Below are 434,495 nucleotides of genomic sequence, written 5' to 3'. Positions count from 1 at the left end.
GATGGTGATGCCGGGTGACAACGTGACGCTCGAGGTGATCCTGCACACGCCGATCGCGATGACGCAGGGGCTGCGCTTCGCGATCCGCGAGGGCGGCCGCACCGTCGGAGCGGGCACCGTCACGGACATCGTGGAGTAAGGGAGAGGACACCGGCGAAGCCGCCCGGCCGCCCGGAGCTTCCGGGAACGCGGGACGGCGTCGCGGTTCGACCTCGGGGATCGGGGATTCCCGAGGGTAGGACGAAGATGGTGAACGAGAAAATCCGCATTCGGCTGAAGGCGTACGATCACCGGATCCTCGACCAGTCGACGACCGAGATCGTCGACACGGCGCGGCGCACCGGCGCCCGCGTGGCGGGGCCGATCCCGCTGCCGACGATCACGAACCGGTGGACGGTGCTCCGCTCGCCGCACGTCGACAAGAAGTCGCGGGAGCAGTTCGAGATCCGGACGCACAAGCGCTTGCTCGACATCTTGCAGCCCACGCCGGAGACGGTCGACGCGCTCATGAAGCTCGACCTGCCGGCGGGCGTGGACGTCGAGATCAAGGCCTTCGGCCCGGGTCAGTGAGGCGACGATGATCGAAGGAATGATCGGACGCAAGGTCGGGATGACCCAGGTCTTCCTGCCCGACGGAACGGTGGCCCCGGTCACCGTCATCGAGGCGGGACCCTGCGTCGTCGTGCAGCGCCGCGCGGCCGCGAAGGAAGGCTACGAGGCGGTCCAGCTCGGTCTCGTCGACGCCAAGGCCGGCAAGCGCGCGAACAAGGCGGTCCGCGGCCATCACGAGAAGGCGGGCGTGCCGCCGACGGCCCTCCGCCGCGAGTTCAAGATCGGCGGCGACGCCGCCTACAAGGCCGGCGACACCGTGCTCGTCGACATCTTCGAGGGTGTCAAGAAGGTCGACGTCATCGGCACGTCGAAGGGCAAGGGGTTCCAGGGCGTCATGAAGCGCCACAACTTCGGAGGCGGTGCCAACGCCCACGGCTCGATGTTCCATCGCGCCCCCGGCTCGATCGGCTCGTCGGCCTACCCGTCGCGCGTCTTCAAGGGGATGCGCGGGACCGGGCACATGGGCGTCGACCGGGTGACGGTGAAGAACCTCCGCGTCGTTCGGATCGACAAGGAGCGGAACCTCCTCCTCGTGCGAGGGGCCGTGCCCGGGGCGCCCGGCGCCGCGCTCCTCCTCTGCAAGTCGAAGGGACGGTGAGGGCGGCCATGGCGTCCATCGAAGTCCGCGATTGGAACAACAAGACCCTCCGCACCGTCGATCTCGACGAGGCGGTCTTCGGGTACCCGCTGAAGGAGCACCTCATCTACGAGGCGGTCTGCGCGTACCGCGCCGGCGGCCGTGCAGGAACGCACAAGACGAAGAACCGCGTCGAGGTCTCGGGCGGCACGAAGAAGCTCTGGAAGCAGAAGCACACCGGACGCGCACGGATGGGCGACAACCGCTCGCCGCTCTGGCGGCACGGCGGCACGATCCAGGGCCCGGTCCCGCGCGATTACCGCTGGAGCTTCCCGGCCGCGATGCGGCGGAACGCGATCAAGTCGGCGCTCGCCCAGAAGCTCCGCGACGGCAAGATCGTCTGCGTCGAGGCTTTCGACCTCGCGAGCCCGAAGACGGCCGAGCTCGAGGCCGCGCTCGCGGGCAAGCTCGGCATCGCGTCGAAGGCGCTCCTGCTCCCGCTCGAGACCGAGGGGAACCTCGAGCTCGCCGCGAGGAACAACCCGCGCCTGTCGGTCGTGCGCGTGCTCGGCGTCTCGATCGTCGACCTGCTCGATCACGACACCGTCGTGGTCGCCGAGAAGGCGCTCATGCGCCTCACGGAGGTGCTCGCGTCATGAAGCTGACGACGCAAGATGTCATCCGGCAACCGCTCGTGACCGAGAAGTCGACACGGGCCAGAGAAACTGGCGCGGTCTACTGCTTCAAGGCCGACGCGCGGGCCAACAAGGTCCAGATCGCGCAGGCGGTGACCGAGCTCTTCGGCGTGAAGGTCGAAGAGGTCCGCACCGCGAACGTGCTCGGGAAGACGAAGCGGGCGGGACGCTTCCAGGGGAAGCGTGCCGACTGGAAGAAGGCGTGGGTGCGTCTGGCGCCCGGTGAGAAGGAAATCGAGTTCTTCGAGGCGAGCTGACGCTCGCCCGAGGGAGAGACCGACGATGGCCGTCAAGAATTTCAGGCCGACGAGCCCGGGCTCGCGGTTCAAGTCGCAGGTCAAGCGGACGGAGACGTCCACGAACGCGCCGCACAAGCCGCTCCTCGACAAGAAGGACCGGACCGGCGGGCGCGACAACCGGGGTCTGCTCGCGATCCGGCACCGCGGCGGCGGGCACAAGCGCCGCTACCGGATCATCGACTTCCGTCGGGACAAGCACGGCGTTCCCGGCCGCGTCGAGACGATCGAGTACGATCCGAACCGCACGGCGAACATCGCGCTCGTCTGCTACGCGGACGGCGAGCGGCGTTACATCCTCGCCCCGAACGGGCTCGCCGTCGGGGGGAAGATCCTCGCGGCCGCCGACGCCGACATCGTCGTCGGGAACGCGCTTCCCATGAAGTCGATCCCTCTCGGCACGACGATCCACAACATCGAGATGAAGCGCGGGAAGGGCGGCCAGCTCGCGCGGTCGGCCGGGGTCGGCGCGCAGCTCATGGCGCGCGAGGCCGGCTGGGCTCTCGTCCGCCTGCCCTCCGGCGAGACCCGGAAAGTCGACGAGGAGTGCTGGGCGACGATCGGCCAGATCGGGAACCTCGAGCACGAGAACGAGAGCATCGGCAAGGCCGGACGCAACCGGTGGAAGGGCTGGCGCCCGACCGTCCGCGGCGTCGCGATGAACCCCGTCGACCACCCGCACGGCGGCGGCGAAGGCAAGACCTCCGGTGGCCGCCCCTCGTGCACCCCGTGGGGCGTGCCGACGAAGGGCAAGAAGACCCGGAACAACCCGCGCACGGACGCCTTCATCGTCCGCCGCCGGAAGTAGAGCGAGGAGCCCATGGCACGTTCGGTCCACAAGGGAGCCTTCATCGACGCGCACCTCGCGAAGAAGATCGAGGAGCTCAACAAGCGTTTCGACAAGAAGGTCGTGAAGACCTGGTCGCGCCGGTCGACCATCATCCCCGACATGGTCGGCCACACATTGGCGGTCCACAACGGGAAGAAGTTCATCCCGGTCTACGTCACCGAGAACATGGTCGGTCACAAGCTCGGCGAGTTCGCGCCGACGCGGACCTTCAAGGGCCACGGCACGAAGGGCGACAAGACCGCCGCCGTGGCCTCAGCACCTCCGAAGTAGGGCGGGGAGGACATCGTGATCGCGACGGCTCGCTTGAAGTATCTCGGCGTCTCCGCCCAGAAGACGCGTCTCGCCGTGGACCTCGTCCGCGGCAAGAACCTGGGCGAGGCGCTCGCGGCGCTACGCTATTCGCGCAAGATGGTCGCCAAGGACCTCGAGAAGCTCCTGAGGTCCGCGCTGGCGAATGCCCAGCAGAAGGATCCGAAGCTCGACCCGGACCGGCTGTTCGTCGCCAAGGCGACGGTCGACGAGGGCCCGCCGCAGAAGCGCGCCCGCGCCCGCTCCATGGGGCGCATCTACCGCATCCTCAAGAAGTCGTCGCACGTCTCGATCGCGCTCGACGTCGTTCCGCTCGCGGCGCCGCCGCGCGCCGCGTCCGGCCGGAGGTAGTCGTGGGTCAGAAAGTCCACCCGTACGGATTCCGCATCGGCTTCAACAAGACCTGGCGCTCGCGCTGGTACGCCTCGAAGAAGTACGCCGAGCTGCTCCACGAAGACCTCAAGCTGAGGCGCGAGCTCAAGCAGCGCCTCGGGCACGCGGGCGTGTCGGCGATCGAGATCGAGCGCGCCGCGAACAAGCTCAAGGTCAACATCCTGACCTCACGCCCGGGGATCATCATCGGCAGGAAGGGCGCCGAGGTCGACCGCTTGAAGGACGACATCCGGAAGCGCACGCAGCGCGACGTGTTCATCAACATCCTCGAGATCGACAAGCCCGAGATCGACGCCCAGCTCGTCGGCGAAGCGATCGCGATGCAGCTCGAGAAGCGCGTCGCGTTCCGGCGCGCGATGCGCAAGGCGATCGAGTCGGCCCTGAGGTTCGGCGCCAAGGGAATCAAGGTCCAGGTCGGCGGCCGGCTCGCCGGCGCCGAGATCGCGCGGACCGAGCGTTACCTCGAAGGGCGCCTCCCGCTCCACACGCTCCGGTCCGAGATCGATTACGGCCTCGCCGAGGCGCGGACGACCTACGGGGTCATCGGCGTCAAGGTGTGGATCAACCGCGGGGAGTCGCGCGAGATCCGCGTCTCCGACGACGCGCGCCGCTAGGGCGGGCGAGAGGAACCGAACGCCATGTTGATGCCGAGCAAGGTCAAGTTCAGGAAGCAGCAGCGGGGGCGCCGTACCGGGATGGCCTACCGCGGGGGCGAGGTCGCGTTCGGCGACTTCGGCCTCAAGTCCCTGGAGGACGGATGGGTCACCGCGCGGCAGATCGAGGCGAGCCGCATCGCGATCACCCGCTTCATCAAGCGAGGCGGGAAGATCTGGGTGCGCTTGTTCCCCGACAAGCCGATCACGAAGAAGCCGGCCGAAACCCGCATGGGCAAGGGCAAGGGCGCGCCGGAGGCCTGGGTCGCGGTGGTCAAGCCGGGCAAGGTCCTCTTCGAGATGGAGGGGGTCGACGAGAAGACCGCGCGCGAGGCGATGCGCCTCGCGTCCCACAAGCTCCCGGTCAAGACGAAGTTCGTCGCGCGTCAGGCGCAGTAGGACGGTAGGGACATGTCGCAGCGCACGAAGGCCTTGAAGAAGCTGAGAGAGCTGGAGCCCGAAGCCCTCGTCCGCGAGGAGGCCGAGCTCCGCACCGCGATCTGGAAGATGAAGGTCCAGAAGGGAACGGGGCAGGTCACCGATTCCCTCCGGCTCGCGGGGACCAAGAGAGACTTGGCACGGCTCCTGACCGTGCGTCGTGAGCGCGAGGCGGCCAAGACCGCCGCGTCGCGGGCGTGAGGGAGGAGCCCATGGCGGAAGCGAGCATCAGACGGCGGGCGTCGAAGGTCGGCGTCGTCGTGTCGGACAAGGCGGACAAGACCGTCGTCGTCCGTGTCGACCGGATCGTGCGGCACAAGCTCTACAAGCGGTACATCCGGCAGAAGGCGACGTTCATGGCCCACGACGAGGCGAACACGGCGAGGACCGGCGACACGGTCGAGATCGTCGAGTCGCGTCCGCTCTCCGCGCGGAAGCGGTGGCGCCTGCGCCGGGTCGTCAAGCGCGGCCAGGGGGTCGCCGAGACGGCCCCCGCGGCCGAGTAGGGGCGAGGAGCGGCCATGATTCAGATGAGGACGATCCTGGAGGTCGCGGACAACTCCGGCGCGAAGAAGATCTCGTGCATCCATCTCCGCGGCGGCTCCCAGGGCCAGTACGCGGAGCTGGGCGACATCATCACCGCGAACGTCAAGGAGGCCGCCCCGGACGGCAACGTCAAGAAGGGGCAGGTCGTCAAGGCGGTCATCGTGCGTCAGGTCAACGCCTATCGCCGGAAGGACGGGTCGTACATCCGGTTCGACCAGAACGCCGCGGTGATCATCAACGACGCGAAGGAGCCGGTCGGCACGCGCGTCTTCGGGCCGGTCGCGCGCGAGCTGCGCGACAAGAAGTTCATGAAGATCGTCTCGCTCGCCCCCGAAGTTCTCTAGGCGAGCGGCGGAGAAGGTGATGGCAGGCTTGAAGGTCAAGAAGAACGACACGGTCGTCGTGATCTCCGGGAAGGACCGGGGGAAGCGCGGCCGGGTCATCGAGGTCATGCCGAAGGAAGCGCGCGTCCGGATCGAGGGCGTGAACCGGGTCAAGCGTCACACGAAGCCCAACCCGCAGCGGAACGTGAAGGGCGGCATCGTCGAGCGCGAGGATCCGATCCACGTCTCGAACGTGGCGCTCATCGACCCGAAGAGCGACAAGCCGACGCGCGTCGGCATCAAGGTCGAGGCGAACGGCTCGCGCACCCGCATCGCGGTGCGTAGCGGCATGGCGCTGGACAAGTAGGCGAGGGACGACGATGTCGAGGTTGGCGAATTCCTACAAGACCGACGTGGTGCCGGCGCTCATCAAGCAGTTCAATTACACGTCGCCGATGGCCGTGCCGCGCGTGAGCAAGATCGTCGTGAACATGGGCGTGGGCGACGCGATCGCCGACGGCAAGGTCATGGACACGGCGGTCGAGGAGCTGTCCGGGATCACCGGTCAGAAGCCCACGGTCACGCGCGCGCGCAAGTCGATCGCGAACTTCAAGCTCCGTCAGGGGATGGCGATCGGCTGCTGCGTCACCCTCAGGGGCCAGAGGATGTACGAGTTCCTCGAGCGCCTCATGAACCTGGCGCTCCCCCGCGTGCGCGACTTCCGCGGAGTCAACCCGCGCGGGTTCGACGGCCGCGGGAACTACACGCTCGGCGTGAGAGACCAGCTGATCTTCCCCGAGGTCAACTACGCCAAGGTCCAGAAGGTCAAGGGCATGAACGTCTGCATCGTGACGACGGCGAAGACCGACGAAGAGTCCAGGGCCCTCCTGACCGCTCTCGGCATGCCGTTCCGCAAGAATTGACGGAGGACTGACGTGGCCACGACGGCATGGGTCGCCAAGACGAGAAAGAAGCCGAAGTTCGCGGTTCGCGCGTGCAGCCGCTGCAAGCGCTGCGGCCGGTCGCGCGGCTACCTCAGGAAGTTCCAGCTGTGCCGGATCTGCTTCCGGAACCTCGCCCTGGAGGGCGCGCTTCCGGGCGTGACCAAGGCGAGCTGGTAGGCGCGGGGGGAAAGAGATGAGCATGACCGATCCGATCGCCGATCTCCTGACGCGCATCCGTAACGCGCAGGTCGCCAAGCACAAGACCGTCGACGTCCCGGCGTCGAAGATGAAGCTCGCCATCGTGAGCATCCTCGCCGACGAAGGGTTCGTCGACAGCTTCTCCACGGTCGAGGAGACCGCCCAGGGGAAGATCCGTATCCAGCTCAAGTACGGCGCCGGCGGCGAGCGCGCGATCCAAGGGCTCGAGCGGGTGAGCCGCCCGGGCCGGCGCGTGTACTGCGGGAAGGACGAGATCCCCCGCGTGCTCGACGGCCTGGGCCTGACGATCCTCTCCACGCCCCGCGGCGTGATGACGGGACAGAGCTGCCGGCGCCACGGCGTCGGTGGCGAGGTCCTCTGCAACATCTGGTAGGAGAACGTCCCATGTCTCGAATCGGAAGATTGCCCGTTCCCGTGGTCGCCGGCGTGAAAGTCGACGTCGGAGATGCCAAGGTCACCGTCACCGGACCGAAGGGCTCGCTCGCCCAGGCGCTGCCGGGTGGGATCTCGGCCGAGGTCGCGGACGGCAAGATCCTCGTCAAGCGCCGCGACGACTCGAAAACGCAGAGGGCGCTCCACGGCCTCTCGCGCGCGCTCCTCGCGAACGCCGTGACCGGCGTCACGAAGGGCTTCAGCAAAGACCTCGAGATCCAGGGGGTCGGCTACCGCGCGCAGGCGTCGGGGAAAACCGTCAGCTTCACGCTCGGTTACACGCACGCGATCGAGTTCCCGGTTCCGGACGGGATCCAGATCGCCGTCGACAAGCAAACGAAGGTCACCGTGACCGGAATCGACCGCCAGCAGGTCGGACAGGTCGCCGCCAAGATCCGCTCGCTCCGCCCCCCCGATGTCTACAAGGGCAAAGGGGTCCGCTACGCGAACGAGGTCGTGCGCAAGAAGGCCGGCAAGACCGGCGCCAAGTAGGCGGGAGGAAACGATGCAGAAGGCCATCGATCGTGACGCGATCCGCAGGCGCATCCGCTACCGGATCAGGAAGCGCCTCGCCGGCACCGGCGCACGGCCGCGCCTCGCGATCTTTCGGAGCGACAAGCACATCTACGCGCAGGCGATCGACGATGCCGGCGGCACGACCCTCGCGGCGGCGTCGACCTTGGACAAGGACGTCAAGGGACGGGTCAAGCGTGGCGGGAACGTCGACGCGGCGAAGGCGGTGGGCACCTCCATCGCGGGCAAGCTCAAGGAGAAGGGGATCGAAGTCGTGGTCTTCGACCGCGGCGGGTACCTGTACCACGGGCGCATCAAGGCGCTCGCCGACGCGGCTCGCGAAGCCGGTCTGAAGTTCTGAGGAGGATGTCGTGGCCGAGATGAGTCGCGAGTCGGTGGGCGAGCTGAAGGATCGCGTCGTCCACATCAACCGTGTGACGAAGGTCGTCAAGGGCGGGAAGAACTTCTCGTTCTCGGCCCTCGTCGTCGTCGGCGACGGGCGCGGGTGGGTCGGCTTCGCGTCGGGCAAGGCACGCGAGGTGCCGGCCGCGATCGCCAAGGGCGTCGAGCGCGCGAAGCGCAACCTCGTCCACATCCCGCTCAAGGGCTCGACGATCCCGCACCCCGTCGTCGGACGGTTCGGGTCCGGACAGGTGCTCCTCAAGCCGGCGTCCCCGGGCACCGGGGTCATCGCGGGCGGCGCCGTCCGCGCCGTCCTCGAGTCGTGCGGCGTCCAGGACATCCTCACGAAGTCGCTCGGGACCGCAAACCCCCAGAACGTCCTGCGCGCGACACTCGAGGGCTTGAAGTCCCTGAGGAACGCCGAGCAGGTCGCGAAGCGGCGCGGCAAGGAGGTCCACGACCTCGGGCTGGAGTCGGGATCATGAGCGCGGCGACCGGCAAGAAGAAGACGATCACGATCAAGCAGATCCGTAGCGGGATCGGCTTCGACGAGACCCAGAAGGCGACGCTGCGCGCGCTCGGGCTCGAGAAGATCGGGCGCGTCCGACAGGTTCCGGACAATCCGCCGATGCGCGGGATGCTCCGCAAGGTGCCGCATCTCGTCGTCGTCGTGAAGGACTGAGGCAGATCATGAAGCTGAGCACGCTCAAGCCCGCCCCCGGGTCGAGGAAGAACAGGAAGCGCATCGGCCGCGGCCCCGGCTCGGGCACGGGAAAGACCTCCGGACGCGGTGAGAAGGGCCAGAAGTCGCGAAGCGGCTACTCCGCCAAGCGCGGGTTCGAGGGCGGCCAGATGCCGCTCCACCGGCGCGTGCCGAAGCGGGGCTTCACGAACATCTTTCGGGTCGAGTATCGAACGGTGAACGTCGATCGCCTGAACAGCCTGGCCGCGGGCAGCGAGGTCACGCCCGAGTCCCTCCGCGCCGCCGGCCTCCTGCCCAAGGGGCGGTCGCCGGTCAAGGTGCTCGGGAACGGTGAGCTCAAGGTCGCGCTCACCGTCCGCGTCCACAAGTTCACGGGCTCGGCCGCCAAGAAGATCGAAGCCGCCGGCGGCAAGGCCGAGGTGATCGCCTAAGATGATTCAGAGCCTCAAGAACATCTGGAACATCCCCGAGCTCAGGAAGCGTGTGCTCTACACGCTCGGCCTGCTCGCGATCTACCGGATCGGCGGGCACATCCCGACGCCGGGCATCGACAACGCCGCGCTGCTCCGTTTGTTCGAGCAGCAGGCGGGCTCGGTACTCGGCTACGTCGACCTGTTCGCTGGCGGGAACTTCAAGCGCTTCACGATCTTCGCGCTCGGGATCATGCCGTACATCACGGCGTCGATCATCCTGCAGCTCCTCACCGTGGTCTGGCCGTACCTCGAGAAGCTCAGCAAGGAAGGGGAGGCCGGGCGCCGCAAGATCACGCAGTGGACGCGGTACGGCACGGTCATGCTGTCGTGCATCCAGTCGCTTGGGATTGCCTGGTGGCTCCAGTCGGCCTCGGCCTCGGCCGGCGTCGGCCAGATCGTCCGCCACCCCGGGATCACGTTCCAGCTCATGACGGTTCTCACGCTCACGACGGGAACGGCGTTCATCATGTGGCTCGGCGAGCAGATCTCGGAACGCGGCATCGGCAACGGGATCTCGCTCATCATCTACGCCGGCATCGTCGTCGGCTTCCCGAACGCCATCGTCAAGACGGTCCAGGACTGGCAGACGGGGGCGCTGGGCCCGATCACGATCGCCCTCCTCGTCATGCTCATGGTCATGGTCGTCGCGGCGATCGTCTGGGTCGAACGAGCGCAGCGGAAGATCCCGATCCAGTACGCGCGCCGGGTCGTCGGACGCCGGGTCTACGGCGGTGCCTCGACCTACCTGCCGCTCCGCGTGAACACGGCCGGGGTCATCCCCGTGATCTTCGCGTCGTCGATGCTCGCGATCCCGCAGACGATCGGGACGATCGCCTTCTTCAAGGATTGGGGCTGGCTCCAGGACGTCCTGCACCAGCTGTCGTACTCGGCCCCGCTCTACAACCTGATGTACATCGTCCTCATCATCTTCTTCTCGTTCTTTTACGTTTCGATCATCTTCAATCCGATGGACCAGGCCGACAACATGAAGAAGTACGGCGGGTTCATCCCGGGCATCCGGCCGGGCAAGAGGACGGCCGAGTACATCGACGCGATCCTGACCCGGCTCACCTTCGGGGGCGCCGTCTACCTGGCGGCGATCTCCGTCCTGCCGGTCCTCCTGATCAGCGGCCTCCAGGTCCAGCAGCTCCCGTGGATCGGGCCGACCCTGGACGCGATCCTGCCCCGGTTCTTGACCGAGGGGCTGAACGTCAAGTTCTTCTTCGGCGGCACCTCGCTCCTCATCGTCGTCGGCGTGGCGATGGACACCGTCCAGCAGATCGAGTCGCAGCTGATCATGCGGCACTACGAGGGGTTCATGAAGGGGACCAGGATGAAGGGCCGCAGGAGCTGACGCCGTGTGGGAATGCGGAAAAGGGTCTGCTAGCATGAGCGGTTTGCGGCGATGAATGTCGTCTTGATGGGCCCGCCCGGCGTCGGGAAGGGGACTCAGGCGGCCGCGCTCAAATCGCTGCTGGGCGTGCCGCACGTGTCCACGGGGGACATCCTCCGGGCCTCGATGAACGAGGGGTCCCCGCTGGGCAAAAAGGTCAAGGATTTCGTGGAGAGCGGCCATCTCGTGCCGGACGAGCTCATGGGCGATCTGATCGCCGAGCGTCTCGCCCGTCACGACGCCGCGCGAGGGTTCGTGCTCGACGGTTTTCCGCGGACGCTGCCGCAGGTGACGATCTTGGACTCCGTCCTCGACCGGCTCGGCCGTCCGCTGGATCGTGTGCTCATTCTGACGGTCCCGGAATCGGAGATCGTGCGGCGCCTCTCGGGGCGCCGCTCGTGCCCGAAATGCGGCTCGGTCTTCCACCTGGAGAGCCGGCCGCCGAAGGCGGCCGGGATCTGCGACAACTGCGGGTCCGCGCTCGTGCAGCGAAAGGACGATACGGAAGACGTGATCCGCGAGCGACTCAACATCTACGCGACCCAGACGATCCCGGTGGCCGCGGCCTACCGGACGAAGGGTCTCCTTGCGGAGGTCGACGGCCTCGGCGACGTCGCCGAGGTGGGCGTCCGCCTCAAGGCCGGGCTAGGACGGACGCAGCCGGCATGACGCGCACCACCTTGAAGTCCGCCGGCGAGATCGCCCTCATGGACGAGGCGAACCGGATCATTCGCGCGATCCTCACGGACCTCCGTGGAATCGTGCGGCCGGGGATCTCGACCCTCGAGGTCGACGCGTTCGCCGCCGAGCGGATCGCCGCCGCGAACGGGATCGCCGCGTTCAAGGGGTACCCGCACCGGAACGACGGCAGGGACTTCCCGGGCACGATCTGCGCCTCGGTCAACGATGAGATCGTCCACGGCGTGCCGCGGGCGGCGACGATCCTGAACGAGGGGGACATCCTCTCGGTCGATCTGGGGATCCTCTACAAGGGCTACTACGGCGACGCAGCCGAGACGTTCGCGGTCGGCGCCATCGACACGGAGGCCCAGCGCCTCCTCGACGTGACCCGCGAGGCCCTCCGGCTCGCGGTCGCGGAGGCGCGGCCGGGTAACCGCGTGTCGGACATCGGCCATGCGGTGCAGTCGCACGTCGAGGCCGCCGGGTTCTCCGTGGTGCGCGAGTTCGTCGGCCACGGGATCGGCTCGAGCCTGCACGAGGAGCCGCAGATCCCGAACTTCGGCCAGCCCGGCCACGGCGTGCGCCTGGCTCCGGGGATGGTCCTCGCCATCGAGCCGATGGTGAACGCGGGAGGGCCGGAGGTCGTGCTGTCCGCCGATGACGGTTGGACGGCGCGGACGAAGGACGGCAGCCTGTCGGCTCACTTCGAGCTGTCGGTTGCGATCATGGAGCGGGGGCCGCGCGTCCTCGGCGATCCGATCGCCGTGGCGGCCTGAGGAGACGAATGTCGAAGGAAGAGGCGATCCAGGTGGAAGCCACGGTGGTCGAGCCGCTGCCGAACGCGATGTTCCGCGTCGAGCTCGAGAACAAGCACCGTGTGCTGGCCCACATCTCGGGGAAGATGCGGAAGCACTTCATCCGGATCCTCCCCGGGGATCGCGTGCTCGTCGAGCTGTCCCCGTACGACCTGACCCGGGGCCGGATCGTCTACCGGTACAAGTGACGGGGGAGAGGAAGCGATGAAGGTCCGGACGTCGGTGAAGAAAATCTGCGACAAGTGCAAGATCGTGAAACGCAAGCGGGTCGTGCGGGTCGTCTGCGACAACCCGAAGCACAAGCAGCGCCAGGGCTGAGGAGGATTCCGTGGCACGTATCGCGGGTGTGGACCTGCCGCCCTCCAAGAGGGTCGAGATCGGCCTCACGTACATCTACGGGATCGGGCGCAGTCGCGCGCTCATGATCTTGGACAAGGCCGGAGTCAAGGTGAGCGTGAGGGTGAAGGACCTCTCGGAAGACGAGGTCTTGAGGATCACGCGCGTCATCAACCAGGAGGGCCGCGTCGAAGGGGACCTCCGGAAGAGCGTCGGCCTCGACATCAAGCGGCTGATCGAGATCGGCTCGTACCGCGGCATGCGTCACCGGCGCAACCTGCCGGCGCGCGGCCAGCGCACGCACACGAACGCGAGAACGCGCCGCGGCCCGCGTCGCGCGATCGCCGGCAAGAAGAAGACCGTCGGGAAGAAGGGGTAAGGATCGATGGCGAAAGCAGCGAAGGCGCCCGGCAAGAAGGGCGGAAAGAAAGAAAAGAAGAACGTCCCCCACGGGGTCGCGCACATCCACGCGTCGTTCAACAACACGATCGTGACGATCACCGACCCGCGAGGGAACGTTCTGTCGTGGTCGTCCGCGGGCGTGCAGGCCTTCAAGGGCTCGCGCAAGGGCACGCCGTTCGCCGCGCAGATGGCGGCCCAGGCGGCGGGGAACGCGGCGAAGGAGCACGGGGTCCGCTCGCTCGACGTTCGCGTCAAGGGGCCGGGCGCGGGGCGGGAATCTTCGATCCGCGCGCTCCAGACCGCGGGGATGGACGTCAAGTCGATCAAGGACGTGACGCCGATCCCGCACAACGGTTGCCGGCCGCCGAAGCGGCGCCGAGTCTGAGGAAGAGGGAGACACCGTGGCCAGACATACCGAATCGGTCTGCAGGCTGTGCCGCCGCGAGGGGATGAAGCTGTTCCTCAAGGGCGACCGCTGCTTCAAGGAGAAGTGCGCGTTCGAGAGGCGGGGCTACGCTCCCGGCCAGCACGGACGCCGCCGCACGAAGATCCAGGGCTACGGGATCCAGCTGCGCGAGAAGCAGAAGGTCAAGCGGATCTACGGGGTGCTCGAGCGGCAGTTCCGGAACTACTTCGCGAAGGCCTCCAGCGCGAAGGGGATCACCGGTTCGAACCTGCTCCAGATGCTCGAGTGCCGGCTGGACAACGTCGTCTACCGCCTCGGCTTCGCGTTCTCGCGCGCCGCGGCCCGGCAGCTCGTCGCCCACGGCCACATCCGCGTGAACGGCCGCAAGGTCGACGTCCCGTCGTCGCTCGTGAAGGCGGGGGCGGTCATCTCGCTCAAAGAAGACTCGCGCAACAACGATCTCATCAAGATCTCGCTGGACACCGCGAAGGGACGCGGCGTCCCGGCGTGGCTCGATCTCGACGCCGACCGGTTCCAGGGAACGGTCAAGCAGCTGCCGAACCGGGAGGACATCGTCCTCCCGATCCAGGAGCAGCTCATCGTCGAGCTGTACTCGAAGTAGACGCGTGCGGGGCCCCTCGGGCCCCGTGGAGGTGGACATGCTCTGGAAGGGTTTTCAGAGGCCCAAGCGCCTCGAGGTCGAGCGGGAGACGCTGACCAACACGTTCGGGCGGTTCTCGGCCCAGCCGTTCGAGCGCGGGTTCGGCACGACGATCGGCAACGCCCTGCGCCGCATCCTCCTCTCCTCGGTGGAGGGGGCCGCGATCACGGCGGTCAGGATCGACGGCGTGCTCCACGAGTTCTCGTCGGTCCCCGGCGTCGTCGAGGACACGACGGACATCATCCTCAACCTGAAGCAGATCCCGTTCCGCTGCCATTCGGACCACGCGGAGACGCTCGTCCTCCATGCCGTCGGGCCGAAGACGGTCAAGGCGGGGGACATCCAGGCCGGCGCGAACGTGGAGATCCTCGACCCCGAGGCGGTCATCGCGACGCTGTCGGAAGAGGGCAAGCTCTCGATGGAGATGCGCCTCCGGAAGGGCCGCGGGTACGTTTCGGCCGACCGTAACTTCGACGACGACCTCGGGATCGGCTACATCCCGGTCGACTCGATCCACTCGCCGGTGCGCAAGGTCAACTTCATCGTCGAGGACGCCCGGCTCGGCCAGAAGACCGACTACGACCGGCTCACCCTCGAGGTGTGGACCAACGGCGCCGTCACCCCGCAGGACGCCGTCGCCATCTCCGCGAAGATCCTCAAGGACCACATGACGATCTTCATCAACTTCGAGGAGTCGTCGGAAGAGGTCCTCGACTTCCCGTCGACCGAGGACGAGCGCGTCCTCGAGCAGCTCAACCGTTCCGTCGACGAGCTCGAGCTGTCGGTCCGCTCGTACAACTGCCTCAAGAACGCCAACATCAAGACGATCTACGACCTCGTGACGAAGACCGAGGCGGAGATGCTCAAGACCAAGAACTTCGGGCGCAAGTCGCTCAACGAGATCAAGGACATCCTCGCCGAGATGGGCCTCTCGCTCGGCATGAACATCGACGCCCGGAAGATCAAGGCGCGCACCTAGTCCGGGGAACGGAGATCGTGCGATGAAACACAGAGTCGCGGGCCGCAAGCTCGGCCGCACCGCGATGCACCGGGTGGCGGTGCTCCGGAACCTCTCGACGGAGCTCTTCCGGCACGAGCGGATCCGGACGACCCTCATGAAGGCGAAGGAGCTCCGGCCGTTCGCCGAGAAGCTCATCACGCTGTCGAAGCGCGAGACCCTCCACGCGCGGCGTCTCGTCCTGCGGGACATCCACGATGCGGAGGTCGTCTCGAAGATGTTCGACACGATCTCGTCGCGGTTCGCGCAGCGCCCGGGAGGCTACACGCGGATCGTGAAGCTCGGTCCGCGTCGCGGCGACAACGCCGAGATGGCGCTCATCGAGCTCGTCGACGCCGAGACGGCGAAGGCCGCGGAGAAGGAAGCCGCTCCGGCCGAAGCCAAGGCGAAGCCCGCGAAGGCGAAGAAGGAGCGGCCGGAGAAGGCCGCCAAGCCTGCGAAGGACGACGCGGCTCCGAAGAAGGGCGCCCGTACCAAGAGCGCGGCGAAGCCCAAGACGGAGTCGAAGGGGAAGGCGAAGTCCTCCGCCGCGACCCGCAAGGTGGGGAAATCGGGGTCGTGACGCCGATGACCCCGTGGCAAAATCCCGAGGGAGCGGCGGCGCTCCCTCTTTTTTTTGGGTGAAGCCGTGCCGAAACGCACCGACCTCCGGAAGATCCTCGTCATCGGCTCCGGTCCGATCGTCATCGGGCAGGCGTGCGAGTTCGATTACTCGGGCACGCAGGCATGCAAGGCCCTCAAGGAAGAGGGGTACGAGGTCGTCCTCGTCAACTCGAACCCGGCGACGATCATGACCGACCCTTCGGTCGCCGATCGCACCTACGTCGAGCCGCTCATCCCCGAGATCGTCGAGCGCGTGATCGAGCGCGAGCGGCCCGACGCGGTCCTCCCGACCGTCGGAGGGCAGACGGCGCTCAACCTCGCCGTCGCGCTCGGCGAGCGGGGCACGTTCGCGAAGCACGGCGTCGAGCTCATCGGCGCCAATCTGCGCGCGATCCACGTTGCGGAGGACCGGCTCGCCTTCAAGGAGGCGGTGGCCCGGATCGGCCTCGAGACGCCGAAGAGCGGCACGGTGACGACGCTCGATGAGGCGCGTGCGCTCCAGGGGCACGTCGGCTTCCCCGCGATCATCCGCCCGTCGTTCACGCTCGGCGGGACGGGCGGCGGGATCGCCTACAACCGGGAGGAGTTCGAGGAGATCGTCGAGGCCGGGCTCGACGCGAGCCCCGTGAAGCAGGTCCTCATCGAGGAGTCGGTCCTCGGTTGGAAGGAGTACGAGCTCGAGGTCATGCGCGACCTCAAGGACAACGTCGTCATCATCTGCTCGATCGAGAACTTCGACGCGATGGGGGTTCACACGGGCGACTCAATCACCGTGGCCCCCGCGATGACGCTCACCGACAAGGAATACCAATCGATGCGCGACGACGCGATCCGCGTCATCCGCGAGGTCGGGGTCGAGACGGGGGGCTCGAACATCCAGTTCGCGGTCGACCCGAAGACCGGCCGCCGCGTCGTCATCGAGATGAACCCGCGCGTTTCGCGCTCCTCCGCTCTCGCGTCGAAGGCGACGGGGTTCCCGATCGCGAAGATCGCCGCCAAGCTCGCGGTGGGCTACACGCTCGACGAGATCCCGAACGACATCACGAAGTCGACCCCGTCGTCGTTCGAGCCGACCCTCGACTACGTCGTCGTCAAGATCCCGCGCTGGGCGTTCGAGAAGTTCCCGCAGACGTCGCCGACGCTCGGCACGCAGATGAAGTCGGTCGGCGAGGCGATGGCGATCGGCCGGACGTTCAAGGAGGCGCTCCAGAAAGCGCTCCGCTCGCTCGAGGTCGGCCGTGCCGGCCTCGGCGCCGACGGCAAGGACAAGCTCGACCCAACGCGTCTCAGAGAAAAGCTGATCACGCCGAACTGGGAGCGCATCTTCTACATCCGCTACGCGTTCCAGACCGGCATGTCGGTCGACGCGCTCGCCGAGCTGACCCAGATCGATCCGTGGTTCCTGGGGCAGATCGAGGAGATCGTCGAGGTCGAGGGGCGCCTGCGCTCGTTCGATCTCGCGGGGCTCCCCGACTCGCTCCTCCTGCGCGCCAAGCGGTTCGGCTTCTCCGACCGGCAGCTCGCCCATCTCACCGGCGCCTCCGAGGGCGAGGTCCGGGAGCGGCGCAAGGCGTCGAAGATCGAGCCGGTCTACAAGCGCATCGACACGTGCGCCGCCGAGTTCGACGCGAACACGCCCTACATGTACTCGACCTACGAGGAGGAGTGCGAGAGCCGTCCGACGTCGGCCCGCAAGGTCGTTATCCTCGGCGGCGGCCCCAATCGGATCGGCCAGGGAATCGAGTTCGACTACTGCTGCTGCCACGCCGCCTTCGCGCTCAAGGAGATCGGCGTCGAGAGCATCATGGTCAATTGCAATCCGGAGACGGTGTCGACCGACTACGACACCTCGGACCGCCTCTACTTCGAGCCGCTCACGCTCGAGGACGTGCTCACGATCGTCGAGGTCGAGAAGCCGGAAGGGGTCATCGTCCAGTTCGGCGGTCAGACGCCGCTCGGGCTTGCCCTCCCGCTTCAGGCGCACGGCGTGAACATCCTCGGCACCTCACCCGACTCGATCGATCTCGCGGAAGACCGGCAACGCTTCGGGAAGCTCCTCGAGACCCTCGGCATCCCGGCGCCGGCGTGGGGCACGGCGCGGTCGCTCGACGAGGCCCGCGAGATCGGACGGCGGATCGGCTATCCGCTCCTCGTTCGGCCCTCCTACGTCCTCGGCGGACGCGCGATGTTCGTGACCCACGACGAGGAGCGCCTGGCGGAGACGATGCGGCGCGCGGTGGAAGCGTCGCCCGAGCACCCGGTGCTCCTCGATCGCTTCCTGGAGAACGCCTTCGAGGTCGACGTCGACGCGCTCGCGGACGGCGAGCGGGTCGTCGTCGCCGGCATCATGCAGCACATCGAGGAGGCCGGGATCCACTCGGGAGACTCTTCCTGCGTGCTCCCTCCGCACCACCCCGACGTACAGGCGAAGCTCGACGTCCTCCGCGACTACACGCACAAGCTGGCGAAGGCCCTCCGCGTGCGCGGGCTCATGAACGTCCAGTACGCGATCAAGGACGGCACGGTCTACGTCCTCGAAGTCAACCCGCGCGCGAGCCGCACCGTCCCGTTCGTCGCCAAGGCGACCGGCGTCCCGCTGGCCGCGGTAGCCGCGAAGATCATGGCGGGCGCCACGCTCGCCGAGCTCGGGCTCGTCGACGAGCCCGCGGTCCGCGGCCGCTTCGTCAAGGAGTCGGTCTTCCCGTTCGTGAAGTTTCCCGGTGACGATCCGGTCCTCGGCCCCGAGATGCGCTCGACCGGCGAGGTCATGGGGGTCGCCGACGAGTTCGGCCCGGCGTTCGCGAAGGCGTCGTACGCGGCCGGCATCAAGCTGCCGCTCTCGGGGGCGGCGTTCCTCACGGTGAACGACCGCGACAAGCCGCAGCTCCTTCCCGTGGCTTCGGCGCTCGTCGCCATGGGCTTCCGGCTCGTCGCGACCGGCGGCACCGCGACGTACCTCCAGGAGCACGGACTTCCGTGCGACCGCGTGTACAAGGTGCTCGAGGGCCGTCCGAACGCCGTCGACCTCATGAAAAACGGCGAGATCCAGCTCGTCATCAACACCCCGCTCGGCCGCGCGTCGTACTTCGACGAGAAGGCGCTCCGCACGACCGCGACCCAGCGCGGAATCCCGCTCATCACGACGCTCTCGGGGGGCGAGGCGATGGTCGAGGCGATCCGCTCGCTCAAGCAGGGCGCGCTGACCGTGAAGAGCCTGCAAGAAATCTACGCAACGTCCTGAGGGGGAATTCGATGCGATCGATGCTCATTCCGCTCGCCTGTGGTCTGCTCGCCGTCACCTTCGTCCGCGCCGAGGAGGCGCCGAAGAAGCCGTGGTCCGATGCCGCCGAGTTCGGCCTCGTCATGACGAGCGGCAACTCCGAGGGCACGAACTTCGCCCTCTCGAACAAGTTCAAGTACACCTGGACGAAGGCCGAGTTCACGTGTGACCTCGCCGCGCTGCGTACCGAGAGCCGCAACCGCGACATCGAAAACGTCGGCGGCGTCCTGGTGGTCACGGACACGACCACGGTGACGGCCGAGAACTACGTCTTCGGCGCGAAGTACAGCCGCAACATCACCGACCGGCTCTACTGGTACGTCGGTGCGGGCTGGTACCGGAACGTGTTCGCCGGCATCGACCAGCGCTATCTCGTCAGCGGCGGCATCGGTTACACCTTCATCAAGAGTCCCCGCCACCTGCTCAAGGGGGAGATCGGGTTCGACGGCACGCACGAGGAGCCCGTGTTCACCGACTCGACCGACTACGCCGCGCTCCGAGGGACGGTGAACTACGAATTCAAGTTCGGCGAGAAATCGAAGCTCACGGAAGACTTGAACGCCGTCGAGAACCTCGACACGACGAGCGCCTGGCGCGCGAACTCGATCACCGCGATCACGGCCTCGATGAACGAGTGGCTGGCGCTCAAGTTCAGCTACACGGTGATCTACCAGAACGAGCCCCCGACGAAGCCGATTTCGGCGGCGGGCTTTCCCGACGTGATCTACACCTTCGAGAAGACCGACACGATCCTGACCGCGGCGCTTGTCATCAACTTCTGATCCGCGAGATCAGATCCCGCGTCGCGTGGTCCTTCGGGTCGCCGGTGATGGCGACCCGGATCCCGAGGGCCCTCGCGATCTCGCGCTCGGGGACGGTGTCCGAGGTGTAGTCGGTCCCCTTGCAGTGGACGTCGGGCCGGAGTGCGCGGAGAAGCGCCGCGACGCTCGTCTCGGCGAAGATCGTCACGAGCGCGACGCAGGCGAAGCCCGCGATCAGCTCCGCCCGCTCTCCCTCCGGGACGATCGGGCGATCCGGCCCCTTGAGCGCCCGCGCCGACGCGTCGGCGTTCACCGCGACGACGAGGCGGTCGGCCTCGCGCGAAGCCGCCTCGAGGTAGCGAAGGTGGCCGACATGGAGGAGGTCGAAGAGGCCGTTCGCGAGCGCGATCGTGCGCCCTTCCGACCGCCATGCCGCGGCCCGGTCGAGGAGCTCTGCGCGAGAGGCGACCTTCATCGGCGCAGGGCCGCCGCGATCTCGGGGGGGCGGATCGTCGCGGTCCCGTACTTCATGACGGCGAGCCCGGCGGTGACGTTCGCGAGCGTCGCGGCGTCGGCCGGAGCGGCGCCCGCGAGGAGGGCGAGCGTGAACGTCGCGACGACCGTGTCGCCGGCGCCGGTGACGTCGGCGACCTCGCCCGAGCCGAACGCCGGGATCGCGAGCGGCTTCGCGCGCTTGTCGAAGAGGACCATGCCCGCAGCGCCGCGCGTGACGAGGACGTGCGTGTCCCCGGTCCTGGCGAGGAGGCGGGCTCCGGCCGACGCGAGCGCGGCAGCGGAGGGAATCCCCGGAAGGCCGAGCGCGCGCTCGACCTCCTCCTGGTTCGGCGTGATCGCGGTGACGCCGCGATAGTCGAGGATCCTGTGCCGCGAGTCGACGGTGACGACCTTCTCACGCCACGAGCGGCGCGTCGCCTCGACGAGCGAGGGGACGGCGGCGCCGTAGCCGTAGTCCGCGACGAGGAGCCCGTCGGCGCGAGCGAGCTGGCGTCTCAAGGCCGACGCGACCCGCGACGCGACCCCCCGGGGGAGGTCTCCGGGCTTCTCCCCGCGGTCGATGCGGACGATCTGCTGGCGCCGCGTGTGCACGCCCCCGGCGAGGACGCGGCTCTTCGTCGGTGTGCGGTAGCCCCGCACGACGGCGATCCCGCTCGTCGCGATCCCGAGGCGGCGGAAGAGGCGCAGCAGGCCGGCGCCCGCCTCGTCGCGGCCGACGACACCGACCGGAAGGGGCACGGCACCGAGGGCGCGGAGGTTGGCGGCGGCGTTGCCGCCGCCACCGGCGACCGTTTCCGTCTTCGTGTGCTCGAGGATGAGGACCGGCGCCTCGCGGGAGATCCGCGCGATGTCGCCGTGGACGAACTCGTCGCAGACGAGGTCGGCGAGAACCGCGACCCGAAGTCCGCGGAAGCCGCGGACGACGGCGAGGAGGCGCGCGGCGTCGTCCTTGGTCACGGGGCCTGAGCCTCGCGCGCGAGGATCCAGGACACCGCGTCCAGGAGATCGTCGGCGACGTGCGCGGGCTTGACCGTCCAGCCCGGCGATTGGTACTCGAGCTCGCCGCGGCCGTAGCCGGTGAGGACGAGGACGGTCGTCGCCCCCGCGCGGTGGCCCGCCTCGATGTCGCGGACGCTGTCGCCGATCATGTACGAGCGAACGAGATCGATCCCCATCTCGTCGCGGGCGCGGAGCAGCATGCCGGGACGCGGCTTGCGGCAATCGCACGCCTTCCGGTACGGCGGCGGCCCGACCTCCGGGTGATGAGGGCAGTAGTAGAGACCGTCCAGCCGCGCGCCGCCCTCGCCGAGCATCTCGCGCACGCGGTCGTGCACCTCGTCGACGAGGTGTTCGTCGAAATACCCGCGCGCGACGCCGGCCTGGTTCGTCACGACGACGGTCTGGAATCCGGCGTCGTTCGCCCGGCGGATCGCCTCGGCGCTGCGTGCGAGCAGGCGTATGCGCGAGAGGTGGTTCACGTAGCCGACCTCCTCGCAGACGGTCCCGTCACGGTCCATGATGATCGCTCGACGTCCCAAGCTATTCGCTCCCGCCACGCGGCACCGTTTTCCATCGCCGGTGCATCCAGAGCCACTGCTCGGGATCGCGCCGGACCCACGTCTCGACGACCGCCGTGCAGGCCGCGGTCACGCGGAGGACATCGGCGTCGCGATCGCCGGTCGCCTCGATCGGAACCGCGGGCTGGACGTGAACGCCGATTGTACCGTCCGCGGCCACGCGCGCGAAGACGGGAACGACCGGGGCTCCGGTCCTGAGAGCCAGGAGCGCGAGCGTCGGCGTCGTGGACGCCGGTCGGCCGAAGAACGGCACGAAGACGCCGTCGTCGCGGGCGTCCTGGTCGATGAGGATGGCGACGGCGGTTCCGGCGGCGAGCGCCTTCATCGTCTCGCGGACCGCGCGGCGCTTCGGGATGACCGCGTTCCCGGTCCCGCCGCGCAGCGCCAGCAGGCGGCGCTCGAGGAGCGGGTTGTCGAGGGGCCGCCCGATCACGGCGAACGGGATCTCGAGGAGTCCCATCGCGTAGGCGCCCGCCTCCCAGTGCCCGTAGTGCGCCGAGAAGACCAGGGCGCCTCGGCCGAGTGTCAACGCCTGACGCAGGTGTTCCGCGCCCTCGATCGCGAGAACGCCGCCGAGATCGTCGCGGCCCAGCCGCGGGAAATAGAGCACGTCGAGCCCGATCCTTCCGAAATGCCGCCAGCAGCGCCTGAGGATCCGCTCGCGCTCCGGCGCGGGGACGGTATCCCCGTAAGCGCGCGCGAGGTTCTCCCGCGCGATCCGCGTGTGCCGGAGGTCGATGCGGCCGAGGAGGGCGCCCGCCGCGGCACCGAGCCCGAGGAGCGCGCGGCGCGGGAGGACCCGCGCGAGACGGAACGCCGTCTCGACCGCCGCCGCCTCGACGAGCTGGCGGGCGCGGTTCATGGGACGGCCTTGCGGAGCGCGGCGAGGAGCGGACCCTCGTTCCAGACGACCGCCTCGACGCGCAGCACGAGGAGAGGGGCGTCGAGAAGCGACTCTCCGGCGACCGACTCCAGGCGCGAGAGGTCCTTCTCGGTCGTCACGAGAGGAATCCCGATCGCCTCCGCCTCGGCCCGGAGCGCGAGCCAGCGTGCGGCGCTGTACGCGTGGTGGTCCCGGAAGGCGCGGAGGCGCTCGACCCGGACCCCCGCCGCCGCCAGGTCGTCCGCGAAGAGTCCCGGGTCGCCGATGCCGCAGAACGCGAGCGCGCGCGGCGGAACGGGTCGCGCTTCACCCGCGGCGCCGAAGAACCCGACCGCCCGGTGCCCCGCGCGGACGATCGGCCCGCGGAACCCGGCGGCGCGCACCGCGGCCTCGGCCTCGGCGGCACGGTCGCTCGCGCCGAGCCGCGTGAGGACGACGAGCCCGGCGCGCGCGAGAGCGCCCGGCGGCTCGCGCAGCTTTCCCGCGGGGAGGAGCCCACCGTCGAACGGGTCCCGCCCGTCCAGGAGAACGACGTCGAGATCGCGATGGAGCCTCCGGTGCTGGAAGCCGTCGTCGAGGACGACGCAGTGCGCTCCCGCCGCGGCCGCGGCACGAACGCCGGCGACACGGTCGGAGCCGACAACGACGATCGTGCCGGGAAGGGTCTTGGCGAGGAGATACGGCTCGTCACCGCAGACGCGCGCATCGACGCGCGGGCCCTCGCCGGTCGAGACGACGACGGGGCCGGGACCCGCGGAGCCGCCGTAGCCGCGCGAGACGATCGCGGGGAGCTTGCGCTCTTGGACGAGGCGGCGCGCCACCCAGGCCGCGAGCGGCGTCTTGCCCGTGCCGCCGACGGCGAGATTGCCGATGCTCACGACCGGGATCCCGTCGACGTTGACCGGCGCCTTGCGATCGAGGATCGCGTTCCGCGCGCGGATCGCCAGTCCGTACACGGCCGACAGCGGGGCGAGAAGCGACGCCGCCCTCATGCCGCGAGGACCTCGCGCACGAGATCGACCGTCCGCGCGAGCGCGCCGCGATGCGCGAGGAGGAGCCCGCGGCCCGCGTCGAGGCGGCGCTGCCGCAGGGCGCCGTCCTCGATCAGGCGCACCCAGGCCGCACCGAGCGACGCGGCGTCGGGAACGCGCTCGGCCGCCCCCGCCGCGAGCAGCGTCCGCGCCATCTCCTCAACGTGGCCCGTCTCGGGTCCGAAGAGGACGGTGCACCCCGCGGCGATCGGCTCGAGCAGGTTGTGCCCGCCGACCGGGACGAGCGTCCCGCCGACGAACGCCGCCCACGCGATCCCGTAGAGTCCGGCGAGATCCCCGATCGTGTCGACGACGAGGACATCGGCGCCTTCGAGCGGCTCCGCACGTGACGCGCGCGCCACAGCGAGGCCGCGGGCGGCCGCCGCCGTCGCCGCCTCCTCGAAGCGCGCGGGGTGACGCGGTGCGAGGAGGAGCGCAAGCGACGGCACACGGCTCCGCGCCGCCTCGTAGGCGTCCAGGACGAGCGTGTCCTCGCCGGCGCCGGTCGACCCCGCGGCGACGACCGGCCGGGCGGGGTCGAGACGGAGGCGCGCACGGAGCGTGTCGGGGCTGACCTCCGGCAGCGGCACCTCGAACTTGAGATTGCCGGTGATCCGGAGCGTCCCGCGCGGAACGCCGAGCGCGGCGAAGCGTTCCGCCTCGGCCTCGTCGGGGACCGCGACCCCGGCGAGGGAGGCGAGCATCGGGGCGTAGAGGGCGCGCAACCGGCGGTAGCGACCGAAGCGCTCGGGGGCCAGGCGCGCGTTCGCGAGCACGACGGGGACGCCGCGGTCTCGCGCCTCCGCGAGCGTGTTCGGCCACAGCTCGGTCTCGATGAGGAGGAGAAGCCCGGGGGCGAGGGCGTCGAACGCCCGCCTTTGGACCGAGGGGAAATCGAGTGGGAAATAGAACGCCGCGTCGGCGAGGGGCGGCCCCGGGAGGATCGCCCGGCCGGTCGGCGTCACCGCGGAGACCGCGAGCGGGCGGCCCGGTACCGCCTCCCGCAGACGGGTCGCGAGCGACTTGGCCAGCCGTGCTTCCCCGACCGATGCGCCGTGGATCCAGATCGCGCCGGGGGCGACGGCGGGCAGGTGCCGTCCCAGCCGCTGATCGCGCTCGAGACGGGCGCCTTCGGTGCGCCGCGGCCAGCGTCCGTACGCGAACGCCGCGGCCGCGAGAGGCAGCAGCGCGGCGTTGTAAAGGCGTCTCATCGCGGCGCGGGAAGTCTATCAGGTCGCACCTTTTTGGTGCCGTGGCCGTGGCCGAAGCCGAACCCTATATTCGACCCCGGTCCCGAGGGGAGTGGCTCGATGACCGGAACTTCAACTGAGCGCCGCACGGAAGGGCGGTTCGCCTGGCGTCCGCGCGCCCGGATGGTCTACCTCCTTCTCGCGGTGTTCTCGTTCGTCGCCCTGGCCCCGCTCGGCACGGTCGCGTGGAAGCTCATCGCGACGAACCGCGAGGCGCTCAAGACCTCCCAGCAGGAGTATCAGCTCCTCCTCGCGTCGACCGTCTCGCGCGGCGTCGACATCTACGTCGAAGGGCTGCGCGGCCAGCTCGCGGGGTCGTCGCGCGCGCTCGGTGCGGCGCTCGCGGGGAATGGAGAGGGCGTGGACGTGTCCGCGCGCTCGGTGCTGGGCGGTGTCTCGGACGACCGCGTGCTTTACGTGCGTTTCACCGACGTGCGCGGGCGGGTCGTCGACGTGCCCGGAGCGGTGGCCCGGCCGAGCACGCTCGAGCCGCTCTTCCTCGCCGGCTTCCGCGAGGCGGCGGAGACCCTCGAGGGACGGTCCGAGATCGAAGCCCAAGACGCCGTCCTCAGCGATCCGCTCCTGCTCGCCGGAGATCCGGCACGCGCCGCGATCGTGATGTCCGCTCCGGTCGTGAGCGCGGGGCAGTTCCGCGGCGTCGTCTCCGAGCTCGTCGATCTCCGCGCCGTCTGGGACGCGGTCGTCGCCGGACACCGGACGGGCCACGCGGTCTTCGCGGTCGATACGCACGGACGCCTGTTCGCCTCGACCGACCTCCCGGCGATCGATCTCGGCGCCGACATGTCGTCCTCGCCGATCGTCGAGCGGTTCCGCGACAACCCGGGTCACGTCACCGAGACGATGCCGTTCTCGTGGTCGCGCGAGAAGTACCTCGGCTCGTACGAGGTCAGCCGCGAAGGGTGGGGAATCTTCGTCCAGGCGACGGAGCGGCAGTTCTACATGCCGGTCTCCCAGATGATTGACCGCACGCTCCAGTGGGGGATGCTCGCCCTCGCTTGCGCACTCCTCGCGGCGGCGGTGTTCGCGCGGGTGCTCTCGGAGCCGATCAAGCACCTCGCCGAGGCGTCGCGCGCCTTCGCCCGCGGCGAGTTCGGCACGCGCGTGGCCGCGCGCTCGATCACCGAGGTCGCGGAGCTGGCGGAGACCTTCAACCACATGGCGGCCGACCTCGAGGAGTTCATCCGCCGCTTGAGGCAGGCCGCCGAGGAGAACAACGAGCTGTTCCTCGGCACCGCCCGGGCGCTCGCCTCCGCGATCGACGCGAAGGACCCGTACACGCGCGGCCACTCGGTCCGGGTCAACCGCTACTCGGTCATCCTCGCCCGCTACCACGGCCTCGCCGAGCAGGAGATCCGCGACATCCACGTCGCCTCGCTCCTCCATGACGTGGGGAAGATCGGCGTCGACGACGCGATCCTGAAGAAGCCCGGCAAGCTGACGCCCGCCGAGTTCGAGATCATGAAGATGCACACGGTCATCGGGGCGACGATCATGTCGCCGATCCGCCAGATGAAGCGTCTCCTCCCGGGACTGCGCAACCACCACGAGCGGTGGGCGGGCGCGGGTTACCCCGACGCCCTCGCGGGCGACGCCATCCCGCTCATGGCGCGGATCATCGCGGTCGCGGACAGCTTCGACGCGATGACGACCGACCGCCCCTATCAGAAGGGGATGACCTTCGAGGCCGCGGTCGCGCGTGTCAACGAGCTCAAGGGCACGGCGTTCGACGAGCGAATCGTCGCGTCGTTCAACCGCGCCTATCAGGCCGGGGAGTTCCGCAAGGACGCGAGGCCGTCGATCTCGCCGCAGGCCGACGCGGAGCGAGAGATCTCACTCGCGCTCGAGCGCGTCGGGGGGAACGTCGTACAGTGACGGGGTCCGGCCCGCGGCGAGGTCGGCGAGGATCTCCGTGATCTGCTTGTCCTCGCGGCCGATCCGATTCTCGGGACGGCGCAGGCGCGTCCGCGAGAGCGTCTTCAGCGTGTCCGACGCAGCGCTCTTCTCCATGATCGCGAGGTAGACGATGGTCGGCCAGTCGCGCCCTTCGCGGCGGAGCGCGGACGCCCGGAGCGCCTTCGCCATGCGATCGCCGCCGATCCGCCTGGCGGCCCACGCTTCCTCGCCGCGCGCGTCCCGGCGTTCCCATGTGTCGTCGGCGGGGTCCGCGAGCGCGCGCTCGACGAGGCTCGCGGCGTTCTGAGTCTTCGCCTCGGCGATGCTGCGGAAGATCTCGGTGCGCTCGTCGTTGCCGAGATCGGGCTTCGCGAGGCGCGCTTCGATCGCCGCGACGGCGGGCGGGGCGCCGATCTCGGCGAGACGGCGCGCGGCGAGCCGCCGCACCGCCTCGTCGCTCGACGCGAGCGCCTCGGTCCACGGCGCCGGGTCGTTCCCGTTCTTCGCCAGGAGCGAGAGGCGCTTGACGCACGACGCGAGCGAGTCCTTGATCTCCTTGTCGGTCTGGATGTCGATCGCCTTCTTCAAGTCTTCGATCGGATCGGTGTAACGGAGCGAGACGAGCGCGTCGGTGAGCTGGGCGACCTGGGCGCGCAGCTCGAGGTCGCCGATCGGCTCTCGCACGAGCTCCATGAGCACGCTCGCGACGCGAGGCGCGGCCGCCGTCACGTTCATCTGCGTGAGGACCGCGCAGGCGGTGAGCGAGACCATCCGGCGCCGGTCGGCGGTCAACGCCACCAGCGTATCGGTGGCCCCTTCGCCGCCGATCCCCTCGAGCGCGCCGACGGCGCGGTCCGCGACCCCTTCGTTGGGGTCCTGGACGAGGGCGCGGAGGAGGTTGAGGCCCTTCTTGCTGCCGACGCGGCCGATCATGTCGGCCACGATCGAACGCTCGACGTAGCTCTTCGATTGGACTCCCGCCCGCAGGATCTCGAGAGCGTTCTCGCCGCCGAGCGCCACGACGACGCCGTAGAGCGACGACCGGATCTCGATGTTCTCCTCGACCTCGAGGCGGGCGACGAGCGCCTTGTAGCACGCCTCCGGCTTCGTGCGGACGATGGCGTCCATCGCGGCGTACGCCTCGCGCCGGTTGGAGCTCGCGATCAACGGCACGAACTCCTGGCAGGCGGAGGCGCCGCCGAGCCGCGACACCGCCTCGGCGGCCTGCGCGCGCACGTCCGCGACGGGGTTCTTGAGATACGGGACGAGCTTGGGAACGAGCGACGTGTCGCCGGTGCGTCCGAGCGCGAGGATCGTGAACTCGAGCTTCTCGATCGCTTCCGGATCGTCCTGGTACGTGGCGAGCTGCTGCGTGAGGACCGGTGTCCCCGCCGGGCCGAGGATGGCGGCGAGGTGCTCGATGAGGATGAGATCGGGGACCATGTTGCCGTCCTGGATCTCGAGACCGTTCTGGAGCGAATCCAGGACGCTCGCGTCGCCGAGGAGCGCGAGGCTGAAGGTCGCGAACCGCTTGCACGCCTCGCCGTACCGGCCGCCGCGCGCGTCGGCGGAGCGGATCGCCTTCTTGAGCGCCGCCTCGGATTCGGGACCGGGGAAGTGGCCGAGCGCGTAGGCCGCGAAGTGGTAGGTCGCCGGGTCGGCGAGATCGACTTCCGAGGTGAGGAACGGGATGACGTCGGGTCCGAGCGCGATGAGCCGGTCGGTGATCTCCCAGAAATACCGCACGTAATCCTTGTCGGGGTCGGCCGTCCCCCGGCAGTCCGTCCAGATCGCCTCGACCTTGGGGCGGATCTTCTCCCGTGCGGCGAGCTGCTCCGGGGTGGGAGGCGTGGTCGTGGGGATCGCAGGAGCGGCGAGGGCGGCCGCGGAGAGGGCCCACGACACCGTAAGGTTGACGAGCAAACGGATCACGCGGGCACCCCTAGAAAGTCGAACGACGACTATACGGCGGTCCCGACCCAGCCGCAAAAGTCCCCATCGGGGATTGAGTTTCGTCCCGTCTTCGCCTAATCTCCTGGCCCGGGAGGTTCGCATGGCACTGACCCGCCGGCAACGCGAAGTGCTCGACGTCATCCAGGGCTTCATCGACACCAACGGCTACTCGCCCAGTCTCGAAGAGATCGGCGGCACCCTCGGGCTCTCCTCGGTCGCGACCGTGCACAAGCACGTGACCCACCTCGTCGAGAAGGGTCTCGTCCGGCGCGTCTGGAATCAGAACCGCTCGATCGACCTCGTGCGCGAGTCGTCCGGGCGCGCGATCGAGCTTCCGCTCGTCGGAACGATCGCCGCGGGCCTTCCGCTCGAAGCGGTCCCGACGACCGAGACGATCACGGTGCCCGCCGACATGGTCTCGGGCCGCGGCCGCACCTTCGTCCTCAAGATCCAGGGCGACTCGATGGTCGGCGAGCACATCCGCGAGGGCGACTACGTCATCATCGAAGAGCGGAACATCGCGCGCGAAGGCGAGACGGTCGTCGCGCTCGTCGACGGCAGCGACGCCACGCTCAAGCGCTTCTACCGCGAGGGGCCGATGGTGCGCCTGCAGCCGTCGCACCCGACGATGCCGCCGATCCTCGTCACCGCCGACCGCGTCCAGATCCAAGGGGTCGTCGTCGGCCTCATCCGCAAGTACTGACGATGCCGAGGCTCGCTGCCGCCGTGGCGCCCGAGCACGCGGTCCCGGCGCTGCGCCGCCCCGGAGAGCCGGCGATCTTCTTCGACGGCCGCGGCGGCCACGACGGAAGCTGGCCCTGCCGGCTCCTGTTGCAGCCGCGCCTCTCCACCGTCCAGGGCCTGGACGCGCTGTCCGTTCTCATCCAGGGCCGCCGCGAGCGCGGGGGTCCGGGCGGCACGGGTGTCGCCGCGGCATTCCGCTACGAGGGCGGCTTCACCGCATGGGAGTCCGACGCCTCGCTGACGTTCGAGAGCGGCGGGACGACGGGTGCCGGGGACCGCGCGCTTCTCGACGACGCCGAGCGCCGTCTTGACCGCGAGCCACCCGGCCTCACGGCGCCGCACGCATCCGGCGCCCCCGACACGAGCCTTCCGCGCGAACGGTATCTCGCCGCCGTCCGCCGCATCCAGGACCACATCCGCCGCGGCGACATCTACCAGGCGAACCTCACGCAGACGCTCTCGCGCTCGATCGAAGGCGATCCCTGGCCGCTCTACGAGACCCTCGCGTCGCAGTGGCCGGCGCCGAGATCGGCCTTCGTCGAGGCACGGAACGGGGCGCTCCTCTCGATCTCGCCGGAGGTCTTCGTCGACGTCACGAGCGGCGGGCTCGCCGAGACGCGGCCGATCAAGGGGACCCGTCGCCGCCACGAGGCTCCGGATCTCGACCGCCGCGCCGCCGAGGATCTCCTCGCTTCCGCGAAGGACCGTGCGGAGCTCGTCATGATCGTCGACCTCGAGCGCAACGATCTCGGGCGCCTCGCGCGCACGGGAACCGTGCGCGTCCCCGAGCTGCTCGCCCTCAAGTCGTACCCGACCGTTCACCATCTCGTCGCGCGGGTGACGGCCGAGCTCGAGGATCGGACCGCCGCCGCGCTGATCCGCGCCGTCTTCCCGGGCGGATCGATCGTCGGGGCCCCGAAGGAGCGCGCGCGGGAGATCCTGCGGTCGCTCGAGCCGGTCCCGCGCGGCCTCTACACCGGAAGCCTCTTCTGGTTCGACGACGACGGCAGCACGCTCTCCTCCATCTTGATACGATCGATCGTCGTGTCGCGCGGTCTCGCGAGCGTCGGCGCCGGCGGCGGCATCCTCGCCGACTCCGACCCCGAAGCCGAGTGGGCCGAGGCGAACGACAAGGCGCGCGCCCTCACCGGCGCGCTCGGCTTCATGCCCGAGGAGGCTTCGTGATCGATCGCACACCGTCGGGACGCGCCGTCCTCGACGGCGCCATCGTCGAGCCCGGAAGCCTCGCGCTCGCGTGGACCGACCCCGCGGCGCAGTGGGGGCTCGGCGTCTTCGAGACGATCGCGGTGCGCGACGGCCGTCCGGTCCATGTCGAGCTGCACCACGCGCGGCTCGTCGCGGCGGCGGCCAAGCTCTCGATACCGCTCCCCGACGAGAAGGAGATCGGGCGCGCGCTCGCCGCCGTCGCGCACGGCCATGGCTGGGCGAAGGTCCTCGTCTCGCGCTCGGGCCACTGGGCCGCCTTCGCGGGCACGAGCGAGCCCGAGAACGAAGGCCGCGCCTGCTCGGCCGTCATCCTTCCGTGGCGTCGTCACCGGCACGATCCGCTCGCCGGGACGAAATCGCTCGCCTACGCCGCGTCCATCCTCGGGCTCGAAGAGGCCCGCCGCCGCGGCGCGGACGAGGGGTTGTTCCTCAACGACCGCGGCCACGTCGTCGAGGCCTGCACCGCCAACGTCTTCATCGTCCGCGGGCGCGCGGCGCTCACGCCCGCGCTCTCCGACGGCGCGCGCGACGGTGTGACTCGTGCCCGCGCGATCGAGTCGCTCCGCACGCTCGGCCTCTCGGTACGGCAGGGGAAGCTCCGCGTCCTCGCGCTGCAGCACGCCGACGAGGTGTTCCTCACCTCGAGCCTCCTCGGCGTGCGTCCCGTCGTCCGGATCGACGCGAGCGACGTGCGCGGCGGAAAGCCCGGCCCGATCACGAAGCAGATTGCAGAGCGCCTCGGCGCTCGCGAGGTCGGTCACCATGCATGAAACGGGACACTGGATGCTCGATGTGCGCGTCGCGAAGATCGTGCTCGCCGCGTGGGTCGCGGCCGTGCTCGTCTACGGACTCTGGCGCTCGCGCGGCGCCGCCGCACAAGATCCGATCCGGGAGAGCGGACCGATCCTCTAAGAGGCCAACCGTCCGAGCTCCCGCAACCTCTGGATTTCGGCCGCACATTGCGCGATCGCCGACTCGTCGCTCCGGAGCAGCCCGATCAACCGCGTGCGGCTGCGCCACGTGAGCAGAACGAGCGCGCCGCCGAGCGCGACCACCGCGCCGCCCACCCACCACTGGATGAACGACAGCCCGGCCCCCATGACGGTGAGGATGCACGCGAACAGGAACAGCGCCTCGATGTTGCTCTTCTCGGTGTAGTGCTGCTGGAGCGGACTGCGCAAGCGCAGCATCTCGCCCTCGAGGCGCCGGATCGCGAGCGACGGATCGGTGCCGCGCTCGATCCGCGTCACGTTGGCAGCCGCAAGGGTCAAGCTGACCGTGCCGCCGCCATGACGGACGGTGACTTCCGAGCCGCAAGAGAGACAAGCGAAGCGCTCGATGTCGGACTCGATCTCGAGCCTGACGGCGCAGGACGGACAAGGAAGACTGACGGTCTCGACCATCTCGTGCCCCCACACGAATGCGCGCTTTTCGTACGGCGGTCGGACCGCATTGGCAAGTGTTCAGGCGGTGTCGGCATTGTCTGCGTGACAACGCCTTAACGGCGGCCGATGAGAGTCGGCGTTTTCTTGCGTACGGGTGGTGGCTCGGGAGGGAATTGAACCCCCGACGCAGGGATTTTCAGTCCCTCGCTCTACCAACTGAGCTACCGAGCCGGAAATGGCGGGAACGAGCGCGGATTCTGGCACTCGTTCCCGCGGATTTCAAGACGTGCGGACGGCCTCGGGGCGGGGCCGCGGGCGCGGCGCCGGTTCGGAGACGGCCACGGGGCGTGCGGGCTCGGTGGGGGCGGGGGAGGCAGCCGCGGTCTCGCCGTTCGACGCGCCCTTCATGAGGCCGAGGGCGGCGCGGACCTTCTTGTCGATCTCGGCGGTGAGGTCGGGGTTGTCCTTCAAGAAGACGCGCGCGTTCTCGCGGCCCTGGCCGAGGCGGATCTCGCCGTAGGAGAACCACGAGCCGGACTTCTCGACGATGCGGTGCGCGATGCCGAGGTCCAAGAGGTCGCCCTCCTTCGAGATGCCCTCGCCGTAGAGGATGTCGAACTCCGCGGAGCGGAACGGAGGTGCGACCTTGTTCTTCACGACGCGCAGGCGCGTGCGGCTGCCGGTCGTCTCTTCGCCTTCCTTGATGGCGCCGATGCGGCGGATGTCGATGCGCATCGAGGCGTAGAACTTGAGGGCGCGGCCGCCGGTGGTCGTCTCGGGGCTGCCGAACATGACGCCGATCTTGTCGCGGATCTGGTTGATGAAGAGGAGGGCGGTCTTGCTCTTGGCGACGATGCCGGTGAGCTTGCGGAGCGCTTGCGACATGAGGCGCGCCTGGAGGCCGACGTGGGCGTCGCCCATCTCGCCGTCGAGCTCGGCCTTGGGGACGAGCGCCGCGACGGAGTCGACGACGACGATGTCGACGGCGCCGGAGCGGATCAGGATCTCGGTAATCTCGAGTGCCTGCTCGCCGGAGTCGGGCTGCGAGACCATGAGGTTGTCGACGTCGCAGCCGAGCTTCTTCGCGTACTCGGGGTCGAGCGCGTGCTCGGCGTCGATGAACGCCGCGAGCCCGCCGAGGCGCTGCGCCTCCGCGATGACGTGAAGGGCGAAGGTGGTTTTGCCCGAGGACTCCGGCCCGAAGATCTCGACGACGCGGCCGCGGGGGATACCGCCGACGCCGAGGGCGAAGTCGACCGAGAGGGAGGAGGTCGGGATGACGGGGACGTCGAGCCCCTGCCGATCGCCGAGCTTCATGATCGAGCCCTTGCCGAATTGACGCTCGATCTGGGAGACCGCGTTCTCCACCGCTTTCGTGCGTTCCTTGGATTCCACCGACATTGGGAGATCTCCGTGGGAGGCGAGTGACCGGGGGACCCGGCTTCGAGGACACGCGGAGGTTAGGCGAAAGCCGATCGAATTGTCAAGAGTTGGGGAGGCTCTAACCCTAGCGTTCTGATGGGGTTGAAGATCGGCTCGGTTGACATCAAAACGCTCGGTACCTATGCTTTATCACGACTTGTCGGCCCTCGTGGTGGGCCCGGACGCCGTCGGCGGAAGGGGAAGCTGTTGAAGAACCGTTCAAACGCGCGGCGTACGCTCTTGTATCTCTCTTATCTCGGCGTCCTGATCCTCGGGCTCGGTCTGGCGTCGTGCGCGTCGACGAAACCGGTCCACACGATTCCGAGCGCCTCCGGCCAGCCGACGGCATCGGTGCCTTCGACACCGGAGCCGACGCCGGCCGCCACGGCGGAGCGCCCCACGGCCGAGTCGGACGAGGCCAACCTCGCCGCCGAGACCGACGCGCAAACCCCCGAGGCCGACGACGAAGCGCAGCAGATCGAAGAGGTCGAGCCGTCGCCCCTGGACGAGCTCCCCGAGAACCCCGAGGCCACCGCCGGCGATCTTCAGCGCGAGAAGAACCTGGTCCAGGAGGCGTTCCCCGGCTTTGACATCCCGATGATCCTGAACGACCGCGTGGTCGCGTACGTCGATTACTTCACCACGCGGCACAAGGAGCTGTTCGGACTCGGCCTGGACCGCTCGACCCAATACGTCGATACGTTCCAGCGCATCTTCGAGCAGGCCGGGATCCCGAAGGACCTCGTCTTCATGGCGCACGTCGAGAGCGCGTTCAAGACGAACGCGTACTCGCGCGCCCGCGCGAAGGGCATCTTCCAGTTCATCTCGGAGACGGGACGGCGGTACGGCCTGCGCATCGACAACTGGATCGACGAGCGCTCCGATCCCGAGAAGTCGGCGCGCGCCGCGGCGGCGTATCTCAAGGATCTCCACGACATGTTCGGCGACTGGTATCTCGCCCTCGCGGCGTACAACGCGGGCGAGGGAAAGATCCAGCGGTCGATCGCGAAGACCGGGAAGAACGATTTCTGGTCGCTCGCCTCGACGAAGTATCTCCGCCGCGAGACGCGTGACTACGTCCCCGCGATCCTGGCGGCGACGCTCATCGCGAAGCAGCCGGCCAAGTACGGGTTCGAGGTAACGCCCGCGAAGGTGCTCGAGACGGACGTCGTGCCGATCGAAGGGCAGACCGACCTGCGCGTCCTCGCCCGCCTCGCCGACGTCGATCCCGACGTGCTCAAGCAGCTCAATCCGCAGCTCCGCCGCGGTGCGACGCCGCCCGGTGCGACGACCGACGTGCGCTTCCCCGTGGGAACCGGTGCGCAAGCGTCCCAGGCGTACGCGGCGCTGCCGGCGTCCGACCGTCTCGTCCTCGCGCGTCACCAGGTCGGCAAGGGCGAGTCGCTCGCTGCGATCGCGAAGAACTACGGCGTGACGTCGAGCGCGATCGCGCATGCGAACGGGATGAGCATGAAGGCGTCGCTCAAGCCCGGACAGGATCTCGTCATTCCCGCGGTCGTGTCGACCGGCAGCTTCGTGGACGACGGCACGCGCCCCGCGTCCTATCGCGTGCAGCGCGGCGACACTCTCGGGCGGATCGCGAGCCGGTACCGGACGTCGGTGGCGGCCCTGGCCGAGGCGAACGGCATGAGCACGAAGTCGCCGCTCCGCGTGGGCCAGAAGCTCGTCGTCCCCGGGCGCGGCACGAAGACCGTGATCGCGTCGAACGCGCACCCGGCGTCCGGCTCGACGACGGCCGGGCGCAAGGGTGGGGCGAAGAGCGCTCCCGAGAAGACGGTCGTCCACACGGTGCAGCGCGGCGAAACGCTCTACCGCATCGCCGACAAGTATCAGGTCTCGGTCGATACGATCTGCGCCCTGAACAAGATCGCGCCGAACGGCGTGCTCTACCCGGGCACGCGCCTCACGATCCGCACGAACTGATCCCGCCGGTCCCCTCGAAGCCTCCTCGGGTCGGGTCCTCATGCTCGGACGAGCCGCCGGTGCGGTTCTCGTCGGCGTCCACGCACGTCTCGTGGACGTCGAGGTTCATCTCGGAGGCGGCCTCCCCAACATCGCCGCGGTCGGCCTCGCGCAGAGCAGCGTGCGCGAAGGGATCGATCGGATTCGCGCCGCGCTTCAGCACGCAGGGTTCAAGCTCCCGCAGCGGCGGGTGACCGTCAGCCTCGCCCCCGCGGACGTGAGGAAGGAGGGGGCGGCGCTCGACCTGCCGATCGCCGCCGCGATCCTCGGCGCCGACGGGCGCCTCGGCGAGCGGCCGTTCACGGACGTGGTGCTCGCCGGCGAGCTGGCGCTCGACGGCGCCGTCCGGCCCGTACGCGGAGTCCTCGGGATCGCGCTCGCGGCGCGCGCGGCGGGGCGCACGGGGCTCGTCGTGCCCGCGTCGAACGTGCCCGAGGCGCAACTCGTCGACGGCCTTCGCGTGTGGGGGGTCGCGCGCCTCGCCGACGCGGTGGCGCTCTTGAAGCACCCGGCGCTCGTGCCGGAAGCGCCGCGGCGCGTTCCGGAGGCCGAGGCACCCGCGGTCTACGAGGATCTCGCCGACGTGCGCGGCCAGAAGACCGCGCGACGTGCGCTCGAGATCGCGGCGGCAGGAGGTCATCACGTCCTGTTGTGCGGGCCGCCCGGCACCGGCAAGACGATGCTCGCGCGCCGGCTCGCGGGGATCATGCCCGAGCTCACGCACGAGGAGGCGCTCGAGGTCACGCAGATCTGGAGCGCCGCGGGCCTCGCCTCCGGGCTCGTCGCCCGCCGCCCGTTCCGCGCTCCGCATCACGGCATCTCGCTCGCCGGCCTCGTCGGCGGCGGTCTCGCGCTCAAGCCCGGTGAGATCGCGCTCGCGCACGGCGGGGTTCTCTACTTGGACGAGCTTCCCGAGTTCCGCCGCGATGCGCTCGAGGCCTTGCGAGGACCGCTCGAGAGCGGCGACGTCGCCGTCGTCCGCTTGCACGCGCGCGCCGTCTTCCCCGCGCGGTTCCTGCTCGCGGCATCGATGAACCCCTGCCCCTGCGGCTGGGCGCGCGACCCGCGCGGCCGCTGCCGCTGCACGCCGAACGAGGTGCATCGCTATCTCGCCAAGCTGTCGGGGCCGCTCCTCGACCGGATCGATCTCACCGTGAACGTGCCGGCGGTCGATCCCGGCGACCTCGCGGCGGCGAAGGCGGGGGAGCCGTCGTCCGCGGTGCGCGCGCGGGTCGTCGCGGCGCGGGAGCGGCAACACGGGAGATTCGGCGGCTGCAACGCGCACATGGGCCGCGCCGATCTCGAGCGCCACGCTCCGCTCGACGATGCGGGCCGCCGTCTTCTCGTCAGCGCGTGCCGGCACCTCGGCCTGACGGCGCGCGCCTTCGACCGGATCCGCCGGACCGCGCGGACGATCGCCGACCTCGAAGGCGCCGACGCCATCGCGCAGGAGCACGTGGCCGAGGCGGTGCACTACCGCGACGTTGACCCGGCGCTCTCGCCGTCGTAGGGTGCCGCGGTGCGCGTCGCATCGCTCGCCGCGACTCTCTTCGCCGTCTCCGTCGTTGCGGCGCGCCCGCAGGAGCTGAGCCTTCGCCGCGTCGATCTCGACCTTCCCGGTCCGCCGTCGCTCATCCTCCCCGTCGATCTCGACGGCGACGGCCGGAAGGACCTCCTCGTCGTCACCGCGTACACGCAGTGGGGATCGATCGCGAAGGATCGCGTCGAGAACGCGGTCGCCGTCACGGAGGTCGTGCCCGCGCTCTTCGACGAGCGGAAGATCCTTCCGTTCCTCGCACGCCCCGATGGGACCTACAGGGCCGGTCCTGCGTTCGACATGCCTAAATCGTGGATCGCGCTCGCCGCGGGAAGCGGTCCGCACGCGGCGATCGCGCTGACCGACGACGGCCTCGAGGCGCTCGACGGATCCGCGGACGGAACGCTCACTTCGGCGCGCCTCATCGACGAACCGTCGGCGTTCGAGGGCGCGCGGACGTTTCTTTCGAGCTTCGAGTTCCTGCAGGACGCCGACGGGGACGGCGTGCTCGATGCGATCGTGCCCGCGCGCGACGGGATCGCGATCCACCGCGGAACGAAGGACGGATCGTTCGAGGCGAAGGCCGCAACGCGCTTGCGCTTGCCGGAAGACGTCGTCGTGGGCGGGCGCCGCAACGTTCCGGTCGTGAAGTTCCTGGATGTCGACGGTGACGGCAAGCTCGATCTCGTCTCGGATGGACTCGACGGGTGGCCCGGACAGGTGAGCATCGCGCGCGGAGAAGGCGGCGCGCGCTTCGCCGCGCCCCGAACGGTGACCGTCTGGTGCCTTTCCGACAAGAAACGCCGTGCGGCGTGGTTCGGCGAGCTCGCACCGGGAGCCCGGCCGTCGTTCGTGACGCGCGAGCAGCTCGAGACCGGGAAGAGCGACCGCAAGGAAGCGATGAAGCCGCAGATGCGTTACGGCGTCCACACGATCGGCGCCGATCTCGCCGTGCCGGCGCAGGCGGCGACGACGTTCGACGCCGAGGGGTATGCGTTCACCGGCGCCTTCGAAGACGGCGTCGATCTCCAGTTCATCGACCTCGACGGTGACGGCCGGCGCGATCTCGTCACGGTGACGGTCGACGTCGGGATGTGGCAGATGCTCCGCGCGCTGACGTCGAAGAAGATCGGGATCGGGCTCGACTTCCGCGTCTATGCGCAGGACGCGCAGGGCGGCTTCCACCTCGTGCCCGATCAGGTCCTGCACGAGAAGCTCAACCTCGACCTCAACCGGTTCGAGATCTCGCGGCTCGGGCAGTTCCAGGGGGACTTCGACGGGGACGGGCGGATCGACTTCGTCCATCTCGGGAAGGGGAAGACGATCACGATCCACCGCGGCGAGCCCGGCGGACGCTACCCCGAGAAGCCCGACCTCGCGATCGAGCTCCAGGACGAGCCCGAGGACGTCATGCTCGTGCGCGTCCGCGACTTCGACGGCGACGGACGCTCCGACATCGCGGTGACTCGCACGCTCGATTCCCCCGAGGCGGGCGCCTCGGCGCGCGCGAAGATCGAGCTCTACCTCTCGGGGACGCCGAAGTGAGGCGCGTCGCGTGCGCGGTCCTGTTCGCGGCGACGGCTGCTTCGGCGAAGAAGCCGCCACCGGCGCCCAAGCCGCCGCCGGCGCCTCCATCGGTGACGGCCACCGTCGTCCCCGAGGCCGACGGAACCCGTGTCGACCTCACGTGGGACGGGCCGCTCCTCGGCTGGGCGATCCCGAAGGACGCCGACGGGCATCGCACGCTCTACACGCTCATCGGCCCCAAGTCCGGCGACGCGAAGACGGCGTGCACCGTCGACGAGGCCGCCGCGCGCGTGCCGAAGAACGAGGCGCGTCTCTTCCGGTGGCGCGAGACGGCGCAAGGTCGCCTCGATCTCGTCGCCTCGGGTCTGCCGCAGGGCCGTCTCGAGGCCGTTCTCCTCGACGGCGTCGAGCGCCTCGTCCTCGTGCGGGACGGCGGCATCGACGCACTCGGCAACGACGGCAGGGTGACGCCGCTCATCGCCGACGCGGACGTCACCTGGACGCTGGGCAACGCGCGGCAAGGTGCCGACGCGGATGCGCCGGACGATCGTCTCCGGGTCGTGCTCCCCGGCGAGCTTCGCACGTACGGGCGCGGCGAGACCGGAGCCTGGCGCATCGCCGCGTCGTCGGCGCTCCCCGTGCGCATCGTTCCGGGCCCACGCTCGACCCGGATCGAGACGCCGGCGGTCCATGCGATCGGCCGGTCGTTCGCGACCGAGCCCGAGCCGGCCGGAAGCACGCGCGTCCGCACGACGCTGCTCGAGCCGGCCACGGACCCGCTCGAGTGCTGGGCGCAGCTCCCGGGGCCGGAGCGCGTCCTCGACAACACCTTCGCGCTCATGGACGGCCGGGTCGTGTGGATCGCGCTCACGATGTCGGCCGAGAAGCTGAGCCTCTTCGCGGAGAAGACGCTCCGCGTCTTCGATCTCGCCGCGGACCGCACGCGCGTCGGCGCCTCGCCGCGCATCGCGCTCACGACGGGGCTCAACATCTGGCAGTTCGCCTATCCGGTCGTCACCGACCTCGACCGCGACGGGAAGGACGATCTCGTGATCGGGTACTGGAAGGGGCTCACGCACTCGATCGCGGCGCTCGAGGTCTATCCGGGCGACGGTACGGGCGGCCTGGGCAAGAGGCGGACGACCGAGATCACCGTCGAGGACGCCGACGAGGGCGTACTCTCGTTCGGCCGCGACCTCGACGGTGACGGGCGTCCCGACCTCGCCGTGCTGACGAAGACATCCATCCTCGTCTACCCGGGGACCGCCGAGCCGATGAAGCGTCCCGTCGCCTCGACTCCATCGCGCCGCGTCAGCCTGCAAGAGAACCGGCCGGGAGCGAACGCGACCGAGGTCGATTTCTCGCTCGGCGGGCTCCGTGTCTTCCACGGCGAGCCCGGCTACGGGGCGCCGCGCCCGGCGGATCTCGATGGGGACGGGCAAGCGGAAATGCTCTTCGTCGGAAACGCCGGGGGCGGGGGACGCGCGACGATCGTGCGATTCCGCAAGGCCGGCGGCGCCTCCCTTGCGTCGGCGGAGCCCATCCGCTACAAGTAGGCGCTTTCGCGGGGAGACGGACGTTGACCGAAGGACCGAGCCGGGCCGGAGTCTTGGGAACCGGTGCGTTCCTCCCCGAGCGCGTGCTGGACAACAAGGAGCTCGCCGACCGCTTCGGATGCTCCGAGGAATGGATCCTCACGCGCACCGGGATCCGCGAGCGGCGGTTCGCCGAGCCGGGCACCGGCGCTTCCGACCTCGGCGTCGTGGCGGCCCTGCGCGCCCTCGAGGCGGCGGGGCTCGCGGCGAAGGACATCGATCTCATCATCTGCGCGACCTACACCCCGGACATGGCCTTTCCGTCGACCGCGTGTCTCATCCAGGACCGGATCGGCGCGAAGCCGGCGGCGGCGTTCGACCTCCAGGCCGCCTGCTCGGGGTTCGTCTACGCGCTCGTCACCGCCGCGCAGTTCGTCGCGGGAGGCGGAATCCGCCACGCCCTCGTCGTCGCGTCGGACGTCAACTCGACCATCGTCGACCCGAAGGACCAGAAGGTGACGCCGCTCTTCGGCGATGGAGCCGGCGCCGTCGTCGTCGGCCGCGTCAACCACGGGGCGGGGCTCCTCGGCTTCCACATGGGGGCCGACGGCGGCGGCGGACCGCTGTTCTTCATGCCGGCCGGCGGCAGCAAGCGGCCCGCGACGTTCGAGACGGTCGAGGCGCGCGAGCACTACATCAAGATGGACGGCCCGAGCCTCTTCCGGTTCGGCGTCGACGCGATGGTCCAGGCGTCGCGCCATGCGCTCGCCCAGGCGGGCCTCCCGATCGAGGAGGTCGATCTCTTCATCCCGCACCAGGCGAACCTGCGGATCATCGACGCGGGCCTCGAGCGCCTCGGCATCCCGAGGGATCGCACGCTCGTGACCCTCGACCGGTTCGCGAACACCGCCGCGGCGACGATCCCGATCGCCCTCGACGAGGCGGTCAAGGACGGCCGTATCTCATCGGGGATGAACGTCCTCATGACAGGGTTCGGCGCGGGCCTGACGTGGGCCTCCACGGTCCTCCGCTGGGTGTAATTGCGGCGGATTCTCCGCTTTCTTCACGTTGACGGAGACGGGCGGCGTGGCTATCCTGCCACGTCTTGAACGGCGCTCGAACAGACGGAACGACTTCCCGGGACCGGTGATGGCGGCAGCGACCACGGTGCGACTCGTGCTTTCGAGCGAAGTCCGGCTTGTCGATATCGTGCACGCGGCCTCCGAGCACATGGCGGGGGTCGCCGGGTTCGAGGAGGACGACGCGTTGAACGTCGGGATCGCGGTGCGCGAGGCGGTCATCAACGCGATCCGCCACGGCAACCGCATGGACGCCACCCGGAAGGTCGACGTGCTGCTCCGCGCGAAGCCGGCGTCGATCGTCGCGCGCGTCCGCGACGAGGGAACCGGCTTCGACCCTCAGGCGACGCCCGACCCGACGGCCGAGAGCAATTTGCTCCAGACGTCGGGCCGCGGGATCCTGCTGATCCGGGCGTTCGTCGACAACGTCGATTTCAAGTATCGCGAAGGGCGCGGGATGGAAGTGACGCTCACGAAGAAGCACGGTCGAAGGGCGAAGGTCAACGGAGGAAGCGAGCGATGAAGACGACGGTGCGCACGGTCGGCCAGATCTCCGTGGTCGATCTCTCGGGCAAGATCACGATCGGCGAAGGGGACGTGGTGCTCCGGGACAAGGTCCACGAGCTTCTCGAGGCCGGACACAAGAAGATCCTTCTCAACCTCGAGAAAGTCTCCTACATGGACTCGGCGGGGATCGGCGAGCTCGTCGCGTGCTTCAAGCGCGCGAGAGAAAAGGGCGGGACGGTCAAGCTGCTGCGCCCCTCGGGTAAGGTCGAGGATCTCCTCCAGCTCACGAAGCTCTGGGAGGTGTTCGAGATCTTCTCGGAGGAGCAGCCGGCCATCGCGTCCTACTGAGTCCGGATCAGCGGCGAAGCTTCCGGCTCCATGCGTCGATGAGGCCGAGCGCCTCGAGCGGCGTGAGCCGCGAAGCGTCCTGAAGGCGCAGGGCTTCCAGGATCTCGGCCGCGTCCTCATCCCGCGCTCCCACCTCCGGCTCGACGGGGAAGAGGCGGGGCCCCTTCCTGCGCGCGGCGGCCGCGTTCTGCCACGAAGCCCGCGTGCTCTTCGGCGCGCGCGCGGCCCCGGCCCCGTCGTCATCCAGGCTCGCGAGGATCTCGGCCGCCCGCTCGACGACGGGGCGCGGCACGCCCGCGAGGCGGGCGACGTGGATCCCGTAGGAACGGTCGGCCGCTCCGCTCTCGACCCGGTGCGTGAAGAGCACGCGTTCGCCCCAATCGCGCACCGCCATGCGCAAGTTGACGACGTCGGGGAAGAGCGAGGCCAGCTCGGTGAGCTCGTGGTAGTGCGTCGCGAATAAGGTTCGGGGGGCGCCGCCCGGGATCTGCCGGAGATGCTCGACGACCGACCACGCGATCGCGAGCCCGTCGAAGGTCGCGGTGCCGCGTCCAATCTCGTCCAAGAGCACGAGGCTACCCGGGCCCGCGTGGTGGAGGATGTTCGCCGTCTCGGCCATCTCGACCATGAACGTGCTCTGCCCCTCGGCGAGGTTGTCCGAGGCGCCGACGCGGCAGAAGATCCGGTCGACGAGGCCGATCTCGGCGTCCTCGGCCGGCACGAACGAGCCCGACTGCGCGAGGAGCACGATGAGCGCGACCTGGCGTAGGTAGGTCGATTTCCCGCCCATGTTCGGGCCGGTCAGGATCGCGATCGCGCCTCCGCCCTCCTCGAGGCGCGTGTCGTTCGGTGTGAACGGGCCGTCCATGAGCGTCTGCTCGACGACCGGGTGCCGGCCGCCGACGATCGTGAGGGACGGACCGGTGACGAGCCGCGGCCGGCGGTAATCGCGTTCGACCGCGAGCTCGGCGAACGAGGCGATCGCGTCGGCCCGCGCGGCGGCCCGCGCTGCGGCCTTCTGCGGATGCGCGGCGGCGGCCGCCTCCTGGCGTAGCGCGACGAACAGCTCGTACTCGAGCCCCTCGATCCGCTCCTGCGCGCCGAGGACCTTCGCCTCGTAGCTCTTGAGATCGGCCGTCACGAAGCGCTCGCCTCCGGCGATCGTCTGCTTGCGCTCGTAGTGGGGCGGGACGAGGTGGAGGTTGGCCTTCGAGACCTCGATCGAGTAGCCGAAGATCCGGTTGTAGCGCACCTTGAGCGATGCGATCCCGGAGGCCTCGCGCTCTTGGGTCTCGATCGCCGCGATGCTCTCGCGCCCGTCGCGGCGGATCGCGCGCAGCTCGTCGAGCTCCACGTCGTGTCCGTCCTTGATGAGGCCGCCTTCACGCAAGCCCGCGGGCGGGTCGTCGGCGAGACCCGAGCGAAGGCGAAGGGCGATGGCGGCGCAGGGATCGGCGGCCGCGATCTCCCGAAGGAGCGGCGACGACGCCGGCGCCAACGCGCCGACGAGCGCCGGCAGGCGCTCGAGCGACGCGGCGAGCGCCAGGAGATCGCGGGCACCCGCCGTCCCGGCGACGGCGCGGGCGAGCAGGCGCTCGATGTCGTGCGTCCCGTCGAGCGCCGACCGGACTTCGGCGCGCAGGCGCGGGTGCACGGCCAGCTCCTCGACCGCCTCGTGCCGTTCCCGGATCGCTGCCGGATCGCGGAGCGGTGCTGCGAGCCAGCTCCGGAGGAGCCGCGCACCGGGAGCGGTGACGGTGCGATCGACCGCTCCCACGAGCGAACCGGCGCGCGCCCCGTCCCGCAGGCTGCGCTCGATCTCGAGGTTGCGCGCGCTCGCGGCGTCGATGACGAGATGGAGCGCGGGGTCGTGGTAGGCGAGACCGTCGACGTGCGCGAGGCCGCTGCGCATCGTGTCGCGCACGTAGGTGAGGAGGCCGCCTGCCGCCGCGGTAGCGGCGGGCTTCGCGCTCAGGCCGTAGCCGTCGAGCGAGGCGACGCTGAAATGCCGCTTGAGGATCTCCCCCGCGACCGACGGTCCGAATGGGTACGCGTCGATCGGAGAGTCGGGGCAGTCGACGGCACCGCGCGCGTTCTCCGGCCACGCGAGGTCGTCGGGCCGGACGATCTCTCGCGGGCCGAACGCCTCCATGCGCTCGCGCCACGCCTCCCATGCGCCGGGACCGTCGGCTTCCCAGGCGAGGAACTCCCCGGTCGACGCGTCGAGGAACGCCGCGCCGACGCGCCGGTCGAACGCCGCGGTGGCCGCGATCCAGACGTTGGCGTGAGGCGGGACCACGCCCGGGTCGTCGATCGTCCCCGGTGTGACGACGCGCACCACCTCGCGGCGGACGAGCCCCTTCGCCGTCTTGGGGTCCTCGACCTGCTCGCAGACCGCCACGCGATGTCCCGAGCGCACGAGCCGCGCCGCGTAGCCGTCGAGCTGGTGATGCGGGAAGCCGCACATCGGAGCGACGTTCGCGGTCCCCTTGCCGCGCGCGGTGAGCGTCAGCTCGAGGGTCTTGGACGCGACCTCCGCGTCCTCGAAGAACATCTCGTAGAAATCGCCCATGCGGAACAGGAGGATCGCGCCGGGGTTCTCCCCCTTGAGCGCGCGGTACTGCCGGAACATCGGGGTGACGGTCGCCGCGTCCTGCATGGGCGCGCGAAGTATACAGGCCGGCGTGTTATAAACCCGGGCGTGGAGCAGACGCATCTGACGCAGGAATTGACCGATCAGGACCGGCTGCTGCTCGTGTTCGCCTACCTCGGGCCGCTCGGACTCTTCTCCCTCGTCGCGGGGCGCAAGGAGTTCGTCAAATGGCACGCGAAGCAGGGCGTGCTGCTCTCCCTCACCGTGGCGGGGCTCTGGATCGTCGCGCGGGGGATCTATCTGCTCATTCGCGCGAAGCTGTGGGCGCTGCTCGGCGCTCTCTTCGAGGGGACCGCCGCGTTGACCGGTCTCGGCGTCGTGCTCGTCGTCTTCCTCTGCATCGTCCGCGCGCTCGAAGGGGAGCGGTTCAAGGTGCCGCTCCTGGGCGATCTCGCCGACGAGCTATGACGGGTCGGCCGGGAGCGTCCACTCGCTGTCCTGGAAGATGAGCACCGCGTACCCCTCGCGGAACGCCGTTTCCCGGATCGGCAGGTGCCGCACGCTGTACTCGAGCCCCGCGGCGACGAAGATCTTCCGCGCGGCGAGGAGCTTGCCGTCCAGCTCGGCGCGCAGCTTCTTGTCGAGCGGCTTCGCGGCGCCGCCGGCATGCATCGCGCCGTCGGCCTGGGTCCGGAGCGCCCGCGCCGCCGCGGCCTGATCCTTCAAGACCGCCTCGAGGCCGGTCTGCGGCATGCCGGCGAACGCGGCGCCCGTGCCGTCCGCGGCGGGAAGGGGACCGATCCTCGACGCGACGTCGGCGAGACGGCCGCTGTAGTTGGCGTCGTCCGCGTTGGCCGGGTCGAGCTTCACCGCCGACTTCCACGCCACGGACGCATCGGCATACCGGCCCGAGCGGACGCGCGCGGTCGCGAGCGCGCTCCAGTCCGCGGGGAGCGCACCTCCCATCGCGGTGAGCTTCGCGAACGCATCCTCGGACGCCTTGAAGTCGCCGCGCGCGAACGCGGTGTTGCCGACGTAGCGCAGGGCCCAGCGCGCGTTCCCGGCGTACCGTCCGTCCTTGAGGTCGAAGCCCGCGAGCGCCTTCGTGTAGTAGCTCGAGGCGTCGCCGGCGCGCCCCGCGTCCTGATAGAGCTTGCCGAGCTGGAAGAGGCCGATCGGCGTCTCGGGAACCTTGAGCTTCTTCTTCTCGACGCTGTCGATCGCGGACCGCGCGACGTTCCCGGCCTCGGCCGTCCGGTTGAGGTTCGCGTAGGCATTCGCGAGGTAGAACGGCGTGTCGAGGCTCGTCGCGTGCGGCAGTTCGGCCTCGAGCGCGGTCGCGGCGCGCTTGAGAGCGGCTTGGGCCGCCTCTTCGTTTCCCGTCGCGCGCTGGCAGAAGAAGAGGCGATAGAGGAGGGGCCCATCGGCGGCGCCGGCGGCGTCGAGCCCTTCCAGATCGCGCTTGGCGTCCTCGTAGTTTCCCTGGTCGTAGAGGCGAACGGCCTCCACGACGACCGGGTCGAGGTCGTTCTTCGGCGGCGCGGCTTTCGGCGCTGCGGCGAGGAACAGAAGCACGGCTCCGAGCGGCATCGCGGCCTCCTCCGGCTGTGACCTGTGAACTGTGAACTGTGAACCGTGAACTGTGAACTGTAAACTGTCGAGCCATGCGCGGCGCCGCCCGAATCGTCGTTCCGATCGCGATGCTCGTTTTCGCGGCCGTGCATGCCGCAGCGCCGCCCGCCGACCTCCCCACCGCCGTTCGCGGCCTGCAGGCGTGGCTCGACGGCACCAAGACGTTCGAGGCGCGCTTCCGCCAGTCGCTACTGTCGGGGGCGCTCGGGGCCCAGACGACCGAGACCGGGCGTCTCTACCTCGAGCGGCCGGGCAAGATCCGATGGGATTACCTCGACCCCGACCGGAAGATCGCGCTCCTCGTCGGACGCTCCACCGAGCTCTACCTCGAGGATGATCGCCAGCTCCGGCGCGGGGTCCTGAGCGACGAGGCGGGTCTCTTTCCGAAGCTGCTCGCGGGGAACGGGCGGCTCGTCGAACTGTTCGAAGCGACGCTCGTGCCGCCGCCTCAGGAGGCGCCGGGGGATCTGGCCCTCAAGCTGATTCCCCGCGGCGCGGCGGCGGCGGTGTCGGAGGTGGTCCTCAGCCTTCACCGCGGGGACTGCGCGATCGCGGGCGCGATCGTCCTCGACGAGATGGGCAACCGCACGAGCTACGTCTTCTCCCAAGCGAAGCGCAACGGCAAGCTGCCGGACGGCATCTTCGCGTTCGAGCCGCCGCCTGGGACGGAAATCGTCGCCGACCCGTGACAGTGCTACCATCCCGCCCAATTTCGGAGGAGACGTGAGCAGGGCCGCCGGGTTGTTCAGCCTGAAGGAGCGCGCGACCCACGAGCCCGTCTCGGCGGAGGACATCGTCTCCGGGGTGTCGGCGCGCCTCGACCGCGTCGAGATGCTCTTCCGCGATTCCCTGGCGTCGCCGGTCGCGATCGTCGACGAGATCGGCGATTTCGTCAAAACGGGCGGCGGCAAGCGGGTCCGGCCGATCCTCCACCTCCTGAGCGCCGACCTCTGCGGCTACCGGGGGGCGCACGACGTCGTGCTCGCGACCGTGCTCGAGTTCATCCACTCCGCGACGCTCATCCACGACGACGTCATCGACGCCGCGGAGACCCGCCGCGGCCGTCCCTCGGTCCATCACCGCTGGGGCAACACCGTCACCGTGCTCTTCGGCGACTATCTCTATGCGAAGGCGATGGAGATGGCGCTGTCGGCGGGAAGCCTCAGGGTCATGGAGCGCCTCGCCTGGATCACGCTCCGGATGACCGAAGGCGAGATGATCCAGACGCGCTACGCCGGCCGGCTCGATCTCACGATGCCCGAGTACCTCGACCTGATCGAGAGAAAGACGGCGGTGCTCTTCGGCGGGTGTTGCGAGCTCGCCGGGATCCTCTCTGGCGTCGACGAGGCCGCGGAAGACGCGCTCCGCGATTACGGCCTGCACATCGGCCTCGCCTTCCAGATCGTCGACGACATCCTCGACTTCACCGGAAGCACCGAGGTCATGGGGAAGCCGATCGCGAGCGATCTCAGGGAAGGGAAGGCGACCCTCCCCGTCCTGGATCTCCTCGCGAGCGGCTCGAAGCGCGGGTACGAGCTCGCAGCGCGCATCGTGAGCGGCGAGGCGGGATCCGAGGAGCGGGACGAGCTCACGGCGCTCCTCCGCTCCACGGGGGCGCTCGACCGTGCGGCGTCCCGCGCGCGGGAGCACGCGGCGCTCGCGGTGTCGCGCCTCGGCGGGTTCTCCGACGGGCCGGCGAAGCGGGCTCTGGCGGCGGTCCCGGATCTTCTGATCGCGCGCAACCGCTGAAGCGTCCGCGGCTCCACAAGATATGGGGGAGGGCGTCGAATTGCGCCCCTCAATATTGCGGTCGCGTTGTATAGTTTCAACGCAACGGCGGGTAACACGATGCTGAAGATCGAAAAGATGCAGATTTCGGGGTTCAAGTCGTTCTCGGACACGACCGAGGTCGTCTTCCCCGAAGGGATCACGGCGGTCGTCGGGCCGAACGGCTGCGGCAAGTCGAACATCGGCGACGCGATCAATTGGGTGCTCGGCGAACAGAGCGCGAAGATGCTGCGCGGCTCGAGCATGCAGGACGTCATCTTCAACGGCAGCGAGGGCCGGAAGGCGCAGGGGATGGCCGAGGTCTCCCTCCACCTCGCGGGGAAGACCAACGGCGAGGGCGAGAAGCCGCGCATTGCGATCACCCGGCGCCTGTTCCGGAGCGGCGAGAGCGACTACCTCCTGAATGGGGCGAAGACCCGCCTGCGCGACATCCAGGATCTCCTCCGCGACGAGAGAGTCGGCGCCCAGACCTACGCCACGATCGAGCAGGGCCGGATCGACCAGATCCTGAACGCGAAGCCGAAGGAGCGGCGCCTCATCATCGAGGAGGCCGCCGGAGTCGCCGGGTTCAAGCACAAGCGGCGCCTCGCCGAGCTGAAGCTCGAGGCGACGCACGCGAACCTGCTCCGGGTCAACGACATCGTCGTCGAGGTCGCGCGGCAGATCAATGCGCTCAAGCGTCAGGCGGCGAAGGCGCGCCGCTACGGACGCCTGCGGGAGGAGCTCCGCGCGAAGGAGTCGGTCCGGTTCGCGGCGAAGGCGCGCCGGGTCGAGACGCTGCTCGCCGAAGCGCGGGAGGCCGAGTCCGCGGTTCGGGATCAGGAAGCCGCCGCCGCGGCGCGCTTGGGCTCGCTCGAGGCCGAGGTCGTCGCGTTCCGCGCGGCGCTCGACGAATCCGAGCGCACGGCGCGCACCGAGGCCGAGGCGCTCCACCGGCTCGAGATCGAGATCGACCGCAACGAGGCGCGCGTCGCCTCGTGCCGCGAGCGCATCGCCCAGGCGGAAGAGACCGCGCGGCAGCTCGCCGACGAGCGCGCGGCGCTCGCGGCACGCCGCGAAGCCACCTCCGCCGACGCAGCGGCCCACGCCGACGCCCTCTCCGCCGAGGAGGCGGCGCTGGCCGCGGCCGAGGCGCGGCTCACCGCGTGCCGCGAGGCCGTGTCGAACGCACAGGCGGCGCGGGACGCGCGCCGCGCGCGCGTCGAGACGCTGAGGCGCACGCTCTTCGAGTCGATGAACGCTCTCGCGGCCCATCGGAATCGCCGCCAGGCGCTCGCCGACGAAGCGGCACGGCTCGCGGCTCAACGCGGGCGTCTGACGCGAGAGCGCGATGCCGCGGCGGCCGACCACGTGGTCCGGGTCGCCGACGCCGCGACCCACGGCGAGCGATCCGCCAGCGCGAAGCGCAGCGTCGAGGAGCTGCGCGCGTCGGTCGCCCTCGGCGAGGCCGAGCTGCAGAGCCTCCGCGTGCGGCAGACGGAGACCCAGGCGGCCTTCGCGGCGGCGCGTGAGCGGGAGACCGCGGCGGCCGCCGCGCTCCGGACCCTCGAAGACGTGGCCACGAGGTTCGCGGGCGAATCCGACGGCGTGCGCCTTCTCCTGACCGCGGGGGCGAGCGCCGGCGTCCGCACCGGCGGCGTGGTCGCGGACTTCGTCGAGGCGAGCCGCGACGTCGAGAGCGCCGCCGAGGCGTACCTCCAGGGACTCCTGCCCGCGGTCGTCGTCGAGGACGACGGCGACGCGAGCCGCGCCGCCGGCCTCATCCGCGCGCAGTCCGCGGGTCGCACGATCGTGCTCTGCAAGACCCAGCCTTCGGGCGCGCTCGCCGTCGGCGTCCCGTCGAACGGCCACGTGCCGATTCCCGAATCGATGCGCGACGACCCGCGCGTGATCGGACGTTTGAAGGACCGTCTGCGGCTCCGCCAGGGCGACGGTTTCGTCAGCTCGCGGATCGGCGACGCCGTCCTTGTCGACTCGCTCGACTCGGCGCTCGCCCTGCACCGCGACTACCCCGGGGTCGACTACATCGCGCCGACCGGCGACGTCGTCTACGCCTCGGGCGTCATCGCCGCCGGAGGGCGCGCGAGCGGCGACCGCGGCCTCCTCGCGCATCACCGCAAGACGGGGGAGGCGCGCACCGCTCTCGCCGAAGCGGCGGCGGAGTCGGCCGCCGCGCAGGCGGCGCTCGAGGCGGTGCACGTCGCCACGGCCCAGGCCGAGACCGGGCTCGCGGGAGCGCGGCGGGCTCTCGAGGACGAGGGCCGGCGCGGCGCCGAGCTCGAGCTGCAGGCGCGTCGCACCGACGACGAGCGGGAGCGCCTTGCGCGCCAGCTCGACGTCCTCGCACGCGAGCTCGACGTCGCGGGAGCCGACGACGAGCGGCTCGCCGGGGACCGCGCGGCGCACGACCTCACGGCCGCGGAGGCCGAGGCTTCCCATGCGGCCGTCGAGCGCGAGGTCGATCTCGAGGCCACGGGACTGGACGGCGACGACGCGGCGCTCAGGCGAGCCCTGGACGACGAGGCGGCGGCGCGGGCCGAGGCCGCCTCACGCGCCGAGCGTCTCGAAGGTGCGCGGCGCGAGGCGCTGCGCTTCGCCGAGGTGCTCGCCGAGATCGCCGCACGCGACACGGCCGCCGAGCGGGAGAGCGCCGAGACCGCGGAACGTGCCCGGGACGCGTCGGCGACGCGCGCCGCAACGGAGACCGAGCTGGCCGTCCAGATCGAGGCGCGTAGCCAGAAGACGCGCGAGGCGGCCGCCCGTGAGGATCGCCTCGCGGAGGAGCGCGAGCGCCTCTCGGCCGCCGACGGCTCGCTCCGGACCGTCCGCGCGGAGCTCGAGGGCGTCCGCGAGCGCGGACGCGAAGCCGAGATGAGGCGCGCGCGCCTCGAGGCGGACCGCGGCTATCTTGACGATCTGTGCCGACAGGAGCTGGGGATCGCCGCCGGCGAAGCCGCCGCCCTCGTGGGCGAGGAGGCGCTCGCCGCCGCCGACGAAGAGACGCTGGCCGCCGAGATCGCGGAGATCAAGGCGAAGGTCGATGCGATCGGCCCGGTCAATCTCATGGCGATCGAGGAGTTCCAAGCGCTCGAGGAGCGCCACGCGACGCTGAGCACGCAGCAGAAGGATCTCGAGGAGTCGATGGCGTCGCTCCGCGAGTCGATCAAGCGGATCAATCGGAACTCGCGCGACCGCTTCCTCGAGGCGTTCGAGACGATCCGGGCGCACTACGTCGAGATTTTCAAGGTCCTCTTCGGCGGCGGGCGCGCCGATCTCGTCCTCGAGGAAGGAGAAGACGTCCTCGAGTGCGGCATCGAGATGATCGTCCAGCCGCCGGGCAAGCGCCTGGGGCACGTCTCGCTCATGTCGGGCGGCGAGAAGTCGATGGCCGCGCTCGCCCTCCTCTTCGCGATCTTCCGGTACCAGCCGTCGCCGTTCTGCCTCCTGGACGAGGTCGACGCCGCGCTCGACGACCTCAACGTGGGGCGCTTCACGCGCATGCTCGGCGAGTACGCGCACAACACGCAGTTCATCCTCATCACCCACAACAAGCGCTCGATGGAGTCGGCGAACCTTCTCTACGGGGTGACGATGGAAGAGCCGGGCGTCTCGAAGCTCGTCTCGCTGCGCCTCTAGCCCTTCGTCTTCTTCGCCGCGAGCGCGGCCTTGAACGCGAAGTCGGCGCCGGCGCCCCCGATCGTCGCGTCGAGCGGTGCCGCGTCCTTCTCCGGCGTCACCTTGACCGGCGTGCTGAGGGCGAGGACCATCCAGCGGTCGCCGATCCGCGCGGCGACGCCGACGACGAGCGCGTGAGGCTCGACGTCGTCGACGTCGGCCTCGAGCGTCTCCGGGAGCGTGAGCTTCGGCTTCTTGCCCGCGGGCGTGTCGCCGGGGACGAAGGCGAGCATCTCGTGACGGAAGGCGTTCGTCATGTCGCGTCCCAAAGGCGACTTCTGCCGCCACTGGTCGGGGACGTGCTCGGCGGTCGTGCAGGCGAGGAACACCGCGAGATCCTTGACCTCGCGCTCCTCGTTCTCCTTGGCGAGCTGGAGCCGGTGCTTGAGCTCCTCGTCGGCGAACGCCGGGGCCTTCAGCGTCTTCGGCGAGCGTCCGTTGACGGCGACGACGAGATGCACCGTGCCGCGCGGAGGCCGCACCGGCGGTGGCGGAGGCGGCGGCGCCGCCTCCCTCGCGCGTGCCTTCATCGCGGTGATCACCGCGGGCGGCACCCCCGCGACTTTCAGCTCGTCGACCATGTCGTCGGAGACGTCGAACGCCGCCGGCCGCGATCGCACCTCGTCCAGGATCGCCGCTTCGGCCGCCCCGGCCGCGACCATCCGCACGACGTCCTCGTTCGTCATCGGCGCCGTCTCGGCCGGCGCGAGGAGCAGCGCGACGGCAAGGAGCCAGGTCATGCGACCTCCACGCTGAGGCCGTCGTAGGCGAGCTCGATTCCGGGGGGAAGTGTCGGCGCGATCTCGGCGTGCGCCATCTCGTGGGCGATGTGAGTGAAGAAGGTGCGGCGCGCGCCGATCCGCGCCGCTTCCTCGAGCGAGCGGGCGAGGTGCATGTGCGTCGGATGGGGACGTAGCCGGAGCGCGCTCAGGACGAGCACGTCGAGCCCCTCGAGGAGCGGATAGCTCGCCTCGGGGATCGCGCTCACGTCGGTCAAGTAGGCGAAGCCGCCCGTGCGGTAGCCGAGGATCGGGAGCCGGCCGTGGAGGAGCGGCACGGGGACGATCGTACGCCCTGCGACCGTGAACGGCCCTTCGACCGGGTGGAGATCGACCGACGGCTTGCCGCCGCCGGCCTCGACCTCCTCGAACGCGTACCAGAAGCTCCGGCGGATCGCGGCGAGGGTCGCCGCCGAGCCGTACGCCGGGATCGGTCCGCCGCGCACCCAGTTGTACATCCTGAGGTCGTCGAGCCCGAAGATGTGGTCGGCGTGCGCGTGCGTGTAGAGGACCGCCTCGAGATGGGCGAGCCCCTGGGTCAGCGCTTGCTCGCGAAGATCGGTCGAGGTGTCGACGAGGGCGTTCGTCCCATCCCACGCGAGGAGGACCGACGGGCGGAGCCGGCGATCACGCTTGTCGGACGAGCGGCACACCTTGCAGCCGCATGTCGGGACCGGAACGCCGGTCGAGGTGCCCGTGCCGAGAAACGTGACGCGCACCGGCGCTCACCGCCTCGCGACGTCGGCGATCTCCTCGGCGATGGCGTCGGCCGCGGCAACGGGATCGGCGGCGGCGGTGATCGGCCGGCCGATGACGAGCCGGTCGGCGCCGGCGGCGAGGGCGGAAGCGGGCGTCGCCACGCGCGCCTGATCGTCGGGTGCGCGCGGGCCCGCGGGCCGGATGCCGGGGACGACGATGACCCCGCGCGGATGTGCGGCGCGCGCCGCCGCGATCTCGAGCGGCGAACAGACGACGCCGCCCGCCCCGGCGTCGCGCGCGATCGCGGCCAGACGCGGCACCGCGGAGGACGCCGGACCTTCGATCCCGATCGTCGCGAGCGCCGCGTCGTCGTGGCTCGTCAGGATCGTCACCGCGAGGACGATCGTCCGCTCCCCGCAGGCGGAGACGGCGCGCTCGATCATCGCGCCGCCGCCGAGGGCGTGGACGGTGAGGAACTGGACGTCGAGCGCCGCCGCGGCAGCCGCCGCGCCGAGGACCGTGTTCGGGATGTCGTGCAGCTTGAGGTCGAGGAAGACCTCGTGACCCATCTCCCGGATCTCGAGGACGAGCGGAGGGCCGCACGCGACGAACGCCTGGAGCCCGATCTTGAAGCCGCCGACCTTCCCGGCGAGACGCCGCGCCAGCGCGAGCGCCTCTGCCCGGTCGGGCGTGTCGAGGGCGACGAACACGCGGTCGCGAGGGGTCATGCCGGCACCGATGCCGCTTCGGCGGACTTGAGCGCGCCCGTCAGCTCCGCCGCGGCCTTGATGCCGCGCTCGGCGAGCCACGCCCTCAGGCCGTCGATCACGTCGACCGCGGCGCGCGGGGTGACGAAGTTCGCCGTCCCGACCTGCACCGCCGACGCTCCGGCGAGGAGGAACTCGACCGCGTCGCGGCCCGTCATGATCCCGCCCATGCCGACGATCGGGATCTTGACCGCGCGCCGCACCTGCCAGGTGAGCCATACGGCCAGAGGCCGGATCGCGGGGCCGGAAAGCCCGCCGCTGCCGTTGGCAAGGACCGGCCTTCGCTTCTCCACGTTGACCGCCATCCCGACGAACGTGTTGACGAGAGAGATCGCGTCGGCGCCCTCCGCCTCGGCGGCGCGCGCGGTCTCGCGGATGTCGGTGACGTTCGGCGACAGCTTGACCCAGAGCGGGAGCCTCGTCGCGCGGCGACAGACACGGACGACCTGCGCCAGCGCCTTCGGGTCGTTCCCGAAGATCATGCCGCCGGCCTCGACGTTGGGGCACGAGACGTTGAGCTCGACCGCCGCGATGCCGGCCGCGCCGTCGAGCTTCTCCAGGACCTCGACGTACTCTCCCTCCGTCTCGCCGAAGACGTTCGCGACGACGGCGGTGTCGTGGGGCCGCAGGAGCGGGAGCTTCTCCGCGATGAAGGCGTCGACCCCGACGTTCTGGAGGCCGATCGCGTTGAGCATGCCCGCGGGGGTCTCGACGATACGCTCGGGCGGGTTGCCGCGTCGCGGCTTCGGAGAGAGCCCCTTCGTGACGAGACCGCCGAGCTCGGCGAGATCGAGGAACGGGAGGAACTCGAGACCGTAGCCGAACGTTCCCGAGGCGGTCAGCACCGGGTTCTTGAGGCGCACCGAGCCGACGGCGACCGACAGATCGGGGCTCACCATGCCATCCGCTCCGCGCGCATCACCGGGCCGTCGATGCAGACGCGCTCGTAGCGCACCTCGTTCGGCCCCGGACCGTGCGTCGGGAGAACGCAGCCGAGACAGACGCCGAAACCGCAGGCCATCGGCGCCTCGAGCGCCAGATCGCAGACGACCCCGGAGCGGAGGGCGAGGCGCCCCACCGCCTTGAGCATCGGCGTGGGACCGCACGCGTAGAGGTGGAGCCGGGCGCGGTCGGCGGCGGCGAGGCGCTCTTCGAGCGGAACGGTCACGAGCCCGCGCGTGCCCGAGGTTCCGTCCTGCGTCGCGACCGCGAGCGGAGCGCACGACGAGGCGAACCAATCGAGGAGCGGCAGCTCGGTCGCCGTCCTCGCGCCGTAGTGCATCTCGGGGGCGAAGCCCAGGGCGCGCAGCTCGGCCGCGAACGCGGGGAACGGTGCGGAGCCGATCCCGCCGGCGACGAAGAGCGGGATCGCGCCCTGCGCGCGAGGCGGCGTGAAGCCGTGACCGAGCGGGCCGAGCACGCTCAGGCGCGCACCGCGCCCGAGCGAGGCGAGGAGCGCGGTCCCGCGGCCGTAGACCCGATAGAGGACCTGGACCGCTCCCGGGGCGCCGTCGGCGAAGGTTCCGGGAAGGCCGCAGACGGAGAATGGACGGCGCAGGAGGACGTCGGAGCCCGGAACGCCGATCATGAAGAACTGTCCGGGACGCATGCCGGCCGCGGCGCCCTCGGCGTCGAACTCGAGGAGCCAATTGCCATGACCGAGATCGACGTTACGAAGGACCAGTGTGACGACGTCTCTGGGCATCCGGTGCGCCATGCTAGCATGCGCGCGCTCCCCGAAACGCGTTCCTTGAATCCGGCCCCGCGAGGCCGAAAGGAGTCGGATGAGCACGACCGCGCGTGTCCGCGTCCTCGACGCGGCGTCGATCGAAAGGTCGCTGACGCGCATCGCCCACGAGATCCTCGAACGCAATCGCACGTCGTCCGCGTTGGGTCTCGTCGGCGTCCAGACGCGCGGCGTTCCGCTCGCGCGGCGTCTCGCGGCGAAGCTGGCGGCGATCGACGGCACGGCGCCTCCGGTCGGGCGTCTCGACATCAACCTCTACCGCGACGATCTCTCGCGGATCGCCGATCATCCGGTGCTCCGCGAGACCGCGATCCCGTTCGACGTCGACGGGAGCACCGTCGTCCTCGTCGACGACGTGCTCTTCACGGGCCGCACGGTGAGGGCCGCGCTCGACGCGCTCATGGATCTCGGCCGTCCGCGCCGGATCCAGCTCGCGGTCCTCGTCGACCGCGGCCACCGCGAGCTGCCGGTCAAGGCCGACTTCGTGGGCAAGAACCTCCCGACGGCGCCGACGGAGCTCGTCGAGGTGCGACTCCAGGAGACCGACGGCGCCGACGAGGTGCTCATCGTGAAGGCCGAAGGCGGAGCCGACGCGCGCGAGGAGCACCGGGCATGAAGCTCCTGAGCCCGCACCTCCTCGGGATCGAGCCCCTGACCCCCGACGAGATCACGCTCATCCTCGACACGGCGGTGGGCTTCTCGTCGATCGCGACCCGGGAGATCAAGAAGGTCCCGACCCTCCGCGGGAAGACCGTCGTCAACTTCTTCGTCGAGCCGTCGACGAGGACCCGCTCGTCGTTCGAGCTGGCGGAGAAGCGCCTCTCCGCCGATTCGCTCAATTTCTCGACCTCGACGTCGTCGCTCGTCAAGGGCGAGACCCTCCTCGACACGCTCCGCAATCTCGAGGCGATGGCGCCGGATTTCATCGTGATCCGTCACGGCGAGGCCGGAGCGCCCCACTTCCTCGCGAAGCACGGGCGGACCCCGATCATCAACGCGGGCGACGGCGCGCACGAGCACCCGACGCAGGCGCTCCTCGATGCGTTCACGATCCGGCAGCACAAGGGCGCGCTCTCCGGCCTCAAGGTCGCGATCGTGGGGGACATCCTCCACAGCCGGGTCGCGCGCTCGAACGTGCACCTCCTCGTGAAGATGGGGGCCGAGGTGGTCCTCTGCGGGCCGCCGACGCTCCTCCCCGCGGGCGGCAAGACGCTCGGGGCGGCGGTGACGCACCGCATGGACGCGGCGATCGAAGGGGCGGACGTCGTCATGATGCTCCGCATCCAGCTCGAGCGGATGTCGGGCGGGTTCTTCCCGACGCTCCGCGAGTACGCGGCGTTCTACGGCTTGAACGCCGACCGCTTGAAGCGCGCGGCGAAGGACGCGATCGTCATGCATCCCGGACCGATCAATCGCGGGGTCGAGATCATGGGCGACGTCGCCGACGGAGAGGCGTCGGTCATCTTGGACCAGGTCACGAACGGCGTCGCCGTGCGGATGGCCGTCCTGTATCTGCTCGCCGGAGGGGACCGTGACGCTGTTGCTCAGGAACGCTAGGCTCGTCGACCCGGAGGCGGGGTGGGACGGCCCCGGCGACGTGCTCATCGACGGCGGCCGCGTGACGCGGGTCGCGAAGACGATCGCCCCGGACGGAGCGAAGGAGATCGACCTCGGCGGTCTCGTCGTGTGCCCCGGATTCATCGACATGCACGTCCACCTCCGCGAGCCCGGGCAGGAATGGAAGGAGACGATCGCCACCGGGACACGCGCGGCGGCGGCGGGAGGGTTCACCGGCGTTGCCTGCATGCCGAACACCGAGCCGCCGATCGACTCGCGCTCGGTCGTCGAGTTCGTCCTCGCGCAGGCGCGCCTCCACGGCGTCGTGCCGGTCTATCCGATCGGGTGCGTCTCGAAGGCACAGAAGGGCGAGGAGCTCGCCGAGATGGGGGACATGGCGCTCGCCGGCGCGCGCGGGTTCTCCGACGACGGCAAGCCGGTCGCCTCGGCGGGGCTCATGCGACGCGCTCTCGAGTACGCGCAGATCTTCGACCTCCCGGTCATCGACCACTGCGAGGAGCCGACGCTCGTCAAGGGGGGCGTCGTCCACGAAGGGGAGATCTCGACGCGCCTCGGCCTCGCCGGATGGCCGGGCGTCGCCGAGGACATCATGGTTTCCCGCGACATCCTCCTCGCGGAGGCGACCGGCGGCGCCGTCCACATCGCGCACATGTCGACGGGGCGCGCCGCCGGCCTCGTGCGGAGTGCGAAGGCGTCGGGCATCCGCGTCACCTGCGAGGTCACCCCGCACCACATCGCCCTCACCGACGAGGCGGTCCTCGGTTATGACGCCGACGCCAAGATGAATCCGCCGCTCCGGCGGCCGACCGACCGCGAGGCGCTCCTCGCCGCGATCGCCGACGGGACGGTCGACGCGATCGCCACCGACCACGCACCGCATCACGCCGACGAGAAGTGCGTGGAGTTCTCGCGCGCGCCGTTCGGGGTCGTCGGGCTCGAGACGGCGGTGTCGATCTGCCTCGACCGCCTGGTCCACGGCGGGATCGTGCCTCTCGCGCGCCTCGTCGAGCTGCTCTCGGCGGGGCCCGCGCGCGTCCTGCGGCTCGCCAAGGGATCGCTCAAGCCGGGATCGGACGCCGACGTCACCGTCCTCGACCTCGACCGCGAGGTGAAGGTCGATGCCGGTCGCTTCGCGTCGAAGAGCTCGAACACCCCGTTCCGCGGATGGACGCTGCGCGGGGCCGCCGTGATGACGATCGTCGGCGGCCACGTCGTCCACGACGCCCGCTAGGCGCCGCCCCGGTGCCGGCGCCCAAGCGGCGTCCGCGGCGCGTGCTCGTCATCGCGAACCCGAACGCCGGGCTCCTGCGCGGCGGAAAGGCGGCGGGCGAGCGCGCGGCCGCGGCGGCCGCGCGGGCCGGGGTCGCCGTCGATCTCCACCTGACGCGCGGTCCCGGCGACGCACGCACGCGCGCCGCCGCCGCGGCCGAGGAAGGCTACGACCTCGTGCTCGCCGCGGGAGGCGACGGCACCGCGCACGAGGCCGCGGGCGGGCTCGCGGGCTCGAACACGGCGCTCGGCGTCGCCCCGGCCGGCACGATGAATCTCCTCGCACGGGTCCTCGGCACGCCTCTCCACCCCGCGGAGGCCGCGGGAGCGCTCGCGGCAGGATTCCATCCGTGGACGGTGCATCCCGGCGACGCCGACGGGCGGATCTTCGTGCTCATGGCGGGCGCCGGGTTCGACGCGTGGGTGCTCCGGGAGCTGCTCCGGACCGTCCGCGGGAAGATCGGCTTCGCCGACTACGCGCGCGGCGCGCTCGCGGGTCTTCGCACCTTCCCGTTCCCCGAGCTCCGCGTCGCGTGGGAGAGTCGCGAGCGCAAAGCGCACTCGGTCATCGTCGGCCGGTCGCCGCTGTACGGCGGCTTCCTCCGGCCGACCCCCGGCGCCCGGCTCGACGAGCCGGTCCTCGAGGTCTGCGCGCTCGACGGCGGTCCGGCGCGGCTCATGGCGATCCTGTCCCGCATGTGGTCGGGCGCGCACGCGGGCGCTCCCGGGGCGCTCGTCGCGCGGACGCGGGAGGTGCGGGTCGTGTCGCCGGTCGACGACGTTCCTTATCATCTCGACGGCGAGCTCGCCGGGGTCCTGCCCGTCACCCTCCGGATCTCGGACCGGCCGCTCGTCCTCGCGCGCACCCGGCCCGTTTGACGATGTACACTCGGGCCATGACGACATCGGTCTATTCCACGGAGCTTTCGGGACTCCGTCTCACCGCGCGCGGCAAGGTGCGCGACATCTACGATCTCGGGGAGACGCTCCTCATCGTCTCGACCGACCGTCTCTCCGCCTTCGACTGCGTCTTCCCGGACCCGATCCCGGACAAGGGAAAGGTCCTGAACCAGATCTCCGCGTTCTGGTTCGCGCGCTCCTCGGCGTGGCTCCCGAATCACGTCGTCGCCACGGACGTCGCCGCGTTTCCCGCCTCCCTCCGTGCGTACGCCGACACCCTCGCCGGGCGGGCGACGCTTGCGCGGAAGCTCAGGATGGTTCCGATCGAGTGCGTCGCCCGGGGCTACCTCGCCGGATCGGGATGGAACGAGTACCAAGCGCAGGGCACCATCTGCGGGATCCCTCTGCCGCCCGGCCTCGCCGAGTCGGCGGCGCTCCCGGAGCCGATCTTCACCCCGGCGACGAAGGCCGACAGCGGGCACGACGTGAACATCTCGTTCGACGAGATGGCGGCGCGGATCGGACGGACGACCGCCGAGCGCCTGCGCGAGCTGACCCTCGCCGCCTACCGCGACGCGGCGGCTCATGCGGCGGCCCGCGGCATACTCGTCGCCGACACGAAGTTCGAATTCGGATTCGACGGTGACGATCTCGTCATCGCCGACGAGATGCTCACTCCGGATTCCTCACGCTTCTGGCCCGCGGAGACCTACCGCGCCGGCGGGCCTCAGCCCTCGCTCGACAAGCAGTTCGTCCGCGATCACGTCCTGAGCCTGGGGTGGAATCAGAAACCCCCGGCGCCGCGCCTTCCGGCAGAGATCATCGAGGGTTTGAGGGGCCGGTACCTCGAGATCTTCCGCAGGCTCGTGGGGCGCGACCTCGAGCGTTGACACGCGGCGTCGCCCCCACTGACACCGCCCGTCGTGCGATCACGTTTTCGTACTGCGCGTGATCGTATTTGCGCGTCTTCTCGCCGGAATACATCTTGCAGTCGTGAGGCGCCGGAGGGTTGACGCTCCCGGGGGTGCATGGTAGCGTTCGGCGGCTCAGCGGGGCGCCTGAACGATCGAGCACTACTTCGGGTCGTCTCTCCTCCTTGATATCGGTTCCGGCACGCGCCGGGGGAAGGGCGCGGCAGGGAGGCTCGGACATGCCGAGGAAGTTCTACACGATCTTCATCCTTCCCCACGCGCACGCGCGGTTCCGGAAGCTCCACGTCTCCAGGAACTTCGTCCTCGCGATCGCGGTGCTCGGCGCGGCCGTGTCGATGTCGGCCGCGTTCGCCCCGCACCTCTTCTTCCGCTCGCGTGCGCTCGCCGATCGTGCGGCGGCGATCGAGGCCGAGAACCAGAAGCTGCGCGACGACAAGGTCCGGTACGAGGCGTCGCTGGCGCAGATGGGCGAGCACCTCGCCGCGATCGAGGTGATGGCGGGCAAGCTGGCGACGGCCGTCGGCCTCAAGGACCTTCCCTCGGAGCACCCGGCCGGCGGCGCGAGCCTCCCGGCGTCGCTCGGCGGACGCGGCGAGATCTTCCCCGAGGAGAGCGCCGCCGTCGGCAAGCGCATGGACAATCTCGACGCCTCGTTCGACCGTCTCGAGTCGGCGTGGAGCGACCGGCTGAAGGTCCTCGCATCGACGCCGTCCCTGGCGCCGGTCAGCGGGTTCTTCTCCGACGGCTACGGCTGGCGCCGCGACCCGATCGACGGCTCGCGCGAGTTCCACAAGGGCGTCGACATCGTGGCGCCCACCGGGACCGCGGTGCGCGCGGCCGCCGACGGCCTCGTCACGGCCGCCGGGCGCACGGCGGGGTACGGCTCGATGGTCCAGCTCGCTCACGGCTACGGCATGGGCTCGCGCTACGGGCACATGAGCCGGATCGTCGTCGTCCCGGGCCAGCGCGTGAAGCGGGGCGACATCATCGGCTACGTCGGCTCGACCGGTCGCTCGACCGGACCGCACCTCCACTACGAGGTCTTCCGCGCGGGCACGCAGGTCGATCCCCGCAAGTACCTCGGCGAAGCCACCTTCTAGCCGAAGCTGCTAACCTCGGAGGATGGGGCCCGACGATCCGGTCGACCTCGATCCCGACGTGTTGCGCGACCCCCTCGAGGGCACGCAGGAGGTCCAGTCCGCCCCCGTTCCCGCCGAGCGGGGCCTCGTCCCGGTCGATCCGTACCGCCGTTACATGGCGGAGCTGCGGAAGTACCCTCCGCTCACGCGCGAGGAAGAGCAGGAGCTGGCACGCCGCTACCGCGAGACCGGCGACCGCGACGCGCTCTTCCGGCTCGTCACCTCGAACCTCATGCTCGTCGTGCGCGTCGCGCTGTCGTTCCGGCGCGCCGCGAAGAACCTCCTCGATCTGATCCAGGAGGGGAACCTCGGCCTGCTCGCGGCGATCGATCGCTTCGATCCCGAGGTCGGCGTTCGCCTTCCCACCTACGCCGCCTGGTGGGTCCGCGCCTACATCGTGAAGTTCCTCCTCGACAACGTGCGCCTCGTGCGCGTCGGGACGACGAACGCCCGCCGGAAGCTCTTGCGCAACCTGCGGCAGGAGAAGAGCCGTCTCGAAGCGGCGGGGTTCGAGGTCGGGCCGAAGATGCTCGCGGAGCACTTCGGCGTCTCCGAGGAAGACGTCAAGGACGTCGAAGCGGCGCTCGGCTCGCGCGACGTGTGGATCGACGCGCCGCTCGCGGGTGCCGAGGACCGGACGCAGGGCGACGTGCTGCCGGCGTCCGGGCCGACCGTCGAGGAAGAGGTCGCGCGCCGCGAGCTCCAGGACAAGGTCAAGACCGCGATCGCACGGTTCCGCGTCGATCTCGGCGAGCGCGAGCGCGCGATCCTCGACGATCGCCTCCTCTCCGACGATCCCGCGACCCTGCAGGCGATCGGCGACCGCTTCGGCACGACCCGCGAGGCGGTGCGGCAGGCGGAGGCGCGGCTCATGACACGCCTCAAGGAGTTCTTGCGCGCGGAGATCGGAGACCTCGCCACGATCCGCGTCGGACCCGACTGAGGCGTGGACTACAATGCGCGCCCATGAGGCCGATCCGCGTCACGACCGTCCTTCTCGCCTCCGGCCTCGCGCTCTCCTGCGCCGCGCCGAAGGCGAAGCCGAAAGATCCGGCGAGCGAGACCGCGACGAACATCCGCCTCGCCGAGTCGTACTATCACGCCGGGCGCGTCACCGAGGCGCTCAACATCCTGCAGAAGGCGGTCGACTCGGCGCCGACGAACGCACCGCTCCGGAACTACTACGGCCAGATCTGCTTCCTCTCGGGACGGAACGCGGAGGCCGAGAAGGCGTTCGACAAGGCGCTCGAGATCGATCCCTATCTCACCGATGCGCGGAACAACCTCGGCGCTCTCTACGACGCCACCGGCCGCAAGGCGGAAGCCGAGAAGGAGTACAAGAAGGTCCTCGAGGACTCGACCTACGCCTCGCCCGACAAGGTCTACCTGAACCTGGGCATCCTCTACGGTTCCCAGGGGCGGCAGCCCGAGTCGATCGCGGAGCTGCGCAAGGCGGTCGAGATCAACCCGAAGTTCTGGCGCGGGCACTACGAGCTCGCCTCGGCCCTCGACCGCGGCGGGCAGCTCGACGAGGCCGCGCGCGAGTACGAGGTCGCGGTGCCGGACTACAGGAACAACGGCGAGTACCACTACCGGCTCGGCCTCGTGTACATGAAGCTCAACCAGCCGGCGCTGGCCCGCGAGCATCTCCAGCGCTGCGAGGACCTCTCCCCGGGGAGCGAGAACGCGTCGAAGGCGTTCGATCTCCTGAAGATGCTTCCCTGAGGGGACGATGGCGTTCGAGTCGTGGAAGAAGCTCGTCCGCGGGCTCACGCGCACGCGCGAGGGGATCGCGGAGACCCTCCGCGAAGCGTTCGGCGCGGCGGAGGTCGACGAGTCGACGCTCGACGACCTCGAGAGCGGCCTGCTCGCCTCCGATCTCGGTCCGGCGCTGACCGCGGAGGTCATCGATGCCGTCCGCCGTCAGGCCCGCAGCAAGACGCTCGACGGGGCGGGGCTGCGTCAGGCCCTGAGGGAGACCCTTCGCGCGCGCCTCGACGACGGGCCCGCGGCTCCCGATCCCGGCACGCCGCCGCGCGTCACGTTCATCGTCGGCGTCAACGGCGGCGGCAAGACGACGACGATCGGCAAGCTCGCCGCGCGCGAGCGCGCCTCCGGGCGGCGCGTCCTCGTCGTCGCCGCCGACACCTTCCGCGCGGCCGCCATCGATCAGCTCGAGCGCTGGGGCGAGCGCGCCGGCGTCGAGGTCGTGCGCCATCGCGAGGGGGCCGATCCCTCGGCGGTCGTCTTCGACGCGCTGCAGGCCGCGCGCGCACGCCGGATCGAGTCGGTGCTCGTCGACACGGCGGGGCGACTCCACACGAAGACGCCGCTCATGGCCGAGCTCGAGAAGATGGCCCGCGTCGCGTCCCGCGAGGTGCCCGGCGCGCCGCACGAGGTCCTCCTCGTCGTCGACGCCACGACCGGGCAGAACGGGCTCACGCAGGCGCGCGAGTTCACGAAGGCGGTGCCGGTGACCGGCGTCGTGCTCACGAAGCTCGACGGCACCGCGAAGGGAGGCGTCGCGCTCGCGATCCGCAAGGACCTCGGCGTTCCCGTCCGTTTCGTGGGCGTCGGGGAAGCGGTCGACGACCTCCTCGACTTCGATCCCGACGCGTACGTCGACGGTCTCCTCGGCGTCGCAAGTGAAGGGCCGTGACCGAGCGCGAGGCGATGGCGCAGGCGCTCGCGCTCGCCGTCCTGGGCGAGGGGACGACGCGGCCGAATCCGCTCGTGGGCTGTCTCGTGCTCGCGGGGGACGAGGTCGTGGGCACCGGTTACCACCGCGCGGCGGGAGAGCCTCACGCCGAGGCCGTCGCGCTCGACGAGGCCGGAGGCCGTGCGCGCGGCGGCACGCTCGTCGTCACGCTCGAGCCGTGCGCGCACCAGGGGCGTACGCCGCCCTGCGCCGACGCGATCATCCGCGCCGGGATCCGCCGCGTCGTCGCCGGGACCGGCGACCCGAACCCTCTCGTGAACGGCGAAGGGGTCCGGCGCCTGCGCGCCGCGGGGATCGAGGTCGTTCTGGGTGTTCTCGAGGACGCATGCCGCGCCGTCAACGCGGGCTTCCTCAGCCTGCACGAGCGCCGCCGCCCGTTCGTCACCGTGAAGGCGGCGCAGAGCCTCGACGGTCAGATCGCGGCGCGGGACGGGAGCGCGACGTGGATCACCCGCGAGGCGGCGAGAACGTACGCGCACCGCCTCCGGCTCCGTCACGACGCGGTGCTCGTCGGTGCCTCGACCGTGCGCCGCGACGATCCGCGTCTCACGGTGCGCCTGCCCGGCGTCGCCGCCCCGCGCCTGCGCGTCGTCGTCGCGTCGACGCTCGATCTCGATCCGGCTGCCGCGGTCTTCGATGGGACGCCGCGGACACGCGTGTACGTTCCCGACGATGCGAAAGGCGGCGACGCGCTCGCCCGCGTGGCGGACCTCGTGCGCGTCCCACGCCGGGACGCGGGCGTCGATCTCGCCGCGGTCCTGAGCGACCTCGCCGCGCTCGACGTGAGGAGCGTCCTCGTCGAGGGCGGGGGACGGACGATCGGCGCCTTCTTCGCGGCGGGCCTCGCCGACGATCTCGCGCTCTTCGTCGCCCCGCGCGTCATCGGGGCGACGGAAGCAACGCCGCTCGCCGCCCTGCGCGCGGCGCCGTCGCCGGACGAGAGCGCGGCGGTCCGCGTGCGCGCCACGGTGCCGCTCGGCATCGACCGTCTGATCCTCGGGAGCATCGAGTGTTCACCGGTCTGATCGAGGTCTGCGGCAAGGTTGCGCGCGTCGAGCGGCGCGCCGGGCTGACGCGCGTCACGATCAAGGGCGATCTCGGAGGCGAGCCGCTCAGGGAGGGCGAGAGCATCGCGGTCGACGGCGCCTGTCTCACCGTCGCCAAGCGCCACGCGCACGGCTTCGACGCCGACGTCGTGCGGGAGACCCTCTCGAAGACGACGCTCGGCGCGCTCGCACCGGGCGACGCGGTGCACCTCGAGCGCGCCCTCGCCCTGGGAGACCGGCTCGGCGGTCATCTCGTCCAGGGCCACGTCGACGCGGTCGCCGAGGTCCTGGCGCTGTCCCGCCGCGGGGGCGACGTGCGCCTCACGGCCTCGGTCCCGGCGGCGATCGCAGGCCTCGTCGCGATGAAGGGCTCGATCGCCCTCCAGGGGGTCTCGCTGACCGTCTCCGGGGTGACGAAACGGAGCTTCGAGGTGGCCCTCATCCCCGAGACCCTCGAGAGGACGAAGCTCGGGCGCCTCCGGCCCGGCGACGCGCTCAACGTGGAGGCCGACCTTATCGCGCGGTATCTTGACGCGTGGATGCGGGGACGGACCCGGTCGAGGTCGCGATGAGCGAAGCCCAGCCGACAAGATTCGCCACCGTCGAGGAGGCTCTGGCGGAGCTCCGCCAGGGCCGGATGGTCGTGATCCTGGACGACGAGGACCGCGAGAACGAAGGCGACCTCGCCTGCGCCGCGGAGTTCGTCACGCCCGAGATCGTCAACTTCATGGCGACGCACGGCCGTGGCCTCATCTGCCTCCCGATGACCGGCGAGCGTCTCGACGAGCTGCAGATCCCGCCGATGGTGCAGGAGAACACGGCGCGGCGCGGCACGGCGTTCTGCGTCTCGATCGAGGCGCGCGAGCGCGTGACGACCGGCATCTCGGCCGCCGACCGCGCGCGCACGATCCGCGTCGCCGTCGACCCGAAGACGCGCCCCGACGACCTCGCGCGGCCGGGCCACGTCTTCCCCCTGCGCGCGAAGACCGGCGGCGTGCTCAAGCGCGCGGGGCACACCGAGGCGGTCGTCGATCTCTGCCGGCTCGCGGGCCTCCGGCCTGCCGGGGTCGTCTGCGAGATCATGAACGCCGACGGGACGATGGCGCGGCTCGCGGAGCTCCTCCCGTTCGCCGAGGCGCACGGCTTGAAGCTCCTCACGATCGCCGATCTCATCCGGCACCGCATGCGCAACGAGCGGCTCGTGACGCGCGTGGCGAGCCCGAGGCTTCCGACCGAGAACGGCCAGTGGACGATCCACGCGTTCCACACCGAGATCGAGAACCGCACGCACGTCGCGATGGTCATGGGCGATCCGGGGCCCGACACGCCGACGCTCGTGCGCGTCCACTCCGAATGCCTGACCGGCGACGTCTTCGGCTCGACACGGTGCGATTGCGGCCGCCAGCTCCACCGCGCGATGGAGATGATCGAGCGCGAAGGCCAGGGCGTCATCCTCTACCTCCGTCAGGAGGGGCGCGGGATCGGCCTCGCCAACAAGCTCCGCGCCTACGAGCTGCAGGATCGCCACCACAAGGACACGGTCGAGGCCAATCTCGCGCTCGGCTTCCAGGCCGACCATCGCGACTACGGGGTCGGCGCGCAGATCCTTTACGACCTCGGGATCCGCCGCCTGCGCCTCATGACGAACAATCCGGGGAAGTACGTCGCGCTCAAGGGCTACGGGCTCGAGATCGTCGAGCGCGTGCCGCTCGAGACGCCGGCGGTCGACGAGAACCGGAGCTACCTCTCGACGAAGAAACGCAAGATGGGTCACCTGCTCGAGTCGGTCTGAGGCGGCGCCCACGATGTTCGACGCACTCTCCGAGCGCCTCCAGGGCGTCTTCGACACGCTTCGCGGCCAGACGCGGATCACCGACGAGGTCTTGGACAAGACCCTGCGCGAGATCCGCATGGCGCTCCTCGAGGCGGACGTCCACGTCGGGGTCGTGCGCGCGCTCCTCGACGGCGTCCGCGCCAAGGCGAAGGACGAGGAGGTCGCGAAGAGCTTCACGCCGGGACAGCAGGTCGTCAAGATCGTCCGTGACGAGCTCGAGGCCCTCCTCGGCGGCCCCGAGGCGAAGCAGCTCCAGTTCCGCTCGCAGCCGCCGACGGTCATCTTCCTCGTGGGACTGCAGGGCTCCGGCAAGACGACGACGGCGGCGAAGCTCGGGCTCTGGCTGAAGAAAGCGGGCAAGTACCCTTACCTCGTCCCGGCCGACGTCGACCGTCCCGCGGCGATCGAGCAGCTCGTCCGGATCGGCACGGCGGCGGGCCTCAAGGTCCACGCGCACGACGGCAAGCGGCGCCCGCTCCCGATCGCGCGCGAGGCGCTCGACGAGGCGCGCCTGCGCGGCTACGACACCGTTCTCGTCGACACGGCGGGCCGGCTGCACATCGACGCGGCGCTCATGGCCGAGCTCGCCGAGCTGAAGACCGCGCTCTCCCCGCAGGAGATCCTCTTCGTCGCCGACGCCATGACCGGTCAGGACGCGGTCAAGTCCGCGGGGGAGTTCCATCGCGCGCTCGCGCTCACCGGAGTGATCCTGACGAAGATGGACGGCGACGCCCGCGGCGGCGCCGCGCTGTCGATCCGCCACGTCACCGGGCTCCCGATCAAGTTCGTCGGCACCGGCGAGCGGCCCTCGGAGTTCGACGCCTTCTACCCGGACCGGATGGTCGGGCGGATCCTCGGCATGGGCGACATCCTCGGCCTCATCGAGAAGGCCGAGGAGGCGGTCGACCTCGCCCAGGCGAAAGAGATGGAGCGCAAGCTCCGGAAGAACGAATTCACGCTCCAGGATTTCCGGGACCAGATCCGGACCCTTCAGAAGATGGGGCCGCTCTCCGGGATCCTCGGGATGCTTCCGGGCATGGGCGCTCTCAAGAACGCGGACCTCGACGACGGGGCGCTCAAGGGTGTCCTGGCGCTCATCGACTCGATGACGCCGGAGGAGCGCCGCCGCCCTGAGATCCTGAACGGCAGCCGGAAGAAGCGGGTGTCGCGGGGGTCGGGCCGGCCGGTCCAGGAGATCAACCGCCTCCTCAAGCAATTCGCCCAGATGCGGAAGGTCATGAAGCAGGTCCAGGCCGCCCGGTCGGGCCGCCCGGGGTTCAAGCTCCCTTTCTTGGGCCGGTAGGCTATATTGTGAGTTTTGTCGGTCCCGGGTTCAGGAGGAGAGGCGCGTGCTGAAGATTCGCTTGAGACGGATGGGGTCCCGCCAGGACCCGTTCTACCGGGTCGTGGTGTCCGACAGCCAGAGGACCCCGCAGGGGCGCTTCGTGGAGAATCTCGGGACGTACAACCCGGGGACGCAGCCCGAGACGGTGCAGCTCGACGTGGAGAAGGCCCAGGCCTGGATCAAGAAGGGCGCGCACCCGTCGGAGACGGTGCGAAGCCTCTTGGTAAAGGCCCAGAAGGCGAAGAGCGCCGGCGCCAGCGTCTGACATAAGACGCCGTGCGCGGGGCCACCCCGCGTCGGCTCATCCGGCCGGGGAAGGCGATGAAAGATCTCGTGGAGCTCATCGCGAAGGCGCTCGTCGACGATCCGTCGGCGGTCCACGTCGACGTCGTCGAGCAAGACGGCGCCACGGTGCTCGAGTTGCGCGTCGCCCCGGACGATCTCGGCAAGGTGATCGGAAAGCAGGGCCGGACCGCGCGGTCGCTCAGGACGATCGTCGCGGCGGCCGGCACGAAGCGCAACACACGCGCCGTTTTGGAGATCCGTGACTAGCGCGGCGATCGCACCCCTCCTCCTCGGCCGCATCAGCGGTCATCGAGGGCTCCGTGGCGAGGTGACCCTCAAGGTCGTCTCCGGCCGCGCGGAGCGCTGGGTGCATCTCCACCGCGCGCTCGTCGGCGGCGGCGTCCGGGCGATCGCCTCGGCGCGCGCCTACCGCGACCGTCTCGTCCTCAAGTTCCAGGGCGTCGACGACGCGAACGGGGCCGAGGCCCTCCGCGGCGCCGAGGTCAGCGTCCCGGCCTCCGATCTTCCCGCGCTCCCCGAAGGGGAGTTCTGGGCGCAGCAGCTCATCGGCCTGTCGGTCGTCGAGACCGGCGGCGGCGCGCTGGGGCTGGTCGAGGACATCGTGGAGACCGGCGGCACCGATCTCCTCCTCGTCCGCGAGACGAACGGAGACGAGATCCTCGTTCCGCTCGCGAGCGCGATCGTCCGCGCCGTCGACACCGCCGGCGGACGGATCGAGGTGTCGCTCCCCGACGGCCTCCGCGAGGTCAACGCGCCGGAAGAGGGACCGGCATGATCTTCGACATCGTCACCCTCTTCCCCGGGATGTTCCAGGGACCGCTCGACGACGGCGTGCTCGCGCGCGCCCGGCGCGCCGGGACGATCGGCGTGCGCCTCCACGACCTCCGGCGGTTCGGCGTCGGCCCGCAGCGCCAGGTCGACGATGCACCGTTCGGCGGCGGCGCCGGGATGGTGCTCAAGCCGGAGCCGTTCTTCGACGCGGTCGCGTGGATCCGCGAGCGCACGCCCGCCGCGAGCGAGCGCGTCGTCCTCCTCTCGCCGCAGGGCGCGCGCTTCGATCACGAGGCCGCGCGGCGCCTGGCGGGCTACGAGCGCGTCATCCTCCTCTGCGGCCGTTACGAGGGGATCGACGAGAGGGTCGCCGAGCGGCTCGCCGACGAGGAGCTGTCGGTCGGGGATGTCGTCCTCACCGGCGGCGAGCTCCCCGCGATGATGATCGTCGACGCGGTCTCCCGCCTCGTCCCCGGCGTTCTCGGCAACGACGCGTCGGCGCCTCAGGAGAGCTTCGCCGAGGGGCTCCTCGACCACCCGAGCTACACGCGCCCGGCGTCGTTCCGCGGATTCGACGTTCCGGCGATACTCCTTTCCGGCGATCATGGGGCCGTGGCACGCTGGCGCGCGGAGCGCTCGCGGGCGGCCACCGCGCGCAAGCGGCCCGATCTCATCGATCGCGCCCACGAGGTAGGTCATGAACGTGATTCGTAGCATCGAAGCGGAGGGGCTCAAGAAAGACGTCCCCGAGTTCCGCCCCGGCGACCGCGTCAAGGTCCACGTCCGCGTCGTCGAAGGCGACAAGTCCCGCATCCAGGTCTTCGAAGGGGACGTCATCGGGCGCAGGAGCGGCGGCGGCCTCCGCGCGACCTTCACCGTCCGCAAGACCTCCGGCGGCGTCGGCGTCGAGCGCATCTTCCCGGTGCACTCGCCGATCGTCGAGAAGATCGAGGTCACGCGCCTCGGCAAGGTGCGGCGCGCGAAGCTCTACTACCTGCGCGATCGCACCGGCAAGAAGGCGCGCATCCAGGAGCTTCGAAAGCGATAGCGACGATGCCCCTCGACCGCGAGAAGGCGTTCGCGAACGCCGAACGGCTGCTGAAGCAGGGGAAGCCCTCGGACGCGCTGAAGGAGTGTCAGCGCCTCGCCGAGGACGCGCCCAAGGACCTGCTCATGCTGAACCGCATCGGCGACCTGCTGGCGCGGGCCGACCGCGGAGCGGACGCGATCGCGTATTACGACCGGATCGCGGACCAGTTCTCCGCGTCGGGCTTCTATCCGAAGGCGATCGCCATCCTCAAGAAGATCGTCAAGGCCGCGCCGCAGCGGCTCGAGACGGTCGTGCGCCTCGGCGAGCTGAACCTCAAGCAGAAGCTCCCGGGTGAGGCGCGGACCTGGTTCCTCCAGGCCGCCGAGGGCTATCTCCGCCAGCGCGAGTTCGGGAAGGCCCGCGAGGTCTACGAGAAGCTCGTCGCCGCCGAGCCGGAGAACTTCGTCCACGTGGCGCGCCTCGCGGAAGCGCGCGCCGCCGAGGGCGATCCCGACAAGGGCGGGCGCGAGCTCGTCGCCGTCGGCGTTCGTATGCTCGCCATGGGACGCCACGACGACGCGGAGCGCACGTTCAAGCGCGCGGCCGAGCTGCTGCCCGGACGTGCGGAGCCCGCGGTCGGCCTCGCGCGATGCCATGCGGCCGCGGGGCGCCCCCAGGAAGCGCTGCGCATCGCCGACGAGACGTGGCCCGACAAGCCCGGTGCCGAGGCCGTCTCGGGAGACTTCCTCGTCCTCTTCGAATCGCTGGGAGATCACGCGCGCGCGGGCCGCCTCCTCGATCATCCCAAGAGCGATGCGATCGCCGAGGACGCGGTCGAGCAGGCGATGCGCGGCGCCCTCGCACGCGGCGACGCCGGCGGCCTCTGGTCGCGTCTGCTGCCGCTCCTCGACCGCTGGATCCGCGCGCGGGACTACGGCCGCGCCGCGAGCCTCCTCGACCGCCTCGCCCGCACCGAGGAAGGCGGCCACCTGCGGGCGCTCGAGCAGCTCGTCGAGCTCCGCAAGGCCGAGGGGAACCGCGCCGCGACCGCGCGCGCGATCGAGCGCCTCGTCCGGGCGTCGCAGGCGAAGGGAGCGAACGACAAGCTCGGGCCCCTCCTCGACACGCTCAAGCTCTTCGATCCGACCTCGCCGCTCCTCTTCGTGGGCCGCCCCACGGGGAGCGCGCCTCCGAAGGCGGCGGCACCGGTCCCGGTACCGGACGCTCCCGTCGCCGCGGCTCCGGCGCCGTCTCCGCGTGCGGACGCGCCCGCCCCGCTCGCGCTCGAGGCGCCGGCCGTGCCGCTCGGACCGGGCGACGAAGAGTTCGTGAGCGGGCATCTCACCGAGGCCGAAGTCTTCGAGAAGTACGGCCTGCACAACGAGGCGCTCCAGCAGCTCCAGCAGGTCGTCGAGCGCTTCCCGGGCCACGTCGCGGCGCTCGAGAAACTCATCGGGATCCTCCGCACGCGCGCCGATCGGGGCGCCCTGCGCGACTGCCTCGTGCGCGGCGCCTTCGCGAAACGCGCCGCCGGCGACCTCGAAGGCGCCCGCCGGCTGGCAGGTGAGGCGGCGACGATCGGCGGAATCGATCCTGCGAGCCGGAGTGCGCTCGAGAAGCTTGCCCTGGTCGCGGCCGCGGCGCCGACACCGGCAGCCGCACCCGCCCCCGCACCCACCCCGGCTCCCGTCGCCGCGCCCAAGGCAGCAGCCGCGGCGCCGAAGGCACCGGCGGCACAGGCGAAGCCGGAGCCGAAGGCTCCCGCTCCGCCGCCGCCCCCGCCGGCGACCTCGCGAGCCGAGGAGGAAGACCTCGAGATCCTCTTCGACGACGCCGACGACACGGCCGCCCCGGCGGCGGCCGCCGGCGACGCGGAGTGGCTGGAGGAGATCGAGTTCTACATCGGGCAGGGGATGAACGCGGACGCCCTCACCCGGATCGCCGCGGCGCGCGCGGCCGGTCGTGGGGGGCCGCGGCTCGACGCTCTCGAAGCGAGCGCCTCGGCCGCAGCCGCCGCACCCGCGCCCGCCGAGCCGGTGGCCGAGCCGGTCATCGAGATGGAATCCGGCGGTCACGACCGCCTCGACGAGGACGAGCTCAGCTCGATCGCCGCGGCGCTCGACGCCGAGTACGGCGCCGCCGGCACGGCCGCGGATGCCGCCGCGCGCCCCGCGGATCCCGATGCCGAGGAGTCGATCGACGAGGTGTTCGCGGCGTTCAAGGAGCATGTCCGCGCCGAGGTGGACGGCGGCGACTTCCGCACACACTACGATCTCGGCATCGCCTACAAAGAGATGGGGCTCGTCGACGACGCGATCGAGGAGTTCCGCACCGCGAGCGGCGCTCCGGAGCTTTACCGCGAGGCGTGCAGCATGCTCGGCCTTTGCCACTGGGAGCGCGGGGAGTCGGACGCGGCCATCCAGTGGTACCGCGCGGCGCTCGAGGCCCCCGGCGACGAGGAAGCGCCGCTCTCCGGGCTACGTTACGACCTCGCGGAAATCTTGCTCCAAACGGGTGACACGCACGGCGCGCTCGATCTTTTCACGCAGATCGCCGCCGTCGAGCCGAGCTACCGGGACGTCGAGCGGCGTGTCCAGGACATCAGGCGAAACCTTAGTCCCTGATAGGCCCGTTACCGTTTTCACGCGCCACATCTCGTGTCTATACTCTTCGCGTTACGGGGGTGTCCGTCGACGGCCGAGGAGGAGGATCGACATGCGTCTCCCGCTGGCCTTTGTCTGGGACAGCGAAGAAGGTATTCGCTCATCAACCGCGGATGCGATGCGCCTCGCCGGACTGGACGTCGTCGACGTCTCGTCGGGAACGGATGCGCTCGATCTGGTCAGAGCCAGACCCGTGGCGGTCGGTGTCATCGGCATGAACGGCTCCCGAGGCGCGACGCTCGATGTCGTCGAGCGCCTGCGTCATTTGCGGCCCACGACCGTGCTGGCCGTGCTCGACGCCGACGGCGACGCGGCGGCCTCCGAGGCCATGCGCGCCGGCGTCTTCGACGTGCTGCCACGTCCCGTGCCCGCCACCCGCATCGGCACGTTCACCGCCCGCGCCCTCGCGCAGCACGAGCTGCTCGAGGAGGTCGGCCGCCTGCGCGGCGACCTCGGCGCCGACGGTGACCTCGACACGCACGAAGCCGTCGCCGCCCTGGCCCGCCGCTTCGTCGAAGGACTCTGCCGTCTCAACAATTTGCCGCCGATCGAGATCTCCGCGGAGGCGCTCGACGCCCTCGCCGACTTCGACTGGACCGGCAAGCCCGAGGAGCTCCGGAACGCCGTCGAGACGGCGGTCATCCTGGCCTCGGACGGCACGATCCGCGTGAAGGACCTGCCGGCCGCGGTCCGCGGCCGTGCGGCGAGCGGCGTGCGTGCCGACCGGCGCTTCCGCGAGGCGAAGCGCTCCGTCGTCGATGCGTTCGAGCAGTCGTACCTCTCGGACCTGCTCAAGCGGCACGGCGGCAATGTCACCGCGGCGGCCGAGTCGTCCGGAATGTTGCGCTCCGCTCTCCAGCGCCTCCTCCGCAAGCACGATATCCGGTCGTCGACCTTCCGCGGTCAGTCGCACGCGGCGCTCGACGTTTCGTGAGCGACGGCGCCGGCACGTGGCGCCTCCTCTCGGACGACCGCCAGGACGGTTCCTGCAACATGGCGGTCGACGAGGCGATCCTGGAGGGCTACGAGACGGCGCCTTCGCCACCGCCCCCGACGCTCCGCCTCTATGGGTGGCGTCCGGCGGCGCTCTCTCTCGGTAAGTCTCAGCGGGCCGCCGGCGCGCACGTACCCGCCGCGCTGACGGCGGAAGCGGTCGACCTCGTGCGCCGCCCCACCGGCGGCGAAGCGGTCCTGCACGAGCACGAAAGGACTTACGCCGTCATCGGCGCGGCGGGCACGCCTCCGTTCGAAGGTGGGCCGGTCGACGTTTACCGCCAGATCGCGCGTGCGCTCGTCAGCGCGCTCCGCCGTCTCGGCCTCGAAGCGACCTCCGCCGAGCCGCCGCCCGGCCCGCGGGCCAAACCCGGAGCGATCTGCTTCGAGCGCACCGGCGCCTGGGAGATCACCGTCGGCGGCCGCAAGATCCTCGGCTCGTCGCAGTTCCGCAAGCGCCGCGCGTTCCTCCAGCACGGCTCATTGCCCTGGCGCCTCGACGGCGCCCGTCTCGCCGCTCTGACCGGCGTCAGGGTCGATCCCACGCACTTCACCGACCTCGAGTCCGCGATGGGCCGGCCGGTCAGCGAGGACGAGATCGACGCCGCGTTCGTCTCCGCCTTCGAGGAGACGTTCGGCATTCGACTCGTGAAGGGTGCGCTCACCGAGTCCGAAGCGCTCCGCGCCGCCGAGCTGCGTTGCTGGAAGTACGACTCGATGGCCTGGACGCTCGACGCGAAGCTCGGCGATCGCGAGCAGCATTGGGGGCCGGCGTTGGGGTTGGTCGGAAGTTAGTCGGAGGTCGATAGGCGCTCTCAGACACTATTGGGCCCTGATAGTGTGTGCGAAAGCTTTTCTCTGACTTGCAACGGCCTGAAGTCAGCCAGCTACTCATTCTCCTCGACGAACTGGAGAAGGCCGCAACCACCCACGGGCACGCGAAATCCGTTTGGATCGTCATAGCTCAAGTCGAAAGGCCGAACGCCGGCTCGGTCGACTGACGCGACATAATCGCCCGGGGGCACTTTCAGATGGAACCACCCACCGCGATCGGTTGTCGCGAGTGATTTCATGCCTGGAGGAATCTGAGACACAACGAGTACGCTGACGCCGGCGATGCCTTTCCAAGTCGACCGCTTAACGACTCTCCCCTCGATCACACCATCCTTCGCGGTCTTGACGCGTTCAATCTCCTTCATCGTCTGAGCGGCTTCGGCGAACGGGCGCGAGAGACTGCAGTTGGTGACTTCCCACGTGTTGAGGTTCGCGTTGAAGGACGCGAAGATCAAGTACCTCACGCCAATCTCGAGCGGATAACGATCGCTCGCGTTCTCGGTGAAGATATCGTCAACTTTGATGGCCGGGCCCTTCAAGACACGTTCGACGCGCACGTGAAACATTGTTCCCATGACTTCGCCGGGGTCCTGGGCATCTGGAACCTCTCGCTTCGACACGGCTGTCACGACGGCAATGAGGTCGCGATGAGCATACTCGGCGCACACCTTCGCAGTTGGCTCCAGACACACCGCTTGGGCGACCACTCCTCCTGCAATGAAGTGCGCCAGCAAGAGAACTTGGATCCATCGGTCTGCCCGCTTGGCGTTGCGTGAAAGCCTTTTCTTGGGCATGCCGATGGCCGGCTACTGACCCAGCTTCGCCACCGTGTCCGCGCGCGCGGCCTCGCCCAAGAGCACGACCTCGGCGGGGCGGCCGTCCTTGCCGACCCACGGCGTGGGATCGACGTGGCCTTCGAGCGAGGCGGGCATGCGCGGCGTCGCGCCGCTCGTGATGCGGAGCGGGAGCTTGACCATGCCGCCGGGCGCGGCGAGGCCGATCGAGCGGCCGTCGATCGAGAGGAACGGCTCGTCGCGCTGGAGCGCGGCGAGGTCGACGTCGGGGACGAGGATAGTGCCGCTCTCGTCGAGCGGGTAGCGCTGGACCGTCCACGGCATCGCGAGGCGCTCGTGCTCGGCGGCGGAACATTCCGTGGAGGGCTCGGTGCCGGCGAGGAAGGTCTCTTCGATGAGCTCGGTGCAGCCGGCGCCGGCGGCGGCCCTCAGGCCGGTCTGGCGGTCGACGGTGATCTTCGTCACACCGGGTGCGTCGGGGAAGGGGACGGGCGGGACGTCGCGCATCGATTCCTGGATGAACTCCTGCCAGATCGGGAGCGCCGCTTGCGCGCCGGTCTCCTTCGAGCCGAGCGTCTTCTTCGTGTCGAAGCCGACCCATACGCCGACGACGAGGTCGGGCGTGTAGCCGATGAACCAGGCGTCGGTGAAGTCGTCGGTGGTTCCCGTCTTGCCGGCGAGCGGGCGGCCGAGGCTCGCGGCGGCGGCGCCGGTGCCGTCGGTGATGACCCCTTCGAGGAGCGAGTTCATCATCGCGGCGATCTCGGGGGTGAGCGCTTCCTGGACCTCGGGGCGCACGCGCTCGAGCGAGGTGCCTTCGCGGTTCTTCACCTCCTCGACGAGGTACGGCGAGACGTGGACGCCTTCGTTGGCGAAGGTGCCGTAGGCGCTCGTCATCTCGAGGAGGCTGACCTCGAAGGCGCCGAGCGCCATCGACGGGTACGGCTTGAGCTCGGTCGTCACACCGAGCTGGCGCGCGAGCTGGATCACCGGATCGAAGCCGGCGCGGTCGAGGACCTTCACGGCGGAGATGTTCGCCGACTTCTCGAGCGCCTCGCGCGCGGTGAGGAGGCCGTAGTACTTGTTGCCGTAGTTCTCGGGCTCGTACACGCTCCACGTTCCCGGCTCGACGAACACGGTCGGCGCGTCGAGGATCCGGTCGGAGGGCGTGAGGCCGCGCTCGATCGCGGCTGCGTAGACGAACGGCTTGAACGACGAGCCGGCTTGCCTTCGCGCTTGGACCGCGCGGTCGAACTCGCTCTTGCTGAAGTCGAAGCCGCCGACGAGTGCGCGCACGGCGCCGGTCTTGGGATCGATCGCGACGAGCGCGCCCTGGACGCGCGGCTCCTGCTCGAGGGCGAACACCGCCTGCTCGGGGATCTTGGCGGAGAGCACGCGCACGCGGATGACGTCGCCGGCGTGGACGAGCGCCGCGGGGTCGCCGCGGCCGGTCCACTTGATGCCGTCGGCGTCCATCCATCCGGTGACGGTGCCGGCGCGGACGCGGGCGCGTCCCTTCGTCGTCTGAAGGACGACGCCGTCGTAGATGCCGCCTTCCGTCACGCCGTCGCGCCAGGACGCGGAGGCCCACTTCTCCGGGTCGGCGACGTGGTCGGTCCTGCCGCGCCAGCCCTGGCGCTTGTCGAGCGTCCGGAGGCCGTGCTCGACCGCGGCGGACGCGATCCGCTGGAAGGCGGGGTCGATCCCGGTGCTGACCTCGAGCCCCTGCTGGTAGATCCCCTCGTCGCCGTACTTCGCCTGGAGGGATCGCCTGACCTCCTCGACGAAGTAGGGGGCGATCTCGGTCGCGTCGCGGCGGGTCGAGAGCGTGAGCGTCGCCTTTTTGGCCTCGGAGGCCTGGGCGGGGGTGAGCGTGCCGGCGTCGACCATCCGGTCGAGGACGTGGTTGCGGCGCTTGATCGAGCCGTCCGGGTTCTTGAAGGGGGAGAGGCCTTCGGGCCTCTGAATCAGGCCGGCGAGGAGCGCGGCCTCGGGGAGGTCGAGCTCGCTCGCATGCTTGGCGAAGTAGAACTCGGAGGCCGCCTCGAGGCCGTACCGGCCGTGACCCATGTAGACCTGGTTGCAGTACATACGCAGGATCTCGTCCTTCGAGTACCGGCGCTCGACCTCGACGGCGAGGAGCATCTCCTCGACCTTCCGCTTGGGGGTCTTGTCGGGCTTGAGGAAGAGGTTGCGGGAGAGCTGCTGGGTGAGGGTGGAGGCACCCTGAGCGAACGACATCGAGGTCAGGTCGTGCCACGCCGCGCGCGCGATCCCCTTGAAGTCGAGGCCGCTGTGCTCGTAGAAGCTCGCGTCCTCGACCGCGATGAGCGCCTGGGTGAAGACCTTGGGGATGTCCTTCTGCGCCAGGAGGGTGCGCTTCTGCTCGCCGAAGCTGCCGATCGTCGAGCCGTCGCGCGCGAGCACGCGGGTATTCAAGGGCGGGGTGTAGCGGTCGAGGGCCTCGACGTCGGGAAGATCGAGCTTGAGGCCGTAACCGAGGGTGGCGCCTCCGATCGCAACCGGAAGGATCAACGCGCCGAGGACGAGGGTGCGTCGCTTCAAGGGCTTCATGCCAGTCGGAGGTTAGCATGCGGCGTGCCGTGCGTGACCTGCCCCCGCATCGCTCCTTTTCTTCCGTGCGATGTGCGTTCGTGTCCACGGAAACACGTCCCGGGCGCCTTCCTGACACGTCCGACTAGAATGTCGATCCCATGGCGCTTTTCGAGCTTGTCTCCGACTTTCGCCCCGCCGGCGATCAGCCCGGCGCGATCGAGCGCCTCTCGGCGGGCCTGAAGGAAGGCCGCCGCGACCAGGTGCTCCTCGGCGTCACGGGGTCCGGGAAGACGTTCACGATCGCGCACGTCGTCGCGGCCGCCGACCGTCCGGTGCTCGTCCTCGCGCACAACAAGACGCTCGCGGCGCAGCTCTACCAGGAGTTCAAGCGCCTGTTCCCGCGGAACGCGGTCGAGTACTTCGTCTCGTACTACGACTACTACCAGCCGGAGGCGTACGTCCCGCAATCCGACACCTACATCGAGAAGGAATCGACGATCAACGAAGAGATCGACCGCATGCGCCATTCGGCGACGCGCGCGCTCTTCGAGCGCCGCGACGCGCTGATCGTGGCGTCGGTGTCGTGCATCTACGGCCTCGGCTCGCCCGAGGCGTACCACGGGATGCTCCTCATGATCGAGCGCGGCGCCCCGCTCGACCGCGAGGTCGCGCTCAGGAAGCTCGTCGAGATCCAGTACCGGCGCGTCCCGGGAGACCTCGAGCGCGGGGCCTTCCGGGTCAGAGGGGACGTCCTCGAGATCTGGCCGTCGTATTCCGAGGAGGCGATCCGCGTCGAGTTCTGGGGCGACGTCGTCGAGACGGTCTCGCGGATCGACACGGTGCGCGGGAAGGTGCTCGAGGTGCTGGACCGGCACCCGGTCTACCCGAACTCTCACTACGTGACCCCCCGCGAAACGATGATCCGCGCCATGGAGTCGATCCAGGCGGAGCTGAACGTCCGCCTCCCCGAGCTCGAGGCCGCGGGGAAGCTCCTCGAGGCGCAGCGCCTGCACCAGCGCACGCACTTCGACCTCGAGATGATGCGCGAGGTCGGCTACTGCCACGGGATCGAGAACTACTCGCGCCATCTCACCGGCCGCCACCCCGGCCAGGCGCCGCCGACGCTCATGGACTACTTCCCGCGCGACGCGCTCCTCGTCGTCGACGAGAGCCACGCGTCGATGCCGCAGGTCCGCGCGATGTACCACGGCGACCGCTCGCGCAAGCTCACGCTCGTCGACTTCGGGTTCCGACTCCCGTCCGCGCTCGACAACCGCCCGCTGACGTTCGACGAGTTCGAGGAGCGCCGCGGCCAGGCGATCTACGTCTCGGCGACGCCGGCTCCGTACGAGCTGCGCCTCGCCGGCGGCGAGGTCGTCGAGCAGGTCGTGCGGCCGACGGGCCTCATCGATCCGGAAGTCATCGTGCGTCCCATCGCGGGGCAGGTCGACGACCTCCTCGGCGAGATCCGCACGCGCGCGGCCTCGGGCGAGCGCGTGCTCGTGACGACGCTCACGAAGCGGATGGCGGAGGACCTGACCGAGTACTACCGCGACGTCGGCGTCCGCGTCGAGTACCTGCACGCCGACGTCGAGACGCTCGAGCGGGTCAAGATCCTGCGGGATCTTCGCAAGGGGGAGTTCGACGTGCTCGTCGGCGTCAACCTGCTCCGCGAAGGGCTCGACCTCCCCGAGGTCTCCCTCGTCGCGATCCTCGATGCGGACAAGGAGGGCTACCTGCGCTCCACGGGCTCGCTCATCCAGACGATCGGCCGCGCGGCGAGGAACGTGAACGGCCGCGCGATCCTCTACGCCGACGTCGAGACCGACTCGATGCGCGCCGCGCTCGCGGAGACGAGCCGGCGCCGCGCGCGCCAGGAGACGTACAACGCCGAGCACGGGATCACACCCGAGTCGATCCGCCGAAGCATCGACGACCTGCTCTTCTCGCCGGTCGCGGCCGACTACTCGACCGTGCCGCTCGACGAAGAGGATGCGGAGGAGATCTTCGAGGACCAGGAAGCGCTCGTCGCCGAGATCGCGCGCCTCGACAAGGCGATGCGGGCGGCCGCCGAGCGGCTCGACTTCGAGGAGGCCGCGGCGCACCGCGACCGCATCCGCTACCTCGAGACGAAGGGCGTCCTCGCGTGACGACGAGCCGGTACAGCTCCAAGGGCGGCAAGTCGTATCCGGCACGCCACGGCGAGCCGCCGCCGATGAGCTTCTTCGACCGGGAGTGGCCGGCAGCGGGAGGCGCGCGCTTCGACCTCGCGCTCGACGCGGTCGGGCTCGCGCTCGTCGGGATCGACGAGGAGCGTGCGGAGGCGCTTCGTGCGCGGTACGGCCCGTACGCCGCGGCCGCGCATGCGCCGATCGCCGTGCACTTCGGCATCGACGAGCGCCCGCACTTCATCGAGCCTGCGGGAGAGCTCGAGTTCAACCCCATCTGGATCGCCTGCGACGGAACGCGTGTCCGCTATCTCGGCCTCCGCGTCGCCGGCTGGTTCGATACCGCCGCGCGTGACGGACGGCTCGTCCTCGCGTCGGGCGGCGTGGAGCCGGACCTCCGCGCCATCGAGAACTACCTCCGTTGCGCGGTCGCGTGGGACGCGGCGTCCCGCGGCGGGGCGCTCGTCCACGGCGCGAGCGCCGTGCGGAACGGGCGCGCGTACTTGTTCTTCGGCGAGTCCGGGGCGGGGAAGTCGACGCTCTCCGCGGTGACCGATCGCGCGACCGTCGTGAGCGACGACCTCACGCTGCTGCTCCCGCGGCCCGGTGGAGGCCTCGACGTCGTCGGCAGCCCGTTCCGCGGGACCTACGAGGAGGGCCCGCCCGTCGTCGGCCGGTTCCCGCTCGCCGCGGCGTTCCGGATCCTGAAAGGTCCCGCGGCCGAGGTGAAGGACGCGCCGCGCGCGATCGTCTTCGGGCAGCTCGTCGGCAACCTGACCTTCGTCGCCGAGGCGTTCGGCGCGCGCCCCGATCTCTTCGCTTCGGTCGAAGCGGCCTTTTCGAAGGTGCCGCTCCGGCATCTCGTCTTCCGCAAGGACGACAGCTACTGGGACGCGATCGACGCGGCGGGGCTGTGACCCGCCTCGACGTCGATCTCTCGGGGATCGGCGTTCGCGTGACCGGCCTCTCCGATCTTCTCGGTGCTGCGCTCGCGCACCGGTGGGGACGATTCGTCACGGCGCTCCAGGGAGAGCCCGTCTTCTCCGTCACCGTCGAGGCCGAGCCTCCTTCGGCGCGCGTGCACCCGTTCGCGCCGAAGACCATGCGGTCCGAGATCGCCGACGGCGGCGCCTCGTTCGCGATCGATCAGGGCACCGCGGTCGTCTCGCGCTCCGGCGCGATCACGATCTGCCTCGTGGCGACGACGACCGAGCTCCAGGCCGCGGGGCTCGTCAACCTGCTCATGGCGGCGATCGCGTGGCGCCTGCCCGAGATGGACGCCGTGCTCCTCCACGCCGCGGGGATCGTGCTCGACGGGCGCGCGTTCGTTCTCGTCGGGGGAGAAGGCACCGGAAAATCGACGTGGGCCTCGCTCGCGCGAGAGGCGGGGGCCGAGGTCCTGGGCGACGATCTCGTGCTCGTCCACCGGCGCGAGGCGCTCGCCTGCCCGTTCCGCGCGGAGGCGTCGACGCTGCGCGTGCCGGGACGGTGGCCGCTCGCCGCGGTGCTCGCGGCCTCGCACGCGAAGGCGGCGTCTCTGGCCGAAGAGCCCGCGATCAAGACGCAGGCGCGTCTCGCCGCCAACGCGCCGTTCGCCGTCGACGGATGGGGAAGCGGCGGAGCGCTCGACCGTCTCCTCGACCGCCTGGTCCACGACGTTCCTCATCGAACGCTCGCGTTCGCGAGGGACGCGTCGTTCGTCCCGCTCCTGATCAGAAGTGCCGGAGGACGGTGAAGAGGTCGGACCGGTCGTCGGTCCAGAGCACGTCCTTCGCTCCGGGATGCGGGGGCAGCGGCATCGGCGTCCAGCGCGGATCGGCGGCGAGCGGGGCGAGCCGCTCGCGCGAGCGCGCGAGGATCGCCCACGTCGACGGCTCCTTCCCCTCGATCGTCCAGGCGTCGGTCATCGTGCGGTCGCCTTCGAGAAACGCGCTCGCGTGGAGATCGCGCGCGATCGCGTCGACGACCTCCTCGAGGCGCAGGTAATGATTCGTGAGATGGATGAGGAGCACGCCGTCGGGCGCGAGCTTCCGTAGGGCGAGATCGACGGCCTCGCGCGTCAGGAGGTGGACGGGGATCGCGTCCGAGCTGAACGCGTCGAGGACGAGGACGTCGAAGGCGCCGTCCGCCGTTCGTGCGAGGGAGAGGCGGCCGTCGCCGACGGTGACGTCGACCCGCGCGGCAGAATCGGCGAGATAGGTGAAGAAGAGCGGGTCGCGGGCGATCCGTACCACGGCGGGGTCGATCTCGAAGTAGGTGAAATGCTGGCCCGCGTGGCCGTACGCCGCGATCGTCCCCGCGCCGAGGCCGACGATTCCGATCTCCTTCGACCCATCGAGCGCGAGCGCGTCCCATGCCTGACCGAGCGGCCCCGAGCGGTGGTAGTACGTTGTCGGGGTCCTCCTCCGGTCCGGATCGACCGCCTGGAGGCCGTGTCGCGTCGCGCCGTGGATGAGCATGTGGAACTCGACGCGCGCCGGCGATTCGGAGTCGCCCCGGCGAAACCAGGGCCCGTAGCTCGGGACGACGCGATGGACGCCGTAGAACGTGCGCTCGCGGTCGAGGCTCGCCTGCGGGGCCGCGGTCTGCCACCACCCGACGAGGAGGAGCGCCCCGAGCGAGAGCGCGAAGCGCACGCGCCATCCGGCGGCGCCGAGGCACAGGAGCGCCGGCACGATCGCCTGAACGGTCATCGCGGGCCAGCCGGGCGCCACGGGCGACGCGGTCTCGGTCCCGCGGGCGACGATCGCGAACCCGGCGATCGCGAGCGGGACGACGAGGTCGAAGGCGTACGAGAGCGGCCGGCGAGGCTCCGCGCGATCGTCAGGCCAGAGCGGCCGCACGAGGGCGGCGAGGACGAGGGCGAGCGGATACTCGGCGATCGACTTGAAGACGAGCGGCGCCACGGCGGCGTTGAAGACTCCGCCGGCGACGCCGCCGAGCGCGATCCAGAGATAGAACTCGGTGAGCCGCCCCGGCTGCGGCCGCGTCGCGGCGAGGCGGCCGTGGAGCGCGAGCCCGACGGCGGCGAGGGCGGCGAAGTGGACGACGACGAGCAGGTGCCCGCCCGAGCGGACCGCCGGCATCATGCACGCGGCCACCGATGCGGTCGTGACGGCGAGCGCGAGACCGGACCACGGCCCGATCGTGACGCGCGGCGAGAACGCGACGACGAACGTCGCGAGGTAGATCGCCAGCGGAACGACCCACAGCAGCGGAACAGGAGCGATCTCCGCGGTCACGTACTGCGTGACGCCGAGAACGGCGCTCGAGGGGATGAACGCCAGGAGAACCCAGAGGCCGCGGCGGCGCCACGAGGGTGCCTCGGTTCTCACCGGCGCCTCGCGGCCGGCGGTGCGCGCGAGGATTCCCGCGGCGAGGATCACCGCCGCGAAGACGGCGAAGCCGGTGGAGAAGAGGCGGCTCTGGCTCCACGATCCGTGCGTCCCTTCGATCGGCAGGAGACGCTCGACGACGAGCGGGTAGAGGAGGAGGCCGGAGAAGCTTCCCAGATTGCTCGCCGCATAGAGGAAGTAAGGATCGCGCGCCGGAGACGCACCGTGGAGCCAGCGCTGGAGGAGCGGCCCGGTCGCCGCGAGCGCGAAGAACGGCGCGCCGACGAGAACGGTCAGCGCGCCGAGGAGCCAGGCGACGGGAGCACCGGAGCCCTGCGGGGGGGCCAGGACGCCGCGCGAGAGCGGGAGGGCGAGGAACGCGAGGAGCACGACCGCGAGATGCACCGCGGCCTGCGCGCGCGCCGGAAGCCTCGTCCCGAGGAGATGCGCGTACGCGTAGCCTGCGAGCAGGCCGGCCTGGAAGAAGAGCATGCACGTCGTCCAGACCGAGGCGCTCCCGCCGAGGAGGGGCAGGACCATCTTCCCCACCATCGGCTCCACGAGGAAGAGGAGCGCCGCGGCGAGAAAAGTGGAGAGGGCGAAGACGGGAACGACCGCGAGGCGTCTCACGAGCGGCCGATCTTATCCGAATCGTAAGATGCTCCTCGTGCCCGAAGACGATCGTCTCAAGGAGAAGGTGGCCGGTCTTCCCGACCGGCCCGGGGTCTACCTCTACCGGAACGTAGGCGGCAAGCTCCTCTACGTAGGCAAGGCGAAGTCGCTGCGCTCGCGCGTGCGGTCGTACTTCCAGCCCTCCGCCCAGCACCCCCCGCGAACCGCGCAGCTCGTCGCCGAGGTGAGCGATCTCGAGACGATCGTCGTCGACACGGAGATGGAGGCGCTCATCCTCGAGGCGAACTTCATCAAGCGCGAGAGGCCGCCGTACAACGTGGTCCTCCGCGACGACAAGAACTTCCCGTATTTGAAGCTGTCGCTCGCGGACACGTTCCCGCGCGTCTCGCTCGTCCGTCAGGCCAAGCTCGACAAGAACGCGTACTACGGTCCGTTCATCCCGGCGTCGGTCGCAAGGCGGTCGATGAAGCTGATCCCGCGGTTCTTCCAGGTCGCGACGTGTGGCGAGGTCTTCGACGGCAAGCGGCGGCCTTGTCTCTACTACCACCTCGAGCAGTGCCTGGCGCCGTGCGCCGGAAAGACGACGCCCGAGGAATACGGGCGCGCCGTCGCCGACGCGAAGCTGTTCCTCGAGGGCCGCGACCGCGAGCTGTCGGCGTCGCTGACGACGAAGATGAAGGAGGCGTCGGGCTCGCAGGAGTACGAGAAGGCCGCGAGGTTCCGCGACACGCTCAAGACCGTCGAGCGTCTCGCCGTGAGGCAGAACATCCTCTCGGCGGGGCTCGAGGACCAGGACTATCTCGCGCACCACGCCGAGGGCCGTGAGGTGGCGCTCCAGCTCTTCGAGATGCGCGGCGGGAAGATCTCCGCGCGCCGCGAGTTCACCTTCGACGACGTCGAGGCGACTCCCGCGGCGTTCTACGCCCAGGTGCTCGTGCAGCTCTACGCGGATGCCCCTCCTCCGCCCGACGTCTTCTTGCCTGCGCTGCCGACCGAAGCACCGCTCGTCGAACGCTGGCTCGCGGATCGGAGCGGGGGCCGCGTGCGCCTGCGCGTCCCCGAGCGGGGGACGAAGCGGAAGTTCTTGGCGATGGTCGAGAAGAACGCCGCGCTCGCATTCGAGGCGCGCTTTCGCGCGCGCCACAGCCACGGCGTCGCCGCCGCGGAGGCGCTCGCCGAGGCGCTCGGCCTTCCCGACGTGCCGAACCGGATCGAGTGCTTCGACATCTCGAACATCCAGGGGACCGACGCGGTGGCCTCGATGGTCGTGTGGGAGGGCGGGGCAGCGAAGAAGTCCGACTACCGCATCTTTAACATCCGGTCGGTCTCGGGGCCCGACGACTTCGCGTCGATCGCCGAGGCGGTCACGCGGCGCTATCGCCGTCTCATCGACGAGGGACGGCGCCTTCCCGACCTCGTCCTCATCGACGGCGGCGCCGGGCAGCTCGGCGCGGCGGTTCGCGCGCTCGCCGCGGAGGGCCTGCCGACGCTGCCGCTCGTCGGCATCGCCAAGCGCGAGGAGGAGATCTACCTGCAGGGCGGGGGAGAGCCGGTGCGGCTCGACCGGCGCTCGCCGGCCCTCCACCTGCTCCAGAGGATCCGCGACGAGGCCCACCGCTTCGCGGTCGGCAAGCACCGGGCACGCCGCGCGCGCCGGACGCTGACGACCTCCCTGCTCGAGATCCCCGGCGTCGGCCCGGTCCTGGCGAAGAAGCTCCTCCGCGCCTTCGGGAGCGTCGAGGGGGTGAAAAAGGCGACGGAGCCGGAGCTGGCGGCGGTCTGCGGGCCGAAGGTCGCCCGCGAAATCGCCCGTTCTCACGCCACCTTGTAGATCCGCGCTCCGTTCCTATATTCCCCTCGATGAGATTCTGGCGGTCGATCCCCGGGGCCGTGGTCCTCGTGTCGCTCCTCGGCACGGCGGCCGGCTTCGTCATGGCCGCGGTCCAGGTCCAGCGCCTCATGCATCCCGCGCGGACCGCCGCCGCCGAGGGCGACCTCGGCGCGGAGCTCGCGCGGGTGGACGAGGTGAGCTTCGCCTCGGCGGACGGCGTCCCGCTGGCCGGCTGGCTCCTCCACGGGGCCAAGGGCAGGGCGCCGGTCATCCTCTGCCACGACCTCGGCGAGAACAAGAGCGCGCTCATCAACCTCGCCATCGCGCTCAACCGTGAGGGGCTCACGGTGCTCACGTTCGACTTCCGCGGGCACGGCGCGAGCGGAGGCGGCGCCTCGACGCTCGGCATCGACGAGGCGCGCGACGTGACCGGCGCCGTCGATTTCGTCGCGACGCTTCCGAAGGGCGAGGTCGACGGTCGGGCGATCGGCATCTTCGGCGCGGGGATGGGGGCGCACGCCGCCGTGCTCGCCGCGGCCGACCGCCCCGCGCTCCGCGTCCTCGTCCTCGACGGCCTGTGGCCCGACGTGCGCTGGAGGCTCGTGCGCGGCGCGCTCCCCGACTGGTCGTGGGGCCAGGACCACGTCGGCGGCGTTCCGATGGCGATGTTCGCGCTCCTCTCCGGCAGCGCGCCGTCGTCCCGCCGCGCGGCGGACGTTCTCCCCGAGCTGGCCGGGCGCGATCTGCTCCTCGTCTCTCCCGCCGGCGACGGGAGGCTCGACGACGCGATGAAGGCGATGTACGCGACCCTCCCCGAGCGGCGCGATTCCGAGCGCAACCTCATCACGCTCCCCGCGACGCGGGCGTCGGGCCTCTCGGCCGACGAGCTGGCCCGCTACCACAAGAAGGTCGTCGACTTCTTCGTCTCCCGCCTCTCGATCCGGTAAGCCCCCCAAGCCTGATAAAGTGCGGCGATGACCCCTTCGGCCCCCGCACGGCCGTCCGCCTTCCTCGAGGAGGGGCGCGCGCTCGTCGACGTGGCGCTCGAGGGCGCGCTGCCGCCCCTCGGAACGCCTCCCGCGACCCTCCACGAGGCGATGCGGTACACGCTCCTCCTCCCGGGCAAGCGCCTTCGCGGGGTCGTCGTGCTCGCCGCCTGCGAGATGCTCCGCGGCGCACGCGAGGACGCCGTCCCGCTCGCCGTCGCGGTCGAGATGGTCCACGCGTCGTCCCTGATCCTCGACGATCTGCCCTCGATGGACAACGCGACGCTCCGGCGAGGGAAGGCGTCGCTCCACCGCGTCTACGGCGAGGCGAACGCGATCCTCGCGGCGATCGGCCTCTTGAACGAAGCGTTCGCGCAGATCCAATCCGCGGCAGCGCTCAAGGACCGCGGGAAGCGCGAGGCCAGCGCGTGCCTCGCCGCCGCGATCGGCTCCTCGGGGCTCATCGGAGGCCAGTTCGCCGATCTCGAGGCGACCGGGCGGCGGCTCGACCTCGACGCGCTCGAGTACATCCACGCCCACAAGACTGGAGCGCTCTTCATCGCCGCGGCCGAGCTCGGCGCGGTCGCCGCGCAGGGGCGCGCGCGGGACGTCGAGGCGCTCCGGCGGTACGCGAAGAATCTCGGGCTGGCGTTCCAGATCACCGACGACCTGCTCGACTACAGCGGCGATCCCGCGACGACCGGCAAAGATGCCGGCCTCGACCGGAACCGCACGACGTTCGCGAACGTCGCCGGCATCGACGGCGCGCGGCGCCTGACCGACGAGCTCTGCCAGACGGCGATCTCCGCTCTCGAGCCGTTCGGCAAGAGGGCGGCCGTTCTCGCCGGTCTCGCCGACATGGTCCGCGACCGCGACCGTTGAGCCCGGCGGCCCCATGACCGAGCCGTACGACCGGGTGAGGCGCCAGCTCGTCGAGCACGGTTACCTCCAGGGCCCGATCGAGCGCTTCGTCCTTCGCGACCTCGGGTTCCTTCGCGCCGCGTTCAAGGCCTCGGTCATCGGCGGACCGCTCCTCGGCGCGCTCCTCGCCGCCTCGACCGTCGCCGCGAACCGCCCGGCCCTGGGCGCGCGCGACGCGCTCGTCCTCTGGGGGTACTTCGCGGCCCTCGCGGGCGTCTCGCTCTTCGTCCTCGATCTCCTCGGCGCCTCCGCCGCGAGGGCGTGGGCGCGCCGCCGCGGGGCGAGGCCGAGCGACAGCGTGCGCGCCGGCCTGCTCGTCGCGGCGCCGGTCCTCGCGTACGTCGTCGCGGTGTGGGCGGTGGGACGTCCGGAGCGCGGCCTGAGCGAGGACGCGCTCTTCCTGGCGGGCGCCGTCGCGGTGAGCGCCATGATCGCCTGGCTCGCGGGGATCGTGTCGCTGGCGGCGATCGTCGGCGCGACCGGTGAGGTGCCCGATCGTAACCGTCGCGCCGCAGCGGCCGGCGCCGCGGTCCTCGTCCCGCTCGCGGCGGTGGTGCTCCTCCTTCCGGTGTGGCGCGCGGGATCCGCGCATCCGGTCCCGGCGTCGCCGTTCCAGGCACCGGCACGGGCGGACCGTGTCCTCGTCGCCGGGATCGACGGGCTCGACGGCGCCCTCGTCGAGGCGCTCGCGCCGTCGGGGGCGGTCGACCACCTCCTCGCCGCGATCGCGCGCGGCGCGATGAGCCCGACCCACCGCGCCGACGGTCTCGAGCCCGCGGAGGTGTGGACGACGATCGCGACGGGGATGCCGGCCGAGATGCACGGCGTCCGCGCCGCCGGAGCGCGCCGGCTCCCCGGGGTCGCAGCACCGATCGCCGGTGGGACCGGACCCGCGGCGCTCGACGCCGCGCTGCGCTTCCTCCTGCCCTCACGGACCGTTCCCTCCTCCGGCGCCGGCCGGCGCGTGCGCACCGTCTGGGAGATCGCCGCGCTCGCGCACCCGTCGGTCTCGGTCGGCTGGTGGGCGTCGTGGCCGGCGCGGGGCACGGAAGGCGACCCCGCCGGCGGCTACGTCGTCTCGGATCGCGCGCTCGTCAAGCTGCTCGCGGGATCGCGGGAGGACCGCGACACCTCGCCGGCCTCGCTCTTCGACCGGCTCGCGGGAACCTTCGCGGCCGATCGCGACGGGTGGCGGCGTGAGTGCGCGGAACGGTTCGCGACGATCCCCGAGGGGCCGCGCGCGCTCGTTTGCGAGTCGCTCGTCATCGACGCGTTCGCCTGGACGTCGGCCACGCGGCTGACCGCCGATCCCGCCGCCGGCTCGGCGTTCGTCTACCTTCCCGGTCTCGACATCCTGCGCACGCGCCTCGCGCGCACGCCGCCCGGGACCGCCGAAGCGCTCGTCGCGGCGCAAGCGATCGAGGGCTACGTGAGGTGGCTCGACGCGAGGGTCTTCGCGACGCTCGGCGCGGGCTGGGCGTCGCGTGTCGTCCTCATCGCCGATCCCGGCCGGAGCGCGGGAGCGGACGCGGAGGGGTTCGTCGCGGTCACGGGACCGGGTGCGGTGCCGGCGTGCGTCGGGCCGACGATCGGCGACCTCGACGTCGCCCCGGTCATCCTCCGCGCGCTCGACCTGCCGGCCTCGAAGGACATGCCGGGGAAGTCGCCCGCGCGCTGCTTCGAAGATTCGTCCCCGCCGCCGATCGCGACGTGGGGACGCCGCGGAGCGCCGGCAGTCGAGGCTCTGTCCGACGAAGATCCCGAGGTGCTCGAGCGTCTCAGGAGCCTGGGCTACGTAAGATGACCTGGCGCCTGCGCGCGGCCCTCCTCGTCACGCTCGCGGTGCTCCTCGCGCACGCGGCGGTCTACCGCTTCCTGTGCGACGACGCCTTCATCTCGTTCCGCTACGCGAAGAACCTGGCCTCCGGCGCCGGCCTCGTCTTCAATCCGGGCGGGGAGCGGGTCGAGGGGTACACGAACTTCCTGTGGGTCGTGGTGCTCGCGGCGCTCGACCGCGTGGGACTCCGGCCCGAGCACGTCGCACCGGTCCTCTCGATCCTGCTCACGATCGTGCTGTGGGGGCTCGTCGTCTCGGCGAGCGTGCGCTTCCTGCCGCCGCGCGCGTCACCGTTCCTCGTCGTCCTTCCCGCGGCGTGGATGGCGCTCACGCGAAGTGTCGCGGTCTGGTCGACGAGCGGGCTCGAGACGCGCCTTTTCGAGGTGCTCACCGTCGCCGGCGTCCTGTGTCTCATCGACGGCGTCGCCGCGGCGGATTCCGGGAGCCGCGCGCGCGTCCCGTGGGCCGCCGTGCTCCTCGGGCTCGCCGCGCTGACGCGTCCCGACGGGATGCTCATCGGCGGGGCCGCGATGGCGGCCGCAGGCGCGGTCTTGGTCGTGCGGCGGCGGCTCAGGATCGCCGATGCCGTCCTCCACGCCGGGGTGTTCGGCGCGATCGTCGGCGGGCATCTCCTCTTTCGTCACGCGTATTACGGGGCGTGGCTGCCCAACACGTACTACGCGAAGGTCGGAGGCCGCGCGTGGTGGGGGATGGGCGGCGCGTACGTCGCGTGCTGCGCTCTCGAGTACGCCGCGTGGCTTTGGATCCCGCCGCTCGTCGCGGGAATCGGCGCAGAGGTCCGCGAGCGGCGCTCCGAGATCCCGCTGGTGATCGGCGCCGTCATCGTTCCGCACGCGATCTACATCGCATCGATCGGCGGCGACCACTTCGAGTACCGGCCCCTCGATCTCTACTTCCCGCTGCTCTTCCTCTTGATCGCGCGCGGGCTCGCCTCGATGACCTTCCCGCGTTGGGCGGTCGCCGCGTACGCGTCGGCGATCGCGCTCGGTCTCGTCATCCTTCCTTGGGAATCTCACCGACAGTTCCCGCGGGACTACAGCCCGGGATTTCCCGGCATGGGTGCTCCCCAGGAGCGCGCGGCGTTCCTCGACCCCGCGAGGGATCCGTTCCTGCGGTGGCCGGGGCTCCGCAGCCTGGGCGAGGCACACCGGAAGCTCCTCCGCCTCACGACCTCGCGGCTCGCCGGTGTCCGCCAAGAAGAACACGCGCTCTTCCTCGCGACCGTCGCCCCCGAAGGGAGGCGGCTCGCGCAGCTCGTCGCCGGTGGCACGCTGCCCGCGGACACCCACATCGCGATCAGCGCCGTCGGCGCGATCCCGTATGACTCGAACCTGCGCGTCCTCGACCGGCTCGGCTTGACCGACGCGGTGGTCGCGCACTCGGCGCCGAACGCGTTCCGATATCTCGCGCACGACCGCCAAGCGACGATCGAGTATGCGGCGCAGGCGGGGGTCGATCTCTGGTCCGAGCATCCGGTCCATCTGCTCTACCGCAGCGACGACGACGCCTTGTTGTGGACCGCCGAGCAAGCGCACGCGGCGTCGTCTGCGGCTTGGTTCGCGGAGACGGGCGAAGGCGACGTGATCGTCGCGAGGCTGCCGCAAGGGCCGGAAAAAGCAGCCGCGCGGTTCCCCAGGCTCCGCTTCCTCCCGCTCGGCGAGCCCTCGTCCTACGCGGCGCTCCTCGACCTCGTCATCGCGGCGCAGCGTGCGAGGCTCGCGCGCGAGCCCGGGTCGCAGGAGGTGCGCGCCACGCTCGGAGCGGCGCTGGCCGAGGCCGGCCGCGACGACGAGGCGATCTCGATCTTCCGGACGCTCGCCGGAGAAGGCGATGCCGAGGGCTGGTACAACCTGGGAACGATCCTCGTCCGCCGCGGCGATCTCGACGGCGGCGTCGACGCCCTTCATCGGGCACTGACGCTCGACCCGTTCCTGGCACCGGCGCGGCAGAACCTCGGCCTCGCGCTCGTGCGCGCCGGGAAGCTGCAGGAGGCGGTCGGCGAGCTCCGGGAAGCGGTGCGGCGCGATCCGGAGTCGGAGCGGGCGCTCTACCTCCTCGGCCTCGCGCTCACGATGGCCGGAGACACCCAGGGAGCGGGGGAGTGCGCCCGCGCGTTGTCGGCTCTCGGGACCCCCGACGGAACCGCTTATGCCGACAAGCTTTCCCAGGCGGCGCCGGCGCACTGAACAGGTCCGGTTCCGGGTGGACAAAATGGGACCCGCACCGTACACTTTCGGCCTTCCTCGGAGACCACGTGACCGATCTCGAGACCCTTCCGGCCAAGCCACGCCGGCATCCCGACACGGCGTTTCGCAAGATCGGCGATGACGGCGGTCTCGTCGTCCTTCCCGGCCGCGCCGAGGTCAAGGTCTTGAATCCCGTCGGGATCGTCGTATTTTCCCTGTTGGACGGGACGCGGGACCTGAACGCGCTGAAAGAGGCGGTCATGGCCGAGTTCGAGATCGACGAAACCGAGGCCCGGGAAGGCGTCGTCTCGTTCCTGCACGACCTGCAACGGGAAGGGATGTTGGAGACATGAGCGCAGCCGCCGAGCAGCCCAGCCCCTATCGCAGACTCGTTGAGAAGGCCTTCGCCGATGCGATCCCGCTGTCGGCGCAGTTCGAGCTGACATTCCGCTGCAACCACCTCTGCACGTTCTGCTACAACTCGCCCGAAGGCCGGCGCGAGATGACGACGCCGGAGATTTTCGAAACGCTTCGCAAGGTCTCCGAGTTCGGCGTCCTCTACCTCACGCTCACCGGCGGCGAGGCGCTCTGCCACAAGGATTTCTTCAAGATCGCCGCCGAGGCGCGCCGCCTCGGCATGGCGCTGCGCATCTACACGAACGGCTACCTCCTCGCCGACAAGGCGATGGCGAAGCGCGTCGTCGACCTCAAGCCGATGGAGGTCGAGATCTCGATCCACGGCGCGAGGGGCGAGACGCACGATGCGCTGACGCGGATCAAGGGCTCGTTCGACAAGACGGTGCAGGGGATCCGGAACCTGCGCGACGCCGGCGTCAAGGTCGAGCTCAAGGTGCCGATCACGAAGCTCAACCAGCACGAGCTGTTCCAGATCCGCGATCTTGCGGACAGCCTCGGCTGCCACACCACGTTCGACGCCGTGATCACCCCCAAGGACGACGGGAACCTCGATCCACTCGCCCTTCGTCCCGACGACGACTTCCTCCAGAAGTACTGGGGCGAGTGGTACCTCGACCTCCACCACGGCAAGAAACCGCCGCGCCAGAACCATTGCGCCGCCGACGGCGTCGAGGCGAACTGCGGCACCGGGCGGAGCGGATTCACGATCGACCCGTACGGGAACATCCTGCCCTGCGTGGCCTTCCGCCGGGCGATCGCGAATGTCCTCGAGATCAATTCGTTCAACGACATCTGGGGAACGAATCCGGTCCTGAACGAGGTCCGGCAGCTCGCCGTCGATGCGCGTACGAAGCTCAACAAGCACGAGAACGGCGCCTACTTCCAGTTCTGTCTCGGTGTGGCCGAAAAGCAGGTGGGGGACCCGCTCGGGATCTACCCGCAGGCCGACCTGAATGCGAAATCGGTCCGCCGCTCTTACGAATTGCTCCAGATCGGCGAACCGGGGCATTGAAAAAGTGGTTGAAAACGATACCCTCGCACCGTATAACCAAGGCGCTTCCGGCACGGTAGCCGGGCGGGATTGAAAGACTGCACTTTTTTTGGGTCAACACGCGCTCCATTCAGGGGGAGGACATGAGGAAGACCTACGAACGTCCGGCGATCATTCACACCGAGAAGCTCGAGGCTCGTGCAGTGGCTTGCGCCAAGGCAGACGACAGCTGCGGCGCCGGACCGATCCAGAGCTGAGCAAGATCTAGCGAGGGCCGCATCGTCGGGGGTTAGGCGGCCCTCCGGCAACATCATGAGGGCTCCCAGGAGCGTTTTCCTCTGGGGGTTCTTGGCGGGAGTTACGGCGGGGCTCGCTTTCGCGGCCCCGCCGTCGTCTTTCGTAGCGCCGATCGAAGAAGCTCGTGACAAAGCGAGTTTCACCTTTCAGGTCACGACCCCGGCGCTCCTCCTGTCGAGTCACCCCGACGGCTCGACGCAAATCCGGCTCGATGGATTCGCGGGAAGACAGGTCCGTCCGGGCGTCCCGGACTTGCCGTTCCACGTCGTGCGCGTGGCGATCCCCGAGGGGACGACACCGCGCCTGATCCTCGGCGCCGCTCGAGAAGACACGATGCCGGGCACCATGCCGCGCCCGGTGCCCCGCGTCTCGGCCCAGCTCGACCCCGAGACCGATCTGACCGCGCCGGTGGGGGATGGTCCGCGCGTGCGTCGCGACACCGTTCTCGAGCCCGACGCGACGATCTTCCAGGGACACGATCCTTTCCCGGCGGCGATCGCGCGGCTCGGCGACGTCGGAACGTTCCGCAATCAGCGCTACGTCGACGTCGTCGTCACGCCCGTGCGGTTCGACCCGCGGATCCGCGGGCTCCGCGTGGCGCGCTCGTTCCAGGTCACCGTCGCCTTCGACGGCGACGAGGGCGCACGGTCGGCGCCGGCGCTCGACCCACTCGCGGAAGATCAGTACCGGTCGATGTTCGCGAACTACGCGCAGGGGACGACGTTCCGCACCGGGACCGCGCCGGAGGCGATGGCGATGGCGGCGGCACCGGCCGCGCCGCTCGCGGGCCCCCGCTACAAGGTCAAAGTTCGCGCATACGGGATCGTCCGCCTCGACTTCACCAAGCTCAACGGGACGGGGTTCGAGACGCAGCCGATCTCGACGTACAAGCTGACCGAGAGGGGGAACGAGATCCCGATCCTCGTCAACGACGTCAACGGGAACGACCAGCTCGACTCCGGCGACTGGATCGAGTTCTACGGACAGCCGCTCGACGACGAGCCGAAGACCATCCTCAACACCGAGTTTCCCGGCGGGACGAACATCTACGAGGCGCGCGACTTCACCGATGAGAACGCCTACTACCTGACCGCCGAGGCCGGTGCCCGCGCGCGTCTGGCGACCCGCAGCGCGCCCCCGGATCTCTCGGCGCCGGCGACGAAGTTCGACGCGGTGCAGCATCTCGAGACCGACAACGCGTTCCGGCCCCTCGGCGGCGCCGACCCGTGGTACTGGTCGCCTTCCGAGTCGAACCCTGCGGTCGTCGGCCCGCCGGCCGCGAGCATCACCCGGACCGTCTCGGTGCCGCTTCCCGGCCTCGCCACGACGACCGACCCGGCGGAGGTGCTCGTCCGCCTGCGCGGGCTCACGGAAGACACGACCGCGTCCGACCACAAGACGCGGATCACGCTCAAGAACGCCTCGAGCGCGACCCTCGCGACCAACAACGACGACGGCACGTTCGACGGACGCATGGTCTACACGCACGACTTCACGTGGACCTATCCCGGCTCGGGAGCGGCGCTCAGCGACCCGGCTCAGGTGACGATCGACGCGCTGGCCGTCGCCGGATCGGCGGGGTACAAGAACCAGATCATCCTCGACTTCATCGAGATCCACTACAAGCGGAGCTTCCAGGCGACGGGCGACGCCTTGACCTTCGACTGGCCCGACGGCGACACCGAGATCCAGGTCACGGGATTGGCGACGAACGCGCCCGAGGTCTGGGAGGTCACCGGCCGTGTCGGCGCGAGCGCGAACGCCTCCCCGGTCAAGATCACGGGAGGGACGGTCGGCGGGGCCGCCGGCAACTTCAGCGTGCGTTTCCACATTGCGAACGACCCGTCGATTCCCGACGGCACGCCGCGGCGCTTCGTCGTGGCGGGAGCGAACGCGATCGCGGTCCCGGCCGCGGCGGACTTCGCGTCCGATCCTCCGACGACCCTACGCGATCCTTCGAACCAGGCCGACCTCATCGTCATCGCGCACCCGACGCCGCTCGGCGCCACGTCGACGGCGACGCTCAATTCGCTTCTGAGCTGGAAGCTCGCGAACCAGGGCCTGACGTCGAAGGTCGTCATGATCCAGGACGTCTACGACGAGTTCGGCGACGGCCTCGTCACCCCCCAAGCGATCAAGAGCTTCATGGCCTATGCCATGGCGAGCTGGTCGGGGCGAAAGCCGGCGTTCGTCCTCCTCATCGGCGACGGCTCGTACGACTACAAGTACAACGACACGTCGGTCCCGCTCAGCAGCTACGTGCCGACGCAGATCCTCTTCAAGGACGACCCCGCCTTCGGCTACTACGCGAGCGACTCGATCCTCATGGACGTCACCGGCACCGACACGACACCCGATCTCGTGGTGGGCCGCATCTCGACGCGCAGCGACGCGCAGACGAACATCGTTCTCCAGAAGATCCTCGCGTACGAGCAGAATCCGCCGACCGGCAACTGGCGGCGCCACGCCCTCTTCGTCTCCGACCGCGGCAAGAACTACGACGTGAACGAGGCCGCCGATTTCGAGGCGACGAACGACCTCGCGAAGAGCCACATGAAGATCCCGCCGCACACCGCGCGGACGCTGCGGTACTGGACCGACTACTGCAACCAGAACCCTTCGAGCTGCCAGCCGGAGTCGCTCCGCTCGGACATCAAGAAGGCGCTCAACGGCACCGACGGGATCTCCGACGGCGCCTCGATCATGCAGTACGTCGGCCACGGGAACTTCAACGTCTGGTCCGACGACGCGTTCTTCGCCGAAGGCTGGCCCCCGCCGCCCAACGCGATCTTCGACGTCAACGGGCTCGTGAACGCCACGAAGCAGCCCTGGCTCATCGCACACAATTGCCTCACCGGCGGCTTCGAAGACACGAACGACGTCACGCTCGGCGAGGATTTCTTGAAACGGAGCGGCGGCGGTGCGATCGCCGTCTTCGCGCCCTCCGGGCTGACCGACGGCTATCAGACGCAGGACATCTCCGACCAGATGTTCGAGGACCTCTTCGGGAAGTACAAGGAGCGCATGCTCGGGAACGCTGTCGCGGTGGGCACGAACTTCGCCTGCCAGCTCGGCGCCGCGCAGGCGTGCCAGAACTACGTTCTGCTCGGTGACCCCTCGACGCGTCTCATCTTCCCTGCGGTGAACCCGGCGACGGCGCTCGTCGCGGCCGCGGGCAATGCGGTCGTCAACCTCACGTGGACGGCGAGCACGACGGCGGGGGCGAAGTACGACGTCTACCGTGCGGTGGGGGCGATCCCGGGGTACACGAAGATCGCCTCGCTCCTCACGACGACGTCGTTCAGCGACACGACGGTCACGAACGCGAAGAGCTATCTCTACTACGTCGTCGCGGAGGACACGAGCGGGTTCGAGAGCCGCTGGTCGAACTTCAACAGCGATTGCGCCGTCAACGGTCCGGACTGCGTCCAGGCGACGCCGCTCAACCCCGGATCGCCGGCGGCGCCGACCGGCCTCACGGTCACCGACCCGGAGACCGGCGGGAAGCTCAACCTCTCGTGGGCCGCGAACCTCGAGTCCGACTTCGACCACTACACCGTGTGGTGGGGAACGGCGCCGGGCACCTACACGTTCTCGGGCAGCGCGGGGAAGGCGACGAGCTACACGCTTACGAGCCTGACGAACGGCACGACGTACTACGTCGCGATCACCGCGTCGAACACCTCGGGCCACACCTCCGGATATTCCGGGGAGCAGCAGGGGACGCCGACCTTCGTGCGCGGCGTGCGCTCGCCGGAGTTCATCTCGGGGCTGCACGTCGACAAGTCGGGGACGAGCGCCGTGCTCACGTGGCCGGCGGTGACGACCGACATCTACGGGAAGGCCGAGACGGTCGCGAACTACGAGGTCTATCGGGGAACGACGCCCGACTTCATCCCGGGTCCCGGGAACAGGATCGCCACGCCGACAGCCGCCACCTTCACCGACACCGGCATCCTGGCGGACGCGAACAACTACTACTGGCTCGTGCGCGCCGTGGACACCTCCGGCAACGTCGGCGGCCTCGGCAATCAGCTCCCCAACGGGATCGACGTGCTCACGCTCTCGAAGACGCCGGACGGCTCCGGCGGCTACAACCTCGGCCTGAGCTGGCCGGCGGTGACGACCGACTTCGACGGAAACCCGCTCGCGATCCAGCACTACGAGGTCTACGCGAGCGACCACCCCTTCACTCGCACCGACGTCAAGAACGGCACGGTGCCTCTCCTCGGCTCTCCGACGAGCCCTTCATTCAGCGTGACCGCGCCCGCCGCGAGCCAGTACTATTCGGTCCTCGCTGTGGACGCCCGTGGCAACAAGAGCCCTTTCTGACGACGACGCGTCCGAAGCCTCGCTGATCGAGGCGGCGCGCGCGGGGGACGCCCGTGCGTTCGAGGCCCTTCTCCGGCGCCACGAGGCACGCGTGCTCCGCGTGCTCCGGTTGCTCGGAGTGCCGGTGTCGGATCGCGAGGACGTCGCCCAGAACGTCTTTCTCCGGCTCTTCCGCGGCCTCGACGGCTTCCAGAAGGGCCGGCCGTTCGCGTCGTGGGTGTACAAGGTCTCGGCCAACGCCGCCCTGGACTGGAGGGGGCAGTCGGACCAGAAGCGGCGGGAGGAGGCCCCCTGGGACGACGCGGTCGAGGAGACCGCCCCGGCCTCCCTCTCGGCGGCCGACCGGCTCGACCTGGCCCGGCGTCTCGAGGGGGCGCTCGAGACCCTGACGGAGCGGGAACGCGCGGTTTTCGTCCTCATCGAGATGGAAGGGCTCGACCGGGACGAGGCGGCTCGGGTCCTCGGAATCACCGCCATCACCATCCGGCGGCACCTCGGGCTTGCCAAGGACCGCCTCCGGCAGGCGCTCCAGGAAAAAAAGATTCCGGCTCGTTGAACGAACGTCCCTCCCCTCCGGTATTCCATGACGAGAGGAGAGGCTATGGAAACACGCAAGCACGACATCCTGGACGATGCGGTCGCCGCCTGGCGCGCTGAATCTCAGGACGAAACCCTCTCCGGGGCCGCCCGCACAGCTCTTTTCGACGAGGTTCGCGCGATGGGGCAGGGACGCGAGGCAGCGTTCATCCCGGCTCTCACCAAGGCGTGGCGCTGGGCGTTCCTCGGCTCCGTTCCGGTCCTGGCGATCGCATCGGCGCTCTTCGTCGCCACGGAACGGCACCCTTCGCCGATGGCGCACCTGTCGGCCGCCAAGGTCGACGGGCAGGTCGTCTTCACCCTGGCCAATGGCAATTCGAGCCACGTCGTCCGCCGCTCGACCGACCCACGAGGACTGAGCAACGCATCGCCGACGCATATGGCCGGCAACCGTTACACCGATGAAGCTACGGGGGGGCCGAACCTCGTTTTTTATAGAATTGATTGATCGGGACCGTTTTTTCAACCATGGTCGTCAGGGGGACTCGATAATCCGGCACCTTTCGCTTGACCCAACGCGGGTTTCCCGTAAATTCACGGGGGATTTTGCGGTAGGGGTCCTTAACGGGAGGTTCCGGGCTCTCGGGCTCGGGATGGCCAAGACTTCGGAGGAGATCGGATGACCAAGAAGACGTTCTTCGGGGCGATGGCGGTTGTGACCGCCGTAGCGCTGACCGGCAGCGCTCTCGTCGCCTCCAACATGGGCTTCAAGCTCAACTACACGTTGAGCCAGGCCGGGGGCGGCACGTCGAATTCCGGAACGAACACGCTCGCGCTTCCGGACAATCGGCAGACGGGGATGGCGGACGCCAAGAACCTCATGGATGACATCACGTTCAACAACGTGACGAACATCCAGAAGTTCCTCAAGGCGACTGACACCCTTCAGACCTACACGGGCCGCAAGGGCACCGGCGCGGTCTTCTCACTGGCCGCGGGTGAAGGCTACTTCGTCAAGATGCAGACGACGGTCAACTACATCGTCGTCGGCTCGGACGATCCTTCGGTTGCCTACAGCCTTTCGCAGGCGGGCGGCGGCACGTCGAACTCGGGCACGAGTTTCTTCGCGTACAACTACCACCAGACGGCGGCGGACGCGAAGGGCCTGATGGACGACATCGGCTTCGCCAATGTCACCAACGTTCAGAAGTTCCTCAAGGCGACCGACACCCTTTCGACGTACACGGGCCGCAAGGGCACCGGCGCGGTCTTCGCTTTGGCGCCCGGTGAGGCGTACTTCGTCAAGATGCAGACGTCCGTCAACTACACGCCGTCCCACTACTGATCAGGGAGGAAGAGAAGAACATGACTAAGAAGATTGTTTTGGGATTGGCGATCGTCGCCGTCGCGGCTCTCGTCGCGATGCCGGCGTCGGCTTCTTGTATTCCCGGCAAGTCGGCGCAATCGTTTAACGTGCAGGCTGGCCAGTACGCCTACTGGACGAGCACTTCGACCGACGGCAACCTCCTCGGCCTGACCTGGCAGCTCGGTGCCCCGGGCACGTGGAACGGCAACGGCGGCGTCGTGAACTGCAACACGTTCAGCTGGATGTACTTCAGCCCCGCCGGCGCGAACGTCAACCTCGACCTCGGCTCCTGCGGCTCCGGCTGCCCGGCGAACGGCTCGACCCTCGCCGTCCTCGGGCAGCACCAGCCCGCCGGCAGCACGAAGACCAACTTCATCCTTGCCACCGTCGTCGAGACGCCGGCCAACACCGTCAACTTCGACTACAGCGCGCAGGGCAACCACAACTTCGTCGAGCTCTCGCGCCCGCACGTCGTCTCGTCGTCGCGCGCCGGCTCGACCGTCAACCTCAACCTCTCGCTCCCGTCGATCGCGGGCGGCCTCTACGGCCCGAATGCGGCGTCGGCCGTGACCGGTTACGTCGTCCGCAGCGTGTCGGCGTCGGCCCGTCCGGACCGCAACGCGGCCTCGTACGGCACCGTCCTCGGGACGTTCCCGGCTTCCGGCGGCGTCGCGGCGTCGGCGGCGGTCGGCGTCGACTGCTCGAACATCGCCAACGACCAGTGGGTCGTGACGCAGCTCAGCTTCGAGGGCGGCGCGGTCGTCAGCCAGGTCGTCAGCGAGCCGACGCAGGTCAAGTGCAACCCGGCTCTCGCCGATCCGAAGTTCAAGATCGTCCCCAAGAAGGCCGGTTCGCTCAACCCGAACAACTGATCTCGTCTCAGCGTTTTTGACGAAGGCCGTGGGGGCGACCCCACGGCCTTTCTTTTTGGACCTGGTCCTCCTATCGTCGTCCCAGCGTTCGTTCACTTGGAGGGGGAGAAGATGAGAAGGATCATCCTGGAACTGGCGATCGTCGCCGCGGCCGCCCTCATGCCGCCCGCCACGTCCGCCTCGTGCATTCCTGACAAGTCCGCGTCGACCTTCAACCCGATCACTGGGGTGTACGCCTACTGGCACAGCACGACGACCGACGGCACCGTGAGCGGCCTCTCCTGGCAGCTCGGCGCGCCCGGCACGTGGAACAGCAACGGCGGCGTCGTGAACTGCAGCACGTTCTCCTGGATGTATATCAACGCGCAGGGGATCAACGTCAACCTGAGCCTCGGCTCCTGCGGGGCCGGGTGCCCGTCGAACGGTTCGACCCTTGCCGTCCTCGCGCAGCACCAGCCGCAGTTCGGCGGGAAGACCAACTTCCTCCTCGCCACGATCGCCGAGACCCCGGCTTCGGCGATCAACTTCGACTACGGCACGCAGGGCGATCACGACCTGATCGAGCTCCCACGTCCGCGTGTCCTCTCTTCGATGCGTGGCACCGGCGGCGCCATCAATCTCAACCTTTCCCTGCCGTCGGTCGAGGCGGGTTTCTACGGTCCGAACGCTGCATCCGCCGTGACCGGCTACGTCGTCCGCTCCGTCAAATCGCCGACGACTCCCTGTCGCGATGCCTCCTGCTACCCGACTGTTCTTGGGACGTTTCCGGCGCCGGGCGGTGTGGCGACGACGGGGGTGGTCGCCGCCGATTGTTCCGACCTTGGGACCGACGATTGGATCGCGACCCAGCTGAGCTTCGAGGGGGGAGCGATCGTCAGTACCTCGGTCAGTCAGCCGATACGGCTCTTGTGCAACCCGGCTCTCGCGGACCCGAAGTACAAGATCGTCCCGAAGCGGCACGAGACGACGCTCGACCACTGAGCCGGGCCGGATCCGCCGGGTTTTTCTCGACAGCTCTGGCATCGCCCGGGACGAGCCGATACGATGAATGGCCGTCGCCACGAGTTCGTCCTGGGAGGTTCGAGCTTGCGTCCTCGACCAGTTCTTGCGGCTCTCGCCGCGCTCGTCCTCTTGGCGGCAGGGTGTCACGGTGATAAGGGCTCCGGAGGAGGCACCGCCGCCCCCGCACCGGTCGCGCGCCCCTCGGAGATCCTGATCACGATCGAGTCGATGGCGCCGCGGCGGATCACGCCGTTCGGCGGCACGATCGCGATGCCGAAGCTCGCGGAGCTGGCAGCAACGGGAACGATCTTCGAGGATGCCGTATCCTGCACGACGCTCGCTCGGCCCGCCCTTGTGACAATTATGACGGGCGTCGCGACCGATCGCTCCGGCGTAAGAGACAACATCCACGACGCCCTTCCGGCCGATCTCTCGTCGCTCGCAGAGCGCGCGAAGGCGGCGGGGTTCGAGACCGCAGCGTTCGTCTCGACGCCGTTCGCGTCGTACGCAAGCGGCCTCCAGAGAGGATTCGATCTCTTCGACGGCCCCGAGGCGGTGGTGGTCGGACCGGTGCAGCACAATCCCCCGGTGACCTCCGCTGACAAGGTGGCGGCCCATTTCGGTGAATGGCTTGCCTCGCGCGATGCGTCGAAGCCGTACTTCGTCTGGATCCATCTCGCCGACCTGAGCGGGGCTTCCGTCCCGCTCGACCTCCAAAAGGTCAAGATGCAAGGCGCTCCCGACACCGACTTCCCGCTCTACGACGGGAAGCTGGCGGTGGTGGACGCGGCGATCGGCGCGGTCCGCGACGCGGTCGGCAAGTCCGGGGGCACCCCGTCGTGGACGATCGTCGGGACGCAGGGCACGTATCTCGGGGAAGGCGGGCGCTTCGGCGAGGCGTTCTGGCTCGCCGATGAGACGCTGCGCGTCCCGCTCGTGCGGATCGAGCCGGCCGGAGCCGGCGGGAAGAAAGACTCGAGGCCGACCTGGCTCCCCGACGTCGCGGCAACGCTCGCGCAGGATCTTCACGTTGCGCTCGATTCCCGTGCCGAGGGTGTCCCGCTCGCGACGGCGCCGCCGCACGATCGGGTGCGCTTCGCCTGGAATTACGCCGTCGACGACGAGCTCGGATGGCCTCCGGAGGTCGCGACCCGCGAGGGTGGGCAGTTTAAGGTCGGAAGCGCCGGTGCCGCCGCGCGCCCGGCCGTCGCGCGAGCGCGCAACCTGCCTCCCGCCGCGCGCGAGGCGATCGCGCACGCGGGCCTCACCGTGGGGAAGGACTACGTGCCGGTCGCCGCGGGCGGGAGCTCCGAAGCGTTTCTGAGGAATCTTCAGCTCGTGCGCCGATTCCTCAACGTCAACCGTCCCAAGCTCGCCGCGAGGCACTCCCGGGACATGCTCCAGCAATCGCCGGATGCGCTCGCCGCGCTCATCACACGCGCGTTCTTCTTCTCCTCGGCGCCGGGAGGCGAAGGACCGGCGATCCTCGACAAGTTCCTCAAGCTCTACCCGAACCGGTCCGACGCGCTCCACTGGGCGGCCCACCTCGAGCTGGTCCAGAAGCGCTACGAGCAGGCCGCGGCGCTTCTTGATGCGGCGATCGCCGTCGGGCCGGTCGAGCCGGAGATGCACTACGACCTCGCGTGCGTGCGCTCGAGCCGCGGGGACGTTGCGGGAGCGCTCGCGGCGCTCGATCACGCGCTGGGAGCGGGGTACAGGAACTGGGACTGGATCGACAAGGACCCCGATCTCGCCGCGGTCCGGGCTGATCGCGGATTCCCGGCGCTCCTCCGGACTCACGGTCGATGATCGGACGTAAGGTCGCGGTCCTCCTCGCGATCGCCCTCTTCGCCATGAGCTGCGGCGGCGCCTCGCGTCCTGCGGGCATCGTCCTCATCACGCTCGACACGACGCGCGCCGACCACTTGGGCTGCTATGGCGACGCCGCCGCGGTCACCCCGAATCTCGACGCGCTGGCGAAGGAGGGCGTGCGGTTCGAGCAGGCGATGACCGCCGTTCCGACGACCCTCCCGTCGCACGCGACGATGTTCACCGGCGTCTATCCGCCGTCGCACGGCGTGCGCTACAACGGGATGTTCCGGCTGACCGACGCGAGCGTGACGGTCGCCAAACGCCTTCACGACGCGGGGTTCGCGACACGTGCGGTCCCCGCGGCGGCGCCGGTCGCCGCGTCGAGCGGCCTCGGGCAGGGCTTCGACGTCTACCTCGACCTGTTCTCCGGGCCGAACGGCGCGAACCTGGCGCCGGGAACCTCCCGGCCCGCGTCCGAGGTCACGAAGCTCGGCCTCGAGGCGATCGATGGCGTCGGCGCGAAGCCGTTCTTCCTGTGGCTGCACTACTACGACGCGCACTACCCTTACGATCCTCCCTTCCCGTTCTCCGCGAAGTTCCGCGAGCACCCGTACGACGGAGAGATCGCGTTCATCGACAAGCAGCTCGGCGTGCTCTTCGAGGAGATCAAGAAGCGCGGCCTGTGGGACCGCCTCGCGATCGTGGTCGCGGGGGACCACGGCGAAGGGCTCTACGAGCACGGCGAGCGCATGCACTCGGAGCTCGCCTATCAATCCACCCTTCGCGTCCCGCTCCTCGTGAAGGCGCCGGGTGCGCGCTCCGGCACGGTCGTGAAGGTGCCGGTGACGCTGGCCGACGTCGCGCCGACGATCCTCGATCTCGCGGGCCAACCCGTTCCTTCGGGGCTGGACGGGATCACTCTCCGTGAGGCGCTCCGGGGGACGGAGCCGCCGGCGCGGACCCTCTACTTCGAGACGCTCGCCGGATCGCTGGCGTTCGGATGGAGTCCGATCGAGGGGATTCGCCGCGGGAAGTGGAAGCTGATCCGGAGCTCCGATCCGGAGCTGTACGATCTCGAGAAGGACCCCGCGGAGAACGAGAACCTGGCCGGGAGCAACAAGGACCTGGTGACGGACCTGACGTCGGTGCTCGAGGACGACGTCGCGCGCTGGTCCAAGAGCGCGCCCGCCTCTGCGAGCGAGGTGCCCGCCGATCCCGACACCTTGGCGCGGCTCGCAAGCCTAGGCTACATCGGCGGAACCGTCTCGACCGCGAAGTGGAGCGGGAGGAACCCCAAGGATCTCGTGCACCTGGAGAGCGAGCTGCTGCTCATCCAGGATTTCATGACGCAGCGCGACTACGCCCACGCCATGCTCGCGATCCCCGGCGTGCTCGCGAACGATCCGGACAACCGGCTCGCGCTCCAGAGCGCCGCCGACGCCTCGGCGGGCCTCCGGAACTTCGACGACGCGGAACGCTACGCCCGCAAGACGATCGAGAAGTACCCCGAATCGCTTCCGGCGCGCGTGACCCTCGGCCGTACCTATGTCGCGCGGAAGGACTATCCCGGCGCCGAGAAGGCGTTCCGCGAGGGGCTCGAAAAGTTCCCCGACGAGCCGATTCTCGTCTATTCCCTTGCCCTGACCTTGATCGCTGAGAAGCGCCCGCGCGACGCCGAGCCGATCGTGCTTGCCGCGCTCGGCCGCAAGAACCCCGACCCCGGGTTCCACGTTCTGCATGCGCTCTGCCGCGCGATGGCGAAGGACGATGCGGCGGCCAAGGCGGCGCTCGAGAAAGCGATGGCGGCGGGGTACACGAACGTCGATCGCCTCCGCTCGGAACCGCTCATGGCGCCGCTCAAGGCGATACCGGGCTTCGACGAGACGATCGCGCCCAAGAAGGCGGGCTGACATGGCGCGCGCCGGGCGGCCGGTCCACCTGCTGGCGTTCGCCTCCCTCTTCGTGGTCAGCGGCGCGTGCGCGCTCACGTATCAGGTCGTCTGGAGCCGCCTCCTCGCGGAGGTCTTCGGCGTCACCGCGTTCGCCGTCAGCACCGTGCTCGTCTCGTTCATGGGAGGGATGGCGCTTGGCGCGGGGCTCCTCGGCCGGCGGGCGGACCGGACGCGGCGTCCGCTCCGGATGTTCGCGATGCTCGAGGCCGGGATCGGAGTCTACGCGCTCCTCCTCCCGTGGCTCCTCAAGCTGACGGACTTGCTCTATGCCGCGCTCTGGCCGGCGCTCCCCGACAGCTTTCTCGTCCGGTCGATCGTGCGGTTCGTGCTCTGTCTCGCCCTCCTCCTCGTGCCGACGATGCTGATGGGCGCCACCCTTCCGGCTCTCGGCCGTGGTCTCCTGAGCCGGCGCGACTCGATCGGCGTCGGGATCGGGCTCCTGTATTTCGTCAACACGCTCGGCGCATCGATCGGCTGCTTCCTCGCCGGGTTCCTGATGCTTCCCACCCTCGGCCTCGAGCGCACGACGTGGGTGGCGTTCGCCGGCAACGCGTTCGTCGCCACCGTGGCGTTCCTGCTCGATCGCCGCACGTCCGACGACATGCCGCCCGCCGCGGCCGATGAGGCGCCGGCTCACGAGACGTCGCCGGCGTGGTGGCCGTTCGCCGTGACCTTCGGCAGCGGCCTCGCGGGGCTCGCGTTCGAGGTGGTGTGGTTTCGCGTCCTCATCCTGGTGTTCGGGTCGACGGTCTACTCGTTCAGCGCGATGCTCTCGGTGTTCCTCTTCGGGCTCGCGCTCGGATCGATCGGCGGCGGCGCGCTCGCCGATCGCGTGAAGTCACCCGTGCGTCTCCTCGCGTGGACCCAGGGCGGCGTCGCGCTCTTCTCGCTTCTGGGAGCACTCGCGGTGAACTGGATGCCGCTCCGGTTCCTGAAGTGGCTCATCGCCTTCGGGCTCGACTTCCACGGGATCAACGAGACGAAGTTCCTGCTCTCGGCGATCGTGCTCCTCCCCGCCGCGCTCCTCTTCGGGGCCACCTTCCCGCTGGTCGTCAAGCTCGCGCCCGCGAGGGGCCGAGGGACCGGCGGGCGCATCGGCCTCGTCTACGTGTGGAACACGGTCGGGGCGATCCTCGGCTCGTTCGGCGCGGGTTTCGTTCTCCTGCCGACGATCGGCATGGAGCGCACTCTAGTCCTCGTCATCCTCGTCAGCGCAGTCCTCGCCGTGGGCACGATCGCCGCCGAGAAGGGCTCGCTCCAGCCGAAGGTGGTCCTCCCCACCGGGATCGCCCTCGCCGCGATCGCCGCGATCGCGCTCTTCGGCCCGCGATGGAATCGAGCCCTTCTCGGCGCCGGGGTCTACTTCGAGCCCCAGAATTTCATCGACCAGGGACAGAAGCCGACGCTCGACGGGGTGCTCGCCGACTATCAGCTCATGACCTACACCGAGGGATACAACGAGACGATCATCTCGTACGAGAGCCCCAAGGGCCGCTTCATCACGGTGAACGGCAGCACGACCGCGTCGAATCACTTCGAGGACATGTTCATCCAGCGGATGCTCGGGGATCTCCCGATGGCGTTGGCGCCCGTCAAACCGAAGAAGGCGTGCATCATCTGCCTCGGCGCAGGGGTCACCGCCGGCTCGATCGCGCTCTACGACGTCGACCGCCTCATCGGCGTCGAGATCGAGAAGGGGGTCTTCGTCGCCAGCCGGTTCTTCGAGAAGGAGAACAACGGCCTCCTCGACAACCCCAAGCTCGAAGTGAAGATCGACGACGGCAAGAACTACCTCAAGCTCACGAAGGAGAAGTTCGACGTCATCTCGTCGGCGCCGAACTTCCCCTCGCTCACCGGCTCGGGCGCGCTCTTCAGCAAGGAGTTCTTCGAGATCGCACGGGCGCGCCTCGCCCCGGGCGGCGTCATCTGCCAGTTCGTCCCGATCTGGCGCATGCAGACGGTGGACGTCGGCACGATCCTCGGCACGTTCGCCGACGTCTTCCCGTACGTCCGCGTCTTCCACACGGGGCTCAGCCTCGTCGTGCTCGGACGGATGGAGCCGTTCCCCCCGGTGGACGTCGCCGAGCTGACGCGCCGCATCGGCGACCCGAAGGTCGCGGCGAGCCTCCGCGAAATCGGCGTGCGCGGGCCGATCGAGTTCCTCTCGTATTACCAGTTCGACGAGGCCGAAGCGCGGAAGTTTTCCGAGGGTGCTCCAAGGAACACCGACGACCGCCCGAGGACCGAGTTCTTCGCGCCGCGGTCCCTGTTCTCCTCGACGGTCGGCATCAACCTCGACCGCATCCGCGAGCTCAGGCCGAGCCCCGAGGAGCGCGCGCGCCGGCTCGGGCTCCAAGGTGACGACCGGGAGGCATTCCTGAAGCTCGCCGCCGGAACCGACGCGGTTGCGGCCGGGGAGAGCGCCATGCTCGCGGGGCGTTTCGAGGAAGGAATCGCGCTGGTTCAGCCGGTCGCCGATTCCGGTCAGAGGTACGCCTGCAACGTGCTCGCCGACTACTTCGAGAAGAGCGGCCAGAAGCTCCAGGCCGAGGGACACCCGGCGGAAGCGAAGGCAGCGTTCGAGCTCGCGCGGCGCTACGAGCCCGATCGCCTCGAGTCGCTCGTCGGTGTCGGCTACCTCGATCTCTTCGACGGGCATTTCGAGGAGGCCGAGACGCTGCTCACGCGCGCCGTCGCGCTCTACCCCAGGAGCGCGGGCGCCGCGTACCGGCTCGGCGCGCTCCGGCAGATGCAAGGCCGGACGGACGACGCCGAGCGGCTCTACCGGAACGCGATCGAGCGTTCGCCGAGGCTCGGCCCGCCGCGCGGCCTCCTCGGCGGCCTGCTCCTCGCGCGCGGGGATGCGACGGGAGCGCTCGAGCAGTTCGACGCGGCGGTCGCGCTCGGCGACACGACGGAAGGCGTCATGGCGGGGCGCGACGAGGCCCGCCGCAAGCTCGCGAAGCCGTGAGCCGGTTCGGGCGCCGCCTCGGAGCGATCCTCGCGGCGGGGTTCGTCCTCCGCGTCGCCTACGTCGTCCTCCAGCCCCGGTTCGATCCGACATTCGGCCACCCCATCCTGGACGGCGCGTACTACGTCGATGCCGCCCGCTCCCTCCTCGCGCACGGCCTGCCGGCGAGCGTCTATTACATGCCGCCGCTCTACCCGGCGGCGCTCGCCGTCTTCTTCCGTCTCTTCGGCGAAGCGTGGAGCGTGCTTTTTCTCTTTCAGCATGCGGCCATCGTCGCGGCGGCGGGACTTCTGGGCATCGTCGCGCGCCGCGCGGCAGGGGACGGCGCCGGGCTCGCCGCGGCGGCCCTGGTGCTCCTCTACCATCCGGCGCTCTTCTTCGCGTCGCGCCCGCTCGGAGAGCCGCTGGCGCTTCTCGCCTTGGCTGCCGCGGTGGCGATCGCCGGCGGGTTCGGCGCGGGTGTGGCCTCCGGGCTCGCCGCGCTCGTGCGCCCGAACCTCCTGCCGGTCTCGGTCGTCTGGGCCGCGCGCGATCTCGTGAGCCGCCGCTGGGCGCGCGCCGTGGGGACGGTGGGCGCCGCGGCCCTCGTCGTGCTTCCGACCGCGTGCCACAACCGCGCCGTATCGGGGCACCTCGTGCCCGTGTCGGCGAACGGCGGCGTCGTGTTCTGGCTGGGGAACGCTCCCGGCGCCGTCGGCGTCTACACGCCGTCGCGGGGGTTCAGCGGAGCGCTCGCGACGCAGCAGGCGGAGGCGATCGCGGAGGCGAGAGCGGAGAGCGGCCGTCCTCTCGACGCCGTGACCGCGGACTCCTTCTGGTGGAGGAAGGGACTGCAGGCCCGCCTCGCGGACCCCGGGGGATCGCTCGTCCTCCTCGCCCGACGGGCCGCGCTCACGATCGACGACGCCGAGCACGGGCTCGACGACGCGCCGGCGCTCGACCCGAACCCTCTGCGCTGGATCGCGCCGGTGCCGTTCGCCGTGATCATCGGCCTGGCGGCGTTCGGCGTCGCGGGGAGCGGATGGGTCAGGACCGGCGGGTTCCCGCTCTGGTCGGCGGTCGCGGTCGCCGCGCTGGCGCCGCTCCTCTTCTACGTGTCGAGCCGCCACCGGCTCCCGGTGGCGTGCCTCCTGGCCGTTCCCGCGGGGTGCGGTGTCCCGGGTCTCAAGGCGGCGCGTCCGTTGGCGATGGCCGTGGGTCTTCTGGCCGCGGGGCTCTCGTTCGCCGTGCCTTCGGGCGATCTCGTGCGGACCGAGCGCGCCGGGGCGCTCGCGACGCTCGCGGATGTCCACAGGCGGGCGGGCGATCTCGGCGCCGCCGAGGCGGCGGCTCGCCGGGCGACGACGATCGATCCTGCGAACGCGATCGCGTGGTTCAATCTGGGTGCGATCGAGGCGGCGCAACATCGGCCTCAAGCTGCCGAGCAGGATTACCGGCAGGCGCTTGCCGCCGATCCCGAACAGCCGGACGCGGCGGCGAACCTCGCGGGGATCCTCGTCGCGACCGGACGGCCGGCGGAGGCGGGAGCCCTGCTGGAACGTGCGGTCGCCGCGTGGCCGCGCCATGAGGCGGCGTGGACGAACCTGATCGTGGCTTATGTGGCGGCGGGCGAGCCGGCAGAGGCGCGGGCCGCCGTGAAACGCGCGGAGACGGCCGGAATCGCGCTCGAGCCTGGATTGATCGAAGCGGTCGGGGGAGGACATCGATGAAGGGACACGGGGCCGCGGTTCTGGCGATCGTCTCGTTGCTCGGCGCCTGCGGCGTGCCGCCGACGATCTCCGATACCGGCTACCGGGGAACGTGGCGGCGGGGGAATGACCGGAACGTCTCGATCGTCGCGATCACGCGCGTCGGCGAGCGTTGGCTCTTCCGGTGGACCAAGCGCTCGTTCGACGGGAAGTACTCGATCCTCTGCGACTGGAACGGGCACTGCGAGGAGAAGCTGAACGGCCAGCTCGTCGCGACGTACGCGATCACGACCCGCTACGATGACGCGAAGCTGTACACCGACACGGTCGAAGAGCGGCTGATTCCCGACAAGCAGACCTTCCGCTACACCGACGTCATGGAGGTCAAGGACGACGGCATGACCCTGTGGAACTACACGCTCGACCGCGACGGCAATCACTACGAGGGCGCCGGGCGTCCGCAGCGCTCGTTCGCGAAAGTCGCCGACGGGATCGCCGAGCCGCCGAGGGCTCCGTGAAATCCCTCGAGACGAGGCTCGGCTACCGCTTTGGCGATCGCTCGATCCTCGAGCGCGCTCTGACGCACCGGTCGAGCGCGCACGAGAAGGTCTCGTCGGTCCCACGCGATCATTACGAGAGGATGGAGTTCCTCGGCGATGCGCTCCTCGGCTTCCTCGTCTCCGAGCGACTGATGGGCGACGACCCCGCGGCGGACGAGGGGACGCTCACGCGGCGCAAGCAGTCGGTCGTCCGCACCGGCGCGCTCGCCGAGGTTTCGCGCCGCCTCGGTCTCGGCGAGGCGCTGCGCCTAGGACGTGGCGAAGATCAGAGCGGGGGCCGGACGAAACCGTCGCTGCTCGCCGACGCGTTCGAGTCGGTCCTCGCGGCGGTGTACCTCGACGGCGGCATCCGCTCGGCGCGCGCCTTCGTGCGGCGCCATCTCAAGGCCGAGCTGGCCGCGACCGTCGGCGTCGTGGCCCCCGCCGAGGATGCGAAGACGACCCTCCAGGAGCTGGTCCAGGCGAAGTGGCGGGTGACCCCGCGCTATCGCATCGTCGGGATCTCGGGCCCGGCGCACGCGCGCACCTTCACCGCGGAGGTCCTGCTCGAGGAGCGCCCTGCCGGCGAAGGGTCGGGCGCGAGCCGCAAGGATGCCGAGCGTGCGGCGGCGCGTGCCGCGCTTCGCGATCTTGCGGAGCGCGCGTGACGAGCGGATCCTGGTGCGTGGAGGAGCGATGAGAGGAGGCGCCATCCTGGCCGGTGTGCTCTTCGGCGTGGCCGGCGCGCTCGCCGCCGACCTGCCCACGACCCCACCTCTCGCGGTCGAAGCGACGGCGATCGTGCCGGTCGACCAGGAATCCAGTCTCGACGTGATGGGACTCTCCGGTCAGATCGTCGTCTCCGGCCGTGACGAGCGCGAGCTTCGCGTCGTCTCCCGCGCGGCCGGTCCCGAAGGGAAGGAGCTTCCGGTCGCGATCTGGCAGGACGGCGCGAGGCTGATCGTCGGCCCGGCGCAAGGGCAGGGCGAAGCGCCTCGGACCCTTCGGATCGACGTCCCGCGCACGTTCAACGTCCGGGTCGTCGCGTCGAGCTCCGACGTCGCGATCGACGGGATCGACGGTGCCATCGATCTCGGCGGCAAGGAGCTACGATCGACCATCCAGACGTCCGGCGCGGTCGCGGCGGACGTCGCCGGCGGCAACCTCACCGTGACGAGCTCGCACGATCTCGTTCTGCGGACCCGCGGGACGTCGCTCACGGTGACCGACAACAACGGCGGCGTGAACGTCCACGCGTCGGGCGGCCTCGTCGGCCTCCACAATCTCACGGCGGCGGCGGACGTCGAGGCGGAAGACGCGAAGGTGACGATCGACGGCGCGACGGCGCTGATTCACGTCAAGGCCAGCCGGGGCTCGGTGACGGCGAAGGGGCTCGCCGGCGGCGAGCTCCAGCTCACGGGCGCCCCTCTGATGCTCCAAGACGGCAAGGGGGACATCACGGTCACGAGCGACGCGACCGTGGAGTTTCAGCAGATGGCGGCCGCGCTGCACTTCGATCTCTACGGCGGGAACGTCCGCGGCAAGGACAACGCCGGCATTCTCGAGGTGAGGCTCCGGAACTCGGAGCTGAACATCGAAGGCATCCAGGACGGCCTGCGGGTGCAGGGGGACGGGATCAAGGCGAAGATCGTCGACGTCGGCGGCGAGACGTACGTCGAGGCGAGCGTCTCCGATTTCAATATCGACAAGCCGACGACCTGCGATCTGCACCTCGATCGCGGGAGCCTCACCGTGCAGCGCGCTCAGGGGGCGGTCAAGGCGGTCGTTGTCGGCGCCGACGTCCATCTCACCGACGGGATCGGCTCGGTTCAGCTCGACCTCGACGGCGGCGAAGCCGAGGTCTCGTGGACCTCGCTGAGCGCGGACAAGGACTCGCAGATCGTGAACAAGAGCGGCGGCGTGACGCTCAAGTTCCCGTCGAGCGCCGCGTGCCGGGTCGAGGCGAAGTCGAAGTACGGCCGCGTCGACTCCTCGATCGCGACGGTCCGCGTCCTGAACGACGACAAGGAGGCGCAGGGCCCGGTCAACAACGGCTCGCGACCCGTCATCCACGTCGTGGCCCAGCAAGACGTCCACATCTTGGACGAGGGCTCGGCTCCCGCCGCGGAAGACGACGACAAGAACTAGCGCCGCGCGGCGATCGCGGCGAGCTGCCGCCGCGCCATCGGGTCGTCCGGGTCGAGACTCAGGACATGACGCGCGTCGGCCTCGGCGGCGTCGAGGTCTCCCGCCATCATCTCGGCGGCGGCGCGGTTCAGGCGCGCGGGGATGAAATCGGGCGCGAGCGCGACGGCGCGATCGAGCAAGGGGCGCGCCTCCTCGAGCTTTCCGGACTCGGCGAGGAGCGCGCCCCAGCTTCCGACGCTCCGCACGCTGTCGGGCGCGACACGCGCCGCATACGCGAAGAGCGTCGTGTCGTCGCGCCACTTCGGTAGGTAGATCGCGGCGCGGACCGTGAGAGCGGCGAGGACGATCGCGGCCAACGTCCAGGACGCCCACCCCGAGATCCTCGCCACGGCAATGCCGAAGAGGAGGCACAGGAAGACCGAGGGAAAGTAGAGGAGCCGGTCGCCGAGGATCGTCCCGATGACGACGAGCACGTTCGACACGATCGCGTAGGCGATCGCGCTCGCGCCGAAGAGGAACGCAACGCGGGGCGCAGGGCGCCAGGCCCAGACGATCCCCGCGGTGAGCGCGGCGAGCACGGCGAGGCCCGCGAGCGGGCCCGGCGAAAGGAGCGAGCGCGAGGCGACCGTGTCCGCGAAGCCGTAATCCGGCGCGAGGCGGAGGGGGGTGAGGACGAGCGCGGCCGCGCGTGCGAAGGTCGCGAGAAGCGTGCCCGCGCGCGCGAGGCCGTGAAGGCCGACGACCGGATTCTCGACCGCGGTCACCGACGCCGCGGGAACGGTCAGGCCGCCGAGCACCGCGACGCGGACGAGGAGGTAGGCGACGGCCGGGATGATCACGACCGCAGCGCGCCTGAGCGCGGCCCGGAGCGGAGCACGATTGACGACCTCCCACAGAAGGACGATGCCGGCGAGCGTGACCGCGTTCTCCTTCGAGAAGCAGGCAGCGAGGGCGAGGACAGAGGCCGCGACGCGCCGGCCTTGCAGGTAGAGAGCGAGCGCGGCGGCGGCGAACGCCGAGGAGAGGAGCTCGGCGCGGCCGGCGACGTTCGCGACCGGCTCGACGTGGACCGGGTGGACGGCGAACGCCAGGCCGGCGACGAGGGAGGCCTGCGGAGGCAGCCCCAGCGCCGCGCCGAGCGCGACGACGAGCGCCGCGACGAGCGCGTGGAGGAGGACGTTGAGCAGGTGGTAGCTCCACGGGTGGAGTCCGCTCACCGCGTGGTTCGCAGCAAGGGACAGGGTCGCCAGGGGCCGGTAGAGGCCGGTCGGCGTCCGCGTCGTGGCGCCCGTGTGGTAGGGCGAGACGAGCATCGCTCCCCAGGCGTGGCCGGTGATCTGCGGTTGGTTCTCGACGACCGCGGCGTCGTCGTAGGTGAAGCCGAACCGGAGCGACGGCAGGTAGAGCGCCGTCGCGACCGCGGCGGCGAAGAGGGCGTGCTTCAGGGAGCGGCTCACGGACGGGATGCTACCAAGGGGCCGTGCGGGTACACTCGGCACCGATGGCACGCCGCCTCGTCCCCGAGATGGTTTCCGTTGCCGAGGCGCTGGAGCAACGCACCGCCACGGCCGCGCCCGCGCTCGCCCTGACCCTTCCCGAGCGCAGGGTCCGGTGCCTGGCGTGCGCCCACCGGTGCGTCGTCCTCCCCGGCCTCGACGGCATCTGCCGGGTCCGGTCGAACCGCGAGGGAACCCTCCGCGTGCCACGCGGCTACGTCGCCGCCTTGCAGATCGACCCGATCGAGAAGAAGCCGTTCTTTCACGCGCTCCCCGGTGCTTCGGTCCTGTCGTTCGGCATGCTCGGCTGCGACCTGCATTGCGCATACTGCCAGAACTGGGTGACCTCGCAGACCCTCCGCGACCCGGCGGCGTCCGGCGGCCCGCGTGACGTCGGCGCCGATGACCTCGTCGCCGCCGCCGAGGCGCGAGGCTGTCCCGTCCTCGTCTCGACGTACAACGAGCCGCTCATCACCGCGGAGTGGGCGGCGGAGGTCTTCTCCGCAGCGAAGGCCGCGGGACTCGTCTGCGGGTTCGTCTCGAACGGGCACGCGACGCCGGAGGTCCTCGCCTACCTCCGTCCGCACCTCGATCTCTACAAGGTCGACCTCAAGGGCTTCCGGAACGAGCACTACCGCGATCTCGGCGGCCGCATCGCTCCGGTCCTCGACACGATCCGCAGCCTGAAGGAGAGCGGGATCTGGCTCGAGATCGTCACGCTCCTCATCCCGGGCGTGAACGACGATCCGGCGGAGATCGCCGACCTCACGTCCTTCCTGGCGTCGGTGTCGCCGGACATCCCGTGGCACGTCACCGCGTTCCATCCCGACTACAAGATGACCGGGACGCGCGCGACGACCGCGTCGGATCTCCTCCGCGCGGCCGAGACCGGACGCGCGGCGGGCCTGCGATTCGTCTATGCCGGAAATCTGCCGGGCGCGGTCGGCACCCATGAAGACACGCGGTGCCCGTCGTGCGGGGCGACGCTCGTCGCGCGGCGCGGCTATGCGGTCGAGGTTCGCGCGCTCACGCCCGGAGGCGCGTGCGCGGCCTGCGGCAGCTCGATCGCCGGGTACTGGCAGGGGCGGGCGGCATGACCCGCGCGCCGCGCAGCGTGCTCTACGTCCCCGCTTCGAACGAGAGGCGGCTCGAGAAGGCCGTCTCGGCCGGCGCCGATCTGATCATCGTCGACCTCGAGGACGGCGTCGCTCCGGCCGAGAAGGACGCGGCGCGCGAGCACGTGCGGCAGGCGGTCGATCGCGGGCTCCTCGGCGGGCGTCCGTGGATGCTCCGCGTCAACGCCGGCCCGATCGGCCCCCCTCCGGCCGACCTGACCCTCGTCGGCTACGCGCACCCGCCCGCGGTGGTGCTCCCGAAGGCCGAAGATCCGCAACGGGCGGGCATGCTCGCCGCGCGATTCGCCGAGCACGGAACGGCGACGGCGCTCATGATCGAGAGCGCGCGCGGCGTGGCCTCCGCCAAGGATCTCGCGGGCGCGCACCCGAGCGTAAGGATGCTCATCCTGGGGTCGGCCGATCTCCGTCTTTCGCTCGGCGCGCGTCCCGACGAGAGGCGGAGCTGGGAGCGGCACGCGCTCGGCGAGATCGTGATCGCGGCGCGCATGCACGGCGCTGCCGCGATCGACTCCGTCTACTTCCATTACCGCGACGACGAGGGCCTGAAGCGTCACGCCGTGATCGCCCGCGACCTCGGCTTCGACGGGAAGAGCTGCATCCACCCGTCACAGATCGAGCCGATCCACGAGGTCTACGCGCGCGCCCCGGAGGAGATCGCGTGGGCCGAGCGCGTGCTCGCCGCTTGGCGCGACGGGGAAGGCGACGCGCACGGGATCGTGACCGTGGACGGCGAGATGATCGAGGCGCTCCACGTCACCGTCGCCCGCAGGATCTTGGGCGAAGCCTAGCGACGCGACGCGGCGTCCCTCAGGCGCGCCGCCAGATCCGAACGGCCGAGATCGACCGCATGCCGGTAGGCGGCCGCGGCGCCGGCGAAGTCCTCCGTCTCGTAGAAGAGATGCCCGGCCTCCGCCCACGCCTTGGCGTCGGCAGGATCGGCGAGCGTCGCTTTGCGCGCCGCCTTGAGCGCCGACGTGGGGTCGCCGGCACGGTGGAGCGCCAGAGCAAGGTCGAGGTGGGCCTGCGCCCACTGCGGCTCGAGGCGCACCGCCTCGGCGAAGGCGCCGCGCGCCTCGTCGAGCCGTCCGCGGCGGGCAAGGACCAAGCCCTTGTCGAGCCATGCAGGCGCGAACGCGGGCCAGTTGCGGATCGCCTTGTCGAGCTCTCGTGAGGCCGCGTCCATGTCGCCGCGCTCTTCCGCGATCGAGCCGAGCCAGTACGGGGCGCGCGGGCTCCCGGGGTTGTTCCGCTCGGTCGCGGCGAAGATCGTCGCGTCGCTCCGCCATTCGATCGCGCGCGCGAACATGTGAACGGCGAGGAAGGCGACGAGGACGCCGGTGACGCCAGGGGCCGCTCGGCCGTCCCACCGGTCGAGGAGCGCCGCGGCGAGAAGCGCCAGGCCGGCCACGGGGAGATAAAGGAACCTCTCGGCCATGATCGCGCCGACGGGAACGAGGAGGTTGCCGACGAGGAGATAGGGGAGGAGCACGACGGCGACCAGGAGCGCCGATCGCCTTCCTCGAAGTGCCAGGACGAGGCCGGCCACCGGCAGCGCGATGCCGACGAGCGGCCGGAAGGCGAGGAAGCTCGTCTCGATCGCGATCGAAGCTCCGGAATAGTCGTTCGAGAGGTGCCAGGGAAAGAGGACGATCCGGGCGTAGCGCGCGACGAGCCCGAGCGCGGTCGCGAGCCTGCGCATGGCGGTCTCGGCGACGAGCGGGTTGTCCATCACCGGGATCGTCTGAGGCGGGAAGAACGACTCGAGCGCGTGCGTCCGCGCGATCGCGACGACGACGACGGCCAGGACCGACGGGAGGAGCATGCCCGCGAGGTCGCGTCCGCGCGCTCGCGAGACGAGGAGCGCAAGAGCCACGAGAGGAAGCGCAGCGAACCCCGTCTCCTTCGACGCGCACGCGAGGAGGACGGCGAGCCCGGCGCCCCAGGCGGCCGGGCGAGAGGGACGGGAGAGGGCGAGCCGCACGGCGGCGAGCGTGAAAAGCGCAGCCAGGATCTCCGCGCGCCCGACGACGTTCGCGACGGCCTCCGATTTCGCAGGCGTCACCGCGAAGAGGAGCGCGCCGAGGAGCGAGGCGGTCTCGCCGAAGCCGAGCGCCCGCGCGATCGAGAAGAGGAGGAGGCCGACCGCGGCGTGGAGGACGAGGTTGATCGCGTGAGAGGCCGCCGGGAACGGAGTCTCGAAGACCGCGCGCTCGGCGGCGTACGTCGCGACGGTGACCGGTCGCCAGAGCGAGCGGTCTGCGCCCTTGAGCCCTTCCCAGTACGACGATTCGAGGATGCCGCCGGTGCCGTGCGCCGCCTCGACGGCGACGTGATCGTCCTGGACGTAGCCGGCGCGGAGCAGGGGAAGATGGGTCAGGAGCACCGCCCCGAGGAGGAGCAGAAGCGGGCGGAGCTTCACGCGAGCGTTTCGAGGATCTCGGAGCCGACCAAGAGCTCACGCGGCTTGCTGCCGTCGGCGGGGCCGATGATCCCCTCCTGTTCCATCATGTCGACGATGCGCGCGGCCCGCGCGTAGCCGAGGCGCATGCGGCGCTGGATGAGGGTGATCGAGCACATCCCTTCCTGGAGGACGAGCCGGACGGCTTCCACGTACATCGTGTCGCGGTCGCCGGCGTCGAAGGTGCCCGACTTCTCCTCCTCCGGGTCCTTCAAGACCGACTCGTCGTAGACCGGCTTCGCCTGCTTCTTCAGAAAGGCGACGATCCGGTTCAATTCGGGCTCGGTGATGTAGCCGGAGTGGAGGCGCGAAAGGCGCGCCGAGCCCGAGGGCAGGAACAGCATGTCGCCCCGGCCGATCAGGTGCTCGGCGCCCTGCTGGTCGATGATCGTCCGCGAGTCGACGCGCTGGCTGACGCGGTACGCGATGCGCGCGGGGAAGTTCGCCTTGATCGTCCCGGTGATGACGTCGACCGACGGCCGCTGGGTCGCGAGGATGAGGTGAATCCCGACGGCACGCGCCATCTGCGCGAGGCGCATGATCGACTCCTCGACGTCCGCGGAGGAGACCATCATGAGGTCGGCCATCTCGTCGATGACGATGACGATGAAGGGGAGCGGGGAGAGCGCCTTCTCCTCGCCGGTGCGCTCGTCCTTCATCGTGCGGCTCGGCGTCTCCGCGAGCGCGTGGTTGAACTGGTCGATGTTGCGAACGCCGATGGAGGCGAGCTTCTTGTAGCGCTGCTCCATCTCGCGCACGGCCCACTTGAGCGCGGTCGACGCGTGCTTGGGATCGGTGACGACGGGGATGAGGAGGTGGGGGATCTCCGCGTACATCCCCAGCTCGATCATCTTCGTGTCGATCATGATGAAGCGGACGTCGGCCGGCGTCGCCTTGTAGAGGATGCTCGTGATCATCCCGTTCAAGCCGACCGACTTGCCCGCGCCCGTCGCGCCCGCGATGAGAAGATGGGGCATCCGCTCGAGCTCCGCGGTGAAGACCTCGCCGTTGATGTCCTTGCCGAACGCCATCGTCAGCTTCGACTTCGACGCGCGGTACTTGTCGGAGGCGAGCAGCTCGCGCGGGAAGATCACCTCCTGGTGGCGGTTCGGCACCTCGATGCCGACGGTCGAACGGCCCGGGATCCGGTCGATGCGGATCGACTCCGCCTTCAGGCCCATGCACAGGTCGTCGACGAGGCCGACGATCTTCGAATACCGGACGCCAGCCTCCGGCGCGTACTCGAACGTCGTCACCACGGGACCGGGGTGAATCGCGACGACTTTCCCGTCGACCGCGAACTCGCGGAACTTGTCGGCGATGATCTGCGCGCGCGCGAGGAGGTCTTGCTCGCTCTCTCCCTCCTGGGGCTTCGGCTCGTTCAGGAGCTCGAGCGGCGGCAGGCTGTAGCCGCCCGCCGGCGCCGCCTCGAGCAGCGTCGCCTGCTTCGCGGGAGCTTCCTTCTTGGTGGGGGCTGCCGCGCGCGTGGTGACCTTGGGAGGGGCCGAGGGCGGCGCGGGCCGCGGAGGGAGATCGAAGTCCTCGCGGTCCTCGGCGAGGGGGATCGCGGGGCGCCTCCCCGGCGGCATCGTGGGATCGGGGACCTTCTCTCTCGCGCTCGCCGACTTCGCGTGCTTCTTCTCGACGGCGCGCTTCTGCTGCTCCTTGTGTTTGGCCTCCCGCCGCGCCTTCCAGAGCGCGAGTCCGTTCTCGACGCGTGCGCCCATGCCGGCCCCGACCTTTTCGGCGGTCCGGGCGAACGAGAAGCGTGTCGTGAGGACGATCGTCGCGGCGAGGAACGTCCCCGCGGTGAGCATCGCGCCGAGCGGGTTCATGAGATCCGAGAGCGCGCCGGCGAGGCGTGCGCCGACGTAGCCGCCCGCGCCGAACCCCTCTCCGCCGTAGACGATCCTTCCGTAAAGGAGGTCGAGGAGGGTCGCGAGCGCGACCAGGAGCGCGACGAGGCCGAGGAGGCGCCCGTACGAGGCGGCGACGCTCCGCCCACGGAAGCGGTTCCAGCCGGTGATCGCGAGGACGACCGGGACCAGGAACGACGCCGTGCCGAGGAGCTGGAGCAGCAGCTCGGCGAGCGTGGCGCCGACCCGGCCGATCCAGTTGGCCGCCCGGTGGAGATCCGGCTGCCGCTGGAACCAGGTCGCGTCGGTCCCGTGGTAACTGGCGAGCGCGCAGGTCGCGAGCACGGCGAACAGGAGCAGGAGGAGGCCGGCGACCTCGTCGAACCAGCGCTTCTTGCGCCACTTGGCGAACGTCACGTCCATCGAGGCCCCACTTTATAACTCAACGACAACCGGAATGATGAGTGGGCGCTTCTGCGTGCGCTTCCTGAGGAACCGCCGGAGGCCTGCCTGGATCTTCGCCTTGAGCAGCCCCTCGTCGGCGCGCTCCTCCTCCGAGGTTTCGGCGAGGGCGGCGGCGACCGCGGAGCGCGCCTCGCGCAGCAGCTCCTCCTCCTCGGCGTCCGAGACGAAGCCCCGGCTCGCGATCTCGGCCGGACCGTCGACCCGCCCGGTGCCGCGGTGCACCGCCACGACCGCGACGACGATGCCGTCGCCGGCGATCTGCCGCCGGTCGCGCAGCATGGCGACGTCGATCTGGTCCTGCGTGCCGTCGATGAAGACCTGGCCCACGGGGACGCGGCCGGCGCGGCGGAGGGACTCGGGCGTCAGCTCGAGGAGGTCTCCCGTGTCCGCGAGCACGACGCCTTCGTCGGCGAGGCCGCACGCCCGGCCGACGGCGGCGTGCGCGGCGAGCTGGCGGTATTCGCCGTGGATCGGGAGGAGGAAGCGCGGACGCAGGAGGTGGATGAGGAGGCGCAGCTCGTCGCGGCAAGGGTGGCCCGAGACGTGGATGGGCGCGTCGGACCCCGTGACGACCGTGGCCCCGCGACGCAGCAGGTGGTTCGTCATGCGCGCGATCGGCTTCTCGTTGCCGGGGATCGAGCGCGCGGAGTGCAGCACGAGGTCGCCGGCGGAGAGGACGACGTCGCGGTGCTTGTCGACGGCGATCCGCGCGAGCGCGGAGGTCGGCTCCCCCTGCGAGCCGGTGACGAGGAAGAGTGCCCGCTCGGGGGCCAGCCCCATCGCCGTCTCGGCGGCGACGCGGATGCCCGGGGGGATGCGGAGCAAGCCGAGGTGCTCGGCGATCTCCGTGTGGAATTCCATCGATGCGCCGACGATGGCGACCGACCGCCCGCGGGCGCGCGCGATGTCGACGATCTGTTGGATGCGGTCGATGTTGCTCGAAAAGGTCGTCACGAGGATGCGCCCCGGCGCGCCCGCGATCGCGCGGTCGAGCGCGGGGCCGACCGTGCGCTCGCCCGGCGTGAACCCCGGGCGGTCGGCGTTCGTGCTGTCCGACAGGAGCGCCAGCACGCCCTCCTCGCCGAGGCGTGCGAGACGGACGAGGTCGGTCCCCGGCCCCTTGAGGGGGTACGGGTCGAGCTTGAAGTCGGCGGTGTGGACAATCGTGCCGACCGGCGTCCTCAGGATCAGCATCGCCGACTGCGGGATCGAGTGCGAGACCGGCAGGGTCTCGACCGAGAACGGTCCGAGCACGAGCGGGTTGCCGGACGGCGGGAACGGCTGGAGGCGCGCGCGGCCGAGATCGTGCTCCGCGAGGCGGCCGCGGACGAGCCCGAGCGTGTACGGGGCGCCGTAGACGGGCACCTCACGGCGCGCGAGGAGGTAGGGCAGGGCGCCGATGTGATCTTCGTGGCCGTGGGTGAGGAGGACGGCGTGGACGGTGCCGCAATCGTCCAGGAACTCCATGTTCGGCACGACGACGTCGACGCCGAGGTGCTCGGCGCCGGGGAACATCATGCCGGCATCGACGACGACACAGTCGCGGCCGTACCGGTAGACCATGAGGTTCATGCCGAATTCGCCGAGACCGCCCAGTGGGATGATCTCGAGCGCGCGCGGACGCGACACGGGGCCTCCGCAACTCGGGGTTCGCCGCTGAATTATACCGTCAGGACGGCAGCACCGCGGCCAGCCGCAGGAACCCGTCGGGCGGAACCGCCTCCGCACGCACGCTCCCGTCGAGCCCGGCCTCCTCGAGCCACGAGGCCGCCCGGCGCTCGTCCACGTGAAGGCCGGCGCGCAGGTTCTTCTGGAGCGTCTGCCGCCGCCGCGCGAAGGCGATCTTGAGCGTCGTCTTGAGCGCCGGGACGAGCGCCGCGGCCAACGCATCGTCGCGGCGCGTCCAGCGGGTCACGGTCGAGGTCACCTCGGGCGGCGGCCGGAAGGCACCGGGGCGAAGGTCGAAGAGGCGCTCGATCCGGAAAATGAGGCCGGCGAGGACGGTGAGCGGACCGTAGGCGCCGGTGTCGCAGGCCGCGGTCAGACGGTCGGCGACCTCGCGCTGGAACATGAGGACCGCGCGCGCCACCGCGCCCTGCTCCTCGCAGAGCTTCATCGCGACCGGCTTCGAGACGTTGTAGGGCAGGTTGCCGACGACGAGGAGGTCGCGGCCGAGCGACGCGAGCGGCACCTCGAGGACGTCGGCGGCGATCACGCGGAGCGGAGGATCGGCGTGGGCGTCCGCGAGGGCGCGGGCGAGGTCGCGATCGATCTCGATCGCGACGACGCGCGCTCCTTCCGCGAGCAGCGCCTCGGTGAGCGCACCGCGCCCGGGCCCGATCTCGACGACCGCGACCCCCTCGATCGGCCCCAGGCTCGCGACGATCCGCGCGATCGCGGAGCGGTCGGCCAGGAAGTGCTGGCCGAAGCGCCGCCGCGCCCGGGGCGCTTGTCGGCGCGTGCTAGATTGCTGACGGCGCACGGAGTGAAGGAGTTCGCATGGAAAGCTCTCAGGTCGTGCATCTTACCGACGACTCGTTCGACGAAGCCATCAAGAACGCGAACGGACCGGTCCTCGTCGATTTCTGGGCCTCCTGGTGCGGACCGTGCAAGGCGATCGCACCCTCGCTCGAGCAGCTCGCCGCCGAGATGGCCGGCCAGGTCACGATCGCGAAGGTCAACGTCGACGAGAACGGCGACCTTTCCGCGCGCTTCGGCATCCGCAACATCCCCACCCTGCTCGTCTTCAAGGACGGACGCCTCGTCGATCAGACGATCGGCTCGCAGCCGAAGGAGTCGCTCCGCGGGCTGATCCAGCGGCACCTGGCGGCGGCACCCCGCTGAATCACAGGCGCGGAAGACGCGCCGGATCCAGGACCAGGACGATCGTGCCGTCGTCGAGGACGGCGGCCCCTGAATAGGCCCTGAGGCCGGCCAGGGGCGCGGGAAGCGGGCGCACGACCAGCTCGCAGCGCTCGACCACCTCGTCGACCTCGATCCCCGACGGACCGTCGTCGGCTTCGACGACGAGCGCCATGCCGTCCCTCGCCGTCTTCGGAGCGTCGAGGCCGAGGACCGCCGCGAGGGAGCGCACCGGGACGTCGCTCGCACCGACGCTCCAGAAGCGGCGGCCGTCGCGCCATGCGGTGCTCTGGTCGTCCATCGGAGCCATGCGCGCGATCGAGGCGAGCGGGACCGCGAAGACGGCCCCGCCGGCGCGCACCAGATACGCCTGGACCAGCGCGACGGACGAGGGGAGCGTGACCTCGAATCTCGTCCCGCGGCCCGGCGCCGACGAGATCCGGAGGGTTCCGCCGAGCGCCTCGACGGTGCTCTTGACGACGTCCATGCCGACGCCGCGGCCGGAGATCTCGGTGGTGCGCTCGGCGGTCGTGAATCCCGGGAGGGTGATCATCTCGAGGGCGCGCGCGTCGTCCATCCTGACCGCCTCGCCGGGCGTGAGGAGGCCGCGCTCGATCGCCGCCTGCTTGAGGCGGCGCGGATCGAGGCCGGCTCCGTCGTCCTCGACGACGAGGGTGACGCGCGCCGCCTCGCGCACGAGGCGGACGGCGAGACGACCGGCGGCAGGCTTGCGCGCCTTCTCGCGGACGGCCTGCGGCTCGATGCCGTGGTCGACCGCATTCCGGACCATGTGCAGCAGGGGATCGGTGATCTGCTCGAGGAGGCTCCGGTCGATCCGGACCTCCTGGCCCTGGACCTCGAGGACGACGTTCTTGCCGAGGCGGTGCTCGAGCTCGTCGACCGCGCGCACGAGGCGCTGCGTCACGGTCTCGAACGGCACGAGCCGCAGCTCGACGAGCGCGTCGTAGAGCCCGCGCGCGAGACGCCGCGCGGTCTCGCCCTCGCGCGCATCGGGCGACCCCGGAGTTCCGCCGCCGCGCGCCTCGATACGTCCGAGCGACGACATCAGCTCGAGCACGTCCTCGAGGAGCGCGTCGATCCGCGTCGCGGGGATCCGGAGCGAAGGTGAGGGCGGACGGAGATCGACCCTGGGCTCGTCGATCTCGACCGGGACGAGCGTGAACGTCTCGATCTCGTCGATCGCGGCGATCTTCCCCGCGATGGTGCGCGCCTCCTCGCCGATGCGCAGGGTCACGAGCAGGCGGCCGTCGAACCGGCCGGTCCGGAGCGCGGCCATCGGCGGCTCCGTGCGCACGATGCGGCCGAGCTTGCCGAGGTGCCCGAGGACGATCGCCGCGCGGACCGCGGGGAACGAGCGGTCGCGCCGCACGATGACGGCGACGTTGACGTGAGAGACGGTCTCCGCGGTCCGGCGCCTCACGAGGGGGACGGGGGCCTCGGTCTCGCCGCCCGCGGCGAGGATCTCGCGCAGGCCCGCCTGGATCGAGACGCGCTCGCCGTCGTCGACGTCGTCGTTCCTTCCGGCGCGCTCGGCCATCCGCTCGAGGCACGAGAGCGACGCCATGAGGAGGCGTGTCGTCGAGGGAGGGGCCGCGATCCGGTGGTCGCGCAGGCGGTCCATGAGCGACTCGGTGTCGTGCGCGAGAGCGCTCATCGCCGGAAAGCCCATCGAGGCGGCCATCCCCTTGACCGAGTGGACGTGGCGGAAGATGTCGCGGATCGCGTCGTCGACGGGCGCCGCCTGCGCCTGCTCGGCCACGGAGGCGAGCGCGTAAGCGGCGGAGAGATGCTCGCGCGATTCCTGGACGAACAGCTCGAGGTAGCGCGAGAGGTCCATCAGAGACCGACCGCCGCGCGGCGGACGAGCGCCTCGGGCTCGAGGAGGACGTGGAGACGGCCGTCGATGAAGACGTGCGGGAGATCGGACGCCGCGTCCCCGTCGACGTGCCCGGAGCCCGAGAACACCTCGGCCGGAATCCACAGCGCGGTTCCCTCGAGCGGGGGCGCGAGACGCACGAGGTGGGCGCCCGGGATCTCCGGCGAGCGATCGTCGAGGACCCGCGGCAGGTCGATGACGGCCAGGGGCCGGCCACGGCGCTCGGCGAGGCCGCGGACGGCGGGGCCGGCGAGCGGCACCGGGTGGAGCGTCCCGGACCGGACGACCTCCGCGACCGCATCGAGCCGGAGCGCGTACGGGCCGGAGTCGAGGTGGAAGAACAGCAGGTCCATCGTCAATCGCGCAGGCGGAAGGTCGCGAGGAGCTCCTTGAGCTGATCCGAGGTCCGCGCCAGATCTCGGGCCGAGCTCGAGAGGGCCTGAACCGAGATCGACTGGCCCGACGTCGCCGCCGAGGTCTCGACGCTGCTGCGCGCGTTGTCCCGCGCGACGTCGACGATCCGCTTCTGGGCCTCGTCGAGCTGGCGCGCGAGCGACCGCTGCTCCTCGGCGCTCCGGTCGATCGCCCGGGCGCGCTCGGTCGTCCCGCGCGTCGCCTCGAGGACGCCGTCGAAGGCCGCGGAGGCCCGGTCGACGAGGGCGCGGGCTTCGCCCGCCGCGCGCGCGCTGTCGCGGATGCTCGTCGCGATCGTATGCGACCCGCCGCGGATCTCGTCGGCGACCGACGAGATCTGGTCGGCGAAGCCACGGACGTGGTCGGCGAGACGCCGGACCTCCTCGGCGACCACGGCGAAGCCGCGCGCCTCTTCCCCCGCGCGCGACGCTTCGATCGTGGCGTTGATCGCGAGGAGATGCGTCTGTTCCGCGAGCGAGACGATGAAGGTGACGATCTTGCCGATCTCGTCGGCGCGGCCCTGGAATCCGTCCACGGCGTTCGCCGACGCGTCGACCGCGCGGGAGACCTCGACGATGCCGTCCGCGGCGCGGCGCGCGGCCGCGGAGCCGGCGTGCGCGCGCTCGGCGGCGTTCTCGGCGGCGGTGTGAACCGCTTTCGCCGCGTCGGCCACGCGATCGACCGCTCCGTTGAGATCGCGTGTGAGCGCCGAGGTGCGCGTGACGTCTTCCGCCTGGCGGTCGGCGCCCTGGGCGATCGTGCGCGTCGCCTCCGCGATCCCCTCGGTGGCGGCGTCGACGCTCTCGGAGGTCGTCGAGAGCGACGCGGCGGAGTCGTGGATGCGCTCCGCGGTGGCGCGCACCTCCTTGAGGACGGTGAGGAGGTTCGCGAGCATCGTGCTGAACGAGCGCGCGAGCTCGGCGGTCTCGTCGGCGCCGTCGATCGAGACGACCTGGGTCAGGTCGCCGCGGCTGATGACGGTGGTGGCGGCGGCGAGCGCCTTGATCCGCCGCACCACGAGCCACGACACGAGCCACGCCCCCCCGAGCCCGATCGCCATGTCGAGGCATACGACGAGGGCCGTCGCCCAGACCGCGTCCTCTTGGAACCGCGGGACGACGACCGCCACCAGCGTGCACAGGAAGGTGACGAGAAGGAACGATGCCGCGAGTTTCTTCTGCACGAGCGACCCCCCGAGCGTAGGAACCCCGCGCCGGAATATGGTTTCCGGCACTCGGGAAGGCCAGCGGGGGAGCAGCCTTTTTGACACCCCGGACGAGCGTTTCTACAATCCTTCGTCGACTTTTCGGTCCCTGGGGCGTCGAACGTCGAGATGAAGCGGGAGCTGGCATGAGCGAGACGGTGCAGTCGGTCCAAGACAGGGTCCAAAGGGAAGCGGTCGTCCTGGAAGCGCTCCTCACCGAGGTGCGCCGGGTGATCGTCGGCCAGAAGTACCTCCTCGAGCGCATGGTCATCGGCCTCCTCACGCGGGGGCACCTGCTCCTCGAAGGGGTGCCGGGGCTCGCGAAGACGCTCGCGGTCCGCTCGCTCGCCTCCGCGGTCCACGGCGGGTTCCAGCGGATCCAGTTCACGCCGGACCTCCTTCCGGCCGATCTCACGGGCACCCTCATCTACCACCAGAAGGACGGCACGTTCGTCCCGCGCAAGGGGCCGCTCTTCACGAACTTCGTCCTTGCCGACGAGGTGAACCGGGCGCCCGCCAAGGTGCAGAGCGCTCTCCTCGAGGCGATGCAGGAGCGGCAAGTGACGATCGGCGACACGACCTACCCGTTGCCGACGCCGTTCCTCGTGCTCGCGACCCAGAACCCGATCGAGCAGGAGGGAACCTACCCTCTCCCCGAGGCGCAGGTCGATCGCTTCCTCCTCAAGATCAAGCTCGACTATCCGAGCGCGGAGGAGGAGCGGCAGATCCTCGACCGGATGTCGGCGGCGGAAGTCCCCACGATCAACCCCGTGGTGACGCTCGACGATCTCGAGCGCGCGCGCCAGGCGATGTTCGCCATCTACGTCGACGATCGCGTCAAGGACTACGCCGTCCGTCTCGTCCAGGCGACGCGCCGGCCGAAGGAGTTCAAGCTCGACCTCGAGGGGCTCGTCCAGTTCGGGGCTTCGCCCCGCGCGACGCTCGCCCTCCTCGCCGCCTCGCGCGCCCACGCGTTTCTCCGAGGGCGCGGATTCGTCTCGCCGGAGGACGTGAAGGCGATCGGGCACGACGTGCTCCGCCATCGCCTCATCCTCTCGTTCGAGGCCGAGGCCGAGTCGGTCACCGCGGACGAGGTCGTCCAGCGGGTCTTCGACGCCGTCGAGGTGCCGTGACCGCTCGGGAGGTGCTCCGCAAGGTGCGCCGCCTCGAGATCCGCACGCGGCGCCTGGTCGACGAGAGCCTCGCCGGGTCCTACCACTCGGTGTTTCGGGGGCGCGGCGTCGAGTTCGCCGAGGTGCGCGAGTACGAGCCGGGCGACGACGTCCGCACGATCGACTGGAACGTCTCCGCGAAGATGGGGCATCCGTTCGTCAAGAAGTTCACCGAGGAGCGGGAGCTGACCGTCATGCTCGTCGTCGACGCGTCGGCTTCGGGGCGCTTCGGGACGTCGGTCGCGACGAAGCTCGAGACGGCGGCCGAGATCAGCGCGCTCCTCGCCTTCTCGGCGATCCGGAACAACGACCGCGTCGGCCTCATCCTCTTCACCGATCGCGTCGAGCGCTTCGTGCCCCCGCGGAAGGGGCGCGATCACGGCCTGCGCGTGCTGCGCGAGCTGCTCGCCTTCGAGACCGAGGGGCGGGGGACCGATCTCAAGGGCGCGCTCGAGGTCCTGCGCCGGGTCGTCTCCAAGCGGTCGGTCGTCTTCCTGCTCTCGGACTTCCAGGCGCAGGGTTACGAAACCTCGCTCCGGGCGGCGAACCTCAAGCACGACATGGTCGCGATCTCGATCTCCGACCCGCGCGAGGAGACGCTGCCGCGGATCGGCCTCGTCGCGGTCCAAGATGCCGAGACCGGCCGTCCCGTCCTCATCGACACCGGCAGCACCGCGGTAAGGCGCCTCTACGCCGAGAGGCGGCAGAGAGAGCGCGAGCAGATGCGCTCCGCGATCAAGCGCGCCGGGACCGACCTCCTCGAGCTGTCGACCGGGACCGATTACGACCGGCAGCTCGTCGGCTTCTTCCGCGAGCGCGCGCGACGTGCCACGCGCGCGGGGGGCTGAGATGCGACGTCTCGTGCTCCTCGCGCTCCTGGCGGCCCCGCCCGCGCTCGCCTCGTCGGCGCACCTCGAGATCGCGGCGAAGACCGCGAAGCTGGGTGACGCGATCCCGGTCCGCCTCACGGTCGACCCCGGAAGCGACGGCACCGTCGACGTCTCCGCGCTTCCGACCGAGTGGGGGCCCGCCCAGGTTCTCTCCGGTGCGTGGCAGCCGGCGGCGCCCGGGAGCGCGGTCCGGACGTGGGCGGGGTCGATCGCGATCTACCAGCTCGGGAAGGCGACGATCCCCGAGGTCCGCGTCGCCGTGGGGAGCGCGGGTGCCGTCGCCGTGACCGAGCCGGTCGACGTCACCATCGAGGGCACGGTGGCCCCGGCCGACCCCAAGGCGAAGGAGCTCGCCGACCTCAAGCCCCCCGCCAGCATTCCCGCCGACTGGGGCCCGCTGAAGGCCGCGCTCGCGGCGCTGGCGCTCCTCCTCGTGGGCGCGGGGATCGCGTGGTGGCTCTGGCGGCGGTACGCCGCGAAGCTTGCGGCGGTCCCCGCCGCCGTCGATCCGTTCCGCAAGCTGCCGCCGCACGTGTGGGTCTACGAGGAGCTCGAGCGCCTGCTCGCACGGCGCCTCGCGGAGGAAGGGCAGATCGGACTCTTCTATGACGAGCTGACGCGCATCGTGAAGCTCTACCTCGAGGGCCGCTACCGGATCGAGCTGATGGAGCGGACGACGTCCGAGGTCCTGCCGGCCCTCAAGCTCGCAGGGGCTCCGATGGAAGCCTCGACGCTCGCGCGCGCACTCCTCGACTCGTCCGACCGGGTCAAGTTCGCCCGCGAGCCCGCGGGGGCGGCCGAGTGCCGCGCCGCCGTCGAGGAGGCCTACCGTCTCGTCGATCTCACGAAGCCGGCCGCCCTACCCGAGCCCGCGCCGGCAGGACCGGCGTCGTGACCCGCATCGCGATGCCGTGGGCGCTCGCCGCGCTGCCGCTCGCGGCGGTCGCGGTCTGGGTGCTCCTGCGCCGCCTCCGTCGCGGCGGGCCGCGGATCGCTTTCCCCGACGTCGAGGGGATCGCGCGGCTTCCCATCAGCCCGTGGGTGAGGCTCGAGCGCATCCTCCCGTGGCTGCGCGGGCTCGTCCTCGGGCTCCTCGTCTTCGCCCTCGCGCGGCCGCAATCGGGGGCGTCGGTGACGTCGGTTTCGTCGAAGGGGGTCGACATCCTCGTCGGGCTCGACATCTCCGGATCGATGCGCTGCGAGGACACGCCGCGGCGCAACCGCCTGGGCGTCGCCAAGGCGTGCATCGCGAAGTTCGTCGAGGGCCGGCCGAACGACCGGCTCGGGCTCGTCGCCTTCGCGAGCGTGGCGACGACCCGCTGCCCGCTCACTCTCGATCACGAGATGCTCCAGCGGTTCGTGGACGAGCTGGATTTCGCCCCGATCGGTGAGAGCCGCACGGCGCTCGGCATGGGGCTCGCGACGTCGATCAACCGGATGCGATCCTCGCAGGCGAAGAGCAAGGTGGTCGTGCTCGTCACCGACGGACGGAACAACACGGGCCAGGTCGGTCCCGAAGCGGCGGCGGCCGCGGCGCAGGCGCTCGGCGTGAAGGTCTACACGGTCGGCGTCGGCTCGGACGGCGAGGTCCAATGCCTCGTCGACGATCCGCGCGGCGGGCGTCACTACGAGGTCACGACCGCCGATCTCGACGAGGATCTCCTCCAGAAGATCGCGACGTCGACCGGGGGGCGGTACTTCCGCGCGACCGATGCGTCGGGCATGGAGATGGCGTTCCAGGAGATCGACCGGCTCGAGAGGACCGAGATCGAGAGCCGCGTGCGGATGCTCTACACGGAGAAGTTCGGTTTCTTGCTCCTCCCCGCCGCGGGCCTGCTCGCGCTCGAATTGCTGCTCGCCGGCACGCGCCTCCGGAGGATCCCCTGATGCGCTTCGCGGAGCCGCAGCTGCTCTGGGCCCTCCTGGCCGTGCCGGCCATCGCCGGGCTCTTCGCGCTGGGTGCCGCGCTCCGGCGTCGCGCCCTCGCTGCGTTCGCGGGAGGCGCGGCTCAAGGGGAGCGCGCGGGCGCATCGGTGAGCGCCCACCGCAGGGCGGCGAAGGCGCTCTGTCTCCTCGCAGCGGCGACCGCCGGGATCCTCGCGGCCGCGCGGCCGCAGTGGGGGCAGGGGACCGAGACGATCTCCCGGAAGGGGATCGACGCCGTCATCGTCCTCGACACGTCGCTCAGCATGGCGGCGGCCGATGTCACCCCTTCGCGCCTCGCGCGCGCGGTTCACGAGGCTTCGACCCTCATCGACCGGACCGAAGGCGACCGCGTCGGCCTTGTCACCTTCGCGGGGGCGCCGGCGCTCGCCTGTCCGCTGACGGTCGATCACGAGGCGGTCCGCCTCTTCCTCGATGCAGTGGACGTCGAAGCGGTCTCGGTTCCCGGAACGGCGCTCGCCGACGCGATCCGCGAGGGGATCCGCGCGCTCGGCCCCCCGCCCGCCGAGGGGTCGGAGGCGAAGGGACGGGCCCTCGTCGTCGTGAGCGACGGCGAGGACCACGAAGGGGGGCTCGAAGGGATCGTCGACGGGCTGAAGCGAGCGGGCGTCGTCGTCTATGCGATCGGCACCGGAACGGAGCAGGGCGCCCCGATTCCGACCGGACCCTCGGGCGCGTATAAGAAGGATGCGGAGGGCAAGCTCGTGACGACGCGGCTCGACGAGAGACCGCTCCGGACGTTGGCGCTCGACAGCGGCGGGAAGTACTACCGGGCGACCGCCGCCGGCGGCGAGGTCGACGAGATCGCGTCGGCGCTCGCGGCGATGGACGCGACCGGCGCGGGCACCGTCCTCAAGACGCGTTGGGCCGAGCGGTTCCAGATCCCGCTGGCGTTCGCGCTCCTGGCGCTCTTCGCGGAAGTCTTGATCTCGGAGAGGAGGTCGTCATGATCCGACCGGTCACCCTCATCCTCCTCGCCGGCGTGTCGACGTTCCTCGGGGGCGAGGCGCATCGCCGCACCGAGCAGGGAAACAAGGCCTACACGCAGGGGAAGAACGACGCGGCGCTCGAGAGCTACCAGAAGGCGCAGTCGATCATCCCCGAGGCGCCCCAGCTCCGCTACGATCTCGGCAACGTCCTCTACCGGCAGGAGAACTGGGCCGGCGCCGCGGAAGCGTACGAGCGCGCGCTCGGCGCGGCAGGCCCCGAGCTCGCGCCGAAGGCGGCGTACAACCTCGGGAACGCGCTGTTCAAGGACGAGAAGTACGACGACGCGGTGAAGGCGTACATGCGCGCGCTCAAGGCGGCGCCCCAGGACGGCGACGCGAAGCACAATCTCGAGCTCGCGCTCCGGGCGCTTCAGGAGCAGAAACAGAAGCAGCAGCAACAGCAACAGCAGCAGAAGCAGGACCAGAAGAAAGATCAGGAGCAGAAGCCGCAGGGCGGTGGCGACGAGAAGCAGAAGCCCGACGACCAGAAGAAGGGCAGTAGCGACGAGAAGAAGAAGGGCGACAAGCCGCAGCCTCAGCCGAAGCCCGGCGAGATGAGCAAGGACGAGGCGAACAAGCTCCTCGACCGCCTGAACGACGAGGAGAAGCAGAACGTCAAGCGCCAGGCGGCGCAGGCGACGAAGCCGGGAGAGCGCAAGCCGGAGAAGGATTGGTGAGCCTCCGCGCGCTCGGCGCCCTGCTCCTCGTCACGCTCGCGCTGCCGGCTGCGCGCGCGGACGACGTCCGTGTGCGCGCCTCGGTCCTCCCGCGCGGCGCGATCTACGAGACGACCGAGGTGCGCCTCCAGATCGAGATCGACGGCTCCTCGATCCCCGAGGTCTCCGCGCCGAGCCTTCCGACGATGACGAACCTCGCCGTCGCCGGCGGTCCGCAGACCTCACGCAGCTCGTCGTACGTGTTCGAGAACGGGCGCATCAACGCGTCGAACTCGCTCATCCTGACCTACTTCCTGACGCCGAAGGGAACGGGGTCCGCGGTGATCCCCGCATTCGTCGTCAACGTCGGGGGGACGAGCTACCGCACCGAGCCGCTCCAGTTCCAGATCGCACCTGGCCGGAGCGGGCCGGCTCCGCCGGCCGGTCGCAGGCCGGGAGCGCCGTCCGGCGGGAGCGACGACGACGAGGGGGACGAGGGCGCCGATCTCTCCGACGTCTTCCTTCAGTCCAAGCTGTCGCAGACGTCGGTATGGGCGGGTCAGGCGGTCGTGCTCGAGATGACGCTCTACGCCGCGGCGCCCTTGGGCGGCTTCGGATGGACGGACATCCCGTCCATGACCGGCTTCTGGACCGAGGACATCCCCGTCGACGCACAGCGCGAGCACACGATCGTCACGATGAACAACCGCCGGTACGACGCCTTCCCGGTCGCGCGGAAGCTCCTCGTCCCGACGAGCAGCGGGACGCTCGCGGTCCCGGCGTACACGGGGCAGGTCCAGGTCCGCCGCGCGTCGCGCGACCCGTTCGGATCGTTCTTCTCGCTGGGGCGGTTCGCGAACCTCGTCCGGAAATCGAACGCTCTCAAGCTCGAGGTCAAGCCGCTCCCCGAGACGGGGCGGCCCGCGTCGTTCACGGGGGCGGTCGGCGCGTACCGCTTCACGACGACCGCCGACCGCAAGACCGTGAACGCCGGCGACGCGGTGGCGGTGCGTGCGACGGTCGAGGGAGCGGGGTCGCTCCAGGGCGTCGGCCCGCCGAAGCTCGAGGCGCCTCCCGACGTCAAGGTCTACGATCCGAAAGTCGTCGAGGACCAGGGCGCGGGACCCCAGCACCTCGGCGCGAAGAAGAGCTGGGAGTGGGTCGTCGTGCCGCTGGCGCCCGGGACGCTGCGCCTCCCGGCGCCCGTGTTCGCCTATTTCGACCCGGTTGCCGGCGCGTACAAGGAGCTGCACGGCGAGATTCCCGAGATCGCGGTCAATCGCGGCGCCGCGCAGCCCGACGTCGGGATCGCACGGTCCGAAGTGCAGGCCGCGGCGAAGGACATCGCGTTCCTGAAGGCTCTCCGGGGACCGCTCGAGACCGCGGCAGCGCCGGTCCAGCGCACCGGCTGGTTCGTCGTCGCGGCGTTGGCGCCCCTCCTCCTCGTGCCGATCGGGATCCTCGTCGGACGGCGCCGCGAGCGCTTCCTCCTGGACCACGGCTTCGCACGCGCGCGCCGCGCCGCCCGTGCCGCGGCCAAGCGCCTCGATCGCGCCGGCACGCGTGCGGGCGAGTCCTCGACGGCGTTCCACGAGGAGGTCGCGGGGGCGCTCGTCGACTACGTCGCGGACCGCGCGAACCGCTCGGCGGCGGGGCTCACCTACGACCAGCTCGAGGAGATCCTCGCCGCGCGCGGGGTCTCCGCCGATCTCAGGCGGCGCTACCGCGCCTGCCTCGAGTCGTGCGACTTCGCGCGGTACGTTCCCGACGCAGGCCGGCCGCAGGCGCGGACCGATCTCGTCGCCGAGGCGCGCTCGCTCGTCCGCGCGCTCGAGGAAATCGCATGATCGCGCGCCGGCTGCTCCTCGCCCTCGTCCTCGCCGTGTCGTCGGCGCGCGCGCAGAATCCCGAGGCCGCGTTCGAGCGTGCCTGCCAGGCCTATGCGCAGGGGAAATGGGACGAGGCCGCCGACGGATTCCGTGAGCTCTTGCGGTACGGCTTCAACGACCCGCGGCTCGAGTACAACCTCGCGAACGCCGAGTACAAGCGAGGCCGCCTCGGCGAGGCGATCCTGCACTACGAGCGGGCGCGGCGCTTGGCGCCGTCGGATCCGGACGTCCTCGGCAACCTCGCGCTGGCCCGCTCGCGTATCCGCGACGTCATCGAGGACCCGGACTCGGGCGGCGCGCTCACGGCCTGGCGTGCCTGGCAGGACCGGATCGGCCCGGGGGCGCAGGCGATCGCCGCCCTCGCGGGGCTCTGGGTCGTCGCGGGCATCGTGACCTGGTGCGCCTCGAGGCGCGGCGGCTTCACGCCGGCATGGGGGTGGGCGCTCTCGGCGGCGGTTCTCGCGACGATCGTGGTCGCGCTCTCGTGGCAGGCGACGTGGACGCGTCTTTCGGGAACGCGGCGAGCCGTCGTCCTCCACCCGACGGCCGAAGCGCTCGCGGGGCCGGGCCTCAACAACACCTCGCAGTTCACGCTCCACGAGGGGACGACCGTCGAGGTGCGCGGCGACAGGCCGGGGTGGCTTCAGGTCGCGCTGCCGAACGGCGCCACCGGGTGGATTCCCGACGATGCCGCCGAGCGCATCTGACGCCGGGCCCCTCGGGGTCTACGTCCACTTTCCGTTCTGCTCGGTCCGGTGCTCGTACTGCGACTTTCCCACCGTCGCCGGGCAGGACGAGCGGATCGCCGCGTACCTGGACGCGCTCGGCCGCGAGATCGCGGATGGCCAGCCGGACGCGGCAGGGGAGGTCGACACCATCTTCTTCGGCGGCGGCACCCCGTCGCGGATGTCGCCGGCCCAGGTGGCCGGGGTCTTGAGAGCGATCGAAGGACGGTTCACGCTCGTGGCCGATGCCGAGATCACGCTCGAGGGAAACCCGGAGTCGCTCACCGACGACGTGCTCGCGGGCTGCCGGGACGCCGGCGTCAACCGGATCAGCGTCGGCACGCAATCGCTGAACGATCGTGTGCTCGCGAAGGCCGGCCGGGCGCACGACGCCGCCGACGCGCGGGACGCCGTCACCCGGGCTCGTCGCACCGGCCTCGCCTCGGTGTCGGCCGACCTCATCGCGGGGCTTCCCGGCGAAGACCTCGGCCGCTGGGACGAGACCCTTCGCGCGGTCGCCGGGTGGGGGCCCGATCACGTCTCCGTCTATCTCCTCGAATCCGACAAGGACACGCCGCTCGGCCGCTCGGTGCGGGCCGGTCGCACGGTGCTCGCCGGCGACGATCTCATGGCCGAGGTCTACGAGACGACCGTCGACGTCCTCGAAGGCGCGGGGCTCGCGATCTACGAGATCTCGAACTTCGCGCGCCCAGGGCACCGCTCGCGCCACAACCTCAAGTACTGGACCGACCGCCCCTACGTGGGCTTCGGCCTCGGGGCGCACGGTTATCTCGGCGGCGTCCGGCGGAGCAACCGCGTCGATCTCGACGGCTACATCCGGGCCGTCGCCCTCGGCGAGGAGCCCGTCGCGTGGCGCGAGCCGTACGATGCGACGAGGCGCCTCGAGGAGGCGATCTTTCTCGGCCTCCGGACGACGGACGGGATCGACGCGGGGGTCCTCGGGGCACGCTACGGAGCGGATCTCCGGACGCGATACGCCGCCGCCTGGGAGCGCGGAGAAGCGGCGGGCCTCCTCGTCTGGGAGGGGGAGCGCGTGCGGCTGACGCGCGCCGGCCGCGTGCGGTCGAACGAGCTCTTCTCGGAGATCGTGAGCGGCTCGCTATAATCTTCGCCGCTTCCCAGGAGGTCCCCGTGGATTTCGCGCTCACCGAAGATCAGGAGTTCCTGCGCCGCTCCGTGCGCGAGTTCGCGGAGTCCGAGATCGGCCCGCACGTCATGGCGTTCGACGAGGCGCAGGAGTTCCCCCGCGCGATCGTGAAGAAGGCGGCCGAGCAGGGGTATTACGGCGTGCTCTTCCCCGAGAGTCTCGGAGGCGCCGGCCTCGGCTACGTCGAGTACGTGATCGTCGTCGAGGAGCTCAGCCGGGTCGACGGCTCGATCGGCATCTCCGCTGCGGCGCACAATTCGCTCTGCACGAACCACGTGTTCGCCTGCGGCAACGACGCGCAGCGCCAGCGGTACATCCCGAAGCTCGCGAGCGGCGAATGGATCGGCGCCTGGAGCCTGACCGAGCCGACGGCGGGAAGCGACGCCGGCGGGACGAAGACGACGGCCAAGCGCGCCCCGGGCGGGGGATGGATCCTGAACGGCTCGAAGACGTTCACGACGCACGGCTCGGTCGCCGACCTCACTGTCGTCTTCGCGGTCACCGACGCGTCGGCAGGGAAGCGCGGGATCTCCGCCTTCGCGATCGAGAAGGGGACGCCGGGATTCAAGCCCGGGAAGAAAGAGAACAAGATGGGCCTGCGCGCCTCGGACACCGCGGAGGTCCTCATGGAAGACTGCCGCGTCCCCGACGAGGCGATGATCGGCGTGCCCGGCGAGGGGTTCGTCGACGCGATGAAGATCCTGGACGGCGGGCGCATCTCGATCGCCGCGCTGGCGCTCGGCATGGCGCGCGGCGCGTACGACGCCGCGATCAAGTACTCGAAGGAGCGGCATCAGTTCGGCCAGCCGATCTCGGAGTTCCAGGCGATCCAGCACATGCTCGCCGAGATGGCGACCCGCCTCGACGCGGCGTCGCTCCTCGTCTACCGCGCCGCGTGGCTCAAGGATCAAGGGAAGAAGACGACGCTCGAATCGTCGATGGCGAAGCTCTACGCGTCGGAGATCGGCGTCTACATCGCGGACCGCGCGCTCCAGATCTTCGGCGGCTACGGCTACGTCAAGGACTTTCCCGCGGAGAAGTATTACCGCGACATGAAGCTGTGCACGATCGGCGAGGGGACGAGCGAGATCCAGCGCCTCGTCATCGCCCGCGAGCTCCTGAAGGCGATCTAGTGGAGATCGTCGCGCGCATCCTGGGCGGCGACGTGCGCGCGCTGGCGCGCGCGATCAGCGACGTCGAGGACGGCGCCGCCGGCTCGGCGGACATCCTCCGCGAGCTGTTCCCGCACACGGGAGCCGCGACGGTCGTCGGGATCACCGGCTCGCCGGGCGCGGGGAAGTCGAGCCTCGTCGACCGGCTCGTCGCCGCGTACCGGTCCGAGGGGAAGAGAGTCGGCGTCGTCGCCGTCGATCCGTCGAGCGCCTACTCGGGCGGGGCGATCCTCGGCGACCGGGTCCGCATGCAGGGGCACGCGACCGACCCCGGCGTCTTCATCCGCTCGATGGCGAGCCGCGGCCACATGGGCGGCCTCTCCCGCGCGGCGAGCGACGCGGTCGATCTCCTCGATGCCGCCGGCTACGACCCGGTCATCGTCGAGACCGTCGGCGTCGGTCAGGACGAGATCGAGGTGGCGCGCGCGGCGGACCTGGTCGCGGTGGTCCTCGTTCCCGGCATGGGTGACGACATCCAGGCGATCAAAGCAGGCATCCTCGAGATCGCCGACGTCTTCGTGATCAACAAGGCGGACCGCGCGGGAGCCGACCGTGTCGCCGCCGATCTCGAGGCGATGATGGCGCTGGCGCCGCACCCGTCGGCGCCGAAGCCTCCGATCTTCAGGACGATCGCGCTGTCGGGGGAAGGCATCCCGGAGCTCGCGACCGGCCTCATGGGGCTCGTCGCGTCCGACCCCGAGGCTCACCGCGCAGCCCGGCGGCGCGAGCGCGCGGAGATGCGCTTCCTCGGGGTCCTCACCGACCGGTTCCTGGCCGGCGTGCGCGCGGAGGGACGCCGGTTCGACGAGATCGTCGGCGAGATCGCCGAGCGCCGTCTCGATCCCTACACCGCGGCGGAGCGGCTGCTCCGCGAGGGGAAGCCGTCATGAGCTTGACGATCGACCACGTCGGGATCGCGGTGAAGAACCTCGAGGAGCGCCTCCGTTTCTGGCGCGACGCCCTCGGTATGCGCGAGGCGGGCCGGGAGGACGTTCCGACGGAGGGCGTCGTCGTCGCGTTCCTCCCCGCGGGAGAGTCGCGCGTCGAGCTGCTCGAGGCGAGCCGGCCCGATTCGCCGATCGCGAAGTTCGTCGAGAAGCGCGGCGAGGGGATCCACCACGTCACCTTCCAGGTCGAGGCGATCCAGCCGGTCCTCGACCGCCTCCGCGCGGCGGGGGTTCCGCTCCTCGACGACGCGCCGCGTCCCGGCGCCTCCGGGACCAAGGTTGCCTTCCTCCACCCGCGCGCCGCGGGCGGCGTCCTCGTCGAGCTCGTCGAGAAGCCGGAGAGCGCGCGGGCGCGCGGCGTGACGCCGGGGGAGCCGGTGCTGCTCTACCTGCGCGATCCGCACGAGAAGCTCTGGGGAATCCTCCGCGAGCGCGACGCGTCCGGAATCACGATCGAAGGGTTCGACCTCGCGTCGTTCGATTCCTGGACCTCGCAGATCGAGCGCAACGAGGAGGGGATCGTTCCCTCGGTCCTTTTCGTCCCGATGGCGCGCGTCGAGCGTGTCCTCCTCGACCGCGGAACGCCCGCGCTGCCGTCGCTCTCCGACGGTTTCGCCCGCCGCACCGGCAGGAGCGTGCTCGAGGTCCTGGGGCGTTGACGCGCTAGACGGTCGCGATCGCGACGCGGTCTCGCCCCGCGCGCTTCGCCCGGTGGAGCGCGGCGTCGGCGCGGTAAAGGAGCGTACGGGCCGTCGCCCCGTGCTCGGGATGGGCCGCGACACCGAACGACGCCGTGGCCTGGAGCGTCGCGTCTCCGTGGACGACCTGGAGACGAGCGATCGCGCCGCGCATGCGCTCCGCGAGCCGGTCGGCGCCCAGGATGCCTGTCGCCGGAAGGAGGACGCAGAAAGCGTCGGCGCGGTGACGGACCACGAGGTCGCTCGCGCGGAGCTCACGGCGGAGGGCGTCCGCAGCCGCGGCGAGGAACCGGTCGGCGGCGTCGGAACCGTACCGCTCCGTGACGACACGGAAGCCGTCGAGATCGGCCATGATGACGGCCACACGCTGGCCGTGGCGCTCCGCGCGCGCGAGCTCCTCGGTCAGCCGTGAGGCGACGACGTCACCGAGCGCGAGTCCCGTCAACGGATCGTGGGTCGCCTCGTGCCGGACACGGAGCGCGAGGGCCGCGAGCGCTACCGGAGCGGACAGGGCGGTCAGAGCGGTGAGATCGCGGTCCTCGTGAGCACCGCCCGCCCGGAGCTTCACCGTCAGCGTCCCGACGATCGCGTCGCCGGAGACCAGGGGGACGGTGAGCGCCCCGTCGCGCGATGACGGCCGCCGGTCGCGCGGGACCGGCGCGCGGAGGAGGCGCGCCTCCCGCTCGGCCGCGGCGCGGGCGTGGACCGTCATCTCCGGTCCGTCGCCCAGGACGAGACCGAGCGCGACCTCGTCGGCGGCGAGGAGCTTGCGGCACTCGCGATCGACCGCGGCGAACGCCTGGCCGGCGCTCCGCGCCGAGGCGAGATCGAGGCCGAGGGCCTGGAGGACGGCGAGCTCCGACGCGCGTGACGCGGCTTCCTCGGCCGCGGCGGCAGCGGCCCGGCGCGACCTCAGAACGAGGGCCGACGCGAGGACGGCGGCGAGGAGGATCGCCCCCCCGGCGAGGGCTGCGGCGAGAGGCGGCACGCCATGAAGTTAAGGACGAGGGCGCCGGCGTGCCATGGGCGCGGCTTGACGGTGCTGCTTCCGGCCGGGATAATGAGCGCTTTTCGGCCTGCCACTTCCGGAGACAGGATGAGCCGGGCACTCAGCGTCTCGATCGCCGCCGCATTGTGCTTCGCCGTCGCCCCGCTCGCCGCGCAGGAGGCTCCTCCTTCCGCGGAAAGCCCCCAGGCCGCGCCGTTGCCGCCGTCGAAGTTCGTCGTGCCCTTCTATCTCCGAGGGGTCGACCTCAACCTCCCGGCGCAGTCCGCGTTCAAGGACTGGCCCCCGAAGGATCTCGAGGAGCGCCTCTACTGGCTCCCCTGGACCGGGCTCACGTTCCAGCGTGCCTCCCTCTTCAACCAGCCGGTCTTCCTCTTCGTCTCCGTGCCCTGGAACCGGTTCGGCCAGCGGATCATGAAGGAGGCGCTCGCCGATCCGGTCGCGCTGCGAGTCCTGAATCACGACTACATCTCGGTCGCGGTGCGCGCCGACCGCCACCCGGACATCTTTGCGCGCTACGGCACGGGGAACTGGCCCGCGATCTCGCTCCTCCTCCCCGACGGAGCGCCGATGCTGAGCCAGGCCAACCCCAAGGGGTTGGCGCTCCCGATCAGCATCGGCTTCGTCGACTCGAAGACTCTCCTCTTCAACCTCAACGAGGGGCGCAAGTACTTCGAGAAGTGGCAGAACGTGCTGAGCGGCGTGTCGCAGATCTACGAGCACCGTGTCGATCTCGAGGACGTCAAGCCCGGACCGGTCGACCCGAAGGCCAACGAAGATCTGGTCCGGTGGATCCTGGGGAACGCCGACCAGAAGAACGGCGGCTTCGGCATCGCGCCGAAGTACGCGATCGAATGCCTCGCCGAGTGGGCCGCGGTGCGGTCGGACCGCGCGCAGCCGGCGCTCCTCGCGATCGGGAAGAACACGCTCGGCAAGATGATCGCGAGCCCGCTCTACGACGGGATCGACGGCGGGTTCCATCGCATGGCGGCGGCACCGGATTGGGGCTCGATCCAGTACGAGAAGATGCTCTCGGCGAACACCGACCTCATGCGCGAGATGACCTTCGCGCTCCGGACCGCCGAGGCGCCCGGCCTGCGCGAGGCGCTCGCCGGCACCGCGCGGTTCGTGACCACGGTGCTCGCGCGCCCGGGCGGCGGGTTCTACCACGCGCAGTCCGCGGATCCAACGTCGCTCGACGGCGGCGCCTACTGGACGACCTCCCCGCGCGACCCCGCGCACGCCCCGCAGGTCGACAAGCTCGTCCTCGCGGGGCCCAACGCGCTCGCGGGCGCGGCGCTCCTCCGCACGGGAGCGATCCTCGGCGATCCGGCTCTCGAGCGCGCGGGACGCGGCGCTCTCGACCTGGTCCTCACGCGCTCGGTCAAGCCGGGACGCGGCGCCGACCACGTCGTCGAGCCCGACCCGGACGCCGGCCGGTTCCTCGTCACCCAGGCCGACGTCGCCTTCGGCTTCGAGGACGCGTACGAGGCCACCGGCGACGCGCGCTATCTCGATGCGGCCAAGGGGATCGTCGCCTTCGTCCGCAACAACATGAAGACCGGAACCGAGACGAGCTACCGGGACCACGTTCCGACCGGCGGCGCCGAGTTCGGCCTCATGGACATGCCGTTCCGGCCGATGGCCGACAACACGCGGATCGCACGCGTTCTCGTGCGGCTCGAGGCCCTGGGCGAGATCCAGGACGGCCGCGACACGGCGCGCGCGATCCTCGGCAACTATGCCGGGGACCTCGCGTCCCACGGTGCCCGCGCCATCGAGTCGGGCCTGGCGATCGACGAGCTCCTGAACGATCCGCTCGTCATCACGATCGAAGGGGCCGACGGCGATCCCGCCGCAGCCGCGCTCCGTCGCTCGGCGCTCGACGTGCCGCACGGCTGGGTCGTCATCCGCACGCGGAAGGGCGGTCCGGCGGGCGCCGAGCTGTCGTGGCGCGGAGCCACGCGCCGCGTCGACGATCCCGCGGCCCTCCCGAACGAGGTGAAGGCGCTCGCATCGAGCGTCGTCGGCGCTCCGTGACGGAGCCGTCCGAGATCGGCCTCATCGGAGGCAGCGGGCTCTACGCGCTCGCCGGCCTGGGCGACCCCAGCGAGATCCGAGTCGACACCCCCTTCGGCGAGCCGTCCGACACGATCGTGACCGGGCGGATCGACGGGCGGCCGGTCGCCTTCCTCGCACGGCACGGACGCAACCACCGCCTTCTCCCCGGCGAGATCAACTATCGCGCGAACCTCTACGCACTCAAGAGCCTCGGCGTCACGAGGATCCTGTCCGCGTCGGCGGTCGGCTCGATGCGCGAGACGATCCACCCGCGGGACGTCGTCGTTCCCGATCAGTTCATCGACCGCACGCGCGGGCGCAAGGCGACGTTCTTCGGCGAGGGGGTCGCCGCGCACGTCGGGTTCGCCGATCCCGTCTGCCCGGAGACGCGCATGACACTCCTCGCCGCGGCGCGGTCGTCAGGGGCGACGGCGCACGACGGCGGGACCTACCTCTGCATGGAGGGCCCGGCGTTCTCCACGAGGGCCGAGTCGCGCCTGTATCGGTCGTGGGGCGTCGACGTCATCGGCATGACGAACCTGACCGAGGCGAAGCTCGCCCGCGAGGCCGAGATCTGCTACGCGACCCTCGCCCTCGTCACCGACTACGACTGCTGGCACGAGACCGAGGACGACGTCTCGGTCGGGACGATCCTCGAGATCCTGAAGGACAACGCCGCGCTCGCCGGCCGGGTACTCCACGAGACGGTGCGGACGCTGCCGCGCGCGCGCGCCGCCTGCACGTGCGGCGAAGCGCTCCGCCACGCGCTCATCACGCCCGCTGCGGCGATTCCGCCGGACGCGCGGGCGCGCCTCGGCGTCCTGCTCGACGCCTACGTTCCGCGCTAGGAGATCCCCTTGTCGATCCTCGTCGTCGGTTCCGTCGCATTCGATACGGTCGAGACCCCGTTCGGCCGGGGCGTCGAGGTCCTCGGCGGCTCGGCGACGCACTTCTCGGTCTCGGCCTCGTTCTGGTCACCCGTGAGGCTCGTCGCCGTCGTCGGCGAGGACTTCACCGACGACCATCGCGCGCCGCTCCACGAGCGAAAGGTCGACCTCGCGGGTCTCGCGACCGCGAAAGGACGCACGTTTCGATGGACCGGCAGCTACGGCGACGATCTCAACGTCGCCAAGACCCTCGACACGCAGCTCAACGTCTTCGCGGATTTCCGTCCGGTGATCCCCGAGGCGTGGCGGGACACGCCGGTCCTCTTCCTCGCGAACATCGATCCCGATCTGCAGTGGGACGTGCTCGACCAGGCGCGCGGCGCGCGCCTCGTCGCCGCCGACACGATGAACTACTGGATCGACTCGAAGCCCGACGCGGTGAAGAAGCTGCTCGCGCGGGTCGACGTCCTGCTCATCAACGACGGGGAGGCGCGCCTCCTGACCGGCGAGAAGAACCTCGTGCGCGCCGCCGCGATCGTCCACGGGTGGGGACCGCGGACGGTCGTCGTCAAGCGCGGGGAGCACGGCGTCGTCGTCTTCGATCGCGACCTCACCTTCGCGCTCCCGGGTTTTCCCCTCCCGGCCGTGCTCGATCCGACCGGAGCGGGGGACGCGTTCGCGGGCGGGTTCCTGGGCTACCTCGCGTCGAAGGGCGCGACGCCGCCGCTCGACCTCCGTCGCGCCGCGGTCGTCGGCTCGGTGATGGCCTCGTACCAGGTCGAGGATTTCTCGCTCGAACGGCTCCGGCGCTTGACGGACGCCGAGATCAAAGGCCGGTATCGACGGTTCGAGGAGCTGACCCGCTTCCCCGCGCTCGATTAGACCCCGCTGCTATACTTCTCGCTCTTTTCCGGGCCGGCGAGGGCGAGGCGGGAGATGCGCAAGCTCGAAGGATCGCTCGACGCCAAGGGTCTCAAGACGGCCCTCGTCGTCGCGCGGTTCAACGACGTCGTCACCTCACGGCTCGTCGAAGGGGCGCTCGACGCGCTCGTCCGTCACGGGGCCACGCCCGGAGACCAGACGATCGTCATGGTGCCGGGGTCCTGGGAGCTGCCTCAGGCCGCGGCGCGCATGGCGGCCCAGAAAGACGTCGACGCGGTGATCGCGCTCGGCTGCCTTCTCCGGGGCGAGACGTCGCACTACGACCTCATCGCCGCCGAGGCGGCGAAGGGCCTCTCGGCGGTCGCGGCCGCCGCGGGCAAACCGGTCGCGTTCGGCGTCCTCACGTGCGACACCCTGGATCAGGCGATGGCGCGGGCGGGTTCGAAGGCCGGAAACAAGGGATGGGACGCGGCCCTCGCCGCCATCGAGATGGCCAGCCTCTACCGTCGGCTGGCCTGAGCAACGGGGGCACGGGTGGGTCAGAGACGGCGCGCTCGAGAGTGCGCGCTCCAGATGCTCTTTCAGCTCGACGTGGCGGGCGGCACTCCGGCCGAGGTCTACCCGCACTTCTGGCGTGAGCACGACGCGGAGGCCGACGTGAAGGCGTTCGCGGAAGAACTGGTGGCCGGCGTCATCGGCGATCGCGAGCGCCTCGATGCGATCATCGCCTCGACCGCGGCGCACTGGCGCATCGAGAGGATGGCGGTCGTCGACCGGAACATCCTGCGGATGGCGGTCTTCGAGCTGGCGCGGTTTCCCGAGACCCCTCCGGTCGTCGTGCTCGACGAGGCGATCGAGGTCGGAAAGAAGTACGGAAGCGAGCAATCGGGCGCGTTCGTCAACGGCATCCTCGACGCGATCCGCAAGCGGATCGAGCGGGGGGATCTGCCGGTCGAGCGATCCTAGGAGCCGGCGTGAGCGAGTACGACGCGAAACGGATCGAAGCGAAGTGGCAGGCCCGGTGGTCCGAGGCCGGGGTGTTCCGTGTGGCCGCCCCGGATGCGGGACGGCCCCGCTTCTACGATCTCGAGATGCTGCCGTACCCCTCCGGACGCATCCACATGGGGCACGTCCGGAACTATTCGATCGGCGACGCGATCGCACGCTTCCGGCGCATGCGCGGCGAGCAGGTGCTCCACGTCATCGGCTGGGACGCGTTCGGCCTGCCGGCGGAGAACGCCGCGATCCAGAACGGCGCCGAGCCGCGGGCGTGGACGCTCGCGAACATCGAGACGATGCGCGGGCAGCTCGAGCGGCTCGGCGTCGGCTACGACTGGGGGCGGGAGATCGCGACCTGCCTCCCCGAGTACTACCGCTGGAACCAATGGCTGTTCCTCCGCATGCTCGAGCGCGGCGTCGCGTTCCGCGCGCGCCGGCTTCTCAACTGGTGCGCGTCCTGCGCGACCGTCCTCGCCAACGAGCAGGTCGTCGCCGGCCGCTGCTGGCGCTGCGACAATCCGGTGACCCGGCGCGAGTTCGAGCAGTGGTTCCTCCGGATCACGCAGTACGCACAGGAGCTTCTCGACGGCATCGACACCCTGGACGGCTGGCCCGACCGCGTCCGCGCGATGCAGAGGAACTGGATCGGCCGCAGCGACGGCGCGCGCGTCCGGTTCGCGCTCGAGGGAGGGAGCGAGCCGATCGAGGTCTTCACGACGCGGATCGACACGATCCACGGCGCGACCTACCTGGCGCTCGCGCTCGAGCACCCGGCCGCCCGGACGCTTGCGGAGGGGACCGGCCAAGCGGACGCGGTGCGGAGCTTCATCGCCGAGCAGGCGGGCCGCTCGCTCGTCGACCGCTTCGCGGACACGGCGGAGAAGCTCGGCGTCTTCACGGGTCGTTATGCGATCAACCCGTTCTCGGGCGAGCGGATCCCGATCTGGGTCGCGAACTTCGTCCTCATGGACGTCGGCACCGGCGCGATCATGAGCGTGCCGGCGCACGACGAACGCGACTTCGCGTTCGCCCAGGCCTACGGCCTTCCGGTGCGCGCGGTCGTGCAGCCGCGAGACGGCGGCGCGGCGGCGCTCCCCTTCACGGAAGACGGCATGGTCGACGGCGTCCCGAGCGCCGAAGCGCGCCGCCGCATGGTCGCGGAGGCGGAAGCCAAGGGCTTCGGCGAGGCGACCGTGACGTATCGCCTCAAGGACTGGGGCGTCTCGCGTCAGCGCTTCTGGGGGACGCCGATCCCGGTGATCCACTGTCCGAAGGACGGCGTCGTTCCCGTTCCCGACGAGGACCTCCCCGTCCTCCTGCCCGAGCGCGCGCCGCTCACCGGCGCCGGCGGCTCGCCGCTGGCGCTCGTCCCCGAGTTCGTCGACACGACGTGCCCGCGATGTCACGGCCCCGCCGCGCGCGAGACCGACACGATGGACACGTTCGTCGACTCGTCCTGGTACTACTTCCGGTACTGCGATCCGGACAACGAGCGTCTTCCGTTCGACTGGGACAAGGCGGCGCCCTGGTTTCCCGTCGACCTCTACATCGGCGGCATCGAGCACGCGACGATGCACCTCATCTACACGCGCTTCTGGACCAAGGTCATGCGCGACCTCGGGCTCGTGAAGATCGACGAGCCGGTGACGTCGTTGTTCACGCAGGGGATGGTCATCAAGGACGGCGCGAAGATGTCGAAGTCGAAGGGAAACGTCGTCGACCCCGACCAGATGATCGCGCGCTTCGGCGCGGACACGACGCGCCTCTTCTCGCTCTTCGCGGCACCCCCGGAGCGCGATCTCGAATGGTCGGACGCGGGGATCGAAGGCTGCGCCCGCTTCCTCGGGCGCCTGTGGAGGACGTTCGAGAAGGCCCGCCGCGGTCTTCCGCCGGTGCACGCGCCGAAGCCGGCGGGGACGGCGGCCTCGGACCTCCGCCGGAAGACGCATCAGACGATCCGCCGCATCACGGACGACCTCGGCCCGCGGATGCACCTGAACACGCCGGTCGCCGCGATCATGGAGCTCCTGAACGCGTTGACGCCGCTCGTCACCGACGAGCCGGCGGACGGCGCCGCCGCGTGGGCGCTCAGGGAAGCGTTCGAGACGATCGCCAAGGTGCTCGCCCCGTTCGCCCCGCACGTCGCCGAGGAGCTCTGGGAGGCGCTCGGACATCCTCCGTTCGTCGCGGTCGCCCCGTGGCCGGTCGCGGACCCTGCGCTCCTCGTCTCGGACGAAGCGCTCGTCGTCGTTCAGGTCAACGGCAAGGTGCGCGGCAAGATCACGCTGCCGGCCGGAAGCGCGGAGCGCGACGTGCTCGACGCGGCGCGCGCCGATGAACGGATCGCGGCGCACCTCGACGGCAAGACGATCAGGAAGACCGTGTTCGTCCAGGACCGCCTGCTCAACGTGGTGGCGGGATGATCCGGAGGGCTGCCGCCACCGTGCTCCTCGTGGCGTCGGCGGGGTGCGGCTACCGCCTCTCCGGTACCGGATCGTTCCTCCCGCCCGAGATCAAGACGATCGTCGTCGCCCCGTTCGAGAACCGGAGCGCCCGGCCCGAGATCGAGGTGCGGACGACCGAGGCGGTGGCGCGCGAGCTCTCGCGCCGCGGCGGCGTCAAGGTCGTGAGCAATCGCGCCGACGCGAACGCGCTCCTCGAGGGGGTGATCACCGACTTCCGGACGACCCCCGTGCAGTTCAACGCGCAGGGGCGTGCGACGCGCCTCGAGACGGCGATCGTGCTGCGGTCGTCGCTCAGGAATCTGGCGACCGGCCAGCTCCTGTGGAGCCAGTCGAACCTCGTCTTCCGCGACCAGTACGACGTGCAGCAGACCGACGTGAACTACTTCGACCTCGAGACGCTCGCCCTCGACACGCTCGCCCAGGGGGCGGCGCAGACGCTCGTGGCCTCGATCACCGAGGGGTTCTGATGGCGTTCTCACGGGCGCACCCCGGCCCCTGGGGCGGTGCGGTCCTCCGCCGGCTCGAGACCGACCTCGCCTCCGGCTGGCGGCCCGGCCTCACGGTGCTCACGGGCGACGATCTCTATCACCTCGATCGCGCGCAGGCGGCGCTGCTCGCCAAGCTCGTGCCCGATCCGGCCGACGCCTTCGCGCTCTCGATCCTCGGCGACACGCCGGTCAGCGCCGGGGCGCTCGTCGGCGCCGCGCGCTCGTCGGGGATGTTCGCGTCGCGCCGTGTCGTCTTCCTCCGCGACGTCTCGGGCCTCGAGGGCGATCCGGAGCCGCTCGTCGCGTACGCCGCGAAGCCGCCCGAGGCGAGCTTCCTCCTCGTGCGCGCCCCGAAGCTCGACCGGAAGCGCAAGCTGCACAAGGCGCTCGCGGAGAGCGGCCGGCTCCTCGAGTTCCGGCGCGCCGCGGGCGACGTCGAGATGCGCGCGGTCGCCGACACGATCACAGCGATGGGTCGTGAGGCCGGGGTCGCGCTCGAGCCGGACGCGCTCGCGCTCGTGCTCGACGTCTGCGGCGCGGATCTCCACCGGGCGGCGGGCGAGATCGAGAAGATGGCGAGCTTCCTCGGCGGTGCGTCGACCGCGCTCGACGCGACGACCGCGCGGGCGCTCGTCGCGGGCTCGGGCCTCCTCGAGGATTGGGAGCTCGCCGATGCAGTGACCGCCCGACGCCCCGAAGACGCGGCCGCCGCCGCCCGCCGGCTGCTCGACGCGGGCGGCGAGCCGATCCGCGCACTCGGCGGTCTCGCCTCGCGCGCGCGGGCGCTCCTCCGGGCGAAAGCGCTCCGCGAGGGTGGGATGGCGCCGAAGGACGTCGTCGACGCCTCGCGCGCCTGGTACTTTCGAGACGCGCTCGCGGACGGTCTCACGCGGTACAGCCTGGCCGAGCTCAGGGCGATGCCGGCGAAGCTCTACCGGGCCGATCGCGCGCTCAAGAGCAGCGGGATCGACAAGGGGGCGGTGTTGGAAGCACTGGTGAGCGATCTCACGGGAGCGAAGAGCCGATGACCGGAACGCACGAGCTCGTCCTCATCCTCGATTTCGGGTCGCAGTACACGCAGCTCATCGCGCGGAGGGTCCGGGAGCAGGGCGTCTACTGCGAGGTCGTTCCGTTCCACGCGGGGCTCGAGGCGATCCGCTCCCGCGCGCCGAAGGGGATCATCCTCTCCGGGGGGCCCGACTCCGTTTACGACGCGCAGGCGCCGAAGGTCGAGCGCGCGCTCTTCGAGATGGGCGTTCCGGTCCTCGGGATCTGCTACGGCATGCAGCTCATGATGCAGGCGCTCGGCGGCGACGTGCAGCCGGCCGCGGGGCGCGAGTACGGACCCGCGACGATCGAGGTCCTCGTTCCGGACTCGCGCCTCATGCGAGGCCTGGCGCCGCGGCAGCGCGTCTGGGCGAGTCACGGCGACCACGTGCGTGCGGGCGCACCGGGCTTCCGGTGTGTCGCCGAGTCGGCGAACGCCCCCTGCGCGGTCGTCGAGGACGAGCCGCGGGCGCTCTTCGGCGTACAGTTCCACCCCGAGGTCGTGCACACCGAGCACGGCGGCGAGGTCCTCCGGAACTTCCTCTTCGATGTCTGCGGCCTCCGGGGCGATTGGTCGATCGCGTCGTTCGTCGACGAGGCCATCCAGGACGTGAAGAGGACCGTCGGCGGCGGGCGCGTCGTCTGCGCGCTCTCGGGCGGCGTCGACTCGTCGGTGATGGCGCTCCTCCTTCACCGCGCGCTCGGCGACAAGCTCACGTGCATCTTCGTCGACACGGGGATGCTCCGGAAGGGGGAGGCCGATCAGGTCGTCCGCGATTTCCGCGAGCGGTACCGCTTGAGCGTCCATCGCGCCGAGGAGGGATCCCGTTTTCTCGCCCGCCTCGACGGGGTCGAGGATCCCGAGCGAAAACGGAAGATCATCGGCGAGACGTTCATCGACGTGTTCGAGGAGCACGCGAAGGCGCTCGGCGACGCGGACTTTCTCGCGCAGGGCACGATCTACCCCGACCGCATCGAGTCGGCCTCGGTCAAGGGGCCCTCGGCGACGATCAAGACGCATCACAATGTGGGGGGCCTCCCCGAGCGGATGCGCCTCAAGCTCGTCGAGCCGCTGAAGGACCTGTTCAAGGACGAGGTCCGCCGCCTCGGGGAAGAGCTGGGGCTCGACCGGGCGTTCGTGCGCCGCCACCCGTTCCCGGGGCCCGGCCTCGCCGTGCGGATCATCGGTTCGGTCGACGCGGCCCGCGTCGCGATCCTCCAGGAGGCCGACGCGATCTTCATCGCCGAGCTCCGGGAAGCCGGGCTCTACGACGAGGTCAGCCAGGCGTTCGCGGTCCTGCTCCCGGTGAAGACGGTCGGCGTCATGGGCGACTACCGCACCTACGAGAACGTCCTCGCGCTCCGTTGCGTCACGACCCAAGATTTCATGACGGCGGATTGGTCGCGGCTGCCGCACGACCTGCTCGCGCGCACGGCGTCGCGGATCGTCAACGAGGTGCGCGGGGTCAACCGTGTCGTCTACGACGTCACGAGCAAGCCGCCGGCGACGATCGAGTGGGAGTGAGCGCGCCATGACCGAGAAGGCGCCCGCGTTCGTCCACCTCCACAACCACACGACCTACTCGCTCCTGGACGGTGCGCAGCGCCTGGACGAGATGCTCGCGCGGGCCGCGGCGGACGGCCAGGAGGCGCTCGCGATCACCGATCACGGAAACCTCTTCGGCGTCCTCGAGTTCGCGCGCGAGGCCGCGAAGCAGTCAATCCGTCCGATCGTCGGCGTCGAGGCGTACGTCGCCCCGGGCTCGCGTCACGACAAGGGGGCCGCCGCCGGCGCCGTACGGCAGAAGCCCTACCACCACCTCATCCTCCTGGCGGAGAGCTACACCGGCTACAAGAACCTGATCAAGCTGTCGACCGCCGGCTACCTGGAGGGGTTCTACTACCGGCCGCGCATCGACAAGGAGCTCCTGCGCGCGCACTCGGAGGGGCTCGTCTGTCTCTCGGCGTGCCTCGCGGGAGAGGTCCCGACGCTCCTCCGCAGCGACCGCTTCGACGAGGCGCGCGCGGTGGCGGGAGAGTTCCGCGATCTCTTCGGCGAGGGGCGGTACTGGCTGGAGCTGCAGGACCACGGGATCGAGGAGCAGGCGAAGGTCAACGACGGCGCCGTCCGCCTCGCGAAGGATCTCGGCGTCGGGCTCGTCGCGACGAACGACTGCCATTACCTCCTTCCCAGCGATCACTTCGCCCACGACGTCCTCGTCTGCATCCAGACCGGAAAGAACGTCCACGCGCACGACCGGATCCGGTACTCGCCGCAGCACTATCTCAAATCCCGCGCGGAGATGGGCGCGCTCTTCTCGTGGGTGCCGGAGGCGGTCGCCAACACGGGCGCTGTCGCCGAGCGCTGCCGCTTCGCGTTCGAGAAGCAGCCCCACCACCTGCCGAATTTCCCGGTGCCCGACGGCTACGACCTCGACGGCTACTTCGAGTCGGTCGCACGAGAGGGGTTCGCCGCGCGCCGCCCGCGCCTGCGCGCGGAGGCCGACGCCGGGCGCCTCCGGCATCCGATCGAGGAGTACGAGGAGCGCCTCGAGCGCGAGATCAAGATGATCCGCGCGATGGGGTTCGCCGGGTACTTCCTCATCGTGTGGGACTTCATCCGGTTCTCGCGCGAGCACGGCATCCCGGTCGGGCCCGGCCGCGGATCGGCCGCGGGCTCGCTCGTCGCCTACGCGATGCGGATCACAGACATCGATCCGATGCAGTTCGACCTGCTCTTCGAGCGCTTCTTGAACCCCGAGCGCGTGTCGCTCCCCGACATCGACATCGACTTCTGCTTCCGGAAGCGCGAGCGGGTCATCGAGTACGTCACGGAGAAGTACGGTCGTCCGAACGTGGCGCAGATCATCACGTTCGGCACGATGGCGGCGCGCGCCGTCATCCGCGACGCGGGGCGTGGCCTCGACATCCCCTACGCCGAGGTCGACAAGATCGCGAAGCTCGTCCCGCAGCAGCCGGGCCAGGAGATCACGATCGCGAAGGCGCTCGAGGAGGTGCCGGCGCTCAAGCAGGCCTACCAGTCGGACCCGCAGGTCAAGCAGCTCATCGACGTCGGGCAGCGCCTGGAGGGACTCGTGCGGCACGCCTCGACGCACGCCGCCGGCGTCGTCATCGCGCCGAAGCCGATCGTCGAGTTCGCGCCGCTCTACCGGGGCACCGACGATGCGATCACGACGCAGTTCGCGATGTCGGACATCGAGGAGATCGGCCTCCTCAAGATGGATTTCCTCGGCCTCAAGACGCTGACCCTCATCGAGGACGCGGTGACGTCGATCCGGGCGACGGGGGCGGCGGTCGACATGGACGCGCTCCCCTTGGACGACCCCGCGGTCTACGAGCTCTTCGGCAAGGCGCGCACGTCGGGGATCTTCCAGTTCGAGTCGGAGGGGATGAAGAACATCCTCCGGCGCCTGAAGCCCGACCGCTTCGAGGACCTCGTCGCGATCAACGCGCTCTACCGCCCCGGTCCGATCGGCGGCGGCCTCATCGACGACTTCATCAAGCGCCGCCACGGCAAGGTGAAGGTCGAGTATCCGCACCCGCTCCTCGAGGAGGTGCTGCGCGAGACCTACGGGGTCATCGTGTACCAGGAGCAGGTCATGCAGATCGCCTCGGCGATGGCCGGCTACTCGCTCGGCGAGGCGGACATCCTCCGGCGCGCGATGGGCAAGAAGAAGAAAGAGGTCATGGCCGCCGAGCGCGAGAAGTTCATCCACCGCTCGGGGAGTCACCGAAAGATCAAGGCAGGGGACGCGGGCAAGGTCTTCGACCTCATGGAGTACTTCGCGGGGTACGGGTTCAACAAGTCGCACTCCGCGGCGTACGCGCTCGTCGCCTATCGCACCGCCTGGCTCAAGGCGCACCACGCCGTCCACTTCCTCGCCGCGCTGCTCACGACGGAAAAGGGCAACACCGACAAGCTCGTCCACTACATCAACGAGTGCCGCGAGATGGGCGTCGCCGTGCTGCCGCCCGATGTCAACGGGTCGAGCCTCGATTTCACGGTCGACGGCGATCGCGTGCGGTTCGGGCTCTCCGCGATCAAGAACGTGGGGGAGGGCGCGATCCTCTCGATCCTCGAGGCCCGGGAGCGCTTGAGCCGTCCGTTCCGGTCGATCTTCGAGCTCGCCGCCGAGATCGACCTGCGTCTCGCGAACAAGCGCGTCCTCGAGGCGCTCGTTCAATCGGGCGCCGCCGACACGCTCGGCGGAAGGCGCAGCGCGAACTTCGCCGCCGTCGACTCGGCGCTCGAGTGGGGGGCGAAGCGCCGCACCGATCGCGAGTCGGGGCAGGGGAGCCTCTTCCTCGGAGGCGGCGGAGACGGCGCGAGCTCCGCGGACACCCCGGAGGCGCCGCTCCCCGACGTTCCCGATTGGGACGAGAGGACCCGGCTTGCGCACGAGAAGGCGACGCTCGGGTTCTACGTCAGCGGCCATCCGCTCGAGAGCTCGAAGGAGGTGCTCGCCGAGTTCGCGACGCACGCGACCGACGGCCTCCGCGAGCTGGCGTCGGGCACGGAGGTCGCGGTCGGCGGGATGATCGCCGACTTCAAGAAGCGCAAGTCGAAGAAGGGCGCGTGGTGGGGATCGTTCCAGCTCGAGGACCTCGGAGGACAGATCGAGGTGCTCGCGTTCCCGAAGACATTCGATACGTGTCAAGCGCTCCTCCAGAACGGGCGCGCGGTGCTCGTCACCGGCCGCGTGGAGTCGGACGACGGGCGCGTGCGCCTCACCGCCGACGAGGTCGGCGCGCTCGACGATCTGCGCGAGCGCAACGCCGACGGTGTGCAGGTGCGTCTCGACGCGGCCGAGATCGACGACGACCTCCTGGCCCGCCTTCGGGCGGCCGTGGCGCCTCATCGCGGGGAGGCGGCGCTCTACGTCGAGGTCGTGCGCCCGAGCGATTTCCGGATCGTCGTACGCGCCGAGCCCGGCTTGCGCGTCACACCGTCCCGCGCGCTCCTCGCCGATCTCGAGGGGGTCGTGGGCACGGGGCGCGTCCGCCTTCGCGCCAAGCCCCCGGCGCGCCGCCCGTCCCCGTCATAGCGCTTGGGGGCCCGGCCGGGGCCTGCTACGATGCCGGTTTCGTGCCGGGGAGGAGCCTGCATGCCCGAGAGTAGCCGCCATCTCTTCACGTCGGAATCGGTCACGGAAGGTCATCCGGACAAGGTCGCCGACCAGGTCTCGGACGCCGTGCTCGACGCGATCCTCGCGATCGATCCCAAGGGCCGCGTGGCGTGCGAGACGCTCCTCACGACGGGGCTCTGCATCGTCGCGGGGGAGATCACGACGCGCGGATACGTCGACCTGCAGAAGCTCGCGCGCCGCACGATCGAGTCGATCGGCTACACCGACGCCGCCTACGGCCTCGACGCGGCGAGCTGCTCGGTGCTCTCCGCGATCGACGAGCAGTCGGGGGACATCGCGATGGGCGTCGACACCGGCGGCGCGGGCGACCAGGGGATGATGTTCGGCTACGCGTGCCGCGAGACCGACGAGCTGATGCCGATGCCGATCATGCTCGCTCACGGGCTGACGCGGCGCCTCGCGACGTGCCGCAAGGAGAACGTCGTCCCGCACTTCCGCCCCGACGGGAAATCGCAGGTCACGATCGAATACCGGGACGGGAAGCCGGCCCGCGTCGACGCGATCGTCGTCTCGACGCAGCACCACCCCGAGGTCACGAACGCGGCGCTCGACGAAGCGGTGCGCGAGGCGGTCATCAAGCCGACGATTCCCGCGCACCTGCTCGACGGCAAGACCAAGATCTGGGTCAACCCGACCGGCCGCTTCGTCACCGGCGGGCCGCAGGGGGACACGGGGCTCACCGGGCGGAAGATCATCGTCGACACCTACGGCGGCATGGGACACCACGGCGGCGGCGCCTTCTCGGGGAAAGACCCGACGAAGGTCGACCGCTCGGCGTGCTACATGGCGCGCCACATCGCGAAGAACATCGTGGCCGCGGAGCTCGCCGACCGCGCGGAAGTCCAGCTCGCCTACGCGATCGGCGTCGCGGACCCGGTCTCCGTGCTCGTGAACACCTTCGGCACGGGGCAGATGCCGGAAGATCGTCTCGTCGCTCTGGTGCGTGACAGCTTCCCCCTGACACCCGGCGGGATCATCGAATACCTCGACCTGCGCCGGCCGATCTACCGGCAGACCGCGGCGTACGGCCACTTCGGCCGGCGCGAGCCAGGCTTCACGTGGGAGGAGACCGCTCCGGCCCAGAAGCTCCGGAGCGTGGCGCGCGCGTGACGAGCCGGCGTCCGCCTCAGGCCGACGAGGGCATGCGGCGGATCGCGTGGGCCGAGCGGAGCATGCCGGTGCTGCGGACGGTGCGTGACCGGTTCGCCGCCGACCGGCCCCTCGCGGGCCATCGCGTTGCCGCCTGCCTTCACGTGACGCCGGAGACCGCGAATCTCCTGTTGGCCCTCCGTGCGGCCGGCGCCACCGTCGCCCTCTGCGCTTCGAACCCGCTCTCGACGCAGGACGACGTGGCCGCCGCCCTCGACGAGCGTCACGAGATCCCGACTCACGCCGCGAAGGGCGAGGATGCGGCGACGCGCTCGGCCCATCTCGCCGAGGTGCTCGAAACGCGGCCCACGCTGACCCTGGACGACGGCGCCGATCTCGTCTCGCTCCTCCACGACCGCCGGACCGATCTCCTCCCCGCCGTCGCCGGAGGCACCGAAGAGACGACGACCGGGGTGATCAAGCTGCGCTCGATGGCCGCGCGGGGACGCCTCCGCTATCCGATCGTTGCGGTCAACGACGCCGTGACGAAGCAGCTCTTCGACAACCGTCACGGTACCGGGCAATCGACGATGGACGGGATCGTCCGGGCGACGAACGTGCTCCTCGCCGGAATGCCGGTCGTCGTCGCGGGCTACGGTTGGGTGGGGAAGGGGATCGCGCTCCGCGCACGCGGGCTCGGCGCGAACGTCACCGTCTGCGAGATCGACCCGGTCGCCGCGCTCGAGGCGTGCATGGACGGGTTCCGCGTCGAGCCGATGAAGGAGGCCGCAAAGCACGGGCAGGTCTTCGTCACTGCGACCGGGAGCAAGAGCGTCGTCGGCGAGGAGCACTTCAAGCGGATGCCCGAGGGCGCGCTCATCGCCAACGCGGGGCATTACAACGTCGAGATCGACGTCGAGGCGCTCGCGGCGCTCGCCGTGAAGCGGCGCGTCGTGCGGGACATGGTCGAGGAGTTCGAGCTCGCCGACGGGCGGCGGCTGCACCTTCTCGCGGGGGGCCGTCTCGTCAACATGGCGGCGGGGGAGGGCCACCCCGCGACGATCATGGACATGAGCTTCGCGAACCAGGCGCTGTCGATCGAGTATCTCGTCGCGCAGCGGGGCAAGATCGAGCCTTCGGTGCTCTCGGTGCCGCGCGAGATCGACCGCCACGTCGCCGCGCTAAAGCTCAAGAGCCTCGGGGTCCGCATCGACACGTTGAGCCCGGAACAGAAGCGCTATCTCGCGTCGTGGAGCGAGGGCGCGTAGCCGGCGCCGTGATCCGAAGGGCGACCCGGATCCTCGCCGTCCTCGCTCTCGCGGCGTCGCTGTGGGCGGCGTGCGGCGTCCGCGTCCTCGATCCCAGGTCCGAGTTCGGCGTATGGACCATCGGAGGAGGCGGGACGGCGCGCGCCGCCGCGTCGCATCTCACCTGGGCCGCACCCGGCACCGCACGCTTCACGCGCTGGCCGCGAAGTGCCGTGACCCTGCCTCTGCCCGGGCCGGAGCTCGGCCTCACGGCTGCCTCCGGTGAGCGATTCGGCCTCACCGGGACGGCGACGCTCCGCGCGCTTCCGGAGCGCGCTCAGGCGCTCGCGGCGGGACCGGGACGGTTGGACGACATCCTCGCCGCGGCGGTGCGCGCGGGCGCACCGGTTCTCGACGAGGCGGCCGGCCGGCGCACGGCGACGCCGGCGGTCGAGGGGCTCTTCGAACGATCGCTTCGTGACGCTCTGGACGAGCGCGGCGTGGCGCTCGAGGAACTGCGGTGGTCGGGCATGGACTACGCGCGAGCGAGGAATCCTGTCGCGCCGGTCCCCGAGGACGCCCGCGTCCTCGTGGTCGGGCTCGACGGCGCCGATTGGGAGATCGTCGATCCGCTCATCGCGGCCGGCCGTATGCCTCACCTCGCACACCTCATCGAGCAGGGCGTCCGCGCGAAGCTGCTCTCGATCAGTCCGATGCTGTCGCCGGTGGTATGGACGACGATCGCGACCGGTGTCGAGCCGCGCATCCACGGCGTCATGGACTTTCTCGCGCCGACGGCCGCCGGGACGAGCGAGCCCGTCACCTCCGCCGCCCGAAAGGTTCCGGCGGTCTGGGACCTCCTCTCCGAGGCGGGGGTGCCGGTCGCGGTTACCGGGTGGTGGGCGACGTGGCCGGCGGCGTCCGTCCGCGGCGCGATGGTCACCGACCGAGTCGCCTACCAGCTCTTCGGCTTCGATGCGAACGCCCGCAGCGCGGAAGGAAAGACCTGGCCGCCGGAGCTCTACGACGAGGTGCGCAAGCGGATCGTGACGCCGTCGGACGTTCCATGGAGCGACGTTCGGGTTTATCTCGACGGTCTGCGGACGGCGCCGGAGCAGTTCGACGCCGACGAGCGCGCGCGGCTCGACGACTTCCGGACCGTGCTCGCTTCGGGTCGCACCTACCTCGACGTCGCTCTCGCCCTGCGCTCGCGGACACCAGCGGCACGGTTCGAGGCGGTTTACTTCGAGGGCACCGATACGGTCGGCCATCTGTTCATGCCGTATCGCGACCCGCGTCTCACGGGAGTCGACCCGCGCCGCTTCGCGTCGTTCCACGCCGTCGTCGACCGCTACTACGAGACCGCCGACCGACAGCTCGGGCGCCTCCTCGAGGGCCGCGACGACTGGACGGTCATCGTCTGCAGCGATCACGGTTTCGCATCCGACGACACCCGGCCACGAACGACCGACTCGCGGATCGGTCACGGTGCGGCGGCCGACTGGCACCGGCGTTTCGGGATCCTCGTAGTCCGAGGACCGAGCGTCCGCCGCGGCGCCAAGATCGACGAAGTCTCGGTCTACGATCTGGCCCCGACGGTCCTCGCACTCTTCGGGCAGCCGGTTCCGATCTCCTGGCCCGGGCGCGTGCTCGCGGCGGCGATGGAGCCGTCGTGGCTCGCCGCCCATCCGACCGAGCTGCGGGACGATCCCCCCCCACTCGCCCCCTCGGCGCCCGGAGGTGGCGGGGACGAAGCCCGCGAGCTCCGGGAGAAGCTGCAGAGCCTCGGGTACCTGGCCGGCACGACGCCGGCGCCGATGACGACGGAGAACAATCGCGGCGTCGCCTTCCTCGGCGACGGGCGGTACGCCGAGGCGGCCGAAGCCTTCCGCAAGGCGATCGCCGACGAGCCGAACCAGCCGACGCTCTGGGTCAACCTGGGGATCGCGCTGCGGTTCTCGGGCCATGCGGACGAGGCGCGGACTTGGCTCGAGCGCGCAGCGGCGACCGCCGAAGGGGAGCGTGCCGCCGGCCACCAGCTCGCGCAGCTCGAGCTCGAGAGCGGCGAGCTTGCAAGCGCCGAGCGCCGGCTGCGCGCCGTTCTCGCACGCGAGCCAGGCGCATCGGAGGTCAGGAACTCGCTCGGAATCGTTCTCGAGCGGGAAGGACGCCTCGACGAGGCGCGAGCCGCCTATGAATCGGCCGCACGCTCCGATGCCAACGCGGCGGAGCCCCGCAACAATCTGGGGAACCTCGCGAAGCTGGCACGCCATGGTGACGAGGCCGAGCGGTGGTACCTGGCGGCGATCGATGCGGACCCGTACTTCATGGGCGCGTACAACAATCTGGCGCTCCTCTACCAGGACCGGGGCCAGACGTCTCGCGCGATCGACCTCTACGACCGCGCTCTCGCGAAGTCGCCGTCGAGCGCGGTCGTCCTGAACAATCTTGCGTCGCTCTATTACGCGACCGGCGACGCACGGGCCGCGGCGACCACGTGGGAGCGCGCTGCCGCCGCGGATCCGGGGTACGCGTCGCCCTTGAACAATCTCGCGGGCTTGGCGCTCGCAGAGAACCGGGACGCCGACGCCGATGCGCTCCTCAGCCGGGCCCTCGCGATCGACCCTGGATACGGCGATGCGCACATCAACCGGGCGCTGCTCGCGCGGAAGCGGGGCGACGTCGCGAAGGCCAGGACCGAGCTCGAGGCCGCCACCGCCGATCCGAAATCGGCGGGCCCGGCGCGGCTCCAGCGAGGGCTCCTGGAGCTTCAGGAAGGCCATCCCGGGCTCGCGCTCCAAGCGCTCGAGCAGGCCGAGCGCACGCTCGGCGACTCGACCGAGATCCTGAACGCGCTAGGGGAGGCGCACGCGCGGCTCGGCGACCGTGACGCCGCCCTCGACGCCTGGCAGCGCTCGCTGACGGTGGACGCCAAGCAGCCGGCGATCATCCATGCGATCGAAGAAATTAAAAAACAGTGATAATTATTAAGTCGGAATAAACAGTAATAAATAAATTCCGATCACCGCGAACAGCACGTCGGGCGCCCACGCAGACAGGAACGGAGCGAGGATTGTCTCGAGGCCAAGCGCGTTCGAGATCGCGGCGACCGCCCAGAAGACGATCGCCAGGATGAGCCCGACCCCGACGCCGTACATCGAGCCCCGGCGCCCGACCTTGAACGCGAAGGGCAGCCCGAGGATGACGGTCACGAGCGGAGTGACGACGGACGACGTCTTCTGCCAAAGATCGACCTTGAGGCGCGTCGTGTCGTAGCCGCCCTTGGCGAGCATCTCGATCTCCTGGCGTAGATCCGCGATCGAGGTCTGCTCCGGGAGGTCGCTCGCGACGAGCGTTTGCTCCTTCCGCGCGAACGTCTCGGGACCGTCGAAGCTCGTGATCTTGTCTTCCTCGAAGCGCCTGTACTCTCCGACGACCGCTGGCTCGGGGAACGAGCGGTACCAGCCCTTGGTGACGTCCCAGCTCGCACCGTTCCACTGCGCCGATGCGCAGAACCACTGCTCGAACACACGTGCTCGCGCCAGATCGAGCCGGTAGACCGACAGTCCTTGGAATCGAAGATTCGCCGGGTCGAAGAGCCGGTAATGGTAGAGGCGGCCGCCGCTCCCGAACATCCAGCGGCCTCCCGGCGTCCAACCGTAGGTACGCGGGTTCCTTCCCTGAATCTGGTCCTTGACCGCCTGGGCCCGGCGGTTCGTCTCCGGCGCGATCCGATCCTGCACCAGGTGAAGGCCGACGCAGCAGAAGAGTGTGAGGATCACGATCGGAAGGCAGATCCGCCGCGCGCTGATGCCCGCCGCCTTCATCGCGGTGATCTCGCCCGTGCGTCCGAGAACGGTGACGGAAACGACCGCGGCGATCATCGCGGCGAAGGGGAGCGCGAAGATGAGGACCCCTGGGATGAAGTACTTGAGGTAGACAAGGATGAGTATCGCCGGCTGCTTGCGCTCGAGCGTCGCGTCGATCAGCGACTTCAGCTCGAGGAGCGTGAAGATGAGGTACGTCGCCGCGAGCGCGAGCCCGAGGGTGCGGAGATAGAGCGACCCGACGTAACGGTCGAGAAGGCCCGAGAGTCGGCGCCGCGGAATCGGCCCAAAATCGGCGGCCGCGGCCTCGAGGAGCGACGGCGACGGGGGAGCCGGATCGGGCCGCGCCTTGCGGTGAGGCACGAGACGCTTGAGGCGCTCGACGACTCCAGCCCAGAACGGTGGCCGCGACGGGCGGCTCATCCTCGCGAAGGCGATGACGACCCAGACGGCGATCACGAAGTTACCCGCCCACATGCCGATCCAAGCCGGAAGTCGGCCGTCCTTCGATTGCTCGAGGCCGACCGTGAAGAGCAGGTAGTAGATGAGGACGATCCCGAGGCTGAGCGCGAATCCCGCGCCCTTGCCGCTCCGAACCCGCGACACACCGAGCGGTAGGGAGAGCAATGCGAAGAGAAGGCTGGCGAGAGGCAGCGCGAAGCGCCGGTGGATCTCGGTCGCCGCCCATCGCATCCGATACGTGCGAAGGGTCTTGTCGGGCTCGTTGCGTGCGTCGCGCGTTTCCTGGAGGAGCTCGGTGGGGGTCATGTCCGCGACCGTCTTTCCGGGGACTTCGTCGGTCGGGCGCATCCATGCCGGAAGCTCGAGGGGCAGCGGAGACAGCACCTGGAACTGCGAGACCTGGTAGGAGTCCGGGTCGTCGATCTTCACCGTGTGCTGAACGCCGTCCTTGAAGACCAGGCGAATCTCGCCCTCCCGGGCGGCCGAGGGCCCGATCGCGGCGTCCTTGGAGAGGATGAGCTTCTCGGCCAGCGACCCCTTCGGATCAGCTGCCTCGTAAAAGAGGACGCGCTGGAGGACCCCCTGGGTGCCTGGTGGGATCTCGTCGACGAACATGACGTAGCCCGGCACCTTGTCGAAGAAGACGCGTGGACGTAGCTCGGTGCTGACGTTCCGGGCGTTCAGGATCTTGCCCTGCATCAGGCGGCCTTCGTAGCTGGCCCATGGCTGGATGAAGGCGTAGATCGAGATGGCCGCCACGAACGCGAGCGTCCCGTGGATCGCCATCGGCCCCAGCAGCTGGCGCGGTCCGAGGCCGATCGCCTGGAGCGCCACGATCTCGCCGTCCGCCGAGAGGCGCCCGATCGCGATGAGCGATCCGAGGAGGGTCCCGATCGGGATCGCCAGGATCAGGAGGTTCGGGATCCTGAGCGCGAGGATCTGAAGGACGAGGTCGAGGCCGAGGTCTTTCTGGATCGCCTGGCGCGCGATGAAGAACAGGTCGTTCATCATCAGGATGACAGTCCAGACGGAGATCCCGACCAGGGTCGCAAGACCCAGCTCCGAGAGCAGGTAGAGGGTGATTCGACGCTTGCGGAGCATCAGCCGCCGAGTCTAGCAGGAGAGGTCGGAAGGAGGCCTTATCGCCTTTGGGCCAATGTCCGATAATGCATATTATGTCAACTAACTAGGAGAGAAGAGGCCCAAAGACCGAGGACGAGTGATATCAGGCGTCGGCTTCCGGTGTCCGCCGAGCACCCTGCCGGCTGCCGGCCGGCGTGTTCGGGCTCTCGTGGAGCTCCTTGATGAGCTTCTCGAGAACCGACTGGAGCGCGACCACCAGCTCCCGCTTATCGACCTCAGGCTTCGCGAAGCTCAAACTGAACTGGAACGTCTCATCGTCCGGCGCATACCGATAGATGAACCGCTTCGTCCGCCGACCCTCTCCGTCTTCCGGTCGGTTGAACCGGCGGGCCTCCTCCCGGGTCATCCCGTCGCCGGTGATCCGGTCGACGAGCCGGTGCATGGCCTCCTCGGTCTCTTGGCGGACGATCTGGAGGAGCATGGACTTGCTCTCAATGTCGGCCTGCCGACATCGCTCCTGGACTGCCTCGGGCATCCGGTTGAGGCTGAGGGCCTCGGTGATCACCGTCCGCGACTTCCCGAGCTTGCGTGCGATCTCCTCGTGCGTGTAACGGAACTGATCGCAGAGGCGCTGGATGGCGGCGGCCTCTTCGAACGGCGTCAGGTCCTTCCGCTGGAGGTTCTCGATCAGCGAGATCTCGAGCATGCCGCGGTTGTCGACATCGACTTCGATAGCAGGCACATGCCGGAGTCCGGCCAGCTTCGACGCTTGGTACCGGCGCTCGCCGGCGATGATCTCGAAACGACCGCCGTCGATCGCCCGGACCAGGATCGGCTCGAGGACGCCCTTCTCCTTGATCGACGACACCATCTCGGAGAGGTCGCCGAACTGCTTCCGCGGCTGATGAGGGTTCGGCTCGATCCGATCGATGTCGATCAGGCGGCCGATCGACTCGGACCGAGCGGACGTGATCTCCTCGACGAAGTGCGAGTCATGACGCATCCGTCGATCTTGTGGCAGCCCCTTGAACTTAGACACGGGAGATCACCTCCTCCGAAAGACTGTAGTACTCGGTCGCACCCGAAGACGTCGGGGCGAACGTGAAGATGCTCTGCTTGTAGGCCGGGCTCTCTTCGAGACGGACGCTCTTGGAGATCGTCGTGCGAAAGACCTTCTCACCGAAGACGTCGCGGATCTGCCGCTGGATGTCTCGGGCCAGCACGGTGCGCTTGTCATGGAGCGTGATGACGACGCCCAGGAACTCGAGCGTCGGGTTCGGCCGCGAACGGATCTTCTCGTACGTCTCGAGGAGATCGTCGGTTCCCTCGAGGGCGAAGTACGACGCCTGGATCGGGACGAGCAGATGCGTCGCCGCCACGAGGGCGTTGACCGTGAGGATGCCAAGGGTCGGCGGCGTATCGATGACGACGTAGTCGTAGAGATCGCGGATCGGGTCGAGCTTGTCCTTGAGCCGGAAATGGCTGTCGAACTCCCCCACCAGCTTGACCTCAGCTTTGGCGAGGGAGATGCGTGCGCCAATGACGTCGAGGTTCTCGTTGGTCGAGGTCCTGACGACTTGCTCCGCCGTCACTGCGGGCTCGACCAGAAGGTCGTACGCGGTCAACGGCATCTCGTTCGGATCGATGAACGAGAGGGTCGCGTTCCCCTGCGGATCGAGATCGATGAGGAGGGTTTTGAGGCGCTTCTGCGCGAGAGCTGCGGCGAGGTTGATCGCGGTCGTGGTCTTGCCGACGCCACCTTTCTGGTTGGCGACGACGACGGTCATGGCACCCATGGACGTACTCCTTCAGCGCTGGGGAAGGCTGGGCTTCATGGGGCTCGACGTGCCCACAGGATGTTGAGGAACGCTCGAGTGCCAACGCAAGATCTAGTACCGCCTCGAAACGGCGTGAGTGTACGAGGCGGAGAGACGAGTGTCAACCGCGAGTCGACCAAAATGTCGGCACAAGCTTTCGCAACCGGACGGTTGCGAGGCGCTACATCTCGTAGCGGCCGAGCTCCTCGGGATCGACGTTCTCGAGCCACCGGCGGAGGCGCTCCGCTTCGTCGATCTGGCCTGCGTCGCCGGACGCCGTGGACCGCTCGAGGACGGCTTCCTCGACGAGGATCGGAGCCTTCACGCGCAACGCCAATGCCATCGCATCGCTGGGACGACTGTCGATGCGGAGCTTCTGTCCGTCCCGGTCGATGTGGATCGTCGCGAAGAAGGTGTTGTCCCGAAGATCGGTGATCACGATGCGCTCGACCTTGCCCTTGAGCGCGTCGATCATGTTGCTCAAGAGATCGTGCGTCATCGGGCGGGGCGCCACGCTCCCGTCGATCTGCTGCAGGATGGCGTTCGCCTCGAAATAGCCGACGAAGATCGGCAAAAGATTATCGCCCGCCTTCGCTCTCAGGATGACGATCGGCATCCGGGAGACGGGATCGAACATGAGGCCCTTGATCTTCATCTCGACCGGCATGCCGTAGCTCCGAAGGACCGCAGGTTACCGTTCGGTCCGGGCGGGGTCAAGCCCCGCAGGCGATTTCGCCACGCAGGGAGAACGCCGTCGCGCGGGTGATCCGCACGCGCTCGAGGCGCCCGGGTGTCGACTCGCCGCGGAAGTTGACGACTCGATGCTCGGCAGACCGGCCGGACCATTCGCCCGCCCGCCTGACGTTCTCCCCTTCGACGAGAACCTCGACCTCGCGTCCGACGAAGCGTTGGCCGATGCGCTCCTGGATCTCCTTCTGGAGCGCTTGGAGGCGTGCGAGTCGATCGAACTTGACCTCGGCGGGGAGATCGGAGAGACCTTCGGCGGCGGTTCCTGGACGGGGCGAGTACGTGAACGAATACACCGTGTCGAAGGCGACCTCTTCCAGGAGCGTCAGCGTCTCCCCGAACTCGGCCTCGCTCTCGGCCGGGTAGCCGACGATCACATCGGTTCCGAGCGCGAGCTCGGGCATGCGGCGGCGGAGTCCCTCGATCTTGCGGAGGTACCCCTCGCGGTCGTATCCACGACGCATTGCGGCGAGCACCGCGGAGGAGCCCGACTGGACCGGGAGGTGGAGGTAGGCGCAGAGCTTCGGTCGCGCTTCGGCCATCGCGTCCATGAGGCGCTCGGTCATCTGCGCGGGATGAGACGTCGTGAACCGGATGCGGTCGATGCCGTCGACCCGACGGGTCTCCAGGAGGAGATCGGCGAGCGTCCGGCCGCGGCCGTCGCGATAGGCGTTGACGGTCTGACCGAGGAACTCGACCTCGCGCGTTCCGGAACCGGCGAGCGAGCGCACCTCGGCGAGGACGTCATCGAGGTCGCGACAGACCTCGCGACCGCGCGTCGTCGGAACGACGCAGAAGGCGCAACGGTGGTTGCATCCCTCGATGACCGTCACGTACGCCTTCCCTGCCGTGGCCGGGGAGCGGCGGATCTGCTCGTAGGGGAAATCGATGGAGTCGTTCCGGAGCTCCGTGTCGGCGGAATGCCGCGCGGACTCGTCCCCCGCCCGAAGGCGGTCGACGAAGATCGGAAGGCTCGCGGTCGCGCGCGTCCCGACGACGAGATCGACATGAGGCGCACGCGCGAAGATCGAGGCGCCCTCTTGCTGCGCGACGCAGCCGCAGACGCCGAGGACGAGACCGGGCTTACGTGCCTTGAGCGGCTTCAGGCGGCCGAGCTCGGAGAAGACCTTCTCCTGCGCCTTCTCGCGGATCGAGCATGTGTTGAGGAGCACGACGTCGGCATCTTCGAGATTTCCGGCGCGGAGGTAGCCGTGCCGCTCGAGCGCCCCCGACATCTTGTCGGCGTCGAGGACGTTCATCTGGCAGCCCCAGGTCTCGATGAAGTACCTGGGCGCGCTCATGGCGCCGCGCCGTCGCCGTCCTCGCCGTTGATCAGGTCGCGCAGCTCCTTCCCCGGCTTGAAGTACGGGATGCGCTTGGACGGAACGTCCACGCGATCACCCGTCTTGGGGTTCCTGCCCTGGCGCGAGCGGCGCCGGCGGACGCGAAAGCTCCCGAAGCCGCGGAGCTCGATCTTGTCGTCTCCCTTCAAGGCCTCGATGATCTGCTCGAAGACCGTGTGGACGACGATCTCGGCGTCCTTCTTGCTGAGATCGGCGACACGGATGATTTCCTCGACCAGGTCGGCCTTGGTCACGCTCACCCCTCCTCGCGCCGCCGATTCAGCGATCCGCGCCCCCGTCGTCGTCGCGCGGCGTGCCGCGCCGCAGCATGTCTCCGCCGACGAGATCGCCGAGCGTCGCGCTGCCGTCGCCCGACTGGCTCTGCTGGTACGAGGAGAGCGAGCTGTCCTCGGGCTCGTCCAAGGCCGCCTTGATCGAGAGGCCAATCTTCTTGTCCGCGGCGTCCATCTTGACGATCTTCACGCGGACCTCTTGATCGACCGCGAAGTGTTCCTCGGGCTTCTCGATCCGGTCCTTCGACATCTCGGAGACGTGCACGAGGCCCTCGATCCCCTCGAAGAGCTCGACGAACGCGCCGAACTCGGTGAGGCGGACGATCCGGCCGGTGAGAATGTCGCCGACGCCGTGGCTGCGGAAGAAGTCCTCGATCACGTTCGGCTGAAGCTGCTTGATGCCGAGCGAAAGGCGCTGGTTCTCCGAGTCGATCTTGAGGATGATCGCCTCGACGTCGTCGCCCTTCTTCAGGACCTCTCCGGGGTTCTTGATCCGGCGCGTCCACGAGAGATCGGAGATGTGGACGAGGCCGTCGACGCCTTCTTCGACCTCGACGAACGCGCCGAAGTCGGTGATGTTCCTGACCTTGCCCTTGATGACGTCGCCGACACGGTACTTCGTATCGATGAGGTCCCACGGGTTCGGCTCGGTCTGCTTGAGGCCGAGCGAGAGGCGGCGCCCCTCTTGATCGATGTCGAGCACGACGCACTCGACCCAATCGCCGGCGTTCAGAATCTTCGAAGGATGCTTGACGCGCTTGGTCCAGGACATCTCGGAGACGTGGATGAGGCCTTCGACCCCTTCTTCGACCTCGATGAAGGCGCCGTAGTCGGTGAGGCTGACGACCTTGCCGCGGATGCGCGTCTGCGGCGGATACTTCGACGACGCGGTCTCCCACGGATCGTCCTGGAGCTGCTTGAAGCCGAGCGACACGCGCTCGCGCTCGCGGTCGAACTTCAGCACGACGACGTCGACCTCGTCTCCGATCTGGAACTTCTCCGACGGATGGTTGATGCGGCCCCACGCCATATCGGTGATGTGGAGCAAGCCGTCGATCCCGCCGAGGTCGATGAACGCGCCATACTCGGTGAGGTTCTTGACCGTGCCGCGGAGGATCTTCCCCTCCTCGAGCTCGGTGAGCGTCTTCGTCTTCTTCTCGGCGTTCTCCTCTTCGAGGACCGCCTTGCGCGAGAGCACGATGTTGCCGCGCCGCTTGTTGACCTTGATGACGCGCATCCGGAATTCCTGGCCGCGCAGCGCATCGAGATTGCGGACCGGCCGCACGTCGACGAGCGAGCCGGGCAGGAACGCCGGCACGCCGATGTCGACCTTGAGGCCGCCCTTGATGCGGTCGATGACGCGGCCCATGACCGGCTCGCCGGTCTCGAACGCGCGCTCGACGTCGTCCCAGACCTTCATCTTCTCGGCCTTCTCTTTCGAGAGGACCACGTAGCCGTCGTTGTTCTCGGTACGCTCGAGGAGGACTTCGATCCGGTCGCCCACCTTGACCGTGAGACCGCCGTCGTAGCCGCGGACCTCGTCGATGTCGATCACGCCCTCGGACTTGAATCCGATGTCGACGATGACCTCTTTCTCGAGGATCTTGAGAACGCGTCCGTGGACGACGTCCCCTTCCTTGAGCGACTTGAATCCGCTCTCCCACGCCTCGAGGGCCTTGCCGAAATCTTCGGCGTCCTCGATCGCGTCGTGTCCGCTCACAGTGACCTTGTCTTCTTCCTGGATGCTCATGAAGGGATCGATCCTCCTGGATCGGGCCGGCGCCCCTCGATCCGATCAAGCGCCGGTCCCGTTGGTACCCGCCGTCGGCGGGCTGCCGGTCCCGATTTCCGGGCCGACAAAGACGGCATCGTAGAGATCGGCCGCTGGAGTGTCAAGGTGAGTCCGGTCAGGGAATTACGCCGATCCGGAGGCGGCGGCGCGACGGAGCTTGCGGACCTCGGCGGGGGTCAGAGCGCGGAAGGCGCCGGGGGCGAGGCTTCCGAGCTCCACGCCGCCGTAAGCTGTCCGCCGAAGCTTCTGGACGGGGTGGCCGACCGCCTGGAACATACGGCGGACCTGGCGGTTCCGCCCTTCGGCGACGACGATCTCCACCCAAGGGTTCTCCGCGGGGCGCAAGAGCTTGAGCCGCGCCGGCGCGGTGCGGCGGCCGTCGAGCGGGATCCCCCGCGCCAACCGCCGCAGCGTCTCCGGCTCGGGGCGACCGCGGACTTTGGCCACGTAGCGCTTTTCCACGCCGCTCGAAGGATGCATGAGGTCGCGCGCGAGGTCGCCGTCGTCGGTCAAGAGCAGGAGGCCCTCGCTGTCGTAGTCGAGCCGGCCGACCGGGTACACCCGGGTGCGGATCCCCCGGAGGAGCTCCGCGACCGTCGGACGGCCCTCGGGGTCGCTCATGGTGGTGACGACACCGCGGGGCTTGTGGAGCAGGAGATAGGTCTTTTGGGCAGGCTCGGCGGCGACCCTTTTCCCGTCGACCTTGATGGCGTCGTCGGCCGGGTCGACCTTCGTGCCGAGGTCGGAGACGATCCGGCCGTTGACGGTGACCCGCCCTTCGAGAATCAGCCGCTCGGACGCGCGCCGCGAGGCGATCCCCGCGTGCGCCAGGACCTTGTGCAGCCGCTCGCTCATTCCTCTTCGGAATCGGAGGATGCGCCGCGGATGTCGGCGGTCTCCTCCGCGTCGTCGACCGGGACTTCGGGCGCGGTGCCCTCTTCGAGCGCCCCGAGGAACTGATCGAACTCCTCGAGCGAGGGAAGATCCTCGAGACGGTTCAATCCGAAATGCACGAGGAACTGCTTCGTCGTGCCGTACAGGAGCGGGTTGCCGACGACCTTCTTGCGCCCGAGGATGCGGATCATCTTTTTCTCGAGGAGGTTCTTCACGGCGCCCGCCGGATCGACGCCGCGCATTGCCTGGATCTCGGGAAGGGTCATCGGTTGGCGGTACGCGATGATCGCGAGGGTCTCGAGGGCGGCCGTCGAGAGTCGCGTGCGGTTGCGGTGCCGGAAGAACTGGCGGACGAGCCCGCCGACCTCGGGCTTCGTCGCGAGACGGAAGGCGCCGGCCACCTGCTCCACGACGAGGCCGCCGGGGCCGTCGGCATAGCGCCGCCGGAGCGCCTCGATGGCCGCGGCCACCTCTTCTTCCGTCGTCTCGCCGAACGCCGCCGCGATCTCCTTCGGCGGCACCGGCTCGGCGGCGGCGAAGAGCACCGCTTCGACCGCCGCGACGAGAGCGGCGGTCGGCTCGGCCTGGACGGTCGGGTCGGTCATGTCTCCTCCCTCGGGGCGGCGTCTTGCCGGAGCGCGATGCGGATGTCGCCGTAGGCCGCGCGCTGGAACAGGACGATCATCTGCAGGCGCACCATCTCGAGCACGGCGAGGAACGTCGCGATGCGCTCGATCCGCGACGGCAGCGCCGCGATCGTCTCGATGAAATCGAGCGAGGTGCCCTCGCGGAGGAGATCCGCGAGCCACGCGATCTTGTCGGCGACCGAGACGTCGTCCCGTCTCAGGTGGAGCTTGACGTCGTCGCCGAGGCGGTCGAGCAGCTTCTTGAACGCCGCGATGACGTCGAAGAGCTCGACCGAGAGGAGCTCCTCCCCCTCGAACTCCGCCGGAACCGATCCGCCCTTCGTCCAGATGAGGCTCCGGACGCTGTCGATCGCCTGGAGGTTCTCGGTCGCCTGCTTGAGCTGCTGGTACTCGAGGAGCTGGCGGGTCAGCTCGGCGCGTGGGTCTTCGGTGGCCTCCTCGGGGAGCGTGGGATCGGGAGGCAGGAGGAGGCGCGACTTGATGTGGACCAACGTCGCGGCCATGACGAGGTACTCGCCGGCGACCTCGAGATCGAGCTCGCGCATCATCGCGAGGTAGGTGTCGTACTGGGCGGCGATCTCGACGATCGGGATGTTCGTGATGTCGACCTCGTTGACGCGCACGAGGTGCAGGAGGAGGTCGAGGGGCCCTTCGAAGGCCGCGACGTGGACGCGGAGGCCGTCGTCGCTCATCGTCCCAACCCCATCCCCGCGCGCACGAGGCGCAGCGTCTCGCCAGCCGCCGCGCGGGCCTTTCCGGCACCGTCCTCGAGGATGGCGTCGATCCGCTCGGGTGCGGCGGCGAGCGCGGCGCGCTTGGCGGCGATCGGCGCCATCACCTCGACGACGCGCTCCTTGAGGCGGCCCTTGCAGTCGCGGCATCCGATCCCCGCGGTGCGGCATCCCGCGTCGGCCCACGCGACCGTGTCCGGAGCCGAGAACACCTTGTGACACGCGAAGACCGGGCAGATCTCCGGATTCCCAGGGATGTGGCGGTGAGTCCGCGCCGGATCGGTGAGCATGGCGTCGATCTTCGTCTTCACCGTGTCCGGCGGATCGCTCAGGAAGATCGCGTTGCCGTACGACTTCGACATTTTGCGGCCGTCCGTCCCCGGGAGGCGCGGTGATTTCGTCAGGAGCGCCTGCGGCTCGGGGAAGACCTCGCCGTAGAGATGGTTGAAGCGCCGTGCGATCTCACGGCACAGCTCGAGGTGAGGCACCTGGTCGTCCCCCACCGGAACGCCCATGGGCCGGTACGCGAGGATGTCCGCGGCCTGGAGCAGCGGGTAGCCGAGGAATCCGTAGGTGGCGAGGTCGCGCTCGCGGAGCTGCTCCTGCTGCTCCTTGTACGTCGGCACCCGCTCGAGCCACGAGAGCGGGACGATCATCGAGAGCAGGAGGTGGAGCTCGGCGTGCTCCTTGACGTCGGACTGGACGAAGACGACGGCACGCGCCGGGTCGATGCCGGCGGCGAGCCAGTCGAGCGCGACCTCGTGCACGAAGCCCCGCACCATCGAAGGGTCGGCGTAGTCGGTTGTCAGCGCGTGCCAGTCGACGATCGGGAAGAAGCACGCGTGCGTTTCTTGCAGCCGCACCCAGTTCGCGAGCGCACCGACGAGATGCCCGAGATGCAACGGCCCCGTGGGCCGCATCCCGGAGAGGATCCGAGGGCGTGGCTCTGGCGTCATCGCATCACCGAGGAAACGCTTCGCGGAGGTCGTGCGGGCGCTCGCGGAGAGTAACACCCGCGAGCGCGGGGGTCAACGCGCGGGTTGCGTGAGCGCCGCCTTGATCTTCTTGTCGAGCTTGTCCTGCCCCTTGCACATCGCCTTGCCGAGCTCGTCCACGATCCGCTCGACGGCGAACGTGCGTGCCGTGATCTGGGGGTCCTCGCCGAGCATCGTCGGTTGGCGCGACACGCTGACGACGAAGTGCTTGGCCTGAACGGGTGCCGCCCCCGCCGTCGTCAGCGCTCCGTCGACGTTGACGTCGAAGAGCGCCGTGCGCCGAAGCTCCTTGGCGGGATCGCCGGGCGCCAAGGAGGTCGAGATCGAGTCGAGAAAGCGCAGCTGCTCCTTGAGGGCGGAAAGCGAGACGGCGAGGTGGAGATCGGCGGGTGCCGACGGGTCGTCCGCGCCGGCGCTCGCCGCGGCGTAGCACCGCCCGGTGAAGGCATCGGCGAGCGCGCGGGCGACGTCGTCGCGGAACGCCTCCGGCCCCCCGCCGGCGCCCCACCGCACCTCCACCGCCAAGCGGTACGGGAGCGGGGGCGACGACGATGCATGGAGCGGTGCTGCGGCAAGCACGGCCGCGAGCGTCGCCGCAGCGACGCGGGCTCCGCTCATGCCCGAAAGACGAGCTTGACCATCCCGAAGCTGACCTTGTCGCCGTCCTGCAGCGGGTGCGGCCGTCCGGTGACGAGCTTGGTGCCGTTCACGAAGGTGCCGTTCAGCGCGCCGACCTCTTCCGTCAGCGTGAATCCGTCGCTCGCGCGCACGAGCCGCGCATGGCGCCGCGAGACCGATCGCTTGAGGTCGACCTGGGTGAGGTCGACGTCGGGCATGAGCTCGGTCACCGGATCGAAGCGGCCGATAAGCGTCTCCTGCGTGCCCACGGGGAAGATCGTTCCCTCCCCTTCCACCTCGAGACGCGTGCCGCTCCCCGCCGCGGACGAGGGCCGCGGTGCCACAGGGGCGACCGGTCGCGACGCCGCCGCGGTGCGGCCGTCGGCCTGCAGCGTCTCGATGCGGCGCTCCGACTCGCGGAGACGGATCGAGAGTTTCCGCAGCATGCGGATCGCGATCTCGATGTTCCCCTTGATCATCTTGTCGAAGGTCATGCTGTTGATCTCGATCAGCTCCGAGTCTTCGACGGACTCGGCCGAGATCGTCCGGGGCAAGCCCTCGAGGATCGACATCTCCCCGAAGAAGTCTCCCTTCTCCATCGTTCCGTGGACGCGCTTGACCCCTTCCGCGACGCGGAACAGACGGACCTTACCCGACTGCACGATGTACATCGTCGTGCCGAGGTCACCTTCGGTGAAGATCCGCTCCCCGGCACCGTAGCGCACCATGAAGTTCTGGAACGGGTTGGCGGCCATCCCCTTCGCCTTCGCCGCCGGTGCCACGTCCTCGACCTTGTTCACGGTTTCTTTGGTGGTCAATCGGTGCCTCCCCCTCGGCCGGAGAGCTTCCGCTCGTAGAGCGCCTTCTCGGCCTCGAACCTGACGTTCTGATCGGGATCATCGTGCGAGATCGTTTTCAGCGTTTCGTCGACGCCGGCGTCGGCGAGGGTCGAGATCGCGGCGGTCGCGGCGCGGCGAACCTCGACGTCGTCGTCGCGCCGTGCGCGGCCGGTGATCTCCGCGACGATCGTGCTGCGCTCGGGCACGGCCTCCGCCCCCTGGCGCACGAGAACGCGCCCGATGAGGACCACCGCGCGCTGACGGACGTCGGGTCGCGGCGACTCGAGGAGCGGTGTCAGGGATGGGAGGAGATCGAGAGTCTCCTTCCGGAACTTGACGACCAGCTCGAGCGCGGCATCGACGAGGACCGGATTCGGATCTTCGAGGAACTCGGGCACCGACGACCACAGCAAGCTGTCGGTCTTTCGTTCCTGGATGTCCGCGAGCTTCGCGGCGGCCTCGAGCAGCGGTCCGGGCGCCTCCTTCGGAATCTCGCGGGCGCCGGAGATTCCGCGCACGAGATCGTAGAGCGGGCTCGGCGCCGACGCCTTCTGCGGCGCGGCCTCGAGGAGGAGCAGATAGCCACGGCCCCGCGCGAGATCGAGAGCCTTGACTCCGACCGCGCGATCGCGGTTGGCCCGCTTGAGGTCGACGTAGAGGGTCGTTCGCGCGGGGACGGCTCCCTTGATCGGCTCGCGGGTCATCGCTTGGATGTACTTGCCGTCGTCGACGAGAACGTCTGCGGCGACGACGATCGGCGCCACCGCCATCCACTCGTAGAGGCCGAGGCGGATCGGATCGGGCGGCGGCTCGGTGACGGCCCCGGCGCGGGTCGCGGCGAGCGCGCCTGCGGCGAGGACGACGGCGATCGACGAGCGATGCTTCCAGGCCATACGTCGAGGATAAGGCCGTCTCAAGCGGCGCGCCGGTTCCGCGCGCTCAGTCGACCGGTTCGAGCCGCAGGCGGATCGAGAGCTTGAAGCGCTTCGCATGGCGCCCCTCGCCGAGCATCACGGGAACCAGGATCTCCCGCATCGCTCCCTCGGCCATCTGCGCGACGTCGAGTGTCGGATCGTTGAAGAGATCGTCGTTGCTCGCCACCTCGGTGAGGACGACATCCTCGTCCCTCTCGTCTTCGATCCCCGGCGAGGGAATCGGGAACGGAGCGATCGGCCGGTCGTCGTCGGCCGCGGGCGGCGCTGCGGGGGGTACGGGCGTGCGCGGCGCGCGCGATGCGGCGGACTGCGGAGCCGCGGGGGTTTTCCACTCCGGGTCGAACCCGCGGTCGATCTCGAACCCCGAACGCGCCGCCGGGTTGTCACGCCAATCGGCCGCGGGCGGGGCCTCGGGAGCCGCCTTCGCCTCGTGCGACAGAAGGTCCTCGAGGGAGACGGTCGAACCGGCGAAGGTGTCCTCGCCCTCCGGGGCCCCCATCCAGACGCCGTCTTCGGCTGCCGTCGTCGCGGCGGCGGCCACGGGCGCGGGCTCCGGGATCGGCGGCGCATCGTGCTCGCCGACCTCACCGACCAGGTCGTCGATCTCGGCCTCCTGGAACTTGGGCATCGTCTCGACGGGCGGCGGCGTGCGCGCGATCGCCGGCGCCGCCTTCGGCGCCTTGCGCGGTGCGGGGACCGCGGGCTTCGCCGGGGCGGCCGCGCGCGCAACGGGTGCGGGAGCGGGGGTGGGGACAGGTGCCGGGGCCTGCGGCACCGGCGCAGGCTGAGACATGGCGACGGCCGCCGAGGGCGTCTCGTGCGCCGGAGGCAGCGACTTCGGATCGTACTTGCGCGTGAGATGGAGCAACACGAGCTTCACGATCGCTTTGAGCGTGTCCTGAACGCCGATGCCGGTCGTGGCGACCGACTCGTAGAACGGCGCGTTGTACTTGTTGAGCGCTGCGTTCAAGTCTTCGATTCCGGTGAGCTTCGCGAGATCGCGCTTGTTGAACTGGATGACGTGCGGCATCTCGCCGAGCTTCATGCCGTGCGCCTTCAGGTTCTCCTCGAGGTTCTTGAACGACTCGACGTTGGCGCCGAGCATCGTCCCTTGCGAGTCGGCGACGAAGACGATCCCGTCGGCGCCCTTCAGCACGAGCTTGCGCGTCTCGTTGTAGAAGACCTGTCCGGGGACGGTGTAGAGCTGCACCCTCGTCTTCATGCCCCGGATCTCGCCGAGATCGATCGGCAGGAAGTCGAAGAACAACGTCCGGTCGGTCTTCGTCGCGAGCGAGAGCATCTTCCCGCGGACCTCGCCCGGCAGATTCTCGTGGATGAACTGGAGGTTGGTGGTCTTTCCGCAGAGGCCCGGGCCGTAATAGACGATCTTCGCGGTGAGCTCGCGCGTCGAGTAATTGAACAGGACCATCGAAGACCACCCCTTTCCCACACCCCGTCTAGGATCTGCCCTCGGGGATCGGCGCGAACATAGTTCCCATGCGCGGCACGGTCAAGAAAAGCTCAGAGTCCGCTCCCAGCGCGGCTCGGAAGAGGCCCGCGATTGCCGTTCAGGAGCGAGGCGACCTCCGCACCGTAGATGATGACGACGACGGCGACGTAGATCCAGGCCAGGAACGCGACCACTCCGGCGAGCGCGCCGCTCAGGAGGCCGAACGTCGGCGATTTCGCGAGGAGCCCGCCGAAGACCTGGCGCGCGCCCTCCCAGAGGACGACCGCGATCAGCGCGGCCTTCGCGGCCGCTCTCCAATGCACCTTCCCGCGCGGCAGCGTCTTGTAGAAGAGCGCGAAGACTCCGAACGTGACGAAGAGGAGCCCGACGATCGAGAAGATCCGCGCGGTCGGAGAGAGAAACCGCGGCGCGCCGGTGCGGGTGTAGTAGATGTCGAGCCAGGTCGCGAGATGGCCGCCGACGACCGTTCCTCCGAGCACGATGACGCAGCCCGAGAGGCCGGCGAACGCCTTGAGGCGCGAGAGCCAGAACCGCCGCAGCGGCGTCGTCCCGAACGCGACGTTCACCGCGACCTCGAGCGACGAGAACGCATGGCTCGCGACCCACAGGAGGACGGGAACGGCGATGGCGAGGAGCGTGCGCCCGTGGCTCAGGCTCTGCCCGACGGTCGAGAGCGACGGCACGATCTCCGTGGGCAGGAACGACGCGACGGCGGCGAGCGCCGCATCGGTGCCCGCGGTGCCCGGCAGCAGGTGGCCGATGAGGCGGCCGGCGAGGAGCAGGAACGGCGGAAGCGACAGGAGCGAGAAGTAGGCGACCGCCGCGGCGTGGTTCGGCCCGTGATCGGCGTTGAACTGCCGCAGCGCGCGCCACAGGAGGCGGAGGAACCGCGAGAGCGGGTCCTTCATCGGGCCTCGCGCTCGCGCCGGCTGCGGAACGTGAGGCGGAGCGGCGACGCGCCGAAGGCGAAGCGCTCCCGCAGACTGTTCTCGAGGTGGCGTCTCAAGGAGAAGTGGAGCCGGCGCGCCTCGTTGCAGAAGAGGACGAAGCGGGGCGGACGGATCCCGGTCTGCGCCGCGTAGAAGAGCCGCACGGAGCCGCCCTTCGCGGGCGCGCGCCGCTCCCGGGCGGCCTCGTCTTGCAGCCAGCGGTTGAGCTCGGGCGTCGGCACGCGCTTGCTGGCCGAGGCGAAGACATCGTCGACGCGATCGAGGATCTTCGTCACGCGCTGGCCGCTCTTCGCGCTCACCAGGACGATCGGAACCTCCTTGACGAAACGAAGGCGCGAGCGCACCTCGCGCTCCCAGTCCTTCGCTTTCGCCTCTCGTCCCTCGACCAGGTCCCACTTGTTGACCGCCACGACGACGGGCTTCGACTCTTCCGCCGCGTAGCCCGCGATGTGCGTGTCCTGCGCCGCGATCGGCTCGCTCCCGTCGAGGACGAGGACGACCACGTCCGCGCGCTCGATCGCCTGGCGCGCGCGCATGACCGACAGCGATTCGGCGACCTGGTGCACCCGCCCCTTACGTCTGAGGCCGGCCGTATCGACGAGCACGTAGCGCCGCTCGCCGAGACGGATCGCCGTGTCGACGGCGTCGCGCGTCGTTCCCGGGATGTCGCTCACGAGCATCCGCTCCTCGCCGACGAGCCGGTTCAAGAGCGAGGATTTCCCGACGTTCGGCCGGCCGACGAGGGCGATCTTGATCGGCGCCTCTTCCTCGCCGGCCACCTCACCCGCGGGGAGCTCGGGCAGCCGGGCTTCGATCGCGTCCCACAGCTCGTCGAACCCGCGCCCGTGCTCCGCGGAGACCGGTACCGGCTCGCCGAGGCCGAGCGCGTGGAGATCGTGGAAGGCGGCGTCCTGGGCGGGCCCATCGATCTTATTGGCGACGAGGAGCGTCTTGGCTCCCTTCCGTCTCAAGAAGCCCGCGACCTCGAGGTCGAGCGCCGTCGCTCCCGCACGTGCGTCCACGACGAAGAGGACGAGACCCGCCTCCGCGAGCGCAGCGTCGGCCTGCAAGAGGATCTCGGCGCCGAACGGGACGTCGTCCCAGCGAAGGCCGCCGGTGTCGACGACCCGGAACGGGACACCGCCGCCCTTCGCCGTGCCGTAGATCCGGTCGCGGGTCACGCCGGGCTCATCGGTGACGAGGGCGTCGCGCCGGCCGGTCAGCCGGTTGAAGATCGTGCTCTTACCGACGTTCGGTGCGCCGACGATCGCGACGACGGGAAGACGGCTCACGGCATCGACCTCGCGGCGGGGTTCAAAACGGCGCGCGAACCGTAGCACGAGTTCGAGGAGCCCGCGAGTTAACTATTGATCGGCAAGGGGTTAGAACGGCTGTCGCCTTGACACGCCCCGTCCCGCTCCGTAGACTCCGAGGCCTTTCCCGCCCCGGGGGTTCGCGGATGATCAAGGCCGACATCATCAACAGGGTCTCGGAGGACGCTTCGATCACGAAGGTCAAGGCAGTCGAAGCGGTCGAGGCCGTGTTCGAGGCGATGAAGACGGCGATGCAGCGCGGCGAGCGCATCGAGCTCCGCGGCTTCGGGGTGTTCCAAGTGAAACCGCGCAAGAAGGGAATCGGCCGCAACCCGCGCACCGGGCGCGAGGTCAAGATCCCGCCGGGAAAGACGATCCGCTTCAAGCCCGGAAAGAACCTTCGCAACCTCAGCTGAGCGCGGTCACTGCTTCGCGAGCGTGACGTCGACCCGCGTGACGTCGGGGCCGCCGACTTCCACCGTCCTCGCGTCGCTCGAGAAACCCGGACGCACGATCTGGAGCTGGTGCGGCCCCGTCGCGACGGGAATCGCCCCATGCAGGCGCGCGAGCTCTCCCGCCGTCCCGAGATACTCGCCGTCGAGGTAGACCGCGGCATCGTCGGGCTTCGCGTGAATCGTCATCCGCCCGCCGGCGACCGTCATGCTCTCCTGGAACGTCGGCGGCGCGCTCGAGGGTGGCCCGTTCGGGGCGGCGTAACCACCCGGCTGGCCGTTGGGGGCGTACCCGGGATCCGGTCCTTCCGCCTGCCGTTGAGGCGCCTGAGGTGCGGCGATCGTCCGGCGCTCCTCGCCCGAGCCTTCGCTCATGTCGTTGTCGAGCACATAGTGACCGCCGGGCATGACGTCGATGTCGAAGGTCAGAGTTTTGTAGCCGCCGTTCTGGAAGCTCACCGTGTGCTTGCCGGGTGAGACCCGAAGCTCGTCCCAGTGACCGTTGTAGTCCTTCGCAAAACCGACCGACTCGCCGTCCAGGAGGACTTCGGCGCTGCCGGGACTGACTTTCGTCTCGATGACCGCGGGCGTTTGCGGATGGGCGTCCCCCATCCCGTAGCCCGCGTCGCTGGGCGGGTAGTAACCGTAGCCGTAGTACGGGTAGCCCCAGCTGCCGTAGAAGCCGAAGCCCCAATAAGGCCAGCCCCAGTATCCGTAGTACGGGTAACCGTAGTACGGGTATCCGTAGCCGTAATACGGGTAGTAGCCGCCGTGGTAATAGCCGTAACGCGCGATCCCGTTCGCAGTCCCGTGACCCGGCACCTGGCCGTGAGGCGGAGGCATGCCGCGCTGCGCCGACGCATGACCCATCCCAGTTCCACCGCCGCTGTGGGGAACCGCGTGACCGCCGCGCGGGACTCCGCCTCCCGCGTGCGGGACCGTGTGGCCGAAGCTGCGCGGAGCTCCGCCCCCGCCATGCGGCACGGCGATGCGAGGCCCCGCGAGGGCCGAAGACATCGCGAGGGCGGCGGAGAGGGCGATCGGAGCGATGTGACGGAACGAGGCGCTCATGGGAGAACCTCCGGTCTCATACCACAGCAACATTCATACCGCGATCGGGCCTCGAATTCACCGGGAGTTCTCGAGAACTCACGTCCCCCAAGGAGGCCAGTCCGTCCTTTCCCGCGGACACCGTGCGGTTGTTATACTGGCCGTCGTTCCGTTGATTTTCCCTAGAGGCGCCCGTTGAGCGACGAGATCGCCGGATTCGCGGCGCCCGAGTTCATCCCCCACTTCCCGGTAGCGACGCAGCCCCGCCGGCGTGCCTGGCTTCATGGCGTGCTCCTTCTCGCGACATTCGTCACCGCCTGCATGTCCGGAAGCTGGTGGTGGGAGGACACGAGCAACGTCACCGGAACCTGGGCGGAGCTCTTGTCGCCGTCGAGACTCGCGCACGGTATCCCGTACGCGCTCCTCCTCATCCTCATCCTCGGCGCCCACGAGATGGGTCACTACCTCGCCTGCCGTTACTACCGGGTTCCGGCGACTCTGCCGTTCTTCATCCCCGGACCGCCGCTCCTGATCGGGACGTTCGGTGCGGTCATCAGGATTCGCGGTCCCATTCCCTCGCGGCGCGCGCTCTTCGATATCGCCGCCGCCGGGCCGATCGCGGGGTTCATCGTCGCGCTGCCTGTCCTCATCGTGGGGGCGGCACGACTCGTCGAAGTCCCTCCCACCCCCGATCTTCACGGAATGTTCATCGGCGATCCTCTCGTCTCGATCGCTGCGATCCGTTTCTTCCACGGCAGCGACGCCTCACTCCAGCTGAATTCGATCTACGGCGCGGCGTGGGTCGGTATGCTCGTGACGTCGATGAATCTCTTCCCCGTGGGGCAGCTCGACGGCGGTCACGCCGTGTTCGCGATCTCGCCGCGGGCGCACGCGGTCATCTCGTGGGCGACGATCGCCGGCTTCGCCGTCTGGGTGATCGGACAAAGCGTGTGGACCGGGATGCCCTCTCCCTATTCGCTCTGGCTCGGTATCCTCCTCATTCTTCGTGGACGCCACCCCAGGTTGCTCGACGAGGGTGAGCCTCTCGGCTGGGGTCGCCGCGCCGTCGCCGCATTCCTGCTCGCCATCCTCGTGCTCACGTTCATGGGCGCGCCCATGGGCATCAACTGAAACGATCCACCGGCGCGCTTCCGCTTCGAGAGAGACGGCACCGCAGCGGTCCGTGCGGTAGATCGCAGCGCCGCCAGATCCGAGCCGCGCGAGCGCCGACGCTCCCGGATGGCCGAACCGGTTCCCCGCGCCGACCGAAACGACGACGACGCGAGGTGCGACAGCGCGAACGAACGGGATCGTGCTGCTGCCGTCGGAGCCGTGGTGCGGCGCCACGAGCGCCTCGGCCGCCGGGCTCGCGGCCGCGAGCAGCGAGCGCTCGCCCGCCGATTCGAGATCGCCGGGGAGCAGGATCGCCGGTCCCTCCGGCGCGCGCGCACGGAGCGCCAGGCATCGGTCGTTGACCGGCCGGGTGCGGTCGTCCTGTCCCGGATGGAGGACGTCGACGGCGAAGCTCCCCGCGCCGAGGTGCGCGCCGCGCATCAGCCGCCGCACGGCGACGCCGCGCGCGACCGCCTCGGCGGCGAGCGCCTGGGTGAGCGGATCGCGCTCGCTCCCTTGGGCGAGCCACAGCTCGCCGACCTCGCGGTCCCGGAGCACGGCAAAGGCGCCTCCAGCGTGGTCGTCGTGGTCGTGCGAGAGGGCGAGGACGTCGAGCCGCCGGCAGCCGATCGCGGCGAGGGCGGGAACGACGATGCGGTCGCCCGCGTCGAGCCGTCCCTCGCCAGCGGGACCGGCGTCGTAGAGCGAAACGTCCCCTTCCCCGCCCTGGAGGAGAACCGAGAGCCCCTGGCCGACGTCGAGCACGGTCACCGTCGCCCGCCCCGGTGCCATGGGGAGCGGCCCGAGGTGGATCGCGAGGGCCAGGAAGAACACCGCGAGCCCCGCCGCGCGGCGGCGGCCGGCGAATGCGTAGAGGAGAAGCACGACGACGTAGAGCGCGTCGAGGAGAGGAGGCGGCGACGCGACGCGGAGATGACCGCACGGGAGATTCGCCGCGATTCTCGAGACGGCGAGGAGCGCATCGACCGAGTGATCGGCGGCAGAGGCGCCCGCCCGTCCCACGACCAGGACGAGCACGCCGCCCGCCATGCACGCGGCGCAGAGCGGCGCTGCGACGAGGTTGGCGACGAGAGCGGCGGGTGCCGTGCGCCCGAAGGCGTGAGCGACGAACGGCAACGTCGCTGCGTAGGCGCCGGTCGTCGCGCCGAGCGAGCGTGCCACCGGTCCACGCTTCGCGGCGCGGTCGCTCAAGCCGACGACGAGACCCGCTGTGGCCGCGACGCTCAGAACGAACCCGATGTTCCACGCGAGCCCCGGTGAGGCGATGACGAGCCCCGCGGAGGAGAGCGCCAGCGCCGCGAGCGGCAGGGCGTCGCGTCCCGTCGCGCGCGCCACGAGCGTCACCGCGAGGAGGCCGCAGGCGCGCCACACCGCGGCGCCGTCGCCGACCAGGGCGGCGAGCGCGGGAAGGAGGACGACGCTGGCGAGAGCACACGCCTTCGCCCCCGCACCCGCGCGCCGTGCGAGCGCCAGGAGCACGAGCACGGTCATCGCCGTGTGGAGTCCGCTGATCGAGATGAGATGGACGAGGCCGGCGTCGCGCAGGCACGCCACGTCCTCGGGATCGAGGAGGCCGCGGTCGCCCAGCACCATGGCGCCTAGGATCGCGCGCGTGCGCCCGGCCGGGTCGACGGCACCGTCGAGCCGCGCGATCGCCGCCGCGTGCAAGCGATCGAGGATGCGACCGATCGACGCCCCACCGCTCTCGAGGCGTCTCACGAGACGGGAACTCTTCACCCGCCCTTCGGCATCGAGCCGGTCGCCGAGGAGTCGCCGGCGCGCGTCGTCGGCCGAGCCGAGCGGCCCCCCGCGCGGCGCGCGGAGCGTGCACCAGACGAGGATGAGATCGCCGCGCCTGAGGCCGTCCAGGCGCTCGCGATCGGCGTCCTGAGGTGCCGCGACGTCGAGCGCGATGCGGGCATCGCGTCCTTCGACGTCGATGCGAAAGGCCCGCTCGCCGTTCGTCTGTCTTTCGGGCGCGGAGACGACCCGTCCGGTCAGCTCGATCTCGACGCGATCCCGTCCGTCGAAGAGGCGTCGCTCAGCCGCGGCGTGGCGGATCCAGGAGAGCCGTTGCACCGCGGCGCCCGCCCCCCACGTGGCCACGATGAAGAGGAGGAGCGCCGCGCGGCGATGCCGTCGCACGAGCCAAGTCATGACCGAGCACACGCCGGCCAAGACGAGCGCCGCGCCGAGATGCGGGCGCGGGCCGCCCATCGCGGCGCCTGCGATCAGCGCGGCGGCGAGAACGACGATCGGAGCGGGCAGATCCGGGTGCAACGGCGACGCACCGGGAGGCGGGACACGAGCACTCTACCGCATTCGATGGAGGCCGAGGGCCGCGCGCAACCGATCCGCACGGCCGCGAAGGTAAGTTTTGGCGAGCTCGGCCGCGGGCATGCGCCCGCGAAAGGGAGCCAGCGCCTCGGAGGTCTCGCGCTCGGCCGCGGCGATGAGATCGGCGGGCGCGAGCCGCGGAAGCGCCTCGTCGAGCTCGGCATCGAGGGCGCGAGGGTCGTCGTCTTTGCGGAACGAAGCCAGGAGCCGCGTGAGGAGCGCGCGGAGCGCCGGCGACAGATCGGAGCGCGCGAGCGCGGCATCCCACGTTTCTGAGGACGCTTTCGCCGGCTCCTGGGAAGCCGGCGCCGCGGCGCGTCCAGCGGCCACGGTCCTCCACGCCTCGTCGACCGCCGCAGCGAGGTACGAGAGCGACCGGAGCGACGCCCCGGAGCGCCGTCGCGCGTCGAAGACGTCGACGACGAGCGCCGCGGGGATTCCGCGCCGCCGCCACTCCTCGATGACCGCGAACTCGCGCGGGGACAGAAGCCCCGGCCGGGACTTCAGACGGGCCCACGCCTCCTCGATCGTCCTGTGGTAACGCTTGGGATCGTCCGCCGTCATGCGCGGTGCTTGAGGTGCAGGATCATGTGGTCGACGGCGCTCCGGATGATCGCGAAGGCGTCCCGGTAGTCCTCGATCGGGCCGGCGACCGGATCGTCGAGCTCGGGAGCGCCCCCGGTGGGCTCCGGACCGTTTTCGAAGGCCCGGATCAGGAGGCGGCGCCCCGGTCCCTGCGGGAAGCGCTCGTGGAGCGTGTCGAGCTGACGGAGCGTCATCGCGACGACGAAGTCAGCGGTTTTCAGGTCGGCCGTCGACACGCCGCGCGAGCGGTGGCCGGTGAGATCGATCCCCTCCTCGCGCCCGACCTCGATCGAGAACGGCGCCGCCGGCGCGCCCTTGATCCCGAGGAGGCCGGCCGAATCGACCACGACGTGGCCGAGGCCTCGCTCTGCGGCCCGGTGCCGGAGGTACGCCGCAGCGAGCGGGCTCCGGCAGATGTTGCCGTCGCAGACGAAGAGCACCCTCACCGGCGGTTCTTCTCCCAGATGAGGCGCAGCCCTTCGAGGGTGAGGTCCGGCTCGACCCCGGCGAGGAAAGCGAGCTCGCCCTCGAACGCGGGTGCGAGGCCGCCGGTCGCGATCACGGGTGCCTCGACCCCGAGCTCCGCATGGAGGCGCTTCACGATCCCTTCGATGAGCGCGACGTAGCCGAGGAAGAGCCCCGCTTGCACGCTCTCCTCGGTCGTTCTTCCGATGACGCGCGCCGGCTTGCGCACGTCGACGCGCGAGAGGCGCGCGGCGCGCGAGAACAGCGCCTCGGCCGAGATGCCGAGGCCCGGGGCGATCACGCCGCCGAGGTATTCCCCCTTGGCGCTCACGACGTCGAACGTCGTCGCGGTGCCGAAGTCGAGGACGATCACCGGCGCGCCGTAGCGCTGGACCGCCGCCACGGCGTTGACGATGCGATCCGCGCCGACCTCGTGGGGGTTCTCGTAGAGGATGGGGATTCCCGTCTTGACTCCCGGCGCCACGAAGACGGCGGTCCGCTCGAACGTCCCCTCCGAGGTCGCCGCGAGGACGCCGTTCCAGTCGGGGACGACCGAGGAGACGATGACGCCGTCGACGCCGGCGGGGTCGAGCCCCTTCGCCGCGAAGAGCGAGCGGAGGAGCGCTCCGAGCTCGTCGGCGGTGTTTTCCTTGCGAGTCGCGATGCGCCAGCTCGCGACGAGGCGCTTGCCGTCGAAGAGCCCGAGCACCGTGTGCGTATTCCCCGTGTCGACCGCGAGCAGCATCGTCAATCCTCCGCCGGCGCCACCGATTCTCCCGCGTGCACCGTCACGATGCCACGGCCGGTCTTCACGCGGAGCGCGCCCGTGGCATCGAGCCCGTCCGTGACCCCGGCCTCGCCGGTGGCGAGGCGCACCCGCGAGCCCGAGGCCGCCGGAGCCATCGCGAGGAACGTCTCTTCGACCTGATCCCAGGCGCCGCTCTCCAGCCGATTCAACGCGTCTCCCAGTGCGTCGAGGAGCTCCACAGCGACCGTCTCCCGTTCCGGCGCGGGTGCGCCGGCCGCGAGGGCCAACGAGGTCGCGGCGTCGCGAAGGTCCGCCGGAAAGTCCTCCGCCCCGTGTCCCACGTTGACGCCGATGCCGAGGACGAGCTCGCGGCCGCTCTCCCCCGCCTTCATCTCGGCGAGGATCCCCGCGAGCTTGCGGTGGCCGACGAGGACGTCGTTCGGCCACTTGATGGAGGCACGCGACGCTCCGAGCGTCCGGCACGCGCGGCACGTGGCCACCGCCGCGGCGAGCGCGAAACGGCCCAGCCGGTCGGCCGGCTCCTCGGGGCGCACCAGGACGGAGAGGTAGAGACCGAGACCCTGCGCGGAATGCCACGCGCGCCCGAGACGGCCGCGCCCCGCCGATTGGCTGCCGGCGATCACGACCGTTGCCGCGGGTGCGCCTTCGCGGGCGAGCGCCTTCGCGTCGTCGTTGGTCGAGCCGGTCGCGTCGTGCACGACGACGCGGCGGATCCAGGCGCGGGCGCCGAGCTCGGCTTCGAGCCGCGCGGCGTCGAGGTGTGCGCTCAGGGGAGGCTCTCGAGGTCCATGGCGAGATCGGCGGCCGCGACCGAGTGCGTGAGGTAGCCGAGGCTGAGCGCATCGACGCCGGTCGCCGCGACCGCCTTCAGCCTCCCGGGCCGGAGGCCGCCCGACGCCTCGAGCACGATCTTCCCCTTCCCGAGGGCGACGCAGGCCGCGAGATCGTCGAGGCTCATGTTGTCGAGGATGGCGCGGCCGGCGCCCGCGGCGATCGCCTCCTCGAGCTCCCGACGGTTGCGCACCTCGGCGGTGATCGCGTCGGCAGGCACGCCGGACGACAAGCAAGCGCGTACCGCGTCTCCGAGCGACGCCGCCGCGCCGAGATGCGTGTCCTTGATCATCGCCTGATCGTAGAGCCCGATGCGATTGTTCGTCCCGCCGCCGACGGCGACCGCGTACTTGTCGAGGAGCCGCAAGCCCGGCGCCGTCTTGCGCGTGTCGAGGATCCGGGCGCCGGTGCCGGCGATCTCCTGCACGGCGGCGGCGGTCGCGGTCGCGATCCCCGAGAGACGCTGAAGGAAGTTGAGCGCGGTCCGCTCCCCCTCGAGGAGCGCGATCGCGCGCCCCTCCACGGTGAGGACCCGCTCGCCGGCCGTCGTTCTCCGCCCGTCCTCGGCGGCGTAGGGGAAACGCGCTCCGGCGTCGAGGCGGAGGAAGACCCCTCGGGCGATCGGAATGCCGGCGACCACGAGAGGCTCGCGCGCGACGACGTGCGCGCGCGCCCGAAGCTCCGAAGACACCACCGCCAGCGAGGTGATGTCCCCACGCGCTCCGAGATCTTCCGCGAGCGCCGCCTCGATCGACCGGGCCACAGCCTGAGCGTCGAGCGCCGGCGGGGTCATCCCAGGGTCGCGAGCGTCGCCTCGATGCGGCGCTTCTTCTCGAGGAACTCCTTCTGGATCGCCCGCTCCTTCTCGACGACCTCGGCGGGCGCGCGCTCGAGGAACGACTCGTTCGCGAGCTTGCGGTTCCGCGCGTCGAGCTCCGCGACGATCTTGGCGAGGTCACGCGTCAAGCGCGTGCGCTCCGCGTCGAAGTCGAGGAGCCCCTCGAGCGGGATCGCCACCTCGAGGCTCCGCACGACGCCCCTCGCCGCGACGAGACCCTCGGGGAACGCCTCGACGACCTCGACACGATCGGCGCGGACGAGCGTCGCGACGAGCGCGGCCTGATCCGACACGAGCTTGCGGTTGCGGGCGTTCTCTGCATGCACCATGAGGTCGATACGGCGCGACGGATCGATCCCCGCCTCCGCACGAACGTTCCGAGCCTTCACGATCAGCTCTTGGAGGAGCTCCATGTCGCGCTCGGCGCGGGCGTCCAATCGGTCCTCACGGACCCTGGGCCACGCGGCGGTCGCCAGGAGCTCGCCGTCGTGCGGAATCTTCTGCCAGAGCTCCTCGGTGACGAACGGCATGACCGGGTGGAGGAGACGGAGCAGCGTGTCGAGGACCTCGAGCAGCACGGCGCGGGCGACCTCCGCGCGCCGTCCCTCGGCCAGGAGGTCCGGCTTCACGAGCTCGATGTACCAATCGCAGAACGCGTGCCAGACGAAGTGATAAAGGGTGTCGGCCGCGCGGTCGAAGCGGTACTGCTCGAGCGCGCGGTCGACCTCGCCGATGACGGCGTGGGTGCGCGCGAGGATCCAGCGGTCGACGAGCGTCAGCTCGTCCTCGGTGTAATCGCGCTTGACCTCGGCGCCTTCGAGCCGGAGCAGGACGAAGCGGCAGGCGTTCCAGAGCTTGTTGGCGAACGCCCGGTACCCTTCCATCCGTCCCTCGGCCAAGGGGATGTCGTTGCCCGGCGCGGCGAGCATCGCCATCGTGAGGCGCACGGCGTCGGTGCCGTAGCGCTTCTGCACGTCGTCGGGGTCGATCGTGTTCCCCTTCGACTTCGACATCTTCTGGCCCTGCTCGTCGCGGACGAGGCCGTGGATGTAGACCTCGCGGAACGGCACGTCGCCCATGAACTTGAGGCCGAGCATCATCATGCGCGCGACCCAGAAGAAGATGATGTCGAACCCGGTGATGAGGAGATTCGTCGGGTAGTAACGGGCGAGGTCGGCCGTCGACTCCGGCCAGCCGAGCGTCGAGAACGGCCAGAGCCCGGACGAGAACCAGGTGTCGAGCACGTCGTCGTCCTGACGGAGGGGGCCGCGGCACTTCGCGCAGGCCTTCGGATCGTCCTCGTGGACCTCGACCGTCCCGCAGGCATCGCAGTACCACGCGGGAATCCGGTGACCCCACCAAAGCTGGCGCGAGATGCACCAGTCGTGGATGTTCCGCATCCATTCGAAGTAGACCTTCTCCCACGAGGGGGGCACGATGACGGTGCGGCCCTGCTCCACCGCGGCGACCGCGGTCTCGGCGAGCGGACCGACCTTCACGAACCACTGCGGCGAGGCGAGCGGCTCGACGACCGTTCCGCAGCGCTGGCAGTGCCCCACGGCGTGCTCGTGCTCGCGCACGCCCACGAGGAGCCCCGCCTCCTCGAGCCGGGACACGACGCGTTTCCTCGCCTGGTAGCGGTCGAGCCCCGCGAACTCGCCGGCTTCCTTCGTCATCTTCCCGTCGAGGTCGATGACGACGATCTCCGGGAGGCCGAGCCTGCGGCCGGCGGCGAAATCGTTCGGGTCGTGCGCGGGGGTGACCTTCACGGCACCGGTTCCGAACGCGGGGTCGACGAAGGTGTCGGCGACGACGGGGATCGTGCGTCCGGCGAGCGGCAGCGTGAGCGTTCGCCCGACCGCCGCGCGATAGCGCTCGTCGTCGGGATGGACGGCGACGCCGCTGTCGCCGAGCATCGTCTCGGGCCGCGTCGTCGCGACCTCGATGCCCCCGCCCCTGCCGTCGGCGAACGGGTAGCGGATCGTCCAGAGCTTGCCGCGCTCGGTCTCGTGGATCGTCTCGAGGTCGGAGAGCGCCGTCCGGCACCGCGGGCACCAGTTCACCATCGCGCGATCGCGGTAGATGAGCCCTTCGCGATGGAGGCGGACGAAGACCGTCCGCACGGCCTTGCTGAGCCCCGGGTCGAGGGTGAAGCGCTCGCGCGACCAGTCGCACGACGCGCCGAGGCGCTTGAGCTGGCCGGTGATCCGCGAGCCGTAGAGCGACTTCCATTCCCAGACGCGCGCGACGAACGCTTCGCGTCCCATCGTGCGGCGGTCGATCCCCTCCTTCTGGAGCTGCTTCTCGACGACCGTCTGCGTCGCGATCCCCGCGTGATCGGTGCCCGGGAGCCACAGCACGTCCCAGCCCTGCATCCGCCGCCAGCGCGCGATCACGTCGTGGAGCGTGTAGACGAGGACGTGCCCCATGTGGAGGTTGCCGGTCACGTTCGGCGGCGGGATGACCATGCAGAACGGGCGCGCGCCCTGGTCGCGGCCGGCGCGGAACACGTCGCGCTCGATCCAGGCCTTCGCCCAATGCTCCTCGATCGCGTCGGGACGGTATTCCTTCTCTATGGACATCGATTCCTCGGAGGGTTCGCGCGTCAGCGCGGCTCGCGCTCGCCGCGCTCGATCTCTTGGAGGCGCTCGCGGACGATCACCTCGGCGAGGTCGGGCACGACGTCCCAAGCGATCTCGCGGAGGACCTTGTCCGAGAGGCGCACGACGACGGCGCGTGCGATCGCGTCGATGTCGCTCTCGGAAAGAAGATGCGTCGGACGTGGCGGCGGCTCCGGGGGGGCCGTCTTCGGCTCGGGAGCCGCGTCGGCCAGCGCGTCGAAGATCTCCTCGAGGTCGTCGTCCTTGGGCGGCGGCTCCGCGGGAGCCTGCGCTGTCCTCGAGGCGGGGCGCGCTCCGCGGGCGAGCAGCTCCTCCACCCGCTCGACGAGCGAGCGCGAGTCGAACGGCTTCGTCACCGTGCCGTCGCTCCCGCAGGCTTCGGCCTCCGCCGGATCGAAAGGCTCGAACGCGCCCGTGAGCAAGAGGACGGGCACCGGACGGGGCGAGCCCTTGACCGCGCGGCACACGTCGTACCCGGACGGTCCCGGCATGACGACGTCCGCGAGCACGAGGTCGGGATGCACCTCGCTCATCCGCTCGAGCGCTTCGTGGCCGGAGGCGACCGCGAGAACGCGGATGTTCGTGTCGGAGAAGGTCAGCTCCACGACCTTGCGGATCGTCACGCTGTCGTCGGCGAGGAGGATCGTGCGGGCCGCCGTCATCGGAGCACGCGCGGCTTCACGTTCGAACGGACCCACGCGATGACGTCCTCGGTCGAGGCTCCCGGGGTGAAGATCTCGAGCACGCCGGCCTTCTTCAGGCCCGGGACGTCCTCGTCAGGAACGATCCCGCCGCCGAAGACGGCAATGTCCATCGCCCCCCGCTCCCTCAGGAGCTCGATGACGCGCGGGAAGAGGTAATTGTGCGCGCCAGAGAGGATCGACAACGACACCGCGTCGACGTCTTCCTGGATCGCCGTCTGCACCACCATCTCGGGAGTCTGGTGGAGGCCCGTGTAGATGACCTCGAAGCCGGCGTCGCGGAAAGCGCGCGCGATGATCTTCGCGCCGCGGTCGTGACCGTCGAGTCCGACCTTGCCCACGAGGAGCCTGAGGCGCCGCTCGCCCGTCATCAGAGAACCGAGACTTCCTGGTAGGTCCCGAAGACCGGCACGAGCGCTTGGCTGATCTCTTGAACCGTGCCGTACGAGCGCACGGCGTCGAGCATCGGCGGGATGACGCTCTCGCCGCTCCGCGCGGCGTCGGCGAGAGCCGCGAGCGCCGCCTCGAGCTTGGCGCCGTCGCGCCGCTTCTTCACGTCGGCGAGCCGCGCGAGCTGCGCGGTCTCGACCCCCTCGCCGATCTTCAGGATCTCCATCCGCTCCTCGTTCTCGAGGGCGAATTTGTTGACCCCGACGATCGTCTTGATGCCGCGGTCGGTCTGCCGCTGGTAGTGATACGAGGCGTCGGCGATCTCCTTCTGCGGGAAGCCGCGCTCGATCGCCGCGATCATGCCCCCCATCTGGTCGATGCGCTCGATGTAGGCCATCGCCTCGCGCTCGACCCGGTCGGTGAGCGCCTCGACGAAGTACGACCCGCCCAGCGGGTCGATGGTGTTCGTGACGCCCGACTCCTCGGCGAGGATCTGCTGCGTCCTGAGGGCGACCGTCACCGCCTGCTCGGTCGGAAGCGCGAGCGCCTCGTCGAACGAGTCGGTGTGGAGCGACTGCGTGCCGCCCAGGACCGCCGCGAGCGCCTGGATCGTGACCCGCGCGACGTTGTTGAGCGGCTGCTGCGCCGTGAGGGAGCAGCCCGCCGTCTGCGTGTGGAATCGGAGCATCCAGCTGCGGGGCGACTTCGCCTCGAACCGCTCGCGCATGACGCGCGCCCAGATACGGCGCGCGGCCCGCAGCTTCGCGATCTCCTCGAAGAAGTCGTTGTGCGAGTTGAAGAAGAACGAGAGGCGCGGCGCGACCTCGTCGACGTCTTGGCCCGCGGCGCGGGCCGCCTCGACGTAGGCGATGCCGTCGGCGAGCGTGAACGCCAGCTCCTGCACCGCCGTCGAGCCCGCCTCGCGGATGTGGTAGCCCGAGATCGAGATCGTGTTCCACCGCGGGACCTCACGGGTGCAGTACGCGATGAGGTCGGTGATAATGCGCATGCTCGGCCGCGGCGGGTAGATCCACTCCTTCTGGGCGATGTACTCCTTGAGGATGTCGTTCTGGAGCGTGCCGTTGAGCTTGGCGAACGGGATTCCCTGCTTCTCGGCGACGGCGAGATACATGCAGAAGAGCACGGCCGCCGGCGCGTTGATCGTCATCGAGGTCGAGACCTGGTCGAGCGGGATCCCGGAGAAGAGGATCTCCATGTCGGCGAGCGAGTCGATCGCGACCCCTTCGCGGCCTACCTCGCCCCGCGCGAGCGCGTCGTCGCTGTCGCGGCCCATGAGCGTCGGCAGGTCGAAGGCGGTCGAGAGCCCGGTCTGGCCGTGCTCGAGGAGATATCGGAAGCGGGCGTTCGTGTCCTCGGCGGCACCGAAGCCGGCGAACTGCCGCATCGTCCACAGGCGGCCGCGGTACATCGTCGGGTGGATGCCCCGCGTGAACGGATACTCGCCGGGATAGCCGAGCTTCTCGTCCTCGCTCCAGCCGGGCCCGAGGTCGTCCTTGGTGTAGAGCCTCTCGATCGGGAGGTCGGAGACGGTCGAGAACAGGACCGGTCTCTCGGCGCTCTTCTCGAGGCTCGGCTTGAGAGTCCGGCGCTCCCATTCCTCGCGGGAACGGCTCCCCTTGCGCTCGCTCACGCTGTCCTCCCCGAAAATGTTACAGCGCCGGAACTTATCAGGCTTCCGGAGAGGGGTCAAGAAACGCGGCCGGCGTCAGAACTCGGGGTCGACGAGGCCGAAGCTGCCGTCCTTCATCCGGTAGACGACGTTGACCCGGTAGGTCTTCGCGTCACGGTAGACGAGGAGGTCGGACCGGTTGGCCTCGAGCTCCATGACCGCGTCCTCGGCGGTCAGCGGCTTCAGGCGGTAGCGCTCGCTCCTCGCGACCCGGGGCGCGGGCCGTTTTTTCCGCGCGGGTGCCGCGGCCGGCGCGACCGGTGCGGCCTCGGGGGCGCTCCGCCGCGCCTCGCGTTTCTTCTTCGACGTCAGCTTCTCCTTGTGCTTGAGCGCCTGCCGCTCGAGCTTGAGGACGACGTCTCCGATCGACGCGTAGAGGTCTTCGGTCTCGTGCGCTCCGGCGAGGAGCACGTGGCGCGACTTGACCTGGATCTCGGCGAGGTGGCGGTGCTTCTCGACGGCGAGCACGACATGCGCCTCCGCCGGGCCGTCCAGGAGCTTCTCGACCTTCTTGAGCTTGCTTTCCGCGAACTTCCGGAGCGCCGGCGTCACCTCGACCTGCCGGCCGGTGATGTGGACACGCATCGTCGACCCCTCCTCAGGAGAGCCCGGACTTGCGCGAGCTCGATGACGGAATCTTCAGCTCCTCACGATACTTCGCGACCGTCCGCCGTGCGATCTGCAGGCCTTCGCCGAGCAACACCTTGACGATCGCGGCGTCGGACAGCGGCCGTCCCTGAGCCTCCCCCGCGATGATCTTCCGGATCCGTTCCTTGACGGTGAGCGACGAGACGTTCTCGCCGCCGTGAACCGACGCGATCCCGCTGTGGAAGAAGAAGCGCATCTCGTACAGGCCGCGGTGGGTGTGCATGTACTTGTTGTTGACGACCCGGCTCACCGTGCTCTCATGCATGCCGATGTCGTCGGCGACGTCCTTGAGCACGAGCGGGCGCATGCGCTCGATGCCGAAGTCGAGGAACTCGCGCTGGTGCTTCACGATCGAGGTCGCGACCTTGAAGATCGTCCGCTGACGCTCCTCAAGGCTCTTGATGAGCCGGAACGCCGAGCGCAGCTTGTTGCGGACGTAGTCCTTCGCCTCGGCCGGTGTGTCGGCGCCGCCCCCGCGCTCGACCATGCGCCGGTAGACCGGGCTGATCCTGAGGCGCGGCAGCCCCTCTTCGTTGAGCATGACGTTGTACTCGTCGTCGATCTTCACGACGTAGACGTCGGGGACGACGTACCGGCTGCTCTCGACGCTGTACTTCTGCCCGGGGCGCGGGTCGAGGCCCTTGATGATCTCGATCTCGGCGAGCACGTCGTCGAGCGGGAGCGCGAGGATCTCGGCGAGCTCCTTGTAGCGCCGGGTCTGGAGCTTGTCCATGTGGTGGAGGACGATCGTCTCGGCGACCGAGCCCTCCTCGCCGAGATGGCGGAGCTGGATCGTGAGGCATTCCACGAGGTCGCGCGAGGCGACCCCCGGCGGGTCGAACCCCTGGACCAGCGCCAGCGTCTGGCGCACCTCGTCGGCGTCGTAGGCGCCCATCTGCTGGATCTCTTCGAGGCTCGCGCGCAGGTAGCCGTCCTCGTTGAGGTTGCCGATGATCGCGCGGCCGATGTCCTTCATGCTGCCGGGAGTGGCGCTCATGTCGAGCTGCCAGGTCAGGTGCTCCGCGAGGCCGGGCCGCTCGGCGAGCGTGTTCTCGAACGAGGGCAGCTCCTCCCCCGTCTCGACCGCGGCGCGCGGCGTGTAGCTTCCCTCGACATCCTGGAAGTACGACTCGTAGTCGATGTCGTCGAAAAGGTCCTTGCTCTCCGGCTCGGGCGTCGTCTGCGGCTCGGCCGCTTCCTCACCCGGCGCCGCCTCGGACGATTCGGCGGGGGCGGGCTCGGGCTCGCGGACCTCCGGTGGAGGCGCCTCGTCCGCGGCTTCCTCGAGGACCGGGTTCTCGTTGAGCTCCTGCTGGATCTCCTCGACGAGCTCGAGCTTCGACATCTGGAGGAGCTTGATCGCCTGCTGCAGCGAAGGCGTCATGATGAGCCGTTGGCTCATCCTGAGATTGAGTTTTTGTTCGAGGGCCATCGAGCAGATCGCCTCGCGCGCGGATCAGTTCAGCCTGAAATTCTCACCCAGGTAGACCCGCCGCACATCGGCATCGCCTGCGAGTTCCTGTGGCGTTCCGTGTCGGAAGATTCGGCCCTGGCTGATAATATAGGCCCGATCCACGATCTGCAAAGTTTCGCGGACATTGTGATCGGTGATCAGCACGCCCAGGCCCCGCGACTTCAGCCCCGTCACGATTCGTTGCAGCTCGCCGACGGCGATCGGGTCGATTCCGGCGAACGGCTCGTCGAGCAGCATGTAGCGCGGCTCGAGTGCGAGCGCGCGCGCGATCTCGACGCGGCGCCTTTCTCCGCCGGACAGCGCGTAACCGGGAGTGCGCGCCACATGGGCGAGGCCGAACTCCTGGAGCAGGGTCCTCGCGCGCTCGTGCGCGGTCTCCGCGTCGAGCCCCTGGAGCTCGAGCACCGCGAGCACGTTCTCTTCCACCGAGAGGCGCCGGAAGACCGAGGCTTCCTGCGGCAGGTAGCCGATCCCCTCCCGCGCGCGCTGATACATCGGCGACTTCGTGATGTCCCGGCCGTCCAGGACGACCTTCCCTGCGTCGGCGGGCACGAGACCGAGGATGAGATAGAAGGAGGTCGTCTTGCCGGCGCCGTTCGGGCCCAGAAGGCCGACGACCTCGCCGGGCGCGATGCGCACCGACACGTCCTGGACGACGCGGCGCCCGCGGTAGGACTTGTCCAGCGACTCCCCGACGAGACCGCGCGCCGCGTCCTGGACGCTCGCGCTCGATCGCTCCGCCATCCTCGCCTCAGCTCTTGGGGGTCTTGATGGTCGCTCGGTCACGCTCACCGGACTCGACTTCCAAGGCACCCGTATCGAGGTGGTAGCGTAACACCCGTCCCACGGTCGTCCCGCCGCTCGGCCCGGTGTTGCGCACGGTCGCGGGCCCTTTGTCTCCGAAGAGGCGAAGGAGCTGCTCGCCGGCCTCGTAGACCGCGCGATCCCCTTCTCCCGTCGCCTGGGTCGGCGTGCCCTTGCCGGCGCCCTTGTCGCCCCCGAGGGAGCGGTACTCGAAGCGGACACCGTCGTAGGCCTGGACGTCGTGCACGCCGTGTCCGCCCTCGAGGAGGGCGACGACGAGACGCGGCGCCTCGAGCCAGCCCTCGACCTGCCTCGCGCGCACCGACCCGTTGTACTCCGCCGCGTGCGCGGTGCCGCCGTAACGGAGCTTGTCGGCGACGACCTGGATGAAGTCCGCTTCGCCCGCCGCCTTCCCCGCGACCCGGGGCATGCGCGTGACGACCGAGCCGGTGGCGTTCAGGATCTGACCTTCCTGGATCATCTCGACCTCGTCGGCGGAGAGCGTTCGGTCGCCCTGCCATCCGCGGACATCGCCGCGGAAGAGGAGACGCGCGCCGGAGCTCGTGCTCTCGAGCGACGTCGAGACGAAATGGACCGCCTCGTCGGTGGCGAACATCGGCGTCTGGGGCCCGCTCCTGTCCGAGCTGGCGGCCGGCAGGAGCGTCGACTCGACGCGTCCTTCCGCCGTCATCTTGGTGCCCTTAAGGTCGCTCTCGATCGAGTCGGCGACGACGCGCGTCCGGGCGTTGGCGAGACGCGCGCGCCGCTCCGGTGCGCCGCGGAGCGTGACCTCGCCCTCGGACCCGAGCCCGGAGAATGTCGCCTGCGCAGCCTCGCCCGACGTCCCGTCGCCGTCGAAGGTGACGTCGCCCGTGGCGACGCCGTCCTTGATCTCGCCGTCGCCGCCGAGGTGCGCGCGAACCGTGGACGCGGTCAGCTTGCCGGTCCCCTTCTGCGTCGGGCCGGTCACGACCGCCTGCCCCGTCGCGTCGAGCGCCCAGCCTCCGTCGTCTTGAGCCTGCGCGTCGATGCGGTCGGCGAGGATCTCACCCCGGATGTGCTGGACGTGGGCGCCGCCGGAGAGCGAGACCGCGCGCACCTTCCCGTCCGGCGCCCAGTTCGCGCGCGCTTCCCGGGCGGAGAACGTCCCCGCGCCGCTCGTCGACGACGTCATCGAGCCGCTCACCTGGGACGAGGCCGTCGCGCTCTCGATCTTTCCCTTCGGTCCCCGGACCAGGACGACGATCGGAGCCTTGAGCGTCATCCCTCCCTGCTTCGCGTCGACGTCGCCGTCGAGCGTCAGCGTCTGCGACTTCGGCTCGACGACGGCGCGATGGGCGGACAGCTCGGCGCCGTCCACTCCCACGACATGGACGCCGATGATCTCCGCCGGCTGTCCGGTGAGGCTGTAGATGAGCGCCGAGGCGTTTCCCTTCCAGACTGCGCCGGTGATCGTCACGTCGCCGACGGAGCGCACGACACCGGTGACCTGGTCGATCTCGACCGTCGGGATCGCGAGATCGAGCCCCGTGTCGTCGTCGTGGACGGTGACGCCGCCCTCGAGGCGCATGGTCCTCTTGCCCTGAGGGCCGGCCCCGGCGCCCCGCGCCGCGGTGAGGATGAGGGGCGGTTGGTTCTCCCGCTCGATCTCGACGCGCTGAACCTCCTCCACGTCGAACCGGCCCGCGTTGTCGACCCGTCCGACCTTCGCCTGGACCATGAGGCGCCGCTTGCCGGCGACGAGATCGCTGAAGGTGAACCCCTCCGCGTGCGCGCGCGTGTCCTTCGCGAGGTCCGCCGGGAGCCCGGTGCGCGTCGGCCGGGTGCGCAGCGTGAGACCGATCACGATGATGAAGGCGATGAGGAAGATCGGCAGGAGGACGCGGAGGAGGCGAATGCGCTGCACCGTCTACCGCCCGGAGAACTGCGGCTTCCGCTTCTCCACGAACGCGCGGGTGCCCTCGCGCATGTCCTCGGTCGCGAATCCGAGGCCGAAGAGCGAGGCCTCGAGGCGCAGGCCCTCGGGAAGCGCCGTCTCCCCTCCCGAGATGACCGCCTCGAGCGCGCGGGTGAGCGCGAGCGGGCCCTTCGCCAAGAGCTTCGCGGCATACGCCGCGACGGTGCCCGCGAGGTCGGCCTGGGGGACGACCTTCGTGACGAGCCCGATCCGGTACGCCTCCGCGGCGTCGATCATGTCGCCGGTCAAGATGAGGTCGAGTGCGCGTCCGCGCCCGACGAGGCGCGGGAGGCGCTGCGTCCCGCCGGCGCCCGGGATCAGTCCGAGGCCGACCTCCGGCTGACCGAACTTCGCGGTCTCGGACGCGATCCGCACGTGGCACGCCATCGCCAGCTCGCACCCGCCGCCGAGGGCGAAGCCGTTCACCGCCGCGATCACCGGCTTCGGCGAGCGCTCGAGGGTCTCGAAGCTACGGTTCAGATCGTGCGCGAACTCCTCCGCCTGCCGCGGGGTCAAGGTCGCCATCTCCGCGATGTCGGCCCCCGCCACGAACGCCTTCTCCCCCGCGCCTCCGACGACGATGACCCCGGCGGCGGGATCGTCGATCGCGGTCCGCGCTGCGGCGGCGATCTCAAGCGTCGTCTCGCGGTTGAGCGCGTTCAGCTTCTCCGGACGGTTCACGGTGATCCGGGCGACGCGTTCCTTCACGTCGTAGGTGACCTGGCGGTAGGTGTCGGGCATCCGGTTCCTTTCGATCAGAATCGATGCTGCGCGTGGCGGACCTCGCGCCGGAAATCCTTCGCGACGACCGGAACGATGAGACACATCTCGTAGAGGCGGGACATCAGGGCGTCCCCGAGCCGGTCCTTGAGCGAGAGCCCCTCGCCCACGCCGTCCTCGTCGCCCATCGGGCGGTTCGTCGTCATGAGGGTCGGGAGGCGCCGGTTGTAGCGGTGGGCGAGCACGTCGTGCATGACGTCCTGAGCCCACGGCGTCGTTCTCCCGGCACCGAGATCGTCCAGAAGCAGGACTTCGGCCTCCAGTACCGGCGCCAGGACCTCGGCCTCCGATCGCCCCGACGCGTCGAACGTCGACTGGAGGTCTTTGAGCAGCTCGCGCTGCTCGGCGAAATGAACGTGGGCGCCCTTCCGCTCGGCGAGATCTCGGAGGATCGCGACGGCGAGATGGGTCTTGCCGGTGCCGGGAGGCCCCTGGAACAGCAACCCATGCTCGATACGGTCGGGCCAGCTCTCGAACCAGTCCTTCGCGGTGCCGAGCGGCGCCTTGAGCTCGTCCGCGACGAGGTCGAAGTTGTCGAAGCTGCACAGCTCGTAACGGCGCGGGATCCGCGCGGCGCGCAGGAGCTGGGTCCCGCGCTCACGGTAGGCGCACGCGCACCTCGCCGCCGTGGCGATCCCGGCTTCGTCGGTGCGGATGGTGAAGCCCGTTCCCCCGCAATCGGCGCAGCGTTCGCTCACGTCAGTTGAGGTAGCCCCGGAGCTGCTGGCACTTCTGGGAGCGGTGCAGCTTGTCCAAGGCTTGGGCTTCGATCTGGCGGATGCGCTCGCGCGAGAGGTTCATCATCTCGCCGATTTCCTTCAAGGTCTTGGGATCCGAGCCGTCGAGCCCGAACCGGAGGCGCAGCACCCGCTCTTCCTTGTCGTCGAGCTCGCCGAGCGCCTGCGTGATGTGGCGCCTCAGGGACTGGCGGAGGAAGACGAAGTCCGCCGCCGGGATCGTCTCCTGCTCGAGCTTGTCGGAGAGATGGAACTCGTGCTCCTCGTCGATGACGGCGGAGAGGGAAATGTTGTCGTCGGCCACCTGAAGAAGGGCGGTGACCTCTTCCAGGGTCGCCTCGATTCGCTCCGCGACCTCCTGGGCCGTCGGCGCGCGCTGGAGCTGGCTCCTCAAGGCGGATTGCGCCTTGCCGATCCGGTAGAGCAGGTTCGCCTGCTTCTGCGGGAGTCGGAACGCACCGCTCTGGTCGGAGAGCGCGTGAATGATCGCCTGGCGCACCCACCACACCGCGTAGGTGATGAACTTGACGTTCTTTCCCGGGTCGTAGCGCTTGGCCGCTTCGATCAGCCCGATGTTCCCCTCGTTGATCAGATCGAGGAACGACATCCCGCAGCCGCGATAGCGCTTCGCGTACGAGACGACGAACCTGAGGTTCGCCTCGACGAGCTTGCGGAGGGCCTTCTGGTCACCCTTGTGGATCTTCGCGCCGAGGACTCGCTCCTCCTCGGCGGTGATCCTGGGCAGCCGCGAGATCTCCTTGAGATACTTCTTGAGGGATTCGGAGCCGCCACCGCGGGTTTCTTGGCGTTCGTCTTCCATCGACTCCCCGGGTCGCGGGCGCAGTATACCAGCGTCAGCGGATGGAGACCCGAATCGGCCGCCGTCCGGCGTCTTCGGTCTTCGTGAGCGAGATCGTGAGAACGCCGTCGACGTAGGATGCGATGACGGAATCGCGATCGACATGGGACGGAAGGCGGAAGCGCCGGACGAACTTCCCGTAGGACCGCTCGACCCGGTGGAACTGCTCCCCCGAGCCGCCGCGGCCCATGGCCCGCTCGCCCTGGACGACCATCTCGTCATCCTCGAGGCGGACGTCGATCTCCTTCTGGGTGAGCCCCGGCAGCTCGAGGCAGAAGACGAGCCGCTCGGCACTCTCGTACACGTCCGCGACCGGCGTCCAGGCCCCCGCCCCGCCCTCGGCGTCGAAGTTCGTGCGGGCGAGAGCGCTCTCGAAGAGCTTGTTCATCCGCTCCTGGATCCCCGCGAGGTCCTTCAAAGGGTCCCACTCGGATGACGCCACGCCAGACCTCCGCCGGACGGACCGGTGACGTGAGTCTAGCAGGCGGGGCGCACGCGGTCAGTTCTTACCGCGGTCCGAGTCGACGACTTCCGCATCGATGACGTCGTCGCTCTTCCCGTCCTGGGCCTTCGCCCCGGCGTCCTGACCGCCGGGAGGTGCTGCGCTCGCCGTCCGGTAGACCGCCTCGCCGAAGCGCAGGCGCGCGCGATCGAGCGCGTCGGCCGCGCTCTGGATGCCGGCGCCGTCACCGGATTCGAGCGCCTTCTTCGCCGCCGCGATCGCCTCCTTGAGCGCCGCCTGGTCGGACTCGGGGACCTTGGCGCCGTTGTCGGCGAGGTCCTTCTCGGTCTGGTAGACGAGCTGGTCGGCGCGGTTCCGCGCCTCGACGTCGCCCCGCTGCTTCTTGTCCTCTGCAGCGTGCGACTCGGCCTCGCGCACGAGCTTGTCGACCTCATCCTTGCTCAGGCCCGAGGAGGCGGTGATCGTGATCTTCTGCTCGCGGCCGGTGCCGAGGTCCTTCGCCGACACGTGGACGATGCCGTTCGCGTCGATGTCGAAGGCGACCTCGATCTGGGGAACGCCTCGCGGCGCCGGCGCGATCCCGTCCAGGTGGAACCGGCCGAGCGTCTTGTTGTCCCGCGCCATCTCCCGCTCGCCCTGGAGGACGTGGATCTCGACGGAGGTCTGCCCGTCCGCGGCGGTCGAGAAGACCTCGGCCTTGCGCGTCGGGATCGTCGCGTTGCGCGCGATGAGCTTCGTCGCGACGCCGCCCAGGGTCTCGATGCCGAGGGTCAGAGGCGTGACGTCGAGGAGGAGCAGGTCCTTCACGTCCCCGGCGAGCACGCCCGCTTGCACGGCGGCGCCGACGGCGACGACCTCGTCCGGGTTGACCCCCTTGTGGGGCTCGCGCCCGAAGAAGCTCTTGACCATCTCCTGGATCTTCGGGATGCGCGTCGAGCCACCGACGAGCACGACCTCGTCGATGTCGGAAGCCTTGACCCCGGCGTCCGCGATCGCCCGCTCGCACGGCGTGAGCGTGCGCTTCAGGATCGGATCGACGAGCTGCTCGAACCGTGCGCGGTTGAGCTTGAGCTGGAGGTGCTTCGGCCCGCTCGCGTCCGCGGTGATGAACGGGAGGTTGATCTCGGTCTCGGTCACGGAGGAGAGCTCGCACTTCGCCTTCTCCGCCGCTTCCTTCAGGCGCTGGAGCGCCATCTTGTCCTTCGAGAGGTCGATCCCCTGGTCCTTCTTGAACTCGGAGACGAGCCAGTCCATGAGGACGTGGTCGATGTCGTCGCCGCCGAGGTGCGTGTCGCCGTTCGTCGACTTGACCTCGACGACGCCGTCCCCGACCTCGAGGATCGAGATGTCGAACGTGCCGCCGCCGAAATCGAACACGGCGATCGTCTCGTCCTTCTTCTTTTCGAGGCCGTACGCGAGCGCGGCCGCGGTCGGCTCGTTGACGATCCGCTCGACGGTCAGGCCCGCGATCTGGCCCGCGTCCTTGGTGGCCTGGCGCTGAGCGTCGTTGAAGTACGCCGGCACGGTGATGACCGCGCGCGAGACGCTCTCGCCGAGGTGGGCCTCGGCGGCCTCCTTGAGCTTCCGGAGGACCAGCGCCGAGACCTCCGGAGGCGAATAGGTCTTGTCCTGGATGCGGACGCGCACGTCGCCGTTGTCAGCCGGCTCGACGTGGTAGGGCACCATCTTGATCTCGCCCTGGATCTCCGCGAATTTCCGCCCCATGAACCGCTTGATGGAATAGACGGTGTTCGTGGGGTTCGTGATGGCCTGCCGCTTGGCGACCTGGCCGACGAGCCGCTCGCCCTTGTCGGTGACCGCGACGACCGAGGGGGTCAGCCGGCTTCCTTCCGCGTTCGTGATCACGGTGGGCTTGCCGCCCTCCATGATGGCGACCACCGAATTCGTGGTCCCGAGGTCGATCCCGATGATCTTGCTCATGAAGACGCTCCTGTGGCCTTCGGGGGGTGTTCCCCCCGGCCGACGCCGCCTGGGTTAGGACCCCGGCAGGAGCGTGTCAAGGATCTCAGGGGCCCGCGGGGTGATCTTTCTCGGCGGCGCCGCCCTCGAGCACCATGCGCTGGGACGGGGTGAAGGCGTGCCGGACGACGAGGTCGTCGCGCTCCTCCCCGGCGGGGCCGCGCCCGGCGAGGTCGAATCCGGTGGCGTCGACCCGGAACGTGTAGCGCCGTCCCCAGGGGTCCCTCAGGTCGGATGTCGCCACGAACCCCTCGACGGCGAGCCGCTCGAGGGTCGCGGGCATCCCACCGTGCTCGAGGTAGTAGATCTGGAGCCCCTGGACGAGCCGCTCGAGGCGGTTCCGGCTCGCATAGGTCTGCAGGAGCGCCGTCTCCTCGCCGCGCTCCACGAGGCGCCACGGGGTGAGCGGATTCGTGCGGAGCGTCAAGAGTCCGCCGAGTGCCAGGGCGAGGACGAGTCCTTGGAGCGCGACCGACACGATGACCCCGCGACGGCTCTCGTCGGACGCGGCGGCGGCCACCGGCGAGACCTTGACCTCCTCGATGAGGCTCTTCGTGACGAGCTCGTAGAGGAGGCGATGCACGTCGAACTCGCCGAGCGGCGAGGTGTCGACGAGATCCTGGACGGTCGACGAGCCGTCCACCATGCGGAGGACGTCCCGCTCTTCGGGCGAGAGGCGAGCGGCGTCGTCCCTCTCGGGGAGGGCGGAATCGAGGTCCGCGTCGAGGAGTGACGCCACCGGCACATCGAGCGCCGCTCCCGCCGCCGTCTTGCGGAAGACCATCTTCGGCGACTTGATCTTCTTCTCGATGATCGGCCATTCGTCGATCATCCGCGCGCCTTCCATGAGGATCGTCTCGGCGGAGATCGGCTGGAAATGCTCGGTGTCGTACTCCATGTGATCGGACGGGGTGAACTGGTACCGCCCGTCGCGCCACCGGAAGAGCCGGTAGACGATCTGCGTGACCTGGATCCGGAGCGCCTCGCGCAGGTCCTCCTCGAAGATGAATCCCTGTTTGACGAGGACGTACCCGAGCCGCTGGAGCGTGCGCCTCTGGATCCGGAGCGCCTCCTGGAGCTGCACCTCGGTGATGCGTCCGGTGCGTACGAGAACCGAGCCGAGGAGGTCCTCGAGATTGCGTTGGCGCGTGTCGGCGCCGACGACCGCGCCCTCGAGGAACTTGACGACGACCGTCTCCTCCGCACCTTCGAGGGTGAGCTGCCCGGTCTTCCGCTGGATGCCGATCATCTGGAGGATGTCGGCGAGGCCGAAGTCCTTGATCGTTCCTTCGAGGGCCATGTCAGCGCTCGTTCATGCGACGGCGGGCGACGTTCGCGGTGAGCCACACGAGCGCCGCGAGCGGGATCGCGAGGAGGGTCGCAGCGTTCAAGCCGTAGACGTCGGGGAGCGCCACGGGCCGGAGATCGGCGATCCTCACGGTCATCCCGAGCGCGGCCTCCGCGGGGGCCAAGCACGACGGGTAGCCGGCGACGAGCGCCAAGATCCAGAGTGCCAGGAGCGTGAACCCGACCCACGCGCGGCCGGCGAGGAGATCGCCAGCCCCGGGCAGGACCGCCGAGCCGATACGGCGCACGCGGCGGCCCCACCGCTCGTGCCGCTCGACCTCGTAGAGCTTCATGCTCTTCGTCTCGGGGGCGAGCCCGTCGCCGAGCACGAAGAGGTGGACGCACTGATTGCAGTACTCGTGACCCTCGCGGGCCGCCTTGCAGTGCGCGCAGAAGGGGTGCCCGCAGCGCGTGCACCGCGACGCGGGGGCGCCGCGGAAGACGGCGAGCGAGGCGACGGCGAGGACGAGGCCGAGGAGTGCCACGAGGCTCAGCGGGTTCAGCAGCGTGCTCGCGAGGGTGCGCCAGCGCGGCCCCTCGGGGCCGGCGTCGAGCCATTCGCGAAGGTGGCGGCCTTCGACCGTGGCCCGCCAGATCGAGTCGAAGTCGATCGCGGCGTCGACGACCTTCGGGGAGCCCGCGTCCTGGCTCCCCTGCGTGAGCAAGCGCGTCGTCGTCTCCGCATCGATCTCGCGCGCCTTTGCGAGCGACTCCGCCGCTTCCTTGAGCTTGAACGAGTCCGACTGCGCCACGTACATGTCGTAGTACGCGAGCGCCGAGTCCGGACGCGTCTCGAGCGCCTGGCGGTAGTTGCTGGTCGCCTCGCCGTACTGGCCGATGAGGAAGTAGATGTTCCCGAGGTTGATCCGGGCCTGGTAGGTCGACGGCGAGTCCTGGAGGACCCGCTTGTAGCCTTCGAACGCCTCCTCGAAATAGCGGCCGTTCTTGTAGAGGCCGGCGAGGAGGAACCGGTACATCGGGTCGTCCGGATGCGCGTCGACGAGCTCGCGCAGCTTCACGATGCGGTCGGGGTCGTAGCCGCCGTTCGCGGCGGCGATCGTCGTCCGGATCGTCGGGTCGGCGGCGAGGCCGTAGAGACCCACGGCGAACCGGTACGCCGGGTAAGCGAGCGCGGCGAGGGCGAGCAGGACGGCGGCGAGCGCGCGCTCCGCGCGGCGCATGTAGCGGAACGAGAGGACGAGCCACCACACCGTCGCCCAGCCGGCGCCGATCCAGACGACGAACGGGAGGAGGACCACCAGCAAGCCGCCGGCCTTGGCGAGGCTCTCGCGGTCGCTCCTCACGAGCCACTCCTCGACGTCGTGCCGGATCGCGACCTGGTAGCGCAGGATCATGAAGAGGGACATCAGCGCGATAGCGGCGAGGAGCGCCCCGACGAGGACGAGCGCCGACTCGTGGACGGCGGTGAGGTCGCGGACGGCGAGCCGGATCGTCCCGCGCGCCGCCTTGACCGCCTCGGCGGCGGCCGGCATGACCCCGGCGCCGGAGCCCGAGAGCGCGCGAGCGCGCGCGAGCTGGATCTGCGGCCGGTCGGGATCGAGCGACTCCGCGAGCGAGAGGGTCGCCAGCGCGCGCGTGTAATTCCCCTCGCGCATCCAACCGCGCGCCTCGAGGAGGAGGGCGCCGGCCGGCGTCTCCATCCGGCGCACACCCTCGTCCGAGACGAACTCGCGGAGCTTCTCCGATTGCTTGGCGGCCTCCTCTTCGCGGCCGTCGGTTTGATACGCCTTCCTCTGGAACCAGAGGCCTTCGAACCTTCCGTCGAACGCCTGCACGTCGAAGCCGCGGCGCGCGTCGACGAGCGGGCCGGCCAGGGTCGCGGCGGGCTCGGGATCAGGCGCCGGGGTGTGGTCGTTGAGACGGATGACGCCGGTCTCGACTTCGGCCGCAGAACCGCTCCCGGACGCGACGGCGACGATGAGCGCCGCTCCGAGAAGCCGAAGTCCGATCCTCACGACGCCCCTGCCCCTTTCCGCTGCCGGCGGGGCCGAGGCCGGTCCCGCGAGCTAGCCCGCCGACTGCGTTCGCGCGACGTAGCGCATGCGGAGCTGGTACAGGACGCTCTCCAGGAGTCCCTCCTCCTGGGGGGTGAGGTTGCCGCGGGTCTTCACGCGGAGGAGATCGAGCATGTCGATCTGGATCCGCGCGCCCTCGAGGTCGAGCGTCGGCTGGCCTGTGGCCGGGTGCGGGATCTCACCGAGGTAGAGCAACGCGGGCTGCGCCATCGCGTTGATCAGCATGGTGAAGTCGACGCCCTCGGGCTCTTCCACCGACCTGCGCTCGAAGCGTGCCTCCTCCGCGGGCCGGCGGGCCTCCGGCTCGGACCTTGCGGCGGCGGGCGGAGCCCCGTGCTCGGGCTCCTCCTCGACGTCGGCGCGCCTCTCGCCTTCGGAGGTGAAATGGCGCCGGTCCGTGACCTTGATGCCGGGCTTCCCCTTGTCCCGTTCCTTCTCCTCTAGAACGTCTCCTTCGGCCATCGCGTCCTCCCGCCGCGACCTTTGGCGCGCGGCGTTTCTCGAGGAAAACGCGATGGTACCATTCGCTCTTCGACCCGAGCGAGGACGACACGTCGCCGCCGGGGCCACCACGGTCCCGGCCGCGGGGGCAACATCAGTTCCCGCTCCTACCAAGTCAAGGAAGTGCCTACCGATGGCTTCACCCCGAAACTTCGACGATCTGGTCGCGATCATGGACCGCCTCCGGGATCCGGGCGGATGTCCGTGGGACCGCGAGCAGACGTTCGCGACGCTGCGCGGCTTCCTCATCGAGGAGTGCTACGAGGCGGTCGAGGCGCTCGACCGCGACGACCTGCCGGGCCTCTGCGAGGAGCTCGGCGACCTCCTCCTCCAGGTCGTCTTCCTCTCCCGCCTCGCGCGGGAGGCGGGCGCCTTCTCGGCGGCGGACGTCGTCGAGGGGATCTCGGCGAAGATGGTCCGCCGCCACCCCCACGTGTTCGGAGACGAGCAGGCGGCGGACTCGGCGGCGGTCCTGAAGCGCTGGGAGGAGATCAAGAAGGAGGAGAAAGGCGGCGGCGAGTCCGCCGCTTCGCTCCTCGACGGGATCCCGCAGGCGCTGCCCGCGCTCGTCAAGGCGCAGCGGCTCGGCGCCAAGGCCGCCCGCGTGGGATTCGATTGGGAGCGGACGGACGGCGTGCTCGAGAAGCTTCGCGAGGAATCGGACGAGCTCGCCGCCGCGGTCGGCGCCGGCGATCCCGCTTCGGTCCGTGAGGAGCTCGGCGACCTCCTCTTCACCGCGGCGATGGTCGCGCGCAAGCAGGGCCTCGACGCCGACGAGGCGCTCTCCCGCGCGAACGCGAAGTTCCGCGCGCGCTTCGCCTACGTCGAGGGCGCGGCGCGGCGGGCCGGCGTGGCGCTCGCCGACGCCGGGCCCGCGCTCATGGACCGATGGTGGGAGGAATCGAAGGCACGCCGTCCGGAATGACCGCGCGGCCCATGCGGCGGAAGCGGTCGTAGCGCGCCGCGATGAGCGCGTCGGGCGCCTGCCGCTCGAGATCGAGGAGCTGCCGCTCGAGCACGTCGCCCAGGATCGCCGCCTGGCGCGCCGGATCGACGTGCGCGCCCCCGACGACCTCAGGAACGATCTCGTCGATGATGTCGAGCGCCAGGAGGTCGGGCGCGGTCATCTTCATGGCGCGGGCCGCATCGCGCGACTTGGTCGCGTCGCGCCAGAGGATCGCGGCGCAGCCCTCGGGGGAGATCACCGAGTAGACGGCGAACTCGAGCATGTTGACGCGGTCGCCGACGCCGATCGCGAGCGCGCCACCGCTCCCCCCCTCTCCCGCCACCGTGACGAGGATCGGGACGGTGAGCCGGGCCATGACGAGGAGGTTCTTCGCGATCGCCTCGGCCTGGCCGCGCTCCTCGGCGCCGATGCCGGGGTAGGCCCCGGGGGTGTCGATGAAACAGAGAATCGGGCGCCGGAACTTCTCCGCCAGCTCCATCGCGCGGAGCGCCTTCCGGTACCCCTCGGGGCGCGGCATGCCGAAGTTCCGGAAGATCTTCTCCTTGGTGTCGCGTCCCTTCTGATGTCCGACGACGAGCACGGGACGTCCGCCGAACGTCCCGAAACCAGTGACGATCGCCGCATCGTCGGAATAGCGGCGGTCGCCGTGGATCTCGACGAACCCCTCCACGAGGTGGCGGACGTAGTCGAGTGTGTACGGCCGCTTGGCGTGGCGCGCGACGAGGGTCTTCTGCCACGGCGAGAGCCCCGCGAAGATCCGGCCCCGCAAGCTCTGCAGCTCGATCTCGAGCTGGTCGCGCTTGCGACGGTTCGCGACGTCATCGCCGATGCCCGACAGCGCCTCGACGCGGCGCTCGAGCTCGAGGATCGGGTCCTCGAAATGGTCCTCGTCCATGGACAAGAGATAGCCTTTGGCGGGAACGCGTGTCAAGCGCGCGGATGGAACTCGCGGTAGAGCTTCTTCAAGCGCTCGCGGTTCACGTGCGTGTAGATCTGCGTCGTCGAGATGTCTGCGTGCCCGAGCAGGAGCTGCACCGCGCGCAGGTCGGCGCCGTTCTCCAGGAGATGCGTCGCGAACGAGTGCCGGACGACGTGCGGCGACAGCGCGGCCTGGATTCCCGCGCGCCGCGCGTGCGCTTTCAGGAGCTTCCAGAACCCCTGTCGCGTGAGGGCGGTCCCCCGGCGCCCGACGAAGACGGTCTCCGACCGCCGCCCGGCGAGGAGCGCGGGGCGCGCCTCCGCGAGGTAGGCCTGGAGCGCGGCGTTCGCCTCGCCGCCCAGCGGCACGACCCGCTCCTTGCTGCCCTTGCCGAGGCACCGGAGATAGCCGGCGTCGAGGTGGAGGTCGCGCAGGCGCAAGCCCACGAGCTCCGAGACCCGGAGGCCCGTCGCGTAGAGCACCTCGAGCATCGCCGCGTCGCGCAGCCCGCGCGGGTCGCCGCGATCGGGCGCGCTCATCAACCGCTCGACGTCGAGACCGTCCAGAACCTTGGGCAGCGTCTTCCAGAGCCGGGGCGTCTCGAGGCGCGCCGCCGGGTCTTCTTCGGCGATCCCCTCCGCGGTGCGCCACGCGAAGAACCCCTTGACCGCCACGAGCCAGCGCGCGACCGAGCGCGGCGACTTCCCCTCGGAGCGGAGGCGGCGGAGCGCCGTCTCGAGCTCGGCGGTGCCGACCGCATCGAGGCTGACGCCGGCCGCGCGCCGTAGCGATTCGAGATCGCGGCGGTAGGCGGCGAGCGTGTTCCCCGCGAGGCCGCGCTCCGCCGCGAGATAGTCGAGCCAGAGCGCGAGGGTCGCGTCGAGGGCGCTCACCGCGCGTCGCCCCGCGGATCGAGGAGGATCGTGACCGGCCCGTCATTGACGAGCTCGACCTCCATCATCGCCCGGAAACGGCCGGTCGCCGTCTCGATACCGCGGCGCCCCAGCGCGCCGACGTAGTCGAGGTAGCGCGCCTCCGCTTCCTCGGGGACCGCCGCCGTCTCGAACGACGGCCGCCTCCCGCGTCGCGTGCTCGCGGCGAGGGTGAACTGCGACACGACGAGGATCGCTCCGCCGGCTTCTTCCACGCTCCGGTTCATCTTGCCGTCGTCGTCGGCGAAGATCCGGAGCTCCGCGGTCTTGTCCGCGTACCACGCCGCGTCGTCCGCGGTGTCGCCCGCCTCGACCCCGAGGAACACGAGGAGGCCGCGCCCGATCGCGCCGACGGTCACGCCGTCGACGCGGACCCCGGCGCGCGCGACGCGCTGGAGGAGTACCTTCATTTCCCCTTCGGAGCGGCCGCCCAGTCGGAGGCCTTCGTCGGGATCGGGCCGAGCGCCGTCGCCGGCACACGGAAGACGACGCCGGGCCGATCGGCGGATTCGACCCAGACCGACTCGCCGGGCGCTCCGGGCTCCGGTGCGAGCGACCCCCACGTGAGCCGTGCCAGATCCGCCTTCTCGTCGCGCACGACGATCGTCCCGGTCGCGGGCGACGGCGGCGCCGCACCGGCCACGAACCCCGAGGCGGTGAGTCCCCTGAGGTTCTCGACGAGCGCGTCGACGCGCGCGGAATCGACGTCGAAGTCGGACTTCCACGCGGCGGCGCCTTCCGCATGCGTCGCCTCGAGGTGCAGGGGACCGCGATCGAGGCGGACGGAGCGGACGTCGGGGGCCGAGAAGAGCGCGATCCGCTTCTCGCGGTAAGCGTCCGGGAGGAGGTCGATCTCCTTGACCGTCGCGTCGGCGACCGTCCCCGCGAGGCTTCCGTCCTCGCGCCACGCCGCGCGCTTCCCGTCCTTGGCCTCGGCCGCGACGTCGGCGCGTTTCGGTGCGGCGCCGGTCGCCGCAAGCTCGAACACGATCCGCGGCCCGATCGGAGGCTTCGTACCGGTCGATCCCTCGTCGACGGCGAGTGTGGTCAGCGCGGCGGCGAGCCGGCTGCACGCGGCCTCGGAGCCTCGATCGGCGAACGGCGCGACGACCTTCCACCCCGCGTCGCCGGACTCGACCGCGATCCGTCCTTGCGGTCCCAGGGCCGTGATCCGGCTCACTGCCGGAGATTCGACCGGGAAGAGGCGGCGCTCTTCGAGGGCACCCTCGTCGCGGTCGATCATGCCGTAGAGCGAGCCGTCGGTGAGCGCGAGTCGGCCATCGCCGAGGAGCGTGTATCGCTCGGCGCCGACCGGCGAGGTCCGTCCGAGCCGCACCGAGCGCTTGCCCCTGCCGGTCAGCGCGACGTCGAGCGCGCACCCCGGCTCGAGCGCGTAGGCCTTCCGGTCGAACGCGCCGTCCTCGACGATCTTCGAGACGTGCGCGTCCTGGACGGCGACGATGACGTCGCGCACGCGGCGGGGGTCCGCCTCGCGCGCGCCGGTGCGCCAGCCCGCCGGTGTCCGAGTCAGCGTCCATGCGTGCGTGCCGCACGACGCGGTGAGCGCGGTGACGTCGGCCTCGGTGAACTTGGCGACGAGCGGCGCCTTCTCGGCGGGCGGCGGCTCGGCGGGAGGCTTCTTTCCGGCCCAGACGAGAACGCCGACCACGACGGCGAGAGCGACGATGAGGACGAGGAGCCCGCGGAGGCTCACAGCGCTTTCCGGCGGAGCCACGCGACGAGGCCGCCGATGAGGAGGACTTCGGGGAGGAGGAGCACGCCGAAGCGGAAGAGGTTCCGCTGGTCGGCGACCGTCATGTCGAGCCGTGAGGCCCGCAGGGCCTTCGGCGGCCCGACGATCAGGTCCTCGCTCCCGGTGAGCCAGTGGAGGACGTTGACGAGCATCTCGCGGTTGAAGAAGTTCCCGAGGTTGCCGTTCGCGACCCAGTCGGCATCGCCGACGAGGACGAGCCGCGCCTGCTTCTTCGCCGTGTCCGCGGGAGCGTCCGGGTCGCCGGCGACCTCGGCCGTCGCGGTCGCCGCGACGACGAGAGGCCCGTCCTTGTCCGCGGCGTCCTTCGCGACCCGGCCGGTCTCCATCATGGCGCGCCAGCCGGTCTCACCCCATGCCGTGTCGTGCGTCCGCGCGAGCGGTTGCGCCACGACACCGGGGAGGCCGCCCTCGACCTCGATCGTGATCGAGCGCGCCTGGGAGAGGAGGATGCGCTGCTTGAACCCCTTCGTGATGGGATGCGGAGGGAAGTCCTCGACGATCGGATCGAGGCCGAGGCGCGCGCCGAGGAAGGCGATCTCCTCCTTGTCGACGATCATGTCGTCGTCGAGCGCCAGGCGGTAGTCGGCGAAGAGCGCGTCCAGCCCCGGCGTCTGGCCGGGGTCGATCATCGCGAGCAGGCGGCCGCCCTTGGCCAGCCAGCTGCGGAGCGCGTCGATCTCGTGCGGGAGGAGCGGCTTCGCCGGCGACGCGAGGAGGACCGCCGCCGCGTCGTCCGGCACCGAGGGAGCCGTGGCGAGGAGGAGCGGGCGGATCTCGACGTTGTCCTCCTTCAGGGCGACCGCGAGCCGTCCCCAGCCCGTCGGCGTCTCGACGTCGGCGACGTCGGGCTCGCCGTGCCCGGTGACCGCGTAGAGCTTGACGCCGCCCGGCCGCGCGACCTTGAGGAGGAGGTTCGTCAGCTCGCCTTCGTCGACGGCGCCGTTGTCGGCGGCGGCCTGCGCCTTGTCGTCGCCGCTCCTGGCGGCGAGCGTCCCTTGCTTCGTCACCCCGAGCTGGTCGGCGAGCTGCGGATCCTTCTCGGGATCGACGAACTTGAACGTCACCTTGTCGCTCTTGCCGGTGTAACGGGCGGCCAGCTCGGCGATCGGCTCGCGGCCGCGGTCGCCCTGCGGGAAGAACGCGACCAGCTCGACCGGCCGTTTGAGTGAGGCGAGGACCGAGAGCGTCCGCGGGCTCAGCGTGTAGACCTTGTTCTCGGTGACGTCCCAGGTCTTCGGGAAGCGCGCCGCGAGCACGTTCAACGCGACGACGAGCGCCGCGAAGACGAGCGTCCCGGTGGCGGCGAACGCCCGCTCGCGCGTGCCGCGTGCCGCCACGGTCCGCCGCACGCCGGCGAGGTTGCCGGCGAGGCCGATGAGGAGGAGCAATCCCCCGCCCGTGACGTGCACCGCCGTCCAAAGGTCGAAGTTGCCGGTGAGTCCGAACGACAGGATGCCGAAGAGGAGGAGGACGGTGCCCGCGTAGGCGCCGACCCGGAGCGCGTCCCTCACGGCGTCCTCCAGCGCTGGCTCGCGATCGTCGTCCGCGCGACGAAGAGGCCGAGCGCCGCGAGCGACACGAAGTACGCGACGTCGACGCTCGAGACGGCGCCCTTGGCGAACCCCTGGAAGTGCCCGGGCAGCGACAGCGCCTTGAGCGTGGTGCGTACGACTCCTTCGGTCGACTCGGCGGGCCAGTCGACGACGAAGAGGAGGAGGAAGAGGACGAACGAGCCGACCGCCGCGACGACCTGGCTCTTCGTCAGCGTCGAGACCGCGAAGCCGAGTGCCGTCATCGCGGCCGCCGCGAGGGTGAGGCCGAGCACACCGGTCGCGATCGGCCCCTTCTCCGGGTCGCCGTAGTGGAGCAGCACGCCGACGTAGAAGACCGCGCCGAGGACGAGGGCGCCCGAGATCGCGAGCAGGCCGAGGTACTTCCCGAGCACGACCTCGCCCGCGCTCACGGGAGCGGTGAGGAGGAGCTCGTCGGTCCCCTGCTTCCTCTCCTCCGCGAACGCGCGCATCGTGAGGACCGGGACGAAGAAGACGAACAGCAGGAGGATGTTGCCGAAGAGGCCGTTCACCACGAGCTCGTTCAAGTTCAGCCGGTCGAGCATCTCCTTGTTCTGCATCATCTCGGCGTACGCCGACGCGTTGTCGACGACGACGATGAACTGGTAGACGAGGCTGAAGAAGAACCAGCCCGCCAGGAGCAGGAACAAGGTCCACACGATCCACGCGACCGGCTGATAGATCTGCGAGCGGATCTCGCGCGAGACGAGGGCGAGGACGCGGCTCATGACGCCTCCCCCAGAGCGGCATCCGCCGACGTGACCCGCAGGAACGTCTCCTCGAGCCCACCGCCCGCCGCACCCGCGTCGAGGGAGACGTCCGCGGCGACGCGCCCGCGATGGACGACGACGGCGCGCGAGCAGGTCATCGCGACCTCCGGGAGGATGTGGCTGCTCAGGAGCACGGTGTGGTCGCCGGCGAGCGAGCGGATCAGCTCGCGGATCTCGCGGATCTGGTGCGGGTCGAGGCCCACCGTCGGCTCGTCGAGGATGACGACCTCGGGGCCGTGCACGAGCGCCTGGGCGAGCCCCACGCGCTGGCGGAACCCTTTCGAGAGGTTGCCGATCAGCCGGCCGGCGACGGGCGAGAGTCCGCAGCGTGCGATGACGCCGTCCCCGGCCGCGCGGCGCTTCCGCCTCGGCACGTTCCGGAGCGCCGCGCAGAAGTCGAGGTACTCGCGCACCGTCTGGTCGAGGTCGACGGGCGGATGCTCCGGCAGGTAGCCGAGTCGGCGGCGCACCTCCATCGGCGCCGAGGCGACGTCGTGCCCCGCGACGCGCGCGGTACCGCCGTCCGGGCTCAGGTACGTCGACAGGATGCGGAGGGTCGTCGTCTTCCCGGCGCCGTTGGGCCCGAGGAATCCGACGATCTCGCCGGCGGCCACGGCGAACGTCACGCCGTCGAGCGCCGCGTGGTCGCCGTAGCGCTTCACGAGACCCTGCACGTCGATCATGCGTGTCCCCACCGAAGACGATGCCGCCGGATTCTAAGCACGCTTCCCGCGCCGCGCCATCAGGCGCGCCGCGAGCGAGCGCGCCTCGGGAATGCGAAGGGCGAGGGCGCCGCCGATCGTGACGGTGACGCCGCACGCGACCGCGAAGACGAGGCGCAAGCACGCCGTGCCGAGAGACGGCGACGGAAGCACCCGCACGGCGAGCGCGTGCGCGAGGCCGCTCGTCAGGCCGGTCGCCGCCGAGAGGAGCGCCATGGCGAGGGTCGTTCGCACGACGCCGTGGCCGCGGATCGAGCCCGCACGCCGCTTGAGCCCCGCCGCGAGAAGGCCGAAGTTCGTCCAGGCCGCGATCGACGTCGAGAGCGCGAGCCCGAGGAACGGATTGACGCCGAGCGCCGGGAGCGCGAAGACAAACGTGGCGTTCGCGATGAGCTTCGCGATCACCGCGGCGGTCGACGAGAGCACCGGCACCCGCGTGTCGCCGAGCGCGTAAAAGGTCGGCACCTGGATCTTGGTGACCGCATACGCGTAGAGGCCGATCGTGTAGCAAAGGAGCGCGGACGCCGTCGCCGCGGTCGAAGCCTGGCTGAACTTCCCGTGCTGGAAGAGGACGCGGATGATCGGCTCGCGGAGCGCGATGAGCCCCGCCGTCGCAGGAAGTGCCAAGAGCGCCGCCGCTCGGAGGGCACCGGCGAGGTTCGCCCGGAGCGCCTCCTTGTCCCCGCGCGCCGCGTCGCGCGACACGCGCGCGAGGTTCGCCATGCCGAGCGCGACGCCGAAGAGCCCGATCGGGAGCTGGATGAGTCGGAACGCGAGCGAGAGCCACGTGATCGGCCCGTCGCCGTACCGCGAGGCGAGCCAGGTGTCGACGAGGAAGTTGATCTGGGTCGCCGCCTGCCCGAGGGTCGCGGGGAGCATGAGCTGCGCGATGCGCGCGAGGCCGCGGTCGCGCGGCGCCCAGTCCCACCGGAAGTGGAACCCGAGCGAGCGCAGCGCCGGGACCTGGACCGCGAACTGGAGGAGGCCGCCGATCATCGCGCCGATCGCGAGCGACAGTCCGGGATGGATCCCCGAGCGCACGAGGAGCGGGCTCAGCGTGACGACGGCGAGGATCGCCGCGACGTTGAGCGACGCCGGCGCCAGCGCCGGCACGAAGAAGCGCCCGTACGTGTTGAGAATCCCCATCGCCGCGGCCGCGCCCGCGACGGCGAGGAGGAACGGGGACAGGATGCGGGTCATCGACACGGCGAGCGCGAGCTTGTCGGGCGCGAAGCCGGCGCCGTAGACGCTCATGATGAACGGCGCCGCGAGCGCGATCACGACCGTCACCGCGCCGAGGATGACGAAGAGCATCGTGAAGAGCCGGTTGGCGAGGCGCCATGCCGCCTCGGGACCCTCGTGCTCCTTCGTCGCGGTGAACGTCGGCACGAACGCGGAGGAGAGCGCGCCCTCCGCGAAGAGATCGCGGAGGAGATTCGGGATCCGGAACGCCGCGAGGAACGCATCGGTCGCGAAGCCGGCGCCGAAGTAGTACGACTGCACCTGATCGCGCGCGAGACCGAGCACACGGCTCATCGCGGTGGCGATGCTGATCGATCCCGCGCTGCGGAGGAGGCTTTGGCGTTCGCTCATGGCGCGGGGGCGCATTCTAATGCGTTCCGGCGGTCGCTATGGTAATCTCCGTCGCGCCGGTCCCCACCTCCTCGATCCGGGAGCACGTCATGGCGAGCGTCAACAAGGTCATCCTGATCGGCAACCTCGGTCGCGACCCTGAAGTCCGGTTCACCCAGGGCGGAACTCCGGTCGCCAACTTCACGATGGCGACCACCGACCGGTGGAGCGATCCCTCCGGCGAGAAGAAGGAACGGACCGAGTGGCACCGCATCGTCGTGTGGGGGAAGCAGGCGGAAGTCGCCGGCGAATACCTCCGCAAAGGCCGTCCGGTCTACGTCGAGGGCTCGCTCCAGACCCGGGAGTGGGTCGATCGCGATGGGAACAAGCGCTACACGACCGAGGTCCGCGCCCAGCGGCTCCAGCTCCTGGGGCGCGCGGACGACCGGGCCCCCGCGGCCGTCGGCCCCGCGGGCGGCGAGGAACCGGGCGAGCCGCAGGGCGGCTTCGTCGAGGACGACATCCCCTTCTGAGGATCGGGTCGTGATGCGGCTCGTCGCGGCGCTCCTCGTCGCCGTCGCCTTCGGGCCGGCGCTGGCGCAGGAGCAGCCCGAGCGCGTCTCACCCGTCGAGCCGGCGAACGGCGCCTCGACCGGGAAGAAGCCCCGTTTCGTCGTGAGCGCCCCCGGCGCCGACGTCGAGAAGCTCCGGTTCCGCATCGAGCTGTCCGCCGACGGCTTCAAATCGACCGCCTACACGTTCGATCAGAAGGCCGATCCGGGCGGTTGGGCGATGACGGTGCTTCCCGATCAATCGGTCGTCGAGGTCTACTTCCCGAAGCAGCCGCTCGGCGGCGGCGACTACGCGTGGCGCGTCGCCTCGTGGGACGGGCTCTCGTGGAAGGACGGCACCGAGACGTTTCGCCTTCGGATCGACGACATCCCTCCCGCGGACGTCGAGGGGGTGACGCTCGCGCGCCAGCCGGGGACGGCGTGCGTCCGCGTCGAATGGCATCCGGTCACCCTCGATCGCGACGGACGGCCGGAGCAGATCGCCCAGTACCACGTGTACCGCTACGCGGCGAAGGGCGCGATGCAGCCGATCCGCCCGTTCGAGGCCGGCCGGACGCCGGGGCTCCGATTCGACGATTGCGATACCGAGGCCGCGGCGAGCCCGATCCTCTACTACCGGGTCGTCGCGGAGGACACGGCCGGGAACATCCCCGGCCGCCGCTTCTGATCGTTACTTGCCCGAGGCGATGTCGGTCGAGCGCTGCTTCGCCTCGGCGATGAATCCGCTCTGCGGGTACTTCGTCGCGACCTCGTCGTAGAGGCGCCGCGCCTCGGCGGGCTTCCCCTGGCTCTCGCGAATGGACGCGAGGCGCATCGTCGCCGCATCCGGCGGGTACGACGACGCTGACGACGCGATGACATCCTGGAGGGTCGTGGCGGCGCGCTCGAGATCGCCGCTCGCGACCGCCGCCTCGGCGAGTGACACCTTGGCCTGCGCCGCGAGGCGCGCATTGCCCGACGAGGCCAGAGGCGTGAGCAGGGTCACGGCTTCCGCGGCGCGCCCCATCGCGATGAGCGTCCGTCCCTGGTAGAGCCGCGCCACCTGGCCGAGCGCGCCCGATCCCGCCTTGTCGGCCGCTTGCTGGAAGTTCGTCAGCGCATCGGCGTAGTTCGGCGCGGGCGCTTTCCCGCCGCCGGCGGCCTCCGGCTGGAACGCCGCCATCCCCTTGGCGAGGAGGTCGTTCGCGGCCCCCGAGCTCCTCTGGCTCAGGCTCATCCATCCGAGACCGATGAGCACGACGACGACGATGGCGCCGCTCACGATCGCGACCCTCCTCCAGTTCGCCTCGAGCCATTCCCCGAGATCGAAGACGGTCTCGATGAACTCGTCCTGCTGCATGTCCTTCTTGGTGAGCTTCGTCGTCGTGGCCATGAACCTTCCTCTACGTTGCCCTGGTGGGCCTGGCAGGACTTGAACCTGCGACCTTGAGTTTAGGAAACTCCTGCTCTATCCGTACTGAGCTACAGGCCCTGCCGGAAGAACCGGGCAAGTTATCAGTTTCGGGGATCAGGGGCTAGCTCTAGGGGTAGCTGATCAAGCTGAAGATGTTGTCGGACCTCAGGCGCTCGCGGCCCTTGAGGAACGCGAGCTCGACGAGGAACCCGAACCCCGCGACCTCGCCCCCGAGCCTCTCGATGAGACGGCCCGAGGCCGCCGCGGTCCCGCCGGTCGCGAGGACGTCGTCGATGATGAGGACCCGCTGCCCCTTCTCGATCGCGTCCTCGTGGAGCTCGAGCCGGCCTTCGCCGTACTCCAGCGAGTAGTCCTCGCCCGCCACGCGCCACGGCAGCTTGCCCGGCTTCCGGACCGGCACGAGGCCGAGACCGAGCTCGTAGGCGAGCGCCGAGGCGAGCATGAAGCCGCGCGCCTCGATCCCCGCGATGAGCTCGATTCGATCGTCGCGGAACCGAGCCGCGAGCCGGTCGATGACGGAGCGGAGCGCCGCGCCGTCCTTGAAGAGCGTCGTCAGATCGTAAAAGGTGATCCCGGGCTTCGGATAGTCGGCGACTTCGCGAATGATCTTCTTCAGCTCGGAGCCGGACATGGGAGAAGCCGTCGGTTGTTTCATGCGATGAAATTGGTCGGGGCGCCGCGATTTGAACGCGGGACCCCCTGGTCCCGAACCAGGTGCGCTACCAGGCTGCGCTACGCCCCGACCCTAGCGAAACCCCGGGAGAATAGCAGGCGGCCCTCAAGGGGTCCAGCCGTACTTCCCGACGAGCGGGACGAAGCGGCAAGGGCCGTGCTCCTCCTTCACCACTCCGGCCGCCGACTTGACCATCCTCACCAGGACTTGGTCCTCCGCCTCCGGATCGCCCATGGGGAGGACGAGGCGGCCGCCGGCGTCGAGCTGCTCGAGAAGCGGCGCGGGAACCTCAGGGGCGGCGGCGGTGACCACGACCGCCCGGTAGGGCGCGAACTCGCTCCAGCCGTAGCTGCCGTCGAAGATCTTGAAGTGGACGTTCTCGATCCCGACCGCCCGCATCGTCTCTCGCGCCCGCTTCGAGAACGCCGCGATACGCTCGACCGAGTAGACCTGCTCGAAGAGGCGGCTCAAGACGGCGGCGTGGTAGCCCGATCCCGAGCCGATCTCGAGCACGCGACCGGTGCCGTCCGCCTCCAGGAGCTCGCACATGCGCGCGACGATCCACGGCTGCGAGATCGTCTGTCGCTCGCCGATCGGGAGCGCCGAGTCCTCGTACGCCTTGGCGCGGAGCGCTTCCTCGACGAACGCCTCGCGCGGGATCTTTCCCATCGCCTCGAGCACGCGGCGGCTCTCGATGCCGCGGCCCTCGAGCTCGCGCACCATGCGCGCACGGCGGATGTCCCCCGCGCTCACGGGAGGGCGACGCCCCACGACGCGACGAGCGCGCGCGACGGCTCGTGGGTCATGTTCGCGTGGAGCGGCGTGATCGAGACGAAGCGCTGCCGGATCGCCGCGTGGTCGCCTTCGGGCTCGTCGGCCGGCTTCGTGTCGGGGCTCGCGATCCAGAAGTAAGGACGCCCGGACGGGTCGAGCCGCTCGACGATCGCGGCGCGGTAGCTCCTCGTCCCCTGGCGCGTGATCCGGATGCCGGCGACCGGCTCGCGCGGGACGTTCACGTTGAGGAGCACGCCCGGCGGAAGGCCGGTCTCGAGGACTCTCTCCGCGATGCGCCTTGCCACCGAGGCGGCGAGGCCGAAGTCGGTCGGCCGGTCGTCCCGCTCCACCGAGAAGGCGATCGACGGAATGTGGAGCAGCGTCCCCTCGAGGGCCGCGGCGACGGTCCCCGAGTACGTGACGTCGTCGCCGATGTTGAGGCCGCGGTTGATCCCCGAGACGATGAGATCCGGCGGCGTCCCACCGGTGAGATGGAAGACGCCGAGGTGGACGCAGTCGGTCGGCGTGCCGTCGACCTCGTGCCGGTCGTCGCCGCGTTTCCGGATGCGCAGGGGTCGCATGAGCGTGAGCGCGTGGCCCGCGCCGCTTCGCTCGCGGTCGGGTGCGACGACGATGACGTGTCCCAGCGGTGCGACGGCGGCGGCGAGCGCGGCGAGGCCGGGGGCCTCGATGCCGTCGTCGTTCGTCACGAGGATGCGCTTCGCTCCGGCCCGCGCGGTCATGAGCGGGGAGTCTAGCAAACGGCGGCCGTCTAGAATCCAGCCGATGGCGATCGTCCTCCTCTTCTTCGCGTCCGGCTTCGCGTCGCTCGTCCTCGAGACGGTCTTCCGGCGCGACCTGGGACTCCTCACCGGGAACGCCGTGACCGCGACCTCGCTCACGCTCGCCGCGTTCCTCGGCGGTCTCGCGTTCGGCGCGAGGATCTTCGGCGCCGCCGCCGACCGGACGTCGCGCCCGCTCCGCCTCTACGGGATCCTCGAGCTGTCGGCGGCGGGGAGCGCCGCCCTGACGGTGGGCCTCCTGACCTTCGCGCGCGGTGCGCTCCTCGTGCGGTCGCCCTTCGTCGAGGCTCTCGTCGCGATCGTGCTCGTCGCCTGCCCCGCGGCGTTCATGGGCGGGACGCTGCCGCCTCTGGTCCGGCATCTGACGGTGAGGGAGCGAAAGCTCCTGCCCACGCTCTCGATCCTCTACGGGGTCAACACGCTCGGCGCCGCGCTCGGTGCCGCGGCGGCGGGGTTCGTCCTGTTCGAGACGCTCGGCATCGTACGCACCGCGGGCTTCGCGATCGCGCTCGCCGTGGCTTGCGGTGTCTCCGCTCTCGCGCTCGATCGAGGTTCCGTGCCGTCACCGCCGCGACCCGAAGCCCCTGACGCGCCTGGTTCAGGAGCCAAGACGGCGGTCATCTGCGCGACCCTCGGCGGCACGGCCGCTCTCGGCTACGAGGTGCTCTGGACGCGCCTGCTCGCCGTGCCGCTGCGGTCGTACTCGTACTCGTTCAGCCTCATGCTCGCCCTCTTCCTCGCCGGGATCGTCCTCGGGTCGCTGGCGCTCGTGGCGGTGTCGCGGCGGATTCGCGATCCGCTCGCGGCGCTCGGCGTCGTGCAGATCGCGGGCGGGCTCGCCGTCGCGGCGAGCGTCTTCGTCCTGCCGAGCCTCCTCGCCGTCGATCCCGACGCGCGCGGCTTCGGCGCCCTGCTCGCGGCGGGGTTCCTGAGGGGCGCGCCGATCGTCCTTCCCGCGACGATTCTCTCGGGGATGGCGCTCCCGCTCGCGGTGCAGGCGTTCGGCGGGCCCGCGGCGCGGCGGGGCCGTGCGGTCGGTGCCGTCTATGCGGCCAACACGGCGGGCGCGCTCGCGGGATCGCTCGCGGCGGCGTTCGTTCTCCTTCCGCTCCTCGGAGCGTCGCGGGCGCTCGCGATCCTGGCGACGCTGAGCGCGGTCTCGGGTGCTTTCGCCCTCCGGCGAGCGGTCCCCGGAGCACTCGCGATCGCGGCCTGCGCCGCGGTGGTGTTCGTTCCGGTGGGGCCGGTGACGCGTGCCTTCTCGACCGCGGGGCGCGGGCCGTCGGGCGATCTCCTCTTCTATCGGGAAGGGACGACCGACACCGTCGCGGTCATCCGGCGCGCCTACGGCTTTCACGACGAGGACGCGAAGAGCGAGATCGTCAACGGCATCGCGATGACCGCGACGGTGAAGCCGGTCTGGCGGTACATGGCGGCGGAAGGCCACCTCCCCGCGCTCTTCGCTCCCGCCGGCTCTCCCGCCCTCGTCATCTGCGTCGGGACCGGGATCACGCTCGGCGCCCTGGCGTCGCACGCGACGGTTCCGTCGATCGACGCGCTCGACCTCTCGGAGTCGGTGATCGCGGCGCTCCCGACCTTCTCGCGCGAGAACGCGGAGGTCGTCCGCGACCCGCGCGTGCGCCTCGTGCACGATGACGGCCGTCATGCGCTCGCGCTCTCGCGGGTCGCGTACGGGCTCATCACCGTCGAGCCGCCGCCGCCGATCGTCGCCGGCTCGGTCCACCTCTACACGCGCGACTTCTACCGCGAGTGCCGCGCGCACCTCGCCCCGGGCGGCGTCGTCGCGCAGTGGCTGCCGCTCCACGCGCAGAGCCTCGACTCCGCGCGCGCCCTGGCGCGGACGTTCCTCGACGCGTTCCCGCACGTCCAGCTCTGGCTCCCGTCGATCCGCGACGCCGTGCTGCTCGGCTCCGACCGTCCGCTCCGGCTCGACGCCGCGCGCCTGGACGCGGCCTACGCAAACCCGAGGACGCGCGCGAGCCTCGAGGCCGCCTACTTCGAGACGCCGGCGGCGCTCCTCGGTACGTTTCTCCAGGGCCGCGACGGGGTGGCCGCGTGGTCGGCGGGCGCGGACCTGATCACCGACGACCGGCCCTGGATGGAGTTCTTCCACCGCTACGGTCCCAACATGGGCGACCGTGAGATCGCGACACTCCTGGCCCCGCCCACCGGCGGGCTCGAGTGGCTCGACGGCGCCGGCGCGTCGCTTCTCTCGGCGACGGCGGCCGAGCGCCGCGCTCATCTTCTCTACGTGCAATCCGAGATCGCCGGCGACCCCGCGGCTCAGCGCACCGCCGCCGCGCTCAGCACGGCGACGCGATTCGGACGGTACCGGCTCGGATGCGATGAGCCGCAGCTCCTGAGCCTCGCGCGCTCCACGAGCGAGGGCGACGCGTGGCGGCGCCAGACCGAGCTCTGCCGGCGCCTCTTCCCCTGACCCGCATGCTCATGCGGGTGTCCGGGTGTGCGGCCGCGCCCGATACTCCTGCCCCGAAGGAGGCCGTCATGCGTAAGTCACTCGTGGTCGCGCTCGTGTCCGTCTGCGCCACCGCCGGAATCGTCATGGGCGTTCGAGCGGATGCTCCGAAGACGCCGTGGAAGATCACCGGGCAGCTCGAGGAGGCGTGCAGCTGCTCGGCGGCATGCCCCTGCTGGTTCGGATCGAAGCCGACGCGCATGGCGTGCGGCGGCGGCGAGATCCTCTTCATCGAGAAGGGGACCTACGGCAAGGTCAAGCTCGACGGGCTCGCCGTCGGCGCGATGAGCAAGAGCCCCGACGGCAAGGCGATGATGGAGTCGTTCGGAAGCTGGGACTTCGTCACCTGGTACATCGACGAGAAGGCGACGCCCGAGCAGCGCGAGGGGTTGAAGGCGATCGCGGGCCAGGTCCTCGTCCCCGATGCTTCCAAGAACTTCGAGACGCGGGTCATTCCGATCACGCGTACGATCAACGGCAAGGAGCACAAGATCACGCTCGGGAAGTACGGCGAATTCTCGGGCCATCTCATCGACGGCGGCATGGGCGGCGAGGCCAAGATCACGAATCCGCCGGGCGCCGATCCGGTCCACCGGGAGTACTCCCAGGGCCTGACCACGATGCTCGCCTACAACGACGCCGGACAGAGCTGGAACTACGAGGGCTCGAACTACATGTACGGTACCTTCACGGTCACGAGCGACGAGTACGAGAAGTTCGCCGCCGGGCTCGCCCAGAAGATGGCGGGCATGAAGAAGGGCAACTAGCGGGTCGCCGTGTCGAGCGCGCGGCGCACTTCGTCCCAGCCCGGCTCGAGCTCGAGGGCCTTCCGGAAATCGGACGCGGCCTCCCCCTTCCGTCCGCGCGCGGCGAGGAGGAGGCCGCGGTTGGCCCACGACGCCGCACGGTCGGGACCGTAACGGACGGCGAGATCGAATTCGGCGAGCGCGTCGTCGCTCCGTCCGCGCCGCGCCAACGCCATCGCGAGGTTGAAGTGTGCGAGGGCGTAATCGGGACGCGCGGCGATCGCGTCTTTCAAGCGGTCGATCCCTTCGTCGACGCGCCCCGCGGCGATGAGCGCGTTCCCGAGGTTGTTCGAGATCTCCGGATCGCGGGAGCGGGCCAGCGCTCGCGAGAAATGAGGGATCGCCTCGGCGACGCTCCCCCGCTTCATGAGCAGCGTGCCGAGGTTGTCCTCGGCGCGCGGCTCGCCCGGCAGGATCGCGAGCGCGGCCTCGAAGTGCTGGGCCGCCTCGTCGAGGCGTCCGTCGCGAGCCAAGAGAACACCGAGATTGTTGTGCGCCACGTAGTTCCGCTCGGTATGCGCGAGCGATTGCCGGTGGACGCCCTCGGGATCGCGCCAAACGGCGATCTGGCGCACCGAGAGGACCGCCAGGACCGCCGACGCCGCGAGCCCGATCGCGAGCGTCGCACGTGAGGCGACGAGCTCGTCGATTCCCCACACGATCGCGATCGCGATGCCGATGGACGGCAGGTAGGTGTAACGGTCGGCGTGCGCCTGCTCGCCCACCTGGACGAGACCGATGACCGGAACGAGGGTCACCAGGAACCACGACCAACCGACGAAGACATAGGGCGCGCGACGACGCGCGATCCACGCGGCTGCGGAGACGAGGACCAGGACCGAGAGCGAGGCGGCGACGCGAAGCGTCGACAGCTCGTCGGGGCTGACGTATCCGGGGTGCGGGTAGAAGAAGGCGAGCCCCGACGGCCAGATGATCTGGCGTAGGTAGACGGCGACGCTCACGAAGGCGTTGGCAACGCGCACCCCCGCGGGAAGGGTCTCCCACGATTCGACCGCGCGGCCGCCGCTCTGCGCGACGAGGGTGACGATCGCGCTCAGCGCCGCGAGGGCGAAGAGCGGCACCTTCTCGCGGAGGGCGCGGCGCCGGTACGGCCACGTGTCAAGGAGCAGGAGCACGATCGGGAGCGTGACCATCATCGGCTTGGCGAGGAGGGCGCACGCGAAGAGCAGGACGACGATCGCGAATCGCCGGCGAGCCGGCTCCTTCACGTAGGCGCCGTACGCGAGGAGCGTCGCCGTGGCGAACGCCATCGAGAGAACGTCCTTCCGCTCGGCGATCCACGAGACCGATTCGACACGCAGCGGATGGAGGCCGAAAAGCGCCGCGGCGGCGAGGGCGAGACCGTCACGACCGGTCGCGTGGGCGAGCACGATGAAGAGGAGCGCCGTCGCGAGCGCGTGCAGGAGCACGTTGACGGCGTGCGGTCCCGCCGGTCCCGGACCGAAGAGCGTCGTGTCGACCTCGTGCGAGATCCAGGTCAGCGGATGCCAGTTCGCGGCGTCGGTCGCGGTGAATGCCCACGCGATCCCGGCCGGCGTCAGACCCGCCCGGACGTGGGCGTTCTCCGTCACGTAGCGCGGATCGTCGACGTCGGAGAACCCGTTCTCGATCGCGGCGGCGAAGGTCGCCGCGACGGCGGCGCCGAGGAGCACCGCGACCAGGAGACGCCGCCGGGCGGTCAGACCGCCAGGCATTCCTGCATGACCGCCATAACTCCATTATGGCAGTTCGCGATGCCTCTCCCGCGCCGGCGTCGCTCGCGCTTCGCGCTTGACCCTCGGAGCGTATGATCCCGCGAGAAGGAGGGATCCATGCGCGCACCGCTCATCCTCTCGGCTCTGCTCATCGCCGGCTTCGCCGCCGCGCAGACGACGAGCTACGACATCCGTAGCGGCGAGGTGCTCTCCGTTCAGGGGAACAACCTCGTCGTCCGCGGCCCGCAGGGTGTCCGCGAGTTCAACATCCCCGAGGACTTCCGGTTCGATCTCGACGGCAAGCAGCTCAGCGTGCACGAGCTGAAGCCCGGCATGAAGCTGACGGCGCTCATCAGGACGACGACCGCGCCGATCGAGCTGACGACGACCGAGCTCCGCAACGCCGAGGTCGTCCACACGATCGGCAACGCCATCGTCGTCAAGAACACCGACACCGGGCAGTACCGCAAATTCACGAGCGACGAGATGAACGACCTCGATCTCGTGATCTACAAGGACGGCAAGGCGGTCCCGCCGAGCAGCTTGCGCAAGGGCGACAAGATCTCGGCGCTCGTCGTGACGAAGCTCCCGCCGGCGACGCTGACGCAGCAAGACATTGCCGTCCTCGCCGAGAACGCCCCGCCGCCCCCTCCGCCGCCCGCGAAGGCGATGCCGGCGGCGGCGAAGGCGCAGCCGCCGCCTCCACCGCCGCCGGCGGAGAAGAAGCTTCCCAAGACCGGAAGCGAGCTTCCCCTGGCGGGCCTTGCCGGTGCGCTCCTGCTCGGCCTGGGCGCGATGATCACGCTCGGCCGGAGGCTCGCCGCCCGACGCCGCTAGTCATCCCCGTGGTGATGGTCGACGCTGCAGTCGAACCCGGGGTTGAACACGAGCTGACCGTCGTTCCACTGGAAGGCGCCCGTGGGCTGGAAGTGGAGCTGCACGGACGTGGTCTGGCCGGCGACGACGTCGAACTGATCAGCCGGGACGATGGAGGTCCAGCCGCCACCCGGAGGCGTCACGTCGATGACCGTGCCGTCCGAGAGCGTGACGTGGAGCGCACGAATCACCACGACGATCTGGTCGTAGGTCCCGACCGGCAGAGCGCCGTCGGGGAAGCTGGTGGTCCCGCCGTTCATCAGCGCGACGAGATCGACGTCCATCGGCAACGTGACGGTCACCGGCACGAGCTGCCCATCGAGGTTGCGTGCCTCGATCGCCGAGACCGTGATCGTCGCCGCCGTGATGGTGCGGCCGCTGCCGTCGCCCATCGTCATCGACGCGGCGGTCATCGCCTGCGTCGTGCTGCCTCCCATCGTCAAGTGGACCCGCCCCGTCTTTCCGGTGCCGGTCATCGAGCCGGAATCGGCGCATCCCCCCGCCACGAGCGTGGCGAGAGCGACGGCGCACACCGCGGTTCTGATCCGCATGGGGTTTTCCTCCTGCCCTTTTCGGGTGCGAGAAGGCTACGCCCCATGCGCGCGTGCCGCCACCGCGCGTGCTCCACAGAATCAGTCGGGAAGGTGTGAGATCGAGATCAGAACCGGACCGCGACGCCGAGCCTTCCGATGAGAGGATTCACCGCAACCGATTGGCTGCTGGAGCTCGCCTGCAGCTTCACGTCGAGGTAGCGCAGTCCGCCGGTGATCGCGAAATGCTTGCCGAATCCGATGTCGAGGCCAACCGCGGCGCCCCACGCGCTCTCGCTGTCGGTGCCGAGCCCGGAGCTGCCGAAGAAGGCTTGCCCCTGCTGGTTCAGCTCGAGATTGCCCCAGTTCACGTAGGAGTACGACGGGCCGAGGTAGAGATCGACGAGCGACGAGTGGAGCAGGTGGAAGTTCACCGTGCCGGTGAACGGTGAGAACGTCGTGTGGCCGAGCGTCGCCCCGCCGACCTTCACGTCCTGCGTGGCGTCGATGTAGTCGAGCTCGATGCCGATCAGCTTGCCGAGGCGTACTTCGGCGCCGACGTTCCAGCCGACCTGCTTCTCCGCCTTGACGCTGTCGGTGACCGAGCCGACGGTGACGTCGCTCTCGCTGAGCGGCGCGACGTAGGCGGCGCCGCCGTAGAGCTTGAAGTGCGTTCCCTGGGCGAACGCGGGAGCCGCGCCGATCAGCGCGAACGAGACCAATGCGAGAGCGCGCTTCACGCTCATGGTGACCCTCCAGCGAATGCGCCGAGCCTACCGCTCGCGCGCCACGATTTGCAATGCGACGAGAACGTGTCGCCCTACCGAGCGTCCGTGGTGCTCGTCGGCGGCGGCATCGCGCTCGCTTTGAGCGGCGCCGAGCCCCCGGCCGGCGGCGCCGACGTCAGTTCGGTGGTGTCCGCGCACGCTTGCAGCGCGAGCACGAGCAGAGCCGCGACCAGGATCAGCGTTCCCTTGCTTCGCATAAGTCCTCCCATACGGTGATGCCCCCCTTCAGCCGAGCGTGATGCCGAGCGCCGCGACCGCGAGATCGCGCCGCATGCGATCCATGAGCGTGCCAAAGGCTTCGGTGAACTCGGTCTCGCTCGCGAGCGCGTCGTAGTCGAGCGCCGCGATCCACTTCTTGAAGCGCCGCACCGCCTCGACACCGTCCGAGCGGATCCACAGCTCCTCGGAGAGCGCCTTGCGCACGAGCTTGTCCGCCTGCCGGTCGGTCTCGTCGTGGTCGTGGAACAGCCGGATCTCCTGAGGTTGGCCCGACAGGTTGTCGACGAGCTTCGTGTGGATGCGGCGCCAATCGAGGAGCGCCTGCTCCCGCACGGTGCCGGCGCGCTCGAAGAGCCGCTCGATCGCGCGCACGCGCTCGAGATGCGTCGCCTGCCTCGTCGTCTCGGCCCAGTTCAGGATGTCGATCCCCGTCTTGGCCGCGGCGGCGAGAAGGCCGCCGGCGAGGACCAGGAGGAACGTCGATTCGGGTTTCGCGGTGCCGAGCCACGTCGCCGCTGCGACGAGACCCCACACCGAGAGAAGACAGCAGGCCAGCGTCAGATAGCGGAATCCGTTGAAGCGGAGGTTGGCGGCGAAGCGCCGCTCCCGCCGCACCGTGGGGGGCGTCTCAGGGACGATCGCAGGCGCCGGTGCCGGCACCTGCATCTCCATGACCGGTTCGGACAGAACGGCAGATTCGCTCACGGCATCTCCTCCGTGACCTCATCGGTCGCAGTCGCCGGGGGTGCTTGCAAGATCCGTCCTCGGGAGCGGGCGTCAGAAAGGTGAGCGTTTCGCGGCCGGGCGGCGGCGCGAGATAACGGCCTTCGTAGGTCGGCTTACGCTTTTCGGATCCTCACGATCATAGAATCCCGCCTCGTGACCATCGCCGCGCTCCTCCTCTTTGGGGTCGTCGCGACCTCGCCCCTCCATTTTCCCGACGTGGCGCCCGATGATCGCCCCGCGTTCTCGCGCGCGGTGGCCGACCTCGCCGTGCAGGCGCTGCCGCAGGCCGCCGACGACGAGACGCGGTTCCGGCTCGAGCTGGGCGCCGGCCGCTACGCCGACGCGGTGAGGTTCGACCCGTTACCGGCCTCGCCGCGGCTGGCGCTCTTCGCGAAGGCGAAGGCGATCGAGGCCGGCGAGCACGTCCCCTACGACCGGGCCCTCGCCCGGGCCTTCGACGAGACGTTCTCGAAGCTCGACGATCGCGCGGCGTTCGAGGCGGGCTGGTCGCTCGGCGCGCGCGCCGCGGCGTTCGAGCCGGCCCTCGCGCGCGCTCTCGAGCGGGTCCGAGTCCAACCCGCCGTCTCCCTGGACGACGCCCTGGAGCTCGTGAAGACCTGGACGACGATGGAGGCCCTCGACAGCTTCGCACCGACCCTCGCGGCCCTCATCGCCGCCGATGACGCCAAGCGCTACCTCATCGACGACGTGATCATCACCACGAGAGAGGGCGCTCACCTCGCCGCGACCGTCGTCAGGAAGCGATCGGGACCGCCGCGCCTGACGGGCATCCTCGTGTTCACGATCTACACCGATCCCTCGTTCAACCTACGATTCGCGAAGGAGGCGGCGCTCCGGGGCTACGCCGGCGTTCTCGCCGACGCGCGCGGCAAGCGCACGAGCCCGGATGCGATCGTCCCCTGGGAGGTCGAGGCGAAGGACACGTACGGGGTCATCGATTGGATCGCGAAGCAGCCCTGGAGCGACGGCCGCGTCGGCATGCACGGCCTCAGCTATTCCGGCTTCGCGCAGTGGGCCGCGGCGAAGAAGCTCCACCCCGCCCTGAAGACGATCGTGCCGGCCGGCGCCAGCTTCCCCGGCTACGGCCTCCCGATGCAGAACAACGTGATCCAGACCGCGAACTACGCGTGGCCGTTCTACGTGACGGACAGCAAGCTCCTTGACGACGCGACCTACCACGACGACGACCGATGGTCGAAGCTCCTGCGGACCTGGTACCGGAGCGGCCGGCCGCTGCGCGAGATCGACGCGATCGACGGCACGCCGAATCCGGTCTTCCAGAAGCAGATGCGCCATCCCTCGTTCGACCGGTACTGGCAGGCGATGCAGCCCTGGGACGGCGACTTCGCCAGGATCAAGATTCCCGTCCTCACCCTCACCGGTTACTTCGATCCGGCGAACTCCGCCGCGGTGAACTACCTCGTCGAGCACGTGAAGCACGATCCCAGGGCGAACCACTACCTCGTCGTCGGCCCCTACAGCCACACCGGCTCGGTCGCCGCGCGAAAGGATGCGGTCGTCAACGGTTATACGATCGACCCGGTCGCCGACGTCGACGGCGTCGCGCTCGTCTACCAATGGTTCGATCACGTCTTCCGCGGCGGCCCGATGCCCGCGTTGATCCAGGACAAGATCAACTACGAGGTCATGGGGGCGAACGTCTGGCGCCATGCGCCTTCGATCGCGGCGATGGCGAGCCGCCCGCTCACCCTGTACACCTCGAGCGAGCGCAAGGACGGCCGTTACCGCCTCACGTCCGCGAGGTCGTTCTCCGCGGGCGCCGTCGATCAAACCGTCGATCTCGCCGACCGCTCGACCGAGAACAACCTCTACCCGATCGCGGCCTACGCCGACCGCATCGACGACCCGTCCTATCTGACGTTCGTCAGCGACCCGTTCGACGAGCCGGTCTCGATCGACGGCATGATCCAGGGCGAGATCACCGCCACGATCGACAAGCGCGATTTCGATTTCACGTGGGCGCTCTACGAGGCGACGCCGGACGGCAAGTTCTTCAACCTCTCCTACTACGTCGGCCGGGCCAGCTACACACGGGAGATGACGAAGCGCCGCCTCCTGACCCCCGGCCAGGCCACAGCACTTCCGTTCACGCGCACCCCGATCGTGAGCCGCAGGCTCGCGCGGGGAAGCCGCCTCGTCCTCCTCCTGACCGTGAACAAGAACTCGTTCGCGCAGGTCAACTGCGGGACCGGCAAGGACGTGAGCGACGAGTCGATTGCGGACGCGAAGTCGCCCCTGCACGTGACGTGGCACGACGGGAGCTGGATCAAGGTGCCGCTCCGATCGGGGCCGTAGGCTTCCGGATGCGGCGGAGCGAGACCTTGCGGGCCTGAGAAGGGTCCGAGACGTTGTTGAGCTGCACCGGAGTTCCATCCGCCGGAAGGGCGCGGGCATCGACTCCGCTGATCGCGAGGCTCCCCGCGACCGTCTGGTGCGCAAGATCGACGTTGATCCCGCGGGCATGGCGGTCGCCGTCCACACGATCGATCCGGTAGCCCCGGATCGTTCCGCGGACGGCGCTCGCCGCCGTCGCGTAGATCGTGCTCGTGAAGATCGTGTAGTCGACCGGTGGTCCCGCGACCTCGACCGACACGTGGACGTCGTCCCAATCGAGCGTGAGCGTCTTGCCCGCGGCCGACGACTGCGTCGTGATCGCGCTCAGGCCGCCGGCCGGCGCGCTTCGAACGCCACGGGCTTCGACCGTGACGTCGTGAAGCGCGAAGGTGACGTCGTTCTGGAAGTCGAGCTCGAGGACGCGCTGCGACGCCGGGCCGGCGCCGACGTCGACACCGGCGAGCCTGAACCCGGAGCGCGCGATCGACAGCTCGGAGAGTCGCCCCTCCGCCGTGACGCCCGCTCCGGTTTCCGTCGCCTGCGCGGTCCCGCTCCGCTCGAAGCGGCTATCGACGATCCTGAAGCGTCCGCCGCCGAGCGTGGAACGGTGCGCATCCTTGATCATCCAGCCGAATCCATAAGGCGCGTGCACGCCGCCGGTGATCCGCGAGACGCAGCGCTCGTAGACCACCAGCGGTTCCGACCTCGGCGTGTTGTAGTCGACGTAGTAGAAATTTGCGATCGCGGCGTCCTCGATCGTGGTCCCCGAGACGTACGCCGACGCGGTCGCGTTCAGCTCGAGGCCCGTGTCCGCCGCGTATTGCCCGTAGCAGTCGATGACGTAGACGTGCCCGACGCGCGCCCCCTCGCCGACCTGGAAGTTCGACGAGAAGAAGCGCGGCTGCCGCTCGAGGAGAGAATGCCAGCACCGGACGAGCCACACGTCGTCGATGTCGACGTTCGGCGAGCCGTCTGGGGTCCGGATGCCGCCGTCGACGAGGATCCCCCAGTTGCCGCCCTCGATGCGGACGCCTTCGAGGTAGATGCGGGTGATCGTATCGGCGACCGCCTCCCCCGGCATCGCCTGCGACGACAGGATCGCGACGCCGCCCCTGTGGCTCGACATCGTGGGATCGACGAGGAGATCGAATGCGCGCACGTCCTTGATGACGATCGCGTCCCAGTCGACGCGCCGCCATCCGCCGATGCCGCCGCCGTCGACGTAGTTCCCGAAGATGACGTGGTCCTTTCCGCCGAGATGGCCCGCGTCGATCGTGAACCCTTCGATCCAGACGTGGCGCACCACTTGATGATCCGCGGTCAGATCGGGATCGAGGAACCGCGGCGCCCCCGCGGTGAGCTTGATCGTCACGCGCGGACCGCCCACGACCGCCAGCCAGCCGTTCAATCCGGTCGGCACCCGGACCTGGGCGGTCTGCGTGTAGGTCCCCGGCCCGAACAGGACGCGCGCGCCCGACGCCGGGACCGACGCGAACGCCGCCTCCCAGCCGGTCCACGGATGCGTCGGCGTCCCGTCGCCGGCCTTCGCGAACCTCTCGGCGCGGCGGACGTCGGCGACCGCCGCGACCTCCCGACGCGCACCCTCGAGCCATGGAGGAGAGCTCGGCGCTCCTGCCGCAAGGAGCAGCAACGCGGCCAGCATCAGCGTGGGTGTTTCCAGCCGACCGCGGCGAGCAAGAGATCCCGCGCCCACGTCGCGGCATCGCGCGGTCTCGCCGCCTTCCGGATCGCGGCGTACTCACGCTCGGTCAGCCGCACCCCGAGGAGGGAGGAACGGACGTGGCCTTTCGGCATCGGCTTCCGCCCCGGCTTCCGTCGCGTCGCCACGTTTCCGTTATATTGATGTTTAACGGTAATCGCAAGCGCAAATGGAGCAGGAACCACCCGGGCGGGGTCTCAGCGGGGTCTCTAGTCGGTCGGTGCGCGCTGGATCTTGGGGCCGACCACGATGCGGGCGCCGTCGCGAGCGAGGACGACGTCCATGACGTTGTCGATCCCCGCCTCGCTCGCAATCTTGGAGAGCTCCTGGAGGGAGCCCACGGGCTGGCCGTCGGCCTCGTAGACGACGTCGCCGACGCGGATTCCGGCATCGTAGGCCGGGCTCTGCTCCGCGACCGCCGAGACGAGGATGCCGGCGTCCTGAGGAGCGCCGAAGTGCTCGCGCAAGGAGGCCGGCAGCTCGATCGCCTCGACGCCGAGCCAACCCCGGACCAGCCGGACGTGCTCGGGACGTGTCCCCAGGACCGACCGGACCTCGAAGTCGTCGGTTCCCCGTCTCACCGAGAACGTGACGAAGCTCCCGGGCTCGAGCCCCCGGATGCGCGCCATGAGCTCCCCGGGGCTGGCGACGCTCGTGCCGTCGACCGCGAGGATGGTGTCCTTCGCCCTGAAGTGCGATTCGTCGGCGGGACTCCCCTCGACGATCCCCTGGACGAGGACCCCCGACCCGTCGGCTGACGATCCGGTCTGCTCCGCCAACCGGAGCCCGAGCCACCCGGTGGTCGGGGACACGGCTCGAGCCGGCGGGATCACGGCCAAAAGTAGGACCAGGGACGCCATCAGGCGTAGAAGGACGCGCATCGCCAGCCTCCCGAGAACGCGACGGCCAGATTAGGCCTGCTCCGATTCCGCGGCAAGCCGATCACCTGGAGCCCGAGTCCGGTTACGATGTCCGCCCGAAGATGTTTCGCATCGCTCGCCCGATCCTCAAGACAGCCGCCGCCCTCACCCTGCTCTCCGGCCTCGCGCTCGCGGTCGTCGTCCTAGGATTCGCGTTTCTCTCGCGCTCCAAACACCCTCCGCTAGCGCCATGGCACCGGCTCGACCTCGAGGAGGAATTCCACGCGGGCCGAGCGGACGTGAAGTCGTTCGAGGACTACCTGCGCCTCGAGGACCGCCTCTTCGCGGAGCTCCACAAGCGCCTGCTGGACGACCCGTCCGCCGCCGATCCGTTCGTGCTCGGCCGTTACCACGCCGGGAGTCCGGCGGCGCAGCGCGCCTGGGACACGCGCTACAACCGCTCGTTCGAGCTCAAGCAGGACCACCCCGTGGGCGCGGTGCTCCTCGTGCACGGCCTCTCCGACTCGCCGTACAGCATGCGCGCCATCGCCGACACGTTCTACGAGCAGGGTTACGACGTCGTGGCGCTGAGACTTCCCGGCCACGGGACGACCCCGTCGATGCTCAAGGACATCTCGTGGCAAGACTGGTACGCCGCGGTGGATCTCGCGGCCCGCTATACCCAGTCGCGCGCCGGCCCGGGGAAGCCGTTCCTCGCCGGAGGCCACTCCACCGGCGCGGCGCTCGTGACGCTCTACGCGCTGCGCTCGCTCGACGACCCTTCGCTCCCGCGGCCGTCGCGGCTCTACTTGATGTCCCCCGCGATCGGGATCGACGACCTCGCCTTCATGACGAACGTCCTCGCGGGGCTCTCGTCGATCCCCTACTTCGAATCGTCGGCGTGGCTCGACGTCCTGCCCGAATACGATCCCTACAAGTACAACTCGTTCCCCGTGAACGCGGGCAAGCAGATCTATCGCGTCACGCGCGAGCTGAGCCGCGCCTTCGCCCGCGAGGGAGAGGCCGGCAAGCTCGGTGGGATGCCGCACGTCACCGTCTTCCACTCGCTCGTGGATGCAACCGTCAAGAGCGTCGACGTCGTCAAAGGGCTGCTCGCCCTCCTGCCCGATAACGGGAACGAGCTCGTCGTCTTCGACGTCAACAGGACCGAGAAGTTGCAAGGACTCATCGCGTCCGCGCCGATCGCGTACTTGGAGAAGCTCCGCGCGGCAACCGACGCGCCGTTCCGGATCACGCTCGTCGCCAATCGGAGCGCAGATTCCGCCGATGTGGCGACGTACTCACGGCCGGCGCGATCGAGCAAGATCGAGGTCGCGGATCTCCCGCTCGCGTGGCCGGCAGGCGTCGTGTCGCTCGGTCACGTGGCGATCCCCTTCCCGCCCGACGATCCGGTCTACGGCCTGACTCCTGCCGCCGATGGGATGGCGCCCTACCCGCTCGGCGCCTTCTCGGCGCGAGGCGAGAACGGCGCGCTCGTGGTCCCGCTCGATCTCCTGGCGCGCCTGCGCTCGAACCCGTTCTTCGACGTCATCCGCGCGACGGTCGAGCGGACGTGTCGCGAGGATTCGGGGGCTCGTTGAGGCGGCACGCAGGGTTGTGAATCCACAACCCCTCAGTGGGGCGGCCGAGCCGGCGGGGTGCAACATCGTCGTAGTTTCCGTTCCGGGAGGCGCGGGTGTGGGGTATATCCTCCAGGAATAGCCCCGAAATTCGGTGGCGAGGAGCCGTGGCCGAATCGTCTTCGGTCGCCTTGGGGAGATATTTCCGCGAGCTCCGCGAGAGGCGGGACTTGTCGCTGGCCGGTGTGTGCGCGTTGACCCGCAGCTCCCCCGAGCCGATCGACAAGGGGACGCTGTCGAGGCTCGAGCGGGGCCAGCAGACCCCCTCGATCTTCCGGCTAGGCCCGCTGTGCCGGATCTACGGGATCTCCGGCGACGCGATGCTCGAGCGGCTCGAGCTCGATCGCGAGATCGACCGCCTCGGCGGCCCCGACACGACCGGCCTGGAGTATCAGCCGCTGCACGAGGCGGGCACGGCGGCGGCGGTCCGCACGAAGCGGAAGTGGGACGCCTACGCTTTTTTCCGTGATGCCCTGCCTCTCGCCCCCGCCGAGAGGCGACCCCACGCCTGGATCAACCTCGTGACGGCCATTCGCTCGCTCGGAAAGAACGCGCTGGCGCTCCACGAGCTGCGTGCGATCGATGCAACTACGGTGCTCGAGCCGCCGCTTCGCGCCCTCCTCCAAGAGAGACTCTCGCAGTGTTGCCGCTCTCTCGGAGACATGCGCAACGCCGAAGCCCATGCGGACGCTGCGATCAGCCAAGCCCGTGCGCACGGAGACCGGAGGATCCTCGCCCACGCCTACGCCGCGCGAGGGAGCGTTGCGCTGGACGAGTCGCAGTGGACCGCAGCGTCCGACTTCTTCTTGAAGGCGCGCGCCGCCGACCGCGAGGCTGCGCAGCAGGACAGCCGTCTCGTGCCCAGCCCGTCGTTCGAGACCTACATCCTCGTCTCGCTCGCCGAATGCGCCCTCGGCCTCGGGCAACTCGCGCGCACGCGCCGGCTCGCCCTCGCGGCCAACCGTCTGAGCCGGAAGCGAGGTCTCACGCTGAGCCTCGCGTACAGCGAGATCTTTCTAGGCCGGGTCGACGAGGCGGCGGGGCGACGCGATCGCGCGCTGGACCGTTGGCGACGCGCGGCCGAGCTCGCCAAACGCATCGACCACCCGCGCATCGCATTCTCCGCCGGGGTCGAGATGCTCCGTCTGGCGATCACCGCGGGCGATCGTGCGTGGGCTGGAATCCACCGGCGCCGGCTCGAGCGCATCGCACCGTTCGTCCCACACCACATTCCCGCATATCGCGTCTATATGGGGCTCCTCGACGACGATCGGTCGGAGAAGGCGCGAGCGGAGAAGGAGAAGCGTCATGGCGTTCCGATGGAGGCTTCAAGTGCCGTTGTTGGCGGTCGTCTTCGCGTGCTCGGCGGCGCGAGCGCAGCTCATCGGCGGCGGCGGCCCCGGTCAGCTCCCAGTCCTGGAGGCGGACCCGAGCTCTAGCTGCGCCCCGCCGTTGGCGTCGGTGACGAGCCAGCAGGGCGACGACATCACCATCCTGAACACGACGGGCTCCACCACGCACGACGCGCTCTTCGTCAACGTCGTCGTGGACGGCGCCTCGCGCCTCTACACGGCACACGTCGATCTGCCTTCGTCCGCGATGATCCACCTTCACGTCCGCTTCCTCCGCTCGGTCGGCGCCCACTCGATCGCGTTGTGCGGCAACTGGCCGGTCGGCACCCATGACGGCGACGAACCGATCGTCGCCGTCGACGTCATCGTTCCAGGCCAGTGACGCTCGCGGAGGGGCGCCCACGAGGCGCCCCTCCCGTCGTCATCCGGCAAGCGCCTCAGGGGGTGGTGACGAACCGCGCGCACTCGGTGTAGCCGTAGCATCCCGCGACGCAGCCGTTCGAGAATGCGTGGAGCGAGCCGTCGGCGGCCCTGCACACGACCGGATCCCAGTTCGTCGGGCAGATGCACCCGCCTCCCGGCGGCGGGCCCTTGATCTCGAGGTCGTCCGCCGCGACGGAATACTCCACGCCGCCCAGGACGATCGCCGCCGTCGCGATCGCCGCCACGATTCCCATCGTCCATCCCATTGCACGTCGTCTCATGGTGTCTCTCCTCGAGCGGGTCTCGAATCCCGTCCCGCTTCATGCGAGAGACTTACCCTTGGCGACGCCGTCTGGGATCGAGCGCCCTTGCGAATCCCGTTGGGGATTCACAACACTTAGTGAGCCTGGATTCGATTGGGTCGGAAGCGAGAGGACTGGAACTTCCGACCACGTGCACCCCAAGCGCGATCCAAGTTCAATCGGCGAGCGGCGCGAGCAACTACCCCACCGGCCCGCCGCAGTCGCAGGCGTAATGGGGCGGGCAACAGACGATCCTGCCGTCGAAGCAATGGAGCACCTTGTTGCCGGGAGGGCAGAGCTTTGGCTTCTGTGCGGTCATCGCGAGAGCCGTGGTTCCGACGACAGCAGCACAGACGACGATCAGGACCAGCGCGACCTTTCGCATGGGACACCCCCGACGAGGAATGATTCCGAAGGTGTCATACCCGGAACAGAGCGGACGCGCAATCAAAAATGCTGAATCCCAGCGCTAGCGCGCCGTCGTAGGCGTTGAGGGAAGAACTCGTCGGGGCGAGAGGACGTAAACCTCCGGCCGCACCCAACGGACCCGTCTAGCGCGCACAACAGACTGATACGATCCTGCCTCGTGCGGGTGACACGAACGCTTCTCGCGGTCGTCTTCATTGCGGGATGGCCGCTTCTTGCGCCGACCGCGGCGGCTGACGGTGACGATGCAGTCGCCGTGCGGGCGCTCGTCGCAAGCGGGAGTCTGTCGCAGCTCAAGAGGCCGGACTTCTCCTCGAACCGCGCTGCCCTCGAGCGCTTCTTTGCCCCGAGCGCAGACGCTGCGCGCTGGCTCGCGCCCGGTGCGCCGTGGAACGAGGCACTCGACGAGCTGGCGTCGGCGCCCACTTACGGCTTGGATCCGGCGGACTACGATGTCGCGTGGTTGCGCGCCGAATTCGATTCGATCGCGAAGGGCGACGACGGCATCGAGCGCAGGGCGCGTGCCGAAGTTGCTCTCACGGTGTCCCTCTTCCGGCTGCTTTCTGACCTGCACTTCGGCCGCGTGGACCCGAAGCGGGCGGGTTTCGCGTTCAAGACCGAGCACACGCCGCTCGACCTCCCCGCGCTGGTGCAGTCGGCGATCGACAGCCATGACGTACACGCTGCCATCGTCTCGGTCGAGCCGACGTTTCCCCTCTACAAGCGTCTCAAAGAAGCGCTTGCACAGGCTCGCACGATGGCCGCGGAGCCGCTGTCGCCGGTACCGGCGCTCCCCAAGAACGTCCGCAAGATCGCTCCGGGTGACAGCTACGACGGCGTCGGCCCGATCGCCGAGCGATTGCGACTCGTCGGCGACCTTCCCGCAAGCGCGCCGAATCCGACGGACAGTCGCTACGACGGCCCGCTGGTCGAGGCCGTGCGCGCTTACCAGGAACGACACGGATTGAAACCCGACGGCATCCTCGGGGCCGGCACACTCGCCGAGCTCTCCGTCCCCTTCTCGCAACGCGTGCGGCAGCTCGAGCTCTCGATGGAGCGCCTGCGCTGGCTCCCCGGGTTCGCGCCGGGAGCCGTGATCGCGGTGAACATCCCCTCCTTCCGCCTGTGGGCGTTCGAGAACGGGCGCGAGGACGACGCCGCGGCGCTCACCATGCGTGTGATCGTCGGCGCCGCGGCTCACACGCGCGAGACCCCGGTCTTCATCGGCGAGATGCGTTACCTCGAGTTCAGCCCGTACTGGAACGTGCCGCCGTCCATCCAGCGTAAAGAGACCTTGCCGGCGCTCCGGCGCGATCCCGGCTATTGGAAGCGCGAGGACCTCGAGGCGGTGCCCGTGCGCGGCGGCGCCCCGATCACGTCGCTCGACGCGACGACGCTCGACGGCATCGCGAGCGGCGCCCTGCGCGTGCGCCAGCGCCCCGGCCCGGACAACGCGCTGGGCGGTGTGAAGTTCGTGCTGCCCAACACCATGAACATCTACCTGCACGGTACGCCCGCGCAGCAGCTCTTCGCGGAGAACCGGCGCGCGTTCAGCCATGGCTGCATCCGCTTGGAGGATCCGCCGGCGCTGGCGGCGTTCGTGCTCTCGGATCGCCCGGAGTGGACGCGCGAGAGGATCGCGGCGGCGATGAGCGCCGGCAAGATGACCACCACGAAGCTGACGCGCCCGATCCCGGTCGTCCTCTTCTACACCACCGCGATTGTCGACGCCAAGAATCGCGCGCTCTTCACCGACGACATTTACGGCTACGACGCCAAGCTCGAGGCTGCACTTGCGGCGCGATAGGAATCACTTCGTTGGTCGGGGCGAGAGGAATTGAACCGTCGACGTCATCCGTGCGACCGTCGAGAGGACGTGCCGTGAGGATGGCGAGACGCGTTGATCGGCTCGCCGTAGACTCGCGCCGCCATCGATACTTCAGGAATTGTCGGATCGGACGGTCCGTATCGACCGGACCTCGGAATCGGTTCGCACAATTAACGTGACCGTTAGGTCCATCGTCTTCGCGCTCACGTATACAGGACCGTCGATCAGAGCAGCCGTGACCGCGCCCGATGCGAGGGCGCGGCAACACGACCGACCAGCAGGTACCGCGGCGTGGGTCGGGCGGCGCGGTCGGACGTGGGTCGCCGACGGGGCGGCATCGAACCGCACAGCAGCATCTGCGAAAGGAGGGGCACACGGAGCGTCGCCACATTCACGCGGAACCCGTTGCCGAACCGACATCAATCGGATGGGAGATCGAACATGCGCGTCGTGACGAATCAGCGCCCCTGGTCTTTGAACCTCGCGATCACCGGCCTGCCCGTGCCCGAAGACGATGCACGTGCCATGGCGCTCCAGGAAACGAACTTGGTAGACCTCCTCCGCGACGCGGAGTCGATCGTCGTCGGTGTCGTCATGAGCGTCACCTCCGGCGTCAGCGCGGTCGGACTGCCATTCACCGAGATCACGCTGCACGTGGAAGAGTCGATCCGCGGATCGTTCGACGAGACCTACGTGTTCCGTCAGTTCCGCCTCACGGACGCCCGAGCGTCGGTGGCGCCGATGGTGCTCATGCTTCCGGAGCCCGAGGGGATCCCGACCTACCGGGCCGGCGAGCGCGTCCTGCTCTTTCTCGGACCGGTCGCCACGATGAGCGGCTTTCGCTCAACGCTCGGACTCGGGGTCGGGCGTTTCGTCATCGAGTCCGGCCGGGCCGAGAACGGTTTCATGAACGCGGGCGTGTTCTCGAACGTCAGCGTCGATCCGAAGGTCGTGACGGCACGGGACGCGCGCATCTTGAGGACCTCGCTGGGGGGCGTGTGCGCGGACGACCTCCTCTCGCTCGTCCGCCGGGCGGTTCAATCGTCCTGGACGAGAACCCACCGGATGTGGAAGACGAGCGACCAGCGAGAGTGAGCCCGTCATCCACGCAGGCCCCGTGAACGCTCAGTCCGTCGCGAGCATCCTGTCGTAGCTCTCGGCCATGTCCGGACGCAGCGCCTTCGCTCGATCGAGAGACTGCTGCGATTCCTCCGTGCGGCCCAACTTGCGGTACGCCCGCGCCAGCTCGAACTGGAGACGCGCCTCGCTCGGATCGTGCGCGATCGCAGACCCGTAGTGCCTCACCGCGTCCTCATAGCGCTTGGTCGCGAGGTCGAGATCGCCGCGCGTCCATTCGATATCGCGGTCGTCGCCGTGGTACTTCTCGAGCTGGTCGAGCGTCTCATACGCTTCGGCGTAACGGCCAGACTTCGTTTGTGCGAGCGCGAGATCGTGGAGGGCGGCGTAGTAATCGGGCTTCAGCGCGATGGCGCGCTTGAACGCATCGAAGCGCTCCGATTCGTCTCGCTGCGGGAACTCCGAGAGCAGGTGCGCGTGACCGTACCAGAGCTCCGGGTCGTCTGGATTCAGGCGCGCCGCCTCCCGGGAGTGCTCGATCGCCTTGGGGATGTAGTTCCCGGCGTTGAGCTTCTTGACGAGGGCCGCCTGCTCCACGTAGGCGGGTGCGGTGGCCGGGCCTCCGTGCGGCATGCTCATGATGAGCTCGTAGTTCCGGCGCATGCCGTTCCGATAGATGTCGGCGTAGGCACCCGCGAGGTTGTATTGCGCCTTCCAATCGTTCGGGTCGATCTGGACCGCTTTTTCGAGATACTCCTGCGCCTCGTCCGGACGTTTCATCTGACGGAGCACGAACCCCACGCTCCGCATCGCTCGACCGTCGCCCGGACGCAACGCCACGGTCCGCTTGAAATAGTCGAGCGACTCCGGGTACGCACGAAGATCCTCGTACGCCATCCCGACTTCGACGAGCACGGTCGGATCGTTCGGCGAGATGCGATCCGCGGCGAGCGCGGCCTCGAGCGCCGACTGCACACGGTTGGCGTCGAGGTAGGTGACGCTCAGGCCGATGTACAAGTCTCGAGACCCCTTCGGATCGATCTGGAGCCCGCGGCGGTAGGCGGCCACGGCGTCGCTAAGACGATTCGCTCCGTGGAGGCAATCACCCGCGCGCACGGCGTCGGCGAGGGACTTGACGGCATCCGTAGGGCAGTTGCCCTGGGGCACCTCCGGCGAGGCCGGCGCTACGGCGTGGACCGGAAGGCCGATCATGGATCCGAAGAGCACGACCGTGACGATCGAAGCGACGATCCGCATAGGACTCCCCCTCTGATCGAACTAGCGCAAACATTGTTTCCGGGGAGTCCGGGCGCAAGACAGGGTCAGAGCTGGGTCTTTGTTCGACGCCGTCGAATTGTCCGAGAGAGATGGATTGGTCGGGGCGAGAGGATTTGAACCTCCGACCACTTGCACCCCAAGCAAGTGCGCTACCAGGCTGCGCCACGCCCCGACCCTGACTGAAGCCGCGGCATGTTAGGGGACGGATCGAAGGACCGTCAAGACGCCGGCAGTCTCAACGCCCGCTGAACGGTCGCTTGCAATCGATTGCCATAACGGCGAATCTTTCCGCACTTGAGACCACGACCGTTCGCCTCCCCCGCCCTGCGGACCGGCCTCGTGGTCGTCGCCGTCGCGCTTTCGGCGTTTCTCGTGGCACGGTCGCAGATCTGGGGCGATCAGTGGAACCTCTTGAGGCGCGGGTGGGAGCTGGCCGCGAACGGCCACCTCGTTCCCTACGGCAACCCGACGTCGAGGATCGGTGGGTACGAGCCGGGGCCGGCGACGAGCCTGCTGGTCGGCTTGCCGCTCATGGTGTGGCACGACTACCGAGCGCCCGCATTGTTCGTCGCGCTCACGCATCTCCTGGCGTGGTGGCTGGTCGATCGTGTGATGCGGAACGTGCTGTCGCCGCGCGAGCGATTGTTCCTGTTCGTGCTCTACGCCGTGGGGCCGTGGCGGATCTTCTTCTCCGGGTTCGTCTGGAATCCGAACTTCCTCTTTCTCGTCGGCGCGATTCACCTGGCGACGTCCTGGGTGTCGCGGGAGCGGCCGTCGTTCGTCGCCAGCGCGATCCAGGTGGTGGCGATCGGGATCGGCTTCCAGCTCCACATCTCCGCGGCGATGCTCGGCCTCGCGACGCTGATCCTCGCCTACCGAGGCGTCGTGAAGCTGAGCTGGCTCGGTGTGGGCGCCGGGGTCGCGATCGTCGCCGCGAGCTTCGCGCCCTGGGTCGTCGCGGCGCTCGCCGATCCGTCGATCATGCCGCACACCGACGCCGGGAGCGGCGGAATCGGCGTGTTGCGTCTCCCGGTCAGCATCTTCCGCTGGTTCTATTACACCTGCGCGTTCGGCTCCGTCTGCTGCTCGGAGAAGATGACGATCTTCGATCTCTCCCACGCGCTGGGCCCCACCGTAGGGCCGGTGGTGACGTCGATCGCGCGGTTCATCGTCGAGGTGTTCGGAAATCTCTCGGTTCTCGTTCCGGCGATTCTCGCGTGGCGCTTCTGGCGCCATCCCGCGAGGTGGTGGAAGCGCCGGCCGCCGTCATCCTCTCCGCGACGCTTCATCGATGAGTACGTGCGCTGGGTGCTGATCGCCGCGCTCATCGCGTGCGTGCTCGATCCGCAGCCGGTCATGATGTGGTGCCTGCTCGTCGTCTTCCACGCCGCGGTCTATCCGGTCGTCCACGGGCTCGCGGTGCTTTCGCGGAAGCCGAGATGGAGGTGGATCCCGCGGGCGGTCCCCGCGGCGATCGCCGTCTTCCTGACCTTCGACCTGATCTTCGCGCTCGGGAGCGTGCCCTATCAGTTCGGCTGGCACCTCCAGATCGCGACCGACGCGCACGCGCGCGACCCCATGGCGAAGGAGCTTCGCATGGAGCGGATCATGGTGCGGCCGGCCGACGTGGCCGTGAACCCCTAGACGGAGCCTTCGAGGACCGCCTGGAGCCTGTCGGCAACCCGCCGGCACCGGCGCTGAGCGGCGTCCCTGGCTTCGCTGAGCGCCGTGCAGCGGCTCTGCGCGGCATCGCGGGATTCGCTGAGGGCGATCAGCTCGCGCTTCAGGTCTTCGATCGCGCCCAGCGCGGCGTGGTGCTCCGCCCGCTCGGCGCCGACCTCGACCGCGGCGGCCTCCGTGGTCTCGGCCGCGCGCTCGCGCCCTTCGAACAGGCTCGCCGGAGCGGCGGGAGGCTCGACCGCGTCGGGGACGACGATCGGGGCGTCGTCGAGGATCTCGGGCGCGACGGTGACCGGCGGACGGCGCGGCCTGACGGGACGCTCCTCGACGATCGTGGCTTCGTTTCCCTCGATCGCCTTCCTCGCGCTCGCGATCGTGTACTCCTCTTCGTAGAGGAGCTTCTTGATGCGGAGGATGAGGTCGATGTCTTCCTTGCGATAGACGCGCTGGCCCGCGCGGTTCTTCTCGGAGGCGAGCTGCGGGAACTCGCTCTCCCAGAAGCGCAGGACGTACGGCTGTGTATCGGTGATCTGACAGACTTCCGTAGCTTTGTAGTAGAGCTTGTCGGGTATCGCTTTAGGCTCCATGCGCGAAGTTTAACCGTGCGGGAACGCGCCGTAAACCGTTTTCAGCGCGGCGCGCCGGGAGCGTCGCTCTGGCCCTTCCGGCCGTAGTCGTCCTCGAGACGGACGACGTCCTCGAGCTCGGGCGTCGAGACCTCGAAGAGGAGGACGTCGGTGACGGCGCGGAAGCGGTGGACGGTCGTGGGCGTGATCCGCTGCGACGATCCGGGCTCCATGCGGACGACGCGCTGGTCGGCGCCGCGTCCGAGGACGAGGTCGAGCGTTCCCGACTGGACGAAGAACGCCTCGTCCTTGACGTCGTGGTACTGGAGGCTGAGCTGCGAGCCCGCCTTGATGAAGAGGACCTTGCCCGCGTAGCGGTCGGTGCGCGCGAAGCGCAGCTCGTATCCCCACGGCTTGTCGACGCGTGCGATGCTCACGTGCGATCGTCCTTTCCGACTGCGGCCCGGTCCGGCCCCGAGCACCTTTCTTCCATCGCCCGCGCCATGGCGGCCACGTCGGTGGCGCGGATCGCCTCGCGGACCGCCGGGACGGAGCGCGGCGGGCAGGATAGCTCGCGAAGGCCGAGTCCGAGAAGGGCCGGCACGCGCTCGGGCACCGCCGCCAGCTCGCCGCACAAGGACACCGGCACGCCGCGCGCGCGTCCCGCGCGGACGACGAAGCGGATCATGCGGAGGATCGCCGGGTGGAGCGGATCGTAGAGCGACGCGACCGCCGAGCTCCCGCGGTCGACCGCGAGGGAGTACTGGATGAGGTCGTTCGTGCCGATGGAGAGGAAGTCCGCCTCGCGGAGGAGGAGGTCGGCGGTCATCGCGGCGGCGGGCGTCTCGACCATCGCGCCGAGCGGAACCCCCTGGCGGCACGGAACGCCTTGCGCGCGGAGCGCCTCCGCTTCGCGCGCGACGATGCGGCGGACTTCGACGATCTCATCGAGCGACGTGACGAGAGGAAGGAGAACGCGGATGTCGGCCTCGGCCGCGGCGCGGAGGAGGGCGCGGACCTGCGGCACGAGGAGCTCCGGCCGCATGAGGGAGAGGCGAAGGCCGCGGGCCCCGAGGGCGGGGTGATCCTCACGGCCGCCCAGGACGTCGTGGAAGTACTTCTCGCCGCCGAGATCGAGGGTGCGGATGATCGCCGGATGCGGCGCGACCCGCTGCGCCAGCTCCAGGTAAGTTCGATACTGGTCGTCTTCGTCGGGGATCCGCGGCGCCGAGGCGACGAAGAGGAACTCGGAGCGGTAGAGCCCGATCCCACGCGCACCGTAACGGAGCGCGGCGCCGGCTTCGTCGGGGAACTCGACGTTCGCGCGGAGGACGACCTCGACGCCGTCCTTCGAGACGGTCGGAACGTCGCGGCTGCGCTCCCACAGGGCCTCCCGCTCGGCCCACGCGGCGCGCCGGGCCTGCGCCGCGTCGAGCGTCTCGGGGCTCGGATCGACGATGACCTCGCCGCGATCGCCGTCGACGACGACCGTCGCGCCGCGGGCCACCGCTCCCGCGAGATCGCCGAGACCGACGACCGCGGGGAGGCCGAACGCGTGCGCGAGGATCGCGGTGTGGCTCGTCGGGCCGCCGAGATCGGCCGCGAGCCCGACGACGCCGCCCTGGGCGAGCGCGACCGTGTCCGAGGGTCCGAGCGCATGGGCGACGACGACGAGCGGTCCGTCCGGCGGCGCCGGCTCGGGCTGGTCCGGGCCCATCAGGCGCAGGAGGCGGCGCTCGAAATCGTGCAGGTCGCCGCCACGGTCGCGGAGGTAGCCGTCTTCGATGGTCTCGAACCGCGCGCGGAACGCGCCAAGCGTCGCGTGGATGGCCCAGGCGGCGGATGCGCCCTCCTGCGTCACGCGCCGCTCGACCTCCTGGACGAGGAGCGGGTCGTCGACGAGCAGCGTCTGGGCCTCGAGGATCGCGGCGTAGCTCTCACCGAGGCTCGCCGCGAGACGCGCCCGGAGATCGTGAAGCTCGTCGCGCGTCCTCGCCCGCGCCGCCGCGAATCGCCGCAGCTCGTCCTCGGGGCTCTCCGTGCGCCGGCGTCCCGACGGGGCCGCGGGCGATCCCGGATCCCACGGGAGCGCCCGCCCCACCGCGACCCCCGGCGAGACGCCGACCCCGCGGTGGACGCGCGCGCTCATTCGTCCTCGCCGAACCGCGAGCGGATGAGCTCGACCAGGGCGCCGGCGGCCGCGGCCTCGTCGTCGCCGGACGCCATGACGTGGAGGCGCGTTCCCTTCGCCGCCGCCAGCGTGAGGAGCCCGAGGATCGATTTCCCGTCGACGCGCGTCCCGTCCTTCGCGACCGTGACCCGGGCGGCGAACCGGCTCGCGAGGTGGACGAACTTCGCCGCCGCCCGCGCGTGCAGGCCCAGCCGGTTCACGATCGTCACCTCGGCCTCGGTCATCGCGACTCCCCGCCCTCCTTGCGCTCGAGGACCTCGGAGGCGACCTGGATCGCCTCGCGTCCCTGCTGCGCGATCCTCCTGACGGTCTCGTCGAAGCCGTCGACCTTCCGCAGGTTCGCGAACTTGACGAGCATCGGGAGGTTGACCCCGGTGACGACGTCGACCTTCCCGGGGTCGAGCATCGAGAGCGCGATGTTCGTCGGCGTGCCTCCGAACATGTCGGTGAGGATGAGCACCCGGCCGTTGATCGCCACCCGCGAGATTCCCTCCTCGATGCGGCGCGTGGCGTCGGCCACGTCGTCGTCCCAGTCGAGGGAGATCGAGCCGAGGGCCGGCACGTCGCCGACGATGCGCCGCACCGCGTGCGCGAGTTCGTCCGCGAGCTTGCCGTGCGTGACGACGAGGAGTCCCGGAGCGCCGTCTTCCATGTCCGTCACTCCTTCCCGAGGTCGCGATGGGTCACCGAGACCGGCACGCCGCCGGCGTTCAAGTGTTCGCGGATCGTCTCGGCGAGCGCCACCGAGCGGTGCTTGCCGCCCGTGCAGCCGATCGTGATCGTGAGGTAGCTCTTCCCCTCGGACGCGTAGCGCGGGATGAGGAAATCGAGCAGGTCGTTCACCTTCTGGACGAACGGCTGCGTCTCCGGGAGGGCGTCCAGGAAGGCCTTCACCTCGGTGTCCATGCCGTTCAGCGGGCGGAGGCGCTCGACGAAGTACGGGTTCGGCAAGAAGCGGACGTCGAAGAGGAGATCGGCCTCGGCGGGAACGCCGTACTTGAACCCGAACGACACCAGGTGCACGTTGAGCGAGGTCGGCGACGAGCTCTCCCCGAACGCCGCTTTGAGAAAAGCGCGCAGCTCGTGTGCGGTGAAGCGGCTCGTGTCGATGATGCGGTCGGCCTCGTCGCGAAGCGGCCTCAGGATCGAGCGCTCGTCGGCAATCGCCTTCTCGAGCGAGCCACCCGGCTCCTGCATCGGGTGGGGGCGGCGGCTCTCGCTGAAGCGGCGCTTCAGGATCTCGTCGGTGCACTCGAAGAAGAGGAGCGCGACCGGCGCGCCCTTCGCCTTGAGCGAGGCGAGCGTCTCTGGGAACGCGTGAAGGAACTCGCGCTCGCGCGCGTCGACGACGATGGCACCTCGCGGGATCGCGCCGCCCGATCGCTGGAGGAGCTCGTAGAACTGGAAGATCAGGTTGACCGGGAGGTTGTCGACGCAGAAGAACGTCATGTCCTCGAGACAACGGGCGGCGAGCGACTTCCCCGAACCCGAGAGCCCGGTGATGACGATGAGCCGCTCCACCTCAGGCCTCTCCGTCCCCCGGCTCGCGGTCGGGCATCGGGTCGGAATCGGCGTCCGAGGGCGTCGGCTGCATTCGCTCGCCGAGGCGGCGCGCCAGCTCGCGCGCCGGGTGGTAACCCTTGAGCTTGAGGAGATGGTTCCGTGCGGCCACCTCGATGAGCACCGAGAGGTTGCGCCCGGGCCCGACCGGCATCTCGACGTACGGCAGCGGCGCCCCGAGGATCTCGTGGCGCTGCTCGTCCAGCCCCAGCCGGTCGTAGCGCTTCCCGGGCTTCCATGGGTCGAGCTTGATGACGAACTCGACGAACTTCGTGAGCCGCACCGAGGCGACCCCGAACAGCTCCTTGACATTGATGATCCCGACCCCGCGCAGCTCCATGTGGTAGCGGGTCAGCTCCGGGCCGGTCCCGACGAGGGCGTCGCCGCGGCGGCGGATCTCGACGACATCGTCCGACACGAGGCGGTGGCCGCGCACGACGAGATCGATCGCGCACTCGCTCTTCCCGACGCCGCTGTCGCCGAGGAGGAGCACGCCCAGCCCGTAGATGTCGAGGAGGACGCCGTGGACGACGGCGCGGGGCGCCAGGCGGTCTTCGAGGTAGCGCGTGAGAAGCTCGATCGCGGACGACGACGACAGCTCCGTGCGGAGGAGCGGCACTCCGTTCCGCTCGGCCTCTTGCACGAGCTCGTCGGGCGGCGTCAAGCCGGCGGTGACGACGAAGCAGCTCGCCCCCTGCCGGCAGAACTGCGACACGATCCGCGAGCGCTCGGCGGCGGCGCGCTCGGAGATGTAGCTGATCTCCGACTTGCCCAGGATCTGGATCCGTCCGGGGTGCACGTACTCGAGGAAACCCGCGAGGGCGAGGCCCGGCTTCTGGATGCGGGGCCGGTCGACGACGTTCTCGAGCCCCATCGCTCCGGCGAGGAGCGTGAGCCCGAGCGCCGACGCGGCGTCGTCCACGAGCATCTCGCCGATCGTGATCGAAGGGATCGCGCTGCTGTCGTTTCCGCTCACGTGCCTCCTCAGAACGGCGCCCCGATTCTAGCAGCCCGCTTGACGCCTCTTCCCGCCGGATGTCATAGTCGCCCGTCACGGCGGACGCTTACCGCGCGAAAGCACTTCGAGACCGGAGAACGCCATGGCGGGCAACGCGATCGTTCATGTCATCGGCACGGGCACCATCGGCGAGCCGCTGATCGGGCTCCTCACGCAGATGAAAGAGCCCCTCGGCATCGACGAGGTGACCTTTCACAAGAGGACCCCCCTCCTCCACGATCGCTCGAAGGTCGTCACCCTGATGAAGCGGGGCGCGAAGCTCTGCGTCGACGCCGGCGCGAAGAAGGGGTTCCAGGACCTCGGCATGAACCCGACCTACGAGGCGATGGAGGCCCTCGAACGCGCCGCCGTCGTCATCGACTGCACGCCGTCGGGCGTCGGCATCGCGAACAAGAACGAGTTCTACAGCAAGTTCACCCACAACACGCTCGGCTTCATCGCGCAGGGAAGCGAGTTCGGCTTCGGGAAGCCCTACGCGCGCGGCATCAACGACAACGCGCTCAAGCGCGGCGAGGACCAGTTCGTCCAGGTCGTCTCGTGCAACACGCACAACCTGTCGATTCTGATCGACACCCTGGCGCTCCAGGACGGCGGCCCCGACAACCTTGTCGAGGGGCGATTCGTGTGCATGAGGCGCGCGTCCGACCTCTCCCAGGACGACAGCTTCGTCGCCTCGCCCGAGGTCGGCAAGCACAAGGATCCCCGTTTCGGAACCCACCACGCGCGCGACGCCTGGCACCTCTTCAACACGATGGGGTACGACTTCAACGTCTTCTCGTCGGCCGTCGTGCTCAACACGCAGTACATGCACACGATCTTCTTCGACATCCGCCTGAAGAAGGCGGTGACGAAGGAGCGCCTGCTCGAGTTCGTGAAGCGGAACGACCGGATGTCGGTGACCTACAAGAACTCCGCGAACACCGTGTTCTCGTTCGGGCGCGACTACGGCCATTACGGGCGCATCTTGAACGTCACGGTCGTGTCGTGGCCGACGGTCGCGGTGCGGAACGAGACGGAGATCGTCGGCTATTGCTTCACGCCGCAGGACGGAAACTCTCTGCTCTCCTCGGTCTCCGCCACGACCTGGTTCCTCTACCCGAAGGACTACGAGCAGCGGATCCAGTGCTTGAGGCCGTACTTCTTCGATGAAGTCTAGGGAAGCTAGCTCGCTCGAACTTTCTTGATCTCTTCCGTCAACGTCGGCACCACCTCGAAGAGGTCGCCGACGATCCCGTAGGTCGCGGCCTTGAAGATCGGCGCGTCAGGATCTTTGTTGATGGCGACGATGACCTTCGAGCTCGACATGCCGGCGAGGTGCTGGATCGCGCCGGAGATCCCGCACGCGACGTAGAGGCTCGGCGAGACGACTTTGCCGGTCTGACCCACCTGGTGGGCGTGCGAGATCCAGCCGGCGTCGACGACCGCGCGCGAGGCGCCGACGGCGCCGCCGAGCGCGTCCGCGAGCCCTCGGATCAGAGCGAAGTTCGCCGGCTCCTTGAGGCCGCGCCCGCCGCTCACGATGATCGAGGCCTCGGCGACGTCGATCTCCTGGCTGGCCGGAAGCTCGGTGCGGACGACGACGGCGCGGGCGGCGGGCGCCTGATGGTCGAGGCGCACGATCTCCGCCGGACCGCCGGCGCCCGGAGCCGCCGGGAAGACGTTGGGTCGCAGGGTTGCCATTGCGGGGCGCGCGGAGGGGATCGACTCCCAGGCATCCGCCTTGCCCGAGTAGATCGGCCGCCTGCCGCGGAGCGCGCCTCCCGACTGCCGCTCGAGCTCGACGACGTCCGAGAGGAGTCCCGTGTCGAGCCGCGCCGCGGCGCGGGCGGCGGCGTCGCGGCCGAGCGTCGTGCCGGGAACGAGGATCGTGTCCGAGGAGACCTGCTTCGCTGCGGCGGCGAGCGCGTGCGCGATCGCTTCGACCGGGAACGCGTCGTACACCGCGTCCTCCGCGACCACGAGCTGCTTCGCCCCGTGAGCGCCGGCCGCCGCCGCGGCTTCGGAGGCACCCGTGCCCAGCGCCAGAGCGGCGACGGGATCGCCGCTCGAGAGACGTGCGGCGAGCGACAGCGCCTGGAGGCCCGCGGGCTTGACCTTCCCCTCCCGGCGTTCGAGGAAGACGAGGATCGCACCCATCAGATCACCTTCGCTTCGTCGCGCAGGAGGCGCGCGAGATCGCGCGCGGCCTCTTGCGGCGAGCCGGGGAGGAGCCTCCCCTGCGGCCTCGGCGGCGGGAGCGTGAGCGATTCGCGCACGACGTGGCGCGCCTTGGCAGGCGCCTCCGGGGCGACCACCGCGAGCGGCTTCTTCTTCGCCGCCATGATTCCCTTGAGGGAGGCGTAGCGCGGCTCGTGCTCGCCCTTGTCCCACGAGATGACGGCAGGCAGGGAGCCTTCGACGACCTCGACCGCGCCCTCGATCCCGCGGAAGGCGGTGAAGCGGCCGGCGGCGAGCGTCATCTTGAAGACCGAGCCGACCTGCGGGCGGTCGAGGAGCTCGCCGAGCATCGGGCCGACCTGGCTCTCGTCGTCGCCGACGCCCGTCTTGCCGGTGAAGACGAGATCGGGATTCTCGACGCGAAGCGCCGCGGCGAGGGTCGACGCCCGTCCGAGAGCATCCGCGCCGGCGAGGGCGGGGGCCTGGACGTGCACCGCGCGGTCCGCGCCCATCGCGAGCGCCTGGCGGAGAGATGCCGCCGCTCCGTCGTCCCCCGCCCCGACGACGACGACCTCCTGCACGGCGCCGGCCTCTTTGAGGAGGAGCGCCTCCTCGAGCGCGTACTCGTCGTAAGGCGAGATGATCATCTTGACGCCGGCGAGGTCGGGGCTCGTGCCGTCCGCGGCGATCTTGATCTTCGCCTCGGTGTCCGGGACGTGCTTGATGCAGACCGCGATCTTCATGCGTCGTGCCGGATCGTCAGGAGCGATGCGTTCGTCCCGCCGAACCCGAAGGAGTTGTTGAGCGCCGCCCGGAGCGCGACCTTGCGCGACACGTTCGGCACGTAGTCGAGATCGCACGCGGGATCGGGGTGCTCGTAGTTGATCGTCGGCGGGATCTCGCCGTGGTAGACGGCGAGGGTCGTGATCGCGCTCTCGAGGCCGCCCGCCGCGCCCAGGAGGTGCCCCGTCATCGACTTCGTCGACGACACCGCCAGCTTCCTCGCATGGTCGCCGAAGACGGTCTTGACCGCCTGCGTCTCGATCTTGTCTCCGACCGGCGTCGAGGTCCCGTGGGCGTTGATGTAGTCGACCGTCTCGGGGGCGAGGCCGGCGTCCTTCAGGGCGCCGCGCATCGCGCGCGCGGCCCCCTCGCCGTTCTCCGAGGGCGCCGAGATGTGGTAGGCGTCGCCCGACAGGCCGTAGCCCGCGAGCTCGGCGTAGATGCGCGCCCCGCGCGCGATCGCGCGGTCGCGCTCCTCGAGGACGAGGATCCCCGCGCCGTCGCCCATGACGAACCCGTCGCGCTCGGCGTCGAACGGACGGCTGGCCTTCGGCGGGTCGTCGTTTCGCGTCGAGAGCGCCTTCATCGCGCAGAACCCGCCGAGGGCGAGCGGCGTGACGCCGGCATCGGTTCCGCCCGCGATCATCGCGTCGGCGTAATCTTCACGGATGAGGCGCATCGCCTCGCCGATCGCGTGGTTGCCGGTGGCGCACGCGGTCGCGACGGCGAGGTTCGGTCCCTTGGCGCCGAAGAGGATCGACACCTGGCCCGCGGCGAGGTTGATGATCATCCCCGGGATGAAGAAAGGGGAGATCCGCCGCGGCCCGCGCTCGAGGTAGTCCTTGTGGGTCGACTCGTGCATGTGGAGGCCGCCGATCCCCGACCCGATGTACACGCCCACGCGCTCGGCGTTCGACGCGTCGACGACGAGGCCCGAATCGGCCATCGCCTCCTTCGACGCGGCGATCGCGAAGTGGATGAACGTGTCCATCTTCTTGACTTCCTTCCGGTCGACGTAGTTCTCCGGAACGAAGCCGTGGACCTCTCCGGCGATGCGCGAGGTGAACGCGGAGGCGTCGAACCCGGTGATCGGGCCGATCCCGCTCTTGCCGGCGAGGAGCGCCTCCCAGGTGGACGGCGTGTCCAGGCCGAGGGGAGACACCACTCCCAGCCCGGTGATGACGACGCGGCGGCGCAAGGTCAGACCTTGGCGTGGGCCCCGATGTAATCGACGGCCTGCTTCACGGTGGTGAGCTTCTCGGCGTCCTCGTCGGAGATCTCGAGACCGAACGCCTCTTCGAGAGCCATGACGAGCTCGACGACGTCGAGCGAGTCGGCACCCAAGTCGTCCACGAAGTGGGCCTCGGGCTTGACCTCGTCCTCGTCGACGCCCAGCTGCTCCACGATGATGTGCTTGACCTTGTCTTCGATGGAAGCCATCCCTGCAATCCTCCGTCCTGAATCGCGTGCGAGGGCATCCCCCCGCGCGCGGAAATTCACATCGCCATGCCGCCGTTGACGTCCAGCGTGATCCCCGTGACGTAGGAAGCGGCGTCGCTCAGGAGCCACGATACCGCGTGGGCGACGTCGTCTCCCGTCCCGAGGCGGCCGAGCGGCACCTGTGCCAGGAGCGCCTCGCGCTGCTTCTCCGTGAGCGCGGCCGTCATGTCGGTGTCGATGAACCCGGGCGCGACGCAGTTCGCCGTGACGTTGCGCGACGCGAGCTCGCGGGCGAGCGAGCGGGTGAACCCCTCGATACCCGCCTTCGACGCGGCGTAGTTCACCTGGCCTGCGTTCCCGATACGAGCCACCACCGACGTGACGTTCACGATTCTCCCGTAACGCGCTTTGACCATGGAGGGGACGACGGCGCGACACAGCCGGTAGATCCCCGTGAGGTTCGTTTCGATCACTTGAGCCCACTCCTCAGGCTTCATCCTCATGAGGAGATTGTCCCGAGTGACCCCGGCATTGTTGACGAGGAGCGGGAGTGTAGCACGCTCCTTGAGCAGCCCTCCGAGCGCGGATTCTACCGATGCCGCGTCCGCGATGTCGAGGGCCAGGGGGACGGCCTGCCCCCCGGAGGACGTGATGGCGTCGGCTGTCACGGCCGCGGCCTCGCGCGTCCTCGCCCCGACGACGACCGAAGCGCCCTTCCGCGCGAGCTCGACCGCGATCGCCCGCCCGATCCCTCGCGAGCCGCCGGTGACGAGCGCCGTCTTCCCCTCGAACGGTCGTTCCACGATCAGGCCTCCACGGTCGCGAGGGCGGCGTCGATACCGGCACGATCGGACACCGAGAGCACCGTCGCGTCCTTCCGGATCCGGCGCACGAGGTTCGAGAGGACCTTGCCGGGGCCGAACTCGATGAACGTGTCGTGGCCATCGTCGACCATGCGCACCACCTCGTCCTCCCATTGGACGCACGAGGCGACCTGGCGGACGAGCGCGTCGCGCGCGACGTCGCCCGCAGCCACCGGGGCGGCGTCGACGTTCGTGTAGACCGGGATCGACGGATCGGCGAACGCGATCCGGGAGAGGACCTCGGAGAGTCTCCGCGCCGCCGGCTCCATGAGGGCGCAATGGAACGGTGCGCTCACCGGGAGCGGCAGTGCCCGCTTCGCTCCGGCCGCCGACGCCGCGGCGGCCACGCGCGCGACGGCCGCGGCATGGCCCGCGACGACGATCTGACCCGCGCCGTTGAAGTTCGCGCACGAGACGATCTCACCCTTCGCCTCCTCGAGACAGAGACGCTCGAGGATCGCACGTTCGAGCCCGAGGATCGCCGCCATCGCTCCTGTGCCCGCGGGCACGGCCTCCTGCATGAAACGGCCGCGCCGGCGGACGGTCGTCACGGCGTCCGTGAAACCGAGCGTTCCCGCGGCGACGTGCGCCGCGTACTCGCCCAGCGAATGCCCGGCGGCCGCCGCAGGCGGCTGGCCGCCGCGCGCGAGGTAGAGCCGGAACGCCGCGACGGCGACCGTGAGGATCGCCGGCTGCGTCGTCTCGGTCCGCGCCAGCTCGGCCTCGGTCCCGCCGAAGCACGTCTCGCTCAGCGGCTCGCCAAGCGCGGCGTCGGCCTCGGCGAACACCGAAGCGGCCACGGGATCGGCGGCGAGGTCCTTCCCCATCCCCGGATACTGAGATCCCTGGCCCGGAAACAGCGCGACGAACGACTTCACCAGCGCACCACCGAGGCCGCCCAGGTCAGCCCCGCGCCGAACGCCGCCATGAGCACGACGTCGCCGCGCTTGACCTTCCCCGCGCGCACCGCCTCGTCGAGCGCGATCGGGATCGACGCCGCCGAGGTGTTGCCGTAACGGTCGACGTTGACCCATGACCGCTCGGCCGGGATGCCGAGGCGATCGCCGACCGCGGAGAGGATCCGCAGGTTCGCCTGGTGCGGGATGAACCACGTGACGTCGTCCGGTGTCAGTCCGGCCTTCGCGAGCACTTCGCGCGAAACGTCCTCGAGCGAGCGCACCGCGATCTTGAACGTCTCGTTCCCGCGCATCGTGATGAAGTGCTTGCCCGCCGCGACGGTTTCGGCGCTCGCCGGATACCGCGATCCGCCACCTTCCATGCAGATGAAGTCGCTCATGCTGCCGTCGGTGTGCATGGCCGAGGCGAGGACGCCGCGCGGCTCCTCGCCCTCGCTCATCACCGCGGCGCCGGCGCCGTCGGCGAAGATGACGCAGGTCGTGCGGTCGGTCCAATCGAGGAACTTGCTCAGGAGCTCCGCGCCGATGACGAGCACGTGCTTGCATCGGCCGCTGACGATGAACTGCTTCGCGACCGATTGCGCGTAGATGAAGCCCGAGCAGCCTGCCGACATGTCGAAGGCGGCCGCGTTCTTGCAGCCGAGCCCGTGCTGGATGAAACAGGCCGTCGCCGGAATCGGGACGTCGGGGGTCACCGTGGCGCAGATGATGATCTCGATCGCTTCGGGGGTCAGACCGGCCATGTCGACGGCGCGCCGGCCGGCCTCGATGGCGAACTGCGACATGTACTCGTGCGGTTCGGCGATCCGCCGCTCACGGATGCCGGTCCGGGTGCGGATCCAATCGTCGCTCGTCTCGACGATGCGCTCGAGGTCATGATTCGTCATCACGCGCTCGGGGACACTCATACCGGTCCCCGTCACGATGGCGCTGCGACTCCCCATCCACCCTCCTCCACGCCGAAGGAGCGGGCGCGGCGGCCGATCATACCCCCCTCGTCAGGTCAGGCTGACGGCGGCTCGACGACCTCGCGGCCCTTGTAGTGGCCGCAGTGCGGGCACACGCGGTGCGGGAGCTTGCGCTCCTGGCAATTGGGGCACACGGACACGCCGGGCTGAGCCAGCGCGTCGTGCGCGCGACGCTTGTCGCGCCTCGCGCGAGAGTGACGTCTCTTGGGATTCGGCATCGGAGGACCTCGTGCGCGCGAGCGCTAGGAGTCGATCTTCTTCTTGCGGAACTCGAGCAGCGGCGCCATGCGGGGGTCGACGGCTTCGGTCGCGCAGCCGCAGGTCGTCGTGTTGCGGTTGGCGCCGCAGGAGGTGCACAACCCCTTGCAATCGGGCCGGCAGATCGGTTTCAGGGGAAGGTTGAGGTAGAGCTGTTCCTTGGCCAAGTCTTCGAGCCCGATCTTTCCCTCGGGGGCGACGAGCGCCTCCGCGGCGTCCTCATCGAGTTCGTCGTCGTCCTCGGCGAGCGCCGGTTCCTCCCGCACTACGACCAGGTCGAAGTCCGAGTGGACGCTCCAAGGAAACGGCTCGAGGCAGCGGCTGCACGTGAGCGGTACGACCGCCTCGAGGCTTCCCTCGAGATGCGGCCCGCGCCCTCCCGGACTGAGCGAGCCCGCGAGGCGCGCCGGCACGACCGGCAAACGTTCGCGGCTCGGCCCTTCGAGACCGTCCAAGCGAAGTGAGCGCTCGAAGGCGAGGCCTTCGGGCCCTAGACTATTAATATCAATGAACATGTGCTTTCCGAAGACCGCGGATTATAGCAAGGGGCCTTCGGCTGTCAATAAAAGCGCGGCGGGACGGGGAAATCAGGCGAGCGCTTCGAGCTCCTTGAGCGCGGCCTCGTGCGTCGGCGAGAGCTGGAGGGCCTCCTCGAACTGCTTCTTGGCCCGGAGCTTGAGCCCGCGACGCTTGTAGAACTTCCCGAGCGAGACCCGATACTCGACGTTCCACTGGTCGAGCTCGGCGGCCTTCAAATAGTTCTGCTCGGCCATGCGCTGCCACCGCTGGTCGGGATTCTTGACCTGGCACTCGCCGAGCAGGAAGTAGAAGCGGGCGTCCTCGGGCGCGTAGCTGATCGCGAGCTTCCCGTACTGGATGGCGTTGTAGTAGTCGGCCTCGCGGAGGAACTTCTTCGCCTTCGCGTAGTACTGCTCCGCCAGGCGCGCGTTCTCCTCGACCGCCATCTTGTTCCGGGTCTTGTCCATCTCGACGCGCACGAGCATCCCGTCGACGTGCGACTCGCCGACTCCGCTGCCCGCTTCCACCGCCTTCGGCTCGCTGCGCGCCTGGGTCAGGGTCAGATACGCCTCGACGAGGCGGCTCTCGATGAGCCCGAGCTCCGAGCGCAGTTTTTCGCGGATGCGCGGCAGGATGCGGTCGCGGCTGACGAGGTCCTTGGCGTCTTGGTACGCGCGCTCGACCGCCTCACGCGTGACGTTCTGCGACGTGAGGCCGAGGATCTCCTGGGGGTTCTTGTTCTTCAGCCCTTCGTAGGTCTCGAGGATGAGCTTCTCCTGCACCCGCTCGAGCGCGACCGCGTCGGCGTGGTCGCGCAGGATCGCGCCGACCCGGAACGGCCCTTCCCCGACCGGCGGGTCGTAGACCACGACCCCCATGACGAGGAGGCCGTACAGGAACCGGCACGTCAGCCCCTCCTCTCCGGGAGGGAGGAGCGCCAGGATGTCGTCGAGCTTCGACGTGCCGTCGATGCGCGACAGGATGTAGCCGTGTGCCGGCGAGAGAGCGAGCCGCTCGATCGGCACCGGCGTCGGGCGGCGGAGCTTGAGCCGGTTGTCGAGCCCCTTCATCGCCTCCTGGATCGGGCCGAATTCGACCATCGAGCCGATCCCGCCGAGGATGACCTCGAAGGTGAGGAGGATGTCGCTCTCGAAGATCTCCTGCAGCAGCCAGCCGTCGCTGAAGCGGGCCGTGCCGCCCTCCCACTGGAACGAGGACTGAACGACCCGCTCGACGAGATACCTCACCGTGTGCGAGAGGGTCTCCTTGCCGATCAGACCCCGGTTGACGAGGGCCTGGGCGAGATCCTTCGACTCGCTGATGTTGCGCCGCGCCTCGGCGAGCGCCCCCGGCGAGATCTTGCCTTCGTTGACGAGCCGGCGGCCGAGGTCTTCGTCGTCCGCGTTCGACTCAGCGAAGAGGATCATGCCGCGATCGAAGAAGATCCTCTTGTCGACGCCGCTGCGAGAGAGCTCGAGGACTCCCGAGCGCTCTCCCAGGTAGAGATCGCGGAAGATCTCCGCGAGCGTCTGGCTGCTGAACGTGGCCTGCATCCCGGCATCACCCCAGTGGCGCAGGAGCCCGGCTCCCCCGCGTCGACGAACCTATAATGTCCCCCGCATCACAATATAGAGATCGCCGACGGAAAGGAAAGTCGCGTGAGAACGGCGGCCTGGATTGTCGTGGGCGCGGTGTTTTGTGCGGCGGCGGCCCCCCCGGCGCGGGCGGCCGACCACGACCAAACCGCCTATTCCAGCCTGCTCCACGACGCCCGATTCGCTGCGGCGGTCGAGAAGAACGCGGCGGCCGGTGACGACGTGGAGCGCCGCTTCCTCGCGGCATTCATCACGTGGTGGCGCCTCGTGTTCGACGACGACAATCTCGAGCTCCAGGCTCTCTTCGAGCACCAGCTCAACGGGGTCGTGGCCGCGGAGGACGACGACACGCTCCTGTGGAGCGGGAACGCTCACCTGCTCCTCGCCCAGCTCCGTGCCTGGCAGAAGCGGCCGATGGCGGCGGCGTTCGAGGCGAAGAAGGCGAAGAAGACCCTCGAGGAGGCGGTCCGCGACGGGGCGCAAGCCAGCGACGCGTACTTCGGCCTCGGCACCTACAACTACATGGCCGACGCGCTCCCGTCGTTCGTCAAAGGCTTGCGCGCGCTCCTGTTCATTCCGGCCGGCAACCGCGAGCGCGGGATCGAGCAGCTCGAAACGGCCGCCCGCGAGAGCCCGCACTTCGCGTTCGAGGCACGCATCCTTCTCATCACCCTTTATGCGCAGCGCCACGAGCAGCAGTACGCGCGCGCCCTCGAGCAGCGGGATCTCCTCCTCCAGGCGGCTCCCGACGCGATCGCAAGCCTCTACGCCTCCGCGCGCCTCGACATCTCGCTCGGACGCAACGACGCGGCGATCGCCGCGCTCACGAAGGCGGCGGAGCGTGCGGCGACGCTCCGGGACGTCGATCCGGTCGTCCTGCGCTCGATCGACCTCCTGCGCGCGCGCGCCGAGTTCGGCGCCCTCCGCCCCGATCGGGCGCGGGCGACGGCGCATGCGGCCCTCGCGTCGGGAAACGGCCTGACGGCGTCGATCACGAGAGACCTCTTGCAGATCGAGGCGGCGGCGCAGAAGCTCGCGGAAGGGATCGACTGGAAGACGATTCCGGCCGACGCGGGTCACCTGATCGCGCTCGCCGATGCCGCCCCCGAGCGGCCGGTCCTGGCGCTCATCGCGGGCGACGCGCAGCTGCGCCAGGGGAAACCCGGCGAAGCGATCACCCTGCTCGAGCGCGCGGCGAACGGGCCGCTGCCGCCCGCCGTCAAAGCGGGATGCCAGCTCCGCCAGGGACAGGCCGCGGATCTCATGGGTGATCGCGCGAAAGCGATCGAGTACTACAAGCGCGCGGCCGACACGCCAGGCTTCGCGGCGAAGGACGCGGCGGTCTTCTACCAGCAGGCGCCGTTCCGGGCCGGCGCATGAGCCGTCGCCTCGCGGCGACGCTCGCGCTCGTCGTTCTCGTCATCGCCGCCGTTGCCGTCTGGCGGTTCGCCGTGCGCGGCACGGCACCGGACGCACATCCCGGAGATCCGCATGCGCTTCTCCGGACCGTGCCCTATTACCGGTCGATCGTGCCCGCCGGGGCGCTCCTCGCCGCCGAGCGCACGTCCGACGGAACGCTCCGTCTCGACCTGGCGCCCCCGGCCCTCCTGCGCGAGCGCCTCACCGAGCACGGGCTCTCCAAGCTCGGAGACGCATTGCCCGCTCGCGCGCGCGGTGAGATCCGCGCGAACGGGGAGAGCTGGCGGCTCGACGACGCCGCCGTCTTCTCCCTGCTCGATCGCGACGTTCGGGGACCTTCGTCCTCGGCGCTGTGGGGCACGCTTCCGGGCACGCCCAGCGCCGTCGAAGCCGCGCGCATCGTGCCCGCGAGGCTCGCCGACCCGGACTTCGGCGGCGCTGCGCTCGACGACTGGCGCGCCCGCGCCGATCTCGCGGAGCGTGTGCTGGGACGTCCGCTCCGCGCGCAGCTCGCCGAGGACCTCGGCGGGCTCGTGCTGTTCGCGCTCTACGAGCCGCCGCCCGGGGGCGCCCCCGAGGCCCTCGTCGCCGTCGAGCTGAAGCGCTCCGATCGCCTGCGGTCGCTCTTCGACACTGTCTTCGCGCTCGCCGCCCTCACCGACCGCGCCTCGATCGCGCGCTACCGCGACGTGCCCGTCGGGCTCTTCAGGGCCGCCTCGGCGGGCGGGCGGCTCGCGATGGCGATCGACGGAGACGCGGCGTTCGTCGCCCGCTCCGAGCGTCTCGTCCACGAGGCGATCGACGCGCATCGCGGTTCCCCGGCGACGAGCCCGCTCGTCGCTCGCGCCCAGGCGCTTTCCGCGACGTGGTGCGCGGTGTCGGAATCGGCTTATGTCACCCACGGCTGGGCGCGTCTCGCGCGCGAGAGCGCCTCCGCCGACCTGCCCCATGGCGAGTCGCTCCTCCTCGCCGACGGCAGCACGGGCTGGCGCCTGATCGGCAGCGGCCCCGGACCGGCGATCGCCGCCGATCCGGTCGTGCCTTTCGTGCGGGGGGTCCTCGGCGCGGCTCAGCGCGGCGCGGACTGACCGGTCTTCGACGCATTGTCGAGGACCTTGATCACGTACCACTGCGTCTCGGCGAACGGCGGGATCCCGTGATGCTTGTCGACCGCCCCCTCACCCGCGTTGTAGCCGGCGAGGGCGAGGTCGATGCGGCCGTCGAACCGGTCGAGCAGCCAGCGCAGGTAGGCGGCGCCGCCCTCGACGTTCTGCTCGACGTCGAAGACGCTCTTGACGCCGAACCGTTTGGCGGTCTTCGGCATGAGCTGCAGGAACCCGCAGGCACCGCGCGGCGAGATCGCGAACGGATTGAAATTCGACTCGATCTTGGCGACCGCCGCGAGGAGCGCGCGATCGATCGAATGCCGGTCGGCCGCCGCCGCGAGGATGTCGGCGTACTTGCCCGCCGCCTCGCGCCACTTCTCCCCTGTCCGCAAGGCGTCGGCGAGGCGCACCGCGGCTTCCGTGTCGGGCGGCGGGGCTTGAGGGAGCAGGTCGCCCGGGTCGACCGCGCGCTCGATCGAGACCACCGAGAGCAGCGGCACGCCGACCGTGCCGCCGTCTTCAAGGGTGAGCTGCGCGACACCGTCGGCCACGTCGATCGCCCGAACCCGGATCCCTCGCCCGTCCTCGAACATGACGAGGTCGGTCGCGCGAGCCCGCGCCGAGCAGAGAAGGACGGTGGACAGGATGATTGCCCCGCGACGCATCGTTAGGGTTATACGGGGCTGAGCCGCCGCCGTCAACGGCGCCGGAACGCCCGCTCGATCTCCTCGAGGGTCAAACGGAACAAAATGGGGCGTCCGTGCGGGCATGTCGTCGGATTCTGCGTCTTGAACAGATCGTCCAGAAGACGCTGCATCCCCTCCCTCGTCAGGGGGTAGTTGACCTTGATCGCGGCCTGACAGGCGGCGGAGGTCACCAGGCGCCGCCTGAGATCCGGATCGCCGGTCGCCGCGGTCTTCGTGCGGGCCGCCTCCCCGATGAGCGAACGAAACAGCCGCTCCGGCGCGACGTCCTTGGCGAATGCCGGGACACCGTCGAGCTTCACCGCGCGATCGCCGAACGGCTCGTGAGGAAAGCCGAGCCGCACGAGCTCGGGAGACTCGCCCTCGAGAATCGCCGCCTCCTCGGGGGTGAGGTCGATCGTCTTCGGAAACAGCAGGCGCTGGACCGCGACCTCGCCACGCTCGGCGTCGTCGAGGTAACGCTCGTAGAGGACCCGCTCGTGCGCGACGTGCTGATCGACGAGGACGAGCCCCTGCGCGTCCTGCGCCACGATGTAGGAGTCGCGGTACTGCGCGAGAGGCACGGCGACGCGGCCGGGCTCGGCGGCGGGGCCGTCGTCGTCGAGGAAGCTTCGCTCCGCGGCCGGCGGGGCGGACCAGACACGCGGCGGCTCGAGGACGGCGACCGAGCCCACCGCTGACGACGACGTGCGCAGCTCGGCGTACGTCGGGACGACCCCTTCCTTCGCGAGCGCCGAGACGACTGCGTCCCGGACCGCGTCGTGGATCTCGGACGCGCGGGCGAAGCGGACCTCGGTCTTCTGCGGGTGCACGTTCACGTCGACGCGGGACGGCTCGACCTCGACGAAGAGCACGGCCGCCGGATGGAGGCCGCGCGCCACCGTCTGCCCGAAGGCGGATGTGACCGCATGCGCGAGGGTCCGGTCGGCGACGGGCCGGCCGTTCACGAAGAAATACTGCGTGTCCCGCCGCGGCGTGGCATCGACCGGCCGGCCGGCGAGCCCGAAGACACGGAGCATTCCGGGGCGCGTTTCGAACGGAACGAACGACGCCGTCCTCTCGCGCCCGAGCACCTGCGCCGCCCTCTCGTCGAGGCTCGATGCGGACGGCGCGTCGAGCACCGCCCGCCCGCCGTGCTCGAGGCGGAACCGGACCTGCGGGTGCGCGAGCGCGAGCTGGCCGACGATCCGCGCGGCGTGCGCGAGCTCGGTCGCCGCGGCCCGGAGGAACTTCCGGCGGGCCGGGACGTTGAAGAAGAGCCCGCCGATCTCGATCGTCGTTCCCCGCGCGCGTGCGTGCCCGTCGACCGACGCGATCCGTCCCCCGCGCACCTCGATCTCTGTGCCCTCGCCGTCCACCGCCGCGGTCCGGAGGAGCATCCGGCTGACGGAGGCGATGCTCGGCAGCGCTTCCCCTCGGAAGCCGAGCGTCGCGATCGCGTCCAAGTCCTCGAAGCGCCGGAGCTTGCTCGTGGCGTGACGCTCGAGCGCGAGGAGCGCATCGTCGCGGTCCATCCCGATCCCGTCGTCGGCGACGACGATGCGCCGCCGGCCGCCGTCCTCGAGGACGATGTCGATGCGGGTTGCCCGCGCGTCGAGCGCGTTCTCGACGAGCTCCTTGACGACCGAAGCCGGCCGCTCGACGACCTCGCCGGCGGCGATCCGATTGGCGAGCTGGTCGTCGAGAACGCGAATCGTGCCCAAGCGGCCTCCGGCGCGCCATTCTTGCATGGGGCCGACAAGCCGAACGCCAGGTAGGCAGCATGACGCCGAAAGGGCCGTAATCCCCATCGAAGCGGAGGAGTCGAACGTAACGTGCGACTTACACGATTCGACGCGCCACGACGGGGAAAAACGGTCTGCCGCGCCTTTGCAGCAACCGGCGGCACACGGATTCGCATCCGGCACACGAGTTGCTTTAAGGGATTGCGAGGGGTCGCGAAGGAGACCGAGATGATCTTCCCGCTGCTGCAGAAAGAGCTCTCGATCGACGATTACGTCGACCGCGATGAAGAGTGTCGTCTCGCGACGCTCCTGGCCGATCCCAACTCCGAAAGCCAGGAAGAGCGAATCTACAACCAAGAGGTCGGCGCGCTCGTCCATCGTGCGCTCGACCGTCTCGACGAGCGTGAGCTCCACATCATCCGCAACCGGTTCGGTCTCCTCGGCGGTCAGGAGCAGACGCTCGAAGAGATCGGGAAGAACCTCAACCTGAGCCGCGAGCGGGTCCGCCAGCTCGAGCGCGAGGCGAAGGACAAACTCCGCGCCTCGCTGCGGCCCCATCGCACGAACCTGAGATTCTCATTGGCCTGATCGGCGCGCGGGACTTGCTCCCGCGGGCCGTCCCCCAGCGTCCGCCGTCGGCTCCCCCCCCCAATCCCCCGCTTCGCCGACGGCGGGCGCACCCCCTCCTAGAACAGCAATCCGATCGCGAACACGAATTCGCCGGGGCTCTCGCCTTCGCGGCGATCGAGCTTCCATCCGTATTCGACCCGGATCGGCCCGATCGGGGTGTCGAGCCTGAGGCCGAGCCCGGCGTCGGAGCGCACGTCGGTCGGATCGAAGTCGGAGATCGTCGGGTAGACGTTGCCGACGTCGAGGAAGACCTCGCCGTGGAGCGCCTTCCACAACGGGAAGTGGTATTCCTCGTTGACGAGCAGAAGGGCCTCGCCACCGGCGTTGAACGACCGCACGTTGGGATCGTTCCCTTGGCACTGCACGACGGTCTCAGGGGCGGGCGGGTTCGACACCAGGCAGAAGTGGAGCCCGCCGACCGAGTCGAGGGAGAAGCCGCGCATCGTGGAGGCGCCGCCGGCGAAGTATCGCTCGGACAGGGGGACGAGGTCGGTGTCCCCGAACGGCTGCTCGGCGCCGATCCGGAGGAAGGTCGCGAAGCGGGTCCCGTTGCGGAAGCTCTTGGTCCACGAGCCCCGGAGGAAGAGGGTCGCGAACGACGCTTGCGAGCCGAGCGGACGCGCGAAGACGCTCGTCTCGATCGAGCCGTAGGCTCCGCGCGTCGTCGAGAAGGCGTCGTCCCGCGAATCGCGGACGATCCCGAGCCCGAAGCTCCCGAGGCGGATCGCGGAGAGCTTGTCGGCGAAGATCTCGTCGATCGCCGCCACCGCGTCGGGATCGTTTCCGATCCGGACATCCTCGATCGTGTAACGGATGTACTGGATCCACCGCGGCGACGGACGGCGCTCGAGGCGGACCGACGCTGAGTTCCGCCACTCGGTGAACGCGTCCTGCACGGTGCGCTCCCACAGCAGCGAGCCGAGCGAATCGATCGAGTTGTGGAAGACGCGCCGGTGACGGACGGTGACCTGCGCGCGGCTGTCGTTCGGGCTCGCCAGGCCCTGGAACGCGACGCCGACGTTGCGCCCGCCCAGGTTCGAATAGCCGAGCAGGAAGCTCGCGCGCGGGCCGTCCTGGGAGTCGTAGCCGAGGCCGAACCCCATGCTCCACGGCGGTGCCTCCTCGACCCGCACGCGGACCTCCTGGAGCGACGGGTCCTCGCCCGGCAGCGGCTCGAAGGTCAGCTTCACCGAGGAGAACAAACCGGTCCGGTAGAGGTTCTGCTGCGTCTTGAGGAGCGCGTTCCGCGAGACCGGGTCGCCCTCACCGAAGGTGAGCGCCTTCGCCATCGTGCGGTGCTTCGTCACCTTGTTGCCTTCGAAGACGACCGCGCCGACGGTCTTCTTCCCCTCGGCACCGAGGTCGAACGACACGTCGGCCCGATCCGCGCCCAGGACGACCCCGGAGTCGACGGTCGCGTCGGGGTAACCCCGCTCGTCGAGCTTGTCGTGCAGCGCCTGCTCCGCCACGGCGAGGCGGCGCGGCGAGAAGGTCGTGCCCGCCTTGAGCGGCGACCACTCCGTGAGGATGTCGTCGCCGTACGGAGCGTCGCCCTGGAACGCAATCTCGCCCACGCTGAACCGCGTGCCCTCGTCGACCGCGATGCGGACGTCGGCGGCATCGCCGGTCGCCGCGAGCGTGATCTGCGGCAGTGCCACGCGGACCTGCACGAACCCTTCGTCGCGGTAGAGGGCGCGAACGGTTCCCACATCTTGCGTGAGGACCTCGGGGCGCAAGAGACGCTTCGTCAGGCTCTTCTTCCGGAGCGACTCCATCTGCGACTCGATCCGTGAGAGAGGAAGAGAGGTCACGCCGTCGAACGTGAGGGAGCGAAGGCGTACCGGCTTCCCTCGATCGACGTTGAACCTCACCGTGCGGCCGGCCGCGGTGTCGATCGCGTGCCACGCGATGTCGGTCGCGTAGTAGCCGTCCCCCTGGAGGTCGTCCAGGAGCGCCTTCGACGCCTCGTCCCAGATGTCGGGGGTGTAGGGCGTCTCCCGCCAGAACGCGCGCAGCTTCTTCCGGATCGACTTCTCCTTCTTGTGGTCGGGTGTGACGACCTGGACGACGACCCGAGGACCGGGGGTGATGTGATAGACGACGTTGTAGACGCCGGTCGTCTCGTCGCGTCCGGGCTCCGAGCGCACGTCCGATTGCACGAAGCCCTCCTTCACGAGCGCCGCCCGGATCCGGTCGCCGCCCTCGAGCATCTTCGCGCGGTCGAACGGCTTGCCCGCTTTCAGCTTCGATCGCTTCGCCAGATCGGGGCGCGCGGGCCCGTCGGTCGGAACGACGGCGACAGACCCGATCGGCCCCGGAGGGAGCGCACTCTCGGAGGCCTTGACCGCGTCCTTCGTCCGCGGCGCACCCCCGAACTGCTGGGAATACTGGACCTCGCCGCCGAGGCCCGACTCGCTGTCGCTCTCGGCGATGAGCCGCACGCGGCGCGTCACGTCGGTGACGATCTGGTAGGTCTGTTTCTGCGCCGTTCCGATGTCCTGGGAGAAGATGACCTTGACCTTGTCGCTGACGCGCTTGCCCACGGTCACGCGCGCGGTCGGGTCGCCTTCGCCCTTGAGGAGGAGAGGCGTGATCGCGAACTGGTCGATCCCCAGCGAGCTCTGGATCGTGTGCCCGAACGTCTCGGTCAAGAGGCCGGCGAAGTAGTACGCCGCCATGTCGGTCGGCAGCGCCGCGGCGGCGCCCGAGGCATTGATCGCGTCGAGGGTCTTCCCCGTGACGAGCAGCGAGATGATGTCCTGGGACGACAACGGCGGAAGCGAGGTCAGCTCGTACTCGAACTTGTCGGCCGTCCCCTCGACGTGCAGCGTCACGTTGTACTCGCCGACGCGCGTGGTGCCGAGGATGTCGACGTAGGGGTTGATCCGGCGGGTGTCGGTGAGGTCGAGCGTGCCGTACTCCAGGCGGTAGTCGACGTCGCGGTACCGGATCGTCCCGCCGGGAACGAGCGAGATCCTCCCCGTCATCTCCGGCCGCGCCACCTCGCCGCCGACGTGAAGGCTTCCCTCGATCTCGAGCTTGGCGATGTCGTTGCGGATCCAGACGTTTCCCGGAGCGACGACGTCGACATCGAGGAAGATGTTCCGCGGGAAGCGCGATTCGCCGGCCTCGCCGAACTCGCGGTGCGACGCCGACGTGAACGAGAGGTCGAACTCGCGCGCGTAGAGTCCGCGGACGACCTCGATGCGGCCCGTGACGTTCGCCCCGCGGCGGGCGCCCGCGACCTTCACCCGCCCTTGGTAGGTCCCCTTGAACCCTTCGGGAAAGGTGGCGCTGACGTTCGCGACCTCGAACGTCGCCTCGTAGGACGACGGGGTCAGCCCGGTGAACGTCGTCGTCCCCGTGGCGGTGATCTCGCCCCCACCGAGAGCCGCGTGGAAGTTGCCGAGGCGGAGGGTCTGGCCTTCGAAGATCGCCTCGGCGTCGATGTGCTCGAGCGACTGGGGATAACCGATGAGCCGCACGCGGCCGTCCTCGACGAGGACGCGCCCCCGCAGATCCGGGCGATCGAACGTGCCGCCCACGGTCGCGTCGATCGTCATCGGTCCCGCACCGCGCAGGTCCGACAAGAACGACGACACGATCGCGAGATCGAGCCGCCCTTCCAGGCGCGCGGAGAAGGCGCCGCCTTCGACCGACCCCTGCGCCGAGAGATTCAGGCTGGCGCCTTCCCCCTCGAAGCGGCTGGGGCCCAGGACGAACTGACCGCTGTCGAGTTTGAGGGGGAATGCCGCGACCGACCTCAAGGTCGTCGGCCCGACCCGCACCGCCACATCGTCGAACGCCCCGTTGACCTCGAGCGCCTTCGGCGAGGTCAGCTCCCCGTCCGCCTGGATCTGCCCTTTGAGGCGCAGATCCGCGCTCTCTCCGAACGCCCCCCCCGCGCCGACCGTGAGGTCGTCGAAGTAGAGGACCGCGGAGACCGGCAGCGCCGACGACCAGCCGAGGACACTCTCGAACGTCCACACCGGCTCGGGATCGGCCGCCACGGCGAGCGTCAGCCCGGAGGGCGCGAGCTCGGCGCCACCGGAGAAGTCGCCGAGCCTCAGCTCGCGCACGCCGGTCTTGCGCGTGTCGAGGACGAACTCGTTCGCGCTCACCGTCAGGAAACCCGACGGCCCGTCGCGTCCGATCGAGAGCGGACCGCGCGCGCGGAGCGTGCCCTGCGCGACGAGTCCCGCCTCGGCGAGCGAGCGGCTCGACGCGAGGTCGAGCGTCGCCTCGAGGACGTCGACGTCGGCGCGCGCGGCGTCGAGGTCGTAGGCCACGCGCAGTCGCCCCTCGAGACCGTGGCTCACGACCGTGACGGGATCGAGATGCGCGATCCCGTTCTCCACGACGAACGGCGCGTCGACCGTGTCGAAGATCTCGTTCCCCACGATGATCCCCTCGGCGTGCAGCGTCCCCTGCGCGGCGAAGGCCCCGTCGATCATGTCGCCGGCAACGTCGAGCGCGAGCCGTCCCGAGACGGGGACCGTGAGGCCGAACCGCCGCGCCACGGCCGCGATCGACACGCCGCTCGCCTTGATGGCGGCCTCGGCGAGATGCCCCGTCGCCGCGTCGAACCGGAGGTGGCCGTCGGCCCGCTCCTGGCCCCGCTCGACCGTGAGGCGGGAGATCGCGATCTGCTTCGGGTCGACGGCGAGATCGAGGACGGCGTGATCGAACGGCTCGCCCGACCACGAGCCGTTGACGAGATCGAGCCCGAGGCCGAATTGGGTCGACGCGCCCGAACGGACGTCCGTGCGGAAGCTTCCCGCTCCCGCGACCGGCTCCCTGACGATGCGGTTGGCCCCCACGCCGAGCGCCTCCAGGATCCGGATCACGTCCTGCTGGGTCGCGGCCCCGTCGTCCGTCGTCCCCGACACCTCGAGATGGGTCGTCGCCGGCGACAGGCCGAGCTCGGAGACGAGCGACAGCGCGAACGACGAGGGGCCGGAGACGAGGTTGCCGCTCGCGAGCGTCACGCGGCCCGAGGCGAATTCGAGCGTGCCCTTCCCGCCGACCGGCACGCGCGTTCCGGGGCCCTTCAGCGGCGACGCCTGGAAGGTGCCGCGGCCCACCCACGACGCGATCCTTCCCGGATCGCCGCTGAGCGCCAAGGTCAGGTCGGTTGCCGCGGCGAGAGGCAGCGTCTTTCCGGTGAGCGCGGTCACGGCGCCGGCGTCGGCGCCCTTGCCCGCGACGTCGAGCGTCAGGGTCGTCGCCTGCCCGAACGCGAGCCCGACGGTGCCGGTGAACCGCCCGCCGTACGCGCGCGCGTCGATCGCCTCGACGTCGAGGCGACCCGGCCGGAGCGTGAGGGAGGCGGCCGCGCTCGCCGTCGTCACCGGGCCGACCGCGAAGCCGGTCGTCTGCGCCTGGAGCGCCACCTTGATCGGCGCTCCGCCGACGAAGACGATCTGGAACGGACCGGTCGCGTGTCCCGCGAGCCCGTGAGGCCCGGTGAGCGACGGGAGCAGCCGGGCCAGCTCGGCGTCGACGCGCCCTTCCGCGGTGAACGACGTCCCCGCTCCCCACGTCACGTTGCCTCGAAGCTCGCCCGAGACGCCGGGTCCCTCGGCGGTCGCGCCGGTGATCTCCAGGCGGCCGGGACCGAGCCTGAGCCCGCTTCGGACGCTCGCGGTCCACGGCACCTTGAAGAACGGCGCCTCGACCGTCGCCTGGGTGGTCGCCTCCGCGACGAGCGAGCGCCGCGCGGTCGACCAGTCGCCTTTCAAGCTCAGGTCGGTCGCGCGGACGATCGTGTGCACGCCCTCGTCGGCATAGACCGCCGTGGCGCCCGAGACGGTGAGGCGGTCGATGCGGACCTCGACCCCCGCCTTCTCGGGGCCGGGCTTGGGGCGCCACGCGTCGATCCACGCACGGCTCAGAGAGAACGTCGCCCCCTTCGCCTCGACGTCCGAGATGTGGATGCGGCCGCCGGCGATCCCGGCGAGCCCTTCCCACGCGAGACGGATGCGACCCGATGCGATCGTCGCCGTGAGAGGCGGCGCGCCTTCCGCGGGGATCTCGATCGCGACGTCGCCGACGTCGGCGGAAAGCCCGGTCCAATCGACGTCCATGCGGCCGATGCGGACCGTTCCACCGAGCGCCTTCTCGAGCCCCGCTTCGAGGCGGCGTTGCAGCCACGACGCGGAGCGCTCCGGCGCGTCGTCTTGCGCCGCGAGTGAAGGTCCGGCCGCGGCGAGCGCCGCGACCGCGAGGGCGGCGAAACGCCTCAAGGTGCGGCCCCCGCGTCCCGCAGCACGAGACACTTGAGATAGCGGCTCTCGGGGAACGCGAGCCGCACGGGGTGATCGGCGGCCTGGCCGCGCCGCTCGAGAACGACGACGTCGCGTCCGGCGTCCGCCGCCGCGTCGCGGACGACGTGCTCGAACTCGGTCTCGTCCATGTGGTACGAGCACGACGAGGTCATGAGCACGCCGCCCGGCGCCAGGACGCGGAATCCGCGGAGGTTGACATCCTTGTAGCCGCGACGCGCGGCCGGCACGTCGACGCGGCTCTTGGCGAAGGCGGGCGGGTCCAGGAGCACGAGATCGAAACGCTCGCCGCGGTCGGCGCGCGCGCGCAGGTCGTCGAAGACGTTCCCCTCGACGAAGGTCACGTTCGTCAGGCCGTTCTCCCGTGCGTTCTCGCGCCCCCGCGCGAGCGCGTCGGCCGACGCGTCGACCGCGACGACTTCCCGGGCGGCGCGGGCCGCGTGGAGCGCGAACGAGCCGTGGTAGGAGAACGCATCGAGGACCCGCCCCTTGGCGTGGGTTCCGCACACCAGACGATTCTCGCGCTGATCGAGGAACGCCCCCGTCTTCTGTCCGCGCCAGGGGTCCGCCGCATAGCGGATCGCGCCCTCGCCGACGACGACGCGCTCCGGCGTCGTGCCGAAGACCGGCACGACCTCGCGACCGAGGCCTTCGAGGCGCCGGACCGAGGCATCGTTTCGCGCGAGCGCCGAGTCGATCGGGAGGCGCTCCCTGAGCAGCGCGACCAGCGACGGGAGGAGACGCTCGGTGGCGGCGGTCGTCGCCTGGACGACGAGGTGCGTCCCGTAGATGTCGGCGATGAAGCCCGGGATCCCGTCGCTCTCCGCGAAGAGGAGGCGCCGGGCCTCCCACCGCTCGAGCGCCGCGCGCCGTGCCAAGGCGAGGTCGATCCGGCGCGCGAAGAACGTCACGTCCGGGAGCGCGTCCTCGAGGGTGAGAACGCGTAGCGTGATCTTGGAGCGCGAGGAGAAGAACCCGTAGCCGAGCCCGCGCCCCTGGGAATCGGCGAGCCGCACGACGTCGCCGTGGGCCGCGCCGTCCGCCGAGCGGACGTCGTCGGCGAAGATCCAGGGATGGCGGGTGGTGAGGCGCCGGACACCGCGCGGGTGCAGCGTGACCGCGGGCGCCGTCATGAGGCCCTACTCTTCGGAGTCGTCGCCGTCCACGACGAGCGGCTCGTCCTCGAGCGCGTCGTCCTCGACCTCCGCCTCGGCCTCGGCCTCTTCCTCGGCCGGCGCGGCCTCTTCCGGCTCCTCTGCGAACTCCTCGTCCTCGCCGCCGGCGGTCGGGTACTGCGGCAGGATGCCCTTCTCCTCGAGCTCCTGGCAGCGCACGCAGTGCCGCGCCCAGGGCTGCACCTCGAGTCGCTTCTTGTTGATCTCCTCGCCGCACTGCTGGCAGTAACCGAACTCGCCGCGGTCGATCCGGTTCAACGCCTCCTCGACCATGAGGAGCTGCTTGCGGTCGAGCTCGGTGAGCGAGAGGAGGAACTCGCGCGCGTAGGAGTTGACCGCGTAGTCGACGTAGTCCTCGGTGCCGTTGTCGAGGTCCGATTGGGAATCGCCCTTGCTGATCGAGTAGGCGTGCATGAGCTGCTGCCGCTTCCGGAGCAGGATCTCGCGGAAGTGTGCCGCCTCTTTGCGACGCGCCGCCACGGAGGCGGGCTTCGGGATGCGGCGGATCGGGGCCCTCGGCGCCTCGGCCGGGGCGGCAGCCTCTTTCTTCGAGCCGAATTTCGGGACCTTGACCGCGATCTTCGGCACGATCTTCCCGGCGACCTTCGCCGGCGGCTTGACCGGCGCGCCCTTGGCGCCTGCCTTCACGACCGGCTTCGCCGAGGCTTTCGCGGCGACGGGCTTGACCGGCGCCTTCGGCGCGGCCGCTTTCTTCGGAGCCGCCTTGAGGGCGGCGGGTTTCGCGGGTGCCACTTTCTTCGCCATGACCTTCCCCGCCTTGGCGGGGGCCGTCTTGACCTTCGAAGGCTTCGCTTTCATCAGGAAACCTCGAAACACGCCGAGCGAATCGCTCCGGCGAAAGCCCGCCACTATAACCGCCACCTTCGGGAGCGTCAACCGGCGACGGGTAAGCGGAAGAGCCGAAGGAACTTAGCCGTCACACGTCGATCCTGATCCGCGCGCGTCCCGAGCTGCCGACGTGCGCGTGCCGTTCCACCGTCGCCAGCGTGCGCGTGAGCCGCGCGACGTGGACGACCGCGTCGCCGGGGTTGACCATCGGCAGGGTCGACGTGCCGAGGACGACGCCCGTGGTGTGCGAGGTGACGCTGACGACCTCTCTCCCGAACGGGTTCGAGATGACGCCGACGGTGTCACCGCGGTAGACGAGATCGCCGGGCTTCACCCGGAGGTCGACGATCCCGCCGCGCTCCGCCCGCACCCAGTCGGCGCGACGTACCACGATCTGGAACCGCGGGGGACGGCGCGGGATGTCGAGCATCCCGAGCCCCGCGAGCACGTTGTAGACCCCGGCGAGCCCCTTCCGGATCGCGCGCGGCTGGAACTTCGCGGTCTCCCCCGCCTCGTAGACCACGCAGGCGCGGCCGGACGACGTGGCCGCAGCCCGCAGGCTCTTCCGGCGGCCCGGGCCGTCGACGATGATCTCGGCTCCGAACCAGCGCGCGAAGCGGCGCGCGGTCGCGTCACGCATGTCCACGCGAAGATGCGGAAGGTTGACCCGGCCGATCGCAGCGGTGTGGAAGTCGAGCCCGGCGGACGCAGGCTCGACGATCGAGCCGAAGATCGTGGCCGCGACCCGCGACGCGAGCGGCCCCCGGTCGCTCCCCGGGAACGAGCGGTTGAGGTCGCGCCGGTCGGGCAGGTAGCGCGAGCGGTTCAGGAAGCCGAACCGGTTGACGACGGGGACGCAGACGAGGGCGCCGCGGATGCGATCGTGCCCGATCCCGAGCATCGTCCGGCGGACGATCTCGATTCCGTTCAGCTCGTCGCCGTGGATCGCCGCGGTCAAGAAGACGACCGGCCCGTCCTCCTCGCCGCGAATCACGGTGACGGGGACATTGACGGGGCTCGCCGTGTAGTACTCCGAGATCTTGAGCTGGAACTCGACCGTCGTGCCGGGCCGGACGTCGCGCCCGCCGACGACGAGCGGCAGGCGCTTCCGGCGGGCCGCGGTCAAGCGTGCACGCGGGCGGCGGCGAGCGTCGCCGCATGGGCCACGATGGCCCCCGCGACGTCGATGCCGGTCGCGCGCTCGAGGCCCTCGAACCCGGGCGAGGAGTTGATCTCGACGACCTTCGGCCCCGAGGACGACTCGAGCATGTCGACCCCCGCGACGTCAAGCCCCATGATCCGCGTCGCCTCGATCGCAACCTCCGCGTACGTGTCGGGGAGATCGATCGCGGTGCCGGCGGCCCCGCGATGGATGTTCGAGCGGAACTCGCCGATCGGGGCGACGCGCCGCATCGAGGCGACGACACGTCCGCCGACGACGAGCGCACGGATGTCGCGCCCGCGCGATTCCGCGATGAACTCCTGCACGATGAGATCGTGACCGAGCGACCAGACGGTGTGGAGGATCGACTCCACCGCCGCCTGCGTCTCGGCGAGCATGACCCCGATCCCCTGCGTCCCCCGCGGGAGCTTGAGCACGACCGGTGGCCCCGCGCAGCAGCGGAGCGCCGCGGGCATCTGGTCGGGGCTTCGCACCATGACCGTCGTGGGGATGTCGACGTCGTGCTGCGAGAGGAACTGGAGGCTCCGGAGCTTGTCGCGCGAGCGCGCGATCGCGTGGGCGGCGTTGAGAACCGGGACGCCCATGACGCCGAACTGACGAACGACCGAGAGGCCGTGCTCGGCGGCGCCGGGGCCGACCCGCGGGATCACCACGTCGATGTCGTCGACCCGCCGCGCGGAGGCTCCGTGGTAGACCGCCGGATCGTTCCTTCCGCACGCGAGCCAGCACGCGAGCGGGTCGAGGACGACCGCCTCCCGGCCCTGGGCCTCGAACGCCTCGACGAGGCGGCGCGTCGAGTAGAGCGACGGCTTGCGCGAGAGGATGAGCGCCCGCATCGCCTCGTCCTACGCCGTCCCGGATCCGGCGCCGCCCTTCTCGGCGAGCGCGGCGTGGGCCGCCGCGAGGCGCGCGATCGGAACGCGGTAGGGCGAGCACGACACGTAGTCGAGCCCGGTCCTGTGGAAGAAGCCGACCGAAGCGGGGTCGCCGCCGTGCTCGCCGCAGACGCCCACCTTGAGCTGAGCACGCCCCTCGCGTCCGTCCTTCACGGCCAGCGCGACGAGCTTGCCGACGCCTTCCTGGTCGATCGACTGGAACGGGTCGAACGGCAGGATGCGGCGCTCGAGGTAGTCGGGCAGGAACTTGCCGATGTCGTCCCGCGAGAACCCGTAGGTCATCTGCGTGAGGTCGTTCGTGCCGAACGAGAAGAACTCGGCCTCCTTCGCGATCGACGTCGCCACGAGGCACGCACGCGGGATCTCGATCATCGTCCCGACGAGGTGTGCGACCGGCGTCTTCGACTTCGCCTCGACCTCCGCGGCGACGGCACGCACCCGCGCGGCGATCTCCGTGTACTCCTTCACCGTCCCGACGAGCGGGATCATGATCTCGGGGCGCACGTCGATCTTCTTCTTGAGGCACAGCACCGCCGCCTCGAGGATCGCACGCACCTGCATCTCGTAGACCTCGGGGAAGGTGACGCCGAGACGGCACCCGCGGTGCCCGAGCATCGGGTTGACCTCGTGGAGATGCTCCGCCCTCTCCTCGAGGCGCCGCGCCGGAACCTTCATCTCGCGCCCGAGACGCCGGAACTGTTCCGCCGTCGTCGGCAGGAACTCGTGGAGCGGCGGGTCGAGGAGCCGGATCGTCACCGGGAGGCCGTTCATCGCCGTGAAGATCCCGACGAAGTCCTTGCGCTGCATCGGGAGGAGCTTGACGAGCGCCTTCTTCCTGCCGGCGAGATCGTCGGCGAGGATCATCTCGCGTACGGCGCGGATGCGATCTTCGGCGAAGAACATGTGCTCGGTCCGGCAGAGCCCGATCCCCTCGGCGCCGAACGCGCGCGCGACCTTCGCGTCATGGGGCGTGTCCGCGTTCGTGCGGACCTTCAGGCGCCGCGCGTCGTCCGCCCATCGCATGAGCTGCGAGTAGCGGCCGTAGAGCCGCGACTTCTCCGGCTTCATCGACCGCTCCACCAGGACCTGCTGGATCTCGGAGGGGCGCGTCCCCAGAGCGCCCAGGTAGACGGCGCCGGTCGTCCCGTCGATCGAGATCGGCTCGCCCTCGCGGACGACCTTCTTGCCGGCCGTGAGCTTCTTCGCGGCCACGTCGACGTGGATCGCCTCGGCGCCGACGACGCAGGGCTTCCCCATCCCGCGCGCGACGACCGCCGCGTGCGAGGTCATCCCGCCGCGGCTCGTCAGGATGCCGGCGGCCGCCACCATGCCCGCGAGGTCCTCGGGGCTCGTCTCGGCGCGGACGAGGAGCACGGTCTTCCCCTTGGCGCGCAGCTCGACCGCGCGCTCCGCCGTGAACGCGGCGACTCCCGATGCGGCGCCGGGCCCCGCGGGGAGTCCCTTGCCGAGGACGCGCCCCGACTGCGACGCGGCGGCGACGTCCTTCGGGTCGAACACGGGGGCCAGGAGCTGGACGAGCATGTCGGCTTCGACGCGCTGGAGCAGCGTCCCCGTGTCGATGACGCCATCCTCCTTGAGGTCGAACGCGATGTTCATCGCCGCGAGGCCGGTGCGCTTGCCCGTGCGCGTCTGGAGCATGTAGAGCTTCCGGCGCTCGATCGTGAACTCGATGTCCTGCATGTCCTTGTAGTGCGCCTCGAGCATCGCGCGGATCTCGAGGAGCTGCGCGTAGCACTCGGGCAGGGCTTCCTCGAGCGACGTGTGCAAATTCCCGGAAGCCTGCGCCTTCGAGATCGGCTGCGGCGTCCGGATGCCGGCGACGACATCTTCCCCCTGCGCGTTCCTGAGGTACTCGCCGAAGAACAGGTTCTCGCCGGTCGCCGGGTTGCGCGTGAACGCGACCCCCGTCGCGCAGTCGTCGCCGAGATTGCCGTAGACCATGCACTGCACGTTGACGGCCGTCCCGAGGTCGTCGGGGATGCCGTACTGGCGGCGGTAGAGGCGCGCCCGCTCGTTGTCCCAGCTCCGGAAGACCGCGGCGACGGCGCCCCAGAGCTGCTCCTTCGGCTCCTGCGGAAACGCGCGGCCGGTCCTCTTCTTGACGATCGCCTTGAACTCGCCGACGAGCGCTTCGAGGTCCTTCGCCGACAGCTCGGTGTCGTCCTTGACGCGACGCTTCTTCTTCATCGCGGCGAGGCGCTCCTCGAAGGCGTGCTTCTCGATCTCGAGGACGACCCCGCCGTACATCTGGATGAACCGGCGGTAGGAGTCGAACGCGAACCGCCGGTCGCCCGACGTCGCCGCCAATCCGGCGACCGCCGCGTCGTTCAAGCCGAGGTTCAGGATCGTGTCCATCATCCCCGGCATCGAGAACTTCGCGCCCGAGCGCACGGAGACGAGGAGCGGGTCGCCGGGATCGCCGAACTTCTTGCCCTGCAGCTCTTCCAGGCGTTCGAGCGCCTTCGCGACCGCGCCCTCGAGCCCCTCGGGCATCGTCCGCCCGCGCTCGAAGTAGAGGTTGCACGCGCGCGTCGAGATCGTGAAGCCCGGCGGTACCGGGATCCCGATCGCCGTCATCTCGGCGAGGTTCGCGCCCTTGCCGCCGAGCAGGTCCTTCATCTTGGCCGAGCCTTCGGCCTGGTCCTGAGCGAAGAAGTAGACGAGCTTCTCCACGGGGCTCTCCTGTCTTCTAGCGTTTGGCATCGGCTTGTCCCGCCAATTCTCGGATGTCGAAATACCTGGTGAGGAGCGATCCGAGCCGCCCGACGAGCTGGCTTCGGTGGTGCGTGTCGTTCCTCTGCGCCTCGTCAATGACGAGGACGTCGTCGAAGAACTTACTCACGGGCCCCGCGAGCGCCGCGAGCTCGAGGATCGTCGTCTCGTAGTCGCCGGCATCGGCGGCCCGCTCGATCTTCGGCTGTTGCGACGCCAGCGCCTCGCGCAAAGCGTGCGCGGCGGGCTCAGGATGGGTGTATTGGTCGTAATTCGCTGGTTGTGGCAACCACCCCTCGTCGATCCACTTCAGCTCGAGTTGCGCGACTTGGGGAACGATGTTGTGGATCCGCTTTGTCAGGAGCAGCAGCGTGGCAAAATCCTGACTTTGCCGCATCGACCTCAACGCTCTCAATCTCTCGACGATCGCGTGTAGTGGCCAGGTGAACGATGCACCGCTATCGCCGACCATGAGGACGGCCCGCACCTCGGAAATCGTGAAACCCTGTTCGACGAGGAAACTGGGTAGGCGATCCATCCAGAACCTGGTCTCTGTTTCACTCTGCAAGATCCAACTGAACTGAATCGGCCACCGACGTTCAATAAGAATTCGAAGGATGGCATTCGCGGCACGCCGCAGACCGAACGGATCGCGCGACCCCGTGGGCATCTCCCCTACCCGAAGCAATTGCTGGACCGTGTGAATCCTCTCAGCGAGCGCGAGCACGCACCCTACATCGGTGCGCGGCAACGGGGAGTCCGGACCCGTTGGAAGGTATTGGTCAGCGACGGCGTCGGCGACGATCGCATCCCCGCCCTCATTGCGAAGCAGGAGCCCTCCGATCACTCCCTGAAGCTCGGGAAACTCGCCGACGAGTCCGGTCACGAGATCGGCCTTGCACAGCTCCGCTGCCTGACGCGTTCGCTCCTTGTCCGCGCTGTCGAGCTTGAGTTCGTTTGCAATGAGACTCGTCCACTTTCCGATACCTGCTGTAAGCGCAGCGTAGGTACCGACCTTCTGATGGAACACCACGCGCTCGAGGTCGGGGACGCGCGACGCGAGCGATCGCTCCGCGTCCTGCGCCCAGAAGAACTTGGCATCGTCCAAGCGGCCGACGACGACCCACTCGTTGCCGCGGCGCACGTGCCCCGCGGGATCGCGGTCGGTGTTCGCCACCGCGAGGAAGGCCGGCACGAGCGCGCCACCGGCCTCGACGGAGAACGCCTTCTGATGATGGCGCAGCGTCGTGACGAGGATCTCGCGCGGGAGGCTCAAGAATGCGGTTTCGAAGCGGCCGACCACGACGCCGGGCCACTCCACGAGCTCGACGATCTCGTCGAGGAGCGCCTCGTCGGCGACCGGGACGCCGCCGGCGGTCGCCGCCGCCTTCGCGAGCGCGTCGGCGAGGACGCGGCGCCGCTCGCCCGCCTCGACGAGGACGCGTGCCGCGCGGAGAGCGTCGACGTAGCGGTCGGCGTGGTCGATCGTGACCGGTCCCGGCGCCAGGAACCGGTGGCCGTCCGACGTGCGTCCCGAGCGCGCGCCCAGGATCTCGAGATCGAGGACCTCGTCGCCGTGAAGGGCGACGACCCAGTGGACGGGCCGTACCCACCGGTGCTTTCCGTCGCCCCACCGCATCGTCTTCGGGAAGCTCATCGCGGCGACCGACGACGGGAGCGCATCCGCGAGGGCGCCGACCACCGTCTTCCCGGGGGCGGAGCGGCGGAAGCCCGCGTACGCGCCCTTCTCGTTTTCGATCTTGACGAGGGCCGAGGGATCGATCCCCTGCTTCTTGGCGAAGCCGGCGCCCGCCTGTGTCGGCTTCCCTTCGGCGTCGAAGGCGACGCTCGCCGGCGGGCCAAGCACCGTCTCGTCGCGACCCGGGAGCGCGCCCTCGACGTCGGCGACGTGGACCGCGAGTCGGCGCGTGCCGCCCCAGCCCCTCGCAGTACCGTGCGGGATTCCCGCACCGTCGAGGACACCGAGGAGCCGCGCGGTGAGGTCGCGCGACGCCGCCGCGATCATCCGCGCGGGGATCTCCTCGCAGCCGATCTCGACGAGGAGCGGGGCCTTCATCGCGCCGCCAGGAGCGGGAAGCCCGCCGCCTCGCGCTTCGCGACGTAGGCGTCGGCGACGCGGCACGCGAGACGCCGGATGCGCTGGATGAACGCGGCGCGCTCGGTGACCGACAGCGCCCCGCGCGCGTCGAGGACGTTGAAGAGGTGCGAGCACTTGAGGACCGCCTCGTGCGCGGGCAGGACGAGCGGCCCGTCCTCGCGCGCGAGGAGGCGGCCGGATTCGGCCTCCCACGCGTCGAACTGCGACCGGAACATCGCCACGTCGGCTTCCTTGAAGGAGTAGATCGAGTGCTCGATCTCCTCGGCGCGCCGGACGTCGCCGTACGTGACGCCGGCGTCGTTCCAGGGGATGTCGAAGATGTTCCGGATGTCGTTCAGGAACATGCAGATCCGCTCGATGCCGTAGGTCAGCTCGACGGAGATCGGCGACAGCTCGCGCCCTCCGGCCTGCTGGAAGTACGTGAACTGCGAGATCTCCATGCCGTCCATGACGACCTGCCAGCCGACACCCGCGGCACCGAGCGTCGGCGACTCCCAGTTGTCCTCCTCGAAGCGGATGTCGTGCTCGAGCGGATCGATGCCGAACGCGCGGAGCGAGCTCAGGTACTCCGCCTGGACGTCGAGCGGCGACGGCTTGAGGATGACCTGGAACTGGAAGTGCTTGTACACGCGCATCGGGTTCTCGCCGTAGCGGCCGTCGCCCGGACGCCGCGACGGCTGGCAGTAGGCGACGCGCCACGGCTCGGGGCCGAGGACGCGGAGGAAGGTGTCGGGGTGCATCGTGCCCGCGCCGACCTCGAGGTCGTACGGCTGCTGGATCACGCAGCCACGATCGGCCCAGTACTGCTGGATCCCGAGGAGGAGGCGCTGGAAGTTCACGGGCCGACGCTCCGGAGCGCGCGGAGATGACGGTACGTCTTGAAGCCGCGCTCCGCGAACGCCTGGAGCGCGCCGCGGAGGAGCGCGTCGAGCGCGCCGCCGGGCCGCACCTCGAAGCCGAGGGCCCCCGGAGCCGTCCGGTCGAAACCTTGGAGCGCCGAGCGATCGGCGGCGGTGAGCGCGATCCCGCCTTCGTCTTTGGGACAACGGCGGCAGACGAGACCCGAGCCGGGAACCGCCGTGCGGAGATCGCGCTCGTCGAACGGCTCGCCGCAGGAGGCGCAGTGCTCGAGGTCCGGAAGGACGCCGTGGAGCTTGAGCAGCCAGTACTCGGTGTAGCGCACCGCGGTCCACGGATCGAGGCCGCCCTCGAGCGCATCGAGGACCGAGCCCAGGAGGCGGAACGTCGTCGGGTCGGCCTGCTCCTCGCGCACGATCGCGCCGGTGATCTCGGCGAGCACCGCGCAGGCCGCCTGCAGCGCGGGATCGGCCTGCATCGCGGCATAGGAGCGGAGCGGCTCGAGCGCCTCGATCCGGTGGAGGTCGATCCCCTCGCGCTCGACCCACTGAGCGGCCACGCGCGTCATCGGCTCGAGCGCGCCGCCGAAGCGGCGGCGGCTCTTCCGCGCCGACGACGCGACGCCGCGGACGCGCCCCTGGTTCTCCGCGAGGAGCGTCACGATGAGATCCGCTTCGCCGAGCGCGCTCGTGCCCAGGACGTACGCTTCGTCACGCCTTTGCCTCACGAAACGCGCATCATAGCAGCGTCTTTCGCTAGACGATCCCCAGCTCGCCGAGCGCGCGCGGGTCGTTGCGCCAGTCGGGGCGCACCTCGACCGTGAGCGCGAGGAAGACGTGCCGCTCGAGGAGCTTCTCGATGTCGGCGCGCGCCTCCGCCCCGACCTTCTTGAGGAGGCTCCCGCCCTTCCCGATCACCATCCCCTTCTGCGACTCCCGCTCCACGAACACGACCGCCTCGATCTCGACGAGGCCGTCGGCGCGCTCGACCCACCGGCGCACGAGGACCGCGACGGAGTGCGGCAGCTCCTCGCGCGTGTGACGGAGCAGCTTCTCGCGCACCCACTCCGCCGCGAGGAGGCGCTCCGGCTGGTCGGTGAGCATGTCGTCGGGGAAGAGCGGCTCCGATTCGGGGAGGCGCTCCAGGATCCGCGTCACGAGGAGATCGCACCCCTCGCCCGTCGCCGCGGACACCGGGACCACCTCGTCGAGCCCCCACTCGTCGACGATCGTTTTCATGAACGGGAGGAGGCCCGTCTTCGGTTTCACGAGGTCCACCTTGTTGAGGACGGCGATCGCCGGCGTCTTGGCCTCTCGAATGGCGGCCGCGACCTCGCGATCGCCGGGGAGCGTCCCCGCCGCAGCGTCGACGACGAGGAGGACGACGTCGACCTCGGCGAGCGTCGCGCGCGCCGACTCGACCATCGCGCGGTTCATTCGCTCGCGCGGACGGTGGAACCCCGGCGTGTCGACGAAGACGATCTGTCCCCTTCCCTCGACCGGGAGGACGCCGACGATCCTGTGCCGCGTCGTCTGGGCGACCGCCGCGACCGCCGCGATCTTCTCGCCGACGAGCCGGTTCAGGAGCGTCGACTTCCCGACGTTCGTCCAGCCGACGAGGGCGGCGCGACCGGCGCGGAAGCTCACGGCCGTCCGTCGGCGGCGCGCACGCGCACGCGCCACACCCGCTTCGGATCGGCCTCGACGACCTCGACGGCGAGGCCCCGACTGGCGAACTTCTCTCCAGTGCCGGGTACGCGCCCGAGGGCGGCGGTGACGAAGCCCCCAACCGTGTCGTAGTCGCGCTCACCGAGATCGACGCCGAAGAGGCGCTCGAGCTCGTCGGCGTGCGCGAGCCCCGACACGAGCCAGGCGCCCCCCGCTTCGGCGCGCAGCGGCGCCTCGTCGCGCTCGTGCTCGTCCCGGATCTCGCCGACGATCTCCTCCAAGAGGTCCTCGAGCGTGACCATCCCGGCGAACCCGCCGTACTCGTCGACGACGAGCGCGACGTGGGCGCGTGTGCGCATCTCCGCCAGCACTTCCTTCACCGTGCGCGTCTCCGGCACGAAGAGCGGCGGACGCACGAGGCCGCCGATCCCCGGCTCGCGCCACCCCTCGTCCCACGCGCGGAGGAGATCGCGCACGTGCAGGATCCCCGCGATGTGGTCGACCGTCTCGCCGTAGACCGGGAAGCGCGAGTGCCCGGCTTCGAGCGCGCTCCGGCGCGCCTGCGGGATCGTCGCCGAGGCAGGCAGCATGACGACGTCGACGCGCGGGGTCATGATCTCGCGGACGAGCGTCTGGTCGAGATCGACGATCCCGCGGACCATCTCGCCTTCGCTCTTCTCGAGGATCCCCTCGCGCTCGCCGACCTCGATGAACGCCTCGATGTCCTCGTCGTCGTCCTCGTCGCGCTCGTCGTCGGCAGGCGCGTTCCCCCGGCGGCGCATCGCGGCGCGCACCGGGACGAGGACCGGCCACGTGAGAACGCGCGCCGCGCGCACGAGCCCCGCCGCGAGCCGGAGCGCCATCTTCGGGTCCTGGAGCGCGAGGAACCGCGCGAGCATCCCCTCGACGAGGACGACGCCGAAGAGGGCGCCCGCGACGAGGCCGGTCAGGAGCCCGCCCGGCCACCCGCCCGCCCGAGCCGCCCACGCGACGAGTGCGACCGCGCCCAAGAGCGACGCCTCGCGCAGCGTGTGGACCGCCGCGCGGTGCTCCGACGGCACCATCTTGAACTCCTCGAGGAAGCGCAAGCGGTTCCCCGATTCCGTGTTCATGCGCCGGAGCGCGACGCGCGACAGCGCGGACGCGGAGAGCGTGACGACGGAGAGCGCGAGATCGACGGCGAAGAGGACGGCGGCGACGGCGAGCAAGAGAGCGACGGTGCCGCTCATCGCGAGGCCCGGAAGAGCCGTCGGGCGAGGCGGTTCTCGAGCCTCCGCATCGTGCCGTCGTCCACCTCGTGATCATAGCCGAGCAGGTGGAGGTAGCCGTGGAGGAGGAGCAGGCGCACCTCCCGCTCGACGCCGTGCCGGGCACGGTGCGCTTGCCGTGCCGCCTGAGGCATCGAGATCACGATGTCGCCGAGCGGGCGCCGCCCGTCGGCGCCTCGCACGCAGGACGCCGGAAAGGAGAGGACGTCGGTGGTCTTGTCCTTCCCGCGGAACCGCGCGTTGAGCGCGCGCATGCGCCTGTCGCCGCAGAGGAGGATCGCCACCTCGTCGCACGGCGTCTTGGGAGCGCAAGACGCGACGCGCCGCACGAAGCGCGCGAGCGCTCGGGCCCCGACGGGGTGACGCCGCTGGGCGTCGACGACCTCGACCTGCATCTCAGCCGTTGTGGCGGAACGGGCGGACCTCGCCCCCCGAGCGCTCGGGCTTCGGCCGCCCGAAGTCGAAGCCGGGATAGTCGACCCGGTGATGGTACATGCCGACGAGCGTCCGCTGGAACGCCTGCTCGATCTTCTCGAGGTCGGCGAACGTCAGGTCGCACTCGTCGAGCTGCCCGTCGAGGACGATGCGGCCAGCGATCTGGTGGATCGCGTCGGTGAGCCGTGCTGCGGTCGGCTCGTCGATCGTGCGGGCCGCGGCCTCGACACCGTCCGCGAGCATGAAGATCGCCGCTTCCTTCGTCTGCGGCTTCGGTCCGGGATAACGGAAGTCGGCGTCGTTGATCTCGGTCCCGGAGGCGCCGGCCTGCTTCCTGGCCTTCTCGTAGAAGAAGGTCATGAGACGCGTCCCGTGGTGCTGCGGGATGATGTCGATGATCTGCTCGGGCAGGCGCGCCTCGCGCGCCATCCGGATCCCGTCCTTGACGTGCGACGAGATGATGAGCGCCGACATCGAGGGTTGCAGGCGCTCGTGCGGATTCACGCCCCTCTGGTTCTCGATGTAGTACTCCGGCTTCCGGATCTTTCCGATGTCGTGGTAGAAGGCCGCCACCCGGCAGAAGAGCGAGTTCGCGCCGATCGCCTTCGCCGCCTCCTCGGCGAGCGTCCCGACGACGAGCGAGTGGTTGTACGACCCGGGGGCCTTGACCGCGAGCTGCGAGAGGAGCGGGTTGCTGACGTTCGACAGCTCGAGGAGACGGATGTCGGTGAGGACGCGGAACACGCCCTCCAGGAGCGGCAGGATGAACGAGACGAGGAGGCCGACGCCGACGGCGCCCCCGAGGAAGCCGAGCCCCGCGCCGTAGAGCGCGTGCGGCCACGACTCGCGCGTCCGCGCGATCGCCTCGACCGCGAGCGCGACCCCGGCGGAGACGGCGCCCACGACGAGCCCCGCCCGGAGGAGCGCCGCGCGCTCCCGGTACGACGTGATCGCGTAGATCGCCGCCCACTGGACGAGCAGCGCCCAGAGCGCGATCGGGAGATCCCAGCCGTTGAGCGCACCGAAGAGGACCGCGGCGAACGACGAGTAGACCATCGCGATGCGGCCGTTCGCGAGGAGCGTCACGAGGATCGCGCCCGCGCCGAACGGGACCAGATACACATACGCCGAAGGGTCGCCGAACGGGCTCCGGAAGCGGAGCGTCACCTGGAGCGCGATCCAGAGGACCGACTGCGCGATCACGATCATTCCGAGCAGGATCGACACGAGCATCGCATGCAGGTGCTTGACGCGCTTGAAATCGCGCTGGTGGTACGCGGCGTAGCGGTAGAGGAAGAACGCGAGAAGCGCGGTGAGGACGACGACCCCCGCGAACCGCCCCGCCGAGGCTCGGGGAGACGACTGCGTCTCCACGAGATCGAGCCGGTGCCGGATCTCCGGCGTCACCTTCTGCCCGCGCCCCACGAGCACGGTGCCCTTCGGCACGCGCATCTGGACCGGGAGGACGTCGCGCTCCGCGAGGTCGCGCTTCTGCGCCGTCGCGGCCACGTCCTCGGAGACGTTCGCGTCCAAGAACGAGGCGAGGAGGTCGCCCAGCTCGGCACGGGACGACGGCGCGATCGTCGAGAGCGACGTCACCTGCCGCCGCACCTCGTTCCGTGCGGCCTCGAGATCGGAGACGGAGCGGAAGTTGTCGAGCGGCTCCGCGCGGCCCGACGGCATGTGGACGACGGTGATCGTCTTCTCGCGCTCGAGCATCGTCTTGTTCGCGATGACGAGCCCCTGCATGACGTCGCGGAGCCACCCCGCGAGGAGCTGCCGCTCGGCCGGCGTCACGCCGTAGGGCGTGGCGTCGAGCTGCTCCAGGAACGCCTTCTCGAGCGCTCCGGCCTTCTGTGAGTCGTGGACGTAGACGTCCGGAACGAGCTCGCGCGCCGCGACGCGCCTCTCGGCGGTCGCGACCGGATCGGGCACCTCGACGTCGTCGACGGCGCGGACGTCGTAGGCCGCCTCGTCGCCCAGGGTGAGGCGCGGGTACGCGGTCCCGCACTGGCGGCTCGCCAGGAGGAGGGTGACGACGCCGACGAACGCCGACGACCAGACGAGGTGCGCGCCGAGGATCCGGTCGAGGAACGAGCGCACCGCGGAGCGCGCGCGCATCGCCCACTTCGGCGCGCGGGCCACCAGGCGGCGCTCGGGGGTTTGGGGCTTCTCGCTCACTTCGCGGCGTCCTTCAGGCGACGGGCGCGCTCGTCGTAGGCGGCGACGATCCGCTGGACCAGCGGGTGGCGGACGACGTCGGCCTTGTCGAACGTGACGACCTCGATCCCCGGAATGCCGTCGACGACGTCCTGCGCCTCGACGAGTCCCGACGTCTTTTGCGCCGGGAGGTCGATCTGCGTGACGTCCCCCGTGACGACCGCCTTCGAGTCGAGGCCGATGCGCGTCAGGAACATCTTCATCTGCTCGGGGGTCGTGTTCTGCGCCTCGTCCAGGATGATGAACGCGTCGTTCAGCGTGCGCCCGCGCATGAACGCGAGCGGCGCGACCTCGATCGTGCCGCGCTCGACCAGCCTCTCGATACGATCGGGCTCGAGCATGTCGTAGAGGGCGTCGTAGAGCGGACGCAGGTACGGATCGACCTTCGCCGCGATATCGCCCGGGAGGAACCCGAGACGCTCGCCCGCCTCGACCGCCGGCCGGCAGAGGAGGATGCGCTGGATCCGCTTCTCGTTGAGGAGCGTGATCGCCATCGCGACGGCGAGGTAGGTCTTCCCGGTTCCGGCGGGCCCGACGCCGAAGACGAGGTCGCTCTCCTTGATCGCCTCGATGTAGCGGCGCTGGTTCGGCGACTTCGCGACGACCGTCTTGCGCGCCGAAGGCTTGAGGCGCGCATCGAGGAAGTGCTCCTCGAGATTCGCGTCGGCCTGGCGCTCGATGATCCCCACGGCCGTGCGGAGGTCGTCGCGTCCGAGGGCGACGCCCTTCGCGTGGAGGGAGGCGAGCTGCATGAGGAGGTCGGCGACCCGGCTCTCCCGCGCTCCCGCGGCCGCGCCCTCGGCCGCGAGCGTCACCTCCGAGCCGCGTGCCGAGACCCGGATGTCGAACCGGTCCTCGATCAGCCTGAGACCTTCGTCCAGGTGTCCGGCGAGCGCTTCGATCGTCTTGCTGTCGAGGCTGATCGTCTTCATCGTGCGGCCGTCGGGCCGTCACTAAGATAGGCCCGTATGGCCGGGCCGGGGAGCCGCCCCGCGTAAGTCGTTGTCACGCCTTGTCTTCGCGGGGGCGGGCCACCTCGATGCGGAGTTCCTTGAGCTGGCGAAGGTCGACCTCGGCCGGGGCGTCGCACATCAGGTCGGTCGCGCTCGTGGTCTTCGGGAAGGCGATGACGTCGCGGATCGACTCGGCGCCGGCGAGCATCGCGCAGATCCGGTCGAAGCCGAGCGCGATCCCGCCGTGCGGCGGCGCCCCGGACTGGAGCGCCCGGAGGAGGAAGCCGAATTTCGACTCCGCCTCCTCGGTGCCGATCGAGAGGGCGCGGAAGACGAGGTCCTGGACGTCGCGCCGGTGGATACGGATCGAGCCGCCCGCGATCTCGGTGCCGTTCAGGACGAGGTCGTAGGCCTGGGCCGTGACCCCCGCCGGCTCGCTCGCGAGCTTCGGGACCTCCTCCCACCGCGGGGCGGTGAACGGATGGTGCATCGCGAGGAAGCGGCCTTCGCCCTCGTCCCACTGGAACATCGGGAACCCCTCGACCCAGAGCAGGTCGAACCGGCCGGCCGGGATGAGGCCGAGCTCGGCGGCGATCTTGAGACGGAGCGTACCGAGGACGCGCTCGACGGTCGCGCGGCGGTCCGCGACGATGAGCGCGGCATCGCCCGGTGTCGCGCCGATCGCGGCCGCGATGTCGCGGCACCGCTCCTCGCCGAGGATCTTGAGGGCGGACGACGCGGTGGCGCCCGACGCCTCGCGCCGGATCCAGACGAGCCCCTTCGCCCCGGCCTCGCGCGCAGAGGCCGTCCACGCGTCGAGCTGCTTGCGCGTGGCGCCTCCGGCGCCCGGGACCGCGATGCCGCGGACCTCGCCGCCGGCACCGAGCGCGTCGTCGAAGACGGCGAACCCGGACGCGGAGGCACGCGGGCCCGCGTCCATCAGCTCGAGCCCGAACCGCGTATCGGGACGGTCGACGCCGAACCGGCGCATCGCCTCGTCGTACGGCATCCGCGGAAACGGAGCCGCAACCTCGACGCCGATCGCCTGGAACATCCCCTGAACGAGCGGCTCGATGACCCCGTAGATCGTGTCCGGAGAAGCGAAGGACATCTCGAGGTCGATCTGCGTGAACTCGGGCTGGCGATCGGCCCTGAGGTCCTCGTCGCGGAAACAACGCGCGAACTGGTAGTAGCGCTCGAACCCGGCGACCATGAGGAGCTGCTTGAAGAGCTGCGGCGATTGCGGGAGCGCGTAGAAATGCCCGGGGTGCACGCGGCTCGGCACGAGGTAGTCCCTGGCGCCCTCGGGGGTCGAGCGCGTCAGCATCGGCGTCTCGATCTCGACAAACCCCTGCGCGTCGAGCGCGGCGCGGGCGGCGGCGGCGATCCGGTGACGCAGGCGAAGCGCGCGCTGCAGCTTCGGCCGCCGGAGATCGATGTAGCGGTGCTGGAGGCGAAGCTCCTCCCCCACCTCGGTCTCGTCGTCGACGGGGAACGGAACGCCGACGGCCGGATTGTGGAGGACGGTGTCCGCGGCGCGAACCTCGATCGTGCCGGTCGGATGCTGCGGATTCGGCGCCTCGCGCAGGACGACCGTCCCCCGGACACCGATCACGTCCTCGGCGTGGAGCTTCTCGGCGAGCGCGTGGATCTCGGGGGCGTCGGGGTCGAAGACGACCTGGACGCGCCCGGTGGCGTCGCGCATCTCCACGAAGATGAGGCGGCCGAGATCGCGCCGGCGGTGGACCCAACCGGTGAGCACGACCTCGCGTCCCTTCGCCGCGTCGGCTTCCGTGAGCGTGCCGCAGCCGGCGGTGCGCTGCATCAGGCGTCCCGCGTCAGCGGCCATGCGCGATCCTCCCGTCCCGGATGGCGCCGGCGAGCTCGGCGCGGGCGACGTCCTTCTGCTCACCGGTCCTCAGGTCCTTCAAGCCGTAGCTCCCGCGTGCGATCTCGCCCTCCCCGACGAAGAGGGCGAACCGCGCGCCGACGCGCTCCGCGCGCTTCATCTGCGCGCCGAGGGGCCGCGGCGCCACCGGCGCGACGACCGAGAGGCCGGTGCGACGGAGCTCCTGCGCGAGCGCGGGAATCGCTTCGAACCCTGCGTCGCCGAGCGCGACGAGCGCGACGTCGGGAACATCGGACGCGCGCGCCTCCTCGGACATCGTCATGACGATGCGCTCCATCCCGGCGGCAAAGCCGAACCCGGGCACGCTCGGCCCACCGATCTCCTCGACCAGACCGTCGTATCGTCCTCCGCCGACGAGCGCGTTCTGCGCGCCGAGCGCCCCGGAGACGATCTCGAAGACGGTCCGCTCGTAGTAGTCGAGCCCGCGGACGAGCCGGGGGTCGACGACGTACGCGATGCCGTACGCGTCGAGGCTCCGACGCACCGCGGCGAAGTGCGCGGCGCTCTCCTCGGAGAGGTGGTCGACGACGCGCGGCGCCTCCTCGAGGCGCTTGCGGTCGGCGTCGACCTTGCAGTCGAAGACCCGGAGCGGGTTCTCGACCGCGCGGCGCCGGCAGTCGTCGCACATCGTGGGGAGGTGCGGCGCGAGCCAGGCGGTGAGCAGCTCGCGGTAGCGCGCGCGAGTCGCCGTATCGCCCACGGAGTTCAGCCGGAGCTCGCGCTCGCGCACGCCCACCGCGTCGAGCAGGGTCACGATCATATCGATCGTCTCGGCGTCGACGGCGGGCTCCGCGGCGCCGAGCACCTCGGCGCCGATCTGGTGGAACTGCCGCTGGCGCCCCTTCTGCGGGCGCTCGTACCGGAACATCGGACCCAGGTAGTAGAGGCGCTCGGGATAGCCCGCCGCGACGGTGCGGTGTCGCGCGTGCTCGACGAAGGCGCGAACGACGGGCGCGGTGTTCTCCGGGCGCATCGTCACCGACTCGTCGCCGGCCGCGAAGGTGTACATCTCCTTACGGACGATGTCGGTCGAGGCCCCGACCGAGCGCGCGAAGAGCTCCGTCGCCTCGAGGACCGGCGTGCGGATCTCACGGAAGCCGTAACGCGCGAAGACCTCGCGTGTCGCCGACTCGAGCCGCTGCCACGCGCCGATCTCCTCCGGAAGGATGTCGTGCGTGCCGCGCAGGGCCTGATAGCGAAGGGCCACGTTGAGAAAAGCTCCCGGGGAAAGGCCGGTTTGTAACACAGGACGGCGCCGAGCGTCGAGCGGCGCGCATGGTATCGTCGATCACGTGAGCCGCGTGATCGTGTGGATGATCGCCGTCCTAGCGCCCCTCGCCGCCTTCGCTCAGTACGGCTCCCCGGCCGGCCAGCAGGTCGAGCCGAACAACTACCCTCCGGCGCTTCCCGAGCGGCACGGCCCCGCGCCGCGCTACACCTTCGAGCCGCTCGGCGAGATCGCGCTTCCGGGACCTCTCGGCGAGGCGCCGGCGTACCTCGCCGGCGACGAGGTCGCGATCCCGGTCGCCTCCGGGGTCGCGCGCGTGAAAGCGGAGCTCGATGCGGAGCCTCGCGTCGACACCTCCGCGGTCCCCGCACCGTCGGAGTGGATCGTCGATCCCGGAGGCAAGCGCCGGTACCGGTCGACGCTCGAGGGGATCGTCGAGGCGCAGTCGTGGTCGAAGGCCAGGAAGCGATGGGTCCGCCGATGGAAGATCGTGGCCCCCAACGCCTTCCTGGCGCCGCCGGTGCTCGTCGGTCCGCGCCTCTGCTACGCGGGTCTCGATGACCTCGTCACCTGCGTGCGTGCCTCGAACGGCCACCGCCTGTGGGCCCAGGACGTGGGAGATCGCATCAGCCGTCCCATCTCCCGCTGGCCGACCCTTCCGCCGGACCCGAAGCACGCCGCCGGCGACCGCGGGGTCGAGGGCGAGATCCTGCTCGTGGTTCCGGATGACGGAGCGTCGGTCATCGCGCTCGACGCCTACGACGGGACGCGCGTCGCCGTCTTCGACCTCCCGGCCCCACGCAGGTTCGCGTCCCCCGCCCTCGTCGTCCCCGGGGACCGGATCGCGCTCGCCCGCAAGGGATACGAGGACAAGGAAGCCGCGCTCGTGCTGCTCCGGCTGACGCCCTCCAAGGCGAAGCCCGCGACGCCCGTGCCCTATAATGGCCCCTCCCCCAAGCCCCAAGCGTCGTCCGGGAGGTGAGTCGTGGCCGAGAAGACCGAATCGCCGAGCCTTGCCGGCTTGGACAGGAACGCGCTCCTGTCGATGTACCGGACGATCCTCCTCTCCCGGAAGATCGACGACAAGGAGATCCAGCTCAAGCGCCAGAACAAGATCTACTTCCAGATCAACGGCGTCGGTCACGAGGCGGTCGGCGCGGCGATGGGGCAGGTCTTCAAGCCGGGGCACGACTGGTTCTTCTTCTATTACCGCGACCGCGCGGCGTCCCTTGCGCTCGGGATCACCCCGCTCGAGATGTTCCTCCAAGCCGTCGGCGCCGAGAACGAGCCGCAGAGCGGCGCGCGCCAGATGCCGTCGCACTTCTCCTCCTCGCGCCTCCACATCGCGAACACCAGCTCGCCGACGGGAACCCAGTTCCTCCAGGCCTGCGGCGCGGCCGAAGCGGGGCTCTACGCCGCGAAGCACCGTGACGCGGGTGTGCCCGCCGCTGCCGACGAGGTCGTCGTCGTGACGACCGGCGACGGCACCACGAGCGAGGGCGAGTTCTGGGAGTCGATCAGCACGGCGTCGAACCGCAAGCTCCCGGTCGTCTATGTCGTCGAGGACAACGGCTACGCGATCTCGGTCCCGGTCGAGGTCAACACGCCGGGCGGCAGCATCTCGAAGCTCGTGCAGTCGTTCCCCGATCTCCTCCTCCGCGAGGTCGACGGCTGCGACCCGCTCGCGACCGTCGAGGCGTACCGCGCCGCAGCGGCGCATGCGCGTGCACGCCGCGGACCGGCGCTCGTCCATGCCCACGTCATCCGCCCGTACAGCCACTCGTTGTCCGACGACGAAGCCTGGTACAAGACGAAGGACGAGCGCGACGCGGAGAGCAAGCGCGACCCGGTGAAAACCTTCGCCGAAACCCTCGTGCGCGAGGGGATCGTCGAGCGCGAGGTGCTCGACGCGATGAACGCGCAGCTCGACGAGGAGATCGCCCGCGCGGTCGAGACGGCGCTCGCCGCCCCGCGGCCGCGGCCCGAATCTGCCCTGGACTACGTCACGTCGCCGAAGGTCGACCCGACCGCTCCGGCGTTCGCGAGCGCGCCTTCGCCGGCGGGCGACCCGACGACGATGGTCGACCTCCTGAACGCCTGCCTCAAGGATGAGATGACGCGCGACTCCCGGATCGTCGTCTTCGGCGAGGACGTCGCCGACGCGTCGCGCGAGGCGGCGCTCCCCAACGTCAAGGGCAAGGGCGGGGTCTTCAAGGTCACGTGGGGGCTCCAGAAGGCGTTCGGCAGCGACCGCGTCTTCAACTCGCCGCTCGCCGAGGCGAACATCGTCGGGCGCGCGATCGGCATGGCCCTGCGAGGCCTCAAGCCGGTCGTGGAGATCCAGTTCTTCGACTACATCTGGCCGGCGTTCATGCAGATCCGGGACGAGCTCGTCACGATGCGCTGGAGGTCGGGGAACGATTTCTCGTGCCCCCTCGTCATCCGGGTCGCCTACGGCGGCTACATCACGGGCGGCGCGATCTACCACAGCCAGTCCGGCGCCGCGCTCTTCACCGCGCAGCCCGGCCTGCGGGTGGTGTGTCCCGCCACGGCGCTCGAAGCGAACGGTCTCCTTCGCACCGCGATCCGCTGCGACGACCCCGTGCTCTTCCTCGAGCACAAGCATCTCTACCGGCAGACCTACAACAAGGGGGTCTACCCCGGGCCCGACTACATGATCCCGTTCGGAAGCGCCTCGGTCGTCCGCGAAGGGACCGACCTCACCGTCGTGACTTACGGCGCGACCGTGAACCGCGCGCTCCAGGCTGCGCGGCAGGCGGAAGCGCAGGGGATCTCGATCGAGGTGATCGACCTCCGCTCGCTCTCCCCCGTCGACTGGGAGACGATCGGCCGCTCGGTCAAGAAGACGTCGAAGGTCCTCGTCCTCACGGAAGACTCGCTCTCGTGGGGCTACGGCGCGGAGCTGGCCGCACGGATCGGCGAGGAGCACTACACCGAACTCGACGGTCCGGTGCGCCGCCTCGCGGCGACCGACACCTTCGTCGCCTACGCTCCCGAGCTCGAGGACTTCATCCTGCCGCAGGTCGACGACATCCTGAAGGCCGCAGTCGATCTCGTCCGGTTCTGACCGTCACCAACGGCGCGGTGCTCCGCGCACGACGCGCACCGTGTCCCGCGCGATCAGGAGCTCCTCGTCGGTCGGGATGACCCACGCCCCGAGCGACGATCCTTCCGTCGAGATCCGCCCCGCCTCGCCCTGCGGGAGCTTCGCATTCGCCTCACGGTCGAGCACGATGCCGATCCGCTCGAGCCCGGAGAGGATGCGCTCGCGCACCGGTGCCGAATTCTCACCGATCCCTCCCGCGAAGACGACCGCGTCCGCGCCGTACGACGCCCAGTACGCCCCGATGTACTTCCGCACGCGCAGGCAGAAGAGGTCGATCGCGAGGCGCGCGCGCCGGTCGCCATTCTCCGCCTCCTCGGCGAGGAGATCGCGCATGTCGCCGGTCAGCCCCGAGATCCCGAGGAGCCCCGACTGCTTGTTGAGCAGGGCGTCGATCTCCTGGAAGCCCATCCCCTCCTTCTGCGCGAGGAAGTCGAGGATCGACGGGTCGAGATCGCCGGACCGCGTGCCCATGATCAGCCCTTCGACCGGCGTGAACCCCATCGAGGTGTCGACCGAGGCGCCGCCGCGGATCGCGCAGGCGGAGCAACCGTTGCCGAGGTGGAGGGTGATGAGGTTCACCTGCTCGCGGGCCAGCCCCTGCATCGTCCGGTAGCGGTAGGCGACGTAGCGGTGCGACGTCCCGTGGAACCCGTAACGGCGGATCCGGTAGCGCCGGTAGAGCGAGTACGGCAGCCCGTAAAGGTACGAGGTCTCCGGCATCTCCGCGTGGAAGGCGGTGTCGAAAACGGCGACCTGCGGGACGCCGGAGCCGAGCAGCTCGGTCGCGGCGCGGATCCCCTTGAGGTTGGCGGGATTGTGGAGCGGCGCGAGCTCGATGCACGCCTCGATCCCCTCGATGACCGCGGCGTCGATCTTCTCCGATCGACGGAACCGCTCGCCGCCGTGCACGACGCGGTGGCCGACGGCGTCGAGATTCGAGATCGAGCGGATGCCCGGGATCGCGGCGCCCTCCGAAACGATCCACCGCAGGATGCGATCGACCGCGGCGCGGTGATCGCGGATCGGCGCGTCCTCGACCGTCCGGCCTCCTCCCGCGACCTCGAGCGTGATCAGGCCGTGCCCGCCGACGCGCTCGATCGTCCCGCGCGCGAGACGCCGGTCGGCTCCTGTCTCGATCGCGTCGAGATCGGTCGCCAGGATCTGGAACTTGACCGACGACGAGCCGCAGTTCAGGACGAGGACGTTCATGGCTTTGCCCCCGGAGAAATGAGGACCCATATTGCGCGACGTGACCTACCGCGTCCACGCCGCTCTCATGATCGCCGTCGCGCTGGTGGCTGCCTGCGGCGGAGGCTCCGCTCCGGTGACTCCCGCCGCGCCCCCACCCGCAGTCGTCGAGCGCAGCGCCCCCGCGCGCGCTCCCGACGGTCCGTACAACGCCTGCGAGCGGATCTGGTGTCTCACCCACGAGGCGAACTACGACCTCGACCACTTCCTGACCGGCCATGTCGGCTGGATCCTGCACGACGACGGCCACGGCGACGTCTTCGTCCCGAAGAACCGGACGTCGGGCCCGGCCTTTCCCCATGCGCGCGAGAACGTTCTCTTGCTCTGCGGCGCGCACGTCCACCCCTACTGGCTCTCGGGGCGGAACGGACCGGTCACGCGGACCGGCTACAACGTCGCGCTCGGCTATCCGCGCGCGCACTTCGCCACCTATGGGACGCGCATTCCCCCTTGCTGCCTCAATGAGGAGGGCTGGGGGTTCCTCCATGCGTCGGCACCGCGGGAGTATCGCTTCGGCGACCTCACGGCCGCGGGGGAGATGGCGGGGTCGGGGTGGCAGAAGGTGATCCTGACGCGTCGCGCTCCGTAGCGTGCAGGAGCACCCTGCGCACGCGCTCGGACAGCTTGACGATCCGCCCCTCGACGAGCCACATCCCATCCGGGCGGCGGCTCGGCGTCCCGGAATCGAGCTCGATTGCGTCGTCCTCGACCAGAGGAATCCAGCGATGCGCGAGCGCGCGCGCCTCGTCGGCGGTCATCGCCGCATCCTGCACCGTGACGACGCGGAACCTGAGTGCGTCGCCGTCCGTGACGTCGAACGACGCCACCGACGGTCCCGGCGCGAACGCCCAGCCGTCCTCGCCGTCCTGGCGGATCGACGTGTGGAGCGCCGCAACCTTCGGATCGACCGCCGCGCCGTCGGCCCGGTCGGTCGCGAGCGCCTTCGAAAGGCGTGACGGCGCGCTCGCCACGAGCAAGCGGTTCCCGACCATCGTCATCGCGACCCGCTTCCCCGTTCTCTTGTCGCCAAAGCTCGCGAACGGGATACCGTCGGGTCCCGCCGGTGCCGCCGGATCGCGCCCGATGACGAAGCGGATGAGCTTGACCGCGGCGCGGATCCGGAAAATCTGCTTCGAGAAGGTCGCGCGGCCGACCCAGCCTTCGTCGGACTGCGCCAGCTCGAGCTTGATCGGCAGGAGTTCGTCGATCCGGTTCCCTCGCGGGCGGAAGGGAAGGAGGCGCAGCGGCGAATGCTCGAGCGTCTCCTCGCGCATCTCCTCCGATGCGCGCTGCACGTTCTGGACGAATGCGGCGATGCCCGGGTCGTCGGCTTTGAGATCGAGGCACCAGTAGCGGGTCTCATCGCCGGACAGGAACGCTTCCACGGGACGGCCGGGCGCGACGTCGCGCGTCAGGCGCCAGCCGATCGCGATCGCGGCGATCATCACGAGGAGGAGGACACCTCCGGCGACGAGCGCGCATCCGCCGAGGAACCGGAGGAACGGATCTTTGGGCGGCTTCGCCTGGAGCTCGCTCATTCCGTAGCCTCGATCAGATCGTCGAGGCTGGGCTGCGTGCCACCCTTCCCTTGAAAAGTCTTTCCACGGCCGCCGCCCTTCGCGCCGAGGAGGTCGCGCACACGCGCGCCCGTTGCGGCGACATCGCCCGGTCCGTCCGCTCCTGCCTGGACGAGGAAGCAGCCCTCCCCGGCGAGGACGGCGACCGCGTCGGGCCGCAGCCGCACGACCGCCGCGGCGAGGCTCCGCAGCTCGTCCGGCGTGGCCCCGGGACGCACGGCGCAGAGGTACGGGCCGGCCGCTCCGGCGATCTGCGCGGCGACGGCGTCGGCGAGTTGCTCCCCGACTTCCCGGACGCGCCGGTCGAGCCGGCGGCGCTCGGCCTCCCATCCGTCGAGCACGCTCACGAACTCAGCGGGCGCCGTCCCGATGCGCTCCTTGAGCGCCGCTTCGAGGGCGCGCCGCCGCTCCAGGCTCGCGAACACCCGCTCCCCCGCGAGGAAGCGAAGGCGCGTGCCGCCGCGCGCGGGCTCGGCGTCCAGCAGCTCGATTGCCTGGATCTCGCCGAGATGGTCCACGTGGGTACCGCCGCAGGTGTTGAGGTCGAGCCCCTCGATCTCGACGAGCCGCACCGCGCCCCGATGTCCGTCGGGAAGTCCACGCGAGCGCACCGGGAGCGTGGCAAGGGCTTCGGGCTCGACCCAGCGTGTCGTGACGCGGCGTCCCTCGCGGATGGGGAGGTTGACCTCCCGCTCGAACGTCCGGAGCGCGCCGATCGGAACGGCGCCCGCGACCTCGATCGCCGTGTACGCGGCGCCCAGGTGGAACGAGGTCGTCGGCAGACCGTGGCGGTCGAGGAGGATCGCCGAGAGGAGATGCTGCGCCGTGTGCTGCTGGCAGTGATCGAAGCGCCGCACCGTGTCGAGCACGGTGCCGGCCTCGCCCTCGCCGAGCGGACGGTCGAGGAAGTGCAAGACCTCGCCGCCGCGCGCGATCACGTCGACGACCGCGGCCTCGCCGATGCGGCCATGGTCGGCGGGCTGCCCGCCACCCTCGGGGTAGAAGATCGTCTCGTCGAGCCGGACGAACGGACGTCCGTCCGCTGTCCCCGCCGCAACGACGCGCGTCGTCAGCCGGTCGAGGTGCGGGGCGTCGTAGAACCGCCGTACGTCGGGCATCGCCGCTACTCGACCTCGACCAGAGGCTGGCCCGCGCGAACCTCCTCGCCGTCTTGGGCGAGGAGGGCGACGACCTTCCCCCGCTCCGGCAGCGAGGCGCCGCCGTAGACGATCGGGCTGAACGTCTTCATGACCTCGATGAGGCCGACCGCCTGGCCGGCGACGACACGGTCGCCGACGGCGACGTAGCCCTTGGCGCCGGGCGACGGCGAGCGGTAGTAGACGCCGTCGGTCGGCGCGACGACCGCGCGACCGTCGCGGCGGACGGCGTCACTCTTCTTCGCGGATCCGGCTCCCACGGTCTCGTGGACGGCGAAGAGCACATCGCCGAACCCGATCGCCGCCTGCAGCTCCCGCACCTCCACGGTCTCCACCGTGCCGGTCACGCCGTCGGGGACGACGAGCGCCACACGGTCCGCGAGACGTCGAAGCGTGCCGGCCGGAGAGCCGGGGCCGACCATCGTTCCCGCTTCCGGCTGATCCGACCAGATCCCGACGAGCGGCGAGCGGAGCACGACACGGCCCTTCTCTCCCGCTTCTTTACGGAGCGCGAGCGTCCGGCTCACGTGATGGCCTCGAGATCGTGGAGCGACCAGATCCGGGGGTTCTTGATCCGGCGATACCCCGTCGCCTGGTACGCCATCGTCGTGAGCGCCCCGATCCATCGTCGCATCTCCGCGGGGCGGACGATCTCGTCGACGTCGCGGTTGCTCGCCGCGAGGACCGGGTCCATGTCGCGTCCGATGCGCTCCTCGACCGCGGCCATCCCGCGCCGGATCTCCTCGGCCTCGGCCTCGTCCTTGGCGACGATGCGGAACTCGTCGTCGAGACGGGCGTTGTACGCGCCGATCGCGAGCGTGCGTCCCTCCATGACGGCGAGGCGCGTGAGCGGGGTCGCGAGCTGGAGGACCGGCCCGTACGGAAGTCCGTCCATCGCGTAGTAGCCCGCGCCGGACGCCTTGCGGAGGAGGACGCTGAACATCGGCACGTCGTTCGTCGAGTTCGTGTAGATGAGCGACGAGCCGAAGCCCAGGAGCCCTTCACGCTCGGCCTCCGGGCCGATGTCGAACCCGGAGACGTCCTGGAGCCAGAAGACCGGGATCCCGTCGTCGTTGCACGCCCGCGAGAACTGCGCGATCTTCGCGATCCCGTCACGGTAGAGGATCCCGCCGGGTCGCTTGCGCCCGCGGTGGACCTCGTGATCGGTCAGCTCGAGGTTGTTCGCGACGAACCCGGCGTAGAGCCCCTCGACCCGCGCGACGCCGCAGACCATCTCGCGACCGACGTCGGGCAGGAACTCCCCGAACAGCGAGTGGTCGACGAGGCGCGCCAGCACCTCGCGGATCGCGTAGCTGTGCCGGTGATCGGCGGGGAAGAACCCGTCGAGCTCCTCCGGCGCGAAGCGCGGCGGCGCCGGGTCGGCGCCGTACCGGTAGTACGCGCACGCCGGCGACGGGAGCTTCGCGATCTCGGCTCTGACGCAGTCGATCAGGGTCGCGTCGTCGGGGACGCGATGGTCGGCGCAGCGTGAGAGGTGGACGTGCACGTCGGGACCGCCGATCGTGAGCGACGTGATGTGCTGAGCCTTCGCCCCCTTCACGAGCGCGGCGCCCGCGATGACCATGTACGCCTGCTCGGTCATGTAGACGACGTCGGAGATGATGGGCATGTAGCCGCCGCCCGCGATGCAGTCGCCGTGAACCCCCGCGATCTGCGGCACGCCCTCCGACGAGAGAAGAGCGTTCATCCGGAAGATCGCGCCGGCGCCGGTACGGCCGGGGAAGGTCTGCGCCTGCTCCGGAAGGAAGAGCCCCGAGCAATCGACGAGGTAGACGACCGGGAGCCGGAGGCGAAGGGCGACCTCCTGAGCGCGCTGGATCTTCTCCGGCGTCTGCGGCCACCACGACCCCGACGCGACGGTGTTGTCGTTCGCGATCGCGACGACCCAGCGGCCTTCGACCTGGACGAACGCCGTGACGACGCCCGCGCCCGGCGAGGTCTTCGCGTCCTCGCCGAAGGTGCGCCCGTAGTTGACGAGCGTGCCGAACGGCAGGACGTCGGTCCCGCGGTCACGCAGACGCTCCACGCGCTCCCACGTGGTGAGCTTCCCCTTCTTCTTGACCCTCTCCTCGTACGAGGCGCCCCACCCGCGGCGGACCTCTTCGCGCTTGGCCTCGAGCGCGGCGTTGAGGGCCCTCGCGTGCGCGAGCTGCGCGCGCCACGCGTCGTCGCCGAGCGCGCGCTCGCGCGACGTTCCGATCGGGCCCAAGACGACCTTCGCCATGCTCCTAGACTCCCGCCCGCTCGAGCCAGAGGACGTCGTACGCGCCGCGGACGAAGTCCGGATCGTCGAGCAGGCGCAGGTGGAACGGGATCGTCGTCTTGATCCCTTCGATGCGGAGGCCGCGGAGCGCTTCCTTGCCCGCGGCGATCGCGGCGGCACGCGTTCCGGCGTGGACGATGAGCTTGCCGACGAGCGAGTCGTAGTTCGCCGGCACGCGCCAGCCCGCGGCGATCCCCCCGTCCCATCGCACGCTCCCATGGCCGACGCGCTCCGGCACCGCGAGCGCCGTGCACAGCCCCGGGTCGGGGCGGAAGCCCGCGTCCGGATCCTCGGCGTTGATGCGCAACTCGATCGCGTGACCCGACGCGGTGACGTCGTCCTGCCTCAGCGCGAGCGGGCGTCCGGCGGCGATCATCAGCTGCTGCTCGACGAGATCGAGTCCGGTCACCATCTCGGTCACGGGATGCTCGACCTGCAGGCGCGTGTTCATCTCCATGAAGTAGAGGGCACCGTCGGGCGCGCGCAGGAACTCGAGCGTGCCCGCGTTCCGGTAGCCGAACGACGCCGCCGCGGCGGCCGCGCGGTGGCCGAGCGCATCGCGCTCGCCCGGCGTGAGCGCCGGCGACGGCGATTCCTCGACGAGCTTCTGGTGATGCCGCTGGATCGAGCACTCGCGCTCGCCGAGATGAATCGCGTGTCCGTACGCATCACCCAGCACCTGGAACTCGACGTGGCGTCCGCCCTCGACGAGCTTCTCCAGGTAGAGCCGCGCGTCGCCGAACGCCGCCTCGGCCTCTCGCGACGCCTCGGCGAACGCCGACGCCAGATCGGCGGCGCGGTCGCAGCGGCGCATCCCCTTCCCGCCACCTCCCGCCGCCGCCTTGAGGAGGACCGGATAACCGGCCTTGGCTGCGGCCTGCTCCGCCTCCTCGAGTCCGGCGACGGCACCGTTCGAGCCGGGGATCGTCGGGACGCCGGCCGCGGCCATCGTCCTCTTGGCCTCGATCTTGTCGCCCATGCGGCGGATCGCCGTCGCACTCGGCCCCACGAAGGCGAAGCCGTGCTGCGCGCAGCGCGCCGCGAACACCGCGTTCTCCGAGAGGAAGCCGTACCCCGGGTGGATCGCCTGGCAGCCGGTCTGCTCGGCGGCCTGGAGAACGGAATCGGCGTCGAGGTAGGACTGCCGTGCCGGGGCGGGCCCGATGCAGACGGCCGCGGCGGCGTCCGCGAGCCACGGCGCCCCCGTATCGGCCTCGGAGTGGGCGACGACCGCCTCGACGCCGAGACGCCGGCAGGTGCGCACGATCCGCGCAGCGATCTCCCCGCGATTCGCGATCAAAACACGCTTGAACACAGGGCGGGAGTCTAACATTCGCGCTGGTACACTAGCCGGGATGACGACGCGCACGAACCTCTCCGCAAGGGCGCAGGCGATGCCCGCGAGCCCGATCCGGCGCCTCGCCCCGCTCGTCGCAGCGGCGCGGAAGGCCGGAAAGACGATCTACTCCCTGAACATCGGCCAGCCCGACATCGAGACGCCGCGGCCGATCCTCGATCGCCTCAAGACCTACGACGCCGCGCTCATCCCCTACGGCCCATCGCAAGGGCTTCCCGAGTTCATCGAGGCGCTGCGCACCTATTACCGCGGGGTCGGTCTCACGCTCGCCACCGAGGACATCTTCGTCACCACCGCGGGCAGCGAAGCGATCCTCTTCACCTTGGGCGCGATCTGCGATCCGGGCGACCAGGTCCTCGTCTTCGAGCCGTTCTACACGAATTACAACGGCTTCGCGACGATGGTGGGCGTGGAACCGGTGCCGGTCACGACGCGCGCCGAGGACGGCTACCACTTGCCCTCCCGCGCCGCGATCGAGGCGAAGATCGGGCCGAAGACGCGCGCGCTCCTCCTCTGCTCGCCGAACAACCCCACCGGCACGGTTTACACCGACGCCGAGATGGCGATGCTCGCGTCGATCTGCCGCGACCGCGGGCTCTACCTCGTCGCCGACGAGGTCTACCGCGAGTTCGTCTACGACGGTGCGACGCACCACTCCGCGCTGACGCTCCCGGGGCTCGCCGATCAGGTCATCGTCGTCGACTCGGTCTCGAAGCGCTATTCGCTGTGCGGCGCGCGGCTCGGCAACATCGTGTCGAAGAACCGTGAGTTCATGGACGCGATCCTGCGCTTCGGACAGGCGCGCCTCTGCCCGCCGACGCTCGGCCAGTACGCCTGCACCGCGCTCACCGAAGTCCCGCACAGCTACGTCGAGGACGTCGTCGCGCGTTACGAGAAGCGCCGCGACACCGTCTACGGCGCGCTTGCGGCGATGCCGGGCGTCGTCGTGCGCAAGCCCGAGGGCGCCTTCTACCTTTGCGGGCGCCTCCCCGTCGACGACGCGAACGGTTTCGCCGAGTTCCTCGTCCGCGACTTCGACGTCGACGGCGAGACGGTCGTCATCGCCCCCGCCGACGGCTTCTACGCGACACCGGGTCTCGGCAAGGACGAGGCGCGCATCGCCTACGTCCTCGACGTGCCGAAGCTCGAGCGCGCGCTCGCGATCTTCGCGAAGGCGCTCGCGGCTTACCCCGGCCGCACGATCTGAGCGAGCGCGTCGACGACGCGGGCCGGCGGGATCTCGGTCATGCAGCGGTGGTGGCGGAGCGGGCACACTTGCGGCCCGTGACGGTCACACGGTCGGCATTCGAGTCCCGGGTTTTCGACGATCATGTTCCGCGGACCGAACGGCGTGTAGCCGAACGCGGGCACCGTCGGGCCGAAGATCGCGACGACCGGCGTTCCGACCGCGGACGCGACGTGGCCGGGCCCGCTGTCGTTGACGACGAGCGCCTTCGATCGCGCGAGCAGCGCGACGAGATCGGGAATGTTGGTCGTGCCCGCAAGGACAGGGACGCCGCCGGCGAGATCGGCGATCGAACGGCACAAGTCCGCTTCGTCGGGCGAGCCAACGAGCACCGGCCGTAGCCCCATGTCTTTCGCTGAGCGCGCGACCGCAGCGAAGCCTTCGGGCGTCCAACGCTTCGTGCCCCAGATCGAGCCGGGTGAAATCGCGAGAAGGTCGTCACCGTCGCCGAGCAGCTTGTGAATACGAGACCGCGCCGCCTCATGGACGGCGAGCATCGGCTGCGGGTCCGCGTCAGGACGGCCGCCGAGCGGCCCGGCGAGGGCGAGATAGCGGTGAACCGCGTGGACGGCGCCGTCCCACTTCACACGGTCCGTGTACGCCCACTGCCCTGCCGCGCCGCCGAACCCGACACGCTTAAGGCCTCCCGCAAATCGGACGATGAGTCCCGTGCGGCTCGAGCGCTGCGCCGCGATCGACACGTCGAATCTCTTACCTCGCAATTCCCGAACGGCCGTGAGCATGCCGAGCGGCCCCTTCGTCGCCCCGCGCTTGTCGAGGACGTGGAGCGCGTCCACGGCGGGATGGCCCGCGAGGAGCGCGGCGCCGAGCGGCGTCGTCGCGACGGTGGTACGGGAACCGGGGTTCGCGCGCTTGATCTCGCGGAGGAGCGGAGTCGTCAGCACGATGTCGCCCAGGAACGCCGTCTGGACGACGAGGATCTCCATCAGTGGCCCGACTCGCGCCGCGCGCGCTCCAGGCCGATCGCGGCGGCGAGGAGCGGGACGTTGATCTCGTGGTGGCCGGTCAGCGCGAAGCTCGTTCCCTTCCCGAGCGTCGGACGGCGCAGGACGTTCTCGTCGGTGCGGTAGTGCCGGATCATGTCGAGGTTCGCGGTCGCGAAACCGCGCACGTCATGGCCGAGGTTCTCGGCGATCGAGAGCGCCTTCAAGAAGACCTCGGGGAGCTGGACTGCGGAGCCGAGATTGATCCAGACGCCGCCCGCGAGCTCGCCGACGAGCGTGACGAGCTTCCGGAAGTCGGTGAACGTGGCGGCCCCAATCGCGCCGCCGTCGGCGCTGGGGTGCTGATGGACGATGTCGCTTCCGATCGCGACGTGCACGGTGACGGGGACCTCGAGCTCGAAGGCGCGCGCGAGGAGGCTCTTGGCGCGGTGCGGGAGCTTCTCCGCGACGATGCGCCGGCCGAGCGTCTCGCCGAATCCGGAGCCCGACGCCGCCGCCTCACGCGCCGCGTCGTTCAAGGCACGCCCGGTCTCCTCGGCCATGCCGAAGCGTCCCGCGTGCAGGCCGCGGCCGACGTCCTCCGACGTCGCGCCGATCGCCGCGATCTCCCAGTCGTGGATTGCGCCCGCGCCGGTCATCGCAAGCGAGGTGACGATCTTCTCCTCCATGAGCGCGATGAGAACGGGGGCGAGGCCGACCTTGACGACGTGCGCCCCGAGCGCGACGGCGACGGGCCTCTCCTCGGCGCGCGCCTGCACGACCGCCGCCGCCAGCTCACGCAAGACCTTCGCCGCGAGCACGTCGGGGAGGCCGTCGAGGAAATCGCCGAGCGACGACGATGCGTTGACGGCGCGGCCGAACTCGTCGACGCGCACCTTGCTCGCGCGCTCGGCGAGAGGGTAGGTCTTGACGCGGCTCAGGTCGGCGGGAAGGACGCGCCGCGGCATCGCTAGCGCCCCTTGAACTTCGGCGGGCGCCTCTCGACGTAGGCCGCCAGCCCTTCACGGGCGTCGTCGGACTCGAAGAGGCGCTGCTGCAGCTCGCGCTCGATCGCGAGCCCTTCCGCGAATCCCGCCTCGAGGCCGGAGACGACGGCGCGCTTGATGAGGCCCGCCGCTTTCGAGGCGCGCGCCGGCGGCAGGAACTTCGCGGCGTAGGCGGCGACCTCGGCGCCGAAGTCGGCTCCGGGCAGGACCTCGTTCACGAGGCCGAGCGCGAGCGCCTCCTCCACCGCGAACGTCCGTCCCGTCGCCATGAGCTCGAACGCCTTGGCGCGACCGAGCGTCCGTGCGAGACGCTGCGTGCCACCCGTTCCCGGGAGGACGCCGAGGTTGATCTCGGGAAGGCCGATCTTGCCGCCGCCGGCTCGCGCGACGCGGAGATCGCACGCGAGGGCGATCTCGAGGCCCCCGCCCACGCAGTGGCCGTTCAAGGCCGCGATGACGACCTTCGGCGTCTGCTCCAGGCGAATCAGCGTTTCGTTGGCATGGAGGCAGAAGTAGTACTTGAACGTCGGGTCGGCCTCCGTGAGCATCTTGATGTCGGCGCCGGCGCAGAAGAACTTGTCCCCTTCGCCCGTCAGGACGAGCACGTGGACCGCGGGGTCCATGCGCGCCTCGAGGATCGCGTGGTCGAGGTCGCGCATCATCGCGTAGCTGTAGGTGTTCGCCGGCGGATCGACGAGCGTGATCCAGGCGATCCCGTCCTTGGGCTCGTAGCGGATCTTGGTCACGCGAGGATCCTCCTGAGAACTGCGTCCGTCGCGGCGCGCGTCCCCGCGCTCCCGCCGACGTCCGCCGTGCACTCGTGCGCGTCCAGGCACGCGACGACCGCGGATTCGATCCCCTTCGCGGCGTCGGCGAGACCGGTGTGCTCGAGCATCATCGCCGCGGTCAGGATCGCGCCGAACGGGTTCGCCGTATCGGTCCCCGCGTACTTCGGGGCGCTGCCGTGCACCGGCTCGAACATCGAGGTCTTGCCGGGGTGGAGGTTGCCCGACGCCGCCATCCCGAGGCCGCCCTGCAGCGCGGCGCCGAGATCGGTGACGATGTCGCCGAACATGTTGCAGGTCACGATGACCTCGAACTGCGAAGGGTCCTTGATCATCTGCATCGTGAGCGCGTCGACGTAGAGATGATTCGTCTTGATCCCCGGGTACTCCTTCGCGACCGACGCGAAGACGCGCTGCCAGATGTCGTGGGCGTGCCGGAGCGCGTTGGACTTGTCCGACATCGTGACCTTGGTCTTGCCGGTCGCCTTCGCGTGCTCGAACGCGGCGCGGATGATCCGCTCGACCCCCTTCCGGGTGTTCACGTCCTCCTGGATGCCGATCTCGTCGGGCGTGCCCTTCTTGAAGATGCCGCCGACGCCGGCGTAGGCGCCTTCGGTGTTTTCGCGGAAGACGACGAAGTCGACGTCGTCCGCGCGGTAGCTCCGGAGCGGGCACAGGCGCTCGGCGAGGCATCGCACCGGCCGGAGGTTCGCGTAGAGGTCCATCCGGAACCGCGTGCCGAGGAGGATGTCGGCGGCGTGCCGCATGTCGGGCACGCGCGGGTCGCCGAACGCCCCCATGAAGATGGCGTCGAACCCTTCCCACGTCTCGAGCGCTCCTTCGGGGAGGGTCTCCCCCGTTCTCAGGTAGCGCTCGGCACCGTAGTCGAACGATTCGAGCGCCAGGCCGAAGCCGAACGCCTTCGCCGCCGCCTCGAGCACGCGCACCGCCTCGCGCGTGACGTCGATCCCGATGCCGTCGCCCGGCACCATCGCGTACCGACGCTCCATCGATCCCTCCGGAAAGCCGGGATTCTATCCCGCCCCGCGAGGCTCCCGGATCCACGCGAGAACGAAGGTCAAGAGGACGGCCACGCCGGCCCCGACGACGTCCGCGCACAGGTCCAGGAGCGACGCGTCGCGGCCGGGGACGAACGATTGATGGAACTCGTCGGAGGCACCCCAGAGGATCACGAAGGCGCTCGCCGCGAGCGTCGGGCGGAGACGCGGCCGCGTCAGGGCGCCATGGAACGCGCGCAACGCGAACAGGCCGATCCCGGAGTACTCGATGACGTGGAGCAGCTTGTCCCAGAAGTATTCCGCCCCGGGGACCCGCGACATCGAGGAGAGGGTGAAACTCACCGCGAGGACCAGGACGAGCGGCCCCCACAGCGTGAGCCGCCGGCCGATCACCTCGGGAACGGCAACATCAGATAGGCGAGCAGGAGGACGCCACCGGTCATCGCGAGCCAGGACCACGCGAGGAACTTGATCTGGTCGGTACGGTCGCGGCGCGTGAGCACCGCGAAGAACGCCGCGACGATGCCCGAGTAGACGAGGAGGTGGCCGAAGTGGCTCCTCACGGTCAGTCCTTCCGCCGTTTCGCGATGTCCCACACGTCGAGGAGGAGAAGTAGGTTCATGAGGCCCGCGGTCCAGAGGTACGCCGTACCGTACGCCGAGACCGCCGAGCGCTGCCGGTCGCGGAAGATGTTCGCGCGGCGCGGATAGTCCGGATCGTTCTGGTCGGGAAGCTCGTAGGCCGGCTCCCCGTAGACCGCGAGCCGCGCCGCGGCATCCGCCGGCCCGACGCCGACGTTCGCGACGACCTGCAGCCCAGTGAGGAACGAATCGCCCGGGCTGTAGAGGGCGAGGCGTCCGTCGTGGGCGAGCCCGAGCGTGAACGATGCGCCGATGAGGACGAAAAAGAAGATGCCGCGCCGCATCCGGCCGAGAAACGCGTGGCCGGCTCCCGGAACCAGCCACCCGAGCGCGATCGCGAGCGCCGTCCGGCCGTTCGAGACCTCGGCCTCGGCCATCTACTCGGCCGCCTCGGCCTCGACCTGCACCGTGACCTGCGCCGTGACCTGGCGATGGACCTTGATGCCGACGGTGTGCACGCCCAAGGTCTTGATCGGATCGTGGGGCTGGATCTTCCGGCGATCGATCGAGACGCCTCGCGCCGCCATGAGGTCCGCGATCTCTTGCCCGGTGACCGAGCCGTAGAGCGCGCCGCCCTCGCCGACCTTCTTCTTCACCGTGAGCGTGATCCCCGCGATGTGCGCCGCGAGCTTGCGGGCGTCGTCGGCCTCGTGGGCCTCGCGCACCGCCCAGACCTTCTTCTGCAGCTCGATCTGCCGCATGTTCCCCGGCGTCGCCTCGAGTGCGAGGCCCTTCGGGAACAGGAAGTTTCGTGCGTAGCCCGGCTTGACGGTCATGACCTGCCCGCGGTCGCCGAGATTGTCGACGTCTTGCCTGAGGACGATCTTCACGGCTGCCTCCGCCTAGTCGGACGTGAACGGGATGAGCGCGAGGTTGCGCGCGCGCTTGATCGCCTGCATGAGCTGGCGCTGGTGCGTCGCGCAGGTCCCCGAGATCCGGCGCGGCAGGACCTTGGCGCGCTCCGGGATGTAGTTCTGGAGCGTCCGGAGGTCCTTGTAGTCGATCCACTTCGCCTTGTCCTCGCAGAACTTGCAGTACTTCCGCCGGCGGAACAAGAAGCGGCGCCGTCCGCCCGCGCGGGGACCGCCGCCCGGCCTGCCGCCGCCTCCGCCACCGCGAGGTCCGCCTCCGCCGTTCTCTCGTGCGTAGCCCATCGTCAATCCCTCTCGTCGAATTCGCCGTCGTCTTCGTCGCGCTCGCCGCGGCCGCGCGGCGCGGGCGCTTCCGTCGCCTCGATGAGGACGCCGGCCGCGCGAGCGGCCTCGGCGTCGGCGCGCGCCTGCGCGTCGCGGACCGCCTGCTCCTTCGCCGCGACCGCCCAGTCGGGCTCGAGGAGGACCGTCATGTGACGGATGACCTTGTCGTTGATGCGGAGCCTGCGGTCGAGCTCCTTCGGGACGACGGGCTCCGAGTCGAAGAGGAAGCGCGTGTAGACGCCGTCCTCGAACTTCTTGATCGGATAGGCGAGACGGCGCCTCCCCATCCGGTCGTTGGCGGTGAAGACTCCGCCACCGTCCGATACGACCGTCGCGAGCGCGTCGACGACGCCTCGATCTTCCTCGTCGGTGAGTGTGGGAACGGTGATGAAGACGGTCTCGTACGTCCGGACCACGTGCACCTCCTCATGGCGTATCGCCGCCGGACGCGCCGGAGGCGAGGGGTGCCGAGCCGCTCCATGCGGCTCGAACATCGTGCGCAAAGGCGAGACCTTAGCACATCCCTCAGGCGGTCGCCCCGTTGAACGCCGCCTGGGCCGCCAGGACCCCCTGCCTCAGCACCGACTCGACTGCATCCGCGGCGAGCGTCACCATCCGGAGCACGACCGGCTTCTCGTCCGGGAGGAACCGGTCGAGAACGTAGTCGGCGAGGTCACGGGAGTGCCGCCCCTCGCCCAGAACGCCCAACTTGACGCGCGCGAACGCCCCCGTGCCGAACGTGTCCATGAGCGAGCGGATCCCGTTGTGGCCGCCGGCACCCCCTTCCGGGCGCACGCGCACGCGCCCGAACGCGAGATCGGCGTCGTCGTACACGACGATCAGGTCGGTCAGCTCGAGCGCGTGCTTGCGGACGAGCGCCGCAGCCGCCTGGCCCGAGCGGTTCATGAGCGTGCGCGGTTGCGCGAGGACCACCGGCTCGCCCGCCCACTCCGTCTTCGCGGCGTAGGTCAGGCGGCCCAGATCGCCGCGGGCCTCCAGCGTGGCGCCGCAGCGCGCCGCGATCTCGTCGACGACCATGAAGCCCGCGTTGTGGCGGGTCCAGCGGTACTCGGGCCCGTCGTTCCCCAGGCCGAGGACGAGCCTCAAGCCTTCTTCGCCTCGGGCTTCTTCGCCTCGGGAGCCTTCTTCGCGTCGGCCCCGCCCTTCTTGTCGGCGTCCTCGGGCGCGGCTTCCTTGCCCTTCTTGATGACCTCGGGCTCGGCGGCGGCGTCGGCGGCTTCCTCGGCGACGGGTGCCGCCTCTTCCTTCGGCATCGCGACGACGCAGACGATCGTCTCCGGATCGTCCAGGACCTTCACCTTCTCCGGGAACGGGATGTTGCTGACGGAGAGGTTCTGATTGAGGTGGAGGCCCGAGACGTCGACGTCCAGGTGCTCGGGGATGTCGGCGGGGAGGCATTCGACCTCGATCGTGCGGTGGACGAACTCGAGGATGCCTCCTTCGGTCTTCACGCCCTCGGCGATTCCGACGAGACGGATCGGGACCTTGACGCGCACGGCCTTGTCGAGGTCGACGCGCACGAAGTCGACGTGGACGAGACGCTCGGTGACCGGGTGGCGCTGCAGGTCCTTGATCATGACCGCCCGCGAGCGGTCCTGGCCGGCGAGTGCCAGCGTGAAGATCGTGTTGCGCCCGGTCTCGCTGCGGAGGACGTCCTCGATCTTGCGCGAGGCAACGGCGACGTGGTGCGGCGGCCGGCCCAGGCCGTACAGCACGCCCGGCACGCCCCCCTCGCGGCGGAGACGCCCGCTCGCGTTCTTCCCGCGACCCTCGCGCTCCTGGACTTCGACGACGATGTTCTTGTTCATTCTGCCTTCCTTAGACGAACAGCGAGCTCACCGAGGAGTTGCTGTGAATTCGAGCGATGGCCTCTCCGAGCAGGCTCGCGACGGAGAGGACGGTGATCTTGGGATGCTGCGCCTTGTGATCCGGCAGCGCGATCGAGTCGGTGACGACGACGTGCTCGAGCGGCGAGCGCTCGATCCGCTCCATCGCGGGCCCCGAGAGGACGGCGTGGGAGAAGCAGGCGAGGACGCGCGTCGCCCCCTTGTCCACGAGGGCGTCGACGGTGCCGACGAGCGTTCCCGCCGTGTCGACGATGTCGTCGACGATGACGCAATCGCGCCCCTCGACCTCACCGATGACGTTCATCGTCTCGGCCACGTTCGCCTCGACGCGGCGCTTGTCGATGATGACGAGGCCCGCGCCGAGCTTCTTCGCGAACGCACGCGCGCGCTCGACGCCGCCGGCGTCGGGCGAGACGACCGTCAGGTTCCGGAAGCGCCGGCGGTCGACCCAGTCGAGGAGCACCGGCGCCGCGAAGAGGTGGTCGACCGGCAGGTCGAAGAACCCCTGGATCGCGGGAGCGTGGAGATCCATCGTGAGGAGCCGGTCGACGCCCGCCGCGGTGAGGAGATCGGCCACGACCTTCGCCGAGATCGGCACGCGCGGCTTGTCCTTCCGGTCCTGGCGCGCGTAGCCGTAGTACGGGATCACGGCGGTGATGCGCGCCGCCGACGAGCGCTTCATCGCGTCGACCGCGATCAGGAGCTCCATGATGTTCTCGTTGACGGGATGGCAGGTCGGCTGGATCACGAAGACGTCGGTCCCACGGACGTTCTCCAGGACCTGACAGTAGACCTCGCCGTCGGAGAAGCGCGAGAGCTTCCAATCACCGAGCGGCAGGCGCAGGTAGTCGCAGATCGCTCGCGCGAGTGCGGGGTTACCGTTGCCCGAGAAGACCTTGATCTCGTTCTTCATCCGCCGTCTCGACCCGAACACCCGACGCGACCGTGCGGCACCGGTGCACCGCCCAGTCTGGAAACTCCCGTCGCAGCGCAAGAGCGATCGACGCTGCGTCCTTCTCCGCCCGGAAGACCCCGAACACCGACGACCCGCTGCCGCTCAGGAGCGCGAGTTCCGCTCCGGACGCACGCAGCGCATCCCGGAACGCGACGAGATCGCCCCGCATCACGAACGCGGCCTCTTCGAGGTCGTTCGTCGCGAGCGCGAAGTCGTTTCGTTCCGCCAACTTAACGAAAAACCGCGTCACCGTAACATCACGCGGCGTGGGTGTCAACGCTCGCCCCAGCGCCCGGTAGACCTCGGACGTGAGGAGCCCGCCCCGCGGGACGCCGAGCACGACGTCCCTTGCCGGGATCGAGGGCAATCGCTCGACGATCTCGCCGCGCCCCGTCCCGAGCGCGGTCCCACCGGCAAGGAAGAACGGGACATCCGAGCCGAGCTCGGCGGCGAGGCCGCGGAGGGCGTCCTCGGAGAGCCCGAGCTGCCAGAGGCGATCGAGCGCGACGAGCGCGCCCGCCGCGTCGGAGCTTCCCCCGCCGAGCCCGCCCCCCACCGGAAGACGCTTCTCGAGATGGAAGGCGGCGCCGCGCCCGGCGGCGGCCGGAACGCGCTCGCGGAGAAGGGCGGCGGCGCGCAGCACGAGGTTGGTGCCGTCCCTGGGGATGGACGTGTCGGCGGTCTCGAGCGTGAGCGCTTCCGCGTCGCCGACAATGAGCCGGTCGGCGAGATCGATCGCCTGGAAGACCGTGACGATCTCGTGGAAACCGTCCTCGCGGCGGCCGAGGACCTTGAGGGCGAGGTTGATCTTTCCCGGACAGGAGACCCGGATCATCGTTCGGCCGCCTCCCACTCCTCGAGCGGCCGGACCGTCATCGCGGGGGGCGGGGCACCGGTGCCGAGCGCGGCCGCCGCGTCGCTTCCGCGCGTCAGGTGCACGAGCTCGAGCGTGAGCGTGCCTCCCCCGCCTGCGACCGTGAAGCGCTCGGGAAGTCCGGGCGCCCCCACACGCTCGACCCGCAGGCCGTCGGGCTTCGTCCCCGAGAGGAGCGCCTCGACGAGGGCGGGCACGGCGAGCGGAACGCCTACGAGCCGGCGGACGTCGTCGGGCGACGGCACGCCGGCGTACGCGATTGCCGACTCGTGGTCGATGACCGCCGCCGCGCCAGGACCGGCGTCGACCGTCAGACGCACGCCGCCGACGGGCCCGAGAAGCTCCGCGTGGATCCGGTCGGGGGCTTGTGCCCAGAGCAGGAGCTTGAGCTTCCGGACGCGCCCCTCCGGGTCAGCGATGCTCGCGCGGTAGAGACCGACCAACGGACCAGTCCCCGGCGGCATCGAGGCCGCGGGGTGACGGCCTGCACAGGAGACCGCCGCCGCGAGCGCCAGCGCCGCGGCGAGCGCCCTCACGGACGCGAAGCGGCGGTCTGGTTCGCCGCGGGGGCGGCGGCGGGGACCGAAGGCGCGGCGCCGATCTTCTTCTCGAGCGCGTCCTTCGCCTGCGGAGTCTCGGGGCCCGCGGCCAGGGCGCGCTTCCAGTAGCCTTTCGCACGCGCGGCGTCGCCCGTCTTCTCGTAGTAATCGCCCAGGTGCTCGAGCACCGTCGGGTCCCTCGGGAACTCGCGGACGGCGCGATCGAGAGGCTCACGCGCGTCGTCCAGGCGGTCCATCTTGAAGTAGACCCAGCCGAGCGAATCGAGATAGGCGCCGTTCCACGGGTCGATCGCGAGAGCCTTGCGCACGAGGTCGAGCGCCTCCTCGAGCCGCTCGCCGCGGTCCGCCAGGCTGTAGCCGAGGTAGTTGAACGCCTCGCCGGATTTCGGGTCGAGCTTCATCGCCTGCCGCAGCTCGATTTCGCCCGCGGGGAAGCGGTCCGTCCGCTCGAGGAGCGCGCCCAGCGCGAGGCGCCCTTCCGCATCCTCCGGCATCGCCGTGACCCAGGCGCGGAGCTGCTTCTCCGCCTCGTTGTCGTGCCCGTGACGGCGATAGATCGAGGCCACGTCGCCGCGCACTTGCGGCCCGCCCTTCGTGACCGCGAAGTCGAACTTCTCTTGCGCGCGGCCGACCTTTTCCGGACTCAGCTCGGCCTCGCCCTCGAGGAGTGCGGCGCCGACCGGCTCCGCCGGTGCCAAGAGCTTGGCGAGGCGGCGGGCCTCCTTGACGTCGCTTGCGGCGAGCGCCGCGCGCGCGCGCATCGTCAGCGCATCCGAGTCGTCCGGCTTCTCGAGCTTGGCCAGCACCTGGCGCGCGTCGTCGACCGAGGGGTGCTCGCCCGACAGGTCGATCGCCGCGATCCGCAGGCGGATGTCGTCGCGCCGCTCGGCGTCGTCGGCCTCGTCGCCCGCGCTTCCCCGGAGCGCGGCGACGTACTCCTCGCGTGCGTCATCGACCTCGCCCCGGCGCGCGAGCACCTCGGCGAGGAGCAGACGGACGAACGTGTTGTCCGGGAATTCCGAGGAGAGGCTCTCCGCGATCTGCGTCGCATCGGCAAGCCGGTGGAGCGCCTGGTACGCGGCGGCGACGTGGAGGCGGACCATCGGGTCGCGCGGCGTCGAAGCGCGCGCCAGCTCGAGATCGTCGAGCGCGTCCTTCGGCCGACCCTGGCGGAGCTTGGCCTCGCCGCGGAGCGCTCGGGCTCGCACGTTGTCGGGGTCGTTCGCAAGGAGCTGGTCGCACATCGATTCGATGACCGCCCACTCCCCCGTCTCGCGCGCCATCTCGACGACGAGCGGCATGAGATCGTCGTCGTCGGGATGGGCCTTGAGCCAGCCGAGCGCCGTGTCGAGCCCTTCCTTCGTGCGGTGCGCGGCGACGAGCGACTGGACGAGGAGGCGCAGGGCGTCGGCGTCTCCTGGCCGTCGCGTGACGAGCTTCTGCGCGGCATCGACGGCGCCCGCGTTGTCGCCGGCGGCGAGCTTGAGGCGCGCCAGGGCCGACCAGATGTCGTCCGGTGCTTTCGTATCGATGACGGAGAGCTGCTCGAAGAGGCGGATCGCTTCCGCGCGCGCGGCGGGGTCGGCCTTGGGGCCGAACGATCGCGAAGCCGCGAGATCGGCGAGGACCCGGATCGCCTCGATCTGGCCGGAGTCGAGGGTGAGCGCGTGCCGCGCGAGCCGTTCGGCGTCGGCCCGGCGGCCGAGCATCGCGAGGAGCGTCGCTCCCTCGGCGTGGAGCTCGGCGGAGTTCGGCTCGAGCTGGACCGCCTGGTCGACCTCGTGCGCAGCCTCGCCGCTCCGCCCGCGCGAGACGGCGAGCCCCGCGGCGATGAGGTGCGCGTAGGCGTCGCCGCGCTTCAGCGTCTCGGCCGACTTGTCGTCGGGACGAATCGTCGGTGCGCTCGGAGGTGTGGCCGTCTCGGCGGCGACGGCGTTCCCGGCCAAGCTCCCCGTCAGCAGCATCGCGGTCCAGAAGGTCACGAGGGACGTCCTTTCGTCGGCGAGCACGACTCGATGAGGGGCGCCGAATCCATTGTACCGAGAGCCAAAGCCTCCGCCATGCGGCGCGGGGTCGCTTCGACCTCGGCCGCCCATAGATCGCGAAGATAGGTTCCCGCCTCGGATCGTGCGAACCAGCCATTCCCGAAGCGGGTCCTCAGGCGCTCCTCGAGAAGCGCCGCGAACATCCTTCCGGTGAGAGAGGCGTCGCCCGGGCCCAAGTCGAGGTCGGCGGTCTCCGCCTCCTCGGGACTGAGCGGCCGCCCCCCGGTGCGCCGGCCCAGGACCCGGCGTTCGGCCGGCCGGGCCGCGGAGCGCAGCTCTCCCCAGGCCCGGCGGGTCTCGACGAGCTTCTCGACGCGCAGCGCCTGAAGGACCGCCGGATCGTCGGGCAGCCCAGCCGCGCGCAGCCCCGCGGCGGTCGCCAAGAGCCCACGGAAGAGCGATCCCGCGGCGACCTCGAAGGCGGGATCGGCGAGTGCGACCGCGCGTGGACCGCGCGCTTCCCGCAGGAACGTCGCGTGGAGCGAGCGGCCGAGCGCGTCGAGCGCCAGTGCGATCGCCGTCGGCCCGGAGCCCCCGCCGGCAACGGCGCCACGAAGCTTGAGATCGTCCGCGACGCGGCGGACGAAGGGACCGGCGGGAACGTCGGGAGCGCGGCGCGATCGATCGGCGAGGAACGCCATCCGCGGTGCGTCGGCCGCCGTGACCTCGTCGAGACCCTCGCGGAGCGCCCACGCGTGAACGGCCTCCTCGACCGCTGCGTCGGTCGGCGCGACGAAACCGCGCTCGGCCTCATCCGCGCCGGCGACCGCCTCGGGATCGCGGAGGGCCAGAACGAGCGTGCGGGCGTCCTCGGCTCCCGCAAGGCGCGCCGCCTCGTCCCGGGCCGCGTCACGCTCGCTCACGAGCCCTTCGAGCCGCCCGAGCCGCGAGGCGTGCTCGAAGGCGATCGCGCGGCGGAGCACCGGGTCTTCCTCAGCCGCGAGAGCCGCGTCGACACCCGGGTGCGGCCGGGCCGCGCGCAGTCTCTCCTCGAGGGGACCTTTCAGATAGTGATGGACCGCGAGCCGGGCTTCCGCACGCTCTTCCGGCGATCCGGCGGCGCGAGCCACCGCCGCGGCGACCGCGGACGGACGGAGCGCGTCCTCGACGCGCTCCCGCGCCGGACCCGCCGCTTTGGTCTCGTTCCAGAGGATGAGGTCGTCGAGCGCGCTCACGCCGCCTTGGGCGCCGCCTCCGGCGACTCCGGCTTGCCGAAATCCTCGAGCGTGTTCCTGAGCTGCTCGTCGTCCCCGTCGCTTCGCGAGTCGGACTTCACGACCTTGTCCGGGGTGACACCGTCGGCGTTCCAGCGCTTGCCGACCATCGTCTCCCACACGTAGCCGGGGACGAGGAGACCGCCGCCCTCGGGGAGCGCGATCAGCTTCGGCTCGGTGCCGAGCCCGAACGTGCCCTCGCCGTAAACCGGCGCCTTCCGGCGCTCCTGGAGGATCACCGCGAGCCCTTCACCCGCTCCGGCGGTCGCGCCGTTGACGAGGACGGCGACGCGGCCCGACCACGCGGGCTTGCCCTTCGCCGCGAGCGTCTCGATGGCGCGGCCGCTCCGGTCCTTGAGGCGCAGGACGTCGCCGGCGACGAAGAGATCGGCGACGGTCGCCGCGCGGCGCGTGTCGGTCGAGGCGACGTCGCGGAGATCGACGAGGATGCGGTCGACACCCTTTTCCTTCAGGCCGGCGATGTCGGAGAGCAGGCCGTCGTTCGGGATTCGATCGAGGTCGCGCACTTTGAGCACGGCGATCTTGTCGTTGATCTCGAGGACGTACGGCGGGTCGGAGCGGAGCGCGCGATCGAGCTTGAGCATCTCGCGCGTGAAGTCCTTCGTGCGGAGCAGCTCGACCTCGACCGTCGATCCGGGGGCGCCGCGGAGGAGACGGAGCGCCTGGTCGAGAGAGAGCTGCCGGATCGAATGGCCGTCGATCTTGCGGAGCTGATCGCCGACGGCGATCTTCGCGGTGTCGGCGGGCGAGCCCGGCGCGACCGCCACGACCTGCAGGACCGGCCCGGTTTTGAGGACGGTCATGCCGGGATCGGCGTGGTCGGCGGCCGCCGGCGTCTTGTTCCACTCGGTGACTTCGTCGGCGGTCAGGTAGGCGCTGTGGGCGTCGAGGCCGCCCATCAGCCCCTCGTACGCGCCGTGCATCAGCTTCTCGGTGTCGACCGGGTCGACATAGTTGTCGATCGCGTAGGAGAGGACCTCCGAGAACGTGAGCATCTGCTTGAAGGTGCCTTCGCCGACGCCGGCCTTGAGGGCGGCCCCGCTCGCGAGGAGGAAGAGAACGACCGACAGCGAGCAGACCAGAAGGACGACCCGGCTACGACGCATGTTCACCTCGAGATCGTACGTTTGCGGCGACCTGAGAAACGTACACGGACCCGCTCCGCCCGGCAACCGTCAGGCGGCGCCGCGGACGATGTTTCGTCAGCGTTTGCGTAGCCATTCGGAAGGATCTTCGGGCTTTCCGGAGGCGCGCATCTCGAAATACAAATATGGACCTCGAAGCGAGCCCGAATCCCCCACCCGGCCGAGGTCCTCACCCTTCGTCACCGCGTCCCCGGCCTGGACGAGGAGCACCCCGGCATGCGCGTAGACGCTCGCGACGCCGTTCCCGTGATCGACGACGACGGTCAGACCGTAGCCGTGGAGCGGTGCGGCGAAGGCGACCCGTCCGTCGAACACCGCGTGGAACGGCGCTCCTTCCGGGGCGTCGATGTCGAGACCGGGGTGCGGGACCTCGGTCTTGAAGCGCGGGTGGACGACGTTCCCGAATCCGGACGAGACTCGTCCGTCCGCGGGCCACGGGAGGAGTCCACGGAACTTGCGCACGTCGAGGGGCGCCGCCGGCGCCTCGTCGATCGAGCCGACGAGGCTTCCGAGGTTCGCCGCCGCGGCGTCGAGCTCGCCGATCGCGCGCTCGTGCTGCTCGCGATCGTCGCGGATCCGGTCGAGAAGGGTCTCGCGCGAAGTCCGTGTCGCTTCGAGCTCCGCCTTCTGACGCGCCGCGTCGTCGCGCTGCGTCGTCAGACGCGCGCGCTCGGCGGCGAGCGCTGCCTGCTCGTCCGTGAGCCGCTGCGCGCTGGCGCGCCACGCGGCGATCTGCCGACCATCGCGCCGTGCGAGGTACGACGCATAACGGAGGCCGTCCAAACCGGTCGCGGCGTCGGCGGGCAGCACGAATTGCGCGAGCACGGCCGTCGGTCCGCGCTCGTAGATCGCACGCAGGCGTGACGCCGCGAGCGGCGCCGACGCCCGGACGTCCGCCTCGAGTCCCGCGGCGACGCTCTCGCCGTGCGCGAGGCGCTGCTCCGCCGCCGCGAGGCTGGCGGAAGCCTCCTCGAGCTTCAGCCGCTCGACCGCGAGCCGCGCGTCGAGGCGCGTGACGTCCCCGAGGACGCCGCGCTCCTTCGCCGCGAGCGCCTCCATCTCCTTCGAGAGTCGCACCGTCTCCTGCTCGAGCGACAAACGACGGCGGGTCGCCGCGTCGTCGGCGAGGACGACCGTGGCGAGGACGAGCGTGGCGGCGAGCGCCTCGCGCTTCATCAGAAAAGCGGCTTGCCGTCCATCGCGGCGGGCACGGGTAGGCCGAGCGATTTCATGACCGTCGGCGCGAGATCGATCATGGCGGGGTTCGGCCGCGTGAGCTTCTTGTTGCAGAAGAGAATTCCGCGGACCAGGCTCGGATCGTTCGAGCAGTGATCGCCCGACCACGCCTTCGTGTTCGGCTCGAGGACGTTCGGCGGCACGCCGCCGAGGCTCGTCTGCCACGACACGCGGTAGTTCAAGGAGTTGCCGGCGCGGAGATCGGGGATCAGGTCCGGCTCGAACTCCGAGTACATCTCCTCGCGCGTCCAGACCTTCGCGACCGGATGGTCGCCGGTCTCGGGATCGACGAGCCCCTCGAGCCCTTCCTTGATCCCGCGCCGCACCTGCTCGTATTCGGCCCCGGGCATGACGACGCCGCCCTTCTCGCGGCCGACGAGGTTGACGTAGATGCTCCCGAGACCGAGGGCGTACGCCTTCGTCCGCGTCCAGTCGACGTTCTGGAAGAGATCGCGCGTGTCGAAGAGCTTCTCGAGCGTCGCGACGTCGCTCGTCTGACCCTTGAGCGTCATGAACCCGTTCCGGACGAGCCACGTGTTGATGTTGACCCCGCGCCGGAACGACGAGAACCCGTGATCGGAGCAGACGATAAACGTTGCGTCGGGACCGGCGAGCGCGCGCGCTTCGCCGACGATCGCGTCCATCCTCTGGTACGCCTTCAACACCTCGGGCGCGTAGCGCGCGGCCTTGGCCGGGTCGTATGCCGGATGGCCGGGGTCGAGGAATCGCCAGAAGAGATGCCCGATCCGGTCGGTGAAGTAGAAGATGTGGATGTAGAGGTCGTCCTTCCCGTCCCCGAGGAGGCCCTTCATGATCTCCTCGTCCTTCGCGAGGGTGAAGTTCATGTCCTCGAGGAAGAGGTTCTCGTCGCCGACGCCGGAGGGAAGCGACCACGTGTCCTCCGGCCATCCGATCGTCTTGAAGAGGCCGAAGCGCTTGCGGAGAGCCGTCGAGTAGGACGGAGGCCACGAGAACGCCACCGGATGACAATCGGGGTGGAAGTTCACCGGCGACAGGTACAGCTCGACGTTCGGGCTCAGCTTGAGGAGCTTGAAGCGGCCCATCCCCTTGAGCGGCGCCGCGCGATCGACGAGCCAGTTCACCGGGAAGTCGATGACGAACCAGTCGCTCCATTCGCCGACCTTGAGCGTCTGCGTCTGCCCGGAGAGCGCGACCGTCAGGGCGTCGTCGGTCACCGTGAGCTTCATCGGGACATCCAGACGACGCGGGACGTCGGCGTCGTCGAGCTCCTGACGGATCTTGCGCTTCGCCTCCGCCTGCGCGCGCCTGTCGGCAATCCCCGCCGTCTTCCTGTCGACGACGTAGTCGTAGAACGGCTTGTTGAGAGGGCCGAGGACGCGGGTCTCGATGGTCCCGCGGTGCTCGGCGAGACGGACCAGCTCGAGGCTGAACTCGTTGCCGGTGCCGCCTCCCGGCTCGAACGTCGGATCCGAGGTGTAGAAAGTCGGCGTCCCCACGCGCCCGCGCATGTCGGGGACGCCGAGACCCGACAGCATGTGCCCGTCGCCGACGTTCTCCGCCGGGAACGTCGCCGGGACGCGGATGACCTGGACGCGGCGGCCGGCCTTCGACGCGAGCTCCCACATCGTCTCGCCGTGCCGGTGGTTGATCGCGTCGGGCACCTCGACGGGGATGAACTGGCGCGTCACGAAGCCGGCCGGAATCCCGAGCACGAGCCCCGCGGCGACGGCGCTCGCGAGGCGCGTTCCCCAGCGCACGCGGAAGAGGAGGAGGATGCCGAAGGCGACGAGCCCGAGGGCGGCGCCCGCAAGGAGGCCGACGACGAGAGCGTTCCTCTCGCCGAAGAGGAACGCGCGCTTCGATTCCGAGTTCATCGCGAAATCGGGAAGATAGTCGGCCGGGTTCCGCATGAGAAAATCGAAGATGCGCGTCTTGCCCGGGCTCGTCCCCGTGGCGAACGACGACCAGGAGACCGGCGTCTGCGGCGGATTCGTCGGCTGGAGCGCCGTGTAGGTTCCCTCGTCCTTGAGCTTCGCGAGATTCGGGAGCTTGCCCTCCCCCATCCACTGCTCGACGAGCCGCGCGTCGGCGCCGTCGAACCCCAGGATCACGACCTTCCCCTGAGGGGAAGCGGCGACCGCCGCAGTCGCGAGGACGAGGACGGCGAGCGATCGGATCAGGAAACGCGTCGGCACGGCGAAGAGCTTACCATCCGCGTGGTACCCTCTCGGCTTTCACGGGCCGCGCATGCTGCAGGACGTCGTCTCCGACACCCTTCCCCATTCCGAGGACGCCGAGCGCTCCGTCCTCGGCGCCGTGCTGCTCGACAACCGGCAGATCCACAAGGTCCAGGAGATCCTGACGCACGAGGCGTTCTACGCCGAGCGTCACCGGACGATCTTCCGCGCCCTCGAGGATCTCGCCTCGGTGGGGACGGCATTCGACCTGGTGACGCTCAGGGATGCGCTCGAGCGCGAGGGCGCGCTCGAGACGTGCGGTGGCGTCGCCTATCTCGCGGCGCTCATCGACGGAAGCGCCCGCTCCACGAACGTCGAGCACTACGCGAAGATCGTCAAGGACAAATCGATCCGCCGCGATCTCATCCGCGGCGCCCAGCGGATCCTCGGGGCCGCGATGCGTCCGGCCGGCTCGGCCGACGAGGTCCTGGACGAGGCCGAGAAGGCGATCTTCGAGGTCTCGCAGGAGCGGCTGCGGACCGGCTTCCTCTCCATGAAGATCGTCGGCGAGCGCAGCATCCGGCTCATCGAGGATCTGACCCACCGGCGCGAGCCGATCACGGGGATCCCGAGCGGCTTCCTCCAGCTCGACGAGTGGACCGCGGGCCTTCAGGCCGGAGATCTCATCGTGCTCGCCGCCCGCCCCTCGATGGGCAAGACGACGCTCGCCCTCAACGTCGCGGCGCACGCGGCGATGCGCCACGGCCGCACCGTCGGCATCTTCTCGCTCGAGATGTCCCACCAGCAGCTCTTCTCGCGCATGCTGTGCGCGGAGGCCCGCGTCGACGCGCACCGCCTGCGCACCGGCCGGATCAGCAAGGACGACTGGCAGCGCATCATCAAGGTCTTCGCGGAGCTCTCGGACACGCCGATGTTCATCGACGACACGCCCGGCGTGACGATCTCGGAGATGCGCGCCAAGACCCGCCGGCTCAAGCTCGAGCGGGGCCTCGACCTCGTCATCGTCGACTACCTCCAGCTCATGCAGGGCCGCGGCCGCTACGACAGCCGCCAGCAGGAGATCTCGGACATCTCGCGGTCGCTCAAGGAAATGGCGAAGGAGCTCCAGGTCCCGGTCGTCGCGCTCTCGCAGCTCTCGCGCGCGCCGGAGCAGCGATCGACCGGCGAGAAGCGGCCGCAGCTCTCCGACCTCCGCGAGTCCGGCGCGATCGAGCAGGACGCCGACGTCGTCCTCTTCCTCTTCCGCGAGGAGGTCTACAAGAAGGAAGACACGGAGCTCAAGGGGAAGGCGGAGCTCATCATCGGCAAGCAGCGCAACGGGCCGACCGGGACCGTCGACCTCCACTTCATTCGCGAGTTCACGAGCTTCGTGAACCCCGAATGGCGGGACGCGTAGCCCTGCGCGTCGCGGAGGGCGCGCTCGGGCTTCTTCTCCTCGCCGCGGCCTTCGGCCTCGTCGCCTGGCCGCTCGCCGGCGCCCTCGCCGCCGCCGCGGCGTTCGTCCTCGTGGCCGAGCGGCTCCGGTCGCCGGCGCCGGACAGCCCGTCACGCGTGCCGGCGCTTCTCGACAGCTCGGCGCTCATCGACGGCCGGATCGCCGAGGTCGCCGCCGCCGGCTTCCTCGAGCACGAGCTTCTCCTCCCGGGCTTCGTCCTCGCCGAGCTGCAGCGCCTCGCGGACGCGCCGGACGCGGCGCGCCGCCAGCGCGGACGGCGCGGCCTGACGATCGTCGAGACCCTCAAGGCGAAGGCTCCGCTCACCGTCGTCGACGACGACGCGCCGCACGAGGCCGAGGTCGACGCGAAGCTCGTCGACGTCGCCGCACGGCGCGGTGCCGTGCTCGTGACGACCGACTACAACCTCGGGAAGGTCGCCGCGATCCGCGGTCTCACCGTCCTGAACGTGAACGCCCTCGCCCTCGCGCTTCGCCCGGTCGTCCTCCCCGGCGAGCCGCTCCGCGTGACGGTCGTCAAGGAAGGCAAGGAAGCGGGCCAGGGGGTCGCCTACCTCGAGGACGGCACGATGGTCGTCGTGGAGCAAGCGCAGCGGCGCATCGGCGAGACGCTCGACGTCGTCGTGACGAGCGCGATCCAGACGGCGGCCGGAAAGATGTTCTTCGCGAAAGCTAACAGTTAACAGTTCACAGTTAACGGTTAGATCGTGTAGCCGTCGTCGCGCCGGTCGAGCATCCGGATCTGGCGCTCCCACTGGTACTTCAAGATCAGGAGCACGCGGAAGGTGAGGTCGGCTTCCTTCCGCACGGGGCTGCGCCAATCCTTCTCGAGCCTGAGGAGCGCGGTCCACCGGGACGTCTCGTTCAAGAGCTTGCCCTGGAGGTTCCAGCGCCCTTCCTTCCCCTGCTGCGCGTGCCACCACTCGAGATGCGTCATGAAGTGCGGGTAGCGGTTCAGGAGGCCGAGGCGCGCGAAGAACTCCATGTTGACGAGGAGCTCGTCGAGCGCGGCGTGCTTCTGGTAGTAGTCGATCGGCCGGATCCTGAGGCCCCCGCCCTTGACGAACGATCCCTTCGCCGTGCGGACGAGACCGATGTCCGGTGCCAGCTTCTGGTACGTATCGGACATCACGTAGTCGGAGATCTTCTTGAGGCGCATCTTGGCCAGCTCGCCGTCCAGGAGCCACGGCGAGAAGGCGAAGACGCGCATGAGCTGGACGTCGGGGATGAAGATGTAGTCGCGCTTCCACGCGCCGCTCCTGATGAGCGGGTGGGCGGCGCCGATCTCCTCGACGGGATGGCGCGAGACCGGATCGTCGACGAAGCCGGCGCAGAGGTCGAGCAGCTCCAGGACCGCCACGCGGCTGCGGTCGTCGACGTAGCCTCCGCGCACGAGCAGGCCGAGGCCGAGCGTGCGGAGGAACCACCGGTAGTACTTCTCGCGCTTCTCGTCGGCCTTGACGACCTTCGCGAACTCGTAGAACTTCAGGTCCTTCTTGGCGGTGAGGAAGCTCCTCAGGATCGCGGCCGCCTGCTTGACCGGCTTCGTGTCGCGTCCCCAGCCCATCTCGTAGAGGAGCGAGAGGTCGTTCTCGAGCGAGGGCTCGAATCGCTTCGCGTCCCCCGCATGGACGTGGCCGGCCCACGTGCCGTCCTTGCGCTGCGTGCGCTGGAGCTTGAGCGCCGGCGGGTAGAGCATGAGCTCGGCGCGCAGCTTCTGGACGTCCGGGTCCTCCTTCGGACGGTCGAGCAGCTCGGTGAGGACGCGGTACTTGATCGGAGCGCACGCGTTCTCCAGGAGCCACGGCGTCGGATCGAACCGGAGCGCGGACTTCCAGTCGGTCATCGAGCGCCCTTCCCGGCGACGGCGCCGGCGCGCGCCCGCTCGGCGAGCCGGCGGAACTCGCCGAAGAGCCCGAGGGCGTCGTGCGGCCCGGGCGACGCCTCGGGATGGTATTGGACCGCGAGGAGCTGACGCGCCTCGTCGAAGAACCCTTCGCAGGTCCCGTCGTTGAGGTTGACGTGCGTCACGGCGACGCCCGCGGGAAGGGTGGCCGGATCGACGGCGTATCCGTGGTTCTGCGAGGTGACGGAGACGCGGCCCGTGCGCAGGTCCTGCACCGGATGGTTCGCCCCGCGGTGGCCGAACTTCAGCTTGAACGTGCTCGCGCCGAGCGCACGCGCGGCGATCTGATGGCCGAGGCAGATCCCGAACGCCGGCAGCCGTCCGACGAGGCCGCGCACAGCCTCGACGACGTACGTCGCCGTCGCCGGGTCTCCGGGCCCGTTCGAGAAGAAGAGCGCCTCGGGCGCGAGAGCGAGCGCGTCGTTCGCCGAGAACGTCGCAGGGACGACCGTGACGTCGAAGCCGGCCTCGTGGAGGAGGCGGAAGATGTTCCGCTTGGCGCCGAGATCGTAGGCGACGCAGCGGATGCGCGCGGCACCCGGCTCCTGGCCGAACGGCTCGGCCCACGCCCCCTCGCGCGGCGCATCCCACGCGTAGGGCGCGGGGCAGGTGACCTTGGCGACGAGGTCGATCGTCTCGAGCCCCGGCGACAACCGCGCGCGCCGCACGAGATCCTCGGCGGGACCGCGCGCGCTCGAGAGCACGCCCTTGAGGACGCCGCGGCTCCGGAGGTGGCGCGTCAGCGCCCGCGTGTCGAGCTCCGCGATCCCGGGGATCCGGTGCTCGCGCAGGTGCTCCTGGAGCGCCTGCGTCGAACGCCAGTTCGAGGGCGCTTCCGACAGCTCGCGGACCGCGAACCCCTCGACCTGCGGGTGCTCCGACTCGCTGTCGCCGCCGTTCGTTCCGACGTTCCCGATCTCGGGCGCGGTCATGACGACGATCTGCCCGCGGTAGGAGGGATCGGAGAGGATCTCCTGGTAGCCGGTCATCGAGGTGTTGAACACGACCTCGCCGGTGCGCTCGCCGGTGGCACCGAACGCGCGGCCGCGGAACAGGGTCCCGTCCTCGAGCGCGAGGATCGCCTCCATGTCAGGCCTCCACCGCGAGGGGTACCGCGCGGAGCTTGCCGGCGGTTTCCTCGAGGATGCCGAGCGGAAGATCGGCGTCGTGCTCGAACACGAGCCGCCACCCTTCGCGCGCGGCGCGCGGCAGGATGCGCTTCTTCGATTCCAGGGTGCGAAGCGGCTCGACGTCGTAGCCCATGATGTACGGAAACGGCACGTGGCTCGCCGTCGGCACGAGGTCCGCGAGGAACGCGATCGTGTGCTCGCCGGAACGCACGACCGGGACGTGCAGGAACGGCGTGTGCCCCGGGGCCAGCAGGACCTCGATCCGATCGGTCACCCGGGCGTCCCCTTCGACGAAGTCGAACTGTCCGCTCGCGACGAGCGGCTCGAAGTTGTCGCGCTGATACGAAGCGCGGATGCGCTCGTTGTCCGAGCGCGCGAACTCGAGCTCGCCGCGCTGGACGACGTAACGAGCGTTCGGGAAGGCGGCGACGAGACGTCCGTCCCGGTCGGCCGCCGTGTTCCCGCCGGCGTGGTCGAAGTGGAGATGGGAGTCGAGGACGATGTCGATGTCGCCGGGGACGAGACCCGCGGGGCGCAGGATCTCCTCGGCCGAGCGGAGATCGAACCCGTAGATGTCGCGCTGCTTGTCGTCCCACTTCGTGCCGGCGCCGTTGTCGATGAGGACCCGCGTCCGGCCGTCCTCGACCAGGAGCACGTTCATTGCGAGGCGGATACGGTTCCGCTCGTCAGGGGCCCTGAGCTTCGCCCACAGCGGCTTCGGCACCACCCCGAACATCGCGCCTCCGTCGAGCCAAAGGGAGCCGGCCGAGAGGATCGTGATCTGCAGCGATCCGCTCGGAAAGCGGATCACCGTGCGACCTCGGTCTTGCGCGAGAGGACGGCGGCGACCTCGCGGAGCTGCGCGATGAGCTCGGCGGCCTCGCCCGGCACGAGCGCCTGCCGGCCGTCGGAGAGCGCGTCGTCGGGATCCGGGTGGACCTCGAAGATCACGCCGTCGGCGCCCGCGGCCACCGCGGCGCGCGCCATGGGCGCGACGCGTTCGCGCCGACCCGCGGCGTGCGAGGGGTCGACGAAGACGGGCAGATGGCTCGCCGTCTGCGCCGCCGGAACGACCGAGAGGTCGAGCGTGAACCGGCTGTGCTGGGAGAACGTCCGGATCCCGCGCTCGCAGAGGATGACCTCGCCGTTCCCCTGATCGAGGATGAACTCGGCGGCCATGAGCAGGTCGTCCAGGGTGGCCGACATGCCGCGCTTCAAGAGGATCGGCTTGCGAAGGCGGCCGGCGCTCTTGAGCAAGGCGCCGTTGTGCATGTTCCTGGCGCCGATCTGGACGATGTCGGCCTGCGCGGCGACGAGATCGAGCGACGACTCGTCGACCGCCTCGGAGACGATCGGGAGCCCGGTCGCCTCCCGCGCTACGACGAGGAGCCTCAGACCTTCCGGCCCGAGCCCCTGGAAGCTATAGGGGCTCGACCGGGGCTTGTAGGCGCCGCCGCGGAGCGCGTCGGCGCCGGCTTGCTTCATGAGGCGGGCCGTCTCGACGATCTGCTCCTCGTTCTCGACGGCGCACGGGCCTGCGACGACGAAGAGACCGCCGGCGCCGATCGTACGGCCGCCGACGGTGATCGCCGTACCGCGAGGCCGCGCGTCGCGTGCGGCGAGACGGTACGGAGCCTCGAGCGGAACGACCTGGTGCACCCCTGCCATCCCCTCGAAGCGTCCCGCGTCGAGCGGAGGGTTGCCGGCCGCGACCGAGATCGCTTCACGACCGTCGATGACCACCGTGACCGGGGTCCGTCCGATCGCCCTGACGGCATCGCACACCCGGGCCGTCTCATCCGGGGTACTCCCCTTCTTCATGACGATGAGCATCGAGGCGGGGTCTCCGAGTGCGTGGGCATCCGGCACGCGTTGGCGGCGAAGAGGGTAACGAATCGCCGTGGACAATTCAACAGAATCGAGCCAACTCCTTCCATTGACGCTCTTTACGCCTGTGCTATTCTCTCGCGGTCCTGTCGGTTTTTCGCCTTGAGAGAGGCTTTCGGGGCTGGGTCTAGGCGCGTAGCTCAGTGGAAGAGCGCTACCTTGACACGGTAGAAGTCCGCGGTTCGATCCCGCGCGCGCCTACCATCGGGAAACGATCATGCCGGAGACGATCGCCACGGTTCACGTCACGCTGCCCGACGGCTCGGTACGCGCCGTCCCGCACGGGACCACACCGCGCGAGGTCGCCGCGTCGATCGGACCCCGGCTGGCGAAGGACGCGGTCGTCGCGAAGGCCAACGGTGTCCTCGTCGACCTCTCCAGGCCGCTCCTCGAAGACGTTCGCCTCGAGATCCTGACGGCGAAATCCCCCGAGGCGCTCGAGGTCCTCCGCCATTCGACGGCGCACGCGACAGCGCAGGCGGTGCAGGAGCTCTTCCCCGGCACCAAGATCGGCCAGGGGCCGGTCATCGAGAACGGCTTCTACTACGACTTCGATCGCGACCAGCCGTTCACCGACGCCGACCTCGCGACGATCGAGGCGCGCGTCCGGGAGATCATCGGCCGGAACCTCCCGATCGAGCGGCTCGATCTCCCGAAGTCCGAGGCGATCGCCTTCTTCACGAAGGAGCAGGAGCCCTACAAGATTTACTTCGCCACGACCAAGGGCGACGATGTCGTCTCGATCTATCGCCAGGGGAGCTGGACCGATTTCTGCCGGGGCCCGCACGTCCCCTCGACGGGGCGGCTCGGCGCTTTCAAGCTCCTCTCGGTCGCCGGCGCGTACTGGCTGGGCAGCGAGAAGAACAAGATGCTCCAGCGCATCTACGGCACCGCGTTCTTCACGCAGGCCGATCTCGACCGCTACCTGCACCTCCTCGAGGAGGCCCGGAAGCGCGACCACCGCAAGCTAGGCAAAGAGCTCGACCTCTTCATGTTCCACCCGTACGCTCCCGGCGCTGCGTTCTGGACCGAGCGGGGCACGATCGTCGTCAACCTGCTGAACGCCTACCTGCGCGAGCTGCAGCAGGCCGACTACCGCGAGATCAAGACCCCGCTGCTCTACAACCGCCATCTCTGGGAGCTGTCGGGGCACTGGGGCAAGTACCGCGAAAACATGTTCCTCGTCCTCGACAAGGAGACGGGCGAGCACGATTTCTCGCTCAAGCCGATGAATTGCCCGTCGCACTACCTCTACTACAACGCGAAAACTCACTCGTACCGCGAGCTGCCGCTCCGCTTCGTCACCTACGACGTCCTCCACCGGAACGAGGTGTCGGGCTCGCTCTCGGGTCTGACCCGCGTCCGCCAGTTCCAGCAGGACGACTGCCACGTCTTCCTTCGCCAGGACCAGATCGAGACCGAGGTCAAGCGCCTCGCCGACTTCATCCTCGCCTACTACAAGACGTTCGGCCTGACGGCCACGCTCAAGTTCGCGACGCGCCCTGAGGTCCGCATCGGCGACGACGCGATGTGGGACCGCGCGGAGGGGGCGCTCAAGGCTGCGCTCGAGTCGACCGGCCTCCCCTACGAGATCAAGCCCGGGGACGGCGCGTTCTACGGGCCGAAGATCGATTTCGACGTCGCGGACTCGCTCGGGCGCAAGTGGCAGCTCGGGACGATCCAGCTCGACTACGCCGCCCCCGACCGCTTCAAGCTCGAGTACGTCGGCGAGGACAATTCCCCTCACCGCCCCGTCGTGATCCACCGCGCGGTCTCCGGCTCGTTCGAGCGCTTCATCGCGATTCTCATCGAGCACTACGCCGGCGCGTTCCCGCTCTGGCTCGCGCCCGAGCAGGTCCGCGTGCTGCCGATCACCGACCGCATCAACGCTTACGCCGAGGACGTCCGCGCGAAGCTGGCCGAGGCCGGCCTGCGCGTGCGTCTCGACGACCGCGGCGAGAAGATCGGCGCCAAGATCCGGGACGCCCAGCTCCAGCAGATCCCTTTCATGCTCGTCCTCGGCGACCGCGAGGCCGAGAACGGAACGGTCGCGGTGCGGTCCCGCCGGGCCGGAGACGAGGGGGCGCTCCCGGTCGACGCCTTCCTCGCGCGCGCCATCACCCTCGTGAAGACGAAGAGCAACGCCTTGTCCCTGGACCAGGCGACGGAGACGCCATGCCCAAGCTGAAGACCCACCGAGGCGCCGCGAAGCGGTTCAAGAAGACCGCGACGGGCAAGATCAAGCGATCGAAGGCTTTCAAGAGCCACATCCTCACGAAGAAGACGACCAAGCGGAAGCGCGGTCTCGACATGCCGTCCTTGGTCTCGAAGGCCGACCAGAAGCGTGTCGAGGCGATGCTCCCGTACAACCGCTGATCCTCCCGCCGCCGGCCCAAGACCGGGCCGCCGGCTTTTCGTCGGGGCGATCCCCGTCAAGAGGAGAGAACGATGCCGCGCGTCAAGAGAGGCAACAAGAGGCGCCTGAAGCGGAAGAAGATCCTTCGCCGGGCGAAAGGCTATTACCTCGCAAAATCCAAGCTCTACCGGATCGCGAAGCAGCAGGTCGAGCGCTCGATGGCGTTCGCCACGCGCGACCGTAGGGCGAAGAAGGGCGACTTCCGCCGCCTGTGGATCGTGAGGATCAACGCCGCCGCGCGCCTGCACGACATGTCGTACTCGGCGCTCATTCACGGCCTCAAAGCGGCCGGCGTCACCCTCGACCGGAAGGTCCTCGCCGACATCGCCGTCCACGACCCGGCGGCTTTCGGCCAGGTCGTCCGCGCGGCCCGTCAGGCGACCCAGCCCGCCTGACGTGACGGAAGCCGCCGCGATGAAGGACCGTCTCGACGGGCTCGAGCGGGAGTTCGTCTCAGCCTTGAGCGCGGCGGGGTCCGACGTGGCCGCCGTCGAAGCGGTCCGCGTCCGGTTCCTCGGCAAGAAGGGCGAGCTGACCGCGCTCCTCAAGGGGCTCTCCGGCCTCGCGCCCGACGTGCGCCCCGCCGCGGGCCAGCAGATCAACGCCGCCAAGGCGACGTTCGAGGACGCGCTCGCGCGGGCGGCGGCCTCGGCGGGACAACGCGCGCGCGACCTCGCGCTCGCCAAGGAGCGCGTCGACGTCTCGCTCCCGGGGCGCCGGCCCTTCCGCGGCGCGCTCCACCCGGTGACGCAGACCCGCCGCGAGCTCGAGTCGATCTTCCGGACGATGGGGTACACGGTCGAGCACGGTCCCGAGGTCGAGGACGACTTCCACAACTTCGAGGCGCTGAACCTCCCGCCGGGGCATCCCGCGCGCGATGCGACCGACACCTTCTACCTCCCGGGCGGGCTCCTCTTGAGGACGCACACGTCCCCGGTGCAGGTGCGCACGATGGAGACGACCCGGCCGCCGATCCGCATGATCTGCCCCGGCCGCGTCTACCGGAAGGATCTCGACGCGACGCACCTCCCGATGTTCCATCAGCTCGAGGCGCTCGTCGTCGACGAGGGGATCTCGATGGCGGACCTTCGCGGGACGTGCGCCGCGGTCTGGAAGATGTTCTTCGGCGACGACGTTGAGGTGCGCCTCCGTCCGGGGTACTTCCCGTTCGTCGAGCCGGGCTGCGAGTTCGACATCTCTTGCCGCGTCTGCCTCGGGAAGGGCTGCCGGGCGTGCAAGCAATCGGGCTGGCTCGAGCTGGGCGGCGCGGGGATGGTGCACCCCGCCGTCTTCGAAGCGGTCGGCATCGACCCCGAGAGATACACCGGGTTCGCCTTCGGCCTCGGGATCGACCGCATCGCGATGATGCGGTTCGGGATCGACGACCTCAGGCTCCTCGTCGAGAACGACGTTCGCTTCCTCGAGCAGTTCCCGTGCTGATCTCGCACGCGTGGCTCGAGGAGATCTCCGGCATCGACGCCGACGCGCGGGAGGTCGCACGGCGGCTGACCGCTCGCGGCCTGACCGTGGACGCGATCGCGGAGGCGGGCGACGACCGGGTGCTCGACGTCGACGTCCCCGCGAACCGCCCCGATGCGCTCGGCCACCGCGGCGTCGCGCGCGAGGTCGCGGCGGCGTTCGGACGATCTCCCCTTCCGAAGCCGGCGGTCCGCGAGCCGGGGCTCCGTGGAATCGAAGTCGCGATCGAAGCGCCCGACCTCTGCCGGCGCTACACCGCCTCGATCGTCCGCGGCGTCCGCGTCGCGCCATCCCCCCCCTGGGTCGTCGCGCGGCTCGAGGCGTGCGGCCTGCGGTCGATCAACAACGTCGTCGACGCGTCGAACCTCGTCATGCTCGAGCTCGGCCAACCGGTCCACTTCTTCGATCTCGCCCGCCTCACGGGCGGCGTCCTCCGCGTTCGCCCCGCCTTCGCCGCCGAGGCGCTCGTCACCTTGGACGGCGTGAGCCGGACGCTCGACGCCGGAACGATCGTCATCGCCGACGGCGCGCGCGGCGTCGCGCTCGGCGGCATCATGGGCGGCGACGAGACGCAGATCACCGCGGAGACGCGGGACGTCCTCATCGAGGCGGCCTGGTTCCAGCCCGCCGCCGTTCGCCGCGCGGCGCGGAAACTCGGCCTCGTCACCGACGCCAGCCAGCGGTTCGAGCGCGGGGCCGATCCCGAAGCTCCTCCCGCGGCCCAGGCCCTTGCCGTGCGCCTGCTCGAGACGATCGCCGGTGGACGTGGCGAGCCCGGTATCGTCGACGCGTATCCCGCTCCGTTTCCCGCGCGCTCGCTCGCGGTGCGGCTTCCGCGCGTCGCGCTCCTCCTCGGCTACGCGCCGGGCTCCGCCGAGTCGGAGGAGGCGCTGCGCGCGCTCGACCTCCGTCCGACGCCGACCGCCGAGGGCTTCGAGGTCGAGGTGCCGTCCTGGAGGGTCGACCTGACGCGCGAGGCGGACCTCGTCGAGGAGATCGGCCGCCACCTCGGCTACGACCGGATCCCCTCTCACGTGCCCGCGACGCCGCCGCCGGCCTCGGGCCTCCGGACGTTCACGAGCCTGAACGAGCGCGCGCGCGACCGTCTCGCCGCGCTCGGCTTCTCCGAGGCGTTCAACTACGCGATGATCGCCGCGGGAGACGACGACGCCTTCGTCGCGCCCGGGCTTCCCCCGTCGATGCCGCTCTCGAACCCGATTGCGGAGACGCTCGGCGTGCTCCGCCGCGCGCTCACGCCGGGGCTCGTCCAGGCGGCCGCGTTGAACGTAAGGCGCGGGCTCGCCGACGTCCGCCTCTTCGAGGCCGGTCACGTCTTCCTCGCCCGAGGCGCCGCCGAGCTTCCCGACGAGCCGCTCAGGCTCGCCTTCGCCTGGCACGGCGCTGGGCGCCCCCGGCATTGGAGCGAACCTTCCCGCGAGGTCGAGGCCTACGACGCGATCGGGCTCGTCGAAGATCTCCTCGCGCTCGCCTCGGACACGGGCCGCTTCACGCAGATGGCTTCCGATCTGCGGGGCCTCCATCCGGGACGACGGACGGCGTGGATCGATGCGGACGGCCGGACGGCCGCGTGGTGCGGGGCGCTGCACCCGGACCTCGCCGCGCGGCTCGACGTTCAAGGCCCGCTCTACGTCGGTGAGATCGATCTCGGCGTCGCCTCGGCCCACGCGGCCGCGCGCCCCGCTTACCGCGCGATTGCCCGCGTGCCTTCGATCACCCGCGACCTTTCGATCGTGCTCTCCCCCGGCGCTCCCGCGGGCTCGGTCTTGACCGTCCTCGCCGCGGTTCCCGCCCCCGCTCCCGCCGAGATCCTTTGGATCGACCGCTACGAGGGCCCTCCCCTCGATGCGGGCGAGGCGGCCATGACCCTGCGTGTTATTCTTCAGCCGCTGGAGCGCACGCTGACGGACGACGAGGCGGAGGCGTTCCGGTCGCGCCTCGTCGCGGCGCTCGCGACGGTGCCCGGTGCCAGGCTCCGGCGGATTGACACATGAGCGACGCCCCGACTAAGCTTCTGGCCGATCGCATCGCAGCGATCATCGAGCGCGTTCGAGATCTCGCCGCCGAGCGAGATGAGCTCCGGCGCGACGTCGACGCCCTGAAGGACAGGCTCGATCGGCACGAGCACGAGAACACGCGCCTCAGGACCGCCCTCGAAGAGGCGATCCGCGAGCTGCGTGAGGAGTGAGGCGTTGAGCGCAAGCGAAGGACCGACGCCCGTCACGATCTACGGCAAGACGTATCACCTGCGCGGCGAAGGCGACCCGCGCTATCTCCACTCGCTCGCGAAGGAAGTCGACCGGCGGATGCGCGACGTGGCGGAGACGACGGGAACCGCGGACACGCTGAAGGTGGCGATCCTGGCCGCCCTCAACATCACCGACGATTGCATGCAGGCCCGCAGCGTCCCCGCGTCGAGCGACGTGGAGGCGGATCTGGGCCGATTGGCCGCTCGGATCGACGAGGTACTCGCCGATCCGGGTTGCCGGCCGCACCGTGCCGAGGCTGGACGGTCGGATGGACACGCGTGAGACCAACCGGGAGAATCGAAGCTCGCAGTTCTCGATCCACCAAGCCCCCTGCGGAGTTCGTGATGGGTTGTATCGCTTGAGCCAACGTCGTCGTTTCGGGAGCCCGCCGTCAGGGACGCCATGTGCATGCCCCGCCCTGCGGGGAAGCCTGAGGCGCCCGCAGGGCTCCCCCCTGGTTGACCTGGTTCAACCGGCCCGGCCCACACGGCTCTCGCGGGGGATCTGAGCCCGCCTCTCTCCTCGCGCCATTCCATCCCACCTTCCGGTCCCCGTCGTGGGGGAACGACGAAGATGTCGAGCTCGCTCGCGCCCCTCGTGGGGATCGTCCTCGCCGCCATCCTGGTGGTGCTCGCGGTGGTCATCGCGCGCCGGATCGTCGCCCGGGCGCGCGAGCAGGCGCCAACGATCGTCGAAGACGCACGCCGCGTTGCCGAGGATCGAGCGCACGCGATCCTCGCCTCCGCGCAGGAAAAGGCGCTGGCCGCCGAGGAGGACGTGGACCGCCGGGAGCACGAGCTCGACGTCCGCGACGCCCAGCTCGAGACGCGGGCCCGCCAGCTCGAGACCGACCTCGGCGCCATCGACCGCCAGCGCAAGGACCTGGAGCGCCGCCAGAACGCGCTCGCGAAGTCCGAGGAGCAGACGCGCCAGGCTCAGACCGCGGCGGAAGCCGACCGCGCCGAGGCCCGCCGCGCGCTCGAGCGGGTCGCCGGACTCACCGCCGAGGAAGCTCGTGCCGAGATGCTGGCGTCGATCGAGGCCGAGGCGCGCCGCGAGGCGGCCCGCCTCGCCCGCCGCATCGAGGAAGAGGCCAAGGAAGTCGCCGAGCGCGAGGCGCGCCGCCTGCTCGTCGACGCGACGCAGCGCGTGAGCTTGCGGGATCCGGTCGAGTCGACGGTCACCTTCATCGCCTTGCCGTCCGACGAGATGAAGGGGCGGATCATCGGCCGCGAGGGCCGGAACATCCGGGCGCTCGAGATGGCGACCGGGATCGACGTGATCATCGACGACACGCCGGGCGCCATCCTCCTCTCGTCGTTCGACCCCGTGCGGCGCGAGATCGCGCGCATCGCGCTCCAGCGTCTCGTCGAGGACGGCCGGATCCACCCCGCCCGGATCGAGGAGGTCGTGCAGAAGGTCGGCGAGGAGTTCGAGACGCTCGTCGAGGAGGCCGGGAGCCAGGCGGCATTCTCGCTCGGCGTCGCCGAGCTGCACCCGCGCCTCGCGCGCCTCGTCGGGCGGCTCAAGTTCCGCCACCAGTACGGCCACAACCTGCTCCAGCACGCGGTCGAGGTGGTCCACCTCGGCGCGTACATGGCCGCGGAGACGGGAGCGAAAGCCGACGTCATCCGCCGCGCGGGCCTGCTCCACGAGATCGGCCGCGTGGAGGAGGGCGCCTCCGGCCATCCGGTCGCCGTCGCCGCCGAGCTGACGGCGAAGTTCGGCGAGCGGGACGAGATCGTGAAGGCGGTCCAGGCGATGCACCCGGATGCCGAGGCGAAGACGATCGAGCACCTCATCTTGAGGGCGGCGAACCGGCTCTCGGACAATCGCCCCGGTGCACGGAAGGACAACCTCGACGTCTTCGTCGAGCGCCTGCGGCGCCTCGAGACGATGGCCCGCTCGTTCCCCGGCGTGACCCAGGCGTTCGCGCTCAAGGCGGGCAAGGAGCTCCGCGTGATCGTCGACACGCGCGGCGTCACCGACGATCAGGCCTACATCCTCTCGAAGGAGATCGCCCGAGCGATCGAGCGCGACCTCGAGTACCCGGGCCCGATCCGCGTGAGCGTGGTGCGTGAGACCCGCGCGGTCCAGTACGCGGTGTGACCGTGGGTCTCGACGATTACCTCGCCGCCCGCGCCGCCGACGTCGAGCGCGCGCTCGACGAGCTGCTCCCGGCGGCCACGGGGCCCGCGGCGCGTCTTCACGAGGCGATGCGGTACGCGGTCTTCGGCGGCGGCAAGAGGCTGCGCCCCGCCCTCGCCCTCGCCGTCTGTGAGTCGCTCGGCGGCCGCGTCGAGGAGGTCGTGGCACCCGCGGCCGCGCTCGAGCTGGTCCATACCTACTCGCTCGTCCACGACGACCTGCCGGCGATGGACGACGACGATCTGAGGCGCGGCCGTCCGACCGTGCACAAGGCGTTCGGCGAGGCGGAGGCGATCCTCGCCGGAGACGCCCTGCTCACGCTCGCGCTCGAGATCCTCGCGACGAAGCCCGAAGGGGACGAGGCCGCGGTGCGCCGCTCGGCGGCCGTCGCCCTCGTCGCGCGCGGTGCCGGGGCTGCCGGCATGGTCGGGGGCCAGCTCGCCGATCTCGACGCCGAGAGGAAGCCGGCCGAGCTCCCCGCTCTCGAGTGGATCCACGCTCACAAAACCGGGGCGCTCCTCGCGGCGTCGGCCGAGCTCGGCGCGCTGCACGCCGGGGCGCCGCCTCCGGTCTGCCGCGCCTTCGCGCGCTTCGGCGCGGCGCTCGGCCTCGCCTTCCAGATCGCCGACGACATCCTCGACCGGACCGCGACCGCGGCGGCCCTCGGCAAGACCCCCGGCAAGGACGAGCGTGCCGGGAAGGCGACCTATCCGGCTCTGCTCGGGGTCGACCGGTCGCGTGCCGAGGCCGACCGTCTCGCGGCGCAGGCGCGCGCCGAGATCCCCGAGAGCGTCCGCGATCGCGGGCTCCTCGACGCCTTGGCGCGCTACGCGGTCGAACGCGGGCGGTGAGCGGACGCGTCCGCCTCGACGTGCTCCTGGTCGAGCGAGGCCTCGCCCCGACGCGCGCGAAGGCGCAGGCGATGCTCCTCGCCGGGCTCGTGACGACCGGAGAGCGCCGCCTCGACAAGCCCGGTGCGCTCGTCCCCCGCGATCTTCCCCTTGCGGTCGCTCCGGGCCGGCGGTACGTCGGCCGCGGCGCCGGCAAGCTCGCCCCGGCGCTCGTTCGGTTCGGCGTCGACGCCGCCGGCCGGGCCGCTCTCGACGTCGGAGCGTCGACGGGCGGATTCACGCAGGTGCTCCTCGAGGCCGGTGCGTCGGCGGTCATGGCGCTCGACGTCGGTCGCGGTCAGCTCGACTGGTCGCTCCGGAACGATCCGCGCGTCGTCGTCGTGGACGGCGTCAACGCGCGCTTCCTCACCCCGTCTCTCCTTCCCTCCGTGCCGAGCCTCGCCGTCATCGATGTATCCTTCATCTCGCTGCGGCAGGTGCTGAAGGGCGTGTGCGCGTGTCTCGCCCCCGGCGCGGACGTGATCGCGCTCGTCAAGCCGCAGTTCGAGGTGGGGCGGGAACGCGTGGGCAAGCACGGCATCGTCTCGGACAAGGCGGCATGGGACGACGTCCTCGTGTCGCTGACCGGCTTCGCGCGCGAGCACGGGCTCGGGCCGCGGGCGATCGCGCGGTCGGCGGTGCGGGGCGCCACCGGGAACGTCGAGTTCTTCCTTCACCTCCGTCCCGGCGGCGGGCCGGCTGCAGCGGAGCTCCTGGACGCCGATCGAAGGGCCGCCGTCGATGGCGAAGAGGCGTAAGCGCGTCCGCGGCGCCATCCGCCGCGTCGTCGTCGTCGCGAAGCCGGGGACGCCGGAAGGGAAGCGCATCGCGCAGGAGCTGGCCGCGTGGCTGCGCGCCCGCCGGGTCCAGGTCCGCCTCGATGCGACGACCTCCGCGGCGCTGGGGCAGCGCGACGGCGTCCCGGAGGGGACGCTCCCCCGCGGGACCGACCTCGTCATCGTCGCCGGCGGCGACGGAACGCTCCTCTCGGTCGCGCGGGTCGCGGGCCCCCTCGGCATCCCGATCCTCGGCGTGAACTTCGGCGGGCTCGGGTTCATGACCGAGCTTCAGCCCGAGGAGCTCTACGCCGGCCTCGAGCGCGTCCTCCACGGACGTTACGAGATCGAGGAGCGCGACGCCCTCCGCGTGCGCCTGAAGCGAGGACGGAAGATCTTGGGCGCGTACGCGATGCTCAACGACGCGGTCGTCACCAAGACGGCGCTCGCGCGGATGCTCGTCATCGAGGTCCGCATCGACAAGGAGCTGGTCGCCACCTACACCTCGGACGGCCTCATCGTCGCGACGCCGACCGGCTCCACCGCCTACAACCTCTCCGCCGGCGGGCCGATCCTGGACCCGCGGATGAGCGCCTTCGTGATCGCGCCGATCTGCCCGCACGCGATGAGCTTCCGCCCGGTCGTCGTCCCCGGGTGGGTCACGATCGAGGTGACGCTGCGGAGCATGACCGAAGAGGCCTACCTCACTCTCGACGGACAGGTCGGCTTCCCGATGCGCCAGCTCGACGTGCTCGTCATCGACCGCCATCCGCGGCCGGTGCGGCTCGTCCGCGTCGCCAAGCGCGGCTTCTTCGAGATCCTCCAGAGGAAGCTGCGCTGGGGCGGACGGTGAGATCGGAGCGGTACGCGGCCGGCATCGCGCTCGTCGTCCTCACGCTCCTCAACATCCTGAACTACGTCGACCGGTCGGTGCTGTTCGCCGTCCAGCCCCTCGTCCAGGATGAGTTCAAGCTCACCAACACGCAGCTCGGGCTCCTCACGAGCGTCTTCCTCGTCTGTTACATGATCGCGGCGCCGCTCGTCGCCCCGTTCGCCGACCGGCACTCGCGCAAGAGGATCATCGCGTTCGGTGCGCTCTTCTGGAGCGCCCTGACCCTTCTCACCGCGTTCACCCACACGTACTGGGAGCTGCTCCTCAGGCACACCCTGGTGGGCGTCGGCGAGGCGACGTTCGTCACGATCGCGCCGACCTTCGCCGCCGATCTCGCCCCCTTGGCCAAGCGCGGACGGATCCTCGGCGTCTTCTACCTCGCGATTCCCGTCGGAACCGCTGCGGGATTCCTGCTCGGGGGATGGCTGGGACCGAAGTACGGCTGGCGGGTCCCGTTCTATGCGGCGGCGGTTCCGGGATTCCTCCTCGCGCTGGCGGTGTTCTTTCTGAAGGAGCCCGAGCGCGGCCGCTACGACGCCCCGGCTCCGGAGGCCGGCCGGCCGTCGCTCCGTGGATTGATCGCGAACCCGGCCTACTGGACCGCGACGCTCGGCATGGCGGCGATGACGTTCGCGCTCGGCGGGGTCCAGGTCTGGATGCCGACGTTCCTCTCGCGGGCGCGCGGATTCTCGCTCGAGGCGGCGAACACGGCGTTCGGGAAGATCATCGTCGTCGACGGCATCCTGGCGTCGCTCATCGGCGGGTGGCTCGGCGACCGTCTCCTCGGCCGCGTGCGCGGCTCGTACTACTTCGTGTCGGCCGTGAGCATGGCGATCGGGGTGCCGCTCATGACGCTCTCGATCTACGGCGGCGAGCGCTTCCTCATCCCGGGGATGTGGGTCGCGTCGTTCTTCCTTCTGCTCAACACGGCACCGCTCAACGCCGCGGTGGTCAACTCCGTGCCGTCGTCGATCCGCGTCACGGCGCTCGCGTTCAACATGTTCCTCATCCATCTCCTCGGCGACGTGCCGTCGCCGACCTTGATGGGCGCGATCGCCGACCGGCGATCGCTCGAGGCGGCGTTCGCCTGTCCCGTGATCGCGATGGCCGTCTCGTCCGCGATCCTCTTCTGGGGGCGGCGATACGCGCCTCGAGAGGTGCTCTCAGGCTGACGCGGCGAGAAAGCGCGACGCACAGAACGAAGGCCCGAGGGCCGCGATGAACGTTCCCGCGCGCGGCCCCTTCGGCTTCCCCAGGAGTGCGATGTAGATCGCCTGGAAGAGCGAAGCCGGCTTCGAGCCGGGGAATCCCTGCGCGAGGTCGTAGACGAGGAGGTGCACCGCCTCCCCCGTCATGCCGTCGCTCAAGCCCGAGCCGAGGCGAGAGAGGAACGCTTTCTGATCCGAGCTCAGCTCCCTCGCTTGGGCGGGAAGCTCCTTCTTGACCTCGAATCGCACGTCGTCGGGCGCGTGCGTATCGAGCCAGCGCCGCGCGTACGCGAGGCGCGAGGCGACCGCGTCACGGTCGAGCCCGGAGTAACCGGTCCGCTCGAGGACGGCGATCGTCTTCTCGGGGTCGAACCCGGCGACCTGCGCCGCGACGACGAGGTGCTTGAACGGCACGCCGACCGGAGCGAACCCCGCAGCGCGTGAGAGCGCGAGCGCGCGGCTGTCCGCCCCCTTCGCCGCGGCGTCGTCCACCTCGTCGACGAGCTGGAGGAGCGGAAGCCCCGGGTCGAAGGTGATCGTGCGCTGCGGCTTCTCGCGCATGACGAGGTAACGGAGCGCCTCGGGGGGCGCCAAGGTCAGCGCTTCCGCGATCGAGAGCACGTTGCCCTTGCTCGAGGACATGTCCCCCTGCCCCTTGAGGCTGATCCACTCGTAGCCGATCGGGAAGGGCGGCTCGTAGCCGAAGACTTCGCGGCTGATCCTGGCACCGGTGTCGTAGGAGCCGCCGCGCGTCGCGTGATCCTTCCCGAACGGCTCGACCGTGACGCCGAGCATCGCCCACCGCGCCGGCCAGTCGACGCGCCACGTGAGCTTCCCGCCACCCGCCATCGGGACGTCTCCCGACGTCCCGCAGGCGCAGCGGAATCCGACCGTCTCGGCCTCGACGGAGAAGCCGGTCACGGTCGTTTGCGTGATGCGCCCGCACGCGGGGCAGAGCGGGTTGAACGGCGACCAGTCGGCGCCGACCTCCTTGCCGGTCAGCTCCTTCAAGATCGCGGCGATCCGGTCCCTCTCGCGGAGCGCCGCCGCGATCACGCGGTTCATCCGCCCGCTCTTGTACATCCGGTCGGCTCGCTCGAGCTCGACGTCGACGCGCAGCGTCTCGAGCGAAGCCAGGAACGGCTCGAGGAAGTGGTCGGCGTACGACGCATGACGGCCGCACGGACAGGGGATCTCGGAGAGCGGCCGGCCGATGAGCGGCTCGTAGACGGCCGCATCGAGAAACGGGTAGACGCGCCGCAGCGGGTCGAAGTTGTCGCAGACGTAGTTGAAGCGCGCCGGGATCCCGCGATCGCGCACCGCTCGATAGATCGCGTCGGCGGTCAAAACTTCGCGCATGTTCCCGATGTGGATCTCGCCCGACGGGGAGATACCGCTCGAGACGACGACCGGGCGGCCGGAGGCGATCGCGGCGTCGGCCGCTTGATCCGCCCAGTGAGCTCCCGCGTGCGCCGTCGCCGTCATGCGGCCGACAAGGTATCACCGCACCGTGGTATAAACGCGCGGGGAGGCGTGAGCATGGAACGGATGACCCTGCGGGAGGCCGCGTTGAAGACCGCGCGTTCGGTGACGACGCTCCGTCGCCACATCCGCAGCGGACGTCTCGCCGCCGACAAGACTCCAGGCCGCTTCGGTCCGGAGTATTTCGTCACCGACGAGCAGCTCGCGGCCGCGCGTCTCGAGACCGCCGCCGCCCTCCCCCCGGCGGATCCGGCGCCGCGTGCGATCGCCAGGCGCTCCGTGCCGGCGGACCTCGCTCCGGCGCTCGACGCCTTGGTTCAGTCGACGGTGCCGCTCACACTCTTCCAAGATCTGCAGATGAAGCACGAGCAGCTCCTCGTCCAGTACGGCATGGTCCGCGCGGGCGGACTCCGCGTCCTCGAGATGCAGGCGGAGCTCGAGGCGCGCAAGCGGCACCTCGAAGACGCGCAGGCCGAGAACGCGCGCGTCAAGGACCGCCTGGCACGCGAGGCCGGCGATCTGCGCAAGCGCCTCCGCGAGGCGGAACTCGAGCTCGAAGGCCGGCGGATCGAGTCGGCGGCGCTCCGCGAGAAAGTCCGGGGGCTCGAGATGCTCACGCGGAACCGGGTGACCAACGAGACGATCGACCGTCAATTCACCGACGTCCTCGATCAGCTTCGCAAGGTCGAGCGGATGACGGCCGAGCGCGAGGTCGGCGAGACGGGCCCGTCGTCGCCCTGGCCGTGGCGGCCGCCGCAGCCCGATCCGGAGCACTGAGACCTAGAGTCGCTCGAGCACCAAGAGGCGCCATCCTCCGAGCATGTTGACCCGCTCCTCCCGGACGAGGCGGAGCCCGGGTGCCTGGGTCACGACCGTGACGGGAACGTCCAGGCGGAACCCGAGCCACGTCGACAGGGGCGTGAGGAGCCGATCCAGCGCGGCGAAGAGGCGCCAGCGCGAGAGGAAGCGGTTGACGACGATGATCGTCCCTCCCGGGCGGCAGATGCGGGCCATCTCCGCAAGGACCGCCGCGGGATCGGGAACCACCGAGACGACGTAGGGCGCGACGACCTTGTCGAAGTAGCCGTCTTCGAACTGGATCGCGCGCGCGTCCATCCGGAGAAGGCGCATGCGCACGCCGTCCAGGCCGCCGAGGCGCGCACGCGCCCGGTCCAGCATCGGCTCGCTGATGTCGATGCCGACGACCTCGCAGCCTTTCGGGTAGAGCGGGAGCGACAGACCGGTCCCGACGCCGACCTCGAGCACACGATCTCCCGGGGCGACGCCGAGACAGGCGACGGCCCGTCGCCTGCCGGGGCCGAGCGCCCAGTCGAAGAAATCGTCGTAGACACGCGCGAGGACGCCGTAGACGCGCTCGACCCGGCGGGATGCGTGATCGACGTACTCGACGGTCATCGTTGCGACCTGCCTTCCGTGAATTTGCCTCGGTTGCCGCCGAGTCTACCAGGCGCCGGGGACGCCATGCGGCGCTTTCCCCGCAGCGCGACGGCGGTTCCCCGGGGGCGCCTTGACTACGGCGGCGCTGTTCGGTAGCTTTCGGGTTCGCTTTTCAGGTATTTCCCGGGAGGCACCATTGATCCACCGTCGTACGGCCTTCTCGATCCTCGCCGTCTCGGCCCTCGCCGCGGGCTGCAACAAGACGACGCAGCCGGCGTCGTCGCCGGTGCAGACCGCCGCGCTATCGTTCCAGGCGATCGGGCAGATGGACAAATACAACTGCTGGGAGCAGTGGGCCGACTTCGACGGCGACGGGATCTACAACGACACCGGCCAGCTCTACTGTGAGGAGCTCTTCGACCAAGGGGGCAACCCGGCTCAGGCGCAGGTCCCGATCCCGTGGCACTACTCGCTCGCGATCACGGTCATCCGCGCCGGCGAGACCGAGGAGAAGCTCATCGCGGCGTCGATCATCCCCGGCGACTCCATCGAAGACTTCGTGAGCATGACCGGTTACGACCCGTCCCGGGATGCGGGAGGCGTCAAGCCCGGCGACGGCACCTACCTCTACATCACCCCGGGCGCGACGACGCCGAACAGCTTCTCTTCGGCCGTGGTCACGAACGGCAGCCGCCTGTGGCTCGAGGGGAACGGGTTCCAGCTCGGCGAGCCGAACGTCCTCATGCAGTCGCCGACGTTCAACGTCAACCTGAACCAGGGCGACACCATCATCGTGCGGGCGCGCAAGCAGAAGCTCTCGGACGCGCCGGCGTTCATTCCGGCGAACGCCAGCACGCAGATCGAGCTGTCCGGGATCTTGACGGTCGCGGGCGTGAACGTGCCCCTCCAGGGTACCGCCGGCTCGCCCGGCGACGATGCCACCGGCGTGACCTTTTCCTACACGAGACGGTAGCGGCTTTCGGTTCGAGCGGGGGGGCAAGCCCGCTGTTTCCCTTGGGGAAGGTGAGCATGATGGCGAAGATCTGGTGGGCGGCCCTCCTGTGCGGAGCGGCTCTGACGTTGCCGGCGCGCGCGCAGCAGGGGGGCGGAACTCAGGACCAGCCGCCGCCGACGCCGCCGCCCGAGACCGAGAAGAAGGAAGCGCCGGCCGCGCCCGAAGCGACCCCGGCCCCGAAGAAGAAGTGGGACCTCGAGGACCCGCCGCTCCACCGATGGGGAGGGTTCACGGTCTCGCTCGCAGGCTGGAGCCCGTCCCCGGTCGGGGCCGACGAGCAGATCGCTCTGATCTACAAGACCGGGCAGCTCCCCACGCCGCTCACCATCCCGCTCACTTCGAACATTCGTGAAGCCTGGAAGGTGGCCTACCACCTCCCCGGCGGGTACGGCTCGATCGTCGGCCGCTACGACTCGATGAACAACCACGAAGACAAGTCGTATTCGTCGCCCGGCCAGTTCATCTATGGGATCACGCTCGGCGACCCGGAGTTCGCGGGGGCGTTCGACGACGGGCTCGCGGACGGGATCCACGCCTTCTCGATGGTCAAGAACCGCGATACGCGGTTCGAATACTCCGACACCGCATTCGAGAACAAGCGCGTGAAGGCGACGTGGGGCGCGGGGTTCGTCAACATCGACCACAACGAGATGCTCCAGGCGACCTACTTCGCCCTCGTGCCGAACCTTCCCGCCGTGATCCCCCCGATCGTCCCCCAGGCGATCGATCCGGCCCAGTTCCAGCCGATCCCGGACCGCGTCCTCCTGCAATCGGATTACTCCGGCAACGGCGTCTCCGGGTCGTTCGACGTCGAGTTCAAGCTGTTCACCCGCCTCTCGGTGATCTCGGGGGTGTCGGTAGCGCTCGTCCGCGGCGGCGTCTCTTCGACCTACAAGTCGTTCACGTCGTTCTACCAGTCCGCGATCGACGGCCACTACATCGACAAAGAAGAGCTGTTCAACACCCTGCAGTTCGGCCCCGCCACCTGCGATGTCGCGAGCGGGATCACGGAGTGCATCGCCGCGATCACGCAGGCGACGAAGTTCATCGGCTACTACGCCCCGAACCAGTCGCACGCCGCGCAGGCTTGGAACGGCTACATCGGCCTGCAGACACCGATATGGCGCGGACTACGCGCGTTCGTCACGTTCCGCGAGTCGTACTATCAGAACGTCGGCCTCGACGCGGTCCTCCACGACGACCAGTCGGTCACGACGACGGCGAAGTCCGTCGGCTACGAAGGCTACGAGCTGGGGGTTTCTTGGCGGTTCTGACGCGCGAGTGGTTCCGTGCCGCTTGACCGCGATCTCGTCCTCGCGGCGCTCGGCCGGGTGCGCTATCCCGGCTTCACGCGCGACATCGTCTCCTCGGGGGTCGTCCGCGACCTGATCGTCGAGGGCGCGAACGTCGCCTTCCGGATCGAGATCGGCGCCGGCAATCCCGCCGTCCTCGGCACGATCGAGCGCGAGGCGCGCGCCGCGGTCGAGGCGATTCCCGGCGTCGGCCGCATCGCCATCGGGACCCAGGCCCGTCCCGCGGCACCCCCTTCGGCCGCCGCTCCCGGCGCCCTCGACGCAGGACTCCTACCCGGCGTCCAGCACGTCATCGCGGTGGCCTCGGGGAAGGGCGGTGTCGGCAAGTCCACGGTCGCGGTGAACCTCGCCGCCGGGCTCGCGCGCCGCGGGGCGCGCACCGGCCTTCTGGACGCCGACATCTACGGCCCGTCGATCCCCCTCATGATGGGGATCGACGAGCGTCCCGACCTCGACGCCACCGGCCGCGCGATCGTTCCCTTCGACCGCTTCGGCGTCCGGTTCATGTCGCTCGGCTTCCTGGTCGACAAGGACGCGGCGGTCATCTGGCGCGGCCCGATGGTCATGAAAGCGATCGAGCAGCTCCTCCGTGACGTCCTCTGGGGCGAGCTCGACGTCCTCGTCGTCGACATGCCCCCTGGAACCGGCGACGCGCAGCTCACGCTGTCGCAGAAGGTGCGCCTCTCGGGCGCCGTCATCGTGACGACCCCGCAAGACGTCGCGCTGGCCGATGCGATCAAGGGGGTCGCGATGTTCCGGAAGGTCGACGTCCCCGTCCTGGGGATCGTCGAGAACATGAGCTACTTCGCCTGCCCGCACTGCGGCAAGCGCGCGGACGTCTTCGGCCACGGGGGCGGACGGCGGGAGGCCGACCGATTGAACGCCCCGTTCCTCGGCGAGATTCCGCTCGATGCCGCGATCCGGGAGGGCGGCGACCGCGGCAAGCCGATCGTCGCGGACTCCCCCGACTCCCCTCTCGCCAAGGCGTTCCTCGACGTCGCCGAGCGCGTCGAGGCCGCGCTCGCCGAGGGCGAGGCGAAGCAGGCCCGGGACAGCGCCGGGCTCGGCGGCTGGTTCTCGCGGAGAAGATGAGAGGCTGCCGCGGCTTCGTGGCTCGCGCGTGGGGCTGACGGTATACTCCGGGGTCGTGGGCGGCGTGAAACCTCTTCCCCAGATCGCCTTGTTGGCTCTCCTCGCCGGTGCGACCTTCGCCGCGCCGGCGCCGGTCCCGTCCGAGGCGGACGCGGCGCGGGCGGACAAGGCCGTCGGCGCGGCGCTCGCCCGAAGTACCGACGCGGGCAGCCAGGCGCACAATCTCTGCGAGCTGGCGTGGCCGTCCGGTCCGCGCGACGAGATCGTCGCCGCCCGCGCACGCCGCGAGCTGGCGGATTTCGGCGAGCACAGCCTGGCAGCGCTCCGTGACGCGATCAACACCGCAAAGCCCGAGTACTCCGCCGAGATCATCCGGACGACGCAGGGCGCGGCGGCGAACATCGAGGGCGCGGACACGCCCGCGTACATTCCCATCTACCTCGACGCTCTCTGGATCCCGAGCCACGACGGCCGTGCGCTCGCGATCGACTCGTTGATCCCGGTGAAAACGCCGCTCGCCGTGCAGCCGATGATCGACGCCGCCATCGAAGACCCGAGCCTGGCATCGCAAGTCGTCACGGCGCTCGGCCGCATGCGGTTCGAGCACGCGCGCTTCTACCTCGAGAAGGTCATGATGGAAGGACCGCCGGCGATCCGCCCGATCGCCGCCGCGTCGCTGACCCAGATCGGCGGCGCCGCGCTCGGCCCGCTCAAGAACGCGCTCAAGGCTCCCGATCGCGACACGCGCCTCCTCGCGGCACGCGCGCTCGTCCCGGCCGCGACCGAGCGCGAGCTCGGCGCCCTGTACGATTACATCCGCGATCACGGTGACGACGACCCGGCGACGACGCAGGCGCTGCGCGGCCTCACCGTGAGGATCGAGCAGGCGATCGCCGCCCGCGACGCGGCGAACGCCGCGGCCGCGCCGAAGGACTTCTAGGCCCGGAGCTCTTCGCCGAGCGCGCGCACGCCGCGTTCGATGTGCTCGTCGGTGGCGGCGTACGAGATCCGGATGAAGCCGGTACCGCCCGGACCGAACGCCTCACCCGGGATCGTGATCACGTGCCGCCTCGCGAGCAGGCGCTCCGCGATGGACGCCGACGAGCCGAACGGACGGACGTCGACGAAGAAGTAGAACGCCCCGTCGGGAACGGTGACCCGGAGGCCCGGGATCCGCGACAATTCCTCGGCCATGAGCGCCCGCCGCGTCCGGAAGATTTCGAGGTAGGCGCTTCGGTCCGGCGCCGCGGACTCCGAGAGCGCGACCGTCGCGGCGGCCTGCGAGACGCTCGAGGCGCAGGTGACGACGTACTGGTGCGCCGCGATGATCCGCGCGACGACGCGCTGTGGCCCGACGACCCACCCGATGCGCCAGCCGGTCATGCTGAGGTCCTTCGAGAGGCCCGAGACGACGAGCCCGCCCTCGGGCGCCTCGGTCGCGATCGAGGACGCGGAGCGGTCGTACGCGAAGCCCGCGTAGATCTCGTCCGAGATCCACGGGACGCCGCGGTCTTGAAGCCCGCGCGCCAGTGTTCTCAGGTCCTCGGGCAGATCCATGGCGCCGGTCGGATTCGACGGCGAGCAGAGGATGACGAGCCGCGTCGCCTTGGTCACGCGCGCGAGCACGTCTTCGGGATCGATCCGGAAGGCGCGCTCGGGGCGCAGCGGATACGTGACCGCACGCGCGCCTAGGAGGCGGGCGACGATCGGATACGCCGGATAGCCGGGGTCCGGGACGAGCACCTCGTCTCCCGGATCGACGAGCGTCATCATCGCGGTGAAGACCGCCTCCTGGGAGCCGATCGTGACGACCACGGAGTCCGGGCCCGCGGCGATGCCGGGATAGCGCCTGGCGATCGCGGCGCGGAGCGCCGGGTCTCCGGCGGTCGACGTGTACCCGGTCTTTCCCGCGGCGATGCCGCCGATCCCCGCGAGCGCGATCAGCGGCGGTGTCGGAAGGTCGGGCTGTCCGAGGCCGAGATTGATCGAACCGGGAGGTGCCGCGTCGAAGATCCGGCGGATGAGCGTGCGCTCGATCCCGTCCATGCGCCGCGCGGCGCCCCACGTCATCTCAAAGCCTCCTCGAGCGCCGCCGCGGCATCGGTCTTGGCGTCACGGTACTTGACGATGACCGGCGCGTAGAGGGCGATCCCGTGCTCCCGCGCGAAAGGACCGGCGGCCGCGCGCGAGCCCGGGACGACGACGGCGCGATCGGGCACCGCGAGGACGCCGTCCGCTCCCGCGCGGATCGTGATTCCGTGGACGAGATCGTGGAGCGGGACCGCGCGCGTCAAGAGAACGCCCGGCGCCAGGACTGCGCTGCGGCCGACGCGCGAGCCTTCGTAGAGACCGCAGCCGCCGCCGACGAACGCGTCGTCCTCGACGACGACCGGCTGAGCACCGACCGGCTCCAGCACGCCGCCGACCTGAACTCCCGCGGAGAGGTGGACGCGCGCGCCGATCTGCGCGCAGGAGCCGACGAGGACGTGACTGTCGATCATCGTGCGCTCGCCTACGTAGGCGCCGACGTTGACGTACGAAGGCGGCATCATGACGACGCCCGGACCGAGATACGCGCCGCGGCGGACCGTCGATCCGCCCGGAACGATGCGGACCCCGCGCCCCGTCTTTCCCGGGTCCTGCGTCGGGAGCGTGTCCTTGTCGGCGAAATGGAACGGCGGCACATCCCACGCGCGTGGGACTCCCAGGCGGAAGGCGAGGAGGATCCCCCGCTTCACCCACGGCAGGGCCGCGCGCAAGCGCCCGGCCTCGAGCGCGTCCAGGAGCGCCTCGATCGAGGCGCGCGCCGCGTTCCCGTCGACCGGTTCCTGATCGGCGAGGCGGACGATCTCCGCCTCGAGCGCGGCCTCGGTCACACGGCGCCCACGAGCAGTCCCGCGTGCCGGAGCGCCTGCTCGATCGCGTGGCGCGTTCCGCCTTCCGGCGGCCCCAAGGGAGGCCGGAGGACGTCCCGGCACCGGCCGAGCATCGCGAGCGCGGTCTTGGCGGGGACGGGATTCGTCTCGAGGAAGAGGGCGCGGATCAGAGGGAGCAGGCGGTAGTGGAGCGCGCGCGCCGCCGGGACGTCGCCGCGAAGCGCCGCGGTCATCATGTCGGCGGCCGGCGCCGGAGCGACGTTCGAGACGACCGAGACCACCCCGGCCGCGCCGAGGCAGACTTCCGGGAAGGCGATCGCGTCGTCCCCGGAGAGGACCGCGAATCCGGGCCGCGCCCCCTCGACGATCGTGGCGAGCTGCTCCACGTTGCCCGCCGCCTCCTTGACCGCGACGACGCCGGGGATCTCCGCGAGGCGGAGGATCAGCTCGGCACCGAGGTTCTGCCCGGTTCTCCCCGGCACGTTGTAGGGGACGATCGGCAGGCCGGCCGCGTCGGCGACCGCGGCGAAGTGCGCGATCATCCCCGAGCGGTTCGGCTTGTTGTAGTACGGCGTGACGACGAGAAGCGCGTCCGCGCCCGCCTTCGCCGCGCGCTCGGCCGCCGCGAGCGTCGTGCGCGTGTCGTTCGTCCCGCAGCCGGCGACGACCGGCACGCGGCCGGCGGCGCCGGCCACGACCAGCTCGATGACCCGCGCATGCTCGTCGGGAGCGAGGGTGGCGCCCTCCCCCGTCGTCCCGCACGGCACGAGACCGTGGATGCCCGACTCGATCTGCCATGCGACGAGCGACGCGAGCGCCTTCTCGTCGACCCCGCCGTCCTCGCGAAACGGCGTCACGAGCGCCGTGAGCGCCCCGTGCAGCCGCAGCTCGTTCTTTTTCATCTCTTACCTCCTCGACCCTTCATGAGATCCGCCAACACCTCGTCGAACTCGTGGATCCCCTTCTTCCCTTTGAGCCACTCCGCCGCGAGGACCGCGCCGGCGGCGAACGCTTCGCGGCCGCGCGCTTGGTGCGTGAGCACGATCGTGTCGTGCGCGCCGTCGAACCCGACGGCGTGGCGGCCGGGCTCGTGGCCCGCCCGGACCGCGGCGACCGGCAGGTCCTTCGATCCCACGAGCGCCGCGAGCCGCCGGGCCGTCCCGCTCGGCGCGTCGCGCTTGGCCTTGTGATGCCACTCGGCGATCCACGGATCGTAGCCGGCGGCGAGCGAGCGCTTCGCGGCCTCCCGGACGAGCGCGTAGAAGATGTTCACGCCGACCGAGAAGTTCGGCGCGACGATCGCGGCCGCCCGCCCGCGCTTCGCGGCTCTCTCGATGGCGGCGCTCTTCGCGTCCCAGCCGGTCGTCCCGCAAACGACCGAGATGCCGCGACCGAGGAGCGCGACGACGTGCGCTTCGGCCGACCGGGGCTCGGTGAACTCGAAGGCGACGTCGGCGCCCGCGAGCCGCGCGCGGGAGAGCGAGCCGGCCCGGTCGACGACGGCGACGCGGCGGTGGCCGCGCGCGCCGGCCGCCTCGTCGATCGCGCGGCCCATCTTCCCGTGGCCGACGAGGGCGTACTTCACGATCGCGCGTCCGTGAAGAACCGGCGGTGGAGATCCCGCACGCAGGCGTCCAGGCGCGCCTCGGGGATGAGCGCGGCGACGCTCGTCGCGGAGCCGCCGAGCGCGAGGAGCTCCGGGTCGTGCGCACCGATCGCCTCGAGCACGCGGCCGCGCACCGACCCCTCCTGCGCGAGGCCGCTGCCGACGACGCAGACGATCCCCCGCGCGTCCCGCCGCTCGACCGTGGCGAAGCGCGCGAGGCGCTCGGAGAGCCCCGACGGCTCCGCGGTGCGCGGGAGGACGAGCGTGACGGCGACTTCCGACGAGACGACGAGATCGGGGGCGAGACGCTCGTCGTCGACCGCGGCGAGAACCCGCGGCAGGAACCCCGGATCGATCCGCATCGTCGGTGAGCTGACGCGCCAGGAGGAGACGCCCGCACGGCTCGCGACCGAGGCGAGCGGGGGCGCGCCCGAGGCGGGGGCGAGGGCGATGACGGTGCCCGGCGCCTCGGGGCGGAGCGCGTTGAGCACGCGCACCGGGATCTTCCTCTTGACCGCGGGTGCGATCGACGCGGGATGGAGCACCTTTGCGCCGTAGTAGGCGAGCTCGGCGGCCTCGGCGAACGAGACCGAGGCGCACGGCCGCGCATCCTCGACCCGGCGCGGATCCGCCGTCATGACCCCGTCGACGTCGGTCCAGATCTCGATCTCCTCCGCGTCGAGCGCGGCGCCGAGCACCGCGGCGGTCGTGTCGGATCCGCCGCGCCCCAGGGTCGTCGTCCGCCCGTCCGGCGCCGCGCCGAAGAACCCGCCGACCACCGGGACCGCGCCGGCCTCGGCGAGCGCGGCGAGCTTCTCCCTCGCGCGGGGAACGATCGCCTCCAGGTCGGGCTCGGCGGCGCCGTGACGGCCGTCGGTGATCATGACCTCGCGCGCGTCGACGAGGCGCGCGGGAACACCCCGCGCGGCAAAGGCTGACGTGACGAGACTCGCCGAGAGGATCTCGCCGAACGCGAGGAGGGCGTCTTCGGCCTTGGGCGTCCCCTCGCCGAGCACGCGCACCGATCGGAGCAGCTGACGCAGATCCTCGAACAGCGTGTCGATCTCGAGGCTCAGGGCGTGCCGGCGCCCCGGATCCTCCACGCTCCCCGCGATCGCCCAGCGATGGCGGCGGGTGAGATCGGCGAGGATCGGGTCGAGCGCCTCGCGCTGGCCCTCGCGCGCCGCGGTGACCGCGCGGACGAGGAGATCGGTGACGCCGGCGAGCGCGGAGACCACGACGATCGGCCGCCGCGAGAGGCGTCCCCGGACGATCTCGGCTGCGGCGGCGATGCGCTCGGCGTCGGCGACCGAGGTGCCGCCGAACTTCATGACGATCACCCGCGCGACCTCCGCGGGAGGAGATCCTGCGACGCGAGCCACTCGGCGTTCAGAAGCGTGCCGCCGGCCGCGCCGCGCACCATGTTGTGCGAGAGCACGACGAACCGGAGCGTCGCGACGGGACAGGGCCGCACGCGGCCGACGACGGCGCGCATGCCGCCCGCGTCGTCGCGATCGAGCCGCGTCTGCGGCCGGTCGGGCTCGCGACGCACGCGCACCGGCCGCCCGGGGGCGGACGGGAGCGCAGCGCCTTCGATGTCGCCGGTGAACGCTTCCATCGCCAAGGTCGCTTCGTCGGGAGTCGCCGGCCGCGCGAGCTCCACCGACACCGCCTCGAGATGTCCGTCGAGCGTCGGCACGCGATGGCAGTGCGCCGAGACCCGCATCGGCGCGGGAACGAACCGGTCGGGACCGGCCTCGCCGAGGAGCTTCGCGAGCTCGGCCTCGATCTTCTCCTCTTCGCCCGGGATGTAAGGGACGACGTTGTCCATGATCTCGATCGCGCGCGGCCCCTCGATCCCCGCGCCCGAGATCGACTGCATCGTCGCGACGACGACCTTGACGACGCCGAAGGCGCGGTGGAGCGGGGCCAGGGCGAGCGCGAGCCCGGTCACGGAGCAATTCGGGTTCGTGACGATGAAGCCGCTCCGCTCGCGCCCGGTGAGGCGCGCCACATGACGGCCGTTGACCTCGGGGATGAGGAGCGGGACGGCGGGATCCATGCGGAACGCCGAGCTGTTGCTGACGACAGCGATCCCGGCGTCGGCGAGCGCCGGCTCGAGCGTCCGGGCGACCGGCGCGTCGAGCGCCGAGAGGACGAAATCGCAGCCGGCGAACGCCTCGGGCTCGCAGCGGCCGACCGGACGCGACGAGAGCGCCTCGGGGATCGGGCGGCTCTGGACCCAGCGGACCGCCTCGGCGTAAGGACGCCCCGCCGAGCGCTCCGAGGCTCCGAGCGCCTCGATCCGGAACCAGGGGTGATCGGCGAGGCGGCCGATGAGATGTTGCCCGACGAGCCCGGTCGCTCCGGCGATTCCGACGTGATAGGGACGCACCGGAGCACCTCCGGCCGCGTAGTATACTCGGCGACTTCGCGTCCCCTCGAGGCGTGAGGAGCGCTTCATGGTCGATCCCGAAGACGACGGCGCGTTCGAATCGGCGGGGCCGATTCCTCCGGGACCGCGCGACGCGGGCGACGACTTCTTCTGCCTCCGCTACCGCGTCTGGTACGCCTCGTCCGATTGCGCGATCCGCACGCGCTTCAAGACCTCCGCCGGCTGCCTCGCGTGCGACCAGGGCCGGTTCAACTTGAAGCGCCACGCCACGCTCGTGCGCACGATCCGCTGGCCCGAAGACCTCGGCGCCTGATCCCCTCTTCCTTGTTCCGGGGCGTCATCTTCGATCTCGACGGCACGCTCGTCGACGGCTACGACGCCATCGCGGCCGGAGTGAACGCGGCGCGCGCGCGCTTCGGCCTGCCACCTCTCGCCGTCGACGACGTGAGGGGGCGCGTCGGCCTCGGGCTCAGCCATCTCATGGACGACGTCGTCGGGCCCGAGCGCGCGGACGAAGGGGCGGCGATCTTCCGCGCGACCTACGACGACGCGTGGCGGAGGGGCACGCGGGCCGTTCCCTCGCTCTCCCCCACCCTGAACGCGCTCCGCGCGCGAGGATCGCGCCTCTCGGTCGCGAGCAACAAGCCGGTGCGGTACTCGCGCCTCATCCTGGAGCACCTGGGCGTCGCGGAGAGGTTCGACCTCGTGGCCGGCCCCGAAACCGCGGGCGCGATCAAGCCCGACCCGGCGATGCTCCATGCCTGCCTGCGAGCCATGGCGCTACCGGCCGATCAGGCGGTGTACGTCGGCGACATGGCGCTCGACGCGGACGCGGGGGCCCGTGCCGGAGTGGCCGTCGTGCTCGTCGCGGGCGGCTCGTCCGCACGGGACGAGCTCCTGGCGACCGGCCGGCCGGTGCTGGACCGCCTCGCCGACCTCCCCGAATGGCTTGCGGGGACGCCGCAGCGCGATCCTGCGGGACCGCCGAAAAGATGACTTGTCGGTCCGCCACGCCCAGGGGTATAACCAACGAGGATGGACGTTTGACCAAGGAGGTAAGGGATGCGACGCAGAATAGTGTTCGGGCTTTGCTTGGTCGCGGTCGTGGCGTTGGTGAGCGTGGCGACGTTCGCCGATGACTCGTATCTCGCGACCCCACATGCCGTCATCGGGCCCCACTTCCATGAGTACATGGTCGTGAGGAACGACCTCAAGGGATCGGAGCAGAAGCCGGCTCCGCCGCCCATCATGAAGGACATTCCGGCCATCGACTCGTCGGCCGCCGGCAAGAGCTCGGTCGGGCGCATGAGCACGGGCAATGTGCTCATGGCGACCGCCTCGCCGGAGATGCTCCTCGAGAACCGTCTGCGCTCGCTCGCCCACGAGATGCGCTGACTCTCGGGCGGAACATCTTCCAAGACTCGAAAGGGGCATCCTCCGGATGCCCCTTTTTCATTTCTTCGGCGCCTTGATGAACGCCGCGCTCTCCCTGAGGCGCCGCCACCCGTCGCGACGCGCGGGTGAATCCTCGCGCGGCAAGAAGAGATACCCGTGGCCCGCCTTCGCGACGAGTACCGCGGATCCGTTCTCGAGGCTGAAGATCGCGGCGGCATGCTGGGCCGCCGGCTTCGGGGCGACCACCCAGCCGTCCTCGGTCCTCGGCGCCAGCTCCGGCGAGCCCGCGGGCCGTCGTGCGATCTCGCCGATGACCCCTCCGGCGCCGTCGACGAAGGTGACCGGAAGACCGTCCCGCGCGCTCAGGTTCGCGATCGGCCACCAGCCGCGGGGCACGTCGATCTTGAGATCGGCGACGGTGAGATAACCCTCGACGAGGCCGTTCGTCTTCTGCTCCGCCGCGCCCAAGCGCGCGAAGTGCACGCCGAGCGATTCCGCGGGATCGATCGGCGGGGGCGCCGGCGGCCTCCCCTCGCCCCGGTAGGTGACCGGGATCCAGAAGAGCGCGGGTGACCGCCAGCCGGTCTCGACCGGCAGCCCGATCTCGACTCCCTTCGTCTTCACGGCGAGCCGGAAGACGAGCCAGTCGCCGTCGTACCGGTCCTCCTTCCAGTGGCTCACGACCGCGCGCGACGCCCCGGTCCACTCGCGCACGGTGTCGTCGAGCGGAGCCTCGTCCATACGCTCGGCCGACGGCGCGCCGAGGGGCGGCGCGACCCCCGCGCGCCACGCCTCCGACGGCTCGCCCAGGATCGCCACGTAGCCGGCCCTCGTCGCATCGCCGACGGCGACCGCCTTGCCTTCGCGGTCGGTGAAGCGGCCGCGGATCCACGCGACCGCCTGGGGCATCGGGCGCGGCGGCGGAACGCCGGCGTCGAGGCGGATCGCACGCAGGCCCGGTGGCAGGCCGAGGGTGTAGCCGGTCCCCGCGAACGCGCCCCAGGCGTGGTGCTTCTCGTCCGCCTGACGCGGCGGCTCCGGCAGCTCGGGGAGCTTTGGCGGCGCCTTCGCTGCCTCCGCTCCCGGCTCGACCTTCGTGCCGCGCAGGAGCGCGAGAATCGCGTCGCGCAGGTCGGACGACGCACCCTCCCCGAGCCCCGCATCGCCGGGAACGCCGAGCGCGCCGAGTCGCCGGCCTTCGACCGATGCGTTCTCGCACCACACCGCGTCGAAGTCGCCGCGCGAGGCCTCGAGGCGCGCGTCGGTGCAGCTCCATGCCGAGAGGTCGCCGCGCTTGGCGCCGAGCTTGAGCCCCGCCGGCAGGCCGGTTCCTGAAGCGCCCGCGGGATCGAGATCGTAGAACGCCAGGATCGTGTCGCCGGGCCAGCGACGGAGCTCCATCGCCGGCGCGCCCTCGCCCTCGACCGACGAGGCGTCGAACCAGCGGCGATCGCTGTAGACCGTGATCCCGTGCGCCTTGAAGACGTAGGCCTCGCTCGCCCGGAGCACCGCGTCGAGCGTCGCCGCGGGGCTCGACGACGCAGCCTGGGGCGCCAGCTTCGCAAGCACGTCGTCGGTCAGATCCGACAGGAGCGCGGGATGGGGCGTGGCCGCGCGGGCGAGCCCCACGGCGGCGAGGAGGATCGGGACGAGGAGCGCGCGCATCGGGCGCGATGTTATGCGAGATCAGGCCATGGCGGGTTTCAGGAGGGTCGCCTGCCACAGCCGGAGATCGGGGGCCTCGAACGGATCGCTCCCGGCGATGACTCGGCGGGCCATCTCCTCGAGGACCGCGCGGTTCGCCACGACCGAGGGCTCGAGCGCGAGCGACTTGGCCACGCGGTCGCGCGCCTGGCGGAACTCGTCGATCTTCGCCTCGACGTCGGGGGGCACGACGATGCGCACGCCGGGGCGCAGCTCCGGCTGGTCGGCCTCGGGGCACGCCGCGCCGCGTCGCACGGCGTCCACGATCTCGGCCGCGACCGGCGAGCGCGCGAGCGCCTCGGGGAACCCGGCGACCTTGACGAGATCCCCGATCGTCGCCGGGGCTGCGCGTACGACGGCGACGAGCACCTCGTCGCGCAGGATGCGGAACACCGGCCGGTCGCGGCGGCGACCCGCCGCATCGCGCCATCCCCACAGCTCACGCAGGATCGCGAGCGCGGGCCGCGCGAGGCCGGCCGCGCCCTTCACGCGCCGGAACGCGTCAGGATCGTCCCGGGCGCGGTCGCGCCAGCGCACGGTCTCGATCCGCCGGCATTCCTCGCGCACCCACGCGAGCCGCCCGAGCCGCTCGGCCTCGGCGGCGAGGATCGCGGCGAGCGCTTCGAGGTGCGCGGTGTCGGCGACGGCGTAGGCCCGCATCGCGGGAGAGAGCGGTCTCTTCGACCAGTCGGCGCGCTGCTGGCTCTTGTCGAGCGTCACACCGAGATGCTTCGCCAGGAGCGCGGCGAGGCCGATCGCCGTCTCGCCGATGAGGCGCGCGGCGATCGAGGTGTCGAAGAGATGCACGACCGTCAGGCCGAGGTCGCGCTCGAGGAGCCGGACGTCGTAGTCGGCGCCGTGGAGGATCTTCTCCTGCGCCGGATCGGCGAGACGCCGCGCGAGGGCGTCCCACGCGAGCTCGGCGAAGGGATCGACGAGGGCGTGCCGCCCTGCCGCCGAGAGCTGCACGAGACAGACCTTCTCGCGGTAGTGGTGGAACGAATCGGCCTCGGTGTCGATGGCGAGCGGGCCGGGCCCGCCGCCGTCGAGCCACGCGGCGAGCGACTCGGTCGTCTCGATCCAGGTGAACTCCGCCATTCGCCGACCGTAGCCTCGCGCCGTCCGCCGCGTCAAGCTACGGTCGACAGTCGCGGTTTGCCCGCGCTATCCTTTCGCGCCGTTCCGCCCCGAAGGGGAGAGAGGACCACCATGAGCAGCACGACCGCGGCGCCCGATTCCTTGCAGAGCTTGGGCCTGGACGGCGCCCCCGCGATCCACCGGAACGACCTGGCCCCACGCCTCTACGAAGAGGCGATCCGGCGTGGCACCGGCCGGATCGGCATCGGTGGCGCGCTCGTGGTCGACACCACTCCGTACACCGGCCGCTCCCCGAAGGACAAGTTCGTCGTGCGCGACCAGACGACCGAGGGCAACGTCGCGTGGGGAAGCGTCAACCAGCCGTTCGAGCCGGCGAAGTTCCAGGCGCTCTACGAACGCGTCCGCGCGCACCTCGCGTCACGCGAGCTGTGGGTGCAAGATCTCGCCGCCGGTGCCGATCCGAAGCAGCGACTCGCGATCCGTCTCGTCAGCGAGAGCCCGTGGCACGCGCTCTTCGCGCGGAATCTCTTCCTCCGCCCGGAGGGCGACGCGCTCGCCGGCCACCGGCCGGATTTCCACATCCTGCACGCCCCTTCTCTCGCCGCGGATCCCGCGCGGGACGGGACGCGGTCCGAGGCGTTCGTCGTCCTCGACTTCATGCGCCGCATCGTGCTCGTCGGCGGGACGAAGTACGCGGGCGAGATCAAGAAGTCGATCTTCACCGTCCTCAACTACCTCCTGCCCCTGAAGGGCGTCTTCCCGATGCACTGCTCCGCGAACGTCGGGAAGGCGGGCGACGTCGCGCTGTTCTTCGGCCTCTCGGGGACGGGAAAGACGACCCTCTCCGCCGATCCGGAGCGTCCGCTCATCGGCGACGACGAGCATGGCTGGAGCGACGACGGCGTCTTCAACTTCGAGGGCGGCTGCTACGCCAAGGTCATCCGCTTGAACGCCGACCACGAGCCCGAGATCTTCGAGACGACCCGGACCTTCGGCACGGTCTTGGAGAACGTCACGATGGACGGCCAAGGACGGCTCGACCTCGATTCGGACGCGAAGACGGAGAACACGCGCGCCGCGTACCCGCTCGACCAGCTCGACAACGTCGTCCGGTCGGGCCACGCAGGTCATCCGAAGGCGATCGTCTTCTTGACCGCCGACGCCTTCGGTGTCCTCCCGCCGATCGCGAAGCTCACGCCCGAGCAGGCGATGTACTACTTCCTGTCGGGGTACACGGCGAAGGTCGCGGGGACCGAGCGCGGGGTCAAGGAGCCGCAGGCCACCTTTTCCGCGTGCTTCGGCGAGCCTTTCCTCCCGATGCATCCGAACGAGTACGCCAAGCTCCTGGGCGCCAAGATCCGCGCGCACACGCCCTCCGTCTGGCTCATCAACACCGGGTGGACCGCGGGGCCGTACGGGACGGGCCACCGGATGGCGATCCCGTTCACGCGCGCGATGATCCGCGCCGCGCTCGCCGGTCAGATCCAGGACACCTCGCTCACCGCCGATCCGGTGTTCGGCCTCCGCGTCCCCGCCGAGGTGCCGGGCGTGCCGGCGAACGTGCTCAAGCCGCGCTCGACGTGGGCCGATCCCGCCGCCTACGACGCCCAGGCGGCGAAGCTCGCCGGGATGTTCCGGGACAACTTCAAGCGTTACGCCGATCAGGTCCCGGACGACGTCAAGGCCGTGGCGCCGCGCGGGTGATCACGAGATGAGGCTCGCCGCGGGGGTGCTCGCCCTTCTCGTGGCCGCAGGCGCGGCATCGGCGGCGGAGCTCGCCGGGGCCGACCTTCCGGACGCGGTGATGCTCGGCGACAAGCTTCACGTCTTGAACGGGCTCGGACTGCGCGAGGCGACGATCCTGATGGTCGACGTCTACGTCGCCGGTCTCTACGTCGAGAAGAAGACCACCGATCCCGCCGCGATCCTCGCCCCGACCGCGTCGAAGAAGCTCATCATGAAGTTCGTTCGCAACGTCGGGAAGGAGAAGCTCGTCGAAGCCTGGACCGACGGGTTCAAGAAGAACGCGAAGGACAAGGCCGCGGCGGTCGCGCCCGGCCTCGCGCAGCTGAACGCCGCGATGACCGACGTCAAGAAGGGGGACGAGATCGCGCTCCGCTTCATTCCCAAGCTGGGAACGACCGTGAGCGTGAAGGATCGCGACGTCGTGACGATCGACGGCGACGATTTCGCCTCCGTCCTCTTCTCGATCTGGCTCGGACCGAATCCTCCGAACGCCGGGCTTCGCGAGGGCCTGCTCGGGCGAAACAAGCGCTAGGGCTGCGCCGCCTCGTTCAGCTCCCGGGTCATCTCCTGCGCTTCGCCGTTGTCCGGCGCCAGCGCCAGCGCCTTCGACGCCGCGCGCCGCGCATCCTTGAGATTCCCCCGCCCGCGCTCGAGCCGCGCGATCGCCAGGTGCGGATCCGGAATGGCGGGATCGAGACGCGCCGCTCGCCGGTAGAAGCGCAGCGCCTCGTCCGCCTTGCCGTCGGCGTACTCGAGATCGCCGCGCGCGAGCATCGTGTACACGGTCGCCGCGCTCATGTCCGCGACGCGCAGCGCGGCCTGCGCCTCGCGCACATGGCCGGTCTCGAGGTACAGCGTCGCCAGGTTCGACAGCACGGCGGGATTGTGGGGATCGATTGCGAGCGCCGACCGGTAGGCGTCGAGAGCTCCCGCGGTGTCGCCGCGGCGCCGCTTCAAGACGCCGAGGTTCGCGTAGGCGCCTGCAAACTCCGGCGCCAGGTGCACGACCGCGTTGAGTCCGGCCTCGGCCGCGGTGAAGTCGCCGCGCGAGAGCGCTTCGACGGCGCGGTTGTTCACGTACAGCGCCGCGAGCTCGAGATCGTCGAGCAGACGGATGCGCGGCACGTCGTCCACGCGCGCGCCGTAGAAATCGAAAACCAGGAATCGGTCGTGGAGCTGGTAGACCGCGACCACGTGCGTGCTCACGTACACGAGATCGCCCCGCTTCTCTCCCGGGACGTGCGGCGTCATGTAGCCGGCGAGGACGCGGATCCCCCGCGCGCGCGCCATCGCGATGAAGAGGTTCGTGAACGCCACGCAGTTCCCGCGACGGAGCTCGAGCGCATCCGCGGCCGTCGCCGTCAGCGCCGGGTCGTAATCGAAATGGAACGACGACGCGTCGAAGAGCGCGGCCTGTAGGCGCCGAAGCTGATCGACCTGATCGCCGCCGCCCCCGGAGAAACGATCCGCCGCGGCGCGCACCTCCGGCGTGATCGCGATCGGGTCGACGACGAGCGACGCATCGACGCCGCGCCTCTCGACCCGCCGCGCCCAGGACTCGCTCCCGGGCCCGGCTCCTGCCGCGAGGACGGCCGACAGCCCCAAGCTCACGCCCACGGTTCCGAGCGAGATCATCCTGGGATCATCGTAGCGTCCGGAAGGCCGGAAAGGCCACGTTTCCGTTTACGCTAGCGGCATGAAAGCCCCGGCTCTGGCTCTCGGGCTCGGCCTCGCCTGTGCCGCGATGGCGGGCGAGGAGACCCGCATCGACATCGTGCCCGGGGCCCGCGTCATCTCGGACGCCGAGCGCGCGATCCAGGCCGACCCCGCCAAGGGGCTCCAGCATGGCATCGTCCTCCTCGAGGAGTGGCAGCTCAACGACGACTACGGGACCGCGGCGAAGATCGAGTTCCACCTCCGCGCAAAGGTGCTCTCGAACGAGGGGCGCGATCTCGCGAACGTCGAGATCGTCCTAGAGCCCGACATGTCGCTCGACGACTGGTGGGCACGGGCGATCGCTCCCGACGGCCGTGTCCAGGACGTGCCCGACAAGGACGTCGCGTTCGTCACGCTCGTCCGAGACGGCGATTTCAAGATCCGGGCGGCGCGCTTCGCGATTCCCGGAGTCGTTCCGGGCACGGTCATCGACTACGGATACACGATTCGGCGCGAGGCGATCGGCTCGACCGACGTTCCGCTTCAGCGCGGGTGGCCGATCCTGAACTTCCGGTGCCGCTGGAAGCCTTACGGCAAGTGGAGCGCCGCCTACCGGATCCGCCACTCGGAGCACCTCGACGTGCGCGCCCAGGCCGAGGACGACGCCGTGCTCCTCGAAGCGCACGACCTGCCGCCGCTCGCGCGCGAGCCGCTGATGCCGGTCGACGAAGACGTCCGCGCCTCCGTCGTCTTCTACTACCTCGACAAGCGCACGGGCTACACCGACTTCTGGAATGACTTCGCGAAGGACGTCGATCGTTTGACGCGGGAGCCCAGCGGAGGGCCTCTCATCCAGCGCGTCCTGTCGGCCCCCGCGGTCGTCGCCGCGCCGGACCGCCCCGCCAAGCTCAAGGCGGCGTACGACTGGATCGCCGCGAACGTCGCGAACGCCGTCTACGCGCGGCCCGGCGACGGCGACCGCCCCCACCCGCTACCGTCGGCGGGCCCCCTCGATCCTCTCGACAAGCTCTACCTCGACGTCGCGCGCGCGCTCGGCGCACAGGCGGTGCCCGTGCTCGCCCCCAACCGCCCCAAGCACGTCTGGGACAAGGCGATCCACTCCGTCGATCAGCTTCCGAGCACGATGGTGGGCGTCGCCGAGCCCGGCGGCGCGTGGACCGCGCTCGTCCATCTCAAATCCGGCCTTCCCTTCGGCGAGGTGCCCTGGTGGATGAGCGGCTCCGAGGCGATGGCGGCGACCTCCGCAGGCGGCCGTCCGATCGTCATCCCGACCTCGAGCCCCGCGATCAACGTGGCGCGGGTCACCGCCGAGATGGCGTTCGCCGACGACGCCGCGTCGACGGTCACGCATTGGCGCCGGCAGTCGGGAGGCCAGCTCGCCCTCGACGAGACCGAGCAGCTCGCCGACCTCGACGATCGCGACCGCCGTCTGCGCCTCGACGCATTGTGCGGGAAGGGCGGCGAGACCGGCGTCGCGAGCGCCGAAGCGAATGCGGGTTATCCCCCGGTCTCTTCACGTCTCATCTGCGAGATCGAGAGGCCCGCCGGCGCGCCCGATCCTGCATCAGGCTCGCTCAGCGTGGCCTGGAGCGGCCCTTGGGCGCCCGCGACGCCCGACCTGCCGCCCGGACCGCGCGTCCACCCCGTCATCATCGAATACCCCCGCGTGATCACGACGGAGCTCGTCGTGAAGTGCCCGCCCGGCTTCAGGCCGGGCAAGCTTCCGGAAGGCGCGGCGCTCACCGGCCCCTACGGACGCTACCGGCTCGCCTTCACGGTCGTTCCCGACGGCGTGAAGGTCGAGCGCGCGCTTGCGATCCTCGCGGTCGAGATCCCCGCCGCGCAGTACGACGCGCTGCGCGGATTCTTCGACGACGTCCGCCGCGGCGACCGGACGCCGCTCAAGTTCGAGCGCGCCGCCGCACCCTAGAGCTTCGCGATCTCCGTCCGGCTTAGTCCCGATCGGAGAGCGCGCCGGCGAAGAGCGCCGCGAGCGCGTCGCACTCGGTCGCCGTTAACGGAGACGCGAGCGCTTGCCTCACGGGCTCCAGATGTTCCGTCCGTCGCGGCCCGACGATCACGGCATCGACCTGCGGCTGGGCGAGGAGCCATGCGATCGCGAGCGCCGCGGGAGTCGTGCGGTGTTCGCGTGCGAAATCGACGAACCGCTCGAGCGCTCGGTACACACGTACGTTCTCGTAGCGCCGATAGCCCTCCGGCCGGAGCGTCATCCGCGAACCGGCCGGCGTCTGGCCTCCGATGTACTTCCCGGTCAGCCATCCGCCTGCGAGCGGACTGAACGCCGTGAAACCGGCCCGGGACCGCTTGCACGCCGGAAGGACGTCCATCTCCGCGGCACGATCGAGCAGGGAGTAGCCGTTCTGGACACATGCGAACTTCCACCCCGCGCGCTCGAGATACGCGCCGTCGACGTTGCACGCGCCGTACGCTGCGATCTTCCCGGCCTGCACGAGCCCGTCGAGCGCCTCGAGCGTCTCGTCGACCGGCGTCGATGGGTCGGGCTCGTGGATCATGTAGAGATCGACGCGCTCGACGCCGAGGCGCGTGAGACTCCCCTCGATCTGGCGCCGGATGCGATCGCCGCGGAGGCCACGATCGTTCGGATCGCCGACGACCGAGTGGAAGACCTTCGTCGTGAGGACGACCCGCTCGCGCACCGACGCGGGCTTCGACCGCAGCCACACGCCGATGGCGCTCTCGCTCCGGCCGCCGCCGTAGGCATCGGCGGTGTCGAAGAGCGTGATCTCGAGATCGAAGGCCGCATCCATGAGGTCGCACGCCTCGCGCTCGCTCTCGCCCTTCCCGAAGAAGGCCGGTGCGGAGCCGACGCCGCCGAACCCCCCGCAACCGAGAGCGATCCGCGACACGCCGATCCCGGTCCTTCCGAGCTCACGCGATTCCATCGGCGGCACTCTAAGCGATGGCGCTCGGTGCAAGCGCGGTTTAGTCTCGTGGGGCCGAGACGAACCTTAGAGCTTCGACCTAAGGAGGAAGACCATGCGTTACCTTTCCGGGCTTCTCGTCCTCGTCCTCGTCGCCGCCTCCCCCGCCCTCGCCGCTCCGCAAACGTGGGTCGGCAAGATCAGCGACAGCGATTGCGGAGCCAAGCACATGTCGGGGAGCGAGCACGAAGGCGCCAAGATGTCCGACGCCGACTGTGTGAAGGCGTGCATCGACAAGGGCGCCAAGTACGTGTTCGTGAGCGAAGGCAAGGTCATCGACATCTCGAACCAGGACTTCGCCGACCTGAAGGCCCACGCGGGTGAGACCGTGAAGCTCACCGGCGAGAAGACCGACGCCGGGATCGCAGTGACGAAGATCGAGAAGGCGAAGAAGGCCTGATCTACTCCGGATCGATCGTCGTCACCGCGACGCCGACGCCACCCTTCATCTGGACGACGACCGCGGATTTCTTCGGGTTCCGCTCGGCGTCGATCGAGATCGTGCCGGTGACGCCCGCGAAGTCCTTCGTCTCCGCGATCGCCTTGGCGAGCGCCGCACCGTCCCACGAGGGCGCGCGCCGCATCGCGTCGAAGAGCAGGCGCGCCGCGTCGTACCCAAGCGCGGCGAGGCTGTCGGGCTTCAGCTTGTACGCCGCCTCGTAGGACGAGACGAACGACCGGATGTCGGCGCGGCTCTCCTGGTAGGCGTAGTGTGTCGAGAAATAGCTCCCCTCGACCGCGGCGCCGCCGATCGCGGCGAATTGCGGTGAGTCCCAGCCGTCGCCGCCCAGGAGCGCCGAGGTGATACCGAGCTTGCGTGCCTGGATCGCGACATTCCCGCCGTCGGTGTAGTAGCCGGGGACGAAGATCACGTCGGGACGCACGTCGCGGATCGTGGTGAGCTGCGCCGAGTAGTCCTGGTCCCCGCCGGTGTACGCCTGCTCGGTGGCGATCGTCCCGCCCATCCGCGTGAACGCCGCCTTGAAGTAGTCGGCGAGCCCCTTCGAGTACGCCTGCGCCTGGTCGTAGAGGATCGCGGCGGTGTTCGCGTGGAGCTGCTCGCGCGCGAACTTCGCATCGACCCAGCCCTGAAACGAGTCCAGGAAGCAGACGCGGAAGATCTTGTCGCCGATCTCCGTCACCGCCGGGTTGGTCGACGACGGCGAGATCATCGGCACGCCGTACTGCTGCGCGACGCGGCCGGCGGCGATCGAGATCGACGAGGTGTTCTCTCCGAGGAGTGCCACGGCCTTGTCGTTCGTGATCAGCCGCGTGACCGCCGTCCCCGCTTCTTGCGCGGTCCCGCGGTCGTCGTAGCTCTTGATCTCGATCGTCTTCCCCTTGATGCCGCCGGCGGCATTCGCCTCCTGCGCCGCGAGCTGGATCCCGCGCAGCGTCGCCTGCCCGAACGTCGCCTCCGAGCCGGAGAGCGAGCCGTACTGCCCGACGACGATCGTTCCGCCGGAATCACGGCGGCCGCACGAGACGAAGAGGATCGTCGCGAACAGGATCGCGGCGAACGGTCTCAAGCTTTCCGCTCGTACTTCCACATGCGGTGCTTGCCCTCCTCGAGCCACTGGATCGTCGTCGCGAGACGCTTCTCGCGCGTCTCGTCGCGCTTCGCCTCGATGATCCACTCGACGTATTCCTTTCTGTGGCTGGGAGAGAACCCGTCGAACGTCGTGCGCGCCTTCGCGCTCTTCTTGAGGAGTGCCGTCAGCTCGGGCGGCACCTGGACCTTCACCGGCCGCTTCGGCTTCGCGCGCACGGGCTCTTTGATCCCTTCGTCGTTGAGGCGCTTCGCTTCCTTCACATAGGCGACGAGCACCTTCTTCGCGGGTAGGTCGGCGGGCGTCTCGGCGCGGCCGCCCTGCATGAAGCTGGCCTTGCCCCGCTGGAAGATCTTGTCGAAGTCCTCCATGAGCCGCGCCTTCCAGAAGCCGAAGGCGACGTGCCGCTTGAAGGCGGCCATTCCGCCCAGCATCCCCTTGTACTCGAAGCTGGCGTGTCCCCACTTCACCTTCTCTTCGACGTCGGGGCAGCCGGCGTGGAAGGCCTCGCGGATCTTCTCCAGGATCGGTTGCGCGAACGCGGGCGCCTTGGCGATGTAGGCGTCGATCGCGGCGGTACGTGTTCCCATGCGGCCCTCCGTGACGGAGGGGTATACACCGGATTTTCGAGACCTGCGCTAAACTGCCGGGATACTCAAGGGAGAAAGTGACATGCTGCGCATCAACGACGACGCCCCGAACTTCAAAGCCGACACGTCCCAGGGCCCGATCGACTTCCACGAATGGCTCGGGAGCGGTTGGGGCATCTTGTTCTCGCATCCAAAGGACTTCACGCCGATCTGCACGACCGAGCTGGGCTACATGGCCGGCCTGCAGCCGGAGTTCACGAAGCGCAACTGCAAGATCATCGGCCTTTCGGTCGACCCGGTGGCGAGCCACGAGAAGTGGGCCGTCGACATCGAGGAGACCCAGGGCCACAAGGTGCAGTTCCCGATGATCGGCGACCCGCAGCTCAAGGTCGCGAAGACCTACGGCATGCTGCCCGCCGACGTCGGCGAGACCTGCGAGGGCCGCACGGCGGCGGATAACCAGGCGGTTCGCACGGTCTTCGTCATCGGACCCGACAAGAAGATCAAGTTGACGCTCAGCTACCCCATGACCACCGGGCGCAACTTCGACGAGGTGCTCCGGGTCCTCGACTCGATGCAGCTCACGGCGAAGCACAAGGTCGCGACCCCCGTGAACTGGAAGCACGGCGACGACGTCGTCATCGCGGGATCGGTGTCCGACGCCGACGCCAAGACCAAGTATCCCGACGGTTGGCACGCGCCGCGGCCGTATCTGCGCATCGTGAAGCAGCCGAAAGACTGAGCTCGTGCCGCAACGCGGTCTCACCGGCGTGAGACCGCGTTGCGCTGCGGAGAGCTACCACCCCGCGCTCAGCACCTTGGCGCCGACCGGCGAGCCGAGCCCCGTGCACGCATCCCAGCCGGCCTTCGCGTTAAACGATCCGTTCGAGCCGACGGTGATATCGCGGAACGCCTTCGGCGCGCCGTAGAGCGACGGCAACAGGAACCCGGGCCGCTTTCCCGCCTTCGCGTTGCAGACCGCGACGAGCCCCGCCCACAGCGGCGCGACGGCGCTTGTCCCGCCGAAGACCGTGGACGACCCGTCCACGAGGACCTTGTATCCGGTCGCGGGATCCGCGTCCGCCGCCACGTCCGGGACGCCGCGCTTCTTGCCTCCGCCCGAGACGACGCCGCCCTGCCACGCCGGCCGCGTGAAGTATCGGGAGAACCCACCGCCGGTCGAGCCGCCCGAGGACGGCGGCCCCCAGACCGTCTCGTCCTTCGTGGTCAGCCTCGTGCCGCCGCAGGCGATCGCGTGGGGGGACGACGAGGGAAAGTCCACGTGGTTCTTGCCGTCACCTACCCCGTCGTTCGATCCGTCGTCGCCCGAGGCGACGAAGACGGGGATGCCGAGCACGGCGGCTTCCTGGAACGCGTCGTCGAACGCGTTGCGCATCTGCGCCGTCCACGATTCCTCCGGTCCGCCCCACGAGATCGAGACGACCGTGGTCGCCGGGTTGTGGATCGCGGTGGTCACCGCATCGAGGAAGCCGCGATCGGTGTTGGGGGCGAAGTAGACGTCGACGGTCGCGCCCGGCGCGACCCCACCGGCGACCTGGATGTCGAGAACGACCTCGCCGTCGTCGCTGTTCGGGTTGCCGTCGGGCGCGTTGTGCGCGCCGTCGACCGAGACGGCGTTGAGCTTCGGCTGGGTCTTGAGACCGAGACCCTTGAAGTACTTCTTCATCTCGGCGGGATCGAAGCCGCCTCCCAGCTCGATGAGCGCGATGTGCTGCCCCGTTCCTTGGGACTTCGGGAAGCCGTAGAGCGTGGCGAGCTGCGGCGGCGTGAACGCGACGCCCGCCGCTCGCCGCTTGAACCTTCCCTGAGCCGCGCGCACGCGGAAGTGCGGGCGCGCTTGCGGGCGATCGTCGAGACCGAACACGCCATCGATGACCGCCTCGACCTTCCGCGGAACCTTCACGCCGCCCTGGCGCTGCCGATAGCGGACGCGGTCGGGAGTGCGATACGCCGTCAGCTTCACGCTGAACGCCTTCTGCATGGCGTCGGCCGAGCCGCGCAGGGTCATCGAGCGGCGTCCGAGATCGACCTCGCCGACGGAGAGACCGTGATCACGGGCGAAGCCCTTGACGACCGCCGCGTCGCTCCGGCTCGCGCCGAACTCAGACGCCAGCGCTTCCCGCGTCATCGGCCGCGCCGCCCGTCTGCCGATCACCTTCTCGAGATCGAGCGCCCGCGCACGTCGCAGGCGAACCGTCACCTCGACGGTTTCATCGGGCGCCACCTTGCCGACCTTCTTCGCTCCAGCGACGGGCAGGCGCTGGCTTCCGGGAACCAGGGTCTTCGACGCAGCTCGCTTGGGCATGTTCGGATCTCCTGCGCGCAGTCGAATCGCTCGACTGAAAATAGTTGCCCGTAGTCATGCGCGCCGCCGGGATCGATTGCAATGGCTTTTTCGTAAAATGTTGCCAAATGGCACCGTGATGGTTCCTGAACGGCCGCCGAACGGTGTCTTCCGCTCGGTTGTATGTAGTCCGAGAGCCTCGACGAGTGGGGGGAGGCGCATGGGACACCGGCGGCTGGTCTTCTGGACGTTCATCGTCATTGCGGCTTTCGGGCGCGCTGCAGCGCAGGCTCCGCCGGAGGTCACGAACCTCATGTGGTGCTCAGGCTCGAAGGCTTGCCTTCAGTGGGACGCCGCTGCGGGCGCGACGAACTACAAGGTCTACTCGGGCCGCATCTCGACGATGCCCGGCCTCCTCAACGTCACCAACGACTCGTGCCTTTCCTTGACCCCCGCGACGCCCACGACCGGCCCCGCCCTCACGGACACGCCCCCGCCCTGCTCCCTCTTCTGGTACCTCGTCGACGCCGTGAATGCGAGCGGCGAAGGGACCGTGGGAAACGCCACCGCGGGCCCCCGCCTCTTGAACTCGAGCGGAAGCTGCGGCACCTGTGCGTCGACCGGGTCCGCCTGCACCGACGACGACTCGTGCTGCAGCGGCCGCTGCTTCGGCGGCACTTGCCAGGACGCGTGCTGTGCCGCCGCCGGCTCCTCCTGCGGCACGGGCCCCGACTGCTGCAGCGGGATCTGCACCGCCGGCATCTGCGCAACGACCCCGACCTGCCCGTACGGCCAAGCGGCGTGCAACGGCGCCTGCGCGACGCCGAGCTGCTCCAGCCAGGGCGTATGCGCGGGCCAAACGATCCCCGTGTACTGCAAGGACCGGACGACGTTGTCGTGCAACTACTCGGCCGTCCCCAACGTCGAGGTCGACGGTAACGGCAACCTCCTGCCTCAGGAGCACCGCTGCGACGGCCTGGACGGCAACTGCAACGGGGTCGTCGACCTCGACGGATTCTCCGGCCTCGGACAAGCGTGCGGCGCCGGCAACGGCGTGTGCCGGACGCAAGGCACCGTCGTCTGCACCTCGCCTACGACGGCGGGCTGCAACGCGACGCCGAACCCCGCCGCGGCTGTCGACGAGCTCTGCGACGGCCTCGACAACGACTGCGACGGTGTGGTCGACGAGCGCACGCCTCCTCCAGGCCTCATCTGCAATAACGGCGGGCCGCATGCGTGTGTCGGTTACAAAGACCCGATGGTCGCCGTGACGACCCCTCTGACGGTCTATGTCTACCAGTACGAAGCCAGCCATCCCGATGCGACCGCGGGCAGTACGGGAGCGAGCACGGCGCGCGCCTGCTCGAAACCCGGCGTCCTGCCTTGGTCCGCCGTCAGCGAGACGCAAGCAGCGGCGGCCTGCGCCGCGATCCGGGACAGCGCCAATCAACCCATGCGCCTTTGCACCGCCGCCGAATGGCAGTCCGCGTGCGAGGGTCCGACAGGTCCCGCCGCTTCCAAGTGGTCCGAATCCGTGACGCCGGCGACCTATGTATCCGGGGTCTGCAACGACTGGAACCGTGCGGGCTGCCAGGTCTGGCCGACCGGATCCAACGGTAGCTCCCCCACCAACTTCTGTTACACGGACTGGGGCGCCGCCGGAAAGCTCCACGACCTCAGCGGCAACCTCGGAGAGTGGACCTCCTCGACGGTCACCTACAACGGCACCACCTATTACCGGCTGCGCGGCGGATCGTACGGCTCGGGAAACGCGGGCACGACGTGCGAGACCGACGTTCGATGGGGGCTGGCAACTTTCTCGAGCCCCGATGTCGGGTTCCGTTGCTGCTCGGACAACGCGCCATGAGCGAGCTGCGGGGAGTCCTCACGATGAAACGAGCTCACGTCCTCCGCGTCGCCGCGGCTCTGGCCTTGGGGCTCCTGGCAGCACCGCGACCGGCGACGGCCCAGTGCACGACGGGCTTCAAGCCGAGGATCCTCGTCCTCGCCGACACGTCGGGGTCGATGACCCGGCGCATGGCCGACGGCGTCCTGTCCGGCGGTGACGGGTCGACCGTCTTCTCCGACGCGATCATGACCCGCCAGATCACCGCAATTCCACCGAACGGTCCCGGATTCGCCCTCTACCCCGGATACAAGCTCACCGGCGCATGTCCAACGACGTCGATGACACCCTCCTCCTACGACGGCATCAACAGCCGGATGTACGCCATGAAGGCCGCGCTCAGCGACTCGCTCACCGCTGCGAGCGACGTGCAATGGGGTCTCGAGCGATATTCCGGCACGACCTGTCCCGTGGTCAACACGACAGGACCGGCAGGCGCGGCGTGCACGTCCGATGCGACCTGCCCTCTCTACAGCTTCTGCATCGGCGGCTCCTGCAAGCAGGACAACAACCTCTGCTATGACGCACCCGCCTACGACATCGCGTGTGACGTGCACAACGACACCGCCGCGACGTACAACGGGGACTGCGGGACCACCGTCGCGGCGGGGAACACGGCCTGCGCGACCCCGCAGGTGTGTTATGCCGACGCCGACTGCGCCGCCGGTTTCTCCGGGCAGTGCGCGCTCATCGCCGGCGGCCCCGCGGCCTCGTGCGCGTGCACGGGACCTTCGGACTGCCCGGCGGGTTACGCGTGCAGCGCCAACCGATGCGTCTACAACGCCTCCTGCCAGAACCCGGGAGGCGTGATTCTCGTCGACCCGACGTCGCCGACCCCCACCACTCAAGTCCTTCCCTGGCTCGACGGGGTCGAAGGCCTTCCCGGCGGGTCGGCCGGAACGAACCCCGAGCTACGAGCGAGCGGGGCCGGACCGGTCGCCGGCGCCGCACGCAGCGCCACCGCCTGGTACAACGCCATCAAGAATGGAAATCAAGACCCCCAGATCCTCTGTCGGCCGTACGTGCTCGTCGAGATCGTCGACGGGCTCGACAACTGCGAGACCGACACCGTCAACGGCCCCGTCGCGGCCGCAGGCAGCTTCGTCGCCGCCACGGTGAGCGGCGCCAAGCACGCCAACAAGGTCTACGTGATCGGCCTGGGATTCGGCGCTGGGCCTGTCCCCGGGCTCGACGCCATCGCCAAGGCCGGCGGCACCGGCACCGCGCGCCTGGCGAACAGCCGCGCCGACATCGACGCCGCGCTCAACGACGTCGTGCAAGCCTCCGTGGTCTCGAGCAACGAGCTCTGCAACGGTATCGACGACAACTGCAACGGACAATGCGACGAGAACTTCCCCGACGTCGCCGTGTCGGGACCAGGCTGCTCCAACGCGCACGCCGCGCGTGCCTGTAGCAACGGCGCCGTGACGGCCACACATTGCTTCGCGTCGGGCGTCTACACATGCGCGGCCGACCAGCGCGGCGAGGTGTGCAACGCGCCGACGTGCGCGACGAACCCCGCGCTCTGCCCGACCGCCGAGGCGGCGGGCGGATGCAACGGAGTCGACGACGACTGCAACGGCGTCATCGACGATTGCACGCCGAACGTCGCCGGCTCGTGCTGTCAGTGAAATCGTCGAGGGGGCTCTAGACGTCGCGCGCCCTCGACGCGTGTCATTTGCAACTTCTCCGCCAGCGACTTCGGTGCCGCGTTCAAGTGCATCAGCGTCGAACGCCGCGCGATTCGAGTGTGTCTTCGTTACCACCAGGAAAGAAATTGCGCGGCGAAAATGCGCGCCGGCTTCCGCCGGTTCGTCGTCGATACTCGCCCAACGGCCCATCCTGCGTTGTCGAGGCCTTGGCACAGATTTCGTTCACGGCTGTCACGACACGGTCGCGTCCGTCAACGAATTTGGTTCGGGAGGACCTCCCGATGATCTGCTGCCTTCACTCGGGATACGCCGTCCGCGTTGAGGGAAGATTCCTGGACCGGTCGCGCTACGCCATCCACGCCGTCGTCACGTACCCCCACTCCACCTCCACCGAAGAGCGCGCGCGGCTCGCTCAGGAGGCGCAGGTCGACCTCCTGGTGGCCATCGCCGAGCAGTCCCATCTCGGCCGGAAGCGCGGGGCCCGCTTCGTGTATGTCGCGGTCGAAGGCGACCGCGAGCTCGACGACTTCTTCCGGATGCGAGCGGAGGGCGTGCCGCCGGAGCTGGTCGCCTAGTCAGGGTGACGCCGGCGCCACGACCGATATGATGCTCCGGCGCCGCCGCGCCAGGAGAGCATTCGATGCCCGAAGAATCCGAGATCGAGATGGAGAAGCTCCGCGAGGCCGTCCACGAGGAGCTCGAGCACGAGGGCGGGAGGTTCCTGAAGACGATCGCGCTCACGACGGCGATGCTCGCGGTCGTCGCGGCGGTCGCCGCGCTCGAGTCGGGATCGTCGGTCAACGAGGCGCTCTTCCTTCGGAGCGACGCGGGCCGCCTCCAGGCCGAGGCCTCCGACAAGTGGGCCTACTACCAGGCCAAGGGGATCAAGGCTGCCGTGCAGGAAGCCTCCCGCACGTCGTGGCTGTCGATCGGCAAGGAGCCGCCCCCGGAGTACGCCGAGAAGCAACGCCGCTATACCGAGGAGCAAGCCGAGCTGCAGCGCGAGGCGCAGGAGCTCGAGCACCGCCGCGACGAGCGCATCGAGGCGTCGGAGCATCTGCTTCACCGGCACCATCGCTTCGCCGCGTCGGTCGTCCTCCTCCAGATCGGGATCGCGCTCGGCGCGGTCGCGGCGCTCAGCCGTCAGAAGCCCGTCTGGTGGGTCTCGTTGATCGCCGGCGTCATCGGAACGGGTGTCCTCGCGGTGACGTGGCTCGCACACTGAAAGGCGTGATCAACGCGACCCGACGAGCTTCTGGTGGAGCTCGCGTGTCAGCGTATCGGTGCGAGCGGCCAGCTGTTGCACCTGTTCGGTCAGTCGCGTGTTCGCCTCGAGCAGCTCGCGCAGCGCGTCGGCTTGTCGCGCCGCGATCTCCTGCCGTTCGGCGGTCGCGCGGGCCAACTCTTCACGGTGCTCCGCATCGGCCTCGGCATGCGCCTTGTCACGGTCGGCCTGACGCGTCTGCGCCAGCAGGATGAGAGGGGCGGCATAAGCCGCCTGAAGGCTGAACGCAAGGTTGAGCAGGATGAACGGATACGCGTCGAAGTGGGCGTATCCCAGCACGTTCAAGGCGATCCATGTCGCGACGATCAACGTCTGCCCGACCAGGAACGTCGGAGTGCCAAAGAAGCGGGCGAACGCCTCGGCGCTCCGCCCGAACCCACCGGTGCCGAACGGGCTGCTGAGATGCAAGTGCGGACGGTGGAAGCGGATGGCGTCCGTTGCGGCCTTGGTTTCCATGCAGGTGACCTCCGAGTTCGAGCGGCGATTATCCTCGCTCCTGGTTGAGGCGGCGCAGAGGCGCTACGCGCTCCCCGCCCTTCATCCGGGGACGCCCCTTCGAGAGTTCCGAAAGTGTTCCGCTCGACCCACTCCGGTTTCTCGCCGTGCGCGTACGCTCATTGAATCCGGCCGCAACGTTGAGATGCACGGCCAGACACGGAGGTTGAGATGACACGGAATCACACTGCCCGGTTGACGATGGCGGTTCTCCTTGCGTTCGGAGCGCTGATCGCGGGCGCGCTTCCCGCGGCGGCTCACTCGAAGACGCACCAGCAGGTCATCGTACCCGGGGAGGACCGGTTCAAGCCGTTTTCGATCACAATCCATGTGGGCGACACCGTCGAGTGGATCAATGCCGACACCGACGATCACACCGTCGTCAGCAACGACGTGTTCAACACGACGGGCGACAAGAACGTGGACATGCTCGTCCCGGGGACCGACAACAATAACGGGAGCCCCGGCACGTTCAAGCTGAAGTTCACGAAAACGGGCGTGTGGAACTACTACTGCCGGTTCCACTCCATGCTGGACGACGAGCATCAACCGACCGCGCCCGGGCCGATGGGCGGGATCCAAGATCCGACGACGGGCAACTACGGGACGCCGATGATGGGTGTGGTCACCGTCGTGCCGCGTGACGATCCACGCGGTGATTGAATCTGAGGCTCGTCGAATGCCTTGCGGTGAAAACTACGAAGGCCCCTTGCGGGGCCTTCGACTCACTCATCACTCGTGTTGATGCTCACGACTGCCCGTCGTGCTTCTCTTTCTCTTTGCCCTTCCCGTTCTTGTCCTTCTCTGCGCCCTTCTGGTCCTTCGCCTTCGGCGGTTCCTGCTTCGCACCGTTGTGCTGCGGCGCAGAGTGATTCTCTTGCGCGGAAGGCGGCGCTTCAGGGGCCGGCGCGTGCGACTGCGACGCCGAGGCGTGCGAGTCGTGCATCGACTCCGCCGGTTGTCCGTGGCGCTCGGAGTCGCCCACCGGCGTCATCGCCACCGCCGGCTCGGACGCCGGCGCATGCGCGCGGTTCCCTTGCGCGGGAGGCGCCGTGTGGTGATCGTCCTTCCACGAGCCGTGCCCGTTGCGGTCGCTCGACGGCGGTACGGCGGAGACCTCGGCGTGCTCCGGACGATCGGCGTCGCTCGGACGATGGTCCCGCGATCCGTGCGTCGGCTCCGTGCGTGCGTTCTGAGCGGCGTGCTCGTTCGCGTAAGGCGGCGCGGTGTGCGCGCTCTGATTGGCGTGCTCGTTCGCGTAAGGGTCCGCCGTCTGACGCGGCGGCACGGCCGCACGGTCGATGGCCTTGGGCGCCTTGGCGGGCGCGCCCTCCCGCGGCGTCAGCGAGCGGCGGCCTTGGGGCGCGAGCGCCGAGACCGTCGTCATGCGGTCGTTCTTGTCGCCGCGGTCGCTCCAGCCGTTGTGCTGCCCGCGGTCGTGCGCGTCGAACGGGCGGCCGGTCTTCTGGATCTCGACGACCTTCTCGCGGAACGGCACGGGCCTGGGAGGCGGCGCGTTTCGGACGATGAGCGGCCGGTCGACGTCGTGCTGCGGGACGTAGCGCGAGTGCGGGTCGCGCTGATGGAACGGGGTGATGCTGTCGTGCGTCGGGACGATCTCGGTCGCGACGCACCCCATCGGAGGCGCGTGCTTGAGCTGCCCCGGAGGAACGTGGATCGGCCGGACCGGGCCGCCCGAAAAGTTCGTCGTATTGACGACCGTCACGGCGTTGTTCACCGTGATGTTGGTGTAGGTGTAGTTGTTGGTCACGTGCGGCGCGGGCTGCCACGGGTAGTAGTAGCGCTCCGCGGGAGCGAGCGGCACCCAGCCAATCGACGGGGCGCCGCCGATCGAGACGCCGACGCTCCAGTTCCTGCCGCCGACGAAGGCGACGAGCGCCGGCGCGTAGACCGGGCGCAGATCGGCGACGACGGCCGGGCAGGGCGCGCCGGCCGGAGGCGGCGGCACCCAGCCCCACGTGCCCTGGATCGAGACCCAGCGGCCGTAGTGGTACGGCGCCCATCCCCACGGCTCGCTCGACACCCACGTCCAGCCATACGGGTCCTGCCACGTCCAGCTTCCCGCTTGATACGGCGCCCACCCGGCGGAGACGCCCGACGGGACCCACACCCGACCGTACTCGGACGATTCACGCCACGTTCCGTTGCCGTCGAGATCTTCCGCGCCGACGACGTCGCGGTGGACGTAGCGGGCGCTCGCCGCCCGATCCGCGCGATTGTCACGATCGTGCGCCCACGAATCGAACGCGGACTGCGGGGCGATCGGACCGAACGAATACTTCGGCTGGTCGCTTCCCTCGATCGTGAGGGTCTCCCCCGCGTCCACGTCGAGCTGCTGCCCGGCGAGCGCGACCGAGAGGCGTCCCTTCACGACGGAGTAGCGCGCCGTGTCCTTCGTCATCTCGACGCGATAGATCCCGGGGCCCTCCACCGTCGCCGCGCCGTTCGGCGTATCGATCTCGAGGCCGCCGTTCTCGGACCCCCCGCGCGCGCGCAGGCTGAGATAGCCGCTGCGCAACCCGAGCTGCGCGAGATCGCGCGTGTTGCTGACGAGATCGACCTGCGTGCCGGTATCCATGCGCAGGACGTTGCCGTTTCCGAGATACACCTCGGCGCGCCCGTCGTCGGCGGTGTAGACGGAATCGCCGGTGACGATCGGCGTGTTGACGCCGAGCGCGTTCCAGCCGTCGCTGTCTCCGCGCTGATAGGAGACGTCGCCGCCGGTATAGCTGACCCGTGCGACCTGAACGTCGGGCTCGTCCGCGAGGACGGCGAACGTGGCGGCGAGCGTGAGAATGGCGAGCGGAAGTCCGGCGTGACGTGGCTTCATCTTGTACTCCCCGAGGTACGACCTCGTCGGGTCAAAACCTAAGGAGCGCCCGGGGGGTTGTCGAGTGTCGCGAAACGGGACGTCGGGACGTAGCGAAGATGAAAGCGCGATCACCGATTCGTATGCGTCCGCTGAAAGAAATGGAGGCTCGATCGGGCGGCCGCCCCGGCGTCGTCGCGGGCTCGTGGCCCCGAAGACTTGTTCCACCGGCACGAAAGTGCCGGTATATTCACGCCGATTTGTCCAATCGGGGGGCTCCGATGCATCTTCGGCGATCGACGCGAATCCTTGCTAGCGCTCTTACCTTGATCGCCGTCACGGCGGCGCTCGCATTCCAGGCCAAGAAGCCGGGCGGTCGTTTCGACGCGCTCGTCATCCCCGACCCGAGCACCGTCTCCGGCGTCGCGACGGCGCCGGTCGACTCGCTCGGCACGCAGGACGCCCTGCGCGTGAGGTGGAACGCCTTCCGCGCGGCGCACGGCCGGGAGTGGCAGGTGTGGCTCGACCGGCGGTCCGGGGCGCCGATGCTCGTCGAAGGGCAAGGGATGCCGATGATCGCGGGTGCGGGCAATGCGCTGCCGGCCGGCGCCCCCACCAGCCTCGACGCGCTCGAGGCTCTCATGCGGCAGTTCGCATCGTCGAACCGCGCGCTGCTCATGGCGAACGACTCCGAGCTGGTGCTGAACCGGGCGGCGTCCGGGAAATCCGGGCCGAGCTCGTGGCAGGTCGTCTTCGACCGCTACGTGTCCGGCGTGCCCGTTCTCGGCGACCGCTACCTCTTCGCGATCAACAACGGCAACCTGGTGCAGTTCGGCGCTCCGCGCTGGACGAAGCTCACGAGCGCCCCGGTTCCCGACATCGATGCCGCGGCGGCGCGCGATCGCCTGCAGGCCTACATGGGGATCACGCCCCATGACACCGTCAAGTTACTCGAAGGCGGCGCACTCCAGATGCTCCCCGTCCGCGTCGGCGAAGGCGCCGGTGCGGTTCCCGGTCCGTACACCGGAACGGTCGGCGCCGGCTACCAGTCCCGCCTGATCTGGCGCGTCGCCCTCGAGATCGCGAACGAGCCGGGCGAGTGGGTCGGCCTCGTCGACGCACGCGACGGCACCATCGTCGCCTTCTTCGACGTCAACGAATACGCCCAGGTCAAGGGCGGCGTCTTCCCGGTGTCGAACGACGGCAACGCGCCGGACGGGATCGAGAAGCCGGCCTATCCGATGCCGTTCGCCGACATCACGATCGGCGCCTCGACCAGCTTCGCGACCGACATGGGGTTCTTCACCTGTTCACCGGGCGGATCGACCGCCACGACGAACCTCTCGGGCCGGTACGTGAACGTCGTCGACACCTGCGGCCCGATCTCGCAGTCGATCGCGTGCGATGCGGACCTGGACGTCGGCGTCAGCGCGGGCACCGACTGCACCGTGCCCGCCGGCGCGAGCGCGGGCGACACGCACGCGGCCCGCAGCTCGTTCTACCACATCAACCGCATCCAAGAGCACGGCCGCGCCTGGCTTCCGAACAACGTCTGGCTGACCCAGCAGCTCACCGACAACGTCAACCTGAACCAGACTTGCAACGCTTACTGGTCGCCGAGCGCGGGCACGGTGAACTTCTTCAAGTCGGGCGGCGGCTGCGCGAACACGGGCGAGATCGCCGGCGTGTTCCTCCACGAGTGGGGGCACGGCCTCGACTATAACGACGGCGGCGGCGCGGACAATCCGAGCGAGGCGTACGCCGACATCACCGCCCTCATGTCGACGCACGTCTCCTGCGTCGGGCGCGGGTTCTACTCCAGTCCGCCGACGAACTGCTCCGGCTACGGCGACGCCTGCCTCAACTGCACCGGCATCCGCGACCAGGACTGGGACCAGCACGCCAGCCACACACCGGCGACCCCGCAAGGATTTCTCACAAACGATTGCGGAGGCGGAGGCGGCCCCTGCGGCAAGGAGCCGCACTGCGAGAGCTACGTCAGCGCCGAGACGATGTGGGACCTCGCGACGCGCGATCTGCCCGCCGCCGGGATGGATCTCCCGTCGTCGTGGCAGCTCGCCGACAAGCTCTGGTACAAGTCGCGCGACGGCTCGGGGGGCAATGCGTACAACTGCGCCCTCCCCAATTCCGATGGGTGCGCCTCGACGAGCTGGTTCTCGAAAGTCCGCGTCCAGGATGACGACGACGGCAACCTCGCGAACGGCACGCCGCACGCCGCGGCGATCTTCGCGGCGTTCAACCGGCACAACATCGCGTGCGGCAACGCGAGCGACGCCTCGAACCAGAGCTCTTCGAGCTGCCCGTCGATCCTGGCGCCCGCGCTGACGACCACCGCAGGGTCGTCCTCGGCCGGCCTCTCGTGGACGCCGGTCGCGAACGCAGCGACCTATCTCGTTCTCCGCAACGACGCCGGCTGCGACGCCGGCTCGACGATCGTCGCGACCGTGACCGCCCCGACGACGACCTACACCGACTCCGGGCTCGCCAACGGATTCGCCGAGTACTACCACGTGCAGGCGATCGGAGCGAACGCCAACTGCGACGGCGTGCTGTCGAACTGCTCGAGCGCGACGCCGCAGCCGTTCGCCGGCGCGGTGAAGCTCGACGCCAGCGCGTACAACTGCTCGGGCCTCGTCACCGTCACGGTGACCGACGCCAACATCGGATCGACGACGACCACCGCCAAGCTCACGTCGAACGCCGAGCCCCTCGGCGAGACGGTCACGCTGACCCAGGTCGCCGGCTCGGCGAACTACGTCGGGACGATCCAGGCGACGAGCGCCCCCGCGGGGGCCGACGGCCTCCTCTCCGTCGCCGACGGGAACACGATCACCGCGACCTACATCGATGCCGACGACGGCCAGGGCGGGCACAACCTCACCCGGACGGCGACCGCCGGGGTCGATTGCGCCGCTCCCGCCATCACGAACGTCCAGTCGACGAACGTGACCGGGAACGGGGCGCGGATCACGTGGAGCACGAACGAGAGTTCGAACAGCACCGTCCATTACGGGCCGACCGCTCCCCCCGGAGCGACGGCGGCGAGCGCGAGCCTCGTGTCCGCCCACACCGTCGACCTCACCGGCCTCGCCGAGTGCACCTCGTACGTCTACTCCGTGCAATCGGCCGACAGCGTCGGAAACTCGGCGACCGACGACAACGGCGGCACGTATTACTCCTTCGCGACGGTGAAGAACGTCCAGCCGACCTATCCCTACACCGGACCGCCGGTTCCGATCCCCGACAACAACCCCGTCGGCGCGACGGCGACGATCTTCGTCCCCGACAGCAAGCAGATCGTCGACCTGAACGTGACGGTCGGGAGCCTGACGCACACGTACGACGGCGACATCGCGCTGCACGTCATCGGTCCCGACAACACCGACGTCCTCCTGTCCGGGAATCACGGCGGCTCCGGCGACAACTACACGAACACCGTCTTCGACGACTCCGCGGCGACGCCGGTCTCCTCGGGAGCGTCTCCGTTCACGGGATCGTTCCGGCCCGACCAGCCGCTGTCGGTCTTCAACGGCAAGAACGCCGCCGGCACGTGGAAGTTCTTCGTCGTCGACTCCGCGGCCCAGGACGTCGGCAACATCGTCGCGGTCTCGCTGAACTTCACCTTCCCGGCTGCGGCCTGCGGCCCGCATGCCGCGTACAACGCGCACACGCTCGTCGGCGACACCTGCACGAGCGGCGGCGCTCCGGGAAACGGCCTCTGGGAAGCCGGCGAGACGGTCAACTTCAAGGTCAACCTCGTGAACGACGGCACGACCGCCTTGACCGGCGTGACGGCGACGGTGGTTCCGCTGACCTCGGGCGTCGCGATGCCCGATCCGACGGCGAGCTACCCGTCGATCGCCCTCGGGGCGAACTCGGATTCGAACGCGCCCGACTTCACGGCGAAGCTGTCGACGGGTCTCGTGTGCGGCTCGACGATCGCGTTCCGGATCGACGTCGCCAGCGACCAGGGATCGTGGAGCAGCACGTTCAACCAGATCGTCGGCCAGCCGGTCGCACCCGGCAGCGGGACGGCGTTGAACGAGAACTTCGCGAGCGGCATTCCGGCCGCGTGGACGGTCGTCAACGGCGGGAAGGGCGGCGGCGCCGCCGCCACGTGGACGACCACAAATCCCGGCGCTCGCCCCATCGTGACTCCGATGGCGACGCCGACGCCGATCATCGACAGCGACGCCGCCGGCGGCGGCGCCAACCAGGACGAGCAGCTCATCACGCCGGCGATGAACCTCTCGACCACGGCCACCGTCAGCCTCGTCTTCGACGAGAACTTCCACTGGCTGACCGGCGGGCTCGACGAGATCGCCGACGTCGACGTCCAGTCGTCGAGGACGAGCGGGTGGGTCAACGTGCTCCACCAGCACGGCGCATCCAGCGCGAACCCCGCGCACACCGCGATCGACATCACCGCCCAGGCGGCGGGCGCGACGAACGTCCAGGTCCGTTTCCACTACTGGCAGGCGAAGAGCGACGGGTGGTGGCAGGTCGACAACGTCCAGATCACCTACGTCACCGTCGCCGGCTGCAACCAGACGGTGTGCCCGGGCGGAGCGACCTCGGTGAAGCCGGTCCCCGACGGCACGTTCGGTGCCGCGATGCACGCGACCCGGAGCGCTCCCGACGGCACGCGCATCGGCGTGACGTGGGACGTGGCGACGTGCGTGTCGACCGGCTATCACATCCTTTACGGCGACCTCGCGAGCGTCGCGTCCTCGACGGTATCCGGGTCGGTGTGCGGTGTCGGCACGTCCGGCTCGTATACCTGGACCGCGGTTCCCGGCGGCAGCCTCTGGTTCGTCGTCGCCGCCGACGACGGCACGGCGACCGAGGGGAGCTGGGGCACCGCGACATCGGGCGAGCGCGGCGGAACCTCGCCCTCGGGACAGTGCGGCATGAGCACGCGCGACGACTCGGGGAGCTGCCCCTGACGTGATCGTCGCGCGGACGATGCACGCCGGCTGGCTGTCGAACACCTACCTGGTCGCCGACAAGCCGGGCGGCCACGCCGTGCTCATCGACACCGGCGGACCTCCCGAGCCGATCTTCGCGAAGATCGCGGAGCACCGGTTGACCGTGAGCCACGTCTTGTGCACGCACCACCACGCCGACCACGTCGTCCACAACGCCGACTACAAGGCACGGTTCGGCTGCCCCGTCTGTGGACACGCCAAGGAGCGCAAGCTCTTCGATGGACTCGACGTCGAGCTCGCCGACGGCGATGAGATCGTGACGGGCGACCTGCACGTCCGCGCGCTCCACGTTCCAGGCCACACGGTGGGACAGCTCGCCTACCTCGTCAACGACGAGCGCGTGTTCACCGGCGACACGCTCTTCCGCGGCAGCGTCGGCGGGACACGCGCTCCCGGGCACGGCACCTTTGACGAGCTGCGGCATTCCATCATGGATGTTCTGATGCGGCTCCGGCGCGAGATGCCGGTCCACCCCGGCCACACCGATCCCACCACGATCGGCGCGGAATGGGAGCAGAACCCTTTCATTCGCCTCTGGCGAGGCACCGATGCGAAGCGCGAGACTCGCTGCCGGGCACTGGGCGAGCCCGCCACGCTCCTCTTAAGAGCGCCCGACTACGACGGCGGCACCAAGTGCTGGGTCCGTTTCGACGAGGGAGACCGACTCGACGTCGTCGCGGGGTCGAGGGTCGAGGACGCCGAGCGCTAGACGAACGTCCTTGCTTTCGTCTGCTGAACGGCAACCGAACACGCGCCACGACGCCCTCATGACCGACGGCGATTGCTCGTATAGATAGGCTCCTTGTTGGGGGCACCCGTGCGCGACGACTCTCCTGCCGTTCGTGTGTTCACGCTTGCGCGGCCCTCGCCCACCACGACGTCGAGGACACCATGAAATCGAGCTCCGCGCCCCATGCTTCCCTGTCCAAGGTCTTCCTGGCCGGACTTGCGCTCGTGGCCGCCGTGGCCGCTTCTGCGGCGAGCGCTCCCCGCTACGTGAAGCTGGAGCGCGCCACGCATCCGCTGGCCTTGCCAGAATTCGACGCGGGCCGGCTCGACGGCGCCAAGGTGCTCAACAACATGTCCCTGGTCTTCAAGCTCACGGCGGCGCAGCAGGCGGACCGCGACGCGCTCCTCACGGAGATCCAGCGGCCGGGCTCCCCGAGCTACCACCGTTGGCTCACGCCCGAAGAGTACGCGGCGCGCTTCGGCGCAGGTGCGGAGACGGTCTCCCGCGCCACCTCGTGGCTGGCCTCACAAGGATTCACGGTGCACGAGACGCCGGCGCTGGGCGCGCGCGTCAGGTTCACAGGCACCGTCGCTCAGGTCGAGGTGGCGTTCCGGACCGAGATGCACGTGTACGACGTGGGCGGCGAGCGGCACTTCGCGATGGCCCGCCCCCCGTCGGTTCCCGCCGAGATCGCGGACCGTGTGCTCGGCGTCACGAACACGCACGACTTCTACCCCCGCCACGCCAAGCCCCAAATCCGCCGGGTCCCGCAACCCGACGCGACATGCCCGGCCGGGGATCCTTACTGCAGCGGCAACGGCATCGCTCCCCCGGACTGGGCGACCATTTACAACGTCGGCCCGCTCTACAACCCCGGCATCGGTGGGACCAAGATCACGGGCACCGGTGTGACCATCGCCGTCGTCGGCATCACCGACATTGCGCAAAACGACCTGACCCAGTTCCGCGCGAGGTACGGTCTCGCGGTCAACAACATCACCAAGACGGTCGTGCCGAACACCGGCGCGGCTCAGGGAGACAACGGCGGGGGACTCGAGGCCGTGCTCGACACCGAGTGGGCGGGCGCGATCGCGCCGGCGGCCACCATCAACTACGTCTACACCGGTGCGAACGATCAGAACGTGAACGACGCGATCTTCTACGCGATCGAGCAGAACTACGGTGGCGTCCTCAGCGATAGCTGGGGAGGGTGCGAGCAAGGCGCAGCCCCCGCGGACGCCGACGTGCTCGAGGTGTACGGTGCCGCCGCCGCGCTCGAAGGCATCACTCACCTCGCGGCGTCGGGAGACAGCGGCGCGGCCGATTGCGGGGGAACGGGCGGCCTGTGGGTGAACATGCCGGCATCCCTCCCGCAGGTCACGGCGGTGGGCGGCACGGGCTACGCCATCCCCGGCGGGTTGACGTTCACGAGCGGCAACGTGACCTCAGTGGGCACCGAGGCGGTCTGGAACGAAGCCAGCAACGCCTACACGGGCTCCGTGGCGGCGAGCGGGGGCGGGGTCAGCCAGATCTACAGTCGGCCGCTGTACCAGAGCGGAGTCGCCGCGTGCACGCCCGTCGGGGGCCTGCCGACACCCGTGAACCCCGCCAATCAGCGAGAAGTCCCCGACGTCTCCTTCACCGCCGGCGGGGGCGGCACCCAGTACGGCACCTTCGTCGAGTGCACCCTTGACGCAGGCGGCAGCGACTGCACGAACACCGGCGCCAACCCCATGGTCCTTGCCGTTGGAGGCACCTCGGCGTCCGCGCCCGCGTTCGCCGGTGTCGTGGCTCTCGCCAACCAGGCCACGGGCGGACGCCTCGGGAACATCAACCCTCTCCTCTACGGCACGTACGCTTCGGCGCCGTCGACCTTCCACGACATCACCACCGGCAACAACGAGGTCACCTGCCGCCTCTCCGACCCGGGCTGCCCGGGAACCAACGCGAAAACCGGTTACGCGGCGGTCTCCGGTTACGACTGCGCGAGCGGCCTCGGATCCGTCAACGCCACGAGCCTCGTGAGCGCCTGGGCCACGCAGACTCCGACCGCGACTTTGATCGGTGCCGCTCCGACCTCGACCGTGGAGGGCGGCAGCGTCACTCTCACGGCGACCGTCAACGTCAACGGGGTCAACGCCCACGCGCTCGCGGGGAACGTGTCCTTCGTCTTTCGGTCCTACCTGCAGAACGGCGTGCTCGACCTGTCGTGGAACCTCGGCGACGTCGCGATCTCGAACGGCACGCCCACCACCGGGTCCACCACGCTGAGCACCGCGATCCCGCCGGGGATGGTGCAGCCGAATCAGGCGGTCGACGTATTCGCGATGTACAACGGCGACGCCAACCACCTGCCCTCATTCTCCTCGCCGCAGCACATCACGTTTGGCCCCGTACCCATGTGCGTTTCTCCGCCCACGGCGAGCGTGGCCGCGGGCGCCACGATCAATTACACCGTGGCCGGCGGCGTGCCCCCGATGCGCTGGTACATCCCCTATGACACCTCCTGTAGCGCCTCCTTCACGGGCTGCTCGACGATCAACGTCACCACCGGCGTGTTCCACGCCGGCACCGGCGCACCCGGTTACGTGATCGTGCAGGGCGTCGACGCCGACGGCGCGGACACCTTCAGCGAGGTGACGGTCGCCGGCGGCTCGGGCACCGTGCCGTGGTCGCCCTCCGGCCCGTCGAACTACGCGGGCATCCTGCCCGGCGGTAACGCGCCGGCCGAGGTCGACGCCGGGCTTCGCGTCGACAAGTCGGGCGGCGCCGCTTCGATCTCCTGGAACATCCCGCAGTCCGCGGCGTCCTCGGACGTCTTGCGTGGTCTCTTCACCGGTCTGCCCGTCGGTCCCGGCGGAGGCGACGAGTCCTGCCTGGCGTCCGGCGTCCCGTCGAACTCGTTCAGCGACGCAACCGACCCCGGGGTGGGCGCCGGCTTCTGGTACCTGGTCCGCGGCACCAATGCGTGCGGCCACGGCGCGTGGGGCGCGCAGAGCAACGGGACGCCGGACGTGAGCACGAGCTGTCCGTAGAGCGGGCGGGATCGTCATAGAATCGCCTCGAGAATCGAGGCACGATGAACCGCCGCTACCGCATCCTCTCCGTCGCTCTCGTCGGGGTTCTGGTCGCGACCATCGCGGGGCTCGTCTTGACGAGCCGGCCGATCGAAGCGCCCCGGTCGCAGAGTGCGTATCGCAACCAGCCTTTCGACAAGCTGATCAAGACGGCGCAGGATCAGTTCGATACGGCTCGACAGCTCGCCGCGCGCGCCGTGTCGCCCGAGGAGCAGTGGACCGCGCGCGAGGTCATCCGGATCGCCGACAGCGAGGTCGACCTCGCCTTCGCGAGCGCTCTCAGAGAAGCCAACACGCATCCTCCCGCGCTCTCCGCGGAAGCCCAGGAGATCGCCAAGCGGCTGAAGAGCGCCGAGGCGCAGCTCGACGCGAGTCAGGCCGAGATCGCGCGGCTCAAGAAGGCAATCGAGGCGCACAAAGCGAGCTCGACCGATGCGCTCGAGCAGCAGCTCCAGCTCGCGGAAGCTCAGGCCGATCTCGACCAGGACGACGTCGACGATGCGCACCACGACCTCACGCGCGCCGGCGGTGACCCGCAGGGAATCATCCAGCGGATGAAGGATCGGTACGAAGCCCGAGAGCAACAGAGCGGCGGGCTCCAGACACTGGTCCCGACCGGTGTGCAGAGCTCGGTCGAGACGGGGGCCTCGCAGAACGTCGTCGCGCTGGCGCGGGCCTGGTACTCGCTCTACGGCAAGGGCGTTGAATTGAGAAACGCCGAAGCGGCCCCGCGGGCCCGCGCGGCCGAGCTGACGGCGAGCCACGAGAAAAGCGAGGCGCCGACCTCGGAGGCTCCCTCGCCCGCCGCCGATCAGAAGATGTCGTCACTCAAGAAGCGCGCCGCGGACCGCAAGAGCTCGATCGTCGTCGACAATCGCATCGAGAACGAGACGCAGCTCGCCGATACGTACAAGCGATGGTCGGCGGTCGTGCAGGAGAAGCAGCGCATCGCGGTGCACGGGCTCCTCTTCTGCCTCCTGTGGATCCTGATCATCGGCATGGTGACCGCCGCGGCGGATCTCCGCGTGAGGACGTGGGCCGCCGCGCGCGCCGAGGATCGCAAGCAGGCGCAGGCGTTCCACTCCGTGGCGGGCTATGCGATCCGCGCCGTCGGCGCGCTCGTGATCCTGCTCGTGGTGTTCGGCCCACCCACGCAGTTCGCGGCCGTGTTGGCGCTCGCGGGGGCGGGGCTCACCGTCGCGCTCAAGGATTTCATCATCGCGTTCATCGGATGGTTCGTGCTCATGGGCCGGAACGGGATCCGCGCCGGGGACTGGGTCGAGATCAACGGAGTCTCCGGAGAAGTCCTCGAGGTCGGCCCCATGCGCACCGTCCTGCTCGAGACGGGGAACTGGTCGGACGCCGGACACCCCACCGGCCGGAAGATCGCCTTCATGAACGGATTCGCGGTCGAAGGCACCTACTTCAACTTCTCGACGTCGGGCCAGTGGATGTGGGACGAGATCCAGCTCACGCTGCCCGCGGACGCCGATCCCTTCGTCGTGGCCGACAAGGTGAAGGAGATCGTCGCCGGCGCGACCCGGAAGAACGCCGACCAGGCCGCCGACGAGTGGCGCCGCGTCGCCCCGACCGCCGCCCCCGAATCGTTCCGCGCGGAGCCGGTGACGAGCGTGCGGCCCACCGGCTCCGGCGTGAGCCTGGCCGTTCGGTACATCACGCGCGCGAACGAGCGGTACACACTGCGCTCCACGATCTACCGCGCGCTGATCGACGTGCAGCGCGGGAAGCGCCCGTCATCGGAGCCGCCGGTCGCCTGACGCCGGGCCGGCCCCAAAAGAACTTTGACCTCGGATTGGGGGTTGGCACAGCCGCAAAATCGCGGTATGTAGCCGGGATCATGAGAGCCCTGATCACGGGGGGGGCCGGCTACCTCGGACGTCATCTCGCGCGTAAGCTCGCCTCGGCGGGAACGCCGGTGACCGTGCTCGACGACCTTTCCTGCGCCAACAGCAGGCTCGACGTCGCCGAGCTGGACCATCCGAACATCCGCGCCGTACACGGGTCCACCCTCGACGCCGGCCTGGTGTCGACGCTCCTCGGCTCGCATCGAATCGTGGTGCACTTCGCATCGGTGGTCGGTGTCGAAGAGACGATCCGGCAGCCGGTCGAGACCGTCCGCAATCTGCAGGGCACGCTCAACGTCATCGAGCGCCTCACCGACACGCATGTCGCCGTGTTCGGATCGTCCGCCGACGTGTACGGCCTGCACTCGCGTGTGTACGACCGCGAGATGCGTGAGGACGACCTCCAGGTGTTCGAGCACGCCGGGGTGAACCGTTGGGCGTACGCGAAGGTCAAGGCCCTCGAGGAGCTCCTGTTCTCGACGAGCGCGGCACGGGTGATGAACATCCGGTTCTTCAACTGCTACGGCCCCTACATGGATCAGCCGTACCCGAAGCGGGTCGTGCCTCAGTTCGTGGGACAGGTCCTCCGCCACGAGCCCCTGCGCGTCAGCGGCGACGGAACGCAGACGCGGACCCTCTGCTACTTCCAGGATCTTGTCGACGGCGTCGCTGCGGCGATCGACTGGCTGGCCGGGCAGCGGGGCCGGGTCGATGCCACGATCAACCTCGGCGGGACCGAGACGCTCACGGTGCTCGAGATCGCGGACGCGGTCCAGCGTGCCGCCATCGAGCTCGGCCTCATCGAGCAGCCCCTTCCCGTCGAGACCGGCGCCCAGATGTACAGCCGGCCGTTCGACGACGGGTGGCATCGCGTTCCCGACATCCGAAGAGCCCGGGAGCTGTTCGGTTACGAGCCGCGGGTTCCCCTCGCGGAAGGGCTGCGCCGTACTCTCGCGATTCATCATCGATCGGCGGTCCACGAGTCGCGCTGAATGCCGGCGACAGACGTGGATGTCCTGGTGCTGGGCGCCGGCGCCGCAGGGCTCGCCTGCAGGTACGCGTTGTCCGGACGGAGAGACGTGGTCTGCCTCGAGGCGGCCGAAGAGGTCGGCGGCCTGCTACGGATGTTCCGTCATGGGGATTTCACCTTCGACACGACGCTGCACGTGCTCCCGTCGCGGAGCGCGATGGCGGGCACCATCCTCGAATCGCTGATCGGCGATGAAGCCCGCGCCTTCCCGAAGAGGAACCTGGTCTGGCAGCGCGGTCGCGTCATCGACTACCCCTATCAATTCAACTCCCACGCGCTTCCGCACGAGGTCCGCGAGGAGTGCCTCGCGGGGCTTCCGGCCGCACGGCGGGACGCTCCGTCCCCCGACCGGCGGAGCTTCGAGGTGTGGCTGCTCGACCAGTTCGGACCGGGCTTCTACCGTCATTTCTTCGAGCCATACAACCGGAAGCTCTACGGCGTCGATCCCTCCGAGCTGGAGGCGGCGCCGATGACCTGGACCATTCCCGCGGACAACCGCGAGGCCGCCTTGAGGGGCGCACGAGCACCGCACCCCGGCGGGGCGGTCGTGGAGTGCACGTACCCCACGGGCCTGGACGGCATTCACGTCGTTCCCAAACGCCTCGCCGAGCGCGGCACCGGCGAGATCCTCCTCGGGGAACGGGTGACCCGCGTCGACCTCGACGCACGGACCGCGTGGACGGCGCGCGGAAAGATTTTTCACTACCGCGACATGGTCAGCACGCTCCCTCTCCCGACGCTCCTCCGGTGCGTGGAGGGGCTGCCCGCTTCGATCGCGGATTGGAGCGTGAGGCTCCACGCGAGGCCGGTCACCAACATTCGCGTGGCGATCGCCCGATCGGGAGACGGACTACCCGGGCTGTGGACGTACTTCCCGGACCCGGAGATCCCGTTCTACCGGCTCTCGCGTCTCTCGAGCATCTCCCCCGACCTCATGCCGCCGGGCGCGGAGGCGTGCCTGCTCGAATGCGCGGGCGATGATCCGGTGAAGGAAGAGACGATCGTGGCCCTCTGTCGCGAGCTCGGCGTGGCCGGCGACGGCGACGTTCGCGTCGCCGGATCGCTCGTCATCCCTCACGCCTACGTTCTCTTCAAGCACGGGCACCGCGACGGAGCCGAGGCGGCGATCCGGTACCTCGCCGAGCGAGGAGTTCGAGTCGCGGGGCGTTACGGCTGCTGGGCGTACTCGAACATCGCCCAGACGCTCGACACCGGACTGCGAGCGGCCGCCGAGCTGATGTGATGCCGGCGGAGCGGCGCGTCATCGTCTCGGCGCCGGTCACCTCGGGCGGGCTCTACGCCCACATCCGCAATGTCCTCCCGCGCCTGCGCGCCCTTCGGCCCGACTGGCGCTTCGAAGTCTACGGGCCGCAGGAGGTCTTCCGCGACGCCTTCGGCCGTACCGACGAGCCTTGGATGCACGTCTGGGACAACGAAGGGCGCGGCGCCCGGCTGCGATGGGAATTCCTGCAGCTTCCGCGCCTCCTGCGCGCGGATCGCCAGGCGATGCTCCTCGCGATGTTCGGTCCGTTTCTGAATCTTCGCCTCGCGCGCCGGGCGGTCGTTCGCCTCGACAACCTCATCGTCCTGCTGAAGCCCTCCGAGCGCCGGATCGGCAAGGCCGACCGGAACCGGATCCGCATCCTCAGGCATGTCTATCTCGCCAACGCGAAGCGTGCGCTCCGGCCGGTGTGCGCGTCCCTTCACTCGCGGGCGCGTTATGTCGCTCAGACGGGTCAGCCCGCGTCGCGATTCGCCGTGGTGCCCCACGGCATCGACCCTTCGGCGTTTGCGCGGATCCGACCGAGTCCTGCCGTCGAAGAGCTGCAGCGCTCGGGCCCGTACGTGCTCACGATCGGCCAAGCGACGCCGTATCGCTGCACGCGCGAGCTGATCCTCGCGTACCGCCTCCTCTCCGAGCGCGGGACGGCCGGCCTCCCGCGTCTCGTCTGGGCGGGGAAGGCACGGCAGGAGGACGCGGGGTACGAGGCGGAGTGCCTCGAGCTCCTCGCGCCGCTCGCGCGCGCCGGCCTTGCGACTCATCTGGGTCACGTGTCGCACGAGGACGTGTACGCCCTCGACGCCGGCGCCCGGCTCTTCGTCCATCCCTCCGTGCACGAGGACTGCCCCAACACCATCTTCGAGGCCCTGGCCGCGGGCGTCCCCGTCCTCTGCTCCGACATCGCGGCGAACCGCGAGTTCGCCCGTGACGCGGTCTTCTACCTCGATGCGCCCACACCCGACGTCATCGCGTCGGCGATCGAAGCGCTGCTCTCCGACCCCCGACGCTGCGCGGAGCTACGGGAGCGCGGACCGATCCAGGCGCGGTCGCTGAGCTGGGACGACACGGCGCGCCGGCTCGCGGCCACCCTCGACGACGCGTTCGCGGCGCGCTCCTGATCTGGGCTCGCAACGAAGCCGCCTGAACGCCGTACGAATGGAGATTTTTCCGATTTCCTTACCGCCACTTGCTGCTACGCGATCGCCGTATGCTTTCCGCCGGCGCAGTCTGGAAGGGGGCTCCGATGAAGGCTCGACGATCGACGTTCGGGAGAAGTGTGTACCTCGTGTTGGCCGTCGCCGCTGCGACCGCCGCGGTGGGAAGCGCCATGGCCGGTGCCCCTCCGGCCGCGGCCAAGCCGGCCAAGCGGGTCAAGTCGAGACACACGAAAGATGCCCTGAACAAGTCGGTCCCTCCGCCGGGCGAGACGAACGAATCCGACGACATCCAGAACGGCGTCGCGTGGGGGTGGAAGCTCCTCACCTACCCGAAGACCACGATCCCGTCGCAGGCGTTCACGAAGGCGCGCGCGTGGATTGGCGCCAACGTCAAGGACGGCGCTCCGTGGCCCTACGCGACGAAAGGGCTGCCCGCGTCGCCCGGCACGAGCGAGGCCTCCGCACCCGTCGATTCCGGTGACTGGAGCTTTCTCGGCCCGAGGCCGATCGACGAATCGACCAAGCCGCCCGGCGGTTACACGTCCGGGCTCGTGTCGGGCCGCTTCAACGCGATCGCGCTCGACAAGCGGACGACCGGCTCGCCGGGCGCGATCGTCGCGTACGGCGCCGCGGCCTCGGGCGGCGTGTGGAAGTCGACCAACTGCTGCGGCTCGGCCTCGACGTGGTCGCCGCTGTGGGACGGCGGCGTCGCCGCGACGCAGGCGGCCGGCGCGATCGAGCTGGACCCGAACAACCAGAGCATCATCTATGCGGGCACCGGCGACTACGACGGCGCGGGGGGATCGAGCGGCGATCAGTTCGGCGAGGGCATCATGCGCTCGGGCGACGGCGGCGCGACGTGGGCGGAGCTGGCGCCCGCCGTGTTCACGCCGTTCGCCGCAGGGTCTCCGGTCTACGGCGACTCGAACATCACCGTCCTCCGTGTCGATCCGAACAACAGCCCGACCCTTCTCGCAGGGACCTCCCACGATCTCTACATCTCCCACGATTCGGCGGTGAGCTGGTCGATCTGCTCGTTCGGCGCAAGCCCGCTCAATCCGATGACGGGAACCGGCGGCGCCGCGAACCAAGTCACCGACATCCTCGTCGACTCGAGCACCAACCCCACGACCGTGTACGTCGCCGTCGGGTTCCGGTTCTCGAACTTGAACGGGGACAACGGCGTCTACAAGGGGACGATTCCCGCGAGCGGCTGCCCGACGCTCACGCTCATGGCGAACGGCTGGCCCGCGAACACCGGAAACGGCACGAGCGGCGCGACGAACGTCGGCCGCATCCGCCTCGCCGGCTCGCGCGGCAACGGAACGAGCTCGCTGACGATCTACGCGCAGGTCGCGGGCGTCGCGCCGGGGAACGCGCTCGGCACGTGGGTGACGACGAACGCCGGGACCTCGTGGGCCCTCCTCGGAGGAAGCGCCGACGCGAACTACAAGGACTGCGCCGCGGCGGCGACGAACGAGACCCAGGACTGGTACGACCTGTTCCTGCTCGCGGACCCCGGAAACGACAAGACGCTCTACGTCGGCCGCACGAGCCTCTACAAGGCGACGGTCGACGCGACCTACGCGAACATGACCATCCAGAATCTGGCCAACGTGTACTCGACGGCCTGTCCCGGCTACGGCGGGCTCCACTCCGACCAGCACGGTGCGGCGTGGATCTCCGGCACCGGAGGGTCGACTCAATTCCTCATCGGCAACGACGGCGGCATCTACGCGTCGAACGGCACGCCGACCGGGTTCCAGAACCTGAACCAGACGCTCAACGTCACACAGTTCTATGCGGGTCAATCCGGCCCGAATTTCGCCGGCGGCGGGACGCAGTTCATCTTCGCCGGTGCCCAGGACAACGGCCACGCGAGCTGGGACAGCTCGGAGCCCGCCGCGGTCTGGCAGTCGCGCACCACGACCGGCGACGGCTTTTTCACCGCGTTCGACCCGATCGCGGGCACGATCACGGCCGGCAACTGGTACGCCGAGGCTCCCAACGGAAACTTCGTGCGATCGACGGCCGGCGCTTCCGGGGCGTTCACGCTGGGGACGCTGCCCTGGATCACCGGCCACGACCGGCCGTCCTGGGCCTCTCCCTTCCGCGTGGACACGCTGCATTGCTCTACCACGAATTGCAACAACCTCGTCTTCGGCGCCGCCCACTTGTATTCGAGCGCGGACGGCGCGGCCACGTGGACCGCGGCGGGCAACGTCGACGTGACGAAGGGAAGCGGATCGATCATCGCCCTCGACGTCGCGAGGTCCGAGCCGACCTCGGTGGTGGTCGGGACGAGCGACGGCGAGGTCGACGTCGCGGTCGGGGTCTTCGCCGGCGCCAATTGCACGGCGGCCGCTGCGAACACCGCCTCGTTCGCATGCGCCGCGAACACCACGCCGTCGTGGTACTACGCGACCAACTTCAACAGTGTCCTGCCGAACCGCGCCATCCTCGGCGTGACGTTCGACCCCACGACGAACGGCCGGATCTACGCGGCGGTCGGCGGGTTCAACGAGAACACCCCGACGACGCCCGGTCACCTGTTCATGGCGGCGTACAACGGCAGCACGTTCGTATGGTCCGACAAGACCGGCAACCTCCCCGACATCCCGGCCACGAGCGTGGTGGTCAACCCGGCGAACGTCAACGAAGTGTTCGTCGGCATGTACATGGGCTTCTATTACACCGACAACATCAACGCGACGCCGCCCGTCTGGTACCGGTATCAGTACGGCATGCCGGACACGCGGGTGAACTACCTCGCGGTCGATCGCGGATCCCAGGCGACCCCGCTCGCCAGCACGACGCTGACGGCCTACACGTTCGGCCGCGGCGCTTACGGGATCCGCCTCCCCGGGACGACGGGATCGTTCCCGCCCCACGAGGTCCCGGCGACCATGACGGCGAAGCGGAACACGACGACGCCCGCGAACGTGGACGTCACCTGGGATCCGTCGAGCTGCCCGAACCCGGACCTCGATCTCTTCTGGGGCAGCTTCACCGGCTCGGCATCCGGGTTCGCGACGATCACCGGCGCAGCCTGCCACCTCGGGACCAGCGGCGTCGCCGCGAACGTGGCACTCCCGGCGCCGCCGCCGGGAAGCGGGATCTGGTTCGTTCTGGCCGGCACCGACGACATCCACGCCGCCATCTCGTCGTTCGGGAAGGTATCGAGCGGGCTCCCCGAATCGTTCACCGGTTGGAGCGGGCTCTGCACGGAAACCACGCAAAACACCTCGGGGAGCTGCCCCTGATTCGACGCGCCCCCCCCGTTTGCTCTACTATGCGGGTGTTCTTCCGCCTCGTGGTCTCCCGATGGGAACGTAGCCGGCACGTTGCGAGCTACGGAGATCGGGGGCCGGTTCCCAAGAGTCGAGCCCGCGACACCGGTTCCGGTGCGGGGCTGACGCGCGATCGGAGGTCATCCATGCCGAACAAGACCCGGTCGACCTTTCAAAAGCGACAGAAAGAGCTCGCCCGCCAGGCGCGGCGCAAGGAGAAGGAAGCCAAGCGGCAGGAGCAGGCGGCCGCGCCCGACGACGCCGTCGCCGACGCTTCCGACCCAACGGAAGATCCGGACCTGGCCGGAATCAAGCTGGGGCCGCAGCCTCGTATCTACGACGAAGAGGACGGCGAGCAGACGGCGTGACCGGACTCGCTTGACAGTCTCGGCTCACCCCTCTACCTTGAATGCAGTTCTGGTCGGCAACCTCTCGTACAGAAACGATAGATTGACGCGCCAAGGCGAACGCGTGCTCGAGCGCGTGTGACTGACTCATCGGATTGGGTCGGCGGCCAGAACCGAAGAACGGTCGCCCCATCGGGCACCAGGAGTTTCAGTATGGGTACCAGGCTCTATGTCGGAAACCTCCCTTTTTCGGCGGACGAAAACTCGATCCGCGAGCTCTTCTCGACGGGTGGTCGCACGGTCAGCGAGGTCAAGCTCGTGACCGATCGCGACACCGGCCGCCCGCGCGGATTCGGTTTCGTCGAGATGGGAAGCAGCCAGGACGCTGACGGCGCGATTCGTGACCTGAACGGTCGCGACTTCGGCGGACGTCCGCTCACGGTCAACGAGGCCAAGGAGCGGACCACCGGCGGTGGCGGAGGCGGATTCGGTGGCGGCGGTGGTTACGGCGGCGGCGGCGGACGTCGCAACCGCTACTAGTCCAACACATCGGACTCGACAAGGGCGCCTCGACCGAGGCGCCCTTTTTTTTGGGAGCGCCGGCCGCGAGCGCCGTCTCGCGCTACTGCTGAACCCCCAGCGGCCACTGGATGAACCGGCCGTTGGAGAAGCAGACGTCCTGATTGAACAGTGTGGTCACGGTCCCGACGACGCAGCCGCTGGCCACTCCATCCTTGCCCGGCGACGCGACGGTGTAGTCGTTGCCCGCGGACTCCACCAGGAAGGTGTGGGCCCAGCCATCTTCCGTCGGTACCTTCTTGACGTAGAACGGCGTGACGAGCGTCGCGAGCGTGGCCGCGGTATTCGCGGTCGGGTAGAAGTTCTGGTCCACCGCGTAAGACTCCACCGCGGTGCCGACCGATCGCAGCTCCGCCATCGTGCGCTTCTGCTTGCTCTGATCGATCGCATTCAAGAGGTTCGGAATGGCGATGGCGGCGAGCATGCCGATGATCGCCACCACGATGAGCAGCTCGATCAGTGTGAAACCGCTGGAATCCCGCTTCTTGGGCACGCCGCCTCCCTCGTCCAACGCTCCATTCCGCAATCCGAATGCCATGAGGTGTCCGAGGGACTGGCCGGGCGAGGAGAGTCGGCCGTTCGGGGCGATTTGCGCGATCGAGCGTTTGAGACCGTGCGGAGGCGAGCCGAGGAAGCCCGCGAACTGCCGCTTTTGGTCAGTCAGCGAGTGACGCCGCGTGTCACCGGATCGTCATGGACAGCTCGCGTGCGCCCGCGGGATGCCGCCGGAGGTGACGCCGAACCCGGAAGTGCCGCAGCCGTTCCGCGCCTGGATCACGTAGTAGGTGCCGCTCCCCACCGGAGGCACGACGGGATCCGTTCGCAGCGGCGTCGCGCTCGAGCTGCCGAGGCACACCGCCGAGGCGACGAGGCCGGTCGCGCGGAGGTTGGAGAGATCTCCGGCAATGACGTCGTACACGGTTGCGCTTCCACCGGCGGGGTCCGATACGCTCCACGTGATGGTCTGTTTGTCGGCCGAGAGCCCCAGCGCAGACGGCTCGGCCGGCGGGGCGAACACCCCCGCGTCCGACGGCGCGCAGTCGCAGGCATCGGCCACACCGTCGGCATCGGTGTCGGGCCCGAGATGGATCGCGTCGTAGGCGTCGATCAGCCCGAAGCCGAAGAGATTGTTGGGACGGTCGGAGCCGGACGTCCCGCCGCACGTTTGTGGAGTCGACTGCTGCACGTTGCCGCGCGCCGACTGGCTGATGAGACACCGCGTGGTCGCGACGAGCCCCTTGAGCGCCGGCTTGACCGACCACAAGAGCGCCGCCGCTCCGGCGACGTGCGGGCTCGCCATGCTCGTGCCGCTCAGGTGCGAATAGAAACCGCCGCGCACCGACGACCGCACGCCGACGCCGGGCGCCACGACATCCGGCCGCAGCCGGCCGCTTCCGTCGACGGTCACGGGTCCCCGGCCGGAGAACGACGCGAGGACTTCCGTCATGTCCGTCGCCCCCACGACGAACGCCTCGTCGTAGATCCCCGGCGGGTTCGACACGGAGCTGCAGTCCGGTCCGGAATTCGCTGCGCCGGCCACCGCGAGAATTCCGGCGGCGCGAAGGGCCGTGAAGCTCGCCTTCAGCACGTTGGCATCGCACCCTTCCGAAGGAGGACACTCCCACGAGTTGTTGACGATGTCGGGGGCCTTCGACGGATCGCCGTCGAGCTCCGGGTCGCCTCCGTGCGGGAAGGGCGCCAGGAAAAACTGATTGCACGCGATGTACGTCGAAGGCTGCCCGTCTCCGAAGTTCATGTTCCGGCAGGCGATCCACCGCGCGCCGGGCGCGACGCCGATCTGATTCCCCGCGCCGTCGTCCCCCACCATCGTGCCGGTCGTGTGCGAGCCGTGGTTGTTGTCGTCGAACGGCTCGGTGGTGTCCTCGATCGCATCGAACCAGTTGAAGTCATGGTTCGCCGTCGTGCCGTTCCACCCGCGGTACTTGCCCTTGAGGGCCGGGTGCGTCCATTCGACCCCGGTGTCACCCGAGGCGACGACCACCCCCTCACCGCGCTTCCCATCCAGGTTCCAAACCTTGTCGGCCTCGATCTGCGTGATGCCGAGCTCCGGTCCGACGTCGGGAGCGAGCGGCACCGGAGCGAGCAAGTCCGCGGTCACACCATGGACGACCGGATCGCCGACGATCCGCACGACCTCGGCGTGCGCCGCCAGCTTTCGCGCAAGAGTCAGGTTGCCACGAACCGCCAGGCCGTTGACCACGTAGAGGGGCCGGAAGGCGATCCCCGCTTGCGCGAGCTCCGCGCGCACGGCGGCCTGCGACGACCGCGCGCGCGCCACCAACGCCTGATAGACGCCGCGACCGCGCGCCGATCCGTGATCGGTGCCGGCGAGCGTGGCCTCGAGACTCTCCGGGTCGTCGAAGAGCACGAGGAACGACTCTTCATGGTCCACACTCAGGCGGCCCTCAAGCCACGGCGCGATCTTCGCGTCACCGCTCATGGCGGCGAGGAACAAGCCGGCGGCGAGCATGGAACTCAAGCGCTACTCCTAGGATTGGCGGTGCGAATGTCGAGGGATTCGATTCTCCTCGGTCCTATACGAAATAGAAGACGCTGGGTTCGGCTTGTAGGCCGCCCCCGATCAGCGTATACCACCGGTCAGCCAGGGGGGGTCTCTATGTCCATTCGCGCGATCCTCTCGCTTGCGTTGGTCGTGTTCGCCGGGCCGACCTTTGGTGGAGAGAGCGCGGGCCATCCGCGCACGTCTGCAGCCGAGCCACTCACCTTCGAGGATCGCGTCGCCCGTGAGCGCGCGATCGAGCACATCTACTATTCCCACCAGATCGGCGTGAGCGAGCCGTTCGAGAAGGCGGTGCCGGCGTCCGTGGCGGCGAGCAAGGTGCACGCCTACCTGCGTCAATCGGCGGCACTCGAACAGCTCTGGTCGGTCCCCATCACAGGCGACATGCTGCGCGGCGAAGTCGAGCGGATGACGCTCGGAACGCATGCGCCCGAGCGGCTCCTGGAGCTGTTCACGGCGCTCGATCGGGATCCGCTCCTCGTGCAGGAGTGCCTCGCCCGCCCTGCGCTCGTCGATCGTCTGGCGCGCCGCTACGTGGCCTCCGATGCGTCGATCCAGGCGGAGCGGCGGGCGGCGGCGCAGACGCTTCGTGAGGACTTGCTCTCCGGTCGTGTCGACGCCGGGAAGAGTGACACACGCCGCACGGTCGCCGAGATCACGGACGCCGATGCGCTCACCTACTGGCACGCGAAGCTCGGCGAGCGGACCGGAGAGCCTAGCGAGGTGGCCGAGGAGGCGGACGCGTTTCTCGTCCACGTCCCGCTGACGGACGAGCCGGGCCGCCTGGTGCTCGCAACCTACCGCGTGTCCAAACGGACGTGGGAGGAGTGGTCGAGCGACAACGTCGCGCGACTGGAAGAGTCTCTCGTGAAGCTCGTCGGCACCGCGGACTCGCCGCTACCGCACCTTGGTGCGGGAACGGACGCCGTCGATGCGTGCCCTCCCGACGATCTGTGGAACAACCAGGGGCTGGACGATGCGCCGGGGCGCCGGTCGGGGCTCACGGCCGTCTGGACCGGCAGCGTCATGATCCTCTGGGGCGGGACCGACTCGTATCTCGCGACCGGCTCCCGGTACGATCCGGCCACGGATACGTGGTCCTCGACGGCCACCGTGGGCGCTCCCCCCGGACGGCGCGATCACACGGCGGTCTGGACGGGGACGCAGATGATCGTCTGGGGAGGCAACGCGAACGGCACGTACACGAACACCGGCTCGCGGTATGACCCCGTCGCCGACGCCTGGACACCGGTGACGACCCTGAACGCTCCGAGCGCGCGCTTCTCCCACACGGCGGTCTGGTCGGGAAGTCGCATGATCGTCTGGGGCGGGTCGCCCGGGTTTGCGAACGTCTTGAATACCGGCGGGATCTACGACCCGGCGACGGACTCCTGGATCGCCACCAACACCAGCGGCGCCCCTGCCGCCCGCCTCGGGCACACCGCGGTCTGGTCCGGCAGCCGCGCATTGATCTGGGGCGGCTACGCGAGCCCCAACTATCTCGATTCCGGCGCGCAGTTCGACCCTTCGACGAACACGTGGACGGCGATGACGGGCACAAACGCTCCGGCGGCACGGCAGCGTCACGGCGCCGTCTGGACCGGGACGCTGATGGTCGTGTGGGGTGGTCTGTCGCCGGGAGACATCAACACGGGAGGACGCTACGACCCGGCCACCGACACGTGGTCCGCGACGTCTCTCACGAACGCGCCGTCCGCGAGGAGCGGCCCCGCAGCGGTGTGGAGCGGCTCCCGGATGCTGATCTGGGGTGGGGGCAACGTGGCGACCAACACGGGCGCCACGTATGACCCGGCCACGGACACGTGGACGGCGACGTCGACGACCGGCGCTCCGGCGGCGCGCAATGCCATGACGTCGGTCTGGAGCGGATCGCGGCTCCTCGTCTACGGCGGCAGGGACGTGAACAACACCGAGCTCGCGAACGGCGGCCGGTACGATCCGGGGGCCGACACGTGGACGTCGATGTCTCCGGGCGCGACGCCACCGCCGCGCAAGCAGCACACCGCCGTCTGGACAGGCACGCTGATGCTCGTCTGGGGCGGGGTCGAGGGGATCGGGAACGTCAACAGCGGCTACCGCTACGATCCCGCGCTCGATACGTGGACGCCGATGAGCGTCTCGGGCGCACCCACTGCCCGATCGTTCCACACCGCCGTCTGGACGGGCTCCCAGATGATCGTCTGGGGCGGTGCCGCGCCGAGCGAAACGAACACCGGCGGACGTTACGATCCGATCCTCGACAACTGGCTTGCGACGTCTCTCGCCGGAGCACCGACCGCTCGCTCCAGGCAGACGGCCGTCTGGACGGGATCCCGGATGATCGTCTGGGGCGGCTCCAACGGCGGCGGTTTCAACACCGGCGGACGCTACGATCCCGCGACGAACTCTTGGCTTCCGACCACGACGGCCGGCGCGCCGAGCGCGCGCTCGATGCACACCGCCGTGTGGACGGGGTCCCAGATGATCGTCTGGGGCGGAGGCAATTTCAGTTTCAACAACGATGGCGGGCGGTACGATCCGGTCGCGGATGCGTGGCTGCCGACGACGACCATCAACGCGCCGGCCGAGCGTCAGGGTCACGTCGCCGTCTGGACCGGCTCGCAGATGGTCGTGTGGGGCGGAAACACCTTGGGCGCGGGGGGGCGCTACGACCCACAAAACGACCTGTGGGCTCCGGTGACGACGGTCGGGGCTCCGCCGAACATTTCGAACGCGGCCGGCGTCTGGACCGGCTCGCTCATGGTCGTGTGGGGCAGCCGCTCGGCACGCTACAACCCGTTCATCGACGTGTGGAACCCGATCTCCACGGTGAACGCGCCGCCCGCCCGGGACGGCGCCACGGGGGTCTGGACGGGATCGGCGGTCTTGGTCTGGGGCGGCGGCGACGTCTACACGTTCGGCACCGGGGGCGCCTATGTCATGGGCTACGTCGACGCCGATCACGACGGCTACCCGGCGTGCCCGCTGGACTGCGATGACGGGAACCCGGCGGTCCACCCGAACGCCCAGGAGGTGTGCAACGGCATCGACGACAACTGCGACGGGAGAATCGACGAGGGGTTCGGCGACACCGACGGTGACGGCAGGGGCGATGCCTGCGACAACTGCCCCGCCGTAGCGAACCCGGATCAATCAGACGGGGACGCCGACGGCGCCGGCGACGCTTGCGACAACTGCCTCGGCCTGTACAACCCGTCGCAGAGCGATTTCAACCACGACGGCGTGGGCGACGCGTGCGATCTCGACGACGGACTCATCTACGTCACCGCCGGCGACATGACGCACGTGCGCTGGCAGCAAGAGAGCGGCCCGACGTCATGGAACCTCTACGAAGGCGACCTCTCCGTGCTTCGAGCCACGGGCAGCTACACCCAGCCGCCCGGCTCGAATGCGCTCGCCGCCAGGTTCTGCGGTTTGACCGACACATCCGTGGCCGACCCCAACACACCCCCCGCAGGCTCAGTGAGATTCTCGCTCGTCACCGGTGTCACCGGCGGCGTCGAAGGGAGCCTGGGGACGAACAGCGCCGGCATGCCGAGGCCGAATACGAACCCGTGTCCGTGAGCTCCCGGGATCCGGCGACGCACGTGTGACATAGAGAAGCGGTGTAGCGTACCGGCCGTGCGCCCGACCTGTGCCCAGTGCCACCGCCCGCTCGTCGCCTGGATTCCGTCCGCCGGAGGATCGACGAAGGTCGCGACCGCGGGCGTCTGCTTCTGCGACCGGGCGACGCTCCTGCCGACGCGGACCCGCATTCATCTTTTGCAGCATCCGCGCGAGGAGGACAAGGGAATCGGCACCGCGCGCATGGCGCATCTGGCACTCCCCAACTCGCGCCTCACGGTCGGCGTCGCCTTTTCGTCCGATCCGGAGATCGTGGCGGCGTCGCGGCGTGAGACGACCTATGTGCTCTTCCCCGGACCGGGTGCGGTCCCTGTGGAGCGTGTGCCCCTCGATCGGCCGATCGACCTGATCGTCGTCGACGGCACATGGCCACAGGCGAAGAAGCTCATCCGCACGAATCCGATCCTCGAACGCCTGCCCCGCCTCGGATTCACGCCGCGGCATGAGAGCGCCTACCTGATTCGCAAGGAGCCGGCCCCGGGCTGCGTCTCGACGATCGAGGCGCTCGTCGAGGTGTTGCGCGTGCTCGAGCGCGACGGCGAACGCTTCGAGCGGCTGCTTGCCCCGTTCCACGCGATGGTGGCGAGGCAGCAGTGGTTCCAGACGACCGTCGGCGTGCGCCGGCACCGCGGCCGGCATCGGAGTCACCGCGTCTCTCCGCGCGCGGCTCTCGCAGCTCATCTCTCGCGATACGGATCTCGCCTGATCTGCATCCACGGCGAAGCCAATTCCTGGCCCCGCATGCCGAAAGATATGCGCGAGCCCGAGCTCGTCCACTGGCTCGCCCATCGTCCCGCAACCTCCGAGACGTTCGAGAGGGTCATCGCACCCAGGTCGCCGCTCGCGCCCGGCACCTGCACGCACATCGACCTCGACGAAGACGTGCTACGTGAGGGCGGCAGCCTCGACTCCTGCCGGGATGCGTGGAATCGTTTCCTGCGGCCCGATGACGTGGTCGTTCTCTGGGGGACGTTCTACCGCGACCTCGCGGCGCGCGAAGGCCTCGCGATGCCGGAGCACGAGATCGAGCTTCGCGAGCATGCCTCGCGAATCTTCAAGCGGAAGATGGGCCCGCTCGACCGCTGCTCGGAGCTCGTCGGCTCGTCGCCCGCCCCGCTCGCGCTTCGAGGGCGCGGCGGACGCCGCCTCGCCGCGCTCGCCGGCGCGCTCGAGCGGCTCCGGGACGAGCGGGACTCTTACGATCCGTTGAGGACGATCCTGCCGCCGTGAAAGTACGCCAGGTCGTTGAGGCGTAGGAACCACCCTGGACGCCAGCGGACCTGCGCCCCCAGACCGTCGTCGGGCATCACCGCCGCGTCCCACCCGCTTTCCGTCGTGTTGGCAATCGCGCAGAGGAACCCGTCGCGGGCGTATTCGGTTCGGAACCTCGCGACAGCCCACGGGCGCCAGTCGATCGACTGGCCGCTCAGCACCGGCTTCCTCACGTACGCCATCTCCTCTGAAGCTACCACGCCCAGGCCGGGCGGGCGTAGAATCGCGGAATGGTCGACTACCTTGACCATGAAGGAGGAACGTGCATGCGTCGGAAGATCTTCGTCATGGCGATCGTCGCGGTCGCAACCGTCGGAATCGGGTCCTTGATGACGGCGTCACCCGCCGCGGCGAGCTCTTGCCCGAGGGGCTCGCACCTGATCACCTGCCCGAACGGGCATAGCTTCTGCTGTCCGAACAACGCCCTCTGCATCTGCTTCCCGTACTAGAGCTTTTCGATCGACAGGGTTCTCTAGTCCGAGGGGCGGCCCTCCACCGGCGGAGGGCCGCCCGCGTGCTCCTCGTGCGCGTATCCTTCGCGTCGCTGCCGCTGCGCGGCCGGCTGGGGAGGAGAACCGATGCACGACACCGCAACGCACGGGTTGACGATCTTCGACATCTATCAACCGTGGTGGGAGCTGATCCTGCGCGCCGCCGTGGTCTACGTCTTTCTCATCATCTTGTTGCGCATCACCGGCAAGCGGCAGGTCGGGCAGCTGGCTCCTTTCGACCTCGTGCTGCTGCTCGTCCTCTCGAACGCGGTCCAGAACGCGATGAACGCGGGGGACAATTCGCTGATCGGCGGCCTGCTCTCGGCCTCGACGCTGGTCGGTCTGAACTTCATCGTGGGTTACGGGACGTTCCGCAGCAAGCGCTTCGAACAATTGATCGAGGGGCAGCCGGAAATCCTGATCCACAACGGGAGGCTCTACAAGACGGTCATGGCCCGAGCGCAACTCACGCATCACGAGCTGGAGGCCGCGCTCCGTCAGGCCGGATGCAGCTCCGTCGACGAAGTGCATTGTGCCGTCCTCGAGAACAATGGATCGATCACCGTCGTCCAGCGGAAGGAGCCGTGAATCACCGCGCGGGGATAGAATCCGCGATCTAGTCGACCTGCCGGCGTGCATCAGCGACGCCAAGGCGATACTGTCCCGAACCATGCGGATCCTCGGTGTCTGCGGGAGCCTCCAGACGAGTTCCGGGAATCGGGAGCTCCTGCGAACTGCGGCAACGGTAGCGCCCGTGGGCGTCGAGGTGGTCGTTACGGACCTGCTTCGCGAGCTTCCGTTGTTCAACCCGGAGCTCGAGGAGAGCGGTGCACCGGCGCCTGTGGACGCCTGGCGCCGCGCGCTCGCCAATAGCGACGCGGTCTTGATCGCCTCGCCCGAGTACGGCCATAGCTTGTCTGGTGCACTGAAGAACGCCATCGATTGGGTCATCGGCTCGGGCGAGCTCGACAACAAAGTCGTGGCCACGACTGCCGTCGTCCCTCACGCTGACCGCGGTCGGCGCGGGCTCCAGGCGCTCGGGCAGACGCTGCGAGCGGTTCGGGCGGTCGTTGTCGGCGAGCAGCCGATCGTGCGCGGTCCAGAATTCGAGACCCACGTCCGCGCGCTGATGGCTGCTCTCGTGGACCGTGCGACGGAGATCAACGGTCGACGCTAATCGCCTGCGCGGGCGGCAGTTGGGAACCGTGCCTCACGGGGACGCGTATTCCCTCGGCGTGGAGAACCACGGCAGCACCAACTCGATCCACATCGGGCGATCGCGTGTCGTGAGTGGGCTCGAGCTGCTGCTGGCCGGCGCGATCGTCATCGGCCACAACGTCTACCACGTCGTGCCCAATGAAGTGCCGATTCTCGTCGTGCTGTGCTGGATCTCGGTCCGAGTGCGCGGGGGCGGGTGGAAAGACATCGGGCTCGAGTCGCCGCGTTCGTGGTGGAAGACCGTCGCGTACGCAATCCTGTCGGCGGCGGCGATCGTGGTGCTCTCCGACGTCGTCGTGGGACCCATTGCCGAAAGCTACTTGGGCGCCGAGCACGTCTCGAAAGCGTTCCAGAGCCCGACGCATGACTTGGGCTGGACGTTACGTTCGCTCGGTCTCGTCTGGACGCTCGCCGCCTTCGGCGAAGAGATCGCTTACCGTGGCTACCTGATCAATCGCGCGGCCGAAACCGGCGGTCGTACGCGACTCGCCTACGGCGCCGCGCTCGTGGTCGCGAGCGTGCTCTTCGGATATGGGCACTACTACAAAGGGCCTGCGGGAGTCATCGCGTCGACGGTCTCGGGCCTCGTGCTCGGAGCCACGTACCTCCTGGCGCGCCGCAACCTGTGGGTCACGATTCTCGCCCATGGGTTCCGAGACACGTTCGCAATCGTCGCGATGCTCGCCGGCTGGGGGACCTGAGAGAGCGCGAGGGCGAGACGGAAGTCCTCATCCGATTGGCGCGCGTCCGTCCGCTCGACCGTCCTCGAGATCGACGAGCTGGAGCTTGGCGCGAAACTCGTCAGGCGTGCAAAGTCCCTTCTCGACCATCATGCGCTGGAGCGTCTTGACGGCCAACGCCATCTCGCCCACAGCTCGCTCGAGCTTTTCCGCGTCGAGCGCGCCGTTCGGAGCACGCACGGTCATTTCGGCTCGAGTTTGCGCGGCATCCTTCTGAAGCTGATCGATCCGGTACTGCTGATAGAAGTCGAAGATCCAGTTGATCAAGCCCACGAGATCGTCCTCCCTACGGCGGGATGATACGCGCGCGCCTCGAGCGGGTTCCCGCTCGAGCGCGGCCTCCCGTCAGTGTCGCTGACACGGTTTCTTGCTGCCCAGTTTGTCCGTTGACCGCCATCGGGTCGTGAGCCATCCTTTCGCGCGGCGGAGAGCGACGAGCGCCGGTGACCGGGCGCTTCGCGCCGCCGATTGTCTCCTGGAGGTGCCCTGCATGACTCGTTCGACCTTGCCCCCGCCGTGGCGGGCCTTCGCCCGCGGCGGGCCAGCCGTTCTTCCGATGGCGGCGTTCCTCGCCGTCGTCGCCATCGGCCTGCCGGCGCGGGCGGACGATGCCCCCTCCACCGCCGGCGCGGGGAACGCTGCCACCGATGCCGCGGCCGCGCAGATCTCCGAGCGTGTCGAAGCTGCTGTGGTGAAAATCTTCGCCACGACCCGCCGGCCCGACCTCAATCATCCGTGGACCCGACAGTCGCCGGCCGAAATCACCGGGTCGGGCGTCGTCATCGAAGGTCATCGCATCCTGACGAACGCGCATGTCGTGGCCTATGCCGGGCAGCTACAGGTGCAGGCCGACCGCGAGGGAGACAAGTACGGTGCCAAGGTCGCGGCGGTGGCGCCCGGCATGGACCTCGCCGTGCTCACGCTGGACGACGACTCCTTTTTTGAGCGCCATGCGCCGCTCGAGCGATCGGCCTCGCTTCCGCAGATCAAAGATGCCGTGCTCGCCTACGGATTCCCGGTCGGCGGCAATTCGCTCTCGATCACCAAGGGCATCGTGTCGCGCATCGAGTTCGCCGCCTACAACGCGAATACCGCCGGCCTGCGGGTGCAGATCGACGCGGCGATCAATCCCGGCAACAGCGGCGGGCCGGCCACCGCCGGGGACCGCATGATCGGCCTCGCCTTCAGCTCGCTGGGCGGGACGCAGAACATCGCCTACATCATCCCGAACGAGGAGATCGAGCTGTTCCTGAGCGACCTCGCCGACGGGCATTACGACGGCAAGCCGCTCTTGCACGACGACTTGCAAACCCTCGAGAACCCGGCCTTGCGGGGGTTCCTCAAGCTCGATCCGTCGGTCCACGGAATCATCGTGCACCGGCCTTCGCGCCACGAGGCCGACTACCCCTTGCGCGAGTGGGACGTGATCACGGCGATCGGCGGCGTCGCCGTCGACGACCAGGGCATGATCCTGGCGAACGGCAACCTGCGCGTCGCCCTGCAGTACCAGATTCAACACTCCGCGCGCGACGGCCGCATCGGATTGAGCATCGTTCGCGACGGCAAGAAGCAATCGATCGAGGTTCCCCTGCAGGTCGAACGGCCGGCCCTGGTCAAGTCTCTCGACGGCCTCTATCCGTCGTACTTCATCTACGGACCGGTCGTGTTCTCCCGAGCCACCGTCGACCTCATGTCCGCATTGCGCGGCGCCGGCGCGTCGCCCACAGCCTCATGGTCCCTGATGACGCAGATGCTCGACGCACCGACCCCCGAGCGCGATGAGCTGGTCGTCATCCCGGCACCGCTGTTCCCGCACGCGATCTCGAAGGGCTACGGCAACGTCGCCAACGCCGTGGTGTCCTCGATCAACGGTGTCACCGTCCGAAACCTGCGCCACCTGGTGACGCTGCTCCGGAACTTGAAGGACGAGTTCGTCGTCATCGGGATCGAGGGCAAGCGCGAAGGTGAGAATCTGATCTTCCGCCGCAGCGAAATGCTCGCCGCCACCGAGGAGATACTCTCGGACAACGGCGTTCGCGAGCAGGGCTCCGCCGACATGATGGCGGTGTGGAACGGCAAGGAAGGCAGCTGAGCGCGCGCGGGCGGGTCGGGGGCCCACCCGCTCCGGGCCGCCTCTCGCTCAGTAACCCGACGTGCCCGACTTCGTGGACGCCGTCTTCGCCCCGACGGTCACGTGCGTCGCCCAGACCTTGCCATCCTTGTCCTTGGTGTACTTCACCGACGCGTGCTCGCCGACCTTCGGCGCGCCGGTGACCGCGGTCTTCTCGTTCCAGCCGAACGAATGCTCCTTGCCGGCGGAGTCTTTGACCGTCGCCTGCTTCGCAGCGTCATCCCAACTGGTGATCGTGCCGCTGAAGTGCGGTGTGGAGGATTTGTGGCCCTCGTGCGCCCTGGCGATGGCAGGCACGAGGAGAACGAAGGTAACGGCGAGGGCGAAGGCAATCAGTTTCTTCATGGCGGCTTCCTCATGTGATGTCACACGTGGCTCCGAACCAGGACTCCCTGAGGCCATGACCATTCTGCCTCAGCGTCACTAACTCATTCCGAACGGGAGCCGCCACCCGGGTTGAGGCGCCCTGTTTCTTTGACGCGTCAGCGCACCGCCGATAACCTGTGCGACGAAGCGATGCCGACCATGCCACCATCGTCGCAAGCGGGAAGACCGCGGTTGCCGTACGGGCCCCTGATCGCATGCTGCGCCTTGGCTGTCGGCGTCATCGCGTGGCAGCGCGTCATGTCGCTTCCCGATCCCGTCGTTCGCTCGAGCACGATCGCGGCGGCCGTCGATGTCGGCATCCTCGTCTTTCGCGAGGGGCTCGAATGCATCCTCGTGCTGACCGCCATCACGGTCAGTATGACCGGCGAGGCCCGCTCGTACCGGCGACCGGTCGCCCTTGGAGCCGCGCTCGCGTTTCTGGCCACGCTCCTGACCTGGCGGATCGCGGTCGCCATCGTGACCGACATCGGGCAGAGCATTTCGGCGCTGCAGCTCCAGGCTTTTACGGGATTGCTCGCGGTCGTCGTTCTGATCGTCATCATGAATTGGTTCTTCCACAAGGTCTATTGGACCGGCTGGATCAGCCTCCACACGGAACGCAAGCGACGGCTCCTCGACCCGGCCGACGGCGCATCTTCATCCCCGAGGAAATTGTTCTGGGGCCTGGCGTTCCTCGGATTCACCTCGCTCTATCGCGAAGGGTTCGAGGTCGTGCTGTTTCTCCAGAGCTATCGGCTCAAGCTGGGAAGCGGAGCCGTTGGGCTGGGAGTGCTGATCGGGCTGTCCCTGACCACGATCACCGGAGTCCTGGCGTTCGCCGGCCACCGACGGCTTCCCTACAAGCGCATGCTCGTGGTCACGGGAGTCATGCTCGGCGCCGTCCTCGTCGTCATGGTGGGCGAGCAAGCGCAGGAAATGCAGCTCGCCGGCTGGCTATCGACGACGCGCATCGAATGGCTGGGCGCCGTCCTGCCGTCCTGGGCTGGACTGTGGTTCTCGATCTTTCCGACCATGGAGACCCTGGCGGCCCAAGGGTTGGCCGTGCTCCTCGTTCTAGGCGCCTACATCGTAGCCGGATGGCGATCGACGTCGCGCCAGCGAGCTCCCGCCGGATCCGAACCGCGAACGCCTGCCGCCACGTCGTAGGCGACTCCCTCTTTCCGGAGACGAACAGGTCGAGACCGAGCGACTTCGCTTATGATCGGGGTCAGTCATTCTTCACATTAGGGAGAAGTCACGATGAAGACCATCAAAGTCCCAGGAAGGATCTTCCTCGCCGTGACGGTGTTCGCTGCCCTGACGGCCGGCTCCGCTTCGTTGTTCAGCGATGCGCGCGCTGCGGTACAGGGTTGCATTTGCCCTTATGTCTACGCCCCTGTGAAGTGCAGTAACGGGGTGACGTACACGAACGGGTGCTTCGCGAGCTGCGCGCATGCCACCGGCTGCGTTCCCGTCGGACCGGGACCCGTTCTCCTGTAGCCAAAGCCCCAGGGGTCGGTAATCGTCAGGACGTGGCGACGATCAGGAGCTACGCCTGGGGGAGATCTCGCGCCGGTCCCGAATCGGTCTGCGGCGTTGAAGACCCCGACCCACCGACAAAACTCTTCGTTCGAGCTTCCGTACTAACCAGTCGGACTGCCTGAACTGTTCAGTCCGCCTGCGTGCGCTCATCACTTTTCTGCGAGGACACACATGCACCGTCGCGTTCTTCCGCTGCTGTCGATCGCTTGTCTAATGACCGGTACGCTATGGGCAGCGGACAATCCCTTCGTGGGCCAATGGAGGGTGAATTCGTCCAAGAGCAAACTCGTCGACGAAATGAAGGTCGAGACTGCGGGCACCAACAGATACAAGCTCACCCTTGCGCCCGACGCAGTCGACACGATCGTGGCCGACGGAACCGACCAGCCGGCTCTGAGCGGCACCACGCTCTCCATCACGGTGAAAGGACCCAAGAGTTGGGAGGTCGTCCGGAAGATGAAGGGCCGCACGCTGCTCAAGGCGGAATGGACACTTTCCGAAGACGGCAGAACTCTGAACGACGCCTTCACCCAGTACCTTCCCGACGGGATGACGTTGTTCTCGCAACCTCTGCCCAATGGCTCGACCTTGTTCCTGCCCTACGAGTACGAGCGGACGGCGGGACAGTCAGGTTTTCCTGGCACGTGGGACAGCGAGAGCGCAAAGGTGAGGACGGGCATCGAGCTCAAGACCGCGGTCTACGAGGGTGACGGCCTGTCATTCAAGCGTTCCGATGAAGACACGGCCAAGACTATCAAGTTAGATGGTAAGGATTATCCAGACCTCGATACGAACGGGAAAGACCAAGGCACTGCACGTTCGGGCCGCCGCTTGAACGAGCGCGGCCTGGAGATCACACACAAGTCCAAAGGCGAAACAACGAGCACCCAGCAGATCGAGCTTTCCACTGATCTCAAGACCTTGACGATCACAGAGCGCCTGGTGAATCAAAGCGCGCCCAAGAGTGTTCTCGTGTTCGACCGGGAATAGACCGCACGCCTAATAGGTTTCGGTCTTGAACACCCGCGCCGGGTTCAACTCGCCTTCCGTGATCGTGAACCGCAGCCGCGCGATCTCGCGTCCGTCCCGGGTCTCCACGATGGCGCGCCAGGCACCTGGCGTGTAGTTCTCCTTCGTTGCCACGCCGCGGAAGCCCTCGTCGCGGCCGCCTGTGATGCGAATCGGAATGCGGTCGGAGTCCTTCCAGCTCGACGTGCGATCGAGGAACGACCAACGCACGAACACGGTGTCATCGAAACGTGTCGGTGCGAAGATCGCGAAGAACACGCTCACCACATCTCCGGGCTCGGCAACGAAACGCCGATCGTCGTACCGCCACGGCCTCGTCCACGACGATTCGTAGGACAGCCGGAACTGATCGCCCACGCGCTCGACGCGGTGGTAAACGCCCATCGTCCGTGCGGCGATCGGCACCGGCGGGATCAGCCCGACCCAGTACATCAGGAGGAAAAGAACGCTCACCGCGACGCCCGGGTTGACCAGGCGCCCCACGAGACGCGCCCGGCCGATCCGCGGCCTCAGCGCGGTCACGAAGCCCGCCAAGACCGCGAGCGTCGCGGCGAACGACAGCAAGAACGTCAGCCGGCTGATCGAGTGCAACAGGATGGGAATCAGGAGCGACCAGAAGCAGAACACACACAGGACGTAGAGCGCGACCTTGACGTCCAGCCCACGCCGGACGGTGTGCAGCTCGTTGAGCCAGATCGCGCCGAAAAGAATCGCGACGAACGCGCTCGACGAGAAGAGCGACGCGCTCATCAGGAAGAAGATCGAGTAGAGGTTCATGAGCGTGCCGAGGCAGAAATGGAAGACGAAGCTGCGGTACGCCCACGGCCGTTCGATCCACCGCGGCATCGGCAGCGCATCGGGCCGCTCTTCCCGGACGAAATCAACGTACAGGATGCCGCCGATGATCGCGAGATAGGCGATTTGCTGAACGATCAGCAGGGTGTGGTCCACGCCTGCACGCGTGGCCACGACGTCGAATGCGAACCCCGCGACGAAGAACACCAGGTTCCACTTGAAAATGGAGGCTGCGCCGCCACGGAGCCGTTCGCGCCAGTCGAAGCTGTGTTCCATGCCGGCAAGCTTATCTTCTGGAACCCGTCGGACCGGAAATGAAAACGGCGCCGAGATACTCGGCGCCGTCGTTGATCTCGTGTAGCGGTGGACCGCGTTACCGGTGCGAGGCCTCGTCGAGCGACGGGTCAAAACCGTGCGGAGGGGTCAGCCCGGTGAAGTCGCCGATCACTTTGGCGTCGTAGGGCCCGTTCATCCCTTGATTCGCATTCTGATTGCCGACGCCGGTGTTGAGTCCATCGTTGAGCGGCAGCCCGTAGACCGCCACGGTGTTGCAGGAGGCCGCATGATCGACGATCAGGACGCGATTGTTGTACTGGTCGCTGATGATTGTGTTCCCATCTTCAAGCCGAATCGCACGTGACGGTTGTGGATCCGGATTGCTGTTCGGATCGGCGTTCGTGACGCACTGCCACACGACATTGTCTCCTGTGTCGACCTCGACGGCGCGCGCATTCCCCGCGTCGGTCAGAAGAGTGTCGCCGTCATCGAGACGACTGGCGAAGGCGATCGCGCCCACGGTGCCGGTCGCGCTGAAGGTCGCCACGATGTGGTGGTCTCGATTCACCTCGATCGCTCGGTTGTTGTTTTCGTCCGCGATGAGGATGTCGCCGTTGGCGAGCAGCTCGGCGCTGTTCGGGTTGTTGAGGAGATTGTCGTCGGATCCGGTGACGCCGGTCTCTCCGTACTGCCAAGCGATACTCCCGTTCCGCCTGACCTCGATGACGCGCTCGTTGGCTTGGTCCGTGATGAGGACGTCGCCGTTCGGCAGATAGGTCGCTTGAACGGGGGTATTGAGCTGATTCCGGTCAGCGCCACTGACACCGAATTGACCGTACTGCCAGACGACCTTTCCCACGGGATCGACGAGCATCACACGATTGTCGGGACACGGTCCGGGGTTGCAGTCGCCGAAGCCGCCCGGATTTCCCGTTCCCGCGACGAGCGTGAGGTCGCCGACGCGCTGCGCGTCATTCACACCGACCGGAGACTTCCCGGACGTCAAGTCCGCAGGACCCTTGCCGAACGACCAGACGATCTTGCCCGACGCATCGATCTCGATGACACGGTTGTTGTACTGGTCTGAAATGAGGATGTTGCCCGCTCGATTGAAGTGGGAGCGGGACGCGGTGCCGTGAGCAAGCTCGGAACCCTCGCTCTCCGGACCCCTGCCCGCGCCTGCCGCGAATGTCCCGGTGCTCAGGATCATCGCCGCGAATCCGATGGCAGCCCATCGCCGTCCCACGCCCGTCATGGTGAGGTTCATTTGCATCTCCTTCGAGCTGCGAGAATCGTTCTCGCCCCGTGTGCGACCCCTCGGTCTGCACCGCGCCTGAACCGTCCATCAGACAAGTCGCCAGATCCGCGCCGGTCTGCATGGTGGGCCTGCACCAGGGCTCTCAGGCTCGGCGAGCCGAGAACAGAAGCCTACCCGCAGAGCTACGCACGCGCAAAAGGCCTCAGCGCGTCTCACGAGCGCGCGCTCGCCGACCATTACGGGTATGGAAGCGGCTCGGCTCGGTGGGACGATCGCGCCGACAACGCGAACAGAGCCGGAAACGTGGCGACACTCGGCTCCGGTTGGTGGTAGCGCCCACGAACGGCCCGTCGTATTTCCCGAATGAAGGAGTCCACCGTGCGCGCTCTCCTCGAACGTCGAGGCCTGGCGGCCGCCCTCGCCGCCTTCACCGGGATCGGCATCGCGGCGTACGCGGCCGGCGGCGAGACGCCGCATCGCGCGTCCTACGAATACGGCCGCGACCTCTTCTTTCACGAGACCTTCGACGGGAACGGGCGCACCTGCGCGACGTGCCACGACCCGCGCAACGAGTTCACGGTCTCGCCCGAGCTGGTCGAGCAGCGCTTCCAATCCGATCCCGCCCATCCCCTCTTCCGTCCCCAGGACAGCGACGACGGGGCCGGTCGCGACTACACCACCCTCCGGACGCTCGCCGTGTTCCGCGTGACCATTCCCCTGCACCCGAACGTGATCCTCCCCGAGAACCCGTCACAGCGCACGATCACCGTGTGGCGCGGGGTCCCGGGCGTGGCCAACGTGGAGCTGACCGCCCCCTACCTCCAGGATGGTCGCTCGCCGACGCTCCAGGGCCAAGCGCGGGGCGCGATCCTCGGGCACATGGCTCCGAAGCGTCCGCCGACCCCGAAGGAGCTCGACGCCCTCGCGGCGTTCGAAACGGAGCTCTACTACCCGTTGCGACTGCGCGCGGTGGAGGACGACACCGATCCCCTGCCGAAGCCGGCGGGGTTCTCGATCCCCGTCGTCAGCCCCGCCGCGCAGCGCGGCCAGGCCGTCTTCGACCTTCACTGCCGCACGTGCCACGACGGCGAGACGCTCTCGGTGCCCGCGGCGCCCGACACGCGCCGCTTCGCCAGCGTGTTCGTCAGCGAGCGAAACGCGCCGCGGTTCGCGATGCTGCATCTCGCGTTCCGCCAGCCCGACGGGTCGTACGTGGAAACCTACACGCCGGATCCCGGGCGCGCGGCGATCACGGGGGATCTCCAGGATCTCAATGCCTTCGACATCCCCTCGCTGCGCGGCTTGAAGCACACGGCGCCGTACTTCCACGACAACTCCGCCGCGACGCTCGGCGATGTGATCGACCACTACAACGACCACTTCCAGTTCCAGATCACGCCCGCCCAGCGGGACGACCTGCTCGCGTTTCTGGAGCTGCTGTGAGCTCCCGGAGACCGGCGATGCGGCGTCTGGGAATCTGCGCGGCCATGACCGTGGCGCTGGCCGCGGGTGCCGGAGCCCGCGCTCAGTGCGGAGGCAACGTCCCCCACGTGACCGGCACGTGGACGATCCTTCCCTACCAGATGCCGATCAATCCCATCGCGGCGACGCTACTCCGCTCGGGGAAGGTCCTGGTGATCGCGGGCTCGGAGAACGACGCGAGCAACAACTCCACCGGCTCCGAGAGCTACCGCGCCCTGTTGTGGGACCCCACCGCCCTCGACGCGACCGGCATCGTCGTCCAGAACCTGGAGTACGACGTCTTCTGCAGCGGCACCGCGCAGCTTCCCCACGGACGAACCCTCACCGTCGGCGGGACCTCGGACTATTCGTTCAAGGGGGACAAACGCGCATCGTTCTTCGATCCCGCGACCGGTGAGTTCAACCAGTCGCAGGACATGGCCGGCGGCCGGTGGTACGGGAGCGCGACGGCGCTGGGCGACGGCCGGATCATGGCGTTCTCGGGCCTGGGCCAGGGCGGGTCCACCAACACCACCGTCCAGATCTACGACCTGACCAACGCGGGGGCGGGCTGGGGCTCGACGGTCACCGACCCGTTCACGCCTCCGCTGTTTCCCCGCAACTTCCTCCTGCCCAGCGGCAAGACCTTCTTCACGGGGCACGGGTCCGGCGGCTCGATTTCGAACGGTTGGTTCTTCGACCCATCGGCGCGGACGTGGACGATCTCCGTGGCGACGACACGGGACCGGCAGTACGGCTCCGCGGTTCTGCTCCCGCTTTGGCCCCCGAGCTACACCCCGAAGGTCATGAATTTCGGCGGCGGCAATCCCGCGTCGAGGTCCACCGAGATCATCGATCTCTCCGCCGCATCGCCGTCGTGGACCGCCGGACCCAACATGTCCACGGGGCGGATCGAGATGAACGCGATCCTCCTCCCGAACGGCCAGGTTCTCGCGTCGGGCGGCTCCGTGAACAACGAGGCGCCGGACACACCGGGGAAGACCGCCGATCTGTACAACTCGGTCTCGGGCGCGATGACCTCCGGAGGGACCGCGTCGTATTCCCGCCTGTATCACTCCACAGCCGTGCTCCTGCCCGACGCCACGGTGGCCAGCCTCGGGAGCAATCCCGGCGACCGCGGAAAATACTTGGCGACGGTGGAGATCTACACGCCGCCGTACCTCTACGACGCGAACGACCACCTGATCACCTCGGGCCGCCCGCAGATCACGGGCGTTTCGCCCTCCGTCCTTGGCTACGGCGCTTCGTTCACCGTCGACTACACGGCGGCGTCCCCGATCTCCTCGGCAGTCCTCGTCCGCCCCGGCTCCACCACCCACGCCTTCGACATGGACCAGCGCGTCGTCGGCCTGTGCGGCCCGTCGCCGCAGCCGGCGTGCTCCGGCTCTGGAACGCTCAGCCTGACGACCCCGTCGAGCTCGAACGTGGCCCCTCCCGGCTACTACATGCTCTTCCTGCTGGACGGAGCGGGGGTTCCGTCGGTGGCGCGCTGGGTGGAATTGACACGCTACGCCACCCCCTCTCCGTCCGGCATCATCAGCTCTCCGGCGTCGGACACCACGATCAATGCCGGGCAGTCGGTGGCGTTCGGCACGACGACCACGGCCTCGAAGTACTCCTGGATCTTCCCGGGAGGAACGCCCGCGACCTCGACGGCGAAGACCCCCGGCAACGTGACGTTCAGCAACGCGGGAGAGTACGAAGTCTCGATGACGGTGCTGGATGCCTCCAACAACTCCGATCCCAGCCCGCCGACGCGGATGATCAAGGTCCTCCCCGCGTCCGCCGATTTCGACATCGCCGTGTCCCCGGCGTCGCAGACGGTCGTCCCCGGACAATCCGCGTCGTTCACAGTGACGGTGACGCCGCTCTCGGGGTTCGCGGGGACCGTTTCGCTTGCGGTCGGCACCGAGACGGGCCTTCCCGCCGGAGTGTCGAGCGGCGGGTTCAGTCCGCTGACGATCGCCGCATCGGGGACCTCCGTTCTCACGATGAGCACCACCACCGCGGCGGTCCCGTACGCGACGTCGCTCACGATCAGCGGGACCTCCGGCACGCTCTCCCACACGGCCTCGACGACACTCCTTGTGAATCTCGCCCCGCCCGATCCCGTCTCGGCCGTTCCGTCGGACGGCCAGGTGACGCTGTCCTGGCCGGCCTCGACCGTCGCCTCGAGCTACCGCGTCGGGCGGTCCCTCGTCGCCGGAGGTCCGTACGACGCGATCGCCTGCCCATCGGGCACCTCCTACTTCGACACCGGCTTGACCTCCGGCACCACGTACTACTACGCGGTGGCCGCGGTCTACACCGGAGGTCCGGACGCGGGCGGTGCGAGCGCGAACACCGCGGAGGTCTCGGCGACGCCGCCCTGCCCCGCCGTCGCGGCGTACGCTGGCTCGCTCGAAGCGTCGAAGTCCGTTACGGGCGACACCGTCTGGTCGTGGACCTCGGGAGGGGCGGCGGCGTTCGATCTGGTCCGCGGGGACCTCGGAACGTTGCGGTCGTCGGGAGGCGACTTCACCGCCGCGTTGAACGCGCTCCCCCCTGGCGAGAACGCGTGCCTCGCGAACGACACCGCGGCGCTTGCTTTCACCGATCCGTACGGCGCGCCCCCGGCCGGCGCGGGCACTTTCGCGCTCTTGCGCCCCGTGACCATGACATGCGTCGCCCACGGCACGTACGACGACACATCGCCGTCGCAGGCGGCGAGCCGCGATGCAGGAATCTCGGCGTCGGGGAGCGCCTGCCCGTAGTCGTTTTAGGGTTGACCCCGCCTTCCGACGAGCGTACGAAGGTTGGTACCAAGTCCGGAGGGCGAGCGCGCTACGCGCTCAGGCTGGGGGCATTCTTGAAACTACCACTGAAAACCTCGCCCTCTCCTGGGCGGCGAGAGCGGTGGAGCATGCTCGCGCTGCTTTTCCCCATAGCACTGCTCGTCGTGGTGCCAGCGTTGGTTCCGGTTGCTCGCGCGGAGGCACTCACCCCTGAACATCTCGTACCTGCGCAACCGGACGTCGTGGCTGACGGCTGGAGCATCGCGGCCATGGAGCCGCGGACCAACCATGCGATGGCGTTCGACTCCGTGCGCGGACGCGTTGTGCTTTTCGGAGGCTTCGGCGACCAGTACCTGGGTGACACCTGGGAATGGGACGGCACGTCTTGGACTCTGAGATCCTCTTCGGGGCCGTCGGCCAGGTATCGCCACGCGATGGCCTACGATTCCGCACGAGGACGTGTCGTGATGTTCGGCGGCTTGAACGGTGCGGGCCTCGGAGACACGTGGGAATGGGACGGCACCTCCTGGACGCAACGATCGTCCACTGGCCCGTCCGTACGAGACGGTCACGCGATGGCCTACGACTCCGTGCGCGGTCGCACGGTGCTCTTCGGCGGCCAAGGCCTGACGGATACGTGGGAGTGGGACGGCACGACGTGGACCCAGCGCGCGACGACCGGTCCTTCCTGGAGACAAGATCATGCCATGGCGTACGACGCGGCACACGGACGCGTCGTGCTCTTCGGCGGCCACAATGGCTCGAATCTCGGCGATACATGGGCCTGGGACGGGACGACATGGACGCAGGTGGCTTCCACGGGCCCCTCGGCGCGCTACGGTCACGCGATGACCTACGACTCGGCGCGCAGTCGCGTCCTGTTGTTCGGCGGGGACGGCGGAGGCTTTCTCGGCGACACGTGGGAATGGGACGGCACGACCTGGACGCAGCGAGCGACGACCGGCGCTCCGGGGCGGTACGCGCACGCGATGGCCTACGACTCCACGCGAAACCGCACCGTGCTGTTCGGCGGGTTCGGTGTTCCTGTCCCCGGCGCGTCCTTTGGCGACACCTGGGAGTGGGACGGTACGAGCTGGACGCAGCGGACCGATTATCCGGGCCAAAGAAACGCTTTCGGGATGGCCTACGACTCCGCGCGCAATCGCACCGTGCTCTTCGGCGGGGCGTTTTCCGTCAGTCCATCCATCGGGGACACGTGGGAGCTCAGCGGCATGAAATGGACGTTACGGGCCACCACCGGTCCTTCGGCGAGGTCCGGATGCGGAATGGCGTACGACTCCGCGCGCGGGCGCGTCGTGCTCTTCGGTGGATCCGTTTCCCCCGGATACCTCCAGGACACGTGGGAATGGGACGGCACGACGTGGACACAGCGGGCGTCCACCGGCCCGTCTGCGAGAGCGACGGCGATGGCGTACGACTCGGGACGTGGTCGGTTGGTTCTGTTCGGCGGCAACGACGCTTCCGGGAACTTGGGCGACACTTGGGAGTGGGATGGCACGACGTGGACACAGCGATCGACCACGGGCCCGCCCGCGAGGTCGGTTCACGCGATGGCGTACGACTCGGGACGGGGCCGTGTCGTGCTGTTCGGGGGTAACGGCAGCGCGGGCCGACTTGCGGACACGTGGGAATGGGACGGCACAAGCTGGTCTCAACGGGCTTCGACCGGGCCCGCTGCGAGGTCCGCGCCTGCAATGGCCTACGATTCCGCACGCGGCCGCACCGTGCTCTTCGGCGGCTCTCTCAATGGAAGCTCGACGGCTTTCGCCAATGATACCTGGGAGTGGGACGGCACGACGTGGACCCAGCGCGCGTCCTCCGGTCCTGCAGCGAGGTCGGGTCATGGAATGGTCTACGATTCGGCTCGTGCGGGAGTCGTTCTCTTCGGAGGCTCGCACTTCAACGGCGCATCGACTACGGGGTTCGCGGACACCTGGCAGTACGGCTGCGGCTCGGCGATCTGGTACCGCGATGCGGACGGTGACGGCTTCGGCAATGCGGCGGTGACGTCGTCGTTCTGCCAGATGCCGGCCGGATACGTGGCGAACTCGGCAGACTGCGACGACACGCGCGCTGTCGTTTACCCTGGCGCCCCGCAACTGTGCGACGGCATCAACGACAATTGCAGCGATCCCTCGTGGCCGACCGTTCCCGCCAACGAGGCGGATGGCGACCATGACGGCTACAGGATCTGTCAGGGCGACTGCGACGACACCCGCGCAACGGTTTACCCGGGCGCTTCGCAGCTCTGCGACGGGATCAACAACAACTGCAGCGATCCCTCGTGGCCCACGATTCCTTCGAACGAGGCCGATGCGGACGGCGACGGATACCGGATTTGCCAGGGCGATTGCAACGACACCAATGCTGCCGTGCACCCCGGCGCCCCCGAGATCTGCAACGGAATCGACGACAACTGCAATGGCCAGGTGGACGAAGACGCCTCGGGGGTGGACTCCGACGGTGACGGAATCCACAACGCGTGCGACAACTGCCCGTTGTCCCCGAATCCCACACAGCTCGACACCGACGGAGACCACGCCGGGAACGCCTGCGACAACTGCCCGTTCGTCTCGAACCCGAGCCAGGCCGACACCGACCATGACGGATTCGGCGACGCGTGCGATAACTGCCCGCTCAACTCGAATCCGACTCAGTCCGACATCGACGGCGACCGCGTTGGAGATGCCTGCGACAACTGTGGATTCGACTACAACCCGACGCAGTCCGACTCTGACTTCGACGGCATCGGCGATGTCTGCGATCTCGACGATGGGCTGATCTACGTCTTCGGCACCGACGACAAGAACTACATCGAGTGGCAGCAGGAATCCGGCCCGACAAGCTGGAATGTGTACGAAGGAGACTTGTCGGTACTTCGAAGCGGCGGCGTCTATACGCAGGCGCCCGGGTCGAACCCGCTGGCCGATCGCCAGTGCGGCGTGACCGACGTGTTCGCGCAGGATCTCGTCATTCCCGATCCCGGCAAGGTCCGGTTCAGCTTGGTGACGGGCGTCACTAGCGGTGTCGAAGGGAGCTTGGGCACGAACAGCGCAGGGGCGACGAGGGCGAACACGAACCCGTGCCCGTAAGACGCGCGGGATCGCCTTCCGTACGCACCGTCACTGCCTGCGCAGGACAAACTCGCGGACCGTCCCTGTCCGCTTGTCCTCCATGGCGACGGTCATCGTCTTCCGGTCGACTGTGGGCGCGAATCGCGTGACCTCGACCACCCTTCCGTCTCGTTTGTCGGTTTCCTCGATCGACCCGTCCTTCAAGCGTTTCACGGAGACATTGGTCTTGTTGAGATCCCCCCTGAAGGGTGTCTCCGTTCCGTCCAGCTTCGCCGCGTAGCTTTGCCCGGATGGGTCGCTGAAGCTGAACGTATTGCCCTCGAGCTTGAGCGTCACGACGAGCGCGCTCTCGGATCGATTCTCGCGCTTCAGGATGCGCCAAGCCCCCGATATCGCGTGCGAGCCGGGCGGACCCTCAGACACGCGGCTCAGGACATCCTTCCCCGAGATCGCCTCACGATTGGCGTTGCAGCTTTCCATCCAATCGACCGTGGCGGAATTCCCATCGGCTGTCACCGTCATCTCGGAAGTCCCGACAGTTCGACCACCCTTCTTGTCCGTTTCGAGGATCGTCCGATCGTTCACCACATCGATGCGGGCGGTGTCGCTGCACGGGTTCCCGGCGACCGCATGGTCCCGTCCATCTGCCGGAAGCACGAGGGTGGGATCGCACGTCATGCAACGGTACACGCCACCCTGCAACGAGTAGGCGTAGGGCGTCGTCGGAGCGGGAGACTCGGCGAGATCGATCTTCCAGGTACCGTCAAAAGGGCTCTGGGCGCGCACGAACGGCGATGGCAACGCGAGCAGGACGCAGCAGACCAACCCCTTCATGATCGATCTCCCGAGGCACAAGCGATCTTGGTCGGACCGCGGCCCATGGTCGGCGCCAGAACGTAACAAGTACTCTCGGTCGGTCGGCGATGTCAGGCGGCGGCCCCGACGAGTCGCTTACGGACAGGTCGTCGTGACGCGCGGCCCGCTCGTCGCGTTCCCCCACGTCCCGTTGCCGCAAGCGCTCTCTCCCCGCGAGAGATACCAGAACCCGGTGCCGACAGCTGGAACTGCTGGGTCGTTGAGCGTCGTGCCGGGCAGGTTGTCGAAGCACACTTCGTCGCCACCGCCCGGACCGACTGGGAACGCTCCCGTGCTGCCGCGCACGACGTCGTAGCGCGTGGCGGACGCCGCCGCGGACCAGTTGTACGTCGCCTTGTCGGCGGCCACCGTCACGCTCTGGACCTCGGGAGGAGCGGCGACCGGCGTTCCGGTGCAGATGCCGGCGGCACAACTGTCGCCGGTCGTGCAAGCGTTCGCGTCGTCGCACGGGCCCGGGGCGTTGGTGTAGACGCAGCCTGTTGCCGGATTGAACGCGTCGGCGGTGCACACGTTGCTGTCGTTGCAGCCGGCCGCCGAACCAGGGGCGACCGTCGTCGGGTCGCTGGCGGAGTCGTTCGCCGCGTTGAGCTCATCGCCACCCGAAACGCTCGCCGAGTTCGTGACGGACGCGGGGGCGTTCGGAGCGACCGTGACCGTCGCCGTGATGTCCGGGTAGCTCGCGTTCGCAAGGAGCGTGTCGGACCGGGTGCAGGTGGTTCCCCCGCAGGTCCAGCCGCTGCCGCTGAGGCCGGTCAACGTCAGGCCGGCGGGGACCGACTCGGTCACCGTGACCGGGCCGCAGGTCGTCCCGGCGGTGGCGTTGCCGACGGTGATCTTGTAGTGGTCGCCGATCTGCCCTTGCGCGAAGTTGCCTGTGTGGCTGAGGGAGATCGTGAGGTCCGGAACGGCCGTGGAATCGCTGACCACGCATCCGTTCGGCGGCGACACGTACGCGGCGTTGGAGAAGATGGATGACATCGGCCATCGATTGGGGCACTGCGGCGAGCCGGAACTGGACGTGCGACGCGGCACGAAGAACTTGCTCTCGTCGCACACGTCGGCGACTTCCTCCTGCCCGCCAGTGCAATCATTCTCCCAGCCGTTCGGGAGCCACGGATCGGTCACGGTCTCGAACAGCTCGTGGGACAGCGTTTGCATGTAGCGATCGAACACAGTCCCGAGACCACAGCCCGAAGCGCAGGTGGCGTTTTGCGTGAAATCAGGGTGCACGCTGAAGGTGAACGCTAGTTGGAAGTTCACCACATAGAAGTCGTGGTACGCACAGAATTGCACGCACGACTCCCCTATTCCGCCCGGGTCGATGATGGTGACGCCCGGCGGGAAATGGACCACGTAGATGGTGTTCCCACCGGCGGCGTATGCGGGCAGCACTCCAGCCTGCACCTGCGCGACGAGCTCCGGGGCTATCGTGTTGCGGTCAACCGTGGCGCTCGGCGTGAGGGTCAGCAGCGTCGTGATGTCAACGCTCGATTGGTAATTCCCGTGAGCGGTCCCGACGTACTGCGGCATCGTCGCGTTCCAGTAGGGGCCGTTGAACAGGTCCGTGACGAAATCTCCGAAAAGCGCGCGCACCTGCGGATCCGTTCCAGGCCCCCCTGATGGGGCCGGCCAGTAGACGCCCACCACGGTGGGGGCGGTCATGACGGTGCCCGAATTGGACTGCATCCGAATGTCTGGCCATAATACCGGCGCGGAGTAGCAGTTGCTCGTCGTCGCGGGGTAGACCCCGTTACCGACGAACTGAGTCGAGTCGGGCGATTCGGGCCGCCTGACCGGCGAGAGCGCGTGTGCCTCGGGGCGCGCGACCAGCCATACGCCGAGCGCGATGCCGGTCCACTTGAGACTACGACTCCCCATCCCGTCTCGTTTCGGGTGCGCGCGCATGGTATCCCCCACTTCGGCCTCGGCCGACGTACCGGAAGTACGGTGGGCGAGGAGTCGCGGCCACGGTTATCAGCAGACGCCGCGACCTGGTTCAGTGCTTGAAGTCGCCGTGCGACGCCGTCGGCTTGTCTCCGCCATGGAGGAGGTTGTGGGCATGCCCTGTCTGGTCGGCGAGGAAGGTCGCCATGGCGCAGAACTCGCCAGCCTTTCGGTCTGCGTTGAAATGCACGGCCTTGTGGATGAGGGCACGGACCAAGGCCCAGTCGCTGTCCCGGCTTTGGCCGCCAATTGCTCGCAGTAGCTCGTCCAGTCTTGCTTCATGCTTCTTTTGCAGCTCGTCGACCGTCGCCATCGCACGCCCTCCGTCTTCCACCGTTGTCCGCCAAGTGTATTCGACGGCGTCATCATCGCGCCGAGAACGAGCTAGCACATCGCCGCGAGGACGTCGTCCACCGGCACCGTCGCGAACGTCGTGGCGTAGTCGGACATCGCGAACGGAATGACGAGCAGCTTCCCATGGAGGAGGCTGCCACAGGAATAGACGACGTTGGGAACGTAGCCCTCTCGCTCGTTCTCGGTCGGCGCGATCAGAGGTTCGCTCAGGCGGCCGAGGACGCGGGTCGGGTCGTCGCGATCGAGCAGAAACGCCCCGATGCAGTATTTCCGCATCGGCCCGACGCCGTGGCTGAGCACGAGCCACCCGGCATCGGTTTCGATCGGTGAGCCGCAGTTGCCGATCTGGATGAACTCCCAGGGAAACTTCGGCTTCAAGACGAGCTTCGCGGTGTTCCAGAAATGCAGATGATCCGAGAACATCACATAGATGCTCTCGTAGTCCTGCCGGCTCAGCATCGTGTACGCGCCGTCGATCTTTCGCGGGAAGAGGGCCATGCCCTTGTTCCGCGCCGCCGGTCCGTTCAAGGTGATGAACTTGAAGTGGAGGAAGTCGTGCGTCTCGATGAATTGGGGCAGGATCAGCTTGCCGTCGTACGCGGTGTACGTGGCGTAGTACGTCGGCGTGCCGTCCTCGTGCACGAAACGCACAAAGCGGGCGTCTTCGATGCCGTTGCGCTGCGAGGGCGTCACCGGAAACAAGACGCGCTCCGACAGACGCGTGCCGGGGTCGAATTGAACCTCGTAGTTCGACACGGCCAAGGTCAGGATCTTCCTGGCCAACGCGGCATGCTCGCTCGAGGGACGAAGCCTGTCGCGGAGCTGCTCGAGCGTGAACGTGTCATCCAGCCCACCGAGTACGCCACGAGCGAATTCCCCGTCGAGACCGAGCTCCTGGAGCGTCCGCGCGAACAGTGCGTTGTCGTAGGACGCGTTGGGGACTTGCGCGGGCTCGAGGCTGTAGCGCGTGGGCGCTTGAATCGTGATGGCGCCCTGGTCGTCCAGGAATCCCGTCCGGAACGTGATCGACGAGATGTGGCCCTCGCCGGTGGCCCTCAGGCTCAAGATGAAGCGCAGGGTGCCCGGCGGGGCATCCGATTGATCCGGATGGCGCACGATCGACGGGTTGAACAACGCCGCCGCCTCGAGAGAGTATTCGTGCGTGAAGTAGGCACCCACGAGCAGCTGCCGCTCGTGGGACAACTGGTTGACGGAGCGCAGCAGCGGCCGCACGTCCTCGAAGCGCCGTCTCAGGAAGTCCCGGACCCTCACGTGCCGCTCACCGAAGTCGGCTTCGATTTCCGCAACGAGCCTCGCGACCTCGCTCTCGGGAAGGGCCATGACGAGGCCGCAGATGTTGGCGGCGCGCAGCCGATTCGACGGTTGGAACGGCCTGACCAGGACCCTCGTGCGATCCGGATGTAGGACGAGATCACTCCGCGTGACCCGGACGGACTTCACGTGGGCGGTCAAGATTGCGGCGCCGGCTCGTTGAACACGGTCACGGCGTTTTCCATCATTCGCATCTCCGCCAAAGCGAGCAAGAAGGCCAGAGTCGATTCCGCGCCCTCGTTGCCGTTCACCCGGTCGACGTGCAACGCGTCACGACACCCGCCGGTGCTGGGGGAGTACAGCTCCAGACCGAGGTCGTTCCAACCGAGAAACCAGTCGAAGGCGCGATGCGCCTGACCATACCAGAAGGGATCAGACGTCACGCGGTAGGCTTCGAGACACGCCGAGACCATGGCGTGAGCCTCGATGGGCTGTTGATCGAACAGGGCGCGGGCACCCCCACGCCGGTAGAAGCCGTTGCTTCCGATGGGCCGGAAGTGACCGTTCTCTGAGGTCTGCACCTCTCCCAGCCAGCGCAGCGCGTCTAGGCCTCGCGTAACCAACGCATCCTGTCCCATCGCGTGGCCGGTCAGGATGAGCGCGTGGGCGAGCTTGGCGTTGTCGTAGCTCAGCGAGTCCTCGAACCATGGCCACTCCTTCCGCGCGGTCCGATCGAGAAGCTCCGAGAGCCGGGAGGTCAGCGCATCGCGACTCTGCTGGACCTGGCGGTCGCCGCTCATCCGCCGCAAGTAGTCGTGAATGCCGAGGAGAGTGAACGCCCACGCCCTCGGGGACGTGAACTCCGTCACCATCACCAGCCCTTGCGTGAACAGCTGGCCGGCCAGCACCCGGAAGCTCCGGTGAGGTGAGCGTCCCGCGGCGACGCCGAGGGCCCAGAGGGCCCGGCCGTGGCAATCCTCCGAGCCCTGCGGATCGAGCCAGCGGCGGTCGAAGCTCAAGTGATTGTGGAAGCGCGTCGTCGTGGCATCGAACGCGTGGTTGAGAAAGGCGGCATACGTGGTGCCGAGCGTCTGGACGCGGGCCGGCTCCTCCTTCAGCTCGTCGAGGAGCACCGTCAAGATGAATGCGCGGGCGTTGTCGTCCGTGCAATACCCTTCGGAGAAATTCGGCACCGTGAGGACGGCGTGCTGGAACATCCCGGTCGAGTCCGTCATCCGGGAGAGATGGTCGAGAATCATGGCGGGCAGCTCGCGAGGCTGCTCGGCCAGCGTCTTCGTCGCGAACGACTTGCGCGTGATCGCGGCCTTCTCGAGACGCGCCAGCTCGAACGAGCGCCAGTACCGCCGCGCGGTATTGCTCCAAACCATCTCGCGCCCCAGCTTGTACGCGTTCTTGCGCATGGCGTGACGGCGCGTGTCGTCGCGCAAGAGTCCCGTCACCGCGTCCGAGATGGCCCGAGGGTCGCCGAACGGCACGAGCACGCCTCGGTCGTCCGCCAAGAGCTCGGCGGCATGCCAGTACGGCGTCGAGACGACGGCCTTGCCCGAGCCGAAAGCGTAGGCCAGCGTCCCCGACGTGATCTGCCCCTCATTGAGGTACGGCGTGACGTAGAGATCCGCCGCGCCGATGAACTCCTGCAGCTCCTCGAGCGCGACGAAACGATTGTAGAAGATGACGTTGCCGTCAACCTTGTTCTTCTTGGCCAACCTCTCCAGGCCGAGCCGGTACGATTCACCGTTCCCGCGCAGCTCGTGGGGATGAGTGGCCCCTACGACAACGTAGACGACGTCGGGAAACTCCGCGAGAACGGCGGGAAGGGCGTTCAAGACGTGCTCGATGCCTTTGTTCGGCGAGAGGAGTCCGAACGTCAGCAGCACCATCCTCCCTTCCACGCCGAACTGGTCCTTGTAGTAGTTCGGGTCGACGTACGGGATGTCGTGAATGCCGTGCGGGATGAGATCGATCTGGGCCGGCGGCGCGTCGTAAACCTCCTGCAACATCCGTTGCCCGCGCTCCGCCATGACCACGAGTCGGGTGGAGCGTGCGATGAGCTCGCGCATGACGCGCCGCTGGTCGAGGTCGGGCTCCGCAAGCACGGTGTGAAGGGTGGTGACCACGGGCATTCTCAGCTCGCGCAGCAGCGCCAGGAGATTGCGCCCGGCAGGGCCGCCGTAGATTCCGAATTCGTGCTGCACGCTGACGATGTCCACGTTCCCGATGTTGAGGAAATCCGCGGCGCGCTGGTAGGACGTCAGATCCTGCTCCTCGATCTCGAACCGGACGACGTCGGGATAGTCGTAGCCTCCCTCGATGTCGTTGACCGGCACCGCGAAGCATTCGCATCGAGGGTATTCGGCGGCGATGCCGGTCAGCAGATCCGCGGTGAACGTAGCGATGCCGCACATGCGCGGCAGGTAGTCACCCACGAACGCGATGCGCCGAATCTCCGAGCGTGCTTCGTGCATCAGGCCATTAGATACCTCTTTCACCTCGCGCCGCCGGAAACTACCCACCCTGCCCAGAGTGCAGGCGCTCGCGCGGGCCCCTGAATGCCCAGCTCCCCAACCCGATCGGGGATAAGCTCTCCGCTCGGAAGCAAGAACGACAACGAAAGGGAGGGGGCGACGCATGGAACGACCGGCATTGCGAGCCACAACTGCCAAGGACGAGAACTTCGCGGGGGTGACGTATCACGTCGAAGGCGAACTGGTGCCAGCGTTGACCGTGGAGCTCAATTCAGAAGTACCAGTCTACTTTGAGCATCACATTCTGCTGTGGAAGCATCCGACCGTTGAGATCAGCATCAGACCGATGAAGGGCGCGCTCAAACGGATGATGGCCGGGATGCAGGTCTTCGTGACGGAGGCTACCGGGCGCGGCCAGATTGCATTCAGTCGCGACGGAGCAGGCCACATTTTCGCCCTTCACCTCAAGCAAGGGGAGGGGGTGCATGTCCGCGAGCACCAGTTCCTCGCCGCGACAGGCAACGTCGACTACACCTTCGAGCGCGTGAAGGGTGTCGCGAACATGCTCTTCGGCGGAACCGGGTTTTTCATCGACAAATTCCACGGCGCTCACGGCGACGGCATCCTCTGGCTTCATGGTTACGGCAACGTCTTCGAGAAGATCCTCGCTCCGGGCGAACAGATCGACGTAGAGCCGGGAGGCTGGTTGTACAAGGACCCCGGTGTCGGGATGGAGACGAACATGCAGCGGCTCGCCACTGGGATGCTGTCCAGCATGAACCTCATCATGAACCGGTTCACCGGTCCGGGTCGGCTCGGTTTGCAATCCATGTACCTCCATATGCCGAGCGGCGAATAAGCGGAACGACGGCCGTCTTCCAGAGTGATGCCGGCTTGCTACCGCACGCGATCGCCCTAGCGCGCGAGTCGTTTCGCCAATCTAATCCCCGCCTCGATCCTCCGGGTCTCCTTGACCGCCCTGACTCGCGTCTGTTGCCTGGGCCCAAGTGGTAACCTGAAGTGCTTTCCTAGCGAAGGAGGTTCCGCCATGGGTCTCACGGAAGAACAGATGCTCGTGACCATCAAGGATGCCATTGAGAAGAACAAGATCGCGGTCTTCATGAAAGGCACGCCGGCCCAGCCGAAGTGTGGCTTCTCGGCCGCGGTCGTGGACATCCTCAACAAGATGAACGTTCCCTACGTGGGCGTCGACGCGATCGCGGACGCCAGATTCCGGCATGTGCTCTCGGCTCATACAGAGTGGCCGACGCTGCCCCAGGTGTTCGTTGGCGGCAAGCTCATCGGCGGCTGCGACATCGTCCGCGAAATGAAGGCCTCCGGCGAGTTCGACAGGTTGGTTGCGGAAGCGATCAAGTAAATGGCAAGTCTGGAGGAGGTCAAGTCCCTCATCGAGCAGGCGCTGCCTGGTTCCGACGTCGTCGTCACCGACCTCACGGGCGGCGGCGATCATCTCTCCGTCATCGTGGCCGCACCGCAATTTGCGGGCAAGGGGCTCATCGTCCAACACCAGATGATCCACGCCGCGCTGAGACACAAGATGGCCCCGCTCAGCCAGGAGATTCACGCACTCCAGATCAAGACGTCGGTTCCTGGATCGCGAGGCTGACGGCATCCGTCGGCGGCGCCAAACGCTTCAGCGCGTGGCCAGCCGCTTCGCGACTCGTATCGCCGCTTCGAATCCCCTCTTCTCCTTCACAGCCTTGACCCGCGCCTTCTGCGCCGGCTTCAGCGGCCGCATGTAGCCCATGTAGGCGCCCTGGAGCTTGAGCTGGGCGCGGCGCTTGGGCGTGAGGCGGAGGGTGCGGCGGTTACGTGCTCCGGGCTTCGCGGAGCGAGCGGCGGAGCGGGCGGCTTGGCGAGCTCGCTTCGTGAGCCGCGCGAGCTGGCGCTCGAGGTCGGCAAAGGCGCGCTCGATGGCGGTGAGTGAGCGTTTCAATGAGGAGCGGCGGGGCATGCGCGAAGCCTAACACGTCCGGTCCCATTGTTGGCCCTTTGTCGCCGCCTAGACGTTGCCGCCGAGAAGCGTGACGTTCACGAAATCGCTCCCCTTGAGCTCGTCCGCCAGAGTTCGGTGCCCGTCGTGGTATCGAGCGCAACCACAGCCCCACAGATGCCGCTAATTACAGCGAGGCTCACGCCGAATGAAGCGGACTCACGGTCGCGTGTCTCGACGTCTGCAGAGTTGGCACACACCGGTGCCTTCACAAGCCACGCAAGCGGACGTTCGAATGCGGTGGAGGAAGCGTGTCTTCCGGACGCGCTTGCCGGATCCGCTGCACGTCGCGCACCGATGGGTCTCCTGACACCACGGGCAGATCTTCGCACTGGCGTATTGCTCCCTCGTCAAGTCCACGTTGACCTCCCCGCGAGAGGCCACTCCTCGGGCGTGCTCAGGAACTTGCGATTGCGTTCCGCTGCCGTGCACGTCAAATACCGTGCGCTGGTCGAACGACCAAGATCTTCCCTTCGCGTCCGTCCGCGACGTAGGCCGTGCCGTCCTCGCTGACGACGGCGTTTCTGGCACCCGTCGCGGTCGTGACCATGGCGGCGCTCTGAAGAACACCTTTCTCATCGATGCGAGCGACGGTGAGCTTCGCCGCACGACCGGCCGCGACGTACAACGCGCGCTTCGCGGGCAGGTAATCGATATTGTCGACGCCTTCACCGGTGTCGAGCTTCGAAAGGATGGCACCGTCCTTACCAGCGTCCAGGACCTCGACGTGCTCCGGGCAAGCGACCATCAAGAGCTGGCCCTTGGGTTCGATGGCGAGCCCCTTCGGACCGTCTTCTCCGCAGGCGGGCATCCACGTCGCCGTCACCTTGCGCGTCGCGACATCGATCTTGAGAGTCCGGTCCTTGTCTTCGAGGTTCGTGTAGAAGAGCCCGTGGACGTCATCCACGGCGTAGCCTTCCGGATCGCCTTCCAACTTGAAGGTGCCGGACACCTTCGGCGTTCCAGGCTTGGAGACATCCAGGACCACGATCGCCTGGTCATGTGGCGTGGTGACCCAGACTTCTTTCGTGCGCGCGATGTACGCCAAGCCGTCGGGCGACCCCGTGAGCGTCACGCAGTCGCGGCGTTCGAGTGTTTTCGCGTCCACGGCGCAAATGCTGGAGTCGGCACGGTTGCCGACATAGACGACGCCGTCACCGACCGTCGCCGAGCTGAGCCCCACCATCCGCTTTTGCCCACGGCGCTCGACCTCCTTGGTCGCGAACTTCTCCACCGTCCGGACGTCTTTGGTCTTCGTGTCGATGACAACCGCGTTGCCGGTCCCTCCTGCGGGAACCCAGACACGATTCCTGCCACGGTCGACGGTCAGGTAATCGAGCATGACGCCGTCTGCGGGCGCGCCCGGCAACGCGAGAAGCGTGAGTTCGGAGCTTGCGACGGCCGGCGTTGGAGCGATGGCCGCTGCCGGGGTCGGCTTGGCAGCCTCGGTCGCGGCCGGCGGAACCGCCGCGGGCTCAGCGGCCTCTGCGACTATGGCGGTGGACGCGATCAGCACACCGAAGCTCATGACGATGGTGGGACACAGGCATCGAGACATCTCTTACTCCTCTTCGACGAAGGTGCCATCGGAGCCGAACGTTGCTTCCTTCTTCTTGGTGCCGGCGGCGAACGCGAGTTCGTAAGTCACCTTCCCGTCGGCGGCGGTCTGCATCTCGGCCCGGGTCGGATTCGCGGCGCCGTATTTCGCAGCGAAAGCCTTCATGACCGCGGGCGGGACGTCACTCAGTGCAACGTATTGTTCGGTCAAGAGGATGGTCCCGTCTGGACTGACGTCGAGCGACATCCCCTTCCCGGTCGTTGCCGCGAGCGTGACTTCGAATTGGGTCTTACCGTTCTCCCGCTCCTGCTTGCAGGACGCGATGGTCGCGCCGGCGTGCGCCTTCTCCACGGCCGCCTTCACCGCCGGCGGACATTCAGCCGCCAGGAGCGGAACGAGGGCCGCGTGGACGATCGCCAGTCCGGCCGCTCGCGCAATGGCATTGGAATGATGCATAGGGATTCCTCCTGGTTCGGGGAGGCGGAGAGCCTACACCCGATCGACGTGGCCGCGCTTCGGCCACCCTGCTTGCCGCGCGTGCAGACCCTATCCCACGCGCGGAGTGGAATCAGCTCTCTCCCATTCTTGGAGCATGTCGGCAAAGCAACCGTAATGCGCGATCGAGGTTGCTGAACGTCCGGTCCAGACTTGACATCGCGTCGTCGTCGGTATCACCCCAAGCCCAAAACGAGATACAGAGCTGGAAGCCTTCAGGGGCAAAGGGAAGGGTGTGGTAGCCGACTTTCGCTAACGTGGTCCCTACGGCACCCCACTCGAAATCGGTGTCGAGACTCTGGAGCTCCACGAGCACGCGTTCCTCGAGGTCGGCGACGACTGGATAGGTCACATTCATCTCCAGGCGTCGCATGAGGATCATGAGTCTCCCAGTACACTCGCGTGCCTTGGGAAATTCACGGGATTCATTTGCTCGAGGTCCTCGGAACGCGCAGTCGTTTGACTCCACGAGGGACTCGGGACCATTGATCCAGCGAAGCAACTCGTAAAAGGTCGCGATCGCGGGGTAGCGGGACCACGGCTTGAAGTCTTCGAGGACTTCCGCGATCAAGTCCGAGTGTTCTTTGAAGTCGTAGTACCGCTCGTCGGCATTGTCGATCGCTGTGTCCCAAGGATGATCCCGGGGCGTTTCGAGGACGCGCTCGACATTGCGGTAGACCTTCATCTCATACTCTCGGCCGGGCGCGACGGTCTCGACGAACGCCACCGCTCGTGGGTTTCTATTTCTTGGCGGGCGCGCCGGCGGCGGGCGCCGCGGCGATGAAGTCACCCTTGCCGTGCTGGTGGACGAAGATGATGCAGTCCGTCGTCCCCTTGCACTCGTCGTCGTGCATCTGCTTGCCCGGTTGGAAGACGTAGCTGCCCGGCGTGAGCTCCTTCGGCTGTCCGCCCTCGAAGGTGTGGACCCAGTTGCCCTGGACCGCGATCGCGTAGTAGTCGGACGTGTGGGCGTGGATCCCGGCGTGCGCGCCCGCGGGGAGCTTGAGCAGCATCCCGTAGTCGGAACCCGTGTCGCGGTCGCCCCACAACGCGACCTTCGACAGCGGACTGTCCTTGGTCAGCGGCACCCACTTCTCCTCGGAGGCGGCCCACATCACGCCCTGTTTTTTGGCGGTGGCGCCGGCGGCGAATCCCAGTGCGGCGGTGGCGACGAAAGCGAGACCAATCCCAAGCGTCTTTATGCGCATGAAAGCCTCCTTGAGCGGAGGCCTATCTTAGGTCGGCTTGACGGTGCCGGATACCGTGCCTCGAAGGATCTGTTCCGGTTGGTCCCAGGCGCGTATCGGGAGAGGCGTTGCGCGACCAACGCCATGGTGAGCCCTGAGGAAAACTCTTGCCCTATCCGCTCCCCCAGGAGTACAAAGTCACGTCGATGGCGAGATTCCTTATCGAATTCCCACACGAGGCCGACGGAAGGGCGTGCGTCACCTTCGTCAGGTTGGCACTGAAGTCCGGCTCGCACTTCCTGACGCAGGCCGACTGGGGATGCAAGGACGGCGTGCACAGCGGGTGGGTCGTCATCGACGCGGACAGCAAGGAAGAAGCGCAGCTGGTGCTGCCGCCACCTTTCCGCGCGAAGGCCAAGATCATCGCGCTGACCACCTTCACTTTGGCCGACTTCGACGAGGCCACCGGCCGTCAGATCTAGACTGGGTCACCCCGCCGCCCTCCGGCGTCGCGGCGAGTGCGCACCTCGCCAGCGGGAGACCTGGGCTTTGACGCGTATGATGCCGCCCTTGGGCGTGCGAGATGTCGCTAGAGGGGCTATCCTCGCAACGGGAAGCGAGAAGCAACTTTCCACGCTTCCCTCTAAGGCCCTAAATGCCAAAGGCCCCTAGTCCCTTTTCCGAAGGTCATCGTGTCAACAATCCCACCTACGGGTTGGGAACGATCAAGGACGCCAATGACCAGTACACGACTATTGTGTTCGACGACCATGGAACAAGAAAGTTCTTGAGCGCCATGGTCCAACTTGAACACACGGATGACCCGGCTCCGCGGCGCCCTGCGCGGCGTGGAGATCGCGCCGTGGTCCGCCCGAGCGTGCCCGTTCCCGTCGAGCAACGCCGCCGCGTTCGCCACAAGAGTCACTCTGGGACCACCGCTGAGATCGCGAGCATCGTGCCTGAGCTCGACACGCTTGCTCCGAATGATCAGAATTCGCCCGACGATGCGGCGCACGAATCACCGACGCGCCCGGACTCGACACTTGACCGGTCGGCGCGTAAACGCGAACACGCAGTGCAAGACCCCGCTGAAGTTCGCGCGGCGATCGCGGAGATGAATGCGACACATTACGCGACGTGGCCGGACGCTCCTCTTCCGGCATTGGACGGACAGACGCCGCGAACGGCCCTGCAAACCGAAGACGGTCGACAGCGTGTCGAGGCATTGCTGACCGCCTTCGAGGAGAGCCAAGGCAGCGACCGCCCACGAGCTCCTGACTACGACTTCAATCAGCTCCGCGCGGCGCTCGGTTTGCCGTTACGGTCGCGCACTTAAGAATACGCGTCGGGCGCAGCCGGACGCGTGATCAGCGTCTGCTTGGCCTCTCGTCCCATCCGCCGCAACGCCGCCTCCCGTCTGAGCGCGCTGGAGCGATTGGGGTGACGCTCGTGGTAGACGAGCGTGACTGGTAGCCGACTGCGGGTGTACTTCGCACCGACGCCGGTCTGATGCGCGACCAAGCGCCTTGCGACATCGACGGTGGTGCCGGTGTACAGCGTCCCGTCGCAACACCGGAGGATGTAGACGAACCAACCCTTCACCGGACGATCATATCAATGCGGCGCGGGTGGGAACGGAACCGCGCGCGTACACACGATGGCCACCGCCGGTGCGGAATCGGCGCGAGACATCTTCTTCCCTTCCCATTGCACGTACCTTGCAGCTCCAATCACGACGCTGTCGGACGTGACGTTCAACTCCGTGGGTTGAGCCACCTTGAGATGCATACGTGCACGCCCTTCGGCGCTGAAGAATACGTGGACACCTGCGCCCAGCGCGTTCACGGAGCTCACAATCAACGCGTCGCCGGACGAAGCAGGAGGCGGGGCTCCCCAGATGCGGACCTCGACTGGTTGATTCCTGAAGCGTTGAATCGCACGCGTGATGGGGCGACGACCCGTGGCGAGGCTCGTCGCAAGCAGAACGCCGGCGACAAGCGCGAGGACGACGAAGATGGGCTTCGACGTCAGGACGCCGGCGACAAGCGCGCCGACCATGACAGTGGACAGCAGAAGGCGGGCGGGTATGGGACGCATCCTGACGAGAATAGCTCGCGTTGGCCGGAATCTCAGATCGGCCTCCCCATGGGGTTGCGGGGATGGGAACACCGATCGATAGCTCGGCGGTGTTTCTCGACGTATCATTCCTCGAAATTTCAAGCATGGGTTGGGGAGTCTCGCCTCCGCACGGAGCGCATCGAGGGGTGGCAACCTTGAAGAAGCTCGCGGTCTGCCTCGCTCTCACGATCACGACAACGTTTGGTCCGACGCTCGCGGCGACGATCACCCGCCTCGTCCCGTTCACCGCGACCACGGGAGGGGACCCGCTCGCGCCGCTCCTCCAAGCGTCCGACGGCAACTTCTACGGCACAACGGCGCAGGGAGGAGACGACGGTCTCGGCTGCGCTCAACCGTGCAACGGGACCGTCTTCAAGCTCACGCCGCAGGGACAGCTCACGGTCCTTCACACGTTCGCTTACGAAAGCTCCGCAGCGCCGTACGGAAACGGCAGCGAGCCGGAGGGCGGTCTCGTCGAGGGGCCGGACGGTTGGCTCTACGGTACGACGTACATGGGCGGCGTCCCACACAGCGACGGCATCGTCTACAAGATCAGCAAGACCGGTCAGTTCCAAAAGCTCTACGATTTCTGTTCGACGACGCCCTGCTCCGACGGCGCGAACCCGCAGGGTAGCCTCGCGTTCGGCGCCGACGGCTACCTCTACGGCGTCACGACGAGCCCGATCATCAACCCGTACCTCTTCCGGATCAGCACGAGCGGGGCTTATACCGCGCTGTACGGGCTCTACAACACCGGGCTCGGCACGCCCTCGAACGGTCTGATCCTGGGTTCCGACAGGAACCTCTATGGTCTTGCGGCGGGAGGCGTCTACGAGATTACGCGTGGAGGAGCTTTACAGATCGTGCACCTCTTCGGCACCGGCGAGGGGTTCTACGGAACCGGTCCACTCATCGAGGGGGTCGACGGCAGGTTGTACGGCGCGACCTACCAGGGCGGCGCGGCCAACGTGGGAATCATCTTCGCGGTGGATCGGGACGGCAACAACTACCAGAGGATCCTCGACCTCACGACAGCAGCGGAAGGCCAGCGCCCAAACGGAGTGGTGCAGACGGCCGACCAGAATCTGTGGGACACGACGACCGGCGGGGGAACACAGTCCGGCGGGATGGTCTTCTCGATCAACACGAGCGGGACGCTCCTGCAATCCGCTTCCTTCACGGTGGACACGGGCAAGTTCGTGATGGACAGTCTCGTGCAGGCGAGCGACGGCAAGCTCTACGGCACCGCGTCAAGCAGCGGACCCAGCGGGTACGGCACTGTGTTCATCGTCGACGGCGGCCTGACTCCCCCCGCACCGGGAGAGGCGGCGGTCTCGGAAGCGATGATTGTCACCGCGTACAACAAGGCCACGGGCGACATCACCGTGAGCTACGGGTCCGCCTGCTTCGCCACCGACCATCACATCGTGTACGGGCCGCTGTCGAGCGTCTCCACGTATGGGTACAGTGGGCAAGCCTGCGGCGTCGGGAACCACGGCACGGCGACATTCAATCCAGGGGCGGGGAGCTTCTTCTGGGTGATCGTCGGGAACACTCCGACGCTGGAGGGATCGTACGGGAAGGCCTCTGGAGGGGGCGAGCGCCCCGAGGCGATCGGACTGCCGGGGTGTGACTACCCGCAGAACCTGTCGGGAGGCTGTCCGTAAATTCGTCCAGGGCGGGCCTTGACTTCCTCCCCCACCTCGGCCCTCCTGTCCGAGATGCCGCATCTGTCCGCCGCCACGCTCACGCTCGCCGCGGCACTGGGCGCGTGGACTGCGCGCCACGTTAGGCGGCTCCCGCAGGCCACGCATCGGAGATCCTGATGTTTGTTGGTCACTACGGCCCCGCGTTTGTGGCGAAGCGCCTTGAACCATCGATCCCTCTCTGGCTGCTCTTCATCGCGGTCCAGTTCCTAGACGTTCTCTGGGCGCCCTTGGTCTTGCTTGGAATCGAGAGAGTTAGGATCGTGCCCCACTTCACTGGCTCCAACGCGCTTGATCTCTACTACATGCCGTTCACACACGGGCTACTGACCGCGCTCGCTTGGGCACTCCTGGTTGCGGTTCTCTACCGAGCGATCATCCACCCTGCGCGGTGGCAAGCAGGCGTCGTGCTTGGGGCCGCGGTGTTCTCACACTGGGCCCTCGATCTTGTCGTCCATGTCGCGGACTTGCCGCTTTACGCGAATACTGCCAAGGTCGGCTTTGGCCTCTGGAACGCCCCCTTGATCGCGTTCGCCGTCGAAGCTCTCATACTTGGTGGCGGGCTCTCGTATTACCTGCGCGGCGGCGCCCGCCGCCCGGTCGGAACCGTTGTGTTCGGCACGACGCTGCTGCTCATTCAGGCATTCACGACCTTCGTCTCACCGCCCCCAAGGTCAGATCGTGCGTTCGCCTACACTGCACTGACCGCCTACGTGCTCTTTGCGCTGGTGATCTGGTGGATAGCTGATCGCCGCCCCCGCGACGTCAGAGGCTCGACCGCGACCACGCCTTGACTTCCTCCCCCACCGGGCTGGGCACGTCGATTGCTTCGGCCACCGTCGGTAGAAAGCACGACGCTCACCCGGCCTAGGATGGTAAGTTCCGCACCGAGGAGGTGGATAATGAATAAGAAGGCAAGGTTGGTAACTTCGGTTCTGATTGCCGCCGTCGTCGCCACGGGAATTGCGGCACTGTTAGCCTCGCCGACGGCCTCCGCCGGGTCGTGCTGGAAGGTCGACTGCAACACCTGTTGTCAGGTCGGCGGCAAAGTCATCTGCACGCAGCGCCTTTGCTCGTAGTTCAGACCTGCGCTGCCGGCAACACGCCCCGCGCGACCGCTTGACGCGTTCTTAGTTCGGGGGTAATGGTGAACGCACCCGCGCTCCGATCCCGAAGATCGCCGGCGTTCGATGGTCGACGCTGCATTACCAGGCGCGGGCGAGGAGAAACTCATGAAGGAGAACATGCAGGCCCTGGACCTCGAGGTGGAGGAGATCGAATCCCGCGAGCGCAGTGGAGGGTGCAACACGTCGTCGTCTACGAGCCGGCTTTGTACCTGTCCGTGCTTCAATACGACACTCCGACTCGCCACCACCAAGAAGTAAGTCGACGGGGCAGAGGCCGAGGGAAGGGTGGTTCCCCCGGCCTGTTCGACGCAGGGATACAAACTGCGGCCTAGGGCGATTCCCGGCCGTCGAGGCCACGGATGGACGCCATGTCCCAGGGGTCGTAGTAGCCGGGGACGACGTGCCACCGCTGGCCGAACTCGGAGTGGCACGCGCCTCGCCGCCGGGCGCGCGGGCGACGCGCGACGTTAAACCGATCTGATGAACACTGACCAGATGCGCCGAATACTCATTGTCGCGTCGGCGTTCGTGTTGTGCACCACTGCCGTCATTGCCTGGGAAGATCCCCCCGACGGGGTCACTCCTCCTGTACGACTAAACCCGACCGAACTCCCACCGCCCAAGGTGCTGGAGAACGCTCGATTCCGAGTGAAACTGCTCTACCGCGTACACATCGAACCGGACGGGTCGGTAGGCGTGATTGAACTCTTGTTGTGCGGCACGCGGAACGAGGGCGAGAGCGAGCTTAGCAAGGCTTCGAAGGAGATCTGTGATCCGATCGACCAGGAAATTCGCGGCGGAGTGTCCAAGTGGAAATATCAACCGGCGGTCAAAGACGACAAGGCCATCGCGTTCGACTCGGTAGTGAAGGTCGATATCGTTCCCTCGGGCTCGAAGTGAAACGCGCTGACGGTCTAACAATGCTGAGGCGAAGGCAAGCGGCTCGCCGCGGGGTGCGCGGGCTAGCGAGCTGCTTTGGGCTTGCACCACTGGCCATGCTTCTCGCCGGATTCGCAACGACGAGCTCGCCACCGGCTGCGGCGGGCGGCGACTCGACCAAGGCGCAGATCACCATTCTCTACGACGCCTTCGGCAAGTCTTCCGCCATGCAGAAGGACTGGGGGTATGCCGCACTCATCGAATATGGTGGCAAGCGCATCCTCTTCGACACAGGCAACAACTCCGACATCCTGGCCCAGAACGCGAAGGCAAAAGGCATCGATCTATCCAAGCTCGACTTCGTCGTCATGTCCCACCGCCATGGCGATCACATGGGAGGCATGGCCTATGTCCTGAGTGTGAATCCCAAGGTGAAGATCTACGCGCCCAAGGAGGGTTTCGGCGTGTATGGCAGCGACCTGCCGAGCACCTTCTATCGCAAGGATGCCTCTCTGCCCCCTGAGCAACGCTACTACGACGGCGCGCCACCCGCAGTGATGCGGTTCGGAGCCGCCTGGCCCGGCGTCAACTTCGAGTTGATCGACAAGACCACGGAGGTTGCCCCCGGCATCCATCTGATCGCGCTGGTCTCGGACAAACCGGGGACGCTAGAGTTGCGCGAGCTGTCGCTCGCGATCAACACGCCCGACGGCATAGTGATCGTGGTGGGCTGCTCGCATCCGGGCATCGACAACATCGTCGCAGCCGCGGCCGCGATCAACCCACGAATCCACTTCCTAGCTGGCGGTTTCCATATGGTGGTATCCAACGACCAGGAAATCGAGAAGATCGTCGCGACTCTGCGCGATACTTTCAAAGTGGCCTTCATCGCACCTGGCCACTGCACTGGCGAGCCGACTTTCACCGCACTCAAGAAAGCATTTGGTGATCGTTATCTTTTTGCTGGGCTAGGTACAACCTTCGCGCTGGGTGCCACGCCACGCTCGATTTCCGACGCTGGTCACAGTTGAATCGCCCGGCGTTTCTCTGAGACCGTTCGTGTTGAGTCGCCCACGCACGGCACAATTGCTCTCCTTGACTTCCTCCCCCACCGAGCGAACCTGTGCGGGTGCCGCACCCTCGCGCTACCAGCAGGAGCAGCGACCATGAAATCGACCTTGGCGTGCGTCTCGATGATCATCG

At 69.4% G+C, this 434,495-nt stretch carries 400 protein-coding genes, 5 tRNA genes, 1 other RNA gene and 1 pseudogene (1 of these 407 cut by a window edge); 211 read left to right on the top strand and 196 right to left on the bottom strand.

Translation table 11 applies throughout. The annotated features are described in order from the left end of the window. The 34 genes and pseudogenes from tuf to VFV19_15675 form a co-directional block, all read left to right on the top strand. Positions 1 to 139 (top strand): elongation factor Tu (gene tuf, locus VFV19_15840; protein HEX4825773.1); only part of this gene is annotated, 139 nt, incomplete at its 5' end. Between the two features lie 107 nt (positions 140 to 246). Next, on the top strand, positions 247 to 570 hold the full coding sequence (gene rpsJ / locus VFV19_15835) for a 30S ribosomal protein S10 (GenBank protein ID HEX4825772.1): 324 nt from the start codon (positions 247 to 249) through the stop codon (positions 568 to 570). Positions 571 to 580: 10 nt separating this feature from the next. Further along, the gene (gene rplC / locus VFV19_15830) at positions 581 to 1,210 is read left to right on the top strand and encodes a 50S ribosomal protein L3 (GenBank protein ID HEX4825771.1); all 630 of its coding nucleotides are present in this window, start codon (positions 581 to 583) and stop codon (positions 1,208 to 1,210) included. An 8-nt stretch (positions 1,211 to 1,218) separates the two neighbouring features. After that, positions 1,219 to 1,848: a 50S ribosomal protein L4 gene (gene rplD / locus VFV19_15825; protein ID HEX4825770.1), complete on the top strand. Its 630-nt coding sequence runs from the start codon at positions 1,219 to 1,221 to the stop codon at positions 1,846 to 1,848. Continuing rightward, positions 1,845 to 2,141 carry a 50S ribosomal protein L23 gene (locus VFV19_15820; GenBank protein ID HEX4825769.1) on the top strand — a complete coding sequence of 99 codons (297 nt, stop codon included), beginning with the start codon at positions 1,845 to 1,847 and terminating at the stop codon, positions 2,139 to 2,141. The genes rplD and VFV19_15820 overlap by 4 nt, the downstream gene beginning before the upstream one ends. A gap of 25 nt (positions 2,142 to 2,166) precedes the next feature. Beyond that, a complete protein-coding gene (gene rplB / locus VFV19_15815; protein ID HEX4825768.1) occupies positions 2,167 to 2,988 on the top strand; it encodes a 50S ribosomal protein L2 in 822 nt (273 codons plus the stop codon). A gap of 12 nt (positions 2,989 to 3,000) precedes the next feature. Further along, a complete protein-coding gene (gene rpsS, locus VFV19_15810; GenBank protein ID HEX4825767.1) occupies positions 3,001 to 3,300 on the top strand; it encodes a 30S ribosomal protein S19 in 300 nt (99 codons plus the stop codon). 15 nt (positions 3,301 to 3,315) lie between these two features. Beyond that, positions 3,316 to 3,690, top strand: coding sequence for a 50S ribosomal protein L22 (gene rplV, locus VFV19_15805; GenBank protein ID HEX4825766.1), 375 nt, complete (start codon positions 3,316 to 3,318; stop codon positions 3,688 to 3,690). 2 nt (positions 3,691 to 3,692) lie between these two features. Continuing rightward, the gene (gene rpsC / locus VFV19_15800; protein HEX4825765.1) at positions 3,693 to 4,346 is read left to right on the top strand and encodes a 30S ribosomal protein S3; all 654 of its coding nucleotides are present in this window, start codon (positions 3,693 to 3,695) and stop codon (positions 4,344 to 4,346) included. A 24-nt stretch (positions 4,347 to 4,370) separates the two neighbouring features. After that, positions 4,371 to 4,784: a 50S ribosomal protein L16 gene (gene rplP / locus VFV19_15795; protein HEX4825764.1), complete on the top strand. Its 414-nt coding sequence runs from the start codon at positions 4,371 to 4,373 to the stop codon at positions 4,782 to 4,784. 12 nt (positions 4,785 to 4,796) lie between these two features. Next, on the top strand, positions 4,797 to 5,024 hold the full coding sequence (rpmC, locus tag VFV19_15790; GenBank protein ID HEX4825763.1) for a 50S ribosomal protein L29: 228 nt from the start codon (positions 4,797 to 4,799) through the stop codon (positions 5,022 to 5,024). Between the two features lie 11 nt (positions 5,025 to 5,035). Beyond that, positions 5,036 to 5,329, top strand: a complete 294-nt coding sequence (rpsQ, locus tag VFV19_15785; protein ID HEX4825762.1) for a 30S ribosomal protein S17 — start codon at positions 5,036 to 5,038, stop codon at positions 5,327 to 5,329. A gap of 15 nt (positions 5,330 to 5,344) precedes the next feature. Continuing rightward, the gene (gene rplN / locus VFV19_15780; protein ID HEX4825761.1) at positions 5,345 to 5,713 is read left to right on the top strand and encodes a 50S ribosomal protein L14; all 369 of its coding nucleotides are present in this window, start codon (positions 5,345 to 5,347) and stop codon (positions 5,711 to 5,713) included. Positions 5,714 to 5,741: 28 nt separating this feature from the next. Next, the gene (gene rplX, locus VFV19_15775) at positions 5,742 to 6,059 is read left to right on the top strand and encodes a 50S ribosomal protein L24 (GenBank protein HEX4825760.1); all 318 of its coding nucleotides are present in this window, start codon (positions 5,742 to 5,744) and stop codon (positions 6,057 to 6,059) included. A gap of 13 nt (positions 6,060 to 6,072) precedes the next feature. After that, positions 6,073 to 6,615, top strand: a complete 543-nt coding sequence (gene rplE / locus VFV19_15770; GenBank protein ID HEX4825759.1) for a 50S ribosomal protein L5 — start codon at positions 6,073 to 6,075, stop codon at positions 6,613 to 6,615. A 12-nt stretch (positions 6,616 to 6,627) separates the two neighbouring features. Beyond that, positions 6,628 to 6,813 (top strand): type Z 30S ribosomal protein S14, encoded by a 186-nt coding sequence (locus VFV19_15765; protein ID HEX4825758.1) that lies wholly within the window; start codon positions 6,628 to 6,630, stop codon positions 6,811 to 6,813. Positions 6,814 to 6,835: 22 nt separating this feature from the next. Further along, positions 6,836 to 7,228, top strand: a complete 393-nt coding sequence (gene rpsH, locus VFV19_15760; protein HEX4825757.1) for a 30S ribosomal protein S8 — start codon at positions 6,836 to 6,838, stop codon at positions 7,226 to 7,228. Between the two features lie 11 nt (positions 7,229 to 7,239). After that, positions 7,240 to 7,779, top strand: a complete 540-nt coding sequence (rplF, locus tag VFV19_15755; protein ID HEX4825756.1) for a 50S ribosomal protein L6 — start codon at positions 7,240 to 7,242, stop codon at positions 7,777 to 7,779. A gap of 25 nt (positions 7,780 to 7,804) precedes the next feature. After that, entirely contained in the window at positions 7,805 to 8,161 is a 357-nt protein-coding gene (rplR, locus tag VFV19_15750) for a 50S ribosomal protein L18 (GenBank protein HEX4825755.1), read from the top strand. 19 nt (positions 8,162 to 8,180) lie between these two features. Further along, positions 8,181 to 8,687: a 30S ribosomal protein S5 gene (rpsE, locus tag VFV19_15745; protein HEX4825754.1), complete on the top strand. Its 507-nt coding sequence runs from the start codon at positions 8,181 to 8,183 to the stop codon at positions 8,685 to 8,687. Beyond that, positions 8,684 to 8,884, top strand: coding sequence for a 50S ribosomal protein L30 (gene rpmD / locus VFV19_15740; protein HEX4825753.1), 201 nt, complete (start codon positions 8,684 to 8,686; stop codon positions 8,882 to 8,884). The genes rpsE and rpmD overlap by 4 nt, the downstream gene beginning before the upstream one ends. A gap of 8 nt (positions 8,885 to 8,892) precedes the next feature. Then, the gene (gene rplO / locus VFV19_15735) at positions 8,893 to 9,336 is read left to right on the top strand and encodes a 50S ribosomal protein L15 (protein ID HEX4825752.1); all 444 of its coding nucleotides are present in this window, start codon (positions 8,893 to 8,895) and stop codon (positions 9,334 to 9,336) included. Between the two features lies 1 nt (position 9,337). Next, on the top strand, positions 9,338 to 10,732 hold the full coding sequence (secY, locus tag VFV19_15730) for a preprotein translocase subunit SecY (GenBank protein ID HEX4825751.1): 1,395 nt from the start codon (positions 9,338 to 9,340) through the stop codon (positions 10,730 to 10,732). 51 nt (positions 10,733 to 10,783) lie between these two features. Next, positions 10,784 to 11,440 carry an adenylate kinase gene (locus tag VFV19_15725; protein HEX4825750.1) on the top strand — a complete coding sequence of 219 codons (657 nt, stop codon included), beginning with the start codon at positions 10,784 to 10,786 and terminating at the stop codon, positions 11,438 to 11,440. Next, positions 11,437 to 12,228, top strand: a complete 792-nt coding sequence (gene map / locus VFV19_15720) for a type I methionyl aminopeptidase (protein ID HEX4825749.1) — start codon at positions 11,437 to 11,439, stop codon at positions 12,226 to 12,228. Before VFV19_15725 ends, map begins: the two co-directional genes overlap by 4 nt. Before the next feature lie 8 nt (positions 12,229 to 12,236). Then, entirely contained in the window at positions 12,237 to 12,455 is a 219-nt protein-coding gene (infA, locus tag VFV19_15715; protein ID HEX4825748.1) for a translation initiation factor IF-1, read from the top strand. Between the two features lie 16 nt (positions 12,456 to 12,471). Next, positions 12,472 to 12,585, top strand: coding sequence for a 50S ribosomal protein L36 (gene rpmJ / locus VFV19_15710; GenBank protein ID HEX4825747.1), 114 nt, complete (start codon positions 12,472 to 12,474; stop codon positions 12,583 to 12,585). 10 nt (positions 12,586 to 12,595) lie between these two features. Continuing rightward, a complete protein-coding gene (rpsM, locus tag VFV19_15705) occupies positions 12,596 to 12,982 on the top strand; it encodes a 30S ribosomal protein S13 (GenBank protein ID HEX4825746.1) in 387 nt (128 codons plus the stop codon). Positions 12,983 to 12,988: 6 nt separating this feature from the next. Continuing rightward, positions 12,989 to 13,390, top strand: coding sequence for a 30S ribosomal protein S11 (rpsK, locus tag VFV19_15700; GenBank protein HEX4825745.1), 402 nt, complete (start codon positions 12,989 to 12,991; stop codon positions 13,388 to 13,390). A gap of 16 nt (positions 13,391 to 13,406) precedes the next feature. Further along, positions 13,407 to 14,033, top strand: coding sequence for a 30S ribosomal protein S4 (gene rpsD / locus VFV19_15695; protein ID HEX4825744.1), 627 nt, complete (start codon positions 13,407 to 13,409; stop codon positions 14,031 to 14,033). Between the two features lie 37 nt (positions 14,034 to 14,070). After that, positions 14,071 to 15,051 carry a DNA-directed RNA polymerase subunit alpha gene (locus VFV19_15690; GenBank protein ID HEX4825743.1) on the top strand — a complete coding sequence of 327 codons (981 nt, stop codon included), beginning with the start codon at positions 14,071 to 14,073 and terminating at the stop codon, positions 15,049 to 15,051. Positions 15,052 to 15,073: 22 nt separating this feature from the next. Next, a pseudogene (gene rplQ, locus VFV19_15685) lies at positions 15,074 to 15,424 on the top strand (50S ribosomal protein L17). 294 nt (positions 15,425 to 15,718) lie between these two features. Next, a complete protein-coding gene (gene carB / locus VFV19_15680; GenBank protein HEX4825742.1) occupies positions 15,719 to 18,934 on the top strand; it encodes a carbamoyl-phosphate synthase large subunit in 3,216 nt (1,071 codons plus the stop codon). Positions 18,935 to 18,945: 11 nt separating this feature from the next. Continuing rightward, a complete protein-coding gene (locus VFV19_15675; GenBank protein HEX4825741.1) occupies positions 18,946 to 19,755 on the top strand; it encodes a DUF481 domain-containing protein in 810 nt (269 codons plus the stop codon). Here the strand turns inward: VFV19_15675 and VFV19_15670 are convergent. Genes VFV19_15670 through VFV19_15645 form a run of 6 tightly spaced genes read right to left on the bottom strand, consistent with a single transcriptional unit; the run spans position 19,745 to position 24,952 of the window. After that, positions 19,745 to 20,209: an adenylyltransferase/cytidyltransferase family protein gene (locus tag VFV19_15670; protein ID HEX4825740.1), complete on the bottom strand. Its 465-nt coding sequence runs from the start codon at positions 20,207 to 20,209 to the stop codon at positions 19,745 to 19,747. The genes VFV19_15675 and VFV19_15670 overlap by 11 nt on opposite strands. Then, positions 20,206 to 21,207, bottom strand: a complete 1,002-nt coding sequence (locus VFV19_15665) for a PfkB family carbohydrate kinase (GenBank protein ID HEX4825739.1) — start codon at positions 21,205 to 21,207, stop codon at positions 20,206 to 20,208. Before VFV19_15665 ends, VFV19_15670 begins: the two co-directional genes overlap by 4 nt. Continuing rightward, complete coding sequence (locus VFV19_15660) at positions 21,204 to 21,788, bottom strand: HAD family hydrolase (protein ID HEX4825738.1); 585 nt, start codon at positions 21,786 to 21,788, stop codon at positions 21,204 to 21,206. Before VFV19_15660 ends, VFV19_15665 begins: the two co-directional genes overlap by 4 nt. A gap of 1 nt (position 21,789) precedes the next feature. Beyond that, on the bottom strand, positions 21,790 to 22,689 hold the full coding sequence (locus VFV19_15655) for a lysophospholipid acyltransferase family protein (GenBank protein HEX4825737.1): 900 nt from the start codon (positions 22,687 to 22,689) through the stop codon (positions 21,790 to 21,792). Then, positions 22,686 to 23,702, bottom strand: coding sequence for a tetraacyldisaccharide 4'-kinase (gene lpxK / locus VFV19_15650; protein HEX4825736.1), 1,017 nt, complete (start codon positions 23,700 to 23,702; stop codon positions 22,686 to 22,688). Before lpxK ends, VFV19_15655 begins: the two co-directional genes overlap by 4 nt. Continuing rightward, positions 23,699 to 24,952 carry a glycosyltransferase N-terminal domain-containing protein gene (locus tag VFV19_15645; GenBank protein HEX4825735.1) on the bottom strand — a complete coding sequence of 418 codons (1,254 nt, stop codon included), beginning with the start codon at positions 24,950 to 24,952 and terminating at the stop codon, positions 23,699 to 23,701. The genes lpxK and VFV19_15645 overlap by 4 nt, the downstream gene beginning before the upstream one ends. A 99-nt stretch (positions 24,953 to 25,051) precedes the next feature. Here VFV19_15645 and VFV19_15640 point away from each other — a divergent pair, with 99 nt between their 5' ends. Beyond that, on the top strand, positions 25,052 to 26,884 hold the full coding sequence (locus VFV19_15640) for an HD domain-containing phosphohydrolase (GenBank protein HEX4825734.1): 1,833 nt from the start codon (positions 25,052 to 25,054) through the stop codon (positions 26,882 to 26,884). Here VFV19_15640 and VFV19_15635 read toward each other — a convergent pair. Then, positions 26,843 to 28,837, bottom strand: a complete 1,995-nt coding sequence (locus VFV19_15635) for a HEAT repeat domain-containing protein (GenBank protein HEX4825733.1) — start codon at positions 28,835 to 28,837, stop codon at positions 26,843 to 26,845. The genes VFV19_15640 and VFV19_15635 overlap by 42 nt on opposite strands. 121 nt (positions 28,838 to 28,958) lie before the next feature. On the opposite strand from VFV19_15635, the gene lexA reads away from it, so the two are divergent. From lexA to VFV19_15615, 4 genes are read left to right on the top strand one after another with little or no spacing between them, the layout of a single operon-like run. Next, positions 28,959 to 29,561: a transcriptional repressor LexA gene (gene lexA, locus VFV19_15630; protein HEX4825732.1), complete on the top strand. Its 603-nt coding sequence runs from the start codon at positions 28,959 to 28,961 to the stop codon at positions 29,559 to 29,561. Positions 29,562 to 29,563: 2 nt separating this feature from the next. After that, complete coding sequence (locus VFV19_15625) at positions 29,564 to 30,787, top strand: anthranilate synthase component I family protein (protein HEX4825731.1); 1,224 nt, start codon at positions 29,564 to 29,566, stop codon at positions 30,785 to 30,787. Next, entirely contained in the window at positions 30,784 to 31,599 is an 816-nt protein-coding gene (locus VFV19_15620; protein HEX4825730.1) for an aminotransferase class IV, read from the top strand. The genes VFV19_15625 and VFV19_15620 overlap by 4 nt, the downstream gene beginning before the upstream one ends. Continuing rightward, entirely contained in the window at positions 31,592 to 31,741 is a 150-nt protein-coding gene (locus tag VFV19_15615) for a hypothetical protein (protein HEX4825729.1), read from the top strand. Before VFV19_15620 ends, VFV19_15615 begins: the two co-directional genes overlap by 8 nt. Here the strand turns inward: VFV19_15615 and VFV19_15610 are convergent. The 3 genes from VFV19_15610 to recA form a co-directional block, all read right to left on the bottom strand. After that, positions 31,738 to 32,232: a hypothetical protein gene (locus VFV19_15610; protein ID HEX4825728.1), complete on the bottom strand. Its 495-nt coding sequence runs from the start codon at positions 32,230 to 32,232 to the stop codon at positions 31,738 to 31,740. The genes VFV19_15615 and VFV19_15610 overlap by 4 nt on opposite strands. Before the next feature lie 137 nt (positions 32,233 to 32,369). Then, positions 32,370 to 32,445: transfer RNA gene (locus VFV19_15605), tRNA-Phe, on the bottom strand. Positions 32,446 to 32,493: 48 nt separating this feature from the next. Then, positions 32,494 to 33,615: a recombinase RecA gene (gene recA / locus VFV19_15600; GenBank protein ID HEX4825727.1), complete on the bottom strand. Its 1,122-nt coding sequence runs from the start codon at positions 33,613 to 33,615 to the stop codon at positions 32,494 to 32,496. Positions 33,616 to 33,843: 228 nt separating this feature from the next. On the opposite strand from recA, the gene VFV19_15595 reads away from it, so the two are divergent. The 7 genes from VFV19_15595 (at position 33,844) to VFV19_15565 (ending at position 42,152) form a co-directional block, all read left to right on the top strand. Then, complete coding sequence (locus VFV19_15595) at positions 33,844 to 35,580, top strand: LysM peptidoglycan-binding domain-containing protein (GenBank protein HEX4825726.1); 1,737 nt, start codon at positions 33,844 to 33,846, stop codon at positions 35,578 to 35,580. A gap of 40 nt (positions 35,581 to 35,620) precedes the next feature. After that, positions 35,621 to 37,129: a YifB family Mg chelatase-like AAA ATPase gene (locus VFV19_15590; GenBank protein ID HEX4825725.1), complete on the top strand. Its 1,509-nt coding sequence runs from the start codon at positions 35,621 to 35,623 to the stop codon at positions 37,127 to 37,129. 9 nt (positions 37,130 to 37,138) lie between these two features. Next, positions 37,139 to 38,701 carry a VCBS repeat-containing protein gene (locus tag VFV19_15585; GenBank protein ID HEX4825724.1) on the top strand — a complete coding sequence of 521 codons (1,563 nt, stop codon included), beginning with the start codon at positions 37,139 to 37,141 and terminating at the stop codon, positions 38,699 to 38,701. Further along, entirely contained in the window at positions 38,698 to 40,239 is a 1,542-nt protein-coding gene (locus VFV19_15580; protein ID HEX4825723.1) for a VCBS repeat-containing protein, read from the top strand. The genes VFV19_15585 and VFV19_15580 overlap by 4 nt, the downstream gene beginning before the upstream one ends. Positions 40,240 to 40,262: 23 nt before the next feature. Then, on the top strand, positions 40,263 to 41,258 hold the full coding sequence (locus VFV19_15575) for a beta-ketoacyl-ACP synthase III (protein HEX4825722.1): 996 nt from the start codon (positions 40,263 to 40,265) through the stop codon (positions 41,256 to 41,258). A gap of 109 nt (positions 41,259 to 41,367) precedes the next feature. Beyond that, on the top strand, positions 41,368 to 41,820 hold the full coding sequence (locus VFV19_15570) for an ATP-binding protein (GenBank protein HEX4825721.1): 453 nt from the start codon (positions 41,368 to 41,370) through the stop codon (positions 41,818 to 41,820). Then, positions 41,817 to 42,152: an STAS domain-containing protein gene (locus VFV19_15565; protein HEX4825720.1), complete on the top strand. Its 336-nt coding sequence runs from the start codon at positions 41,817 to 41,819 to the stop codon at positions 42,150 to 42,152. Before VFV19_15570 ends, VFV19_15565 begins: the two co-directional genes overlap by 4 nt. 7 nt (positions 42,153 to 42,159) lie before the next feature. Here the strand turns inward: VFV19_15565 and mutS are convergent, their stop codons facing one another. Further along, positions 42,160 to 44,811, bottom strand: a complete 2,652-nt coding sequence (mutS, locus tag VFV19_15560) for a DNA mismatch repair protein MutS (GenBank protein HEX4825719.1) — start codon at positions 44,809 to 44,811, stop codon at positions 42,160 to 42,162. Positions 44,812 to 44,853: 42 nt separating this feature from the next. Between mutS and VFV19_15555 the strand changes: the two genes are divergently transcribed. Next, positions 44,854 to 45,213, top strand: a complete 360-nt coding sequence (locus VFV19_15555; GenBank protein HEX4825718.1) for a hypothetical protein — start codon at positions 44,854 to 44,856, stop codon at positions 45,211 to 45,213. On the opposite strand, the gene VFV19_15550 is transcribed toward VFV19_15555, so the two are convergent. Continuing rightward, complete coding sequence (locus tag VFV19_15550) at positions 45,208 to 46,335, bottom strand: hypothetical protein (protein ID HEX4825717.1); 1,128 nt, start codon at positions 46,333 to 46,335, stop codon at positions 45,208 to 45,210. The two genes, VFV19_15555 and VFV19_15550, sit on opposite strands and share 6 nt — an antisense overlap. A 74-nt stretch (positions 46,336 to 46,409) precedes the next feature. Here VFV19_15550 and VFV19_15545 point away from each other — a divergent pair, with 74 nt between their 5' ends. From VFV19_15545 to smc, 3 genes are all read left to right on the top strand, one after another. Continuing rightward, entirely contained in the window at positions 46,410 to 47,066 is a 657-nt protein-coding gene (locus VFV19_15545; protein ID HEX4825716.1) for an outer membrane lipoprotein carrier protein LolA, read from the top strand. 34 nt (positions 47,067 to 47,100) lie between these two features. Next, positions 47,101 to 48,126 carry a polyprenyl synthetase family protein gene (locus tag VFV19_15540; protein ID HEX4825715.1) on the top strand — a complete coding sequence of 342 codons (1,026 nt, stop codon included), beginning with the start codon at positions 47,101 to 47,103 and terminating at the stop codon, positions 48,124 to 48,126. Between the two features lie 99 nt (positions 48,127 to 48,225). Continuing rightward, positions 48,226 to 51,801 (top strand): chromosome segregation protein SMC, encoded by a 3,576-nt coding sequence (gene smc, locus VFV19_15535; protein HEX4825714.1) that lies wholly within the window; start codon positions 48,226 to 48,228, stop codon positions 51,799 to 51,801. Here the strand turns inward: smc and VFV19_15530 are convergent. From VFV19_15530 to VFV19_15510, 5 genes are read right to left on the bottom strand one after another with little or no spacing between them, the layout of a single operon-like run. Continuing rightward, positions 51,798 to 52,580, bottom strand: a complete 783-nt coding sequence (locus VFV19_15530) for a hypothetical protein (protein HEX4825713.1) — start codon at positions 52,578 to 52,580, stop codon at positions 51,798 to 51,800. The genes smc and VFV19_15530 overlap by 4 nt on opposite strands. Further along, positions 52,577 to 53,338 (bottom strand): MBL fold metallo-hydrolase, encoded by a 762-nt coding sequence (locus VFV19_15525; GenBank protein ID HEX4825712.1) that lies wholly within the window; start codon positions 53,336 to 53,338, stop codon positions 52,577 to 52,579. Before VFV19_15525 ends, VFV19_15530 begins: the two co-directional genes overlap by 4 nt. A gap of 6 nt (positions 53,339 to 53,344) precedes the next feature. Further along, on the bottom strand, positions 53,345 to 54,046 hold the full coding sequence (gene pyrF / locus VFV19_15520; protein ID HEX4825711.1) for an orotidine-5'-phosphate decarboxylase: 702 nt from the start codon (positions 54,044 to 54,046) through the stop codon (positions 53,345 to 53,347). After that, positions 54,043 to 54,981 (bottom strand): dihydroorotate dehydrogenase, encoded by a 939-nt coding sequence (locus tag VFV19_15515; protein HEX4825710.1) that lies wholly within the window; start codon positions 54,979 to 54,981, stop codon positions 54,043 to 54,045. The genes pyrF and VFV19_15515 overlap by 4 nt, the downstream gene beginning before the upstream one ends. Then, positions 54,978 to 55,790: a dihydroorotate dehydrogenase electron transfer subunit gene (locus VFV19_15510; protein ID HEX4825709.1), complete on the bottom strand. Its 813-nt coding sequence runs from the start codon at positions 55,788 to 55,790 to the stop codon at positions 54,978 to 54,980. Before VFV19_15510 ends, VFV19_15515 begins: the two co-directional genes overlap by 4 nt. Positions 55,791 to 55,869: 79 nt before the next feature. Between VFV19_15510 and pyrR the strand changes: the two genes are divergently transcribed. The 21 genes from pyrR to VFV19_15405 all read left to right on the top strand — a co-directional run bounded on the left by pyrR (position 55,870) and on the right by VFV19_15405 (position 75,152). Further along, positions 55,870 to 56,448 carry a bifunctional pyr operon transcriptional regulator/uracil phosphoribosyltransferase PyrR gene (gene pyrR, locus VFV19_15505; GenBank protein HEX4825708.1) on the top strand — a complete coding sequence of 193 codons (579 nt, stop codon included), beginning with the start codon at positions 55,870 to 55,872 and terminating at the stop codon, positions 56,446 to 56,448. After that, positions 56,445 to 57,389 carry an aspartate carbamoyltransferase catalytic subunit gene (locus VFV19_15500; GenBank protein ID HEX4825707.1) on the top strand — a complete coding sequence of 315 codons (945 nt, stop codon included), beginning with the start codon at positions 56,445 to 56,447 and terminating at the stop codon, positions 57,387 to 57,389. The genes pyrR and VFV19_15500 overlap by 4 nt, the downstream gene beginning before the upstream one ends. Next, positions 57,364 to 58,641 carry a dihydroorotase gene (locus VFV19_15495; GenBank protein ID HEX4825706.1) on the top strand — a complete coding sequence of 426 codons (1,278 nt, stop codon included), beginning with the start codon at positions 57,364 to 57,366 and terminating at the stop codon, positions 58,639 to 58,641. Before VFV19_15500 ends, VFV19_15495 begins: the two co-directional genes overlap by 26 nt. Before the next feature lie 11 nt (positions 58,642 to 58,652). Then, positions 58,653 to 59,558: a diacylglycerol kinase family protein gene (locus VFV19_15490; protein ID HEX4825705.1), complete on the top strand. Its 906-nt coding sequence runs from the start codon at positions 58,653 to 58,655 to the stop codon at positions 59,556 to 59,558. 17 nt (positions 59,559 to 59,575) lie between these two features. After that, the gene (locus VFV19_15485; protein ID HEX4825704.1) at positions 59,576 to 60,469 is read left to right on the top strand and encodes a phosphoribosylaminoimidazolesuccinocarboxamide synthase; all 894 of its coding nucleotides are present in this window, start codon (positions 59,576 to 59,578) and stop codon (positions 60,467 to 60,469) included. Between the two features lie 260 nt (positions 60,470 to 60,729). After that, complete coding sequence (locus VFV19_15480; GenBank protein HEX4825703.1) at positions 60,730 to 61,611, top strand: M23 family metallopeptidase; 882 nt, start codon at positions 60,730 to 60,732, stop codon at positions 61,609 to 61,611. Between the two features lie 22 nt (positions 61,612 to 61,633). Then, entirely contained in the window at positions 61,634 to 62,593 is a 960-nt protein-coding gene (locus tag VFV19_15475; protein HEX4825702.1) for a sigma-70 family RNA polymerase sigma factor, read from the top strand. Positions 62,594 to 62,616: 23 nt separating this feature from the next. Continuing rightward, positions 62,617 to 63,375, top strand: coding sequence for a tetratricopeptide repeat protein (locus tag VFV19_15470; protein HEX4825701.1), 759 nt, complete (start codon positions 62,617 to 62,619; stop codon positions 63,373 to 63,375). A 7-nt stretch (positions 63,376 to 63,382) separates the two neighbouring features. Then, positions 63,383 to 64,309, top strand: coding sequence for a signal recognition particle-docking protein FtsY (gene ftsY / locus VFV19_15465; protein ID HEX4825700.1), 927 nt, complete (start codon positions 63,383 to 63,385; stop codon positions 64,307 to 64,309). Further along, a complete protein-coding gene (gene ribD / locus VFV19_15460) occupies positions 64,306 to 65,394 on the top strand; it encodes a bifunctional diaminohydroxyphosphoribosylaminopyrimidine deaminase/5-amino-6-(5-phosphoribosylamino)uracil reductase RibD (protein ID HEX4825699.1) in 1,089 nt (362 codons plus the stop codon). Before ftsY ends, ribD begins: the two co-directional genes overlap by 4 nt. After that, positions 65,379 to 65,987: a riboflavin synthase gene (locus VFV19_15455; GenBank protein ID HEX4825698.1), complete on the top strand. Its 609-nt coding sequence runs from the start codon at positions 65,379 to 65,381 to the stop codon at positions 65,985 to 65,987. Before ribD ends, VFV19_15455 begins: the two co-directional genes overlap by 16 nt. Next, a complete protein-coding gene (locus VFV19_15450; protein HEX4825697.1) occupies positions 65,984 to 67,207 on the top strand; it encodes a bifunctional 3,4-dihydroxy-2-butanone-4-phosphate synthase/GTP cyclohydrolase II in 1,224 nt (407 codons plus the stop codon). Before VFV19_15455 ends, VFV19_15450 begins: the two co-directional genes overlap by 4 nt. A gap of 13 nt (positions 67,208 to 67,220) precedes the next feature. Then, entirely contained in the window at positions 67,221 to 68,552 is a 1,332-nt protein-coding gene (gene ffh / locus VFV19_15445) for a signal recognition particle protein (protein HEX4825696.1), read from the top strand. A gap of 46 nt (positions 68,553 to 68,598) precedes the next feature. Continuing rightward, entirely contained in the window at positions 68,599 to 68,859 is a 261-nt protein-coding gene (gene rpsP / locus VFV19_15440) for a 30S ribosomal protein S16 (protein ID HEX4825695.1), read from the top strand. Positions 68,860 to 68,915: 56 nt separating this feature from the next. Beyond that, positions 68,916 to 69,146 carry a KH domain-containing protein gene (locus VFV19_15435; protein HEX4825694.1) on the top strand — a complete coding sequence of 77 codons (231 nt, stop codon included), beginning with the start codon at positions 68,916 to 68,918 and terminating at the stop codon, positions 69,144 to 69,146. Continuing rightward, on the top strand, positions 69,139 to 69,675 hold the full coding sequence (gene rimM, locus VFV19_15430; protein HEX4825693.1) for a ribosome maturation factor RimM: 537 nt from the start codon (positions 69,139 to 69,141) through the stop codon (positions 69,673 to 69,675). Before VFV19_15435 ends, rimM begins: the two co-directional genes overlap by 8 nt. Next, positions 69,672 to 70,385: a tRNA (guanosine(37)-N1)-methyltransferase TrmD gene (gene trmD, locus VFV19_15425; GenBank protein HEX4825692.1), complete on the top strand. Its 714-nt coding sequence runs from the start codon at positions 69,672 to 69,674 to the stop codon at positions 70,383 to 70,385. The genes rimM and trmD overlap by 4 nt, the downstream gene beginning before the upstream one ends. Then, on the top strand, positions 70,369 to 70,719 hold the full coding sequence (gene rplS, locus VFV19_15420) for a 50S ribosomal protein L19 (GenBank protein HEX4825691.1): 351 nt from the start codon (positions 70,369 to 70,371) through the stop codon (positions 70,717 to 70,719). Before trmD ends, rplS begins: the two co-directional genes overlap by 17 nt. 5 nt (positions 70,720 to 70,724) lie before the next feature. Then, on the top strand, positions 70,725 to 73,325 hold the full coding sequence (locus VFV19_15415) for a tetratricopeptide repeat protein (GenBank protein HEX4825690.1): 2,601 nt from the start codon (positions 70,725 to 70,727) through the stop codon (positions 73,323 to 73,325). A gap of 91 nt (positions 73,326 to 73,416) precedes the next feature. Continuing rightward, complete coding sequence (locus VFV19_15410; GenBank protein HEX4825689.1) at positions 73,417 to 74,298, top strand: helix-turn-helix domain-containing protein; 882 nt, start codon at positions 73,417 to 73,419, stop codon at positions 74,296 to 74,298. After that, entirely contained in the window at positions 74,295 to 75,152 is an 858-nt protein-coding gene (locus VFV19_15405; protein HEX4825688.1) for a lipoate--protein ligase family protein, read from the top strand. The genes VFV19_15410 and VFV19_15405 overlap by 4 nt, the downstream gene beginning before the upstream one ends. Before the next feature lie 92 nt (positions 75,153 to 75,244). Here VFV19_15405 and VFV19_15400 read toward each other — a convergent pair whose 3' ends face one another. Both VFV19_15400 and VFV19_15395 read right to left on the bottom strand, forming a co-directional pair. Then, on the bottom strand, positions 75,245 to 75,985 hold the full coding sequence (locus VFV19_15400; GenBank protein ID HEX4825687.1) for a carboxypeptidase-like regulatory domain-containing protein: 741 nt from the start codon (positions 75,983 to 75,985) through the stop codon (positions 75,245 to 75,247). A gap of 12 nt (positions 75,986 to 75,997) precedes the next feature. Then, positions 75,998 to 78,559, bottom strand: coding sequence for a PBP1A family penicillin-binding protein (locus VFV19_15395; GenBank protein HEX4825686.1), 2,562 nt, complete (start codon positions 78,557 to 78,559; stop codon positions 75,998 to 76,000). 140 nt (positions 78,560 to 78,699) lie between these two features. On the opposite strand from VFV19_15395, the gene uvrB reads away from it, so the two are divergent. The 3 genes from uvrB to VFV19_15380 are packed head-to-tail and all read left to right on the top strand — an operon-like array spanning position 78,700 to position 82,444. Beyond that, a complete protein-coding gene (gene uvrB, locus VFV19_15390) occupies positions 78,700 to 80,691 on the top strand; it encodes an excinuclease ABC subunit UvrB (protein HEX4825685.1) in 1,992 nt (663 codons plus the stop codon). Further along, the gene (locus tag VFV19_15385; GenBank protein ID HEX4825684.1) at positions 80,688 to 81,626 is read left to right on the top strand and encodes a hypothetical protein; all 939 of its coding nucleotides are present in this window, start codon (positions 80,688 to 80,690) and stop codon (positions 81,624 to 81,626) included. Before uvrB ends, VFV19_15385 begins: the two co-directional genes overlap by 4 nt. Further along, positions 81,623 to 82,444 (top strand): hypothetical protein, encoded by an 822-nt coding sequence (locus tag VFV19_15380; GenBank protein ID HEX4825683.1) that lies wholly within the window; start codon positions 81,623 to 81,625, stop codon positions 82,442 to 82,444. The genes VFV19_15385 and VFV19_15380 overlap by 4 nt, the downstream gene beginning before the upstream one ends. Here VFV19_15380 and VFV19_15375 read toward each other — a convergent pair. Continuing rightward, entirely contained in the window at positions 82,422 to 84,674 is a 2,253-nt protein-coding gene (locus VFV19_15375) for a fused MFS/spermidine synthase (protein ID HEX4825682.1), read from the bottom strand. The two genes, VFV19_15380 and VFV19_15375, sit on opposite strands and share 23 nt — an antisense overlap. Positions 84,675 to 84,711: 37 nt before the next feature. On the opposite strand from VFV19_15375, the gene uvrC reads away from it, so the two are divergent. From uvrC to VFV19_15275, 20 genes are all read left to right on the top strand, one after another. Continuing rightward, positions 84,712 to 86,508, top strand: a complete 1,797-nt coding sequence (gene uvrC, locus VFV19_15370; protein HEX4825681.1) for an excinuclease ABC subunit UvrC — start codon at positions 84,712 to 84,714, stop codon at positions 86,506 to 86,508. 29 nt (positions 86,509 to 86,537) lie between these two features. Then, positions 86,538 to 87,455: an alpha/beta hydrolase gene (locus VFV19_15365; protein ID HEX4825680.1), complete on the top strand. Its 918-nt coding sequence runs from the start codon at positions 86,538 to 86,540 to the stop codon at positions 87,453 to 87,455. 27 nt (positions 87,456 to 87,482) lie between these two features. Continuing rightward, positions 87,483 to 88,376, top strand: coding sequence for a polyprenyl synthetase family protein (locus VFV19_15360; protein ID HEX4825679.1), 894 nt, complete (start codon positions 87,483 to 87,485; stop codon positions 88,374 to 88,376). 13 nt (positions 88,377 to 88,389) lie between these two features. Further along, positions 88,390 to 90,219, top strand: a complete 1,830-nt coding sequence (locus VFV19_15355; GenBank protein ID HEX4825678.1) for a hypothetical protein — start codon at positions 88,390 to 88,392, stop codon at positions 90,217 to 90,219. After that, on the top strand, positions 90,216 to 92,459 hold the full coding sequence (locus VFV19_15350) for a tetratricopeptide repeat protein (protein ID HEX4825677.1): 2,244 nt from the start codon (positions 90,216 to 90,218) through the stop codon (positions 92,457 to 92,459). Before VFV19_15355 ends, VFV19_15350 begins: the two co-directional genes overlap by 4 nt. Positions 92,460 to 92,527: 68 nt before the next feature. Then, on the top strand, positions 92,528 to 92,812 hold the full coding sequence (locus VFV19_15345; protein ID HEX4825676.1) for a PqqD family protein: 285 nt from the start codon (positions 92,528 to 92,530) through the stop codon (positions 92,810 to 92,812). Continuing rightward, entirely contained in the window at positions 92,809 to 93,888 is a 1,080-nt protein-coding gene (locus VFV19_15340) for a radical SAM protein (protein HEX4825675.1), read from the top strand. Before VFV19_15345 ends, VFV19_15340 begins: the two co-directional genes overlap by 4 nt. A 528-nt stretch (positions 93,889 to 94,416) precedes the next feature. Next, positions 94,417 to 98,496, top strand: a complete 4,080-nt coding sequence (locus VFV19_15335) for a C25 family cysteine peptidase (GenBank protein ID HEX4825674.1) — start codon at positions 94,417 to 94,419, stop codon at positions 98,494 to 98,496. Continuing rightward, the gene (locus VFV19_15330) at positions 98,474 to 99,052 is read left to right on the top strand and encodes an RNA polymerase sigma factor (protein HEX4825673.1); all 579 of its coding nucleotides are present in this window, start codon (positions 98,474 to 98,476) and stop codon (positions 99,050 to 99,052) included. Before VFV19_15335 ends, VFV19_15330 begins: the two co-directional genes overlap by 23 nt. Before the next feature lie 45 nt (positions 99,053 to 99,097). Further along, entirely contained in the window at positions 99,098 to 99,541 is a 444-nt protein-coding gene (locus VFV19_15325; GenBank protein HEX4825672.1) for a hypothetical protein, read from the top strand. Positions 99,542 to 99,712: 171 nt separating this feature from the next. Continuing rightward, a complete protein-coding gene (locus VFV19_15320) occupies positions 99,713 to 100,378 on the top strand; it encodes a hypothetical protein (protein HEX4825671.1) in 666 nt (221 codons plus the stop codon). Between the two features lie 20 nt (positions 100,379 to 100,398). Further along, positions 100,399 to 101,271 (top strand): hypothetical protein, encoded by an 873-nt coding sequence (locus VFV19_15315; GenBank protein HEX4825670.1) that lies wholly within the window; start codon positions 100,399 to 100,401, stop codon positions 101,269 to 101,271. A 111-nt stretch (positions 101,272 to 101,382) separates the two neighbouring features. Next, positions 101,383 to 102,252, top strand: coding sequence for a hypothetical protein (locus tag VFV19_15310; GenBank protein HEX4825669.1), 870 nt, complete (start codon positions 101,383 to 101,385; stop codon positions 102,250 to 102,252). Positions 102,253 to 102,357: 105 nt separating this feature from the next. After that, positions 102,358 to 104,082, top strand: a complete 1,725-nt coding sequence (locus VFV19_15305) for a sulfatase-like hydrolase/transferase (GenBank protein HEX4825668.1) — start codon at positions 102,358 to 102,360, stop codon at positions 104,080 to 104,082. Continuing rightward, positions 104,079 to 105,995: a sulfatase-like hydrolase/transferase gene (locus tag VFV19_15300; protein ID HEX4825667.1), complete on the top strand. Its 1,917-nt coding sequence runs from the start codon at positions 104,079 to 104,081 to the stop codon at positions 105,993 to 105,995. Before VFV19_15305 ends, VFV19_15300 begins: the two co-directional genes overlap by 4 nt. A 1-nt stretch (position 105,996) precedes the next feature. Further along, positions 105,997 to 109,008: a fused MFS/spermidine synthase gene (locus VFV19_15295; protein ID HEX4825666.1), complete on the top strand. Its 3,012-nt coding sequence runs from the start codon at positions 105,997 to 105,999 to the stop codon at positions 109,006 to 109,008. Continuing rightward, positions 109,005 to 110,717 carry a tetratricopeptide repeat protein gene (locus VFV19_15290; GenBank protein HEX4825665.1) on the top strand — a complete coding sequence of 571 codons (1,713 nt, stop codon included), beginning with the start codon at positions 109,005 to 109,007 and terminating at the stop codon, positions 110,715 to 110,717. The genes VFV19_15295 and VFV19_15290 overlap by 4 nt, the downstream gene beginning before the upstream one ends. Then, on the top strand, positions 110,714 to 111,214 hold the full coding sequence (locus VFV19_15285; protein ID HEX4825664.1) for a hypothetical protein: 501 nt from the start codon (positions 110,714 to 110,716) through the stop codon (positions 111,212 to 111,214). The genes VFV19_15290 and VFV19_15285 overlap by 4 nt, the downstream gene beginning before the upstream one ends. Beyond that, complete coding sequence (rnc, locus tag VFV19_15280) at positions 111,211 to 111,903, top strand: ribonuclease III (GenBank protein HEX4825663.1); 693 nt, start codon at positions 111,211 to 111,213, stop codon at positions 111,901 to 111,903. Before VFV19_15285 ends, rnc begins: the two co-directional genes overlap by 4 nt. Positions 111,904 to 111,931: 28 nt before the next feature. Next, complete coding sequence (locus VFV19_15275) at positions 111,932 to 113,383, top strand: hypothetical protein (GenBank protein ID HEX4825662.1); 1,452 nt, start codon at positions 111,932 to 111,934, stop codon at positions 113,381 to 113,383. On the opposite strand, the gene VFV19_15270 is transcribed toward VFV19_15275, so the two are convergent. Beyond that, positions 113,380 to 114,840 carry a tetratricopeptide repeat protein gene (locus VFV19_15270; protein ID HEX4825661.1) on the bottom strand — a complete coding sequence of 487 codons (1,461 nt, stop codon included), beginning with the start codon at positions 114,838 to 114,840 and terminating at the stop codon, positions 113,380 to 113,382. The two genes, VFV19_15275 and VFV19_15270, sit on opposite strands and share 4 nt — an antisense overlap. Before the next feature lie 44 nt (positions 114,841 to 114,884). On the opposite strand from VFV19_15270, the gene amrS reads away from it, so the two are divergent. Together amrS and VFV19_15260 are read left to right on the top strand one after the other, a co-directional pair. After that, a complete protein-coding gene (gene amrS / locus VFV19_15265) occupies positions 114,885 to 115,976 on the top strand; it encodes an AmmeMemoRadiSam system radical SAM enzyme (GenBank protein ID HEX4825660.1) in 1,092 nt (363 codons plus the stop codon). Then, positions 115,973 to 116,803, top strand: coding sequence for a CoA ester lyase (locus tag VFV19_15260; protein HEX4825659.1), 831 nt, complete (start codon positions 115,973 to 115,975; stop codon positions 116,801 to 116,803). The genes amrS and VFV19_15260 overlap by 4 nt, the downstream gene beginning before the upstream one ends. Here the strand turns inward: VFV19_15260 and VFV19_15255 are convergent. The 4 genes from VFV19_15255 to rsmA are packed head-to-tail and all read right to left on the bottom strand — an operon-like array spanning position 116,800 to position 123,276. Next, positions 116,800 to 118,434: a tetratricopeptide repeat protein gene (locus tag VFV19_15255; protein ID HEX4825658.1), complete on the bottom strand. Its 1,635-nt coding sequence runs from the start codon at positions 118,432 to 118,434 to the stop codon at positions 116,800 to 116,802. The genes VFV19_15260 and VFV19_15255 overlap by 4 nt on opposite strands. Beyond that, complete coding sequence (locus tag VFV19_15250; protein HEX4825657.1) at positions 118,431 to 120,752, bottom strand: DNA translocase FtsK 4TM domain-containing protein; 2,322 nt, start codon at positions 120,750 to 120,752, stop codon at positions 118,431 to 118,433. Before VFV19_15250 ends, VFV19_15255 begins: the two co-directional genes overlap by 4 nt. Before the next feature lie 12 nt (positions 120,753 to 120,764). Beyond that, entirely contained in the window at positions 120,765 to 122,423 is a 1,659-nt protein-coding gene (locus VFV19_15245; GenBank protein ID HEX4825656.1) for a ribonuclease J, read from the bottom strand. Between the two features lie 40 nt (positions 122,424 to 122,463). Then, the gene (gene rsmA, locus VFV19_15240) at positions 122,464 to 123,276 is read right to left on the bottom strand and encodes a 16S rRNA (adenine(1518)-N(6)/adenine(1519)-N(6))-dimethyltransferase RsmA (GenBank protein ID HEX4825655.1); all 813 of its coding nucleotides are present in this window, start codon (positions 123,274 to 123,276) and stop codon (positions 122,464 to 122,466) included. Positions 123,277 to 123,293: 17 nt separating this feature from the next. Between rsmA and trxA the strand changes: the two genes are divergently transcribed. Further along, positions 123,294 to 123,638, top strand: coding sequence for a thioredoxin (gene trxA, locus VFV19_15235; GenBank protein HEX4825654.1), 345 nt, complete (start codon positions 123,294 to 123,296; stop codon positions 123,636 to 123,638). Position 123,639: 1 nt separating this feature from the next. Here trxA and VFV19_15230 read toward each other — a convergent pair whose 3' ends face one another. From VFV19_15230 to VFV19_15220, 3 genes are read right to left on the bottom strand one after another with little or no spacing between them, the layout of a single operon-like run. Then, a complete protein-coding gene (locus VFV19_15230; protein ID HEX4825653.1) occupies positions 123,640 to 125,514 on the bottom strand; it encodes a chemotaxis protein CheA in 1,875 nt (624 codons plus the stop codon). Beyond that, complete coding sequence (locus VFV19_15225) at positions 125,514 to 125,906, bottom strand: chemotaxis protein CheW (GenBank protein HEX4825652.1); 393 nt, start codon at positions 125,904 to 125,906, stop codon at positions 125,514 to 125,516. The genes VFV19_15230 and VFV19_15225 overlap by 1 nt, the downstream gene beginning before the upstream one ends. Positions 125,907 to 125,908: 2 nt before the next feature. Then, positions 125,909 to 127,150, bottom strand: a complete 1,242-nt coding sequence (locus VFV19_15220) for a methyl-accepting chemotaxis protein (GenBank protein HEX4825651.1) — start codon at positions 127,148 to 127,150, stop codon at positions 125,909 to 125,911. 167 nt (positions 127,151 to 127,317) lie between these two features. Here VFV19_15220 and VFV19_15215 point away from each other — a divergent pair, with 167 nt between their 5' ends. From VFV19_15215 to mce, 12 genes are read left to right on the top strand one after another with little or no spacing between them, the layout of a single operon-like run. Next, entirely contained in the window at positions 127,318 to 128,304 is a 987-nt protein-coding gene (locus VFV19_15215; protein HEX4825650.1) for a MoxR family ATPase, read from the top strand. Continuing rightward, the gene (locus VFV19_15210) at positions 128,301 to 129,191 is read left to right on the top strand and encodes a DUF58 domain-containing protein (protein ID HEX4825649.1); all 891 of its coding nucleotides are present in this window, start codon (positions 128,301 to 128,303) and stop codon (positions 129,189 to 129,191) included. Before VFV19_15215 ends, VFV19_15210 begins: the two co-directional genes overlap by 4 nt. Before the next feature lies 1 nt (position 129,192). Next, positions 129,193 to 130,128 carry a hypothetical protein gene (locus tag VFV19_15205; protein ID HEX4825648.1) on the top strand — a complete coding sequence of 312 codons (936 nt, stop codon included), beginning with the start codon at positions 129,193 to 129,195 and terminating at the stop codon, positions 130,126 to 130,128. Then, on the top strand, positions 130,125 to 131,120 hold the full coding sequence (locus tag VFV19_15200) for a VWA domain-containing protein (GenBank protein ID HEX4825647.1): 996 nt from the start codon (positions 130,125 to 130,127) through the stop codon (positions 131,118 to 131,120). The genes VFV19_15205 and VFV19_15200 overlap by 4 nt, the downstream gene beginning before the upstream one ends. Next, on the top strand, positions 131,120 to 132,127 hold the full coding sequence (locus VFV19_15195; GenBank protein HEX4825646.1) for a VWA domain-containing protein: 1,008 nt from the start codon (positions 131,120 to 131,122) through the stop codon (positions 132,125 to 132,127). The genes VFV19_15200 and VFV19_15195 overlap by 1 nt, the downstream gene beginning before the upstream one ends. Further along, positions 132,124 to 132,843: a tetratricopeptide repeat protein gene (locus VFV19_15190; protein ID HEX4825645.1), complete on the top strand. Its 720-nt coding sequence runs from the start codon at positions 132,124 to 132,126 to the stop codon at positions 132,841 to 132,843. The genes VFV19_15195 and VFV19_15190 overlap by 4 nt, the downstream gene beginning before the upstream one ends. Continuing rightward, positions 132,840 to 134,669 carry a BatD family protein gene (locus tag VFV19_15185; protein ID HEX4825644.1) on the top strand — a complete coding sequence of 610 codons (1,830 nt, stop codon included), beginning with the start codon at positions 132,840 to 132,842 and terminating at the stop codon, positions 134,667 to 134,669. The genes VFV19_15190 and VFV19_15185 overlap by 4 nt, the downstream gene beginning before the upstream one ends. Continuing rightward, positions 134,666 to 135,418 carry a tetratricopeptide repeat protein gene (locus tag VFV19_15180; protein ID HEX4825643.1) on the top strand — a complete coding sequence of 251 codons (753 nt, stop codon included), beginning with the start codon at positions 134,666 to 134,668 and terminating at the stop codon, positions 135,416 to 135,418. The genes VFV19_15185 and VFV19_15180 overlap by 4 nt, the downstream gene beginning before the upstream one ends. Beyond that, positions 135,399 to 136,562, top strand: a complete 1,164-nt coding sequence (gene hemW / locus VFV19_15175; GenBank protein HEX4825642.1) for a radical SAM family heme chaperone HemW — start codon at positions 135,399 to 135,401, stop codon at positions 136,560 to 136,562. Before VFV19_15180 ends, hemW begins: the two co-directional genes overlap by 20 nt. A gap of 26 nt (positions 136,563 to 136,588) precedes the next feature. After that, positions 136,589 to 137,737, top strand: a complete 1,149-nt coding sequence (locus tag VFV19_15170) for an acyl-CoA dehydrogenase family protein (GenBank protein HEX4825641.1) — start codon at positions 136,589 to 136,591, stop codon at positions 137,735 to 137,737. Next, positions 137,737 to 138,666, top strand: a complete 930-nt coding sequence (gene meaB, locus VFV19_15165; protein HEX4825640.1) for a methylmalonyl Co-A mutase-associated GTPase MeaB — start codon at positions 137,737 to 137,739, stop codon at positions 138,664 to 138,666. Before VFV19_15170 ends, meaB begins: the two co-directional genes overlap by 1 nt. Next, on the top strand, positions 138,663 to 139,382 hold the full coding sequence (gene mce, locus VFV19_15160) for a methylmalonyl-CoA epimerase (GenBank protein ID HEX4825639.1): 720 nt from the start codon (positions 138,663 to 138,665) through the stop codon (positions 139,380 to 139,382). Before meaB ends, mce begins: the two co-directional genes overlap by 4 nt. A gap of 4 nt (positions 139,383 to 139,386) precedes the next feature. Here mce and VFV19_15155 read toward each other — a convergent pair whose 3' ends face one another. Continuing rightward, a complete protein-coding gene (locus VFV19_15155) occupies positions 139,387 to 140,409 on the bottom strand; it encodes a GGDEF domain-containing protein (GenBank protein ID HEX4825638.1) in 1,023 nt (340 codons plus the stop codon). 108 nt (positions 140,410 to 140,517) lie between these two features. Here VFV19_15155 and VFV19_15150 point away from each other — a divergent pair, with 108 nt between their 5' ends. Genes VFV19_15150 through VFV19_15090 form a run of 13 tightly spaced genes read left to right on the top strand, consistent with a single transcriptional unit; the run spans position 140,518 to position 159,741 of the window. Further along, the gene (locus VFV19_15150) at positions 140,518 to 142,467 is read left to right on the top strand and encodes a DUF255 domain-containing protein (protein ID HEX4825637.1); all 1,950 of its coding nucleotides are present in this window, start codon (positions 140,518 to 140,520) and stop codon (positions 142,465 to 142,467) included. After that, positions 142,464 to 143,336 carry an S-methyl-5'-thioadenosine phosphorylase gene (gene mtnP, locus VFV19_15145; GenBank protein HEX4825636.1) on the top strand — a complete coding sequence of 291 codons (873 nt, stop codon included), beginning with the start codon at positions 142,464 to 142,466 and terminating at the stop codon, positions 143,334 to 143,336. The genes VFV19_15150 and mtnP overlap by 4 nt, the downstream gene beginning before the upstream one ends. A 9-nt stretch (positions 143,337 to 143,345) precedes the next feature. Next, the gene (locus VFV19_15140; protein ID HEX4825635.1) at positions 143,346 to 144,257 is read left to right on the top strand and encodes a PfkB family carbohydrate kinase; all 912 of its coding nucleotides are present in this window, start codon (positions 143,346 to 143,348) and stop codon (positions 144,255 to 144,257) included. A gap of 54 nt (positions 144,258 to 144,311) precedes the next feature. Further along, a complete protein-coding gene (gene ribH / locus VFV19_15135) occupies positions 144,312 to 144,776 on the top strand; it encodes a 6,7-dimethyl-8-ribityllumazine synthase (protein ID HEX4825634.1) in 465 nt (154 codons plus the stop codon). A 15-nt stretch (positions 144,777 to 144,791) separates the two neighbouring features. Next, complete coding sequence (gene nusB, locus VFV19_15130; GenBank protein HEX4825633.1) at positions 144,792 to 145,223, top strand: transcription antitermination factor NusB; 432 nt, start codon at positions 144,792 to 144,794, stop codon at positions 145,221 to 145,223. 8 nt (positions 145,224 to 145,231) lie between these two features. Next, positions 145,232 to 147,679, top strand: coding sequence for a leucine--tRNA ligase (gene leuS, locus VFV19_15125; protein ID HEX4825632.1), 2,448 nt, complete (start codon positions 145,232 to 145,234; stop codon positions 147,677 to 147,679). Next, complete coding sequence (gene lptE, locus VFV19_15120; GenBank protein HEX4825631.1) at positions 147,676 to 148,188, top strand: LPS assembly lipoprotein LptE; 513 nt, start codon at positions 147,676 to 147,678, stop codon at positions 148,186 to 148,188. Before leuS ends, lptE begins: the two co-directional genes overlap by 4 nt. Then, the gene (gene holA / locus VFV19_15115) at positions 148,188 to 149,237 is read left to right on the top strand and encodes a DNA polymerase III subunit delta (GenBank protein HEX4825630.1); all 1,050 of its coding nucleotides are present in this window, start codon (positions 148,188 to 148,190) and stop codon (positions 149,235 to 149,237) included. The genes lptE and holA overlap by 1 nt, the downstream gene beginning before the upstream one ends. Then, positions 149,234 to 150,781, top strand: a complete 1,548-nt coding sequence (gene guaA / locus VFV19_15110) for a glutamine-hydrolyzing GMP synthase (GenBank protein HEX4825629.1) — start codon at positions 149,234 to 149,236, stop codon at positions 150,779 to 150,781. Before holA ends, guaA begins: the two co-directional genes overlap by 4 nt. 7 nt (positions 150,782 to 150,788) lie before the next feature. Then, the gene (gene dnaE, locus VFV19_15105) at positions 150,789 to 154,322 is read left to right on the top strand and encodes a DNA polymerase III subunit alpha (protein HEX4825628.1); all 3,534 of its coding nucleotides are present in this window, start codon (positions 150,789 to 150,791) and stop codon (positions 154,320 to 154,322) included. Between the two features lie 60 nt (positions 154,323 to 154,382). Next, positions 154,383 to 155,534, top strand: coding sequence for a methionine adenosyltransferase (metK, locus tag VFV19_15100; protein HEX4825627.1), 1,152 nt, complete (start codon positions 154,383 to 154,385; stop codon positions 155,532 to 155,534). After that, positions 155,531 to 156,781 (top strand): adenosylhomocysteinase, encoded by a 1,251-nt coding sequence (locus VFV19_15095; protein HEX4825626.1) that lies wholly within the window; start codon positions 155,531 to 155,533, stop codon positions 156,779 to 156,781. The genes metK and VFV19_15095 overlap by 4 nt, the downstream gene beginning before the upstream one ends. An 8-nt stretch (positions 156,782 to 156,789) precedes the next feature. Continuing rightward, on the top strand, positions 156,790 to 159,741 hold the full coding sequence (locus VFV19_15090; GenBank protein HEX4825625.1) for an alkaline phosphatase family protein: 2,952 nt from the start codon (positions 156,790 to 156,792) through the stop codon (positions 159,739 to 159,741). 6 nt (positions 159,742 to 159,747) lie between these two features. On the opposite strand, the gene VFV19_15085 is transcribed toward VFV19_15090, so the two are convergent. The 17 genes from VFV19_15085 to der form a co-directional block, all read right to left on the bottom strand. Continuing rightward, positions 159,748 to 162,150 (bottom strand): LptF/LptG family permease, encoded by a 2,403-nt coding sequence (locus VFV19_15085; GenBank protein ID HEX4825624.1) that lies wholly within the window; start codon positions 162,148 to 162,150, stop codon positions 159,748 to 159,750. Between the two features lie 124 nt (positions 162,151 to 162,274). Continuing rightward, entirely contained in the window at positions 162,275 to 163,135 is an 861-nt protein-coding gene (locus tag VFV19_15080; GenBank protein HEX4825623.1) for a ParB/RepB/Spo0J family partition protein, read from the bottom strand. Positions 163,136 to 163,163: 28 nt separating this feature from the next. Beyond that, positions 163,164 to 163,928, bottom strand: coding sequence for a ParA family protein (locus VFV19_15075; GenBank protein HEX4825622.1), 765 nt, complete (start codon positions 163,926 to 163,928; stop codon positions 163,164 to 163,166). A gap of 202 nt (positions 163,929 to 164,130) precedes the next feature. Next, positions 164,131 to 164,616 (bottom strand): bifunctional nuclease family protein, encoded by a 486-nt coding sequence (locus VFV19_15070; GenBank protein HEX4825621.1) that lies wholly within the window; start codon positions 164,614 to 164,616, stop codon positions 164,131 to 164,133. Between the two features lie 46 nt (positions 164,617 to 164,662). Further along, positions 164,663 to 165,997 carry a tRNA (N6-isopentenyl adenosine(37)-C2)-methylthiotransferase MiaB gene (miaB, locus tag VFV19_15065; protein HEX4825620.1) on the bottom strand — a complete coding sequence of 445 codons (1,335 nt, stop codon included), beginning with the start codon at positions 165,995 to 165,997 and terminating at the stop codon, positions 164,663 to 164,665. After that, positions 165,994 to 166,293, bottom strand: coding sequence for an HU family DNA-binding protein (locus tag VFV19_15060; protein ID HEX4825619.1), 300 nt, complete (start codon positions 166,291 to 166,293; stop codon positions 165,994 to 165,996). The genes miaB and VFV19_15060 overlap by 4 nt, the downstream gene beginning before the upstream one ends. 25 nt (positions 166,294 to 166,318) lie before the next feature. After that, entirely contained in the window at positions 166,319 to 168,082 is a 1,764-nt protein-coding gene (locus tag VFV19_15055) for a 30S ribosomal protein S1 (GenBank protein ID HEX4825618.1), read from the bottom strand. 165 nt (positions 168,083 to 168,247) lie between these two features. Beyond that, positions 168,248 to 168,979, bottom strand: coding sequence for a pseudouridine synthase (locus VFV19_15050; protein HEX4825617.1), 732 nt, complete (start codon positions 168,977 to 168,979; stop codon positions 168,248 to 168,250). After that, positions 168,976 to 169,623, bottom strand: a complete 648-nt coding sequence (scpB, locus tag VFV19_15045) for an SMC-Scp complex subunit ScpB (protein ID HEX4825616.1) — start codon at positions 169,621 to 169,623, stop codon at positions 168,976 to 168,978. Before scpB ends, VFV19_15050 begins: the two co-directional genes overlap by 4 nt. After that, positions 169,620 to 170,357 carry a segregation/condensation protein A gene (locus VFV19_15040; GenBank protein ID HEX4825615.1) on the bottom strand — a complete coding sequence of 246 codons (738 nt, stop codon included), beginning with the start codon at positions 170,355 to 170,357 and terminating at the stop codon, positions 169,620 to 169,622. Before VFV19_15040 ends, scpB begins: the two co-directional genes overlap by 4 nt. Next, on the bottom strand, positions 170,354 to 171,352 hold the full coding sequence (trpS, locus tag VFV19_15035) for a tryptophan--tRNA ligase (protein HEX4825614.1): 999 nt from the start codon (positions 171,350 to 171,352) through the stop codon (positions 170,354 to 170,356). The genes VFV19_15040 and trpS overlap by 4 nt, the downstream gene beginning before the upstream one ends. Positions 171,353 to 171,424: 72 nt before the next feature. Next, the gene (locus VFV19_15030) at positions 171,425 to 172,009 is read right to left on the bottom strand and encodes a hypothetical protein (protein ID HEX4825613.1); all 585 of its coding nucleotides are present in this window, start codon (positions 172,007 to 172,009) and stop codon (positions 171,425 to 171,427) included. Further along, the gene (locus VFV19_15025; GenBank protein HEX4825612.1) at positions 172,006 to 172,827 is read right to left on the bottom strand and encodes a cyclic nucleotide-binding domain-containing protein; all 822 of its coding nucleotides are present in this window, start codon (positions 172,825 to 172,827) and stop codon (positions 172,006 to 172,008) included. The genes VFV19_15030 and VFV19_15025 overlap by 4 nt, the downstream gene beginning before the upstream one ends. Beyond that, positions 172,824 to 173,741: a HEAT repeat domain-containing protein gene (locus tag VFV19_15020; GenBank protein ID HEX4825611.1), complete on the bottom strand. Its 918-nt coding sequence runs from the start codon at positions 173,739 to 173,741 to the stop codon at positions 172,824 to 172,826. Before VFV19_15020 ends, VFV19_15025 begins: the two co-directional genes overlap by 4 nt. 46 nt (positions 173,742 to 173,787) lie before the next feature. Then, positions 173,788 to 175,212: a GTPase domain-containing protein gene (locus VFV19_15015; protein ID HEX4825610.1), complete on the bottom strand. Its 1,425-nt coding sequence runs from the start codon at positions 175,210 to 175,212 to the stop codon at positions 173,788 to 173,790. A 92-nt stretch (positions 175,213 to 175,304) separates the two neighbouring features. Next, complete coding sequence (locus VFV19_15010) at positions 175,305 to 176,162, bottom strand: YihY/virulence factor BrkB family protein (protein HEX4825609.1); 858 nt, start codon at positions 176,160 to 176,162, stop codon at positions 175,305 to 175,307. Continuing rightward, a complete protein-coding gene (gene der / locus VFV19_15005; protein HEX4825608.1) occupies positions 176,159 to 177,496 on the bottom strand; it encodes a ribosome biogenesis GTPase Der in 1,338 nt (445 codons plus the stop codon). Before der ends, VFV19_15010 begins: the two co-directional genes overlap by 4 nt. Positions 177,497 to 177,663: 167 nt before the next feature. Here der and VFV19_15000 point away from each other — a divergent pair, with 167 nt between their 5' ends. After that, on the top strand, positions 177,664 to 177,933 hold the full coding sequence (locus tag VFV19_15000) for an HU family DNA-binding protein (protein HEX4825607.1): 270 nt from the start codon (positions 177,664 to 177,666) through the stop codon (positions 177,931 to 177,933). 6 nt (positions 177,934 to 177,939) lie between these two features. Here VFV19_15000 and VFV19_14995 read toward each other — a convergent pair whose 3' ends face one another. The 23 genes from VFV19_14995 to VFV19_14885 all read right to left on the bottom strand — a co-directional run bounded on the left by VFV19_14995 (position 177,940) and on the right by VFV19_14885 (position 204,927). Further along, positions 177,940 to 179,040: a PEGA domain-containing protein gene (locus tag VFV19_14995; GenBank protein HEX4825606.1), complete on the bottom strand. Its 1,101-nt coding sequence runs from the start codon at positions 179,038 to 179,040 to the stop codon at positions 177,940 to 177,942. A 744-nt stretch (positions 179,041 to 179,784) separates the two neighbouring features. Continuing rightward, positions 179,785 to 182,433, bottom strand: coding sequence for a ComEC/Rec2 family competence protein (locus VFV19_14990; GenBank protein ID HEX4825605.1), 2,649 nt, complete (start codon positions 182,431 to 182,433; stop codon positions 179,785 to 179,787). A gap of 33 nt (positions 182,434 to 182,466) precedes the next feature. Continuing rightward, positions 182,467 to 183,054, bottom strand: a complete 588-nt coding sequence (locus VFV19_14985) for a hypothetical protein (protein HEX4825604.1) — start codon at positions 183,052 to 183,054, stop codon at positions 182,467 to 182,469. Continuing rightward, positions 183,051 to 183,521: a hypothetical protein gene (locus VFV19_14980; protein ID HEX4825603.1), complete on the bottom strand. Its 471-nt coding sequence runs from the start codon at positions 183,519 to 183,521 to the stop codon at positions 183,051 to 183,053. Before VFV19_14980 ends, VFV19_14985 begins: the two co-directional genes overlap by 4 nt. Next, positions 183,518 to 184,285: a type III pantothenate kinase gene (locus VFV19_14975; GenBank protein HEX4825602.1), complete on the bottom strand. Its 768-nt coding sequence runs from the start codon at positions 184,283 to 184,285 to the stop codon at positions 183,518 to 183,520. Before VFV19_14975 ends, VFV19_14980 begins: the two co-directional genes overlap by 4 nt. Before the next feature lie 2 nt (positions 184,286 to 184,287). Next, on the bottom strand, positions 184,288 to 185,007 hold the full coding sequence (locus tag VFV19_14970; GenBank protein HEX4825601.1) for a biotin--[acetyl-CoA-carboxylase] ligase: 720 nt from the start codon (positions 185,005 to 185,007) through the stop codon (positions 184,288 to 184,290). Positions 185,008 to 185,075: 68 nt separating this feature from the next. Continuing rightward, entirely contained in the window at positions 185,076 to 185,933 is an 858-nt protein-coding gene (gene nadC, locus VFV19_14965) for a carboxylating nicotinate-nucleotide diphosphorylase (GenBank protein ID HEX4825600.1), read from the bottom strand. Beyond that, positions 185,930 to 188,560 carry a valine--tRNA ligase gene (locus VFV19_14960; GenBank protein ID HEX4825599.1) on the bottom strand — a complete coding sequence of 877 codons (2,631 nt, stop codon included), beginning with the start codon at positions 188,558 to 188,560 and terminating at the stop codon, positions 185,930 to 185,932. The genes nadC and VFV19_14960 overlap by 4 nt, the downstream gene beginning before the upstream one ends. A gap of 23 nt (positions 188,561 to 188,583) precedes the next feature. Beyond that, on the bottom strand, positions 188,584 to 189,261 hold the full coding sequence (locus VFV19_14955; GenBank protein HEX4825598.1) for a response regulator: 678 nt from the start codon (positions 189,259 to 189,261) through the stop codon (positions 188,584 to 188,586). Then, entirely contained in the window at positions 189,258 to 189,671 is a 414-nt protein-coding gene (locus VFV19_14950; GenBank protein HEX4825597.1) for a cobalamin B12-binding domain-containing protein, read from the bottom strand. The genes VFV19_14955 and VFV19_14950 overlap by 4 nt, the downstream gene beginning before the upstream one ends. After that, a complete protein-coding gene (locus tag VFV19_14945) occupies positions 189,671 to 191,341 on the bottom strand; it encodes a methylmalonyl-CoA mutase family protein (GenBank protein HEX4825596.1) in 1,671 nt (556 codons plus the stop codon). Before VFV19_14945 ends, VFV19_14950 begins: the two co-directional genes overlap by 1 nt. Before the next feature lie 75 nt (positions 191,342 to 191,416). After that, complete coding sequence (raiA, locus tag VFV19_14940; GenBank protein ID HEX4825595.1) at positions 191,417 to 191,965, bottom strand: ribosome-associated translation inhibitor RaiA; 549 nt, start codon at positions 191,963 to 191,965, stop codon at positions 191,417 to 191,419. A gap of 13 nt (positions 191,966 to 191,978) precedes the next feature. Continuing rightward, positions 191,979 to 193,460 (bottom strand): RNA polymerase factor sigma-54, encoded by a 1,482-nt coding sequence (rpoN, locus tag VFV19_14935; protein HEX4825594.1) that lies wholly within the window; start codon positions 193,458 to 193,460, stop codon positions 191,979 to 191,981. A gap of 24 nt (positions 193,461 to 193,484) precedes the next feature. Then, the gene (lptB, locus tag VFV19_14930; GenBank protein ID HEX4825593.1) at positions 193,485 to 194,246 is read right to left on the bottom strand and encodes an LPS export ABC transporter ATP-binding protein; all 762 of its coding nucleotides are present in this window, start codon (positions 194,244 to 194,246) and stop codon (positions 193,485 to 193,487) included. 7 nt (positions 194,247 to 194,253) lie between these two features. Then, positions 194,254 to 196,212, bottom strand: a complete 1,959-nt coding sequence (locus VFV19_14925) for an LptA/OstA family protein (protein ID HEX4825592.1) — start codon at positions 196,210 to 196,212, stop codon at positions 194,254 to 194,256. Positions 196,213 to 196,215: 3 nt separating this feature from the next. After that, a complete protein-coding gene (locus VFV19_14920; protein HEX4825591.1) occupies positions 196,216 to 197,004 on the bottom strand; it encodes an enoyl-CoA hydratase-related protein in 789 nt (262 codons plus the stop codon). A 14-nt stretch (positions 197,005 to 197,018) separates the two neighbouring features. Beyond that, positions 197,019 to 197,741 carry an ATP-binding protein gene (locus VFV19_14915; GenBank protein ID HEX4825590.1) on the bottom strand — a complete coding sequence of 241 codons (723 nt, stop codon included), beginning with the start codon at positions 197,739 to 197,741 and terminating at the stop codon, positions 197,019 to 197,021. A 1-nt stretch (position 197,742) separates the two neighbouring features. Next, positions 197,743 to 198,600: an RNA polymerase sigma factor RpoD/SigA gene (locus tag VFV19_14910; GenBank protein ID HEX4825589.1), complete on the bottom strand. Its 858-nt coding sequence runs from the start codon at positions 198,598 to 198,600 to the stop codon at positions 197,743 to 197,745. Between the two features lie 34 nt (positions 198,601 to 198,634). Beyond that, a complete protein-coding gene (locus tag VFV19_14905) occupies positions 198,635 to 199,081 on the bottom strand; it encodes an Hsp20/alpha crystallin family protein (protein HEX4825588.1) in 447 nt (148 codons plus the stop codon). A 57-nt stretch (positions 199,082 to 199,138) separates the two neighbouring features. Beyond that, a complete protein-coding gene (gene dnaK / locus VFV19_14900) occupies positions 199,139 to 201,043 on the bottom strand; it encodes a molecular chaperone DnaK (protein ID HEX4825587.1) in 1,905 nt (634 codons plus the stop codon). 85 nt (positions 201,044 to 201,128) lie between these two features. Beyond that, complete coding sequence (locus VFV19_14895; GenBank protein ID HEX4825586.1) at positions 201,129 to 202,382, bottom strand: DUF4388 domain-containing protein; 1,254 nt, start codon at positions 202,380 to 202,382, stop codon at positions 201,129 to 201,131. A 1-nt stretch (position 202,383) separates the two neighbouring features. Beyond that, positions 202,384 to 204,405: a tetratricopeptide repeat protein gene (locus VFV19_14890; protein HEX4825585.1), complete on the bottom strand. Its 2,022-nt coding sequence runs from the start codon at positions 204,403 to 204,405 to the stop codon at positions 202,384 to 202,386. Between the two features lie 51 nt (positions 204,406 to 204,456). Beyond that, entirely contained in the window at positions 204,457 to 204,927 is a 471-nt protein-coding gene (locus VFV19_14885; protein ID HEX4825584.1) for a DUF1844 domain-containing protein, read from the bottom strand. Between the two features lie 172 nt (positions 204,928 to 205,099). Between VFV19_14885 and mazG the strand changes: the two genes are divergently transcribed. After that, entirely contained in the window at positions 205,100 to 205,891 is a 792-nt protein-coding gene (mazG, locus tag VFV19_14880; protein HEX4825583.1) for a nucleoside triphosphate pyrophosphohydrolase, read from the top strand. On the opposite strand, the gene VFV19_14875 is transcribed toward mazG, so the two are convergent. The 8 genes from VFV19_14875 to murJ are packed head-to-tail and all read right to left on the bottom strand — an operon-like array spanning position 205,845 to position 214,214. After that, positions 205,845 to 206,828: an acetyl-CoA carboxylase carboxyltransferase subunit alpha gene (locus tag VFV19_14875; protein HEX4825582.1), complete on the bottom strand. Its 984-nt coding sequence runs from the start codon at positions 206,826 to 206,828 to the stop codon at positions 205,845 to 205,847. The two genes, mazG and VFV19_14875, sit on opposite strands and share 47 nt — an antisense overlap. Positions 206,829 to 206,860: 32 nt before the next feature. Continuing rightward, entirely contained in the window at positions 206,861 to 207,745 is an 885-nt protein-coding gene (gene xerD, locus VFV19_14870; protein HEX4825581.1) for a site-specific tyrosine recombinase XerD, read from the bottom strand. Next, positions 207,742 to 208,194, bottom strand: a complete 453-nt coding sequence (dtd, locus tag VFV19_14865; GenBank protein HEX4825580.1) for a D-aminoacyl-tRNA deacylase — start codon at positions 208,192 to 208,194, stop codon at positions 207,742 to 207,744. The genes xerD and dtd overlap by 4 nt, the downstream gene beginning before the upstream one ends. Further along, complete coding sequence (locus VFV19_14860) at positions 208,191 to 209,498, bottom strand: DUF4340 domain-containing protein (GenBank protein ID HEX4825579.1); 1,308 nt, start codon at positions 209,496 to 209,498, stop codon at positions 208,191 to 208,193. Before VFV19_14860 ends, dtd begins: the two co-directional genes overlap by 4 nt. Next, positions 209,495 to 211,069 (bottom strand): DUF4350 domain-containing protein, encoded by a 1,575-nt coding sequence (locus VFV19_14855; GenBank protein HEX4825578.1) that lies wholly within the window; start codon positions 211,067 to 211,069, stop codon positions 209,495 to 209,497. Before VFV19_14855 ends, VFV19_14860 begins: the two co-directional genes overlap by 4 nt. Next, positions 211,066 to 211,857 (bottom strand): ABC transporter permease subunit, encoded by a 792-nt coding sequence (locus VFV19_14850; protein ID HEX4825577.1) that lies wholly within the window; start codon positions 211,855 to 211,857, stop codon positions 211,066 to 211,068. Before VFV19_14850 ends, VFV19_14855 begins: the two co-directional genes overlap by 4 nt. After that, a complete protein-coding gene (locus VFV19_14845) occupies positions 211,854 to 212,582 on the bottom strand; it encodes an ABC transporter ATP-binding protein (protein ID HEX4825576.1) in 729 nt (242 codons plus the stop codon). The genes VFV19_14850 and VFV19_14845 overlap by 4 nt, the downstream gene beginning before the upstream one ends. Before the next feature lie 33 nt (positions 212,583 to 212,615). Beyond that, the gene (murJ, locus tag VFV19_14840; GenBank protein HEX4825575.1) at positions 212,616 to 214,214 is read right to left on the bottom strand and encodes a murein biosynthesis integral membrane protein MurJ; all 1,599 of its coding nucleotides are present in this window, start codon (positions 214,212 to 214,214) and stop codon (positions 212,616 to 212,618) included. A gap of 38 nt (positions 214,215 to 214,252) precedes the next feature. Between murJ and VFV19_14835 the strand changes: the two genes are divergently transcribed. Together VFV19_14835 and VFV19_14830 are read left to right on the top strand one after the other, a co-directional pair. Continuing rightward, positions 214,253 to 214,726, top strand: coding sequence for a single-stranded DNA-binding protein (locus VFV19_14835; protein ID HEX4825574.1), 474 nt, complete (start codon positions 214,253 to 214,255; stop codon positions 214,724 to 214,726). A 10-nt stretch (positions 214,727 to 214,736) separates the two neighbouring features. Next, the gene (locus VFV19_14830; GenBank protein ID HEX4825573.1) at positions 214,737 to 215,432 is read left to right on the top strand and encodes a hypothetical protein; all 696 of its coding nucleotides are present in this window, start codon (positions 214,737 to 214,739) and stop codon (positions 215,430 to 215,432) included. A 3-nt stretch (positions 215,433 to 215,435) separates the two neighbouring features. Here VFV19_14830 and VFV19_14825 read toward each other — a convergent pair whose 3' ends face one another. The 6 genes from VFV19_14825 to surE all read right to left on the bottom strand — a co-directional run bounded on the left by VFV19_14825 (position 215,436) and on the right by surE (position 218,369). Further along, entirely contained in the window at positions 215,436 to 216,137 is a 702-nt protein-coding gene (locus VFV19_14825) for a tetratricopeptide repeat protein (GenBank protein HEX4825572.1), read from the bottom strand. Between the two features lie 21 nt (positions 216,138 to 216,158). Next, positions 216,159 to 216,236, bottom strand: a tRNA-Arg gene (locus tag VFV19_14820). Positions 216,237 to 216,285: 49 nt separating this feature from the next. Continuing rightward, positions 216,286 to 216,834, bottom strand: a complete 549-nt coding sequence (locus VFV19_14815; protein HEX4825571.1) for an adenine phosphoribosyltransferase — start codon at positions 216,832 to 216,834, stop codon at positions 216,286 to 216,288. Between the two features lie 10 nt (positions 216,835 to 216,844). Further along, a tRNA-Pro gene (locus tag VFV19_14810) sits at positions 216,845 to 216,921 on the bottom strand. Between the two features lie 36 nt (positions 216,922 to 216,957). Further along, the gene (locus VFV19_14805) at positions 216,958 to 217,605 is read right to left on the bottom strand and encodes a protein-L-isoaspartate(D-aspartate) O-methyltransferase (protein ID HEX4825570.1); all 648 of its coding nucleotides are present in this window, start codon (positions 217,603 to 217,605) and stop codon (positions 216,958 to 216,960) included. Further along, positions 217,602 to 218,369: a 5'/3'-nucleotidase SurE gene (gene surE / locus VFV19_14800; GenBank protein ID HEX4825569.1), complete on the bottom strand. Its 768-nt coding sequence runs from the start codon at positions 218,367 to 218,369 to the stop codon at positions 217,602 to 217,604. Before surE ends, VFV19_14805 begins: the two co-directional genes overlap by 4 nt. A 43-nt stretch (positions 218,370 to 218,412) precedes the next feature. On the opposite strand from surE, the gene VFV19_14795 reads away from it, so the two are divergent. Next, complete coding sequence (locus VFV19_14795; protein HEX4825568.1) at positions 218,413 to 220,887, top strand: hypothetical protein; 2,475 nt, start codon at positions 218,413 to 218,415, stop codon at positions 220,885 to 220,887. Between the two features lie 68 nt (positions 220,888 to 220,955). After that, positions 220,956 to 221,693: a DUF1326 domain-containing protein gene (locus VFV19_14790; GenBank protein ID HEX4825567.1), complete on the top strand. Its 738-nt coding sequence runs from the start codon at positions 220,956 to 220,958 to the stop codon at positions 221,691 to 221,693. Here VFV19_14790 and VFV19_14785 read toward each other — a convergent pair. Continuing rightward, positions 221,690 to 223,447 carry a tetratricopeptide repeat protein gene (locus VFV19_14785; GenBank protein ID HEX4825566.1) on the bottom strand — a complete coding sequence of 586 codons (1,758 nt, stop codon included), beginning with the start codon at positions 223,445 to 223,447 and terminating at the stop codon, positions 221,690 to 221,692. The genes VFV19_14790 and VFV19_14785 overlap by 4 nt on opposite strands. A gap of 117 nt (positions 223,448 to 223,564) precedes the next feature. Between VFV19_14785 and VFV19_14780 the strand changes: the two genes are divergently transcribed. Beyond that, positions 223,565 to 224,284 (top strand): LPXTG cell wall anchor domain-containing protein, encoded by a 720-nt coding sequence (locus VFV19_14780; GenBank protein ID HEX4825565.1) that lies wholly within the window; start codon positions 223,565 to 223,567, stop codon positions 224,282 to 224,284. On the opposite strand, the gene VFV19_14775 is transcribed toward VFV19_14780, so the two are convergent. From VFV19_14775 to VFV19_14760, 4 genes are all read right to left on the bottom strand, one after another. After that, positions 224,281 to 224,874, bottom strand: a complete 594-nt coding sequence (locus VFV19_14775) for a DUF4382 domain-containing protein (protein ID HEX4825564.1) — start codon at positions 224,872 to 224,874, stop codon at positions 224,281 to 224,283. The two genes, VFV19_14780 and VFV19_14775, sit on opposite strands and share 4 nt — an antisense overlap. A gap of 107 nt (positions 224,875 to 224,981) precedes the next feature. Then, a complete protein-coding gene (locus VFV19_14770; GenBank protein HEX4825563.1) occupies positions 224,982 to 225,599 on the bottom strand; it encodes an OmpW family outer membrane protein in 618 nt (205 codons plus the stop codon). A gap of 74 nt (positions 225,600 to 225,673) precedes the next feature. Then, positions 225,674 to 225,838, bottom strand: coding sequence for a hypothetical protein (locus VFV19_14765; GenBank protein HEX4825562.1), 165 nt, complete (start codon positions 225,836 to 225,838; stop codon positions 225,674 to 225,676). Positions 225,839 to 225,866: 28 nt separating this feature from the next. Continuing rightward, entirely contained in the window at positions 225,867 to 226,565 is a 699-nt protein-coding gene (locus VFV19_14760) for a hypothetical protein (protein HEX4825561.1), read from the bottom strand. Positions 226,566 to 226,739: 174 nt separating this feature from the next. Between VFV19_14760 and VFV19_14755 the strand changes: the two genes are divergently transcribed. Further along, positions 226,740 to 228,923: a CocE/NonD family hydrolase gene (locus VFV19_14755; protein HEX4825560.1), complete on the top strand. Its 2,184-nt coding sequence runs from the start codon at positions 226,740 to 226,742 to the stop codon at positions 228,921 to 228,923. On the opposite strand, the gene VFV19_14750 is transcribed toward VFV19_14755, so the two are convergent. From VFV19_14750 to VFV19_14740, 3 genes are all read right to left on the bottom strand, one after another. Continuing rightward, complete coding sequence (locus VFV19_14750) at positions 228,895 to 230,625, bottom strand: hypothetical protein (GenBank protein HEX4825559.1); 1,731 nt, start codon at positions 230,623 to 230,625, stop codon at positions 228,895 to 228,897. The genes VFV19_14755 and VFV19_14750 overlap by 29 nt on opposite strands. After that, positions 230,625 to 230,810: a hypothetical protein gene (locus VFV19_14745; GenBank protein ID HEX4825558.1), complete on the bottom strand. Its 186-nt coding sequence runs from the start codon at positions 230,808 to 230,810 to the stop codon at positions 230,625 to 230,627. Before VFV19_14745 ends, VFV19_14750 begins: the two co-directional genes overlap by 1 nt. A gap of 81 nt (positions 230,811 to 230,891) precedes the next feature. Then, the gene (locus VFV19_14740; protein HEX4825557.1) at positions 230,892 to 231,563 is read right to left on the bottom strand and encodes a PDZ domain-containing protein; all 672 of its coding nucleotides are present in this window, start codon (positions 231,561 to 231,563) and stop codon (positions 230,892 to 230,894) included. Positions 231,564 to 231,664: 101 nt separating this feature from the next. Between VFV19_14740 and VFV19_14735 the strand changes: the two genes are divergently transcribed. From VFV19_14735 to VFV19_14725, 3 genes are all read left to right on the top strand, one after another. Beyond that, positions 231,665 to 233,143 carry an alpha/beta fold hydrolase gene (locus tag VFV19_14735; GenBank protein HEX4825556.1) on the top strand — a complete coding sequence of 493 codons (1,479 nt, stop codon included), beginning with the start codon at positions 231,665 to 231,667 and terminating at the stop codon, positions 233,141 to 233,143. Between the two features lie 146 nt (positions 233,144 to 233,289). Further along, positions 233,290 to 234,621, top strand: coding sequence for a helix-turn-helix transcriptional regulator (locus VFV19_14730; protein HEX4825555.1), 1,332 nt, complete (start codon positions 233,290 to 233,292; stop codon positions 234,619 to 234,621). Positions 234,622 to 234,634: 13 nt separating this feature from the next. Continuing rightward, complete coding sequence (locus tag VFV19_14725; protein HEX4825554.1) at positions 234,635 to 234,916, top strand: hypothetical protein; 282 nt, start codon at positions 234,635 to 234,637, stop codon at positions 234,914 to 234,916. Positions 234,917 to 234,971: 55 nt separating this feature from the next. Here VFV19_14725 and VFV19_14720 read toward each other — a convergent pair whose 3' ends face one another. Together VFV19_14720 and VFV19_14715 are read right to left on the bottom strand one after the other, a co-directional pair. After that, the gene (locus VFV19_14720; protein ID HEX4825553.1) at positions 234,972 to 235,238 is read right to left on the bottom strand and encodes a hypothetical protein; all 267 of its coding nucleotides are present in this window, start codon (positions 235,236 to 235,238) and stop codon (positions 234,972 to 234,974) included. A gap of 220 nt (positions 235,239 to 235,458) precedes the next feature. Beyond that, a complete protein-coding gene (locus VFV19_14715; protein HEX4825552.1) occupies positions 235,459 to 235,644 on the bottom strand; it encodes a hypothetical protein in 186 nt (61 codons plus the stop codon). A gap of 201 nt (positions 235,645 to 235,845) precedes the next feature. Here VFV19_14715 and VFV19_14710 point away from each other — a divergent pair, with 201 nt between their 5' ends. Together VFV19_14710 and VFV19_14705 are read left to right on the top strand one after the other, a co-directional pair. Then, positions 235,846 to 237,492 (top strand): L,D-transpeptidase family protein, encoded by a 1,647-nt coding sequence (locus VFV19_14710; GenBank protein ID HEX4825551.1) that lies wholly within the window; start codon positions 235,846 to 235,848, stop codon positions 237,490 to 237,492. A gap of 462 nt (positions 237,493 to 237,954) precedes the next feature. Continuing rightward, a complete protein-coding gene (locus tag VFV19_14705) occupies positions 237,955 to 238,608 on the top strand; it encodes a hypothetical protein (protein HEX4825550.1) in 654 nt (217 codons plus the stop codon). A gap of 30 nt (positions 238,609 to 238,638) precedes the next feature. Here VFV19_14705 and VFV19_14700 read toward each other — a convergent pair whose 3' ends face one another. Together VFV19_14700 and VFV19_14695 are read right to left on the bottom strand one after the other, a co-directional pair. Beyond that, positions 238,639 to 239,847, bottom strand: a complete 1,209-nt coding sequence (locus tag VFV19_14700) for a tetratricopeptide repeat protein (protein HEX4825549.1) — start codon at positions 239,845 to 239,847, stop codon at positions 238,639 to 238,641. A 116-nt stretch (positions 239,848 to 239,963) separates the two neighbouring features. Then, positions 239,964 to 240,040: transfer RNA gene (locus VFV19_14695), tRNA-Pro, on the bottom strand. Between the two features lie 122 nt (positions 240,041 to 240,162). On the opposite strand from VFV19_14695, the gene VFV19_14690 reads away from it, so the two are divergent. Next, the gene (locus tag VFV19_14690; GenBank protein HEX4825548.1) at positions 240,163 to 241,512 is read left to right on the top strand and encodes a hypothetical protein; all 1,350 of its coding nucleotides are present in this window, start codon (positions 240,163 to 240,165) and stop codon (positions 241,510 to 241,512) included. On the opposite strand, the gene VFV19_14685 is transcribed toward VFV19_14690, so the two are convergent. The 7 genes from VFV19_14685 to hprK are packed head-to-tail and all read right to left on the bottom strand — an operon-like array spanning position 241,509 to position 246,841. Then, positions 241,509 to 242,135, bottom strand: coding sequence for a MerR family transcriptional regulator (locus VFV19_14685; protein ID HEX4825547.1), 627 nt, complete (start codon positions 242,133 to 242,135; stop codon positions 241,509 to 241,511). The genes VFV19_14690 and VFV19_14685 overlap by 4 nt on opposite strands. A gap of 41 nt (positions 242,136 to 242,176) precedes the next feature. Continuing rightward, entirely contained in the window at positions 242,177 to 242,551 is a 375-nt protein-coding gene (locus tag VFV19_14680) for a cupin domain-containing protein (protein ID HEX4825546.1), read from the bottom strand. Beyond that, positions 242,548 to 244,263 (bottom strand): phosphoenolpyruvate--protein phosphotransferase, encoded by a 1,716-nt coding sequence (ptsP, locus tag VFV19_14675; protein ID HEX4825545.1) that lies wholly within the window; start codon positions 244,261 to 244,263, stop codon positions 242,548 to 242,550. Before ptsP ends, VFV19_14680 begins: the two co-directional genes overlap by 4 nt. Beyond that, a complete protein-coding gene (locus tag VFV19_14670) occupies positions 244,260 to 244,529 on the bottom strand; it encodes an HPr family phosphocarrier protein (protein HEX4825544.1) in 270 nt (89 codons plus the stop codon). The genes ptsP and VFV19_14670 overlap by 4 nt, the downstream gene beginning before the upstream one ends. Then, a complete protein-coding gene (locus VFV19_14665) occupies positions 244,526 to 244,957 on the bottom strand; it encodes a PTS sugar transporter subunit IIA (GenBank protein HEX4825543.1) in 432 nt (143 codons plus the stop codon). Before VFV19_14665 ends, VFV19_14670 begins: the two co-directional genes overlap by 4 nt. A gap of 5 nt (positions 244,958 to 244,962) precedes the next feature. Next, positions 244,963 to 245,826, bottom strand: coding sequence for an RNase adapter RapZ (gene rapZ / locus VFV19_14660; GenBank protein HEX4825542.1), 864 nt, complete (start codon positions 245,824 to 245,826; stop codon positions 244,963 to 244,965). Between the two features lies 1 nt (position 245,827). Continuing rightward, positions 245,828 to 246,841, bottom strand: a complete 1,014-nt coding sequence (hprK, locus tag VFV19_14655; GenBank protein ID HEX4825541.1) for an HPr(Ser) kinase/phosphatase — start codon at positions 246,839 to 246,841, stop codon at positions 245,828 to 245,830. 124 nt (positions 246,842 to 246,965) lie between these two features. Between hprK and VFV19_14650 the strand changes: the two genes are divergently transcribed. Beyond that, positions 246,966 to 248,039 (top strand): hypothetical protein, encoded by a 1,074-nt coding sequence (locus tag VFV19_14650; protein ID HEX4825540.1) that lies wholly within the window; start codon positions 246,966 to 246,968, stop codon positions 248,037 to 248,039. Between the two features lie 5 nt (positions 248,040 to 248,044). Here the strand turns inward: VFV19_14650 and VFV19_14645 are convergent, their stop codons facing one another. From VFV19_14645 to VFV19_14600, 10 genes are all read right to left on the bottom strand, one after another. Further along, on the bottom strand, positions 248,045 to 249,019 hold the full coding sequence (locus tag VFV19_14645; protein HEX4825539.1) for an electron transfer flavoprotein subunit alpha/FixB family protein: 975 nt from the start codon (positions 249,017 to 249,019) through the stop codon (positions 248,045 to 248,047). Next, entirely contained in the window at positions 249,019 to 249,783 is a 765-nt protein-coding gene (locus VFV19_14640; GenBank protein HEX4825538.1) for an electron transfer flavoprotein subunit beta/FixA family protein, read from the bottom strand. The genes VFV19_14645 and VFV19_14640 overlap by 1 nt, the downstream gene beginning before the upstream one ends. After that, positions 249,780 to 251,021: a beta-ketoacyl-ACP synthase II gene (gene fabF / locus VFV19_14635; GenBank protein ID HEX4825537.1), complete on the bottom strand. Its 1,242-nt coding sequence runs from the start codon at positions 251,019 to 251,021 to the stop codon at positions 249,780 to 249,782. The genes VFV19_14640 and fabF overlap by 4 nt, the downstream gene beginning before the upstream one ends. 2 nt (positions 251,022 to 251,023) lie before the next feature. Continuing rightward, the gene (gene acpP, locus VFV19_14630) at positions 251,024 to 251,263 is read right to left on the bottom strand and encodes an acyl carrier protein (GenBank protein HEX4825536.1); all 240 of its coding nucleotides are present in this window, start codon (positions 251,261 to 251,263) and stop codon (positions 251,024 to 251,026) included. Positions 251,264 to 251,319: 56 nt separating this feature from the next. Next, on the bottom strand, positions 251,320 to 252,066 hold the full coding sequence (gene fabG, locus VFV19_14625; GenBank protein HEX4825535.1) for a 3-oxoacyl-ACP reductase FabG: 747 nt from the start codon (positions 252,064 to 252,066) through the stop codon (positions 251,320 to 251,322). Positions 252,067 to 252,068: 2 nt separating this feature from the next. After that, positions 252,069 to 253,004: an ACP S-malonyltransferase gene (gene fabD / locus VFV19_14620; GenBank protein ID HEX4825534.1), complete on the bottom strand. Its 936-nt coding sequence runs from the start codon at positions 253,002 to 253,004 to the stop codon at positions 252,069 to 252,071. After that, a complete protein-coding gene (locus VFV19_14615) occupies positions 253,001 to 253,930 on the bottom strand; it encodes a beta-ketoacyl-ACP synthase III (protein ID HEX4825533.1) in 930 nt (309 codons plus the stop codon). Before VFV19_14615 ends, fabD begins: the two co-directional genes overlap by 4 nt. A gap of 116 nt (positions 253,931 to 254,046) precedes the next feature. Continuing rightward, positions 254,047 to 254,229: a 50S ribosomal protein L32 gene (rpmF, locus tag VFV19_14610; protein HEX4825532.1), complete on the bottom strand. Its 183-nt coding sequence runs from the start codon at positions 254,227 to 254,229 to the stop codon at positions 254,047 to 254,049. 24 nt (positions 254,230 to 254,253) lie between these two features. Continuing rightward, positions 254,254 to 254,682: a DUF177 domain-containing protein gene (locus VFV19_14605; GenBank protein HEX4825531.1), complete on the bottom strand. Its 429-nt coding sequence runs from the start codon at positions 254,680 to 254,682 to the stop codon at positions 254,254 to 254,256. A 174-nt stretch (positions 254,683 to 254,856) separates the two neighbouring features. Continuing rightward, positions 254,857 to 256,341: a DUF4388 domain-containing protein gene (locus tag VFV19_14600; GenBank protein ID HEX4825530.1), complete on the bottom strand. Its 1,485-nt coding sequence runs from the start codon at positions 256,339 to 256,341 to the stop codon at positions 254,857 to 254,859. Positions 256,342 to 256,446: 105 nt separating this feature from the next. Between VFV19_14600 and VFV19_14595 the strand changes: the two genes are divergently transcribed. Both VFV19_14595 and VFV19_14590 read left to right on the top strand, forming a co-directional pair. Then, positions 256,447 to 257,763 (top strand): hypothetical protein, encoded by a 1,317-nt coding sequence (locus tag VFV19_14595; GenBank protein HEX4825529.1) that lies wholly within the window; start codon positions 256,447 to 256,449, stop codon positions 257,761 to 257,763. Further along, on the top strand, positions 257,760 to 258,890 hold the full coding sequence (locus tag VFV19_14590) for a hypothetical protein (protein ID HEX4825528.1): 1,131 nt from the start codon (positions 257,760 to 257,762) through the stop codon (positions 258,888 to 258,890). Before VFV19_14595 ends, VFV19_14590 begins: the two co-directional genes overlap by 4 nt. Here the strand turns inward: VFV19_14590 and VFV19_14585 are convergent. After that, positions 258,872 to 259,573, bottom strand: a complete 702-nt coding sequence (locus tag VFV19_14585) for a lytic transglycosylase domain-containing protein (protein ID HEX4825527.1) — start codon at positions 259,571 to 259,573, stop codon at positions 258,872 to 258,874. The two genes, VFV19_14590 and VFV19_14585, sit on opposite strands and share 19 nt — an antisense overlap. Before the next feature lie 32 nt (positions 259,574 to 259,605). Next, entirely contained in the window at positions 259,606 to 261,315 is a 1,710-nt protein-coding gene (gene mutL / locus VFV19_14580; GenBank protein ID HEX4825526.1) for a DNA mismatch repair endonuclease MutL, read from the bottom strand. Positions 261,316 to 261,564: 249 nt separating this feature from the next. Between mutL and VFV19_14575 the strand changes: the two genes are divergently transcribed. Then, positions 261,565 to 261,924, top strand: coding sequence for a sigma-70 family RNA polymerase sigma factor (locus VFV19_14575; protein HEX4825525.1), 360 nt, complete (start codon positions 261,565 to 261,567; stop codon positions 261,922 to 261,924). A gap of 98 nt (positions 261,925 to 262,022) precedes the next feature. On the opposite strand, the gene VFV19_14570 is transcribed toward VFV19_14575, so the two are convergent. The 16 genes from VFV19_14570 to hisS form a co-directional block, all read right to left on the bottom strand. Next, the gene (locus tag VFV19_14570) at positions 262,023 to 268,211 is read right to left on the bottom strand and encodes a translocation/assembly module TamB domain-containing protein (protein ID HEX4825524.1); all 6,189 of its coding nucleotides are present in this window, start codon (positions 268,209 to 268,211) and stop codon (positions 262,023 to 262,025) included. Beyond that, positions 268,208 to 269,383, bottom strand: coding sequence for a class I SAM-dependent rRNA methyltransferase (locus VFV19_14565; GenBank protein ID HEX4825523.1), 1,176 nt, complete (start codon positions 269,381 to 269,383; stop codon positions 268,208 to 268,210). The genes VFV19_14570 and VFV19_14565 overlap by 4 nt, the downstream gene beginning before the upstream one ends. 6 nt (positions 269,384 to 269,389) lie before the next feature. Then, positions 269,390 to 270,244 carry a TraR/DksA family transcriptional regulator gene (locus tag VFV19_14560; protein HEX4825522.1) on the bottom strand — a complete coding sequence of 285 codons (855 nt, stop codon included), beginning with the start codon at positions 270,242 to 270,244 and terminating at the stop codon, positions 269,390 to 269,392. Between the two features lie 118 nt (positions 270,245 to 270,362). After that, complete coding sequence (locus VFV19_14555; protein ID HEX4825521.1) at positions 270,363 to 271,400, bottom strand: succinylglutamate desuccinylase/aspartoacylase family protein; 1,038 nt, start codon at positions 271,398 to 271,400, stop codon at positions 270,363 to 270,365. Beyond that, positions 271,397 to 272,293: a RimK family alpha-L-glutamate ligase gene (locus tag VFV19_14550; protein HEX4825520.1), complete on the bottom strand. Its 897-nt coding sequence runs from the start codon at positions 272,291 to 272,293 to the stop codon at positions 271,397 to 271,399. Before VFV19_14550 ends, VFV19_14555 begins: the two co-directional genes overlap by 4 nt. A gap of 9 nt (positions 272,294 to 272,302) precedes the next feature. Then, the gene (gene ppdK, locus VFV19_14545) at positions 272,303 to 275,047 is read right to left on the bottom strand and encodes a pyruvate, phosphate dikinase (GenBank protein ID HEX4825519.1); all 2,745 of its coding nucleotides are present in this window, start codon (positions 275,045 to 275,047) and stop codon (positions 272,303 to 272,305) included. A 16-nt stretch (positions 275,048 to 275,063) separates the two neighbouring features. Then, positions 275,064 to 277,163 (bottom strand): glycine--tRNA ligase subunit beta, encoded by a 2,100-nt coding sequence (gene glyS, locus VFV19_14540; protein ID HEX4825518.1) that lies wholly within the window; start codon positions 277,161 to 277,163, stop codon positions 275,064 to 275,066. Further along, entirely contained in the window at positions 277,160 to 278,044 is an 885-nt protein-coding gene (locus tag VFV19_14535) for a glycine--tRNA ligase subunit alpha (GenBank protein ID HEX4825517.1), read from the bottom strand. Before VFV19_14535 ends, glyS begins: the two co-directional genes overlap by 4 nt. After that, entirely contained in the window at positions 278,041 to 278,790 is a 750-nt protein-coding gene (gene recO, locus VFV19_14530; protein HEX4825516.1) for a DNA repair protein RecO, read from the bottom strand. Before recO ends, VFV19_14535 begins: the two co-directional genes overlap by 4 nt. Positions 278,791 to 278,818: 28 nt before the next feature. Then, the gene (gene era / locus VFV19_14525) at positions 278,819 to 279,709 is read right to left on the bottom strand and encodes a GTPase Era (GenBank protein HEX4825515.1); all 891 of its coding nucleotides are present in this window, start codon (positions 279,707 to 279,709) and stop codon (positions 278,819 to 278,821) included. Further along, entirely contained in the window at positions 279,706 to 280,959 is a 1,254-nt protein-coding gene (locus VFV19_14520) for a hemolysin family protein (protein HEX4825514.1), read from the bottom strand. The genes era and VFV19_14520 overlap by 4 nt, the downstream gene beginning before the upstream one ends. Next, complete coding sequence (gene ybeY / locus VFV19_14515; protein ID HEX4825513.1) at positions 280,956 to 281,393, bottom strand: rRNA maturation RNase YbeY; 438 nt, start codon at positions 281,391 to 281,393, stop codon at positions 280,956 to 280,958. Before ybeY ends, VFV19_14520 begins: the two co-directional genes overlap by 4 nt. A gap of 1 nt (position 281,394) precedes the next feature. Beyond that, entirely contained in the window at positions 281,395 to 283,614 is a 2,220-nt protein-coding gene (locus VFV19_14510; protein ID HEX4825512.1) for an HDIG domain-containing protein, read from the bottom strand. Then, positions 283,611 to 284,585: a PhoH family protein gene (locus VFV19_14505; GenBank protein HEX4825511.1), complete on the bottom strand. Its 975-nt coding sequence runs from the start codon at positions 284,583 to 284,585 to the stop codon at positions 283,611 to 283,613. The genes VFV19_14510 and VFV19_14505 overlap by 4 nt, the downstream gene beginning before the upstream one ends. Positions 284,586 to 284,658: 73 nt before the next feature. Continuing rightward, a complete protein-coding gene (gene aspS / locus VFV19_14500) occupies positions 284,659 to 286,455 on the bottom strand; it encodes an aspartate--tRNA ligase (GenBank protein HEX4825510.1) in 1,797 nt (598 codons plus the stop codon). Continuing rightward, positions 286,445 to 287,722, bottom strand: a complete 1,278-nt coding sequence (gene hisS, locus VFV19_14495) for a histidine--tRNA ligase (GenBank protein HEX4825509.1) — start codon at positions 287,720 to 287,722, stop codon at positions 286,445 to 286,447. The genes aspS and hisS overlap by 11 nt, the downstream gene beginning before the upstream one ends. Before the next feature lie 85 nt (positions 287,723 to 287,807). Here hisS and VFV19_14490 point away from each other — a divergent pair, with 85 nt between their 5' ends. Continuing rightward, positions 287,808 to 288,725 (top strand): hypothetical protein, encoded by a 918-nt coding sequence (locus tag VFV19_14490; GenBank protein HEX4825508.1) that lies wholly within the window; start codon positions 287,808 to 287,810, stop codon positions 288,723 to 288,725. A 3-nt stretch (positions 288,726 to 288,728) separates the two neighbouring features. Beyond that, on the top strand, positions 288,729 to 290,831 hold the full coding sequence (locus VFV19_14485) for a dehydrogenase E1 component subunit alpha/beta (GenBank protein HEX4825507.1): 2,103 nt from the start codon (positions 288,729 to 288,731) through the stop codon (positions 290,829 to 290,831). A gap of 3 nt (positions 290,832 to 290,834) precedes the next feature. On the opposite strand, the gene VFV19_14480 is transcribed toward VFV19_14485, so the two are convergent. Further along, entirely contained in the window at positions 290,835 to 292,079 is a 1,245-nt protein-coding gene (locus VFV19_14480; protein HEX4825506.1) for an acetate kinase, read from the bottom strand. Between the two features lie 40 nt (positions 292,080 to 292,119). Here VFV19_14480 and VFV19_14475 point away from each other — a divergent pair, with 40 nt between their 5' ends. Beyond that, entirely contained in the window at positions 292,120 to 292,707 is a 588-nt protein-coding gene (locus VFV19_14475) for a hypothetical protein (protein HEX4825505.1), read from the top strand. On the opposite strand, the gene VFV19_14470 is transcribed toward VFV19_14475, so the two are convergent. The 5 genes from VFV19_14470 to VFV19_14450 are packed head-to-tail and all read right to left on the bottom strand — an operon-like array spanning position 292,640 to position 298,451. Next, positions 292,640 to 293,656, bottom strand: a complete 1,017-nt coding sequence (locus VFV19_14470) for a hypothetical protein (GenBank protein ID HEX4825504.1) — start codon at positions 293,654 to 293,656, stop codon at positions 292,640 to 292,642. The two genes, VFV19_14475 and VFV19_14470, sit on opposite strands and share 68 nt — an antisense overlap. Then, complete coding sequence (locus VFV19_14465) at positions 293,653 to 294,813, bottom strand: alanyl-tRNA editing protein (protein HEX4825503.1); 1,161 nt, start codon at positions 294,811 to 294,813, stop codon at positions 293,653 to 293,655. The genes VFV19_14470 and VFV19_14465 overlap by 4 nt, the downstream gene beginning before the upstream one ends. 5 nt (positions 294,814 to 294,818) lie before the next feature. Then, positions 294,819 to 295,379 carry a biotin/lipoyl-containing protein gene (locus VFV19_14460; protein HEX4825502.1) on the bottom strand — a complete coding sequence of 187 codons (561 nt, stop codon included), beginning with the start codon at positions 295,377 to 295,379 and terminating at the stop codon, positions 294,819 to 294,821. Next, complete coding sequence (locus VFV19_14455) at positions 295,376 to 297,097, bottom strand: carboxyl transferase domain-containing protein (GenBank protein HEX4825501.1); 1,722 nt, start codon at positions 297,095 to 297,097, stop codon at positions 295,376 to 295,378. The genes VFV19_14460 and VFV19_14455 overlap by 4 nt, the downstream gene beginning before the upstream one ends. Positions 297,098 to 297,101: 4 nt before the next feature. After that, entirely contained in the window at positions 297,102 to 298,451 is a 1,350-nt protein-coding gene (locus tag VFV19_14450) for an acetyl-CoA carboxylase biotin carboxylase subunit (GenBank protein HEX4825500.1), read from the bottom strand. 40 nt (positions 298,452 to 298,491) lie between these two features. On the opposite strand from VFV19_14450, the gene VFV19_14445 reads away from it, so the two are divergent. Further along, positions 298,492 to 299,700, top strand: coding sequence for a pyridoxal phosphate-dependent aminotransferase (locus tag VFV19_14445; protein HEX4825499.1), 1,209 nt, complete (start codon positions 298,492 to 298,494; stop codon positions 299,698 to 299,700). On the opposite strand, the gene waaF is transcribed toward VFV19_14445, so the two are convergent. From waaF to VFV19_14345, 20 genes are all read right to left on the bottom strand, one after another. Next, positions 299,679 to 300,686, bottom strand: coding sequence for a lipopolysaccharide heptosyltransferase II (gene waaF / locus VFV19_14440; protein HEX4825498.1), 1,008 nt, complete (start codon positions 300,684 to 300,686; stop codon positions 299,679 to 299,681). The two genes, VFV19_14445 and waaF, sit on opposite strands and share 22 nt — an antisense overlap. Next, positions 300,686 to 301,651, bottom strand: coding sequence for a hypothetical protein (locus VFV19_14435; GenBank protein HEX4825497.1), 966 nt, complete (start codon positions 301,649 to 301,651; stop codon positions 300,686 to 300,688). Before VFV19_14435 ends, waaF begins: the two co-directional genes overlap by 1 nt. 2 nt (positions 301,652 to 301,653) lie before the next feature. After that, complete coding sequence (locus tag VFV19_14430; GenBank protein HEX4825496.1) at positions 301,654 to 302,436, bottom strand: enoyl-CoA hydratase/isomerase family protein; 783 nt, start codon at positions 302,434 to 302,436, stop codon at positions 301,654 to 301,656. After that, on the bottom strand, positions 302,433 to 303,485 hold the full coding sequence (locus VFV19_14425; GenBank protein HEX4825495.1) for a 3-isopropylmalate dehydrogenase: 1,053 nt from the start codon (positions 303,483 to 303,485) through the stop codon (positions 302,433 to 302,435). Before VFV19_14425 ends, VFV19_14430 begins: the two co-directional genes overlap by 4 nt. 24 nt (positions 303,486 to 303,509) lie before the next feature. After that, the gene (locus tag VFV19_14420) at positions 303,510 to 303,887 is read right to left on the bottom strand and encodes a VanZ family protein (protein HEX4825494.1); all 378 of its coding nucleotides are present in this window, start codon (positions 303,885 to 303,887) and stop codon (positions 303,510 to 303,512) included. Continuing rightward, on the bottom strand, positions 303,884 to 304,057 hold the full coding sequence (locus VFV19_14415) for a hypothetical protein (GenBank protein ID HEX4825493.1): 174 nt from the start codon (positions 304,055 to 304,057) through the stop codon (positions 303,884 to 303,886). Before VFV19_14415 ends, VFV19_14420 begins: the two co-directional genes overlap by 4 nt. Before the next feature lie 2 nt (positions 304,058 to 304,059). Next, positions 304,060 to 304,512, bottom strand: coding sequence for a DUF6677 family protein (locus VFV19_14410; protein ID HEX4825492.1), 453 nt, complete (start codon positions 304,510 to 304,512; stop codon positions 304,060 to 304,062). Continuing rightward, a complete protein-coding gene (rplI, locus tag VFV19_14405) occupies positions 304,513 to 304,965 on the bottom strand; it encodes a 50S ribosomal protein L9 (GenBank protein HEX4825491.1) in 453 nt (150 codons plus the stop codon). 12 nt (positions 304,966 to 304,977) lie between these two features. Continuing rightward, positions 304,978 to 305,190, bottom strand: coding sequence for a 30S ribosomal protein S18 (gene rpsR, locus VFV19_14400; GenBank protein ID HEX4825490.1), 213 nt, complete (start codon positions 305,188 to 305,190; stop codon positions 304,978 to 304,980). Between the two features lie 101 nt (positions 305,191 to 305,291). After that, on the bottom strand, positions 305,292 to 305,747 hold the full coding sequence (gene rpsF, locus VFV19_14395; protein ID HEX4825489.1) for a 30S ribosomal protein S6: 456 nt from the start codon (positions 305,745 to 305,747) through the stop codon (positions 305,292 to 305,294). A gap of 109 nt (positions 305,748 to 305,856) precedes the next feature. Continuing rightward, complete coding sequence (pth, locus tag VFV19_14390; protein HEX4825488.1) at positions 305,857 to 306,438, bottom strand: aminoacyl-tRNA hydrolase; 582 nt, start codon at positions 306,436 to 306,438, stop codon at positions 305,857 to 305,859. Further along, positions 306,435 to 307,160 carry a 50S ribosomal protein L25 gene (locus VFV19_14385; protein HEX4825487.1) on the bottom strand — a complete coding sequence of 242 codons (726 nt, stop codon included), beginning with the start codon at positions 307,158 to 307,160 and terminating at the stop codon, positions 306,435 to 306,437. The genes pth and VFV19_14385 overlap by 4 nt, the downstream gene beginning before the upstream one ends. A gap of 10 nt (positions 307,161 to 307,170) precedes the next feature. Continuing rightward, positions 307,171 to 308,112 carry a ribose-phosphate pyrophosphokinase gene (locus VFV19_14380; GenBank protein HEX4825486.1) on the bottom strand — a complete coding sequence of 314 codons (942 nt, stop codon included), beginning with the start codon at positions 308,110 to 308,112 and terminating at the stop codon, positions 307,171 to 307,173. Further along, entirely contained in the window at positions 308,075 to 308,989 is a 915-nt protein-coding gene (locus VFV19_14375) for a 4-(cytidine 5'-diphospho)-2-C-methyl-D-erythritol kinase (GenBank protein HEX4825485.1), read from the bottom strand. Before VFV19_14375 ends, VFV19_14380 begins: the two co-directional genes overlap by 38 nt. Then, positions 308,986 to 309,564: a hypothetical protein gene (locus tag VFV19_14370; GenBank protein ID HEX4825484.1), complete on the bottom strand. Its 579-nt coding sequence runs from the start codon at positions 309,562 to 309,564 to the stop codon at positions 308,986 to 308,988. The genes VFV19_14375 and VFV19_14370 overlap by 4 nt, the downstream gene beginning before the upstream one ends. After that, positions 309,561 to 311,570, bottom strand: coding sequence for a tetratricopeptide repeat protein (locus tag VFV19_14365; protein HEX4825483.1), 2,010 nt, complete (start codon positions 311,568 to 311,570; stop codon positions 309,561 to 309,563). The genes VFV19_14370 and VFV19_14365 overlap by 4 nt, the downstream gene beginning before the upstream one ends. Beyond that, the gene (locus VFV19_14360; protein HEX4825482.1) at positions 311,567 to 312,808 is read right to left on the bottom strand and encodes a hypothetical protein; all 1,242 of its coding nucleotides are present in this window, start codon (positions 312,806 to 312,808) and stop codon (positions 311,567 to 311,569) included. Before VFV19_14360 ends, VFV19_14365 begins: the two co-directional genes overlap by 4 nt. Then, positions 312,805 to 313,974 carry a S41 family peptidase gene (locus tag VFV19_14355; GenBank protein HEX4825481.1) on the bottom strand — a complete coding sequence of 390 codons (1,170 nt, stop codon included), beginning with the start codon at positions 313,972 to 313,974 and terminating at the stop codon, positions 312,805 to 312,807. The genes VFV19_14360 and VFV19_14355 overlap by 4 nt, the downstream gene beginning before the upstream one ends. A gap of 96 nt (positions 313,975 to 314,070) precedes the next feature. Next, entirely contained in the window at positions 314,071 to 315,189 is a 1,119-nt protein-coding gene (locus VFV19_14350; protein ID HEX4825480.1) for a peptidoglycan DD-metalloendopeptidase family protein, read from the bottom strand. Next, a complete protein-coding gene (locus VFV19_14345; protein ID HEX4825479.1) occupies positions 315,189 to 317,426 on the bottom strand; it encodes an alkaline phosphatase family protein in 2,238 nt (745 codons plus the stop codon). Before VFV19_14345 ends, VFV19_14350 begins: the two co-directional genes overlap by 1 nt. Before the next feature lie 52 nt (positions 317,427 to 317,478). Between VFV19_14345 and dnaB the strand changes: the two genes are divergently transcribed. Together dnaB and VFV19_14335 are read left to right on the top strand one after the other, a co-directional pair. Beyond that, on the top strand, positions 317,479 to 318,825 hold the full coding sequence (gene dnaB, locus VFV19_14340) for a replicative DNA helicase (GenBank protein HEX4825478.1): 1,347 nt from the start codon (positions 317,479 to 317,481) through the stop codon (positions 318,823 to 318,825). Continuing rightward, positions 318,810 to 319,565, top strand: a complete 756-nt coding sequence (locus VFV19_14335) for a PIN domain-containing protein (protein HEX4825477.1) — start codon at positions 318,810 to 318,812, stop codon at positions 319,563 to 319,565. Before dnaB ends, VFV19_14335 begins: the two co-directional genes overlap by 16 nt. Positions 319,566 to 319,582: 17 nt before the next feature. Here VFV19_14335 and VFV19_14330 read toward each other — a convergent pair whose 3' ends face one another. From VFV19_14330 to aroF, 4 genes are read right to left on the bottom strand one after another with little or no spacing between them, the layout of a single operon-like run. Then, positions 319,583 to 320,728 carry a hypothetical protein gene (locus VFV19_14330; GenBank protein ID HEX4825476.1) on the bottom strand — a complete coding sequence of 382 codons (1,146 nt, stop codon included), beginning with the start codon at positions 320,726 to 320,728 and terminating at the stop codon, positions 319,583 to 319,585. Further along, positions 320,725 to 321,876, bottom strand: coding sequence for a glutamine-hydrolyzing carbamoyl-phosphate synthase small subunit (gene carA, locus VFV19_14325; protein ID HEX4825475.1), 1,152 nt, complete (start codon positions 321,874 to 321,876; stop codon positions 320,725 to 320,727). The genes VFV19_14330 and carA overlap by 4 nt, the downstream gene beginning before the upstream one ends. 1 nt (position 321,877) lies before the next feature. Then, positions 321,878 to 322,729, bottom strand: coding sequence for an MBL fold metallo-hydrolase (locus tag VFV19_14320; protein ID HEX4825474.1), 852 nt, complete (start codon positions 322,727 to 322,729; stop codon positions 321,878 to 321,880). Beyond that, a complete protein-coding gene (aroF, locus tag VFV19_14315; GenBank protein HEX4825473.1) occupies positions 322,726 to 323,751 on the bottom strand; it encodes a 3-deoxy-7-phosphoheptulonate synthase in 1,026 nt (341 codons plus the stop codon). The genes VFV19_14320 and aroF overlap by 4 nt, the downstream gene beginning before the upstream one ends. Before the next feature lie 183 nt (positions 323,752 to 323,934). Between aroF and VFV19_14310 the strand changes: the two genes are divergently transcribed. The 14 genes from VFV19_14310 (at position 323,935) to VFV19_14245 (ending at position 335,845) form a co-directional block, all read left to right on the top strand. Next, positions 323,935 to 324,009 (top strand) — tRNA-Val (locus tag VFV19_14310). 13 nt (positions 324,010 to 324,022) lie between these two features. Beyond that, complete coding sequence (gene thrS / locus VFV19_14305) at positions 324,023 to 325,993, top strand: threonine--tRNA ligase (GenBank protein ID HEX4825472.1); 1,971 nt, start codon at positions 324,023 to 324,025, stop codon at positions 325,991 to 325,993. Beyond that, positions 325,981 to 326,181 (top strand): 50S ribosomal protein L35, encoded by a 201-nt coding sequence (gene rpmI / locus VFV19_14300; protein HEX4825471.1) that lies wholly within the window; start codon positions 325,981 to 325,983, stop codon positions 326,179 to 326,181. Before thrS ends, rpmI begins: the two co-directional genes overlap by 13 nt. Positions 326,182 to 326,253: 72 nt before the next feature. Beyond that, positions 326,254 to 326,616 carry a 50S ribosomal protein L20 gene (rplT, locus tag VFV19_14295; GenBank protein ID HEX4825470.1) on the top strand — a complete coding sequence of 121 codons (363 nt, stop codon included), beginning with the start codon at positions 326,254 to 326,256 and terminating at the stop codon, positions 326,614 to 326,616. 19 nt (positions 326,617 to 326,635) lie between these two features. Beyond that, positions 326,636 to 327,661 carry a phenylalanine--tRNA ligase subunit alpha gene (locus VFV19_14290; GenBank protein HEX4825469.1) on the top strand — a complete coding sequence of 342 codons (1,026 nt, stop codon included), beginning with the start codon at positions 326,636 to 326,638 and terminating at the stop codon, positions 327,659 to 327,661. Then, complete coding sequence (pheT, locus tag VFV19_14285) at positions 327,655 to 329,712, top strand: phenylalanine--tRNA ligase subunit beta (protein ID HEX4825468.1); 2,058 nt, start codon at positions 327,655 to 327,657, stop codon at positions 329,710 to 329,712. Before VFV19_14290 ends, pheT begins: the two co-directional genes overlap by 7 nt. Then, the gene (locus tag VFV19_14280; GenBank protein HEX4825467.1) at positions 329,709 to 329,906 is read left to right on the top strand and encodes a hypothetical protein; all 198 of its coding nucleotides are present in this window, start codon (positions 329,709 to 329,711) and stop codon (positions 329,904 to 329,906) included. Before pheT ends, VFV19_14280 begins: the two co-directional genes overlap by 4 nt. A gap of 4 nt (positions 329,907 to 329,910) precedes the next feature. Next, the gene (locus VFV19_14275; GenBank protein HEX4825466.1) at positions 329,911 to 330,249 is read left to right on the top strand and encodes a cell division protein ZapA; all 339 of its coding nucleotides are present in this window, start codon (positions 329,911 to 329,913) and stop codon (positions 330,247 to 330,249) included. A gap of 42 nt (positions 330,250 to 330,291) precedes the next feature. After that, positions 330,292 to 330,473: non-coding RNA, 6S RNA (gene ssrS, locus VFV19_14270), on the top strand. A 67-nt stretch (positions 330,474 to 330,540) separates the two neighbouring features. Beyond that, positions 330,541 to 332,076, top strand: coding sequence for a ribonuclease Y (rny, locus tag VFV19_14265; protein HEX4825465.1), 1,536 nt, complete (start codon positions 330,541 to 330,543; stop codon positions 332,074 to 332,076). Then, positions 332,073 to 332,966, top strand: coding sequence for a farnesyl diphosphate synthase (locus VFV19_14260; protein HEX4825464.1), 894 nt, complete (start codon positions 332,073 to 332,075; stop codon positions 332,964 to 332,966). The genes rny and VFV19_14260 overlap by 4 nt, the downstream gene beginning before the upstream one ends. Next, positions 332,963 to 333,763 (top strand): TlyA family RNA methyltransferase, encoded by an 801-nt coding sequence (locus VFV19_14255; protein HEX4825463.1) that lies wholly within the window; start codon positions 332,963 to 332,965, stop codon positions 333,761 to 333,763. Before VFV19_14260 ends, VFV19_14255 begins: the two co-directional genes overlap by 4 nt. Further along, positions 333,747 to 334,634 (top strand): NAD(+)/NADH kinase, encoded by an 888-nt coding sequence (locus tag VFV19_14250; GenBank protein HEX4825462.1) that lies wholly within the window; start codon positions 333,747 to 333,749, stop codon positions 334,632 to 334,634. The genes VFV19_14255 and VFV19_14250 overlap by 17 nt, the downstream gene beginning before the upstream one ends. Continuing rightward, positions 334,631 to 335,845: an MFS transporter gene (locus VFV19_14245; protein HEX4825461.1), complete on the top strand. Its 1,215-nt coding sequence runs from the start codon at positions 334,631 to 334,633 to the stop codon at positions 335,843 to 335,845. Before VFV19_14250 ends, VFV19_14245 begins: the two co-directional genes overlap by 4 nt. Here the strand turns inward: VFV19_14245 and lysS are convergent. Next, positions 335,837 to 337,366 (bottom strand): lysine--tRNA ligase, encoded by a 1,530-nt coding sequence (gene lysS / locus VFV19_14240; protein HEX4825460.1) that lies wholly within the window; start codon positions 337,364 to 337,366, stop codon positions 335,837 to 335,839. The two genes, VFV19_14245 and lysS, sit on opposite strands and share 9 nt — an antisense overlap. 54 nt (positions 337,367 to 337,420) lie before the next feature. Between lysS and VFV19_14235 the strand changes: the two genes are divergently transcribed. After that, complete coding sequence (locus VFV19_14235) at positions 337,421 to 338,140, top strand: hypothetical protein (GenBank protein ID HEX4825459.1); 720 nt, start codon at positions 337,421 to 337,423, stop codon at positions 338,138 to 338,140. A gap of 3 nt (positions 338,141 to 338,143) precedes the next feature. On the opposite strand, the gene VFV19_14230 is transcribed toward VFV19_14235, so the two are convergent. Further along, positions 338,144 to 338,779, bottom strand: coding sequence for a methyltransferase domain-containing protein (locus VFV19_14230; GenBank protein ID HEX4825458.1), 636 nt, complete (start codon positions 338,777 to 338,779; stop codon positions 338,144 to 338,146). Between the two features lie 178 nt (positions 338,780 to 338,957). Between VFV19_14230 and VFV19_14225 the strand changes: the two genes are divergently transcribed. The 4 genes from VFV19_14225 to VFV19_14210 are packed head-to-tail and all read left to right on the top strand — an operon-like array spanning position 338,958 to position 343,121. Next, positions 338,958 to 339,734 (top strand): hypothetical protein, encoded by a 777-nt coding sequence (locus tag VFV19_14225; protein ID HEX4825457.1) that lies wholly within the window; start codon positions 338,958 to 338,960, stop codon positions 339,732 to 339,734. 56 nt (positions 339,735 to 339,790) lie between these two features. Next, the gene (locus VFV19_14220; GenBank protein ID HEX4825456.1) at positions 339,791 to 341,050 is read left to right on the top strand and encodes a hypothetical protein; all 1,260 of its coding nucleotides are present in this window, start codon (positions 339,791 to 339,793) and stop codon (positions 341,048 to 341,050) included. Positions 341,051 to 341,065: 15 nt separating this feature from the next. After that, positions 341,066 to 342,181 carry an Mrp/NBP35 family ATP-binding protein gene (locus tag VFV19_14215; protein ID HEX4825455.1) on the top strand — a complete coding sequence of 372 codons (1,116 nt, stop codon included), beginning with the start codon at positions 341,066 to 341,068 and terminating at the stop codon, positions 342,179 to 342,181. Between the two features lie 55 nt (positions 342,182 to 342,236). After that, on the top strand, positions 342,237 to 343,121 hold the full coding sequence (locus VFV19_14210; protein ID HEX4825454.1) for a hypothetical protein: 885 nt from the start codon (positions 342,237 to 342,239) through the stop codon (positions 343,119 to 343,121). On the opposite strand, the gene VFV19_14205 is transcribed toward VFV19_14210, so the two are convergent. Genes VFV19_14205 through asd form a run of 6 tightly spaced genes read right to left on the bottom strand, consistent with a single transcriptional unit; the run spans position 343,118 to position 349,058 of the window. Beyond that, complete coding sequence (locus VFV19_14205; GenBank protein ID HEX4825453.1) at positions 343,118 to 344,251, bottom strand: aminotransferase class I/II-fold pyridoxal phosphate-dependent enzyme; 1,134 nt, start codon at positions 344,249 to 344,251, stop codon at positions 343,118 to 343,120. The two genes, VFV19_14210 and VFV19_14205, sit on opposite strands and share 4 nt — an antisense overlap. Continuing rightward, entirely contained in the window at positions 344,248 to 345,057 is an 810-nt protein-coding gene (locus VFV19_14200) for a 2,3,4,5-tetrahydropyridine-2,6-dicarboxylate N-succinyltransferase (protein HEX4825452.1), read from the bottom strand. Before VFV19_14200 ends, VFV19_14205 begins: the two co-directional genes overlap by 4 nt. Beyond that, on the bottom strand, positions 345,054 to 345,959 hold the full coding sequence (gene dapA, locus VFV19_14195) for a 4-hydroxy-tetrahydrodipicolinate synthase (protein HEX4825451.1): 906 nt from the start codon (positions 345,957 to 345,959) through the stop codon (positions 345,054 to 345,056). The genes VFV19_14200 and dapA overlap by 4 nt, the downstream gene beginning before the upstream one ends. After that, positions 345,956 to 346,642 carry a dihydrodipicolinate reductase C-terminal domain-containing protein gene (locus tag VFV19_14190; GenBank protein ID HEX4825450.1) on the bottom strand — a complete coding sequence of 229 codons (687 nt, stop codon included), beginning with the start codon at positions 346,640 to 346,642 and terminating at the stop codon, positions 345,956 to 345,958. The genes dapA and VFV19_14190 overlap by 4 nt, the downstream gene beginning before the upstream one ends. Continuing rightward, a complete protein-coding gene (locus VFV19_14185) occupies positions 346,639 to 347,994 on the bottom strand; it encodes an aspartate kinase (GenBank protein HEX4825449.1) in 1,356 nt (451 codons plus the stop codon). Before VFV19_14185 ends, VFV19_14190 begins: the two co-directional genes overlap by 4 nt. Before the next feature lie 5 nt (positions 347,995 to 347,999). Then, positions 348,000 to 349,058, bottom strand: coding sequence for an aspartate-semialdehyde dehydrogenase (gene asd, locus VFV19_14180; protein ID HEX4825448.1), 1,059 nt, complete (start codon positions 349,056 to 349,058; stop codon positions 348,000 to 348,002). Positions 349,059 to 349,125: 67 nt separating this feature from the next. Between asd and VFV19_14175 the strand changes: the two genes are divergently transcribed. The 3 genes from VFV19_14175 to VFV19_14165 all read left to right on the top strand — a co-directional run bounded on the left by VFV19_14175 (position 349,126) and on the right by VFV19_14165 (position 350,453). After that, positions 349,126 to 349,371 (top strand): hypothetical protein, encoded by a 246-nt coding sequence (locus VFV19_14175; GenBank protein ID HEX4825447.1) that lies wholly within the window; start codon positions 349,126 to 349,128, stop codon positions 349,369 to 349,371. An 11-nt stretch (positions 349,372 to 349,382) separates the two neighbouring features. Further along, the gene (locus VFV19_14170; protein ID HEX4825446.1) at positions 349,383 to 350,054 is read left to right on the top strand and encodes an HAD family hydrolase; all 672 of its coding nucleotides are present in this window, start codon (positions 349,383 to 349,385) and stop codon (positions 350,052 to 350,054) included. Between the two features lie 66 nt (positions 350,055 to 350,120). Further along, entirely contained in the window at positions 350,121 to 350,453 is a 333-nt protein-coding gene (locus VFV19_14165; protein ID HEX4825445.1) for a hypothetical protein, read from the top strand. A 57-nt stretch (positions 350,454 to 350,510) separates the two neighbouring features. Here VFV19_14165 and VFV19_14160 read toward each other — a convergent pair whose 3' ends face one another. Continuing rightward, positions 350,511 to 352,118 carry a hypothetical protein gene (locus VFV19_14160; GenBank protein HEX4825444.1) on the bottom strand — a complete coding sequence of 536 codons (1,608 nt, stop codon included), beginning with the start codon at positions 352,116 to 352,118 and terminating at the stop codon, positions 350,511 to 350,513. Between the two features lie 21 nt (positions 352,119 to 352,139). Beyond that, positions 352,140 to 353,255: an HRDC domain-containing protein gene (locus VFV19_14155; GenBank protein HEX4825443.1), complete on the bottom strand. Its 1,116-nt coding sequence runs from the start codon at positions 353,253 to 353,255 to the stop codon at positions 352,140 to 352,142. A 111-nt stretch (positions 353,256 to 353,366) separates the two neighbouring features. Between VFV19_14155 and pckA the strand changes: the two genes are divergently transcribed. After that, on the top strand, positions 353,367 to 354,959 hold the full coding sequence (gene pckA / locus VFV19_14150) for a phosphoenolpyruvate carboxykinase (ATP) (protein ID HEX4825442.1): 1,593 nt from the start codon (positions 353,367 to 353,369) through the stop codon (positions 354,957 to 354,959). Positions 354,960 to 354,966: 7 nt separating this feature from the next. After that, positions 354,967 to 355,533 carry a chalcone isomerase family protein gene (locus tag VFV19_14145; protein HEX4825441.1) on the top strand — a complete coding sequence of 189 codons (567 nt, stop codon included), beginning with the start codon at positions 354,967 to 354,969 and terminating at the stop codon, positions 355,531 to 355,533. Here the strand turns inward: VFV19_14145 and VFV19_14140 are convergent. Beyond that, positions 355,530 to 356,636 carry a tetratricopeptide repeat protein gene (locus VFV19_14140; GenBank protein ID HEX4825440.1) on the bottom strand — a complete coding sequence of 369 codons (1,107 nt, stop codon included), beginning with the start codon at positions 356,634 to 356,636 and terminating at the stop codon, positions 355,530 to 355,532. The genes VFV19_14145 and VFV19_14140 overlap by 4 nt on opposite strands. 61 nt (positions 356,637 to 356,697) lie before the next feature. Between VFV19_14140 and VFV19_14135 the strand changes: the two genes are divergently transcribed. Then, positions 356,698 to 358,608 (top strand): DUF3857 domain-containing protein, encoded by a 1,911-nt coding sequence (locus VFV19_14135; GenBank protein HEX4825439.1) that lies wholly within the window; start codon positions 356,698 to 356,700, stop codon positions 358,606 to 358,608. Between the two features lie 22 nt (positions 358,609 to 358,630). Here the strand turns inward: VFV19_14135 and VFV19_14130 are convergent, their stop codons facing one another. Continuing rightward, positions 358,631 to 359,602, bottom strand: a complete 972-nt coding sequence (locus VFV19_14130; protein ID HEX4825438.1) for an aldo/keto reductase — start codon at positions 359,600 to 359,602, stop codon at positions 358,631 to 358,633. 94 nt (positions 359,603 to 359,696) lie between these two features. Here VFV19_14130 and VFV19_14125 point away from each other — a divergent pair, with 94 nt between their 5' ends. After that, positions 359,697 to 360,041: a hypothetical protein gene (locus VFV19_14125; GenBank protein ID HEX4825437.1), complete on the top strand. Its 345-nt coding sequence runs from the start codon at positions 359,697 to 359,699 to the stop codon at positions 360,039 to 360,041. 1 nt (position 360,042) lies between these two features. Here VFV19_14125 and VFV19_14120 read toward each other — a convergent pair whose 3' ends face one another. Then, a complete protein-coding gene (locus VFV19_14120) occupies positions 360,043 to 361,170 on the bottom strand; it encodes an ABC transporter substrate-binding protein (protein ID HEX4825436.1) in 1,128 nt (375 codons plus the stop codon). Then, positions 361,167 to 361,781 (bottom strand): YdeI/OmpD-associated family protein, encoded by a 615-nt coding sequence (locus VFV19_14115; protein HEX4825435.1) that lies wholly within the window; start codon positions 361,779 to 361,781, stop codon positions 361,167 to 361,169. The genes VFV19_14120 and VFV19_14115 overlap by 4 nt, the downstream gene beginning before the upstream one ends. A gap of 82 nt (positions 361,782 to 361,863) precedes the next feature. Between VFV19_14115 and VFV19_14110 the strand changes: the two genes are divergently transcribed. Then, complete coding sequence (locus VFV19_14110) at positions 361,864 to 362,523, top strand: peroxiredoxin (GenBank protein ID HEX4825434.1); 660 nt, start codon at positions 361,864 to 361,866, stop codon at positions 362,521 to 362,523. Between the two features lie 54 nt (positions 362,524 to 362,577). On the opposite strand, the gene VFV19_14105 is transcribed toward VFV19_14110, so the two are convergent. Further along, complete coding sequence (locus tag VFV19_14105) at positions 362,578 to 364,107, bottom strand: S53 family peptidase (protein ID HEX4825433.1); 1,530 nt, start codon at positions 364,105 to 364,107, stop codon at positions 362,578 to 362,580. A 199-nt stretch (positions 364,108 to 364,306) separates the two neighbouring features. On the opposite strand from VFV19_14105, the gene VFV19_14100 reads away from it, so the two are divergent. The 4 genes from VFV19_14100 to VFV19_14085 all read left to right on the top strand — a co-directional run bounded on the left by VFV19_14100 (position 364,307) and on the right by VFV19_14085 (position 368,869). After that, positions 364,307 to 365,953: an SUMF1/EgtB/PvdO family nonheme iron enzyme gene (locus VFV19_14100; GenBank protein HEX4825432.1), complete on the top strand. Its 1,647-nt coding sequence runs from the start codon at positions 364,307 to 364,309 to the stop codon at positions 365,951 to 365,953. Between the two features lie 23 nt (positions 365,954 to 365,976). Next, positions 365,977 to 367,623: a hypothetical protein gene (locus VFV19_14095; GenBank protein HEX4825431.1), complete on the top strand. Its 1,647-nt coding sequence runs from the start codon at positions 365,977 to 365,979 to the stop codon at positions 367,621 to 367,623. Positions 367,624 to 367,925: 302 nt separating this feature from the next. Continuing rightward, on the top strand, positions 367,926 to 368,219 hold the full coding sequence (locus VFV19_14090) for a hypothetical protein (protein HEX4825430.1): 294 nt from the start codon (positions 367,926 to 367,928) through the stop codon (positions 368,217 to 368,219). Positions 368,220 to 368,284: 65 nt separating this feature from the next. Further along, positions 368,285 to 368,869 (top strand): DUF4337 domain-containing protein, encoded by a 585-nt coding sequence (locus tag VFV19_14085; protein HEX4825429.1) that lies wholly within the window; start codon positions 368,285 to 368,287, stop codon positions 368,867 to 368,869. Between the two features lie 9 nt (positions 368,870 to 368,878). On the opposite strand, the gene VFV19_14080 is transcribed toward VFV19_14085, so the two are convergent. Next, entirely contained in the window at positions 368,879 to 369,385 is a 507-nt protein-coding gene (locus tag VFV19_14080; protein HEX4825428.1) for a DUF1003 domain-containing protein, read from the bottom strand. 240 nt (positions 369,386 to 369,625) lie between these two features. Here VFV19_14080 and VFV19_14075 point away from each other — a divergent pair, with 240 nt between their 5' ends. Further along, positions 369,626 to 370,087: a plastocyanin/azurin family copper-binding protein gene (locus VFV19_14075; protein ID HEX4825427.1), complete on the top strand. Its 462-nt coding sequence runs from the start codon at positions 369,626 to 369,628 to the stop codon at positions 370,085 to 370,087. A gap of 85 nt (positions 370,088 to 370,172) precedes the next feature. On the opposite strand, the gene VFV19_14070 is transcribed toward VFV19_14075, so the two are convergent. Next, positions 370,173 to 372,275 (bottom strand): DUF6600 domain-containing protein, encoded by a 2,103-nt coding sequence (locus VFV19_14070; GenBank protein ID HEX4825426.1) that lies wholly within the window; start codon positions 372,273 to 372,275, stop codon positions 370,173 to 370,175. A 305-nt stretch (positions 372,276 to 372,580) separates the two neighbouring features. Between VFV19_14070 and VFV19_14065 the strand changes: the two genes are divergently transcribed. From VFV19_14065 to VFV19_14020, 10 genes are all read left to right on the top strand, one after another. After that, positions 372,581 to 377,221, top strand: coding sequence for a choice-of-anchor J domain-containing protein (locus VFV19_14065; GenBank protein HEX4825425.1), 4,641 nt, complete (start codon positions 372,581 to 372,583; stop codon positions 377,219 to 377,221). Between the two features lies 1 nt (position 377,222). Then, positions 377,223 to 377,972, top strand: coding sequence for an MBL fold metallo-hydrolase (locus VFV19_14060; protein ID HEX4825424.1), 750 nt, complete (start codon positions 377,223 to 377,225; stop codon positions 377,970 to 377,972). A gap of 182 nt (positions 377,973 to 378,154) precedes the next feature. Continuing rightward, a complete protein-coding gene (locus tag VFV19_14055) occupies positions 378,155 to 381,028 on the top strand; it encodes a S53 family peptidase (protein ID HEX4825423.1) in 2,874 nt (957 codons plus the stop codon). Between the two features lie 44 nt (positions 381,029 to 381,072). Further along, positions 381,073 to 382,848, top strand: a complete 1,776-nt coding sequence (locus VFV19_14050; GenBank protein ID HEX4825422.1) for a mechanosensitive ion channel domain-containing protein — start codon at positions 381,073 to 381,075, stop codon at positions 382,846 to 382,848. 80 nt (positions 382,849 to 382,928) lie between these two features. Then, entirely contained in the window at positions 382,929 to 383,927 is a 999-nt protein-coding gene (locus VFV19_14045; protein ID HEX4825421.1) for an NAD-dependent epimerase/dehydratase family protein, read from the top strand. Next, the gene (locus tag VFV19_14040; protein ID HEX4825420.1) at positions 383,928 to 385,208 is read left to right on the top strand and encodes an FAD-dependent oxidoreductase; all 1,281 of its coding nucleotides are present in this window, start codon (positions 383,928 to 383,930) and stop codon (positions 385,206 to 385,208) included. After that, complete coding sequence (locus VFV19_14035) at positions 385,208 to 386,365, top strand: glycosyltransferase family 1 protein (protein ID HEX4825419.1); 1,158 nt, start codon at positions 385,208 to 385,210, stop codon at positions 386,363 to 386,365. The genes VFV19_14040 and VFV19_14035 overlap by 1 nt, the downstream gene beginning before the upstream one ends. 125 nt (positions 386,366 to 386,490) lie before the next feature. Further along, the gene (locus VFV19_14030; GenBank protein ID HEX4825418.1) at positions 386,491 to 389,667 is read left to right on the top strand and encodes a hypothetical protein; all 3,177 of its coding nucleotides are present in this window, start codon (positions 386,491 to 386,493) and stop codon (positions 389,665 to 389,667) included. A gap of 173 nt (positions 389,668 to 389,840) precedes the next feature. Further along, positions 389,841 to 390,062, top strand: coding sequence for a hypothetical protein (locus VFV19_14025; GenBank protein HEX4825417.1), 222 nt, complete (start codon positions 389,841 to 389,843; stop codon positions 390,060 to 390,062). Between the two features lie 192 nt (positions 390,063 to 390,254). Further along, positions 390,255 to 390,581 carry an RNA-binding protein gene (locus VFV19_14020; protein ID HEX4825416.1) on the top strand — a complete coding sequence of 109 codons (327 nt, stop codon included), beginning with the start codon at positions 390,255 to 390,257 and terminating at the stop codon, positions 390,579 to 390,581. A gap of 82 nt (positions 390,582 to 390,663) precedes the next feature. Here VFV19_14020 and VFV19_14015 read toward each other — a convergent pair whose 3' ends face one another. Together VFV19_14015 and VFV19_14010 are read right to left on the bottom strand one after the other, a co-directional pair. Beyond that, positions 390,664 to 391,113, bottom strand: a complete 450-nt coding sequence (locus tag VFV19_14015; GenBank protein HEX4825415.1) for a prepilin-type N-terminal cleavage/methylation domain-containing protein — start codon at positions 391,111 to 391,113, stop codon at positions 390,664 to 390,666. 198 nt (positions 391,114 to 391,311) lie between these two features. Then, positions 391,312 to 393,111, bottom strand: coding sequence for a S8 family serine peptidase (locus tag VFV19_14010; protein HEX4825414.1), 1,800 nt, complete (start codon positions 393,109 to 393,111; stop codon positions 391,312 to 391,314). 147 nt (positions 393,112 to 393,258) lie between these two features. Between VFV19_14010 and VFV19_14005 the strand changes: the two genes are divergently transcribed. Both VFV19_14005 and VFV19_14000 read left to right on the top strand, forming a co-directional pair. Further along, positions 393,259 to 396,747, top strand: coding sequence for a MopE-related protein (locus VFV19_14005; GenBank protein HEX4825413.1), 3,489 nt, complete (start codon positions 393,259 to 393,261; stop codon positions 396,745 to 396,747). Positions 396,748 to 396,804: 57 nt separating this feature from the next. Continuing rightward, positions 396,805 to 398,037 (top strand): tRNA-uridine aminocarboxypropyltransferase, encoded by a 1,233-nt coding sequence (locus VFV19_14000; GenBank protein ID HEX4825412.1) that lies wholly within the window; start codon positions 396,805 to 396,807, stop codon positions 398,035 to 398,037. On the opposite strand, the gene VFV19_13995 is transcribed toward VFV19_14000, so the two are convergent. Continuing rightward, positions 398,004 to 398,261: a hypothetical protein gene (locus tag VFV19_13995; protein ID HEX4825411.1), complete on the bottom strand. Its 258-nt coding sequence runs from the start codon at positions 398,259 to 398,261 to the stop codon at positions 398,004 to 398,006. The two genes, VFV19_14000 and VFV19_13995, sit on opposite strands and share 34 nt — an antisense overlap. Before the next feature lie 84 nt (positions 398,262 to 398,345). Here VFV19_13995 and VFV19_13990 point away from each other — a divergent pair, with 84 nt between their 5' ends. From VFV19_13990 to VFV19_13975, 4 genes are all read left to right on the top strand, one after another. Further along, entirely contained in the window at positions 398,346 to 398,528 is a 183-nt protein-coding gene (locus VFV19_13990; protein ID HEX4825410.1) for a hypothetical protein, read from the top strand. Positions 398,529 to 398,657: 129 nt separating this feature from the next. Next, positions 398,658 to 399,158 (top strand): YetF domain-containing protein, encoded by a 501-nt coding sequence (locus VFV19_13985; protein HEX4825409.1) that lies wholly within the window; start codon positions 398,658 to 398,660, stop codon positions 399,156 to 399,158. Continuing rightward, positions 399,121 to 399,747, top strand: coding sequence for an NADPH-dependent FMN reductase (locus VFV19_13980; GenBank protein ID HEX4825408.1), 627 nt, complete (start codon positions 399,121 to 399,123; stop codon positions 399,745 to 399,747). The genes VFV19_13985 and VFV19_13980 overlap by 38 nt, the downstream gene beginning before the upstream one ends. Positions 399,748 to 399,805: 58 nt before the next feature. After that, positions 399,806 to 400,489, top strand: coding sequence for a CPBP family intramembrane glutamic endopeptidase (locus VFV19_13975; protein ID HEX4825407.1), 684 nt, complete (start codon positions 399,806 to 399,808; stop codon positions 400,487 to 400,489). A 27-nt stretch (positions 400,490 to 400,516) separates the two neighbouring features. On the opposite strand, the gene VFV19_13970 is transcribed toward VFV19_13975, so the two are convergent. Further along, positions 400,517 to 400,801 (bottom strand): hypothetical protein, encoded by a 285-nt coding sequence (locus tag VFV19_13970; protein ID HEX4825406.1) that lies wholly within the window; start codon positions 400,799 to 400,801, stop codon positions 400,517 to 400,519. Positions 400,802 to 401,018: 217 nt separating this feature from the next. On the opposite strand from VFV19_13970, the gene VFV19_13965 reads away from it, so the two are divergent. Continuing rightward, on the top strand, positions 401,019 to 402,620 hold the full coding sequence (locus VFV19_13965; GenBank protein HEX4825405.1) for a trypsin-like peptidase domain-containing protein: 1,602 nt from the start codon (positions 401,019 to 401,021) through the stop codon (positions 402,618 to 402,620). A 48-nt stretch (positions 402,621 to 402,668) separates the two neighbouring features. Here VFV19_13965 and VFV19_13960 read toward each other — a convergent pair whose 3' ends face one another. Further along, positions 402,669 to 403,004 carry a hypothetical protein gene (locus VFV19_13960; GenBank protein ID HEX4825404.1) on the bottom strand — a complete coding sequence of 112 codons (336 nt, stop codon included), beginning with the start codon at positions 403,002 to 403,004 and terminating at the stop codon, positions 402,669 to 402,671. A 246-nt stretch (positions 403,005 to 403,250) separates the two neighbouring features. Here VFV19_13960 and VFV19_13955 point away from each other — a divergent pair, with 246 nt between their 5' ends. From VFV19_13955 to VFV19_13945, 3 genes are all read left to right on the top strand, one after another. Further along, a complete protein-coding gene (locus tag VFV19_13955; protein HEX4825403.1) occupies positions 403,251 to 404,192 on the top strand; it encodes an FTR1 family protein in 942 nt (313 codons plus the stop codon). 93 nt (positions 404,193 to 404,285) lie between these two features. Further along, a complete protein-coding gene (locus tag VFV19_13950) occupies positions 404,286 to 404,525 on the top strand; it encodes a hypothetical protein (GenBank protein HEX4825402.1) in 240 nt (79 codons plus the stop codon). 213 nt (positions 404,526 to 404,738) lie between these two features. Continuing rightward, a complete protein-coding gene (locus VFV19_13945; protein ID HEX4825401.1) occupies positions 404,739 to 405,557 on the top strand; it encodes a hypothetical protein in 819 nt (272 codons plus the stop codon). A gap of 9 nt (positions 405,558 to 405,566) precedes the next feature. On the opposite strand, the gene VFV19_13940 is transcribed toward VFV19_13945, so the two are convergent. Further along, entirely contained in the window at positions 405,567 to 406,667 is a 1,101-nt protein-coding gene (locus VFV19_13940) for a DUF2914 domain-containing protein (protein HEX4825400.1), read from the bottom strand. A gap of 97 nt (positions 406,668 to 406,764) precedes the next feature. Next, positions 406,765 to 407,934, bottom strand: coding sequence for a hypothetical protein (locus VFV19_13935; GenBank protein ID HEX4825399.1), 1,170 nt, complete (start codon positions 407,932 to 407,934; stop codon positions 406,765 to 406,767). A 369-nt stretch (positions 407,935 to 408,303) separates the two neighbouring features. Here VFV19_13935 and VFV19_13930 point away from each other — a divergent pair, with 369 nt between their 5' ends. The 3 genes from VFV19_13930 (at position 408,304) to VFV19_13920 (ending at position 415,294) form a co-directional block, all read left to right on the top strand. After that, complete coding sequence (locus VFV19_13930) at positions 408,304 to 409,368, top strand: cytochrome c peroxidase (protein ID HEX4825398.1); 1,065 nt, start codon at positions 408,304 to 408,306, stop codon at positions 409,366 to 409,368. Positions 409,369 to 409,385: 17 nt separating this feature from the next. After that, the gene (locus VFV19_13925) at positions 409,386 to 412,160 is read left to right on the top strand and encodes a galactose oxidase-like domain-containing protein (protein HEX4825397.1); all 2,775 of its coding nucleotides are present in this window, start codon (positions 409,386 to 409,388) and stop codon (positions 412,158 to 412,160) included. Between the two features lie 290 nt (positions 412,161 to 412,450). Continuing rightward, the gene (locus VFV19_13920; GenBank protein HEX4825396.1) at positions 412,451 to 415,294 is read left to right on the top strand and encodes a kelch repeat-containing protein; all 2,844 of its coding nucleotides are present in this window, start codon (positions 412,451 to 412,453) and stop codon (positions 415,292 to 415,294) included. Positions 415,295 to 415,324: 30 nt separating this feature from the next. On the opposite strand, the gene VFV19_13915 is transcribed toward VFV19_13920, so the two are convergent. The 5 genes from VFV19_13915 to VFV19_13895 form a co-directional block, all read right to left on the bottom strand. After that, positions 415,325 to 416,110: a hypothetical protein gene (locus VFV19_13915; protein ID HEX4825395.1), complete on the bottom strand. Its 786-nt coding sequence runs from the start codon at positions 416,108 to 416,110 to the stop codon at positions 415,325 to 415,327. A gap of 117 nt (positions 416,111 to 416,227) precedes the next feature. Next, on the bottom strand, positions 416,228 to 418,030 hold the full coding sequence (locus tag VFV19_13910) for a hypothetical protein (GenBank protein ID HEX4825394.1): 1,803 nt from the start codon (positions 418,028 to 418,030) through the stop codon (positions 416,228 to 416,230). Between the two features lie 118 nt (positions 418,031 to 418,148). Continuing rightward, entirely contained in the window at positions 418,149 to 418,409 is a 261-nt protein-coding gene (locus tag VFV19_13905) for a hypothetical protein (protein ID HEX4825393.1), read from the bottom strand. 71 nt (positions 418,410 to 418,480) lie between these two features. Further along, the gene (locus VFV19_13900; GenBank protein ID HEX4825392.1) at positions 418,481 to 419,911 is read right to left on the bottom strand and encodes a glycoside hydrolase family 130 protein; all 1,431 of its coding nucleotides are present in this window, start codon (positions 419,909 to 419,911) and stop codon (positions 418,481 to 418,483) included. Positions 419,912 to 419,919: 8 nt separating this feature from the next. After that, the gene (locus VFV19_13895; GenBank protein HEX4825391.1) at positions 419,920 to 422,208 is read right to left on the bottom strand and encodes a glycosyltransferase family 4 protein; all 2,289 of its coding nucleotides are present in this window, start codon (positions 422,206 to 422,208) and stop codon (positions 419,920 to 419,922) included. A gap of 163 nt (positions 422,209 to 422,371) precedes the next feature. On the opposite strand from VFV19_13895, the gene VFV19_13890 reads away from it, so the two are divergent. The 3 genes from VFV19_13890 to VFV19_13880 all read left to right on the top strand — a co-directional run bounded on the left by VFV19_13890 (position 422,372) and on the right by VFV19_13880 (position 423,835). Next, a complete protein-coding gene (locus tag VFV19_13890; GenBank protein HEX4825390.1) occupies positions 422,372 to 423,067 on the top strand; it encodes an AIM24 family protein in 696 nt (231 codons plus the stop codon). A gap of 189 nt (positions 423,068 to 423,256) precedes the next feature. Further along, a complete protein-coding gene (locus VFV19_13885; protein HEX4825389.1) occupies positions 423,257 to 423,586 on the top strand; it encodes a glutaredoxin family protein in 330 nt (109 codons plus the stop codon). Next, positions 423,587 to 423,835 carry a BolA/IbaG family iron-sulfur metabolism protein gene (locus VFV19_13880; protein HEX4825388.1) on the top strand — a complete coding sequence of 83 codons (249 nt, stop codon included), beginning with the start codon at positions 423,587 to 423,589 and terminating at the stop codon, positions 423,833 to 423,835. 27 nt (positions 423,836 to 423,862) lie between these two features. On the opposite strand, the gene VFV19_13875 is transcribed toward VFV19_13880, so the two are convergent. The 5 genes from VFV19_13875 to VFV19_13855 all read right to left on the bottom strand — a co-directional run bounded on the left by VFV19_13875 (position 423,863) and on the right by VFV19_13855 (position 427,483). Next, positions 423,863 to 424,183, bottom strand: coding sequence for a hypothetical protein (locus VFV19_13875; GenBank protein HEX4825387.1), 321 nt, complete (start codon positions 424,181 to 424,183; stop codon positions 423,863 to 423,865). Positions 424,184 to 424,655: 472 nt separating this feature from the next. Beyond that, on the bottom strand, positions 424,656 to 425,780 hold the full coding sequence (locus tag VFV19_13870; GenBank protein ID HEX4825386.1) for a YncE family protein: 1,125 nt from the start codon (positions 425,778 to 425,780) through the stop codon (positions 424,656 to 424,658). Between the two features lie 3 nt (positions 425,781 to 425,783). Then, complete coding sequence (locus VFV19_13865) at positions 425,784 to 426,131, bottom strand: hypothetical protein (protein HEX4825385.1); 348 nt, start codon at positions 426,129 to 426,131, stop codon at positions 425,784 to 425,786. A 217-nt stretch (positions 426,132 to 426,348) separates the two neighbouring features. Next, complete coding sequence (locus VFV19_13860) at positions 426,349 to 427,002, bottom strand: hypothetical protein (protein HEX4825384.1); 654 nt, start codon at positions 427,000 to 427,002, stop codon at positions 426,349 to 426,351. A gap of 13 nt (positions 427,003 to 427,015) precedes the next feature. Continuing rightward, positions 427,016 to 427,483: a DUF4437 domain-containing protein gene (locus VFV19_13855; protein ID HEX4825383.1), complete on the bottom strand. Its 468-nt coding sequence runs from the start codon at positions 427,481 to 427,483 to the stop codon at positions 427,016 to 427,018. Between the two features lie 185 nt (positions 427,484 to 427,668). Here VFV19_13855 and VFV19_13850 point away from each other — a divergent pair, with 185 nt between their 5' ends. Continuing rightward, the gene (locus VFV19_13850; protein HEX4825382.1) at positions 427,669 to 427,944 is read left to right on the top strand and encodes a hypothetical protein; all 276 of its coding nucleotides are present in this window, start codon (positions 427,669 to 427,671) and stop codon (positions 427,942 to 427,944) included. 233 nt (positions 427,945 to 428,177) lie between these two features. Then, positions 428,178 to 428,798 carry an MbcA/ParS/Xre antitoxin family protein gene (locus VFV19_13845; protein ID HEX4825381.1) on the top strand — a complete coding sequence of 207 codons (621 nt, stop codon included), beginning with the start codon at positions 428,178 to 428,180 and terminating at the stop codon, positions 428,796 to 428,798. Here VFV19_13845 and VFV19_13840 read toward each other — a convergent pair. Beyond that, entirely contained in the window at positions 428,795 to 429,064 is a 270-nt protein-coding gene (locus VFV19_13840) for a GIY-YIG nuclease family protein (protein HEX4825380.1), read from the bottom strand. The two genes, VFV19_13845 and VFV19_13840, sit on opposite strands and share 4 nt — an antisense overlap. Positions 429,065 to 429,076: 12 nt before the next feature. Continuing rightward, positions 429,077 to 429,559 (bottom strand): hypothetical protein, encoded by a 483-nt coding sequence (locus tag VFV19_13835; GenBank protein HEX4825379.1) that lies wholly within the window; start codon positions 429,557 to 429,559, stop codon positions 429,077 to 429,079. A gap of 167 nt (positions 429,560 to 429,726) precedes the next feature. Here VFV19_13835 and VFV19_13830 point away from each other — a divergent pair, with 167 nt between their 5' ends. The 5 genes from VFV19_13830 to VFV19_13810 form a co-directional block, all read left to right on the top strand. Next, positions 429,727 to 431,247: a choice-of-anchor tandem repeat GloVer-containing protein gene (locus VFV19_13830; protein HEX4825378.1), complete on the top strand. Its 1,521-nt coding sequence runs from the start codon at positions 429,727 to 429,729 to the stop codon at positions 431,245 to 431,247. 158 nt (positions 431,248 to 431,405) lie between these two features. Next, the gene (locus VFV19_13825) at positions 431,406 to 432,080 is read left to right on the top strand and encodes a hypothetical protein (GenBank protein ID HEX4825377.1); all 675 of its coding nucleotides are present in this window, start codon (positions 431,406 to 431,408) and stop codon (positions 432,078 to 432,080) included. Between the two features lie 813 nt (positions 432,081 to 432,893). After that, the gene (locus tag VFV19_13820) at positions 432,894 to 433,313 is read left to right on the top strand and encodes a hypothetical protein (GenBank protein HEX4825376.1); all 420 of its coding nucleotides are present in this window, start codon (positions 432,894 to 432,896) and stop codon (positions 433,311 to 433,313) included. Between the two features lie 95 nt (positions 433,314 to 433,408). After that, entirely contained in the window at positions 433,409 to 434,323 is a 915-nt protein-coding gene (locus VFV19_13815; protein ID HEX4825375.1) for an MBL fold metallo-hydrolase, read from the top strand. 135 nt (positions 434,324 to 434,458) lie between these two features. Then, a protein-coding gene (locus VFV19_13810; GenBank protein HEX4825374.1) for a hypothetical protein crosses the window boundary here: on the top strand, positions 434,459 to 434,495 show its start. It continues 620 nt past the right edge of the window; the window shows 37 of its 657 coding nt (coding positions 1-37); its start codon is at positions 434,459 to 434,461; its stop codon lies off the right edge, out of view.

Source organism: Candidatus Polarisedimenticolaceae bacterium (assembly GCA_036275915.1).
GTDB lineage: Bacteria > Acidobacteriota > Polarisedimenticolia > Polarisedimenticolales > DASRJG01 > DASRJG01.
The sequence above is the reverse complement of the archived record's forward strand: the minus strand, read 5'-3'. Positions and strand labels throughout refer to the sequence as shown.

Coding starts and splice junctions, on each gene's coding strand:
- VFV19_14685 (HEX4825547.1), bottom strand. CDS start 242,135: ATGGAGCCTAAAGCGATACCCGACAAGCTCTACTACAAAGCTACGGAA.
- guaA (HEX4825629.1), top strand. CDS start 149,234: ATGACCGGAACGCACGAGCTCGTCCTCATCCTCGATTTCGGGTCGCAG.
- VFV19_15260 (HEX4825659.1), top strand. CDS start 115,973: ATGACCCGCGCGCCGCGCAGCGTGCTCTACGTCCCCGCTTCGAACGAG.
- VFV19_13895 (HEX4825391.1), bottom strand. CDS start 422,208: ATGCACGAAGCACGCTCGGAGATTCGGCGCATCGCGTTCGTGGGTGAC.
- ffh (HEX4825696.1), top strand. CDS start 67,221: ATGTTCGACGCACTCTCCGAGCGCCTCCAGGGCGTCTTCGACACGCTT.
- VFV19_15315 (HEX4825670.1), top strand. CDS start 100,399: ATGACTAAGAAGATTGTTTTGGGATTGGCGATCGTCGCCGTCGCGGCT.
- VFV19_14385 (HEX4825487.1), bottom strand. CDS start 307,160: ATGAACAAGAACATCGTCGTCGAAGTCCAGGAGCGCGAGGGTCGCGGG.
- rpmJ (HEX4825747.1), top strand. CDS start 12,472: ATGAAGGTCCGGACGTCGGTGAAGAAAATCTGCGACAAGTGCAAGATC.
- VFV19_14075 (HEX4825427.1), top strand. CDS start 369,626: ATGGCGGTTCTCCTTGCGTTCGGAGCGCTGATCGCGGGCGCGCTTCCC.
- VFV19_14770 (HEX4825563.1), bottom strand. CDS start 225,599: ATGAGCGTGAAGCGCGCTCTCGCATTGGTCTCGTTCGCGCTGATCGGC.
- VFV19_15570 (HEX4825721.1), top strand. CDS start 41,368: ATGGCGGCAGCGACCACGGTGCGACTCGTGCTTTCGAGCGAAGTCCGG.
- VFV19_14835 (HEX4825574.1), top strand. CDS start 214,253: ATGGTAATCTCCGTCGCGCCGGTCCCCACCTCCTCGATCCGGGAGCAC.
- rpsS (HEX4825767.1), top strand. CDS start 3,001: ATGGCACGTTCGGTCCACAAGGGAGCCTTCATCGACGCGCACCTCGCG.
- VFV19_14740 (HEX4825557.1), bottom strand. CDS start 231,563: ATGCGCGTCCTTCTACGCCTGATGGCGTCCCTGGTCCTACTTTTGGCC.
- rpmF (HEX4825532.1), bottom strand. CDS start 254,229: ATGCCGAATCCCAAGAGACGTCACTCTCGCGCGAGGCGCGACAAGCGT.
- VFV19_14550 (HEX4825520.1), bottom strand. CDS start 272,293: ATGCGGGCGCTCATCCTCTCGCGCAAGCCGTCGCTCTACTCGACGCGC.
- VFV19_14520 (HEX4825514.1), bottom strand. CDS start 280,959: ATGAGCGGCACCGTCGCTCTCTTGCTCGCCGTCGCCGCCGTCCTCTTC.
- VFV19_15085 (HEX4825624.1), bottom strand. CDS start 162,150: ATGCTCCGCAAGCGTCGAATCACCCTCTACCTGCTCTCGGAGCTGGGT.
- VFV19_14130 (HEX4825438.1), bottom strand. CDS start 359,602: ATGGAATCGCGTGAGCTCGGAAGGACCGGGATCGGCGTGTCGCGGATC.
- surE (HEX4825569.1), bottom strand. CDS start 218,369: ATGACCGCGCGGGCCGGAGCGAAGCGCATCCTCGTGACGAACGACGAC.
- VFV19_14035 (HEX4825419.1), top strand. CDS start 385,208: ATGCCGGCGGAGCGGCGCGTCATCGTCTCGGCGCCGGTCACCTCGGGC.
- VFV19_14145 (HEX4825441.1), top strand. CDS start 354,967: ATGAGGCTCGCCGCGGGGGTGCTCGCCCTTCTCGTGGCCGCAGGCGCG.
- rplD (HEX4825770.1), top strand. CDS start 1,219: ATGGCGTCCATCGAAGTCCGCGATTGGAACAACAAGACCCTCCGCACC.
- VFV19_14665 (HEX4825543.1), bottom strand. CDS start 244,957: ATGGAAGACGGCGCTCCGGGACTCCTCGTCGTCACGCACGGCAAGCTC.
- VFV19_15480 (HEX4825703.1), top strand. CDS start 60,730: ATGCCGAGGAAGTTCTACACGATCTTCATCCTTCCCCACGCGCACGCG.
- VFV19_14825 (HEX4825572.1), bottom strand. CDS start 216,137: ATGGCCACGACGACGAAGCTCACCAAGAAGGACATGCAGCAGGACGAG.
- VFV19_14330 (HEX4825476.1), bottom strand. CDS start 320,728: ATGACCGACTGGAAGTCCGCGCTCCGGTTCGATCCGACGCCGTGGCTC.
- VFV19_14465 (HEX4825503.1), bottom strand. CDS start 294,813: ATGCCCGACGTACGGCGGTTCTACGACGCCCCGCACCTCGACCGGCTG.
- mce (HEX4825639.1), top strand. CDS start 138,663: ATGAGCTTGACGATCGACCACGTCGGGATCGCGGTGAAGAACCTCGAG.
- VFV19_14025 (HEX4825417.1), top strand. CDS start 389,841: ATGCCGAACAAGACCCGGTCGACCTTTCAAAAGCGACAGAAAGAGCTC.
- VFV19_14425 (HEX4825495.1), bottom strand. CDS start 303,485: ATGGAGCGTCGGTACGCGATGGTGCCGGGCGACGGCATCGGGATCGAC.
- VFV19_13960 (HEX4825404.1), bottom strand. CDS start 403,004: ATGAAGAAACTGATTGCCTTCGCCCTCGCCGTTACCTTCGTTCTCCTC.
- VFV19_15300 (HEX4825667.1), top strand. CDS start 104,079: ATGATCGGACGTAAGGTCGCGGTCCTCCTCGCGATCGCCCTCTTCGCC.
- trxA (HEX4825654.1), top strand. CDS start 123,294: ATGGAAAGCTCTCAGGTCGTGCATCTTACCGACGACTCGTTCGACGAA.
- VFV19_15410 (HEX4825689.1), top strand. CDS start 73,417: ATGCGTCTCCCGCTGGCCTTTGTCTGGGACAGCGAAGAAGGTATTCGC.
- VFV19_14140 (HEX4825440.1), bottom strand. CDS start 356,636: ATGATCTCGCTCGGAACCGTGGGCGTGAGCTTGGGGCTGTCGGCCGTC.
- ribH (HEX4825634.1), top strand. CDS start 144,312: ATGCGCAAGCTCGAAGGATCGCTCGACGCCAAGGGTCTCAAGACGGCC.
- VFV19_14960 (HEX4825599.1), bottom strand. CDS start 188,560: ATGTCCATAGAGAAGGAATACCGTCCCGACGCGATCGAGGAGCATTGG.
- aspS (HEX4825510.1), bottom strand. CDS start 286,455: ATGGCCGCTGACGCGGGACGCCTGATGCAGCGCACCGCCGGCTGCGGC.
- VFV19_14005 (HEX4825413.1), top strand. CDS start 393,259: ATGTCCATTCGCGCGATCCTCTCGCTTGCGTTGGTCGTGTTCGCCGGG.
- pyrF (HEX4825711.1), bottom strand. CDS start 54,046: ATGACCCCTCGCGACCGCGTGTTCGTCGCCCTCGACACGCCCGACCGG.
- VFV19_15275 (HEX4825662.1), top strand. CDS start 111,932: ATGAGAGGAGGCGCCATCCTGGCCGGTGTGCTCTTCGGCGTGGCCGGC.
- VFV19_14280 (HEX4825467.1), top strand. CDS start 329,709: ATGAGCGACGCCCCGACTAAGCTTCTGGCCGATCGCATCGCAGCGATC.
- VFV19_13920 (HEX4825396.1), top strand. CDS start 412,451: ATGGAGCCGCGGACCAACCATGCGATGGCGTTCGACTCCGTGCGCGGA.
- VFV19_14795 (HEX4825568.1), top strand. CDS start 218,413: ATGGCGATCGTCCTCCTCTTCTTCGCGTCCGGCTTCGCGTCGCTCGTC.
- VFV19_14575 (HEX4825525.1), top strand. CDS start 261,565: ATGATCTTCCCGCTGCTGCAGAAAGAGCTCTCGATCGACGATTACGTC.
- holA (HEX4825630.1), top strand. CDS start 148,188: ATGGCGTTCTCACGGGCGCACCCCGGCCCCTGGGGCGGTGCGGTCCTC.
- VFV19_15610 (HEX4825728.1), bottom strand. CDS start 32,232: ATGGTCGAGACCGTCAGTCTTCCTTGTCCGTCCTGCGCCGTCAGGCTC.
- VFV19_14480 (HEX4825506.1), bottom strand. CDS start 292,079: ATGAACGTCCTCGTCCTGAACTGCGGCTCGTCGTCGGTCAAGTTCCAG.
- VFV19_13855 (HEX4825383.1), bottom strand. CDS start 427,483: ATGCGCATAAAGACGCTTGGGATTGGTCTCGCTTTCGTCGCCACCGCC.
- VFV19_14560 (HEX4825522.1), bottom strand. CDS start 270,244: ATGAAAGCGAAGCCTTCGAAGGTCAAGACGGCCCCCGCCAAGGCGGGG.
- carA (HEX4825475.1), bottom strand. CDS start 321,876: ATGGAGGCGATCCTCGCGCTCGAGGACGGGACCCTGTTCCGCGGCCGC.
- rpmI (HEX4825471.1), top strand. CDS start 325,981: ATGCCCAAGCTGAAGACCCACCGAGGCGCCGCGAAGCGGTTCAAGAAG.
- trpS (HEX4825614.1), bottom strand. CDS start 171,352: ATGACGCCAGAGCCACGCCCTCGGATCCTCTCCGGGATGCGGCCCACG.
- glyS (HEX4825518.1), bottom strand. CDS start 277,163: ATGAAGGCCCCGCTCCTCGTCGAGATCGGCTGCGAGGAGATCCCCGCG.
- nadC (HEX4825600.1), bottom strand. CDS start 185,933: ATGACCCCGCCGGCGCTCGACGCTCAGGCTGTGGCCCGGTCGATCGAG.
- rpsH (HEX4825757.1), top strand. CDS start 6,836: ATGACCGATCCGATCGCCGATCTCCTGACGCGCATCCGTAACGCGCAG.
- ybeY (HEX4825513.1), bottom strand. CDS start 281,393: ATGCAGGTCGAGGTCGTCGACGCCCAGCGGCGTCACCCCGTCGGGGCC.
- rpmD (HEX4825753.1), top strand. CDS start 8,684: ATGAGCGCGGCGACCGGCAAGAAGAAGACGATCACGATCAAGCAGATC.
- VFV19_15350 (HEX4825677.1), top strand. CDS start 90,216: ATGACCTGGCGCCTGCGCGCGGCCCTCCTCGTCACGCTCGCGGTGCTC.
- VFV19_15000 (HEX4825607.1), top strand. CDS start 177,664: ATGATCAAGGCCGACATCATCAACAGGGTCTCGGAGGACGCTTCGATC.
- VFV19_15400 (HEX4825687.1), bottom strand. CDS start 75,985: ATGCCCAAGAAAAGGCTTTCACGCAACGCCAAGCGGGCAGACCGATGG.
- VFV19_13820 (HEX4825376.1), top strand. CDS start 432,894: ATGAACACTGACCAGATGCGCCGAATACTCATTGTCGCGTCGGCGTTC.
- lysS (HEX4825460.1), bottom strand. CDS start 337,366: ATGACGGCGACGGCGCACGCGGGAGCTCACTGGGCGGATCAAGCGGCC.
- VFV19_14235 (HEX4825459.1), top strand. CDS start 337,421: ATGGAACGGATGACCCTGCGGGAGGCCGCGTTGAAGACCGCGCGTTCG.
- VFV19_13915 (HEX4825395.1), bottom strand. CDS start 416,110: ATGAAGGGGTTGGTCTGCTGCGTCCTGCTCGCGTTGCCATCGCCGTTC.
- VFV19_15500 (HEX4825707.1), top strand. CDS start 56,445: ATGAAGCTCCTGAGCCCGCACCTCCTCGGGATCGAGCCCCTGACCCCC.
- dnaE (HEX4825628.1), top strand. CDS start 150,789: ATGACCGAGAAGGCGCCCGCGTTCGTCCACCTCCACAACCACACGACC.
- VFV19_15470 (HEX4825701.1), top strand. CDS start 62,617: ATGAGGCCGATCCGCGTCACGACCGTCCTTCTCGCCTCCGGCCTCGCG.
- VFV19_13950 (HEX4825402.1), top strand. CDS start 404,286: ATGAAGACCATCAAAGTCCCAGGAAGGATCTTCCTCGCCGTGACGGTG.
- VFV19_15310 (HEX4825669.1), top strand. CDS start 101,383: ATGAGAAGGATCATCCTGGAACTGGCGATCGTCGCCGCGGCCGCCCTC.
- VFV19_14565 (HEX4825523.1), bottom strand. CDS start 269,383: ATGACGGCGCCCGCGGTCACGCTGCACCCGCGCGGTGTCCGGCGCCTC.
- rpsJ (HEX4825772.1), top strand. CDS start 247: ATGGTGAACGAGAAAATCCGCATTCGGCTGAAGGCGTACGATCACCGG.
- VFV19_13980 (HEX4825408.1), top strand. CDS start 399,121: ATGGATCGATCACCGTCGTCCAGCGGAAGGAGCCGTGAATCACCGCGC.
- VFV19_15320 (HEX4825671.1), top strand. CDS start 99,713: ATGACCAAGAAGACGTTCTTCGGGGCGATGGCGGTTGTGACCGCCGTA.
- acpP (HEX4825536.1), bottom strand. CDS start 251,263: ATGGCTTCCATCGAAGACAAGGTCAAGCACATCATCGTGGAGCAGCTG.
- VFV19_15820 (HEX4825769.1), top strand. CDS start 1,845: ATGAAGCTGACGACGCAAGATGTCATCCGGCAACCGCTCGTGACCGAG.
- VFV19_15675 (HEX4825741.1), top strand. CDS start 18,946: ATGCGATCGATGCTCATTCCGCTCGCCTGTGGTCTGCTCGCCGTCACC.
- VFV19_14135 (HEX4825439.1), top strand. CDS start 356,698: ATGAAAGCCCCGGCTCTGGCTCTCGGGCTCGGCCTCGCCTGTGCCGCG.
- VFV19_14220 (HEX4825456.1), top strand. CDS start 339,791: ATGATGGCGAAGATCTGGTGGGCGGCCCTCCTGTGCGGAGCGGCTCTG.
- VFV19_13875 (HEX4825387.1), bottom strand. CDS start 424,183: ATGCCCCGCCGCTCCTCATTGAAACGCTCACTCACCGCCATCGAGCGC.
- VFV19_14155 (HEX4825443.1), bottom strand. CDS start 353,255: ATGGCGGAGTTCACCTGGATCGAGACGACCGAGTCGCTCGCCGCGTGG.
- VFV19_14185 (HEX4825449.1), bottom strand. CDS start 347,994: ATGAAGTTCGGCGGCACCTCGGTCGCCGACGCCGAGCGCATCGCCGCC.
- VFV19_14955 (HEX4825598.1), bottom strand. CDS start 189,261: ATGACGGCGGCCCGCACGATCCTCCTCGCCGACGACAGCGTGACGATC.
- VFV19_14875 (HEX4825582.1), bottom strand. CDS start 206,828: ATGGACGAGGACCATTTCGAGGACCCGATCCTCGAGCTCGAGCGCCGC.
- hemW (HEX4825642.1), top strand. CDS start 135,399: ATGCCGCCGAGCGCATCTGACGCCGGGCCCCTCGGGGTCTACGTCCAC.
- VFV19_14895 (HEX4825586.1), bottom strand. CDS start 202,382: ATGGCCCTCGAAGGAACGATCAAGGACTTCGGCCTCGCCGACATCCTC.
- VFV19_15050 (HEX4825617.1), bottom strand. CDS start 168,979: ATGAGCGAGCGGCTGCACAAGGTCCTGGCGCACGCGGGGATCGCCTCG.
- VFV19_14110 (HEX4825434.1), top strand. CDS start 361,864: ATGCTGCGCATCAACGACGACGCCCCGAACTTCAAAGCCGACACGTCC.
- VFV19_14505 (HEX4825511.1), bottom strand. CDS start 284,585: ATGAAGACGATCAGCCTCGACAGCAAGACGATCGAAGCGCTCGCCGGA.
- metK (HEX4825627.1), top strand. CDS start 154,383: ATGCCCGAGAGTAGCCGCCATCTCTTCACGTCGGAATCGGTCACGGAA.
- VFV19_14700 (HEX4825549.1), bottom strand. CDS start 239,847: ATGCGGATCGTCGCTTCGATCGTCACGGTCGTGCTCTTCGGATCCATG.
- VFV19_14645 (HEX4825539.1), bottom strand. CDS start 249,019: ATGGGTGCGATCCTCGTCTTCCTCGAACGCCGGGAGGGGAAGGTCAAG.
- rplN (HEX4825761.1), top strand. CDS start 5,345: ATGATTCAGATGAGGACGATCCTGGAGGTCGCGGACAACTCCGGCGCG.
- VFV19_14780 (HEX4825565.1), top strand. CDS start 223,565: ATGCGCGCACCGCTCATCCTCTCGGCTCTGCTCATCGCCGGCTTCGCC.
- VFV19_14040 (HEX4825420.1), top strand. CDS start 383,928: ATGCCGGCGACAGACGTGGATGTCCTGGTGCTGGGCGCCGGCGCCGCA.
- VFV19_14350 (HEX4825480.1), bottom strand. CDS start 315,189: ATGAAGCGCGAGGCGCTCGCCGCCACGCTCGTCCTCGCCACGGTCGTC.
- amrS (HEX4825660.1), top strand. CDS start 114,885: ATGGCACGCCGCCTCGTCCCCGAGATGGTTTCCGTTGCCGAGGCGCTG.
- VFV19_15395 (HEX4825686.1), bottom strand. CDS start 78,559: ATGAAGCCCTTGAAGCGACGCACCCTCGTCCTCGGCGCGTTGATCCTT.
- pyrR (HEX4825708.1), top strand. CDS start 55,870: ATGAGCACGACCGCGCGTGTCCGCGTCCTCGACGCGGCGTCGATCGAA.
- VFV19_14100 (HEX4825432.1), top strand. CDS start 364,307: ATGGGACACCGGCGGCTGGTCTTCTGGACGTTCATCGTCATTGCGGCT.
- VFV19_15590 (HEX4825725.1), top strand. CDS start 35,621: ATGCTCGGACGAGCCGCCGGTGCGGTTCTCGTCGGCGTCCACGCACGT.
- VFV19_13985 (HEX4825409.1), top strand. CDS start 398,658: ATGCACGACACCGCAACGCACGGGTTGACGATCTTCGACATCTATCAA.
- VFV19_15450 (HEX4825697.1), top strand. CDS start 65,984: ATGAGCGAAGCCCAGCCGACAAGATTCGCCACCGTCGAGGAGGCTCTG.
- VFV19_14470 (HEX4825504.1), bottom strand. CDS start 293,656: ATGAGCGAGCTCCAGGCGAAGCCGCCCAAAGATCCGTTCCTCCGGTTC.
- VFV19_15365 (HEX4825680.1), top strand. CDS start 86,538: ATGAGATTCTGGCGGTCGATCCCCGGGGCCGTGGTCCTCGTGTCGCTC.
- VFV19_14070 (HEX4825426.1), bottom strand. CDS start 372,275: ATGAAGCCACGTCACGCCGGACTTCCGCTCGCCATTCTCACGCTCGCC.
- VFV19_15195 (HEX4825646.1), top strand. CDS start 131,120: ATGCGCTTCGCGGAGCCGCAGCTGCTCTGGGCCCTCCTGGCCGTGCCG.
- VFV19_15325 (HEX4825672.1), top strand. CDS start 99,098: ATGGAAACACGCAAGCACGACATCCTGGACGATGCGGTCGCCGCCTGG.
- VFV19_14160 (HEX4825444.1), bottom strand. CDS start 352,118: ATGCGCGCGCTCCTCGTCCCGATCCTCCTCGCCGCCGTGGGGCTCGCC.
- VFV19_14590 (HEX4825528.1), top strand. CDS start 257,760: ATGAGCCGTCGCCTCGCGGCGACGCTCGCGCTCGTCGTTCTCGTCATC.
- rplF (HEX4825756.1), top strand. CDS start 7,240: ATGTCTCGAATCGGAAGATTGCCCGTTCCCGTGGTCGCCGGCGTGAAA.
- VFV19_14670 (HEX4825544.1), bottom strand. CDS start 244,529: ATGACCGAGGCCGAGGTGACGATCGTGAACCGGCTGGGCCTGCACGCG.
- VFV19_14125 (HEX4825437.1), top strand. CDS start 359,697: ATGCGTTACCTTTCCGGGCTTCTCGTCCTCGTCCTCGTCGCCGCCTCC.
- dtd (HEX4825580.1), bottom strand. CDS start 208,194: ATGAAGGTACTCCTCCAGCGCGTCGCGCGCGCCGGGGTCCGCGTCGAC.
- VFV19_14250 (HEX4825462.1), top strand. CDS start 333,747: ATGGCGAAGAGGCGTAAGCGCGTCCGCGGCGCCATCCGCCGCGTCGTC.
- VFV19_15055 (HEX4825618.1), bottom strand. CDS start 168,082: ATGAGCATCCAGGAAGAAGACAAGGTCACTGTGAGCGGACACGACGCG.
- VFV19_14985 (HEX4825604.1), bottom strand. CDS start 183,054: ATGACGGCGGACGATCCCAAGCGTTACCACAGGACGATCGAGGAGGCG.
- VFV19_14375 (HEX4825485.1), bottom strand. CDS start 308,989: ATGATCCGGGTCTCCTGTCCGGGAAAGATCAACCTCGCCCTCAAGGTC.
- VFV19_13850 (HEX4825382.1), top strand. CDS start 427,669: ATGGCGAGATTCCTTATCGAATTCCCACACGAGGCCGACGGAAGGGCG.
- VFV19_14090 (HEX4825430.1), top strand. CDS start 367,926: ATGATCTGCTGCCTTCACTCGGGATACGCCGTCCGCGTTGAGGGAAGA.
- VFV19_15080 (HEX4825623.1), bottom strand. CDS start 163,135: ATGCGTCATGACTCGCACTTCGTCGAGGAGATCACGTCCGCTCGGTCC.
- VFV19_14735 (HEX4825556.1), top strand. CDS start 231,665: ATGTTTCGCATCGCTCGCCCGATCCTCAAGACAGCCGCCGCCCTCACC.
- lptE (HEX4825631.1), top strand. CDS start 147,676: ATGATCCGGAGGGCTGCCGCCACCGTGCTCCTCGTGGCGTCGGCGGGG.
- VFV19_14230 (HEX4825458.1), bottom strand. CDS start 338,779: ATGACCGTCGAGTACGTCGATCACGCATCCCGCCGGGTCGAGCGCGTC.
- VFV19_14885 (HEX4825584.1), bottom strand. CDS start 204,927: ATGGCCGAAGGAGACGTTCTAGAGGAGAAGGAACGGGACAAGGGGAAG.
- VFV19_13825 (HEX4825377.1), top strand. CDS start 431,406: ATGTTTGTTGGTCACTACGGCCCCGCGTTTGTGGCGAAGCGCCTTGAA.
- mazG (HEX4825583.1), top strand. CDS start 205,100: ATGGCTTCACCCCGAAACTTCGACGATCTGGTCGCGATCATGGACCGC.
- VFV19_15655 (HEX4825737.1), bottom strand. CDS start 22,689: ATGAACCGCGCCCGCCAGCTCGTCGAGGCGGCGGCGGTCGAGACGGCG.
- VFV19_13880 (HEX4825388.1), top strand. CDS start 423,587: ATGGCAAGTCTGGAGGAGGTCAAGTCCCTCATCGAGCAGGCGCTGCCT.
- VFV19_14815 (HEX4825571.1), bottom strand. CDS start 216,834: ATGAAACAACCGACGGCTTCTCCCATGTCCGGCTCCGAGCTGAAGAAG.
- rplE (HEX4825759.1), top strand. CDS start 6,073: ATGTCGAGGTTGGCGAATTCCTACAAGACCGACGTGGTGCCGGCGCTC.
- VFV19_15225 (HEX4825652.1), bottom strand. CDS start 125,906: ATGGACCTGCTGTTCTTCCACCTCGACTCCGGCCCGTACGCGCTCCGG.
- VFV19_14335 (HEX4825477.1), top strand. CDS start 318,810: ATGGCGGGACGCGTAGCCCTGCGCGTCGCGGAGGGCGCGCTCGGGCTT.
- VFV19_13965 (HEX4825405.1), top strand. CDS start 401,019: ATGACTCGTTCGACCTTGCCCCCGCCGTGGCGGGCCTTCGCCCGCGGC.
- rplP (HEX4825764.1), top strand. CDS start 4,371: ATGTTGATGCCGAGCAAGGTCAAGTTCAGGAAGCAGCAGCGGGGGCGC.
- recA (HEX4825727.1), bottom strand. CDS start 33,615: ATGTCGGTGGAATCCAAGGAACGCACGAAAGCGGTGGAGAACGCGGTC.
- VFV19_14765 (HEX4825562.1), bottom strand. CDS start 225,838: ATGCGAAGCAAGGGAACGCTGATCCTGGTCGCGGCTCTGCTCGTGCTC.
- VFV19_14920 (HEX4825591.1), bottom strand. CDS start 197,004: ATGCCCGACACCTACCGCCAGGTCACCTACGACGTGAAGGAACGCGTC.
- VFV19_15640 (HEX4825734.1), top strand. CDS start 25,052: ATGACCGGAACTTCAACTGAGCGCCGCACGGAAGGGCGGTTCGCCTGG.
- VFV19_14585 (HEX4825527.1), bottom strand. CDS start 259,573: ATGCGTCGCGGGGCAATCATCCTGTCCACCGTCCTTCTCTGCTCGGCG.
- VFV19_14435 (HEX4825497.1), bottom strand. CDS start 301,651: ATGCCGCGGCGCGTCCTTCCCGCCGACCTGAGCCGCGTCAAGACCTAC.
- VFV19_15285 (HEX4825664.1), top strand. CDS start 110,714: ATGAAGGGACACGGGGCCGCGGTTCTGGCGATCGTCTCGTTGCTCGGC.
- VFV19_14165 (HEX4825445.1), top strand. CDS start 350,121: ATGCGACGCAGAATAGTGTTCGGGCTTTGCTTGGTCGCGGTCGTGGCG.
- VFV19_15355 (HEX4825678.1), top strand. CDS start 88,390: ATGACCGAGCCGTACGACCGGGTGAGGCGCCAGCTCGTCGAGCACGGT.
- mutS (HEX4825719.1), bottom strand. CDS start 44,811: ATGCAGGACGCGGCGACCGTCACCCCGATGTTCCGGCAGTACCGCGCG.
- VFV19_15150 (HEX4825637.1), top strand. CDS start 140,518: ATGAGCCGGGCACTCAGCGTCTCGATCGCCGCCGCATTGTGCTTCGCC.
- VFV19_15205 (HEX4825648.1), top strand. CDS start 129,193: ATGCGACGTCTCGTGCTCCTCGCGCTCCTGGCGGCCCCGCCCGCGCTC.
- VFV19_15615 (HEX4825729.1), top strand. CDS start 31,592: ATGCATGAAACGGGACACTGGATGCTCGATGTGCGCGTCGCGAAGATC.
- VFV19_15415 (HEX4825690.1), top strand. CDS start 70,725: ATGCCCCTCGACCGCGAGAAGGCGTTCGCGAACGCCGAACGGCTGCTG.
- VFV19_15215 (HEX4825650.1), top strand. CDS start 127,318: ATGAGCGAGACGGTGCAGTCGGTCCAAGACAGGGTCCAAAGGGAAGCG.
- VFV19_13990 (HEX4825410.1), top strand. CDS start 398,346: ATGCGTCGGAAGATCTTCGTCATGGCGATCGTCGCGGTCGCAACCGTC.
- VFV19_14455 (HEX4825501.1), bottom strand. CDS start 297,097: ATGGCGAAGGTCGTCTTGGGCCCGATCGGAACGTCGCGCGAGCGCGCG.
- VFV19_15190 (HEX4825645.1), top strand. CDS start 132,124: ATGATCCGACCGGTCACCCTCATCCTCCTCGCCGGCGTGTCGACGTTC.
- secY (HEX4825751.1), top strand. CDS start 9,338: ATGATTCAGAGCCTCAAGAACATCTGGAACATCCCCGAGCTCAGGAAG.
- VFV19_13885 (HEX4825389.1), top strand. CDS start 423,257: ATGGGTCTCACGGAAGAACAGATGCTCGTGACCATCAAGGATGCCATT.
- VFV19_15670 (HEX4825740.1), bottom strand. CDS start 20,209: ATGAAGGTCGCCTCTCGCGCAGAGCTCCTCGACCGGGCCGCGGCATGG.
- VFV19_14845 (HEX4825576.1), bottom strand. CDS start 212,582: ATGATCGACGTGCAGGGTCTCGTGAAGCGCTACGGCGACCACGCGGCG.
- aroF (HEX4825473.1), bottom strand. CDS start 323,751: ATGCTCATCGTCATGAAGAAGGGGAGTACCCCGGATGAGACGGCCCGG.
- VFV19_13945 (HEX4825401.1), top strand. CDS start 404,739: ATGCACCGTCGCGTTCTTCCGCTGCTGTCGATCGCTTGTCTAATGACC.
- VFV19_14105 (HEX4825433.1), bottom strand. CDS start 364,107: ATGCCCAAGCGAGCTGCGTCGAAGACCCTGGTTCCCGGAAGCCAGCGC.
- rpoN (HEX4825594.1), bottom strand. CDS start 193,460: ATGGCCCTCGAACAAAAACTCAATCTCAGGATGAGCCAACGGCTCATC.
- VFV19_14995 (HEX4825606.1), bottom strand. CDS start 179,040: ATGAGCGCCTCGTTCCGTCACATCGCTCCGATCGCCCTCTCCGCCGCC.
- dnaK (HEX4825587.1), bottom strand. CDS start 201,043: ATGAGCAAGATCATCGGGATCGACCTCGGGACCACGAATTCGGTGGTC.
- VFV19_14175 (HEX4825447.1), top strand. CDS start 349,126: ATGGTCGATCCCGAAGACGACGGCGCGTTCGAATCGGCGGGGCCGATT.
- rny (HEX4825465.1), top strand. CDS start 330,541: ATGTCGAGCTCGCTCGCGCCCCTCGTGGGGATCGTCCTCGCCGCCATC.
- pckA (HEX4825442.1), top strand. CDS start 353,367: ATGAGCAGCACGACCGCGGCGCCCGATTCCTTGCAGAGCTTGGGCCTG.
- map (HEX4825749.1), top strand. CDS start 11,437: ATGACGCGCACCACCTTGAAGTCCGCCGGCGAGATCGCCCTCATGGAC.
- VFV19_14050 (HEX4825422.1), top strand. CDS start 381,073: ATGAACCGCCGCTACCGCATCCTCTCCGTCGCTCTCGTCGGGGTTCTG.
- VFV19_15530 (HEX4825713.1), bottom strand. CDS start 52,580: ATGACCTGGCTCCTTGCCGTCGCGCTGCTCCTCGCGCCGGCCGAGACG.
- VFV19_13905 (HEX4825393.1), bottom strand. CDS start 418,409: ATGGCGACGGTCGACGAGCTGCAAAAGAAGCATGAAGCAAGACTGGAC.
- thrS (HEX4825472.1), top strand. CDS start 324,023: ATGCCGGAGACGATCGCCACGGTTCACGTCACGCTGCCCGACGGCTCG.
- VFV19_14720 (HEX4825553.1), bottom strand. CDS start 235,238: ATGAGACGACGTGCAATGGGATGGACGATGGGAATCGTGGCGGCGATC.
- VFV19_13910 (HEX4825394.1), bottom strand. CDS start 418,030: ATGGGGAGTCGTAGTCTCAAGTGGACCGGCATCGCGCTCGGCGTATGG.
- VFV19_15550 (HEX4825717.1), bottom strand. CDS start 46,335: ATGCCGCTCGGAGCCGTGCTTCTGTTCCTCGCCGCAGCGCCGAAAGCC.
- VFV19_14715 (HEX4825552.1), bottom strand. CDS start 235,644: ATGCGAAAGGTCGCGCTGGTCCTGATCGTCGTCTGTGCTGCTGTCGTC.
- VFV19_15510 (HEX4825709.1), bottom strand. CDS start 55,790: ATGCCCAGAGACGTCGTCACACTGGTCCTTCGTAACGTCGATCTCGGT.
- VFV19_14020 (HEX4825416.1), top strand. CDS start 390,255: ATGGGTACCAGGCTCTATGTCGGAAACCTCCCTTTTTCGGCGGACGAA.
- VFV19_14850 (HEX4825577.1), bottom strand. CDS start 211,857: ATGAGCCGCGTCCTCGCCCTCGTCTCGCGCGAGATCCGCTCGCAGATC.
- VFV19_15030 (HEX4825613.1), bottom strand. CDS start 172,009: ATGAGCGGAGCCCGCGTCGCTGCGGCGACGCTCGCGGCCGTGCTTGCC.
- VFV19_14650 (HEX4825540.1), top strand. CDS start 246,966: ATGGCGGGCAACGCGATCGTTCATGTCATCGGCACGGGCACCATCGGC.
- VFV19_13835 (HEX4825379.1), bottom strand. CDS start 429,559: ATGCGTCCCATACCCGCCCGCCTTCTGCTGTCCACTGTCATGGTCGGC.
- VFV19_13940 (HEX4825400.1), bottom strand. CDS start 406,667: ATGGAACACAGCTTCGACTGGCGCGAACGGCTCCGTGGCGGCGCAGCC.
- VFV19_13995 (HEX4825411.1), bottom strand. CDS start 398,261: ATGGCGTACGTGAGGAAGCCGGTGCTGAGCGGCCAGTCGATCGACTGG.
- VFV19_14975 (HEX4825602.1), bottom strand. CDS start 184,285: ATGCTGCTCGCGGTCGACACGGGGAATACGCACACGGTGCTCGGGCTC.
- VFV19_14055 (HEX4825423.1), top strand. CDS start 378,155: ATGAAATCGAGCTCCGCGCCCCATGCTTCCCTGTCCAAGGTCTTCCTG.
- waaF (HEX4825498.1), bottom strand. CDS start 300,686: ATGGAGATCCTCGTCGTCCAGACGGCGTTCCTGGGCGACATCGTGCTG.
- dnaB (HEX4825478.1), top strand. CDS start 317,479: ATGCTGCAGGACGTCGTCTCCGACACCCTTCCCCATTCCGAGGACGCC.
- VFV19_15360 (HEX4825679.1), top strand. CDS start 87,483: ATGACCCCTTCGGCCCCCGCACGGCCGTCCGCCTTCCTCGAGGAGGGG.
- VFV19_14640 (HEX4825538.1), bottom strand. CDS start 249,783: ATGAAGATCGCGGTCTGCATCAAGCACGTCCCGGACACCGAGGCGAAG.
- rpsE (HEX4825754.1), top strand. CDS start 8,181: ATGAGTCGCGAGTCGGTGGGCGAGCTGAAGGATCGCGTCGTCCACATC.
- VFV19_15690 (HEX4825743.1), top strand. CDS start 14,071: ATGCTCTGGAAGGGTTTTCAGAGGCCCAAGCGCCTCGAGGTCGAGCGG.
- VFV19_15070 (HEX4825621.1), bottom strand. CDS start 164,616: ATGCCGGTCGAGATGAAGATCAAGGGCCTCATGTTCGATCCCGTCTCC.
- VFV19_15020 (HEX4825611.1), bottom strand. CDS start 173,741: ATGGCCTGGAAGCATCGCTCGTCGATCGCCGTCGTCCTCGCCGCAGGC.
- VFV19_14790 (HEX4825567.1), top strand. CDS start 220,956: ATGCGTAAGTCACTCGTGGTCGCGCTCGTGTCCGTCTGCGCCACCGCC.
- VFV19_15645 (HEX4825735.1), bottom strand. CDS start 24,952: ATGAGACGCCTTTACAACGCCGCGCTGCTGCCTCTCGCGGCCGCGGCG.
- VFV19_14095 (HEX4825431.1), top strand. CDS start 365,977: ATGAAACGAGCTCACGTCCTCCGCGTCGCCGCGGCTCTGGCCTTGGGG.
- VFV19_14085 (HEX4825429.1), top strand. CDS start 368,285: ATGCCCGAAGAATCCGAGATCGAGATGGAGAAGCTCCGCGAGGCCGTC.
- raiA (HEX4825595.1), bottom strand. CDS start 191,965: ATGCGTGTCCACATCACCGGCCGGCAGGTCGAGGTGACGCCGGCGCTC.
- VFV19_14785 (HEX4825566.1), bottom strand. CDS start 223,447: ATGCCTGGCGGTCTGACCGCCCGGCGGCGTCTCCTGGTCGCGGTGCTC.
- VFV19_14410 (HEX4825492.1), bottom strand. CDS start 304,512: ATGGCCGAGGCCGAGGTCTCGAACGGCCGGACGGCGCTCGCGATCGCG.
- VFV19_14030 (HEX4825418.1), top strand. CDS start 386,491: ATGAAGGCTCGACGATCGACGTTCGGGAGAAGTGTGTACCTCGTGTTG.
- VFV19_13925 (HEX4825397.1), top strand. CDS start 409,386: ATGCGGCGTCTGGGAATCTGCGCGGCCATGACCGTGGCGCTGGCCGCG.
- VFV19_15435 (HEX4825694.1), top strand. CDS start 68,916: ATGAAAGATCTCGTGGAGCTCATCGCGAAGGCGCTCGTCGACGATCCG.
- scpB (HEX4825616.1), bottom strand. CDS start 169,623: ATGACCGACCCGACCGTCCAGGCCGAGCCGACCGCCGCTCTCGTCGCG.
- VFV19_15230 (HEX4825653.1), bottom strand. CDS start 125,514: ATGGACCTCTCGCGCTACCTCGAGCTGTTCGTCCAGGAATCGCGCGAG.
- VFV19_14010 (HEX4825414.1), bottom strand. CDS start 393,111: ATGCTCGCCGCCGGCTTGTTCCTCGCCGCCATGAGCGGTGACGCGAAG.
- VFV19_14775 (HEX4825564.1), bottom strand. CDS start 224,874: ATGCGGATCAGAACCGCGGTGTGCGCCGTCGCTCTCGCCACGCTCGTG.
- smc (HEX4825714.1), top strand. CDS start 48,226: ATGCTGAAGATCGAAAAGATGCAGATTTCGGGGTTCAAGTCGTTCTCG.
- VFV19_14080 (HEX4825428.1), bottom strand. CDS start 369,385: ATGGAAACCAAGGCCGCAACGGACGCCATCCGCTTCCACCGTCCGCAC.
- VFV19_15340 (HEX4825675.1), top strand. CDS start 92,809: ATGAGCGCAGCCGCCGAGCAGCCCAGCCCCTATCGCAGACTCGTTGAG.
- lexA (HEX4825732.1), top strand. CDS start 28,959: ATGGCACTGACCCGCCGGCAACGCGAAGTGCTCGACGTCATCCAGGGC.
- rplT (HEX4825470.1), top strand. CDS start 326,254: ATGCCGCGCGTCAAGAGAGGCAACAAGAGGCGCCTGAAGCGGAAGAAG.
- VFV19_13815 (HEX4825375.1), top strand. CDS start 433,409: ATGCTTCTCGCCGGATTCGCAACGACGAGCTCGCCACCGGCTGCGGCG.
- VFV19_15565 (HEX4825720.1), top strand. CDS start 41,817: ATGAAGACGACGGTGCGCACGGTCGGCCAGATCTCCGTGGTCGATCTC.
- VFV19_14290 (HEX4825469.1), top strand. CDS start 326,636: ATGAAGGACCGTCTCGACGGGCTCGAGCGGGAGTTCGTCTCAGCCTTG.
- VFV19_14600 (HEX4825530.1), bottom strand. CDS start 256,341: ATGCAGGCCACGTTCAGCAGCCAGACGCTCGCGGAGATCTTCCGCGAT.
- VFV19_15180 (HEX4825643.1), top strand. CDS start 134,666: ATGATCGCGCGCCGGCTGCTCCTCGCCCTCGTCCTCGCCGTGTCGTCG.
- VFV19_14045 (HEX4825421.1), top strand. CDS start 382,929: ATGAGAGCCCTGATCACGGGGGGGGCCGGCTACCTCGGACGTCATCTC.
- VFV19_14705 (HEX4825550.1), top strand. CDS start 237,955: ATGCGCGTCGTGACGAATCAGCGCCCCTGGTCTTTGAACCTCGCGATC.
- rpsQ (HEX4825762.1), top strand. CDS start 5,036: ATGGCGGAAGCGAGCATCAGACGGCGGGCGTCGAAGGTCGGCGTCGTC.
- VFV19_15040 (HEX4825615.1), bottom strand. CDS start 170,357: ATGAGCGACGACGGCCTCCGCGTCCACGTCGCGGCCTTCGAAGGGCCC.
- uvrB (HEX4825685.1), top strand. CDS start 78,700: ATGGCGCTTTTCGAGCTTGTCTCCGACTTTCGCCCCGCCGGCGATCAG.
- miaB (HEX4825620.1), bottom strand. CDS start 165,997: ATGAGCGCGCCCAGGTACTTCATCGAGACCTGGGGCTGCCAGATGAAC.
- rplO (HEX4825752.1), top strand. CDS start 8,893: ATGAAGCTGAGCACGCTCAAGCCCGCCCCCGGGTCGAGGAAGAACAGG.
- VFV19_14115 (HEX4825435.1), bottom strand. CDS start 361,781: ATGGGAACACGTACCGCCGCGATCGACGCCTACATCGCCAAGGCGCCC.
- VFV19_15545 (HEX4825716.1), top strand. CDS start 46,410: ATGCGCGGCGCCGCCCGAATCGTCGTTCCGATCGCGATGCTCGTTTTC.
- VFV19_14615 (HEX4825533.1), bottom strand. CDS start 253,930: ATGACGAATCATGACCTCGAGCGCATCGTCGAGACGAGCGACGATTGG.
- lpxK (HEX4825736.1), bottom strand. CDS start 23,702: ATGAGGGCGGCGTCGCTTCTCGCCCCGCTGTCGGCCGTGTACGGACTG.
- VFV19_15625 (HEX4825731.1), top strand. CDS start 29,564: ATGCCGAGGCTCGCTGCCGCCGTGGCGCCCGAGCACGCGGTCCCGGCG.
- VFV19_13870 (HEX4825386.1), bottom strand. CDS start 425,780: ATGTCTCGATGCCTGTGTCCCACCATCGTCATGAGCTTCGGTGTGCTG.
- lptB (HEX4825593.1), bottom strand. CDS start 194,246: ATGGCGGAGCGATCGAGCGCGAGCGTCCAGGACGCGGCGCGCGGTCTC.
- VFV19_14380 (HEX4825486.1), bottom strand. CDS start 308,112: ATGAAGAACGAGATCAAGGTCTTCTCGGGCAACGGTAACCCCGCACTC.
- rpsK (HEX4825745.1), top strand. CDS start 12,989: ATGGCGAAAGCAGCGAAGGCGCCCGGCAAGAAGGGCGGAAAGAAAGAA.
- VFV19_15250 (HEX4825657.1), bottom strand. CDS start 120,752: ATGGACGTGACGTTCGCCAAGTGGCGCAAGAAGCGCTGGTTCGACGAG.
- VFV19_13935 (HEX4825399.1), bottom strand. CDS start 407,934: ATGAACCTCACCATGACGGGCGTGGGACGGCGATGGGCTGCCATCGGA.
- dapA (HEX4825451.1), bottom strand. CDS start 345,959: ATGAAAAAGAACGAGCTGCGGCTGCACGGGGCGCTCACGGCGCTCGTG.
- VFV19_14445 (HEX4825499.1), top strand. CDS start 298,492: ATGACGACGCGCACGAACCTCTCCGCAAGGGCGCAGGCGATGCCCGCG.
- trmD (HEX4825692.1), top strand. CDS start 69,672: ATGATCTTCGACATCGTCACCCTCTTCCCCGGGATGTTCCAGGGACCG.
- murJ (HEX4825575.1), bottom strand. CDS start 214,214: ATGAGCGAACGCCAAAGCCTCCTCCGCAGCGCGGGATCGATCAGCATC.
- VFV19_15075 (HEX4825622.1), bottom strand. CDS start 163,928: ATGGGTGCCATGACCGTCGTCGTCGCCAACCAGAAAGGTGGCGTCGGC.
- VFV19_14205 (HEX4825453.1), bottom strand. CDS start 344,251: ATGACGTGGGGCGCCGCGCGGCGCATGGACGGGATCGAGCGCACGCTC.
- VFV19_14355 (HEX4825481.1), bottom strand. CDS start 313,974: ATGCGTCGTAGCCGGGTCGTCCTTCTGGTCTGCTCGCTGTCGGTCGTT.
- VFV19_15010 (HEX4825609.1), bottom strand. CDS start 176,162: ATGAAGGACCCGCTCTCGCGGTTCCTCCGCCTCCTGTGGCGCGCGCTG.
- VFV19_15475 (HEX4825702.1), top strand. CDS start 61,634: ATGGGGCCCGACGATCCGGTCGACCTCGATCCCGACGTGTTGCGCGAC.
- ptsP (HEX4825545.1), bottom strand. CDS start 244,263: ATGAGCGCGCGCGTCCACCGCGGGGTCGGCGTCTCGCCGGGGGTCGCG.
- VFV19_15485 (HEX4825704.1), top strand. CDS start 59,576: ATGACGACATCGGTCTATTCCACGGAGCTTTCGGGACTCCGTCTCACC.
- VFV19_15295 (HEX4825666.1), top strand. CDS start 105,997: ATGGCGCGCGCCGGGCGGCCGGTCCACCTGCTGGCGTTCGCCTCCCTC.
- VFV19_15015 (HEX4825610.1), bottom strand. CDS start 175,212: ATGGTCCTGTTCAATTACTCGACGCGCGAGCTCACCGCGAAGATCGTC.
- rplS (HEX4825691.1), top strand. CDS start 70,369: ATGAACGTGATTCGTAGCATCGAAGCGGAGGGGCTCAAGAAAGACGTC.
- VFV19_14910 (HEX4825589.1), bottom strand. CDS start 198,600: ATGGAAGACGAACGCCAAGAAACCCGCGGTGGCGGCTCCGAATCCCTC.
- VFV19_15725 (HEX4825750.1), top strand. CDS start 10,784: ATGAATGTCGTCTTGATGGGCCCGCCCGGCGTCGGGAAGGGGACTCAG.
- VFV19_13890 (HEX4825390.1), top strand. CDS start 422,372: ATGGAACGACCGGCATTGCGAGCCACAACTGCCAAGGACGAGAACTTC.
- VFV19_14750 (HEX4825559.1), bottom strand. CDS start 230,625: ATGCTGGCCGCGTTGCTGCTCCTTGCGGCAGGAGCGCCGAGCTCTCCT.
- ftsY (HEX4825700.1), top strand. CDS start 63,383: ATGGCGTTCGAGTCGTGGAAGAAGCTCGTCCGCGGGCTCACGCGCACG.
- rpmC (HEX4825763.1), top strand. CDS start 4,797: ATGTCGCAGCGCACGAAGGCCTTGAAGAAGCTGAGAGAGCTGGAGCCC.
- rplB (HEX4825768.1), top strand. CDS start 2,167: ATGGCCGTCAAGAATTTCAGGCCGACGAGCCCGGGCTCGCGGTTCAAG.
- VFV19_14950 (HEX4825597.1), bottom strand. CDS start 189,671: ATGACGGGCGAGCGGCGCCTCAGGCTCCTCGTGGGCAAGGTCGGACTC.
- infA (HEX4825748.1), top strand. CDS start 12,237: ATGTCGAAGGAAGAGGCGATCCAGGTGGAAGCCACGGTGGTCGAGCCG.